The following is a 452032-nucleotide window of genomic DNA, read 5'->3' on the forward strand; positions in this document are numbered from 1 at the left end:
CGACGTACGACGTGCACTCGAGCAGGTACGCCAACTGGGCATGCGCCGGTACCGCCGACTGGACGAAGACCGACCCCGGTGGCAGGCCCGCCGCGAGCATCAGCGTCGCCGTCTCCCGGGTGAGCCGGGCGAGACGGCGTGGATCGTGTTTTGTGGTCATGGCGTGGAGATCCGCCACGAAGTAGAAGTCGTCCTCGACCGTCTCTGCGCCGAACCGCCGCAACGCGCCGAGGTGGTTGCCGAGCGTGAGCCGCCCGGACGGGGTGATGCCGGAGACCGAGACCATGGTGGTGCCTAACCTTTCAGTGGTTTTGTGGTCACCACCGCCGGTGCGGGCACAAAAAACGGCCGCCTCGGCGAGGCGGCCGTTGGATGCGTGTGAACGCAGTGGGTCCGCCCTAAGCGGTCCACCACTGCACGAAAGTCATACGACGTCCGGTATTCACGCCGCCACAATACCTGCATGTCTCACGTCTTTGCATTCATTCGTCGGAATCCGCCCTCCTCCCGCCACTGACCTGCACAGGCACGCGGACATGAGAGGGCGGATTCCGACGAATGAATGCAAAGACGTGAGCCCCGGCCGCGGTTCCGCTTAAGAGGTGGGGGTGGGGGAGAGGTCGATGGCGTCTAGTTCGGTGTAGCAGTCGCCCTTGGTGAACTTGAGGGTGTTGGTGCCGGCTTGGAGCGGTACGTCGACGGCGATGACGGCGAACAGGTCCCAGGAGATACCCGGGTAGACGACCGGTTGGGTCGGGCCGTTGTTGGCGGCGATGAGGTGGCTGCAGGTTTGCCCCATGCCGTTGGCGCCGCGGGCGCGGACCCGGTAGTTGCCTGCGGCCCCTACCTGGACGGTGAAGACGACCGAGCTGGTGGCGAAGTCGATGTACGCGGACTTGGCACCGCCCGACGCCGAAGTGATCTGCGTGATCCGGGCGTCGGTGATCTTGGCGTTGGCGGTCTGCTCGGCCTCGTAGCGCGCAACCGGCAAATCGGTCAGGGCGGCGTACCACTTGGACGCGGCACGGGACGCGGCGCCGTAATACGGGTGCACGTTGTCCATCAGGTCGAAGGGCGCGACGTACGCCGAGCCGGTGTCGACGTACGTGACCTGCTTACCAGCGGCCCGTTTCGCGTCGACCATGCCCGGGATGTAGGCGTTGAAGGCCTGCGTACGGCGTTGGTCGGCCTCGATCCGGGTCGGCGGCAGGCTGGTCACGAAGACCTGGGTATTCGGCGCGGTCGTCGTGATCCGGTCGACCAGGGCGGACAGACGCCCCGGCGCGAGCCCGGCGGACGCGTCGTTGTACATGTCGTTCGTGCCGATCTGCAGCGTCACCACGTCGGGCTGGTAGGTCTGCAGCCAGCCGATCACGCTGTCGTGGATCCCCTGAATGGTCCAGCCGCCATGGCCTTCGTGGTCGTGGTCGCCGAGCGCGGCCGAGCCGGATCGGACCGAGCCGACGAAGTCGATCGGACGGCGGTCGGCGTTCAGCAACTGCCAGAGGTCGGTGCGATATCCGCCCGCGGCCGCGTCGGCGCCGGCCGTATTCGAGTCGCCGATCGGCATGATCTTGGTCGGCGTCGCCCGCACCAGCGGTACGGCGGGCGCGGCATCGGTGGGCGCGGAGGCGGAGATGGGCGGGCTGACGTTGAGGATCAGCGCGGCCGTCGCGGCGGCCACGGGCACGGCTTTGAGCAGGGCACGCATGAGGAATTCCCTTCGGCGGACTACGGGATGTCGCTAGCCGATCCTTCTGGCCAGGCCCGCCGCCGCCAATCGTTTCCACCTCACTGGTAGACCACTTGACAGTCCGTCAGGCGGACCCACCCCAGCCGAGCGGGCTATGGTCAGGGGCATGAGTGGTGAGGCGCTGCTGGTCTTCGACGAGGGATTGACCGCCTACGACTTCGGTCACGGTCATCCGATGAGCCCGATCCGGATCGACCTGACCGTTCGGTTGGCCCGGGCGCTCGGCGTACTCGATCAGCTCAAGGTGGTGCCCGCGCCGGTCGCGGATGACGCGCTGCTCGCGACCGTGCATACGCCGGAGTACATCGCGGCCGTCAAGCGCGCCGGCGACGACCCGAACGTGCCGGATCTCGCGCACGGCCTCGGCACCGACGACACCTATTGCTTTCCGCAGATGCACGAGGCATCGGCCCACGTGGTCGGCGCCTCCGTCGAGGCGGCCCGCGCGGTCTGGTCCGGCGAGGTGCTGCACGCGGCGAACGTGGCCGGCGGTCTGCACCACGCGATGCCGTCGATGGCGAGCGGCTTCTGCGTCTACAACGATCCGGCCGTCGCGATCCAGTGGCTGCTCGACCAAGGCGCCGAGCGGGTCGCGTACGTCGACGTCGACGTCCACCACGGCGACGGCGTACAGGCTGTCTTCTACAACGACCCGCGGGTCCTGACCGTCAGCCTGCACGAGTCGCCGACCACGCTTTTCCCGGGGACGGGCTCGGCGGGGGAGACGGGCGGCCCGGGCGCCGAAGGTACGGCGGTCAACATCCCGCTGCCGCCCGGCACGGGTGATGCCGGTTGGCTGCGGGCCTTCCACGCGATCGTGCCGGACGTGGTGAAGGCCTTCCGCCCGTCGATCCTGGTCACCCAGCACGGCTGCGACTCCCACGTCGAGGATCCACTCGCGCATCTGACCAAGACGGTCGACGGTCAGCGTGCGGCGTACATCGCACTGCATGACCTCGCCCATGAGGTCTGCGACGGCAAATGGGTCGCGACCGGTGGCGGTGGTTACGCGATTGTCGAGGTCGTTCCGCGAGCGTGGACGCACTTGCTCGCGATCGTCGCGGGTCACCCGATCGACCCGGCTACGCCCGTGCCGGAGTCTTGGCGCGACGAGGTCCGGATGCGGCTCGGCCAGGTCGCGCCGTCGCGGATGACCGACGGCCGCGACGCGACGTACACCGACTGGTCGTCCGGCTATAACCCCGACACCTGGCTCGACCGGTCGATCAAGGCGACCCGGGACGTGAGTTTCCCGCTGCTCGGGCTCGACCCGATGTACTGAGCTCCGCCCCACCATTTGGCGCCGCAAGGCTCGATTCGGGGGATTTGTCCGGATTCCGCCAGGTCACAGGGGCACCCCCTTTCCCATTCGCACCACGAGCCACTAGGCTCGACCTACGCGCGAGCGGAGGTGCCGGAGGGGAAGCCGGCGCACGACTCGGGCTGGAAGTGCGGTGCGTTATGGCATCAAAGAAGTCCGGTGGTGAGCAGCCGCTTGCCGAGGTGAAGTTCCTGACCGTGGCCGAGGTGGCCACAGCCATGCGCGTGTCCAAGATGACCGTGTACCGGTTGGTGCATTCCGGCGAGCTGCCCGCGGTGCGGGTCGGCCGGTCCTTCCGGGTCTCCGAGGATGCCGTGCATGACTATCTCAAAGGCGCTTTCTTCCAAGCCGGATAACTACGAGAGCGAAGCGGCCGATCCTCTACCAGGGACCGGCCGCTTCGTCATGCCACTGCTTTGTCTTGCTTTGGCCGTACGTCGTCAGCTGACCGGCGTACGACGTGCGCGGCCGGGCGTCGTGCCGCGTGCGGCGGTCAGTCGCGAGATCTCGCGAAGCGCGCGCGTTGCCTGCTCGACCAGCTCAGGCGGTACGTCGGCCAAGTGGTCCGCGTGTGCGGCGGATGCGGCCCGCACAGCCTTCTCGGCCAGCGCGACGCCTTCGTCGGTGAGACGGATCTGCGTGCCGCGGCCGTCATCCGGATCGGCCTCGCGCACGACCAGGCCACGGTTGGCCAGCTGATTCGTCAGATTACTCGTGCCGCCGGTCGAGAGCAACAGCCCGCGGCTCAACTCACTCGGCTTCAACTGGAACGGCGGCCCACTCCGCCGCAACGTGACCAGCACATCGAACTCGGCGGTCGTGAGCCCCAACTCGGGTAGCAGCTGACGAGTCGATTCCGTCAGCTCGCCGTTCAACGTCATCAGCCGCTTGGCCAGTTCGGTAGTCGGGTGCAGCACATCGGGCAGTTCTACCTGCCACGCCTTCATCAACTGCTCCACCCGATCCATGGTTGACATCCTAGGTCTCTTTGGTGATAGCTTTCAAAAAAGCTTTCTTGTGAAGGGAAATCTCATGCGTCTCCTGCTCCGTGGCGGAACGGTCATCGATACAGATCCCGAGCCGACCGTCCGACCCAACACCGACGTCCTGATCGAAGACGGCCGCATCCTGGCCGTCGGCCCAGGGCTAGACGTCCAGGACGCTGAGGTCATCGACGCGTCGGGTCGCTACGTGTTGCCGGGCTTCGTCGACACTCATCGCCATGTCTGGGAGACGGCCCTGCGCGGTATCGGCGCCGACCTAGACCTCGGCGGTTACCTGTATCGCGTCCTCGGTGAACTCGGCCCGCGCTTCACTCCCGAGGACCTCTACACCGGCAATCTCGCCGGGGCGCTGGAGTGCCTCGACGCGGGCATCACCACCGTGCAGGACTTCTCGCACATCCAGTCGTCCGCCGAGCACACCGACGCCTTGATCGGAGGCCTTCGCGCTTCGGGTATCCGGGCGATCTTCGGTTACGGATATCCACCGCTCGCCGACGTACCTCTCGACCAGGCCGAGGTGGCTCGCGTCCGCGACACGTACTTCCCCGACCAGCCGGGCCTGTTGACGATGGCCCTCGCCGCGATCGGACCGTCGTACGCGTCGGCGGCTTCGGTCGAGTCGGATTGGCGCCTCGCGGCCGACCTCGGGCTGCCGATCGTGGCGCACGTGAGCAGTGGCCCGGTCGCGGAGAAGCCGGTCGAGTTCCTTGCCCAGCGCAACCTTCTTGGACCGCGAACCCTTTATGTACATGGCAATTCGCTGCCCGACAGTGAGCTGAAGCTGATCGCGGAGAGCGGCGGCGCGGTGTCGATCACGCCGGCGATCGAGGAGCAGATGTCGGTTGGTGCTCCGATGGTCGGGCGGCTGCGCGCTCACCGTGTGACGACCGGACTCGGGATCGACGTCGTCGCAGCGGTGGCGGGGGACATGTTCTCGGTGATGCGCGCGACGCTCGCGATCGGCACGCGTGGCACCGGCTCGAAGCCGACGGCTGCCGAGGTGCTCCGGCTGGCCACGCTCGACGGCGCGCGTGCGCTCGGTCTGGCAGACCAGGTCGGCTCGCTCCAGGTCGGCAAGCAGGCCGATATCCAGCTCATCCGGGCCGACGACATCAACCTCGCGGGTGGTTCGCACGACCCGATCGCGACCGTCGTGACCGGTGCTCACCCAGGCAACGTCGACACCGTCCTGGTCGCGGGCGTGCCGGTGAAGCGGCAAGGTCGGCTCCTGCATCCGGCGTTGACTGAGACCCTCAGCGCCCTCAGCGCGACCACTCGCCGCGTCGTCGCTTGACCGTTGGTAAGACTGGAGCCATGACGATCGACGAGCGCGAGCAGGTCCGGCTCGAGGGTGACGGGCTGGTGTTGCGCGAATGGCGGGACTCCGACGTACCGCTGATGGTCGGGCTGTTCGACAATCCGGAGGTGGCGTACTGGACGCCACTGGTCTCGCCGTTCGACTTGGCGGCAGCGCAGGCATACCTGGAAACGGCTCGTCGTACGGCGGAGATCGGTGATCGCGTCCAGCTCGCGATCACGGTGGATGGCGAGGAGCCGCTCGGTGAGGTCTTGCTCAGCCGGTCGCACAACAGCCTCGGCTACGCGATCGGCCCGGCCCATCGCGGTCAGGCGCTGGCCTCCCGTGCGCTGCGGCTGCTGACCGATTACGCCCACCGCGTCGCGGGGATCAAGCAGGTCATCCTCGAGATCGAGGCGGACAACGCGGGCAGTGTCGCGGTCGCGAAGGCCGCTGGTTATGTGCTGACCGAGCGCGATCCGGTCGTCGTCGTCGACAAGGGCCGGACCTGCACGTTGTACGTGTGGGAACACCTCAGCGGCTTCGGGCGGTAGATTTAGCTTCCACATGGGGGATTGCCCGTGCTGCACGTGTTAGTACAACTGTGTTGGTATGAGCCGAGTGGGCGCGACTTAGGTGAGTGGCGGCCCAGCAGGTAGGCTTTGCCGACGCTCTCTTAAGTTTGGAAGGTCCACAGTGGGTTCGGTCATCAAGAAGCGCCGTAAGCGTATGGCGAAGAAGAAGCACCGCAAGTTGCTGAAGAAGACGCGGGTTCAGCGCCGCAAGCTCGGTAAGTAACCGCCGGAGCCGATCGAGCCGGAGGTCTGCGTGGCGCGCGTGGTGATGGTGACGGGTGTCTCGAGAGACGCCGGTGCACGGTGCGCGCGCCGGCTCGCGGCAGATCCGGCGATCGGTGCGGTGATCGGTATCGACGTCGTTCCGCCACGCGCGGAACTCGGTCGTGTCCGGTTCGTGCGGGCCGACATCCGTAATCCCGTGATCGCCAAGGTGATCGCGGGTGAGGACGTCGACACCGTCGTTCATACCGGCGTGGTGGCCACCCCCGGCAGCGCCGGTGGGCGGTCGTCGATGAAAGAGATCAACGTCATCGGCACCATGCAGTTGCTCGCCGCGTGCCAGAAGGCGCCCGGCGTGGCCAAGCTGGTGGTGAAGTCGTCCACCACGGTGTACGGCGCGGGTCCGCGCGACCCCGCCTTGTTCACCGAGGAGATGGCGCCACGGGCGATACCGCAGACGGGGCTGAGCAAGGACGCCGTCGAGGTCGAGGGTTACGTGCGGGGTTTCGCCCGGCGCCGGCCCGACGTCTGCGTCACCACGTTGCGGATGGCCAACTGGATCGGCCCATCGACCGATTCACCGATCACGCGCTACTTCGGCATGCCCGTCATCCCGACCGTGCTCGGGTTCGACGCCCGGCTGCAGTTCCTGCACGAGTCCGATGGCGTCGAGGCGATTCACCACGCCGCGATGAACGATCTACCCGGCACCTTCAACCTTGCCGGTGACGGGATTCTCTCCCTCTCCCAGGCGATCCGACGTCTCGGCCGGCCGGCCTTGCCGCTGCCGTCCTTCACTGCGTCCAGTACGGCGATGCTGGTGCGACGCGCGCGATTGGCCGACTTCTCGCCGGACCAGATGACGTATCTGACGTATGGCCGGGCGGTCGACACCACTCGTATGCGCGCCGAGTTCGGCTTCGAGCCGGGTTACACCACGGCCGCCGCCTTCGAGGACTTCCGCCAGTCGATCGGCACGGGCGCACTCACCAACGCGTCCCGCCTGGTCTCAGCCGGTCTAGGGGCACTGCGTGGCTGACGCGGACATCATCCCGATCGGCTCTGGCGGCCGACCCGGTCGAGGTAGCGGCCGTCGTACGACGCCCTCGGCCGCGGCTCGTTCACTCGCAGGTCCCGCCGCCGCCAAGGCCAAACGCAAACCCGAGCCGGACGCCGAAGAGCCCACCACGCCCTCGGCTACGCCCAAGTCTTCCGCCCGCTCGAGCCGCGCTGCCACTGGGACCGGGCGCGCGAAGTCGACCAACGGCAAGTCCTCGCAGAACGGCGCGGCCCGCGGACGCCGTTCGGCCGGCCCCGTCGACGCTTCAGATGCTGCGGCCGGTACGACGGAACCGAGCGCGTCGATCGGCACACCAGGTGAGCCCGGATCGGGCGCGTCTGGCGAGCCTGGATCGGGTCCGGCGCACGACGTACCAGCGGATGCGGCGGGCGGCGCGTACGACGTACCGGGTGGTGCCGGTGGCGGCGCTGGAATTGGCGTCGAGCAGGCGGAGGCGTTCCTCGGTTTCGAGAAGCTGGTGCGCGAATGGCTCGGGCCGGATGGCGAGCGCAAAGTGGCCGAACTATTGGCCTTCCTGCGGCGCCGGCTCACCGGGCAGTACGAGGTGGACGAATTCGGTTATGACGAGGAGCTCACCGACGAGGTGTTCCTCACGCTGCTGCGTCCCTTGGCGGAGAAGTGGTTCCGCGTCGAGGTGCGCGGTATCGAGAACATCCCCGACACCGGTGGCGCGCTGATCGTGGCCAACCACTCGGGCACGATGCCGGTGGACGGGCTGATCACCCAGCTGATCGTGCGGGACCACGCGCATCGGCCGTTGCGCACCCTCGCCGCGGACCTGGTCTTCCAGACCCCGTTCGTAGGCGAGATGGCCCGCAAGGGTGGCGCGACGCTCGCCGGCAACGACGACGCGGAGCGCCTGCTCGGCCGTGGCGACCTGGTCGGGGTGTGGCCCGAGGGCTTCAAGGGCATCGGCAAACCGTTCAGCGAGCGGTACCGGCTGCAGCGGTTCGGCCGCGGGGGATTCGTCAGCGCCGCCATGCGTACCGGCGTACCGATCGTGCCCTGCTCGATCGTCGGTGCCGAAGAGATCTACCCCTTGGTCGGCAACATCTCGTCCCTCGCCCGACTGCTCGGCGTGCCGTACATCCCGGTCACCCCGTTCTTCCCCCTGCTCGGCCCCCTCGGCCTGATCCCGCTGCCCTCGAAGTGGCTGATCGAATTCGGCGAGCCCATCCGCACCGACGAATTCGCCGAAGGCGCCGCCGACGACCCCATGCTCGTCTTCAACGTCACCGACCAGGTCCGCGAAACGATCCAGCAGACCCTCTACGCCCTCCTAATGCAACGCCGCAGCGTCTTCTTCTAACCCCGGCCACCTACATCCCTTTGCGTTGATTGGTCCGAATCCGCCCGCCTGCGTCTCCTTCCAGCCGACCCGCCGCGGAATGGGCTAGCGGGATGCAGACCAATCAACGCAAAGGGGATGTAGGTGAGCCCAAAAGGTCTGGCCCGGTGCGGGTGCACCGGGCCAGACCGTTTATTCGGGCGCCTGCTTTAGCGGCAGGGCGGTAGGAGGGGGAGGCAGAGCGGGTTCGGGATGCTCAGCGTGGGAAAGGGAAACCTCCACGGTGTCGTCGGCAAGGTCGGCGTCGGCAACGTTGGATGGGTCCCCGTCGGGGGCTTCGTCGTACCCGAGGGTGTTGGGGTCGTGGTCGGGTTCAAGTCCACCGAGGGAATGATCGGCGTCGGGGTCGGGGTGGTCTGGGTGACCACCTCGCCGGACTTGGTCGGCGCGGTGGCCAAGGACACGCCCGGGCTGGTGTTCAGCGATGGAAACGTCGTCGGCATGGACGACGGGCCTCCTGTGCTGGCCTCGCCGCCACCCGGTGCGACCGTCGGCTCCGAACCGCCGCCGTTGACCCGGGTCGGGCCACCGGACTTGACCGGCTTCGGCTTGTCGCAGTCGGTGCAGGCGCCGGCCGCGTGATCGGCCAGCTGACCGATGGTCGCGAGGGCCTGAACCGCTTGCTTCAGCGATTCGGCGGGGAGTCGGGGCGCCAGGTCGGCCAGGGCCTGCCGGGCGTCGGTGATGAACGTGGTGACCGCACCGATCGCGGCCTTGTCCTCGTTCTGCTGGTAGGCCGCGACCAGCCGGGAGACGCCCCGGCGGGCCTGGACGGAGAAGTCGTCCAGGGTGCGGTTGATGGTGTCGACATCGCCACCGTCCTTCAGCAACGCGTCGACCTCGGCGAGCCGGGTCATCGCGTGACCGAGCTCACGCCGGCCGCGGGAGTCATCCCCGACGCTGACGTTGGTGGAGACGTTCTCGATGCCACGCTTCATGCCGTACAGCGCGTCGCCAGGCATAGCCTGCTGGGCTGCCGCTGCGGAACCGATGCCACCACCGAGTAGCACCAATGCCGCCGTACTGGCGACCAAGCTGATCCGCCGACGCTGGCGGTGTCCGATATCTGTCACGGACGCGTCGTCCTCGCGGGGCGGCAATTCATCCGAAGCGTCTGGGCCACTGCGTACCACGGTCGGAGTCGTCGCGGCACGGGCCGCTGCCTGCTCGAGGAGGCGGTGCCTCAGCTCGGCAGTGAACTCTGGTCGCGGTGCAACTGCGCCGGCGGTCCTCAGCCGTCCGACGAGTTCAACAGCGGTCGCAAGCTCGGGGTCATCGCTCAGTCGCGAAGAGTGACGGGGCCCGTGATCGACCGCATGCGCGAATGCCTCCGCGCGCGCTCGAGCCCTGTGCAAGTCACTCATGAGTCCTAGTTCTCCTCAATGGCCAATCGGGGTCACCGACCGGTCCTCACCCAGGGCAACGAGGAAACTCCCTGACGGGTTACGAAAGACATGCGTAGTGATCCACCTCATCGCAAGTCCTTGGGGATAACCTTCGCCAAATGACGCACGGCCCGCAGTTGTAGTTGTTTCACAGCGCCTTCCGATTTTTCCAGCGCCCGCGCCGTCTCGGCGATCGAAAGTCCCGCGAAGAACCTCATCGTGAGGCAGTCGCGCTGTTCGTCCGGCAAGGCGGCCACGGCGTCGCGGAGCACCTCGGCGGTCGCCGCGGCGAGCACGTCGACCTCCGGTCCGTCCGTCTGCCGATCGTGGGTCTCGATTTCGTCCGTGACCACTTCCAGCCGGACCCGGCCGGACTTGTAGTGGTCGGTGATCAGGTTCCTGGCGATGGTGACCAGCCAGGCCCCGAAGTCGCGGCCCTGCCAGCGGAACGAGTCCAGTGCGCGCAACGCCCGCACGAACGTCTCGCTGGTCAGGTCCTCCGCCAGGGCCGACGAGGACACCCGGGCGTAGATATACCGGTACACCGTGAGTGAGTACTCGTCGTACAGCTCTCCGAACGCGCCGACGTCGCCCGCTTGTGCGCGGTCGACCAGTTCGGCGCGTCTCATCGTGTCCGGGCTTGGCTCCGGCGTCGTCACGATCTCTCCCCGTTCAACTGACACGTCTACGACTGGCACGCCTGTGCAAGGCCACGGCGGCTGAGACAGCACCGAGAGTTGTCCCTGTTGCACCGGCTGTCAACAGCCCAAGGCGTGCCGCCTTTCGTCCAGTCCGGTAATCACGGATTCGCCAGCCGGCCGAATTCGCCTGCCGGCGCAGCTTTCCATCGGGGTTGATCGCACAGGGGTGCCCCACCAATTCGAGCATCGGAAGATCGTTCACGGAGTCGGAGTAGGCGGCGCATTGAGCCAGGTCCAGACCCTCGCGGGTGGCCAGGGCGCGAACCGCCTCCGCCTTGGCCGGGCCGTGCAGGATATCGCCGACCAACTCGCCCGTGTAGACCCCGTCCACCTCGGCGGCGACCGTGCCCAGGGCACCGGTCAGACCGAGCCGGCGGGCCAGCAGCCGGGCCACCTCGGCGGGCGCGGCCGTCACCAGCCAGACCCGCTCACCGGCGTCCAGGTGCATCTGGGTGAGCGCCTTCGTACCCGGCCAGATCCGGTCGGCCATGCCCTCGTCGAAGATCTCCTCGACCAGCATCGTCAGCTCCGCCACGCTGTGCCCGGCGATGAACGACAGGGCCGAGGCCCGCGCGTTCGCCACCGATTCCGGCGTCTCACCGGCCAGCCGGAACTTGAGCTGCTGCCAGGCCTTGGCCGCGATCTCGCCCCGGCTGAAGAACTTGCGCCGGTACAGCCCCTTCGCCAGGTAGTACACCGAAGCGCCGCGGAGCAACGTGTTGTCGACGTCGAAGAACGCGGCAGAGTGCACCACAGGCGGTGTCTCCAGGGCGGCTTCGAGTTCCGCGACGGCGGCCGAGGCCTCACCGGCGAGCACCGACCGGGCGCGCAGGTCACGCGTCGGTGGGCGAGTCATGGGAGCGAGCCTAGGGCATCTCTGCGTAACTGGCCGTTCGCTGCGCGTCCTGTCCAAAAGGTGTTTCGGCCCTGCCGGGGTGTCCTGCGACTGACCCCGGCCGTCTTCGTGCCGGCTTCCTGCGACTGCAACCAAACCCCCACTAGCCCCGTAGACGTGTCCCCGCCCCGCAAGGTCTACCCGCAGACTCGCTGCGCAAACCGCCAGGCCACGTCGGTACCTTCGGGACGCGTGACAGACTCGCGTTGTGAACGTGAACTTCACCGAACTGCTCAGTGCCACCGCCAAGCGGCACGGGGATCGTCCCGCCCTCGTGGACGGCGATCGCCGGCTGACCTGGGAAGAGCTCGACGCGGCCGTCGACGCCGCCGCGCAGGGGTTCTCCGCGGCCGGCCTGGTGCCGGGATACCGCGTCGTGCTGCTGCTGGCGAACGGCGTGGGCTTTGTCACGTCGTACCTCGGCTGCCTGCGCGCGGGCCTCGTCGCCGTACCGCTGAACACGGGTCTGACCGCCCACGAGGTGGCCGGCGTGATCGCGCATTCCGGCGCCCGGTTGGTGGTCACGGACGGTGAGCTCGCGCCCAAAGCGGCGGGCTCGGGCGTTCGCGTGGTGCGTCCCGAAGAGCTCAGCGGCGAGGCGCCGGTCGTGCCGCAGTCGGACCCGGAAGCCCTTGCGGTGTTGCTTTACACGTCAGGTACCAGTGGTGATCCGCGGGCGGCGATGCTGACCCACCGGGCCCTCTTGGCGAACGTCGAGCACCTGGTCGCTCTCGGTGAGCACCGGATGGGCCCGGACGACGTCGTACTCGGCGTGCTGCCCTTCTTCCACGCCTTCGGCCTGAACGCGGTGCTCGGCTGGGCCTGCGCGCGTGGTGCCGCCTTGGTGCTGCAGCCGCGGTTCGACTCGGCCCAAACTCTCGAGCTCGTACGGCGTGAGGGGGTGACCCGGTTGCCGCTTGCCCCACCGGCTCTGACGGCGCTGTTGGCCGCGCCCGACCTGCGCAACGCGCTCGCCAAGGTGAAGGTGGTGCTGACCGGCGCCTCCTCGCTGGATCGCGCGATTGCGGACCGCTTCGAGAACGAGACCGGCTTGTTCGTCCACCAGGGATACGGCCTGACCGAGGCTGCGCCCGGCGTGACGACGACGTTGGGCGAGGGCGATCCGACGCCGGGCTCGGTGGGCCGCCCACTTCCCGGGGTCGAGGTGCGGATCGCCGACGAGCACGGTGGCGACGTCGAGGGCGACGACCCGGGCGAGGTGCTGATCCGCGGTGCGAACCTCTTCTCCGGCTACTGGCCCGACGGCGACGGCGGTCCCGACGAGGACGGCTGGTACCGCACCGGCGACGTCGGTTTCCTCGATCCCTCGGGCGACCTGTTCCTGGTGGATCGCCTGCGTGAGTTGATCATCGTGTCTGGTTTCAACGTCTTCCCGGTCGAGGTCGAGGAGGTGCTGGTGGCGGCGCCCGGAGTGCGGGAGGCGGCCGTGATCGGCATCCCGTCCGACGAGACCGGCGAAGCGGTGAAGGCCTTCGTGGTGCCCTCGGTCGGTGCCGATGTGGACAAGGACGAGGTGCTCGCGTTCGCCGCGACCCGGCTGGCCAAGTTCAAGTGCCCGGTCGAGCTCGAGATCGTGGACCACCTGCCGCACTCCGTCACCGGCAAGGTCGCCAAGGGGCAGTTGAGGGGCAAATGAGCGAGCGCGTCACCCTCTACAGCAAGCCCGGCTGTCACCTTTGCGACGACGCCCGGGCGATCATCGAGGCCGTCTGCGCCGAGACCGGTACCGGCTACACCGAGATCGATATCACCGGTGATCCCGCCCTTTTCGAGCAGTACGGCGAGCAGATTCCGGTCACCCTGGTCGACGGCCGGCAGCACGATTTCTGGCGGGTCGACCCAGCTCGCCTGCGCAAGGCGCTCGGCGCCTGAGCGCCACCCACTGCTCACACACAGCGAAGCGGAGCGAGAACACCGTGAGAGTGGTCACGAGATGAGACCAGTGGGCCTTCTCGATTTTGTTCTCACGTTCACAAACTCCTAGAGTGGGGTAGTCGCCAGCCGTGAGGCGGTGGCTCAGAACCACCAGTCCAGGAGAACCGTGACGCCTGCCCGCAGCCGTCGCCCCGGAGCGCCGTCGAGAACAGAGCGCGGCATTCCCGAGGCCACTGTCGCTCGCTTGCCGGTGTACCTGCGGGCCCTGACCGCTTTGTCGGACAGTGGCACCGCCACCGCGTCGAGCGAGGATCTCGCGACCGCTGCGGGGGTCAATTCGGCCAAGCTTCGCAAGGACCTGTCCTACCTCGGGTCGTACGGCACCAGAGGTGTCGGCTACGACGTCGAGTATCTGCGCTACCAGATCGCGCGCGAGATCGGGGTCACCCAAGACTGGTCGGTCGTCATCGTCGGGATCGGAAATCTCGGTCACGCGCTGGCGAACTACTCCGGCTTCGGCACTCGCGGCTTCCGGATCGTGGCCCTGCTGGACGCGGATCCGGCCCTGGTCGGTGAGCGGGTCGGCGACATGGTCGTGCGCGACTTCGCCGAGCTGGACGAGATCGTCGCCACCGAGGACGTCGCGATCGGTGTCATCACCACCCCCGCCGGTCCCGCCCAGGAGGTGTGCGACCGGCTGGTCGCGGCCGGCGTGACCAGCATCCTCAACTTCGCGCCCGTGGTGCTGTCCGTGCCCGCGGGGGTCGACATCCGCAAGGTGGACCTCTCGATCGAGTTGCAGATCCTGGCGTACCACGAACAACGAAAGTCCGGAGAGGCGGCGCTCACCGAGGTGCCCGAACTGCCAGTGATCAACGGTGTTCCCAAGGTCGACGACCTGCCCAAGCGACCGCTGCGAAGCGAGGTCGCCAAGTGAGTTATCTAGTCGTCGGGATCTCCCACCGCAGCGCGGACATCACTGTGCTCGAGCGGGTCGCGCTGGACTCGGATGCGGCCACCAAGCTGGCGATCGCCGTACAGAACAGTGCGGCCGTGACCGAGTCCGCAGTGCTCGCGACCTGTAACCGGACCGAGGTCTACGCCTCCGTCGACCGGTTCCACGCGGGCATGGACGAGGTCACCGCGATCCTGGCCGACATCACGGGGGTGCCGCTGATCGATCTGGCCGAGCACCTTTACGTGCACTTCGAGGAAGGCGCCGTCGCGCACCTCTTCCAGGTCGCGGTCGGGCTCGACTCGATGGTCGTCGGCGAGAGTCAGATCCTCGGCCAGGTCAAGGAGACCCTGCGCGTCGGCCAGGAGCTCGAGACCATCAGCACCGACTTGAACGCGCTGTTCCAGCACGCCCTGCGCGTTGGTAAGCGGGCGCGGGCCGAGACCGGTATCGACTCGGCCGGCCGTTCCGTGGTCAGCGCCGGCCTCGACGCCGTGGCAGGCCCGATCGGTGGTCTGGCCGGGCGACGCGCGCTGGTCGTCGGCGCCGGCTCGATGGCCTCGCTGGCGGCCCAGACCCTCGCGGCCGACGGCGCTACCGAAATCGTGGTGGCCAACCGGAACCTGGACCGCGCGATGATCCTGGCCGAGCGCGTGGGTGGTACGGCGATTCCGCTCGCGAGCGTGCCGGCCGCGATGGCCGAGGCCGACGTGGTCGTCTCCTGCACAGGCGCGCGTGGTGTCGTACTGACAGAAGAGATGGTCAGTACGGCGGCCAACGGCAGGCCTTTCGGAGTGCTGGACGTCGCGCTGCCGCGGGATGTCGCGCCCGAGGCGGCCCGGCTGCCGGGAGTCACCCTGGTCACGCTGGCCGACCTGGTCGGCACCGCGGGTGGCGCTGAAGAAGACATCGAGGACGTACGCCGGATCGTGCACGAGGAGACCGGCGCCTTCGCCGCGACCCGCCGCGCCGTTTCGGTGACGCCGACCGTCGTCGCGCTGCGCACGATGGCGAGCGCGCTCGTCGACACGGAGCTGGCCCGGCTCGACCGGCGGCTGCCCGATCTCGACGACGCCCAGCGGCAAGAGGTCGCCCGGACGATTCGCCGGGTGGTCGACAAGGTGCTGCACACGCCGACCGTGCGGGTGAAGGAACTGGCCGCCGATCCCGGTGGCCCAACGTATGCCGATGCCCTGCGCGAGTTGTTCGCCCTGGACCAGGCCGCGGTGGACGCGGTCTCGGCTCCGCTCGACAAGCCCGCAGGCAAGACCGTCGACAAGACCGGAGGGGAGACCGCATGATCCGGCTCGGAACGCGGCGATCGGCCCTCGCGACAGTCCAGGCGACGATGGTCGCGGACGCCTTGCGCGCCCACGGTCATGAGGTCGAGCTGGTGCTGATCACCACCACCGGCGACGTGAATCGCGCGCCACTGGAGCAGATCGGCGGCACCGGCGTTTTCGTCAGCGCGCTGCGGGATGCCCTGGTGGCCAACGAGATCGACATCGCGGTGCACTCGCTGAAGGATCTGCCGACCGCGCCGGTCGAGGCGCTCACGGTCGCGGCGATCCCGCATCGGGAGGACCCGCGTGACGTGCTGATCGCCCGCGACGGCCTGACGCTCGGCGAGCTGCCGACCGGCTCGATCGTCGGCACGGGAGCGCCCCGGCGGCAGGCACAGCTCGAGGAACTCGGGCTCGGTTTGGAACTCACCGGCATCCGCGGCAATGTGGACAGCCGGATCAAGATGGTGGCCGACGGCAAGCTCGACGCCGTGGTGCTGGCTCGTGCCGGGTTGTCCCGGTTGGGCCGGCTTGCCGAGGTGACCGAGACGATCGACCCGATCCAGGTGCTGCCGGCACCGGGACAGGGCGCACTGGCGATCGAGTGCCGCGCGGACGACGACGCCGTGATCAAGGCCGTCGCGGTATTGGACGACCCGGCCACGCGTGCCGCCGTACAGGCCGAGAGGCAGTTGCTGGCGACGCTCGAGGCCGGATGTACAGCACCAGTCGGCGCGCTCGCCGAAGTAGTCGAGGGCGACGACGGACCTGAGTTGTGGCTCCGGGCCGCGCTTGGCGGCGACAACGGAGTACGCCGCCTGTCGGCGTACGGACCGGTGGACGATCCGGCGGGCCTCGGCCGCTCGCTGGCGAACGAACTGCTGGAGCGGATATGAGCAAAGTCGGCTCCACGACTTCTCCGACGAGAACGACGAAGGCAAAGGCGACAGCAAACGTGAGCAGCGCGAAGACAGCAGCGGCCACCACGGCACCGACTTCGGTGCCGGCGAAGGTCGCGGCCAAGACGACAGCGGCGGCCAAGCCCGCCAAGCCGCTCGGTCACGTCACGTTCGTCGGTGTCGGCCCGGGCGATCCCGCCCTGCTGACGCTGGCCGGCCGCGACGTGCTCGCCGGCGCGGACGCGGTGGTGGTGGAGGGTAACCAGCACGACGCCTTCCTGACCTACTGCCGGCCCGGTGTCGAGATCGTGGACGCCTCCGGCGCGGAGGGCAGCCGTGCGCTGCGCACCGCGGCCCGGGCCCGGCTGGTGGTGAAGACCGCCAAGAACGCGGCGAACGTGGTTCGGCTGCTGACCGGCGACCCGTTCACCTTCTCCAGTGGTGCCGAGGAGGCGACCGCCTGCCGCAAGGCCGGTATCGGCTTCAACGTGGTGCCCGGGGTCAGCGAGGTGACCGCCGTCCCGACGTACGCCGGTATCCCGCTGACGATGAAGAGCGATCGTGACGTCGCCGTACTGGACCTGGCCGAGGCGAAACTCGACTTCAGCCGGTACAACCCGAAGCACACGCTCGTCCTGCTGAACGCGACCGAGGTGCTGCGCGAGACCGTCGCGGCGCTGACCGACGCCGGGTTCGACCCGCAGACCCCGGTGGCGCTGACCACCGGTGGTACGACGACCGCGCAGAACAGCGTGATCGGCACCCTGGGCACGATCGTGGCGGACCTGCGTGCCGCCAAGGTCACCGGCGAGGGCGTCATCGTGGTCGGCTCGGTGGTGGAGCAGCGCGAGACGCTGTCCTGGTTCGAGACCAAGCCGCTGTTCGGCTGGCGCATCCTGGTGCCGCGTACCAAGGACCAGGCCGGCCCGCTGATGGATCGCCTCCGCCGGTACGGCGCGATGCCCGAGGAGGTGCCGACCATCTCGGTCGAGCCGCCGCGGAACCCGCAGCAGATGGACAAGGCCATCCGTGGTCTGGTCGAGGGTCGCTACGAGTGGGTCGCCTTCACCTCGGTGAACGCCGTCCGCGCCGTCCGCGAGAAGTTCGACGAGTACGGCCTGGACGCCCGCGCCTTCTCCGGCCTGAAGATCGCCGCCGTCGGTGACAAGACCGCCGAGGCGATCAGCGACTGGGGGATCAAGCCGGACCTGGTGCCCTCGGGCGAGCAGTCGGCCCGTGGCCTGGTCGAGGACTGGCCGCCGTTCGACGAGGTGCTCGACCCGATCAACCGGGTCTTCCTGCCGCGCGCGGATATCGCCACCGAGACGCTGGTGGCCGGCCTGACCGATCTCGGCTGGGAGGTCGACGACGTCACGGCGTACCGGACCGTGCGGGCCGCCCCGCCGCCCGCGCCGACCCGCGAGGCGATCAAGACCGGCAAGTTCGACGCGGTCGTGTTCACCTCGTCCTCGACCGTGCGCAACCTGGTCGGCATCGCCGGCAAGCCGCACGCGTCGACGGTGATCGCGGTGATCGGCCCGGCGACCCTGAAGACCGCCGAGGAGCACGGCCTGCGCGTTGACGCGATGGCCGACAGCCCGGCGGCCGAGGAGCTCGCGGACGCGCTGGCCCGGTTCGGCGCCGAGCGTCGCGAGACGATGATCGAGGCCGGGGATCCGGTCACCCGCCCGTCCGAGCGCCGCTCGGGATCACGCAGAAAGAGCTGACGACATGAGCGGTTTCCCGGGTGTGCGTCCGCGGCGACTCAGGTCGTCCGGGGCGGTGCGACGACTGGTCTCCGAGACCACTCTGCAGCCGAGGCAGTTGATCCTGCCGATGTTCATCCGGGAAGGCGCGACGGAGCCGATCCCGATCAGCTCCATGCCGGGCGTTTATCAGCACACTCGGGATACGGCGCGTAAGGCCGTGGCCGAGGCGGCCTCGCTGGGACTTGGCGGTGTGATGCTCTTCGGCGTACCGGAGCACAAGGACGCCACCGGCTCCGGTGGGCTGGACCCGAACGGCATTCTGAACGTGGCGATCCGGGACGCCGTCAGCGAGGCCGGTGACGACCTCCTGGTGATGTCCGACCTGTGCCTGGACGAGTTCACCGATCATGGCCACTGCGGCGTGCTCGACTCGTCGGGCCGGGTCGACAACGACGCCACCCTGAAGCTCTACGCCGAGATGGGCGTGGCCCAGGCCGAGGCCGGCGCGCACGTCGTCGGCCCGTCGGGAATGATGGACGGCCAGGTCGCCGCCGTTCGGACGGCGCTCGACGGCGCGGGCCACACCGACACGGTCATCCTCGCCTATGCCGTGAAGTACGCCTCGGCGTTCTTCGGGCCCTTCCGCGAGGCCGTCGGCTCATCCCTGCAAGGGGATCGGAAGACCTACCAGCAGGATCCGGGGAATGCCCGCGAGGCGATCCGCGAGGTTGATCTGGACCTGGCCGAAGGCGCCGACATCGTGATGGTCAAGCCGGCGTTGGCCTATCTCGACATCATCCGCCAGGTGCGCGATCACGTGAACGTCCCGGTCGCGGCGTACAACATCTCCGGCGAATACGCGATGGTCGAAGCCGCCGCCGCCAACGGCTGGATCGACCGCGAACGCGCCATCCTCGAGACCCTCACATCGATCCGCCGCGCCGGCGCCGACATCATCCTCACCTACTGGGCATCGGAAACCGCCCACCTCCTCGACCGAATCCGCTAACCCCCGCTCGCGGTTGGGGTGCCTTCGCGGAAGGCTTGGGGGGAGATGCCGGTGAGTTTGCGGAATGTGCGGCTGAAGTAGGCGCGGTCGCGGAAGCCGACGCGTCGGGCGACTAGTTGGACGCTGTCGTTGGTGTTGCGGAGGCGTTCCTTTGCCTGCTGGATGCGTAGCCGGTTCAGGTAGAGCCAAGGGGACAGGCCGAGCTCTCGGTGGAAGACCCGGCTGAGGTAGTCCTCGCTCATCCCCGCCGCCTCGGCGACCTGACGTCGGCTGATCGGGTGGTGGAACCGCTGGTGCAGGTATGCCACCGCCTGACGGACTCGCGCCTTGCTGCCTTGGGCTGCCGTGTGTCCTGGCGCGAGCAGTCGTACGAGGAGGTCGGTCAGTTCCGCCTCGGAGAGGATGCCTTCGCCGATCAGGACGACGCGCGGATGAGGTTCGGCACGCAGTACGTCGCGTGACGTGATCGGGCCGCTGCTGAGCACCAACGCGGGCACTGGCGAACCCTCGTGCGCAAGGCGGTCCAGGACGTCGAAGGCGCTCATGTCGGGCAGAGTCTTCGTCAAGATCAACAGGCCCGGCAGATCCGGCCCTAGCGACGTCAGCGCCGTCGTACCGTCTGCCGCTGTCAGGACGGGATGTCCCGGCAGTACTTGCTCGACGATCCGTACGAACCTAGACCCGCAAGAGCCGTCTGCGACCACCACTGGTGCCGTGGCGCCGGCGGGACGGGCGGCCGCGAGTAACTCGGTCAAACCTCGGCTGCCCGCGTCGGGACGTCCGTAGACCAGAAACGGCGTACGGCGCAGTGACGGGTGGTCGTGGAGGTGGCGGACCAACGGCCAGTCCTCGGTACGAAGGCCGGCTAGGTCCAGCGCCACCGCTACCGGCCGGGTGAGGTCGCCGATCGCCTCGTTGTCCGTAGCCGTCCGCAGTCGCCGTACGTCGACACCGAGCCGCGTAGCGATTCCCGGAGCCTCAGCCGCCTCGCCCACGCTCAGCAGGGAGGACGTTGGACCGGTGACGCCGCGTCGGCCGCTCGGAGTCGGCAGCGGTAGGTCGACCTGGAAGGTGCCGCCGTCCGGGCCGGGTTCGAACCGCAACGAGCCGTCGTGCAAGGCGATCAACCGCTGCGCGATCGGCAGGGCGAACTCCGGCCCAGCACCGAACGAGTCGGGCGGCAGCCGGTATCCGCACACCACCCGCAGCTGGATCCGGAGCGAGGGCGGCAGTACGTCGACGGTCAGCGCCACCTTGCCGGCGAGGCGGTCCGTGCTGACCCGCAAGGCGATCAGGGCCTGCCGCAAGCGGTCGCGATCGGCCTGGATCAACGGCAACCTGGCCGGTACCGAATCGGCCCGCAGTAGTTGGCCGAAGACCTCGGAGAGTAGTTCGCCGGGGTCGAGCAGGGTGGGGGACAGGTCGACGGCGTCGATCTCGATCCGGGACAGGTCCAGCAGGTTGCCGATCACCCGGAGCTGGATCTCGGCGTCCGCGCGGATCCGGGCCAGGCCGTTCACCAGCTCGACGGGTGGTGCGTCCATCGCCGCGACGGAACGGCGGAGGGTGGCGAGCTGACGGAGTACGCCGACCACGGGTTCGCGTAGTACCTCGCCGACGCTGGCGAGCAAACCGCTCTTGGCCTGGTTCGCCTGTTCGGCCGAGTCGCGTGCGTCCAGGACGTCCTGGAACAGCCGAATCTCCATGAGCGTATGGCTGATCTGCTCGCCGAGTGCGCGATAGACGGCACCGTCTCGCGAACCGACCTCGAACAACCCGAAGCCCAGCAGCTCATCCCGGACGTAAAGCGGTTCGGCCACCATGCTGTACCGCCGGCCGGACGGCAGCACCTCGGCCAGGGAAACTGCTGCCCGAGACTCGAGCGACAGGTGCCAAGCCGGGATGCCGAGCTCGGGGAGATGCCGGTCGAGGACCTTCTCCAGTGCTGCCACGTCGACCGCTGACGACAAGGCATTTCCCAGCTCACGCAGTCGCCGGGCGGCCTGATCGGTCCGCCACCGCTCTGCCTCCAGGTGCCGATGGGCTGCCTCGGCAACGATCAACCTGGCCTGGCCGATCAGTCGCACCACCTCGGGGTCGCCGCGACCATGCAGACCCCCGATGGCCGCGGCCCAGGAGTCGAGCTGGTCCGGAGTGGTGGCCCAGGTTCGAACCAGGCGGTCGATTTCGATCAGGAACGCCGTACTGTCGCCGTCGATGGCCTGATCGAAAGCCGAGAGCAGGAACTCCCGAGGCAAGGGCGGCAACGCGTCGAGCCCACCGAGCTGAGCGTCCGGCTCGGCTACGAGGGAGCCGGGACAACCGCAGGACCGGCGGATCACCAAGTTCGACTGAGGTGGCGGCCGATCCGTCACGGGGATATCGCCCAGCCGCTGCAGCAGCGTTTCGACGGCCAGGTCGCCGAGATCGTCGAACGGCATCGACACCGAGGTAAGCGGCGGATCCGTCAGCCGAGCCTCGGGCGAATCGTTGAACCCGGCAACGGCCACGTCCTGCGGAACCACGACACCCCGCCCCGAAAGCACTCGCAAAGCCTCCGCCGCAAGCAAATCGCTGCAGGCAACAACCGCGTCGAAGTCCCGCCCCGGCTGCAAACCACGAGCGTCCAGCAGCGCATGCATGGCCGAGGCGCCGGCCCCAGTCCGGGAATCCGCCGGCGTCGAGATCAGCTTTCGGTCCAGCCGAAGCCGACGGCGTGCCAACGTGTCGGCGTACGCGCGCAGGCGTTCGGCGGTGGCCGGGTTCGCGGCGGTGCCGGGGATGAACGCGATCCGGGTTCGGCCGTGGACCTCGATCAGGTGCTCGACGACGGCGCACATCCCGCGATAGCTGTCGAGTACGAGCGGGTCCGCCGCGCCGATCGTGCCGTTCAGGCTGACCAGCGGCAGCCGGGCGAACCGTTCGGCCCAGCGATTGGTACGGCGCTCGTCGGCCGGCAGCTCGAGCGCGGACGTCCAGCAGATCAGGCCGTCGAGCAGCTCGGGATCGACCAGGTCGTAGACGGAGTTCGGCGGCCGCTCGGTCGTACGCACCTCGCCGCCGGGGAAGCAGATCAAGTTGACGTCGTGGCGTTCGGCCGCGTCGAGCACGGCAGACCACAACGTCGCGCCGACGCCCACGGAGACGTTGGCGGTGACCAGGCCGATCGTCAACCGGCGAACGGGATCCGGCGGCGCAACGGCATTCGATTCCGTCATCTGTGCCTCACTCGGCCCCGGGCGGACGGGCGTATCCGCAGCCGGGACTTTGCGTAACATAGCGATCGCAGCGAGTGAGAACAAGGTGTCAGGCAACTGAAATCCCCAGAACCCCGCACATATCGGCAAAGCCGCACAAAACGGCAAGGCCCCCGCACACCAGGTGCGGGGGCCACGTGCCGGTGAGATTGGGGTCAGGCGACCTTGCCCGTACCGGCTCCGCTCTGGACCTTCGACTTCACGGTGCTGGCGGTGTCCAGCGAGTAAGAGTACGGAATGGCCTTGACCGTGCCACCCTGCTGGCCGCCGCCCGAGTTGACGAAGTGGTTGTTGCGGGCGACCAGCGAGCCGGCCGGGGAGGAGCCTTCGCCACGGTGGAAGGGGTCCCGGGTGTTCTCGAAGTAGTTGCCCTCGACCAGGACGCCGGCCTCGATGGTGGAGGCGACGCCGTACCCGCTGACCCCGCCGTAGTAGTTGTTGTAGACGTGCACCGGGTTGCCGAAGCGGACCCGGGGGTGCCGCTGGGTGGTGCCGTCGAACCAGTTGTGGTGGTAGCTGACCCGCAGGTGGCCGCGGTCCTGGCTGCCGTTGTCGTCGCTGTGGCCGAGCAGCATGGCCTTGTCGTGGTTGGCGAACTTGTTCCACGAGACGGTGATGAAGTCCGATCCCCGCTTGATATCGACCGCGCCGTCGTACCCGTTGGAGAAGCTGTTGTGGTCGATCCAGATCTTCATGGAGCTGTCCTGGACGTTGATCGCGTCGTCGGACCAGTTGCGGAAGTTGAGGTTCTGGATGATCACGTTGGTGGCGCCGTCCACGTCCAGGCCGCCGCCGGTGATCCCTGAGCCGGAGCCGACACCGATGACCGTCTTGTTCGACGTGACGTCGTTCATGCCGCTGACCGCGATCATGCCGCTGACCCGGATCACCTTGGCGCCGCTGGCCTTCAGCGCCGAGGTCAGGGCTGACGCGGTGGTCACGGTGACCGCCGAGGCGCTGCCGCCGCCAGTGGTGCCCGCGCCGTACCCGGTCGGCGTTCCGACCGCTACCGCCGTACCGGCCGAGCTGACCAGTAGGGCCGATGCCGAGAGCACCGCAAGGGTGATCGCCAGGCTCTGTCGCTTCGCTGATCTGCGCATGTCGCTTCTCCATTCGCCGCGGACTTGATCGTGGCCTCACGCTAGGGACGGCCGGATGGACTATCGCGACCAAGCTGTGGACTTTGATGGAAAGCGGTTGCCCGGCCAGGCTCGGGCTGTGCCCGGCAGCGGCTAGGCCTTGTAGCGGCTGAGGGTGCGGGAAGTGGCGGCCTGTACGGCGACCGCGAGCGCGCAGGCGACGCCGCCCGAGATGATACTGACGACCGGATCGGTCAGACCGGCCACGGCACCGGCGCGCGCGTCGCCGACCCGTGGACCGCCCGCGCCGATCACGAAGTCGAGGCTGTTGAGCCGCCCGCGGAGCTCGTCCGGGGTGTTGACCTGCAGGATCGTCGCGCGGAACACGGTGGTGACGATGTCGCTCGCTCCCGCCAGGATCAGCAGCGCGATCGCCAGCCAAAGCGTGGACGTGAACCCGACGGCGCCAATGGAGAGACCCCACACCGCGACGGCGGCCAGCATCGCGCGGCCCTGGTAGCGCAGATGGCTCAACGGCCCTGAGAAGACTGCCGCGACCAGACCTCCGATGCCGATCGACGAGTAGAGCAGGCCGACGGTCTCGGGTCCGCCGTGGAAGTGGGTGGTGGCGAGCGCGGGGAAGAGCGCTGACGGCATGGCCAGGCCGGTCGCGAAGAGGTCGGTCAGGAAGATCGAGGCGATCAACCGGTTGCGTTTGGCGTACGCGAGTCCGTCGGCGACCGCGCGGAAGCTGACCGTCGTACCGCCGCCGTGGGGAGGCATGGGCGCGAGTTGGTAGACGCCGTACAGGACGGCCAGGAAGGTCACCACGTCGGCGACGTAGACGGCGCCCGGTCCGGCGGCGGCAGTCAGTACGCCTGCCAGCAGTGGCGCGAGGATGAGCGTCACCTGGAAGTTCAGCTGGTGCAACGCTGCTGCCGCTGCCAGTCGCTCCGGCGGTAGCAGGCGGGCCGTGATCGTACGCCGCGCGGGCATGTCCACGGCGGCGAAGCCCGCGCCGATCGCGGCGAGCACGTAGAGCAGCCAGACCTGTCGCAGATCGAGGAACGCCTGCAGCGTAAGCGCAATGGCGACGGCCATCAGGCCCAAGCTCGTGATCAGGACCAGCTTGCGGCGGTCGACCGCGTCCACGATCGACCCGCCCAGCAGGCCGAGTACGACGGTCGGCAGGAAGGTGGCGAGGCCGACCGCGCCTACGGCGAACGACGAGCCGGTGAGGTCGTACACCTGGATCGCGACGGCAACACCGGTCATGAAGCTACCGACGGAGGAGAGCGACTGCCCGATCCAGAGCCGCCGGTAGGCCGGATACTCCCTCAGCGGCCGGATATCGGCTAACAAGCGTCGGGGATCAGGCACAACCGGCGATTCTCGTCCTCCGATCGCCCGACCGCAAAGGGATTAACCCTTGAGGCCGGTATGGGCTAGGCCTTCGATGAATTGGCGTTGGGCCAGGATGAAGATGATGAGGACGGGGAGGGCGCTCATGGTGGCGGCGGCGAGTTGGACGTTCCACATTGAGCCGCCATAGGCATCGACGTACTGTGTGAGGGCTTGCGGCAGGGTGAATTTCTCCTTGGTGGACAGGAAGACGATGGGCTCGAGGTAGAGGTTCCAGCTGTGCAGGAAGGTGAAGATCGAGACGGCGCCGATCGCGGGTTTGGCCAGCGGTAGCGCCACCTGCCAGAACAGGCCGAACCTGCCGAGGCCGTCGACGCGTCCGGCCTCCTCCAGTTCGTTCGGCAGGCTGATGAAGAACTGCCGCATGATGAACGTCGCCAGCACACTCGGCGCCCCGAGCATCGGCACCAGGATCAGCGGCCAGTGCGTATCGACGAGTCCGGCGGAATCGAACATCCGGAACAGCGGCACGATGGTGACCTCGTTCGGCACCAGCAGTCCGGCCAGGACGATCATGAAGACCACCCCCGAACCGCGGAACTTGATTCGGGCGAAGGCGTATCCGGCCAGTGACGACACCACCAGGGTGCCGGCGGTGACGATCAACGCGATGTAGAGGCTGTTGAAGTACTGCCGCTCGAAGGGCTGCAACTCGAACACCCGGCGATAGGCGTCGAGCGTCGGGTCCGACGGCCAGAGCCGGGGCGGAAACGCGAAGATCTCGTTGATGGGTTTCAGCGAGGACGTCGCCATCCACCAGGTCGGGAAGACGAAGGGCACGCAGAAGATCAGCAACAACCCGTAGACGACGAGTTTCAGCCTATGACTCATGGAAGACCCACCTCTTGCGCATCCGCCATTGCAGTACGGTCAACGCCAGCACGATGGCGAAGAGCAGTAGCGAAATGGTCGCGCCATAGCCGAAATGATGGAACTGGAAGGCCTGCTGGTACAGGTAATAGACGAGCACCGTGGTCGACGTACCAGGGCCGCCTTGAGTCAGTACGGCGATCTGCGCGAAAACCTGGAGTGATCCGACAATGGTGAGGATCGACGTCAGCAGAATGGTCGGACTGATCAACGGCACGGTCACCCGGCGGAATCGCGCCCAGGCACTCGCGCCGTCGATCCGGGCCGCTTCGTAAAGCTCGGCCGGCACGCCCTGTAAAGCGGCCAGGAACAACACCATGTTCAACCCGACGCCTTTGAACAATTGCACGACGATGACCGAGATCATCGCGGTGGTCTCACCACGCAACCAGTTCGGGCCGTCGATTCCGATCGAGTCGAGCAGGCCGTTGATACCGCCGTTGTCCTGCAAGAGGAATCCCCACACGATCGTCCAGGCCACCAACGTCACGACGACTGGCGAGAAGAACAACGTGCGGAAGAAGACCGTGCCACGGAGTTTCTGGTTCAACAGCACCGCCAGGAACAACGCCAGCGAAAGGTTCAGCACCACCAGCCCGACCGAGAAGAGCCCGGTCGCACGCAAGGCGGGCCACAACCGCGGGTCGTCCGCCAGCGCCTGGTAGTTGCCTGCGCCAACGAATTCGAAGGTGCCGGCCAGGACGCTCCACTCGTGCAGGCTGTACCAGACGACGAGCACCAGCGGCACCAGGACGAAGGCGATGATGCCGGCCAGCTGCGGCGCGACGAACAGCCAGCCGGCCAGTTCGTCGCGCCTGCGCAGCGTCCAGTAGGAAGGCCGCTCCGGTGCCGGGGCGGCTTCCTCGCGAACGCGTGGAGAGAGCAGGACCATCACTTACTCAACAGTGGATTGATCTTGGCGCAGACGTCCGTCATGATCGCCTTCACGTCCGCACCGGGCTTCCACAACGGGTCGAGGGCCGCGCGCACGGTCTGCTGCAGCTCGGCGTACCCGACGTGACTGGTCTTGATGTCACCGCGCTCGATCCCGTCGATCACGACAGCCTGCAGTTGCTCCGGCTTGAGCAGCGGGTTGGCCTTGGCCAGCGTGGTGGTGTTGAGCTGCGACTTGCGCGGCGGCGGGAAGAACTGCGCCAGCTTGGCCGAGTTCGCCTGATTGCTGAAGTACGTAAGGAAGTCCTCAGCAGCCTGGACGTTCTTGCCACGCTTGAGTACGCCGATACCGGCCTGGCCGACGACCGAGTACTCACCCTTTGGACCGGTCGGCAACGGCACCAGGTCCCACTTGAACTTCGCCTTCTCCAGCAAGGCCGCGCGGCTGATCTGGGTGATGATCATCGCCGAGTCCCCGGCGTACATATCGGCCGTCGTACCCGGCCCAGGCATGCCCTTGTCGGTGAAGATCAGCTTGTGGATGAAGGTCATCGCGCCGACCATCTCGGGCTGGTCGAACCCGCAGGTCTTGCCGTCCTCGCTCCACGGCCGCGCACCCCAGGCGCTCCAGATCGAGTTCAGCGCGTCCCAGCCCTTGAAGTCGAAGTCGCCGACAACGATCCCGCCCTTGCCGGACTTGGCATGGACGGCGGCGGCCGTCGCGGCAGCCTCCTCCCAGGTCCACTTGCCCGCGGCAATCAATTGTGCCGGGGTCTGCCGTCCGGCCGCCGTCACCAGGTCGGTGTTGACGAAGACGCCCAAAGGCGAAGTAGAGAAGGGATATGCGAGCAGTTCACCATCCTTCTCCCACAAGGCGGTTGTGCTGGGCAACAAGTCGGGATCCTTGTCGATCGGCTCCAGCGCTCCGGACGAGACGAAGTCCGGCGCGGTGCTCTCCAGGATCCAGGCCAGGTCCGGCACATTGCCGCCACCGATCTGGGTGGTGAGCGCCGTCGTATAGGTGTCGAAGGGAATCGACTCGAAGGTGACCTTGCCGATCTCGGGATGATCCTTCTTGTAGTCCGCGGCGATCTGGTCGAACAGCGCCAGGTGTTTCGCGTTCGCGGTCCACACGGTCATCCGCAGATCGGCAGGGCCTTTGGCGGCTTCACCCGAGGAGCCACCACACGCGGTCAGGGCGAGCACAGCTGCTGCTGCGAGTGCGGTCAGTCGGAGTTTCATGGTCATTTCTCCCATCAGTAGCCGGTCACGTCCGGCCAGCTCAGTTCGACGCCCTGGTCCGACAACCGGGACTGGAACTCAACGAGCAGGGCAGGGGAATTGCGGACCGCGCGCGGCGTTGTGCCACGGTCCAGGCAGAAAGCTGCGAGCAGTCCGGCGGCCTCGCCGACGTTCCACTCCACCGGGTGCAACCGGTAACAGCCGTTGGTGATGTGCGTGGTGCCCAGGTTCTTGCTCGCGGGCAGCAGGTTCTCCACTCGCTGCGGGATCAACGCCCCGAGCGGGATCCGGAACGGGCTGCTCGCCACGTCGATGTAGTTGTCGCCACCCGTCGAAGGATGCAGGTCGATCCGGTACATCCCGACGCCCACGCTGTCGACGTACTCGACCGCGCCCCGCGAACCGCGCACGGCGACCGACAGGTCCTGCTCGACGATCGTGTACTCCGCCGCGATCCGGCGCGACTCCCGGATGTACGGCGCTTGCGCGAGGCCGTCCGAACTCCCGAGGAGATCCCCGCGCATGCGCAGACCCCGGAAGCCGGCGCCACCGTCGGGCCGCGGCGCCTCGGTCTGCAACCAGTAGAACACCGCCTGCGACAACTCCTTGGCGCCCTGGAGATGCTTCAAAGCGTCGGGTACGTCGAAGACCGGGCCTTCCAGGTAGTCGATCATCGGCCAGTTCACCAGGCAGATGTCGCTCGCGTACGCGCCGGGCTCGAAGTGCTGCCGCGCCGCGATCCGTCGGAACGTCCACAAGTTGGTATCGCCACCGGCCTTGCGTTGATCCGCGACCACCGACAGCGGGTCGTCATCCGGGTTCGGCGTGAAGCTGCGCAGGGACGGCTTGAGGGTGCGCGGGTCCGGCGCGTGCCAGGACAGCATGCGATCACCCCAGAACGGCGGCTGGTAGTTCCGCCAGAAAGCGTAGTTCGCCGGCTTGTCGCCCACGTGGTCACCGTCGACATGGTCCACCGCGAAGCAGAACGAGACGGCCTGCATGTTCAGCGGTTGCGCCTCCACCGGAGCACTCGGCTCGCCCGTCATCGCCTGCGACTCGAAGCCGGTGACGTACTCCGTGCCGGTCAACGGCAACAGCTCGCCGGTCTCGGTCGCGTCCAGGATGTACGGCGCGGTCAGCGTGCGTTCTTCGCCGGTATCGCGATGGCACACCGTCACGGAGGTGACCCGATCGCCGTCGGTCGTCGCGTTGACCGGCCGATAGGGCTGGAGGACTTGGAGCTTTAGGTTGGCCCGGTACGGCGCGAGCATCGAGTCGATCACCGCGACGGCGACGCGTGGTTCGTGGCACAACTTCGACACGTAACCGGCGCCCGGGTTGAGCTCCTTGGCGGCACGCGATCGCGCGGTCAGCGGGTAGTGGCGTCGGTAGTAGTCGCGGATGCCGTCCCGCAGCGCCCGGTACGACGCGGTCACGCCGAACTGCTCCACCCAGGTGTGCTCGTCCGGCGGCACTCCCTGGCTGGTCAGTTGCCCGCCGAGCCAGTCGAACTCCTCGGTCAGGATCACCGAGCGGCCCGCGCGCAGGGCGGCAAGGGCAGCCGCCACCCCGCCAAGCCCGCCGCCGACGACCAGTACATCCGTGTGCATCTACTTTCCTCCAGGGGCGGCGAGGGTTTTGCCCTCAACCGGTTCGCAGGGCAGCAGCCGTTGGGTTTCGGCCGTCGTACCGGACAAGATCGTTTCGAGCAGTTCGACCGCCTGGCGGCCCATCTGCTTGCGTGGAATATGGAACCCGCTGTACTCCGCATCACCCGGAACTGGCCGACTGGCATCGCCGAGCGCCACCAGCGACAAGTCGCCCGGCACGCTCAGGCCCTTTGCGGCGGCCGCCTCGGCCAACGCGGCCGCGTCCGCGAGGTCTTCGGTGAACGCCACAGTGATGCCGCGCTCGAGGAGTTCGCTCAGTACGTCGCCTTCGGCCTGCAAGTGCGGGCCGTCGGTGACACTGCGGAACCCCTTCAACCGATCGGCCGACGACTCGGCACCGGCGCCCGGGCCGATGAACGCCATCCGGCGATGACCGAGGGCGAGCGCTTGGTCGGCGACGGCGGCCGTGGCGGTGACGTAGTCGGCACCGACGTACGGGACTGGGCCGTCGGCGTCGTCGCGTCGGCCGACCGAGACGAACGGATAGCCCTCGCGGACCAGCCGGCTCAACTCCTCGGCGGGAATGCGGCGACCGAGTAGCAGGCAACCGTCGGCCAGTCGGAGCCGGTTGTTCTCGTGGAAGACGCGGCGGCGACCGCCGGTGACGGGCGCGCTTGTGAACAGCAGTAGGTCGCAGCCGACTTCCTCCGCGCATTCCTCGATACCGCCGAGGAACGGGTGGTAGAAGTCGGCGCTGGTGCTGGGGAAGACCGACTCGTAGGTGAAGACGCCGAGGATCTTGTTCCGCTGTTGCTGCATCCGCCGCGCGAGGGGATCGGCGACATAGCCGGTCTCGCGGATCACCTTCAGGACTCGCGCCCTGGTTTGGGCGGGGATGCGGGCGGACGCGGCGGTCCGGTTGTTCAGCACCAGGGAGACGGTGGTCTGACTGACATTCGCCAGCCTGGCGATATCCCGCTGCGTCAATCGCACCGCCCACCTCCTTTGAGTAATACGTATTGCCTCTGCCGTTGATCGGGACGTTAGACCGGTCGCTTTCATCCCGTCAAGACCTGATCGCTGTAGTAATACGGATTAGCAGCCACATCCTCTTGACCCACGCATCGCCGAGGTCGGAGACTCCAGCGACGGCCCGGGCGCTACCTCACTTGCGTTCATTCGTCGGAATCCGCCCTCTCAGCTCAGCGGACCGGTGCAGGTCAGCAGCGGGCAGAGGGCGGATTCCGACGAATGAACGCAAACCAGAAGACCGCCCCAGCCATAGGTGATTGTCTCGATGGGAGTGGGAGTGATGGGGACTTTGAAGCGCAGGACCTTGCTTGCGGGGACGGCGGCTGCGGCGGTGTTCGGGCCTACGGTGACCGCGCGCGCGGAGGGGATTCCGCTCGTGGCGAGCCTCCCGCCGGGATCGCCGGATCGCGGGTTGTTCACGCCGGCCGAGCAGCGGTTCGCGGGATACCTGGCGATTCTCGCGCCGATGGCCAATGACATCGAGCTGACCGATCCCGCGACGTACGGGTTCATGCGCGGCGGTTGGTGGCGCACCCCCGCGCAGCCGTACAACTCGCGGGTGCAGGAGCACGTCTACACCCTCAGCTGGCACTACGCGAACCGCCGCCCGTGGAACCCGTACGCCGGCGACCAGGCGCTTTTGGCAAGGCTCGATGCCGCCATCCAGCACTACCTCAAGCTCCAGAACGCCGACGGCTCCTGGCCCGAATACGCACCCGGCGAACGTGGCAAGGCGTCGAGCGGATTCGGCCTCGGCTATCTCGCGAAGACGCTCGCGAATCTTCGGCAGGCTCGCGCGCTGCCAGCACGTCGTACGGAGCTCGAAGCCGCTCTCCACAAGGGCGTGACGTGGTATCTCGACCCGGCCAACAAGGTGGTCTGGGATGAGCCGTTCCAATACAGCAACCAGGCCGTCGCGGGTCTGGCCGGTGCCGCGCTCACGTTGAAGTTGTTGCCGGACGCAACGTTGTCCCGGCAGTTGCGCGAGCGGATCCTCTGGGTGGGGCGTTGGGGGCAGAGCCCGGCCGGGTTCTTCTATGACCCACGCGGGATGGACATCAACTACAACTTCGAGGTGATGCTGCCGGAGATGGCCGAGATCTACGCGCTCACCGGTAGTCGCACGATGGTCTCGATGACGCGGAAGTTCACCGACTGGTTCGGCTACAACCTGCTCCGTGAGCCGGACGGTTCGGGCTGGCTGACGTACTACGCGGTCTCCGACCGAACGGCCAGCGCGGCGTACGACGACGTGATCCCCGATCCCGATCGCAGCAATCTCGGCTCGCTCTTCGTGCCGGAAGTCCCCGAGCTGGGCGCGTTCTTCACCACTCGCGAGGATCGCGCCGCCACCCGCTCGGCCTGGGCCGCCGATCCCGCACCCGTCAAGCCGCTGGCGAAGCAGGACACCTCGCCGCGGATCATCGCGCACGTCTCCTATGGCGAACGTCTGCCGAGTCGCGATGCAAAGGCCCGGGCGATCGCACGTCTGCCGTACTTGCGTAAACAGGACTTCGCTGAGCTGCGACGTGATGCCGTCGAGGACCAGGACTACCTGTACGTACGGAAGCCCGGGTATTACCTCGGCGCGTTCTTCGGCAAGCGCCCGGGTGGTGTGGTCAAGGCCGGGACGGGATTCCTCTGGCATCCCGAGGCCGGCACGGTCATTCACTCGCAGCAGACGGCGACCGGTTGCTGGTCGACCGTGCTCGCGGGCAAACCCGATGCCGACGGCAACCTTGTCGCGTCGTACGACTTGCCCGGCCGGGTGGACTACCGGACCACCGACTCGTCCGTACTCACGTCATTGCGGTTCGAGCCTTCGACGGTGATCCGGCAGGTGCGGGCGACCTCGGCCGCGGTCGAGCAGGTCCCGCTGGTACTGCAGCCGGAGGACGAGGTCGTCTTCGCGGATGGCACTCGCGTTCCTTACAACGAGAGCCGGACCGTGACCGCGAGCGGCCTCGTGCTGCGCCGGGGTGGCGCGGTCATCACGATCAACTGGGGAGCAGCGCGACCGGCCTCGCTGACCGCGACCACTCGCACATATTTGCGCGATCAGCGACGCCGGGTGCACATGCTGCGCGTGCCGCACGAGGGCACCTTGGAGACGCACATCCACTTGTCTTGAGCCTCGTCAAGGACGGCCGTGCCCAAGCCGCCCGCCTGGGCACGGCCGTCGTTCGGGTGACGCCACCGCGACCCTCTCTATCCTCTCCATCGCGGTGGCGTGAATCGGGTCAGGACGAACAACGCAGTTTCAGGGTGTAGGTCAGTGGCGACCGGCCGGTGATGTAAACCCGCAGGCCGGCCGGGGTGAGACTGCCGCCGAGGTACGTGTAGCGCTCGCCCGGGTCCATCGTGACCCGGGTGGCGCCGTTGCCCGGGCCGAACTCGATCCGGTCATTGCCGACGACGTACGCGCCGGTGCCGCCGGGGAGCTGGTAGTTGCCATTGGCATCGAGTTGCTCAACACCGGTGAGCTGGCCACCCGGGCGGAAGCAAAGCTCGATCGCGAACGGGACTTCGGATTCGCCCAGCTCGATGGCCAGGTCGAAGCCGTTCGCTAGCTCCGTTACGACGACCTCGGTTCGCAACGTCCGGTAGTGCTTGGGCCGGTGCGGGAAGTCCATCTTCGAGTAGAACCGGCCGTCGGGCGTCATCGCGTAATCGCCGTCGGCGCGACGATACCGACGGGGGAGCGGCAGGTGGTACGGCACGTTGACCTCGTCGCCCAGCCGGAAGGCCTTCGGACCAAGCCGGCGCAGACCGTCGCTGCGGAAATGCCCGGTGCTGAAGAACTGTGGCGAGAGCCGGACCGAGTCGAGAATGGCCGCACCTTGGCGCAGCTTGAAGAACGTCGGGTTCGTGGACAGGCCCGACGCGATCAGCGGCAGATCGTGGAAGTCGGTGCCGCCGAACAAGGTGGCAGTCCGCGCGCCCCGGCGGATCCGCGCAAGCCCCTGCTCGGGGTAGACCTGGCTGAAGTCTTCCGGGATGGGCTCGGCTGTTGGCAGTACGGCGGCCAGCTCGGGCCGTTCGAGCACCTCGGCCAGGAAGTCGCCGAGCTCGCCGGTGCCGCGTTGTTCGATGCCCTTGGCAACCGTCGTGAACCGGCCGTTGCCGTCGTGCAGGGCGAGTTCGCGGTATTGGGTGAGGTACCACCAGATCTCGCGGATTCGGTTCTGGTCCTGCCGGCGGGAGGCGGTGGTATCGACGTCGCCGTTGGGCTCCAGCAGGTAGAACGTCATGGCCAGGTTGCGCCGTACGTGCCCGACCAGCTCCGGCCGATCCTTCAACCAGGCGATCGTGAGCAGGCAATGGTTGGTGACCTCGGAGGCGTACGTGGAGCTGCGTTCGCTGTAGACGCCGTCCTGGTCCGCGTCGATGCCCTCGGCGAGCCAGTCATCGATCCGCTCCGTGTAACGCCGATCCGGCCAGAGGTGGTTGATCCGGGCCAACGCGGCGGAGACCTCCCAGCGGTGGTTCGGCGTGTGCACACCACCAGTGGCCAAGGCCGGTCCCGCCAGCTTGATGATGGCCTCGAGGATGTCGCGGTGTTCCTGGGTGGCGGTCTGCCCGTCCGCGTCGAGCAGGGTCCACATCATGCAGATGTCCTGCAGGGCGAAGGAGCTGTCCGGCGGCGAGTGCAGGTTGCCGACGTCGTACGTGCCGTCGTCGTGCTGGCTGTCGCGGAGCCGCACGTACAACGTGTGCAGCGGGCCGAGCAGAGTGCCGTCATGGTGGTACGACGACCGGTTCCAGACGTACGCCGAGACCAGGCGCCGGGCCTTGCGGGCGACACCGCGAACGCTGTCGGCCGGGTTCTGGTGATCGGCCAGGACGAGCGGCACCTGGGCGTTGTTCTTCGTCGTCAGCAGGGTCAGAAAGTCCTCGTCCAGGGCGGCCTCGGCTCCGGCCTGGGCGCCGGCGGTGCTTGCTTGTGCGGCGCTGGCCGACGGCGGCACGAGGGCCGCGGTGGAGATGGTCGTGAGGGTGCCGGCGAGAAAGCTGCGGCGCAGCATTGGGGACCTCCAAGGGCAGGGAAACCGCTTGCTGACGCGTCACTGTCGTCGGCGCACTTTGTCCTGTCAAGGCTTAATCGGGTTAGCGGTAACAAATTTGGCCGATTCCGGACATTCCAGCCTTGGGGGTCTTGGTGGGCGCAGGGCTCTTCGCCTACGGTGAGGCGTGGTGGGCAAGCGTTTTCCGCTGCTTGGGTCGCCGCCGCTGCGCTTCCTCAGAGGACCTCGAGACGGAGATCGCCCTATGACCGTACTGGAATGCAACCACACCGTCGGCCGCTCGATTCAGGTCAGCGCCGGTGAGGTGGAGCTGTTCAGCTACGTCTATCGCCCGACCGACGTACAGCTGGAATCACCGCGGCCGTACGTGCATCCCATTCGCACCCTCGGCGGTGATCTGGTCACCGTCTTCCGCCCGCACGACCACGTCTGGCACAAGGGACTGGTCTGGTCCCTGCCGCACTTCGGGCACGACAACTTCTGGGGCGGTCCGACCTTCTCGCGGGAGCACGGTTACCGGCAGCTCGAGAACAACGGCTCGATGGACCACCGGCGCGTCGTGTCGCTCGAGGCCGACGAGAAGAGCGTTCGTTTTCAGCACGAGCTCGCGTGGCACACCCAGTCCGGCGACGAGGTCGTCACCGAGGACCGCACGCTGACGGCGACGCTGACGCCGGACGGCTGGGCGCTGATCTTCGAGACGACCATGGCCAACGTGTCCGGCGACGTGGTCCAGATCGGCAGCCCGACCACTGCCGGTCGCGAGAACGCGGGCTACGGCGGTCTCTTCTGGCGCGGACCGCGTGCCTTCACCGGCGGCACGATCCTCGCCCCGCAAGGCGCCGGCGGTGACGAACTCCGCGGCCAACGAGCCCCCTGGATGGGCTTCACCGGCCGCCAGGACGAAACCGGCCGAGGCTCCACCGTCCTCCTCGCCGACGCCACCACCAACCCGCGTCATCCCCCGCAGTGGTTCGTGCGCTCCGAAGACTTCGCCGCCGTCTGCCCGGCCCCCTTCTTCTCGGAAGAACTCCCCTTCACCCCGGAAACCCCCCTCACCTTCCGCTACGCCGTCCTCATCGCCGACGACCTCTCCACCAACACCCGCGCCACCGCCCTAGCCATCCAAGCCCAATCCCTCCTCCCTTAACACGCGGACTATTCCCCGACGGTCGGACGCGAAATTCCGCGTCCGACCGTCGCTGGGTTTTCCACAACCCCACACTTCAAGGCACCTCGCGGGAGGGCTGTCCACAATTCGTCGTTCGCGTGTGCAGTCCTCCCGCGAACCGGTAAGCCCGGCGCCGCCGCCAACCTCACGTCCCGCGAACCACGCCTCGCCGTACGACGTACCTGGGCGACGTCATACGAATCACGCCACGCTGTACGTCGTACCTGGGCGACGTCATACGAATCACGCCACGCTGTACGTCGTACCTGGTCGGCGTCGCAGGGAGCACGCGCGTCGTACGTCGTATTCGCGCGATGCGTATCGGCGTCTGTCGCGGTACGAGGTTGAGGTGCTGCGCAAGGGCGGCGGGCGAATTGTGGATAACCATCTCGCGAGGTGCCTCGAAGTGTGGCCTGTGGATGAATTCTCGACGGTCGGACGTGAAATTCCGCGTCCGACCGTCGGTGGGTTTTCCACAGGCCGCACTTCGAGGCACTTCGCGGCGGGGTTTTCCACAAATTGGTCTGCGCGTGTGGGAGGGCGTCAGCATGGTGGTAGGCGTGGTGTTGGCATTCGTCATGGGCGGGGTGGAGTACTGGGGGAGGGGTTTGCGTACTGGGGTGGTTTGAGGTTCGTGGGGAGCGGAATGCTGGGGCGGTGGCAGAGCTTGATCGATCCGTTGTGGGATCCGCTCGATCGTGGGTGGTATTACCGGTAGCCTCATCCAGCGACCTGGGGAGGCAGAGGCATTGATGTCCGGCACCACCTTGCGCGACAGCGCTGGTACCGATGAGATGACGACCGAACGAATCCGGGCCACCCGGCCGCCCAGTGGAACGAACCAGCAGCCGGAAAGCCCAAACCGGTCAGGAGAAGAAGTCTTGCAGGAGGAAAACAAACCGGTGGAACTGAAAGATGTTCCGCTTACCGGTGCGGACAAGGTCGCCTATGCGTTCTACGCGACCGCGGCAACAGCAGCGCTGGTCGGACAGGTCTGGGCCGGCATCACGCATATTCCCTGGCCCGAAGAGGGTTTCCCGATGTGGGCCCGGATCGCGATGGTCACCCCGGCCGTCGGCGTGATCGAGCTCGGTGGTGTCGCGACCGCCGCCTTGGCCGACCTTCGCCGGCGCAAGGGCGAGCAGGCTTACGCGTACCGGGCGATGTCGATGTTCGCCGCCCTGGTCGCGCTTGTGTTCAACGTCGTCGGGCATTGGCGTCCGGAGGAGCGGTTCCTGGCCTTCGGGTTCGGCGGTCTCTCGGCGTTCGCGTATGTGCTCTGGCTGATCCACAGCTCGGCCCGCCGCCGGGACGCGTTGCGCTCCGCGGGCCAAATGGCGAACACGGGTCCGGTGTACGGCCTGGTCCAGTGGTTGCGTGAGCCGAGAGTGACCTGGCTGGCCCGGTCCCTCGCGCTCGAACACGGCTACGGGTTGTACGAGAGCCTGCGGCAGGCCCGCGAGCAGATGCGGAACACCGCCCGCCGGGTCGCGATCGCCGGTACGGTCGCGGAGTTCATTCGTTCGGAGCAGCAGGACGAGCGGCTCGCGAAGATCGCCGAGACGACGTACGACCCGGACCGGCTGGCCGCGATGCTCGAGGAACGTATCGACTACGAGGTCGTCACCAACAAGCTCACCAAGGCCATCGCGCCCGCGCCTGAAGAGGAACCCGCCGAGAGCACCGAGGTCGTGCGCGGCCGGCTGCTCCGGGTCCAGGTCACCGCGACGCCGAACGCCTTCCGCCCGGACGGTACGCCGTTGCGTGGTGCCGACGACCAGTGGCAGGCGAAGGTCGAGGGCGGTCTGCCCGCGGAGTACTTGCCGTACGACCGACGCGAGACCCAGAGCATCGAGGCCGCGCCGGCTGGCCCAATCCAGAGCGAGGCCCCGGCTGCGCACGTTGTGCAGACGCCGGAGGCGCAGGCCGCCGCGGCTACGGTTCAGGCCGCGATGGCGATGGCCCAGCACCCGGCCGAGCCCGTTCAGCCGGTCCTGCCAGTCCAGCCGATTCAGCCGGTGGTGCAGGTTCAGCCGGTGCTGCCGGACATCGAGCCGATCGCGGTCGCGCCGGTTACCCCGGTCACGCCGGAGCCGGTCACCACGTCGACGCCCGCGCCCGCTCCCGCTAAGCCGAAGCGTCGTACGGCGGCTGCCAAGAAGGCTGAGGCCGAAGCGGCACAGCAGCGCAGCAGCGGTGACGAGATGCTGCTCGCCAAGAAGAAGGAGCGGGCCTGGAACCTGCTCGCTGACTGGCCGGAGGACCGTGAGCGCACCCCCGGCCAACTGGCCTCCGCGATCAACACCACCGAGGCGTTCGCCGCCTCGCTGATTCGCCAGTACGACGACGAGTCTTTGGTCGCCACCAACAACTGAAATTCAGCTGCAGGCGCTCCATCCCAACCAAGGGGTGGAGCGCCGATTGCTTTACCGCCCGAGATTGACCGGCAGCTCGGCCAGACCGCTGACCAGCACCCTGCGCCACTCCAATTCCAACGCGGGCTTGGCCAAACTCATCTTCGGGAATTGCCGCAACAACGCGAGCAGCGACTCCTGCAATTCGATCCGCGCCAGCTGTGCGCCAAGGCAGAAGTGTGGTCCGAATCCGAACGACAAATGCTTGTTGTCCTTACGCGCAAGGTCGATCGAGTCGGGATCGTCAAAGGCCCGCGGATCGCGGTTCGCCGAGTTGAGCGCCGCCATCACGCCTTCGCCCGCACGAATGGTGATGCCATGCAGCTCGACGTCTTCCGTTGCCACGCGCAACTGTCCGACCTCGCTGAATCGGTTGTAGCGCAGGAGTTCCTCGACCGCCGAATCCACCAGCGAGTGGTCCGCCACGAGTTTGGCCCAGTTGTCCGGATAGCGCAGCAGTGTCGCGACGCAACTCGAGATCTGGTTGGCCGACGTCTCATGCCCGGCGACCAGCAGGTTCACGCCGAACGCGATCAGCTCCTCCTCGCTGAGCCGATCGCCCTGTTCGCGGGCGCGGACCAGTTCGTCCAGCAGGTCCTCAGCCGGTCCGGACGTGTCGGCCATCTTCACCGCGACCAGCTTCGCGATGTACGCCGTGAGGTCGGTCATCGCCTGCTCGACGCGTTCGGCCTCGGCCATTTGCATCGAGTAGCCGAGTTCGGTCCATTCGCGGAACTGCTCGCGGTCCTCGTACGGCACACCGAGCAGGTGGCAGATCACCTGGATCGGCAACGGCAGCGCCATCAGCTGGCGGATGTCGGCGCCATCCCCGGCGGCCGCGATGTCGTCGGCGAGCGAGGCGGCGAGTTCGGCGACCCACGGCCGGGTCCGCTCGATCCGGCGATGCGCGAACGTCGACGAAACGAGCCGCCGCAACCGGGTGTGCTCGGGCGGATCGGTCGTCGTCAGGCTATTCGGCATCGGCTTCGCCAGGGCCACTCGCGGCGCGCCCTGCCGAACCACCGCGGCCCGGGAGAACCTGGGGTCGGCGAGCACCAGCCGTACGTCGTCGTACCGGGTGACCAGCCAGACCTCCGCGCCCGCGAGCGTACGGACGCGGGCGACCGGGCGGTTTTCGCGTAGTTCCTCAAAGGTCGGCGATGGATCGAACCGGAAGGCGTCAGGGAAAGGGATGTCGAGAACCGGCTGCTCCGTCATGCCAACGACCCTAGGTTCTTAGGCCACCCTTCGCTCACCCCCCAGCGGGTCGGCACCACCTCAGCCCTGCCGCCATCGGGCTAGCCACGCCAACACCGGTACCCCGCCCGCGGGTCGTCGCCACCCAAGCACTGCCGCGTCGTGGGGTTAGCCACGCCAACACCGGGACCCCGCCCGCGGGTCGGCGCCACCTAAGCACTGCGTCGATTGGTCTGGATTCGACCGCTTCCGCGGCGGGTCACTTTGGCCGGCTCGAGTCCGCGGGCGAATCCTGACCAATCGACGCTAATCGCGCACCACGAAACCCTGTAGGCCGGAGTACGACGGTCAAAGGCTCCGGGGGAGGTGATGCGTGGGCCGGGATTAGCGACGATTCGTCAGGATTCGCCCGCACGGCCTTGGTCGGAAAACTGGACGACGTAGCAGCGGGCGAATCCAGACGAATCGACGCAGGGCTTGGGTGGTGACGATCCGTGGGCGGGGTGCCGGTGTTGGCGTGGCGAGCGGCCGGCCTGGTGGGGCAGCGTGGCCAGCGGAGGGGTTAGCTTTTGACCCAGGCGGGGGATGGGGTGAGGCTGCGGGTGGCGCGGGCTCGGTTGGTTAGGTGCTGGATTAGGTTGGTTTTGGCGTAGGTGTAGTCGAAGCCGGTTAGGCCTCGGGCGGCGAGGCGGCGCTTGAGGTCGGCGTATTGGCGGCACGCGTCGGGATTGGTCCGCAGGTAGTCGCGCAGGATTCGCTGGTTGAGGCGGTCCCAGTTCTCGGCGGCGAAGACGTGCAGGTTGTGGGTGAGGACGCCGTCGTCGGTGAGTTTGACGTACGTACGGCGGTCGGGTGGTCCGTCGACCGACCGGAGGAATCCGAGCGAGGCCAGTGCCGGTTCGCACGCCACGATCGCGCTGAGTGCGTCGGCTTTGGCGGCGATATCGATGACGGGTTTCGCGACCAGGCCGGGCACCGCCGTACTGCCGATGTGCTCGAACTCCTCGACCGTGTCGCCGAACGCCGGCCGCAATTCCGCAACCGTCTCCTCGTAGCGGGCAGGCCAGGTCGGGTCGTACTCGGCGAGCGTCGTCATGCGTCGATTCTCTCAACCGGATGGACCAGAGCGGCCACGATCGGCATGGGCACGACGCTTCTTGACACGCCTCTGACATGGCCGTCGGAACGCCGTTGTCGTCCCGTTGCGGGGAGGGTCTCGCCGCCTATCGCCCGAACGTCCGCCGGTAGGCCGTCGGGTTGGTCCCCAACGTCTTCGCGAAGTGCTGCCGCAACACCACCGACGTACCGAACCCGCACGCCGCGGCGACCTGTTCGACGCCGAGATCCGTTGCCTCAAGCAATTCCTGGGCCCGGTGGACGCGCAGCCGGATCAGCCATTGCAACGGGCTTTCGCCAGTCTGGTCGCGGAACTGGCGGCTCAGCGTACGCGTGCTGACCGAGGCCTCGGCGGCGATCGTTGCCAAGGTCAACGGTTCGGCCAAATGCTCTTCCATCCAGTGCATCACCGGTTGCAGAGAGTTGCCCGAGGCAACGATCGGTGTGGTGATGTATTGCGCTTGACCCCCACTCCGATGCGGCGGCATCACCATTCGCCTCGCGACCGTGGACGCGACACCCGAGCCGTGATCGCGACGGACCAGGTACAGGCAGAGGTCCAGCCCGGCTGTCACGCCGGCGGAGGTCAAGACGTCGCCCTGGTCGACGTACAGCTCGCCATGGGTCACGTCGACGGCCGGGAATCGCCTGGCCAGTTCGGCCGCGTGGGCCCAGTGCGTGGTGGCACGGCGTCCGTCGAGTATCCCGGCGGCCGCGAGGATGAAGGCGCCCGTACAGATCGAGGCGATGCGTGCGCCATTCGCATGGGCCTGCTGGACGGTTGCGATGGCATCCGCAGCCTCGATCGAAGGTGCCGGCACGATGACGGTATCGGCGGTGGTCGCGTCCTCGAAGGCGTACGGCAATTGGGCGCGCATGATCTCGCGGCCGCCCGCGGTGACGGCCGAACCACTCGGCGGCCCGCAGATCTGTACGTCGTACAGGCTGTCGCCGGTGCCGGGATCCGTCGCCAACGCAAAGACGTGCGCCGCCGAGGCCAACTCGAGTCCGACGACTCCTTCGATGGCGAGAATCGCGACTCGGTGCATGGCTCGAATTTATCGGATGACGTCATTCCAGCCACTGCTTTTTAGCGTCGCGACGAGCCAGGCTGTGGGGATGCGGATCGACGTGCTGATGTTCGACGGAGTGGCCGAGGTTGATGCTCAGGCGACGTACGCGGTGTTCGCCACGGCCCGGATGCGCGGGCTGCCGGTGGAGCCGTACCTGGTCACGGCCGACGGGGCGACGCGGGTGACTGGTTGTTATGGGACGACGTACGACGGACTGCGCGCGTGGTCGCCGGAGGAGGCGCGCGTGCTCGCGGTGAGCGGCGGCTGGATCCACGAGGAGATCGAGCGCGGGGTGATCCCGAAACAGCTCGCGGAGGCCAAGGCCCGCGGCGGCGACGGGTTGATCCTCGCCGGGATCGACTCGGGCACTCTGTTGCTCGGCGCCGCGGGTCTCCTCGAAGGTCGCCCGGCGACAACCCATGACGTCGACCTCGAGCTCCTCGCCCAATGGGCCGACGTGGTTCCCGGGGCTCGCGTGGTCGATGACGGCGATCTCGTCACCTGCGGCTCCGGCTGGTTCGCCGGCGTCGACCTCGCCCTCCACCTCCTCGAACGCGAACTCCAAACCCCCACCCGCGACCTCTGCGCCTGGATAACCCAAACCCGAACCTGACGCCGAACGCCGGAGGCAGGGGCAGGGGCAGGAGGCAGGTGGGGTGGTTTCGCTGATACGTGGCTGAGATGTGGTTGAGGGGTGGTGGCGGCTCGTGGGGGTTAGCGTTCGGGGGTAGCTGACGTTCGGGGATGGGAAGAGATGTCCACTGGTACGCCGATCGCGACGATCCTGCTGGTCGAGGATGACGAGGTGATCCGGAAGACGGTCGCGATGGCCCTCGAGCGATACGGGTATGCCGTCACGGTCGCCGAGGACGGGTTGACCGGGCTGGAGTTGACCCGGGAGCGGCGGTTCGACCTGTTGCTGCTGGACGTGATGCTGCCAGGGCTGGACGGGATCTCGCTGACCCGGCGGGTTCGGGAGACGAGCCTCGGGCCGATCCTGATGATGTCCGCACGCGGTGATTCGCTCGACGTCGTGCAGGGCCTCGAGGCCGGCGCCGACGACTACGTGGTGAAGCCGGTCGATACGCCCGTCCTGCTGGCGCGGATCCGATCACTGCTGCGCCGCACGGTCTTCCGCCCGGAGGAGCCCGGCCAAGAAGGACACGAAGGCCCGGAAATGCTCGAATTCGGGGACCTGTCGATCGACACCGAGGGCCTGGTGATCCGGTTGGCCGGGGTGCAGCTCGCGCTGGCGCCGACGGAGCTGCGGCTGTTGCTGGAGTTCGCGGCGAACCCCGGCATCGTGCTGAGCCGCGAGACGTTGTTGCGCAAGGTCTGGGACTACGGCTGGGACGGCGACACCCGAGTGGTCGACCTGTGCGTACAGCGGCTGCGGAAGAAGATCGGCGCCGACCGGATCGAGACCGTTCGCGGCTTCGGCTACAAACTACGCAAGTGACCAACCTGCTGAACTGGCGGTCCTTGCGCTGGAAGATCGCCGCCCTGGTCGCGTTCGCCTGCTGCACAGTCGCTTTAGCGATCGGTTTGATGGTCCACGAAGCCACCGAAGACCGCGCCCAGGCCGCGGCGGCCGGCCGGGCCCGTGCCGTATTCGAGGCGGCCATCGTCGAGTACAACGCCGGCGACAAGGACAGCCTGTACGTCGGAACGGACCGCCCACCGGACGAGCTGCTGGCCAAGATGCAGAGCACCAGGGGAATCGTCACCTGGTACCAGTACCGCCCCAAGCGCCCCTCGATGTGGGCCGGCGAGATGCGCGACGGTAAGGCGTACTCGGTCGAGGTCGATATGACCTGGGAGATGCTCAGTGTCTCCGGGCTCGACCTCGACCTGGTCAAGTACTCCGTGCTCGCGCTGGCCATCCTCGTCCCACTCGCGGCCCTCGCCGCCGAACTGCCGAACGGGCGCCTGCGCCGAGGTGCGCGGGTCGCACGCCGGATCGCGGCAGGCGATCTGGAAGCCCGCACCGGTGCGACCGGACGCGGTGACGAGATCGACGAGATGTGCGCGACGCTCGACCAGATGGCGGACAGCCTGCGCGATCGGCTGGTGAGCGAGCAGCGGTTCACGGCGGACGTGGCGCACGAGTTGCGTACGCCGTTGATGGGCCTGATGACCTCGGCCGAGTTGTTGCCCGAGGGCGAGGCGACCGACCTGGTTCGCGGGCGGGTCAAGGTGTTGCGCGGTCTGGTCGAGGATCTGCTCGAGATCTCCCGACTGGACGCGGGCGCCGAACAGGCCGATCCCCGCCCGGTCGCGCTACCCGAACTGGTCGCGGACGCACTCGCTCGCACAGGCCTCGACGCCACGTTGACGATCACCGCGGACGCCCGAGTCGAGACGGACCCGCGCCGCCTCGACCGGATCATCGCGAACCTGGTCGTCAACGCGCATCGGCACGGCCGTCCCCCGGTCGACGTCGTCGTCAACGGCAGCACCATCGTCGTACGCGATCATGGCGACGGATTTCCCGCCGACCTGCTGTCCGACGGCCCGCAGCGCTTTCGGACCGGTGTCACCGAGCGCGGTCGCGGGCACGGGCTCGGTCTCACCATCGCGATGGGCCAGGCGGCGGTGATCGGGGCGGACCTGACGTTCGCGAATGCGGCGGAAGGCGGCGCGGTCGCGACCGTACGGCTGCCTGATGCGGGACTGATGGGTGTTCAAGCGGTAGTGGCGGATCTATCCGGACAAGCTGGAGATGCCGGTCGCGCAGGCTGATCGAGTAACCGATCAGAAGGGGTGACGCGCCATGACGGCACTCATCGACCGCCCGGCCCCGGCCCCTAGCCCTCGCCACCGTCAGCCCACAAGCGCGGTTAAGCCGAACCGGCCCGGCAAGAGGAGCCGGCTGGTCATCGCGTACGGCGTGCTCACGGCCGCCACGATCCTGCTGCACGGCTCGATCCCGAACCGCCCGGGCAATCTCGGCAGTCTGGTCGAGACCTTGTTGCCCTGGTCGATCCTGGCCGTGCCCGTACTGCTGGTGTTCGCGATCGCACGCCGGTCGGTCGCGATCCTGTTGGTCATGGTGATGCCGCTGTCCGCTTGGCTGGCGACGTTCGGCGCGACCTTCGCGGACAAGCAGCAATCCGGTACGGCGGACCTGACCGTGGTGAGCCACAACGTCAGCGCGGTGAACTCGAACCATGCCGGTACGGCGACCGCGCTCGCGGCTTCCGGCGCGGACCTCATCGCGCTGGAAGAGCTGTCCCGCAAGGCGATCCGGGTCTACGAACGCGTGCTCGAACCGTCGTATCGCTATCACGTGGTCGAGGGCACGGTCGGCCTTTGGAGCAAATACCCGATCGCGGATTCCCGGTCCGTCGACATTTACGAACCGGATCGCGCGTTGCGGACGACGGTCGAGACGCCGCGCGGGCCGGTCGCGGTCTTCGTCGCGCATCTCTCGTCGGTCCGGGTCAAACCGGCGATCGGGTTCATGACGAACCGCCGGAACTACGCGGCCAAGCTGCTCGGCGAGGCCATTCGCACGGATCGGGTCCGGCGCACGATCCTCGCGGGCGACTTCAACGGTACGACGCTCGATCGCGCGCTGACGCCGTTGACGGACCGGCTGGTCTCGGTCCAGGACGAAGCGGGCCAGGGTTTCGGCCTCACCTGGCCGGCCATCCTGCCGATCGCCCGAATCGACAACATCCTGGTCCGCAACGTGAAACCCCTCCGCTCCTGGACCCTCCCCGCCACCACCAGCGACCACCTCCCCATCGCCACCACCTTGGCCCTCTGACTTTGCGTTCGCCTCTTCTTTTCGTTCATTCGTCGGAATCCGCCCTCGCAGCACCGCGGACAGGTGCGGCAAAGCAGCGGGGGAGGGCGGATTCCGACGAATGAACGAAAAGTTATGCGTGCTGCCGGAGTAGGTCGGCGATGGTGGTGATGCCGCGTTTGATCGCATCCGCGTTGAGGTCGCCGAAGCCGAACACGATTGCCGGTGAACCCTGGTAGTTCGGTGATGTGTAGCGGCCGAGTCCCTGCAGGCCGACGGAGCGCTGGGCCGCGGCGGCGATGAGCCCTGCCTCGTCGGCTGTCTCGCCGAGTCGCGCAAGGGCGTGGAAGCCGGCGGCGAGGCCGGTCAGCTCAAGGTTGGGCGCATGTTCGCCGATCGCCTCGACCAGTACGCCGCGCCGCGCGCCATAGACGCTCCTCATGCGGTGCAGATGGCGATCGAACCGGCCCGACTCGATCAACCTGGCCAGCGCCAACTGGTCGAGCGCCGGCGAGCCACGGTCGGATCGGTTCTTCTCCTCGGCGATTCGCGCGACCAGACGCCGGGGCGCCAGCACCCACCCCAGTCTGATCGCGGGCGCGAGAGACTTGCTGACCGATCCGATGCTGACGACGTGATCCGCCGCGAGCCCCTGGAGCGATCCGACCGCCTGCTTGTCGTAGCGGAACTCCGAGTCGTAGTCGTCCTCGATCACCACCCCGTTCATCCGCTCGGCCCACCGCAATAGCGCCAGCCGTCGCTCAGGGCTGAGGACCACACCGGTCGGGGTCTGGTGGGCCGGTGTGACGATGACCGCCGTTGCCTTCGTCCGAACGAGCTCATCCACGACCAAGCCTTGGTCGTCAACGGGTACGAAGACCGGGGTCAGGCCGGCTCGTCGGACGAGAGTGTGCATGTCCTGGTGACCGGGATCCTCGACGGCGACCGAGGTGAGGCCTTCGGCTCGCAGCGCGGCCAGGGTCAGCGCGATGCCCTGGGTGAACCCGCTGCAGATCACCAGGTCGTCCGCGCCCGCGAACGCGCCGCGCACACGTTGCAGGTATGCCGCGACGACGCATCGGAGCCGGATCGACCCCTGCGGATCGCCGTACCCCAGGTCCGTGGCAGAGGCCGTGCGGGTGGCTTCCCCGCAGGCCCACAACCAGTCGCGCGTTGGGAAGCTGTTGAGGTCTGGGCGTCCCGGTATGAAGTCGATCTCCATACGGGCGACGGGCGTGGGTTTTGACAATGTTGTGACGGCCGATTGCGGGCTGAACGCGACCCGCGTCGCCGAGCCACCGAAGGCGCGCAGATAGCCCTCGGCCTCCAACTGCTCGTACGTCGCCTGCACCAGACCGCGCGAGACACCGAGGTCCGTCGCGAGTTTCCGGGACGAGGGCAGTCGCTCACCCGTTTGCAGACGACCTTCCCGGACCGCCGTACGTAACGCGTTCTGTAATTGCGAACCCAACGTCTCGGGGCTCTGGCGATCCAGCCGGAGCAGGACGTCAGGGGTCAAACCGGACCACTCAACTGCCATGAAACTGGACCTTACACAGAGCCACCTGGCGAGCCTACGGTCAACTCAACCAACCGGAGGGACCACCATGGAACAGCTGTACGCCGCGATCCGCGCCGCCACCCGGATCCCGGCCGACTGGCAGCTCGTGGTCGACACTGTGGTCACCGACCTGAGCGGAAAGCTCCCCACGGCCGACGACGTCCTGCGGGCGGTCCCGGCCGAGGCGCGCCAAGGGAGTGACCGAAGCCAGGTGCTTCACGTCGAACCCGACGGCAGCTTCTCCGTTGTCGCGCTCATCTCCAGGCCCGGGCAAGCGACCAGCGTGCACGACCACACGACTTGGTGCGTCGTCGCGGTGGTCGCCGGCACCGAGTACGAGGAGCGGTTCAGCCTCGACGAGGGCGAGCGAACCCTGCTGCTGACGGGGACCCGCACCGACCAGGCAGGAGCGGTGAGCGGCTTCGCGCCTCCCGGCGACATCCACCGGGTGACGAACTCGGGCACGACGGTCGCCATCTCCCTGCACGTGTACGGCACCGACATCGCCCGGATCGGCAACAGCGTGCGCCGCACGTACGACCTATCCATCGCCGTCTAGAACAGCGCCGTACCCCGGGACAAAGGGGTACGGCGCTGCCGGTCTAGATGGTGCCGAAGGTGAAAGTGGTGGTGGAGCGGAAGGTTTGGCCGGGGCGGAGCACGGTGGACGGGAAGTTCGGGTGGTTGGGGGAGTCCGGGAAGTGCTGGGTTTCCAGGCAGAACGCGTCGCCTTGGCGGTACGACTTGCCGCCGATGCCCTGGAACGAGCCGTCCAGGAAGTTGCCCGTGTAAACCTGCACGCCGGGCTCGGTGGTGTGCACGGTCACCGAGCGGCCGCTGTCCGGTTCCCAGGCCCGGGCAGCGAGGCGTACGCCGTCCTTACCGGCCTCGCCTAGCACGAAGTTATGGTCGTACCCGCGACCGATCACCAGCTGCGGATGGTCGTCCCGAATGCGCGCGCCGATCGCGGTCGGCCTGCGGAAGTCGAACGGCGTACCCGTGACCGGGGCGATCTGGCCGGTCGGAATCAGCGTCGCGTCGACCGGTGTGTAGGCGGGCGCGTTCAGCTGCAGGATGTGGTCGTCGATCGAGCCCGAACCCTCACCACCGAGGTTGAAGTAGACGTGGTTGGTCAGGTTCAGCACGGTCGCCTTGTCGGTGACCGCGTGGTAGTCGATGTTCAGCCGATTGGCCTTGTCCAGCGTGTACGTCACGGTGCTGGTCAGTTTGCCGGGATAGCCCATCTCGCCGTCCGGGCTGACGTACGTGAAGGTGACACCGATCGCCGTATCGGTGCGCACGACCTTGGCCTGCCAGACCTTCTTGTCGAAGCCGATCGTGCCGCCGTGCAGGCTGTTCGGCCCGTTGTTGATCGGCAGTTGGTACGTCTTGCCGTCCAAGGTGAACTGGCCTTTGGCGATCCGGTTGCCATACCGGCCGACGGTCGAACCGAAGTACGGGCTGAGCGCGGCGTAGTCCTCGAGGTTGTCGAAACCGAGGCTGATGTTCTTCTTCCGGCCGCGCCGGTCCGGCGTCTCGATCCGCTGCAGGGTTGCGCCCCAGGTCAGCATCGAGATCGTCACCCGGCCGTTGGTGAAGGTATAGACGTCGACCTGTTCGCCGGCCGGCGTTCTGCCGAAGACCTTCTTGCTGATCTCGAGCCGGCCGTGACCGATGCCTTCGGATGCTGAAGAGCTGGTGGAGCTGGTGGCGCTGGCGGTTTGCTGCAGAGCCCCGGCGGCTGCGGCACTGAGGCCGATGGCCCCTGCGGTCCGGAGCACCTGGCGGCGGGGCAGATTGTCTGACATGACTTCCCCTCACTCACTTGTCATCTGGCGCTGTGTCGGCTGACGGTTGGTGGGATCGTTTCCACCACCGACCCGGCAGCCTAACCACGCGACTAGAGTGTTTGGAATAGTTGGCAACCGTCCGAATTCGTCCGATCACTGTCTACACCTGTAGATCGTGACCGGATCCGTCCGGTGCCGGGCCTGATGGTGTCTACCTCCGGCCCGATCCGGTCACGCAGACTCGTGCCATGAGCACAGCTTTGATCGTCATCGACGTCCAGGAGTCCTTCCGTCAACGGCCCAACTGGGTCAGCACGAACCGGCCCGACATCGCCGACCGAGTCGGTCGCCTGGTAGACGCCTCGCGCGAGCGTGGTGACGAGGTGGTCTGGATCCTGCACAACGAGCCCGGCGCCGGCGGCGTCTTCGATCCGGCCAGCGGCTTCGTTGAATTGATGGACGGACTCAAGCCGCTAGAGGGCGAGCCCGTTCTCAACAAGACTGCCCACAACGCCTTTACCACAACGAATCTCCAGCAGTACCTCACCCAGCGCGGCGTCCACGAAGTGGTCATCTGCGGCATCCGGACCGAGCAGTGCTGTGAGACCACCGCACGCGTCGCGTCGGACCTCGGCTACGAGGTGGTGTTCGTCACCGAGGCCACCGCGACCACGCCGCTGCCGCATTGGGAGGCGCCGGCCGGACGCAGCCACGCGGAGGAACTGGCCGATCCCAAGACGCTCACACCCGAGGTCGTCACCGAGCGCACGGAGTACGCCCTGGCAGGCCGATTCGCCACCATCCGGTCACTAGATGAGATGACGAATCGCGTTCGCGAAGCCGTGGCATGATGACCGGATCATGACCCGAGTCGTCTTCGTCCTGGTGCCCGGCCTGCACCTCCTGGACCTCGCCGGACCGGCCCAGGTGTTCGCCACCGGCCGGGACTTCGGCCTCGGCTACGACCTGACGTACGTCGCGGAGCAGCCGGAAGTCGGTACGGCACAAGGCCTTCCGGTCAGCGCCGAGACCGAATGGCCGGCGCTGTCCCGCAACGACCTGGTCGTCGTACCGGGCTGGCGTTCGCAGAAGCTCTCGCGAGATGCGCCCTTTGGCGAGGCCTTCGCGCAGCGGGTGCGTGCGCATCACGCGGCGGGCGGTTCGGTGGCCAGCGTGTGTTCGGGCGCGGACGCGCTTGGGCGATGTGGCTTGCTCGATGGCCGGCGCTATACGACGCATCACGACCTGGCCGACGAGATGGCCGCGCGTTATCCGAAGGCCTCGATCGTGCGCGATGTGCTGTACGTCGAGGACGATCGCGTCATCACGTCCGCCGGGATCGCGAGTGGTATCGACCTCGCGCTGCACCTGGTGGCGGTGGCGCATGGCGCGGAAGCCGCGGCCCGGATCGCGCGGGAAATGGTCGTTTACGCGCGGCGTAATGGCGATGAGCAGCAGGCCAGCGCGATGTTGCGGCATCGCGGTCATCTGAGCGATCTGGCCCACCGGGTGCAGGATGTGATCGACCGCCGGTACGCCGATCGCCTGCTGCTGGCAGACCTTGCGGCCGCAGCAGGCGTCAGCGAACGGACCCTGACGCGCATCTTCACGACCGCGACAGGCCTTACGCCGTTGCGCTACCAGCAACTCCTCAGGTTGGAGCGGGCCGAGAACTTGATCGGCCATGGCGACACGGTGGAGGCGGCGGCACGGGCTGTCGGTTTCGAGGACGCCCGCATGCTCCGCCGCCTCCGCGCGCGTTAGCTCCGGTAGGCCGTCGCCAACTTGGTCACGGCACCACTCAGGTCACCCGTCAGCAGCAAGTGCTCCGCGTCAGAGGTGAGCTTCGACCGGACCTCGGTGTGGTTCTGGCCGAGCTTGTTCTGGGCGATCCACCTCGCGGCGGTCACCACCGCGTCCCCATCGGCGTACGAGTCGATCTTCGTTCGCTGCAAGTGCTTCCCGGCCTGTGCGAGCAGTGGGAAGACGGCGGGTGAACTGGCCCAATTCTTCGACCGAAGAGCCAGCTCGATGTACACGACCGCGGCCAGCGCATCGGGGGAGTACCGGCCCTTACGCAGCAGGGAGTTCTTGGCATCGGTCAATGCCTTGCGCGCCGCCGCCTCGGTGGTCAGACCCCAGCCGTACGGGAACTGCGGGTCGTACGACGCGTCGCCCACGTTCATCGCCGCCTGCGCCTCGGACTTCGGCCAGGTGACGGGCAGCCGCCCACTGAACGCACGCTTGCCGAACAGTACGTCGGCCACACCCGCGCCTTCCGTACCAGGCAGCCAGGACGCGACCAGGGCGTCGATCTCGGCGACCTGGTCCGCGATGACCTGCGGACGTCCCGACACCACCAGCACCGCGCACTTGGTCGCGGCGCAGACCTTCGTGATGGCGGCCTTGTCGGCATCCGTCAGCAACAGGTCGTGCCCGTTGCCGACATCGCCGATGCCTTCCGCATAAGGCCGTTCGCCGACCACGACGATACCGACGTCGTGGCCCTCGATCGGTGCCGAGGCGTCCTGGCTGAAGGTGGCATCCGGCACGACCTGCTTGATGCCGTCGAGAATGCTCGTCCCGGTGGTCGTCTTACCGGAACCACCCTGCCAGCTGATCGACCAGCCGCCGAGTTGGTTGCCGAGGTCGTCGGCGTTGCTGCCGGCAACATAAACCTTCGAGGTCGTTGCCAACGGCAACACGTTGCCCTCGTTCTTCAACAACACCTGAGACTTCGCGGCGGCCTCGCGTGCGACGGCCCGGTGGGCGGCCGAACCGATCTCGGCGATGTGGGTGCGATCCGTCGTCGGCTGCTCGAACAGGCCGAGCCGGAACTTCTGCACCAGGATCCGCTTGACCGCGTCGTCGACCCGGCTCTGCGCGACCCGGCCGGCCTTGACCTCGTCGATCAAAGTGGTGACGAACGTCTGGTAGGCGGTCGGCACCATGATCATGTCGAGCCCGGCGTTGATCGACGTACGGACATCACTCGCGTAGTCGCCCGGCAGTTGGTCGATCGCCTGCCAGTCGCTGATGACGAAACCCTCGAAGCCCATCCGGTCTTTGAGCACGCCGTTGATCAGCTCGGTGTTGCCGTGCATCTTCACCGGGCCCTGGTCATCGCCGATGATGTCGACACTCGAGTACGACGGCATCACCGTGCCGACGCCCAGGTCGACCGACGTCTGGAACGGGTCGAGGTGGATCGCCTCCAGCTCCGCGCGAGTCACCTCGGTGATGCCCTGGTCGATCTTGTACGCGCCGGTGGTCGACGAGCCGTACTTCGTGCCGCCGTCACCCGCGAAGTGCTTGGCGCTCGCGAGCACCTTCGTGTTCTGGTTCAGCTGGCTGCCGTTGGCCTTGCCCTGCATCCCCTCGATGACGGTCGCCATCGACTTCACCAGCGCCGGGTCCTCGCCGTACGACTCGTAGACGCGGCCCCAGCGGTCGTCGCGGGTGACACACAGGCAGGGCGCGAAGTTCCACGGAATACCCGTCGCGCGGATCTCCGTTGCTGAGACGACGCCGGTCCGGCGGGACAGCTCGGGATCACGCGTCGCACCCATACCGATGTTGTGCGGCAGGATCGTCGCGCCGATCACGTTGTTGTGCCCATGCACGCCGTCGACGCCGTAGATGATCGGGATCTGCAGGCGAGCGGCCTTCGCGCTCAGCTGGAAGTTGTCGATCATGTTGGCCCACGACTCGGGCGTGTTCGGATTCGGAACCGAGCCGCCGCCGGACAACAACGAGCCGAGTCCGTACGTCGCGAGGTCGCTGCGGGAGCGCAGGGCATTCCGCTCGGCCTGGGTCATCTGGCCGGCCTTCTCCTCCAGCGTCATCCGCTTGAGCAGGTCGTCGACGCGCTTCTTCACCGGGAGCCGCTTGTCCAGGTACGGCAGGTCGTGCGCGTTGATCACCACCTGCGGTGTCGCGGTGGGTGCCTTCGCGCCGGTGACGATCAGCTCGACGGGAATGGTCTCGGCCGTCTCCGCCGACTCGTCCTTCTTGGTCACCACGGTCACGGTCTGCGCCGTACCTGACGCCGTACCGGCCGCGAACGTGATCGTCCCGTTCGTCGCCGAATAGTCGGTCGCGCCCGCCGTACCCGTGCCGGTGTTGTACTCGACCGTCACCGGCTCATCCAGCGGTACGGCGCCCGTGGTGTTGACGGCGATCTTGACCTGCGCCGAGTCGCCCTCCTTGACCGGGTAGACCGACGCGTCGGTCGTGACGCTCGCCTTCAGCGCCGGATCCGCCTTGCCGAACACCTCGACCTGGTCGATCTGGAACTCACCGGGCGAACCTCCCGGCATCGTGAAGGCGTAACCCCACATCTGGGTCAGGTTGAGGATCTGGTCGATGCCACCGACGGGCTGGTAGTCGCTGCGATAGACGAGTTCGCTGAACGGGATCTCGACCAGATGCCAGCCCTGCCAGTCATCGGTGAACGAGGTGTTCCAGAGCTCGGTGGCGTCCGCGTTGGCGCCGCCGTCCTTGACCTCGAAGAAGATCCGCTTGCCGGAACCGGGCGGCAGGGGTGCGGTGTTCTGGCCGTACCACCAGAAGCGGATGCCCTTGTGGCCGGACCAGTTGCCCGGGTTCTCGTTGAACGTGACGTGGTGGCTGAAACCACCCCAGCCGCTGATGTTGTACTTGCCCGCGAGCACCTTCTCGCCCTGCGGCGCATCAGGTCGCGCCTGCAGCTCGAGCGTGGGCGGGTCGTCCGCGTCACTACCCCAGTTGAACAGCCCGATCGGCGGCGTCCCCAGCGGCTCGGCCCCCTCGAACTGCGCCAACGCGATCGGCGCCGGCTCATCCGCACTCACACCTTGCGCACGGACACCTCGCGCGCTCTGGCCTTGCTGCGCGCCTTGGCCGTCGGCGGTCGCTTGAGACGCCACTCCAAGCGGGAGCAACCCGGCCACCAGAGCCGCGCTGGTCACCACCGCCATCCGTGGTCCGGACCTCATCCGGGGCTGCGAACGTTTACCTGGCCACCTGAGCATGGCGACTCCTCATTCCATCGGGCGGTACGCCGGCACGCTCTGTCTGCCCCCGATCCGGCCCGCGCCCACCCTCCCGGGTCATCGCGGCCCACCTGGATCCGTTCGATCGCATGCCAACGGCAGCACGGGCCTCACCCACGCCGCGCCCGATGCTCACCACTGGCGCCACCCCCGGTCAATACCCCACCGGTTCCGGAACTAGAGCGCTCTCACCCCTCGGACCTTCTTTTGTGCGTTCATCGGTCCCAAATCGCCCTCTCCTGCCCGCGGACCTGGCGGTCCGCCCGGCCAACGGCAACCAGCCGACTGCGCGGTCCGTGTGTCCGGGAGACTGCCGCCATGGAGATCGCGTGGCAGTGGCGGGAGATTGAGAAGGCATTGGAGTCGGCGCCGGTGGTTCGGGCGGCACTTGGCGCGCCTGCGACCGAGGCGGAGCTGGACCAGTGGGCGGGGGCGATCGGTCAGCCTTTGCCGGACCAGTTGCGCGAGCTCTACCAGGGGCACAACGGCACGCCGCGCGACGTCCGGGATTCGTCGCGCTTCTCGTTCGTCGGGAACTGGTACCCGATTCCCATCTCGTACGCGATCGAGAAATACGTGTGGCTCGGTTGGCTGACGGAGGCCTACGGCATCCCGCGGGTGATTCCGTTCGCGGAGGACATCTCGGGCTGCTATCTGGCCATCTCGAGCGACACCGGGCGCCGCGAGGTGCTCGACTGTTTCAACGACGGACCTCCTCATCACGGTTTCCACGATGTGGAGGCGTTGATGGCGGAGACGGTGGTCGGGTTGCGGGGCTGGCATCCGGAAGAGCGCGCGGACTTCCCGGATGGCGGACTCCACTGGGTCAGCCGTTTATGGGATGAGGACGACGACTAGGCCGGTGCTCGGAGGGGCCGGTTGGGGCGGATTCCGACGAATGAACGCAAGAAGCCAGAATGCATGTCATGACACGTTTCGGAATCTTCGTACCGCAGGGCTGGAAGATGGATCTCGCCGGGATCGCCGACCCGGTCGAGCAGTGGGAGGCGATGACGGACGTCGCGAAGGCGGCGGATGCCGGGTCGTGGGACTCGATCTGGTTGTTCGACCATTTCCACACGGTGCCGGAGCCGAGTGACAACACCACTTTCGAGTGCTGGACGACCACCGCGGCGCTGGCCCGCGATACCAAGCGGGTGAACATCGGGCAGATGGTCGGCTGCAACGGCTATCGCAACCCCGCGCTCTACGCCAAGATCGCGTCGACGGTCGACGTGGCCAGCCACGGCCGCCTGTACGCCGGTATCGGCGCCGGGTGGTACGAGCACGAGTGGAGGGCGTACGGCTACGAGTGGCCCGAGCTGAAGGACCGGATGGGCGCGTTCCGGGAGGCCACCGAGCTGATCTACCGGATGTGGACCGAGGACGAGGTCGTCTTCAAGGGCAAGTACTACCAGGTCGACAAGCCGATCAACGAGCCGAAGGGTGTGCGCAAGCCGCACCCGTCGTTCTGGATCGGCGGTGGCGGCCCGAACGTCACGCTGAAGCTCGTCGCGCAGTACGCCGATGGCGCGAACATCGGCGGCGGCAACCCCGACGTCATCCGCGAGAAGATCGCGCTGCTGAAGGGGCACTGCGAGAAGGTCGGCCGGAACTACGACGACATCGCCATCTCGACCGGGATCAACGCGTTCCCGATCGACGCCGGCGATGACCCGCAGAAGGCGACCGCCAAGGCCATGGGCCCGCAGAACTGGGAGAAGTTCTCCAAGGACAACCTGATCGGCACCGAGGACGAGATCGCCGACAAGGTCGAGGCCGCGCTGGAGGCCGGGGCGAACTACATCATCTTCTACACCCCTGGTGTCGCCTACGACCTGGACCTGGTCGAGCGCATGGAACGCGTCGCCAAGCGCTTTGCCTGAAAATCTGAAATCTGAGGTCTGACTTGCGGTAACGTCTGTGGGACTTTGCGTCACAACGCAAGGTCCCACCGGCGATTCTGATCAAGAAAATCGCCATCGCGACCCAACCGAAACCGCCCGCCGTACTGCGGAAAGCCCGGCCTCGTGGCTGAATCCGGCCATGGCGGATGTAGGCCAGCCGCCATCGTGGACCGTGGCCCTGGGCAACTGACACTCTCGGCGTGATGGCCTCGCGTCCGTCGGGGCTTCGAAAGGTGTCCCCGTGCGTATGCCTCGCCTCGTCACCAGTCTGCTCGCCTCCGCACTGGCCGTTGCGCTCGCTATCCCCCCGGCGAACGCCACGGCGGCGGTAGGCGCCTCACGGCAGCAGGTGGCGTACCCCAAGGCGAATGGAAACGCGACGGCGTCGGCCACCGCGACGCTGTCCGGGCCGAGAAATGCTGGGGCGGCGGCCATCACTGCTGGTGGTTCCGGTGCTGGATCCGGCACCGGGACCACCGGCGCTCAAGGCACTCCGGGGGCCGTGAGCAAGCGCATCACCCTGATCACCGGGGACGTCGCCGAGCTGACCACTTTCCCCGGCGGCCGGCATTCGGCGCGCCTGCTCGACCCGAAGGCGCCGTACTACATCGGCGAGTACGACGGCGACGTACACCTGGTCCCGGCCGCGGCGTACCCGTATCTCACCGCGAAGCGCCTCGACGAGCGGCTGTTCAACCTCAGCGATTTGGTTGCCCAGGGCTACGACGACGCGCGGATGAAAGTCCTTCCACTGTTGATCTCCGGACCGATGCCATCGGCAACTACTCGCCGGTTCGCCCTAGGCGAGATGGTTGCCGTCAGCACCGAAAAGGCCCGCGCGCGCGAATTCTGGAACTCGCTCAACGACGTCCGCACCCTCAGTGGTGATACCGGCAAGATCTGGCTCGACGGCCGGGTTCGGGCGCTGCTCGACCGGAGTACGGCGCAGATCGGAGCGCCGACCGCGTGGCGCAAGGGGTACGACGGCAAGGGCGTGAAGGTCGCCGTACTCGACACCGGATACGACACGAGTCATCCCGATCTCCAGGGCAAGGTCTCGACGTCGAAGAGTTTCGTCCCGGGTGAGACCGTCAAGGACGGCCAGGGCCACGGGACGCACGTCGCCACCATCGTCGCCGGGACCGGTAAGGGCTCGGCCGGACGGCGCAAGGGCGTTGCTCCCGGTGCGAACCTGCTGGTCGGCAAGGTGCTCGACAATTGGGGCTCGGGGTTCGACTCCTGGATCATCGCCGGCATGGAATGGGCCGTCGCCCAAGGCGCGAAGGTGGTGAGCATCAGCCTCGGCAGTATGCCGACGGACGGCACCGACCCGATGAGCGAGACGGTCAACCAGCTCTCATCAAAGTCCGGAGCGCTCTTTGTCATCGCCGCAGGCAACTCGGGCGCCGACGAGACGGTCAGCTCGCCCGCCGCCGCGACCGCCGCGCTGGCCGTTGGCGCGGTCGATCGGGACGACCGGCTGGCCTCGTTCTCCAGTCGCGGCCCTCGTCTCGTCGATGGCGCGGTCAAGCCCGAGGTCACCGCGCCGGGTGTCGACATCGTCGCGGGCCGCGCGGCCGGGACCAACCTCGGCCATGACGTCGGACCGCACTACACCGCAATGAGTGGTACGTCGATGGCGACGCCGCACGTCGCGGGAGCGGCCGCCATCCTCGCGCAGCATCACCCGGACTGGTCGGGCGCACAGCTCAAGGCCGTTCTCGCCGGCACCGCCAAGCCGTCCAAGGGGACATCGGTCACCGGGCAGGGCGTGGGCCGGATCGACCTGGCCGCTGCGCTCGATCCGCAGGTGGTACCGGATCAGGCCGCGCTCTCGTTCGACGCGAACCACTTGAGCAAGACGATTGCCTACCGCAACAACTCCCGCACGACGGTGAACCTCGACCTGCGAGTCGACGTACGGTCGCCCAGTGGAGTGAAGGCCGCCGTCACCGTCTCGCCCACCAGGCTCACCATCAAGCCTGGCGCGATCGGCAAGGCCATGGTCAAACTAAGCGCGAACACCCCAGCTGGGAATTACAGCGGACTATTGGTTGCCGGAGGCAAGGTTCGAACCGGCATCGGCTTCGTTGCGTCGGGCAAGCTGCACGAGATCACCGTGAGCGGGACGGATCGGCTCGGGCGACCGGCGAAGGCCGTCAGCGGCGTCCAGCTCTGGAACACCGCCACCGGCCAGGTCGAAGCGATCGCCTTCGACGAGACCGGCAGCCGTACGGTCCAGGTCCCGACCGGGCGTTATGCGGTGATGGCCTTCGTGATGACGCAGGACGCGGCCGGCTGGGACCAGTCGATCGCGTTGATGGGCCGTCCGGACGTCTGGGTGTCGTCGTCGATGCGTCTGCACTTCGATGCGCGCCAGGCCGAGCGGGTCTCGATCACCACGCCACGTCGTGCCGATCCGGACGGGTTCGTCCTGGCCTGGTACCGCGCACTCGGCGAGCGGACGGCGTTGTCCGGATGGTCGATGAACCCGCGGATCACGTCTGAGGTTTACGTCCAGCGGTTCGACCGGGTGCGTAAGGGCAAGTTCGAGGTGACCCAACGCTGGGATCTGGCCGAGCCGCAGCTCACCGTGGACGTCCTTGGTCCGAACGGATTCCGCTTGCCGTCGCCGGACCATTCCGGTTTCGAGAAGAAGTACGTCGGCAACGAACGACTCGGCCTGGTGGACGCGGGTGGCGCGACGTCCGCCGAGCTCGCGAAGATCGATGCCAAGGGCAAGGTTGTGCTCGTGCGCTGGCGCGATTACGACCAGACCGTCGCGCAGGTCGAGGCGGTCGCCAAGGCCGGCGGCAAGGTCGTACTGATGTACAAGGACGAGCCGGGCTTCTGGAGCGATGGCGGGGTCGCGCCGATCCCGGTCTACGCGTTGCGCCAAGCCGAGGGCCTCCGGTTGAAGGCCTTGCGAGGTGCGTCGATCCAGCTGACCGGAATCGCCGAACCGACGTACCGCTATGACCTCGCGCTCAGCGAAGACCAGGTCCGCGGGCCCTTGCGGTACGACGCCGCCCGCCTCGCCACGGCGGTCGTGCGTACGGCGTTCCACCACCACAACGGCTGGCAGGAGCTGCACGCGGATACCCGCACGGCCTTCCTGCCCGGCATCAGCGTCGGCTTCCCCTCCACTCGACTCGTCACGGCGCCAGTCGAACGCACGGATTACGTGACGACTGGCGGGAGCGAGTGGACCGACAAGACGTCCGCGGGCGAGTGGAACGAGTACGGCCACGAGTACGCCGTACCGAAGGTCTATCGCCCCCACCAGCAAGTACGTCGTACCTGGTGGGCCGCCATCGCCCGCCCCGCCATCCCGGCCATCGGTGGAGCCGAAGCGGACGGCCTACCGGTCGCGCGGTTCGAGGACGCGATCCGGGTGGCGATCCCGCAACACGTGAACGGCGATCGCACGGTTTACGGCTGGAGCGACCAACGAGGCGACAGTACGACGATGGTGCTGCGCCGCGACGGGCGTGAAGTCGGGAAGTCGAACTGGTCCGTCGCCCAATTCGGCGTCGACCCGACCTCCAGCTGGTACGAGCTCGACCTAGCGGTAAAGCGTGCCCCCAACACCTGGGCCACAACCTCCACTTCCACCCGTACGACGTGGCGCTTCCGCTCGGGCCGTTCGACCAAGGCGCGAGTGGTGCTGCCGCTGGTCCAGCTCGACTATCGCCTCGAGACGGACGCCGAGAACCGCGTCCCAGCCCAAGGTGGCGCCCGCCTCGAAGTCCGCCCGACCTACCAACCCGGCGCAACCGGCCCAGGGCTCTTCCGCACGGTGATCGAGATCTCCCACAACGGCGGCAAGACCTGGACCAAGCTGCACGGCTACCGCCTCCCCGCAGCCCCGCCCGGCGCCAAATCCGCCGACCTCCGCGTAACCGCCACCGACCTAGCCGGCAACTCCACCACCCAATCCATCACCACCGCCTGGCACCTCCGCTAACACTCCGAGCGCCCACGGCGCCCTTTGCATTCATTCGTCGGAATCCGCCCTCTTCCGTCCGCCGACCTGTACTTGTCCGCGGTGGTTGAGAGGGCGGATTCCGACGAATGAATGCAAAGGGAAGGCGGCGGTATTGGATAGGGACATGGACGAACAGAGTGGTTCTGATGTCGAGTTGGCGATCGCGGCGGCCGAGGCGGGCGCCGCGGTCGTGCGGGCCAAGTACGGCACTTCGATCGGCCGGCACGACAAGTCGGCGACGGACTTCGCGACAGATGCGGACCTCGAGGCGGAGCAGGCAATTCTTGACCTGATCCAGAGCGGTAGACCCGGGGATGCTTTCGTCGGTGAGGAGTACGGCGCCCGCGGTGACGCCGATTCGCCAAGGCGCTGGCTGGTGGATCCGTTATGCGGGACGCTCAACTTCGCCGCCCAGACTCCGCTCTTCTCCGTCAACGTCGCACTGCAAACCGGTGGTGAGACCATCGCCGCCGCGGTCGCGGATCCTGTTTCCGGCGAGACCTTCTGGACCGACGGAGACGCCGTCGGCATCCGTCGCGAGGATGCCGACCTTCCGATGGTCGCCACGGCGGACTCGCGGCTCGTGGACGTCAATGTGGACCCGATAACCGACGGGACCTTCCTCGGATCCCGGCTGCTGACCGATCACGATTTCCGGGCTGCCTTCGGCCAGCGAGTCTTGTCGACGACGCTGGCCGTTGCCTGGGTGGCCGCGGGCAGGCGCGCGGCGTACGTGACCGACGGCGATCTCCGCGACAGCGTCCACTTCACGGCCGGGCTCGCGCTGTGCCAAGCGGCCGGCTGCATCGTCACCGACCTCCGCGGCCGCCCCCTCCACACCGGCCTCGGCGTCATCGCCGCCGCCGACGCCAAAACCCACGCCACCCTGCTGGAAATCACCGCCCGCCACCTTCCGGCGGAATGAACAAGTCTGGTCACAAGGGACCGATGAACGGCGACACGCCTGGTCACAAGGGACCGATGGACAGAAGAATGGGCGACGCCACGAAGCTGGGGGGAGGGGCTCCGTGGCGTCGCCAGAGGCGCGCCAACTTGGGAGGGGTGGGGGCAGGCGCGCCAGTTCGGGGGTCAGCTGCCGGCGATACCTCCGCCGAGGATGCCGAGTAGACCGAGCAGCGAAAGCAGATTGCGGATGACCTGGTCGACGGCTTTGGTGCCGCCGGTCTGGAAGGCGGTCACGCACTTCTGCAGTTGCTCCTGCGACGGGTTCTTGATGGTGACCTTCGCCATCTCGGCCTGGCAGTAGTTCGCGGCCCGGGTCAGCTCCGTGACCGTGCTACCGACCGTGCCGACGATGGTGCCCGCGGCCGTCTCGATCACCGCGGCTCCCGGGATGACCGGGGGTTTCGGCGTGACCGTCGGCGTGCTCGGCGGCTTCGTCGAAGTAGACGTCGAAGTGGTCGGCGACGCCGTCGGCTTGCGGGTCGGCGTGGTGGTCGGCCGGGTGGACGGCTTCGTCGTACGACTTGCGGATGCGGTCGGACGCGACGTCGTCGGCTTGGTCGTGGTGCCGGTCGTGGCCACTGGCGGCGTCGGGATCACGATCGCCTTGTCCCACTCTTCGGTGGGCGGGTTGATGTCGACGTTGTCGATCTCGTCACCGGCGCGGTCGATGCCGTCGCCCTCGCGGCCGCCGTTGTCGACCGCGACCCAGCTGCCACCGGCGTAGGCCTTGGCGATACTCGTGACGAGATCCACGTAGGCCTGCGAGTGGTTGTAGCGCAGCAGGGCGGCGTTGAGGTCGCCCGCCTTGGTCAGGTTGACGTCACCCGAGCACAGGTAGACGGCTGTCGACATGGCCGCGTCGTCGACGTCCTGCGGGTTCTTCAGGCCGTCGCCGTCACCGTCGACACCCATCAGCTTCCAGGTGCCGGGGATGAACTGCATCGGGCCGACAGCTCGATCGAAGATCTGGTCGCCGTCATACCGGCCGTCGTCGGTGTCCAAGATCCGGGCCGTCGTCACGCCGTCGAGGCGGGGGCCGAAGATGCCGGGCTGGGCCAGGCCTTGGGGGTTCAGCGCGTTACCGCCGTGGCGGCCGTGGTTGGACTCGACCCGGCCGATCGCCGCGACCAGGGTCCACGGCAGCTGGCAGCTCCGGTCCGCGGTCGACATCACCTGCTGGGCGCGCGAATAGGCCTTCAGCGCGGCCTGCGGAATGCCGTTGCGGGACAGGCCGGACACGACCTGCGTCGGCTGCTCGCCCGGATCCACGCCGATGCCGGTCCCGCCGGGAATCGGGTAGTTGGCCGGATCCGCGAACGGTTTGGCCGGTACGACGACTGGGTCACCGCCCTTGCCACCGGACAGCAGCGAGGCGCTGGCGACGGCAGGATCGTCGGTGGCGGACACGGTGAAGGCGCTCGCGAAAAGGGCGAGCGGTATCAGCGGAGCCACCTGGGCCCAGCTTCTAGTGGTGGCGCGGCGGTTGCCCTTCGCCATCGCGAATCCCCTCCGTGGTTTGCCGGGTCACCCACGCGGGCCCGGCTCCTGGACTGCACTGCTCTTCCCGTTCGTCCAGGTGTCCGTCGTACAGGTCTAACGGTTCGCCCCGGCGTGGGTTACGGGACGGCATCAGCCATGCACGAACGATCACCGGATTACATACTGGCGCGTAACAACGGGTCTGTGAAGGCCTTCGCCGCAGCGTGAACCGTCCCCGCCCACTCAGCGGACTGGTCTGTCGGGGAGAATGGCCGCCGTGTCTGACGAACGTGCACGCCCGCATCGGTCCGAAGAGTTGTTCGCCCGCGCCTCCGCGGTCACGCCGGGTGGGGTGAACTCCCCGGTCCGCGCCTTCCGCGCTGTCGGCGGCACCCCTCGGTTCATGACCCAGGGTGACGGATCTCACATTACCGATGCGGACGGTAATCGGTATGTCGACCTGGTCGCGTCCTGGGGCCCGATGTTGCTCGGCCACGCACACCCCGAGGTGATCGCGGCCGTCCAAGCAGCGGTCAGCCGCGGTACGTCGTACGGGACGCCGACCGAGCCCGAGGTCGAGCTGGCCGAGGAGATCGTCGCGCGGACGCCGGTCGACAAGGTGCGCCTGGTCTCGTCCGGTACCGAGGCCACGATGTCCGCGCTACGCCTGGCCCGCGGGGTCACTGGCCGGGCCAAGATCATCAAGTTCGCCGGCTGCTACCACGGCCACGTGGACGCTCTACTGGCTCAGGCCGGCTCAGGCGTCGTGACGCTCGGCCTGCCCGGCACACCCGGTGTTACCGAGGCCACGACGGCCGACACGATCGTCCTGCCGTACAACGACAAGGCCGCCGTCACCGAGGCCTTCGCGACGTACGGCGACCAGATCGCGGCAGTGATCACTGAAGCCTCGCCCGGCAACATGGGCGTCGTACCGCCGCTCGACAACTTCAACGGCTTCCTGGCCGACATCTGCCGTGCCAACGGCGCGCTGTTCATCTCCGACGAGGTGATGACCGGGTTCCGCATCACCCGCTCGGGCTACTACGGCGTCGACGGGGTCGTGCCGGACCTGATGACGTTCGGCAAGGTGATGGGCGGCGGCTTCCCGGCCGCGGCGTTCGGCGGCCGGGCCGAGCTGATGTCCCACCTCGCGCCGGAAGGCTCGGTCTATCAAGCGGGCACGCTCTCCGGGAACCCAGTCGCCACCACCGCGGGTCTGACCACGCTGCGGCTGGCCACGGACGAGGTCTACGCCAAGCTCGACGAGACCTCGCTCACGTTGCAGCGGATGGTCGGTACGGCGTTGGAGAAGGAAGGTGTGCCCCATCTCATCCAGGCCGCCGGGAACCTCTTCAGCGTCTTCTTCGTGGACTCTCCGGAGCCGGTCACGCAGATCCGGGACTTCGCCGGGGCCAATGCCCAGGTGCTGCCCCGGTTCGCCGCCTTCTTCCATGCGATGCTGGACGCCGGCGTCTACCTGCCGCCGAGCGCCTTCGAAGCGTGGTTCGTGAGTGCGGCGCTCGATGCCGACGCGCTGGCCGAGATCGAAGCCGCACTGCCCGGGGCAGCCCGAGCGGCCGCGGCCGTGAAAAGTTAGAAGGGATCCACAGCGGTGACCGAAACGACGGTCGTGCATCTGATGCGTCACGGCGAGGTGCACAACCCGAGCGGTGTGCTCTACGGCCGGATCCCCGACTACCACCTGTCCGAGCTCGGCCGGAAGATGGCCGACCGGGTCGCCGAGCACGTGGCCGGGCGCGACATCGTGCACCTGGTCAGCTCGCCGCTGGAGCGGGCTCAGGAAACGATGGAGCCGATCGCGAAGGTGTTCGGCCTGACGCCGGATATCGATGAGCGCGTGATCGAGGCGGCCAACCTGTTCGAGGGCAAGAAGTTCGGCGTCGGCGACGGTGCCCTGCGCCAGCCGAGTGCCTGGTGGCTGCTGCGCAACCCGTGGAAGCCGTCCTGGGGTGAGCCGTATGTGCAACTCGTCCGCCGGATGCGCGACGCGATCGAGACCGCCCGGGAGAAGGCCGCCGGGCACGAGGCACTGATCGTGTCGCACCAGCTGCCGATCTGGATCGTGCGCAGTGCGGTCGAGGGCCGCCGGATGCTGCACGACCCGCGGAAACGGCAGTGCAGCCTGGCCAGCCTGACGTCGTTCACCTTCCATGGTGACTCGATCGTCTCGGTCGGTTACGCGGAGCCCGCGAAGGACCTGCTGCCGGTCAAGGACCCGAAGAAGTTCACCGGGGGAGCCTGATCGTGCGCCGCCGCCCCGCCCTGTTGGTCGCCGTACTACTGCTCGCTCTCACCGCGTGCAGTACCGGCGCGGATTCCAATCGGGAGCGGCAGGGGCAGACCGGCTTCGTCAGCGGCACCGGCACGGTATCGGTGCTGTCCCCGCGGTTGCCGGCGCCGAAGCTGGTCGGTGAGACTCTCGACGGAAAGCAGTTGGACCTCGCGGACTACCGCGGCAAGGTCGTCGTGCTCAACGTGTGGGGTTCCTGGTGCAAGCCATGCCGGCATGAGGCCCCCGAGCTGAACAAGGCCTCAAAAGAACTGGGCGACTCGGTGGCGTTCGTGGGTATCAACACCCGCGACAAGAACCCGGTTCCCGCCCGCAAGTTCGTCCAGACCTTCGAGGTCGCCTTCCCGAGTGTGTACGACCCGGATGGCAAGCTGCTGCTCGGCTTCCGCGGCCTGATCTCACCGAGCGCGATCCCGAGCACCCTGGTGATCGATGCCGAGGGCAACGTCGCGGTCCGGGTGCTCGGCGAGATCAGCGCGAACAGCCTGGTCGACATGGTGGAGAAGGCTCGCACCAATGGGTGAATGGTTCGCCGATTCTGTCCTGAGCGGTTCGATGTTGCTGGCCCTGCCGATCGCCGCACTGGCCGGCATGGTCTCGTTCTTCTCGCCCTGCGTGGTGCCACTGCTGCCGGGCTATCTGTCGTACGTCACTGGCTTGTCCGCCGCGGAGCTGGATAGCGGCCGCAAGAGCCGGATGCTGGCGGGCTCGGGCCTTTTCGTGCTCGGTTTCTCCGCCGTCTTCATTCTCACCGGCGTCGTCTTCGGTGTGGTCGGGGACGCCCTGCTCGAGCATCGCGTCATCATCACCCGGGTGCTCGGTGGCGTGACGATCCTGCTCGGACTGGTCTTCCTCGGCCTGTTCGGGATCTTCCAGCGCGACGTCCGGGTGCACAAGGTGCCGAGCGTCGGAATCGCTGCCGCGCCCTTGCTGGGTGTGCTTTTCGGCTTCGGCTGGACCCCGTGCATGGGCCCGACCCTTGGCGCCGTACTGACGTTATCGCTGACCGAGGGCAGCAGCACCCGCGGCGCCGTACTCGCGCTCGTCTTCAGCCTCGGCCTCGGTATTCCGTTCATCATCGCGGCCCTGGCGTTCCGTCGGATGCTCGCGGCGGTGGCCTGGGTACGGCGCCACCAGGTCTGGGTGATGCGGGCCGGCGGGCTGATGCTCGTTGCCGTCGGCATCCTCCTGGTGACCGGCGTGTGGGACTCGATCACCGGTGACCTCCAGGTCTGGGTCAGCAACTTCGGAACGGCGGTCTGATGACGGACCTCAAGACTTCACCCAAGCCTGAGACTGAGGGGGCTCCCGCGATCGGCGCGGTCGGGATGGCACGCTGGGCCTGGCGGCAGCTCACGTCGATGAAGACGGCGTTGATCCTGCTGTTCCTGCTGGCCCTTGGCGCGGTGCCCGGTTCGCTCATCCCGCAGGTCGGGATCGACCCGCTGAAGGTCTCCGACTTCTACGCGGCGCATCCGTCGCTGGCCCCTGTTTACGACAAACTCGGGCTGTTCGACGTCTACAAGTCGGCCTGGTTCTCGGCGATCTACCTATTGCTTTTCATCTCGCTGATCGGTTGTGTCGTCCCGCGGCTTTCCGTTTATCTAAAGGCGTTGCGCGCTCGGCCGCCGAAGCCGCCGCGCAACCTCCAACGCCTGCAGGGATACCAGAAGATCGAGGTGACGGGCTCCCCGGCGGAGGTCCTCGAGGCCGCCGCGGGCGCGTTGAAGTCGCGCCGTTTCAGGATCGAGCGGTACGACGGTGCCGTAGCGGGCGAGCGTGGTTACCTCCGCGAGGCCGGCAACCTGGTCTTCCACTTCTCGCTCATCCTGGTCCTGGTCGGGGTGGCGTGGGGATCGCTGTTCGGCTATCGCGGCACGGTCTTGGTTGTCGTGGGCAACGGTTTCGCCAATACGATCGCGCAGTACGACGACTTCGTGCCGGGGCGGGCGTTCAGCCCGGACGACCTGCCGCCGTTCTCGTTGACGGTGAAGGACTTCCAGGCCAAGTTCGAGACGTCCGGGCCGCAGCGGGGTGCCGCGCGCGAGTTCAACGCGCTGCTGACGTACGAGGTGACGCCGGGCGCGCCTGAGCAGTCGTACGACCTGCGTGTGAACCACCCGCTCAAGGTCGACGGCACCAGCGTGCACCTGCTCGGCCACGGGTACGCCCCGGTGGTGACGGTTCGCGATGGCAAGGGTGAGGTCGCGTTCGCGGGGCCGGCGCCGTTCCTCCCGCAGGACACGAACTTCTCGTCGTTCGGCGTGATCAAGGCGCCGGACGCGCGGCCGTACCAGCTCGGTTTCGAGGGGTACTTCCTGCCGACCGCGGTGATCGACGATCGCGGCCCGATCTCGGTCTTCCCCGACGACATGAACCCGGCGCTCGTGCTGACCGCCTACTACGGCAGGCCTGCGGTCGAGGACGGGCGGCCGGAGTCGGTCTACCAGCTGGACAAGTCGAAGCTGACCCAGTTCGGCAACGGCAAGGGCGACAAGCTGCGGTTCCAGCTCGCGCCGGGACAGAGCATCGCGTTGCCGGACAAGCAGGGCTCGATCACGTTCGACTCGTACAGCCGGTGGGTGAAGCTGCAGGTCAGCCACACCCCGGGGCTGAACCTGGCACTGGCCGGCATCCTGCTCGCCATCGCCGGTCTGATGGCCTCGCTGTTCATCCATCCGCGCCGGACCTGGATTCGGGTCACCGAGTCCGACGGGCGTACCGTGGTCGAGGTCGCCGGCCTGGACCGCGGGCCGGAGCGCGGCCTCGGGGACGAGCTCGACGCGATCGCCAAAGCTTTGAAGCCTGTTCCACCTGTTAAACCGAATGAGCAGGAGAAGCCATGAACGCGGAGACCCTCGCGAACGTCTCCAACCTGGTCATCCCGACGGCCACGGTCGTCTACGCGTTGGCCCTGGTCTCGCACACGATCGAGTGGGCCGGCAGCCGTACGGTCGCGCCTGCTACTTCTACCGAAGACCCGGTTCTGGTCGGAGCCGGTGTTGTCAGTACGTCGACCAACGCCGTCCGTACGTCGGCAGACGCGTCGTCCGCGGGAATCGGCGCCGGGTCTGGAGACTCGCGCGGTTCGGTGGGCTCGGCTGGTTCGGGCGCGGTCAAGGCCGCCGGTGAGCTCGGGCGGAAGGCGGCGGCCGCGAGCCGGATCGGCGTACTCCTGACGGTGCTGGCGTTCGTCCTGCACTTCACGGGCGTACTGACTCGTGGACTGGCCGCGGGGCGTGCCCCGTGGGGCAACATGTACGAGTTCGCCATCACGTCGTCCCTGGCCGTCGCGATCGTCTACCTCGCGCTGGTCAAGCGGTACAAACTGCAGTGGCTCGGGCTCGGCGTAACCCTGGTCATCGGCTCAGTACTCGGTCTGGCGGTGCTGGCCCTCTATACGCCGGCAGGCCCGCTGGTGCCGGCTCTGCACTCGTACTGGCTCGTGATCCACGTATCGGCCGCAGCGATCTCCGGTGGCGCCTTCACCGTCGGTGCGATGGCGTCCGTGCTGTACCTGCTCAAGGCTCGTGCCGAGCGCAAGGCGGTTGACGGCGTACAGATGTCCGGGGCGATGCGACGGCTGCCCGGGTCCGACGCGATCGACGGTGTGGCGTACAAGGTGCTGGCCTTCTCGTTCCCGCTGTGGACGTTCGGTGTCCTGGTGGCGGGCCCGATCTGGGCGGAGTACGCCTGGGGCCGGTACTGGGGCTGGGACCCCAAGGAGGTCTGGTCCCTGGTGACGTGGGTCGTCTACGCGGCCTACCTGCACGCTCGCGCGACTGCCGGGTGGCGGGGTCGCCGGGCCGCGATCATCGCGATCGTGGGCTGGTTCGTCTTCATCTTCAACTTCGTCGGAGTGAACCTGCTGGTCTCTGGGCTGCACTCCTACGCCGGGATCTGATCGTATGAAGAACTTCGCCATCTACACCGCACTGCGGGCACTGCTCTTCGCCGCTGCCGCCGGTGTGCTCTGGCTGATCCTCCGCAACACCCTCGGGCTGTTCCCGATCCTGCTGCTGGCCCTGCTGATCACCTCGATCGCCTCGATCTTCGTGCTCCGCGCCCAGCGCGATCGCCTGGCCGGCACCATCGAGGAGAAGGCCACCCGCATCTCCACCAAGATCGAAGAATCCCGCCGCGCCGAAGACTGATCCGCTCCACCCTTCAAGAGGCCCGTCACCCACCGGTGGCGGGCCTTTTGCGAGCGCCTTGGGTGAGGCTTCGGAAAATCCCGTGACTTGGGGTGATGGCTTGTGATTCTATTCACTTGGCAGGTTTGGTAAACCGTTTGCCGTTAGGCGGAAAAAGCTCGTATCGTTGCGACATGGTACGAAACAGTTTCGTACTACTGCGATCAGTCGAACACGGAGTGTCACCAAGCCATGGTGATGTCACAAAGCCGGTCGCGGGCGTGTCTTAAGGGAGCCATGACCATCACCAGCGAGTCCAGCCACATCACGCGCCAGCGGCCCAGGGTCGAAGGAGATCGCGAGGACGAGATCCTCGAGGCGACCGTGATGGTGCTGAGCGAGCTCGGATACGACCGGCTCACGATGGACGCGGTGGCCAGTGCGGCGAAGGCCAGTAAGGCGACGCTGTACCGGCGCTGGACGACCAAGGCCGAGCTGGTCGTGGACGCGGTCAGCCGGGCGAAGGGGTGTCAGCCGAGATCGGCCGACACCGGAACGCTGCGCGGCGACCTGCTCGCGATGTCCTGCGGCGAAGGGGGGTTCACCGACGACGTACCGATGTCGGTGATGGCGGCGCTGGTGACGGCGCTGCACCGGGACGCCGACCTGCAGCAGGCGTTCGAGCGGATCTTCCTGGCACCGCGGATCGCTCTGGTGAACGAGATCTACGCGCGGGCGGTCGCTCGTGGCGAGATCGGGGCGGACGTCGACGTCGAACTACTGGCGACGGCGCTGCCCGCGGTGATGGTGCACCAGTCGTTCGTGCTCAACCGGAAGCCGGACGACGCGATGATCCACCGGGTCATCGACAACTTGATTCTGCCCGCGGCGCGGGGGTCGCGGGAGTCCTGACCCGGCTGAGGGGCCGGCGGGCGAGACCAATCCATTCAGTACGTAAGTGAGGGGAACTATCAGCATGTCTGAGAACACCGCCACGGCTCCAGTGCCGGAGCGGTCCGGGGTGCAGGACGGCACGGGCACCGGTAACGGACCCGCCCCGCGCAACCTCGGTATCGCGCTCGCGCTGATCAGCATGGCGCAGCTGATGGTCGTGCTGGACGGCACGATCGTGAACATCGCCCTGCCGCACCTCCAGAAGGACCTCGGCTTCTCCAACGCGACCCTGCCGTGGGTCGTCAACGCCTACGCGCTCGCCTTCGGTGGCCTGCTACTGCTCGGCGGCCGCATCGGCGACATCGTCGGCCGCCGGAAGGTCTTCATGTTCGGCGTCGTGCTGTTCGGCGCCGCTTCGTTCATCGGTGGTATCGCCGAGAGCGAGAGCGTGCTGCTGATCAGCCGCGTCCTGCAGGGTGTCGGCGCGGCGGCCGCCGCGCCGAACGCGCTGGCCCTGATCACTACGACCTTCCCGGCCGGCAAGGAGCGCAACCGCGCGATGGCCGTGTACGCCGCGATGTCCGGCGCGGGTGCGGCCGTCGGCCTGATCCTCGGTGGTGCGCTGACCGAGGCGAGCTGGCGCTGGACCTTCTTCATCAACACCCCGATCGGCCTGGTCGTGGCCGTGCTCGCCGTGAGGTATCTGGTCGAGTCACCGCGGCAGACCGGCAAGTTCGACATCCCTGGCGCGATCTTCGGCACGCTGGGTCTGACCTCACTGGTTTACGGCCTGACGCACGCGGCCGAGTCGGGTTGGAGTGACTTCTGGACCGTGTTCTTCATCGCCGCCGGTCTCGTGATGCTCGCGATCTTCCTGCTGATCGAGGCCAACTCGAAGCACGCGCTGATGCCGTTCCGGATCCTGGCCAACCGCACCCGTGGTGTCAGCTTCCTCGTGATGCTGGCCGTCGGTGCGGCGATATTCTCGATGTTCTACTTCCTGGGCATCTTCATCCAGGCCATCCTTGGATACTCCGCGCTGAAGACCGGTTTCGCGTTCTTGCCGTTCAGCTTCGGCATCGTGGTCGCCGCCCAGATCAGTTCGGTGCTGATCGCCCGGATGGATCCGCGCTGGCTCTCCGGTTTCGGTGCCGGTCTGGCCGCGGTCGGTATGTTCGGCTTCAGCCGGCTCGAGATCGACTCGACCTACCTGACCGACCTGCTGCCGTTCATCCTGCTGCTGTCGATGGGTATGGGCTTCATCTTCGTCCCGCTCACCCTGACGGCCGTCCACGGTGTGGCCGACGAGGACTCGGGCGTCGGATCCGCCGTACTGAACACCGTTCAGCAGATCGGTGGCGCGATCGGCCTGGCAACGCTCGGCACGGTCTCGACCACCGCCATCAAGGACAAGATGGGCGAGTTCGGCCCGCAACTCCAGCAGGCCGCCGCTGACGGTGCCACGCCGGAGAAGCTGAAGCAGCTGGAACTGCAGTTCACTGGAATTGCCACTACCTACGGGTTCACTCGGGCCTTTTTGGTCTCGGCTGCGATCATGTTGGGGTCGGCGGCAGTCGTCCTGTTCGGCCTCGCGGTCAAGCACCAGGAGCTCGCCAACGACGGCAAGACCTCAGTCCACGTGGGCTGACCAAAGGCTTCCTCCGGGCGGGAGGAAGAAAAAAGCGGGACTCGGTCTGGGGGCAGACCGGGTCCCGCTGCACTTCCGGCCCAGGTTTTCTTTCCTTCTTGCCGCGAGTGGTCACATCTGAACCACGCGGCGGCCCGCTTGCCGACGGCATCGCGGACCAGACGCGACCACTCGCGGCAAGAAGAAGCGTCTCTTCGGTCGAGCGGAACTCAGGGTCACCAGGACCAGCCGCGGGAGGCTAGGTTTTGCTCCTCGAGCCAGCGCCTTTCCTCGCCTCGCTGGAGGTCGGCCTCCGGGGGTACGCCAGCCAGTCGGCAGGCCTCGTCGAGTAGGTCGTCGTACGCGGCCTCGAGGGCCATCAAGCGATGCGCTTTCGCGTAGACGTGGGGCGTCGCCTCGACCCGGCGGATCTTTCCGGCGAGCTGACCGAGCCTGGTCTGCAACTGCAACGTCTCGAACGGATCGGGCTCGGGCGCCGAGCGCCGGCGAAGCCGTCCGGCAACACGCTCTGCCGCCGCGTGCAGACCCCGGCGCCAGCGCGACGGCGGCGGCTGCGGCAGCACCAGGTTGAGCAGCGCGCACAAGAGCAGGAACAGGAAGAGCAACGCGACCCACTCCATCGACCTCACCACCTCAGTTCGAGGTTACGACGGCAAGTTGCGGACGGCGAGACCTTTGTCGCGGTCGAGCCGCGCCCCCTCAGTACGCCGTGTATCGGGCGGAGTCGAAGGTGGCGGTCAGTGTCCTGCCGGGATAGGTGAACGGGCCGAGCCAGCCGTCGACGCCGGTGCCGGGCCAGAGGTTCAGCATGAGGCGTTGTGGGTGGGTCGGCAGTGGGCCGCGTGAGCCGTTCTCCTGGTGGACGAGCCGGCCGTCGACGAACCAGTTGATCGTGCCGCGATTCCACCACTCGATCGCGTAGTTGTGGTACCCGGCCGAGGCGTCGAAGCCCAGGTTGATGATCTTCTCGTGGCCGCCGACGCCGTTGGTGAAGTAGTTGGTCTGCATTTGGGTGGTGTTCTTGCCCAGGATCTCGATGTCGATCTCGTCCCAGGGCTGGCCGTCGCTCGGTCCGGTGTAGGTGAAGAAGCCGGTCACCGTGCCGGAGGCCTTCACCGCTCGCATGCGCACCTCGAAGCGCCCGTAGCTGTAGTGGTTGTTGGTGCGGAGCTCACCAGAGGCGTACGGCTTGCCCGAACAGCCGCTCGGGCAGGACGCGTTGTCCAGGTTGAGGCCCGCGACACCACCGCTGAACCAGACGTGGTCGGCGCGCCAGCCCGCGTTGAACATGCCGCCGTTGCTCCAGCCGTCAGCCTTGTGCCATCGACCGGTGTTGTAGCCGTCGAAGTTGTCCACGAAGCTGCCACCGATGGCCGTCGGCGCGGCTTGGCTGCCGGCCGGCGCCACGATGGCGCTGACCAGGCCGAGCGTGGCGAGCGCAAAGGCGGCCGTTATGCGAGATCGAAAACTGAACACGATTGCCTCCGGATGTGATTCCGGTCGACCTGGCCTCGAGAAATCGGCATGCGTCGGTGAACAGGGGCGGAGGGAATTCACCGACGCATGCCGAGGGAAAGGCAGCCGAAATGCCTTTACCTTCTTTCGGGCGCGCAAAACTCGACCGGGGCGGATGCGACCGGAACAGGGGAGGTCGCAGCAGAATCGTGCGATGGGAGCGGTTCCACGTCAACCCGCCACCGGTTCCGGAACTTGCTTCACACCTTGGTAAAAGCGCTCGCGAATTCGGGTCGGTGCAATTTTAGTTGCGTGGCGGCGTGAATTTGGAGGAGACCCAGTCCTTTACGCCGCCGAGGCCTTCGTTCAGATCGCGCATGAGCTTGGCCAGCGGGTCCTGGGAGCGGTTGAAGGCGTCGGTGTACGACTTCGCCGCGTTCTTCGCCTCCTGGGACATCGAGGCGTCGTTGTCGTCCTGGCGCTTGGGGTAGTTGCCCGAGACGATCGCCGTGTACTCGCCCTCGTCCACCCAGCGGCGCAGCTCGTGCGCCCGGATCACCGCGAGCGGATGCGTCTGGGCCTCGAGCAGCAGCAGCTTGAGCACGCTGTCGCGAAGATCGCCCGCGCCCTCGTACTCCGTGCCCTGAGCGAGGAACGCGGTGGTGTCGAGCTCCTCCAGCTGGCCGCCACTGGCGAGCTTCATCTGGACGCGCAGTGCGACGGCCGGGTCCTGTACGGCGAGGAGGCCGGCGCGGTCGCCCGAGAGCTCCGCCTTCCGGGACCACTCGTGCAGGGCGGCGATGATCGCGCGCAGGCCGAGTGCGCCGATCGGCATCCAGTTCACCGCACCGGTCAGGCGCATCAACCAGAACAGCAGCGACTGGTACAGGGCGTGGCCGCTCTGGGCGTGCCCGAGCTCGTGGGCCAGGACGAAGCGCAGCTCCTCCTCGTCCAGCCCCTTGATCAGGGCGCTGTTGACCACGATGAACGGCCGGTCCATCCCGATCGTGACCGCGTTCCAGAGCGGGCTGTTGGTCACGTACAGCTCGGGCAGCTCGCGCACGTCCAGCGTCGTACCGGCCTCGGTGTAGAGGGTGTGGATGCGCGGGAACTGGCGCTCGTCCACCCGGATCGCCGAGCCGAGGAACTGCAGCCGGAAGGCCCGTTCGTTGATCAGGCCGGACATCTTGCGCAGGATGTAGTCGAAGCCCTTCAGCTGCCGCAGCGCCACCAGCGCACCACGGTCGGCCGGGTGCTCCCACGCACGCGAGCTGATGTCGGTCAGCGTCACCCGGGGCCTGGTCGGGCGCTCGGCGTTCTCGGTCATCTGGGTAGTCCCCCTAGAGTCGGTAGCGGCACTTTAGGCCGCCGTTGGTCCACCGCCGCCAACACTACGACCTGCAACAACCGGCAATGGGCACTAGCCTGACCCCATGAGTGAGGTATTCGAACGGGGGCAGTCGGCGGCTCGATGCCGGGAGGTGGACCGGCGCAGCGACGCTGACCGGGCCTGGGTGTCGGAGGCGATCCGGCGGGTCGAGGCGGACGCCAACCGCAGCGCCGACACCCACCTGCACGTCTTCCCGATGCCGCCCGGCGTGGACATCGACGTCTATCTGAAGGACGAGTCGGTGCATCCGACCGGCTCGCTGAAGCACCGGCTGGCCCGGTCGCTGTTCCTCTACGCCCTCTGCAACGGCTGGATCCGCGAGGGCACCACCGTGATCGAGGCGTCGAGCGGCTCCACCGCGGTCAGCGAGGCGTACTTCGCCCGCCTGCTGGAGCTGCCCTTCATCGCGGTGATGCCGGCCTCGACCAGCAAGGAGAAGGTCGAGCTGATCGAGTTCCACGGTGGCCGGTGCCACTTCGTGGAGCGGTCCGGCCAGATCTACGGCGAGGCCAAGCGGCTCGCCGAGGAGACCGGCGGCCACTACATGGACCAGTTCACGTACGCCGAGCGCGCCACCGACTGGCGCGGTAACAACAACATCGCCGAGTCGATCTTCGAGCAGCTGAGCCTCGAGCGGCACCCGGTCCCGGCGTGGATCGTCGTCGGCGCCGGCACGGGAGGTACGTCGGCCACGATCGGGCGCTACGTCCGCTACCAGCGGCACAGTACGAACGTGGCCGTGGTCGACCCGGAGAACTCGGCCTTCTTCCCGGCCTTCGAGACCGGTGATCCCGACTTCGCGACCGGCCGCCCGTCCCAGATCGAGGGCATCGGCCGCCCGCGGGTGGAGCCGTCGTTCATCCTCGGCGTGGTGGACAAGATGATCACCGTGCCGGACGCGGCCTCGATCGCCGCGATGCGCTTCACCAGCCGGGTGACCGGCCGGCACGTCGGCGGCTCCACCGGCACGAACATGTGGGGAGCGCTCCGCCTCGCGGCCGAGATGCGCCGCACGGGTGCGACCGGCAGCATCGTCACGCTGCTCTGCGACGGCGGCGAGCGCTATACCGACAGCTACTACGACGACGCCTGGCTCCGCTCCCGCGGCATCGACATCGCCCCCTACCTCGACACCCTCGAGCGCTTCTCCGTCTCCGGCCGCTGGCGCGAACCCATCGCCTGACGTCAGCTGCGCCGGCGCTCAGACGGGGTCTCGCCTAGCTGGAGGCTCTCGCGCACAAATCTCCGAACGTGGGCGCGTACGACGTCGGGCTGCTCGAGCCATGGTTCGTGTCCGGCGCCATCGATCCGTGTCAGCCGAACGTCGAGCCGGACCGCCAGTGATTCAAGTGCTGACAGAGGGCGAGGGTCATCAGCGCTGCCTAGGATCTCGATTTGCGGAGGCAGGCGCGCGCTTAGCTCATCAAGGTGCAGATCGAGCGGATCTGAACGTCGTTCATTACCCAGTTCACTATTCATTGTGTAGTTGATTGGTCTGCGTTGCCGGGCAGCCTTCGCGGCCCAGTGCCAACCGCGTTCGGGATCGGCATGGTCGGTGAACCAGCCCAGCGTGAGCCACTCGAGTTCCTGGTCCTCTGTGCGGTGCCGCAGCTCATCCAACTCGCGGTACCGGTTCTGCTGTAACGCAGACATGCGGCGGCTGCGTTCCAAGCGGTCCCCGGCGCGCCAGTCACCGACAAACGGCCCGGCCGTCAACAACATTGCGGCCACCCTGTCCGGGTGGGTCAGACAGAACCGGCAGGCCAGGTCTGTGCCGTAGGAGTGTCCGATCAGCACGGCCGTAGGGGCCTCCCACAGGTCGAGCAGCTCAGCGAGGTCCGAAACATGCCGCGAGCTGGTATGACGGCCCTGCCACGGCGACTGGCCCGTGCCACGCTGGTCGTAGCGGTAGACGGGTGCGAGATCCTCGACCATCTTGGCGACGTCGCCAAGATAGTCCGGTAGGCCCGGGCCTCCATGCAGCATCACCACGGGAGGCATCCGAGCTGTGTCACCCACTGCCCACCAGCGAAGGCGCGCCCCATCGGTCATTGGCGCGAGGCCCTGCGCCTCCCGAAAGCTCACCGCAGACAACCTACAGGCGGCAGATGTGACTACTCGCGGCAGTAACGCGAGTGGTTAGCGGTACCAGATTCGGACGTTGTTGCGGCCGAAGGTCAGGTCGCGGAGGCCGTCGGCTACGACGATGGCGTCGACGCCGAGGGCTCGGACGGGGATGGCGATGGTGCCGGAGCCCTGGCCTTTGCACGGGTTCGAGACCCAGAGGATGTTGTGGTAGCGCCACCTGGCGGTCTGCACGTCCCAGCCGCGGATACGGACGGCGGCCTGGTAGCGGTCACAGGTCTGGTCGTAGCCGGTCAGGCCGACGTACAGATAGCCCTTGGCGGCGTCGTAGCGACTGGTGGTCTTGAAGTACGAACCGGGCACGTTGTAGCGGTAGCTGGTGTCGGCGAACGTGTACCCGTTGCGGGTGTACAAGTACGCCTGGGCGGGAGTCACACCTGCGAAGGCGAGAGTGACGACGGCCGCAGCGATGATGGCGATGAGCTTGCGCATACGAGAATCTCTCCAGGGCACCAATGCAGGTTAGTACATCTTCGTCATTAGTGACCGATCGTCAACCCCGCAGCGAGTCCTGCCGCGTAAACCAGCTCGGTCAGGCCGGTAATGCGCAGTACCGGGATGAGCGCCGGGCCGACCGCGTCGCTGAGGATCACCTTCAGTGACCGTACGGCGAGGGGAAGTGCCAGCAGCGCGAGGAGTGCCCACAAGCTGGCCAGGGCGCACAGGACGGCCAGGATGAACGCCAGCAGGATCAGGGCCGCGTAGAGCTGCCGAGAGCGCGCAGCCCCCAGTACGACCGCCAAGGTCCTCTTGCCCGTCGCAGTGTCTGTCGGGATGTCCCGGAGGTTATTCGCGACAAGCAGGGCACAGGCGATAGCGCCCACTCCGACGGCTCCAGCCACGGCAGTCCAATGCAGCGTCTCTGCCTGGGCGTACGTCGTACCGAGCACTGCGACGAGCCCGAAGAACAGGAACACGCTGATCTCGCCAAGGGCCCGATAGCCGTACGGCGATTTGCCGCCGGTGTAGAACCACGCAGCGAGCAGTGACGCCGCTCCGACTACCAGAAGCCACGGTGACGACGTGAGACTGAGCACCACGCCGAGGGCCGCACCGATGCCGAGAGCCACGAAGGCGGCCGTCTTGACCTGCTGCGGCGTCGCGACTTTCGAGCCGACCAGACGCAACGGCCCGACCCGGACCTCGTCGGTACCGCGGATGCCGTCGGAGTAGTCGTTCGCGTAGTTCACGCCGATCTGGAGGGCGAGGGCCACTCCGAGCGCGAGCAGCGCCTTCCACCAGACAAACGCGTCCAGGTACGCCGCGGCGCCCGTTCCGACGAGTACGGGCGCGATGGCGGCGGGCAGCGTCCGCGGCCGGGCGCCTTCGATCCACTGGGCAGGGGTGGCCATGGCCGGATTCTGTCAGTCGTACGCTCTTGAGCGATGACCACCCTTCGGTTGATCCCCGGCTCACCGCCCGGCGTGCTGTCCGCGCTGCGTGGTGTGCTCGACGGTTCCGGCGACCCGTTCGCCCCGCTGCCGGCCGATCCGGCCCTGGCCGAGCGGGTACGACGCGTCGCCCGGGTCGACGTACCGCTTGAGTCCGGCGTGGTGATGCTGCCGACGTCAGGCTCGTCCGGCGAACCGAAAGGCGTGCTGCTGTCCCGTACGGCGCTGGTGGCGTCCGCAGAGGCGACCCACGCGCGGTTGGGTGGTCCGGGCCAGTGGCTGCTGGTGATGCCGGCCTACTTCGTCGGCGGCCTGCAGGTGCTGACGCGCTCGCTGCTCGCCGGGATCAACCCCGTGATGGCCGAAGATTTCGGCGATGGTGCGAAAGCGATGACCGGCGAGAGGCGCTACACGTCGATGGTGCCGACGCAGCTCGCGAGACTGCTGGAGACGGACGTCGAGGCGTTGAGGTCGTTCGACGCGATCCTGGTCGGCGCGGCCGCCACCTCGGCTGACCTCAAGCAACGTGCGCACGACGCTCACGTGAACGTCGTGACGACGTACGGCATGACCGAGACCGGCGGCGGCTGCGTGTACGACGGTCGGCCGCTCGACGGGGTTACCGTTGCGCTGGACAACGACCGGGTGGTGCTCGGGGGGCCGACCTTGTTCGACGGCTATCGGCTCGAGCCCATGCTCACCGCGGAAGCCTTGCAGGACAAGGGTTTCCGTACGCAAGACCGTGGCCGCATAAAGGAAGACGGTCGACTGGAAATCCTTGGCCGGATCGACGACGTGGTGATCTCGGGTGGCGTGAACGTCGTACTGCCCTCGGTTCAGCAACGCCTCCTCACCCATGAGCTGGTGGCCGACGCGGTCGTGCTCGGCGTAGACGACCAGGAATGGGGCAGCCGGGTCGTTGCCTTCGTCATCGGCACCGCCACCCTCGACGAACTCCGCGACCATGTCTCGGCCGAACTGCCGCGCACCTGGGCGCCACGCGAATTGATCCACCTGGACGAACTCCCGATGCTTGCCTCGGGCAAGGTTGATCGGCAACGACTGCGGGAGCTGGCACGATGAAGGTCTATTCGATTGCCTTGCGCAACAAGTTCCGCGGTATCACCGTGCGCGAGGGAATGCTGTTCGAAGGCCCGGCCGGCTGGGCCGAGTGGAGCCCGTTCCTCGACTACGACGACGCCACCTGCGTGGCCTGGTTGCGGGCGGCCCGCGAGGCGGCGTACGACGGCTGGCCCGCGCCGGTGCGAGACGCCGTACCGGTGAACTGCACGGTGCCGGCCATCGGTCCCGAGAAGGCCGCCGCGATCGTCCGGGCCTCGGGCTGCGGCACCGCCAAGGTCAAGGTCGCCGAGCCCGGCCAGACGCTGGCGGACGACCTGGCCCGGGTCGAGGCGGTGCGCGACGCGATCGGCCCGAGCGGACGCGTGCGGATCGACGCGAACGGCGCCTGGTCGGTGGGCGAGGCCATCGGCGCGCTGAAGGAGCTCGGCCGCTTCGACCTGGAGTACGTCGAACAGCCCTGCGCCTCAGTGGAAGACCTGGCGCTGGTCCGGCGTCGTACGGACGTGTTGGTAGCGGCCGACGAGTCGATAAGAAACGCCGAAGACCCCTTGCGGGTAAGGGATTTGGAGGCGGCCGACATCGCCGTACTGAAGGTCCAGCCGATCGGCGGAGTCCGGGCCTGTCTCGACATCGCGGAACAGATCGGCCTGCCGGTCGTGGTGTCGTCCGCACTCGAGACGTCGATCGGAATCGCCGCCGGTGTCGCGCTAGCCGCGGCCCTGCCGGAATTGCCGTATGCCTGCGGCCTGGCGACGGTCTCGATGTTCACCGCCGACGTGGTGCCCGAGCCACTGCTGCCCGTCGATGGCATGCTGCCGGTGACGAGACCGGTCACCCCAAGAGCACAAGCGGACCAAGCGACGACCGAGCGATGGCAGGCCCGGTACGACCGGGTCAACGCCCTACTGAGGAGTGATCGATGAATCCGTCGACGGCGTTCGCGACCGTGGTGGTCGACGAGCTGATCCGCAATGGCGTGCGGGAGGTCGTGCTCGCGCCCGGATCGCGCAGCGCGCCGCTGGCACTGGCGCTGGCCGAGGCCGACCGCGCCGGGCTGCTCCGGTTGCACGTGCGCATCGACGAGCGGACCGCGGGCTTTCTCGCGATCGGCCTGATCCGCGGGTCGGGTCTGCCGGTCCCGGTGGTGACCACCTCGGGTACGGCGGTCGCGAACCTCCATCCGGCCGTGCTGGAGGCCTCGCACAGCGGGTTGCCCCTGCTCGTGCTGAGCGCCGACCGCCCGCCCGAACTGCGGGGGAGCGGCGCGAACCAGACGACCGACCAGCTCAAGATCTTCGGCGACACGGTCCGGCTGTTCCACGAAATGGGTACGCCGTCCAAGCAGCTCGGCCAGGTCGCGTACTGGCGTTCGGTCGTCTCGCGGGCCGTGTCGGTCGCAGTCGGCGCCCGTACGGCGGACCCGGGGCCGATCCAGCTCAACTGCGCCTTCGCGGAACCGCTGGTGCCGGATGGCGTGGACGACTGGCCCGAACCGCTCGACGGCCGTACGGCGGCCTGGACGACAGTGCATCCGGGAGCGGTCTCGCCCTCGGCCGTGTCGCCCGGGCCGAAGACCGTGGTCATCGCGGGGGACGGCGCTTCGCAATCGGCTCGCCTGGCTGCCGAGGCGGGGAACTGGCCGTTGTTCGCGGAGCCGTCGAGCCGGTCGCGGATCGGCCCGTCGGTGATCTCGACGTACCGCCTCTTGCTCGCCTCGTCACCGCTCGCGGGCGAGATCGAGCGGGTACTGGTGTTCGGCCACCCGACCCTGTCACGGCCGGTCTCGAAGTTGCTCGCGACACCCGGGATCGAGGTCATCGTGGTCGCGCCGACCGGGCGCTGGCCCGATGCCGCACGACGTGCCTCGTTGGTCGCTCCCGCGCTGGAGGTGACCGGCCCGGACGACCCGGCCTGGCTCGAAAAATGGCAAGCCGCCGACGCTCTGGTCCAACCCGTGCTCGGCAAACTCGACGGTCTTCCCGGACCCGTCATCGCCGCCACGATGGCCGAGGCGATCGGTGCCGACGGCATGCTGGTGGTGGGTTCGTCGAACGCCATACGCGATCTCGACCTCTCCCCAGTGGTCCCGATCCGGACGGTCGCGAACCGTGGCTTGGCCGGGATCGACGGCACGCTGTCCACGGCCGTCGGCGCCGCCCTCGCGAACGCCGGACCGACGTACGCGCTGCTTGGCGATCTGGCCTTCCTGCACGACGCGAACGGCCTGGTCATCGGTCCCGACGAGCCTCGGCCCGACCTGCGCATCGTCGTACTCAACGACAACGGCGGCGGCATCTTCTCCACCCTGGAACAAGGCGCGGGCGAACATGCCGAGCACTTCGAGCGCGTCTTCGGCACCCCGCACGCCGTCTCCCTCGAGGCACTTTGCGGCGCCACGCAAACGCCGTACCGACTCGCGAAGACGCGTGAGGACCTGCGCGCCGCGGTCGAGGGCACGGTCGAGGGCATCGACGTGATCGAGGTCCGCGTCGATCGGTCAGGTCATCGCGACTTGCAGGCGGCGATCACGGCTGCGGTTGGAGAGGCGCTGGGATAACCGGTTCCGGATGGAGCGTGCGGATTCGGCCGACCAACGCACCCAGCACCATCAGGACAAGCGAGGTGGTGACGATGATCGGCACCACGGCACCTCGCAAGGACGAGTTCAGTGGTGCCGCCACGGTGAGGATCACGCTCGCGCCGACGAGGGCCGTCGTCATCCGGCGGCCCGGGCGGGCGACGGCCAGGAACGGCAGGCACCAGAGGAAATACCAGTCATGCGCGGTCGGCCCGAGCAGCACGACCGCCAGCAGCGCGAAGCCGATCGCCCGGGAGGACTGGTGGATCGACGAACGCAGCCCGAGTACGGCGATCAGGCCGAGCGCGCCGAGAATGCCGAGCACCCGGATGAGGTCGAGCGCCTGCTGGGCGGCCGTCTTCGCGCCGAACCAGTCGAGTACGCCGGACGTGCCGAGGCCGATGAGGTTCGCGATCGATAGGGGCGACTTCACCAGCCCTGGTACGTCGAGAGCGCCGAGCCAACCGGAACCGACCCGGACCAGCTCGCCGATCGTCACGAGCGTGAGTACGGCGACAGCCCCGGCGATCGCGAGGCTGGCGAGCCTGGTGCGAACCCGGCCGGCCAACGGGCTCATCACGGCCGCGATGCCGATCACCACCAGACCGCCCGGGAGTTTGACGGCCGCGGCCGCGCCGGCCAGCACCGCCGCCGTACCCCATTTGCCGTCCAGCGCGACCGTGAGCGCGTAACACCCGATCCCGAGCATCAGTACGTCGTTGTGGGCGGCGCCGATGCCGTGCGTGATCAGCATCGGGTTCGCCACGACAAGCCAGGTCGCGAACACGGGATCGACCCGGCAGGCCCGCGCCAATCGGGGGATCGAGTACGCGATCAGGAAGAACCCGAGCACGGCCAACGCCCGGTGCGCGAGCATCAGCAGGTACGGGTCCATCGTCAGGTCGGCCGCGATCCCGCCGTACGCCAACGGCAACGGCCCGTAGGGCGCGGGCGTCCACCACCACATCGGGTCGACGGCCTCGAGAATCGGGCCGGCCAGCACCCCGGGCCCGACCTCGTACGGATTGTGGCCCTCGGCAACAAGCGCGCCCTGTGCGGCGTACGACCAGGCATCCCGGCTGAACAACGGCGGGATGAACAGCAGCGGCACGGACCAGGCCATCGCGTAGCGCACCAAGTCATCCCGCCAGCGGCCGGTCAGCACCTCGCGGCCGATGGTCAACCAGGCCCAGACCATCAACCCGAGCCCGGCCACGACGATCGCCAGCCCGGTCATCCGCCCGCCAAGGCTGTCCCGCAGCGGGAAGTCCGCCAGCACCGAAGACCCCGGCACCACCGACGTCACCAACCCGCCGAGCGCCACCAGACACGCCCCAGCGACCCCTCTGGCCCACGCCGACACCCTCACCGCCCGGACGTTAACCCGCCCGAGCGACCCCCGGGTGAACTGCACTTTGCATTCATTCGTCGCAATCCGCCCTCGCTCAGCTCAGCGGACCCGCACAGGAGGTCGGCGGCTGAGGGCGGATTGCGACGAATGAATGCAAAGTGCAGTCACGTGCCGCTAGGTCAGGCGGATTCCTTGCGGAAGGTGCGGGCGCCGACGGCGAGGCCGATGGCGGTCAGCAGGACTACCCAGAACAGGCCCCACAGCGAGGCGGAGCTGGAGATGTCGCCCCGGAACAGCGCGCGGACGCCGGTCACGACGTGCTTCAGCGGGCTGATGTCGGACAGCCGCTGCAGCCAGGTCGGGCCGATCGACATCGGCAGCAGGATGCCGGACAGCAGCAGCAACGGCATCGCGATCCCGTTCAGCAGCGGCGCCAGGGCGTCCTCGCTCTTGGTGATCAGCGCGACCGAGTACGACAGCGACGCGAACGTGGCGCCGAGCAGCGCGACGATCACCAGCGACAGCAGCACGCCGCCGATCGGAGCGCGCAGACCCATCGGGATCGCGACCAGCAACAGCAGCACCGACTGGACCACCAGCACGACCACATCGCGCAGCACCCGGCCGGCCATCAGCGCGATCCGGGACGCCGGGGTGACCCGGTCGGCCTCGATCACGCCGGCGCGGTACTCCGCGATCAGGCCGAACCCGACGAACATCGCACCGAACATGCCGAGCTGCACGATCAGGCCCGGAATGAACACCTGGTAGGCGTTCGTGGTGGCGCCGTCGCTGATCTGCGCGGTGATCGGCTCCAGCAGCGGGCCGAACAGGAACAGGTACAGCAGCGGCTGACTCAGCATCAGGATCGACCACATCGGGTTGCGCAGCGACAGTCGCATGGCCCGGTTGAAGACGATCCAGGTCTCCTTGAGAACGGTCATGCGACGGCCTCCTTCTCGGTCTCTTCGGTGTTGCCGGAGTCGTCCCGCAGGGAGCGGCCGGTCATGGTCAGGAAGACGTCGTCCAAGGTCGGGCGGTGCACCTCGACCCCGTCCAACTCGATGCCCTGGGCATCGATCGAGCGGAGCAGGCCGGGGAGAACCGAACCACCCTTGGGGATCCGGAAGGTGACCACGTTCTGCTCGGTCTCGAAGGCGGTCGAACCGTCCAGCGCCTCGACGATCTTGGTCACATCCGGCGCCTGCGTGGCGTCGGCCAGACTGAGCCGTACGGCGTCGCCGGAGACCTGCTGCTTGAGCTCTTCCGGAGTGCCGGAGGCAACGATCTTGCCGTGATCGATCACCAGGATCCGGTCGCACAAGGCGTCGGCCTCGTCCAGGTAATGGGTGGTGATGAAGATCGTCGCTCCGCGTTTGCGCAGCTGCCGGATGTGCTCCCACAGGTTGGCCCGGGCCTGCGGGTCGAGACCGGTGGTCGGCTCGTCGAGGAAGATCAGCTTGGGCTCGTGCACCAGGCCCATCACGATGTCGAGCCGGCGCCGCTGGCCACCGGACAGGGTCTTGCACTGGCGTTTCCACAGGCCGCCGAGATCGAGCTCCTCGAACAGCTTCTGGCCGGCCGCCATCGCCGACTTCTTGTCCATCCCGTACAGCCGGGCGTGGTCGACCACCTCGTCACCGGCGATCGCCTCGGGCAGGGTCGAGCCGCTCTGCGGCACGTACCCGATCCGGCGGCGGACGCCGACCGGGTCCTTCGCGAGGTCACAGCCCGCGACGGTGGCGGTTCCGCTGGTCGGCGTGATCAGGGTCGCCAGCATCCGCATGGTGGTGGTCTTGCCGGCCCCGTTCGGGCCGAGGAAACCGACGATCTCGCCGTCGGTCACATCGAGGTCTACCCCCTGCACGGCCTGGACCGGGCCGCGCTTGGTCTTGAAGGTGCGGACGAGTCCGCGAGCTTCGATCATCATGCTGGCCAGTTTGAACTAGTCAACATTGAATAGTCAAAGTTGATTAATCGTCCTCGGTCCACTCTGCCGGAGCCTTCCGAGGCCCCCAGTGGGTGACGAGATCAGCAGGAGGTTGCCACTTTCGCGGCTCTCCCGCGAACGAATATTCGCCGTCGCGCACCCGCTGAACGAACTCCCGCGTCCACTGCAGCTCACCGCTGTCGCGGGCGCCGGTGATCCGCAGCATCTCGACCACGTGGTCCGGAGTGGCCGGATCCTGCAGAACACCGCGCTCGGCGAATTGCTGCTGCTTGTTCATCTGCTCCAGCTGCGCGATGCGGGCCTCGAGCCCCGCGATCACCTCGTCCCGCTGGAGGGACCAGAGAAAGCTCAGCGCCGCCTGCATCCGGTCCGGCCGGAACGGCGAGACGTTCCAAAGCGCCTCGCGGAGCAGGATGAAGTACTCGCTCTCGCCGTCGGCCGTCAGCTTGTACGACGTACGCCCGGGCTTCTGGTCGCTTTCGGTGGTCTCGATCTCGGCCAGGTAGCCGTGCTTGGAAAGGGTACGAAGGCCGGAGTAGATCGAACCGGGGTTGATGTTCGCCCAGACCTGGACGTTCCAGGTGAGCAACTCGCGGCGCAACTGATAGCCGTACGCCGGCTGGAAGATCCGCACAACCCCGAGCAACAACAACCGCGTGGTGGACATGGGCCCAGCTTAGGGAGTCGTGGCGATTCCCCGGGCGATCTCCAGAGTGCGCGCAAGAGTCAGGGGGTTAGGGGTGTCACCGATACTCATGCTGGACACGCTGACCTCGAAGCCATCGGGGTGGACCAGTCGGGTGCCAATCGTCGTCACCTTCTGAACGAGCGTGTTGACGTCCACGTCGAGGAAGGCGATCGCGCCGTCGGGGAGGCGGCGGATGTCCGAGCACTTGTTCGGTGCCGCCAACGAGTCGCAGATCGGCTGCGCACGGCTGCCCGACGGCCGGTGGGCCACGCTTACTTTCAGTTCGGGGTGAACCTGCTTGCCGTCAACCTGTGTTCCGACCGACAGATGGCGAGTCGGCCGCCAGCCCGGATCGCCCAAGGACCAACTCTGCTCGTAGCCCGTCTTGCGGAGGTCCTCGGCGTATTCCGGTGTGAGCCGGATGAGCTCGGCCATGAGCGCCCGGGTCTTGGCTGTACCCGGTCCATCCGGACCCTCCATCAGTTCTGGCACCGTCGGTGGCAGGGTGGGTGTGTCGATGTGGACACCAGGAAGCTCGGCGACGGCGACGGGCGTATCAGTCTGGCGCAGGGTCTGGACACCGCCGATCGCCAGTGCCGGCACGGCGAGCGCGGCGGTGACCAACGCGGCGGTACGGCGGTGGACACGGCGCTTTCCCCGGGTGATCTGGGCGTCGACGTCGATGTCGAGCAAGGGGTCGTGGTCGGTCAGTTCGGCGAACAGGGTCTGGACTTCGGCCTTCTCGGTCATAGCGCCTCCTCATAGTCGGTGCGGGTGGTCACGCCGGCGGGGAGTAGGCACCGGATCGAGTCGAGGGCACGCGACGTCAACGTCTTCACCGCGCCTTCCGAACAACGCACAACGCCGGCCGTCTGGTCGACGGACAGGTCGTCCAGGAACCTGAGCACCAGCACCGCCCGTTGCCGAGGTGGCATCTGGTCCAGCAACCGACGCAGGTCCGTTCTATGCACCGGTGTCTCGTCGGCCTGAGTCAACGGTTCCGGCAGCACCTCGGTCGGGTGTTCGCGTCGCCACGGACGACGTCTCTCGTCCAGGAAGACGCGGACCAGGATCCGCCGTACGTACGCGTCGGTGTGGGTGGCGTCGCGGGCCGACTTCCAGGCGCCGTACAGCTTGATCACGGTGGTGGACACCAGGTCCTCGGCTCGGTGCGAGTCGCCCGACAGCAGGTACGCCGTACGCAGCAGACTTGCCTTCCGGGCGATCACGTAATCCCTGAACTCGGCCTGATCTCGGGCCTTCATTCGGTCTCCCCTTCGTTGTGCCTCTGCTGGGTAGACGGAATGGGCCGGGGCGGAGGTAACGGCTATCTCGGGTTATTCCGGCGACATCTGGCGGGTGCGATCACTACCGTGTCGACATGAGCGGCGATGTGAGCGTAAGGGTGACCCGGGTCCCGGCGGAGTTCGAGAAGATCGTCTTCGGATTCCTCCAGCAGGACCCTGTCCTCAACACGGTGCTGCTCGGAAACGTGCACGACCGGGCCGCCCGTCCGATGCTTGGCGAGAACGAACCGCCCGTGCTGGTCTCCGTCCACGACCCGGCCGGCCAGGTCATCGGCGCTGCCATGCGAACCGCCGGCCGCGGGATCCACCTCGGCGGCCTCGACGCCTCGCTCGCCCCGGAGGTCGCCGCGACGTACGCCGCGATCTGCCCGGATGCCCCTCAGGTCAGCGGTACGGCGGACGCGGCGCGCGCCTTCGCCGGGACCTGGTCCACGTTGACCGGCAAGGCGTACGCCGAAGGCCGGGGGACTCGTCTGCACCGGCTCGACGTACTCGCTGAGCCGCCGGCGCCGAGCGGTTCGGCCCGGCGGGCGGTTGAGGGCGAGCTGGATTTGTGCGCGCGATGGGCGGGCGCTTTCGAGGACGAGGTGGCGCTGTCGGTCGGTGCCGACGAGGTACGCCTCGGCTGGGCGCGTACTCAGGTCCAGCGTGGCCTGCTCTGGCTGTGGGAGGACGCGGGCGAGGTCGTCAGCATGGCGTCGCTCCGGGAACCGATTTTCGGGGCGTCGCGGATCGGCCCGGTTTATACGCCGGACGAGCGGCGCGGGCGTGGGTATGCGAGTGCGTTGACCGCTGTCGTCAGCCGGGTGATCGTCGATGCGGGATCACTCGCGTGCCTCTATACCGACCTGGCGAATCCGACCTCGAACAAGATCTACGCGGCTCTTGGCTACCGGCCGGTAGCGGACTTCGTGGACTACGTTTTCACCTGATCGTGCGGTTGCGGGCATGGCGCCCCAGCCCTTGACCGGGTTAGCGTGCCCTCATGACGGTGCGAGTCACGCGCGACGCCGAAGAGTTCAAGACCACCGTGTTCGCCTTCCTGCAAAGGGATCCGGTCTTGCATTCGGTGCTCCTGGCAACCGTGCAGGACCGGCTGTCCGTTGCCCAGGGCGACGAACCGGACCCGTACTTCTTCTCGTTGCACGGAGCAACCGACGACGTGATCGGTGCCTGCCTGTGGACTGCGCGCAAGGGCATCTACCTGGGCGGCCTCGCGCCCCATCTGGCCGTCGAAGCCGCGGACGCCGTCGCCACGTCCCGGCCGGATTCGGTCTTGCTGGAGGGGATGGCCGACACCGCCCGGATCTTCGCCAAACGCTGGGCCGAACTGCGCGGGGTCACTCCACGCGAGGTCGACGGAATCTGCCTCTACCGCCTCGGCGAACTGGTGCCCCAGAACGCGCAAGGCTCAGCCCGACCGGCTTTCGAGGCAGACGCCGGCCTGTGCGCCGAATGGGTGGACGCCTACCGCCTCGAAGCCGAACCCGCACCTGAACCGATCCCGGGCGCCGGCCGCGGCGAACACGACGTTGAAGCCTGGACCCTCGCCCGAATCGCCGCCGGCCAAATGTGGCTCTGGCAGTACGACGGCCAACCGGTCAGCATGCTCGGCCACCAAATCCCGGTCTTCGGCACGACGCGTATCGGTCCTATCTACACCCCGCCGGCACACCGAAACCACGGCTACGCCAGCGCCCTAACGGCTCACGTGTCGGCGGTATTGCGCGAGGAATTCCCCGAAGTCTGCCTCCGAACAGACCTCTCCAACCCCACCTCCAACAAGATCTACCGCGCCATCGGCTACACCCCCATAACCACCTTCACCCGCTACGCCCTCACCTAACCCGCTGTACCTCCCCCCTACTTGTTGCGTTGATTCGTCCGAATCCGCCCGCCTACGCCGGTGACCATTCGAACCCGCCGTAGAGAAGGGGCGAGCGGATGCAGACGAATCAACGCAGAAGAAGAAGCGGAAGTGGAAGCGGCGGCAGGAGGGGGAGGGGGTTACGGGAGGTGGGTGGTGGTGCCGGGGGTTAAGGGGGTGTAGGGGGTTTGGCCGTGGTTGGTCAGCATGGTGGTGGACAGGGTGAGGCCGATTTGGGAGAGGCCGGCGTCGTGGATGCCGATGGCTTGTTCGGCTTTGACCTCGCGGATGTAGGCGATGGCGTCCCGAAGTGTGTGCCAGGGGGCGGCCAGGGGGACGAGGTTGGTGTGGACGGCGCGGTTGGGGCGGGTCCAGGAGTCGCCGGGGTGGTAGACGGCGTCTTCGATGAGGTAGGCAACGTTCTGGCAGGGAACGCCCAGCTCGGGAAGGCTGATCGCGTGGTCGTTGCCGAAGGCACCGATTGAGAATCCGGCCGCTTCGAACGACTCTCCACCCGATACGACGGTGACCCGGTCAGCTAGACCGGCCACGCCAGCGGAGGAGGCCGAGTCAGCGGAGGCGGACGTGAGGACCGAGGCGACTGAGGCGTTTGTCCAGATCGGGACGGCGAGCGGCAGGATGCGGGCGACGTCCAGGTGGTCGGGGTGTTCGTGGGTGACCAGGATGCCGTCCACGCCCTCGAAGGCTTCGGGTTCGGTCCAGATGCCGGGGTCGACCAGCAGGACCTTGCCGTCCTTCTCGAGGCGGACGCAGGCGTGCGTGTACTTCGTGAGTTTCACCGGAGATCAGTCTCCCAACGCGTCTCTCATCGGAACCAGCTTGGCGTTCGACTCGGCCAACTCGGCCGCGGGATCGCTGCCCGCGACGATGCCGCAGCCGGCGAACAGGCGCATTCGGCGCGGGTCTTCCGGATCGGCTTGGCCGCAGCGCAGCGCGATACCCCATTCGCCGTCGCCGCTCGCGTCCAGCCAGCCGACCGGGCCGGCATAGCGTCCGCGGGACATGCCTTCGATGCCGCTGATCAGGTCGCGCGCGACGTTGGTCGGCGTACCGCAGACCGCGGCGGACGGGTGCAGGGCGGCGGCGAGGCCGAGGGCGGATGCGCCATTCGCCGCGACGCCGGCGACGTCCGACGCGAGGTGCATCACGTTCGGCAGGTGCAGGACGAACGGCGTCTCGGGCACGTTCATCGACTGGCAGTGCGGTTCGAGGGCGTCGGCCACCGAGCGTACGGCGAACTCGTGCTCTTCCAGGTCCTTGCTGGACCGGGCGAGTGAGGCCGCGAGGGCGAGGTCGTGCGCGTCGTCGCCCGTACGGCGGATGGTGCCCGCGAGTACTCGCGAGGTGATCAGGCCCTTCTCCCGGCGGACCAGGAGTTCGGGCGTCGCGCCGATCAGGCCGTCGACGGCGAACGTCCAGCAGTTCGGGTACGCCGCGGCGAGCCGGCGCAAGGGGCGGCGCAAGTCGATCGGCTGGTCGGCGATCGCGATCAGGTCGCGCGCGAGGACGACCTTGTCGACGTCACCGCCGGTGATGCGGCCGACCGCGTCGGCGACGATCGCGGACCACGCGGCGCCGGAGCGGGCGCCGTCGGCGAAGGCGATCGGGCCGACCGGGTCGGGCTCGTGCCGGACCAGCGACGGGGGAGCGGCCAGCGAACTGGCGGGCGAGATCGTCGTCACCCAGGTGGTGCCGCCACGACGGCCGACGATCACTTCCGGTACGACGAGCTCGCTCGGGTCTTCGTCGGTGAACCCGAACGAACCGAAGCAGACCAGGCCGGAACCCGGTACGTCCAGGTCGTCCCGGATCACGGCGGCCGAGGTCAGTCGCTTCCACCAGGCCTGCGCCTCGGTGAAACGGTTGCTCCCGGCAACGTCCAGCCGGGCGGCGACCCCCCAACCGACGATGCCGTCACCACGTCGTACCCAGGCGAGCGCGCCTTCGGTGGGTAGGTGGTCCATCAGGGTCGGCGAGACATCCGTCACAACGTGGCTGCGAACCACCAGATGCGGCGCCGGAGCCCCGGCCGGATAGACGTCCAGCAGGCTCACGAGGTGGTCCGTCCATTGCCTGACGACGCTCGCCGCTCTCCCCGCAGACGTCCGCTCACGAATTCTCCTCGTCGACCACGGAACAGAAGCCTCACGGCAAGCAAGCGTAGGCCTACTTCCGTGACACATCATGCCGAGTGCCCCAATTCACCCCCCGCCCAACCCGACCGAGCGCATCCAACGCGACGGACGACGGGTGCGAGACTGGGGACGTGAGCCGAGCCGATCTGAGCAAGCAGCCCGAGGCCGTTGCGGCCATGTTCGACGACCTCGCCGAGGGATACGACCGCACCAACGCGGTCGCCACTCTCGGCCTGGAGAAGTACCACTGGCGCCCGCAGACGCTGGCCGCGATCGACCCGCGCAAGGGCGACCGCATCCTCGACCTCGCCGCCGGTACCGGCTCGTCGAGCGTCAAGCTGCGCGAGGCCGGCGCCGAAGTCGTGTCGTGCGACTTCTCGATCGGCATGCTCCGGGTCGGGCGGCGGATGTTTCCGGATCTGGACTTCATCGCGGGTGACGCGTTGCACCTGCCGTTCGCGGACGAGTCGTTCGACTGCGTGACGATCTCGTGGGCGCTGCGCAACGTGAACGACGTCAAGGTGGCGCTGGCCGAGATGCTGCGCGTGACCAAGCCCGGCGGCCGGCTCGTCGTACTGGAGAACTCACACCCGACCTGGAAGCCGTTCCGGGTGGCCTACCTCGAGTACATGATGCGCGGGGTGACCACCTTGGCGAAGGCGGTCGCGACGAATCCCGAGGGCTACATCTACCTCGCCGAGTCGGTTCGCGCGTGGCCGGATCAGGCCACGCTCGCCAAGACGATCGAGGCGAGTGGCTGGGCCGATGTCCAATGGCGCAACCTGACCGGCGGCGTCGTAGCCATCCACCGCGCCCGCAAATCAGCCTGACAAAACCAGACCACTGACACCACTGGTGGGAAAGCGATTTACGAACCGCGCATCTTGCGTAAATCGTCTGCTGGTAAAGGGATCCGGGCCGGTTTTTCAGGATCGTTGACGAGTCCTAGACTGTCCCGTGTCCTGGGTTCGTGAATCAGTTCACGAGGAGTTCCGCACTACTCCCGGGACAACCGTCAGAGATCGACCCGCTACCAGCCAGGCCGGGATGAGATGAGCCAGATCGCGTCGACCACGGGTCGGCAACAGGCCGATACCGCAGATGTGATCGTTGTCGGCGCGGGGCCTGCGGGCTCCTCCGCGGCGTACCACCTGGCGAATGCCGGCCTCGACGTACTGCTGCTGGAGAAGACCGCGTTCCCGCGCGAGAAGGTGTGCGGCGACGGCCTCACCCCGCGCGGTACGAAACAGCTGATCAACATGGGCATCGACATCTCGCCCGAGGCCGGCTGGATCCAGAACTACGGTCTCCGCATCCAGGGTGCCGGGCATGTCCTGCAGCTGGACTGGCCCGAGCTGTCCAGCCACCCGAACTACGGCCTGACCCGGAACCGGATGGACTTCGACGACCTGCTCGCGCGGCAGGCCGTGAAGGCCGGCGCGAAGCTGCGCGAGCGGACCAACGTCACCGGCCCGATCCTGGACGCCAAAGGTCACATCATCGGCGTGGTCGCGAAGCCGGTCGACGACAACGGCCGCCGGGCCGGCGACGACATCGAGTTCCGCGCGCCGCTGGTGATGGCCGCCGACGGCAACTCCTCTCGCCTCAGCATCGGCATGGGCATCCACAAGCGCGACGACCGCCCGATGGGTGTTGCCGTCCGCACCTACTTCACCAGCCCGCGCCACGACGACGACTACCTCGAGTCCTGGCTGGAGCTGTGGGCCGATGACCCCAAGCAGCCGGGCGGTCGCAACCTGCTGCCGGGCTACGGCTGGATCTTCGGCATGGGCGACGGCACGGTGAACGTCGGCCTCGGCATCCTGAACACCTCGGACGCCTTCGGCAAGGTGGACTACAGCGACCTGCTCAAGCAGTGGCTGAAGCACACCCCGGAAGAGTGGCAGTTCCGCGACGAGTTCCAGACCATCCCGATCCGGGGTGCCGCGCTGCCGATGGGCTTCAACCGGCAGCCGCACTACACCCGCGGCCTGATGCTGCTCGGTGACGCCGGCGGCATGGTCAACCCGTTCAACGGCGAGGGCATTCCGTACGCGATGGAGTCCGGCGCGTTCGCGGCCGAGGTCGCGGCCCAGGCTCTGCGGCGCCTGCCCGGTCAGCGCGAGCGCGCCCTGTCGGCGTACCCGAAGGCACTCAAGCAGGAGTACGGCGGCTACTACACGCTCGGCCGGGTCTTCGTGAAGCTGATCGGAAATCCGGAGGTGATGCGGCTGTGCACGAAGTACGGTCTGCCGCGCACCACGCTGATGAAGTTCACCCTCAAACTCCTCGCGAACCTCACGGACCCCCGTGACGGTGACGTGATGGACAAGATCATCAACGGTCTGACAAAGGTGGCCCCGGCCGCCTGAGACAGGCGTGACACAACGAAGCCCATCCGCGCAAACGGTGGGGCGGGTGAGCAACACCACAGCGGGACTGGTAACAACTTGTCCCGTCGGCAGTAGAAGGCAGTAGACAAGGCACCGATCCGGCAGTACGGACGCAGAAGGAGGGAGCACGGACACGATGCACCCTTACGTACCGATTCTCATCCTCGGAATCCTGGCTACGATCTTCGTGGCCGGCACCTTGGTGACGAGCGCAGTTGTCGGCCCGAAGCGCTACAACCGGGCCAAGCTCGACTCCTATGAGTGCGGCATCGAGCCGACCCCGCAGCCCGTCGGCGGTGGCCGCTTCCCGGTGAAGTACTACATCACCGCGATGCTGTTCATCATCTTCGACATCGAGATCATCTTTCTGTACCCGTGGGCCGTCGCGTTCGACTCGATGGCGCTGTTCGGTCTGGTCGAGATGGTGCTCTTCATCGCAACCGTGTTCATCGCGTACGCCTATGTCTGGCGCCGCGGCGGACTGGAATGGGACTGAGTCATGGGTGTTGAGGAACAACTGCCCGCCGGCGTACTGCTGAGCACGGTCGAGGGGCTGGCCGGCTACATGCGGAAGGCCTCGCTGTGGCCGGCCACCTTCGGGCTGGCCTGCTGCGCGATCGAGATGATGACCACCGGAGCCCCGCGGTACGACGCGGCGCGCTTCGGCATGGAGGTCTTCCGGGCGTCGCCGCGCCAGGCCGATCTGATGATCGTGGCCGGCCGGGTCAGCCAGAAGATGGCCCCCGTGCTGCGCCAGATCTACGACCAGATGCCGAACCCGAAGTGGGTGCTGGCGATGGGCGTGTGCGCGTCCTCCGGCGGCATGTTCAACAACTACGCCATCGTGCAGGGCGTGGATCACGTCGTGCCCGTCGACATGTACCTGCCGGGCTGTCCGCCGCGGCCGGAGATGTTGCTCGACGCGTTCCTCAAACTGCACGAGGACATCCAGCAGGCGAAGCTCGGGTCCAACGCGAAGGCGCTCGCCGCCGAGCAGGAGAAGACCGCGCTGGCCGCGGCCCCGACGCTCGAGATGAAGGGTCTGCTCCGGTGAGCGAGCTGCGCGAGCGAACAATCAAGTACAGCGCGACTTGTGCCTCATCGGCGCCCGGAGCGAAGCGAGGACGTCGATGAGTTCTACCCAACCAGAGAACCTGCCGGCCACGTCGGCCGGCAGTGACGCGCAGACCCCGGGCCACCCGGAGATCGTCGACCAGCGCGAAGGCATGTTCGGTGTCCGCGGTACTGGTGACACCTCCGGTTTCGGTGGCCTGCGCCGCCAGGTCGCGCTGCCCGGCGGATCGGTCAAGCCGTACGGCGGCTGGTTCGACGAGGTGGCCGAGCGGCTGGAGAACCTGGCCGGCGACGACGCGATCGAGAAGGTCGTCGCCGATCGTGGCGAGCTGACCATTCACGTCAAGCGCGAGCGTCTGCTCGAGGTCGCCCAGCACATCCGCGACGACGCGGGACTGCGGTTCGAGTTCTGCTCGGGCGTCAGCGGTGTGCACTACCCGAACGAGACCGGTCGCGAGCTGCACGCCGTCTACCACCTGCTCTCGATGACGCACAACCGGCGGATCCGGCTGGAGGTGTCCTGCCCGGACGCCGACCCGCACATCCCGTCCGTGGTGAGTGTCTACCCCGCCAACGACTGGCACGAACGTGAGACGTTCGACTTCTTCGGCATCATCTTCGACGGACACCCGGCGCTGACCCGGATCCAGATGCCGGACGACTGGCCGGGACACCCGCAGCGCAAGGACTACCCGCTCGGCGGCATCGACGTCGAGTACAAGGGCGCCGTCATCCCGCCGCCCGACACGCGGAGGTCGTACAACTAATGAGTACAACGGATCCCTACGCTGCGCCCTCAACCGCCCGGAACACCACCGAAGGCAAGGTCTTCACCGTCACCGGTCAGGACTGGGACTCGGTCGTCGCCGGTATCGGCGACGAGTCCGAAGAGCGCATCGTCGTCAACATGGGCCCGCAGCACCCGTCCACGCACGGCGTGCTCCGGCTCATTCTCGAGATCGAGGGTGAGACGGTCACCGAGGCCCGCTGCGGCATCGGCTACCTGCACACCGGTATCGAGAAGAACATGGAGTTCCGGTCCTGGACCCAGGGCACCACGTTCGTCACCCGGATGGACTACCTGTCGCCGTTCTACAACGAGACGGCGTACTGCCTCGCGGTCGAGCGGCTGCTCGGCATCGAGGACCAGATCCCGGAGAAGGCGAACGTGATGCGGGTGCTCCTGATGGAGCTGAACCGGATCTCGAGCCACCTGGTCTGCATCGCCACCGGCGGTATGGAGATCGGCGCGCTGACCGTGATGACGATCGGCTTCCGCGAGCGGGAGATGACGCTCGACCTGTTCGAGTTGATCACCGGCCTGCGGATGAACCACGCGTTCATCCGGCCCGGCGGTGTCGCCCAGGACCTGCCCCCGGGCGCCCTGGACAAGATCCGCGACTACATCAAGTGGATGCAGAAGCACCTGCCCGAGTACGCCGAGCTCTGCAACGCGAACCCGATCTTCAAGGCCCGGCTGGGCGGCGTCGGCCACCTGGACCTGACCGGGTGCATGGCACTCGGTATCTCCGGTCCGGTGCTGCGCTCGGCCGGCTACGGCTACGACCTGCGCAAGACCCAGCCGTACTGCGGGTACGAGACGTACGACTTCGACGTACCGGTCCGCGACACCGCGGACGCCTACGGCCGGTTCCGGATCCGCCTGGACGAGATGCACGAGTCGCTGAAGATCGTCGAGCAGTGCGCCGACCGGCTGGCCAAGATGGACGGCGACCCGGTGATGGTGGCCGACAAGAAGATCGGCTGGCCGAGCCAGCTCGCCGTCGGCAACGACGGTATGGGCAACTCGCTCGACCACATCAAGCACATCATGGGCGAGTCGATGGAGGCGTTGATCCATCACTTCAAGCTGGTCACCGAGGGCTTCCGGGTCCCGGCCGGCCAGGCCTACGTCGCGATCGAGTCGCCTCGCGGTGAGCTCGGCGCGCACGTGGTGTCGGACGGTGGCACCAAACCGTTCCGGGCGCATTTCCGCGACCCGTCCTTCTGTAATCTGCAGGCGATGCCGATCATGTGCGAGGGCGGCCAGGTCGCCGACGTGATCGTCGCCGTCGCCAGCCTTGACCCGGTGATGGGTGGAGTGGACCGCTGATGGCTGAGAGCACATCGACCAACAAGACCGTGCCGTACAGCACCGGTGACTCGAAGATCGGTGAGACCACGATCGCCGAGATGCGGGAGCTGGCGGCGCGTTACCCGGTCGGCCGGTCGGCGCTGCTGCCGATGCTGCACCTGGTGCAGTCGGTCGAGGGTCGCGTCACCCCCGAGGGCATCGAGGCCTGCGCCGAGGTGCTCGGGTTGACCGGTGCCGAGGTGTCGGCGGTCGCGACCTTCTACACCATGTACAAGCGTCGTCCGGTCGGCGACTACCACGTCGGCGTCTGCACGAACACGCTGTGCGCGGTGATGGGTGGCGACCTGATCTTCGAGCGCCTGAAGGACCACCTCGACGTCGGCAACGACGAGACCACCGAGGACGGCAAGATCACCCTCGAGCACCTCGAGTGCAACGCCGCTTGCGACTACGCGCCGGTGATGATGGTGAACTGGGAGTTCTTCGACGACATGACGCCGGAGTCGGCCACCCAGCTGGTGGACGACCTGCGCACGGGTACCGAGGTGAAGTCGCCGCGTGGCGCCACCATCTGCACCTGGAAGGAAGCCGAGCGCGTGCTGGCCGGTTTCCCCGACGGCCGCGCCGACGAGGGCCCGACCGGTGGCAAGGCGACGCTGGCCGGTCTCCGGCTGGCCCGCGAGCGCAACTGGACCGCTCCCGGGAGCCAGGCCAGCGGTACGGCTCCCACCCAGAGCGCGCCCGGTCCCCGGCCGGAAGACCAGCCGGGCCGTGAGTCGCAGGCCGTGCACACCGACGACACGCGGAAGGAAGACTGATGTCCTACGTGGCTCCTCTGACCCCGGTGCTGTCGAACAACTGGGACCAGGTTCGTGCCTGGCAGATCGGCTCGTACGAACGCTCCGGCGGGTACAGCGCGCTCAAGCGTGCGCTGACCATGCAGCCGGCCGACGTCGTCACCGCGGTGAAGGACTCCGGTCTGCGCGGCCGTGGCGGCGCGGGCTTCCCGACGGGTTTGAAGTGGTCCTTCATCCCGCAGGACAACCCGAAGCCGAAGTACCTGGTGGTCAACGCGGACGAGTCCGAGCCGGGCACCTGCAAGGACATCCCGTTGATGCTGGCCTCGCCGCACACGCTGGTCGAGGGCGTCATCATCTCGTCCTACGCGATCCGCGCGAGCGTTGCCTTCATCTACGTCCGCGGTGAGGTCCTGCACGTCGTACGACGCTTGCAGCAGGCCGTCGCGGAAGCCAAGGCCGCCGGCTACATCGGTACCAACATCCAGGGCAGCGGTTACGACCTCGACGTGGTGGTGCACGCCGGTGCGGGCGCCTACATCTGCGGCGAGGAGACGGCTCTGCTCGACTCGCTCGAAGGCCGTCGCGGTCAACCGCGGCTGCGCCCGCCGTTCCCCGCGGTCGCCGGTCTGTACGGCTGCCCGACGGTGATCAACAACGTCGAGTCGATCGCGTCGGTCCCGGCGATCATCGCCAACGGCCCGGACTGGTTCGCCTCGATGGGCACCGAGAAGTCCAAGGGCATGACGCTGTACTCGCTGTCCGGGCACGTCACCCGTCCGGGTCAGTACGAGGCTCCGCTCGGCATCACCTTGCGGGAGCTGCTCGACCTGGCCGGCGGCGTGCGGAACGGGCACCAGCTGAAGTTCTGGACCCCCGGTGGTTCGTCCACGCCGTTGCTGACGGCCGAGCACCTCGACGTACCGCTGGACTACGAAGGTGTGGCCGGCGTCGGTTCGATGCTGGGCACGAAGGCGTTGCAGATCTTCGACGAGACCACCTGTGTGGTCCGGGCGGTGTTGCGCTGGACCGAGTTCTACAAGCACGAGTCCTGCGGTAAGTGCACCCCGTGCCGCGAGGGCACCTGGTGGCTGGTCCAGATCCTGGAGCGGCTCGAGGCGGGTAAGGGCAGCGAGGAAGACCTCGACACCCTGCTGGACCTGTGCGAGAACATCCTGGGCCGCTCGTTCTGCGCCCTCGGTGACGGCGCGACCAGCCCGATCTCCAGCTCGATCCAGTACTTCAAGGACGAGTACATCGCCCACTTCAAGCACGGTGGCTGCCCGTTCGACCCGATGGCCTCCACCCTGTTCGCCACTGCGGGAGCGACGGTATGACCATCCAAGCGAACGCCGGAGCGGTCGAGAAGACCGACCTGGTGACGGTGACCATCGACGATGTCGAGGTCAAGGTCCCGAAGAACACCCTGGCGATCCGGGCCGCGGAGCAGATCGGGATCCAGATCCCGCGGTTCTGCGACCACCCGCTGCTGGACCCGGTCGGCGCCTGCCGTCAGTGCCTCATCGAGGTCGTTGACGCCGGCAACGGTCGCGGGATGCCGAAGCCGCAGGCCTCCTGCACGCTGACTGTTGCCGACGGCATGGTCATCCGCACGCAGGTGTCCTCGCCGGTGGCCGACAAGGCGCAGCACGGGAACATGGAGTTCCTGCTGATCAACCACCCGCTGGACTGCCCGGTCTGCGACAAGGGCGGCGAGTGCCCGCTGCAGAACCAGGCGATGACCAACGGGCGCGGCGAGAGCCGGTTCACCGAGGTCAAGCGGACCTTCCCGAAGCCGATCAACATCTCGGCCGAGGTGCTGCTGGACCGCGAACGCTGCGTGCTCTGCGCCCGCTGCACCCGCTTCTCCGAGCAGATCGCCGGTGACCCGTTCATCGCGCTGATCGAGCGAGGCGCGCTGCAGCAGGTCGGCATCTACGAGAAGGAGCCCTTCGAGAGCTACTTCTCCGGTAACACGATCCAGATCTGCCCGGTCGGCGCGCTCACCAGCGCGGCGTACCGGTTCCGCTCCCGGCCGTTCGACCTCGTGTCGGTGCCGACCGTGGCCGAGCACGACTCGGGTGGCGCGGCGATCCGGGCCGACCACCGTCGCGGCAAGGTCATGCGCCGCCTGGCCGGGGACGACGCCGAGGTCAACGAAGAGTGGATCTCCGACCGGGACCGGTTCGCGTTCAACTACGCGACGACCGGCGACCGGCTGACGCACCCGATGGTCCGCGAGGACGGCGAGCTCCGGCCCGCGTCCTGGCCCGAGGCGCTCACCATCGCCGCTGAAGGCCTCGCAAAGGCCAAGGGCAATGCGGCCGTGCTGACCGGTGGCCGGCTGACCCTCGAGGACGCCTACGCGTACTCGAAGTTCGCCCGCGTCGCGCTGGGTACGAACGACATCGACTTCCGGGCCCGCCCGCACTCCACGGAGGAGGCCGAGTTCCTCGCCGCCGTCGTGGCCGGGACAGGGCTTGGTGCGACGTACGGCGATCTGGAGCGGGCGGGCAGCGTGCTGCTGGCCGGGTTCGAGCCGGAGGAGGAAGCGCCTTCGGTCTTCCTGCGCCTGCGCAAGGGCGTTCGCGCCGCCGGGACCAAGGTCTTCACGATCGCGGCGTACGGATCGCGTGGTGTCGAGAAGCTCAACGGCCAGGTCATCCAGACCGCGCCGGGCAGCGAGGCCGCCGTACTGAGCGACCTGAACGCCGCCGGCCCGATCGCCGCGGAAGCTCGCGCGGCCCTCGGCGCCGGTTCGGTCATCATCGTCGGCGAGCGCCTCGCGACCGTGCCTGGTGCGCTGTCGGCGGCCCTGCGGCTCGCGCTCGACACGGGTGCCGAGATCGCCTGGATCCCACGTCGTGCGGGTGATCGGGGTGCGGTCGAGGCCGGCTGCCTGCCGAACCTGCTGCCCGGTGGGCGCCAGGTCAGCGACGCCGCCGCCCGGGTCGACCTGCAAGCCGCATGGGGTGTGGACGGTCTGCCGTCCTCGTCCGGTCGCGACCTCAACGCCGTACTGGAGAGCGCCGGATCCCTTGGCGCGCTGGTCGTCGGTGGTGTCGAGATCGACGACCTGCCGAACCCCGAGGTCGCGTTGGCCGCACTCGAGGCCGCGCCGTTCGTGGTCAGCTTCGAGGTCCGCACCTCTCAGGTAACCGAATACGCCGACGTTGTGTTCCCGGTTGTGCCGCCCGCCGAGAAGTCGGGCACCTTCGTGAACTGGGAAGGTCGCGAGCGGCCGTTTCCGGTCGTGCTCGAGGTGCCGACCGCGATGCCGGATGTCCGCGCGCTGGCCGCCCTGGCCAACGAGCTGGACACGCCGCTCGGCTTCAGCACCCCGGCCGGGGCCAAGCGTGAGCTCGACGAGCTGGGCCGCTGGGATGGCGCCCGCGCCGCCGAGCCGACGTACCACGCGGCGCCGGGGCAGGGGGCGTTCGACTCCACCCGCCTCGCCACCTGGCGGATGCTGATCGACGACAGCCGCAGCAACGACGGCGAGCCGTACCTGGTCGCCACCGCGCGCAAGGCCGTCGCCCGCGTCTCGCTGACGACGGCTCACCGCGTCGGCGTGACCGACGGCGACGAGCTCGTGGTCAGCACGGCCTCCGGCTCGATCCGGCTGCCCGTGGTCATCACCGCGATGGCCGACAACGTCGTCTGGCTGCCGGCGAACTCGGCCGGTTCACACGTCCGGCGCGCACTGCACGCCGACCACGGCTCGATCGTCACCATCGCCGGAGGGAACGCATGAGTCTGATCCCGCTCGCCGACACCCCGCAGGTGGGGTTCGGCTCCGACCCGTGGTGGGTCGTCGGGCTGAAGGTGCTGCTGGTCTTCATCTTCCTGGTCGTCTTCACGCTGTTCAACATCTGGTTCGAGCGTCGTGTCGTGGCCCGGATGCAGCACCGCGTCGGCCCCAACGTGCACGGGCCGTTCGGTCTGCTGCAGTCGCTCGCCGACGGTATGAAGCTGATGTTCAAGGAGGACCTGACGCCGAAGGGTGTGGACAAGTTCGTCTACATCGCGGCGCCGGTGATCGTCTCGATCCCCGCGTTCATGACGTTCGCGGTGATCCCGTTCGGGCCGACGGTGAAGATCCCGTTCACCGACACCTACACCCGGCTGCAGATCACCGACCTGCCCGTCTCGGTGCTGTACGTGATGGCGATCGCCTCGATCGGTATCTACGGCATCGTGCTCGCGGGCTGGTCGTCGAACTCGACGTACTCGCTGCTCGGTGGCCTGCGCTCGAGCGCCCAGATGATCTCGTACGAGGTCGCGATGGGTCTCGCGCTGGTCGCGGTGTTCCTGTTCGCCGGGTCGATGTCCACCTCGGAGATCGTCGACGCGCAGGGCTCGAGCCAGTCGATCAACCTGTTCGGCGCGGAGATCCCGATCCCCGGCTGGTACGCCGTACTGCTGTTCCCGTCGTTCGTCATCTACCTGATCTCGATGATCGGTGAGACGAACCGGGCGCCGTTCGACCTGCCCGAGGCCGAGGGCGAACTGGTGGCCGGCTTCCTCACCGAGTACTCGTCGATGAAGTACGCGATGTTCTTCCTCGCCGAGTACATCAACATGGCGACCGTGTCGGCGCTCGCGACCACGCTGTTCCTCGGCGGTTGGCGGGCACCGTGGCCGATCTCGATCTGGGACGGCGCGAACGAGGGTTACTGGCCGGTGCTCTGGTTCTTCGGCAAGCTGCTCGGGTTCATCTTCTTCTACATCTGGTTGCGCGGAACGCTGCCGCGACTGCGTTACGACCAGTTCATGAAGCTGGGCTGGAAGGTCCTGATCCCGATCTCGCTGGCCTGGATCGTGCTAGTCGCGACCGTGCGCGCGGTCGGCCGCGAGGTCGAGTTCAACCGGACCTACCTGATGGTGGCCGCCGGGATCGTCGCGGGGATCGCGATCATCACGATGTTCCTGCCGCAAAAGCAGGAGCCGGAACCGGTGGTCGTGGAGGACGAGGAGTTCGACGCGTTCGCCGGCGGCTATCCGGTGCCACCACCACTCATCACTGACACTGCGACTGCTGGTGCCGAAACTGCGAAGGAAGGCAACCGTGGCTAGCGTGAAGGAGTCCCTCTGGGACCCGGTCGCCGGATTCGGGGTCACCTTCCGGACGATGTTCCGGAGTGTGTTCACCGAGGAGTACCCGTTCGAGAAGAAGCCGACCGCACCGCGGTTCCACGGCCGGCACCAGCTGAACCGCTGGCCGGACGGCCTGGAGAAGTGCATCGGCTGTGAGCTGTGCGCGTGGGCCTGCCCCGCGGACGCCATCTACGTCGAGGGTGCGAACAACGGCGAGGGCGAGCAGTTCTCCCCGGGTGAGCGCTACGGCCGGGTCTACCAGATCAACTACCTGCGCTGCATTCTGTGCGGGTTGTGCATCGAGGCCTGCCCGACCCGCGCGCTGACGATGACCAACGAGTACGAGCTGGCCGATCGCAGTCGCGAGTCCCTCATCTACGAGAAGAAGGACCTGCTCGCGCCGCTGCTGCCCGGGATGGAGGAGCCGCCGCACGCGATGCAGCCCGGCACCACCGACCGGGACTACTACCGCGGCAACATCATCCCGCTCACGCCGGTCGACGGAGGTGTCGAGAAGTGATCGCTCTGGTCACCGGCGCCGATGTCGCCTTCTGGATGCTCGCGCCGATCATGGTGCTCGCCGCGATCGGCATGATCCTGGTCCGCAAGGCGGTGCACTCCGCGCTGCTGCTCGCCACGGTGATGGTCTGCCTGGCCATGCAGTACGCGGCTCTCGACGCGCCGTTCCTGTTCGCGGTGCAGATCATCGTCTACACCGGCGCCATCCTGATGCTGTTCCTGTTCGTGCTGATGCTGGTCGGCGTCGACGCGGCGGACTCCCTGGTGGAGACCATCCGCGGTCAGCGTCTGCTGGCCGGTCTGGCGTTCCTCGGCTTCGCCGTACTGCTGGTCTTCGCAGTCGGCAGCGCGACGTACGGCGATCCGATCGGGCTGGACCAGGCCCAGCCGGACGGCAACGTGAACGGCCTCGCCGAGCTGCTGTTCGGCAAGTACGTCTTCATCTTCGAGGTCACCTCGGCCCTGCTGATCACCGCCGCCCTCGGCGCGATGATGCTGGCCCACCGTGAGCGCCTCACCCAGAAGATGACCCAGCGCGAGATGGCCGCCGACCGGATCAGGAAGTACGCCGAACACGGCGTGCACCCCGGCCCGCTGCCGACGCCCGGCGTACTGGCCCGGCACAACGCGGTCGACACTCCGGCGCTGCTGCCGGACGGTTCGATCGCGCCCACCTCGGTTTCGCGGGTGCTGCAATCCCGTGGCACGGTGTTGTCCGAAAGCCAGGAGCGCGCCGACGTCGACGCTGTCCGCGAGATCGTCGCTGGTGATGTCGGCGACGAGGTTTCGCCCGACCTGACCGGTACCGACCAGACCGGCTTCACCGAAGGGGACAAGCAGTGAGCGCCGAGCCGTACATCGTCCTGAGCGCGCTGCTGTTCAGCATCGGCGCCCTCGGGGTGCTGATCCGCCGGAACGCGATCGTGGTGTTCATGTGCGTGGAACTGATGCTGAACGCGACGAACCTGGCGTTCGTCAGCTTCGCCCGCCAGCACGGCAACCTCGACGGCCAGATCGCCGCCTTCTTCGTGATGGTGGTGGCCGCCGCCGAGGTCGTGATCGGGCTGGCCATCATCATGGCCATCTTCCGCACCCGTCGTTCGGCCTCGGTCGACGACGCCAACCTGCTGAAGTACTGAGGTACTAACCGATGAGTCATGAGCTGACGTGGCTGCTGGTCGCGATCCCGCTGGTCTCCGCGGGTGTCCTGCTGCTCGGTGGTAAGGCCACCGACAAGTGGGGTCACCTGCTGGGTACGGCGGCGCCGCTGGCCTCCTTCGTCTGTGGGGTCCTGCTCTTCTTCCAGATGCAGGGTCACGGCGCCGAAGAGCGGCACGAGACGGTCAAGCTGTTCGAGTGGTTCTCGGTCGGCAGTATTCACGTGGACGTATCGCTGCTGGTGGACCAGCTGTCGATTCTTTTCGTGCTGCTGATCACCGGTGTGGGCAGCCTGATCCACATCTACTCGATCGGCTACATGGCGCACGACCCGCGCCGCCGCCGGTTCTTCGGCTACCTGAACCTGTTCGTGGCTTCGATGCTGCTGCTGGTCCTGGCCGCCGACTACCTGCTGGTCTTCGTCGGCTGGGAAGGCGTGGGTCTCGCGTCGTACTTGCTGATCGGGTTCTGGCAGCACAAGCACTCGGCCGCGACCGCCGCCAAGAAGGCGTTCGTGGTGAACCGGGTCGGTGACATCGGCCTGTCCCTCGCGGTGATGAGCATGTGGGCGCTGTTCGGCTCCTCCGCCTTCACCACCGTGAACGAGGGCGCCGAGGGTCTGTCGGACAAGTGGGCCACGCTGGTCGGCCTGATGCTGCTGCTGGCCGCCTGCGGTAAGTCCGCGCAGGTGCCGCTGCAGTCCTGGCTGCTGGACGCGATGGAGGGCCCGACCCCGGTCTCGGCCCTGATCCACGCGGCGACCATGGTCACCGCCGGGGTCTACCTGGTGACCCGCTCGCACGCGATCTTCGAGCAGAGCGAGGCGGCGTCGACCGCGGTCGTCATCGTCGGTGCGGTGACCGCCCTGACCGGTGCGATCATCGGTTGCGCCAAGGACGACATCAAGAAGGCGCTGGCCGGTTCGACGATGAGCCAGATCGGCTACATGATGCTCGCCGCGGGTCTCGGCCCGGCGGGTTACGCCTTCGCGATCTTCCACCTGCTCACGCACGGCTTCTTCAAGGCCAACATGTTCCTCGGCGCCGGTTCCGTCATGCACGGGATGAACGACGACGTGGACATGCGGCACTACGGCGGCTTGGCGAAGTACATGAAGGTCACCTTCGTGACGTTCTCCTTCGGCTACCTGGCCATTCTCGGTATCCCGCCGTTCTCGGGCTTCTTCAGCAAGGACAAGATCATCGAGGCCGCGTTCGCGGACAACTTCGTGGTCGGTTGTGCGGCCCTCCTCGGTGCCGGTATCACCGCGTTCTACATGACCCGGATGATGCTGATGACGTTCTTCGGCGAGAAGCGCTGGGAGAAGGACGTGCACCCGCACGAGTCGCCCGCGGTGATGACGGGCCCGCTCGTCGTACTCGCGGCGCTCTCGCTCGGTGGCGGCGCGCTCTACTTCGCCGGCCACTGGATCGTCGAGTGGCTCGAGCCGGTCGTCGGGCACGAGGAGCACCACCCGCCGGTCAGCGCGCTGGCGATGACCGCCATCACGCTCTCGGTCGTTGCCGTGGGCATCGTGATCGCGGTGCTGCGTTACCGCCGGGACATCCCGCGCGAGGCGCCGGTGAAGGTGTCGCCGCTGACGACCTTCGCTCGCCGTGACCTCTACGGCGACGCCCTGAACGAGGCGGTCCTGATGCGTCCGGGCCAGTACCTCACCCGGACCATGGTCTGGTTCGACAACCGGGGGGTGGACGGCTCCGTGAACGGTGTCGCCGCACTCTTCGGTGGGCTGTCCGGCCGATTGCGCCGGGTCCAGACCGGCTTCGTCCGTTCGTACGCTCTCAGCATGGTCTTCGGCGCCGCATTCGTGGTCGTCGCCCTCCTCGCGGTGAGGTTGTCGTGAAAATCGGTTGGCTGACCCTGACACTGCTCCTGCCGTTGGTCGGAGCCGTCGCCACAGCGCTCGTGCCGAAGGCGAAGGCCACTCTGGCCAAGCAGCTGGCACTCGCGTTCTCGCTGGTGACGCTGGTCCTGACGGCGATCATCGTCGTCGGGTACCGGGCCAATGGCGCGGAGAAGTACGCCGAGGACCTCACCTGGATCGAGGCCTTCGGCGCGCACTACGCGCTCGGCCTGGACGGCGTCGGCGTGGTGCTGATCGCGCTCACCGCGCTGCTCACCCCGATCGTGCTGATCGCCTCCTGGAACGACGCGAAGGGCGGTCGCTGGAGCGAGAAGTCGTTCTTCGCCTGGATCCTCGGCCTGGAAGCTCTGTCGATCGGCGTGTTCGCCGCGACCGACGTGTTCCTCTTCTACGTGCTGTTCGAGGCCACGCTGATCCCGATGTACTTCCTGATCGGCGGCTTCGGCGGCGCGCAGCGGTCGTACGCCGCGGTGAAGTTCCTGCTCTACTCGCTGCTCGGCGGTCTGCTGATGCTGGCATCGGTGATCGGCCTGTACGTCGTGTCCGCCCGCGCCGGCGAGCCGTCGTACCTGCTGAGCGACCTGTCCCAGCTGGACCTGAGCACGAACACCGAGCGCTGGCTGTTCCTCGGCTTCTTCTTCGCCTTCGCGGTGAAGGCGCCGATGGTGCCGTTCCACACCTGGCTGCCGGACGCCGCCGCCGAGGCGACGCCGGGTACGTCGGTGCTGCTGGTCGGCATCCTGGACAAGATCGGCACCTTCGGCATGCTGCGGTTCTGCCTCGGCCTGTTCCCGAACGCGTCCGAGTGGGCCACCCCGGTGGTGCTGGTGCTCGCGCTGATCTCGGTGCTGTACGGCGCGCTGCTGGCGATCGGCCAGACCGATATCAAGCGCCTGATCGCCTACACCTCGATCTCGCACTTCGGCTTCATCGTGATGGGCATCTTCGCGCTCACCTCACAGGGCCTGGTCGGTTCGACGCTGTACATGTTCAACCACGGGCTCTCCACGGCCGCGCTGTTCCTGGTCGCGGGCTACCTGATCTCGCGCCGCGGCTCGGCCCGGATCGCCGACTACGGCGGTGTGGAGAAGGTCGCGCCGGTGCTGGCCGGGACGTTCCTGTTCGCGGGTCTGTCCAGCCTCGCGCTGCCGGGCCTGTCGCCGTTCATCTCCGAGTTCATGGTGCTGGCCGGCGTGTTCAGCAACCACAAGGTGATCGCGGTGATCGCGGTGTTCGGCATCGTGCTGGCCGCGCTCTACATCCTGATCATGTACCAACGCCTGATGACCGGTCCGGTTCGGGACGGTATCGAGAAGCTCAAGGATCTGAACGCCCGTGAGGTGTTCGCGATCGCACCGCTGGCCCTGCTGATCGTCGCTTTCGGCTTCTACCCGAAGCCCGTCGTCGACATCATCGAGCCGGCCGTGAAGGCGACCATGGAGCATGTCGGCGTGTCCGACAAGGCCCCTGAGATCCCCGTGACGGAGGGACAGAAGTGAGCGCACTGCTGGCACCGCTGGCGGACGGCTTCACCGCCCCGAAGATCGAGTACAGCGAGCTCGCGCCGCTGCTGATCGTCTTCGGTGTGGCGGCGATCGGCGTACTGGTCGAGGCCTTCGTGCCGAGGGCGCTGCGGCACGTGGTCCAGTTGATCCTGAGCATCGCGGGCATCCTGGCCGCGGCGCTCTACACGTTCATCTTGATCAAGGACGAGACCAAGCTGATCGGGGCCCAGGGCTCCATCGCGGTGGACGGCCCGGCCGTCTTCACCTGGATGGTCCTGCTGGTGCTGACGCTGATCAGCCTGCTGCTGTTCGCGGAACGCTCGGTCGACGGTGGCCTGTCCGCCTTCGCCAGCCAGGCCGCCGCCGTACCGGGGTCCGAGGCTGAGCGCGAGGGCACCGCGGCGAAGATCGAGCACACCGAGGTCTTCCCGCTGACGCTGTTCGCGGTCGGCGGCATGATGCTGTTCGCCGCGTCGAACGACCTGCTGGTGCTGTTCGTCGCGCTCGAGGTCTTCTCGCTGCCGCTCTACCTGCTGTGTGGTCTGGCGCGTCGTCGCCGGCTCATCTCGCAGGAGGCCGCGATGAAGTACTTCCTGCTCGGCGCCTTCGCCTCCGCCTTCCTGCTGTACGGCATCGCGCTGCTCTACGGGTACGCCGGCACGATGTCGCTCGGCGGTATCTCCGACGCGCTCGCGACGAAGACCGGTGGCGACGCGATCCTGCTCGCCGGTACCGGCCTGATCGCGGTCGGCCTGCTGTTCAAGGTCGGTGCCGTGCCGTTCCACTCGTGGACGCCGGACGTGTACCAGGGTGCGCCGACGCCGATCACCGGGTTCATGGCCTCCTGCACGAAGATCGCCGCGATCATCGGCCTGATGCGCGTCTTCTACGTCGCGCTCGGTGGCACCCGCTGGGACTGGGCGCCGATGTTCTGGGTGGTCGCCATCCTGACGATGGTGGTCGGCTCGATCGTCGCCATCACCCAGACCGACGTGAAGCGGATGCTGGCCTACTCCTCGATCGCGCACGCGGGCTTCCTGCTGACCGCGTTCGTCGGGCTGGCGCAGACGGGTTCGGGCATCACGCGGGGCATCACCTCCATGCAGGCGGTGCTGTTCTACCTCGTGTCGTACGGCTTCGCGACCATCGGCGCCTTCGCCGTGGTCACGCTGGTCCGCGACGCGGGTGGCGAGGCGACGCACCTGTCGCGCTGGGCCGGACTGGGCAAGAAGTCGCCGCTGCTCGCGGGGACGTTCGCCTTCTTCCTGCTGGCCTTCGCGGGTATCCCGCTGACGTCGGGCTTCACCGGTAAGTGGGCGGTCTTCACGGCCGCGTGGACGGGTGGTGCCTGGCCGCTGGTGGTGGTCGCGGTACTCTGCAGCCTCGTTGCCGCGTTCTTCTACATCCGGGTGATCGTGCTGATGTTCTTCTCCGACCTGCCGGCCGACGCGCCGGATGTCGCCGTGCCCGGTTGGCAGACCGGTCTCGCCGTCGGCATCGGCCTGGTGGCGACCGTGCTGCTCGGCCTGGTTCCCGGCCCGGTGCTCGACCTGGCCGCACGCGCTGGTGAGTTCATCCGGTGACCAGTACGCCGTTGCCGGTTCCGGGCCTGGGCTTCGAGGTCGCCGATGCGGCGCTCGAGGCCCGGGTCCGTGCCGGGTTGGAGACCGTCGAACAGGCGCTGCGCGACGCGGCCCGGTCCGAGGCTCCCTTCGTCACCGAGGCCGCCCAGCACGTCATGGTTGCCGGCGGCAAGCGTTTCCGTCCGTTGCTGGTGCTGCTCGCGGCCGAATTCGGGCCGTCGCCGGTTGCGCCTGAGGTGGTGGAGTCGGCCGTGGTGGTCGAGCTGACGCATCTCGCGACGCTGTACCACGATGACGTGATGGACGAGGCGGCGCTGCGACGTGGTGCTTCCTCGGCGAATGCGCGGTGGGATAACTCGGTCGCGATTCTGACCGGTGACTGGTTGTTCGCGCGTGCGTCCGACCTGGTCTCGGAGCTCGGGCCGGAGGCTGTTCGGATCCAGGCGCGTACTTTCGGCCGGTTGGTCGAGGGGCAGATCCGGGAGACTCTTGGTGTGCGCGAGGGGGATGACCCGCTCACGCACTACCTGTCGGTCGTGGCCGACAAGACCGGCTCTTTGATCGCGACGTCGGCGTTGTTTGGTGCGCGGTTTGCCGGTGCCTCTGCTGAGGTGCAGGAGACGTTGCGGGCCTTTGGTGAGGAGATCGGCCAGGCCTTCCAGTTGGCGGACGACATCCTCGACGTGATGTCGTCGGGGGAGTCGGGCAAGACGCCTGGTACGGATCTCCGCGAAGGCGTCCCGACCCTGCCGGTGCTGATCTTCCGCGCCTCGGCGGATCCGTCGGTCGAGGCGGACGCGCGCCTGCTCGAACTGCTCGACTCCGACCTCAACGACGACACCCGGCTGGCCGAGACCCTCGCCCTGCTCCGCGCCCACCCGTCGCTCGAACAGGCCGAGAACGACGTCCGCCGCCGCGCCGACGACGCCCGCAAACTCCTCTCCAACCTCCCCGAATCCCCCGGCCGCACCGCCCTAGAGTCCCTCTGCGACCTAGTAGTAACCCGCTCCGTCTAACCTCCCCCCGCCCTCCGGGGCAGCCCCCCGCACTGCCCTCAGCCGCCGTACGGCGTGTCGTATTTCCGTTCATCGGGCCCTTGTGACGCGGCGTGTCGTGGTTCATCGGACCCTTCTGACCAGGTGTTTCAGGCTGTACGACCTGCCCACGCAGGGCTTTCGGCGTAGTGGTTGTCGTAGAGGTCTTGCGTCTTGCCGAGTTCGGCCGGGTCGGTCTCGCCGCGGTAGACGCCCTCGAGCAGGCGGTAGTAGTCGAAGCGCGGCTTGGCCTGGGTGAGGACGAAGAGAACCTCGGTATCGGTCTCGCCGGCCGCTTCGAAGGCGTGCTTGACGTTCGGCGGTACGAGCAGGAAGTCGCCCGTCTCCAGGATCGTGATCTCGTCATCGATCAGCACTCGCAACGCACCACTCAAAACGAAGAAGAGCTCGGACGCCTGGCCGTGCGTATGCGGGGGAGCGCCGTCCTTGCCGGCACGGAAGATCGACCGGTGAGTGGTCACGGCACCACCCGTGGCAGTGGTGTCGGCGAGCAGCGAGACGCCGCTCGCGGGCAGGACCTCGGCATCGATCGAGCGGACGAGTACGGGCTTGGTGGTCATGGCGTTCTCCTTGGTTGTAGACAGTGAATGTCCAGAATTGGTGTGTGCGAAAGGAGTCGTTGGTGCGGTGGTCGATCAGGTCCGCAGACCCTCGAACCAGCGGCGGGTGTTCTCGGGGGTGCCGGGGAAGGTTCGTTCGACCTTGGCGACGATGTCGGCGATGGTCTGGGAGGCGAGTTCGCGCCGCCAGTTGAGCTCCGCGGTCTTCATCGTCTGCGAGATCAGGCAGGTCTTCCGGTAGTCCGTTGCAGCGTTGCCACCGGGTCCTTCGCGCAGGATTTCGCTGCAGCGGAAGGCGTCATCGGGTCCGTCGATCGCCACCACGATGTCGAGCACAGAGATCTGCTCGGGGAATCGCGCCAGCTGGAACCCACCCTTCGGCCCGGAGGTCGACGACAGGATCCCGGCCCGACTCAACGCCTGCAACTGCTTGTTGAGGTACGCCGCCGGCAAGTCGTAAAACGCGGCGAGCCGAGCCGCCGGCACAGCCTGCCCCGGCATCCAGCACAGATTCACGCAACTGTGCAACGCCCACTCAACCCCCTCGTTCATCTTCACAACCTGGACACTACACATCCAGAATCCATCACGCAAGCCGTCACCGCCTACCTCACTTTGCATTCATTCGTCGGAATCCGCCCTCACAGCTCAGCGGACCCGCGCAGGCAGGCGGCGGCTGAGGGCGGATTCCGACGAATGAATGCAAAGTGAGGACGACTGGCGCCGTGGTCACAAGGGCCCGATGAACGGTATGCAAAAAGCGGCGGGGACCCCGGTACGACGTACCGGGGTCCCCGCCGCTTTTGGCTAGCTGCCGACGCGGGTGTTGTCGGGGCGCCAGACGCAGGAGATGGCGGGGCGGGGGAAGGGGTGGGTGTGGGGCCAGGTGGACGTCGGCTTCTCGAAGGTGGCGTCGTCGGTCTCACCCGGGTGCTGGACGGCTACGAAGACGGTCTTGTCGTCGTCGCTGATCAGCGGTCCGCAGGCTTCGGCGCCGAACGGCACCGACAGGAACTGCTTGACGTGACCGCGGTCCGGACCGGCGACCGGCACGGTGAAGATGCCGTCATTCGAGCCCAGCACGTTGCCGTCGGTCGAGATCCACAGGTTGCCGTGACCGTCGAACGCGACGTTGTCCGGGCACGAGATCGGGCTGACCTTCGACTTGTCGTACCCGCCGAAGTACGTCTCCTGCGCGGTCGGGTCACCGCAGACCAGGAAGAGCGTCCAGAAGAAGCCGGTCTTGGCCGCGTCGTCGCCCTCCTCGGTGAGCTCGAGGACGTAGCCGTTCCGGTTGCCGGCCTTCTCGATCAGCGGGCCGTTCAACGACTCGCGCACGTGCGACTTGGCCAGCGGGTTCGCCTCGTCGATCGCGAACTTGCCACCGCGGTCCGAGTTGTTCGTCAGCGCGACGTACACGCGGCCGTTGACCGGGTTGCGCTCGATGTCCTCGGGGCGGTCCATCCGGGTCGGCTTGACCGTGTCCGCGGCCAGCCGGGTGTTGATCAGGACGTCCGCCACGCTCATGCCCGCGACGTACGACTCCTTGTCGCTGGTCAGCGGGATCCACTCGCCCACGCCGTCGTACAGCCCGTCGGCCGATCCGTCGCCGGTGAACTTCGCGACGTACAGGGTGCCGTGGTCGAGCAGGTCGAAGTTCTTCTTCCGGTCCTTCGCGTCGTACTTGCCGGTCGAGACGAACTTGTAGACGTACTCGCCCTTCTCGTCATCACCGGTGTACGCCGCGATCCGGCCGTCGGCGGTGATGGTGATGGTGGCGCCTTCGTGCTTGAGCCGGCCGAGCATCGAGCGCTTCTTCGGCGTGGACTTCGGGTCGTACGGGTCGACCTCGACGATCCAGCCGTGCCGGTACGCCTCGGTCGGCGTCTTGGTCAGGTCGAACCGGGCGTCGACGATGCTCCACTCGCGGGCCGACTTGGTCTTGGTGGTCGGCACGCCGTACCGCTTGAACGCGGCCACGTGCTCGGTCGCGACCACGTCGGAGACGTCGAAGTAGCCCTGGAAGTTCTCCTCGCCGGACAGCACCGTGCCCCACGGGGTGACACCGCCCGCGCAGTTGCCGAAGGTGCCGAGGGCAACCTTTCCGACGCGCGGATCGGCGGCGGCCGGGCCGGTCACCTCGAACGGCGTCGACGCGGTGATGCGCCGGTTGTAGCGGAAGCTCCACTTGTCCTGGCGCCAGCGACCGCTGCGGCCGACGCGCTCGATGCCGACTACCGACATACCGTGGGCGGCTATACCGATCTTGGCCTGCGTCTTGGCGTCGTACTTGCCGGTCGGGAACATCAGGACTTCGTCCGTGTACTCGTGGTTGCAGACCAGTAGGCCCTTCCGCTCATCCCGCAGCGGCAGCACCATCGTGTAGTCGTTGTTGTAGCCGAACTGCTTCGCCTGGGCCTCGGGCGTCTGCTTGTACGCGTCGAACTTCGGCGCACCAGGGATGATCGGGTCGCCCCACGCGGCCACGACGGCCTGCTGGTATCCGCGCGGAACCACGATGTCGTCGCGGCGGTTCGGCGGTACGACGCTGTGGGTCAGCGCCCCGCGCTCGGGACGGCCGGGCCAACCGCTGGCGCCCGTGTTCGGGGCAGTGGCAGGCATGTTCGCGGCGGCCGGAGTGCTCGCGGCGAGGCCGGCGACACCGGCGGCGGCGATACCGGCCGCGCCGGCCTTGAGGACACCGCGTCGCGACATCGCGCTGCGCAGGACGTCCTGGATGTGCTCGTTGCCAGTGGTGTTCGATTCAGGATGGTCGCACTGGTTCGCGCACTTCATCTCGCAGGTGCGGAAGGCACGGGATCCGTGGCGGGTGCCGATCTGGCTGATCAGCGGCAACAGTTTGCGTGTGCTCACGACGGGTTCGCTCCGGCTCGGCTCGTAGGGCGGCCGCCGTTATATATAAGGGCGGTCGCCGCGACGCTAAGCAGGGCAACCGAAGGGTGGGTGAAGCCAAGATGAACCCCACAAGGCTTAGGTCACCCTCAGTTACAAAAGGCGCTCGCCCGATTACACAGTGGCAGCAAGTACGGCGACCCGGCGCCGTTGCGTCAGGCCGTCCACGGTCAGTACGACGAGTGCCACCCAGACCAGCGCGAACCCCGCCCAGCGCAGGTTGCTCATCGGCTCACGGAATACCAGCACGCCGATCGCCAATTGCATGATCGGCGCGACGTAATTGAGCAATCCCAAGGCCGTCATCGAAATTCGCGTGGCGGCCGCGCCGAACATCAGCAGCGGAATTGCCGTCACCGGTCCGGCCAATACCGCGAGCAGGAAATACGCGGTGCCATTGGACGTCACGGTCGAATCGCCTCTGATGCCCAGGGCAACGATCATCGCGAGCGCGAGCGGCACCGCTGCCGCGGATTCGATCGCCATTCCCTCGACCGCGCCGGCATTCGCCTTCTTCTTGGTGAATCCGTAGAACCCGAACGAGAAAGCCAGCACCAAGGCGACGTACGGCGGCCTGCCGTTTTCGATCGTGAGTACGACGACCGCGGCGAACGCGATGCCGATCGCGACCCACTGAGTGGTGCGAAGGCGTTCCTTCAACAGGAGCACGCCGAGTAATACCGAGAATAGGGGAGTGATGAAATAGCCGAGCGACATTTCGACGACGTACCCGTTGTGCACGCCCCAGATATACGTGCCCCAGTTGACCGAGATCAGCGCGGACGCGATCACCAGGGCCGAGAGGCGGCGGCGATCGCCGAGGATGGCGCGCAGTTGCGCCGTACGGCGGAGTGCGAAGACCAGCAGCAGGATGCTGAGCAGCGACCAGACGATCCGGTGGGCCAGCACCTCGACCGCGCCGCTGTGATCGAGCAGTCGCCAGTACAGCGGGAAAACGCCCCAGAGGAAGTACGCGCCGAAGCCGAAGAGGAAGCCGCTGCGTTGATCTGGCACCCCAGGATTCTAGTTCCTTCGTCATGGGCGTCTAGTCAATTTGCTCATGACGTGAGATGAATCGGGCGTCGATGCGCTTGGATGGAGTCTCCCGACGGAGGAGGCACGTGTGGGTGTGAGGACCGGCCTGGTCTCAGTGACGTTCCGGCAGCTGACGGTCGAGGAGGTCGTTCAGGCGGCCGCCGACGCCGAACTCGCGGCGATCGAGTGGGGTGGCGACATCCATGTGCCACTCGGCGACCTCGCCTCGGCGACCCGTGCGCGGGAGCTGTGCGAGCAGCGCGGCATCGCGGTCGCGGCGTACGGCTCCTACCTGCGCGCCGGCCAGACCGATACCGAGGAGATCGCCACCGCGGTCCGTACGGCGGTCGCGCTCGGCGCCCCGATGATCCGCGTCTGGGCGGGCTCGACCGGTACGGCGACCGCCTCGGTGGACGACCGGATCGAGGTCACGCGCGGTCTGAGCGAGATGGCGTCAGTGGCGCGCGACTCGGGTGTCGACATCGCGATGGAGTTCCACCGCAACACGTTGACCGATGACGTCGACTCGACCATCACGCTGCTGCTCGACGTAGACGCGCCCAACCTGCGGACGTACTGGCAGCCGCCCGTGGACACCGACGATGCGGAATGCCTGCGCCAGGTCGAACAGCTGATGCCATGGCTGACGACGGTGCACGTCTTCTCGTGGTGGCCGTCCGACACCCGCCTGCCGCTAATGGCCCGCGAGTCGCTCTGGCGCCCCGTCCTCGAGCGCCTGCGAGCCGAACCCCGCGAGATCAACGCCCTGATGGAGTTCGTCGCCGACGACGCCGTCGACCAATTCCGCACCGACGCCGAAGACCTCCACAGCTGGCTCTAACCCGCCGGCCTACTTCACCGGCGTGTAGAACCCGAGGAAGAGCTTGCCGGTCGGCTGGACGCCCATCTTCTGGACCTGGACAACGGTGACCAGGCCGTCCGGCCTTGCGGCGATTGGGTGATAACCCACGCCGGGGCCCTGGACGGTGGTCGGATCCCGCAATCCGGTCCGTTCTCCGTTGGGAACGACTGCCACCGAAGCATTGCCGGTCGCGCCGTACAGGGTGATGAAAGGCGTGTTCAGCGGGCCGCTCCGCCCCGTGAACGCCTCTGGGCCTGTGTCGGCAAGGTGGACGGACTGGCCGAGTCGGTAGTTCACGCCTTGATGCTCGATGATTTCCGGCACCGAGACGCCGCTGATCGAGCGGTAGGCCCCCGAGTCGTAGAGACCGAGCCCGACTCGCATGTCCGGTACACGGATCGGCAGCCCATCCTCATCGGAGAGCATCAGCCGAACAGCCACGCTTTTGCCCGCCCACGTATCGCCCGATTTCGGCTGAAGATTGTAGCTGAATCCATCGAGGGACGGCTCTGAATTCCTCGACGGGCAGCGGTCGTCCATGAGCCGCTGATCGCCATTGACCATGACAGCGATTCGCCAGCCGGTTTCCGAGACCTTTTCGGTGTTGCAGAAGAAGCGCACGGTCAGGCGGTCGGCCTTCGGCTTGACGATGAGCCTCAGGTCCGAGTCGCCTGCCTCCCCGATCACGCCGGCCAGTAAGGTCTCGCCACCTCGTTGGTAGCGGAATCGGTATCCGTCCTTCGCAACATCCTTAGCGTGCGGAGTTGGTTCGACCAAGGGCAGACCATCTGCTCCGACGGTCGGACGGGTGACGGTTGGACGATCGATGGGGCTGGTCGCCGAATCATCGGGCAGCACCGAGGCGGCCACCGCGATCACGGCGGCGACAGCGGCAGCGGCGGTCAGGCCCGCGGCGGCGCGGCGCTGGCGGCGGAGCTTGGTGGCTCGTGCTTTCAGGGTCGGGAGGGGGCTGTTCGTTGAGGCGTCCAGGTCGTCCGCTTGGGTGTGGAGGTGGGTGCGGAGGTCGTTGAGGTTCATGCGGGCCGCCCTTCGGTGCCGAGCGTGCCTTGGCTCGCGAGCAGGCTGGGGTCGATGCGGAGTTTGGCGAGGGCTCGGCTGGTTTGGCTCTTCACCGTGCCGACCGAGCAGTTGAGGAGGTGGGCGGTCTCGGCTTCGGAAAGGTCTTCATAGAAGCGGAGTACGACGACCGCGCGCATTTTGCGAGGCAGGCGCCGGAGCGCGTGACCGAGGTCGGCCCGGTCTTCGAGCGAGTCTTCGCCGGGATGGGCCGACTCGGGCAATTCCTCGGTGGGGTGCTCGTTGTTCCAACGGCGTCGCCACCACGCGATGTAGGTGTTGACCAGCGTGCGATGGACGTACGCTCCCGGGTCCTTGATCCGCCCCCAGGAAAGCCAGCACTTCGCCAGCACCGTCTGGACCAGGTCTTCGGCCAGCGCCGCATCCTGGGTCAGCAGGTACGCAGTACGCCGCAGGCTGTCGTACCTGGCGGCAACGAAGTCCTCGAACTCCACGCCCACGGCTGCCCCCGCTCTGGTCACGCCCACCACCTGGGCCGGCATCTCTACGCTCACATCGAACACGAGCACCTGGCCCACCCAAGAGGTTGCATCCCCCCAAAACAAAACCGCCGCCCAACCGAAACGGTCAGACGGCGGAGCAGTGCCTTCGTCGCTGGCTAGCTCGACGCGCCGTCACCGATGTCTCGCGGGTCGCGCAACTAGCCACATCACACCCAAGTGACGTCGAAGATCCGGATCAGTTGGTTCGTGTCATCCACGTAGAAGGACAGGAGGCCGAATTCGCCGAACAAGGCCTGCCGGAAGTGTGCGTCGTCAGCGGAGATCGCTTGCGCATCCCATGGCTGTTCCACAAGATCAACGGTGCGCTTCACCAACGCATCGAATGCTTCGCCGGGTAGTCCCTTGAGCTGAGCGAGTGCGGCCGCGTGAAACTCCACGCGGTAAGTCACCGGCGATCGGTCCAGCCAGGAAGCACCTGATCAGCCGAGACGAACTCATCCTCACGTCCCTCTCGAGCAGCGTGAGCAGCAGCCTCAAAGGTCGGGTTCGAATAGGCGACCGCCCTCAATCGCCAGAGGTGCAGAACTTCCCGCAACTGTTGAAAGCGCCAAACCTCGTGGGCGGCGTCCAGAGCGCTGTGGTACTCGGACAAGAACTGCTCGTGCCACTTCGCGGGCAGCACGCGCAGGATTTCTGCCGGGTCATCACCCGATGCGTGGAGCGGCTCAGCGGTCATGCCGCCCAGAATACTCCGCTCGTTGGTCGCATGACCCGACTTATCCACACACCCCTGCGAGAGGTCGCGCCCTCCCGACGTAACCGCCGCCTGGCCGGGGTGGTCAGGCGGCGGTTTTGCCCCCAGGTCGCTATTCGACGGGTGCGTAGATGGCCATTAGGAGGAAGCCTCCGGTGGGTTTGGCGCCGGTGAGGCTGACCGCCATGGGCCTGGCTCGTTGTGGGGGCACGGGGATGGTCAGGATCCCCGGCAGGCCGGGTCCCTGATGCTGGGACTGAGCCCCCTCGTCGCCCACGCCTGACACCAACAAGGTGCGTGACTTCGAATCGCCGGCGAGCTTGTCGCCGAACCCTCCTGCGAGCAGTAGGAACGGCTTGTCGCCTGGACCAGTCATGTACAGCCTGGTGTTCAGCTCGGCGGGCATGGTCCGGAGTCCCTCCAGCCTGTACTGATGGCCGTCGTGCTCGATCGTCTCGGCCAGCCGTAGATCGTGGCCAGGGAGCACCTGCCGGGAAGGGCCGTTCCGGTAGATCGCGAAGCCCAACTGGGCGGACTCGTCGACGACGGGCGAAGCCGAGCCCGACTTTTCGAGTCGCAGCGTGATCACGTTGGGCTGACCGACCTTCAACCAATCGCGCAGGCTGCTGTCGCCGTGGTAAATGCCGGAGTCAAGTTTGCGAGGGCCCTGGTCGTCGCAACTGCTGCCGTGGTACGGGTGGCCGTTGACGGTGAAGGTCGCCATCACCTTCATGTCGGGCTTGGATGCGACGCAGAACTCGGTCAACTCGACGTCCTTACTGGTGGGAGTCCATCGCAGCGTTACCGAGGTCTGGCCTTTCGCGCCGATGACCGCCGCCTCCAACGGCTGGGTCCCTCGTTTGGCCGGGTATCGGTATCCGTCGCGGACGTAGTCGCCCGCATCGGCCGGCACCTCGCGAGAGGGCATCGATGGCGCGAGCAAGCCGAGGTCCGCGGCCGTTCGGTAGAACCCGACGCCCAGCTGGATCGACGGATCGACCACCTCGTTGCCCTGGGCATCGACCACCCGCAGGCCCACGCGGATCGGCTGCATCCCGTACCCGACGCTGGTCCAGATCTGGTCGGAAGGGTCGATCGTGGCCGAGGTAGTGGCTTCCGGGCCGAAATCCGCGCAGCTCTGCTCAAGAACCCTTAGGTCGTTGAAGGTGAGTCGCACGAGGTTCGTGCCGTTGGCCGAGTCAGTGCAGTACGGCAACGCGGTGAGCTTCGTGGACGTGGGCGTCCATTCGAATTCGACCGTGCTCTCGCCTTTCTTACCGGCCCAGGCCTTCTGCAGATGCCCGTTCTGGAGGTCGCCTGGGAAGACGAGGCCATTGAGCTTGTAGTCGGGTGGGCGAGGGGTGACGGCGGGGTCGGGGTCTTTGGTGGTGGTTAGGGCGGAGGGGACTACTGCGATGGCTAGGGCTAGGGCGGCGGCGGTGGCGGTTAGGGCGGTAGCGACACGGCGTTGTTTGGTACGGCGGATTCGGTGGTGGACGCCGGCGAGGAGGTCCGGGTGGCCGGCTTCGTCGGCTCGGGTGGTGAGCTCCTGGCGGAGGTCGTCGAGGTTCATGAGCGTGCCTCCTTGTCGGAGCTGAGCAATGACGGATCGAGGCGGAGTTTGGCCAGCGCCTTCGAGGTTTGGCTCTTCACCGTTCCGGTCGTACAGCCGAGAATGCGGGCGGTTTCCGCCTCGGTGAGGTCCTCGTAGAAGCGCAGCACGATGACGGCCCGTTGGCGCCGGGGGAGGCGTTGTAGCGCCTGCCACACGTCCGCGCGATCCTCCACCGAGGACCCGAGCGCCGTACCTTCCGGCAGTTCGTCCGTCGGCTGTTCGCCGTTCCACTTTCGCCGCCACCAGGTGGAGTAGGTGTTGACGATGACCTTGCGCACGTACGGCTCTGGGTCACCGCCCTCGATCCGGTGCCAGGAGAACCACGCCTTCGCCAGGGCCGTCTGCACGAGGTCCTCGGCGAGCGCATGGTCCTGGGTGAGCAGATAGGCGGTCCGGAGCAACCGCCCGGATCGCGCGATGACGAACGCGTCGAAGCTTTCCGTCATCAGCCTCCCCGTTCTCCCGGCACCTTTGGTCCGGGAGCCGGGGCTGGTGCCGCCGGGGTCCGGGATCAGCGCGAGTGTGCTGTCGTCGTTGGTCACACCTACCAGGACCAGTCGGCCCCTTCGGATGGTTGCCCTGCGAGGTTGTTCATACCCGGTCGAGTGCCTCGCGCCATGAAAAGGTTGTCCGGGCCGCGAAGTCATTAGTTAACGCAAATGTTGCACATGAGCGCCAAAAAATTACCCGCGAGGTCTAGTCATACCCGCCGCGATGGGCCGAAGCTAGCCGTGACAGCGCGTCCGCCCTCGCGTACTGGAGGTAATCCGATGTCCATAGCTCTACGCAAACCCCTGCCGCGCCTGCTCGCCGTACTGGTGCTCTTCGCGGCCATGCTGGTCACCTCGGTGGTGACGGCGACCGAGGCCCGGGCCGATGGCTGCTACTCGTGGAGCCGCACGTTGAGCGAAGGCGCGTCCGGGGAAGACGTGCGCCAATTGCAGATCCGGGTCGCCGGGTATCCGGCGTACGGCGGTCACATCATCCCCGACGGCGCGTTCGGGCCGGCGACCAAGGCGGCAGTCCAGCGCTTCCAGGCCGCTTACGGTCTTGGCCAGGACGGGATCGCCGGCAGCGCCACGTTCAGCAAGATCTACGCGCTGCAGGACGACGACTGCACGCCGATCCACTTCACGTACGCCGAGCTGGACGACGGTTGTGGCGGCAGCGGCTGGGATGGTGGGCCATTGTCGGCGGCGCAGACCAAGGCCAATGCTCTGCAGACGATGTGGCAGCTCGAGGCGATGCGGCACGCTCTCGGCGACCGGGCGCTGAACGTCACCAGCGGATTCCGCAGCATCCCGTGCAACAACTCCGTCGGCGGTGCGAGCAACAGCCAGCACCTCTACGGGCGCGCGGCTGACCTGGTCGGCTCGCACTCGCTCTGCACGCTCGCCCAGCGGGCCCGCTACCACGGGTTCGGCGGCATCATCGGGCCCGGTGCCGCGGGTCACAACGACCACACCCACCTCGACATCCGCACCTCGAACTACTGGTCCGCGCCCAACTGCGGCATCTAAGCGTTTCGGCGCCGGACCGACTGGTCCGGCGCCGACGCGGTGCTCAGCGAATACGTCGAACCAGGTCCGTGAGGGTGTCGCCGGCCGCCCGATCAAGGTGTACGGCGGACAGGCCGGCGCGGCGTGCGGCGATGACGTCGAGTTCCAGGTTGTCGCCGATCATGCACGCGTCGGCCGGCGCCACGCCAAGCGCCGTACAGGTCGATAGGTAGGCCTCCGGCGCCGGTTTGCCCGCGCCGAGTGACTCCGACGTACAGACCACCTCGACGTGGTCGGCCAGCCCGATCGCGGCGAGTTTTGCGTTCTGCTGCAGGGTTGTGCCGTTCGTGAGTACGCCGATGCGGAGGTCGTTGCCCTTGGCAAAGCTCAAGGCCGGCTCCGCGTCATCGAAGGCGGCCCATTGTTGCTCGTAGCAACGGAGAAAGACGTCGTACGCCGAGTCGAGGTCTTCCGGCACTGGTAAACCCAGATATGGCAGGAAGGATCGGAGGCGATTGCGGCGTTGCTCCTGGTGCGAGACCTCACCGGCCAGCCAGGAATTGAAGTTCACCTTCTCGATCGCGAACCACTCGGCGATATGGTTGTCGGTGGCAACGACCTGCAATTCTTCGAGCCACTGGAAAACGCCGAGCGTTATCGACCTGGTGTGGTCGAACAACGTGTCGTCGAGATCGAAGATGACGGCTTTCATGCCGGCAGCAGGGAGGAGCGGTTCAACTCGCGGTGATTCGCATAGCCGCACAGCGCGAGGGTGAGGTCGAGCTCCGCCAGCAGGCAACGCAGTACGTGCTCGACTCCGGCCTGACCAGCAAGCGCGAGACCGTAGAGGAACGGCCGTCCAAGCAGTACGGCGCGTGCGCCGAGGGCGAGCGCCTTCGCGGCATCCGCGCCCGTCCGTACGCCCGAGTCGAACATGACCGTGAGCTGTTCCCCCACGGCGTCGGCGATACCCGGCAAGGCGTCGAGCGCGGCGACGGCGCCATCGACCTGGCGGCCGCCGTGGTTCGAGACGACGAGTCCGTCCATCCCGTGCTCGGCGGCGAGTTTGGCGTCCTCGACCGAGGTGATGCCCTTCAGGACGATCGGGCCGTCCCAGTGCTCGCGCAGGAACGGCAGGTCGTCCCAGCCGAGACCGACGTTCGGGAACATCTGTGCCCAGTGCATGATCGCGGTGGACGGTTCTTCGTCTGCAAGCTTCGCCTTGAACGCCGGATCGCTGAGGTAGTTCGCGATGCCCTCGCCCTTGAGGAACGGCAGGAAGCCCCGATCTAGGTCTGCCGGCCGCCAGCCGATGGTGCCGGTGTCGAGGGTCAAGACGAGTACGGAGTACCCACTGGCCTTCGCGCGTTCGAGGAAGCTGATGCAGACATCGCGGTCTGTCGGCCAGTAGAGCTGGTACCAACGGTCACCGGCGGCCTCAGCGACTTGCTCGAACGTATGGCTGGCCTGGGTGGAGTGCGTGTAGGTAAGGCCTAGAGCGGCTGCAGCTCGCGCAGTGGCCAGCTCGCCGTCAGGGTGCGCGAGGGTTTGTACGCCGACGGGAGCGATCACTACCGGCGCGGGCATCTTCGTGCCCAGGATCGTGCAGCTCAGGTCCCGCTCGGTACTACCGCGCAGCATCCGCGGGGTGAGCCGCCACTTCTCGAAGGCCGCCGAGTTGGCCCGGGCCGTCGATCCGCTGCCGGCGCTGGGCACGATGTACCCCATCGCCTCGGCGGACAGACTGCCCGCGGCCTGCGACTCCAGCCGCGACAGGTCCGTGGTGATCTCCGGCCGGGTGTCCGCGAACATCCCCTGCACATAAATCCCCAACTGGTGATCACCGTAGTTAGCCACCCCCGGATGCTAACGCCCCTCAGGCCGGGTGGACGTGGGGATTGCGGTCCTCCACTACGTACGTGGCTCGAGTGGTGATGGGGGCGCCGGGCTGGGTCACGTAGGGGACAACCCGGAAGTCGGAGCGCCAGCTGTGCTGGTCGGCGGTGACGCGGACGTAGCCTCGCTGGGAGTTGAAGAACTTGAGGTGCGGGTTCGCCGCGAGGAACTGCTCGCCTTGCGGAGTGGTGTCGGCGCCGTCGCCGCCGCTGGTGATCGACGTACCGACGAACTCGGTGCCGACCGTGCGGGAGTCGGGGTTGGCGAAGTCGCGCTTCAGTTCCAGGGCGTAGTTCTGGTGCCGGTCACCGGTGATCACCACCAGGTTCCGTACGCCGCTGTCCTGCGCCGCCGCGAGCACCTTGTTGCGCTCGGCGACATAGCCGTCCCACGGGTCGAGCCAGACGTGGGTTTCCGGGCCGGGCGTCCAGTCGGTCTGGCCCATCGGGGTCTGGTTGCCGATCACCTGCCAGCGGGCCCTCGACTGCCGGAAGCCGTCGAGCAGCCACTGGCGCTGCTTGCCGCCGAGCATCGTGTTGTCCGGGTTGAACCGGTCCTCGCAGGTCGACGAGGCGCCGTCGCCGCATGGCTGGTCCGACCGGTACTGGCGGGTGTCCAGAATGGTGAAGTCGGCGAGTCGGCCGTATGGCAGCCGCCGGTGGTACCGGCCGTCGGGCCCCGCCGGCATCTGCTCGTGCCGCAGCGGCAGGTTCTCGTACATCGCCTGGAACGCCTGCGCTCGGCGGGCCCGGAACACCACCGGATCCTGGTCCGGCTCGGTGTCGGCCTGCGAGAGCTCGTCGGCCCAGTTGTTCTCCACCTCGTGGTCGTCGAAGGTGTGGATCCACGGGTGCGCCGCGTGCGCGGCCTGCAGCGGCGCCTCGGTCTTGTAGAGCGAGTACTGCAGGCGGTACCGCGCCAGGTCGAACGTCTCGGTGTGGAACCGCGGATCCGTCACGACACCGCGCTTGTTCGTCTTCACCCCGGACTCGTAGAGGTAGTCGCCCAGATGTACGACCAGGTCGAGGTCCTCATCCGCCATGTGCTGGTACGCCGTGTAGTACCCGTCCTGCCAGGCGTTGCAAGAGGCGAACGCGAACCGCACCTCGCGCGGTGAACTCAACGGGTGCGGCGTGGTCCGCGTCCGCCCGACCGTCGAGACCTCGCCGCCAGTGCGGAACCGGTAGTAGTACTCGTGGTCGGGCTGCAATCCGCGGACCTCCGGGTGGACCGAGTGCCCGAGTTCTGGCGTCGCGACCACGCTGGACCGACGTACGACGTGCCGAAAGTGTTCGTCGCGGGCCACCTCGTACTCCACCCGGACCGGCTTGGTCGGCATCCCGCCGCGGCCGTCGACGGCGTACGGGTCGAGGGCGAGCCGGGTCCACAGGACGACGCTCTCGTAGCGGGGATCGCCGGACGCGACGCCGAGGGCGAACGGGTTGCCACTGCCGGCCGGGACGGCGTAGGTGGTCGAGGCGTCCCAGGCGCCGGTGCCGAGCAGGACCGCGGCGGTGCCCGCGCCTCCGAGACCGATGAAGCGACGACGTGAAACAGCCATCAGGGTTTCCTCCAGTGAGCGAGTCCGTTCAGCCTTCACCTCCCAAGTGACCCATCGGCGACGCTTAGGTAAACGGTTGCCCCAGTTTGATCGATCTCGGTCAATAGGTGACGAGAGCAGGATGAGAGAATCACGTGTGACGACTTCGTTGACTCCTGACAAGCGGACGGCGGCCGCTCCGCATCTCGGGTTGGCGCTGCTGGCGCTGGCGACCGGCGGCTTCGCGATCGGCACCACCGAATTCGTCACGATGGGCCTGCTGCCGCAGATCGCGGCAGGCGTCGACATCAGCATCCCGACCGCCGGGCACATCGTCTCGGCGTACGCGATCGGCGTTGTCGTCGGCGCACCGCTGATCGCCGCACTCGGCGCCCGGACCGGCCGGAAGCGCCTGCTGCTCGGTCTGATGGCCGTCTTCGTCCTCGGCAATATCGCGTCCGCCATCGCGAACAGCTACGAACTGCTGATGGCGGCCCGGTTCCTCTCCGGCCTGCCCCATGGGGCGTTCTTCGGGATCGGCGCGGTCGTCGGCGCCTCGATGGTGCCGGTCAATCGGCGGGCCTGGGCGGTCTCGATGATCATGGTCGGCCTGCCGGTCGCGAACGTCATCGGCGTACCGCTGACGACCTTGCTGGGGCAAGCGCTCGGCTGGCAGGTGCCGTTCCTCGCCGTCGGCGTACTCGGGCTGCTCACGCTCGTGGCGGTCTGGTTCTGGATCCCGCCGCAGCCCGTCGGCGTGGATGTGAACGTCCGCAGCGAGCTGAGCGCACTCGCCCGTCCGCAGGTCTGGATGGCGCTGCTGATCGGCATGGTCGGGTTCGGCGGCATGTTCGCGACGTACTCCTATATCGCGCCGACGATGACCGAGCTGGCCGGGTTCAGCGAGGCCGGGGTGACGATCGTGCTGGCCGTCTATGGCATCGGGATGACCGGCGGCACGCTGCTCGGCGGCCGGCTCGCCGATCGCGCGCTGATGCCCAGCCTGTACGGCGGCTTGGTCGCGGTGACCGTGGTGCTCGGCACCTTCGGCTGGCTGGCGCAGAGCCGACCGGGCGCGTTGGTCGCTGTGTTCGCGATGGGGTTCAGCGCGAGCATCCTGATCCCGGCCCTGCAGACCCGGCTGATGGACGTGGCGCACGAAGGCCAATCCCTCGCGGCCTCCCTGAACCACTCGACCCTCAACGTCGCGAACGCCCTCGGCGCCTGGCTCGGCAGCGTCGTACTCGCCGCGGGCTACGGCTACGAATGGCCCAGCCGCGTCGGTGCCGCCCTGGCCGTCGCCGGTCTGGCCCTGGCCCTCACGTCCGGCCTGATGGACCGCCGCAACCGGGCCAAGGTCTAGTCGGGTCACCCGGGCTGTTTCAGGCCCGGGTGACCGCGTTTCCTAGTCGATGCTCCAAGTGTCCGAGCCGTTGATCAGCGACTGGAGCTCCGCCTGCGTTTCACCGCGCGCCGTGTCGACCTGCTCGCGGACGAGATCGTCGTACGCCGGCTTGGCGACGGACCGGAAGACGCCGATCGGTGCCTGGTGCAGCACCCCGCCATCGGTCAGCCGTGACAGCGCGAACGCGTAGGCCGGGTCCTCGATGTGCGCGTCGTGCACGACCAGGTCGGCCTCGCCGTTCGGCAGTGAGGCGATCTCCTTGACCGCGAGGGACGCGAAGCCCTCGCGGACCACGCCGAGGCGGTTGTCGGTGCCGAAGCGGATCGGCTCGCCGTGCACCAGCGGGATGATCGCGTCTTCGCGGGTGTCGGCGTTCTTGATGGCGTCGAAGGCGTGGTCGTTGAAGATCGGGCAGTTCTGGTAGATCTCCACGAACGCCGTCCCCCGGTGGGCTGCCGCCTGCCGCAGCACGTCGGTGAGGTGCTTGCGGTCGGAGTCGACGGTTCGCGCGACGAAGGTCGCCTCCGCGCCGAGCGCCAGCGAGACCGGGTTGAACGGATTGTCCACCGAGCCCATCGGCGTCGACTTCGTGACCTTGCCCGGCTCGGAGGTGGGGGAGTACTGGCCCTTGGTCAGGCCGTAGATCCGGTTGTTGAACAGCAGGATCTTCATGTTCACGTTGCGCCGCAGCGTGTGGATCAGGTGGTTGCCGCCGATCGACAACGCGTCGCCGTCACCGGTCACGACCCAGACGCTGAGGTCCGGCCGGGCCACGGCCAGACCCGTCGCGATGGCCGGCGCACGCCCGTGGATCGAGTGCATGCCGTACGTCGAGAGGTAGTACGGGAAACGGGAGGAGCAGCCGATACCCGACACCATCGCGACGTTCTCGCGCTTGATCCCGAGCTCCGGCAGGAACCCCTGGAACGCCGCGAGCACGGCGTAGTCGCCACACCCCGGGCACCAGCGAACCTCCTGGTCGGAGACGTACTCCTTGCGGTTCTGTGGCTCGGTCGCTGCCGGCACTCCGCGGAGCCCGCCCGGCAGATTCGGCAGGCCGAGGTCGACGGTGCTCATCGTGCTCCCTTCGACTGGTGCAGTTCGACGCTCAGCGCTTCTCCGTGTTTGAGGTTGGCGGCGGCCTCACCCAGGTGGCGGGCGTCGTCGTCGATGCCCTCGGTCTCCTCGACCAGATTGCCGATCACCTCGGCCAGTTCGGCGGCGCCCAGCGGCATGCCCCGGACCTGGGCATACGAGACGACGTCCACCAGGTACTTGCCTCGCAGTAACAGGGCCAGCTGGCCGAGGTTCATCTCCGGCACCAGCACCTTGTCGTACTTGCGCAGCACCTCGCCGAGGTTGGCCGGGAAGGGGTTGAGGTGACGCAGGTGTGCCTGCGCGACCTTGCCGCCGACCTTGCGGACCCGGCGCACACCCGCGCCGATCGGCCCGTACGTCGAACCCCAGCCGAGCACCAGCACCTTCGCCGCGTCGCCCGGGTCGTCGACCGTCAGCGGCGGCACCTTGACGCCGTCGACCTTGGCCTGGCGGGTCCGGACCATCAGGTCGTGGTTGGCCGGGTCATACGAGATGTTGCCGGTCTTGTCCTCCTTCTCGACGCCGCCGATGCGGTGGTCGAGCCCGGCCGTACCGGGAATTGCCCAGGCGCGGGCCAGCGTCTCGGGATCACGCAGGTACGGCAGGAAGACCGGCTTGCCCTGCGCGTCCGTCCCGTTGAGCTCGGTCGCGAAGTTCGGCTCGATGGCCGGCACGTCCGCGATCGTCGGCACCTTCCACGGCTCGGAGCCGTTGGCCAGGTAGCCGTCGGTCAGCACCATCACCGGCGTCCGGTAGGTGATCGCGATCCGGATGGCCTCGACCGCCACGTCGAAGCAGTCCGCGGGCGATTGAGCGGCCAGCACCGGCAACGGCGCCTCGCCGTTCCGCCCGAACATCACCTGCAGCAGGTCGGCCTGCTCGGTCTTGGTCGGCATTCCGGTGCTTGGACCGGCGCGTTGGATGTCGCAGACGACCAGTGGCAGCTCGAGCATGATGCCGAGGCCGATCGTCTCCGACTTCAGGCTGATGCCCGGGCCGGACGACGTGCTCACACCGAGCGCACCGCCGTACGACGCCCCGAGCGCGGCGCCCACGGCCGCGATCTCGTCCTCGGCCTGGATCGTGGTGACGCCGAACCGCTTGAGCTTGCTCAGCTCGTGCAGTACGTCAGAGGCGGGCGTGATCGGGTAGGCGCCGAGCACCAGCGGCAGCCCGGCGCGATCCGCACCCGCGGCCAGCCCGTACGCCAACGCGAGGTTGCCCGAGATGTTCCGGTACGTACCCGGAGCCATCTTGGCCGGCTTCACCTCATACCGGACGGAGAACTCCTCGGCCGTCTCGCCGAAGTTGAACCCGGCACGGAAGGCGGCGATATTCGCGTCCCGGATATCGGGTTTGCTCGCGAACTTCGTGCTGAGGAACTGGATCGTCGACTCGGTCGGGCGCTGGTACAACCAGGACACCAGGCCGAGCGCGTACATGTTCTTCGCGCGGGAGGCGTCCTTGCGGCTGAGACCGAACTCCTTGACCGACTCGATCGTCATACCGGTCAGGTTCAGCGGGACGACGTGGTACGCCTCGAGCTCACCCGTCTCGAGCGGGTTCGCGTCGTACCCGATCCGCTTCAGGTTGCGGGCGGTGAAGTCGGCGGTATCGACGATCAGCGTGGCGCCGCGGGGGACGTCGCGCAGGTTCGCCTTGAGTGCGGCGGGATTCATCGCGATCAACACGTCCGGCGCGTCGCCGGGTGTGAGGATGTCGTGGTCCGCGAAATGCAACTGGAACGAGGAAACTCCCGGGAGCGTTCCGGCAGGTGCCCGGATCTCCGCTGGGAAGTTGGGCAGCGTCGACAGGTCGTTGCCGAACGATGCCGTCTCCGCCGTGAAGCGGTCCCCTGTGAGCTGCATGCCGTCGCCGGAGTCGCCGGCGAAACGGATCACCACGCGGTCTAGCTGCTTGACCTCGATGGTCACTTTTCTGTTCATCTCCAAGTCGTGCATGCGGAAATCAGTACGCCGTTTTGGGTGGTGGCGCACCGCTGCCTCCCCTGTACCTTTCATGTTAGTTCGCCCTAATAGAAGCAGCGTCGTCGTCCAAGGCTCGGAATGTCGCGGATCGCCTTGACGAGTCCTGCGCGACTACTGAGGGCAGTCGACCGCTTGCCATTCGGAGCCGCAAAGGGGAGGCTGGCCCGATCCATTTGTGTCACGGCCGGGTTGTGCCACCGGTTCTCGAGGGAGTTTCACCATGGGCCAGCGCCCTTTCGCGGCTGTTCGAGCTGCCGCTGTCTTGCTCTGCGCGTTACTACTGGTGCTGCCGGTCTCTGCTTCGGCCTCGGTGTCTGCGCCCGCTCCTACCGTCGTAGGCCTGACCGGCCCGACAGCAGCGTCGTACGGCGCCACTGTCCGGGTAACGGGCTACCTGCGCACCAGTCCGGGTGGTGTCGCAATCACCGGGCAGAAGGTCGTCATCCAGCGCAGTCCGCGCAACCAGAACAAGTGGATCGCCCTGCGCACCATCACCACCGGCAACGGCCCCTTCGCGTTCGACGTGACCCAGCGGACGGCGTACGACTATCGCGCGGTCTACACCGGCACTACGGCGTACAAGCCCTCCACGAGCGCCATCTACTACCCGGCCACCCTGCGCAAGGTAATCCTCGACACGATCAAGACCACCGACTACACCAAGGGCCGGCTGCAGGTGACCGGCCGGGCGTACCCCGCAGGCCCGAAGGTCTACCTCCAGCGCTGGGTCGCCGCCACCCGTACCTGGAAGACCATCGGCACCTACTCCGGCAGCAGTTCGTCAGTGACGGTCAACGCGAGCGTAGGTGGTTCCGTCCTGAGCTACCGCCTCTACTCGCCTACGGCCTTCCCGTACGGCGCGGGGTCCTCGGTGGCGAAGTCTTTCCAGCAGTTCGTGTGGCGCGGGGTGTTCAAGCGACCGCTACTGGCGCGCGGCGGCACGGGCAATCCCGAGTTCAACGTCATCCCGGCTAGCGAGGTGCCCGAGTTGTCCGAGGCAGACCTGCTCGCCGACCGCGCCGGCACCGTCTGGGGCGACCTCAACACCCGCGGCTGCACCCGGATCAGCGCGTGGTTCGGCAACCTCACCGACGGCAAGGTCCGAACCTCCCTGCTCAACGGCACCAAGGTCATCGCCGCCGTAGACCAGCCCCAGGAATCCGAGACCCAACTCATCCGCCCCCTGGCCGGCTCCACCCGAACCCGCCTCCAAGTCCAAGACCAAAACTCCGGCTACGGCCCCTCCGTCTCCACCAACACCCACGTCCTCTGCAACAACTAACCACCCAACCCGCACGCCTTGGGACTCGGCGACAACGCGCGCGCCTCGGCTTGGCGACAACGCGGCGCGCCTTGGCCCCGGCGACGACGCGCGCGACTTTGACTTGGCGACGAGTGGACTTGTTTTGCGCCCCTGCCTTGGCCGGGTATGGCTGTGAGATGGGTTTTCCTGGGGATGGAAGGGGCGCAAAACAAGTCCACTCGTCGCCAAGTCCGGAACGACCAGTCATCGTGGCGTCCGTACCCACGCCTTTCGAACGAGCCGACGATTAGGGTGGGGGTATGGAGGCGTATGGGGTGGTCGCGGCTGTGGTCGTGCTCGGCCTGGGGGGATTGGTCGGGGCGTTCGCGCTGAACAAGGCGTTGACGGTGACCCACGCGACGCCGGAGAAGCTCACCACTTACGAGTCCGGTGTGGACCCGGTGGGGGAGGGGTGGGCGCAGGCCCATATCCGGTACTACTTGTTCGCGTATCTCTACGTGATCTTCGCGGTGGACGCGATCTACCTGTTCCCCTGGGCGACGGTTTTCGCGCTGGCCGGGTTCGGGGTGGCGAGTCTGGTGGAGATGTTCGTGTTCCTGGCGTTCGTTGCGGTCGGGCTGTTGTACGCCTGGCGCAAGGGCGTCCTCTCCTGGACCTAACGCCCGCGCCGCAGGCCGCAAAAAGAAGCTAGTTCTGCTTGGCGCACTGCTTGCGGAAGGCGGCCGCTGCGGCTTCGCGGGTGGCCTTGTTCGCAGTGACCAAGGCGTCGGCGGCGATGGCGAGGTTCTTGACCGACTCATCGGAGCTGTTGCGGTAATGACCGATCGCGCGACGCAGGGGTGGTTCGATCACCTTGCGCTGGGCGTCGTTCGCGCTGAAGTACGCGTTGCCGGCGTCGCAGAGCAGCTTGGCCGCGGCGTCCGCGTCGACGTTCGCGTCGGGCAGCTTGGTCGGGATCTCCGGCATGTCGAACTTCGGCACGCTCACGTCCGGTACGTCGGGCATGGCCGGGGTGTTCTCACCACAGCCGCTCAAGGTCAGACCAAGCACCAGTGCCACCACTGCCGTCGTACCGCGCGCCACGCCCACAGCAACTCCTCCAATAGGTACTACCAAGCATCCCAGCTAACAGAGGTCAGGCGAGCAGGCTCGCGACGGCCCAATCCTGGGCGGCAAGACCAACCGACTTGAAGACGGTCCGTCCACCGGGAGCAGGTGGAGAGTTAAGGGCGGCGCCAAGCTCGATGGGTTCGACCGGGAGGCCGGCCGCGAGTGCGTCGATGATCTCGCCCGATTCGGCCAGCACGGCCTCGAGCTGGTCGACCACCACGACCGAGGCGTCCGCGAGCAGCTCAAGCGGAAGCTCGCACATGGACGGCCGGAAGGCGCCGATCGCGTTCACGTGGACCCGCTCGGGCAGGGCCGACAACTCGAACAGCGGAGTGGCCGACGACGTCGCGCAGCACACCACGTCCGCGTTGCAGATGGCCTGGTCGATCGACGTACCGGCGGTGAATCGCACCTCGGCATATTCATGCGCCAGTACGGCGGCCAAAGTGGATGCGCGGGTCAAGTCCCGGCCGACAACGATGACGTCTTCGATCGGCCGGACGGCGAGTACGGCGCGGACCTGGTCGGCGGCCTGGGCGCCCGTTCCGATCAGCGTGAGCCGGGTCGCGCCCGGCCGGGCCAGCAAGTCGGTCGCGACGCCGACGACCGCGCCGGTTCGCAAGGTGGTGAGGGTGGCGCCGTCCGCGACGACCTGGCCGCGCGAACCGGTCCAGACCACGGTCGCCTGGACGGCGGGATCGCGATCGAGGTCGATCCCGATCGTCTTCACCACGGCCGTCCGGGTGGGCGAGTGGTACGCCGACATGACCAGCACCCGCCCGTCGCCGAAGACCTCCCGGGGCGGCAGCACGAAATGGCCGGCCTGGAGATCGAGAAACGCCTGCCGGACGGCGCGAACCGCCTCCGCCATCGGCACGGCTCGTCGTACCTGCTCCGCGCTGAAGGACTTCACCACGTTGATGTAACAGCACGCCACGCCTGCGGACAAACGGCGCCGATGGGTTGCCCAGAGCAACGACGAGACAATTGTTGCCTCGTCACCCGGAGTGATTGCCCGACTCAACAAATACGAGCATTCGTGTGCGTTGAGTAACGGTAGGCCACGGAGTGTTCGCATTCATGTTAGATCATGGTTAAGCTGTCACTCGGGGGAACGGGGAGAACACGGGGAGATGTGATGGCGTGGCATTACTGGGTTCCGGTGGCGGCAGGTCTGCTCCTGCTGTTCGCGATCATCTGTGCGGTGAAATTCCACCACGCCTCGCAGGTTTTCGATCAGCTGGTCGACGGCATCGACCAGGCCCGCGATGACGAGCTGGCCCAGCGCCGCGGTCGGCACGCCGCCGGCCTGATTCCGCACTCACCGCCCGCCCGCCACCGCCACCACTGACCTGATTCAGGCCGCGTGGTAGCCGGCCATCATCTCGACCAGGCCGGTCGGTGCGTCTGGCGCGAAGCAGAGGTCCAAGCCTAGGGCCGACAGCGCCGCGGCGGCTTCACTTCGGGGGAACAGGGCCTGTTCGTAGGTGGTGAGCGCTGCATCGAGATCGCCCGGATTCGCGGCGATGGCGGCCGCGAGCTCGGCGCCGTCGATCATGGCGAGATTCGCGCCCTCTCCGGCGAACGGCGACATCAGGTGCGCCGCGTCGCCGAGCAGCGTCACGCCCGGCACCCGATCCCAGCGATGCCCGATCGGCAAGGCGTGGATCGGACGCAGCACGAGCGGGCCGTCGGCATCGGCGATGAGCGCGCGCAGGCTCTCGTCCCAGTCCTCGAAATGAGCTAGTACGTCGGCCTTGGTCTCGACGCCCTCGGCCCAGTCGGCCGGCGCCAGCAGAGCGACGTACACGTGCAGCTTGCCGTCGGTCTCCAGGTGGGAGAGGAACCCCTTCTGCTCACCGAGCGCGAACATCATCCCGTGGCCGGCCAGCGCCAGACTCTCCGGATGGCGGTTGGCGGCATCCAGCAGATTCAGCTCGACGAACGACAGCCCGGAGTAGCTCGGCTCGGCCGCGGAAACCAGCGGGCGCACCTTCGACCACGCGCCGTCGGCTCCGACCAGAAGATCCGCGCTGAACCGGCTGCCGTCGGCCAACTCGACCTCAAACCGGTCGTTGCGCCGCTCGACCGCGACGACCTTCGAGCCCCAGCGGATCATGCCGTCCGGAAGGCTCGAGAGCAGCAGGTCGCGCAGGTCGCCGCGGCTGATCTCCGGACGAGTGCCGTCGTGCTTCTCGTCCTCGTGCTGCACCGTGGCGAATTTGTCGAGGATGCGCATGGCGTCCCCGCCTTCGTGCACGAGTGCCCGGAATCCCTCGAACAGACCGGCGGCCCGGAGCGCGGCCTGGCCGGTCTCCTCGTGGAGATCGAGCATGCCGCCCTGCGTCCGGGCCGTCGGTGAGGCGTCGAGCTCGAATACGGCGGCCTCGATCCCGTGCGTGTGCAGAACCCGGGCGAGGGTCAGCCCGCCGAGGCCGGCTCCGATGATGGCGATGTTGTGGTGGGTCATGGCTCCAGCTCCTGGTTCGGTCGTTTGTCTAAGTGGATTCCCCGGGTCGCGGAGTGTGCGTGACGCCGCGGAGCAGCACGCGGAATCCCCAGGCCAACCGGTCCGGCCCCGGCCCGGAAAGCAACTCGGCACCAAGCCCGGCCACCTGCGGGTAGGTCGCGGGCGACGCACCACTGATCGCTGCCGCCAGCGCGTCATCCAGATCGGCCGTATCGACTGCCCGGCTGCGACTCGCCTGCTCAGCCGCGGCCGCCGTACCGAACAGCAGCAGCAGATCGACCAGCCACGCCGACCGCGCCGGCTTGACCCCGCCATCGCTCAGCAGCGCGAGCAGCGCCTCCAGCAGCGCGAGATACCGCCGACCGGATGGGCGGGTCACCAGGGCGGACTGTGCGAGCCCCGGGTGGCTGAACAACACCGTCGTGTACGACGTGAGGATTCGCACCACCCGGTCCTCCCAATCGCCCGCGCCTTTGCCGGCGGTCGTGGCCGGGGTGAGGTCGACCTGGATCAGTAGTTCGTCGAGCACGGCCGCATGCAACTCGGCGGTATTGCGGACGTACACATACAGCGAGGCAGGCCCGGTATCGAGCTCCTGCGCGAGCCGTCGCATCGTGACCCGCTGCAGGCCTTCGCTATTCATCAGTTCGACGGCGGTCGCGATGATCCCGTCCCGCGAGAGGGCCGGTTTGGCCGGCCGCTCTCGCCTGCTCCGTGGTTCGCTCATGCCATCCACGATAACGAACATGTTCGTTACGAACATGTTCGTACGGTAAGAAGTGACTAAGAAGTAGGTGAGTGGTGGAAGGCGCTTAGAGCAGGCCGGTACGACGGGCCACGGCGGCCGCCTCGGTCCGGCTGCGGACGCCCAACTTGGCGAGGATGTTCGAGACGTGCACGCTGACCGTCTTCTCGCTGATGTAGAGCTCGCGCGCCAGCTGCCGGTTGGTCCGGCCCTCCGCCAGCAGCGCGAGCACCTCGGTCTCACGCCCGGTCAGAGCCGTATTGGCGTCCGTACTCCCCAGCTCCGCGAGCAGCGGCTTGGCCCCCAACCGGCGAGCCACCTCGGCCGCGAGCTCGACCTGCTCGTTGGCGTCGGCGATCCGGCCCGCGGCCCGCAACGCTTCGGACAAGTGGGCGCGGCAGCGGGCCTGCTCGAAGACGTAGCCATAGCCGAAGGCCTCGACCGCCCGCTCCCATGAAGCGACGAGCTGCTCCGCCGTCGGCGCGTCGATACCCGCCAGCCAGCGGAGGCGATGCCACTCCGCGTCCAGCCGCGCCAGCCAGGCCTGTCCCTCGACCCCGAACGTCCGGCCCGGCGGCAGGCCCTTCTCCGCGACCGTCCGGCCCAGCTCGACCAACTCGGCGCCCTTGGCAACCAACTGCTCGCGCGCGGTCTCGGTGACGACGCGATGGCTGAGCACCTGGAGCTCGAGGCTGCAGAAGCGGACCCGGGCCATGAACCACGGCGTCTGGAAGACCTCGGCGCAGAGGTCCGTCGTGTCCTTGAGCATCTTCGCGGCGTCAGCCGCCCGATCGAGCTGCAGGTACGCGTCGACGGCAGGCCCGATCCCAACGATCGGCACCATCACGTCCAGACTCCACGCCTTACGGCGGTCTTCCAGGTCGGCCGCCACGGCGGTATCACCCCGCCCACCGCGAATGCCCAGGCTGACCGAAACGAGCGACGCCTCGGCAACGGTCGGCGCCGAATCCACCGCCGCGACGGTGGCGGTAGCGGCATCCCAGTGGCCCAACGTGAACTGGGTCAAGGCAAGCATCCGCCGGGCGTCGAACCCGTACACGGCCCAGTGCCGGCCGAGCTCGGTCGCGCGTTGGTACGCCGCGGTGAAGGCCGTCAGTGCGTTGAGCAGATCGCCAAGGTCGTACCGGATGGCGCCGAGCAGGAATCGACTGCGCACCTCGGCCGCGGCGTCACCCGCGAGACGAGCCTGTACGGCGGCCTCCTCGAGCTGACGCATGGCCGTCTCCGGATCGCCCGACCGCCTGCGCAAATGGGCCAGCGTGATCGCGGCATCGCTCGCGGCGTCCTGGTAACCGGCCTGGGCGGCGACCTCGAGGGCCTCGTTCGCCCAGCGTTCGGCCTCCATATCGCGGCCGATCGCCCAGGTCGTTCGGGCGTGCAGCGCGAGCACTTCGGCCCGGAGCCGGTCCGTCTCCGAGCTGGTCAACCGGATCGCGAGCGTACTGGCCTCGTGCGCTTCGTTGTCCTGGTCGATCTCCAGCGCGACCGTCCCGAAGGTGACGAGCAGCTGGGCCCGGCTCCGGTCCGGCGCGTCCGTGGGCAGATCGGCCAGCGACTTGCGCATCAGCTTCAGCGCGCGCGGCTGCTGCCCGGACAAGGCGGCCGCCTTCGCGGCGGCGCAGATCAGCCAGATCTTGTCGACGGTCGACTCGGCCGTTGCGTTGGGCAACAACTCGAGCGCCATCTCGTAATGCTTCATCGCCTCCTGCGGCGCGGCCACCGACATCGCCTCGTCCCCGGCCCGGACGCGCGCCTCGAACGCCGTACCCAGATCATGCGATCGGGTGGCGTGCCGCGCGAGCTCCGCCGCCGTACCGGCCACGGTCTGCTCTTCCAGGGCCGTCGCGTACGACGCGTGCAGGCGAACGCGCTCGCCCGGCAGCAGATCGTCGTACACCGCCTCGGCCAGCAAGGCGTGCCGGAAGTAGTAGCCGGATTCGCCCGGGTGCTCGATCACGTGCGCGTCGATCAGCTCGCGCAGGGCCGTCTCCAGCTCGCGCTCGGGCACTCCCGCGACGGCGCTGAGCAGGGTATGCGGCACCCGGCGACCGGCCACGGTGATGACGCGCGCGACCTGGCGAGCGTCCTCGGAGACCGCGTCGAGGCGGACCAGCAGCAGGTCGGCCAGCTCGGGCGGTACGACGCAGGGGTCGCCCAGACTCGAAGCGGCGACCAGCTCCTCGGTGAAGAAGGCGTTGCCGCCCGCGCGGTCGAGAATGCGCTGCACCTCGCGCTCGGCCAACGGCTCGGTGAGCAGGGCGGACAACAACGCGCGCGACTCGTCGGCGTCGAGGGGCAGCAGGTTCAGCCGGTGGACGCGGGGGATTCGGGACCACTCGCCGATGACCCGGCGCAGCGGGTGGCGCCGGTGCAGGTCGTCACTGCGGTACGACACCAGCAGGGCGATCCGTTGCGAGCTGAGCCGGGTGAAGAGGAATCCGATCAGGTCGCGGGTCGAGTCGTCGGCCCAGTGCGCGTCCTCGATCACCAGCAGCAGCGGTTCGGCGGCGGCGATCGCGGTCAACGCCCCGAGCACCGCGTCGAACAGGGCCGCGCGATCGATCGGCGCGTCCTGCGGGGTGGCCGGGGCACCGATCAGCCGGTGCGTCGGCAGCAACCGCCCGATCGCCGGGTAGTCGGCGAGCAGACCTTCGACCAGCGCCGGCTGGTCCTGCGCGAGCCGGCCGAAGATCTCGGTGAAGGGCAGGTACGGCAGCTCGGCATCGCCGAAGTTGGTGCAATGGCCGACGAGTACGCCGAAGCCTCGCTCCTGCGCACCGGTTGCCACCTCGTCCAGCAGGCGGGTCTTGCCGACACCCGCGTCACCGGCGAGCAGCAGCGCGCCGGCCCGGCCGGTACGTGCGTCGTCCACGGCGGTGAGCAGGGTGGCCATCTCGGTCGAGCGGCCGACGAGAGGTGTCGAAGTCCAGGGCACGTCGTCCATCTTCGCCCCTGGCGCCGACACCAGTCGACGGCAGCCCACCTTGGTCACGTCTTGCGCTGGTCCGGAGCGCGCTGGTCCGGGGTGCTTTGGTCCGGGGTGCTTTGGTCCGGACGCCGAACCGCCCCCGGTCGTCGTCCCCACTTTGCGGGGGTCCGAGCGATCGAGGGCGGTGTCCAGCGAGATCATGCGGCGTGCGTGTGTCGGAATCCGTGCCGGGCGTGCCGCGGCCGGGCCGTCACGACCTTGGCCGCCTTGGCGGTCGCAGCCGGTACGTCGACCGTGGCGTGCGCGGCCTGGGCTGCTTCGGCGACCCGCGCCTCGGCGGCCTGGACCGCCCGCTGTGCCCGGGCCTCCTTGGCCTCGGTACGGCGCTGCCGCCAGGCTGCGGCCTGGGCGAACTCCCGCGTGATCCGCTCTTGTCGGTAGGCCATCTCCGCACGAGCGGCCTGGGTGGTGGTGTACATCATTTGGTGTGCCTCCTGGCTGGTGTTGCTCGACTCCTTGTCGATGTCCCTACAGTGCTCGTCTGAGGCCCTCCGCCACATCGGAACAACTCCCTATCCACCGCCCTAGACCCTCCCTATCCCGGCACACCCGCCGCCCTAGCAGGCGGGAAAAGCGAAACGCGACCGCGGCTGGTGGGCCGGCGGTCGCGTTGGGTGGATGGGTGGTGGGCGTGGGCCCGGGATCATGCGCTGTGACGGGCCCGCAGGTGTAGGAACCGGCGATGGAGCGGCTCGGCGTGCTTGGCCGTACGGCGGTAAGAGCGGGCGAGCTGCTCCTGACGGTAGGAGATCTCGGCCTGGGCTACCTGGGTGGTGGGGAACATCGTGCGCCTCCTGGCGATTGTTGCCTCGACTCCTTGTCGATGCCCCTAATCTCCTGTTCTGAGGATCAGCCGCACATCAGTACAACTCCCTATCCAGCCCATCAGCCCTCCCTATACCCGCGCCGACTTGACTCTTACGTCGCGTGAGGCTCCACCGTTGGGGGCATGGCAGATCACTACTCCGCGTTCGAAATCAGTCCCGTTCCGCCGCCCGCACTCGACGCCGTACCGCCCGAGGTCTATCAGGGCATCTACGGCATGCCCATGTTCGTCACCGTGCCGACGTCCGACCTGGCCGCGTCCGCCGACTTCTGGATTCGCGGGCTGGGCTTCATCGACCTGTTCACGATCCCCGGGCGGGTCACCCACCTTCGGCGTTGGGCGTTCCAGGACGTACTTCTGGTGCCGACGGGCCGATCCGCCGAGGTTCCGGCGATGACGGTGAGCTTTGCGTGCGTACTGAGCCAGGTCGACGAGATCGCGGCCGCCTGCACCGAGCTGCTGCCCGGCTGCACCACCGGTCCACGGCAGACCCCGTGGAACACGATGGACTTGGAAATCGTCACCCCGGAGAACGCCCGGGTCATCCTGACCGCCGCCCGCCCTCAAGACGCTGAGAGCGCCCGCTACCTCGAATCCGTCGGCATCAAAGCCCCGGAGGCATGAGGCTCTGGCCTGTCAGACTGGACGGCATGTCCGACGACGCCCTGGCACCCGATGGCATGACTGTCGGGTCCACGGCGGCGCTCGTCGGCGTGACCGTTCGTACGCTCCATCACTGGGATGCGATCGGCCTCGTCCGTCCGTCTGAGCGCAGTCATAGCGGCTACCGGCTCTACTCGCCGGCCGATGTCGCTCGCATCCACAGAGTCCTCATCTACCGCGAACTCGGCATGCCCCTGGACGGCATCGGTGACCTGCTCGACGCCGAGGCGCCCGACGCGACCGCGCCACTGCGGCAACAGCGCGAGCAACTGGCCGAACGCATCTCCCGCCTGCAAGGGATGCTCAACGCCGTCGACCCCATGATCGAGGCCACCAGCGCCGGGATCCTGCTCTCGGCTGAGGAGCAAGTCGCGATCTTTGGCACGGACTGGCAGCCGTCGTGGGTGGCCGAGGCTCACGATCGTTGGGGTGACACGCCTCAGTGGGCTCAGTACGCCGAGCGCTCGGCGCATAGGACGGCCGAGGACTGGCAGCAGATCGCGGAAAACACCTCGGTCCTCACCGCTGACTTGGCTGCGGCAAAACGCGCGGGCGTCACTCCGGGCAGCGCCGAGGGCAACGCGCTCGCCGAGCGGCACCGGGCCTCGATCGGCATGTACTTCGACTGCAGTCATTCGATGCACGTGTGCCTGGGACGGACGTACGTCAACGACCCCGGGTACGCGGCCTACTACAACGCCATCGAACCCGGCCTCAACTCCTGGCTACGCGGCATCATCAACGCGAACGCCCGTTCGCGAGGAGTCGACCCCGACACCGCGACCTGGACCTGACTCGGCCTTGACTACCGACAGCGCCGGCGTGCTCGGTGCGTCGGCCTTGGGAATGCGCTCGCGGGTGAACCAGCCACCGCGGCGGAAATCGCGCGCAATACGTTCCTGCCGGTAGGCGATCTCGCTTCGTACAAAGTCGATGTGGACGTACATGGCATCCTCCGAAAGCTCGTCGTCGATGCCCCGACTCTGCGCCCCTGAGGTACACCCCCACATCCGCACAACTCCCTATTCCACCAGCACGCCCACCCTTAGACCGTTCTTTGCGTTCATTCGTCGCAATCCGCCCTCTGCCCACCGTCTGCCGGTGCGGGCCCGCTGAGCTGGAGGGCGGATTGCGACGAATGAACGCAAAGAACATGCGCTCGGCGGGCGAGCCTTACGTGGTGAGGAAGGCGTTCAGTTCGGTGCTGGTGGGGGCGGTGGCGGGGCCTCGGCGGGTTACGGCGAAGGCCGCGGCGGCGTTGGCTCGGGTGGCCGCGGTGGTGGGGGCGAGACCGGCGGCGAGGGAGGCGAGGAAGGCGCCTGCGTGGGCGTCGCCCGCGCCGTTGAGGTCGACCGCCTCGACCTTGAAACCGGGGACGAGCTCGGGCTCGGCATCCCGTACGGCGAGGAGGCATCCGCGCGGACCAAGTCGTACGACGACACCCTGGCGACCGGTGCGTTCGAGGAGGGCGCGAGCCGCTTCATGGGCAGAGGCCAACCCGGTGAGGTCGAACGCCTCGCGCTCGTTGCAGCTCCACCAGTCCGCACGAGCCAGTACGACGGCCAGGTCGTCCGGGGGGACCTGGTGGCCGAGCGGCCCGGGGTCGACGTACACCTGGACGTCGTCGGGGATCCGCCCGAGCCAGGGGACGAGCGCGGCCCGGTTGGACGGGTGCATCAGTCCGTAGCCCGAGAGGTAGACGAGTTCGCCCGGGCCTGGTTTCACCCGGTCTAGGTCTGCCGTCGTGAGGGTCGATTCGGCTCCACGGCTGGTGATGAAGGTGCGTTCGCCGTCGTCCTCGACCAGGGTGACGACGAATCCGGTGTCGAGGCCCGGGCTGATCGGCTGGAGCACATCGATCCCAGCCTCGGCCAAGGCTGTGCGGGCGAGGTCGCCGAAGGGGCCCGTGCCGTGGGCGCCGCCATACCCGACCGGCAGGCCGAGTCGGACCGCCGCGGCCATCACGTTGAACCCGCCGCCGGGCGTGGTCGCCGTACTGCTCGCGATCACGTCACCACCGCGGCCGGGCAGGTCGTCGACGGTCAGCACGAGGTCGATCACCACGTTGCCGAGGTGCAGCAGCTTCACGAGTACCTCAGGGCCAGGAGCTCGCGGGCGAGGTCGTCAAGCCGCAGGTTGTTGACCTCGGCAACGGTCTTGCGGGCCTCGGACGGGAAGGCCTCGGCGCCGTGGCAGGCGCCGCTGATCGCGCCGGCCATCGCGCCGATGGTGTCGCAGTCGCCGCCGACCGACGCGGCCAAACGGCAGACCAGCCAGGGGTCGTCGGGATAGGCGGCGAGGATCGCGAAGGCCGCGGGCACGGATTCCTGGGTGGCGAGACTGGTGCCGACCAGGTCGTACACGAAGGCCGACACGGCACCTGGGCAGGGAGGGCGCCCAGGTGCCGTGCCGGTCGAGGGACGCGCGTCCAGGGAGACGCCGTCCGCCGGAGTGGTGTTCAGGGAGACACCCTCCGGGGAAGGGCGGCCCAGGGGAAGGCCGCCCGTTTGGTCAGAGGCCGTTGCGCCGGCTGAGCTCGTTAGGTCAGAGGTTGCGGCGAAAGCGGAGGTGGCCCAGGCGATGCGGGTGGCGACGTCCGCGCCGGCGACCCAGCGGCCGCGTTCGGCGCCGAGGCGGGCGGCCTCGATCCCGGCCGCGATGGCCTCGGGCACGGTCGCGCCTTCGACGCCCGCGCTCACTGCGGCCGCGACCGCCGAGGCGCCGGCCAGGGCAAGACCGGTGTTGTGGGTGGCGGCGCTCGCCTCGACGACGCGATCGACCAACCGCGGCAGATCGGCGTACGACGTCGCGATGCCGACCGGCGCGATCCGCATCGCGGCGCCGTTCGTCGTACCGAATCGGCCGGTCTCAGTGATGTCCGTACCGGCGAGCAGTTCGGTGATGGCGCGTTTGGTCGACGGCCCGAGCAGGTCGAGCGAACCGCGCTCGCGCATCGAGTTCTCCCAGGCGAGCAAGCGCTGGGCCAGCTCCGTTCCGTCGATCCGGCCGCCGGATGCCACCAGCAGTTCGGCCAGAAGTACGGCCTGTTCGGTGTCATCGGTGATCGCGCCCGCGGGCAGGCCGGCGGCCAGGGGCTGGTCCGGGGGTGCAGGGTGGAAGCCGTCCAGCACCTCGCCGTACCGCTCGACGATGAGGGCCCTCGGCAACGACTGGGTCGGCATCCCGAGGGCGTCGCCGATCGCCAGGCCGTACAGGGCTCCCGCGGCCCGATCGGTGCTCACTCGCCCTCGCTGTAGTTCAAGGAGAGCTCGAAGTGGTTCGGATCGAGCAGGCTGTCCACTTGTTCGGCGAAGCGCTCGTCGGCGGTCCAGCTGACCCGGCGGGTGTGCAGGAACCACTCGCCCGGCTCGCGGCCGAGGAGATCCGCCTCGCCCTCATCGATGGCCCGGCCGCGGAGGCGTTGCTCACCGTGGTGCAGGTGGATGCCGACCTTGTTCAGGGTGGCGGTGATGGAGTCGTCGTCGAGCCCTCGTTCGGGCACGTCCCGCAGGCCGTCTACCGCGGGGATGCAGCTGCGCTCGATCGAGATCGCGGCACCGTCGACGATCGCGCGGACCCGCTCGATCACGATCACGTCGGGGGAGTCCAGCCGGAGCCGCTCGGACAGCTCGAAGTCCTTCTCCAGGGCCAGCCGCAGTACCCGCACGTGGGTGTTCACGCCGTGCTGCGCCAGTGCGTGCGCCCAACCGAGCCGGTCGTCGAGGGGCCGCCCGTCGAACAGGACGAACGACCCCTTACCGGTCCGGGTGGTGATCAGGCCGGCCTCGTTCAGATCGGCCAGCGCGGCCCGGACGGTGTTGCGGCTGACGGCGAACCGTCGCGCCAGCTCCACCTCACCGGGCAACTGCGCGCCACTGCGGACCTGGCCGGAGCGAATCTCCTTGGCCAGGATCGCGGCGATCCGCTCGTGCTTGAGGCTGACCCCACGGATCACTGGTGTTGTACCTCCAGTCCGTCGCGCTCCAGCACGCCCGCGACGGTCACCACCTCGAGCAGCGGCGCGTACAGGTTCATCACGTCGAGGGCCTTGCGGTGGCTGCGCTCGTCTACACCCGCACAGGCGTCCGCGACGACCTGCACGTGTACACCGGCGTCGACTGCCGCTAGGGCCGTCGAGAGCACGCAGCAGTCGGTGGAGACGCCTGCGAGGACTAGACGATTACCAGCGCCTACCTGCTCTGCAAGTTCGTATCCCCACTTGCTGAAGGTAGTGGCGTCGATAGTCGGTTGGCCTTCGCCTAAGCCGTCAACCAGTTGGTACGCGTACGAGTCGGGTGGCTGAAGTGCGAACGGCCAAGCCTCGTAGTACTTCTCCCAGGCACCATGCGGCTGGTCTGGCGCGATGAACCGGGTGAAGATCACCCGAGGCGCCATAGACGTCACAAGCTCCTGGATCGGACCGACGATGTCGTCGAAGCCTGGGACGGCCCAACGGCTCTCCGACTCGGCGAAGATCCTCTGCATGTCGATGACCGCTAGTAGCGGTGCCTGTTGTTCGGTCATGCGCTGACACTCTCCTGTGCTCGGACCCGGCTACGGCCGGCGAAGTACTGGATGAGGAAACCGGCGACCAATGCGAGCAGTACGCCGATGTTGGCGAACGCCCAGGCGCCCTCCTTGCCGCCGATGACGCCCAGGAAGTAGCCCTGCCAGGTGAGCCAGGGCGCCGCGGCGTTGGTCACGAAGCCCCAGCCGATGGCGGTGGCGCCGACCACGGTGAGCACCGGCAGCCAGTTGATGTCGCCGTACCGGCCTCGGGGGTCGTAGAGATCCGTGTCGGAGTAGTCGCCGCGGCGAGAGGCGATATCGGCGAGCATGATGCCGCACCAGCAGGCGATCGGGACGCCGAGCGTGATCAGGAAGCCCTGGAACTGCCAGATGAAGTCCGTCGTGAAGAAGACGATGTAGACGGTGCCGATGATCATCAGGGTGCCGTCGATCAGCGCGGCCACCCAGCGCGGTGCCTTCAGGCCGAGCGACAACAGCGAGAGGCCGGACGAGTAGATGTCCAGCACAGCGCCACCGACGAGACCGAGGATCGCGACGAGCGCGAACGGCACCAGGAACCAGGTCGGCAGCAGCGCGGCGAGTGCGCCGATCGGGTCAGCAGCGATGGCTGTGCTGAGGTCCGCCGACGAACCGGCCAGCAGCAGACCGAAGAAGAGCAGCACGATCGGCGCGATGGCCGCACCGAACGTCGTCCACCCGACCACGCCCTTGGACGACGAGGAGCGCGGCAGGTAACGCGAGTAGTCCGCGGCGGCGTTGACCCAGCCGAGACCGAAACCGGTCATCAGGAAGATCAGCGCGCCGATCACCGCCTGGGTGGAACCGGCCGGCATCGACGAGACGGTGTCCCAGTTGATGGTGTCGGCCACCAGCGCGACGTACACGACGGTGAGCACGGCGGTGACCACCGTGATGATGGTCTGCAGTCGCATGATCAGGTCGAACCCGAGCACACCACTGAGGACGACCAGCGCACCGACGACGATCAGCGCGATCAGCTTGGTGGCATCGCCACCGCCCCAGCCGAGCCGCTCGAAGATCGTTGCCGTCGCCAACGTCGCGAGAATGGTCAGCACGGTCTCCCAGCCGACGGTCAGCACCCAGGAGATGAACGACGGCAGTTTGTTGCCGCGGACACCGAACGCCGCCCGGCTGAGCACCATCGTCGGCGCCGAACCGCGCTTACCGGCGAGGGCGACCAGGCCGCAGAGCAGGAACGAGAAGACCACGCCGATCAGGCCGGCGAAAACCGCCTGCCAGAAAGAGATCCCGAAGCCGAGGGTGAAGGCGCCATAGCTGAGACCGAGCACGGAGACGTTCGCGCCGAACCACGGCCAGAACAGATCTCGCGGGCGGCCCTTGCGCTCGGCATCGTCGATGACGTTCAGACCGTTGGTTTCAACCGACAGCGCCCCGGTGGTTTCCGGGACCAGCTGCTCGACCATGCTTGTCTCCTCTTGGAACAGGACGCGGGAACAGGCCTGCCGTGGGCTGGCCGGATGAACCTGTTCAGTCCTGTTCAGTCACGCTAAGTTCGCACTCGTCACTAAGTCAAGGTGGTGCGGGTGGCCTTAACCCGCCTCTTTCAGGCCTGTCCGATGCCGGACCCACGGGTGTTTCGGGCTGAGCCGTGGGGCGGGCGTGGGCGCGGGTAGGCTTTGGTCGTGCCGACATCAGACAGCGCGGTCCACCTGCCGACGCCCACCGTTGGGCCGCCGCAGGTCGGAGCACTGGCCCGGCTCGCGCCGACGCCGGTCCGCTACCTGCTGAACTGGGGCCGCAAGTACTCGTTGTGGGTCTTCAACTTCGGCCTGGCCTGTTGCGCGATCGAGTTCATCGCGGCGTCGATGGGCCGGCACGACTTCATCCGGCTCGGCGTGATCCCGTTCGCGCCCGGTCCGCGGCAGGCCGATCTGATGGTCGTCTCCGGCACGGTGACCGACAAGATGGCGCCCGCGATCAAGCGGCTGTACGACCAGATGCCCGAGCCGAAGTACGTGATCTCCTTCGGCTCCTGCTCGAACTCGGGCGGTCCGTACTGGGATTCGTACTGCGTGACCAAGGGCGTCGACCAGATCATCCCGGTGGACGTCTACGTGCCCGGCTGCCCGCCGCGCCCGGAGGCGTTGTTGCAGGGCATTCTCAAGCTGCAGGAGAAGATCGCCGGGCAGAACCTCGAAGATCGCTACGAGCCGTCGCCCCAGGCGCTGACCCGCGGTCTGGTGCTGCCGAAGTGACCGCCGACGCCGTCGCCCAGGCGACCTCCGTCCTCGCGGAAGCGGGTATTACGGCCAGCCCCGCGGAGAGCTTCGGCCCCGGAGCGCTGGATGTGCCGGTCGAGTCGTGGGTCCGGGCGCACGAGCTGCTCCGCGACGAGGTCGGGCTGACCTTCTTCGACTTCCTCACCGCCTCGGACGAGCTGGCCGACGGCTTCCGCATCGTCACCCATCTCGCGGACTTCTGGGGCGGCCTCCACGTCGAGCACGTGCTGCTCCGAACCCTCATCCCCCGTACGACGCCCCGCCTCGCCTCCCTCACCGGGGTCTACGCGGGAGCGGACTGGCATGAGCGCGAGACGTTCGAGATGTTCGGCATCGACTTCGAGGGCCACCCGAACCTCATCCCGCTGCTGCTACCCGACGGCTTCGAAGGCAACCCCCTCCGCAAGGAGTTCATCCTCGCCTCGCGCGTAGCCAAACCCTGGCCCGGCGCCAAAGAACCCGGCGAATCCGACCACGCCACCCCACCCGCTCCCGCCGCAGCCGCCCCTCGCGCCGAGGCACCTCCCGCACCTGCCCCTGCCGCCGAAGCCGGCACGCCGACCCCGGCCGCCCCAGCTGCAGAGGCTGGTACGCCGTCGACTGATGCGGCACCTCCCGCGCGAGCGGCAAAGAAAGCCGGCGCCCCAAGCCGCCGCCGAACCCTGCCACCCGGTGTCCCGGACCCGGAAAACTGGGGCCCTCGCCCACCCGGTTCCCCCGACCCGGACCCGCTGGCCGCAGCCCAGGCATCCGCCGCCCCCGCACGCCCGCGCCGCACGGCCGGCGAACGACGCGCACCCGGCGAACGCCGTACCGCCAAAACCACCGAAGCGCCCCCGCCCCCTGAGACCCCGCCAACCGAGGGCGACTCGTAAGAGTGACTAGGCGGCCGACCGCCCTGCACACCGCATACGCAATTTGTGGACAACCCTCCCGCGAGGTGCCTCGTTGTGGGCGCCCTATGGATGGTCCCGCGACGGTCGGACACGACAAGCGGGAGGGATGTCCACAAAATCGGCATTTCGTGTGCAGTCCGACCTGGATGCCTACCGGTCGGCCGCCTGCGTTGTCGTCAGCGGGCGGAAGGCCTCGGCGTGCTCCTGCGCCCACTCGCGGTAGGTGAGGGCGGGGCGGCCGAGGACGTCCGCGACTGTGATGAGCGCGGGCTCGGGGGAGTCGACCAAGGACGCCCAGTACGGCATCGCGGCGTCGGCGAATACCTCGCCCAGCTTTTCCACCAGCTCGGCGCGCGCGTCCTCGGGAGCGACGTCCACCACCTGCAGCGGACGGTCGATGACCTCGCCGATGATCCGGATCTGCTCGCGCTGGGTCAGCGTCTCCGGCCCGGTGAGCTCGAACTTCTCGCCGACCCGCCGGTCCAGCAGAGCGCGAACCGCGACCGCGGCGATGTCCCGCTCGTGGATGAGCGAGCGGCCGGCTTCGGCGTACGGCAGCCGGACCTCATCGCCGAGCAGGGTCTGTGCGGCCCACTCGAGCGTGTTGGTGGCGAAACCGCCGGCGCGCACGAAGGTCCACTCCAGACCGGCCTTTCGTAGCAGCTCCTCGATCGCGCCCCAGACGCCATTGGCTTCGGCAGGCTGGTCGTCCTTTACCGCAGTGGCAGACAGGTAGACGACATGGCCCGTGAGCCGTTCGACCACCTTCTCCACACCGTCTGGCGAATAGAACGGCCAGAGGAGGAAGGTGCCGTCCGTCCCCTCGACCACCGCCGAAACAGATTCCGCATCGGTCAGGTCACCCGGCACCAGCTCGACCCCGGGCGGCAGACCCGCGAGGCTTGGATTGCGGACCAGGGCTCGCACCTGTACGCCGTTCGCGAGCAGGCCGTCGACCACGTGCCGGCCGACGTTGCCGGTGGCGCCGGTTACCAGGATGGTGCGTTTCCCGTTCATCGAAGAACCTTCCAGTCGATCGTCGTGAGGCGGTCGTCCGCCTCCGCGCCAACACTCGTGCCTCAACAAAGGTTGAGGTCAAGCGGGAACCGTTAGGCTCTGCCGCATGGAGCTGATCGGCGTGCTGGAGTTCCTGCTGCGGGTGGTCGGCGTGATCGTCGCGTTCCTGGTGTTGCCACTGGTGGTCGGGCAGACCGAACACAAGGTGATGGCGCATATGCAGTCACGCCTCGGCCCGATGTACGCGGGCGGTTTCCACGGCTGGGCCCAGCTCGTCGCGGACGGCGTGAAGTTCGTGCAGAAGGAGAGCGTCACCCCGGCCGCCGCCGACAAGCACGTCTTCGAGTGGGCGCCGGTCGTCGCGATCCTGCCGTACATGGCCGCCCTCGCCGCCATCCCGGTGATGCCCGGCATCGTCGCGGCCGACCTCGATTCGGGTCTGTTCTTCGTGCTCGCGGTGATGAGCATCGGCGTGCTCGGTTCGCTGATGGCGGGCTGGGCCAGCGGCAACAAGTACAGCCTGCTCGGTGGTCTCCGGGTCGCGGCGCAGCTGATGAGTTACGAGCTGCCGTTCGTGTTGTCGGCCGCGAGCGTGGCCGTCGCCGCCGGGACGCTGAGCCTCACGGGTATCGCGGAGGCCTGGAATCCGTGGTGGTTGTTGTGGCAGCTGCCTGCGTTGTTCGTCTTCTTCGTGGCGGGTTTGGCGGAGTTGCAGCGGCCGCCGTTCGATATGCCGGTGGCGGATTCCGAGGTGATCTTCGGGCCCTACACGGAGTACACCGGATTGCGGTTCGCGATGTTCCTGCTCGCGGAGTACGCCGGCATCGTGGTGCTGGCCGGTCTGACCACCGTCCTCTTCCTCGGCGGCTGGGCCGGTCCCGGGCCCGACTCGCTCGGCTGGTTGTGGACGTTGCTCAAGGTCGGAGCCGTCTCGGTCCTCGTCATCTGGATCCGCGTCGCCTACCCCCGCCTCCGCGCCGACCAACTCCAACGCCTCGCCTGGCAAGGCCTGGTCCCCGTCGCCCTCCTCCAACTCGCCCTAACCGGCATCATCGTCGCCCTCTAGCCCTCCCTCTCCCTTGCCGCCGTCTTGACCCGGCCCGAAGTGGGATTGCAGCTGAGAGTTCACCGCCAGGCCGTTGACCCTTAAGCCCGGCCTTTGACAGGTTGGTCCGGACCAATTCACCGAGCCTCTCGTGATCCGAGGAGTGCCGTGAAGAGATCCGCCGCCCTGTTCGCCCTGGCCACCCTGACTGCCGCCACCATCGCGGTCCCAACCAGCTGGTCCAGCCCAGCCGCGAAGACCCCGAAGGTGGTGGTGATCGGCATCGACGGCGCCATGTTGTCGAAGATCCAGGCCTTCGACACCCCTGCCCTGAAAGGTCTGATCGCGTCCGGCCAGGCAACCCGGACCAGTCTCTACGCCCAACCATTCGCACCGACGCTGTCCGGCCCCGGCTGGGCGACGAACGCGACCGGGGTCTGGCCGGACAAGCACAAGGTGAAGAGCAACAGCTGGGGTACGTCGACCGACCTGTCCCGCTATCCCGACTTCCTCACCCGGCTGGAACGCGCCAAACCCGCGCTCTCGACGTACGCCATCGCGGACTGGACGCCGTTGACCACGAACAGCGCGGGTCAGGCGATCTTCTCCGACGAGGTCCAGCGCAAGGTCACGCTCGACGGTGACGCCCTCGGCTGGGCGCAGGCCGACGCGCGGATCGGTGCCGAGGCCGCCGCCTATCTCAAGGACACCGGCCCGGACGCGTCGTTCGTGTACTTCGGTGATGTCGATATCGCCGGGCACAGCTGTGGCGCGGCCGGTGCCTGCTACCGGAAGGCGCTCGAGCAGACCGACCGGCACATCGGCGGACTGCTCGCGGCGGTCAAGGCGCGGCCGACGTACGCCGACGAGGAGTGGACGTTCCTGGTCACCTCGGACCACGGCCATACCGACGCGGGCGGGCATGGCGGCAATACGCCGGCCGAGCGCGCGTCGTACGTCATCAGCAGCGCGAAGGCCGTCGGGGGAGCGGTCAAGAACGTCGACATCGCGCCGACCGTGCTCGCGAAGTTCGGCATCACGGCCGCTGAGCTGGATGGCCGGCCGATCGGTACGGCGTCCAGCGATCCGTTCGACGCCGTTACGCTTCAGCCGCGCGTTGACGAGACCGGCATCCCGGCGGACGTGCTCGGCTGGTCCCAGACGACGCCGGCCGGTTGGGGTATCGACAACTCCGCGATGGGCACGGGCGGCATGCGCGAATGGCGTGGCTGGTCCTTCACCACGGACGACTTCTGGACCCGAACGCATGCCGGTCAACAGCGCGAGAGCAACGTCCGGGCGCGCGGGGTCTTCGCTGTCGCCGACTCCGACGAGTGGTCCGACAAGACCCGAACCGGCTTCTTCAACAGCAAATTGACCTCACCGGCGTACGACGTCCAGGGTGCGGGCAAGGCCGTGATCAGCTCGCACTACCTGAAGAGCGGCAACGAGAAGGCCTCGGTCCTGGTCTCGTTCGACGGCGGTGCCGCCCAGACGGTGCTGACGTACGGCGGTGACGTGATCGCGAAGTCCGAGCGGCTCGAGGTGGCCGTGCCGTCGGGCGCGAGCCGGATGACGGTCTCGTGGACTCTGACCAATGGCGACAACGACTGGTACTGGGCCGTCGACGGTCCCCAGGTGACGAAACTGGCCAGCTGAACAGAGGGTCAACAGCCCTGATCGCCGCATCGGGGCTGTTGACCCACTAGTGTCATGTTTCAGATAGCGATGACGGAGGAGGAGGCGTGGCTGTACCAGGTAAGGGACTGATCGACGGCCTCAAGGTGACGGCGAAGACGCTCGCCCGCCGTTCCGTCACCGAGCAGTATCCGGACGTCCAGCCCGAGCTGCCGCCGCGGACGCGGGGCGTGATCGCGCTGATGGAGGAGAACTGCACCTCCTGCATGCTGTGCGCGCGGGAGTGCCCGAGCTGGTGCATCTACATCGACTCGCACACCGAGACCGCGCCGTCGGTCGGTGAGCAGGCCCGCGAGCGCAGCCGGAACGTGCTGGACCGGTTCGCGATCGACTTCTCGCTCTGCATGTACTGCGGCATCTGTATCGAGGCCTGCCCGTTCGACGCGCTGTTCTGGTCACCCGAGTTCGAGTACGCCGAGACCGACCTGCGCAACCTCACCCACGAGAAGGACCGGCTGCGCGACTGGATGTGGACCGTGCCCGCGCCCCAGCCCATCGACGGGGGCGAGGCGTGACCACGGTGCTCTTCGCCATCGCGGCGCTGCTGACGTTGTTCGCCGCGGTCATGGTGGTCAGCTCGCGCCGGATCGTGCATGCCGCGCTCTGGCTGGTGGTCGCCCTCGGCGGCGTGGCCGGTTGTTTCGGTGCGTTGCGGGCCGAGTTCGTCGCGCTGGTCCAGATTCTGGTTTATGTCGGCGCCATCGTCGTACTGGTGCTGTTCGCGCTGATGCTGACCAAGGCGCCGACCAATCCGCTGCCCGGTATCACCAGCGGCCGCAGCCCCTTCGCCGCCGTGGTCTCGACCGGGTTGGCGATCGTGCTCGGCGCCGGTGTCGTGTTCGCGTTCGGCGGCGAGCGGATCCAGACGGTGCCGGAGGGCTCGGCGAAGGCCATCGGCACGGCCGTCTTCCAAACCTGGGTGCTGCCCTTCGAAGTCCTGTCGGTGCTACTGCTCGCGGCCCTGGTCGGCGCGATCGTGCTCTCCCAACGGCCCGGCCGCACAACTGCAGCGTCAGACCAGGAGGAGCAGGACTGATGCCGTTGATCCTCCCGCTGTTGGTGGCGGTCGTCCTGTTCTGCCTCGGGGTGTACGGCGTGCTCGCGCGACGTAACGCGATCACCATGCTGATGGCGTTCGAGCTGATGCTGAACGCGGTCAACATCAACCTGGTTGCCTTCGACGCCTGGCACCTCGACGGCCTGGCCACCGGTCAGACGCTCGCCGTTTTCGTCATCACCATCGCGGCAGCGGAGATCGGCCTGGGCCTGGCGATCATCCTGCTGCTCTTCCGCGGCCACGGGCACGTCGATGCCGACAGCGCTCGCGATCTGGTCGAGGAGGTCAGGTGATCGCGACCGCCTGGCGGGTCTTCGGCATCGCCTTCTCGTTGGCCGTCATCGTCGTCGCCGCGATCCTCGCCGGCACGGAGCCCGGGCAGTACGAGTTCGCGACAGCGCTCGCCGGTGACCAGACCATCACCTTCGCCGTCCGCACCGACGACCTCACGGCGTACATGCTGGCGGTCGTCGGAGTCGTTGCCCTCTGCATCCAGGTCTACTCGATCGGCTACCTGCACCACGGCCCGCGCATCGCGTCGTACACCGCGCTCGTCACGCTCTTCACGGCCGCGATGGTCACCGTCGTGGTCGCCGACAGCCTGTTCCTGCTGCTGATCGGCTGGGAGGTGATGGGCGTCTGCTCGTACCTGCTGATCGGTCATTACTGGGAGCGGCGCGACGCCCGGTCCGGCGCGGTCAAGGCGTTCCTGATGACGCGGCTCGCCGATGTCGGCTTCCTTTTCGGCATCTTCGTGCTCGGTTTCGCCGCCAAGACCTTCACCATCAGCGAGCTTCGTCCTGAGGAGATCCCGCCGAGCGCGTTGACCGCCGGCACGTTGCTGCTGCTCGTCGGCGTAGTCGGCAAGTCCGCGCAGGTGCCGCTCCAGACCTGGCTGCCCGACGCGATGCCCGGCCCGAGCCCCGTCAGCGCGCTGATCCACGCGGCCACGATGGTCGCGGCCGGCGTCTTCCTGATCGCCCGCCTGTACGACGTTTTCGCGGCGGCTCAAACGACTTTCACCGTGCTGGCCATCGTCGCCGCGATCACGATGGTCTTCGCCGCGCTCTGCGCCTCGGCCGCGGTCGAGGTCAAACGCGTGCTCGCCTGGTCGACCGTGAGCCAGCTGGCCATCATGTTCGCCGGGCTCTCCCTGGGGTCGGAGGACGGCCGCCACGCAGCGCTTTTCCATCTGCTCACGCATGCTGCGTTCAAGGCGTTGCTCTTCCTTTGTGCGGGTGTGCTTCTGCACCAAGTCGGCAGTGCCGCGCTCGTCGTCCTTCGGCGCTACACCCGTCGCGGTGCGCTGCGAAAGGCGATGCCGGTCACGTTCGTGACGATGACGATCGGCCTCGCGGCCCTTGCCGGCGTACCGGGCTTTGCCGGGTTCTTCTCCAAGGACGCCGTCGTCGAGGCCGCCTGGCACACCGCGCGGGAAGGCTCGGCCGTTGGCTGGCTCGTGTTCGTCTCGGTCTGCGTCACCGCCGTATTGACCGCCTTCTATTGCGTACGCCTTTGGTTGTGGGTGTTCTTCCGGACGCCCGCCCTCGCCGGTGCGCTTGGCGCCTTCGAGGACGAGGAGGCGATGGCCGATCTCGACGATCCCGACACGTCGGGCCTGCGGGACGGCTCGTTGCTGATGCTCGTGCCGCTCGGGGTGCTGGCCTTCGGCGCGATCGTGCTCGGGTACGTCGATGGGCTGCACCTCAACCTCGGGATAGCCCTGGTGACGATCGTGCTGGCGATCCTCGGCGCCATGCCGGCGTACTCGCTGTGGCAGCGTGGCGCCGATCCGCGGCCGGAGCTGCTGGAGCGTGAGTTCGGCGTGGACTCGTTCTACGGGAAGGCGATCGTGACGCCGGTGCGATTGCTCGCGCGACTGACCGTTATCGGAGACCAGGACGTCGTCGGTGCGTATGTGCGCGGCCTCGGTCGTACGGGCACGTTGGCCTCCCAGGGCTTCCGCCTCCTGCAGACCGGGAACGTGCAGACCTATCTGACCGGAGCCGTGGTCGGCGTGGTCGCGCTGGCGATTCTCGCGGGGGTGATCGGCTCATGAGCACGGTATTGCTGGTCATTCTCGGCCTGCCGTTGTTGGCCGCGTTGATCCTGTGGGCGTTGCCCGTGACGATCGGCGATCGGATCGCGGCCGCCTTCGGAGCCGTGGTGTCCGGTCTGACCTTGATCGGCTCGGGGGTGCTTTGGTCCGGGATGAGCAAGGGCGGCTCAGCGGATACCTCGCAGTTCTCTTGGTCGGAGACGAACGCGCCCTGGATCCCGCCGCTGGACGTGCGTTTCCACCTCGGCGTCGACTCGATCTCGGTCCCGCTCATCGCGCTAACCGCTCTGCTCGTCTTCCTCTGCTGCGTCTACTCATTGCGGATCACTCCACGCGTCGGTCGGACGCGCTCGCTGATCGCGTTGCTGCTGGTGATCGAGGCCGGCGTGATCGGTACGTTCTCCGCCCTCGACCTGGTGCTGTTCTTCGTCTGCTTCGAGATCGTGCTGATCCCGATGTGGCTGGTGATCGACATCTGGGGTGACGAGCACGATCCGGCCGGACGGCGTCGCGCCGCGACCACGTTCGTGCTGATGACGGTGGCCGGTTCCGCGGTGATGCTGCTCGGGTTCCTGCTGGTCTACCGCGAGGCGGGCACGTTCGACCTGGTCTGGCTGATGGACGGCCCGATCACCGGTGGCACCGGCGTACCGCTGCTCGCGGCCGTCCTGATCGCGCTCGGTCTCGCGGTGAAGATGCCGCTCTGGCCGTTGCACATCTGGCTTCCCGACGCGCACGCGAAGGCGCCGACCGTCGGTTCGGTTCTGCTCGCGGGCGTGCTGCTGAAACTGGGCAGTTACGGCCTAATCCGGATGCTGCAGCCGATCCTCCCCGACGCGACCGCCACCATCGCGCCGTACCTGGCCGGCTTCTCGACCGTCGCGATCATCGCGGGTTCACTCGCCTGCCTCGCGCAGACCGACCTGAAACGCCTCATCGCATACTCCAGCGTCGGGCACATGGGCTTCATCGGTTTGGGCATCGCGACCATGTCGCCGAAAGGCCTGAGCGGCGCGCTGTTCGCGAATATCGCGCACGGGCTGATCACTGGCCTGCTGTTCTTCCTGGCAGGCGCGATCAAGGACCGGCACGACACCAGCGATCTGCGCACGATCGGCCGGGCGCTGTATGCCCGCTTGCCACGGATCGCCGCCCTGCTGACCTTCGCGTCGCTGGCGAGTCTGGGCCTGCCGGGACTGGCCGGCTTCTGGGGCGAGATGCTCGCGCTTTTCGGCGCCTATCAACCCGGTCCTGGTCTGGCCCGCGGGACGTTCCTGACGATGATGGTGATCGCCGGCCTCGGCACGGTCCTCACCTCCGCGTACTTCCTGCGCTTGGTGCGGAACCTCTGCCAGGGTGATCCCGCCGAATACCCGGTCACCGCCTTTGCCGTCGACGTGAGCCGGATCGAGCTGATCACCTGGGCGCCGTTGATCGCCCTGACCGTTCTGCTCGGCGTCTGGCCCGGCCTGCTCCTCGACTACTGGAACTACTCGTGACGATCACCTGGACCGACTGGCAGGCGGCGACCGTACCGCTGGTGCTCGTGCTCGCCGCGATCGCCGTACTGCTCGTGGACGCCTTCTGGACCACTCGCGACAAGCAGCTCAAGCATGCCGTGATCAGCTTGATGGGCGTCGGCGCAGTTTTCTTTGGGCTGGCATTCACGCTGGTCAAACGCAACGACTTCCTGCCCGCGTTCTGCCGGGTCTCCGTGGAAGGGCCGGCCGAGTGCAGCCTGGTGGTCGAGCCGTTGACGGTCGGCCTCTGGGTGGTGCTGCTCGGCGGCGGCCTGGGCGTGATCAGCCTCTCGGCGTACGCGCTGCTCGACTCGGCCATTCCCGTAGGTGAGTACCACTTCCTCCTGCTGAGTGCCCTGAGCGGTGGCATCGTGCTCGCCGGTGCGCGGGATCTCGCCACTTTGGTGATCGCGCTCGAGGTCGTTTCGCTGCCGAGCTTCGCGTTGGTCGCGCTGCGCCGGGATCGCCGCGGATCCGAGGCCGCGATGAAGGCGTTCCTGGTGTCGGTGCTGTCGACGGCCGTGATGCTCTTCGGCATCTCCTACCTGTACGGCGTGACCGGGTCGCTGTATCTCCAGACTTTGAGTTCGCGCATGCTCGACCTCGATCCGGACTTGCACCGAGTCGCGCTCGCGGCCGGGTTGTTCGTGATCGTCGGGTTCGGCTTCAAGATCGCGGCCGTCCCGTTCCACGGCTGGCTTCCCGATACGTACGTCGGTGCGCCGATCGAGGTCACCGCCTTCCTCGCCGTCGTCTCGAAGTCGGCTGGCGTCGCGGGCCTACTCGTCCTCGTCACCGGCGGCGTAGTGCCTTCAGGCTCGTCGGGCCTGCGGACCGCGCTGGCCATCCTCGCCGCGGTCACGATGACCGTCGGGAACGTGGCCGCCCTCCGCCAGGTGGAGGCCGTACGCCTGCTCGCGTGGTCCTCGATCGGCCAAGCCGGCTTCGTGCTCGCGCCACTCGCGATCGGCGACGCGCGAACCGTGGTCGCCTACTTGGCCGCCTACGTCATCGTCACCATCGGCGCCTTCGGCATCGTCGCGGTCGTCCAGCGCCACCGTCCCGCGGGCCTCCTCACGGACTACCGCGGCATGGTCCGTACCGAGCCCGGCCTCGGCGCCAGCCTCATCCTCTTCCTGGTCGTCCTCGCGGGCCTCCCGCCGGGCCTGATGGGCCTCTTCACCAAGCTCGCCGCCTTCGGCTCGGTCATCGACGCCAACCTGATCTGGCTGGCCATCGTGATGGCGTTGAACGTCATGATCGGCCTGGCCGTCTACCTCCGCTGGGTGACCGAACTCTTCCGCCTCCCCGTCGACGACCCCTTCAACGTCAACATCGAAAACCCAGCGGTCGCCGTCATCGGCACCTGCCTAGGCGCTACCGTCGTCCTCTCCCTCCTCCCCGCCACCCTCTTCACCCTCGCCCGCTAGCTCCCGCCCGCTGCCGGCGTGTCGCCTTTCCGTTCATCGGGCCCTTGTGACGCGGCGTGTCGCGCTTCGTCGGTCCCTTCTGACCATGGTGGCGTCGCACTCGATCACGACGTTCGGGTAGAACACGTTGCCTCGTCCGAGCTGGACTTCGCGTCCGATCAGCAGGGAGTGCGGATCCAGTACGACGGACCCTGTCTCGGCAAGCTCGAGGACCTCGGCCACGGTGAGCCAACCGAGGGCGATGCGTTGTTCGTCGGCGATCATGCGGTCTGCGCCAGCCAGTCTTCGTGTTGGGTGGTCGCTCGGCGCCAGAGGGTGTCGCGGTCATTGGCCGAGAGGTGGTCGAGCGGCAGGCGGAAGAGGTCCTTAAGGGTGCCGAACCAGGCAGTGGGTGTTTCGAGTACGACGGCATCGGTGGTCGGCGTCTTGAGGGACAGACCGCGCAGGAGGTGTACGTCGTCGGGTGTGCGGATGAAGGCCGAACAGACCCGTACGAACGGTGAATCGGGCGATGCCGACAGGTGCGCGTGCTGCTGGGCGAAGTCGGCCATGACGGCTGGTGTGTTGTCGAAGTCCATCCCGATCATGCTGCCGAGCTCGTCGTGGTCCAGCCGCCACCCGTCGGGTACGACCTCCGACGGTCGCAGTCCGAACGTGAACGGCTTCTGCTCGTACTGCCCGGGCCTAAGCGGCAGAGGCTCGTGAATCCCGTCCCCGAGCCCAGCGTCGACGAACCACGTCGTACCGGGGTCATCCGGCAGACCCGCCACCGTCAGGACTAGATGGCTGCTGTCGATCTGCGCCTTACCAGTGGCTACATGTGCTCCACCTCGGTGGCGAGTCACCTGGTAACCCAAGGCCTCTAGCAATGCCGAGAGCGCCCCATTGATCTGGAAGCAGTAGCCGCCGGTTTGGCCGGCAATGATCCGCTCGGCCGACTCCACCGGGTCTAACGGCGTACTGCCTCCCAGCTGGAACTGGACGGACTCGTACGGGACCGACTCGACGTACGCCGCGAAGAGCCGGAATAGCGCCTCGACACTGGGACTACCGGCCTGAGGTAGACCGATGCGACGGAGGAAGGCCTGGACGTCCATGGCGACGAGAGTAGGTCGTACCGGCTCAGACGTCGCCTGAATACTGAACTGCAGGTGCTGGCAGCAGCGTGGGATGGCAGGGTATGCGGCATGACCTCGGAGCGGATCTACGTCGGCAGTTACACGAGTCAAGCGGGCGGAGGTACCGGGATCGCTCTCGGGACCCTGGAAGGCGTCGAAGTCGTCGCGACCACGGCAGACCCGTCGTTCCTGACCAAGTCGGCGGACGGGCGGTTCCTCTACGCGACGAACGAGCTCGACGAGGGTCGCGTGAGTGCCTTCGCGATCGGGACCGACGGCGCGCTCGAATTCCTGAACGACCAGCCGACCGAGGGCGCGCATCCCTGCCACCTCGCGATCGACCCGTCCGGGCAATACCTGCTCTCCGCGAACTACAGCTCGGGGTCCGTCGCGGTTCACCCGATCCAGGCCGACGGCTCGCTCGGTACGGCTACGCAGACCCTGCAGCGCGAAGGCACCGGGCCGAACGCGGATCGGCAGGAAGGCCCGCACGCGCACCAGGTCGCGTTCGACCCGGCGGGGGAGTTCGCGTTCGACGTCGACCTCGGCAGCGACACGGTGTACGTCTCGCGGCTGACCGAGGACGGTCGGCTCGAAGAGGTCAGCAGCTTGTCGGTCCACGCCGGGGCAGGCCCGCGCCATTTGGTGTTCCACCCGGGCGGCGCCGCGGCGTACGTCATCAACGAGCTCGACTCGACGCTCACGGTGTGCGCCTACACGCCCGGCAAGCTGGACGCCGTACAGGTGGTCTCGACTCGGCCCGAGGGCGCTAGTGGCGAGAGCTTCCCGGCGGAGGTGCTCATCTCGGCCGACGGGCGTTTCGTCTACGGGTCGAACCGTGGCGACGACACGATCGCGGTGTTCGCATTGTCGGATGACGGTCTGTCCGCCGAACTGGTTCAGACGATCAGCTCGGGTGGGGCCTGGCCACGGCACCTCGCCTTCGGCAAGGATGGGGCCAGCCTGTACGCGGCTAACGAGCGTGCCGACGTGGTGGCGCTCTTCACCGTCGACCAGGCCAGTGGCGTCCTTACCGCAACGGGGACGCCGCTGACCTGGCCGAAGCCTGTGTGCGTTCTACCGCTGCACTAGCTTCTCGAAGAAGAACTCGTGCTTCAGGAACGACGTGTCGTACTCGTGGCCGGGCTGCGGCGGTAGAAGCTGCGCAGCCTGGAAGAGGCGCCACCCGTCCTTGAGAGCGTCTAGACCCGTCTCGTACGGCGGTACGTCGCTGTCGCCCGTAGTAGGAGTTGTAGCGCCAGTGCCGTCGTACGTCGACCAACCGATCACCCGGGCGTCTAGCGCGGAAGAGGCCAGGTAGAGCACCAGCACCTGCTGACGGATCTGTACGCCCTGCTGGGTTTCAAGCGGTGCAGTGAGGCTCATGCCATCTCCTTGGCGGCGTGCGGGTTGAGGCTGCGCTGCGCGACGACGCGACGCGGCTGGTTCGTGACGCGCGTAACCCAGTACTCCGGGTCGAACGTGTCGTCGCCGGTCAGGGCCTGCCACAACTTCACGCGGTTGTAGAGCTCCAGACGGCCCGTGGCGTTCTCGTACCAGGGGAAGTACGTACCGAGCTCCTCGGCGACTGCTGGGTCGTACAGGTCGTCGGTGTTCCAGAGACGGACCTGACGCACAGTGGGGTTAAACCGGATCTTGAACATGTACCGGTCGATCCCGCTGTCGTTGCGCCGTCCGCCGTGCCAGATGCCGTGGTGGAGGAATACGACGGTTCCAGCCGGACAGGTCAGCCGTGTCTGGCCACGGAGGTTCTGATACCTCCCGGTGTCCGACTCGTTCGTACGCCGCAGGTGGCTGCCCGGAACGCTCAAGGTGCCACCCATCTCCAGAGTCACCTCTTGCGGGTAGTACATGAGCTGTACGTCGAAGGCGTCTTCCCGGACGTCGATGATCGCGTCGGCGTGCAGGTTCTGCGCCTCGCCCTCGTTGGCCTTACGAATGTGGACGGCGTGGTGGTCGACGGTCGGATCGGGCCCGACCAGGCTGTGGATGGCGCCGGCGACCTCCGGCAGCTGGACCAGCTTCTGCACGAATGAACCGTCGGGGAACGTCTGCGCCAACGGCGTGCCGTACGGGACCGCGGGAATGCCCTGGTCGAGCACCTCGATGGCCTGCGCGTTCATCTCGGCCGGTACGACAGCGTCCATCCGGAACGAGCCGTTCGCCACGAAATGCGCCATCTGCACGGAGGTGAGCAGGTGTTTGCGATGCATTGTGTCTCCTCTGAACCGGAGGACCGGAGTGGTTGTTACTCGACCAGTCTCATCCGGATCAGCCTTCTTTCGCGTGGGTCTGACTCACCATCAGTGGTAGTTTTTCACCATGGTCGAGCGAGTCGCCTTACACCTGGCGGAGCCGCCCGCGCTGGTCAACCCCGGCGTCGGCGTGCACGGCGTCTGGACTCAGCGCGACGTCTTCCGCCTGCCCGACCTCTGGCAGTTCCACGTGTACGGCTACCACGCGGACCTGACGATCAACGGCCAGAGCTATCCGGTCCACCCGGGTTCGGTGAGCCTGGTGCCACCCGGCGTGCAGGTCGCGTTCGACTACCGCGGCCGCTCGGAACACCTGTTCGCCCACTTCCGTACGTCGTCCGCGGGCGATCCGGTGATGGTGCCAGTCGTCCAAGATGCAGGGGTGGAGTCCACCGTCTTGTCCGACCTCCTGCGCCAGGCGATCCGTGCATCCCCGGGAGGCTCCCGCAGGGTCGTAGCCGAGGTCTGGGCGGCACTGTGGCGCGTGGCCCAATTACCCGAGCCGTCGTCGGATGGGTCGTCGCACGCCGCTGTAGCGACAGCTATCGCGCATATCGAGGCAAACCTCGCACGGCCGCTCGCCGTACCTGAGCTGGCCAGAGTCGCCGGGATCTCCCACAACCACCTCACCCGGCTATTCCGGGCAGAGACGGGTATGACCGTGGTGGCCTACGTACGCCGTCGCAGGATGACCCGGGCGCGGCATCTCCTCACGTCGTCCACGCTGTCCATACCGGCCGTAGCCGCGTCCGTCGGCATCAACGACCTACAGGCCTTCAACAAGGCTTGCCGCCGCGAACTCGGCGCATCCCCTCGAGCCGTCCGCAACACGGTCGCTTTAGAAGACGTCTAACCTCCAGGACATGTACGAGCTTGTACCGACCGCCGCTGCACCCCAGTTCGACGAGGAAGCGGCCGTACGTACCGATCGCCTGGGCGGCTACGGTTGCCGATCTCCCCGGGGGATACACAGACGCACTTGCGCGGGCTGTTGGCGAGCATGAGGCAGGCGTAGTGCCCGACACCTTCGTACTGATGGCCGCCGCTGTCCGGAACGACGAGCAGGGCCAGGGGCACGCCGGACGCGTCATCACCGCCGTACGCGAGTACGCGGCGGCCCGCGGGCCAGAGGTGGACGCCGGCTGGGGGATCTATCGAGAGCCGAATGTCTGGCTTCGCCACGCCTAGTCCGGACGCCGCCCCTCCGGAGTGAAGGTGAAGCGATCGACGCCTTCGCGGACGGCCAGTAGCACCGGCTCGGGATCACCGCCGCGGAAGTGGAACGCGACCATCGACTCGGCGCCCACGTACGCGAACGTCTTGCCATAGCGAAACTGGGTCGGCCCGAACGTCACCGAAGGCCGCCCGAATTCCTGGTGGAACTCGGTCCAGCTCCGATCCTCGTCACACCACGCGACGGCCCGGTCCCGCAGATCGCCGTACTCGCTGTCGGACAGTCTGCGACGGGTCTTCAGCCAGCCGAGGGCGCGCGCGAATTCGCCGTACACCGAGGCCGTCGCATCAAGCCCGCAACCGGGCAACACCTTCGCCATCGCACCGGCGACACCGTCGGGAGCGCCGGCCGGGAACCGCTTGCGCTGCGCGGCCCACTCCGCCTCGCGCTCCTCGAGGGCGGCCAGGTGGTTGAACAGGAACCAGAAGGCCGTCTCGCCGCCGAACGCGCCCGTACGGTGCAAGGCCTTGCCGAGCTGGCCGACCAGGTAATCCCGCATTTCCTCAGCCGACCGCAAGCCCGCTCCCATCCACTGTGGCGGGGACGTCGTACGGCGGGCGGGCCGTACGACATCCCGGGTGATCAGCGGTAGTTCACGAACTGCACGGCGAAGTCGTAGTCCTGGCCCTTGATCAGCGCCTGGACCTCCTGCAGGTCGTCCCGGCTCTTGCTGGACACGCGCAGCTCCTCGCCCTGGATCTGCGCCTTGACGCCCTTAGGGCCCTCGTCGCGGATCAGCTTGGAGATCTTCTTCGCGTTCTCCTGGGTGATGCCCGCGCTGATCGTGACGTTGATCTTGTAGATCTTGCCGGACAGCTTCGGGTCTTCGGACTCCACGCCCTTGAGGGAGATCTGGCGCTTGACCAGCTTGTCCTTCAACACATCCAGGACGGCGTTCGCCCGCTCCTCGGTGTTGGCCTGGATGTCGATCGCGTCACCCGACCACTTGATGCCGGCGTCGACGTTCTTGAAGTCGAACCGCTGGCTGATCTCCTTCGCCGCCTGGTTCACGGCGTTGTCCACCTCCTGGTGGTCAACCTTGTTCACGATGTCGAAGGAGGACTCCGAGGCCATGGGCACTTCCTTTCGATTTGCTGTCGGGGGTGCTCTCTGTTGTATTGTCTCTCCCGCTGGTCCTAGTGCCAGCAGCACCCTGGCAGGTTGCCCGAGTGGCCAAAGGGAGCAGACTGTAAATCTGCCGGCTTACGCCTACGCAGGTTCGAACCCTGCACCTGCCACAGGAGCTAAAACCGCCCCTGACCTGCGGAAACGCAGGCCAGGGGCGGTTTTGCATGTCCGGCCTGCGCAGGTGCAATACGAGGTTCATGAGGACCAGGTCCGGGTCCGGGGTGGGGGTTGTCTCGGTATGTGCCGGGATAGTCGCGCCCACTGCGTTCTGGCGTTCGGACCAGCCGAGGCCCGGCTCCGTCAGCACACGTGCGGGTGGAGGCCACTCGGGAGGCGCGGACATCTGTGTCCAGGTCCCATCGGCAGGGTTTCGCCTGTACGGGACGACTAGGGCGTCGGCGATCTCCAGGCCGTCCGCCTCGACCTAGGACACTGACGTGAGGACGGCATCCTCATCTCCGCGATTCTGCACGCTGTTGGCGGTGTACATGATGTCGGAGCTCCGGACGCCCGGCGTGCACAGATGACTCACCTCGTCTTCACTGCCGACGCTCACCGGACCGTTCGACGCTCTATTCCCTCCCAGACCGCCGCTGCAGGCTGTGGTGACGAGCAGCATCGTGCACGTCACCGCGCCCATGATCCAGTGACGAGATCTTTCGTGAAACACGCCCATCAGACTGGCCTTTCGCGTCGCAACGTCCGAGTGGGCAACATGCGTGGCGACATCAACCTAGTCGGACGAGGTCACCGTGGTCAGCCAGGTGCGGAGGGTGTCGGTTAGGGGGATGGGGGCGTCGTGGTGGATTAGGTGGCCGGCGTTGGGGATTAGGTCGAGGGTGGCGTTGGGGATTAGGGAGGCGAGCTTGGTGCCGATGGACGGGGGGATCCAGGTGTCGTCGGTGCCCCAGAGGATGTGTACGGGGAGGTCGAGTTGGGGGAGGAGTTTCTCGTTTTCTTCGAGGAAACGCGTGTCGAAGTGGGCGATTTGGCGGTAGAAGGCTGGCTGGCCGACGTCGCCGGTCCACGGTTCGACTAGGGCGTTCAGGTCGTCGTCGCGGAGGCCTCGGTGGCTGGCGCCTTGGATGTACGTGCGGACGATGGCCTCGTGGATGTACGCCGGTAGTTCGCCGAGGAGGTCCGGGTTGTCGTGGACGAAGCGGAAGAACGGCGAGCCGCTTGGCGGGATGGCCACCACGTCGACGAGCATCAGCGACGCGTACGGGACGCCGCCGACCAGGTGGGCCCGCAGAGAGACGGTGCCGCCGAAGTCGTGGGCGATGACGTGCGGCCGGTCCAACTCCCAGTGCTGCAGTAGAGCCGCGAACGTCTCGGCCTGCGTCCCGAAATCGACCGCGTGCGAGGCATGCTTCGACGAGACGCCGTACCCCGGCATGTCCCACAGATAGACGGTGAAGTCGCGGCTCAACGTCTCCGCGAACGGTTGCCAAAGTCGCGAGGAGAACGGCGTACCGTGGCACATCACCACCGCCGGCCCTGATCCAGCGCGAGTCCACGCGACCTGACGCCCCTGCCAGTCAAAACGCTCGGTGAGGTCCATGCCGATCCACCGTACCGAGAGCTCAAGTGCCTTCAGTGAAGTTCCACGTCAGTGTTGAGCGTCTGCGTGTGGACTCGGCCGTACTGGCGATACGTGACCTTCACGGCGGCAACGGTGAGCGGGCGTTGGTCGCTCGTGACGCGGAGGTGGATGAGGATCTGGTCAGACAACGCCTGCTCCGGCACGAGTTGGCGGCCGCTGACCTCGCCGACCAGGTGCGGTCGCGGATCCCAGTCCCGCGCGAACTTGCCCTTGGAGGTACGAGTCGCGGAGTGGAAGTCGTAGACCTTGGCGTCGACGAATTCGAGGCCAGGACTCGGCGACTCCGGCACGACGGCCAGGAGCGTGATGATCTGGCGACTGTTGTTCTGGACCGTTTTCACGGGGAAGTAGACATCGTCGCCAGTCTCGACCCCGAACATCGATAGCGAATTGGCCCCTTCGGCCTCCAACGCGTCGCCGCCGCGAAAGCCGAGCCACAGCCCGATGGACACCAAGACCGAGATGGTCACCCCAATGACCGCGGCGACCTTGTCCGTACGTCGCATTTCTCCCCCTCCGAATGCGGCCAGTCACCGCATCATCCCGAAAGTGGAGCACGAGTCTCAGTAGAGGTCAGAGACTGTCCTCTTCTGGCGGGATGCTCTTGCTATGACTGAAAACGCGACCACCATTAGTAACTACTTTGGCTACCGCGATGCGTCTGCCGCCATTGATTGGCTGGGGCGGGCGTTTGGGTTTGAGACGACGATGCGATTCGACGTCGAGGATGGGTCGGTCGGGCATAGCGAGTTGCGGCTCGGCGATGCGGCGATCGTTGTGTTCACCGATCAGGAGGGGTACGAGCGGCCGCCGCGGAAGGGGGAGACGTACGGATTCGGGACTTACCTCACGCTTCCCGACGAGGCGCAGGTCGACAAGATCCATGCGCAGGCGGTCGACGCGGGCGCCACCACTGTGTGGAAGCCCGAGCTGACCGAGTGGGGGAACTACCGCTGCCGGGTGCTCGACCTCGAGGGATTCGAGTGGACCTTCGGTACGCATCGGCCCGGGCAACCCGCCGAGTGGTGACAATCTGTAACAGCTGTGCCGCCCTGACGATGTAGCGGGCACGGTGGTCGTGCCGGTGGGGGCCCACGAGGGGATACCGGCGACCTGGCCATCGAAGTCTCCAGGGGGAGTGCATGCGTTTCAGAAGTACGGCGATAGGCCTGACCGTGCTCGCGTCGGCCGCCACGGGCATCACGGCGGCCGCCGAGCCAGCAATCACCAGCACAACCGCGGCGACCAAGGTCGTCACGATGACGGTCCGGTGGGGAGTGAACGGCGACGTTCCGGTCGCGCGGAACTACGTCGGCGACAGTCGCGTCGATATCGCGGTCTGGCGCCCGTCCACTGGGGTCTGGCACATCCGCGGCCTTGGCTCGATCAACTGGGGCGTCCGCGGGGACATCCCGGTCCCGGCGGACTACAACGGCGACGGCCGGGCCGAGCTCGCGGTCTTCCGGCCCTCCACGGGCACCTGGTACATCCGTGGCGTCGGCGCGATCAAGTGGGGCATCAACGGCGACGTGCCGGTGCCGGCCAACTACGTCAGCAACGCGCGTGCCGAGCTGGCGGTATTCCGGCCGGCGACGGGCAAGTGGTGGATCCGTGGCGGTACGTCGGTCGCGTGGGGTCAGCGCGGCGACGTACCGGTGCCGTCGCATTACTTCGGCGACAGCCATGCCGACGTGGCCGTCTTCCGTCCGGCGAACGGCCGGTGGTACCTCCGCGGTGCCGGCATCATCTCGTGGGGCACCAGCGGCGACGTACCTTCGCCGGCCAACTTCGGCGGCGACAGCCGTTCGGAACTGGTCGTGTTCCGCCCGTCCACCGGCACTTGGTACATGCGGACCATCGGGTGGGTCCGTTGGGGCGCGACCTGGGACAAGCCGCAGCCGGGCAACTATGGCGGCGACGCGCGTGCCGATCAAGCGGTCTTCCGTCCGTCCAACGGTACCTGGTACGTGCGGATGCTGGCGCCTAACTGCGATCCGTCGTACCCGGGCCGCTGCATCCCGCCGCCTCCGCCGGATCTGGACTGCGGAGATATCACTGCAAGGAACTTCACTGTGGTGGGGACGGACCCGCACGGGTTCGACGCCGACAACGACGGTATCGGCTGCGAGAGCTGAAACCCTAGCAAAATAAGCAAAAACCGGCCCTTACGCGCTGAGGGCCGGTTTTTGTCGGTGGGCCTGTCTAGCATCAAATCATGACGCTGGACTATCGAACGCCCGGGCCGTTCACCACCTTCGACCCCGGCCAGATCCCTTTGACACAAGGCCTTCCCGACGATCCGGTCGGGATCTGCCAGGCTGTGCAGAGCCTGGTCATCCAGCCGTACGACGCGACGCCCGCCGGGGTGCCCGATGACCGGATAGACGAGCGGAACCTGCGTCCGGTCAACGCGATCGTCGACGCGCTGACCGCCATCGATCCGACACCGCTGACCATTCCGCGGCCCAAGGAGAAACGGGTGGTCGGCTGCTGCCGGCACTTCGTCACCCTCGCGACGGCCCTGATGCGCGAGCGAGGTATTCCGGCACGCGCCAGGGCCGGCTTCGGGACGTACTTCAACCCCGAGAAGAACTTCGACCACTGGATCGTCGAGTACGACGACGGCGAGCGGTGGGTGCGGATCGACGCGGAGCACCTCGGTCACGGGTATGTGGCGGAGCCGGCCGATCTCGCGCCGGGCGAGTTCCTTACCGGGGGTGAGGCCTGGGCGTTGTACCGCGAGGGCAAGGCCGACGGGATGACCTTCGGCGTAGTCGGTACGGACCACGCCTGGGGTCCGGGTGAGATCCGCGGCAACGTCATCCGCGATCTCGCCGCGTTGAACAAGTGGGAGCCGCTGAACTGGGACGAGTGGGGCCGGATCACCGACTCGTACGAAGGCAAGACCGGTGCCGACTACGACGACCTGATCGACCGCATCGCCGCCGCCTGCGCCCGAGACGAGCCGTCCGAACTAGAGGAGGTGTACGCCGCTGAAGAGCTGACCTTGCCCGACTCTTTCCGCTGACCAGCAACGTGATGTGGTTCCGCTGACACCGGTCCGTACGACGGACCGCCGCGCGTCGTCCAGTCCAGCGCGTTTGTCGGCCGCGGGCGCCGATCTCAGTGGCGGGCCGCTAGCAGGCGTTGGCGGCGGGCCTCGTAGAGCACGGTCGTGGCGGCATTCGCCGCGTTGAGCGAACTCGCCGAGCCAGTCATCGGGATGCTGATCAAGTGGTCCGCCAGCTCGCGCCACGCAGCGCTCAGGCCCGAGGTCTCGTTGCCGATCAGCAGCAAGGTCGGACGGGTCAGGTCGAAGTCGAAGAGCTCGGCCTCGCCCTTCTCGTCCGTACCGACTACGACCACGGGCTTGCCGCGGTCGCGTTCGCGGTCGATCCAGGTCATCACCTCGCGCTGCGACGGCACTCGCACCGACGGCAGAGCGAAGAGTGATCCCGTGCTGGCGCGCACCGAGCGCGGGTCGTACACGTCGGCGGCATGACCAGTCACGATCAGCCCATCGGCGCCGAACGCGTCGGCCGACCGGATGATCGAGCCGATGTTGCCCGGGCCGGAAGGCCGGTCGAACACCAACCCGAGGAAGTCGTGCCGCACCTCGATCCGGTCCAGGTCGTCGGCCGGCATCTCCAGTACGGCGATGAGCTCGGGCGCGGCCTCTTCCTTCTCGCCGAGCTCGGCCAGCAGTTCGCGGGACATGCTCACGTGCTCACCGCCGGCCCGGTGCAGGATGTCCTCGGCCCATCGGGTCAGCGGGCGCTGCGCGTCGTACAGCAATGCCCGGATCGGCCAGCCCTGGTCTACCGCGATCGTGATCGGCCGGACGCCCTGCACCAGGAACTCACCCGCGCGCTGCCGCTTGTTGCGGTTGGTCAGCAGCGCCTGCCACTGCTGGAACCGCGCATTCCGCGAGCTGATCCGCATCAAGTCCTCCGGTCGTCCGAGGCTCTACCTCACCACGTCATACCGCATTCGCGTCACAGCAGGTGCATCGCCGGCCACTAGGGCTCGCCAAGTCGTCGCGAGGATTCCGCTCAGGGGGAATCGTCCAGCACGAGCAGGATGTGGGTGATGCCGTTGTCCGGTGGAGGTTGCTCCTCCGGCGGCACCTGTTTGAAGCCGACCTTCTCCAGCAGGCGAACCGAGCCGACGTTCTGCTCGGCCGGATCGGCGTACAGCGGCCGGACCCGCACTTCGTCCAGGAAGAGCCGCAGCGCCGCCGTGCCAACACCCCGGCCCCAGAAGGCGCGGCCGAACCAATAGCCGAGCCAATGCTGCCCGTCCTGCTCCCACTCGACGATGTTGCCCGCCACCTCGCCGTCGGCCAGCACAGTCCGCAGGGTCACGGTCGGATCGACCCGAATCTTCGCGAAATGCGCGACGAACCGGTCATGCTCACGCGCCGGGAACGCCGCGCGTCGCGACGCCTCCGGATCCGACTCGTATTGGTGAAAGATCTCGACATCGTCATCCTCGACCGGCCGCAACACCACCGTGGTCATCGCACCACCTCCTGCGCTCTACCCAAACACCCGCCACCGACAGAAAACCCACCCAAACATCGGCCACCGACAGTTTGTGCGGGGTGCGACGATCAGGGCATGACCCAGATCAAGACGGAGGACGGCCGGTACAGCCCGAGCGCGGCGGCCGAGCTGACCGGCCTCACGATCGACACCCTGCGCTACTACGAGAAGGAAGAGCTGATCGGCCCGATCGAGCGCCTGCCCGGCGGCCGGCGCGTCTACAACGAGTGGGATATCGCCTGGATCGGCGTGGTCAGCTGCCTGCGCGATGCCGGCCTCGGGATCAGCGACCTGCAACGGTTCACCAGCCTGCTGCGGACAGAAGGCAATCCGGCCACCCGCGTCGAATTCCTCCGCGAGCGCCGGACCGCCCTGCTCGACCACATCGCCCGAATGAACGCCGCCCTAGGCGTCCTCGACGACAAAATCACCTACTACAGCACCCGCGAAACCCCCACGGACTAGCCGACCGAGCTAGGCGTCACCACGGCGTGTCCAGCTCCGCGCGTACGTCAACCGGGAGCTCAAGACGCGCGCCTTCGATCGACGCCGCGAGCTGTTCCGGCTTGCTCGCGCCAACGATCGGCCGCACCACCGGCGAGCCGCCGATGAGCCACGCCACCACGACACTCGACCGGCTGACACCGAGTTCGGCGGCGACCTTGGCAAGGGCCTCGAGCCGTGCCGTCGTACCGGGGTGGTCGTATTCGGGCGGCATCGGCCGGTCGTCGCGTTCGTACGAGCCCGCCATCAACGGCGTGTAGGCCCACAAATTCCAGCTCGGATCGGCCGTCGCGAAGTCGAGCGTCTCATCGGTCAGCCAGCCGAACCGGTGCTGACCCGACTGGTCGGCGACGAACGGCCGCGGGTGCACATAGCTGTACTTCAGCTGGAGGAAACTCGGCACCTCCACACCAAGCTCGACGGCCAGAGCGCGAGCGCGTTCGGTCCGCCAGAGCGACCAGTTCGACAGGCCGAGGCGGCCGACCGTACCGGAAGCGACGTGCTGCCCGAAGGCCGCGACCGTCTCCTCCAACGGCGTCGAGCGGTCGTCGCGATGCGCCCAGTAAAGGTCGATGTGGTCCACCCCGAGCCGGCGCAACGACGTACTCAAGGCACTGGCGATACCGGCCTGGTCGAGCGATTCGACGGAGGTCGGATAGCCGCCGGGATGGAGTGGCTCCCAGCCGACCTTGGTGGCGAGTTTCACCCGCTCCCGTACGCCGGGGCGGCGCGCGAACCATCGGCCCAGTAGCTCCTCGCTCTGTCCGCCATGCCCACTCGGGACGTGCCAGAACGCGTAGCAGTCGGCCGTGTCGATCCACTCGCCGCCCGCGTCGACGTACTGGTCGAGCAGGGCGAAAGAGGTCTTTTCGTCAATACGGGAGCCGAATTCCATCGCTCCCAGTGCAAGGTTCAATCCGGTCATGACCAGGAGCCAACAACCTGGAGCGCGCTCCAGGTCAACCCTTTCAACGCCGTCGCGCGAGGAACTCCAGCATCAGCGCGGCGATCTCGGCGGCATGCGTCTCGAGGGCGAAATGCCCGGTCGGCAGCAGGTGGATCTCCGCATCCGGCAGGTCCCGCGCGAAGGCCTTCGCCCCGGCCGGCGGGAAGATCTCGTCGTTCTCGCCCCAGGTCGCCAACAGCGGGACCTGGCTCGTCCGGAAGTACTCCTGGAACTTCGGGTAGAGCCGGAAGTTGTCGACGTACGAACGAATGATGTCGAGCTGAACCCGCTCAGCCCCAGGCCGGGCCAGTAGCGCCAGGTCGTGCGTCCACGTGTCCGGGCTGACCAGCGACGGGTCCGGAACGCCGTGCAGGTATTGCCATTTCACCAGTTCGGCGCTTTGCATCATCGCGGCCGCGTCTTCGTTCTCGGGCGACTGCTCGGCGGCATACGCGTGGACGTCGGCCCACATCTCCTCGACCAGCCCGTCCTCGTAGGCGTTGCCGTTCTGCGTGATCACGGCGGTGATGCGTTCGGGATGCGCGAGCGCCATCCGCCAGCCGATCGGCGCGCCGAAGTCCTGGACGTACATGGCGTACGACGAGAGGCCGAGCGCCTCGGTGAACACGGTCGTCAGCTCGGCCAAGGTGGCGAAGTTGTAGGTGAACTCGTCCGCCGAGGGCATCGCGGACTGGCCGAAGCCGAGGTGGTCCGGCGCGATCACGCGGTACGACTTCGCCAGCAGCGGGATCAGGTTGCGGAACATGTGCGAGCTAGTCGGGAATCCGTGCAGCAGCAGGATCACCGGCGCGTCCGCGGCACCCGCCTCCCGATAGAAGATCTCGTGCCCGTTGACCTCGATGGCGCGGTGATGCGTTGTCATGCCTAACCCCTTTGAGACGTTTATGTGGTTACAGAGTCAACCTTGCGGAGTGCTAACCTGTCAACATGCTCAATGTGGTTAGACGTGATGACGAGCTGTTGCTGGACCTGCTCAACACCGCGCCGATCGTCGACGGGGTCAAGGCGGACGCCCTTGCGGATGACGCGGCCGCTAAGGGCTGGCTCGACGATCAGGGTGCGGCCGGTACGACGCCCGCCGTGGCGCGAGCGGTGCGGGACGCCATCGCGTCCGTGGTGCGCGGTGAAAAGGCGGAGGTGCTGCAGCCGTTCCTGGCCGGCGCCTCGCGTACGCCGGCGATCGACGGTCAAGTCGTGCGGTGGGACCTCAAGCCCGGCAAGGCGGGCGAATTCGCTGTGCGATGCGTGCTGGCCTGGGCCGAATTGGAAGAGCTCGCGCCTGGCCGACTTCGCCCCTGCGAGAACGACGAGTGCAACCTGTTCCTGCTCGACCGAAGCCGGGCCAACTCGCGCCGCTGGTGCTCGATGGCGACCTGCGGCAACCGCCTCAAGGCTCGCCGCCACCACCAACGCACCACCCGCACCTGATCCGCCGTACGTCGAAAAGCGCGGGCGTTGGCGGGGGAGTCGGGTGATGATGGACGGCGTGACTGATGCCGTGAGACAGGACGTGACCGTTCGCCGTGGCGTGCTCGAGGATGAGGCCGAACTGCTCGCCCTCGATCAGGCGGCGTGGAGCCCGGAGTCCGGGTTTCCCTCGCTGACGCCACCCGAGCGGGACTCGTTCTTCAGCGAGAGGTCCAAGCCGGAGTATCACCTGGTCGCGCTCCACGACGAGCGGATCGTCGGCTACGCGAAGCTGGTGGAGCGCTATCCCATCGAGGAGGGCGCCGGCGTCTTCGCCGTCCACGGCCTCGCGGTCTCGCCGGAGGCGCGCGGTCTCGGCATCGGCTCGACGCTGATGCAGGCCGTTGAGGACGAGGTACGTCGCCGCGGCGGCCGCAAGATCTGCCTGAACGTGTTCGCCACCAACACCGCCGCCCGCAAGTTGTACGAACGCCAAGGCTACGAGGTCGAAGGCCATTCCCGGGCCGAGTTCGTCATCAACGGCCAGCTCATCGACGACTACAGCCTCGCAAAATTCATCTAGCCCGGGCGAGCGCAATGCTCACCCGGGCTAGAGGAATGACTTGAGCTACGGCGTGACGCCGTGGTCGATGAGCCACGGCTTCGGGTTCACCTGGGTCTCGCCGCCCAGCAGTACCTCGAAGTGCAGGTGCGGGCCGGTGGTGTTGCCGGTGGTACCGATCGAGCCGACCTGCTCGCCGGCGCTGACGCTGTCACCGACCGACACGGTGAACTCCGACATGTGCGAGTACGACGTGACAGTGCCGTCGCTGTGCCGGACCTTCACCTGACGGCCGTACGCACCGGCGTACTCGGCCGCGATGGCCTTGCCGGCCAGCACCGACCGGATGGGAGTCCCGTACGGCGCGGCGAAGTCCAGGCCGGTGTGGTTGCGCGCCCAGCGGCTGCCGCCCTGGCCGAACGTCGCAGTGATGCGGTAGCCGGTAGTCGGCAGTGAAGCCTTCGGTGCGGCGGCCTCAGCTGCAGCACGGGCAGCTGCACGGGCCTTTGCGGCCGCAGCGGCCTGGGCCTGCTTCTTGGCCTCTGCGGCGGCGGAGGCCTTCTTCGCGGCAGCAAGTGCCGCGACCCGGCGCTCCGTCGCAGAACGGTTCGCGGCCAGCTTGGCGGCGCGGGCCTTCGCCTGAATTTCAGCGGCGGCCTGGAGCTTGCGGGCAGTCGAGTCGGCCAGGGCGAATCGCGAGGCGTCGCGGGTGGCCAGCTCGCGCCGGTCGATCCGGGCGGCGGTGATCGCCTCGGGTTGGATCGAGTCGGCCTGGTTGGTGGAGGCGCCATTGCTGACGCCGACGGTGCTTGCACTGGCTGCGGCGGCCAACGCGGCGGTCAGGCCGATGACCTGAGCACCTCGGACTTGCTTACGCCGAGTGACACGGTGTTTGGCGGGTGAACGCCTGGCGGTGCCTGCCGTGTTCGCCGTGCGAACCACGGATCGCGGTGTGGCGCGATCGGACACGTCACGGAGAGGGGACACGAGGGGACCTTCCACTGGAGGGGCATTGAGGGGCGTGACTTACCCCCAGGGTTTTCCCCAGGGGGTGGCCTCGACGATAACGAGAAGGTCACGACGGCATCAAACTGTTGAACGTCGAACTGACCCGAATTCGCTCACTCTGGGTTAAGCCCGGTTGGGCTCTTCGTGGTCGGTCAGGCGGCATGCCGGTGGTTATCGGGGGTGCGAATCGTGTGACCCAAGTCATGCCAGTCGATGCACGGAAACGTCCATGAGGTTGTAATACGTGCCGATTCGGTCCCGATCGGATGGCGAAATCGGCCCCGATCGAGGCCGCCGAAAATTGGCAGAAGCACCCCTCTCGGCAGGGTAGACTTCCGCTGTCGGAAGAGCGGTGCAACGGCCGTCCGGCAGGTGTGATCGAAGCCGATTTCACACCTGGGCGGGAGGCCGTGTAGTGTCTCTCCTCGGCCCGCCCCTTTAGCTCAGTCGGCAGAGCGTCTCCATGGTAAGGAGAAGGTCTACGGTTCGATTCCGTAAAGGGGCTCTGAGAAGGATGTCTCGCCCGGTCCGCCGGGCGCGACGGACAACTCTTGGCGGGGTAGCTCAGGTGGTTAGAGCACACGGCTCATAATCGTGGTGTCGCGGGTTCGACTCCCGCCCCCGCTACCCACCAACGCAGTGCTTTCGAGAGTGCGATCACCCAAGTTGCGCACTCCTGACTAGAAGAGACACCAATGGCCAAGGCAAGCGACGTCCGCCCGAAGATCACCATGGCGTGCACGGTGTGCAAAGAGCGCAACTACATCACCAAGAAGAACCGGCGCAACGACCCGGATCGTCTTGAGCTGAAGAAGTTCTGCCCGCGCTGCAACGACCACACCGAGCACCGCGAGACCCGCTGACCTCAGCAACTTTTCGCGAGAGGCCGTTCCCGAGTCGGGGACGGCCTCTTCGCTATTTTGCGGACGCGCGGCGTTAGCCGGCCGCGTAGCCCGCGAGGCGATCATCCCGGGGCGTGAGGCAGCAGCTCGAGCAGCACTTCCCGCCGCCGGCCGCGCACGAGTAATACAGACAGCACGTGTTCCGCAGGTAGACCAGGATGTCCCGGCCGCCGCGGTCGACCGTGGTGACCTCGCCCAGCCGGTCGAGCCCGGCAGGCGCTCCGCCGATGAACTCGGCCCATTTCTCCGCCAGCACCTTCGGGTCTGCCGAAACGGTCTCGCGCGTCGCCGCGCAGAACCCCAGCGCCGTACCTGAGGCAACTCCGCCGCGCAGTTGACGAAGGCCAGCACGGGTACGACGGTGCAGCTCGGCCGCCAACGGCAGTAGGTGGCCCGCCAGCGTTACGTCGTACAGGGCGGGTAGTCCGCCTGGGAGTGGCTCTAGCGATCGGATCGCGACGGCCTCGATCCCGGCGTCTGTGGCTGGTTTGACCCAGAGGTTCACGGGACGGACGTCGAGGACGACTCCCTCGAGTGCCCAGAGGAGGAGGGCCGTTGCGGGGATACGCCCGGCGTACACGGCCATGAAGCTCAACGCCGTCGCGTGCTCGCTGGTATGGCCGCGACCGTCGTACTCATGCTTGAGCAATCCCGTGAGTTCAGGCCCGTCCGGAACGAGTAGACGATCCGCACGGATCCAGTCGTCTCCAGCCGGTTCACCGAGCTGCACCTCGTAGCGTGCCCCGAAGCGGGCCAACGCGGCCACTGTTCCAGCGGGGGCGTCTTCGTACGCCGTCACGCAGCTACCTTCCAGTAAGGGATTCAGGCGGTGTCAGGCGGTGTTAGGCGGCACACGCGCTAAGAGCCATTGGTCAGTCTGCCAGTAGGGTTCATGCCATGACGATCGACGCATCGGCGGTCGGCCGAACCTATCCGGCCCCCGAGTCCTACCTGGTCGGCCGGGAGAAGATCCGCGAGTTCGCCGACGCGATTGGCGACCCCAACCCGGCCTATCGCGGCGACGACGCGATCGCCCCGCCCACCTTCGCCTTCCCGCTCGGCCAGGGCGCCTTCAACCTGATGCTGGCCGACCCCGTACTCGGGTTGGCGTTGCACCGGATCGTGCACGCCGACCAGAAGTTCGCCTACAAGCGGCCGATTCGCGCGGGGGACGAGGTGGCCGCGCTCTGCACGCTCACGGCGTACCGCCAGCTTCGCGGCATGGACGTCGTCACGACCGAGACCGTGCTGACCACCACTGACGGTGAGGAACTCGCGACCACCACCGCGGTCATCTTCCACACGCCGGAGGGCGACGCATGAGCACCCCGCTGACCGAGATCGAGGTCGGTACCGAGTTGCCGCCGTTGACCGTGCAACTGACCCGCGCCTCGCTGGTCCGATACGCCGGCGCCTCGGCCGACTTCAACCCGATCCACTACAGCGACCGGTTCGCCGGCGCGATCGGCCTGCCCGGCGTGGTCGCCCACGGCATGCTGACGATGGCCTCGGCGGCCCGGGTCGTGACCGACTGGCTCGGCGATCCCGGCCGGCTGATCGAGTACGGCGTGCGTTTCACCAAGCCCGTGGTGGTGCCCGATGACGACAAGGGCGCGACCCTGGAGATCAGCGCGAAGGTGGCAGCGATCAACGAGGACGGTACCGCCCGGATCGACATCACCGCGATCGCGGCCGACGAGAAGGTGCTCGGGCAGGCCCGCGCGCTGGTGCGGCTGACCTGACCGATGCAGACCACGAATGACGTACGGCTGGCCGAGCTCACCACCCTTCGGGTCGGAGGTCCGGCCGACCGACTGGTCACCGTCGAGACCGAGGCCGACCTGATCGAGGCGGTCCGCACCGCCGACGCCGCCAAGGAACCGGTGCTACTGCTCTCGGGCGGCAGCAACGTGGTCGTCGGCGACGAGGGATTCCGCGGCACGGTGATCCGGATCGCGACCCGCGGTGTCCGCGAAGACGCCGACGCCTGCTCCGGGGCGACCGTGGCCGTGGCCGCCGGCGAGGACTGGGACGCCTTCGTCCAACGGGCCATCGCCGAAGGCTGGGTCGGACTCGAATCCATGTCGGGCATCCCCGGCCTGGTCGGCTCGACCCCGATCCAGAACGTCGGCGCTTACGGACACGAGGTCGAGAAGTCGATCGCCCGCGTCCGGGTCTGGGACCGCGTCGACAACGCCGTCCGGACCTTCGCGGCGGCGGACTGCGGTTTCGCCTATCGCACCTCCCGTTTCAAAGCCGAGCCCAGCCGGTACGTCGTACTCGAAGTCACCTTCCAACTCCCACTCGGCGATCTCTCGGCTCCGGTGGAGTACGCCGAACTGGCGCGAGTCCTCGGTGTGGAAATCGGCGCGCGGGTTCCGCTGCAGGACGTGCGCGACGCCGTTCTCGGCCTTCGGCGCGGCAAGGGCATGGTGCTGGACAAGTCCGACCACGACACCTGGAGCGCAGGGTCGTTCTTCACCAACCCGATCCTGGCCGAACCGGCAGACGTACCCGCCGGTGCACCGCAATGGCCGATGCCGGACGGACGCGTCAAGACCAGTGCCGCCTGGCTGATCGAACACGCGGGCGTAGGCAAGGGCTACACCGTCGGCCGCGCAGCCGTCTCCACCAAGCACACCCTGGCGATGACCAACCGCGGCGGCGCCACCGCCAAGGAACTCCTCGCCCTGGCCGGCCACGTCCGCGACGAGGTCCACCGCGCCTTCGGCATCACCCTCATCAACGAACCCGTCCTCATCAACTGCACCCTTTGACGTCCGCCGGCCCGCCCAGCCAAGCCAAGCGGTCCCGGCTAAGCCGAGCGGTCGTCGGCTTCCATCTCGGGGATTGACCTCGGCGGGCTATTTCGATTCGTACAGCTTCGCGTCTGGTCCCTTGGCGCGGTGAAGCACGTCGAGAAGTGAGCCTTCGTTGCGCAGTCCGTAGTGTGCGTTCACTTTGGCGGTGCATTTGGCGACGACCTCGGCCGGCGGTACGGGTGGATAGACGACCTTGGCGTCCGTCTCGCTGACGGGATTGCGGGCGACGGCCGGATCCGACGGGCGGCGATCGTCCGATTGGCCGATCGCGGTCGCCGCTGAGGCGGCGTTCGGGTGGTTGTGCGCGTCGAGACACTCGGCGAGGAGTCGCTCGCGACGCTCACCGAATGCCGTGATCTCGTCGACCACCGAGGCGGGGATCTGCTCCAGGGTCTCCGGGTGCAGATACGCGGCCTCAAGCCCGGTCAGGTTGCCGCGCAACGTGAACTCGCCCCTGAGCCTGACGATCTGAATCTCGAAAGGCGCGAGAAGCTCGTTGGCAGCGGTCTCGTCGGGGCTCAGTGCCTCGCTGTTGACGGGAAAAGACATCAGCACCTTCCTCAACGCGGCAGCGACTCGGCGACCCGGAGGCCTCCCGCGGCCGACTTCAGCGGGCCAGCGGTGTGAACGGCAGCAGTTGGCCTGTGGTTGAGCCGGTCGCGGTATGCGAGATCAGCGCACGAGGGCACGCTGCCGATCAGCTACGGGTTGCACGTCGGCGTTGAAACGATCCTAGGTCCGCTTGTGCCACCGGGCCACGGCAGGGAGTGGCCGATCAAGGCCCCACCTCACCTCGATTCCGAACATCAAGGCGACGTTCTTCGTGGTCGGCACCGAGGTGGGGAAACATCGTCATCGCCGTCGTGGCAGTCGTCGTGGTGGGGGCCCGAGGTTGCCGGCCGCCACTGGCCGCCACTGGTGGGTTGGGTTATTGGTGGTTGGTGAATCTGGTGGGGAGGTCTTCAGTTGTCACGCGGAGACCGGCGAAGCGGCGGCGCATCATTTGCTCCCATCTGTCGGCGATGGCGACCGCGCCGACGTGTTCGGCGATGACGTGCTCGCCGAACCAGACCCGCACTCTCCGGCGGGGTTGGCCGATCTCGTCTTCCATCACGTTCACCGATCTCGCACCTCCCGGTCGACTGCGCGGACGATGAAGGCATAGAGAGCGGCCGTCGCGATGAAGGCGGCCAGTAGGACCCACGAATTTCCCATCACCTCGGAACTGCCTTTCCTCAGGGACTACGTCTCGGGACTGTGTCTCGGGACTGTCGGAATGTCACTCAGCGTTGTTCACTGCGCACCGCTCCGGGAGGGCAGATCGGCGGGCAGATCGGGCCATCCAGGGGCAGAAGGGTGCGCTATCAATGCCAGGCTTCTAGGCGGGTGCAGCCACAACTACGAGCGCGGACCACATGGACGTGGTCCAAATGCCGCAGCGTGTCGTACGGGGTGGAGACGGTGCCTGCCCGACCGTGAGCGCGGGACAGCGGGGAAGCGGGACAGCGGGGAAGCGGGACAGCGGGGAAGCGGGACAGCGGGGAAGCGGGACAGCAGGACAGTGGCGAAGTGGGGAAGCGGGTTAGCGGGTTGGGCGGGTGGTGGCGGGGCGGCGGACGAACTCGCGGATGGTTTCGTGCATGGCCCGTGCCTTGGCTTCGCCGAGGTAGCGGGGTGTCCGGGTTTGGGCGGCCACCTCGCTGATGCGCTGGATCAACGGCCGGACGCGGAACTCCGGTGCCGTCGGCAGGACTGCGTCGAGCGCTTCCACCGCGCCGTCGAGTTCGCCCAACTCCAGGCGGGCTTTGACCTGCTGGAGCCGGACCATCCGCTCGGAGCCGTAGTTCCGTTGGGCATGCGCGGCCGCCTCGAACAACCGGACGCTGCGATCCGCGTGCTCCGCGGTCACAGCGGCCTCGCCGAGCCAGAGATGGGCGTCGGACCAGATTGCCTCCGCTCGTTCGGGTGAACACAGCAACGGTCCGCCCAGCTCATTGGTGCCGGCCTCGAACTCCGCGCTCTTGGCCAGCTCGAGCGCCTGCCGGGCCGGACCGAACTGTCCGGCCCGGGCGAGGTCGACCGCGTGTGCCGCCGCCAGGAACGTCTTCGACGAACCACGGGCGAAGCGCAAGCCGTCGGCGGCGAAGACCGCCGCCTTGCCGAAGTCGTCCTGCCAGAAGGCCGCGGTGTGCTGGGCGGCCCGCACCCAGGCGCGCAGGTCGTCATGGTCCGCGCTCTCCGCGCAGGCCCAGGCCGTCCGGGTGTGACTTTCGGCGATATCCGGACGGCCCAGGTCCACCGACATCCACGCCAGCAAGGTGAGGGACCACCCGGCAGCGGCGTACAGATCGCGTGTTTGGGCGGGCTGCTGGCGCCCCGAGAGCAGCTTGAACGCGCGATCGCGGATGCCACGGGTCCGCAGGAACAACGGCTTCGTCGGCACGCGCAGATACGTCTGAGCGACCCGGTGCAGGTCGGCATGCATCTGCTCGACCGTCAGTTCGCCGAGGTTCGACTCCTCGGCCAAGGTCAGCAGCGAGACCGACTCGTCACCGGCGTCGACCAGGTCGTCCTCGAGACCGATGGTCGAGCACGAGGTGAGATCGGGCTCGATCGGCGGTGCCGCACCGGGCGGGATGAAGCCGAGTTCGTTGTCGGAGGCAACCTTCAGCACATGGCGCAGGCCGGCTCGGTAGGGGGCGCCCGGCCAACGGACGGCACCCCGCTCGAGCTTCGCGATGTAGTGGCCGTCCAGCTCGTACTGCGTTTGGGTGGTCTGCCACAACCACTCGCACACGGCGTCCGCCAGCTCCGCACGCGACATGCTCTCCCCGGGCGCGCTCGGCGACCGGGTCCGCTCCCGTGCAGCGCGGAGCAACCCGTTGACCTCAGACATGCGCTGAGAGTACTGGCGTGAACACCCTTAGACAGCAGGGAAAACCCACTCCAGAGCGGTCTGCCCCAGCTTGCCCCGAGCTGCCCCGGGCTGCCCCTTCGCGCACGCATCAACTCCACCCGAACCACGCCGCACCTCCCGTCGTCGACCAAGGTCCGCGGGCCGTTCTGACCCACGCAAAGAGAAGATGCCGTCGGCCACGATCGCGTGCACGATGAGTTTGAGATCTGTGGAAAACCGGCTGCTCTAGGTGACGTGCTGGCTGGTGGGGTGTGCCTTCGGAGTGGGCGATGTGCCGGACTCCTCGACGATTCGCCTCGTTTCGTTGCCCGTTGGGCTGATACCAGTGCCGTCAGATGACGAGAAGGAACCGTTCAGATGCGGGCAACCAAACAAGGCGAATCGACGAGAAGTCAGTACGCAGGCGTCTGCCCGAAGCCCGGGGGTTAGGGCGTGGGGAGGGGGGTGGTGGTGGGGTGGGGGGCGGTTACGCCTAGCCAGGTGTTGATTTCGGTGAGGAGGTTGTGTTGGACGTCTGGTGGCGCGGTTGAGGCTAGGACGGACGAGCGGGCCAGGTCGGCCAGTTCGGCGTCGGTGAAGCCGTGCACCGAGCGGGCCGTCTCGTACTGCTCGGCCAACCTCGATCCAAAGAGCAAGGGGTCGTCCGCGCCAAGGGCGATTCGCGCGCCCGCTTCGTACAGCTGCCGCAACGGCACTTCCTCGGCCGAGCGATACACCCCGAGCGAGACGTTCGACGCCGGGCAGACTTCCAGTGCCACCTCGGCGTCGACGAGACGAGCCAGCAGGTCCGGGTCTTCGGCAGCGCGCACGCCATGGCCGATCCGCTGGGCGCCGAGCTCGTCCAGACACGTCCGGACGGTGGCCGGCCCGCAGAGCTCACCACCATGCGGAGCGGCGAGCAGACCCGCATTGCGCGCGATTCGGAAGGCGGGGGCGAACTCCGACGTCGTACCGCGTCGCTCGTCGTTCGAGAGGCCGAAACCGACGACGCCGCGGCCGACGTACTGGCTGGCGAGTCGCGCGAGGATGCGGGCGTCGAGCGGATGGCGGGTACGGTTCGCGGCGATCACGACCTGGACGGAGATACCCGTCGAGGCGCTCGCGTCGCGGGCCGCGTCGAGCACCAGGTCGGTGAACTCGGTGATGTTGTGGAACCGGTTCGCGTAGCCCGACGGATCGACCTGGATCTCGAGCCAGCGGGAGCCGTCGGCCCGGTCATCCTCGGCGGCCTCGCGGACCAAGCGCCGTACGTCGTCCTCGGTCCGGAGCACCGACCGCGCGATGTCGTACAGCCGCTGGAACCGGAACCAGCCGCGCTCGTCGGCGGCGGACAGCAACGGCGGCCACTCGGTGCGCAGCGCGTCCGGCAGCCGCACCCCGTGCTTGTCCGCCAGCTCGACGAGGGTGAGGTGCCGCATCGAGCCGGAGAAGTGCAGGTGCAGGTGGGTCTTCGGCAACAGCCGCAGGTCCCGTTGCGTCATTACAGAAGGTTACCGACCGAGTGCCCGGAACGGAAAACCGGTGGTCACGGCAGGAAAGGCCCCGCCGTGACCACCGGTAAAGAAGCTGTCAGGCGAGCAGCTTGGCGATCCGGTTGACGCCCTCGGCCAGGTCCTCGTCACCCAAGGCGTACGACAACCGGAGGTAACCCGGCGCACCGAAGGCCTCGCCCGGCACGACCGCGACCTCGGCCTCTTCCAGGATGATCTCGGCCAGCTCGGTCGAGGTGGTCGCGGTGCGGCCGTTGATGTCGCGGCCGAACACGCCCTTGACCGACGGGTACGCGTAGAAGGCGCCGGTCGGCGTCGGGCACTCGACCCCGGGGATCTCGTTCAGCAGCTGGACCATCGTCTTGCGGCGACGGTCGAACGCGACCTTCATCTCCTCGACGGCCGTCAGGTCACCGGTCAGCGCGGCGATCGCGGCCCGCTGGGCGATGTTGCAGACGTTCGAGGTCTGGTGCGACTGCAGGTTGGTCGCGGCCTTGATGACGTCCTTCGGGCCGACCATCCAGCCCACTCGCCAGCCGGTCATCGCGTACGTCTTGGCGACGCCGTTCAGCACCACGGTCCGGTCCGCCAGCTCGGGCACGGCGACTGGGATCGACGTGGACTTGGTGTCGCCGTACGTCAGGTGCTCGTAGATCTCGTCGGTGACGACCCAGAGGTCGTGCTCGAGGGCCCACTCGCCGATCGCCTTGACCGCCTCCGGGCTGTCGACGGCGCCGGTCGGGTTCGACGGGGAGCAGAACAGCAGCGCCTTCGTCTTCTCGGTCCGGGCGGCCTCGAGCTGCTCGACGGTGACCAGGTAGTTCTGGGTCTCGTCGGCCAGCACCTCGACCGGAACGCCGCCGGCCAGGCGGATCGCCTCCGGGTAGGTCGTCCAGAACGGAGCGGGCAGCAGCACCTCGTCGCCCGGGTCGAGCAGCGTCGCGAACGTGTTGTAGACCGCGTGCTTGCCGCCGTTGGTCACCAGGACCTGCGCGGGCTCGATCTCGTAACCGGAATCCCGCTTGGTCTTGTCCGCGATCGCCTGCTTGAGCTCGGGCAGACCACCGGCGGGGCTGTAGCGGTGGTTCTTCGGATCGCGAGCCGCCTCGACCGCCGCCTCGACGATGTAGCCGGGGGTCGGGAAGTCGGGCTCGCCGGCGCCGAAGCCGATCACGGGCCGGCCGGCGGCCTTGAGCGCCTTCGCCTTGGCGTCGACGGCGAGAGTCGCGGATTCACTGATTGCACCGATGCGTTCGGAGATGCGGGAGACCATGGGGCTATCCTGGCACCCTTGTGTGAGCCGTGACATACCGGTCTCGTTAGGTAGTCCCAGCTGTCACACCAGGAACCGGCGCGAGTGAGGCCGGGGCGAAGAGGCCCAGTTCGACCCGGGCACCTTTCACCCCGTACACTCGTTCCCCGGGCGTAGGAGGCCCTGATCCGGCATGCCCGAGATCAGATCCGACTGCACCCGTAGGGCAGTAGCTCAACTGGCAGAGCATCGGTCTCCAAAACCGAAGGTTGGGGGTTCAAGTCCCTCCTGCCCTGCAGAACACCTGGCCGGCCCGAGCGGCCGGCCAGGTGCCTTAGCAGGGCCCGTACCGCAGCGCACGTGAGGCTGTTCGCGGAACAAAGACAGGTTGTATTCGGTTCGCACAGGAAGAAGGTTGGTCGTGACGGAGACCCGCACCCCGGCAACGTCCGGCGCCGGCCGCCCGGCCGAGGGCGGCTCGGGCAACCGACTGCTGCGCTTCTACCGGCAGGTCGTGGCCGAGCTCCGCAAGGTGGTCTGGCCGACCCGTAAGCAGCTGTCCACGTACTTCGTGGTCGTTCTGACCTTCGTGGTGTTCGTCATCGCGATCGTGTCAGTGCTCGACCTCGCGTTCGGCTGGGCGATGTTCAAGGTCTTCGGCTGACCTTCGATCGCCCCGTGGTACCCCTCAGCACCGCATAAGAGATTTTGGAGACAACGTGTCAGACCAGCGCGACGACGATGACCTCGACCTCGAGGACGATGTCGACGTAACCGCTGACGCGGACGAAGAGATCGATCTCGACGACTTCGACTTCGGCATCGAGGAAGCGGGCACCGAGGACGAGCTGTTCGAGGTGGACTCCGATTCCGACGACCCGTTCGAGTCCGCGAAGCCGGCGACGGTTGCCGCGGCCGACGAGGACGAGGACGACGAGGCCACCGCGCCCGTCACCGCGACCGCCGACGATGAGGACGAGGTGACCGCCGAGGCGGACCTAGAGCCCGTCACCGCGGCGGCCGACGACGAAGTGGCCGACGATGACGCGGCCGACGAGGACGAGGCTGAGACCGAAGAGGCCGACGAGGAAGAGATCGTCGAGCCCGGTGACCCGCTGGAGGAGTTCCGCAGCGCGCTGCGGTCCAAGTTCGGCGACTGGTACGTCGTGCACACCTACTCCGGTATGGAGAACAGGGTCAAGGCGAACCTGGAGAACCGGATCACCTCCCTCAACATGGAGGACTTCATCTTCGAGATCGTCGTGCCGACCGAAGAGGTCGCCGAGATCAAGAACGGCCAGCGCCGGATGGTGAAGCGGACCGTGCTGCCTGGCTACGTGCTGGTCCGGATGGACCTGACCGATGAGTCCTGGTCGACCGTCCGGCACACCCCGTCGGTGACCGGCTTCGTCGGGCACAGCCAGAAGCCCGTACCGCTCAGCCTCGAAGAGGTCGAGAAGATGCTTGCCCCGGCTGTGGTCGCAGCGGCCGAGGCAGAGGCCGCCGAAACCGGCGGTACCACCACGAAAGCCCCGGCCAAGAAGAAGGTCGAGGTCGCCGATTTCGGGGTGGGCGACTCGGTCATGGTCGTGGACGGGCCGTTCGCGACCCTGCACGCCACCATTACCGAGATCAACCCCGACGCCCAGCGGATCAAGGCGTTGGTGGAGATCTTCGGCCGGGAGACCCCGGTCGAGCTCAGCTTCAGCCAGATCCAGAAAGTCTAAGGACCCGAGAAGATGCCTCCCAAGAAGAAGATCGCTGCCCTCGTCAAGGTGCAGCTCCAGGCCGGTGCCGCCACGCCGGCGCCGCCGGTCGGTACCGCGCTCGGTCCGCACGGCGTCAACATCATGGAATTCTGCAAGGCGTACAACGCCCAGACGGAATCCATGCGTGGCAACGTCGTGCCGGTCGAGATCACGATCTACGAAGACCGCTCCTTCACCTTCGTCACGAAGACGCCCCCGGCGCCCGAGATGATCAAGAAGGCCGCGGGCGTGCAGAAGGGCTCGGCCGTCCCGCAGAAGGACAAGGTCGGCAAGATCACCAAGGCCCAGGTGCGCGAGATCGCCGAGACCAAGATGCCGGACCTGAACGCCCGTGACATCGACGCGGCGATGCTGATCATCGAGGGCACTGCGCGCTCGATGGGCGTCACCGTCGAAAGCTGACTTCGGTCAGTTCGCACCACCAGTTGTAGTGGCAGGGCGATAGCGCCGCCCGATGACCACATCCCAGGAGAGGAACAAACATGACTCAGCGCAGCAAGAGCTACCGCGCGGTTGCCGAGAAGATCGACGCCGACAAGCTTCACACGCCCCTCGAGGCGATCAAGCTGGCGAAGGACGCCGCCGGTTCGAAGAAGTTCAACTCGACCATCGACGTCGCCATGCGCCTCGGTGTCGACCCCCGCAAGGCGGACCAGATGGTGCGCGGCACCGTCAACCTTCCGCACGGTACCGGCAAGACGGCACGGGTCCTCGTCTTCGCCACCGGTGAGAAGGCTGAGGCCGCACTGGCCGCCGGCGCCGACTTCGTCGGTTCGGACGACATGCTGGAGAAGGTCAACGGTGGCTGGCTCGACTTCGACGCCGTCGTCGCCACCCCCGACCTGATGGGCAAGGTCGGCCGGCTGGGCCGCGTGCTCGGCCCGCGTGGTCTGATGCCGAACCCGAAGACCGGCACCGTCACCCCCGATGTCGCGAAGGCTGTCAACGACATCAAGGGCGGCAAGATCGAGTTCCGCGTCGACCGGCACGCGAACCTGCACTTCATCATCGGCAAGGCCAGCTTCACCGAGGCCCAGCTGGTGGAGAACTACGGCGCCGCGCTCGAGGAGATCCTGCGACTCAAGCCGTCCAGCTCCAAGGGCCGCTACATCCGGAAGACCGTCGTGTCGACCACGATGGGCCCCGGTATCCCGGTTGACCCCAACCGCACCCGCAACCTGATGGACGACCCGGCCGAGGCCTGATCTCCAGCTCGTTCAAACGAAAGCCCCCGGTCGGCGGACCGGGGGCTTTCGCGTTTCCGCGTCCCCATCGCTAGGACACATCCACGCGGTAGATGTGCCCACCTCTTCCACGATACGACTCGAGCCGCGGAACACCAGGGGCCTTCGGGAACCTAAACGAGACGTTCACATTCACCCGACCGGCAGGCGCAGTGGCTGGGTGTGGGTGAAGAGCCCGCTATAGGCGTTCAGGGCCGGTTGGCCGCCGAGGTGGGCGTAGAGAACCGTGGCGTCCTTGGGGATCTGGCCGGTGGTGACGAGATCGATCAGACCGGCCATCGACTTGCCCTCGTAGACGGGATCGATGACGACGCCTTCGAGCTGGCCGGTGAGCCGGATCGCGTCGAGCGTCGACTGCACCGGTACGCCGTACAGGTCGCCGGCCCACTCGGGCAGGATCGTGATCTCGTCGTCGCGCAGCGGCCGGCCGACGCCAATGAGTTCGGCCGTCGCGGTCGCGATCCGGGTGACCTGGTCGCGGGTCTCCTTGATCTTCGCGCTGGCGTCGATGCCGATCACCCGACGCGGCCTGCCGCCGGCCTGCTCGAGCGCGGCGAACCCGGCGATCATGCCGGCCTGAGTCGAGCCGGTGACCGCGCAGACCACGATGGTGTCGAAGAAGACCCCGAGCTCGCGCTCCTGCTGCTCGACCTCGTACGCCCAGTTCGCGAAGCCGAGGCCGCCCAGCCGGTGGTCGGAGGCTCCCGCCGGGATCGCGTACGGCGTACCGCCGCGTTGTTTCACGTCCTCGATCGCGCGGGCCCACGAGTCCTTGAACCCGATGCCGAAGCCGGCCGGGTCGATCCGGACCTCGGCGCCCATGATCCGGCTCAGCAGGATGTTGCCGACCCGGTCGTTCACGCAGTCCGGCCAATCGACCCAGTTCTCCTGCACCAGAACGGCTTTCAGGCCGACCGACGCGGCGACGGCGGCGACCTGGCGGGTGTGGTTCGACTGGTATCCGCCGATCGACACCAACGTGTCGGCGCCTTGCGCGAGCGCGTCCGGGACGAGGTACTCGAGCTTGCGGGTCTTGTTGCCGCCGTACGCCAGTCCTGAGTTGCAGTCCTCCCGCTTGGCCCAGATCGACGCACCACCGAGGTGGGCAGTCAGTCGCGGCAGCGGATGGACCGGGCTCGGCCCGAAGGTCAGCTGGTGGCGGGGGAAGTCGGAAATGCTCATGATTCACTCCTCTGTGGCAGGCAGGGTGTGCCAGGTGTCGAAGGCGACCGCTGCGGCCCGCTCCACGTCGCCGGCGGCGCAGAGTTGGATCAGGTCGTCATGCCGGGCGACGGACGCCCGTCCGCCCAGCGATGAGAAGCGCAGCCGCTCGGCCCGTCGCACTACCGGCGTGAACTGGTCGAGGACTGCGATCAGGGCACGGTTCGAGGCGACCTTCACCGGGATGCCGTGCAGTTCGTCGTCGGCGCGCAGGGCCGCCTCGACGTCGCCCTTCTCGATCGCCGCGCGGAACCGGTCGTTGGCTTCGCGCATCGCGTCGAGGTCGGTTTCGGTGAGGCTGCCCACGGCCTCACGGATGGCGAGCTCGTGCATCGCCCCTACTACGTCGCGGGCTTCGGAGACGGCGCGCAGGTTCATCGAGCTCACGGTGGTGGAGCGTCCCGGCTGGGCCACGACCAATCCTGCCTCGGCGAGGCGCAGTAGTGCCTCGCGGACCGGAGTCCGGCTGACTCCGAGCCAGGTCGCGAGGTCCACGTCGCGCAACTGCTCGCCGGGCTCGAAGGTGCCGTCGACGATCGCCTCGCGCAGGCGGTGGTAGACGTCGTCACGAAGCAGGCGTCGATCGATCGCAGGCGTGTTCTGCGGGATGGGCATGTCAGTAATATATTGCATATTTCGATCGCCGAACAGCCCCAACTTCCGCTGAGGCGCGTGGCCTAGCCGGCTTTAGGCCAGTACGTCGGGAGTGAGCGTGGCGGGGGATGGGCGGCCGACCAGGCGGAGGGCGTGAGCCAGTTCGTCGGCCAGGTCGGTGAGGAGGCGGGTGACGCCGGGCGCGCCTTCGACCGAGAGCGCCCACAAGGCCGGACGTCCGACCAGGACCGCGCGAGCGCCCATCGCCAGTGCCGCGAGGACGTGCTCGCCGCGGCGAAGGCCTCCGTCGACGTACACCTCGGTGGTTGTGCCCGCGAGGGCCTCGCACACTTCGGGTAGGGCGCGGGCGGTCGGGATGGCGCCGTCGAGTTGGCGGCCGCCGTGGTTCGAGACGATCACTCCGGCCGCACCGGCTTCGGCGCATCGGGTGGCGTCGTCGCCGCGGAGCACGCCCTTGACGAGGACGGGGAGGCCGGTGCGTTCGGCCAGCCAGCCGATGATGTCGGGGCCGAGGTCGTCGGCTTTGGCCAGGTCGTCATCGCTGTACTTGTCCTCATCGAGATTGGCCAGCAGGTGGCCCGGCTGGATCACCTCCCAGACGGTCGGCCCGTCGTCCTCCTTGCGGCCGACCACGGGCGTGTCGGCGGTGAGTACGACGGCCCGGGCACCCGCGGTTACGGCGGCGTCGAGCATCTCGATGGTGGCCGAGCGGTTCCGGGCGACGTAGATCTGCAACCACCAGGGCGTTCCGGTCGCACCGATCTCGGCGAACGTGGTCCCGGCATTACTCGACACGACCGTCAGCGAGCCCGCCGCACCAGCTCCGGCCGCCATCGCCGCCTCGCCACCGGGATCGGCCTGGCGCTGCAGGGTTGTCGGCGCCACCAGCACGGGTACGTCGACCGGGGTGCCCGCGACCGTCGTACCCAGGTCGATCCGCGACACGTCGGTCAGCACCTGTGGCCGGAACCGGACAGCGTTCCAGGCGTCCACCGCTTCCGCCACGCTGATGCCGCCGGCCGAACCTTGCCGGAAATACCGATGCACCGGCTCGGGAAGTCGCCCGGCCGCCAGTTCCTCGAGTCCGTCGATCCATCGCATAGCCGGGATCCTGCCATCGTCGACGGTTTAATGGCTCGCTCGTCGACAGCGCCGTACGCCAGAGTGGCCGAATGGACCCAGACGTGAAGCAGAACCGCCAGGCCTGGGAGAAGGCGTCGCAGAAGTACGTCCACGAACATGACGAGCTCCTGGCCGAGGCCCGTGAGAGCGACTCGCTGTTGTTCGACCGCGAGCTCGAGCTATTGCGCCCGCTACTGGACGCGTCGCCAGAGGTTGTCCATCTCCAGAGCGGGAACGGCCTCGACGGCCTTGCGCTGGTCGCTGAAGGAGCCCGTTCCGTCGTCGGCGTCGACTACAGCGAAGTGGCGGCCAAGTCGGCGCAGCGTCGTTCGGACGAGTTGGGTACGGCCTGCCGCTACCTGGTCGCCGAGGTGCCGGGCGTGCCGTTGCGCGAGAACTGCGCGGATCTCGTCTACACGGGCAAGGGCGCGTTGATCTGGATGCGGGACCTATCCGCCTGGGCAAGGGATGTCGCGCGGTTGCTTCGTCCCGGCGGGCACCTGTTCGTCTACGAGGCGCATCCGATGGTGCCGTTGTGGACCTGGGACGAGGACAAGCCGCGTATCCGGCCCGATCGCGGCTACTTCGACCGGACGCATATCAACGACACGTACCCGGCGAACGGCGCGCGCGAGTGGCAGTGGACCCTCGGCGAGATCGTCACCACGATCGCCGCCGCAGGTCTCGAGGTGCTGGTCCTGGAGGAGTACGCCGAGCCGTTCTGGCGAGCCGGCGGCATCTCGGCGAAAGTGTGGGACGGCCAATTACCGAATGCCTTCGCCCTCGTGGCCCGGCTAAAGTAGTGGCGTGAGTATTCGTGGGCGGCGATTTCGTGGCCCCGGCCGGCACAGTGGTGCCGTCGGGGTTGGCCGTTCACGTGCGCTGAGATAGCGCCGGGTCTTCCCGAGGTGACCGCGGCCGGTCGGGGTGTGAACTCCACCGATTCGCCTTCACACCTTGGAGAACTCCCATGCTCATTCGCGATCTCGCCGACCCCGCGCAGGGTCCGCACGCCATCCAGCTCGTCGCCGATTCACTCCGTACGACGCTCGCCGAGAGCTGGCCTACCGCCGAGGTGCGGGTCCGCCGGGATCACCCGGTGGTTCCGCTCGCGGACAACTACGACAACCTCGGCTATGCCCCGGACGCGATCACCCGGGACGCCCGCTACACCCGGTACGTCGGTCCAGACGAGGTCTTGCGCAGTCACAGCTCGGCGATGATCCCGCCCGCGCTGCGCGAACTCGCGTCCACCCCGCATGCGCCTGACGACGTACTGCTTGTCTGCGCGGGGATTTGCTATCGGCGCGACAGCGTCGACTGGCAGCACACCGGTACGCCGCATCAGCTCGACCTTTGGCGCATCACCCGTACGGCGGCGTGCGCGGAAGCCGACTTGGAGGAGATGATCGCGCGCGTTGTCGCGGCGGCACTGCCCGGGGCCGATTGTCGTACCGTGCCGGCCGTCCATCCGTACACCACCAAAGGCCGGCAGATCGACGTCCACTGGCAAGGTCAATGGATCGAGATCGGCGAATGCGGTCTGGCCTCGGCGGCGGTGTTGCGCCGAGCAGGTCTCACCGCGGAGTGGACCGGGCTCGCGATGGGGCTCGGCCTCGACCGGCTGGTGATGCTGCGCAAGGGCATCACGGACATCCGGTTGTTGCGTTCCGAGGATCCACGCGTCGCGGAGCAGCTGCTGGACCTCGCGCCGTACCGCCCGGTGTCGGCGATGCCCGCCGTACGACGCGACCTGTCCGTGGTGATCGGGCCGGACGTCGACGGGTCCGACGAGGTCATCGGCGACCGCGTCCGCCACGCCCTCGGCGATGACGCCGACGCCGTCGAATCGGTCGAGGTCCTCGGCGAAACGCCGTACGACGCCTTACCGCCGTCTGCCCGATCCAGGCTGGCGCTGGCGCCGGGCCAACGGAACCTGCTGGTCAGACTGGTCCTACGTCCGCTCGACCGAACCCTCACCGACGCGCAAGCCAACAACCTCCGCGACCGCGTCTACGCCGACCTACACGAGGGCCCCATCGCCGAATGGACCAGCCGGTAGGCGACTACGTAGGCGCCGACCGCGAGCGGGAGCTCTAGCGCCAGGGCCATCGCGAACGCCAGGGTCTGGTCGGGCCCTGGTGCTTCGGTGGTCACGTCGAACCAGGCATCCGCGAGCAACAAGGTGCCAACGGCAAGGGTCGTGAGAATGGCGCGCGGGTCAGTGGCGTTCTTCGAGGCCGATGGACTCGCGGAGTTTGGTGGCTGACAGTTGGAGTTCGGGGTCGGTGGACGCCTGGGAGTCCATCAGATCGGCGAGCGCTTCGGCGATGACGTTCAGCTTTTCCTGCGCAGCCTCTTCTGCTCGCCGGCCGGCGTTCTCCAGCAGCACCACCAGCAACAGCGTGAAGATGCTCGCCACCGTGTGGATCGCCACCTGCCAGCTCTTCAAGTCATGCCACAACGGCAGGCTGATCAGCCAGACCACCACCACACCCGCACAGACCGTGAAGAACGGTGCCTGACTCACGCGCAGATAGACAGTCTCGACGGACCGGTCGAACCAAGACCGCCGATCTCCTTGCACCCGCGACTTTGCTGCCTCATTAGCCATCCTTCGAACCTACGCCCGGACGCCCCAGGATGACCCGCGCTCAAGCGGGTCATCCTGAGTCGGGGGTTAGAAGACGGCCCAGAGGAGGGCGGTGGTGGCGAAGCCGGTGAGGGAGAGGATGGTTTCCAGAACGGTCCAGGTTTGCAGGGTTTGTTTGACCGTCATGTTGAAGTACTTCGCGACGATCCAGAAGCCGCCGTCGTTGACGTGGCTGAGGATGATCGAGCCGGCGCAGATGGCGATGGCGATGAGGGCCAGCTGGATCTGGGAGTAGCCTGCCTCGGCGACGAGCGGTCCGACGATGCCGCCGGTGGTGACGATGGCGACCGTGGCCGAGCCTTGGGCGATTCGCAGACCGCACGAGATGACGTACGCCAGCAGCAGTACGGGTAGACCCGCACTAGACAGGCTCTTGGCCAGCGCGGCGCCCACCCCGGTCGCCGAGATGACCGCGCCGAAGAACGCACCGGCGCCGACCACCAACAAGATCATGCCCACCGGCTTCAGCGAGTCGCTGCTCAGTTCGCTGAACTCGGTGTTCGTCATACCGCGCCGCTTGCCGAGCAGCCAGTACGCCAGCAGTACGGCGATCAGCAGCGCCACCGCCGGGTTACCGATGAACGTCAGCACGCTGAGCAAGTCCCGCTGCGGGTCGAGCAGCAGCGTGCCGAAGGTCGCCCCGAGGATCAGGATCAGCGGCAGCACGATGACGGCCAGTACGGTCGACAACCGAGGCGGCTGCTTGATCTCGCCCTCTGCCGGCTCCGCGACCAGGAACTCGTCCGGTACGGAGACAGGGACGCGTGGTGCGATGTAGAGCGGCCAGAGGACGCCCGCAACGGCGAACGCCGGTAGACCGCAGGCCAGGCCGATGATGATCAGCCAGCCCATATCGACGTGCATGAGTCCTGCCACTGCCGTCGGACCCGGGTGTGGCGGCAGGAACGCGTGGGTCATCGAGAGACCCGCTAGGACCGGTAGGGCGTACAGCACCAGCGACTTCCCGCCACGCTTCGCCGCGACGTACACCAGCGGTGCCAGCACGAAGATGCCGATGTCGAAGAAGACCGGGATACCGAAGATCAGGCCGACCAGGCCCATCGCGATCGGCGTACCCTTCGGGCCGAAGATGCGCAGCAGTTTCTGGCTGAGTACGTCGGCGCCACCGGAGCGTTCGAGCAGCGCGCCGAGCACGGTACCGAGGCCGATGATGACCGCGATATGGCCGAGGATGCCGCCGAAACCCTTCTCCAGCACGGAATCGCTGGCCTTCAGGGCGGTGCCGACGATGACCCGGACGTTCAGGCCGGCCGCCAGCGCGAGGAACAGGCCGGTCGCGAGCAGCGAGATGAACGGCTCGAGTTTGACCTTGATGATCAGGAACAACAGCAGGCCGATGGCCACCAGACACAGCAGTAACAGGCCTGCCGTGTCATGGTGCAGCCAATCGATGACTTCATTCATGGGGTGTCTCTTTCCAGGGGGCGGAGGATCAGCGCAACGCTGCGCAGAAAGCGGTCGCCTTCGCGGTGATATCGGCCCAACGGCCGTCCACCACATCGGCAGGGGACACCACATCGGTTCCAGCGCTGACGGCCAGGGCGCCGGCCTCGAGGAACTGACGCGCGTTGCCGGCGTTCACACCGCCGGACGGCACCAGCGGGACGCCGGGAAACGGCCCGCTGAGATCTTTGAGGTACCGCGGTCCGAGCTGGTGAGCCGGGAAGATCTTGACCGCCTCGGCCCCCAGCGCGACTGCGGTCATCACCTCCGAAGGGGTGAACGAGCCGAGTACAACGGGCACGCCCGCGCGGTGAGCCGCGTCGACGATCGCGGCCGCCTCGGGCCCTTGGCCGGGCGTGACCAGGAACTGCGCGCCGGCGTCGACCGCCTGCTGAGCCTGCGCGAACGTCTGCACCGTGCCCGCGCCGACAACCGCACCGGTGGTTCCTGATGCGGCCCGTTCCAGGTGCCGGGGCAGATCCGGCGTGGTGAACGTCAACTCGATCACATGGATGCCCCCGGCAACCAACGCCGAGCACAGGTCGCGCGCGTCATCGATCGACGGCGCCCGTACGACGCTGAGCACGCGGTCTTTGCGGAGCAGATCCAGGGTGGAGGTCATCAAACGCCTTTCACAGCAGCAGTTGTACGTCGGAGGGCCTTGCCGGGCAGCGCGTCGTTGCGTACGCCGGCCTCGATCACGGGTGTACCGGCCACCAGCACCCAGGGAATTCCCTCGGCCTGCTGGCGCGGGTCCTCGAACGTCGCGGTGTCGCGCACCCCGTCGGGATCGAACAGCACCAGATCCGCGTGATACCCCTCGCGAATCAGGCCGCGATCGGTCAGACCGAGGCGCCGGGCCGGGCGGCCGGTGAGGTGGTGCACGCAGTCGGCGAGCTCGAGTACGCCGAGCTCGCGGACGTAGTGCGCCAGGTAACGCGGGAACGTGCCCCAAGCCCGCGGATGCGGTTTACCGCCAACGAGAATCGCGTCCGAACCACCCGTATGGCTGGGGTGTTTCATGATCGCCTGGACGTTCTCCTCATGACCGACGTGCTGGAGGATCGTCGTGGCCAGGTTGTCCCGGATCAGGATGTCGAAGAACACGTCGGCCGGTCGCTGCCCCGTCCGCGAGGCGCGGGTGTCGATCGTCTGGCCAACAGCGTCGGCGAGTTCGGGGTTCTTCACGCCGCCGATCTCGATCGTGCGCCAATCGGTGACGCAGCCGTGGCAGCCGTCTGTACCGACCTGCTCGAGCTCATAAGTGATGCGTTCGCGATCGGCCGGGTCTTGGAGGCGCGCGAGCAACGCGTCGGCGCCGCCCTCGGAGGTCCAGCTCGGCAGAATCGCGCTGAGAGTCGTTGCCCCCGGCAAGTACGGATAGGTGTCGGTGGTGATGTCGATCCCCGCTGCGAGGCCTTCGTCGATGAGCGCGAGCAGATCCCCAGCCCGACCGCGGTTCGGCTCGAAGTTCATCGTGGCGTGAGTGAGGTGCAGCGCGCAGCCGGACAGCCGGGCCACCTCGACCATTTCGGCGTACGCCTCGACCGCGCCTTTGCCGTACGAGCGTTGGTGCGGGCTGTAGTACCCGTTGTACTGGGCAACGACCTTGCAGAGCTCGACCAGTTCGTTCGTATCCGCGAACATCCCGGGTGTGTAGGTCAGGCCGCTGCTCATGCCGAAGGCGCCTTCTTCAAGGCCGGTGGCGAGCAATACCTTCATTTGTTCGAGTTCTGCCGCCGTGGCAGGCCTGTTCGACGTGCCGACGACCATCAGGCGGAGCGTGCCCTGCGGGACCAGGTAGGCCGCGTTGCAGGCGATGCCCCGGTCGAGGCGGTCGAGATATCCCGCGACGGTGTCCCAGTCGAAGACGAAGTCGTCCGGTTCGCCGTTCCAGCCGGCGATCTGGCGACGCAGCGCGGTTCGGGTCGGATCGTCGATCGGGGCGAACGACAGGCCGTCCTGGCCGACGACCTCGAGCGTGACGCCCTGGCTGACCTTGGCCGTGTGGTCCGGATTCGCCAGGATCTGCAGGTCGGAATGCGCGTGCATGTCGATGAACCCCGGCGCGAGCGTCAGCCCGTCGGCGTCGATCGTCCGGGTGGCGTCCCGTGGTAGGTCCTTGCCAATGGCAACGATGCGGCCGGCGTCGATCGCCACGTCGGCGTACGTCGCGGCGGCACCGGTGCCGTCCAGTACGGACGCGCGCGTGATCAGTAGATCGGTCATCAGTCGCGCTCCTAGAAGAAGGTTCGGATCAGATCGACAACGACGGGATCATCCGCTTCGGGATCGTCAATAACCGGGACTAATCCCCATTTGTCGAAGGCCGTGCAGGGATGGGAAAGGCCGATCCGCAGCTCGTCGCCGATCACCACGGGCGCGGGAAGAGCCGGATCCCAGCGCAGGAACCCGTGCTGGTCGTTGATCGAGGGGATCGTCAGGCCTTGGACAATGCTCACCGCCTCGCCGGGCGTCCGTGGCCGGAGTAGCTGCGGCTCGGGCATGCCTTCGTCAAAAGGCAGATCGCGCTTGCCCGCGTCGAAGATGGCCAGCCCTGGTTCGGGTTGCGAGCTGATCCGGATCCACCCGTGCATAGCCGGGATCAGCTGGCCGCCGGTGGTTCGCGGCTCGCCGCCGAGGGGCGAGATGACCCGGTAGAACCCGTCATCGTGGGCGACGTACGCGCCCGAACGCAGCACCACCTGGGCGTTCTCCAGGCCCGCGAGTACGTCGGCGACCACGTCGAAGTACGCGCTACCGCCGGCGGTGACGATCGGCGTGAGGTCTGCCGGGTAGAGGTCCGTCAGCTCTTCGTGCAACGTCTTGACGTCGCGCACGTAGTCCGCGATCAACGTGAGGCTCGCGTCGTCGGTGCCATGCGAGAGCGATCCCTCATACCCGGCGACTCCCGCCAGGCGCAGGGTCTTCGACGCCGCGACGGCCTCCGCGATAGCCCGCGCAGTCGTACGATCGCGGGCGCCGGTCCGACCGCCGTGCGCACCCAATTCGACCAGTACGTCGAGGCGCCGTGCGTCCGGTCCGACGTGTGCTGCGCGGGCGGCGTCGACCAGCTCGACCGTACGGACGGAATCGGCCCAGACGATCACCTCGAAGCCCGGATCCTCGGCCAGTTGGTCGGCGATCCACCGGTGGGCCAAGGGGGAGATGACGGCGTTCGCGACCATCACCCGCGGTACGCCGAAGGCCCGCGCGACGGTCAGCTGGTACGAGTTCGCCACCGTGATACCCCAGCCGCCCGCCTCGAGCTGTCGCTGCCAAAGGGCGGGCGCCATCGTGGTCTTGCCGTGCGGCGCGAGCTCGACGCCACGGTCGGCGCACCACTGGGCCATCGTCGCGATGTTGTGCGCGAGAGCGGGCTCGGACAGCGTGAACAGTGGCGTCGGCAGCGCGGACAACCGTGGCTTGGCGGCGAGGACCTCGGCGACCGTCTTACCCCAGTAGGCCGGTGGGATGGCCTTGTCCTGCCAGTCCACCGTCCGATCGGCCAGGGCGGCCACGGCCGAACTGTCCAGTGCGGGCATCGAGTTCCTCCAATAAACCAGCCGGATTGCGTCTACTGCAACATCCATTGCGCATTCTGATGTCACGGTTGTAGCATCGCGCTAGAACTCCCGTCAACGAGTTGCGTATTTCGAGAGGACCCGCATGGCCGATCCGGTTCCCCGTGCGATCTGCCTGGGCGAGGCGATGATCATGCTCGCGCCGGCCGACGAGGGCGCCCCGCTGGAGGATGCCGAGACCTTCCGGCGATCCGTGGGCGGTGCCGAGTGCAACGTGGCCGGCGGCCTGGCCGCTCTCGGCGTGCCGACCGGCTGGATCTCGCGACTCGGCGCCGACGGTTTCGGGCGGCATGTGCGGCAGGACCTGATCGCCCGTGGCGTGGACGTCGGGGGAGTCGAGGATGACTTGGAGCGGCCGACCGGGCTCTACGTGAAGCACACGCTCGGTGGCCGGACCCGGATGCACTACTACCGTTCGGGCTCTGCGGCCGCTGCGATGGACGCGGGCTTCCTGGACAACCCAGCGGTCCGGAACCGCCTCGCCGGGGCAGAGCTGGTTCACACGACTGGGATCACGGCCGCCATCTCTGCCTCTGCTGCTGGCCTACTGGATCGACTAGCGGCTCTGCGCGAGACAGCCGGTTTCACCCTTAGCGTCGACTTGAACTGGCGACCGGCGTTGTGGAAGACCAAGGACCCCGCACCGCTCTGGAGATTGCTGCGAGCCGCGGACGTCGTACTGCTGGGTGCTGATGAAGCAGAAGCCTTCGCCGGTACTAGCGATCCGGACGAGCTGCGGGCGCTGCTAAGTCCTGGAGCGACGATTGTGCTCAAGTCCGACTCGCACGCGGCCATGGCGCTACTGCCGGATGGGACGCGAGTGGAAGTCCCCGCGCTCACTGTCGACGTGGTGGAGCCAGTGGGCGCCGGAGATGCCTTTGCCGCTGGGTACCTGGCAGGGACGTTGCAAGGTCTTCCGGTCGACCAGAGGTTGCGGCTGGGGCACCTGACCGCTGCGGTCGTGCTGGCGGTTCCGGAGGACCACGCCGTTCCGCCTGCGGTAGAGATACGTCAAGCTCTGTTGGCCTGCCCTGTCGACGAGTGGTCCGCCACGCGCGTTGGCCCGGCAGGTATCCAGTCCCCAGTCCTCGGAGGTGCCGCATGAGTCAGAGCCTGGCCCGAGCACTGCAGATCCTCGTGAGTCTCGGTGAACGGGACCACTCGCTGGACGAGCTCGCGACCGAGCTGGACGTCCACAAGACGACAGTGCTGCGGCTACTGCGCACGATGGAGGCCGAGCGGTTCGTGCGGCACGACGACGCGCACCGCTATCGGCTGGGCTCGCGCCTGTTCGCCCTGGCGGACGCGGCCCGCGAGCAACACGCCGTACGGGAGGTCGCCGCGCCCCACTTGCGCCGGTTGAACCAGCGCACCGGGCAGACGGTCCACCTCGCGGCGTACGAGAACGGGCAGGTCATCTACATCGACAAGCTCGACAGCGTTCAGTCCGTCCGGATGTACTCGCAGATCGGCGTACCGGCGGCACTGCATTGCACCGCCGTCGGAAAGGTGCTGCTGGCGGCTCAACCCAAGCGGACGCGCGAGGCCCTGCTGACGTCGATCGACTACCCGCGCTTCACGGAACGGACCATCACCGGCCCGGACGAACTGCGCAACGAGCTGGACCGCGTGCGCGCACAGGGCTGGGCCCACGACCACGCCGAGCACGAGTCGTTCATCAACTGCATCGGCGCCCCGATCATCGACGGCTCGAAACGGGTCATCGGCGCGGTCTCGATCTCGGTGCCCGACGTACTGCTCGGCTACGAGCAAGTCCTCGAGCTGCTGCCCGAACTGCTCACGACCACCGCGGCGATCGGCGCCGACTACTCACCGACAACCACTGTTTGAAAGGCTTTTGATGTCCCTCAAGATCGCCATCTCCACCACTGACGCACCCGCTCCGGCGCACACCTTCTCCCAGGGCGTGCGCAAGGGCAACATGCTGCAGGTGTCCGGTCAAGGCCCGGTCGACCCGGTGACCAACGAGTACCTGCACCAAGGTGACGTGAAGGGTCAGACCATCCGCACCCTGCAGAACGTCGAGGCCATTCTCATCGCCGCCGGCGGCAGCTTCGACGACGTCATCATGCTGCGCGTCTACCTCACCACCCGCGACGACTTCGCCGCCATGAACGGCGCGTACGGCGAATTCGTCACTCCCCGCGCCACCGTTCTCCCCGCGCGTACGACCGTCATGACCGAGCTGCCGCGGTCCGAGATGCTGGTGGAAATCGACGCCCTGGCCGTCCTCAGCTGACCCCGACGAAGGGGCCAGCTGAGGACCTAAGAAATCAGCCTGCCTTGACGCCGAAGCCGGCGAGCCAGTTCTGGACCACCGGGATGTCGACGCGCTGAAGGCCGCCGAGGTACCTGCAGTTGAGCGTGTAGCCGTAGCTCGTCACCGTGACCACGTAGCCACCGTGGAAGCTCGGGCCGCCGGAGTCACCGAAGCAGGTGCCACCGGTGCCGCGGTTGTCGTGCTCGTTGCCGTTCACCTGCAGGATCTGCGGGGTCAGCTTCTGACCCGGCTCCTCGGCGACACGACGCAGCAGCGGGTACGACATCGGTTGCGGCTTGCGGTTGCCGTCCTCGCCCTTGCGGACCTCGGTGCCGTAGCCGACCGCCGTGAACAGGGTCTTGTTCAGCTTGGACTGCGGGATCGCATCCAGGTGCTTGCTCGGTGCGACCTTTGCCGGGGTGATGTTGGTGACCGGCCGGTCCAGCACGATCACGCCGACGTCGTTCCAGTTCGCCATGTCGGTGAAGTCGGAGTACTGCGGGTGCGTGTGCGCCGTACCGGACAGATAGCCGGCCTTCTCGAGCTCTGCCTGGGTGTAGCCGGTTGCCGGGTTAGCGGCGACGGGTAGCGGTGACGGCGGCTGTAGCGCGATCACCGACTTGAACGTCACGGCCGTCTTGCCGACCGTGCCGAGCGTGCAGTGCGCTGCGGTGAGGACCACGGTCGGGCTGACCAGTGATGCCGAGCAGCGGAAACGTCCAGTGCTGTCGTAGAACGCGATCAAGCCGACGTTCGGGTGCCCTTCGCCGTCGGGTTGACCGCCGGTGATCGCCGACGCGGTCAGCGCGGGCAGGGTCGCCAGCCCGAACGCCATCGCCAAGACGCCGGCCAAGCGTCCGAATCGAACCTTCATCTATACCTCCAGGGGATGCTGCGGACGGCTCGTCGCCGCCTGAACTGATTGTCAGGAGCAACAACCCCGGAGTCCAGAGCTCACGGCCAGTCACCAAGCGCGGCCGGGCAGGGCAAAGCGTGCGATGCGCGGTGGCTCACGCGCAACGCTCCTCAAACACCTGACAGACCGGTTCAGGACTGGTGGTGCTCCACCAGGCAATCCGTACCCGGGAAGATCAGGGCCTCATGTCCGTCGCTGTACCGGACCCAGTACGGCGGGGCGCCGTTCTCGCCGCGAACCTCCAGCACCTCGCAGTGCCGCTCCTTGACACCCACCGTCCGGCCCCTGACGTGCAGCTGATCACCGACCTCGGCGTGCATGCTCATCACCTCCGACTCAACACCCCAGGCTAGGCCGCGATCGCCCCACCCGCCACCGTCAGAGCCGACGGGGATCCGGGAAGCCGAGACTGACGTACCCGGGTGCACGTTTGGCCAGTGCGGACGCCAATACCCTGGTGTCGGCGTCTAGGTAGTCGTGGACTTCGGCTGTTCGCTTTCCGGGGTACGACCGCAGAATTCGTCCGGCGTACTGGACCAGGCGTCCTTTGAAGGCGATAGGAGCCGCCAGGAAGAGCGTGTCGAGTGCAGGACAGTCGAAGCCTTCCCCCACGTATGGCCCGGTTGCGATCACTAGCAACGGTTCGCGCGGCTGGGGAGCTAAGCGCCCGAGCGCGGCCTGTCGTGCTTTCGTCCCCATTCCGCCACGCAGTACGACGGGATCGCGACCGGCCTCTCTCAGCGCCGCATCAAGGATTTCGACGTGGGCGGTCCACTGCGTCAGCACCAGGCAGTGCCGGTTTTGGTCGATGGCGGCGAGTACATCCGCAACCACCTGAGCCGTGCGCTCCTTGTCGGCGACCAACTCTCGATAGACCGCGGCGATCCCACCCGGCTCGGATGGATCGGCTGCTCCCGAATAGCAAAAGGTCGTTCGATGCAGCCGCAGGACGGGTTCGGGCCGGAGGCTGCTGTCTCTAGTCTCCTCGATTGCCAGGGCATCTGAATGATCTGCGCGCTCGCCGACACGGGCCTTGGCGTGGGCGATCGTGTGGCGCACGGGACCTGTTTGGTGAGCGATCAGATCGTCCAGCTTGTCGCGCCGATAGGGGGTCGCGGTCAGCCCGATCCAACGGCGGGCAGGAATCTGCTTGACGGCGTGCTCGAATGCCGCAGCCGGAACATGGTGGCACTCGTCCACAATGACAAGCCCGTACGCGGATGTGAACGCTGCGACGTCTTCACGACGCGCGAGCGTTTGAAGCATCGCCACATCCACAGTCCCCCGTGTTTTGGTGCGTCCGCCGCCGAGCTGTCCAGGCTTCGTTCCCAGCAACTCCGTGATCCGGGACCGCCACTGATCAGCCAGAGTCTTGCGATCCACCAGTACAAGGGTTGACGTCTGGTGGGCCGCGATGAGCGCACAGGCCATCACCGTCTTACCGGCTCCCGGTGGCGCCACGAGAACGCCGATGTCATGTACTGCCATCGCGTCCACCGCGAATCGTTGGTCCGCGCTGAGCCTTGCCGCGAAGCTGAACTCTTGCGGGTTTCCATTGGTTCGCTCTTCGACTGTCTCCACGCGGCTTCCGGCCTGCTCGATCAGCGCACAGACGGTGTCGGCCAGTCCCCGCGGCAGCACCAGATCCCCTTCAAGGGTTTCGTCGAAACTGCGGAGGAACCGTGGTACGTCCCAGGTGGATAGCCGGAGGCGCTGTCGCTCATAGAACAACGGATTCTCCATCGAGGCCGCGTGTTTCAGAGTCGCAAGCAGCGCCGGTGGGAGATCAGCGGTCGATACACGAACTCCCGCCGCCAGGTGGACCTTCACCACCGCGGGTGCGGCGGGTCGCGTCCGGGTGGATGTCGGCGTGCCGATCCGTTCGATGCGGGGTCCCACCTTGACCGCGCCGATTCGGCGCGCGAGCCGGGAAACCTCGCCGGGGCTCATCCGCGGCAGGGAGGAAAGGTACGCCCATTGGTCCTCATGCGGCTCGAGCGTGGCCAGGTCGAGGAACACCGTCGCACCGTCACGTCGCGCTCGACCCTGGAGCGGCGCGGCTATCAGGTTGCCCACCCCGCCTGCAGGGAGTACATCCTGCGAGGGAAAGAACCTGTCGTAGCTCGAGAGGTCCATGCGTCCACGCAGCGCCATGGCTTCCCGCAAGAGTCCCGTCCCCATTCTGCGAGCAGTCTCGGCCGGCACCGGACTCGCGAAGAAGGTCCAGACGTGAGCGCCGATCCCGGACCTGGACACCTCCAGGGCCGCTGGGACCGCAAGAGCTCGCGCGGCCTTGAGATAGGCGAGCGCGTCGAGCATTGCGGCCGTTCCATCGAAGTCGGCGGCAAGCCAGCAACACGAGTCGCCATCGAGCAAGGGATACAAGCCCAGGTGGAGGTCGCCGGACAGGTGTGCCGTGATCACTTCAGGCGTGAGTGGAAGATAGTCGCGGTCCTCGTGCCGGACTCCCTTCGACCAACGACCGCGGACGGCGGGCAGCCATCCCGATCGGCCCGTGCGTTGGCTCTCCCATCGGGTGGCGTAGATGTCGGAGCGGCAGGCGAACAGGGCGCTGAAGAAGGCCACCTTCGTTCCCGGCGGCGAACCAGAATGGACTGGTCCAGGTGGAGCATCGAAGATCCCGGTCTGCGCCGGCCGCGGGAGCGCGGACTCAGCGGGACCCAGCTTCAGCAAGCGCGTGAGGCGCGAGTTCTCATCCTTCAGCTGAGCAACCAGAGCACGAAGCCCGGCCAACTCTCGAGCGAGGTCTGCGGGCGGTGGCGCATCGCGTTCCTCAGGTGCGTCCATCACTACTCGAACGGTAGCCGTTACACCCCGCATTGCGGGAGGCGATGTGGCGCAGGCGGACGCCCAGCACTACACAAGTCCCGGTTTCGGAGTCTTGAAAGGTTTCAGGCAGCGGTTGTGTAGCGCTGGCCGTCCGCTCCGGACCGCCATGCAGGCACAACCGCGGCTTTTCGGCAGGTGGAAGCGCATACCCGGCAGTAGTGCCTGCGTGGCGGTCCGACCCATGGCGCCACCCGACGCCCGCCCTCACCCACGTCACCGAAGCCCGTACGCGATCGCGCGCCGGCCAGAAGCGATCGCTTCCAGATGGCGCCATCCAGTGCTGGATTTGGGAAGTTTCAAGTCGGGCGGAGGCGGCCAGGCCACATGAAACTTACCGATTCGGTAAGTCTGGCGTCAGACCCCTAGCACCAGCAGTACCGATCCGCCGTACGTCGATCGGTAGGAAGGTGAACGTCGTCCGTTCTCCCGGCACTGCTCGTCAACGGGCCTTCCCGCCGGTCGCCCCCGGGACGGCCGAGCCAAGGGGTGGTCGCTTGTCCTTACTTGGGGGTGGGGTGGGAGGATGTGGGGGATGGATGAGCCGGTGAGTTTGTGGCGGATCGCGCCATCGGTTTATCTGCCCGCGTTGCTGTACGGCATCGGCCAAGGGGCGATCGCGCCGGTGGTGGCGATCTCGGCGCGGCAGCTCGGCGCGTCGGTGGCGGTGGCCAGTTTGGTGGTCGCGGCCGCGGGGCTCGGGCAGGTCATCGGCGATATCCCGGCTGGGGCGCTGACGTCGCGGCTCGGGGAGCGGCGGGCGATGTTGCTGGCCGTTGGGCTGGTGAGTGGTGCGCTGGTCGCGTGTCTGGTGGTGCCGACGGTCTGGGGACTGGCGCTCGCGATCATCGCGACCGGCTTGGCCGGTTCGGTCTGGGGGCTGGCGCGGCAGGCCTACTTGAGCGATGCCGTGCCGATACAGCTGCGCGCCCGCGCGTTGTCGACGTTGGGCGGGGTCGCGCGGATCGGCACGTTCATCGGCCCGTTCCTCGGCGCCGGCGCGATGCGCTTTCTCGGTACGGACGGCGCCTACTGGGTTCACCTCGCCGCCGCCGCGCTGGCCGCCATGGTGCTGCTGGGGTTGCGGGACGTCGGTTCGGTACGACGTACGTCGCAGGCGGGCGTGGTCGGCCCGAGCACCCGTGACGTCGTCCGGGATCATCTGCCAGTGCTGCGTACGCTCGGCCTGGGCGTGCTCCTGGTCGGCGCCGTGCGGGCGTCCCGCCAGGCCGTCATCCCGTTGTGGGCGTTGCACATCGGACTGGATCCGGAGACCACGAGTCTGATCTTCGGGTTGTCCGGGGCCGTCGACATGTTGCTGTTCTATCCGGCTGGTTCCGTAATGGACCGGCTCGGCCGGAAATGGGTCGCCGTACCGTCGATGACCGTGCTCGGGCTCGCGCATCTGCTGCTGCCGCTGACGCACTCGATCGGGCCGTTCACCGCGGTGGCGCTGCTGATGGGGATCGGGAACGGCCTCGGCGCGGGCGTGATCATGACGCTCGGCGCGGACGCGTCACCGCCGGTCGGCAAGGCCCAGTTCCTCGGCGCGTTCCGATTGTGCGCGGATACCGGTATCGCCGCCGGGCCGTTCCTGATCGCGGCGGTTACAGCCGCGACAGCGCTGGGCCCGGCCGTCATGGTGATGGGCCTGGCCGGTTGTGGAGCCGCCGCCGCGATGAGCCGCTGGATCCCACCGCACCCCCGCCAGTAGGCCGGATTTGGTCCAGGCAGCGCAGTCCGGTTACATTGGACGCTGCCGAAGACCGCTGGTCGTCGCTCCATCCGGAGTGACTTAAGGTCCCACACATCGTGGGCGACCCGCGTAGGTGACAAGTCAGTGGATGTTTTCACGCCCTTGCGCCTGCGCAGGGGCGTTTTTGATGTTCGGGTCCTACCGGTGTGGCAAAGAAGCCCAACCCTGTCGCTGACAGGGCGGAAGGAGACCCATGGCGAGGCCGGACAAGGCAGCCGCCGTCGCAGAGCTCACTGAGAACTTCAAGAGCTCTAACGGCGCCGTGCTGACCGAGTACCGCGGACTCACCGTGGCGCAGCTGCGCGAACTGCGCTCTACGCTCGGTGCGGACGTGAACTACGCCGTGGTGAAGAACACGCTGACCAAGATCGCGGCCAAGGAAGCCGGGGTAGAGTCGTTCGACTCGCTGCTCCAGGGACCTTCAGCCATCGCCTTCATCAAGGGCGATGCTGTGCTGGCGGCCAAGGGCCTGCGTGACTTCGCCAAGGCCAACCCGAATCTTGTCATCAAGGGCGGTGTGCTGGAAGGTAAGGCACTCGGCACCGACGAGATCACCAAGCTCGCTGACCTGGAGTCGCGTGAGGTAATCCTCTCGAAGCTCGCAGGGGCGATGAAGGCGGCTCCGCAAATGGCGGTGTCCCTGTTCGCTGCTCCGCTGTCGCAGGCCGCGCGCCTGTTCGCGGCGTTGCAGGACAAGCTGCCGGCCGAGGCTGCCCCCGTGGCAGACGAGGCGCCGGTTGCGGACGCGGTGCAGGACGACGCACCCGCCGACGCACCTGCCGAGGCGAGCACCGAGGAGACCCCGTCGGCCTAGTGCCGGCGAGTCCTCACGTACGACCCATTCAGTAATCATCCAGCAAGTCACTTAGGAAGGACCGCCAAAATGGCGAAGCTCAGCACCGAAGAGCTGCTCGGTCAGTTCAAGGAGCTCACCCTGCTCGAGCTCTCGGAGTTCGTGAAGGCGTTCGAGGAGGAGTTCGGCGTCACCGCTGCGGCTCCCGTGGCCGTTGCGGCCGCTGCCGGCGGCGGCGCCGCTGCTGCTGCCGAGGTCGAGGAGCAGGACGAGTTCGACGTCATCCTCGAGTCGGCCGGCGACAAGAAGATCCAGGTCATCAAGGAGGTGCGCACCCTGACCGGCCTCGGCCTGAAGGAGGCCAAGGACCTCGTTGAGGGTGCCCCGAAGCCTGTCGTTGAGAAGGCTGCCAAGGAGGCCGCTGAGAAGGCCAAGGCTGCCCTCGAGGGCGCCGGCGCCACCGTCACCCTCAAGTGATGGTCGCGGCCTAGCCGCTTCTTGTAATACCGCGCTAGCCGCTTCTTGCAGTACCGCGAAAGGGCGGGTCCGAGAGGACCCGCCCTTTCTGCATGCCTGAGCGAGGTCAGCGGTCGGGGTCGAAGCGGCGGGCGGTGGTCATGATGACGCTGCGGAGGGGCGATTCCAGGTAGCGGTGGGCGCCCTCGGCGATGAACAGGGTGATGCCGGTGATGGCCAGGACCATCAGGTAGGCGTAGATGTCGGTGCCGTGCGCCAGCCGTTCGCCCATGCCGTTCAGGACCGGCTTGTGGAAGACGAACCAGGCGAAGCCGAGCACGCCGAGGTGGACCATCACCCGGGTGGAGAGCAGGCGGGCCAGCCAGGAACGGCGGGAGACCGCGACCGTCAGGATGACCAGGGCGAACGGGATCGCCCAGACCAGTCCGTACGCCAGGAAGCGGCCGGTGCGCGCGGAGGAGTAGTCGGACGCGATGACGGCCACCACGAGCACGCTCGCCACCTGCAGCACGTTCGCCGTACGGGCCTTGACCGTGAAGCCACGAGCGACCGCGAAGGCAAGCGCCATCCCCATCACGAACACCGGGATCCACACCAGCGGATTGCGGAAGAACAACGTGTTCACGCGCTGCGAGTCCTCGTCCAGGCCGCCCATGGACCACACCACCGCGACGACCGCCGCCAACGTCACGAAGGCGCCGGTCAGCACCGTCACCACGCCGCGCAGGCCGTTGCGGTCGACGGTCGAGCGGACCATCGAGACCAGCACCGGGAACACGACGTACAGGCAGCACAGCAGGGCGATGACCCAGGCCTGTTCCTTGAAGATCTTCACGAGCCAGCCGTCCACGCCGTACGCGCTCTGCAGAATGAGCAGATAGAGCAGTACGACGGCCACCAGCGGCACGATCCGGGCGAACCGCGCCAGGTAGAACCGCCCGAGCCGCCGCAGGCCCGCTCGCGGGCTGAGCTGCGGGTAGTTGTAGGCCAGCACGAACCCCGAGAGCATCACGAACAACGGCAGCAACAGGAATTTCGACTCGGCCAGGTTGTCCAGCCGGCCGGGCACCGACGCGGGCAAACCGATGTTGTGCACCACCACGCAGAGCATCGCGAGGCCGCGCAGACCGGTCAGCGCGAGGATCTCCGCCCGCGGGTGGGACAGGGTGGCGCCGTTCTCGGCGGCGGTCAGGCCCTGCGGTTCGAGGGTGACGGTCACGACGAGGCTCCGGAAGATGAGGTCACTGGGACACGAGCAGGCTCGGGCGGGGGAGTGGAGCGCCGGCGGACCAGGCTCAGGATGGCCTTGCGGCACGGCACCTCGATGAAGCGGTGTGCGCCCTCACCGATCAGCAGGCACATGCCGAGGATGACCAGCACCATGAAGTACGGGTTGATACCGCCGAGCTCGACCAGGTTCTGACCGAGGCCGGGCAGGATCGGCCGATGCGTCAGGTAGAGCGCGTAACTGGCCGTTCCGAGCGAGACCATCACCCGTGTCGACAGGAACCGCGACAACAGCGCGCGGGGCTGCGCCGCCAGGGAGACGAGCAGTACGCCGAACGGCACGGTCCACATGGCGCCATAGAACATCGCGCGCATCAGACCGCCATCGCGCGGCAGCGACGACAACACCACCACGAACGCCACCACCACGAACTGCACCACGTTCGCAGTCCGGACGCGGAGCCGGATCCCGCGCATCAGCAGGAAGGCGAGCGAGATGCCGACGATGAAGTCGGGCAACCGGGTCAGCGGGTTCCGGTACAGCCAGCGGTGCGCGGAGTTGGGCTCCCGCGCGTGCAGGTCGGCCCAGCCGCGAGCGGCGAAGTAGCCCACCAGGATCAGCTGGACCGCCCACGCGGTGCCGATCACCAGCACCAGGCCGGCCGTGCGGTAGCGCCGGGCGACCATCGCGATCACCGGCACGATGAAGGGGAACATGCCGTACAGGAAGATCTCGACGCAGATCGACCAGCCAGGGGCGTTGTACGCCTGCTGGCCGACCAGCCAGTCACCCGACCAGGTCTGGATCGCCAGGACGTGCCGCCACAGCTCCTCCTGCGGGATGCCGCGGGCCGCGCGCACGAGCACCAGATAGAACAGCACCACCCAGTACAGCGGCATCACCCGCGCGACCCGGGCGATATAGAACCGCCAGAGCTTGGTGCCGTCCTTCGGGGTCAGGGTGGAGTAGTTCCAGGCGAGCACGAGACCGGACAGCATGAAGAACAGCGGGACACCGATATATCCGGCGTCGACCAGCTGTTTCAGCGGTTGCGGCGCCGAAGCGGGCAGCCGGATGTGGTGCAGCACGACGGCGATCGCCGCGATCGCGCGGATCCCGGTCAGAGCCAGGATCTCGCTGCGCGGATGCGGCAATGCGTCACCGTGCTGGGGGGAGGTCAGCCCCTGGGGCGGAAGCTGTTCGGTAGCTCGGTTCAACCACGTACCTGACCGCAGCACAGGTCCTCTTTCAGCTGTGTTCGTGTCTGCCAACAGACCGCTACTGCGGGTGACTCGCAGGACTGTACATGACCCGTCAGCGCGCCTGCCATCGGTTCTCAGGACCAGTTGGCAAGGTGGTACCCGCCTTCACTTATACATGCCGCTGTGACCGAAGTGTGACCCAGGGCTCCTATCGGTCCGCAAACAAGGGGTTACGCATCTAAGTGACTCGTGCGTAACCTAGGGCGGCGTCGCCTCGTTGCACTGATGAGCCATCGTCGGTCGGGGCTGTTCTGACGAGTCCGTGAGGAGGACCGGTGGGCGTAGAAGTGCGTGTCGAGGGCCTCACGAAGTCCTTCGGCAGCCAACTCATCTGGGGCGACGTCTCGCTGACGTTGCCGGCCGGAGAAATCTGCGTGATGCTCGGCCCTTCCGGAACCGGCAAGTCCGTATTCCTGAAGACGCTGATCGGTCTGCTCAAGCCCGACAAGGGCCATGTGCACATCGAGGGCACCGATATCGCCACCTGCTCCGAGCGCGAGCTGTACTCGATTCGCAAGCTGTTCGGGGTGCTGTTCCAGGACGGCGCGATGTTCGGCTCGATGAACCTGTACGACAACGTCGCCTTCCCGCTGCGTGAGCACACCAAGAAGTCCGAGTCCGAGGTCCGCTCCATCGTGATGGAGAAGATGGAGATGGTCGGCCTGGTCGGCTCGGAGCGGAAGCTGCCCGGCGAGATCTCCGGCGGGATGCGGAAGCGGGCCGGCCTGGCCCGCGCGCTGGTGCTGGAGCCCGAGATCCTGCTGTTCGACGAGCCCGACTCCGGTCTGGACCCGGTCCGGACGGCGTTCCTGAACCAGCTGATCATCGACCTGAACGAGATGACCCAGGCGACCTGCCTGATCGTCACCCACGACATCAACACCGCCCGGACCGTGCCGGACAACATCGGCCTGCTCTACCACCGGCACCTGGCCATGTTCGGCCCGCGGGAGATGCTGCTGTCCAGCGAGGAGCCGGTGGTCCGCCAGTTCCTGAACGCGCAGCGCATCGGCCCGATCGGCATGTCCGAGGAAAAGGACGCCGACGAGCTGGCCCGCGAGTCCGACCAGGAGCTGCCACCGCTGCCGCCGATCCCGCTGCAGCAGTTGCCGAGCAGTGGCGTGCTGCGCCCGTCGCAGCGCCCACCGGGCGAGTGGTGCCGGGATAACGGCGTCACCCCGCCACCTGGCTCCTTCGAAGGAGCGACGGTAGGTATCTCGTGACTGCCTCCGCCACGGCGCCCCTGAAGCACGCCGGCTCACTGTTCGCGTTCGCCCTGGACACCGGGCGGGCGTCGTTCCGGCGGCCCTTCCAGGTGAAGGAGTTCCTGCAGCAGGCGTGGTTCGTGGCGAGTGTGACGATCATCCCGACCGCCCTGGTCGCCATTCCGTTCGGCGCGGTGATCGCGCTGCAGGTCGGCGGTCTGATCAAGCAGTTCGGCGCCCAGGCGTTCACCGGTTCGGCCGCGGTGCTGGCCGTCGTCCGGGAGGCCTCGCCGATCGCGACGGCGCTGCTGATCGCGGGTGCGGGTGGTTCGGCGATCTGCGCGGATCTCGGCGCGCGCAAGATCCGCGAGGAGCTCGACGCGATGATGGTGCTGGGCATCGACCCGATCCAGCGCCTGGTGGTGCCGCGAGTGCTCGCCACCATGCTGGTCGCGTTCTTCCTGAACGGGTTCGTCAGCGTGGTCGGCGTGATGGGCGGGTACGTCTTCAACGTCGTGCTGCAGGACGGCACCCCTGGCAGCTATATCGCCTCGTTCACCGCGCTCGCGCATCTGCCCGACTTGTGGCAGGGCCAGGTCAAGGCGCTCGTCTTCGGGTTCATCGCGGCCGTGGTCGCGTCGTACAAGGGGATGAACGCGGGTGGCGGGCCGAAGGGCGTCGGCGACGCGGTGAACCAGTCCGTCGTCATCACCTTCATGCTGCTGTTCGTCGCGAACTTCGCGATGACGGCGATCTACTTCCAGCTCGTTCCGCCGAAGGGGGCCTGAGATGGCCACCACCCTCGTCGACGTACTGGTGAAGAAGCCGCTCAACTCGCTGGACCGGTTGGGCGAGCAACTCGCGTTCTATATCAAGGCGCTGGCCTGGTCGGGCAAGTCGATCCGGCGCTACCGCCGCGAGATCCTCCGGCTGCTGGCCGAGGTCACGCTCGGCACCGGCGCTCTCGCGGTGATCGGTGGCACCGTCGGCGTGATCACCTTCCTGGCCTTCTTCACCGGCACGGAGGTGGGCCTGCAGGGCTATTCCGCGCTGAACCAGATCGGTACGTCGGCGTTCGCCGGCTTCGTCTCGGCGTACATCAACACCCGGGAGATCTCGCCGCTGATCGCGGGTATCGCGCTCGCGGCCACGGTCGGCTGCGGTTTCACCGCCCAGCTCGGCGCGATGCGGATCAGCGAGGAGATCGACGCGCTCGAGGTGATGGCGATCCCGTCGCTGCCGTTCCTGGTCACCACCCGGATCATCGCCGGCCTGATCGCGATCATCCCGCTGTACGTCGTTGGCCTGTTGTCGTCGTATTTTGCGACCAGGCTGACGGTGACGACTTTCTATGGGCAGAGTACGGGCACGTATGACCATTATTTCCACTTGTTCTTACCACCGGGCGACGTGTTGTGGTCGTTCGGTAAGGTGCTGGTCTTCGCGGTGCTCGTCATCCTCGTGCACTGCTACCACGGGTACCACGCGAGCGGCGGCCCCGCGGGCGTCGGTGTCGCGGTCGGGCGTGCGGTCCGGACGTCGATCGTGGTCATCAACGTCGTCGACCTGCTGCTCTCGATGGCCATCTGGGGTACGACGACCACAGTCCGGCTGGCGGGGTGAGCGATGACTAGACGTGTGCTCGGAACCGCCTTCATCGGGCTGGTCTGTTTCCTGGTCTGGCTGACGTATGCCTTCTACGGCAAGGTCTTCACCGACACGGTGAACGTCCGGCTGGAGACCAGTCACATCGGCCTCCAGCTGAACAAGCACGCCGACGTGAAGTTGCGCGGCATCATCGTCGGCGAGGTCCGCAACGTCTCCACCAACGGTCAGGTCGCGACCATCGACCTCGCGCTGAAACCGGACTCGGTCTCGATGATCTCGTCCGATGTCAGCGCCCGGATCCTGCCGAAGACGTTGTTCGGCGAGAAGTTCGTCTCGCTGGTGCCGCCGTCAGGTGCGCGTGGCCGGGCGATCAAGGCCGGTGACGTGATCTCGCGGGACAAGACGGCCGTCGGTATCGAGATCGAGAAGGTTCTGAACGACGCCCTGCCGCTGCTGCAGGCGGTCGACCCGGCCGATCTGAACGCGACGCTGAACGCACTGGCCACCGCGCTGGAGGGCCGTGGCGAGCAGCTCGGCGGCACCCTGACCCAACTCGACGGCTACCTGAAGAAGCTCAACCCGAACCTGCCGAACCTGATCAAGGCCCTCAACAGCCTGACGAAAGTCGCCGGGGTCTACGAGGATGCGACACCCGACATCGTGAACTTCCTGCGCAACATCACCATCACCGGCAACACCGTGGTGGAGAAGGAGAAACAGCTCCAGCTGTTCTTCACCGACGTACAGAACGTGTCGACCGCCGCGAACACCCTGCTGAAGGAGAACGAGGACCGGGTGATCCGCCTCGGCCAGGTCAGCCGCCCGGTGCTGGACCTGCTCGAGCGGTACTCCCCGGAGTTCCCCTGCTTCCTGCGGGTGATGACCGACACCGCCCCGATCCTGAACGACACGTTCCGCGACGGCGCGCTGAACATCAACCTCGAGGTCATCACCAACCAGCCCACGCCGTACGAGCCGGACGAGCGCCCGGTGTACGCCGATCGCCGCGGCCCGACGTGTGTCGGCAGGAACTACAGTCACCCCGGCGCGAAGCCCGGCCCGTACACGCAGGAGAACCCCGCGCCGTACATCACCGGCGAGGACGGGGTGAAGGGCGATCACCACAAGACGTCCCCGTTCCCGGTGCCGCTGACGCTGAACCGCACGGCGCCCGGGTTCGAGCTGGACACGGTGGGCGGCGCCGATGAGCGGCAGCTGATCAACTCCGTGGTCGGCCCGGCGATGGGACGGCCCGCGGACGACGTACCGGATCTGGCGACCTACCTGTTCGGGCCGTTGGCCAGAGGAGGGCAGGTGAACCTCAAATGAGTTTCGTGGACAAGAAGACCTCATTCGACGTCGTCCGGTTGTCGATCTTCGTGGTGGTCACGACGATCGCGACGGCCCTGCTGGCGGTGACGATCGGCAACATCAGCTTCACCGACACCACTCGGTACAAGGCCGTCTTCACCGACGTGACCGGGCTGAGCAAGGGCGACGACATCCGCATCGCCGGCGTCCGGGTCGGCCAGGTGAACAAGATCGACCTGCACCAGGACGAGTTGGCCCTGGTGACGTTCACGGTCGACTCCACCCAGGTCGTGTCGAATACGACCAGGGCGACGATGCGCTACCGCAACCTCGTCGGTAACCGGTACATCGCGCTCACCGAGGGCGAGGGCCCGGGCACCAAGCTGAAGAAGGACGACGTCATCGACGTCAACCACACCGCGCCCGCGCTCGACCTGTCGGTGCTGTTCAACGGCTTCAAGCCCTTGTTCACCGCGCTCACGCCGGCCGATGTGAACCAGTTCGCCTTCGAGGTGATCAAGGTCCTGCAGGGTGAGGGCGGCACGATCGAGAGCCTGCTCGCCCGGACGGCCTCGCTGACCACCACGCTGGCCGACAAGGACGAAGTGATCGGCAGCCTGATCACCAATCTGACGTCGACCCTGCAGATCGTCTCGCAGCGCCAGGCGAACTTCTCCGCTCTGCTGGTCAACCTGCAGCAGTTCATCTCGGGGCTCAGTCAGGACGTCACCCCGATCCTGAACTCGCTCGGCTCGATCAACAGCCTGAACACCAAGACCGCCGACCTGCTCCGGCAGACTCGCGTGCCGCTGAAGGCCGATCTGGACGAGCTGCGCACGGTCGCGACGACGCTGGGCGACAGCGAGGACATCTGGGTGAAGACGCTGCAGTACATGCCGACCAAGCTCGAGAAGATGACCCGCACCGCGACGTACGGCTCCTGGTTCAACTTCTATCTGTGCGGCTTCGACGGCAACGTCGTGCTGCCCACCGGGACCCGCGTCCCGGTCAGCCATGACGTCAACAGCGCGAGGTGTCAGACCCAATGAGACCTTTCCGCGAACAGAACCAGGTGACCATCGGGGTGGTCGGCCTGACCGTGCTCGGGCTGATCATGCTGGCCGCGTTCAAGGCGCAGGACCTGCCGCTGATCGGTGGCGGTCTGAAGTACTCCGCGCAGCTCAGCGAGGCCGGCGGCGTCCGGGCGAACGACGAGATCCGGATCGCCGGGGTGCGCGTCGGCCAGGTCCGCAAGGTCGAGCTCGACGGCAGTCACGTGCGCGTCGACTTCGTGGTGGACCGGGGCGTGAAACTCGGTGACCAGACCGGTGCCGAGGTCAAACTGAAGACCCTGCTCGGCCAGAAGTACATCAAGCTCCTGCCCAAGGGCGAGGGCGAGCTGAAGGAGGGCTCGGAGATCCCGCTCGAGCGGACCATCTCGGCGTACGACGTGGTCGACGCCTTCTCGGACCTGGCGGACACCACCGACCGGATCGACACCGCGCAGCTGGCGAAGGCCCTGGACACGTTGTCGACCACCTTCGCGAACACGCCGGAGGAGGTCCGCGCCTCGCTCACCGGGTTGTCGCGGCTGTCCAAGAACGTCGCCGCCCGGGATGCCCAGCTGAAGTTGTTGCTGCAGCACTCCAACGTGGTGACGAAGGTGCTGGCCGATCGGAACAAGGAGCTCATCACGCTGCTCCGCGATGGCAACAAGGTCTTCCAGGCGGTCCAAGCCCGGCGTGCCCTGATCCATCAGCTGCTGGTCTCGACCCAGGCCCTGTCCGCCCAGATCACCGCGCTGGTCCGGGAGAACCGCGAGGACCTCGCGCCGACCCTGCAGAAGGTGAACGGCGTGCTCGCCACCCTGCTCAAAAACCAGGCGAGTCTCGACGCCAGCCTCAAGGGTCTGGCGCCGTTCGTCCGGGTCTTCACCAACACGCTCGGCACCGGGCCGTGGTTCGACACCTACGTCCAGAACGTGGTGCCCGTGCCAGAGATCCCGCTGCCGCCGATTACGCTGCCGAGCCTGCCGGCGGGAGGTGCGCCGCGATGATCAAGGTCAGCAAGCTCTCCCGGCTGGTCGCCATCGCCGTCGTGGTCGCGATCCTCGCCGTCAGCATCGTGACGCTGTGGCCCGAGCCCAAGCGGGTAGCCGTCTCGGCGTACTTCCCGCGCACGGTCAGCATCTACCCCGGCTCGGACGTCCGCATCCTCGGTATCAAGGTCGGCGAGGTGGAGAGCATCACTCCGGCCGGCCGGAGTGTCCGGGTGAAGTTCTGGTGGGACGCGAAGCACAAGGTGCCCAAGGACGCGAAGGCCGTCATCGCGGCGCCGTCGATCGTGGCCGACCGCTATGTGCAGCTCACCCCGGTCTACACCAAGGGCGAGATGATGGGCGACGGGGCCGAGATCCCGCTGGACCGGACCGCCGTACCGCTCGAGCTGGACCAGATCTACCAGAGCCTGAACGATCTGTCCGTGGCGCTCGGGCCCAAGGGCGCGAACGACCAGGGCGCCTTGTCGCGACTGCTCGATATCTCCGCGAAGAACCTGAACGGCCAGGGCGCCAAGCTGAACCAGACCATCGGTGACTTCGCCATCTTGTCGCAGACGCTGGCGGGCAACTCGAAGAGCCTGTTCACCACGATCCGGCAGCTGCAGACGTTCGTCTCGGCCCTCGCGGCGAACGATCAGCTGGTCCGGCAGTTCAACGCCAACTTCGCGACGGTCTCGACCACGCTCGCGGGTGAGCGCAAGGACCTCAGCCTGGCCCTGTCGACGCTGGCCATCGCGCTCGGCGAGGTGACCACCTTCGTGCAGGACAACCGGACGCTGGTGAAGTCGACCGTGTCCCAGGCGACGGCGCTGTCGCAGATCCTGGTGAAGGAGAAGGCGGCCATCGCCGAGGTGCTCGACACCGCGCCACTCGGGCTCGGCAACCTGGCCCGGATCTACAACCCGCAGTACGGCACGCTCGACCAGCGGATGAACATCGCCCAGCTGGACGACCCGGCGCAGTTCATCTGCGCGCTGCTGCTGCAGGCCAACCAGCCGTTGTCGACCTGCTCGGCGATGAAGGGTGTGCTCGACCTGCTGCACAAACTGCCCTTGCTGAGCGGCGCGAGTGGGGCCGGCCCGGCCGGTACGCCGCTCGCCCCCGCCCCCACGCCGGCGGAGGCCGAATTGCCCAGCCCGGACCCGATCGACAAGACGCTCGGCGGCATCATCGGGGGTGCGCGATGAGGTTCACCCGATCTCACCGTCGTACGACGATGCTCGCGGGCGTGGTCGCCCTGGCCACGTTGCTGTCCGGCTGTGACTTCAGCGTCTACTCCCTGCCGTTGCCGGGTGGCGCGAAGATCAAGGGTCCGTCGTACACGGTCGTAGCGGAGTTCTCCGACGTGCTGGACCTGGTGCCGAAGTCGACGGTCAAGGTGGACGACGTCACCGTCGGCACGGTCGAGAAGGTCTGGCTGACGGGTTACGTCGCCAAGGTCCAGCTGAAGCTGCCGAAGAACGTCGAGCTGCCGGACAACGCGCGCGCGACCATTCGGCAGACCAGCCTGCTGGGCGAGAAGTTCGTCTCGCTGGCACCGCCGACCGGCGCCGAACAACCGCGCGGCACGCTGACGAACGGCGAGATCATCCCGCTCAGCCGGACCACCAGCAACGTCGAGGTGGAACAGGTTCTCGCGGCCCTCTCGCTGCTGCTGAACGGTGGTGGCGTGGCCCAGCTGCAGATCATCACCCAGGAGCTGAACAAGGCCCTCACCGGTAACGAGCCGGCCATCCGCAGTGTGCTCACGCAGCTCAACACCTTCGTCGGCACGCTGGACCAGGGCAAACAGAACATCGTCAACGCGATCACCGCGCTGGACGCCCTGGCGAAGAAGCTGAACGCCCAGAAGACCACCCTGGCGACGGCGATCGACTCGCTGCCGAAGTCGATCGCGACCCTGGACAAGCAGCGCGCGGCCCTGGTGAAGACGCTGCAGGCGCTCGCGACTCTCGGCAACACCGCGACCCGGGTGATCGTGTCCTCCCAGAAGGACCTCGTCGCGAACCTGAAGTCCCTCTACCCGATCCTGTTCCAGCTCGCGAAGGCCGGGGAGAACCTGCCGAAGGCGATGGAGCTGATGTTCACGTATCCCTTCCCGGACAGCGCGGCCAACGCCGTTCGGGGTGACTTCACCAACCTGAACATCACGCTCGACGTCGACACCCAGAAGGCGCTCAAAGGCCTGCTCGGGCTGAACCTGCCGACGGTCGCGCCGTCGATCATCCCGACGGTGACGATCAGCCTGCCGGGTATCCCGACCAAGGTGCCGTCCGGGCTGCCGTCCGGTGGCGTGCCGACGCTGACAGCGCCTCCCGGGGCGCCGACGACCTGCGTCACGATGCTCGGCCTGCCGGTCTGTTCGCCGAAGCTGGGCCGGGGCAATCTCGATCCGGAACTCGCGAAGATGATGATGCCGGGGGTGACCGGATGATCACCCGCAAGACCAGGCTCCAGCTGATGGTGTTCCTCCTGATCACCGTCTTCGGTGTCGCCTTCGTGGGCGCGAAGTACGCCCGGGTGGACCGGTTGTTCTTCGACGACACCTTCACCGTGACCGCGAGCTTCGCCGAGTCCGGCGGTATCTTCACCGGCGCCGAGGTGACCTATCGCGGGATGCCCGTCGGCCGCGTCGGCAAACTGAAGCTCGAGCCGGACGGCGTGCTGGTCACGCTGGACATCGACAAGGGCACGCTGGTGCCGCGCGATACCAGGGCCGTGATCGCCAACCGGTCCGCGATCGGCGAGCAGTACGTCGATCTGCAACCCCGGTCGGACGGTACGCCGTACCTCAAGGACAAGACGGTGATCGAGCGCAAGGACACCGTGCTGCCGATCTCCACCACCGAGCTGCTGCTCAACCTGGACCAGCTGGTGAACTCGGTCGACCGCGACAGCCTGCGGACGACCGTCAAGGAGCTCGGCACCGCGCTGCGCGGCAAGGGCGGCGACCTGCAGCAGATCATCGACAGCCAGGGTGTGCTGATCGACGTGGCCGACGCGAACATCGCCCAGACGATCAAGCTGATCAACGACGGCAACATCGTGCTCGCCACCCAGGTCGCCACCGGGGATCACCTGAAGACCTGGGCGAAGAACCTCGCTCTGCTCAGCCAGACCCTGGTCACGTCGGACGCGGAGCTGCGCGCCGTGATCGACAACGGTTCGGCCGCGACCCGGCAACTCACCGCGCTGATCACCGAGAACAAGGCCGATATCGCGGTCCTGCTCGGTAACCTGCTGACGATGAGCGAGTTGACCGCGGTCCGGCTGGACGCCGTCGAACAGCTGCTGGTGGTCTACCCGGCGGTCACGATGGGTGGGTACGTCGTGCCCGGGAGGGACCGGGGGACCGGGCATTTCGACGCCCACTTCGGCCTCGTGCTCGGGTCCGACCCGGCCGCCTGCCGGGCCGGCTACGGGACCACCAACAAGCGCGTTCCGCAGGACACCAAGGACATTCCGGCCAACGTGAAGGCGAAGTGCTCGGCCTCGTCGAGCTCCGGCGTGAACGTGCGCGGCGCCCAGAACAAACCGAACCCGTCCTCCCGCGCGCTGAACCGGACCGGCGTCGGCCTGCTCGCGGATCCGCAGACGGGTGAGACCGGTGGCGTCGCGGGTGTGCCGGAGTTCGTGATCGGCTCGACCGGCGGCCAGCAGCGCCTGCTCGGTAAGGACGGCTGGAAAGCGATGATGCTCGGACCGGTAACCCAGTGACCTCTAGCGACACCACACCTCCTCCCGTGGAGAAATCCTCGGCCGCCGACCCAACCACGGGCGGTACGACGTCGGCCGGTACGACGTCCGGCGGCGCGACGTCGGGCGGCTCGCGGTTGGACCGCTTGAGGCTGGGTGGCTTCAGGTTGGGTGGCGGTGCGGCCGGCGGGGATCGGCGGTTGCCGGTGCTGGCTTGGGCGCTGAGCGTGCTGCTGGTGGTTGCCCTCGCGGGGCTCGTGGTGGCGGTGGTCGCGTTGCGGCAGCAGGACACCCGCAACGACCGCCGGCTGACCGTGATGCAGTCGGCACGCCAGATTACGCACGACTTCACGACGTACAAGTACGACACCTGGGACGCGGACGCCCAGCGGGTGATCGACGGGTCCACCGGCCAGTTCAAACAGGAGTTCTCCAATGCGGCCGGCTCGCTCAAGACCACGGTGGTCAGCGGCAAGGTGACCTCGACCGGTGAGGTATTGGAGGCCGCCGTGCAGTCAGTCGATACCGACTCGGCCCAGATCCTGGTGGTCGCCGACGCCGTCGTGAACAACGCGGGGCAGGACGGCGCCAAGCGGCGGCACTACCGGATCAAGTTGGAGATGGTCCGCGAGGGCGATCGCTGGCTGGTCGCAGACCTGCAGGCGGTGGGCTGATGCCCGAAGAGCGCCGTAACCCGCGCCGCCGGATCGCCGGCCAGCGCCGTACGTCGGACCGCCGCGAGCCCCTCCCCGACGAGACGACCTCCGATGAAGCGACCTCGGACGAAACGGCCGTTGACGAGACGGCCGCGGACGAGACGACGGTCGAGATCGCGGAGGAGACGCCAGACGCCGAGACCGAGATCGCTGAGGCCGGTGACAAGGTCAAAGCCGGCCGGACGACGCTGGACGAGACCGACTTACCCGACGAGACCGACGTGCCCGCTGAGGCCGACGTACCTGATGAGGGTGCGGACGGTGATGACGCCGGTACGACCGATGAGGTCGCGCGGCGGGGCGGGGCGCGGTTGATGGCGGGGGTGCTGGGCGTTCTGGTGGTGCTGACGCTGACCGCGGCTGTCGTCCTGGGGGAGCGGGCGTGGCGCGGGCATCAGGCCGAGGAGGCCCGGTCGGAGGCCTCGACGGCGGCGCGACGGGCGGCCGAGCTGGTGCTCTCCTACGACTACCGAACGCTGACGAAGGACTTCGAAGCGTCGCGGGCAACGCTGACGCCCGAGTTCGCGGCGGACTTCGACCAGACCACGAAGGTCGTCGCCCAGCAGGCCACCAAGGTCAAGGCGACCGTTCGCGCCGAGGTGCGGGAGGTCGGCGTACGGGATGGTGACGCGGACCGGGTCACCCTGCTCGTCTTCGTCAACCAGACCACCACGAGCACCATCACCCAGAACAAACCACGGGTCGACCTGAACCGGGCCCGATTCACGATGGTACGAATCGGTGGTCAATGGCTGGTCCGATCGATCGAGCCCCTGTAGTCTCTGGGGTGTTCAAGAGGGGATCTGATCAGGCGACTCGCGGGTGACCGCACCTCGCTCGAGAACTTGGTGAGATCCTTGACGGAATGGTGGGCGACAGGCATCATGTTGCGCCCATTGGACAGTCTTGCCCAGATCGGGTAACCTAACTCTTTGCGCTGCCTTCACCTTTCCCCTGGTTCGGCACAAAACTTGACTAGGGCGGTTTGGCGTGCGCTCCCCAGCACCAGATTGAGTCTGCGAGCCCGTGGAAGGACGCCCCTTGGTCGCCTCGCGCAACCCCCAGTCCGACAGCATCACCGACGTTTCCGGCTCCCGCCGCATCTCCTTCGCAAAGATCGCCGAACCTCTCGAGGTTCCGGATCTGCTTGCGCTGCAGGTGGACAGTTTCGACTGGCTGGTCGGAAATGAAACCTGGCAGGCCCGGGTGGCCGCCGCCGAGGCGGAGGGTCGAACCGACCTCTCCTCCCCGTCCGGCCTGGAGGAGATCTTCGAGGAGATCTCCCCGATCGAGGACTTCAGCGGCACCATGTCGCTGTCTTTCCGCGACCACCGGTTCGAGCCGCCGAAGAACACGGTCGACGAGTGCAAGGAGCGTGACGTCACCTATTCGGCGCCGCTCTTCGTCACGGCCGAGTTCATGAACAACGAGACCGGCGAGATCAAGAGCCAGACCGTCTTCATGGGCGATTTCCCCCTGATGACCAAGAAGGGCACCTTCGTCATCAACGGCACCGAGCGTGTCGTTGTGTCGCAGCTGGTCCGGTCCCCGGGTGTGTACTTCGAGCGGAACCCCGACAAGACGTCGGACAAGGACATCTTCACGGCCAAGATCATCCCGTCGCGCGGTGCGTGGCTGGAGTTCGAGGTCGACAAGCGTGACCTGGTCGGTGTCCGTCTGGACCGCAAGCGCAAGCAGAACGTCACCGTGCTGCTCAAGGCGCTCGGCTGGACCGACGCGCAGATCCTCGAGGAATTCGGGGAGTACGAGTCGATTCGCCTGACCCTGGAGAAGGACCACACCTCCGGCCAGGACGACGCGCTGCTGGACATCTACCGCAAGCTGCGCCCGGGCGAACCGCCCACGCGTGAGGCTGCGCAGGCGCTGCTGGACAACTACTACTTCAACGGCAAGCGCTACGACCTCGCGAAGGTCGGCCGGTACAAGATCAACAAGAAGCTCGGCCGCGACGAGGCCCACGACACCGCGGTGCTGACGATCGACGACATCGTGTCGACGATCAAGTACCTGGTGGCGCTGCACGAGGGCAAGACCGAGCTGGACGCGCCGCAGGGCGAGATCGTCGTCGAAGAGGACGACATCGACCACTTCGGTAACCGCCGTCTGCGCACCGTCGGCGAGCTGATCCAGAACCAGCTCCGCACCGGCCTGGCCCGGATGGAGCGGGTCGTCCGCGAGCGGATGACGACTCAGGACGTCGAGGCGATCACGCCGCAGACCCTGATCAACATCCGCCCGGTGGTCGCGGCGCTGAAGGAGTTCTTCGGAACGTCACAGCTGTCGCAGTTCATGGACCAGACCAACCCCATCGCGGGTCTGACCCACAAGCGCCGTCTGTCGGCGCTTGGTCCCGGTGGTCTGTCCCGTGAGCGGGCCGGCTTCGAGGTTCGTGACGTGCACCCGTCGCACTACGGCCGGATGTGCCCGATCGAGACCCCCGAAGGCCCGAACATCGGTCTGATCGGCTCGCTCGCCGCGTATGGCCGGGTGAACCCGTTCGGCTTCGTCGAGACGCCGTACCGCAAGGTGGTGGACGGCGTTGTCACGACGCAGGTCGACTACCTGACGGCCGACGAGGAAGACCGCTTCATCAAGGCACAGGCGAACTCGCCGCTGACCGATGACGCCCGCTTCGCCGAAGAGCGTGTGCTGGCCCGTCGCCGTCACGGTGAGGTCGAGCTCGTGCTCGCCGAGGACGTCGACTACATGGACGTCTCGCCGCGCCAGATGGTGTCGGTCGCGACGGCGATGATCCCGTTCCTCGAGCACGACGACGCCAACCGCGCCCTGATGGGCTCCAACATGCAGCGCCAGGCCGTTCCGCTGATCACCGCGGACGCTCCCCTGGTCGGTACCGGCATGGAGTACCGCGGTGCGGTCGACGCCGGTGACGTGCTGGTGTCGGAGAAGGGCGGTGTGATCAAGGAGGTCTCGGCCGATCTGATCGAGGTCGCCGCCGACGACGGCACGTACCAGACCTACCGGCTGGCGAAGTTCCGTCGGTCGAACCAGGGCACCTGCATCAACCAGCGCCCGCTGGTCGACGCGGGGCAGCGGGTCGAGGTCGGCACGCCGCTGGCCGACGGTCCCTGCACCGACGAGGGGGAGATGGCCCTCGGCCGGAACCTGCTCGTCGCGTTCATGCCGTGGGAGGGTCACAACTACGAGGACGCGATCATCCTCAGCCAGCGCGTCGTACAGCAGGACCTGCTGACCTCGATTCACATCGAGGAGCACGAGGTCGACGCTCGCGACACCAAGCTGGGCCCCGAGGAGATCACCCGCGACATCCCCAACGTCTCCGACGAGATGCTGGCGGACCTGGACGAGCGGGGCATCATCCGGATCGGCGCCGAGGTCACCACCGGTGACATCCTCGTCGGCAAGGTCACGCCCAAGGGCGAGACCGAGCTCACCCCGGAGGAGCGCCTGCTGCGCGCCATCTTCGGTGAGAAGGCGCGCGAGGTTCGCGACACGTCGCTGAAGGTGCCGCACGGTGAGAACGGAACCGTGATCGGGGTCCGCGTCTTCGACCGCGACAACGGCGACGAGCTGCCCCCGGGCGTCAACCAGCTGGTCCGCGTCTACGTGGCCCAGAAGCGCAAGATCTCCGTCGGCGACAAGCTCGCCGGACGCCACGGCAACAAGGGCGTCATCTCGAAGATCCTGCCGGTCGAGGACATGCCGTTCATGGAGGACGGCACCCAGGTCGACATCATCCTGAACCCGCTGGGCGTGCCCGGCCGGATGAACGTCGGTCAGGTGCTCGAGACCCACCTCGGCTGGGTTGCCAGCCGCGGTTGGAAGGTCGACCCGGAGAACAAGGAAGAGTGGGCTCAGCGACTCATCAAGATCGGCGCCGGCGAAGCCGCACCGTTCACGAACGTCGCCACCCCGGTCTTCGACGGCGCGAAGGAGGAGGAGGTCACCGGCCTGCTCGGCTCCACGCTGCCGAACCGCGACGGCGACCGAATGGTCGACGGCACCGGTAAGGCGCGCCTGTTCGATGGTCGCTCCGGCGAGCCGTTCCCGGCTCCGGTCGGCGTCGGCTACATGTACATGCTGAAGCTGCACCACCTGGTGGACGACAAGATTCACGCCCGCTCCACCGGTCCGTACTCGATGATCACGCAGCAGCCGCTGGGTGGTAAGGCGCAGTTCGGTGGTCAGCGCTTCGGTGAGATGGAGGTGTGGGCCCTTGAGGCCTACGGTGCCGCCTTCGCACTGCAGGAGCTGCTCACCATCAAGTCGGACGATGTGGTCGGTCGCGTCAAGGTCTACGAAGCGATCGTCAAGGGCGAGAACATTCCGGAGCCGGGTATTCCCGAGTCCTTCAAGGTTCTCGTCAAGGAAATGCAGTCCCTGTGTCTGAATGTCGAGGTCCTCTCGTCCGACGGTAGTCGGGTCGAGATGCGCGACAGCGAAGAGGACGTCTTCCGCGCTGCGGAGGAACTGGGCATTGACCTGTCCCGGCGTGAGCCGAACAGCGTCGAGGAGGTCTGAGCGGGTTGCCGCTTGAGATCAACAGCCAACTCACTCAGACCCTTATTACAAGCGGGAGATAACACATCGTGCTCGACGTGAACTTCTTCGACGAGCTTCGGATCGGCCTGGCCACCGCGGACGAGATCCGCCAGTGGTCGCACGGTGAGGTCAAGAAGCCCGAGACGATCAACTACCGGACGCTCAAGCCCGAGCGTGACGGTCTGTTCTGCGAGAAGATCTTCGGTCCCACCCGGGACTGGGAGTGCTACTGCGGTAAGTACAAGCGTGTTCGCTTCAAGGGCATCATCTGCGAGCGGTGTGGCGTCGAGGTCACCCGTTCCAAGGTGCGCCGCGAGCGGATGGGCCACATCGAGCTGGCCGCGCCGGTCACCCACATCTGGTACTTCAAGGGTGTTCCGTCGCGACTCGGCTACCTGCTCGACCTCGCCCCGAAGGACCTCGAGAAGGTCATCTACTTCGCGGCGTACATGATCACGGACGTCGACGAGGACGCGCGTCACCGCGACCTGTCCTCGCTCGAGGGCCGGACCGATGTCGAGCGCAAGCAGCTCGAGGGCAAGCGCGACAACGACATCGAAGCCCGGATGAAGAAGCTCGAGGAGGACCTGGCCCAGCTCGAGGCCGAGGGCGCCAAGAGCGATGTCCGGCGCAAGGTCAAGGAAGGCGCCGAGCGCGAGGTCAAGCAGCTGCGTGACCGCGCCCAGCGGGAGATCGACCGCCTCGACGAGGTCTGGACCAGGTTCAAGAACCTGAAGGTCCAGGACCTTGAGGGTGACGAGATCCTCTACCGCTCCATGAAGGAGCGGTTCGGCAAGTACTTCGAGGGTGCGATGGGCGCCGCCGCCATTCAGCGTCGGCTGCAGACCTTCGACCTCGTCGCCGAGGCCGCGAACCTGCGCGAGACGATCAAGACCGGTAAGGGCCAGCGCAAGACCCGCGCCCTGAAGCGGCTCAAGGTCGTCACCGCGTTCCTCGCCACCAACAACAGCCCGATGGGCATGGTGCTCGACTGCGTTCCGGTGATCCCGCCGGACCTGCGGCCGATGGTTCAGCTCGACGGTGGCCGGTTCGCCACCTCCGACCTGAACGACCTGTACCGCCGGGTGATCAACCGGAACAACCGGCTCAAGCGTCTGCTCGACCTGGGCGCGCCGGAGATCATCGTCAACAACGAGAAGCGGATGCTGCAGGAGGCCGTCGACGCACTGTTCGACAACGGCCGCCGTGGCCGGCCGGTGACCGGACCGGGTAACCGCCCGCTCAAGTCGCTGTCCGACATGCTCAAGGGCAAGCAGGGTCGTTTCCGTCAGAACCTGCTGGGCAAGCGCGTCGACTACTCGGGCCGTTCGGTCATCGTGGTCGGCCCGCAGCTGAAGCTGCACCAGTGTGGTCTGCCGAAGACGATGGCGCTCGAGCTGTTCAAGCCGTTCGTGATGAAGCGGCTGGTCGACCTCAACCACGCGCAGAACATCAAGTCCGCCAAGCGGATGGTCGAGCGTCAGCGCGCCCAGGTCTGGGACGTGCTGGAAGAGGTCATCACCGAACACCCCGTGCTGCTGAACCGTGCGCCTACGCTGCACCGGCTCGGTATCCAGGCGTTCGAGCCGCAGCTGATCGAGGGCAAGGCGATCCAGATCCATCCGCTCGTCTGCTCGGCGTTCAACGCCGACTTCGACGGTGACCAGATGGCGGTGCACCTGCCGCTGTCGGCCGAGGCCCAGGCCGAGGCGCGGATCCTGATGCTGTCGACGAACAACATCCTGAAGCCGGCCGACGGCCGTCCGGTCACGATGCCGACGCAGGACATGATCATCGGCATCTACTTCCTGACGATGCTCAAGGAAGGCGAGAAGGGCGAGGGCCGTGCCTTCGGCTCGGTCGCCGAGGCGCTGATGGCGTTCGACAAGGGCGAGCTGGCGCTGCAGAGCAAGATCACGCTGCGGACCAGCGGTGCCGGTGCGCCCGAGGGTGCGGCGGAGCTGCCGGACGGCCGCTTCCAGATCGACACCACGCTGGGCCGCGCGCTGTTCAACGAGGCCCTGCCGGCGGACTACACGTTCGTCGACACCGAGGTGGGCAAGAAGCAGCTCGGTGTGATCGTCAACGATCTCGCCGAGCGGTACTCGAAGGTCCAGGTGGCGTTCTGCCTGGACGCGTTGAAGGATCTCGGTTTCCGCTGGGCCACCCGGTCCGGTGTCACCGTGTCGATCAACGACTTCAGCACCCCGCCGAGCAAGCCCGAGATCATGGCCCGCTACGAGGCCCAGGCCGAGAAGGTCCAGAAGCAGTTCGAGCGTGGTCTGATCACCACGTCCGAGCGGCGTCAGGAACTGATCGAGATCTGGACCGGGGCCAACGCCGAGGTCGGTAAGGCGATGGAGGAGAACTTCGTCAAGACCAACCCGATCTGGATGATGGTCCACTCCGGTGCTCGTGGAAACATGATGCAGGTCCGTCAGATCGCCGGTATGCGTGGTCTGGTGGCCAACCCGAAGGGCGAGATCATCGCCCGGCCGATCAAGGCGAACTTCCGCGAGGGTCTGTCCGTCGTCGAGTACTTCATCGCGACGCACGGCGCCCGGAAGGGTCTGGCGGACACCGCGCTGCGGACCGCCGACTCGGGTTACCTGACCCGTCGTCTGGTCGACGTGTCGCAGGACGTCATCATCCGCGAGGAGGACTGCGGCACCGAGCGCGGTCTGCCGAAGCAGATCGGTGAGCCCGGTCCGGACGGCAAGGTCGTGCACGCCGAGAACGTCGAGACCAGCGCGTATGCACGCACCCTGGCCACCGACGTGACCGACGCCAAGGGCAAGGTCGTCCTGGCCGCCGGTAGCGACCTGGGCGACGTGTCGATCGCGGCGCTGGTGGCCGCGGGGGTCGAGGTCGTGAAGGTCCGCTCCGTGCTGACCTGTGACGCCAAGACCGGTACCTGCGCGAAGTGCTACGGCCGTTCGCTGGCGACCGGCAAGACCGTCGACATCGGCGAGGCCGTCGGCATCATCGCGGCCCAGTCGATCGGTGAGCCGGGTACTCAGCTCACCATGCGTACCTTCCACACGGGCGGTGTCGCGGGTGATGACATCACCCACGGTCTGCCCCGCGTGGTCGAGCTGTTCGAGGCCCGTCAGCCCAAGGGCAAGGCGCCGATCGCCGAGGCGGCCGGCCGGATCTCGATCGAGGACACCGAGAAGACCCGGAAGCTGGTGCTCACCCCGGACGACGGTTCCGAGGAGGTCAGCTACCCGGTCTCCAAGCGTGGCCGTTTGCTGATCGAAGAGGGTCAGCACGTCGAGGTCGGTCAGCAGCTCACGCACGGTACGCCGGATCCGCAGGAAGTTCTGCGCATCCTGGGTGTCCGCAAGGCGCAGGAGCACCTGGTGGACGAGGTCCAGGAGGTCTACCGCTCGCAGGGTGTGGCCATCCACGACAAGCACATCGAGATCATCGTCCGGCAGATGCTGCGCCGGGTCACGGTGATCGAGTCCGGCGAGGCGAACCTGCTGCCGGGTGAGCTGGCGGACCGCCTGCTGTTCGAGGCGGAGAACCGTCGCGTCGTGGCCGAGGGCGGCACCCCCGCTTCCGGTCGCCCGGTCCTGATGGGTATCACCAAGGCGTCGCTCGCGACCGAGTCGTGGCTGTCGGCCGCCTCCTTCCAGGAGACGACCCGCGTCCTCACCGAGGCCGCGATCCACGGCAAGTCGGACTCCCTGGTGGGCCTCAAGGAGAACGTCATCATCGGAAAGCTCATCCCGGCGGGTACCGGCATGGACCGGTACCGCAACATCCGGGTCGAGCCGACCGAAGAGGCGAAGGCCGCGATGTACTCGATGGTCGGATACGAGTCGTACGACTACGACTTCGGTCCGAGCTCGGGTCAGTCGGTCCCGCTCGACGACTTCGACCTCGGCTCCTACCGGAACTGAGCACAAGTCCAACCCTCAGGGGCGGTACCCGCACAACGCGGGTGCCGCCCCTGCGGCATTCCACTCGTCGCAAAGGATCGGGCGTCGGGGTGCCTCCTTGTGTCGCGCGTGCAAGCGCAACAAGGCGCTTCGCGGGAGACCCGGCTCCTCTGTCGCGTCAGCGGGTCGCCGCTTTCCAGTCCCCGCCCTTCCTCCTGCCACGAGTGGTCGGGTTATGACGCGTCCACTCGCGGGGTTCAGATGTGACCACTCGCGGACAGAAGGAAGGGGCCCCAAGGCCTCGGCGCACCCCTCGCCGCTCGCCGCGTCACCCCGCTCAGTCGGCCGGAGGCGCCGTACACGGTGGACGCCGTACGCGGTGGATTCTCCACCTCGCAACCCCCGCAGGCTGATTTGTGGATAACCCCGCCGCGGGGTGCCTCCTTGCGTCCCGCGTGTGCAAACGCAACAAGGCACTTCGCGGGAGGGATATCCACAGATCCTTCGTGTGGGGTGGGCGGAGGGGTGTGGGGGAGTGATGATGGCGGCATGGCTGAGAACAAGACGACGCGGAACGACGGGAATGTCGAGGACTTCCTCGCCGGGGTGCCGGAACCGCGGCAGTCCGATGCGCGTGAGGTGTGCGCGCTGATGGCCGAGGTGACCGGGGAGCCGGCCGCGATGTGGGGTACGGCGATCATCGGATTCGGGCAGCGTCATCTGCGCTACGCGAGTGGTCGCGAGCTGGACATCTTCGAGGTCGGGTTCTCGCCACGGAAGGCCGCGACGACGCTCTACCTCGACAAAGAATTCGAGCAGTACGACGAGTTGCTGGCCCGCCTCGGACCGCATTCGACGAGCGTCTCCTGCCTTTACGTGAAGCGGCTCGCCGACGTCGATCGGGAGGTGCTCACGGAACTCGTACGGCGTTCGGTGGGACACGCGCGGGCCGATTGCTGAACTGTCGGTGGCGTAGGCGAAGATGACGCCATGACGGAGACCCCGGCCTACCTGCGACCGTTCGTACTGACGGGATCCGAAGCGGGCGAGGCCGAGGTCGAGCGCGTCGGCGAGGTCGATGTCTACCGTCCTGCCGAGCCAGGTCGCCGACCTGCCGTGCTGTTCGTGCACGGTGGGCCAGGACCCTTTGATCTCAACGTGTTTCCGCGCGACTGGCCGTTGTTCGAGGGCTATGCGTCAGCTATCGCTGAGCGGGGCCTGGTGGGCGCTGTCGTCGATCATTCGCTCGTCCTGGGCATGGACCGGCTGGCCACCGCCTCGGACCAGGTGGAGGCCGCTGTCGGCCAACTACGCGCAGACGAACAGGTCGACCCCGAGCGGATCCTGCTGTGGTTCTTCTCGGGCGGCGGTCTACTCGCGGGAGAGTGGCTCGACAGCCGGCCAGAGTGGCTGCGCGGGATCGCCCTCAGCTACCCGATGCTCGATGGTCCCGCCGATCTGATCTCTGCGACCGAGGTCGTCGGCAACCACCCGGACCTGCCGATTCTGCTGACCCGCGTCGGGCACGAGCAGGAGGCTGCCGCGACCTCCGTACAGGCTTTTGTCGAGGCCGCCGGTGGCACGTCCGCGCTGCGCATCGTCGACGTGCCGGATGGCCGCCACGGCTTCGACGTACTCGATCACACCGAACAGTCCCGGTCCGCCATTCGTGAGGCGCTCGACTGGGCCGCCAAGATTCTTCTGCCCGACGCTCCTGGTTCCGCCGCCAGAGCCCGTTCCACTCGTTCCACGACTCCTAGGAAATCCTCGGTGACAACACCAGCGCAGACCTCCAGTGACCAGCTGAAGACCACTATTCCCGCGCCGGCGGCCGCGACCACTCGCGTCAACCCCAAGCCCCCGGCCGTCGTACCAGCAGTAGAAGCCGTTGCACCCGCAGTAGAAGCCGTCGTACAGGCAGTAGAGGCTGAGGACGTGCCCGCGCTGCCGCCGTTGCCGGCCGTGCCGGTGCTGGCGGACAGCCCGGCGGCACGGGTGATCGCCCGCCAGCTGTCGGCATTCCTCGCGCACGATCTCGAGGCCTTTCTCTCACTCTACTCACCGACCGCCCGCGTCTTCCTGGCCGACGGCAAAGAGGCGTCGGGCCGGCGGGCGCTCCGCGAGTACTACGGGCCCCTGGTCGAGTCCGGTACCGCCTGGATCGAGGTGGAGACGCGCCTGACCGAGGGGGAGTGGGTCGTCGACCAGCAGGTGCTGCATGGCGCGAGCGCCCAGCCGATCCGCTCGATCGTCGTGCATCGCGTGCAGAACAAGGCCATCACGGAGGTCCGCCACCTTGCCTGAGCCCGATCTGGACTATCCCGAGCTGCTCGCCGGGGCCGTGCGCGACATGGCCGCGGCCCTCGCGCTGGCCGATCCCGACGCGCCGGTGCCGTCCTGTCCGGGCTGGACCGTGGTGGACCTGGCCGAGCACATCGTCTCGGTCCACCAATGGGCCACGAAGATCGTCAGCACCGGTGAGTTCCAGCGCCCACTGGACGTACGACGTACCGGCTTGCTCTCCGACTGGTACGCCGAAACCGGGCAAGCCCTCGTCAGCACGATGCGGGCCGCCCGTCCGGAGGCGCCCTGCTGGAATTTCGCCCCAGTGCCACAGGTGGCGGGCTTCTGGCCCCGGCGGCAGCTGCACGAGACCACCATCCACACGGTCGACGTGCTGCAGACGGCGGGCCGTCCGCCGGCGATCGAGGCGCGAGTGGCGGCCGACGGGGTGGACGAGGCCTTCCGGGTGTTCCTGCCGCGGATGCTGGTGCGGGGCTTCCCGCCCGCCGTGACCGAGCCGGTGACCGTGGTGAGCACGGACACCGATGACGTCTGGACGCTCACCCCCGTGGACGGCCAGGCGCCGCGGGTGGATGCGAGCCGTGGCGAGGCGTTGGCGACGATCTCGGCACCGGCCCGGGATCTCTATCTGGCCTTGTGGAAGCGGGCTTCTTTCGACTCGCTCGCCATCGCGGGAGACGCTCAGGTGGCGGCCGGCTTCCTCACTGGTCGGATCACGCCGTAGGTCCGGTACACTGGCCCGGACGGCTGCATGAACGACGTCCACACGATCTTTCCGAGCAGTGCTGACACCGGCTTAATGGTGCGAGCGGGGCTCTGTTTTGACCGTGCTGGGGGCAGCCGCTAGTCTTAACGATCGTGCCTGGGCTATCCCGGGCCGTCATGCGTGCCCCTCGTCTAAGGGACAGTGCGCGTGGCTCGGACTTCTCGCCGAAAGCCAAGATTACGGCTCAAGTGAGGGACTGTGCCATCGCGACACACCCGACCGCGGGGGTCAGGCGCGCAGAATCCGAACCGGACGACAGAAAGAGAACCACGCGGTGCCCACCATCCAGCAGTTGGTCCGCAAGGGCCGCCAGGACAAGGTGTCGAAGAACAAGACGCCGGCTCTGAAGGGTTCTCCTCAGCGTCGCGGTGTGTGCACGCGCGTCTACACGACGACCCCGAAGAAGCCCAACTCCGCCCTGCGCAAGGTCGCTCGAGTCCGCCTCACCAGCGGCATCGAGGTCACCGCGTATATCCCGGGCGTAGGCCACAACCTGCAGGAGCACTCGATCGTGCTCGTGCGTGGTGGTCGTGTTAAGGACCTTCCGGGTGTCCGGTACAAGATCATCCGCGGCTCCCTCGACACCCAGGGTGTCAAGAACCGCAAGCAGGCTCGCAGCCGTTACGGCGCGAAGAAGGAGAAGAGCTAATGCCCCGTAAGGGACCCGCTCCGAAGCGCCTGGTCATCATCGACCCGGTCTACAACTCGCCGCTCGTCACCAAGCTGATCTCCAAGATCCTGGTCGACGGCAAGAAGCAGATCGCGCAGAACATCGTCTACAGCGCGCTCGAGGGCACCCGTGCGAAGACCGGTACCGACCCGGTCATCACGCTGAAGCGTGCGCTCGACAACGTGAAGCCGAGCATCGAGGTGAAGAGCCGCCGTGTTGGTGGTGCCACCTACCAGGTGCCGATCGAGGTCAAGGCCGACCGGTCGACCACACTCGCGCTGCGCTGGCTCACCTCGTACTCCCGTGCTCGCCGCGAGAAGACGATGTCCGAGCGCTTGATGAACGAGATCCTGGACGCCTCCAACGGTCTGGGTGCTTCGGTCAAGCGTCGCGAGGACACGCACAAGATGGCCGAAGCCAACAAGGCGTTCGCCCACTACCGCTGGTGAGTCGGGGCCGGACACCCGGCCCCAGCCGAACCCCTTTTTTGCACCACAGAAGCGAGAGGTAGACCACCGAGGTGGCCGTAGACATCACCACCGACCTGAGCAAGGTCCGCAACATCGGCATCATGGCGCACATCGACGCCGGTAAGACGACGACGACTGAGCGGATCCTGTTCTACACCGGTATCAACTACAAGATCGGTGAGGTCCACGAGGGCGCCGCCACGATGGACTGGATGGAGCAGGAGCAGGAGCGCGGCATCACCATCACGTCCGCCGCGACGACCTGCACCTGGAAAGACCACACCATCAACATCATCGACACCCCGGGCCACGTCGACTTCACCGTCGAGGTGGAGCGCTCGCTGCGCGTCCTCGACGGTGCCGTCGCGGTGTTCGACGGCGTCGCCGGTGTGGAGCCGCAGTCGGAGACCGTGTGGCGTCAGGCCGACCGCTACGGCGTGCCGCGGATCTGCTTCGTGAACAAGCTGGACCGGACCGGTGCCGAGTTCATGCGCTGTGTCGACATGATCGTCGACCGGCTGGCCGCGACGCCGCTGGTGCTGCAGCTGCCGATCGGGTCCGAGGCCGACTTCATCGGCGTCGTCGACCTGGTCGGGATGCGCGCGCTGACCTGGCGTGGCGAGACCACCATCGGTGAGGACTACACGGTCGAGGAGATCCCGGCCACGCACACCGAGGCCGCCGCCGAGTGGCACGACAAGCTGGTCGAGACGCTGGCCGAGGCCGACGACGAGATCATGGAGATGTACCTGGAGGGGCAGGCCCCGACCCAGGAGCAGCTCGTCGCGGGTATCCGTCGCGCCACGCTGGCCAGCAAGATCACCCCGGTCCTGACCGGTACGGCGTTCAAGAACAAGGGCGTTCAGCCCCTGCTCGACGCCGTCAACGCGTACCTGCCGAGCCCGGTCGACGTACCGGACATCGAGGGTCACGACGTCAAGGACCCCGAGGTCGTCGTCCACCGCAAGCCGATGGACTCCGAGCCGTTCGCGGCCCTGGCGTACAAGATCGCCGCTGACCCGCACCTGGGCAAGCTGACCTTCCTGCGCGTCTACTCGGGCAAGCTCGAGACCGGCACCCAGGTCCTGAACCCCACCAAGGGGCGCAAGGAGCGGATCGGCAAGATCTACCGAATGCACGCGAACAAGCGTGAGGAGATCGCGTCGGTCGGCGCCGGCCACATCGTCGCCGTGATGGGTCTGAAGGACACCACCACCGGTGAGACGCTGTGCGACACGAACAAGCCGGTCGTGCTGGAGTCGATGACCTTCCCGGCCCCGGTGATCTCGGTCGCCATCGAGCCGAAGTCGAAGGGCGACCAGGAGAAGCTGGGCGTCGCGATTCAGCGGCTCGCCGAGGAGGACCCGACCTTCCAGGTCCGGACCGACGAGGACACCGGCCAGACGATCATCGCCGGTATGGGTGAGCTGCACCTGGAGATCCTGGTCGACCGGATGAAGCGCGAGTTCCGCGTCGAGGCCAACGTCGGCAAGCCCCAGGTGGCCTACCGCGAGACCATCAAGAAGAAGGTCGAGAAGATCGACTACACGCACAAGAAGCAGACCGGTGGTTCAGGTCAGTTCGCGCGTGTGATCATCGACATCGAGCCCACCAGCGTCGAGGCCGGCGGTGATGGCGGTTACGAGTTCGTGAACGCCGTGACCGGTGGCCGCATCCCCCGGGAGTACATCCCGTCGGTGGATGAGGGCGCCCAGGAGGCGATGGAGTTCGGCGTGCTCGCCGGATACCCGATGGTGGATGTCAAGGTGACGCTGCGAGACGGCGCCTACCACGACGTCGACTCGTCGGAACTCGCCTTCAAGATCGCCGGTTCGATGGCCTTCAAGGACGCGGCTCGCCGCGCCACCCCGGTCATCCTCGAGCCGATGTTCGCGGTCGAGGTCACGACACCCGAGGCTTACATGGGTGAAGTGATCGGCGACCTCAACTCACGCCGCGGCCAGATCCAGTCGATGGACGAAGGCCCCGGTGGCAGCCGGGTCGTCAAGGCCCTGGTGCCGTTGTCGGAGATGTTCGGGTATGTCGGTGACCTGCGTTCCAAGACTCAGGGCCGCGCGTCTTACTCGATGCAGTTCGATTCCTACGCCGAGGTTCCGAAGAACGTGGCGGAAGAGATCATCAAGAAGGCTCGGGGCGAGTAGTAGTTTCTCTCTCGTTCCGGACTAACCACCCAAAGCGTCGTACGGCGTAGTCAACATTTTCCAGGAGGGCCCCAGTGGCTAAGGCGAAGTTCGAGCGGACTAAGCCGCACGTCAACATCGGCACCATCGGTCACATCGACCACGGTAAGACCACTCTTACCGCGGCGATCACCAAGGTGCTGCACGACAAGTACCCGGACCTCAACGAGGCGTCGGCCTTCGATCAGATCGACAAGGCTCCTGAGGAGCGTCAGCGCGGTATCACCATCTCGATCGCGCACGTCGAGTACCAGACCGAGGCCCGGCACTACGCCCACGTTGACTGCCCCGGGCACGCGGACTACATCAAGAACATGATCACCGGTGCCGCGCAGATGGACGGTGCGATTCTGGTCGTCGCCGCCACCGACGGCCCGATGCCGCAGACCCGTGAGCACGTGCTGCTCGCGCGTCAGGTCGGCGTGCCGGCCATGGTCGTCGCGCTGAACAAGTGCGACATGGTCGACGACGAGGAGATCCTGGAGCTCGTCGAGCTCGAGGTTCGTGAGCTCCTCAGCGAGCAGGAGTTCGACGGCGACAACGCCCCGATCGTCCAGGTCGCGGCCCACCCGGCTCTGCAGGGTGACGCCAAGTGGGGCGAGTCGATCATCAAGCTGATGGATGCGGTGGACAACTACATCCCGCAGCCGGAGCGCGAGATCGACAAGCCGTTCCTGATGCCGGTGGAGGACGTCTTCACCATCACGGGTCGCGGTACGGTCATCACCGGCCGGATCGAGCGCGGTGTCGTCAAGGTCAACGAGACCGTCGACATCGTCGGTATCCGCCCGGAGAAGCAGACCACCACGGTGACCGGTATCGAGATGTTCCGGAAGCTGCTGGACGAGGGCCAGGCCGGTGAGAACGTCGGTCTGCTGCTTCGCGGTACGAAGCGTGAAGACGTCGAGCGCGGCATGGTCGTCATCAAGCCGGGCACCACGACGCCGCACACGAACTTCGAGGCGTCGGTCTACATCCTCTCCAAGGAGGAGGGCGGCCGTCACACGCCGTTCTTCCAGAACTACCGCCCGCAGTTCTACTTCCGCACCACCGACGTGACCGGTGTCGTTACCCTCCCCGAGGGCACCGAGATGGTCATGCCGGGCGACAACACCGACATGACGGTCGAGCTGATCCAGCCGATCGCCATGGAGGAGAACCTGAAGTTCGCGATCCGTGAAGGTGGCCGCACCGTCGGCGCCGGCCGGGTCACCAAGATCATCAAGTGATCTGACGAGGTCCGCGAGGGCTCCACACCGAGCCTTCGCGGACCTCTGCTTTGCGCCTGGATCGACGGTGAAATCGCCGTAGATCCGGGTGTGAGGCCCCCGATTGGCATTCCGATGCCGATCTCTGGCACAATATCCAGGTTGCTCAGGCGAGGCCGCCGGGGCGCGCTGCGGGTCGATTCACGACCAGCGGTGGCGCCGGACCGGAGACCATGCCGAGGTTCCGGTCCGAGACCGGGCCCCGATCTCCTATCCCGGGAAATCTGTGTGCTGACGCGCGTGCCGCGTCCGCGACACACCCGACCGCGGGGGTCGGAGCAACGCAACGAAGACGAAGAGAAGGACGAAGCGAAGCGATGGCGGGACAGAAGATCCGCATCCGGCTGAAGGCCTACGACCACGAGGTCATCGACAGTTCGGCGCGCAAGATCGTCGACACGGTGACGCGTACTGGTGCGAAGGTTGCTGGCCCGGTGCCGTTGCCGACGGAAAAGAACGTGTTCTGCGTCATCCGCTCGCCGCACAAATACAAGGACAGCCGCGAGCACTTCGAGATGCGCACCCACAAGCGGCTCATCGACATCATCGACCCCACGCCGAAGACGGTTGACTCGCTGATGCGTCTCGACCTGCCGGCCGGTGTCGACATCGAGATCAAGCTCTGAGGGAAACGCAGAAACCAATGAGCATTCAAAAGAACACGCGAGGTCTGCTGGGCACCAAGCTCGGTATGACCCAGACCTGGGACGAGAACAACCGTGTCGTCCCCGTCACCGTGATCCAGGCCGGTCCGTGCGTGGTGACCGAGGTGAAGACCTCGGCGAGCCACGGCTACGACGGCGTGCAGATCGCTTTCGGCGACATCGACCCGCGCAAGGTGAACAAGCCCATGCGGGGCCACTTCGACAAGGCCGGTGTGACTCCCCGCCGCCACCTGCTCGAGCTGCGGACCGCTGACGCCAGCGAGTACACGCTCGGCCAGGAGATCACCGCCGAGGCGTTCGCCGCCGGCGAGATCGTCGATGTCTCGGCCACCAGCAAGGGCAAGGGCTTCGCCGGTGTGATGAAGCGTCACGGCTTCCACGGTCTCCGCGCGACGCACGGTGTGCACAAGAAGCACCGCTCGCCGGGTTCCATCGGCGGCTGCGCGACCCCCGGTCGCGTTTTCAAGGGTCTGAAGATGGCCGGCCGGATGGGCAACGAGAAGGTCACCACGCAGAACGTGACGGTCCACGGGATCGACACCGAGCGCGGCCTGATCCTGCTCAAGGGCGCCGTCCCCGGTCCCAAGGGCGGCCTCGTGCTGATCCGCAACGCCGCGAAGGGAGCCACCAAATGAGCACCGTTGACGTCGTCGTCGTGAAGGGCGACAAGGTCAGCAAGAAGGGCTCCGTTGAGCTCCCCGCCGAGCTGTTCGACGTCCAGGTCAACATCCCGTTGATCCACCAGGTCGTCGTGGCCCAGCTCGCCGCGGCCCGCCAGGGTACGCACAAGGTGAAGACTCGCGCCGAGGTCTCTGGTGGTGGCGCCAAGCCGTACCGCCAGAAGGGCACCGGCCGCGCGCGCCAGGGTTCGACCCGTGCGCCGCAGTTCACCGGTGGTGGCGTTGTGCACGGCCCCACGCCGCGCGACTACAGCCAGCGGACCCCCAAGAAGATGAAGGTCGCCGCGCTTCGCGGTGCGCTTTCGGACCGTGCCCGTGAAGGTCGCGTTCACGTCGTCGAGCAGTTCGGCGCCGCGGACAAGCCCAACACGAAGCTCGCGCTCAAGGTGCTGGACGGCATCACCGACCGCGCCAAGGCGCTGGTCGTGCTCGAGCGTGGCGAGGACTTCGCCTGGCTGAGCCTGCGCAACGTGCCGAACGTGCACCTGATCGCCGCCGACCAGCTGAACCCGTACGACGTGCTCTGCGCGGACGACGTGATCTTCACGCGCGCCGCTTTCGACGCCTTTGTCGCCGGTACGCCGAAGGGGAAGTCGGTCAAGGCGACCGCGACCCAGACCGAGGCTGAGGAGGTCGAGGCATGAGCCACCACGGAGTGAACAAGGACCCGCGGGACATCCTGCTGCGGCCGGTCGTGAGCGAGAAGAGCTACGGCCTGCTGGATGAGCAGAAGTACACCTTCGAGGTGGCGCCCGACGCCAACAAGACCGAGATCAAGCTCGCGGTCGAGAAGGTGTTCAGCGTTCGCGTGAAGAACGTCAACACGATCAACCGCAAGGGCAAGCGTCGCCGTACTCGTAACGGCTGGGGCAAGCGTGCGGACACCAAGCGAGCGATTGTCAGCCTCTCGGGCGACGACCGCATCGACATCTTCGGAGGCCAGTCGTAATGGGTATCCGCAAATACAAGCCGACAACGCCGGGCCGTCGTGGCTCCAGCGTGGCCGACTTCGTCGAGCTCACCCGTTCGACCCCCGAGAAGTCGCTGCTCCGGCCGCTGCCCAAGAAGGGTGGCCGGAACGCCTCCGGCAAGATCACCGCTCGTCACCACGGTGGCGGTCACAAGCGGGCTTACCGCGTGATCGACTTCAAGCGGTACGACAAGGACGGCGTGCCGGCCAAGGTCGCGCACATCGAGTACGACCCGAACCGCACCGCGCGGATCGCGCTGCTGCACTACGCGGACGGCGAGAAGCGCTACATCCTCGCCCCGGCGAAGCTGGAGCAGGGCACGGTCATCGAGAACGGGCCGACCGCTGACATCAAGGTCGGCAACAACCTGGCGCTGCGCAACATCCCGGTCGGTTCCACGGTTCACGCCGTCGAGCTGCGCCCGGGTGGTGGCGCCAAGATGGCCCGTTCCGCCGGTGCGAGCGTCCAGCTGGTCGCCAAGGAAGGCAAGATGGCGACCCTCCGGATGCCGTCCGGTGAGGTCCGTCTGGTCGATGTCCGCTGCCGCGCCACCCTCGGTGAGGTCGGCAACGGCGAGCAGTCGAACATCAACTGGGGCAAGGCCGGCCGGATGCGCTGGAAGGGCAAGCGCCCGACCGTCCGTGGTGTCGCCATGAACCCGGTCGACCACCCGCACGGTGGTGGTGAGGGTAAGACCTCGGGTGGTCGTCACCCGGTGTCGCCGTGGGGTAAGCCTGAGGGTCGCACCCGCACCCGCAAGGAAAGCGACCGCATGATCGTCCGGCGCCGCAAGGCCGGCAAGAAGCGCTGATAGGGAGCCGGACAGATGCCACGCAGCCTCAAGAAAGGCCCGTTCGTCGACCACCACCTGATGAAGAAGGTGGAGGTGCAGAACGAAAAGGGCACCAAGAATGTCATCAAGACCTGGTCTCGCCGATCGATGATCGTGCCGGACATGATCGGTCACACGCTCGCGGTGCACGACGGTCGCAAGCACGTGCCGGTGTTCGTGACGGACGCGATGGTCGGGCACAAGCTCGGCGAGTTCGCCCCGACCCGGACGTTCAAGGGTCACGAAAAAGACGACCGCAAGGCACGGCGTCGCTGACGCCCAGCGTCAACGACGAAGCGAATAGCACCCGACGGAGAGATCGAACATCATGAGCGTTATGGAGCGTAGGGCCACCAGTGCCCGTCGCGAGAGCCTGTTGGGCGACGAGCCCGGGGCCTTCGCGGTCGCGCGCTTCGTCCGCGTGACGCCGATGAAGGCGCGTCGCGTGGTCGACCTAGTGCGCGGCATGGGCGTCGACGACGCACTCGCCACTCTGAAGTTCGCCCCGCAGGCCGCTGCCGCGACCGTGTACAAGGTCGTCGACAGCGCCGTGGCGAACGCCGAGAGCACCGAGCACCTGAGCCGGGCCGACCTGGTCGTGTCGCAGGCCTTCGTGGACGAGGGACCGACGCTGAAGCGTCACCGCCCCCGTGCACAGGGACGCGCCACCCGGATCGACAAGCGGACCAGCCACATCACCGTGGTCGTGGCCCCGCGCGTCGAGGCCGAGCCCGCGAAGCCGGCCGAGAAGGCCGCTGAGAAGAAGGGCAGGACCCGATAGTGGGCCAGAAGGTAAACCCGCACGGGTTCCGTCTGGGTATCAGCACGGATCACAAGAGCCGCTGGTACGCCGACAAGCTTTACCGGGACTACGTGGGCGAGGACGTCAAGATCCGCCGCCTGCTGGGCAAGGGCATGGAGCGCGCCGGTATCTCCCGCGTGGAGATCGAGCGCACCCGTGACCGGGTCCGCGTGGACATCCACACCGCCCGTCCGGGCATCGTCATCGGTCGCCGCGGCGCCGAGGCCGACCGGATCCGGGGCAGCCTCGAGGAGCTCACCGGCAAGCAGGTGCAGCTGAACATCCTCGAGGTCAAGAACGGTGAGACCGACGCGCAGCTCGTCGCGCAGGGCGTGGCCGAGCAGCTGTCGGGCCGGGTCGCGTTCCGTCGTGCGATGCGCAAGGCGATGCAGACCACCATGCGGGCCGGTGCCCTCGGCATCCGGATCCAGTGCTCCGGCCGTCTCGGCGGCGCCGAGATGTCCCGCTCGGAGTTCTACCGCGAGGGTCGCGTTCCGCTGCACACGCTGCGTGCGGACATCGACTACGGCTTCTACGAGGCCCGTACGACTTTCGGCCGCATCGGCGTGAAGGTCTGGATCTACAAGGGCGATGTGTCCGGTAGCCGCGCCGAGCGGGAGGCGCAGGCTGCTGCCCGCGCCGCCACGCAGGGTCGTGGCCGTCCGGCTCGCCGTGACGGCGCCGGTGGTGGCCGTGGTGGCGAGCGCGGCGGTGACCGTGGCGGTCGCCGTGATGACCGTCGTGACGGTGGCGCGGCCAAGGCCGAGGCCCCCAAGGCTGACGCGCCGGCCGAGAAGCCGGCCGAGACGACCGGAACGGAGAGCTGACCCATGCTCATCCCCCGCAAGGTCAAGCACCGCAAGCAGCACCACCCGAAGCGTTCGGGTGCGGCTAAGGGCGGGACGACGCTGGCCTTCGGTGACTTCGGCATCCAGGCATTGGAGAGCCACTACGTCACCAACCGTCAGATCGAGTCCGCTCGTATCGCGATGACCCGGCACATCAAGCGTGGCGGAAAGGTCTGGATCAACATCTACCCGGACCGCCCGCTGACCAAGAAGCCGGCCGAAACCCGGATGGGTTCCGGTAAGGGTTCGCCCGAGTGGTGGATCGCGAACGTCAAGACCGGTCGCGTCATGTTCGAGCTTTCGGGTGTGTCGGAAGACGTCGCCCGTGAGGCCATGCGCCGCGCGATCCACAAGTTGCCGATGAAGTGCCGCTTCATCACCCGAGAGGCAGGTGAGAACTGATGGCCATCCTGAGCGCCGCCGAGTTGCGGAACCTCAGCAAGAACGAATTGCTGGAGAAGCTGGGTAACGCCAAGGAGGAGTTGTTCAACCTCCGGTTCCAGGCTGCCACCGGACAGCTGGAGTCGCACGGCCGGCTGCGGGCCGTCCGCAAGGACATCGCCCGGATCTACACGGTGCTGACCGAGCGTGCGCTCGGTATCACCGAAGAGGTCGACGCGGATGTCGCGCCGACCGAGAACGCAGCCGACGTCGAGACTGACGCCGACGCCGAAAAGGCTGAGGCCGGGAGCAAGGCATGACCGAGAACACAGCTAAGGACGACGCCGTGACCACTGTCGAGGCGCGCGGCCGCCGCAAGACCCGTGAGGGTCTGGTGCTGAGCGACAAGATGGACAAGACCGTGACCGTCGAGGTCGAGGACCGGGTCAAGCACAAGCTGTACGGCAAGGTCATCCGCCGCACCAGCAAGCTGAAGGCTCACGACGAGCAGAACGCCGCCGGCATCGGCGACCGCGTCCTCCTGATGGAGACCCGGCCGCTGTCCGCCACCAAGCGTTGGCGCGTCGTCGAGATCCTCGAGAAGGCCAAGTAATTTCAGGCCCGGCAGTACCCATCCGAATTATTCGTTCCGCAAGGCTCACCCAAGGTGAGAACCGGCGAGACAACCAGGAGATAAACCGATGATCCAGCAGGAGTCGCGACTGAAAGTCGCCGACAACACGGGTGCCAAGGAGATCTTGTGCATCCGCGTTCTCGGTGGCTCCGGTCGGCGCTACGCCGGTGTCGGCGACACGATCGTCGCCACCGTCAAGGACGCGATCCCCGGCGGCGGTGTCAAGAAGGGCGACGTCGTGAAGGCCGTCATCGTGCGCACCGTGAAGGAGCGCCGGCGTCCGGACGGCTCCTACATCCGGTTCGACGAGAACGCCGCGGTGATCTTGAAGGCCGATGGCGAGCCGCGCGGTACCCGCATCTTCGGGCCGGTCGGCCGGGAGCTGCGCGAGAAGAAGTTCATGAAGATCATCTCGCTCGCTCCGGAGGTGCTCTGAGATGGGCCAGAAAGCACAGGCCAAGGTGCAGCGTTCGCTGCACGTGAAGAAGGGCGATGTCGTTCGCGTCATCGCCGGCAAGTCCAAGGGGCTCGAGGGCAAGATCATTCAGGTCCTGCCCGAGGCTGAGAAGGTCATCGTCGAAGGCGTGAACCGGGTCAAGAAGCACACCAAGGTGCAGCAGGCCCAGCGCGGCGGCACCACTGGTGGCATCGTCACGCAGGAGGCACCGATCCACGTCTCCAACGTGATGCTGCTGGTCGAGGTCACCGACGAGGACGGCAAGAAGCGCAAGGTCACCACTCGCGTGGGTTACAACCGCGTCGAGGTGCAGAAGCGCCGCCCCGACGGTTCGACGTACACCGGGTTCCGCAGCGTGCGTATCGCGCGCCGCACCGGCGAGGAGATCTGATGACGACCGCGACGACGGAGACCAAGCAGGTCCCGCGGCTGAAGACCAAGTACCGCGAAGAGATCCTTCCGGCGCTCCGTGAGGAGTTCCAGTTCGAGAACGTCATGCAGGTGCCCGGGCTCACCAAGATCGTGGTGAACATGGGTGTCGGCGAGGCGGCTCGTGACTCGAAGCTGATCGACGGCGCGGTGAAGGATCTGGCGGCGATCACCGGGCAGAAGCCCCAGGTGACCAAGGCCCGTAAGTCGATCGCGCAGTTCAAGCTGCGTGAGGGCATGCCGATCGGTGCGCACGTCACGCTGCGCGGCGACCGGATGTGGGAGTTCCTGGACCGGCTGCTCGCCCTGGCGCTGCCGCGGATCCGTGACTTCCGGGGCCTGTCGAGCAAGCAGTTCGACGGCAACGGCAACTACACCTTCGGTCTGACCGAGCAGGTGATGTTCCACGAGATCAACCAGGACAAGATCGACCGGGTGCGCGGTATGGACATCACCGTGGTGACCACCGCCAAGAACGACGACGAGGGGCGCGCGCTGCTGCGGCAGCTCGGCTTCCCGTTCAAGGAGAACTGACGTGGCGAAGACAGCACTCATTGTCAAGCAGGCCCGGAAGCCGAAGTTCGCGGTTCGCGGTTACACCCGCTGCCAGCGCTGCGGTCGGCCCAAGGCGGTCTTCCGCAAGTTCGGCCTCTGCCGGATCTGCTTGCGTGAAATGGCGCACCGCGGCGAGCTGCCCGGTGTCACCAAGTCCAGCTGGTGAATCCAGCCGGTCGCTGTTCCAGCACTGAATTCTTCAATCGAAACCATCTAGTCACCGTAGGTCGCCGGCTGGCGAAACCACGGCGGGAAAGAGGCCCCAGGCCATGACGATGACCGACCCGATCGCAGACATGTTGACACGTCTGCGCAACGCCAACCAGGCGTATCACGAGTCGACCCAGATGCCGTACAGCAAGATCAAGCAGGGTATCGCCGACATCCTCCAGCAGGAGGGCTACATCTCGGCCTACAAGGTCGAGGAGCCGAAAGAAGGCGCCGTCGGCAAGACCCTGGTGGTCGACCTGAAGTTCGGTCCGAGCCGTGAGCGCTCGATCGCGGGTGTCCGCCGGATCAGCAAGCCTGGTCTGCGGGTTTACGCGAAGTCGACCAACCTGCCCAAGGTGCTCGGTGGCCTGGGCGTCGCGATCATCTCGACGTCACAGGGACTGCTCACGGACAAGCAGGCCAAGAACAAGGGCGTAGGCGGAGAAGTTCTCGCCTACGTCTGGTGACGGAAGAACCGGAAGGAGGACCCCAGTCATGTCTCGCATTGGCAAGCTCCCGATCACGGTCCCGTCCGGCGTCGACGTCACGATCGACGGCCAGACGGTCACGGTGAAGGGCCCCAAGGGCACGCTCTCGCACATCGTTGCGGAGCCCATCGTTGTCGCCCGGGACGAGAACGGCACGCTTGCCGTTTCGCGCCCGAACGAGCAGCGCAAGAGCAAGGAACTGCACGGCCTGTCGCGCACGCTGGTCCACAACATGGTGGTCGGCGTGACGGACGGCTACGAGAAGAAGCTCGAGATCGTCGGCGTTGGTTACCGGGTGCTCGCAAAGGGCCCGACCCAGCTGGAGTTCTCGCTCGGCTACAGCCACACGATCACGGTGGACGCCCCTGAGGGCATCACCTTCGTGGTGGAGACGCCGACCAAGTTCTCGGTGCAGGGAATCGACAAGCAGTCGGTCGGCGAGGTCGCTGCCAACATCCGTAAGCTGCGCAAGCCTGAGCCCTACAAGGGCAAGGGCGTGCGGTATGCGGGCGAGCAGGTTCGCCGCAAGGTCGGAAAGGCTGGTAAGTAGTCATGGCCATCGGTCTGCGTGCGAACAAGCACACCGCGAAGAAGACCGCATCGCGTCTGCGTCGTCAGATGCGCGTGCGCAAGAAGGTCAACGGGACGGCCGAGCGGCCGCGCCTGGTGGTCACCAAGTCGTCGAGGCACCTGTTCGCTCAGGTCATCGACGATGTGGCCGGCGTCACCGTCGCGTCTGCTTCCACCATGGAAGCCGACCTGCGCAGTGCCGACGCCAACAAGACTGACAAGGCCAAGACGGTCGGCGGATTGCTCGCCGAGCGGGCGAAGGCCGCAGGCGTCGACACGGTCGTTTTCGACCGGGCCGGCAACAAGTACCACGGCCGCATCGCGGCCCTAGCTGATGCCGCTCGTGAGGGCGGCCTCGGCTTCTGACCGGCGACACAAACACAGGAAGAGGGTAGTTCGACATGAGCGGAGGCCAGCAGCGTCGCGGAGGCGGCGCCGGTGGTGAGCGCCGTGGCCGCGACGGTGGTCGTGGTGCGGCAGCTGACAAGACCGCCTACATCGAGCGCGTGGTAGCCATCAACCGTGTCGCCAAGGTCGTGAAGGGTGGTCGACGCTTCAGCTTCACCGCCCTCGTGGTCGTTGGTGACGGTGATGGCACCGTCGGTGTGGGTTATGGCAAGGCCAAGGAGGTGCCCGCGGCGATCGCCAAGGGTGTCGAGGAGGCCAAGAAGTCGTTCTTCAAGGTGCCGAGGATCCAGGGCACCATCCCGCACCCGGTGCAGGGGGAGAAGGCTGCCGGCGTGGTTATGCTGCGCCCGGCCGCTCCCGGTACCGGTGTGATCGCGGGTGGTTCGGCGCGCGCGGTTCTCGAGTGCGCCGGGATCCACGACATCCTCAGCAAGTCGCTGGGCTCGTCCAACGCGATCAACGTGGTGCACGCCACCGTTGCCGCGCTGCGCAGCCTGGAGACCCCGGAGGCCGTGGCTGCTCGCCGTGGTCTGCCGGTCGAGCACGTCGCTCCTGCGGCACTGCTGAAGGCGCGGGCGGAGGCGGTTTCCTGATGGCACGCTTGAAGGTCACCCAGACCCGTTCCGGCATCGGTGGCAAGCAGAACCAGCGCGACACGCTGCGCACCTTGGGCGTCAAGCGGATCGGCGATGTCGCCGTCCACGATGACCGTCCCGAGATTCGCGGTATGGTGCGCGCGGTTCGCCACCTCATCACCGTCGAGGAGGTCGACTGATATGACGCTCAAGGTTCATCACCTGCGTCCGGCTCCCGGTGCCAAGACCGCCAAGACCCGTGTGGGTCGTGGTGAAGGCAGCAAGGGTAAGACGGCCGGCCGCGGTACCAAGGGCAGCAAGGCCCGTAACAACATCCCCGAGCACTTCGAGGGTGGGCAGATGCCGCTGCACATGCGGCTGCCGAAGCTGAAGGGCTTCAAGAACAGGAACAAGGTCGAGTTCCAGGTCGTTAACCTGGAGAAGCTCGGTCAGCTCTTCCCGGAAGCGACCGAGGTCGGCGTTGCCGATCTCGTCGCCAAGGGTGCGGTCCGCGCAGGTCGCCCGGTGAAGGTGCTGGGCGACGGCGAACTGACCGTTGCTCTTCAGGTTTCGGTGCACAAGTTCTCGCAGTCCGCCAAGGAGAAGATCGCGGCGGCCGGGGGATCCACCACCGAGGTGTGAATTGACCAGGGCTCGTGCGGACGCGGGTGATGTTATTGTCACGCGGTGTTCCGGACGAGCCCTGGTTCGTCTCTTGCCCAGCTGTGTTAGGCCCTGCCACCCTCGGGTGCGGGAAACTTGTGGGAGGACAGGGTGTTAGGCGCCTTCGCCAATGCGTTCAAGACTCCGGACCTGCGCCGGAAGATCTTCTTCGTACTTTTCATCGTCGTGATCTTCAGGATCGGGTCGGTCGTGCCGGCCCCCGGGGTCAACGTTCAGTCTCTGGACACCTGCATCAAGCAGACCCAGGGCGGGGAGAACGCGAACCTCTACAGCCTGATCAACTTGTTCTCCGGTGGGGCACTGCTCCAGCTCGCGATCTTCGCGCTGGGCATCATGCCGTACATCACCGCGAGCATCATCCTCCAGCTGCTCACCGTGGTGATCCCGCGGCTCGAGACGCTGAAGAAGGAGGGTCAGGCCGGTCAGACCAAGATCACCCAGTACACCCGGTTCCTGACCGTCGGTCTGGCCATCCTGCAGGCGACCGCCTTCGTTGCGCTCGCGCGGACGCCCGGCCAGCTGTTCCAGGGCTGTAACCTGCCGTTGCTCTACGACGACGGCTGGTTCCCGGTGACGGTGATGGTGCTGACCATGACCGCCGGTACCGGTGTGGTCATGTGGCTCGGCGAGCTGATCACCGACCGTGGTGTCGGTAACGGTATGTCGATCCTGATCTTCACCCAGATCGTCGCCACCTTCCCGACCCAGCTGTGGAACATCCGCAAGCAAAAGGGTCTCGGCGTCTTCTTCATGGTGATCGTGATCGGTCTGATCATCATGGCCGCGGTCATCTTCATCGAGCAGGCGCAGCGCCGCATCCCGGTGCAGTACGCGAAGCGCATGGTCGGCCGGAAGATGTTCGGCGGCACCTCGACGTACATTCCGCTGAAGGTCAACCAGGCCGGCGTCATCCCGGTCATCTTCGCCTCCAGCCTGATGTATCTACCCGTGCTCGTCAGTCAGTTCCGAAAAGACGAGAAATGGGCGCAGTGGATCCAGACGAACTTCGTTCGCGGTGACCACCCGTACTACATGATCGCCTTCGTCGGCCTGATCATCTTCTTCACCTACTTCTACGTCTCGATCACCTTCAACCCGAAGGAGGTCGCGGACAACATGAAGAAGTACGGCGGCTTCATTCCGGGTATCCGGGCCGGTCGGCCGACCGAGGAGTACCTGAAGTACGTGCTGGACCGGATCACCTTCCCGGGTGCGATCTACCTGGCGATCATCTCGTTGATCCCCTTGATCGCGCTGGTTCTCGTCGATGCGAGCCAGAGCTTCCCGTTCGGTGGAACCTCGATCCTGATCATGGTGGGCGTCGGTCTCGACACCGTGAAGCAGATCGAGAGCCAGTTGCAGCAGCGTAACTACGAAGGGTTCTTGCGCTGATGAGAATGTTGCTGATGGGCCCGCCGGGCGCGGGTAAGGGGACGCAGGCCAAGGTTCTGGCCGAGCGTCTTGGGATCCCGGCTGTCTCCACCGGCGACATCTTCCGGGCCAACGTGAAAGACCAGACCGAGCTCGGCCTCGAGGCCAAGCGCTACATGGACGCCGGGGACTACGTGCCCGACGAGGTCACCAACGCGATGGTTCGCGACCGGCTCTCCGAGGCGGACGCCGATCCTGGCTTCCTCCTGGACGGCTACCCCCGCACGGTGGCCCAGGTCGGCACGCTCGACGAGATCCTGGCCGAGCACGGTCACAAGCTCGACGCCGTCGTGGCGCTCACCGCGGACACCGAGGTACTGGTGGACCGGATGCTGCGCCGCGCCAAGGTCGAGGGCCGCAGCGACGACTCCGAGGACGTCGTCCGGCACCGCCAGGAGGTGTACGCCGCGGAGACCGCTCCGCTGCTGCAGGTGTACGCCGAGCGCGGCTTGCTGGTCGAGGTCGACGGCGTGGGCGAGATCGACGAGGTCAGCGAGCGCGTGCTGACCGCCCTGAAGACGCTCGAGAATTGATTGCGTGATCTGCAGTGATCTTTAAGGACCGCGGGATCGAGATCAAAACCCGCGAACAGATCATCTCCATGCGTGCGGCCGGTCTGGTGGTCGGCCGCACGCTGGAGTTGCTGCGCGGCGAGGTCCGGCCCGGTATCAGTACCGGTGAGCTGGACAAGATCGCCGAGGACAGCATCCGGTCGGCCGGCGCGACGCCCTCGTTCAAGGGCTACCACGGCTTCACCGGTTCGATCTGTGCCTCGGTGAACGACGAGATCGTGCATGGCATCCCGGGGGACCGGGTGCTGGCCGAAGGCGACCTGATCTCGATCGACTGCGGCGCCATCGTGGACGGCTGGCACGGCGATGCGGCCATCACGGTGCCCGTGGGCGAGGTCGACCCGGCCCTGCTGGAGCTGGCCCGGGTCTGCGAGGAGTCGATGTGGCGCGGGTTCGCCGCCGCCAAGTTGGGCGGGCGACTGACGGACATCTCCGCGGCCGTCGAGCAGCACGTGCGGTCGCAGTCCGAGTACGGCATCGTCACGGACTTCGTCGGCCACGGCATCGGTTCGGCCATGCACCAGCCGCCGAACGTGCCCAACTTCGGGCGTGCGGGCCGTGGGCCGAAGCTGGTCGAGGGCCTGGCCCTGGCCGTTGAGCCGATGCTCACCCTCGGCAAGCAGGACAACCACACCCTGGAAGACGACTGGACCGTGGTGACCGATGACGGTCAGGCCGCGGCCCACACCGAGCACACGTTCACGCTGACCCCGCAGGGGCCGTGGATCCTGACCGCCCTCGATGGCGGTGCGGCCAAACTGGCCGAGCTCGGCATCACCTGCGGCGCCCTGATCGACTGACCGCAGGGTTTCCACCCGGCGTCCACCATCAGGGGGACGCCAACGCTCCCACGCCTGAGGCAGACTGGTCGTATGCCCAGCAAGTACCAGCCTCACGAGCGTTTCAGCGAGACCGACCGCGACAAGATCGCGGGCCGGTTGCGGGACGCCTTCGCCGACGGGCGGCTGGACCAGCCCGAGTTCAACGCCCGGCTGGACCGTCTCTACTCCAGCCAGACGTACGGCGAACTGGAGCCGCTGGTGCGGGACCTCCCGCCGGTCCGCACGCACGCCACCCCGGCCGTCGCCCGCCAGGCCACGCCGGCCCCGGCGCCGGGCACCTTCCCGGAGCGCCCCAAGGAGAAGCACCCCGTCCTCGCGGCCGCGGGCGGTTTCGGCTCGATCGTGCTGATCAACGTGCTGATCTGGTTCGTTATCGGGCTTGCCGGCGGCGGTCACTGGCCGCACTTCTGGCCCGTCTGGCTGCTCATCCCGTGGGGCGTCATCACCCTCGGCGCGCTCGGGAAGCGCCGCTGACAGTGGGCTCGTCCGAACGAACCGGCATCCGGCCGGTATGGCAGCCTGGCGGCACCTGGCGATTCCGGCAGGTGTCCTGCCTGGTCCTGGTGCTCTGGGTCGGCGTAGGGCTGCCGGCGGTCGCTCTGGTCGCCGTGTTCGCGCGCGACGCCGCCATCTGGGCCGTGCCGGTCTGGCTGCTCGGCCTGATCGCCTTCCCGCTCGCCATCGGCCTCCTCGGTGCGAGGTTGCAGCGCGCCTGGCGGCGGGAGGCGGCCCGGCGGGGATGGACGTACGCGGCGACGGCTCCGGAGCTCAAGGCCCGCTGGCCGTTCATGCCGTTCACCGCCGACCCGGAGCCCGAGGTCGTCGAGGTCACCAGCGGCGTACATCGTGGTCGCCGGTTCTGGCTGGGCCGGTTCCGGTTCGGGCTGGGCGATACGAAGGTCGCGTTCGACTTCATCGATCTGGAGATCGACCGCCCGCTGCCGGCGATGCAGATCGCGCCGGAGTCGCTGACCGGCCTGGTCGCGCCGGGCCTGCGTCCACTCGACCTGCACCTGGAGAGTGCCGAGTTCAACGACCGCTACCGGCTCGTGCGCGGTGAGCCCGCGACGGTGCACGCCGTACTGCATCCGCGCGTGATGACCGTCCTGCTCTCCGTTCAGCCGTTCGGGTTCGTGACACACGGCGATCGGTTCGTCGCCCTGATGCCGTCCTTCCGGAAGCCTGAGACGATCCTGGCGCAGCTGGACGCGGCCTGTGACATCCTCGAGCTGATGCCCGAGCACATCTGGCGGGCAGGCGAATCAGGGGCCACACCCATACCCTGAGCGGCGGGCCGGCACCCCGATTGGATTCCCGCGTGTCGTTCGCGTAAACTCTTTCCTTGGCCCTTTGTGGGCTCTGTTCATGCTGCCCGCGGCTGCTCGATGACGGCGCTTCTCGCTCCGGACGTCGGGAGGGCAATTCGTGTTCCAGAGCGTCCAGGTGGCCGTGCTTTACCCGTACGAAACCCTGTCAAGTCGTCTACAGAAGTGCGAGGACATGCCCAAAAAAGAGGGAGTTATCGAACTCGAGGGCACCATCGTCGAGGCCCTGCCGAACGCGATGTTCCGTGTTGAGCTGTCCAACGGGCACAAGGTGCTCGCGCACATCAGCGGCAAGATGAGGCAGCACTACATCCGGATCCTTCCTGAGGACCGGGTCGTCGTGGAGCTGTCGCCGTACGACCTCACCAGAGGTCGCATCGTCTACCGGTACAAGTAACCACCCACCTGTCGAAGAAAGAAGCTCGATGAAGGTCAATCCGAGCGTCAAGAAGATCTGCGACAAGTGCAAGGTGATCCGCCGTCACGGCCGGGTCATGGTGATCTGCGAGAACCCGCGGCACAAGCAGCGGCAAGGCTGATTCAGCCCAGCTCGAAGCATCACGGCACTTTCGCACCACAACGCGCATGCTCATCCGGCTCAGGCTGGATGTCGCCCCCGGAACAGAGGCCGGGGCCCTGCTGGTGAAGACAACCTGAGACTCACCAAGGCGGGCAGGGACGCAGCGCGTCACCACACCTCTGCCGACGAAAGGAACACCGCCACATGGCACGCCTCGTAGGCGTCGACCTCCCGCGCGACAAGCGCATCGAGGTCGCCCTCACCTACATCTTCGGTGTAGGTCGTACTCGCGCCCTGAAGACTCTGGAAGCGACCGGTATCTCCGGTGACAAGCGCGTCCACGAGCTGGGTGACGAGGAGCTGGTGAAGCTCCGGGACTGGATCGAAGGCAACTACAAGATCGAAGGTGACCTCCGTCGTGAGGTGACCGCGGACATTCGCCGCAAGATCGAGATCGGGTCGTACCAGGGTCGCCGGCACCGCAGCGGTCTGCCGGTGCGTGGTCAGCGCACGCGCACCAACGCCCGCAGCCGTAAGGGTCGTCGTAAGGCGATCGCCGGCAAGAAGAAGAAGTGACCCGGATGACCCTCGTCCTCGACCCCGCCTTTGCTGACACAGCCAGGAGCAACTGACTTATGCCTCCCAAGAGCCGCACAGCGGCCGGCGCCAAGAAGGTGCGCCGCAAGGAGAAGAAGAACGTGGCCGCCGGCCACGCGCACATCAAGAGCACGTTCAACAACACGATCGTGACGATCACCGACCCGACCGGTGCGGTCATCTCGTGGGCCTCCGCCGGCACCGTCGGCTTCAAGGGCTCGCGCAAGTCGACCCCGTTCGCCGCGCAGATGGCCGCCGAGGCCGCTGGGCGTCGCGCGATGGAGCACGGCATGCGCAAGATCGACGTCTTCGTGAAGGGTCCCGGCTCCGGCCGTGAGACCGCGATCCGTTCGCTGGGTGCCGTCGGCCTCGAGGTCGGCACCATCCAGGACGTCACCCCGACCGCCCACAACGGATGCCGTCCGCCCAAGCGGCGCCGGGTCTGACCCAGAGAGGAAGGTAGCGAATAATGGCCCGTTATACCGGTCCTATGACCAAGAAGTCGCGCCGTCTCGGGGTTGACCTCGTCGGTGGCGACAAGGCTTTCGAGCGTCGTCCGTACCCGCCGGGTATGCACGGCCGCGGCCGTCCCAAGGAGAGCGAGTACCTGCTTCAGCTCCGTGAGAAGCAGAAGGCCCGTTTCGCCTACGGCGTGCTGGAGAAGCAGTTCAGCCTGTACTACAAGGAGGCCTCGCGGCGTCCTGGTAAGACCGGTGACAACCTGCTGATCATCCTCGAGTCCCGCCTCGACAACGTCGTGTACCGCGCCGGTCTGGCCCGTACCCGTCGTCAGGCGCGTCAGCTCGTCGTGCACGGTCACTTCACCGTGAACGGCATCAAGGTGAACATCCCGTCGTACCGCGTCGCCGCGCACGACGTGATCGACGTCCGGCCGAAGTCGGTCGAGATGACCCCGTTCATCATCGCCAGGGAGACCCACTCGGAGCGAGTGGTGCCCGCTTGGCTGGAGGCGCTGCCCGAGCGGCTGCGCATCCTGGTGCACCAGCTGCCCACCCGGGCGCAGATCGACACTCAGGTCGCAGAGCACCTGATCGTCGAGCTCTACTCGAAGAACTAGCAGTGTTCCGGCCTGGGCCAGGTGGCCCAGGCCGGATCTTCGAGGGAAATACCGTTCGCGGCCTCAAATAGTGGTCGTCGCGAGACAGAAGGAAGTCCTGAAGTGCTTATTGCCCAGCGCCCCACACTGACCGAAGAGGTCGTCGACGAGCACCGCTCGCGGTTCGTGATCGAGCCGCTCGAGCCCGGTTTCGGCTACACCCTCGGCAACTCCATTCGCCGTACGTTGCTGTCCTCCATCCCGGGCGCGGCCGTCACCAGCATCAAGGTCGACGGTGTGCTGCACGAGTTCTCCACCGTCGCCGGTGTGAAGGAAGACGCGACGCAGCTGATCCTGAACCTGAAGGACCTGGTCGTCTCCTCCGAGCACGACGAGCCCGTCACCATGTACCTGCGCAAGCAGGGCCCCGGTGACGTCACCGCCGCGGACATCGCGCCGCCGGCCGGTGTCGAGGTGCACAACCCGGACCTGAAGATCGCCACCCTGAACGAGAAGGGCCGGCTCGAGATGGAGCTGGTCGTCGAGCGTGGCCGTGGCTACGTGTCCGCCGTGCAGAACAAGTCGGCGGACGCCGAGATCGGCCGCATGCCGGTCGACTCGATCTACTCGCCGGTCCTCAAGGTGACCTACAAGGTCGAGGCCACTCGGGTTGAGCAGCGCACCGACTTCGACCGTCTCGTCGTGGACGTCGAGACCAAGCCGTCGATGCTGCCGCGCGACGCCGTCGCCTCCGCCGGTAAGACCCTGGTCGAGCTGTTCGGTCTGGCCCGCGAGCTGAACGTCGAGGCCGAGGGCATCGACATCGGCCCGTCGCCGGTCGACGAGCAGATGGCGGCCGACCTGGCCCTGCCGGTCGAGGACCTGCAGCTGACCGTCCGGTCGTACAACTGCCTCAAGCGTGAGGGCATCCACACCGTGGGTGAACTGATCTCGCGCAGCGAGCAGGACCTGCTGGACATCCGGAACTTCGGCTCCAAGTCGATCGACGAGGTCAAGCTGAAGCTGGCCGAGATGGGCCTGTCGCTGAAGGACTCGCCCCCCGGGTTCGACCTGCGCGCCGCAGCTGAGGCGTACGGCGAGGACAGCGAGGACGAGGACGAGAGCTTCGCCGAGACCGAGCAGTACTGAGCCGATCCGTTGCGGGTCGTTCGACCGGCAGCATCAAACATCTTCTGGAGTAAGAAATGCCTACCCCCACAAAGGGCACCCGTCTCGGTGGCAGCCCGGCGCACCAGCGGCTGATCCTCAGCAACCTGGCGACGTCGCTGTTCGAGCACGGTGCGATCACCACCACGCAGACCAAGGCCAAGCGCCTCCAGCCGCTGGCTGAGGACCTGATCAGCAAGGCCAAGCGTGGCGACCTGAACTCGCGCCGCCAGGTGATGAAGCGGATCCGCAACAAGACGGTCGTGCACGTCCTGTTCACGGAGATCGGTGAGCGCTTCGCCGACCGTCCGGGTGGTTACACCCGGATCATCAAGCTCGGCCCCCGCAAGGGCGACAACGCCCCCATGGTCCGGATCGAGCTGGTCGAGTCGATGGCGGACGCCGCCGCGGCGAAGGCCGACGCGAAGCCCGCCAAGAAGGCCGCCGCCAAGAAGGCTCCGGCCAAGAAGGCCGCTGCTGACAAGGCTGAGGTCGTCGAGACCGCTGAGACCGCCGACGCCGCCGTCGAGAAGTACGGCGACGACGCGCACGCCCCGCTCGAGGATGGTTCGGCGCCCGAGGGCTTCGACATCAAGGGCAACGAGGACTCGATGAAGTACCACGCGCCGGATGGCCAGTGGTACGAGCAGACCAAGGCCGAGGTGTGGTTCCGCACCGAGGACGCCGCCAAGGCTGCTGGTTTCACGAAGGCCGGTGCCTCGTCCGACGACGAGTGACCTGAAGTTCCACCTGACAACGCCCCCTCCTGGTGAGGGGGCGTTGTCGCGTCCTGTCACTGTCACGGCCGTGTAGCGTGCTCCTGTGCGCTGGCGGATCGACTTGAGGTACGACGGGACCGGATTCCACGGTTGGGCCCGTCAGGGGCCGCTCAGGACCGTTCAGGGGGTGCTGGAGGATTCGCTCCGCACCATTCTGCGAGTTCCGGACGCTCCGGCCGTCACTTGTGCCGGGCGGACCGATACCGGCGTCCACGCTCGCGGTCAGGTCGTGCACGTCGATCTGGAGACCGAGATGCCCGGGCGTGAGCTGCAGCGGCGGCTCAACGGTGTGCTGCCGCCCGATGTCGCGGTCACCTCGGTCGCGCCGGCCCCGGCCGGGTTCGACGCCCGCTTCTCGGCGCTGGCCCGCCGGTACGTGTACCGGATCTGCGACGACCAGGGCCTTTGGGATCCGCTGACGCGCCACGTGATGCTGCGAGTGCCGCGCCCGCTGGACATCGACCGGATGAACGAGGCGGCCGGCAAACTCCTCGGCGAGCACGACTTCGCCGCGTTCTGCCGGCGCCGCGAGGGCGCGAGCACGGTCCGGGCCCTGCTGGAGTTCCACTGGCGGCGGACCGACGCAGGCGCGGTCGAGGGTACGGTCATCGCCGACGCGTTCTGCCATTCGATGGTCCGCGCGCTGGTCGGCTCGATGATCCCGGTCGGGGATGGTCGCCGCGAGCCGGACTGGCCGGCCGCCGTACTGGCTTCCCGGGCGCGCGACTCGGCCGTGACGGTGGTCGCCGCGGCCGGGCTGACCCTGGAGGAAGTGATGTATCCCGCGGACGCCGATCTGGCCGCGCGGGCGGTCGAGGCCCGTCAGGTGCGGGGAGAGGTTCACCATGGCTGACCAGTACTTCTCGGCAGACCCGACGTCCGCCGACGTACGGCGTACCGTGCGGGCGCGGATCTGGGAGCGCGAGTACGAGTTCAGTACGTCGGCCGGCGTCTTCTCGCGCGACCGCCTCGACCTCGGTACGTCGGTGCTCCTGCGCGAGGTGGAGCCGGACTGCGAAGGCGGCACGCTGCTCGACCTCGGCTGCGGGTACGGACCGATCGCCTGCGCCCTGGCCACCGAGGTGGACGCGGCCGACGTATGGGCCGTCGACGTCAACAGCCGGGCCCTCGAGCTGACCGCGGCCAACGCGAAGGCGCTCGGCGTCGACGTCCGGGTGGCGTTGCCGGACGACGTACCGGCGGAGGTGTCGTTCGACCGGATCTGGTCCAACCCGGCCATCCGGATCGGCAAACCCGAACTGCACAAGATGCTGCTGCGCTGGCTGCCCCGGCTGAAACCCGATGGCGTGGCCTGGCTGGTGGTCGGCAAGAACCTCGGCGCCGACTCCCTGCAGCGCTGGCTCACCGACCAGGGCTTTCCCGCCACCCGGCACGCGAGCGCGAAGGGCTTCCGCGTACTTCGCGTAACTCGCGGCGTTTAGCTGCAACGAATCAGGGGGCGATCGCCGTCCTCAGGGTATGGAGGCAGCCGTGGCGGTACCCCAGGCCAGGTCATCATCATCGGAGTCGCTGTTCTTCGAGACATGGGTCAAGACGCACGGTGACGCCCTGATGCGCTTCGCCTACGTGCTGACCGGTGACGCGAATCTGGCCGAGGACGCCGTACAGGACGCCCTGACGACCGCCTGCGCCAAATGGAAGAAGGTGAGTGCCGCCGACGACCCCGCGGCGTACGTGCGGCGGATGATCGTCAACGCGCACATCTCCTGGTGGCGCAAGTTCAGGCGCCGGGAAGTGCCCGAGGCGGAGCCCGCCGGGACAGCGGCCATGACCGGTGACGGGGCCGGCGATCGGGCCGAGGCGGATGCCGTCTGGGCGTTGTGCGCGACGTTGCCGCCGAGACAGCGTGCGGCCGTGGTGCTCCGGTTCTACGAGGAGCTGTCGTACGCCGAGATCGCCGTACTGCTGAACTGCGCCGAAGCGACCGCCCGGTCCAGCGTGCATCGTGCGCTGGCCAGCCTGAAGACCACTCTGAGCAAGGAAGGAGCCGGCGATGCCTGACTTCGATCAGCAGGACGACGAGCTCGGCCGTCAGGTGGCGGACGCCCTCCGGCAGAAGGCGGGCGGCGCACCGAGCGCCAGCCATCTCGCCAGCGTGGCGCGGGCCCGGATCCACCGTCGCCGCCAGACGATGCTCATCGGTGGTGCCGCGGTCGTGGTCGCGCTGGCGATCGGTGGCGTCTGGCAGGTCGCTACACCGGGCATGAACGCGTCTGAGACAAGTGCGGGTTCGGCCGACAGCAACGCCGACCAGGGCACAGGTAAGGCGCCGAACACACCGAACACACCGAGCACTGAGGGCAGGGTGGGCGGCTGCGAGCCGTTCCACGCGATCGCTTCGGCTACGAGCATCACCGCGATCCCTGTCGCCGTAGGCCTCGACCTGAATACTCCGGTGACTGGTCTGACCGTCTGCCGCTACCGGGTGATCGAGCCGAACGTGCGGCTCAAGACGGCTCTACTCGGCTCAGCCGTTCTAGGCCCGCAGCAGGCGCAAGAGGTCGTCGACGCGATCAAGCCGCTCCGTGAGAGGAACCCGGAACTACCTGTCTTCAAGCGGTGCGCCCCGGAGAATGCCACGGGCAAGCAGGTGATCGTGTTGCGGTTCGACACGGCCAAGGGCGTCAGGGAGATCTGGGTCGCCTACGACGGCTGCGCGACGCCAGGGTTCTTCACCGGCAAGAAGACGTATGGCCTGTACGCAGCGCCGCTGAATCTCTTCGCCATCGGCTCAGCCCGTCCTGACCGCGGCACGTTCCTAGAGGCACTACCGGGCTGGTAGCCCTCGTCAGTCGACCGACCGGCCGCCCTTGTCCTGCTGCGGTCCGGTCGGCCGTACGGCGTTGGGGGCCGCCTGTGGTGCTGCTGGCTTGCTGACCGCGCCAGAGGCGGGTGCTTGTCCGTCCAGAACGTTGAGCGGGGCTTTGGCCTTCTCTCGCTGCGCTGCCATCAGCTCCTGCATAGAGCGCTTCGGCTCGGTAGAGACCGGCAGTGGCGGCGGAGCTTCCAGACGCCCGGAGTTCTCGGTCACGTAAACCGGCGGCCGATCTGGAGCCGGTGAGAGGGGTTGGCCGGGGGACTGCGTGTACTGCGCTTGTAGCCGGCCAGTGGTCGCCTTGAGGCCTTCGATCGCCTGCTGGCCGATCTGTTGCCCCTGGGCGGCCTTCTCCGTGTCCAGGTCGTATCCCCACTGCACGGCCGGCAGCTTCTCGAAGCCGCCGCGCATCTCCGGGACGAGGTGTTTCCGCAGCTCAGCGCGGTCCTCCGGGTGCAGCTGGCCGCCGAGCTGCCCGTCGATGACGAGGTCGGCCGCGGCGTTCCAGCGTTCCGATCGTGGCGTGTTGAGTAGATGATCGCGAACCTGGTCGGGCGGCATTCCGCTGGCCTCGGACAGTCCGCGCGTCAGCTCGTTGGTGGCCGCGGTGTAGGTGGGATAGCTGTCGACGGTGTGCTGCGAAACGATCGACGGCACCTGCCGGTCCATCCCGATGTCGGTGAGGACACCGTCGACGTTGGCCAGCGTCCAGGCCTCGGTCAGGCCCTCGTCGAGCGCGACCTCGCCGACCTCGGCATCCGAGGCGCCATCGCCGTACTCGCTGCTGAGGTGGATCGCCTCGTGCGCGACCGCCGCGACCGCCGCCCGGAGCGGGAAGGCCTCGTAGCGCCCCGCGGTCGCGGCATTCTGCAACGGCCGGATGACGTCGTCCACGCCGCCGGCGAGCGAGTGGTCCGGACGGGCCGTGGCCATGGCCGCGTACGACGGCTCCTCGTAGAGCCGGCCGTTCCAGCTCGTCGGCCGGCCGGTGCGTTGTGCGACCGCGTGCACGATGCGCTGGACCCACTCGTGGGCCGGGTGCCCGGGCGGCACCTCAGGGCCGAGCGGGTGGGACAGGTCGGCCATCGGCGCTCCTTGGGTCGGCGGCCGCGATGATAACCGGTCGCGGGGGCGCCGGGCGGGCGGTCAGACTAGGGGGCATGGGTCACGTGGATATCGCAGGTGTCGGGTTCGAGCTCCCGGATGGACGGGTGCTGCTGGACGACATCACCTTCCGGGTCGGCGATGGCGCGAAGGTCGCTTTGGTGGGCGCCAACGGGTCTGGGAAGACGACGCTGGTCAGGATCATCGCCGACGACCTCAAAGCGCACAGCGGAAGCATCAGCCGGTCCGGCGGGCTCGGCGTGATGCGGCAGTTCGTGGGCTCTGTGCGCGACTCCAGCACCGTGCGGGATCTCCTGCTCAGCGTGGCGCCTCCCGCCGTTCGCGAGGCCGCGGCCAAGCTGGACCTGGCAGAGCTGGCCATGATGGAGAGCGACGACGAGAAGACCCAGCTCCGCTATGCCCAGGCCATCTCCGATTGGGGCGAGGCCGGCGGGTACGACGCGGAGGTGCTCTGGGACGTCTGTGCGACGGCCGCACTGGGTATTCCGTTCGACCAGTGCCAGTGGCGTGAGGTGAAGACGCTGTCGGGTGGCGAGCAGAAACGCCTTGTCCTAGAGGCTTTGCTGCGTGGCCCGGACCAGGTGCTGCTGCTCGACGAGCCCGACAACTACCTCGACGTACCGGGTAAGCGGTGGCTCGAGGACCAGCTCAACGCCACCCAGAAGACCGTGCTCTACATCAGCCATGACCGCGAGCTGTTGGCCAACACCGCGACCCGGATCGTCACGATCGAGCTCGGTGCCGCCGGCAACACCGCCTGGGTTCACGGCGGCGGCTTCCGGACGTACCACGCAGCCCGCGAGCACCGCTTCGAGCGGTTCGAGGAACTACGTCGTCGCTGGGACGAGGAGCACGCCAAGCTGAAGCAGCTTGTCCTTATGTACAAGGTGAAAGCCGCCTACAATGACGGTCTTGCCTCCCGCTATCGCGCGGCCCAGACCCGGCTCCGGAAGTTCGAGGAGGCCGGGCCACCCGAGGCGATTCCGCGCGAGCAGAAGGTCAGCATGCGCCTCACGGGCGGCCGGACCGGCAAGCGCGCCGTCGTCTGCACAAGCCTCGAACTGACCGGCTTGATGAACCCGTTCGACCTCGAGGTCTGGTACGGCGAACGCGTGGCCGTCCTCGGTTCCAACGGCTCGGGTAAGTCGCACTTCCTGCGTCTATTGGCCAATGGCGGCAGCGATCCCGACATCGAGCACCAGCCGGTGGGGGAGGTCGAGATCCCGCCAGTGGCTCACACCGGGGGTGCCAAGCTGGGTGCGCGCGTGCGGCCCGGGTGGTTCGCCCAGACGCACGAGCATCCGGAGCTGATGGGCAAGACGCTGCTGGAGATCCTGCACCGAGGTGACGACCATCGCGAGGGCATGGGCCGCGAACTGGCCTCCCGCAAACTCGACCGCTACGAGCTCGCGCACGCGTCGGAGCAGACCTTCGAAAGCCTTTCCGGCGGCCAGCAGGCCCGTTTCCAGATCCTCCTGCTGGAGCTGTCCGGAGCGACCCTGCTCCTGCTCGACGAGCCGACCGACAACCTGGACGTCGAATCCGCCGAGGCGCTGGAGGAAGGCCTCGACGCCTTCGACGGCACGGTCCTGGCGGTCACCCACGACCGCTGGTTCTCGCGCGGCTTCGACCGTTTCCTCGTCTTCGGCTCCGACGGCACCGTCTACGAATCCCCCGACCCGGTCTGGGACGAAACCCGCGTCGTCCGCCCCCGCTAGGGCCTGAGGGCTCGGTGGGCTAGGGCTAGTAAGGCGTCGCGGTCGGCTGGGTTGAGGTCGACGGCGATGGCGCCGCGGGAGGTGCCGACCAGTAGGGCGTAGACCTCGGCGAACCCGGCATCAGCTTGTACGGCGCCCGCGGCCTGCGCGCGTGTGAGCAGTTCGGCGAAGGCCTCGCGCAACGCGGCGCCGGCGGCCTTCGCCGAAGGGCCCGCGGTGGCGCCGGACTTGACCAATGCGTCCGCCACCGCGAGTTTGCCGGGGGCTTCGGTGACCACCTGGTCGAAGAAGTCGTAGAAGGCCCGGCCGGGATCCGCCGCCTCGGCCAGGGCGCGCGCCTGTTCGGCGAGCCGCTCGAGCCGAACCGTCAGCACCGCTTCGAGCAGATCGCGCTTGGCCGGGAAATGCCGGAACACAGTCCCGATCCCGACCCCGGCCAGTTTGGCGACGGCCTCGGTCGACGCATCGGGGTCGGTGCCGAACACCTTCTCGGCCGCGGTCAGAACGCGAGCACGGTTGTCCCGGGCATCGGCGCGCACAACGATCACCTCTTGTAAGCGGAGTAGCCACTCCGTATATTCGGAGTCATCACTCCGGATTCTATCGAGAGGACCCGCATGACCTCGCAAGACACCCCAGAAGACGTGTTCCTCCGGCTGGTGAACGGAGTGGCCGAGGGCCGACGAGACGAACTGCCCGCGCTCTACGCCGAGCAGACCGACGTGCGCCACCCCATGTCGCCGTACGGTGATGAGCCGCTGACCAGCCGGGACGAGTTGCGAAGGCATTTCGGCTCGCGGGCGCCGCGCAACGTCAGCTATCAGCCGTCCAACATTCGCGTGCACCAGACGGCGGATCCCGAGGTGATCGTGGCCGAGTTCGACTATGTCGGCGTGGTGCCCGCGACGGACGAGCCGTTCACCGTGCCGTGCGTCTTCGTCATGCGCATCAGAGACGGCCTGATCGTCGAATCGCGCGACTACATCGACCACGTGGCCTTCGCGAAAGCGCGCGGCCAGGTGGACCACCTCATCGCCGTACTGACTGGCTGAAACCTTGGTGGCGGAAGGTGCGTCATACGTGGCAGAGACAAAGAAACGGCCCCGGTTCGAGCGAAGACGCCGAACCGGGGCCGTGCCAATTTGCCGTGGGTCAGCGGTCACCCATGGGGACGTAGTCGACGCCGCGGGCGCCGGTGTAGATCTGCTTCGGGCGGGCGATCTTCTGATCGGCGTCGCCGAGGAGCTCCAGCCACTGTGCCAGCCAGCCCGAGGTGCGCGGGATGGCGAACAGCACGGTGAACATCTCCGGCGGGAACTCCAGGGCCTCGTAGATCAGGCCGGAGTAGAAGTCGACGTTCGGGTAGAGCTTGCGGGAGACGAAGTACTCGTCCTCGAGGGCGATCTTCTCCAGCTCGACGGCGATCTTCAGCAGCGGGTTGATCCCCGTCACCTCGAACACGTCGTCCGCGGCCTTCTTGATGATCTTGGCGCGCGGGTCGTAGTTCTTGTAGACCCGGTGACCGAAGCCCATCAGCCGCTCTTCGCCGGCCTTCACGCCCTCGATGAACGACGGCACGTTCTCCAGCGAACCGATCCGGCGCAGCATCTTCAGCACGGCCTCGTTGGCGCCACCGTGCAGCGGGCCGTAGAGGGCGGCGATACCGCCGGCGACCGCGCTGTACGGGTCGACGTGGGTCGAACCGATCGCCCGGACGGCGTTGGTGGAGGCGTTCTGCTCGTGGTCGGCGTGCAGGATGAAGAGGATCTCCAGCGCGCGCACCAGACGATCGTCGGCCGCATACTTCGGCTCGCTCATCTTGAACAGCATGGACAGGAAGTTCGCCGCGTAGCTGAGCTCGTTGTCGGGGTAGACATACGGCTTGCCCTGCGCGTGCCGGAACGCGAAGGCGCCGAGGGTCGGCATCTTCGCGATCATCCGGGTGATCTGCAGCTGGCGCGACTCTTCGTCGAAGATGTTGCGCGACTCGGGGTAGAAGGTGGACAGCGCGCCGGTGGAGGCGAGCAGCATGCCCATCGGGTGGGCGTCGTAGCGGAACCCCTGCATGAAGGTCTTGAGATTCTCGTGCACGAACGTGTGATTCGTCACGTCGTGCACCCACTGCTCGTGCTGGGTCTTGTTCGGCAGCGCGCCGTTGACCAGCAGGTAGGCCACCTCGAGATACGTCGAGTGCTCGGCGAGCTGCTCGATCGGGTAGCCGCGGTACTCCAGGATGCCCTTGTCACCGTCGATGAAGGTGACGCTGGAACGGGTCGATGCGGTGTTGACGAAGCCCGGGTCGTAGGTGGCCAGGCCACCGTCACCCTCCGCGCCGCTGATCTGCTTCAGATCGGCGGCCTTGATGGTGCCGTCGGTGATGGCAAGGTCGTAGTCCTTGCCGGTCCGGTTGTCCCGGACGGTGAGCGACTGTTCGGTCACGATGCCCTCTTCGGAAGCTGGCGTCATCGCCCGGTGAGTGAGGGTTATCGTCGCCGGCGGGACGCGTATTGAGACTGCAATCTTGTCCGCTACGCTAATCCGGTCCGAGCCCGCAACCAACCCGGGGTCCCGGAGCGCATACGGCTCACTTTGACCCCAGGCGGTCACCGCCGGTATTCTGGGCTGCTGTTGTGCGTTCCAGGCTTATCCGCTCTAGGTTGCCGCCCGCTCGCCAACGCATCAGTTTTTTGTCAACCTCTGAGAAACGAAGGTCAACGACCGTGCGCACGTACAGCCCCAAGCCTGCTGACGTCACTCGCGAGTGGCTTGTGATCGACGCTACCGACGTCGTGCTCGGTCGCCTCGCCGTCCAGATCGCCACCCTGCTGCGTGGCAAGCACAAGCCGACGTTCGCGCCGCACGTCGACGGGGGCGACTTCGTCATCGTCATCAACGCCGGCAAGGTGGCGCTGTCCGGTAACAAGCGGACCGACAAGCTGGCCTACCGCCACTCCGGTCACCCGGGTGGTCTGACGGCCACCCCGATCGGCGAGATCCTCGACAAGGACCCGCGCAAGGCCGTCGAGAAGGCCGTCTGGGGCATGCTCCCCAAGAACCGCCTCAGCCGTCAGCTGCTGAACAAGCTGAAGGTGTACGCCGGTCCGGAGCACCCGCACGCGGCCCAGCAGCCGAAGTCTTTCGAGATCACCCAGATCGCCCAGTAGCGGTCGACGAGCCAGTTAATCGAGGATTCACAGCGTGAGCGACATCACCACCGAGACCAGCGACGACCTCGAGCTTGAGGTGCCCATCGACACCGAGGGCCCGGTCGCGTACACCTCCGAGACGAACCCGACCCCGGAGCAGCGGGCCGAGACCGGCCGCGTCGCGGTGATCAACCCGGCGGGGGCCGTCGGCCGCCGCAAGGAGGCTGTCGCCCGCGTTCGTTTGGTCCCCGGTTCCGGTAACTGGACCGTCAACGGCAAGCCGTTGGACGTCTACTTCCCGAACAAGGTTCACCAGCAGCTCGTCAACGAGCCGTTCGTCGTCGCGGGCCTCGAGGGCTCCTACGACGTCATCGCCCGCATCAACGGCGGCGGCATCACCGGCCAGGCCGGCGCGCTGCAGCTCGGCGTGGCCCGCTGCCTGAACGCCGCCGACGAGGAGGCGAACCGCCCCGGTCTGAAGAAGGCCGGCCTGCTCACCCGCGACGCGCGGATCAAGGAGCGTAAGAAGGCCGGTCTCAAGAAGGCCCGTAAGGCTCCGCAGTACAGCAAGCGCTGATCTCCTGATGGGGCGTTTGTTCGGCACGGACGGTGTCCGTGGCCTGGCGAACGTGGACCTGACCGCGGAGCTGGCTCTCGACCTTTCGGTCGCGGCCGCTCATGTACTCGGCGAGGCCGGTGCCTTCGAAGGGCACCGGCCACGCGCCGTTGTGGGCAGAGATCCGCGCGCCAGTGGTGAGTTCCTGGAAGCCGCCGTGGTGGCCGGATTGGCCAGTGCCGGCGTCGACGTGGTCAAGCTCGGCGTGCTGCCGACCCCGGCCGTCGCGCATCTGACCGGTTCGACCGGTGCCGATCTCGGCGTGATGCTGTCGGCCAGCCACAACCCGATGCCCGACAACGGCGTGAAGTTCCTCGCACGCGGCGGGATCAAGCTCGACGACCGCATCGAGGATGCGATCGAGGCCCATCTGGCCGAGGAGTGGCAGCGCCCGACGGGTGCCGCGGTCGGGCGCGTGCTGGACGACGACCAGGGGTTCGAGACGTACGTCTCGCATCTGGTCCGGTCCACCCCGAACCGGTTCGACGGTCTTAAGGTCGTTGTCGACTGCGCCAACGGTGCCGCCTACCAGACCGCCCCGGAGGCCTTGCGCCGCCTGGGCGCCGAGGTGATCACCTATGCGGCCAAGCCCGACGGCCTGAACATCAACCTCGACTGCGGCTCCACCCACATGGAGGGGCTGCGCCGCGAGGTCGTCGGCCACGGCGCCGATGTCGGTATCGCCCTCGACGGTGACGCCGATCGCTGCCTGGCGGTCGACCACACCGGTGCGCTCGTGGACGGCGACCAGATCCTGGCGGTGCTGGCTTTGGCCATGCGCGACGCGGGCACCTTGCCGAACGACACCGTCGTCGCAACCGTGATGAGCAATCTCGGCTTCGTGCAGGCGATGGTCCGCGAGCAGATCGCGGTCGAGCAGACCAAGGTCGGCGACCGGTACGTGCTGGAGGCCATGAAGGCCGGCGGTCACAAACTCGGCGGTGAGCAGTCGGGTCACGTGATCCTGTCCGACCACGCGACCACCGGTGACGGCACCCTGACGGCGCTGATGCTGCTGGCGCGGATGGCCCAGACCGGCAAGTCCCTGCAGGAGCTGGCCGCGGTCATGGTCCGGCTCCCGCAGGTCCTGATCAACGTGCCGAACGTCGACAAGACCCGCGCCGGCACCGATTCGGACGTCCAGTCCGCCGTCGCCGCCGCGACCACCCGCCTCGGCGACACCGGCCGGGTTCTGCTCCGCCCCTCGGGCACCGAGCCACTGGTCCGCGTCATGGTCGAAGCCGAGTCGGCCGCCACCGCCCAAGAGGTCGCCGAAGACCTCGCGACGATCGTGGCCACCGCGCTCAAGCTCTAACGCGAGACTGCTTCAAAAGACGCGCAGGAGACCCGTCCAGCTTCGGCTGGGCGGGTTTACTGTTTTCCCGAAGCCTTGACCGCCCTCCGCGCGCGTGGGTAACTTTCGTGGCGGGGGAGTCTCGTTGTAATTCAATTACCTGAGGGGTCGGTCATGTCCGCCGTACGCCGCTTTGCCGCAGCCAGTCTGGCTGCCGTCACATCCGCCGCCTTACTCACTGCCGGCGTCGCCGCCGCGAGCCCGTCCGAGCAGCCGCCGCTGACGCCTGAGCAGCGGGCCATGGGCACGATCCAGGGGATGTCGCTGGAGGAGAAGGTCGGGCAGCTGTTCGTGCTGTTCGCCTATGGCCCGAAGGCTGACGCGCCCGATGCCCGCAACACCACGCTGTACGGCGTTGCCACGCCGGCCGAGGTGATCTCGAAGTACAAGCCGGGCGGCTGGATCTACTTCAGCGCCCGTGGCAACGTCGAGAACCCGACCCAGTTGGCGACCTACAGCAACGCGCTCCAGCGTCAGGCCACGAACACCGGCATGCGCCTGCCGATGTCAATCGCGACCGACCAGGAGCAGGGCGTCGTCGTACGAGTCGGCCCGCCGGCCACCCAGTTCGGCGGCAACATGGCGCACGGCGCGGCCCGCAGCGTCGCCGACGCCCGGACCGCGGCCGGTATCACCGGGCGCGAGCTGAAGGCGATGGGCATCCGGCAGAACTACGCGCCGGTCGCCGACGTGAACGTGAACGCGCTCAACCCGGTCATCGGGGTCCGCTCCTTCTCCTCGAACCCGCAGCTCGTCTCGGACCTCACGGTCGCGCAGGTGCAGGGGTACGAGAAGGACGCCAAGATCATCTCGACCGCCAAGCACTTCCCGGGTCACGGCGACACGGTCGACGACAGCCACAACGCGTCCCTGCCGACGATCAACCACAGCGTGGCGGAGTGGAACGCGATCGACGCGCCTCCGTTCAAGGCTGCGATCGCGGAGGGCATCGACTCGATCATGACCGCGCACATCGCGGTGCCGTCGCTGGACCCCTCGGGTGATCCGGCCACGCTGAGCAAGCCGATCCTGACCGACATCCTGCGCGGCCAGCTCGGCTTCCGCGGCGTCGTCTGCACCGACGCGCTGGAGATGGGCGCGGTCCGGCTCAAGTACGGCGACGCCGAGGTGGCCGTCCGTGCCATCGAGGCAGGCGCCGACCAGCTGCTGCTGCCGCCCGCGCCGGACGTCCAGTTCAAGGCCGTCGTTGACGCCGTGAAGTCGGGCCGGATCAGCGAGCGCCGCATCGACGAGAGCGTCGCGCGGATCCTGCTGCTGAAGCTCAAGCGCGGCATTCTCACCTCGCCCTTCGTCGACCCGGCCAAGGTGGCCACCACAGTCGGAACGCCGGCCAGCCTCGCGACCGCGCAGACCATCGTCGACAAGTCCACGACCCTGGTGAAGAACGACACCAACACCCTGCCGCTGAGCAAGGACCCGAAGTCGATTCTCGTCACCGGCTGGGGTGTCACCACCACCGCGACGCTGGCCGCCAACCTGACCAAGCGTGGCGCGACCACGACCGTGCGGGAGACCGGCGCGGCGCCGACCGATGTCGCGATCGACGACGCGGTCGCGAAGTCCCAGCTGAACGACGTGACCGTGGTGCTCACCCAGAAGGCCTGGGACACCAAGGTGACCGACAAACTGGCCAAGCAGCAGAAGCTGGTCAAGGCCCTGCTGGCGACCGGTAAGACCGTCATCGTGGTGGCCGTCCGCGACCCATACGACATCGCCTACTTCGACGCCGCCCCGACCTACGTCGCGACGTACTCCTTCACGGGCGTTTCGATGGAGTCGCTGGCCAAAGTCCTGTACGGCGAGATCAAGCCGGCCGGCAAGCTGCCCGTGGACATCCCGGTCGCGGGTCAGCCCACGACCGTCCTCTACCCCTTCGGCCACGGACTGAGCTGGTGACGATGAAACGACGTTCCCTCCTCGCAGGAGCCGGCCTCGCCGCTGCTGCGCCCCTCGTATCGGTCAGCCCGGCGGCGGCCCAAACCGCCGCCGACAAGAAGAAGGTCGTCACCGGCGCGCAGTCCCTCGCGGACACCGGTTGGGGCGCCCTCGCCGGGCAGAAGGTCGGCGTGATCAGCAACCCGACCGGGATCACCGACGACCTGCAGCACATCGTCGACACCATGCACGCGTCCAAGAAGGTCAACGTGGTCGCGGTCTTCGGGCCCGAGCATGGTTTCCGCGGTACGGCGCAAGCGGGTGGTTCCGAGCCCGATCAACGCGATCCGCGCACCGGGATCATGGTGTACGACGCCCATGGCGCGAATGCCGCCAAATTCGCCGCGCTCTACACGAAGTCCGGTGTCGAGACGGTGGTGTTCGACATCCAGGACGTCGGATCGCGGTTCTACACCTACATCTGGACCATGTACGAAGCGATGGTCGCGGCCGTCCAGACCGGCGCCAAGTTCGTCGTCCTGGATCGGCCGAACCCCGTCGGCGGGTACGCCCGCGGGCCGATGCTGAAGCCGGGATACACCTCCGGCGTCGGCAAGGAGGAGATCATCCAGCAGCACGGGATGACCGTGGGCGAGCTAGCCCGTCTCTTCAACGCCGAGTACCTGCCGCTCGACACGGGCGGCGCGCGGCTCAAGGAACTCCAGGTCATCACCGTGAAGAACTGGCGTCGCGAGCAGACGTACGTCGACACGGGGCTGACCTGGGTGATGCCTTCGCCGAACATGCCGACGCCGGACACGGCCCTGCTTTACCCGGGGACGTGCCTGTTCGAGGCGACGAACATGTCCGAGGGGCGCGGAACCACCCGGCCGTTCGAACTGATCGGCGCGCCGTACGTCGACTACCAGTGGGCGAAGGCGCTCCAAGCCAAGAACATCCCGGGTGTCGAGTTCCGCGAGGCGTACTTCACGCCGTTCATCAGCAAGAACGCGAACGTGCTCTGCGGTGGCGTCCAGGTCCAGATCACCGATCGGGACAAGGTCGAGGCGATCCTGGCAGCGACGCACATGATCGTCGAGGCCCGCCGGTTGTACCCGCAGCAGTTCGCCTGGCGGACGGAGAACCCGCCCGGACGGTGGATCGACCTGCTGACCGGATCGGATCGCTTCCGCACCATGTTGGTCGCCGGTGCCTCGGCCGAGGAGATCGTCGCCGCCTGGCAGAGCGAGACCGAGGCCTGGAACGCGCGCCGGGCGAAATACCTTCTCTACAAGGGGGATCACCAGTGAGACGTGCGATCGCTGTGACCGCGCTCTCTACCCTGGTACTCACGATGACCGCTCCAGCAGTTGCCGGTGGCAACAACCCGCGCGGCCGGTTCGACCGGCCGCAGGACGGCTATGCCGCGAAGTCGACCATGTTGCGGACGTCGACGCCTGCCCAGGCCGGGCTCGACCCCGCGCCGATCGACGCGGCGCTGCAGGCCGTGGACAACTGGACCCGGCCGAACGGCACGGTCAAGCCGATGTTCGCGGGCGCGGTCACGTTGCTCGGGCACGACGGCAAGATCGTCACCCGTACCGCCACCGGCAAGGCGCTGAAGTTTGCCGACGGCAACGGTACGGAGCTGCCCGCGGACCAGCAGATCGCGATGCGGACGGACACGATCTTCGACCTGGCCTCCGTCTCGAAGCTGTTCACCTCGATCGTGGTGATGCAGCAGGTCGAGGCCGGCCGGATCGACCTCGACGCCCCGATCGCGACGTACGTGCCGGAGTTCGCGGCCAACGGCAAGGAGGCGATCACCGTTCGGCAAGCGCTTACGCACACGACCGGTCTGCCCGCGTGGCTGCCGTTGTGGAGTGGCGCGCCCGACCCGGCCGCCCGGATGCAGATGGCGCTGACGGCCAAACCGACCAGTGCGCCCGGCGTGAAGTACCTCTACAGCGACCTGAACCTCATCTCGCTCGGTGAGACCGCGGCCCGCGTGTCGGGTAAGCCGCTCGACCAGTTGGTTGCCGACGGCATCACCAAACCGCTACGGATGCGCGAGACCGGCTACAACCCGGACCCGGCCAAGAAGCAGCGCATCGCCGCGACCGAGTTCCAGTCGGCCCCGCCGCGCGGCATGGTCCAGGGCTCGGTGCACGACGAGAACGCGTGGTCCTTGGGCGGTGTCGCCGGGCATGCCGGCGTCTTCTCGACCGCGGACGACCTGGCCGTGCTCGCGCAGGCCTTCCTCAACGGCGGAACGTACGACGGGCGGCGCATCCTGCAACAGGCGTCGGTCACCGCAATGGTCACGAATTTCACGCCTGGCTTCCCCGGCAACGACCATGGTCTGGGCTTCGAACTCAACCAGCGTTGGTACATGAGCGGTCTGGCCTCGGACCGCACGGCCGGTCACACCGGCTATACGGGTACGTCGTTGGTGATCGACTTCGACTCCCGGTCGTTCGCGATCCTGCTGACGAACCGGGTGCACCCGAGCCGCAGCTGGGGCACCAACAACCCCGCGCGCCGGGCCGTTGTGCAAGGGCTCGCGCTGGCGCTGGGCGTGCAGCCGCGGCACGGCCAGGACGCCTGGTTCTCGGGGACTGCTGACGCGTCTACGAGCACGCTGGACGCCAAGGTCGCCGTACCGGTTGAAGGGGCGAAGCTGTCGTTCGACCTGTTCGTGGACACCGAGGATTCGGATCTGCTCTACCTGGAGAGTTCGGCCGATGGTGGGACTACGTGGGCCAAGGTTCCTTTCACCGTTCGCGATCGGGGCTCGGTGACGGATCTCGACGGCGCGATCGGCGGCACCCGGGACCGGCATTGGTTGCAGGCCTCCGCCGAACTGGGAGCGGGCGAGCAGACGCTCAGATGGCGCTACACGACGGACGCCCTTTACACCGGCCGGGGCGTGTATGTCGATGGTGTCAAGGTTGTCAGTCCCGACCAGGTACTGCTTGATGGGGAACGGAACCCACAGTCATTCTCTGCAACAGGTTGGAGACTTTCGCGTCGGTGACCCCACTCGTGTGGTTTGCGCCGTAACGTGGCGATATGACTTCGTCGATGACCTCTCCCGAACCCACGGGGCCGCTGCTGGTCCGGGTCCGCGCGGTGATGCCCGCGCTGGCACCGGCCGAGCAACGGGTGGCGAATGCGGTGCTGGCCGATCCCGGCGGCGTGGCCGCGATGACGATCTCGGAGCTGGCGGAGGTGGCGTCCACCTCCGAGACCACGGTCATCCGGTTCTGCAAGCAGATCGGCGTCCCCGGTTACCCGCAGCTCCGGCTCCAACTCGCCGCGCAGTCCGCGACGGACAACGTACGGCCCGAGGTGGGCGGTGACATCGAGCCTGGGGACACCCTGGCCGAGGTGGTCGGCAAGGTCGCCTTCGCCGACGAGCGGGCCGTGCGTGAAACCGCGCAGCAGCTCGACATGAACGCCCTGGCCGCCGTTGTCGCCGCGGTGGCGAAGGCGCCGAGGGTCGACATCTACGGTCTGGGCGCGAGCGGCTTCGTCGCGCTCGACCTGCAGCAGAAGCTGCACCGGATCCGCCGGGTCGCCTTCGCCTGGTCCGACGTGCACGTCGCGCTGACCAGCGCCGCGCTGCTCGGCGACGGCGATGTTGCCGTCGGCATCTCTCATACCGGTACGACGGCCGAGGTGGTCGAGGCGCTGGAGGAAGCGGCCAAGCACGGCGCTACCACGGTCGCCATTACGAACTTCCCGCGTTCCCCGCTGGCGAAGACCGCTGACCTGGTCCTCACCACGGCCGCGCGGGAGACGACGTACCGCTCGGGTGCGACGTCGAGCCGGATCGCGCAGCTGATGGTGGTGGACTGCGTTTTCATCGGAGTGGCCCAACAGGTGCTGCCCGATGCGCGGAAGGCGCTCGAGACGACGTACAGCGCCGTCCGTGGGCACCACCTGAAGCCCGACAGCCACTGACTCATAAACCGTTCAAGCTCTGTTCGGCCGGTGCGAGCACTCGTGTCGCCGGCGGGATTCGTCTCGCCACGCGCCGTTAACGGTCAACAGAATTGATATTCCTTCGGTAGGAAACTAACATTCAATATGTGATCACCCCGACCGAGCAACGCAATCCGCGCACGCACGCGATCGATGCGGTCGGCACCACCGAGATCCTGACCATGCTGAACTCCGAGGACGCGCGCGTCGCCGGGGCCGTCAGCGAGGTGATCCCCCAGCTGTCGAAGCTGGTGGACGCCGCCGTCGAGGCGGTCCGGGCTGGTGGACGGGTGCACTACTTCGGTGCGGGTACGTCGGGACGGCTCGCGGTGCTGGACGCCGCTGAGCTGATGCCCACCTTCCACGCACCGGATGATCTCGTAGTGGCGCATCATGCGGGCGGCATGGATGCGCTGCTACGGGCTGTCGAGAACGTCGAGGACTCGGTCGACGGCGGCGAGCTGGACGCGGCCGCCGTCACCCGGCTCGACGTCGTGATCGGCCTGGCGGCCTCCGGCAGTACGCCGTACGTCGCCGGGGCCCTTCGCGCCGCCCGGGCGGTCGGCGCGGTGACCGCACTGGTCACCTCGAACCCGGCGGCCCCGTTGGCCGAGCTGGCCGACATCGTCATCGCGGCCGATACCGGCCCCGAGGTGATCGCCGGTTCGACCCGGTTGAAAGCGGGCACGGCGCAGAAGCTGATCCTGAACAGCTTCTCCACCACGCTGATGATCAAGCTCGGCCGGACCTGGTCGAACCTGATGGTCGACATGGTTGCCACCAACAACAAACTTCGTGGCCGGATGCTGCGCATTCTGGCCGAGGCGACCGGTGCCGATGCCGAGGCCTGTGAGCAGGCGCTCGTCGGCGCCGATGGCGAGCTGAAGCCCGCGCTGGTGCACCTTTTGACCGGTGCGGACATCGCCGAGGCCCGCACCGCGCTCGAGCAGTCCGGCGGCCGGGTCGCCGTGGCGCTCGGAAAACTGGGCGCGCGCGCTTAAACCCGACATTAGGGTGGGCTGCGTGCTGACTCCCGAGCGGATCGATCCGCGTAATGCCGATGACTTCAACGCCTGGTACGACGCGTGGACCGAGGCGCTCGAGGATGGCCGGGAGTTCCCGACCAGCTGGAGTCGCGAGGAGATGCTGGTCGGCCTGACCCGGGACGAGAAATACTGGGCGCAGGAAATCTGGATCATCCGGGATGGCTCTCGCGAGGTCGCGGGCGGGCTGTTCGTGGAGATCCCGCTGGCGGATAACACCGACTCGATGCGGATCACCCTTGGCGTCGTACCGGCTTATCGGCGGCAGGGGTACGGCACGGCGTTGTTCGGCGCGGCTCGCCAGATCGCGGCCGAGCGGATGCGCACGCGTCTGCTCGCCGTTGTCGAGGCGGTTGACGAGAAGTCGCCAGGCGCGGCCTTCGCCGAAGGGTTCGGGTTCACGCTGGCGAATACCGAGATGCATCGGGTGCTGGAGCTGCCGGTCGACGAGGCGCTGCTGACCAGGCTCGCGGTCGAGGCGGCGGAGAAGCACGACGGGTACAAGCTCGTCACTTGGCAGGACCGCTGTCCGGATGAGCTCGTCGACGCCTTCGCCCAGTTGCACACGGTCTTCGCGGCCGAGGCGCCGTCCGGTGAGATCGACCATCAGCCGGAGGTGTGGGACGCCGAGCGGATCCGCTTCCGCGAGGAGCAGAGCATCGCGCAGGGCCGCCATGGCTGGATCACGGTCGCGATCGCACCGGATGGGACGCTCGCCGGCCACACCGAGCTGTACGTGCCGGAGACGGACCTCGGCAACATCTACCAGTGGGACACCCTGGTCGTCCCGGCCCACCGCGGCCATCGGCTCGGCCTCGCGCTGAAGGTCCGCAACCACCTCGAACTCCAGCAGACCGATCCGGGCAAGGCCGTCGTCCACACCTGGAACGCGCGGCAGAACGACCACATGAACGCGGTCAATGCCCAACTGGGATTCCGCCCGGTCGAGGCCCACCAGGAATGGCAACTCAAGCTGGGGGACGGCTGACTCTGTTGGCAGGCACTCGCTCGACGCGGGTCCACCCCTTCCAGCCCCGCTCCGCCAGGATCGCCAGCAGCTGCTCAGCGCCCGGTGCCGACTCCAGCATGGTCGCGTCCATGAGGTCGACGAACTGGTCATCGAAACCTTCGGCGTTCATTTCGCCGGCCTCCACCGCACGGATCATGACGCGCTCCAGGATGTCGGCGATCTCGACGATTCGCGGATCATCGGCCGTCCAGTCGAGGGGCCCCTGGAGATAGCCGTAGAGCTTCACCATGTCGGGGTCTTCAAGACTCGCGTGCTTCATGGCGATGACGGCGTCGACCAGGTGCGGCACTTGGGCGGCGACCATGATCCAGGCGTCCCGCTCCAGCTCGATGTACCACTCTCCGACGCCAAGTCCACGTAATCGGTCGAGGTAGCCGACGACGCTTTCCGGCAGCGCCAAGTGCTCTCCGGCGGCCAGCCTGGCGAGTCGTTTGCGGGTGCTCTGCAGCCGCCGGATCTCGGCGAGCAGTTCCTTGTCGATCTGCTCGACCCCGGCGGCGAACTCCTCCGCGCCGGCGTCGAGCAGCTCCTGTACGCGGGCCAGCGGCACGCCGGCGTCCGCCAGGGTGTGGATCTGGATCAGTCGTACGACCGCGGCGGCGTTGTAGGCCCGGTAGCCGGAGTGGTCGCGTTCGGGCTCCGGCAGCAATCCGATCTGGTGGTAGTGGCGAACCGCCCGCACCGTCACTCCCGCGTGTGCCGCCAGCCGGCTGATGGTGAGCATGGGTCTCAGACTGCCTCAGGCGATCTTGCGGCGGTAGGTCACCATCGCCAAGGCGTAGGCCACCACGAGGATGCCGACACACCAGCCCAGGGCGATCCAGATGTCGGTGCCGACCGGCTGCTGGGTGAACAGGGCCCGGATGATGTTGACGATGGAGGTCACCGGCTGGTTCTCGGCGAACCAGCGCACCGGGCCGGGCATGGTCTCGGTGGGCACGAACGCCGAGCTGAGGAAGGGCAGGAAGAGCAGCGGGTAGGAGAACGCGCTCGCGCCTTCCATGGTCTGCGCGGACAGACCGGGGATGACGGCGAGCCAGGTCAGCGCCAGGGTGAACAGGAGCAAGATGCCGACCACTCCGAGCCACGCCGCGACGCCGGCGCCTGAACGGAAGCCCATCAGCAAAGCGACGGCAACGACGAGCACCAGCGAGATCACATTGGCAACCAGCGAGGTCAGCACGTGGGCCCACAGCACGCCCGAGCGTGCGATCGGCATCGACTGGAACCGCTCGAAGATCCCGCTCTTCATGTCCATGAACAGCCGGAACGCGGTGTAAGCGATCCCAGAGGCGATCGTGATGAGCAGGATGCCGGGCAGCATGTAGTCGATGTATTGGCCCGGACCGATGTCGATGGCGCCGCCGAGCACGTAGACGAACATCAGCATCATGGCGATCGGCATCAGCGCGGTCGTGATGATGGTGTCCACGCTGCGCGTGACGTGGCGCAGGCTCCGCCCGGTCAGGACGGCGGTGTCGCCGAAGAAGTGCGTGGTCATGGTTCCTACTTCCCGGTCTTGTGGTCGCCGGCGTTGCCGACGACCGCGAAGAAGACGTCTTCGAGGGAGGGTTGCTTCTCGACGTACTCGACCTTGGCGGGTGGCAGCAGCTGCTTCAGCTCGGCGAGGGTGCCGTTCACGATGATCCGGCCCTGGTGCAGGATCGCGATCCGGTCGGCGAGCTGCTCGGCCTCCTCCAGATACTGCGTGGTGAGCAGTACCGTCGTGCCGCGCCCGGCGAGACCCCGCACGGTTTCCCACACCTCGATGCGCGCCTCGGGGTCGAGTCCGGTCGTCGGCTCGTCCAGGAAGATCACCGCCGGATTCCCGATCAGGCTCATCGCGATGTCCAGCCGGCGACGCATCCCACCTGAGTAGGTGGACACCTTCCGAACGCCCGCGTCGGTCAGCGAGAAACGTCTCAGCAGGTCATCCGCGATCGCGCCCGGGTGCTTGAGGCGGCGCAGCTTCGCGACCAGCACGAGGTTCTCCCGCCCGCTGAGGATCTCGTCGACGGCGGCGAACTGCCCGGTGAGGCTGAAGGATTCCCGCACGTTCGACGGTTGTGTGGCGACGTCGAAGCCGTTGACTCCGGCCGACCCGGCGTCGGCCTTCAGCAGTGTTGCCAGGATCCGCACGAGCGTGGTCTTGCCCGCCCCGTTCGAGCCGAGCAGGGCGAAGATGCTTCCCGGTGCCACGTCGAAGTCCACACCCCGCAGTACTTCGAGCTCGCCGTACGACTTCTCCAGACCTCGAACGCGAATCGCCGGACCAGCGATCGTCATAACCTGCCTCCTTCGTGCAGCCGTTCCAGTCCTCTGTGCGGAACTGGCTGCCATCAGGGTGAAGGGTTGACGCGGCGTCAGGGTCAAGCGCGCTGTCCATTGACCATTCGCGGGGCTTAGGGACAAGGGCCCGCGGCGTAAAGGTTTTCCCCTGCGTTCACGGGTTTGGTGCGGAATAGACCGCAATTCAAACTTCTGCTCTTGAAAATGCCTGCTGCTGTTTCAGGGCAGGCTGAAGCGAATGTTTGAATGAGGCCCATGAAGTATCTGGCGCCCACCCCAGACGCCGCCCCCAACGCGTGTATCCAACCTCATTTTCGACCGAAAGCCCAGCGATCAAACCTAGGTTGCTTTCGGTGATGACAGGCTTACCTAACGTTGATATAGCGTGAATCGGCAACCTGTCGTAAGGTCTCGTTTACGCCGAGCTTTGGGGAGCGCCGGCGGCCCAATTCCTTTTGTATGCAAGGCCATCTTCGGAGTCACGGATGACCATCGACAGTGCTTTTGTGCTGCCCGGAAACAGGGCGGACGGCGGGTGGGTCGAGGAAGTTCTGCTGGCCGGCCAGGCGGACGATGTCTGCTTTCGGTTGCCCGCCGTAATCGACCGGGGAATGCTTCGCCGCCTGGTTTCCGAGCGACAATCCGAACTCGCGGACGCAGGGTTACGAGCGGGCGGTTCGGCAGTCCTCAGATTGCCACCTTCAATCGCTTTTGTGGCCCATTTACTCGCGGTCTGGCGGACCGGTGCGCAAGCAATTCTGCTGGACCACCGGCTGACCGATCACGAGGTCCGGCGGGCGATCGAGCGACTGGTTCCGCAGGTCGTTGTCGAGCCCTCGGGCCCGACGGCGGGTGGATTGCGCACGTTCCACGACATCCAGACGACCGTGGCGAGCTATTCCGGCCGCCCGGCCGCGACCTCGCATGCCGTGGTGCAGCTCAGCTCGGGCTCGACCGGGCCGTCCAAGGTGATCGGGCGTACGGCGGAAGACCTCATCGCCGAGGTCCAGCGCTATACCCAGATCCCGGGCGTCGCGCTCAAGGGCGAGCGGATCATCCTGCTGCCCTCGATGGTGCACGTGCTCGGTCTCGTCGGCGGTCTGATGTACGGCCTGCATGCCGGGGTCGAGCTGGTGCCGCCGGAGCGGATGACGGGCGACAGCATTCTTCAGGCCATCGCTGCGCAGGACACGCCCGCGACCGTGCTGGGAGTGCCGTTCCACATCGGCTTGCTGGCCTCGATCAAAGAACCACCACGCCTGCCGCAGTTCCGCCGGATGACCACGGGTGGCGAGCTCGTCCAGGCGGCAGTGGCTGAGGCGTTCGCCGAGAGGTACGACGCTGTGCTCGGCAACATGTACGGGATGACCGAGGTCGGCGTGATCGGGACCGACCTGTTCGGCCAGCACCGGCCGGCGATCCTCCCGGCGCCGGGGATCGAGGTGCGCGAGGTCGATGGCGAGCTCTGGGTCAGCCGGCCCGAATCGCCGTACATCGGGCTGTCGGATCCGGCTCGCTGGGCCGACGGCTGGCTGCGTACTAAGGACGCGGGCGAGGTCGATCCCGTCACCCGGCTCGTCAGTATCAAGGGCCGGCTGGATTCGCAGGTCTCGGTCGGCGGTCTCAAGGTCGACCTGACCGAGGTGGAGGCCGCACTCGGCGAGCTGACCGGTGTCACGGCCGCGGTGGTGGTGTTCGACAAGTGGATCACCGCCTACCTACAGCTGGCGGACGGTCGCCCGGTCGCGCGGATCGAGGCCGAGCTGGCCGAGCGCCTCGCGTCGTACAAGCGGCCGCGCAGTGTGCGAGTGCTCGATCAGCTGCCGCGAACGACCACCGGGAAGTTGGTCCGGGACCTCGCCGCGCTGCGGGCCGCCGCACTACCGTCATCGGCCGGGACATGAACCGCCACGGCCAGTACGGCGTCCAGCTCGATCGCGGGATGCCGTACGACGAGCTCGGTGCCGGCGACGGGCCCGTCCCGCAACGGCATCAGCCGGCGCAGACCCGAGTCGCGCAGGCCTTTGCCAAGGGCCTTGCCGACCGCCTCCTTCGCGGTCCAGAGCCACAGGAACGCCTCGAGCCGATCGTCCTGCGCGTCCAGCCAGGCCACCTCGGCCGGGTCGAACCAGCGCCGGACCATCCCGTCGACGGGGAATTCGCGGCGGGCTTCGATGTCCACGCCGATCGGTCCGTCCAGCGACAGCGCGACCGCGGCCAGATCCCGGCCATGGCTGACGCTCGCCCAGCAGCGCTGCTGCCCGGCCTCAATCCACGGCCGGCCCTCGTCGTCGTGGCGCAGGTCGACGTGAACGCCGAGGACAGACGAGGCGAGTTCGAGCAACAGGTCGTGCGCGTTCGCGCGTGCGACCAGGCAATGCACTGAAGGAACACCCACAGGAAGAAGGTAGCCGTAATGAAGGACGAGGTTCGCGAGTTCGTGATCGCATCCCTGCAGGACATGAACTACGACGTCGAGGGCATCGAGGACAGCACCACGCTCGGCCCGGCCGGGGTGGACCTGGAGTCGCTGGCGCTGGCCGATCTGTCGGTTCGGGTCGAGGACAAGTTCGGCGTCCGGTTCGCCGACGACGAGACCGAGTCGCTCGCGTTGATGACCGTCGGCGAGTTCACCTCCGAGGTGGCCTCCCGGCTCGCCCAGCAGGTGTGATGAGCGAGCTCACCCGCGCCGACGTGCTCGAACTGCTGGCCGGTCTTGGCGATCGCGAGGTCGATGCCGAACGCATTGACTCGATGGAGCTGGCCTGGTTCGTGCATCAGGTCGAGCAGCGGTTTGGCGTGGAGTTCGACGACACCCGGCTGGACCGGATCCGTACGGTCACCGACGCCGTCGCGGTCCTGAACGAGACCTTGCGGGTCGCGGGCGAAAACGAGACGCTGCGGGTGGCCGCGGATGGCTGACCTGCGACCGGTCTCGATTTCGGGACTCTCGATACTGAGCGCGCTCGGGCGGGGTGGCGAGACCCAGCTTGCGGCGGCGCTCAGCGGTGCGGCCGCGTTCGGACCGGTCCGCCGGTTCGACGTGGCCGCCCGCCGCGTGCGTACGGCGGCCACCGCGGCCGACGTCGCACCCCTCACCGACGAGCTGGCGTCGGCGATCGGTACGGCCTGTGCGGAGGCAGGCTGGACCGGTACGGCGAAGGCGTCAGCCCCACTCTTCTTTGCGGCCCACGGTGATCCCGGCCTGGCCGAAACCGCACGACAGTTGACGACCCGGACTGGTGTGGCACCGCCGGAGCGGATCTACACGAGCGCCTGCGTTTCAGCCAGTACGGCGATCGCGGACGCCGCCTCGCTGATCAGGCGTGGCTCGTTCGACCGGGTTGTCGTGGCCGCCGGGTATCTGGTCGAGCCCGATCAGTACGCGTTGTTCGACGCCGGCCGGGCGCTCTCGACGGATGACGCGGTGCGGCCGTTCAGCCTTGGCAGGCAAGGGCTTTTGCTGGGCGACGCGGTGGTGGCGATGACGTTGGAGGCCGGCGAGGGTCTTGCCGAGGTCGTCGGCTGGGGTCGTGCGGGTGATGCCTTTCATCCCTGCCAGCCGGATCCCGAAGGTAAAGGTCTCGCGCGGGCGATCACGTCGGCCTTGGCGCGAGCCGGGTTGCAGCCGGTCGACGTCGGCTACGTCAACGCGAACGCCACGGGCACCCGCTTCAGCGATGCCGCCGAGGCCGCCGCGTTGTGCCGGGTCTTCGGCCAGGACGGTCCGCCGGTGAGCTCGACGAAGAGCGTGCACGGTCATGCGCTGGAGGCCTCGGGTCTGCTCGAACTCGCCATCACCGTGCTGGCGTTGAACGCGGGCAAACTCCCGGTCAACGCCGGGTATGTGGACGGCGATCCCGACTGCCCGCTGGACCTGGTTCTCGACGGACCACGCCGGCCGGGTTCGCCGTACGGGTTGAGTTTGAATTCGGCCTTTGGTGGCGCGAACACGGCGCTCTTGGTGCGTGCCACATGATCGAGGTGCGTTGGCCCGTTGGGGAGGAACCACCCGCGCTGCCCGGGTTCGTCGGCTCGAGCTTCAGCCCGTTGGCCGCGGCCGTGGCCGAACGTTGCCTTGAGCAATCAACGGGCACAGGTACGACGGGGGTGCTGCTGGTCAGCCGGAGTGGCGACGAGCAGTCCGCGCGGCACGTACGCCAGGTGGTCGAAGCCGGTGACCGGCTCGGGCCGCTGTATTTCTTCCAGTCCGTCCCGAACAGCGTCGCCGGCTATATCGCGGCGCGCTGGGGTCTGGACGGGCCGGTCGCCTGCCTGCACCCGGTCGCGGATCCGCGCGCCGAGGGCCTCGCGCAGGCCGCCCTGCTGATCGCCGACGGGGACGCCGATCGCGTGCTCGTCCTGCTGGTCGAACAAGAGCCGGACGGCGCCGCCGCCCTGCTGGTGAGTGGAGGAGACAACCGATGAGAACGCTGAGCAGGCGGGCCGCACTGGCCGCCGATCCGGCCGTCGGGGCCGGCAATGTGCTGGCCCGGGTACTGGCCGGTGGAGCCGATCCGAGCGGACCGGGGATCACCTTCGACACCGCCGTTGACGGGTTCGCGGCGGAACATCCGCTGACGCTGGGCGAACTGGACGAACGGGTAGACGCCCGTGCCGCCTGGTTGCACGCGCACGGCGTCAAACCGCGTGACCCGATTGCGATCTGGACCTCTAGCGCCGCGGACCACATCCTCGGCTTTCTCGCGCTGACCCGGCTCGGGGCGATTCCCGCGCTGATCAACGGCAATCTCGCCGCGGAGATCGTCGCCGAGTACATCCGCCGCCTGCGGGCCGTCGGCGTGATCGGTGATGGCGCCCATCTCGAGCTGCTCCGGCCGTACGACCTGGGCACGCCGATCCTCGGTGACAGCGCCGCCATCGCGGAGGCGGATCCGGCCGACGCGCCGACGCCGTACCGGCATCACCAGGACGACCCGATCGTCATCACGCATACCTCGGGCACGACCGGCATCCCGAAGTCCGTGCTGCATACGCACAGCAGTCTGTTCGCGGCGACGCGGCACCTGCTGACGATGCCGCAGGCCCAGGGCACCGGCCGCATCCTGAACGCGTTGCCCGCGCCGCATACGGCGACGGTGCTGATGATGAACCAGGCCCTGGGCAATCGCGCCGAGTTCTTCGCGTTGTCCTCGCAGGCCGGGGATGCCGTGGTCGACGCGATCCAGCGGTGGAAGCCCGAGAGCGTCTTCGGGTTCTCCGTCACCTGGGCGGAGCTGGCGCGGCAGGACCTTTCGGCGTACGACCTGTCGTCCGTGCGGCTTTGGTTCAACACCGGCGACTGTACGCACGAGCCGCACGTGCGCAAGCTCGTTGCCCAGGGCAACCGTGACACCGTCAGCCGGGAAGGCGTGGTGCGGGTGCCCGGGTCGCACTTCATCGACGGCCTTGGTTCCAGCGAAATGGGCCACTCGATGTTCCACGTCACGCACCGGATCGACACCGACAGCTATGGCCGGTGCATCGGAAAGCCCTACAAATTCGTGGATGTGGCGGTCTTGTCGCTGGATGGCGAGGAGGTCGGTGTTGGCGAGGTGGGCCACCTCGGGATCAAGTCGCCGACGTTGTCGCCGGGCTACTGGAACGACTCCGGTACGACGTACCGCTTCCGCTTGAACGGGTACTACCTCACCGGCGATCTGGTCTACCGCGATGCCGAAGGCCGGTTCTTCCACATGGATCGCGCGGCCGATTCGACCGACGGGTTCTACACCGCGCAGGCCGAGGAGCGCATTCTCGTGGCCTGTCCGGATGTCGCGGACTGCACGGCCGTGATCGTCAACGAGAACGGCCAGGTCATCACCGACGTACTGCTTGAACTCGCGCCGGATGCCTTGGACCGGGACCGGACTGAGGAGGTGCGCAAAGCGCTGGGCGATGAGCTGGGCGCCACCTTGCGCAAGGTCGAGGCCAGTGCGGACATTCCGAAGGGCGCCACCGGCAAGGTCCGCAAGGTTCTGCTGCGCGAGAGGCAGTTGACGTCATGACCGCCGCAGTGATCACCGGAATGGGCCTGATGACTCCGGTGGGACGTGGTCCCGCTGAGGTCTTCGACGCACTCTGCACCGGCAAGTCGGGTCTGACCCGGCCGCCCGAGGGTCATCCGGTCGCTGCCTCGATCGAGCTGGCCGGGTTCGTATCCGGTGGGCTGGTTTCCGAGGTGGCGACGGGCCCGGACGCGAAGACGCTGGATCGGACCGTCGTACTGGCGATGCTGACCGCTGCCGACGCGTTGGCCGATGCGGGCCTGATGATCGGCGAGAACGTCGACCCGTGGCGGGTGGCGGTCATCATCGGTGGAGTCGGCGGTATGGCCACGCTGGAGGCGCAGGTGGTCGCGCGGACGGAGCGTGGTCGTGCGGCCGTCAGTCCGTACCTGCTGACCGGGATCCTGCCGAACATGCCGTCGGCCCGGGTGGCGATCAAGCACGGCATTCGCGGCTACAGCTCTTCAGTCGGTACGGCGTGCGCCTCCGGTGCGCAGGCCATCGCGGACGCGGTGCGGCTGATCCGGTGTGGTGAGGCGGACGTGGTGCTGTGCGGCGCAAGCGAGGCGCCGCTGTTCCCGACGTTCGCCGAGACGTTCGGCAACGCCCGGGCGCTCGCGCGGAACTGGGACGACCCGGCGGACGCGAGCCGGCCGTTCGACCTGCGGCGCAACGGGTTCGTGCTGGCCGAGGGCGCGGCGCTGCTGGTGCTGGAGAGCGCGGAGCACGCGGCGGCGCGAGGGGCGACGGGTTATGCCGATGTCGCCGGGTACGGCGCGACGTGCGACGCGCACCACCCGACGGCGCCCCGGCCTGGTGGGGAAGGCGCGGCCGAGTGCATGCGGAGGGCCTTCGCCAGTGCGCGGGTCAGCCCGCGGCAGGTCGGATACGTCAACGCCCATGGCACGGGGACCAAGCTCGGGGACGTCGCGGAGACGGTCGCGATCGGGTTGGCCTTCGATGGCGCCGAGCCTGCGGTGAGTTCGACCAAGGCGCTCACCGGGCACATGCTCGGCACGTCCGGCGTGGTCGAGGCGGCCGCGACGGCTCTTGCCCTCGGCAACAAGCTGCTGCCGCCGACGTACAACCTCGACGATCCGGATCCGGCCTGCGCCCTGGACCACGTCCGGAAAGAGCCGCGAGCGGTCGCACTGGAATTCGCCATCTCGAATTCGTTCGGTTTCGGCGGTCAGAACGTCAGCCTTCTTCTCGGCCCGCCCAGTGTGCCCGAGAAATCCATTGGTGAGGGAAAGGTGCGGTGATGGAGATCTACGGAATCGACCACGTGGAAATGTACGTGGGCGACGCACGCCAGGCGGCCTTTTATCTGGGCACCGCCTTTGGTCTGCACGTACATGGTCAAGGGGGTCCGGAAACCGGTCTTGCCGACCAGCGCTCGTTGTTATTGCGGGAAAGCGATGTGCAAATCCTGCTGACTTCGGGATTGGCCGCGAATCACCCGGCGGCGGAATATGTGCAACGCCACGGTGATGGTGTCGCCGTGGTCGGGCTGGAGGTCGACAACGCGGCGGTCGCTTATACGACTTTGTTGAGTCGCGGTGCCATCTCGGTCACCGAGCCGATCACCTATACCGACGAGAAGGAGACGACCGTCGTGGTGGCGGCGGTGGCCGGGTTCGGCGACGTCATCCACCGGCTGGTCGAGCGGCACGGGCCACGCCGGGAGTTCATGCCCGGGGTGATCCAGATCAGCGAGCCCGCGACCGGGCCGGACCAGAAGTTGTTCAGCGAGATCGACCACCTGGCCATCTGCGTACCGGCCGAGCAGCTCGAGCCGACCGCCCTCTTCTACGAGGAGGTCTTCGGGTTCAACCGGATCTTCGAGGAGTACATCGAGGTCGCCGGCCAGGGGATGGACTCGAAGGTCGTCCAGAGCCCGTCGAAGCATGTGACCTTCACGCTGATCGAGCCCGACCCGAGCCGTCGGCCCGGTCAGATCGACGACTTCCTGCAGTGGCACGCGGGTGCCGGCGTACAGCACATCGCCTTGGCCACCAGCGACATCGTCGAGGCCGTCGGCACATTGTCCGGCCGGGGCGTGCGCTTCCTCGGTACTCCGTCGTCGTACTACCGCGCGTTGCAGGACCGGGTCGGTGAGGTCGAGACGCCGATCGATGAGCTGGAGAAGCACGGCATCCTGGTCGATCGCGATCACTGGGGTCAGTTGTTGCAGATCTTCACCGAGTCCATGCACGTCCGGCGCACGCTGTTCCTCGAGATCATCGAGCGGCGCGGTGCGATGACGTTCGGCAGCGGCAATATCAAGGCGCTGTACGAGGCCAAGGAGCGCGAGCTGTCGGGAGTCGACGCGTGAGCGGCCTCGAGTTCACGCTGTCCGAAGAAGAGATCGACCTGTTGCCGTCCGACGAGGACGTCGCGTTCTACGCCGAGCACGGCTGGTACCTCTCGAAGAAGCTGCTGACCGACGACGAGACCGACGAACTGGTCAACGCCAGCGAGCGGTACTACGCGGGTGAACGCGACCGGACGCTTCCGGTGCGGCCGCCGAAGCTCGCGTACTGGGACCCGTCGAAGGGCGAGGTGCAGCGGCACAACGACTACGTGCACTTCGAGCACGACGGCCTGGCGAAGATCCTGCGCAAACCGCTGATCGGCGCGGTCGCGGCCCGGTTGGCGCAGGTGGACGAGATCCGGATCTTCCAGTCCACGTTGATCCTCAAGCCACCGGTCGCGGGCGAGCCGTCGAACATCGTGCCCTGGCACTTCGACAAGCACTACTGGTCGTCCTCGTCGTCGGAGCGGATGCTGACCGCGTTCATCCCGTTCCACGACTGCCCGCCCGAGATGGGCACGATCACGATGATCGACGGCAGCCACCGCTGGCAGGAGATCGGCTCGGACGACACCGTGGTGCGCCACTTCGCCGAACGCGATCGCTCGCAGCTGGAGCAGATGCTCGCGGAGAACGCGGCGCATAACGGGGTCGAGGTGGTCAAGCTGCCGATCACGATCCCGCGCGGCCACATGAACTTCCACCACTGCAAGACGTACCACGGCAGTGGTGCGAACGTCAGCGACCGCCCACGCCGGGCGATCTCGCTGCACCTCCAGGACGGCGGCAACTCGTACCGCGAGTTCCCGCTGTCCGACGGCACTCTCGCGGCGTACAACCACGACACGGTGGTCCGCCGCACTCCCGACGGACGGCCCGACTACGCCGATCCCGACTTCTGCCCCACCCTATGGGCCGACCGCTAAAGGAGTTTTGTTATGTCACGCTATGACTGGGGTCAGACCCACCCGGGCATCGAGCAGTTGGAGAAGGCTGTCAGCGCCGCGCGGGACAAGGTCGTGCAGCATCCGCTTTACGGCAACCTGGACACGCACGAGTCGCTGGTGACCTTTATGGAGCACCACGTTTTCGCGGTGTGGGACTTCATGTCGCTGCTGAAATCGCTGCAGCGCGAGCTCACTTGTGTGACCGTGCCGTGGATTCCGACGGCGCATACGGGTAGCCGGCGGCTGATCAACGACATCGTGATGGTCGAGGAGAGCGACGAACTCGGCGACGGGTTCATCAGCCACTTCGAGCTGTATGTGAACGGTATGAAGGAGGCCGGCGCTGATACCTCCGCAATCGAGAAGCTGGTCGATCTGCTGCGTGACGGCTCATCAGTGACGGAGGCGCTGGTTGCCGCCGGGGTGCCGCAGGCGTCGGTGGACTTCGCCTCGACGACCTGGGACATCATCGAGAACCAGCCGGTGCACTGCCAGGCGGCCGCGTTCGCCTTCGGGCGCGAGGACCTGATCCCGGACATGTTCACCCAAGTGGTTGCGGTGAACGAGCGCTCTAACCGGTTGAACACGTTCGTCGACTACCTCGAGCGGCACATCGAGGTGGATGGCGAGTTCCACACGCCGATGGCGATGCAGATGGTGACCGACCTGTGCGGTGACGACACCGCCAAGTGGGAGGCCTGCGCGGACACGATCAACACCGCGCTCGCCGCCCGGGCTCGGTTGTGGGACGCGATCCTCGCAGCGGTCAAGGCCGGATGACTCCTGACTCGGCCGGCCTGTACCGGACCGTACGGCTGATCCGGCGCTTCGAGGAGCGCTCGATCGAGTTCGTCCGGTCCGGTGAGATCGTCGGCGGGATCCACCCGTACATCGGCCAGGAGGCGATCGCGGCCGGCGTCTGCGCGGCCCTCGCGCCGACTGACCAGATCACCAGTACGCATCGCGGCCATGGGCATGTGCTGGCCAAAGGCGCCGACCCTTCGCGGATGCTGGCCGAGTTGATGGGCCGGTCCACCGGGTTGAACTCGGGCCGGGGTGGTTCGATGCACGCGGCTGACTTCAGCGTCGGCGTACTCGGTGCGAACGCGATCGTCGGCGCGGCCGGGTCGATCGCAACGGGTGCCGCCTGGGCTGCGCGCCGACAGGGGCGGGACACGGTGGTCGCGACGTTCTTCGGCGATGGCGCGATGAACGAGGGAATGTTGCTCGAGGCATTCAACCTCGCGTCCTTGTGGAACGCGCCGGTGGTGTTCGTGTGCGAGAACAACGGGTATGCGACCACGATGCCGGTGGCCGGGGCGGTGGCGGGCAGCATTCCGGCTCGCGCTCGGGCCTTTGGCATGCCCGCGTTCACGATCGACGGGCAGGATCCGGAGTTGGTGCTGGCTGCTGCTTCGACCGCTGTACGGCGTGCGCGGTCCGGTGGCGGGCCGACGTTCTTGGAGTGTTTGACGTATCGGTTCGATGCGCATCACACGTTTGAGCATCGGGTGCGGTTGAACTATCGGTCTGATGATGAGCTCGCTGATGGTCGGTCTCGGGATCCCTTGGAAATCCAGGGCGCTCGGTTGGCCTCCTCGGTAGTTGCTGCTATTGACGCTGAGGTTGAGGCCGTGCTCGACAAGGCGGCGGCCTTTGCTTTGGAGAGCCCGCATCCATCTGTGGAAGGCGCGCTCGACTACTTGTACGCGATGAGGCTGCCATGAAGCTGTCGTACCTCAAGGCTTTGAATCGCGCGCTCGGTGACGAGCTGGCGGCGGACGAGCGGGTTTTCCTGATGGGGGAGGACATTCGGGTCGCCGCGTCCAACCTGACCGCCGGGCTGCACGCGCGGTTCGGCGACGACCGGGTGCTCGACACGCCCCTGTCGGAACAGGCGTTCACGAACTTTGCGACGGGCGCCGCGCTGGCCGGGTTGAGGCCGGTGATCGAGTTCCAGATCCCGTCGTTGTTGTTCCTGGTCTTCGAGCAGATCGCGAACCAGGCGCACAAGTTCTCGTTGATGACCGGCGGGCAATGCCGAGTGCCCGTCACGTACGTCGTACCGGGCTCGGGGTCGCGAACCGGGTGGGCCGGGCAGCACTCGGACCACCCGTACAGCCTGTTCGCCCACGTCGGCGTGAAGACCGTCGTACCGGCGACACCCGCGGACGCGTACGGCCTGCTGGTATCGGCCATCCGCGACGACGACCCGGTCGTAGTGTTCGCCCCGGCGGCAGCGTTGGGAGTGCGGGATGACCTGGACTTCGCTTCGCTGGCTCCTGTCCCGCTCGGGGTCGGACGGGTGGCGCGCGCTGGTTCGGACGTCACGGTTGTTGCCCTCGGCCACTTGGTGCACGAGGCCGTCGCGGTCGCGGAGGAACTGGCCGGGCAGGTCTCGGTCGAGGTCTTCGATCCGCGCACGGTCTACCCCTTCGACTGGAACGGCCTCGGCGCCTCGCTCGCGAAGACCCGGCGCCTGGTCGTGATCGACGACTCGAACCGGTCCTGCGGTTTCGCCGGCGAGGTGATCGCGGGAGCCGTCGAACGCTTCCGGCTGGACGCGCCGCCGCGCCGCATCACCCGGCCGGACGGCGCCGTACTGCCGTTCGCCCTCGCCCTCGATCGCGTGGTCCAGCCCTCCCGGCAGGACCTGCTGTCCGTACTGCTGGAGGTTGTCGCATGACCATGTCCGCCTGGGAACGCTTGCCGGCCGACGTCCGTACGGCGATGCTGGCCCGAGGCAAGGAACGCTGGGCCACGATCTACGCCGGCGTTGCCACGCACAACAAGGTATGGCGCCCGCTGCGTTCGCCCATGCTGACGTTCGCGGAGTACGGCGCGATGACGGCCTTTTGCGATCGACTGGCCGAGCTCATCCTCCAGTCCTGCCGGCGACGCGCCCGTACGGTCGGGGATCTGCGCCGCCTCCTCGGCGTACCGCCCGGGTACATCGAATTCCTCGACGAGGAGGAGGTGTTGTCGGAAGACCTGCTGCTCGCCATCCGCCCGGACATCCTGCTCGCGGGCGGGGTCGCGAAGGTGGTCGAGTGCAATATCGACAGCGCGCTCGGTGGTGCGTTCGACTCCGACGGCATCGCCGAACGGTTCGTCGAGGCGTACGCCGGTGATCCCGTGCTGGACTCCGTGCGCATCGAGCCGCCGCCTTCCGCCGTGGACGCGCGCTACTTCGCGATGCGCGACAGCCTCGGGTTGGCCGAAGGCGCGAAGGTCGGACTGCTGTTCCACATGGGCGGCGACTACCCGGATACGCAGAACCCGGACAAGCTGATCGCGCTCCTGCAACCCGTCTGCGATCGGGCCAAGATCGCCGGCCTCGACGTGGTCGTCCGCCCGGTGGAATGGCTCGACCTGGACGACGAAGGCCGGGTCTGCGTCGACGGTGCGCCGCTGGACGCCGTACTGCGACTGTTCATCCCGCAGGACGTCCCGCAAGGGCGTGGCACCGACGCGCTCGCGAGTGCGTTGCGTGAGGGCACGGTCAAGATGTTCACGTCATCCGCCGCGTGGTTGCTCGGCAACAAGACGGTCTTTGCGTGGTTGTGGCAGGACATCGACCTGATGACCCCTACAGACGCCGACCTGCTCCACCGCCACGTCCCGCACACGTCGTTGCTCACGGCAAGCGTTTTCGACTCGGCCGTGGCTGGCCAGTCCGGCCTTGTCCTTAAACCCGCTGGCACGTATGGCGGCGCGGGCGTAGTCGTCGGCCCCGACGTCTCGGCCTCAATCTGGCGCGAGTCCCTCTCGGTAGCCCTGGCCGCCGGCGGTCAAGTCCTCCAGGAGTACGTCGCCGCCGACCGCCTGTCCATGCACTTCATCGACATGACCAGTGGCGAAGTAGTCGAAACCGAAGTCCCGTACTGCATCGCCCCCTACCTCTTCGGCCGCCAACCCGCCGGCGCCTACCTCCGCTTCCAAGTCCCCGGCGCCGGCTCCGTCGTAAACCTAGGCCAAGGCGCCTTGACCAGCGGCCTCCTCCTAACCCCCTGACCGCCCTACCTACTTTGCATTCATTCGTCGGAATCCGCCCTCTCAGCCACCGCGGTCCAGTGCAGGACAGCGGACGGGCGAGGGCGGATTCCGACGAATGAATGCAAAGGGGCTACGGGTGGAGGTGGGTGGCTAGGCGGGTGAGGGTTTGGGTGGTGGCTATGGCGTCGCTGCGGGCGTTGCCGTGTTTGCCGTCGGTGCTGTAGATGGTCGGGTCCTTTGACGCCGGGTGGTTCGTCAGGTTGACGTGGAGGGTGCCTAGGTCGTGGGCGACGGCGGCGGTGTGGGCGGATAGCAGGCGCATGCGTTCGCCAAGGGCGGTGCGGTAGTTCTCCGGGACCGCGGGGCTGTGGGATACGTCGAACATGCCGATGGTGATGACTTCGGCGCCGGCTCGCTGGAGTTCGAGGATCATCGCGCGCAATTCCGCGTCGACGGCCTCGGCGGCGGCATCGTCGTACCGGCTGCTGAAGGCGTCATTGCCACCGCACACCACCAGCGCCAGATCGGGCCGGAAGCGCAAGGCCGGTTCGAGTTGCGACGCACGGACTTCCCGCGCGCGGAGGCCGCTGACGCCTAGGTTGAGGAATTCGACGCCGAGGGCCTCGGCGACTTGGGCCGTCCAGTGCATGGGGTTGTAGCCGTCGACTGGTTCGGTGGGGCCGCTTGCCACGCTGTCGCCGAGTACGACGAAGCGGTGCCAGGGGTGACCGGCGACGAGGGTGGCGGCTTCGCCCGGGCGGAGGCAGTGCGGATCGGGCACGCCGTCCGCGGGGCCGCCGACGCCGGGGTCAAGCGCGTTGTGGGTCACTCGGGACCTCCTCGGTGGTGGACGTCGTCCAGCGCGCGATCGGGATCAGCGTAATCACCAGACAGATGCCCGCGGCAACCAAAAGCGCGTTCGTCAGACCGAGCAGGGCCGTGCCTTCGCCGGCGAGTAGCGCGCCGATCGGCAGACCCGCGAAGCACAACGACCCGACCAACCCGATCACCCTTGTCTGCAAGGCGACTGGCACCCGTTCGTACAGCATCGCGCCGAGCACGGGATTGACCGCCGCGAGCCCCACTCCGGACAGCAGGCTGATCGCGCAGACCAGGACAAGGCTGTCGCTCAACCCGAGCGCGAACAGCCGGGGCGCACCGCTGATCAACGCGCCGACCACGAAGGCCATTCGCAACGGCAGGCGCGTCGCGACGGCGGTGAAGAGGATATTGCCGATCAGGGCGCCCGCGGCGAACGCGCCGACCGCGAAGCCGAGGGCGTTCGGGTCGTGCAGGTGCTCATTCACCCACAACGGGATGAACACGGCCGTGCCCGCATTGCTGAACACGTTCAGCGCGAAGATGATCGCGACCATGCCGGTCAGCCGATGGTCTTCGCGCAGATAGCGGAAGCCGCCGCGCAACGCGGTCAGGTACGGCTCACGCTCGACCGGCTCAGCGGCATTCGCGGCAGGCGGCCGGACAAGCGCTAGCACGATCACCGCGCAGATCGCGAAGGTGGCCGCGTCGATCCAGATCGCTGTGGTCACACCGAACTGCGCGATCAGTACGCCGGCCAGGGGCGCGCCGAGCAGCGTCGCACCCCGGCTGAGGCCTTCGTACGACGAGGTGACGCGGATGAGCTTCGCCCCGGCCAGCTCGGCCATCGGCCGGATCAGCGCGTGTTTGACCCGGTCGCCGACACCGCGCAGCGCGCCGATGACCGCCACCAGCAGCAGCAACGAGCCGAACCCGAGTTGGGGCACGGCCGCGATCGCCGCCATCGCGACGGCGCTGCCGATATCGGTGCAGACCGACGTCCGGCGCAGGCCGAAGCGGTCGGCCAAGGGTGTGGCGAAGATGCCGGTGATCAGGTACGGGATCATCTCGGCGGCCGCGACCAGGCCCATCTTGGCGGGACTGCCGGTGGTGATCAGGACCAGCCAGGGAATGGCCAGCACGGAGATCCGGCTGCCGACCGCCGACACGATGTCCGCGGTGATCAGCGCGATCAGGCCGCCACGACTACGCACCCTTGTCGGCCGTCGCGTAGCGGGAACGAAGTGCCTTCTTGTCCACCTTGGCGGACCGGGTCAGCGGCAACCGGTCGACGAACGTGATCGCCGCGGGCGCGTAGATCTCGTTGAGGCTCGACGTCACAAGCTCGATCAGCTCGTCCGGCGCGATGGTTGCTCCTGGCAACGGTACGACGTACGCGTGCGGCACCTCGCCGACAGTCGCATCCGGTACGCCGATGACCGCGGCGGCCGCGACCTTGGGGTGGGACGCGAGCGCATCCTCGATCGGCCGGCAGAAGATCGCCCAGTTACGCCGGCTGGTGACGATCATGTCCTGCCAGCGATCGACCAGGAACAGATAGCCGTCATCGTCCAGATAGCCGAGGTCGTTCGTCCGGACCCAGCCGTCCACCAGGGTTTCCGCGGTGAGCTCGGGCTGACCGAAGTACCCCGCGAAGCTCAACCGGCTGGCCACCCAGACGATGCCGGTCTCGCCCACCGGCAGGCCCTTGCCGTCTTCGTCGCGAATCTCGATCCGGACATCGCCGTACGGCGTGCCGCAGGACTGCAAGCGCTCGGGATGCGCGGGGTCCTCGGTCAGACCGGGCATCGCGGTGATCACGACCGCCTCGCTCAGGCCGTACACGATCCGCAGCACCGGGCCGAACCGCGCGATCGCCTGCCGCAGCCGGGCGGGCGCGGCCGGTCCGGCGCCGACGTTGAACATGAACAGACTGCTGGTGTCGGCCTGCCCGAGCGCGGGATGATCCAGCACCTCGTACAGCATCGGCGGGGTGACGAACGTCGAGTTGATCCGCTCCGCCTCGACCGTCGCCAGGAAAGCGGCCGGGTCCCACTCGTCGCGCAGGAACAGCACGCCACCGGTGAACAGGTTGAACAACGAGGTGATCTGGCCACTGGCGAGCCACATCGGCGAATGCGAGAGGTGTCGCAGCACCGGGAAGCCCCCTCCGACGAACTGGTCAGCAAGAGTGACAATCTGCTGGTAGAAGGTCTGCCGATGATGGACCAGCTTCGGCGCACCCGTCGTACCGCTGGTCTGCAGGAACGACTCGGGCTCCGGCACCGGCGCCGCCAGGTCGTACGCCCCACCGTCGAACGTCGTGAGGTCGGGGCCGGCACCACCCGGACCCAGGCAGAAGACTGGTACGTCGAGGCCGGCCGCGAGCTCGGTGCCCAAGCCGTTCTCGGCGGCCGGGTCGTAGATGAACGCGTCCGGCTCGGTGATGCGGACGAACTCGTCGATCTCACCGCGAGCCGTGACCGTCGCGATCCACATCGACCGGCAGCCGAGCAGGTGCAACGCCAGCTGCAGGATCGGGCCCTCGATGCTGTTCGCGACCATCACGAGTACGGCGCTACCGGGCTCGACGCCTTCGCTGCGGAGTGCCGCCGCACGGGCGAGCACGTCCTCGCGGAGCTGCTCGAACGTCACCCGCCGGGCCGGGCCCACCAACGCCTCGCGGGAACCGAACGAGCTGAACAGCTCGAGCACCCGGTGGACATATGTCTGCCCGTTTTCCATGGGCCAACCCCCAATTGCCAGTGCCGGCCAGCAAATGCCGGAAAGGCCGCCGCGAGATCATTAGTCGAGCTGATTTCGGGCAGCACAAAGAGACCATTTGTCGATGATTGAGGCCCCCACGCCTCTGGCCAGACTCTAACCGGTCGGACGGATCCCTGCCAGCCCTTGAACAGAAGGTTTTCCCGGCCATTCACTAAGCGTTGCGTGAGGCACGATCATTACGCAGAGATATGGCTCGTAACGCAGCGAAATGGCTATATATCAATGGCTTGAAACGATTGACGCACACCGGTGCTGCGACTACGTTTCCCGTCACCAATGAGCGCGCCCGGGGGGACGGGTTGTGCGTTGCTTCGTGGAGGGGTTCGAATCTCGTGAAGATCAGTAGAAGTTGGCAACCTGTCGCCGCCTCGGTGGTGCTCGCACTAGTGGGATCGACAGCGATCACCACCAGTGCCGAGACCGGCAGTGGCAACAGGGAATGGGTAGGGACCTGGGCGGCAGCCGTGACCCACGGCAACGCGGCCGGTTCGACCAACGCCGGTCTGAACAACCAGAGCGTCCGGCTCAACATCCGCACCAGCATCGGCGGCGACCAGCTCCGGGTGCGACTGACCAACATCTACGGCGAGCAGGCCGTCGCAATCGGCGCGGCGACCATCGCCCGGCCGAACAAGGCCACGCCCGAGCTCAGTGATATCGACCCGGCCACCGTGCGCACGTTGACGTTCAACGGCGGCAGCGCGACGGCCACCATGAACAAGGGCGCCGAGCTGCTCAGCGACCCGGTGGACCTCAAGCTGAACCCGCTCGAGGAGCTCCTGGTCAGCGTCTACTTCCCGACGCCGACCGGCCCGACCACGTTCCACTCCACCACCAACCACCACAACTTCGTCGGCCCGACGAACCTGACGGCCGAGGCGGGTGGCGCCGGCTACACGCTGACACGGACCTGCTGCTGGTTCTTCGTCTCCGGTGTGGACGTCCAGACCAAGAAGGCGCCGGGCTCGATCGTCGTACTGGCCGACTCGCTCGGTGACGGCAACGGCTCGACGTTCAACGGCAACAACCGCTGGCCGGACCAGCTGGCCGAGCGGCTCAACCAGGCTTGGGGCAAGAAGGCGCCCGGCATCCTGAACGCGAGTCTCGCGGGCAGCCGGCTCAACCACGAGGGCAACGAGCCCGGCGCGGGCGGCTTCCCCGGATTCAACGAGCTCGGCGTGAACGGCCTGGCCCGGGTGAACGAGGACGTGTTCGGCCAGACCGGCGTCAAGACCGTGATCACCGATCTCGGTATCAACGACATCTGGATGTCGAACGACTCCGCCGACGCGATCATCGCCTCGCTACGCCAGATCAACGCCCAGGCCAAGGAGAAGGGCCTGCGTAGCATCGTCGCCACCCTCGCGCCGTATGAGGGCACGGGTGCGCCGGGTGTCTGGACGCCGGAGAAGGATGCGACCCGTAACGCGGTCAACGCCTACCTTCGGTCGAGCGACGAGTTCGACGGGTTGATCGACTTCGACGCGATCCTGCGCGACCCGACCCACCCGAGCCGTCTGCTGCCGGCGTACGACTCTGGTGACCACATCCACCCGAACGACGCTGGATACCAGGCGGTGGCCAACGCCATCGACCTGAAACTTCTGAAGTAGGAGTACTGAGTGTCCCGTGTTCGAGGGTCTTCAACGCCTGGCGGCGCCCAGGCACGCACCTCGCTGCGTTGGAGAAGCAGCCACGATAAAGAGCATCGAGGCAGCTTCTCCGCCTTGCGATGCACGCACCTGGACACCGCCAGCCGTCAAACACCCTCAAACACGGGACACTAATGGACGCCGACGCGATCCTGGCCGCACTGTTCACGGAGCAGGGGAGAACCGATCCCTATCCGTTCTACACGGCTCTGCATGAACTGGGCAGGATCTCGTCGGTGACCCCGGCCGCGGCGTCGTACGTCGCGGTGGTCAACGGGTATGACCAGGTCGATCAGGTGCTGCGCGACCCGGCGTTCCTCAAACAACCCGGACGTGCCGACTGGGAGGAGCATCCGGTCCTGGCGGTGTTGCAGCGCTCGATGATGTTCAGCAATCCGCCCGAGCACGCCCATCGGCGCAAGGTCTTCCAGCAGGTGTTCACGCCTCGCCGGGTGGCCGAGCTGGAGCCCAAGATCCACCAGATCGTCGGCAAGTTGCTGGACCGGATGGCCGAGCTCGGCGACGGTGGTGCGCCGGTCGACTTCATCTCGGAGTTCGCCTATCCGCTGCCCACACAGGTGGTCGGCGAGCTGCTGGGAATTCCGTTGGACGATCTCGGCTGGTTCCGCGAGCGGGTCGAGCGGATCGACGCGTATCTCGATCTGGCCGGTAAGACCCCGGAGATCCTGGCCGCGGCCGATGCGGCGGCGACGGAGCTGTCGGAGTACTACGCGGGTTTGATCGCGCAGCGCCGAGCGGATCCGCTCGACGATCTGGTCAGCGCGCTCGTCCAGGCGATGGATGCTGGTGATGAGCCGCTGACCGATCCCGAGTTGGTGAGCAATCTGGTGGTGCTCTTCAACGCGAGTTTCGTGACCACGATCAACCTGCTCGGCAACGGTCTGCCGCCCTTGCTGGCGAGGCCCGATCTGGTCGAGGCGCTGCCGGGTGATGCGGCGTTGGCGTCGGCCTGTGTGGAGGAGGTGCTGCGCTATGACAGTTCGGTGCAGTTCCTGGCTCGGGCGGCGTCGGTCGACACCGTGGTGGGGGAGTTGCCGATTGTTGCTGGGAGCAACGTGTTGTTGTTGCTCGGGGCAGCTAATCGCGATCCTCGGCGATACCCCGATCCGGACGCGTTCGATCCGTCGCGGCCGGACATCAAGCCGGTGAGCTTCGGCGCGGGCGCGCACTACTGCCTGGGGGCGGCGTTGTCCCGGGCGGAAGGGCGGATCGCCTTCCAGGGCTTGTTCGAGCGATTCCCATCGTTGTCCTTGGCAACGGAACCTGTCCGCAGCGAACAATTTCTGCTGCGCGGCTATAGCGAGATTCCGGTGGTGCTCAATGCCTCTTGATCCGCAGGTGGAGAAGATGCGTGCCGAGCGGGAGACCGCTGACGTGCCGCAGTTGTACACGCAGAGCCTGGCCGAGGCACGGGCGGCCGACCTGGCGTCGATCCAGGCGGCGGGTGGTGCGGTCGAGAAGGTGCACGAGGTGATCGACCGTACGGTGCCGGGGCCGGAGGGCGAGCTGCCGATCCGGATCTACCGGCCCGCGGGCGACGGGATGTTGCCGACGTTGGTCTACTACTTCGGCGGCGGGTGGACGCTTGGCAGCATCGACACCGCGGATGGGATCTGCCGGCGGCTTGCGAACGCCGTACCGTGTCAGGTCATCACTGTGGGGTATCGGTTGGCGCCGGAGCACAAGTTCCCGGCCGCTGTGCACGATTGCCATGAGGCGGTGCGTTGGATCTCGGCTAATGCGGAAGAGCTTCGGGTTGATGCCGAGCGGCTGGCCGTGGGTGGGGATAGCGCGGGCGGCAATCTCGCGGCGGCGGTGACGTTGCTCGCGCGGTCCGGTGGGCCGGCGCTGCTCGCGCAACTGCTGGTGTATCCGAACACGCGGTATGGCTCGGATACGCCGTCGATGCGGTCGGGCGATGATCCGTACTTGTTCAACAAGACGTCTGTTGGGTGGTACTGGAACCACTATCTGGCGGATCCGTCTGACGGGCTTAATCCGCTTGCGTCGCCCTTGTTGGCGGACCATTTCGGGGAGTTGCCGCAGGCGTTGGTGATCACGGCCGAGTTCGACCCGTTGCGGGATGAGGGCGAGTTCTACGCGGAGAAATTGTTCGCTGCGGGGGTGCCGACGGAGCTGAGCCGGTACGACGGGATGGTGCACGGGTTCTTCGCGATGTCGGGCGTGCTCGATGGTGGCAAGCGAGCGATCGCGGAGGCATCCGCCTTCCTTTCCCGGGTCTTCAAGGTCTCCGACGACCAGGCGTCCGACGATCAGGCGTCCGATGACGAGGCGTCTGATGGTGAGAGCGCTGAGGGGCGGGCCGTGTCGGAGGGCGAGGCGGCTGATGCTGAGGGCGCTGGTGGTCAGGCCGTCTCGGAGGGCGGGGCTGCTGGTGGCGAGGGGGCTGACGGTGAGGAGTCTGGGGGCAAGGGCGGCGATGGGTGAGGCGGTCTGCCTGGCGGATTACGAGGCTCTCGCGGCGGAGGTGTTGCCCGCGGACGTGTGTGACTTCGTCGCTGGTGGCAGCGGCGCCGAGACGACTCTGCGGTTGAACCGGTCGGCCCTCGACGCGATCTCGGTAGTGCCCCGGGTTCTCGCAGGCGTGGAGGAGCCCGACGTGTCGACCACCTTGCTGGGCCAGCCCGCGGCCTTTCCGGTCGCGGTCGCGCCGATGGCCTATCAGCGATTGGCCCATCCCGATGGCGAGTTGGCCCTGGCCAAGGCGGCAGTCGGAATCCCTTATGTCATTAGCACTTTGTCGAGCTTCCCGTTGGAGGAGATTGCGGCCACGGCCGACAACGCCTGGTTCCAGCTCTACTGGTTGCGGGATCGCGGCATCGTCAAGTCGCTGGTCGATCGGGCCGCCGCAGCCGGGTGTACGGCCTTGATGCTGACCGTTGACGTGCCGGTGATGGGTCGCCGGTTGCGCGATGTCCGCAACTCCTTCGTCCTGCCCAGCGACGTGATCGCGGCGAACCTCGTCGACGGATCCGCGGGCAGGGCTCACCAATCGGCCGAGGCCGTGTCTGCTGTGGCGGCGCACACGGCCTCGGTCTTCAACACCGCCTTGAACTGGAACGACCTCGAGTGGCTGGCCGGCCGGACCTCACTTCCCCTTGTGGTGAAGGGAATTCTCGATCCCGAAGACGCTCGTCGCGCGGCCTCGATCGGTGCCGCCGGAGTGGTCGTGTCAAACCATGGTGGCCGCCAGCTCGACGGAGCCGTTGCCTCGATCAACGCACTGCCCGCCGTAGTGGATGCCGTCGGCAACGATTGCGAAGTGTTGCTCGACAGCGGTATTCGCAGCGCCACGGACATCCTGCGCGCTTTGGCCTTGGGCGCCGGCGGGGTATTGCTGGGCCGCCCGTTGCTCTGGGCGCTGGCCGTTGGCGAGGCGGACTCGGCGTTGACCCGATTGCGCGACGACCTCATCGACGTACTGTTGCTGGCGGGGTGCGCCGACGTGGCCGCTGCCACCGGACTCACGACACATCGGGGGACCTGATGGACCTGGCGATCGAGGACCTGCACCCGTCGTTGGGAGATCGCGCGCTGTTGTCGATGAACTTCCTCAACGAGGTCGCGCAGCACTACCCGGACGCGATCTCGCTCGCTGCCGGCCGGCCGTACGAGGAGTTCTACGACGTCGAGGACCTGCACTCGTACCTGCGGACCTTCACGGCATACCTGGCGTCCCAGGGGTACGACGAGGCGGCCGTCCGGCGCACGTTGTTCCAGTACGGGCGGACCAAAGGCATCATCCACGGCCTCGTCGCGGAGAACCTGCGGATCGACGAGGGGATCGAGGTCGACCCCGAGTCGATCGTGGTGACCGTCGGCTGCCAGGAGGCGATGGTCCTCGTCCTGCGTGCCTTACGGGCCGGACCGACGGACGTGCTGCTCGCGGTCGCCCCGGCGTACGTCGGACTGACCGGCGCCGCGCGTTTGGTCGACCTGCCGATCCGGTTCGTTGCCGGGGGCACCGATGGCGTGGACCTGGATGACCTGGTGGCACAGGTGAAACAAGCCCGCGCGGAGGGGCTGCGGCCGCGCGCGTGCTACCTGATGCCGGACTTCGCTAATCCGTCCGGGATGAGCCTCGATCTGGAGATGCGCCGGCGATTGCTCGAGATCGCGGCGCAGGAGGACCTGCTGTTGCTGGAGGACAACCCGTACGGGCTGTTCCCGGCGTTGGGTCATGAACGGCTGCCCACGCTGAAGGCCCTCGACACCGAACGGCGCGTGGTCTATCTCGGTTCGTTCGCCAAGACGGCACTGCCGGGCGCGCGGGTTGGGTACGTGGTGGCGGATCAACGTGTCACCGGGGCCGGCCTATTCGCCGACGAGTTGTCGAAGATCAAGAGCATGCTGACGGTCAACACCTCGGCCGTCGCCCAGGCCGTCGTCGGCGGCAAGTTGCTCGAGAACGGCTGCAGCCTCGTCACGGCGAACCGGCGCGAGCGCGAGGTCTACGCCTCAAACCTGCGCCTGCTAACAGATGGCCTGGCAGCCCACTTCCCGAACGGCGACGTCACCTGGAACGTGCCCGCAGGCGGCTTCTTCGTCGTCGTCACCGTGCCTTTCCCCGTCGACGACGCCCTACTCGAACGATCCGCCAAGCAATACGGCGTCCTCTGGACCCCCATGTCCCACTTCTACGACGGCTCGGCCCCCATAAACGCCCTCCGCCTCTCCTGCAGCGCCGTCACCCCCACCGAAATCACCACCGCCCTACCCCGCCTAGCCGCCCTGATCACCACCACCCGGGCTGCATTTGTTTAGAGGCGAAGGAGGAGTTGGGGGAGTAGGCGGCCGGGGATGGAGTTGCTGGGGGTTGTGTCGACTCGGCGGGCGCCGTGGTGGAGGTAGAAGGGTTCGGCGTACGGGTCGGAGTCGATGGTGAGTTCGTGCCAGCCCAGGTCTCGTGCGGTGGCGACGGCGTGCGCCAGTAGGGCCGACCCGACGCCCTGTCCGATCGCGGCGGGATCGACGAACAGCGCCGACAGCTCGCCGGGCTCGAGCAGGTAGAAGCCCCGCAAATCAGGGGCGGCCGCCACCTGGAGATGGACGCCGTCGCATTGCTCCGGACGGACTGCCAGCTCGACGCGGCAAGACGCCAGGAACGCCTCGTCGTACCCCCAGTGACCTTTGCTGCGTACCGCCAGCGCTGACAACACCTCGGCCTCATCCGGCCGCGCCGCCCGAATCACCATGCTCATGCCGACCCTGTATACCCCAGTCGGCCCAATTGGTCCTCTCCGGTGGCCACCGATTGGATCTCACGGGCGTACCGATCTGGCAATAGCGTCGCAGGTAAGCCGAGAGAGCCGAGGAGCGCCCGCCATGAGCTGCGAAGTCACCACCCCGAAAGCCCCGAAAGCCCCGAAAGCACCCCAAGCCGCGAAGCCGGCCGTGGAGCCGTTGTTCAGTCCGCAACTGATCCGACTCCTGATGGCGGTGCTCGGCTCGGGGTTGAGCATGTACCTGCTCACCTCGGTCGTACCGCTCTACCTCGCCACCAACGGCTCGGGCGGGATCGGCGCCGGCCTGTCCACCGGCGCGATGATGCTCTCGGCCGTCGCGGTCGAACTCGCCGTACCGCGCATGCTCGCCCGCTTCGGCTACCGCGACACCCTCGCCCTCGGCCTAATCCTCCTCGGCCTCCCGGCCCTACTCCTCCCCCTATCGACCTCCCTCCCGCTAGTCCTCGCGGTATGCCTGCTCCGCGGCGCCGGCCTAGCGATCCTCGTCGTCGGAGCAGTCGCGTTGATCGCCGAGGTAGCACCCGCCCATCGCCGCGGCGAGGCACTCGGGATGTACGGCGTAGTCGTCGGCGTACCAGCCGTCGCAGGTCTTCCGCTCGGCGTCTATCTGGTCGACCACATCGGCTTCACCGGCGTCTTCATCCTGGGCGCACTCACTTCCCTGGCCGGCCTGACCATGATCCCCGGCCTACCGACCACACCAACCCACACCCAGCTCAAGCAACACACCAACGTACTGAAAGGCCTTAAGAACAGCGGATTGCTCATGCCGGCCGGAGTATTCGCGGCAGTAACGGTTGCCGCAGGCATCGGTGTAACCTTCATCCCGCTAGCCGTTGCCGAGGGCAAGCACTCGGTGATCGTGACAGCGCTGCTCATCCAGGCGGCCGCCGCACCACTGGCCCGTTGGCTAGCAGGCCGGTACGGCGACCGGCACGGCGCGCGCCGGCTCCTGCTGCCTTCGGTCCTACTCGCCACTCTCGGCGCCGGATCCCTCGTCTTCGTTCAGCACACCACCATCGTGTTCATCGGCATGCTGCTCTTCGGGCTCGGCTTCGGCGCGGCCCAGAACGTCACCATCTCGATCATGTACGAACGCGTCGAGCCGAACCGCTACGGCCAGGTCAGCGCCCTCTGGAACCTCGCGTACGACGCCGGCTGGGGCGTAGGCGCCATCGCCTTCGGCGCGGTAGTCGCCGGCACCGGCTACCCGACCGCCTTCGCCCTAACCACCGGCGTACTACTCATCGCCCTGGTCAGAGTTTGCGTAGACGGACCCATTTCACCGCGTGGTCCGCGCCTTTCCGCAGCACCAGAGTTGCCCGAGAGCGCGTAGGCAGGATGTTCTCGTGCAGGTTGGGACCGTTGATGCCGTCCCAGAGCGACTCGGCCTTCGCGATGGCCTCTTCGCGGGACAGGTCGCCGTACCGGCGGAAGTAGGACTCGGGATCGCGGAAGGCCGTCTCCCAGAGCTTCAAGAACCGATGGACGTACCAGCTCCGGATGTCGTCCGCGGCGGCATCGACGTACACGGAGAAGTCGAAGAAATCGCTGACAGCCAGCCCGCTCTTGCCGTCGCCCCGGCGTGGAGCGGGCTGGAGCACATTGAGGCCTTCGAGCAGCAGGATGTCGGGTTGTTCGACCGTCGTCCGGACGTCGGGCAGCCGGTCGTAGTGGAGGTGCGAGTAGACCGGCGCCTCGGCCGTGTCGAGACCGGACTTGACCTCGACCACGAAGCGCAACAGGGCCTTCCGGTCGTACGACTCGGGAAAGCCCTTGCGTTGCAAAAGGCCGCGCTTTTCGAGCTCGGCGTTCGGCCAAAGGAAACCGTCGGTGGTGACGAGCGCGACGCGGGGGTGCTCCGGCCAACGGGCGAGCAACTCGCGCAGCAGTCGCGCGGTGGTGGACTTGCCGACGGCGACGGATCCGCCGATCCCGATCACGAACGGCGTCCGGGTCTCGGCGGGTTTGCCGAGGAACGACTCGGTGTCGGCGTGCAGCGCGCGGGCGTGCCGGACGTACAGCGAGAGGATTCGCGACAGCGGCAGATAGACCTCGCGGACCTCGTCGATGTCGATCTCGTCACCAAGACCGCGGAGGCGCTCGATCTCCTCGGGCGTCAGCGGTGACTCGGTCGTCTCCGCCAGCGCGGCCCAGGCGGCGCGATCCAGCTCGGTATAGGGAGTCACCTCCCGCGGCGCATGCAGCATGTGCCCCATTCTTCCCACACATCGCCTCCGTGCGCCCCGAGAGGGACGTCACTTCGTACGCGTTAGTGTGGCGCTCATGTGCGGCATCGTCGGATACGTCGGCGCGAAACCAGCGCTGGAAGTGGTTCTGGAAGGTCTGCGGCGGCTTGAGTACCGCGGCTACGACTCCGCTGGTGTGGCGGTTGTCACAGCGGCTCCCAGCAGCGCGACCACAAAAACCCTGGCCATCGCGAAGAAAGCCGGAAAGATCGCGAACCTGGACAAGGAGCTGGCGGATCACCCGCTGCCGCCGTCCACGACCGGGATCGGGCACACCCGCTGGGCCACCCACGGCCCGCCGAACGACAAGAACGCGCATCCGCACCCGAACAACCCCGGTCGGGTCGCGGTCGTGCACAACGGCATCATCGAGAACTTCGCCCAGCTCCGGGCCGAGCTCGAGTCGCGCGGCAACGAGCTGATCTCCGACACGGATACCGAGGTCGTCGCGCATCTGCTCGGCGAGCTGCTGCCCGAGGCGGACGGCGATCTGGCCGAGGCGATGCGCCGGGTCTGCGGCCGGCTGGAGGGCGCGTTCACCCTCGTCGCCGTCTGTGCCGAAGCGCCGGACGTCGTCGTCGGCGCCCGGCGGAACTCGCCACTCGTGGTCGGCGTCGGCGAAGGCGAGAACTTCCTCGCCTCGGACGTCTCGGCCTTCATCGCCCACACCCGGGACGCGATCGAGCTCGGCCAGGACCAGGTCGTCGAGCTGCGCCGCGAGGGTGTGACGGTCACCAACTTCGACGGTACGGCGGCCGACGTCACGCCCTTCCACGTCGACTGGGACATCTCCGCCGCCGAGAAGGGCGGGTTCGACTACTTCATGCTGAAGGAGATCGCCGAGCAGCCGAAGGCGATCGCCGACACCCTGCTCGGCCGGTTCACGACGGATGGCCGGCTGCATCTGGACGAGATGCGGATGTCCGACGAGGACCTGCGCGAGGTCGACAAGATCATCATCATCGCTTGCGGTACGTCGTTCCACGTCGGCCTGATCGCCAAGTACGCCATCGAGCACTGGACCCGGATCCCGTGCGAGGTCGAACTGGCCAGCGAGTTCCGCTATCGCGACCCGATCGTCGACCGCTCCACCCTGGTCATCGCGATCAGCCAGTCGGGCGAGACGATGGACACCTTGATGGCCTTGCGGCATGCCCGCGACCAACGCGCCAAGGTGCTGGCCATCTGCAACACCAACGGCTCGACCATTCCGCGCGAGTCCGACGCGGTGCTCTACACGTACGCCGGCCCGGAGATCGCCGTCGCCTCGACCAAGGCCTTCCTCACGCAGATCGTCGCGACGTACGTGATCGCGTTGTATCTGGCCCAGGTCCGCGGCATCAAGTACGGCGACGAGATCACCGCCATCATCGAGGACCTGGAGAAGACACCCGCGGCCGTCGCGAAGGTGCTCGAGTCGGTCGAACCGGTCCGGAAGTTGGCCCGCGAGCTCAAGGACGCTCAGTCCGTGTTGTTCATTGGTCGGCATGTCGGTTATCCGGTCGCCCTCGAGGGCGCGTTGAAGTTGAAGGAGCTCGCCTACATGCACGCCGAGGGCTTTGCCGCCGGCGAGCTGAAGCACGGCCCGATCGCGCTGATCGAGGAAGGCCTGCCGGTCTTCGTTGTCGTACCGCCCAAGGGACGCGACGTCCTGCACGACAAGATGGTCAGCAACATCCAGGAGATCCGGGCTCGCGGCGCGCGCACGATCGTGCTGGTGGAGGAGGGTGACCACTCCGTCGACCCGTACGCCGATCACATCATCCGCCTGCCGAAGGTGCCGACGTTGATGCAGCCGCTGGTCGCGACCGTGCCGCTGCAGGTGTTCTCGTGCGAGATGGCGACGGCCAAGGGGCATGACGTCGACCAGCCGCGCAACCTGGCGAAATCGGTCACGGTCGAGTGATAGTCGGCGTGGGTATCGACGTCGTCGACGTGGCTCGCTTCATGGAAACGCTGGAGCGGACGCCCGGTTTGCGTACGCGGGTCTTCACTCCCGCCGAGGCCGCCAAACCGCCCGCCTCGCTGGCCGCGCGGTTCGCCGCCAAGGAGGCGCTGGCGAAGGCGCTCGGTGCTCCGGGTGGCATGCAGTGGCACGACTGCGAGGTGCGGAGCGACGAGGACGGCCGGCCCTGGTTGGAGATCACCGGGACCGTCGCCGACCAGGCCGCGCGCCTCGGCGTACAGAGCATGCACTTGTCGCTGAGCCATGACGCGGGCATCGCGTCCGCGGTCGTCGTCCTGGAGGGTTGAGATGCGCCGCGCTTACTCAGTCGGCCAGGTCCGCGCCGCCGAGTCCGCCTTGATGGCGGTATTGCCTGACGGCACGTTGATGCAGCGCGCGGCGTACGGGCTATCCGTTGCTCTCAGCAACTTCATGGGCTTCGTGTACGGCGCTCGCGTGGTGCTGCTCGTCGGGTCGGGCGACAATGGCGGGGATGCCTTGTATGCGGGCGTTTTCCTGGCTCGCCGAGGTGCTCGCGTTACTGCCGTACTGCTCTCGGACAAAGCGCATCCCGAGGGCCTCGCCGCTTTACGTAGTGCAGGTGGCCGGGTTGGTTCGGCCGAGGACGTGCCGGGTGCGGATGTGGTGGTCGACGGGATTGTCGGGATCGGCGGTCGTCCCGGCCTGCGGCCCGATGCGCTCGAGGTGGTCGAGTTGGCCGCGCGGCACGGGGTGCCGATGGTCGCGGTCGATACGCCGTCGGGCGTGGACGTCGATACCGGCGAGACCCCTTCGCCGCACGTGCGCGCGGATCTGACCGTCACTTTCGGCACGCACAAGGTCTGCCATCTCGTCGATCCAGCCGCCGCGGCCTGCGGAACGGTCCACCTCGTCGACATCGGCCTCGACCTCCCGGACCTGGTCCCGGCCGCAGAGGCATTCCAGGCGGCTGACGTGCGCGCGCTCTACCCCATCCCGCACGGCGAATCCGACAAGTACTCCCGCGGCGTCCTCGGCCTCATGGCGGGCTCATCGCAGTACCCGGGCGCTGCCGTGATCGCCACCTCGGGCGCCCTCGGCGGACCCGTCGGCATGATCCGGTACGGCGGACCCGATTCGGTGGCGGCCGATATCCGGGCAGTCCACCCCGAGGTGGTGCACGGCGAGGGCCGGGTGCAGGCGTGGGCGGTTGGTTCGGGCCTCGGGCAGGGGTTCGACCGGCAGGCCGTCGCGCGGTTGCTCGCCGGCCCCGAGCCGGTGCTGGTCGACGCCGACGGCCTCTCGGCGATCGACGGGCCGCTCGAAGCGCCGGCGCTGCTCACCCCGCACGCGGGCGAACTCGGCCGGCTGCTCGACGTACCACGAGCTGAGGTCGAGGCGAGGCGGTTGGAGCACGCCCGTACGGCGGCCGAGCGCTTCCAGGCGACGGTATTGCTCAAGGGTTCCACTACGGTCATCGCGGCGCCGGATGGCCGCGTCCGCGTCAACACCAACGCGAGCGCCTGGCTCGCCACGGCCGGTTCGGGTGACGTCTTGGCGGGATTGTGCGGGTCGTTGCTCGCCTCGGGCCTGTCGCCGTTCGACGCGGCAGCCGTTGGCGCTTACCTCCACGCCGCAGCCGCCCACCTCGCGGCCGACGGCGCGCCTCTCACCGCAATGACGCTTGCCGCCCATCTGCCTGCGGCCACTCGGCACACGCTCATCGACCAGTGAAGGTCTGCTGTCCGTAGATGGCGTGTGGGGCCGCCGTCGTCATGGCCCAGTAGCGGTCGCCGTAGGACCAGTGCCACCACTCGGTGGGGTAGTTGACGAAGCCCGCGGAGGTCATGGCGTTGGCCAGTACGCGGCGGTGGCGGCGGGCCTGTGCGGGGATGTTGGTGGCGGCGGTATAGCAGGCGTCGTCGCTTTCCTCGGGGCCGTCGTTGACCTCGGTGCCGAGCCAGATCTCCTCGCCGCCGGGAGAGCACAGGGTGAGGTCGATCGCCGCGCCACAGACGTGCGGGCCGATCTCCGGTGGGGAGAGTAGGCGGCTGGCCATGGTGCGGAGGTGCTGGTCGGACCAGGACGGGTTCTCGGCCCGGAGTTCCGCGAGGTAGGACTCGAAGTACTGCACCTGCAACGCCAACGGCCGGTAGGCCTCGACCACGAGGAAATGCAGGCCTCCGGGCAAGAGACGCTGGGCGGCGACCAGGCGATCCGCTACACCTCGGCGAGCCTGGCAGTAGGCGCCGGCCGGATCAGCGAGCCGGTTGTCCAGGCGAAGGGTCCCGTAGTCGCGAAGATCCACCAGCGGCTCGCCGTTGTCCACGACTGGGATGCCCATGACGGCGGGATCCGCCATCAGTACGACGTCCAGCATCCTGGCACCTCTTTCCTCGACTCGGGCCAGTTGGCGGTTCGGGGCGCAGCCGGTTCGACCTTGCCGGTGGCGGCTGCAAAGGCCCTGCAGGTTCTCTGTAAGGGTTCTCTGTAAGGGTGGCTGCGGGTCTGCCAAGACGGCAGACCCGCAGCCGGTGGGGGTCAGGCGAAGAGCAGGTTGGTGGGGGAGAAGCCGGTCGCGATGGTGGCGGTGGCGTTCCAGGGGGTGGGGGCGAAGCCTGCGCCGTTGTGCCAGGACTTGACGTCGCCGTTGGCGAGGACGGTGGTGATGTCGGCCTTGCCGTCGCCGTCGAGGTCGGGGAGGAAGAGGTTGTTGGCGGTGAAGCCGGTGGCGATGATGGCGTCGGCGTCCCACGGCATCGCGGCGAAGCCTCGGGCGTTGCGCCAGGCCTTCACGTCGCCGTTGGGTAGAACGGTCATCGCTTCGGCTTTGCCGTCGGCGTTGAGGTCGGCGAGGAAGGTGTTGTTGGGGGTGAAGCCGGTGGCGATGACGGCGTCGGCATCCCAGGGTGCGGCGGCGAAGCCTCGGGCGTTACGCCAGGCTTTGAGGTCGCCGTTGGGCATGACGACGAGGACTTCGGAGCGGCCGTCGGCGTTGAGGTCGGCGAAGAAGGTGTTGTTCGCACTGAATCCCGTGCCGATGATGACGTTGGCGCCCCAGGGCATGGCTGCGAAGCCGCCGTCGTTGTGCCAGGCCTTCAAGTCGCCGTTGGGTAGGACGACGATGATTTCTTTGCGGCCGTCTCCGTCGAGGTCGGCGAAGAACGCGTTGTCGGGCGTGAAGCCGGTGCCCACGATCGCGTCGGCGTCCCAGGGCATGTCGGTGAAGCCGCGGCCGTTGCGCCAGGCCTTGATGTCGCCGTTGGCCAGCACCATTGCGAGATCGGAACGAGCGTCACCGGACAGCGAGCTGCTCGTGATCGGGCCGCTGCCGCAGTTGTCGCTGGTCTCGTAGTGCTGGTTGTACGAGTAATTCACTGGTACTAGGTGGCCGCTGAAGATCGACTGGACGACAACGCCGTTCTGCTTCTGCTCGAAGTGCAGGTGGGCGCCGCTGGTGTTGGAGCCGGTGTTGCCGACCGTGCCGATGTGCATGCCCTGACCGACCTGGGCGCCGATGTTGACCGCCCGGGTGGCCAGATGGAGGTAGCGGGTCTGCCAGCCGTCGCCGTGGTCGATGACGATCATGTTGCCCGCATCGGTGGCGAACTTCGACGTACTCACTACACCGCCTGCTGACGCCAGCACCGGCGTACCGGCGGTAGCGCCACCTGAGCGGACCATGTCGAGCATGTACTGGCTGGCGTGGCCGCTGTGGGTTGAGGTGGTCCAGACCTGACCACACGGCAGGGGGAGCTTGAAGTTGGGGCGGCCGGCTGCAGCGGCCTGAGGTACCACTAGTCCGACAGTGACAGCTGCAGCGGCTGCAAGGACGGCAAGAAGCCGTTTGACCTTCAGCATGATCCAGTAGCTCCTAGGCGAAGAGAAGGTTGGTGGGGGAGAAGCCGCTGGCGATGACCGCGGTGGCGTTCCAGGGCATGGCGGCGAAGCCTGCGCCGTTGTGCCACGACTTGACGTCGCCGTTCGCGAGCACGGTGGTGATGTCGGCCTTGCCGTCACCGTCGAGGTCCGGCAGGAAGAGGTTGTTCGCCGAGAAGCCGGTGGCGATGATCACATCGGCGTCCCACGGCATGGCCGCGAAGCCTCGGGCGTTGCGCCAAGCCTTCACCTCGCCACTGGGCAGGACGGTCATGGCTTCGGCTTTACCGTCGGCGTTCAGGTCGGCGAGGAAGGTGTTGTTGGCGGTGAAGCCCGAGCCGATGACGACATCGCCGTCCCACGGCATGGCCGCGAAGCCCCGGCCGTTGCGCCACGCCTTGAGGTCGCCGTTCGGCATCACCATGAGGACCTCGGAACGACCATCGGCGTTCAGGTCCGCGAAGAAGGTGTTGCCGGCGGTGAAGCCGGTGCCGATGATGACGTTGGCGCCCCACGGGTTGGCTTTGAAGCCGCCGTCGTTGTGCCAGGCCTTCAAGTCGCCGTTGGGCAATACGACGATGATTTCCTTGCGGCCGTCTCCGTCGAGGTCGGCGAAGAACGCGTTGTCGGGCGTGAAGCCGGTGCCCACGATCGCGTCGGCGTCCCAGGGCATGTCGGTGAAACCGCGGCCGTTGCGCCAGGCCTTGACGTCGCCGTTGGCTAGCACCATCGCGATCTCGGTACGGCCGTCACCGGACAGCGAGGCGCCGAGGGGACGGTCAAACCGGTAGAGGTTGTACGTGGTCATCAGGTTGACGACCTTGCTCGTGTACGCCGGGTCCGTCGCGTAACCGGCCTTGCGGATCTCTTCGACGAACTGGTTCGGGTTGTTGGTGTAGTTGAAGGCGTTGGCATACCGCGGGTTGTTGCGCAGGAACGCGCCATGGTCGCGGAACGAGTCGAGCATCGAGGCGTACCGCCGGAAGGACGCGTAGACGGTGTGGCAGGTGGGCGTGCACTCGGTGGTCGGCCGGGTCACACAGCCGATCGCGATCGGGCCCGGGCCGCTGCTGCCGCACTTGATGCCGAAGTAGTTCTTGTCCTCGACGGCGAGAGCGCTCTGGCCCCAGCCACTCTCGAGGATGGCCTGCGCGACGGTCACCGACGCCGGTACGCCGAACTCGGCACGACTGGCTTGCGCCGGTGGACCAGCGGCGTTGATGAAATCGCTGTGCGCGTCGGCGGCGGCGGGTGCGGCCGGCAGCGTGACCAGGGCGGTCAGGGCGAGCAGGGCGGTGGTGACAAGACGTTTGACGTTAAGCATGATCAGTAGCTCCTAGGCGAAGAAGAGGTTGGTGGGGGAGAAGCCGCTCGCGACGATGGCGGTGGCGTTCCACGGGGTGGCGGCGAAGCCCGCGCCGTTGTGCCAGGACTTGACGTCGCCGTTGGCGAGCACGGTGGTGATGTCGGCCTTGCCGTCGCCGTCGAGGTCCGGCAGGAAGAGGTTGTTGGCGGTGAACCCGGTGGCGATGATGGCGTCGGCGTCCCACGGCATCGCGGCGAAGCCTCGGGCGTTGCGCCATGCCTTCACGTCGCCGTTGGGCAGAACGGTCATCGCTTCGGCTTTGCCATCGGCGTTCAGGTCGGCGAGGAAAATGTTGCTGGCCGAGAAGCCGGTGCCGATGATGACATCCGCGTCCCACGGCATGGCGGCGAAACCTCGGCCGTTGCGCCAGGCCTTCAGGTCGCCGTTCGGCATCACCATGAGGACCTCGGAGCGGCCGTCGGCGTTCAGGTCCGCGAAGAAGGTGTTGTTCGGGGAGAAGCCGCTGCCGATGATGACGTTGTCGCCCCACGGCATGGGAGCGAAGCCCCGGTCGTTACGCCAGGCCTTGAGATCGCCGTTCGGCAGCACGGCGATGATCTCCTTGCGGCCATCGGCGTTCAGGTCGGCGTAGTGCAGGTTCTCGGTGCTGAAGCCCGAGCCGACGATGGTGTCGGCATCCCACGGCATGTCGGTGAACCCGCGGCCGTTGCGCCAGGCCTTCACGTCGCCGTTGGCGAGCACCATCGTGAGATCGGTGCGGCTGTCGCCGGACAGCGAGGCAGCACCCGGGCGAGCGTCGTACAGGCGGATCGCGCCGTAGTAGTCGCTGCGGCTCGCGCTGGAGACCCGGACCAGCGCTCCGGAGTTCGGCGCCTCGACCATGTAGCCGCCGCCGAGGTACATCGCGACATGCTTGATCGCGCCACCACCGGGGTTGAAGAAGAGCAGGTCACCCGGGACCAGCGGCGCGAGTCCGGCCGATCTGTCCCAGCGGGCGACCCGGTTCGGCGAGTCCCATTGCTCTCGGGTGGTGCCGTTGATGACGTCCGCGCCGACGGCCAGGTAGTACGCGTACCGGACCATGCCGGAGCAGTCGAGGCCGATCACGTTGCAGTCGTTCGGCGCGCCGTTGGCCGCGTCGCAGATGCCGCGGGTCGGCCCGGGGGTCTGGCCGTGGCCGCCGCCCCAGGAGTACGGCGTACCGATCAGGGTGCAGGCCTTCTGTACCGCGGCGACCGCGGCCGGCCCGGCACCGGGAGCGAGGACGCCGCAGGCCGGTGCGGCCGTGGCGGTGGGTGCGTTGCCGGCGACCATGAGCGCCGTACCGGCGAGCAGGGTGAAGAGCAGGGCGAGTGCCTTGACCGGCCGGCCGAGCCGGCGCCGCAGGCTGTTCCTGGACATGACGGTGATCCGATCTTCCGATTCGCGAGCCTGCGGTCGCAGCCTCGGAACGATCGTGGATCCACCGTCTGGAACGGCCCTCCAAACTTCCTGCAAGGTCCTGTAAGTCGCCCGTAGGCGTCAGTTCGAGCCGGCCGCGAGCGCCTTTCGCAGATCGCTTTCGGTCCGTTCGGCGAACTGCGGCAGGCCCAGCTCACGCCAGATCGCGAGCGACTCCTCGAGCATCGGCACCGCCGCCGCCGGGTCATCCAGCGACAGCTGCAACTCGCCCTGGGTGCGGAGGATCAACGCCTGCCCGAAGCGGTCCGAGTACGTCCGGCAGGTGGTGAGCGCCGCCGCCAGCTCAGGCGCCACGGCCGCGCCCGCGCCGAGCCGGAGCCGCGCCTTCGCGAGCGCCTGTACGGCGTACGCCGTCATCACCGCGTCGCCGATCTCCCGCAACATCGCGACGGCCTGTTCGGCCAGCCGGGCCGCCTTCCCGTACTCACCGGCGGCTCGGTGGGCCAGGCTGATCGTGCGCAGGGTGATGGCCTCGCCGCGGCGGCTGAAAGCCCGGCGGTACGCCGTGAGAGCCTCGTCCAGTGACGCGAAACCCTCGTCGGTACGGCCTTGTTCGATGGCGAGCGCACCACTGCGGCGAGCGCAGAAGCCGATGCCCGCGTCGTCGCGCAGCGCCCGGAAGATCGCCAGCGCCCGGTCGAGCCGTTCGCGCGCGGGCACGACGTCGCCGAGTTCGCGGCTGACGTCACCCAGGCCCGCCAACGCGATCGCCTCGCCGCGCCGATCGCCCACCGCGACGTACCCGGCGAGCGAATCCGCGAAGTAGGCCTCGGCCCCGGCATAGTCGTCCTGGCCGCTGCGCAACCGTCCGAGCCCCGCGAGCAGCATCGCCTCGGTGGCCTGATCCCCGGCCACCCTCGCGGCCTGGAGTGCGCTGTCGTGACTTCGCCACCAATCGTCGAACCGGTTCGTGATGACGAACGACGACGAGCACATCGCGGCGACCACCTCAGCCGCGACGCGATGCAGACCGTTCGCCGCCGCCCGGTCGACCGAGGCCAGCATCGACGGCGTCTCCACGTCGAACCAGACAGCGGGCCGGGCCAGTGCAGGCTGCAGTACGTCGGCCGGCACCACGCCTTCGATCGGCCCGGGCGGGACCAGGTCGATCTCGCCGGTCGGCCCGCTGGCGGAGATCCGTCCGATCAGGCCGAGCCAAGCGCGCAGGGCCCGGGTGACGGCGGCCTCGCGATCGGCGACGGGGTCCTCCAGCTCGGCGCGTTCGCGGGCGAACACCTGCAGCAGTTCGTGCATGCGATAGCGGACCTGGCCGAGTGGATCGACGGTCGCGAGTTCGAGCAGCTGGGCGTCGACGAGTTGCTCGACCACGTCCTCGGCTTCGTCGGTCGGCAGGTCTAGCAACGGCCCAGCGATCCACGGCGCGAAGTCGAGCAGGCTGAGCAGACCGAGCCGCCGGAACGCCAGCCGGGCCGGTTCGTCCAGGCCCTGGTAACCGAGCGCCAGGCTGGCCCGTACCTCGACATCGCCCGCGGACAACTCGTCCAGGCGCTGCCGCTCGTCGGCCAGCCGGGCCGCGAACCGCGCGAGTGACCACTGGCGACGGCTGGCAAGACGTGCCCCGGCAGTACGCACGGCCAGCGGGAGGCAGCCGCACAGCGCGACGATTCGATCGGCCTGGTCCGGCTCGGCGGCGACCCGGTCCCGGCCGGCCACTCGCGCCAGCAGGCCGATCGCGTCGTCGGTGCCGAGCACTCCGAGGTCGGTGACGTTGGCCCCCGCCAAACCGCTGAGCCGTCGGCGGGAGGTGATCACGACGGCGGAACCACCCGCACCGGGCAGCAGCGGCCGGACCTGCTGTTCGGAGGCGGCATCGTCGAGCAGGACGAGCAAGGAACGGCCCGCGGTCACGCTGCGATAGAGGTCGACGCGTTCCTCCAAGGAGACGGGCAGACTCTGCCGATCCACCCCGAGCGCCCGCAAGAACCGCGCGACCACGTCGGCGGGCGAGGCCGGCAGATCCGTCACGCCACCGAGGTCGGCGTACAGCTGGCCGTCTTTGAACCGGGCGGCGAGCTGATGTACGGCCGAGAGCGCGAGCGCGGATTTGCCCACCCCGCCCGGACCGCTGATCACCTGGAGGCCGACCACGCCGGGCTCTATCGGGTCGTCGAACCGCGCGACCAACCCGGTCAGCTCCGACGTTCGTCCGGTGAAGTCCGCAACGCCCGCCGGCAACTGCGCCGGCACCTGCTTACCCCCAGCCGTGTGCTCTGCGACGGACGCCGGTTCGTCAGCCACGTTGGGCGTTGTGAAGAGGGACGGATCGTTGTGGAGTACGGCGTCGTGCAGGCGCTGCAGGTCGCGGCCCGGGTCGACGCCGAGCTCGTCGGCCAGCAGACGGCGGCCTTCGGCATAAACGGCGAGCGCCTCCGCCTGTCGGCCGCAGCGACACAGCGCGGTCATGAGCTGGCCGCGAAGGCGTTCGCGCAAGGGATGCCGGGACAGCGTGGCGGCGATCTCCTCGGCGACGGCCGCGTGCCGCCCGGTGTCGAGTTCCGCCGCGATCAGGTCCTCGAACACGGCCAGTCGCAGGTCGTCGAGGCGCGCGGCCTCGGTCGTCAGCGAACCACCGATGCCACCGAGCGCCGGGCCACGCCACAACGCGTCGGCGGCGCGGAAGTCCCGGACGGCGTCGGTCGGCCGGCTCGCCTGGCGGGCGGAACGGACCAGGTCCTCGTACGTCGTGAGGTCGAGCCGGCCACCGCTGATCCGGTAACCCGGCGGCCGTGTCTCGATCGGATCGGCGGTGCCGTCGGCCGTCAGCCCCCGGCGCAGCGCGGCGACGTACGTCTGGATCAGCGCGCGGGCCGTTGGTGGTGGATCGTCGGGCCAGAGCAGGTCGATCAGGCGCTCGGCCGAGACCACCCGCCCCCGTTCGAGCAACAGCGCGGCCAGCAGCGCGCGCGGTTTCGGGCCGCCGACGGTGAGCCGGTTCGAACCGGACCACGCCTCGACCGGCCCCAGCAGCCTGAAGTCCATTTCCCCGCCCCAGCACCTGTCTCGGTACCCCACCTGGTGCGGATGGATGAAATCACAGACGGCAGGCCGCTGCCAGCCTTCTAACGTTGAAGATGGCGCAGTTCGACCACGCTCGAAAGGGTGGCCAACCGCCTTGACTCAGCCTAGGTGCCAGCGTTGGTTGGCGGCGTCGTGTTGGGGCCAGGTGATGACCTCGGCGTTGTCGGCGGTGGAGGCCCAGGCGACGTCCAGGGCGTTGGCGGTGAACTTGCAGGTGATGCGGTGGGTGCCGGCGCGGTCGGGGTCGACGTACCAGCGTTGGTTGTCGCGGCCGGTCCACGCGGTTTGCGAGATGGGTTGGGCGGCGCAGGTGAGGGCTAGTTGGCTTGCCTCGTTGGTGATGCGGTACGAGTCGTCGGACTGCCGGGTGAAAGTCCAGCGTTGGGTGGGGCTCGTGGTCGGCGTACGTTGCACGACGCCGTCGAGGGCTTTGCCGCTGTGCAAGGCGGTGAGTTGGTAGGTGCCGTTGGCAACGATCGGCGCGTTGGTGAGGACAGGGACGCCGTTGCGCCAGGTCAGGCCGGTGACGTGCAGGCCGCGGCCGCCGGGGGTGAGGGCGTGGAAGGCGAGGTGGTTGCCGGTGACGTCTTGGCCGCCGGGGTTGCGGATCGCGTCGGGCCAGGTGGTGTTGTCGATGACCGTGCCCTGCTTGGCGAATGGTGCGGTCAGGGTGGTGCCGACGGCGTACTTCACGTGGTAGTTCGCGTCCCAGGCATCGGCTGAGTAGAACAGGACGAACCGGTTGTCTCGTCGTACGATGACGGGCGCGTCGAGGACGGTGCGCTCGTCGCCGGCCGGATCCGCGGTGAGTAGTTTGTGTCGTTCGCCGATCCAGTTGATGCCGTTGGGCGCGGTCTCGTGGATCCAGACCGAGGCGGGTTGGCCGGCGGAGTTCGCGTCGTCCTTGTAGACGAGATAGCGGCGGCCGTCGACGACCAGGCTGGCCGGATCGATGTTGCCGTGGTCGAAGGCGTTGCAAATAAGGGGTTCTACGCCCACTGGGGTGAATGGGCCGGTCGGGGTGTCCGAGGTTGCGGCGCCGATGCACTGGATGCCGCTGGTGTGTTTGGCGGTGTAGTACATGAGGTAGACGCCGTCCGCTCGCTGCGAGACGTCCGGCGCCCAGACGCGATAGGTGCCGCTGGGTTGGTCGAACGCGACCCACGCGGGGAGGGTTGGCAATGCGTCCACGCCGTCGACCGTCCAGGGGCCGGTGATGCTCGACGCGTGGGCGATCGGGATGTTCAGGAGCCGTCCGTCGTACGACGAGTTGGTCGAGTAGGCGTAGTACGTCGAATCGACCTGCAGCAGGTCCGCGTCCGGGAAATCCCGGCCGATCAACGGCTGCGGCGCCTCGGCTGACCGCGACGCTTCGGCCGATCGTGTCGCGGATGCGGGCGTTGTCAGGGTGAGCAGGGTGAGCAGGATGGCGGCGAACAGGCGTAACGGCATGTCGGCACCTCGCTAGTTGGCCAGCACCTTGGAACGGGTGCGGGCGAGCCTAGGTTCGGGGCCGGGAGTGCGCAATGGCCTTCGATCTGGGTGGAATCAGGCCTTTCCGGTCAGCTGCAGACCAGCTCCGTCGGAACCGTTCAAGGTCAGCTGGGATCCGTCGATACTGAAGTTCACCGTGCCCTTGAGGACTTTGACGAGGGCCTGCTCGACCTTGGCGGCATCGCCCGCGCACGCCTTGCGGGTGAGCCCGATCGGCCCGACCTGCATGCTGCTGCCGCTCACCGTGGCGGGACCGTTGAGGCTGTTGCAACCGGTCGAACCGGTCACCTTGCCGCCGGCAAATTCCAGGTAGGCCTTTTCCATCCCTGCCTGGTTCGAGACGGTGTCGCCCTGGATCAGGCTGGTCAACGTCCAGCGGGTGCCTTCGAGGGCGAGATCCGCTTCGGTCGCGTCGCTCAGCACCAGGGTGGTCGACGCGTCGGTCACGGTCAGCTTGCCGCCGTCGAGCTGCCAGGCCGGTTTGGCCTGCAGGATCTTGGCGAGCCACTCGTCCTGGGCATGCCGAGGCGCGTCACAACCCATCTCGGTCATGGACAAAGAGTCGACCGAGAGCTTGCCGTCGGAGGTGTTCACCGGGGATTGCATCGAGTTGCAACCCGCGTCCGCGATCAACCGGCCGTCGCCGGTGAACTGGAACCGCACCTTGGTCCGCGGCGCGAGCGCCTTCGGCTTATCGTCGACGGTGATCGAGGTCGACTGGAACGTCCGGTCCCGCAGCCGGTCATCCGTATCACCGCTGCCGCCCGGGTTCGTCTCGTTTCCGCAGCCGGTCGCCGCAAGGGCGAGACCGGCGATCAGGAGAACCACGCTGCGCATCTTCACAACGATAAGACGCCAACCAGCTACCGACGGTTGTCCCCTTCTTCGCGTTCATTCGCCCCTATTCCGAGGGTCGACCCTCGGAATGGGGGGTGGACTCGCCAAACTTGCCGGGTCGACTCCCTATTCCGAGGGTCGACCCTCGGAATAGGGCTCGCAATCAGCGACGGTTGTCCCCTTTTGCGTTCATTCGTCGGAATCCGGCCTCTGACCACCGCGCAGCTGCTCAGGTCAGCTGACAGGAGAGGGCGGATTCCGACGAATGAACGCAAAGAGGAGGTGGCCTTAGTCGTCGTGGAGGTGCCCGCGGAGGGTGGTGGCGGCGGTGTCGGTGTCGGTTTGGCTGGTGGAGAGGTGGAAGGAGAGGCGCAGGCGGCCGGCCCGGATGGCGCCGGCGATGCGGGCGGTCTCCATCAGCTCGGGCACTTCGTCATCCGCGACCGCCGACACGATCGCCGAGTCCGACGGCCGCAACCCGACCGCCTCCCGGAATCGCGACGCCAGCCCCACCGAATGCGAATGCAACGCGTTCACCCCGACATCCCGCAGCAACTCAAGCGACGGCGCCGCCGCGATCCACGAATGCCACGCAGGGGAGAGGTCGAACCGCCGCGCGTCCTCGGCAAGCCGCAACGGGCTGCCATAAATGCTGTCCCACGGCCGCTCCCCGGCGTACCAGTTGGCTCCCGTCGGCACGACCTGATCAAGCAAATCCGGCCGGACCGTGAAGAACGCCGTACCCCGCGGCGTGAGCAACCACTTGTACCCCGCGGCCACCGTGAACGAATAGCGCGACGCGTCAACCGGCAACCACCCGGCCGCCTGCGTGAGATCAACCAGCAGCTCCGCGCCAACCCCATCGCAGGCCGCACGCAATACCTCGAGATCGGTGACCCGCCCGTTAGACGACTGGACCGCCGATACGGCGACCAGCGTCGTGCCCGGCCGGACCTCATCCGCGAGGCGCTCAAGCGGGACCTCGCGCACCTTGATCCCGCGATTGGCCTGCGCGAGAAACGGAAAGAGCAGACTCGTGAATTCGCCCTCCCCGATCAACACCTCGGCGCCATCCGGCAACCACCCCGCCACCAATCCGACGTACGCCGAGACCTGGCTGCCCGTCGCGACCAGGCCCGGGTCGATCCCGCACAGCTCGGCGTATGCCCGGCGCGCGCGGTTGACGGACGCGTCGTACGTCGGTGGGTGGGCCGTACCGCTGCGCCATTCGTACAGGGCGTCTTGCAGCTCGTGCCAGCTCTGCCGCGGCGGCAACCCGAGAGTGGCGGTGTTGAGGTAGATCAGGTTCGAGTCGAACAGCCGGTTTGCTTCCTCAGGCGTCATGCCGTCCAGCCTCGCCGCTGATCGGCTGGCGGAAAAGGGCGATCTGCTGAGCCATACCCAAAGTTCTGCTTTGATTACCCGATGGATCCACGGCGCCTGCTGATCTTCCGTACGGTCGCCCGCCTCGGTTCGCTGTCGGCCGCCGCGGCGGACCTCGGCTGGACTCAACCGGCCGTCGGCCAGCACATGCAACGGCTCGAGCGGGAGCTGGGCGTGCCGCTGATGCTGCGTTCGGTGCGCGGTATCACCCTGACCTCAGCCGGTACGACGTTGCTGGCCCACGCCGACGCGATGGCCGCCCGGTTGACCGCCGCCGAGGAGGAGTTGCGCGAACTCGCCACCTTGCGGGCCGGGTCGCTCCGGATCGCCGCCTTCCCGTCGGCTTGCGCGGTGCTGGTTCCGCCGATGCTGCGTGAGTTGGCCGAGCGCGCGCCCGATCTCGACGTACGACTCACTGAGGTCGAACCGCCAGAGGCACGGGCCTTGGTACTGGCCGGTGATGCCGATCTGGCCCTGACCTTCGAGTACACCGAGGTGCCCGAGGCGGAGTTGGTAGCGGTCGAACTCTTCGCGGACGAACTGCGGGCGGTGGTCGCGGCAGACCACCGAATGGCCGGGCGTAAGCGGCTGGCGCTGACGGACCTGGCCGCAGAGCGGTGGGTGGCGGGTTGCCCGCGGTGCGAGACGCATTTGCTCTTGCTCAGCGAGGCGGCCGGATTCAGCCCGGATATCCGGCATCGCAGCGACGACTATGTGGTGGTCCAGCGTCTCGTCGCGGCCGGTCTCGCGGTAGCGCTGTTGTCCGAGCTCGCGCTGGAGGCCGCTCCGACTGCTGGCGTCGTGGCCATTCCCATTCGCCCGCGGCCGGGACGACGCGTTGAGGTGCTCTTCCGTCCGGAGATGGCCCGCAGTGCCGCCGTCGCGGCCGCCCTCGAAGCCCTGCGGGGTCAGAAAGCTAGGGTCGGGACGTGACCTATCCCGAGCTGGTGGTGTTCGACAACGACGGCGTGCTGGTGGATTCGGAGCGGCTGGCCAACACGATCCTGGCCGAGCTGCTGACCGAGGCCGGTTTGCCGTACACGCTGGACGAAGCGGTGCGGGACTTCATGGGCGGCAGCATGGTGTCGATGCGGACGAAGGCCGAGGCGAGCCTGGGTTCGGCGTTGCCCGCTGATCTGGAGGACCGGTATCACCAGCGGCTGTTCGACGGATTCGCGCAGTTGCAGGCGGTTCCCGGGGTCGAGGCCGTGCTCGATGCGCTCGACGCGGCCGGTACGACGTACTGCGTGGCCTCGTCCGGGACGCACGAGCGGATCCGGACGGCGTTGACCGCGGTGGGGTTCTGGTCGCGGTTCGAGGGACGCGTGTTCAGCGCGGAAGACGTTGCGCACGGCAAGCCTGCGCCGGATCTCTTCCTGCACGCGGCTGCCGCGATGGACACCAAACCGGACGCCTGCGTAGTGATCGAGGACAGCCCGCTCGGTGTCGCGGCGGCCAACGCGGCCGGCATGACCGTCTTCGGTTACGCCGCGATGACCCCGGTCGATCGCCTGGCCACGGCCGACGCGATCTTCCACGAAATGACCGCCCTGCCTGCACTCCTCCGCAGGCCCTGAGACACTGGAGAGGTTATGTACTCTCCCGAAAGCCACCCGGCGCTGCGCGCGGAGGCGGTGGTCGACCTCGGTGCGATCCGGCACAACGTGGCGACCCTGCGGGCCGTGGCCGGTAGTGCCCAGTTGATGACCGTGGTGAAGGCCGATGCCTATGGCCACGGTCTGCTGCCGGTCGCCCGGGCTGCCCGCGAGGCCGGCGCGGACTGGATCGGCGCGGCCGTGATCGAGGAAGCGCTCGCGCTGCGTGCCGGTGGCGACACGGGCCGTATCTTCTGCTGGCTCACCGCGCCCGGCGAGGACCTGACCGGCGCCGTTGCCGCGGGCATCGACCTGTCCGCGTCCGCGCCCTGGGGTATCGACGAGCTGTCCGCCGCCGCGCGTGCGACCGGGACGACGGCCCGCGTGCACCTCAAGATCGACACTGGGATGAGCCGCGCCGGCGCCACCCCGGACGAGTGGCCCGAGCTGGTTCGCATTGCCCGCGCCGCCGAGGCCACCGGGCTGATCGAGATCGCCGGGATTTGGTCGCATCTCGCGCTGGCCGACGACCCGAAGAACCCGGTGAACGACCAGCAGCTCGAGGTCTTCCAGGCTGCCGTGGACGACGCCGCCGCGCTCGGAGTCCGGCCGCCGTTCCGCCACATCGCGAACTCCGGTGGCACGCTCCGCCTTCCGGCCAGCCATTTCGACCTCGTCCGCCCGGGCGTCGCGACGTACGGGCTGTCGCCGTTCGGCCGCGCCATCACGCCCACGGAGCTCGGCCTGCGTCCGGCGATGACGCTGCGTGCGCGGTTGTCCGTCGTGAAACGCGTTTCCGCTGGCACCGGCATCTCGTACGGGCACACGTACGTCACGACCGCGCCGACGACGATCGGACTGCTGCCACTCGGGTACGGCGACGGTATTCCGCGGCATGCGTCGGGCGCCGGGCCGGTCTGGGTCGCGGGCGAGCGCCGTACCCTCGTCGGCCGGGTCTGCATGGACCAGAGCCTGATCGATCTCGGCGACGACGACGTACAGCCGGGCGCGGAGGTCGTGCTGTTCGGCCCGGGTGATCGCGGTGAACCGACCGTCGACGATTGGGCCGACGCGGCGGGGACCATCAACTACGAGATCGTCACGCGTCTCGGCGCCCGCGTGCCCCGGACGTACGTGGATCCAGCCCGCACTGAAGGGGTAACCGGCTGATGGCGAACGTGGGGCGCACCGCCGGCCTGATCGGCGCGGCGGTCGGAGTGCTGGCGGCCGGAGCCGCCGCGGGCGTGGCGGTCGAGCGCGCGGTGATCGGGCGCCGCTCGGGCCAGCGGGCCCAGCTCGAGGCCGAGCCGTTCGGATCACTGCGTGGTACGCCGCACGTGTTCACCGCCGACGACGGTGTCGAGCTGTACGTCGAGGTGGACGAGCTCAAACGGTCCCGTCGCCCAGAGCCCGAACCGCCGAAGCGAAGGCTGTTGCGCAAGGCCGTCGAAGCGGCGCCCGAGGACCTGACGCTGATCTTCGCGCACGGTTACGGGCTCAACATGGACAGCTGGCACTTCGAGCGCCGGGACCTCGCCGGGATCGGCAAAATGGTCTTCTACGACCAGCGCTCGCACGGGCGATCCGGCCGCTCTCCCAAGGAGAACGTCAGCCTCGAGCAGCTCGGCCGCGACCTGCACGGCATCTTCGAGGAGTTCGTCCCGACCGGTCCGGTGATCCTGATCGGCCACTCGATGGGCGGGATGTCGATCATGGCCCTGGCCGAGGAGCATCCCGAACTCTTCGGCGATCGCGTCATCGGTGTCGGTCTGTGCTCCACCAGCGCGGGCCGCCTGGACGATGTCTCGATCATCTTCCCCGGCTGGCCCGGGCGGTTGGCCCGGCGCATCGCCACCCCGACCGTCGCGGCGCTGGCCCGCATCCCCGATGTGGTCGAGCGCGGCCGGAGGGCTGGTACGGATATCAGCTACGTGCTGACCCGGAAGTACTCGTTCGGCTCCGAGGTACCGCCCGCGTTCACCGAATTCGTGAACGAGATGATCGCGGCCACGCCGATCTCGGTGATCGCGGACTTCTATCCGATCTTTGCCCTGCACAACAGGTACGACTACCTCGATGCGTTGCAGAAGGTGGAATGCGTGGTGATCGGCGGTGATGACGACCACCTGACACCTTTTTCGCATTCGGAGGAGATCGTCCGCCATGTGCCCGGCGCCGAACTCGTCGAGGTGAAGAACTGCGGCCACCTCGGCCTGATCGAGCACCACCGTGAGTTCACCGCGGCCCTGCTCGGCATGATCGAGCGGGCCGAACAATCCTTGGGACCGACTTGACGTCCTCCCCGCCTGAGGGCGGGGATTCTATTCCACTACGCGGAGGTAGCGAGATGTGGTTCACGCTTCACGGGCACAGACTGCGTGCCTCGGCGTGCGGTCACGGCCCGTCCGGCCGCGATGTTCCTAGCTGCATTCACATCGGCGTGCGCTCGGTGGCCGCAGGCGACACATCGGAACACCGCTTGGCTCTCGCGGTTCTCCGATACGCAATGCCCGCACTCCGCGCACGTCTGACTCGTATACACCGGGCTGACCCTCTCGACCCGGCCCGGTGCCTTCTGCTCCAACCGAGTGACAAGCAGCCCCCAGCCCTGAGCGAGGACGCCCCGATTCAAACCGGCCTTGGCCCGGACGTTGCGGCCCGGCTCCTCGACCGTGCCGCGCGCCGAGCGGGTCATGTTGCCGATCTTGAGGTCCTCGACCCGGATGATGTCGAACCGGCGGGCCAGGTCGGTGCTGATCTTCTCGACCCAGTTCTTCCGCCGATCTCTCTCCCGGGCCTTCAGCCGGGCGATCGCCAGCTTCAACCGGGCGCGACGCTTCGACTCGCGTCGGCACCGCGCCAAACGCCGCTGCAGCCGCTTCAACCGCGCTTGCTCGGTGACACGCAGCCCGGGACACACGAGCAGTTCACCCGTGGACAGTGCCGCCGACACGGCAACACCCCGATCGACCCCGACCACCTCGCCGGTCCCGGGGGCCGGGATCGGGTCGGGGATGGCGGTGAAAGCGATGTGCCACCGCCCCACCCGGTCCCGAGTGATCCGGTACGACTTCGAATCCGGTACCCGGCGCGACCAGCGGAACCTGATCCAGCCGGCTTTCGGCACCAGCACCCGACCCCACTTACGGTTCAGTCGTTGCACCCGTTGGGCCTGTGGCCCCACGATCCGGAACCCCTCATGCTGGCCGGCTCTGCGCCAGGTCGGTTTGTGGTGGGTGCCGCCCCAGAAGTTTCGCCAGGCTTGATCGAGGTCCCGCAGGGCTTGCTGCTGCACCGTCTGCGACCCGGCCGCCAGCCACGGCTCCGCCGCCCTCGCCTCGGTCAACTGCGCCGCCTGAACCACATATCCCGGTGTAGGTGGCCGTCCTGGCCGCCACATCAGCCGCTGTTCCAGCCCCAAGTTCCACACGTACCGAGCATGACCGCAGTGCCCCAGCAACACGATCTCCTGCACTGGGGTCGGAACAGGCCGGTACCTGGACACCCCACCAATAGTGGCGGCCGCCACCGACACTTTCCTGAAGGGAGGGACCGGCGTGACCTCCCCACCCTCAAGGACGGGGTTTCCACGCCGGACAATCGATGACCGACCTGCACGTGGTGGATGCCACCGCGGCTCACGCCGACCAGCTCGTCACCGTGATCCACCACGCGTTCGCCAACCGCCGCACGCTGAGCCCGCCCTCGACCGCGCTGACCGAGACGGCCGCGTCGGTCGGCGCCGCCATCGCGTCGTACGGCGGTCTGCTCGCGACCATCGACGGCGTACCTGCCGGCGCGATGCTCTTCGAGGAGACGGACGACGTGCTCGGTCTGCGCCGGGTCTCGGTCGATCCGCGCTACCAGGGCCGGGGCGTCGCGTCCGCGCTGGTTGGTTGCGCCGAGGACGTCGCGCGCCGCCGTGGGCTGCGCCGGGTGCGGTTGTCGGCGCGGACGGAGCTGCCCGAGACGGTGGAGTTCTGGCGTCGCCGGGGCTATTCGGTGGTCGAGAAGCGCTCGGTTGACGTCGTCTTCGCGAAGGCGATGCCGTTGGAGCTGAGCGTGCCGACCGCGGACGAGATGCGCGAGATCGGCAGTGTGCTCGCGGGGCAGTTGCGGGCCGGGGATGTGCTGGTGTTGTCGGGTGATCTCGGCGCGGGCAAGACCACCTTCACGCAGGGGCTCGGTGCCGGGTTGAAGGTCCGGGGCAACATCACCTCGCCGACGTTCGTCATTTCCCGGGTGCATCCGTCGCTGGCTGGTGGTCCCGCGTTGGTGCATGTGGACGCCTATCGCGTCGGTGGCGTCGCCGAGCTGGACGATCTCGACCTGGACGCGAGTCTGGACGAGGCAGTCACAGTGGTGGAATGGGGTCACGGCCTGGCCGAGACGCTCGCGCCGGATCGCCTCGACATCGTGCTGACGCGTGGGGACGACGATTCGGACGAGACTCGCGGGCTGCGGATCACTCCGGTCGGACCGCGCTGGGCCGAGGCCGGACTCAATGAACTCGTCGTCGTGGGACAGGGCTGAAACTCCTTATGCTATTAGCTTTTGACACCTCCAGTGCTGCCGTGACGGTTGCCCTTTCTACTCCTACGGGCGCGGTGGTTGCGTCCTCGTCGTCGGTGGACGCGTTGCGGCATGGGGAGTTGCTGGCGCCTGCGATCGCTGCTGCCTTGTCCGAGGCGGGGTGCGGGCCTCGGGACTTGACGCGGATTGCTGTTGGTACTGGGCCTGGGCCGTTCACTGGGCTTCGGGTTGGGCTGGTGACGGGTCGGACGATGGCTGAGGTGCTGGGCATCCCGCTGGTTGGTGTGTGCAGTTTGGACGTCATTGCGCGGGCGTCGACGGTTGACGGGCCGGTGGCGGTTGCTACGGACGCTCGGCGCAAGGAGATCTACTGGGCGCTGTACGACGCTCCTGCGGCTGACGGCGGTCGTCGACGCCTGGAAGGCCCTGCAGTGGACAAGCCGGCCGACGTCGCCCACGTCCTCGCCGGTCTCCCCGTAATCGGCCGAGGCGCCACTCTGTACTCCACGGCCCTACAACTCCCTGAAGCCCCTGCGGCCTCTGCTGCTTCTGCGGCTTCGGGGGACGAGTACCCGTCGGCAGAAACGCTTGCCCGCGGTGTAGCCGACGGAACCCTCAGCACCGGCCCCGCGGACCCCCTCTACCTACGCCGCCCAGACGTCACCATGTCCACCGGCCCAAAGAGCGTCCTATGACGCCCCTCCCGCCTGCAGCCTTTCGCCCATCCTTTGCGACGAGTGGACCCGTTTTGCCGCTCGTCCGCTACCTGTCAGGTGCAGGCTGCCTTGCAGCGGCAAAACGGGTCCACTCGTCGCAAAGGATGAACGCTAGCGGGCGAGCGCGTTCCGGCCTCCGGATGCGGGTGGTGTGCTGATGCGGCCCGCGATTCGGCCTGCCGTGGCGGCCGACCTGGATGGCGTGGTGGCGTTGGACGCCCAGTGTTTTGGTGCGTCGGCGTGGAGTCGGTCCTCCTGGATCGACGAGTTCGCCCGCGTTGGTGTGGATCGGCTCGTGCTGGTGGCTGACGAGGGCGCGGTGGTCGGGTATGTCGTACTGCTGGTGCCACCCGCCGCCGAAGACCCGGTCGACCTGACCCGGATCGCCGTCGTGCCGGCAGAGCGCCGTACCGGCATCGGGGCGCAGTTGACCACCGCCGCGCTGGCCGCCGTACCGGGCCGGACCGTTTTGCTGGAAGTTGCTGAAGGCAATGAACACGCCCGGCGCCTGTATGCGGCGCATGGCTTTGTGGAGATCAGCCGCCGGCGCGGGTATTACCCCGGACCGCAGGACGCGTTGATCCTTTCTCTGGAACAAAAGGCTGACAGATGACGAAGACGCAGGAACCGTTGATCCTCGGGATCGAGACGTCGTGTGACGAGACCGGTGTCGGCATCGTGCGCGGGCAGACCCTGCTGGCCGATGCGATCGCGTCGAGTGTCGAGGAGCATGCGCGCTTCGGTGGCGTCGTCCCCGAGGTGGCGAGCCGGGCGCACCTCGAGGCGATGGTGCCGACGATCCGCCGGGCCTGCGAGACGGCCGGCGTGAAGCCAAGCGACCTGGACGCGATCGCCGTCACCAGCGGCCCGGGCCTGGCCGGCGCGCTCCTGGTCGGCGTGGCAGCGGCGAAAGGCCTCGCGCTCTCGCTGGACAAGCCTTTGTACGGCGTGAACCACCTGGCGGCGCACGTCGCGGTCGACACGTTGGAGCACGGCGACCTTCCCAAGGGCTGCATCGCGATGCTGGTATCCGGCGGGCATTCGTCGCTGCTGGCGGTCGAGGACATCACCGTCGGCGTGCTGCCGATGGGCGCCACGATCGACGACGCCGCGGGCGAGGCCTTCGACAAAGTGGCGCGCGTGCTGGGGCTGCCGTTCCCCGGCGGTCCATATGTCGACAAGGCGGCAAAGGACGGGGATCGGCTCTACGTACGCTTCCCGCGCGGCCTGACGAGCAACAAAGACCTCGAGCGGCACCGGTTCGACTTCTCGTTCTCCGGCTTGAAGACCTCGGTGGCGCGATGGGTCGAGGCCCGTCGCCGCGATGGCGAGGACGTGCCCGTGCACCACGTCGCGGCGGCCTTCCAGGAGGCGGTCTGCGACGTACTGACGCGCAAGGCGATCGACGCCTGCAAGGACAGGGGATACGAGCACCTGCTGATCGGCGGCGGCGTCGCGGCGAACTCCCGCCTCCGCGCGATGGCGGTCGAACGCTGCACCGAAGCCGGCATCGCCGTACGAGTGCCCCGCCCCGGCCTCTGCACCGACAACGGCGCGATGGTCGCCGCCCTCGGCTCCGAACTGGTCCGCGCCGGTATCGCGCCCTCGCCTCTCGGCCTGCCTGCCGACTCGTCCATGCCGATCACGGAAGTCCTCAACAAATGACCGTCCTCGCAAAACTCCCCGCTGTTATTGATGGGCTCGTCGATGGTGAGTACGTCGTCGACGACGATCCGGCGCGGCTCGATCTCGACGTCATCCACGGCTTCCTTCGTACGTCGTACTGGTCGCCGAACGTCCCTCGTGACGTGGTCGAACGCGCCATCGCCAACAGCGTCTCCGTCGGTCTCTACGCACCAGACGATCGCCAAGTCGGCTTCGCCCGGCTCGTCACCGATCGGGCCACCTTTGCCTGGCTCGCGGATGTGTTCGTCCTAGAGTCCGAACGCGGTCGCGGTCTGGGCCGATTCCTCGTCTCGTCGACCTTGGCCCACCCGGACCTGACCGCCGTACGTCGCGTCATGCTGGCAACGGCCGACGCCCACGACCTCTACCGCTCCTACGGCTTCGCGGACCTGGAAGTCCCCAGCCGCTACCTGGCCGTAGTCCGCACCCCCGCCGACCTCTACGGCCCCCTCCCACCCGAGCCGAACCGGTGAGTTCGCAACGTCCACGGATCGACCTGGTCGCGTCGCCGCGGAACGCTTCGGACCTCATCCTGTTCGCCCACGGCGGTCTGGCCGACTCGACCGATGACCCGCACGCGTGGCGCGGCCCGATCCTGCGGATGTGGCCTTTCGCCGCGGCGGCCAAGCAGGTCGATCGCTCCGCCCTGGTCGGCCTGATCCGCTACCGCTACCGCGGCTGGAATGGCACTGCCGCCGATCCCTCCGCCGACCTGCGCCTAGTCCTCGACCGACTACCCGCACAAATCAGCCGGGTAGTCCTGATCGGCCATTCCATGGGCGGTCGCGCAGTAGTTGCCCAAGGCAATCACCCAAAGGTCGTCGGCGTGCTCGGCCAAGCCCCCTGGCTCCCCGAAGAAGAACCTTCCCCCTGGCATCCTCCCCAAGAGCCCGCTGCTAACTCCACCGGTGACTCCATCGGCGACCTCGCCGGTGGCCCTGCCGGTGGTCCGATCGTGTTCGCGCACGGGGATCAGGACCGCATCACCGATCCGGCGTTGACCGCGGCCTTCGCGGACCGGCTTCGCCTCGCGGGCATTCCGGTCGCCGTGCTCCGGGTCGAAGGTGAGCAGCACGCGATGCTCCACCGCGCCACCGACTGGACCGAACTGGTCCGCCGATTCATCCGGCACACCCTCGGCCCTGGCGACACCTTCCTCAAGGAAACCGTGACAACCGAGCTCTCCCGCTCGGACCCGCTGCCGCGCTGGGCTCGTCCCGGCGCGATCACCACCGGCGTACTCGAAACAGCCCGCGGCCGCCTGACCCAACGCATCACCGGTCACCTCTGACGACCTGCCGGCTGCAGCGCGGGGAAGTGCGCGACAGCAGAGTTCAAAGCCTGCGACCGGACTGCACCGCTCGGTCAACAGGAAGCGGCCAGCGGCCGGCCGGTTCCAGAACACAGCAAACCCTCCCCGGGTAAACACCCGAGAACACCCACATGGCCAAGGCAAGAAGCCTCACGCCGCCCGAAATCAGCTGCAGCCGGTCGAGTGGTTGGAGTGAGATCGGCTGGAACGTGGGTGGTCGGGCCGGGGTGGAGTGGTATCGCTGAAGCCTGCGAGGTTGCCGGGGACTGTCAGAGCCGGTGCCGGTGGCGGAGCAGACGGCATCTTGCCCGGGATCTGTGCCAGTACTAGTTCGGCCCTTCGCAAGCCTCAGCCGCACCTTGACTCCAGCCCCGGCCCGACCTCCCGTTCCAGTTGAAGGTCCAGTTCGAACCGAGATCGCGTAACCGCAGCATGGTCATCCGCAGGCCGTGGAACGCCGCGGGCGCACAATCGCCCGCGAGCGCCCTGCCGCCGCTCGGCAACCCGCAGCCGGGGAAACACACCCGGCCCAGGAAGCGCGCGGACCCGTCCATCCGCCCCGGCCATCGTCGCTCCAAGCCGGAGCGAGGCGCGGGCGGGCACGGCCGTGGGCGCCACCACGACCGCGCCCGCCGGCGCCTCAACGGCCGGGCGCATAGGCGGATGCGCGCTCCCGGCCGAGGTGGGCGGAGGTCTTAGTGGCGAGTGACCGCCTGGTCGCGGCAACGGACGCAGCACCTCGCCCATCGGCTTTGCAGACGGCCACTCGCTCATGACTCGAACATACATTCGAATAGAAGCGAAGTCAACTCCCGTCCTGACACACAGCATGCCCGTCGCCACCGACAGAAACCGTCAGCCCGATACCGCCGAGGGCCCGCGCTCCTCAGCGAGACGGGAAACGCGACGGTGAGATGGTCACAAGGGACCGATGAACCGCGACACGCCGCGTCACAAGGGCCCGATGAACGGAATACCGACACGCGGGGGCAGGGCGTGGCGGGTGCCCGGGGGTGTTGGGGTCAGGGGAGGCGGCGGCAGGTGTAGGCGACGGCGTCTCGGCCGATGCGGGTGATGATGAGGGTGGCGGAGGCGGGGCCTTTGGGGGTCAGTTTGCGGCGGAGTTGGGCCGGGTCGACGTCGATGCCGCGCTTCTTGATCTCGATGGTGCCGATGCCCTCGGAACGTACCCAAGCGCGTAAGGCCTTCTCTTTGTATGGGACCTCGCCCAGCACCTCGTAGGCGGAGGCCAGTGGTGTCTGGACGTACGTATCGCCAGTCACGTACGCGATCCGCGGGTCCAGCAGCCAGCCGTCGACGGCAACCGCGACGGCTGTGACGAGGCCCGCTCGCACGATCGCGCCGTCCGGTTCGTAGATGTACCGCCCGACAGCGCCGACGACCGCCTCTGGCGCCTCGGTCACGGTCACCACTCCAGCAAACGCATCCGCATCACCCGAGCCGATCGCATCAGGCAAAGGCGAGGTGGGCAGGCCTAGGAGGGTGGCGCGGCGGGGCGTGGGGGAGGCTAGGGGGCCGGACCAGAGGGCGGCTTCTTTGACTTCGCCGGCGTCGCTCACCCATTCGGCTTCCACACCTTCGGGTACGGCGTCGTGGGGGATGCCGGGCGCGAGTTTGACGCAGGCCGTGCCCTCGAGCAGCGACGTCACGAAGGACCAGGGCGGCGAATAGGCGTTCGGGTCGAAGAGGCGGCGGCCTTCGGAACGACGGGCCGGGTCCGCGAACACCGCGTCGTACGGCGTGAGGTCGATCGACTGGACGTCGCCGGTGATAACCGTGCCGGGTAGTCCGAGGGTGGCGAGATTGGCCCGGGCGGCTTCGGCGGTGGCCTCGTCGCGTTCGACGCCCGTGACGGTGAGACCCGCGCGGGCCATCGCGATCAGGTCGCCGCCGATGCCGCAACCCAGGTCGACCACCGAGGCGCCGGGCAGGACCGAGGCCAGTCGCCGGGCGCGGTGTACGCCGACGGTGGTGCGAGTCGCCTGCTCGAGGCCGTCTGGCGTGAAGTACATCCGACCGGCGTCGTCCGCCCCGAACTTGGCGACGGCCCGATGCCGTAGCGAGGCCTGCGTGACAGCGGCGGTCACCACGGTGGCGTCGTACCGCTTGCGCAGTTTCGCGACCAGAGCCAGCTCCGAACCCGGTGAGAAGAGCGCGCAGGCCTCGGAGAGCGCCTCGGCACCGGGAGGCGCCAGCAGCGACAGGATCGACTCGGGATTCACCCCGTCAGTCTGCCTGCCGAGTCGGCGCCACCCGGTGCCGGTACGTCAGCGGACCTTGTAGCAGAGCTCGCTGTAGCGCTTGGTGTTGACGTTGTAGAGGCGCCACTGCATGGACTTGCGGGTGAGCGGGCCGTAGATGCCCGTCGGCTGGACGCCGCCGTGGCGCTGCACGGCCTTGACCTTTTCGCGGGTCAGGGTCCCGTAGATACCGTCCTCGACGATGTCGCCGTCGTCGTAGCAATAGGCGATGGTCTTCTGCAGCCAGAGCACGGCGGTGTTGCGGTCGCCGAGCTCCAGGTAGCAGCCGAACGACGACTTGCCCGCCGGGGCGTCGTACCCAGGGGTGTTCAGGAACCACCCGTTGCCCAGGTTGGTGGACTTTAGCTTGGTGCAGTTCGGTGTGGCGGCTGTAGGTGTGGCCGCGTTGGCGGGCCCGGCCACGGTCAGCGCCGAACCGAGTGCGGTGATCGCGAGGGCGGCGGCGGCCGCCTTACGTGTGATCCGCATGATGGTGGTTCCTCCCCAAGTAGATGGCATACGACTTCTACGACGTCATGGACCGCTGTCAGGTTGGAACCCGGCCGAAAATCAGAACGGGCTGTAACACTTCTGGCTCCAGGTCTTGCTGTACGAGTTGTAGAGCCGCCAGTTCATGCCCGAGCGGGTTTTGGGGCCGTAGACGCCGTCGACGGTCAGACCGTGGCGGCGCTGGGCCTCCTTCACCGCGGCGAACGTGCGAGCGCCGTACTTGCCGTCGATCACCAGGCCGGCCCGGTAGCAGTAGTTCAGGTTGCGCTGGAGGGCCTTGATCGCGGCGGGCGGGTCGCCGAACGGGTTCGCCGGGTCGCGGTGCGGCAGGTCGCCGAGCTTCAGGTTGCAGTTGGTCGCGCCGTTCGTCTCCCACTGGGTCGGGAGGTTCGCATACCAATTGTTGGCGGTGTGCTTGAAGCTGCTCGTCTGGCACTGCTCCAGAGCGGCGTCGGCCCGTGGTTGCGGCGCGGCGGAGGCGGTGACAGCGGCCGTGGTCACGGCCAGCAGGGCGGTCGCGCAGACAGCGGTGATGCGAACGAACATGGTCGGCTCCCGAGTGTGAACGGCCCGGCGATCGGGTCTTTGGTTGTCAGACGTCGCCCGGGTGGCACTTGGTTGTTGCGAATCGACGGCGAGTTGTTTGGCACTCGAGTTGACCGAGTGCTAATCGCGGCCTAGATTCGGTGTTGGCACTCTCTACCCGAGGGTGCCAGCGACCAGGTGTCTCCGACCCCCGCGACGGCGGTGACCGAAGGTCAAATCAAGACATAAAAGCCACACATAGAACTCGACCGTGGAGGTCAGCAAGTGTCGGTCACGATCAAGCCGCTCGAGGACCGTATCCTCGTTGCGCCGCTCGAAGCCGAGCAGACCACGAAGTCCGGCCTGGTGATCCCGGACACCGCCAAGGAGAAGCCGCAGGAGGGCGAGGTCCTCGCCATCGGTCCGGGTCGCATCGACGACAACGGCAACCGGGTCCCGCTGGACGTCGCCGTCGGCGACAAGGTCATCTACTCCAAGTACGGCGGCACCGAGGTCAAGTACGACGGCCAGGACTACCTGATCCTGGGCGCCCGCGACATCCTCGCCATCGTCTCCAAGTGACGATCCGCAGTTCCTGACTGACACCGCTCCGGCGGCCGCCTGCCGGCCCCGGAGCGGAGTCGGTTAGGAACTGCGACCAGAGACAAGAATTCAGAGAGGGACAGAGTTTCCTATGCCGAAGATCCTCGAGTTCGACGAGAACGCCCGGCGCGCGCTGGAGCGCGGCGTCGACGCGCTCGCGAACACGGTGAAGGTGACGCTGGGGCCGAAGGGCCGCTACGTCGTGCTGGACAAGAAGTGGGGCGCCCCGACGATCACGAACGACGGTGTCACCGTCGCGCGTGAGGTCGAGCTGGACGACCCGTTCGAGAACCTTGGTGCGCAGCTGTGCAAGGAGGTCGCCACCAAGACCAACGACATCGCCGGTGACGGCACCACCACGGCGACCGTGCTGGCGCAGGCGCTGGTGCACGAGGGCCTGCGGGTCGTCGCCGCCGGTGCGAACCCGATGGGCCTGAAGAAGGGCATCGAGGCCGCTGTCGAGGCCGTTTCGGCCAAGCTGGTCGAGACCGCGCGTGCGGTGGACGACAAGGCCGACATGGCCCACGTCGCCACCATCTCCGCCCGCGACGGTGAGATCGGCGGGCTCATCGCCGACGCCTTCGACAAGGTCGGCAAGGACGGTGTCATCACCGTCGAGGAGTCGAACACCTTCGGCACCGAGCTCGAGTTCACCGAGGGCATGCAGTTCGACAAGGGCTTCATCTCGCCCTACTTCATCACCGACGCCGAGGCCGGCGAAGCGGTGCTGGAGAACCCGTACATCCTGATCCACCAGGGCAAGATCTCCGCTGTCGCGGACCTGCTGCCGCTGCTGGAGAAGGTCGTGCAGTCCGGCAAGACGCTGCTGATCATCGCCGAGGACGTCGAGGGCGAAGCCCTGTCGACCCTGGTCGTGAACAAGATCCGCGGCAACTTCACCTCCGTCGCCGTCAAGGCGCCGGGCTTCGGTGACCGCCGCAAGGCGATGCTGGAGGACCTGGCCGCCCTCACCGGCGCCCAGGTGATCGCGCCCGAGGTCGGGCTCAAGCTGGACCAGGTCGACCTGGACGTGCTCGGTACCGCCCGTCGCATCGTGGTGAGCAAGGACAACACCACGGTCGTCGAGGGCGCCGGCTCGCACGAGGCGGTCGAGGCCCGGGTGAACCAGATCAAGGCCGAGATCGAGCGCACCGACTCCGACTGGGACCGCGAGAAGCTGCAGGAGCGGCTGGCCAAGCTGGCCGGTGGCGTCTGCGTGATCAAGGTCGGCGCGGCCACCGAGGTCGAGCTGAAGGAGAAGAAGCACCGCATCGAGGACGCCGTTTCGGCGACTCGCGCGGCGATCGAAGAGGGCATCGTCGCCGGTGGCGGCTCCGCTCTCGTGCACGCTGCTCGGGTGCTGGCCGACGGCCTCGGCCTGGAGGGCGACGAGCTCTCCGGTGTCAAGATCGTCGCCAAGGCCGTTGTCGAGCCGCTGCGCTGGATCGCGGAGAACGGTGGCTACGAGGGTTACGTCGTGGTCGCCAAGGTGGCCGAGCTCGAGCCGGGCAGCGGTTTCAACGCCGCCACCGGTGAGTACGGCGACCTGCTCGGCCAGGGCGTGCTGGACCCGGTCAAGGTGACCCGGTCCGCGCTCGCCAACGCGGGCTCGATCGCGGCGCTGCTGCTGACGACCGAGACGCTGGTCGTGGACAAGCCCGAGGACGACGAGCCCGCGGGCGCCGGTCACGGGCACGGTCACGGGCACTGATCCGAAAAGGGTCACTCGGCGGTAACTTCGGGCGCGGTCACGCGCAGTGAAAACTTACGGCGGCCGATCACCGATTGCCACTGGTCAATCGGGGTCGGTCGCCGTACCATTCTCGCGCAGGCCGGTCAGAAACGAGGGGGCGATGTGACCGAGGTTCACACCACGCCGCATTTGCAGGACCGGGTGGAGCTCCGCGACCTGGCCGCGCTGGCAAGCGCAGGCGACGGGACCGCACTGAACGATCTGCTCACTCGCGTCCGCGCAGTGGCCCATCGGTATGTGCGCTCCCGGTTGTGGACCTACCCTGGTGGTGCCGACATGGTCGACGATGTCGCCCAGGAGGTCTGTGTCGCCGTGTTCGGCGCGCTGAACCGGTACCGCGATGAGGGCCGGCCGTTCGAGGCATTCGTGTACGGCATCGCGGCACGGAAGGTCGCCGACGCCCAGCGGGCGTTCGCGGTGGCCGACCTGTCGACACCGGACGTGCCTGACGGCGCGGACGAGTCGCCGACACCGGAAGAACACGCAGTACGGCACTCGGAGGTTCAGCACGCGGTCGCCTTGATGGACCGTCTGCCGGACAAGTTGCGGGAGATCCTGCTGCTCCGGGTCGTCGCGGGGATGTCAGCGGAAGAGACCGGCCGGGCACTGGGGATGACACCGGGGGCGGTGAGGGTCGCACAACATCGAGCGTTGAACACGCTCAGGGGGTTTGTGGGGCATGAGGGGAAACAAGGGAAGCGAGCAGCTGGGGAGGGGGTGCGACATGGCTGAGAACTACGACCTGGACGCGATTGCGGCCGATGACGCACTACTCGACCTGCTGGCGGCTGGTGGAGCAGCCGCGTTCGAGGCACTGGAGACGAGCGGCAGCGATCCCGCCATCCTGTTGCTGACCGAACTGAGACTTGCCGTGGAGGTGGAGGACGAGCTTCCGGTCGAACACATCGAGGACGCCGAGACGTTCCTGGCGCGCTGTGCCGCGCTGAACCCGGTGACCGATCCGTTCGCCCGCAAGGTCGCCACCCGGACGCTGGCACTGGGTGTGGCCGCAGTGGCCGCGCTGTCGGTGTCCGGTGTCGCCGCCGCGGTCACCGGCGACCCGCTGTCGCCGTACGAGAAGATGATCGAGAAGGTGGTGAACGGCTTCCTGCCGGAGATCACCTTCCCCGCCGACGACCTCGAGGGTCTGCCGGTCAACGACAAGGCCCGCATCAACAAGGTCGCCAAGGACTACAAGGAACGGCGTACCGAGGAGCTGCGGCGCGAGAAGGACGGGACGGAGACGGGCGGTCAGACGGAGCTGGTCATCAGCTTCCCGGCGAAGATCGAGAGCGACAAGAACCGGGTGAATCCGCCGCTGGTGAGCGAGGACAAGTCCACCCAGAAGCTGATCGAGATCCAGCCGCCGCCGGCCGAGAAGACGAACGCGGTCCGGCCGGTGGACCCGATCGAGCCCGCGGACCCGGTCGAGACGACCAAGCCGACCGTCGCGCCGACTCCGACACCCACGCCGACTCCGACGCCGACACCTCCGCCGCCCACCGAGACGACGACTCCGCCGCCGCCAGACCCGACGACTCCGCCGCCGACCGAGACGACGCCGACTCCGACCGTGCCGCCGACCACGACCGGTGAGGAGCAGCCTGGTACCGGTGGGGCGACCACCACGGTGCCGAGCACTGCGCCGACGCAGCCGCCAGGTGGAGTCGGCAATGACGGCGGCACCAAGGGCGAGAACGAGACCGGCAACGGCCAGGGCACCGATACCGGTACGGACACTGGAACGGACGCCGGCACCGATACTGGCGCCGACACCGGTACGGACCAGGGCCAGCAAGGTGAGCAGGGCGACCCGGGTCAGGGAGAAGGCACCGGCCTCGGTGGCGAGGTCGGCGAGCTTGTCGGCAACCTGCCGATCCTCGGTGGCCTGACGGGTTCCGGTGGCGGCGCGTCCGCCGAGCACCGCGCGGCGACCGGGCACTCCGGTTTCACCCCGACGGTCCTTCGCCAGTTTCTGGCCATGCTGAACGGTGTGATGGTCACCCGCTGACCGTCGTACGACGTCACACGCTGCCACGGATCCGGGAAACCGGTCCGTGGCACCCGTGCGTTCAGAGGCGTGGCCGGGCGCGGCTAGGATGGTGTCCCGTTCTCGCTGTGTAAAGGTGCGCGCAAGCCTCATGGACATCACGCCAGCCGGAGTTCCCGACAAGTTCGCCGTTCTCGGTCTCACTTTCGACGACGTGCTGCTGCAGCCCGTCGAATCCGACGTCATCCCTTCCGAGGTCAGCACCAAGACCAAGGTCAGCCGCAATATCGAGGTCAACATCCCGCTGCTGTCGAGCGCGATGGACACCGTCACCGAGGCCCGGATGGCCATCGCGATGGCCCGCCAGGGTGGTCTCGGCGTGCTGCACCGCAACCTCTCGGTCGAGGATCAGGCCCAGCAGGTCGACCTGGTCAAGCGGTCCGAGTCCGGCATGATCGCGCAGCCGATCACGATCGGCCCGGACGCGACCATCGGCGAGGCCGACGCGCTCTGCGGGCAGTACCGGATCTCCGGTGTGCCCGTGGTGGACGCGTCCGGCGTGCTGGTCGGCATCGTCACCAACCGTGACATGCGGTTCGAGACCGACTTCTCCCGGCCGGTTCGCGAGGTGATGACCAAGCAGCCGCTGATCACCGGCAAGCAGGGCATCTCCGCGGACGACGCGATGGCGCTGCTCAGCCGGCACAAGGTGGAGAAGCTGCCGCTCGTCGATGATTCGGGCAAGCTCACCGGTCTGATCACGCTGAAGGACTTCGTCAAGCGCGACCAGTTCCCGCTCGCCACCAAGGACGGCAGCGGCCGGCTCGTGGTCGGCGCGGCCATCGGCTTCTTCGGCGAGGCCTGGAAGCGGGCCATGTCGCTGATCGAGGCCGGCGTGGACGTGCTGGTGGTGGACACCGCGCACGGTCATTCCCAGGCGCAGCTCGAGATGATCCGCAAGCTCAAGGCCGACCCGGCCACCCGTGGCGTCGACATCATCGGCGGCAACGTCGGCACCCGCGAGGGCGCCGCCGCCCTGGTCGAGGCCGGTGCGGATGGCGTCAAGGTCGGCGTCGGACCAGGTTCGATCTGTACGACGCGCGTGGTGTCGGGCGTCGGGGTGCCGCAGGTGACGGCCATCTACGAGGCGTCGCTGGCCTGCAAGCCCGCCGGCGTGCCGGTCATCGGTGACGGCGGCCTGCAGTACTCGGGCGATATCGCGAAGGCCCTGGTCGCCGGTGCCGACACGGTCATGCTCGGCTCGCTGCTCGCCGGCTGCGAGGAGTCGCCGGGGGACCTGGTCTTCATCAACGGCAAGCAGTTCAAGGCCTACCGCGGCATGGGTTCGCTCGGCGCGATGTCGTCGGCCGGCGGCCTGCGCAAGTCGTACTCGAAGGACCGCTACTTCCAGGGCGATGTCGGCAGCGACGAGAAGCTGATCGCCGAGGGCATCGAGGGCCAGGTGCCGTACCGCGGCCCGCTCGCCGCCGTCGCGCACCAGCTGATCGGCGGCCTGCGCCAGTCGATGTTCTACTGCGGCTCCCGCACCGTGCCCGAGCTGCAGGACAAGGGCCGGTTCGTCCGCATCACCTCGGCCGGCCTGCAGGAAAGCCACCCCCACGACATCCAGATGACGGTAGAAGCCCCGAACTACTCCGGCCGCTGATACCGCCCTTTCCTCTGCCCGAAGGACTGACCATGACCGAGATCGAGATCGGCCGCGCCAAGCGGGGCCGGCAGGCTTACGCGTTCGACCACATCGCGATCGTGCCGTCGCGGCGGACGCGTGATCCCGAGGAGGTCTCGGTCGCGTGGCAGATCGACGCCTACCGGTTCGAGCTGCCGATTCTGGCCGCGCCGATGGACTCGGTGATGTCGCCGGCGACCGCGATCGCGATCGGTAAGGCCGGCGGCCTTGGCGTGCTGAACCTGGAAGGCCTCTGGACCAGGTATGACGACCCGACCTCGCTGCTGGAGGAGATCGTCACGCTGGACAAGCAGGCCGCGACCATTCGCCTGCAGGAGATCTACTCGGCGCCGATCAAGCCCGAGCTGATCGCCCAGCGCGTGCAGGAGATCCGGGATGCGGGTGTCACCGTCGCCGGGGCGCTCTCGCCGCAGCGGACCAAGCAGTTCGCCAAGCACGTGGTGGATTCGGGCGTCGACCTGTTCGTCATCCGCGGTACGACGGTCTCGGCGGAGCACGTCTCCGGTCAGGCCGAGCCGTTGAACCTCAAGCAGTTCATCTACGACCTGGACGTCCCGGTCATCGTCGGCGGTTGTGCGACTCACCAGGCGGCTCTGCACCTGATGCGGACCGGCGCGGCGGGCGTGCTCGTCGGGTTCGGCGGCGGCGCGGCCCACACCACCCGGTCGGTGCTGGGTGTCGCGGTGCCGATGGCCTCGGCCGTGGCGGATGTGGCGGCGGCCCGGCGCGACTACATGGACGAGTCCGGCGGGCGGTATGTGCACGTCATCGCCGACGGTTCGGTTGGTCGTTCCGGCGACGTGGCGAAGGCGATCGCCTGTGGCGCCGACGCGGTCATGGTCGGTTCGCCGCTGGCGCGTGCTTCGGACGCGCCGGGTGGCGGGTTCCACTGGGGTGCCGAGGCCTGGCATGCGGATCTGCCGCGGGGTGAGCGGGTCGAGGTCGGCGTCACCGGCACGATGGAGCAGATCCTGTTCGGCCCGTCCTGGGTCCCCGACGGCACGATGAACCTCGTCGGCGCCCTCAAACGGGCCATGGCGACGACCGGCTACACCGAGCTGAAGGAGTTCCAGCGCGTCGAGGTCGTCGTCGGCTGACGCCATGACGACCGGCCTGCTGCTCCTGCACGGATCCAGCGGGGTACCGCATCTCGCCCGCGCCGCGGTCTTCGAGGCCATCGGCGTGGACGTGATCGCACCGAAGTGGTTCGGCCCGGACGGCATCCGCGAGATCCCGCTCGAGTCGTTCGCCGTACATCTCGACGCCCTGGCAAGGCGCACAGACCGGATCGCCGTGATGGGTACGTCCAGAGGTGCCGAGGCGGCGCTCCTGCTCGGCACGATCGATCCACGCATCGACGTCGTCATCGCGGCCGCTCCGACCTCCCACGTCTGGGCGGGCCTCGGTTCGTCGGAGGCGGCGCGCCGTTCCGCGTGGACCCGTGAGGGCGTGCCGTTGCCGTTCGTCCCGTACGTCGGCGGCTGGGCGCCTGCCAACCCGTCGTACCCGAGCTACACCGAGATGTACGCCGCGGCGCTGCGAGTCTGCCCGCACGCCGACGCCGCCGCGATCCCGGTCGAGCGGTTCGCGGGTGAGCTGATCCTGATCGCGGGCGGCGACGACCACGTCTGGCCCGCCGCCGACTTCGCCCGCAATATCGTCGTACGGCGTGAGGGCACTCAGTCGTTGGTCGGCACGGATGCGGGCCATCGCGTCATCCTGCCCGGCGAAGAACCCTCCGGCCTCGGCGCCAACCTCGACCGAGGCGGCGCCCCCGAGGCCGACCGCGCCCTCGGCAACAAAGCCTGGCCGGTCATCCGCGCCGCCCTCCGCGTCTGACCGGCCCTGCGGGTCTAACTCAAGTGACGGTGACGGATCCGCTGATGGGATTCGCGGAGCCGTTCCACCACAGCAGGCCGCCATCGGCGTCCGACCCGGTGAGTGTCCACGAGTACGTGCCCTTGGCAACGAGATTGCCGGCGGTGTCCCGGCCGTTCCAGACCGCCCGGGCCGCGCCGACGCTCGTCGTACAGGGGATCGTCCGCTTGACCGTCGTACCGGATTTGATGGTGACCGTGCAGGTCGGCAACGCCTTGCTGATCGGCAGTTCGAGGATCCAGCTGCTGTTCAGCGGGAAGGACGCGGCTCCGGTCGCATTGCCGAGGTACCGCGGGCGGGCCGTGAAGGCAGCCAGCGGAGTCAACCTGGTCACTCCATCGGTGCCGATCCATCCGACGGTCTCGTCGAAGGCTTCGAACATGACGGAGGCCCAGGAGTTGCGCCCCAACTGACCCACCGTCGACATACCGGCCACTCCGAGTTTCACGGTCTTCAGGAAGACCGGCGCATCCCGGAACTCCGCCGATGTCGTGAAGGCCAGGTAGCCACCAGTCAGCGAAACCTGGTTGGAGTGCTCGCTGGTCAGCTCGGCTGGTTCAAACGTTCCCGAAACGACCCGATAGCCGACCTTGGAGACACGACACGGATCTCCATCTGCCAAGACGCACGTGGACCAAGCCACGATCGTGCCGTTGACGTCCAGCCCGGCAACCCTCGGGCCGGCAGCCTTCACCTCTACGACGGCACCGCTGGAGAGGTCCTTGCGCAGGATACGGCCGGACGCCTCGCTGTACGCCAGGTAGTTGCCCCAAAGCGCGAACTGCTTGCCGTCGACGTACTCTCCCAGGTCGGTGTTGACCCCGGTCCGGAGGTCGTACAGCATCGCCCTCTCGTATTCGGGGTCACACGCGACGGGCGAGCATCCGGAGCTGGGGTAGACGGACTTGATCCAGAGCAACCGATGGCCGGACAGCTGGAATGGTGCCTCATTTTCGGTCTGCACGACCGCGACGATTCCGACTGCGTCGAAGACCCGCGTCTTCACGCCATCGTCCGTGATCAGCCACAGATCGTCGTCCTGGTCGAGATACGCCGTCCGACGTCCGTCCCGCGACACCCTGTACTCGCCGGAATAGGTGACCTTGGTCGGCCCACCCAGCGAAATGGTGCTGCCCGACTTGGTGAAAGGCCGCCGGCTAAAGCCTTGGCTGTCGATATAGCTGACGACTCCGGCGCCCAGGCTCACTGCGTAGCTCACTGGCGGCAGCACTACCGTCTCGACGCGCGTCCAGTGGTTACCGTCGACCACCGTGGCCGCGTCCACGCCGGGCGAGCTGCCATACGTGTCCACCAGGAACCGGCTGCCGTCACTGGCCAGCGAACGGCTGCCGAGGGCCTCGGTCACGACTCCGGCCGTGCTGATCGACCCGGCCTTGCAGGTTGCGCTGCTGCTCTTACAGGCGGCCCACCCGGTCGCCGAGCCGATAATCGCCGTGTTGTCCACTACGCCCGCCACGCTGGTCACCGTGGCCGGCGCGCCAGTGGTCGACGACCGAATCACATAACCGTCTCCCACGCTGTTGGTGTCGCGCTCTGCCCAGGTGACCACCGAACCGTCCAGGGCGAACCCGTAGGCATAAGCACTGTGCCCGCCGGTGTCGATGGCCTTTGGCTGATCCGGAGCGGCGTAGGAGTGGTAGGTCGGGTAGACGAAGCCTCCGCCTTCCGTCGATGCCGTGACGTAACCCGACTCGTCAGCCGCTGCCAGTTCGTAGGCACCGATGACCGGTCCTTGTCCGGTGACCCGGCAACCGTTCGCATCGGCCGTGATCCATTGCCCGTTCTCGGCCAGCCAGCCGAACGGGGTGTACGACGCGCCGTTCTGATCTCGCGGTCGCGCCGGCGCCGGCACCGAGGTGCAGGTCCGCTCGGTCGTGCTGCCGATCATCAGGTACTTCCCGGCGCCGTCGAAGATCTTGTCGCCCTTGAGGTACTTGAAGTCGCTCGACACCTCGTAGGAAGGTTGGCCCGTCGGCTTCAGCATCGTCACGCCGTCCAACGGATTCGTGCCGCTTTCGTAGGCGTGGTAAAGCACCCCCTCCGGTGATGCCCCCAGCACCTCGATCACCGGCGTCGGCGACGGGATCCGGTTCACATCCACCGTGCCGGCCGGATCAGCCGCCATACTCGGCCCGGCCGCGAACGCCTGCCCGGCCAGCACCAGAGCCGTCGCAAACGCTATCGGCCTCGATCGGCCCCAACCTGGAAACATGTGCCCCTCCATCGCCTCATCACGCAGTACCGCACTCATGCTCCCCGACGGCCGGCTCCCACCCAAAGTTCGCCGGCCCCATTGCAGGAACCTGCAATCAGCGGACTTGACTCCAGCTTCGAGCGGCCGGTTTCAAACAGTGGGATGGCCGTCCCTGCTGGCAGACTCCCGCCATGGGACTTTTCGGGAAGCGTAAGGAAGAAGACCTGGCCGCGGTGGCCGCCGGGCGGGCGAAGGTGACTGCCGCCGATATCGAGCAGGTGCGCTTCCTGCTCACCACCAAGAAGAACCTGATGGCGGTCAAGATCATCCGCGACCGCACCGGGCTCGACCTCGGCGACGCCAGGGATATCGTCGAAGAGATCCGCTACGGCACCTTCGTCCTGCCGACAGCCCGGCCCGTCGACCGCCCACGAGGCAACAGCCTGGCCGACCGCGTCCGGGCGCTGAAGGCCAACGGAGACCTGCACCAGGCAACGGCCCTCGTCATCACCGAAACCGGCATGACCGACGCCGAAGCCGGCCTCTTCGTCGGATCCCTCAGCTGAAGTAGTACCCGCATGTGCACACCAAGTGTATAGTCGCGGTTATGTCAGTCGGACACAGGTTCCTCGGCCTGCTCGAGGCGGCGCCTTCGCATGGCTACACGCTCAAGCAGGAGTACGACGAGAGCTTCGGCCGGAACCAGCCCATGAAGATCGGCCAGGTCTACGCAACCCTCGCGCGGCTGCAACGTGACGGCCTGGTCCAGTTGGCCGGCACCGAGGCGGGCGGTGGGCCAGACCGCAAGGTCTACGCGATCACTCCCGAAGGCGTGACCGAGTTGGAGACCTGGCTGGCGACGCCCGAGGTGGCGCAGGTTCAGCCGGGCGTCCTGTTCGCGAAGGTGGTCGTGGCGCTCAGGTCCGGCCGGTCGGCCGCCGAGGTGCTCGATGCGCAGCGCCGGGTCCACATCGCCCGGATGCGCGAGATCATCGCCGCTAAGGTCGAGGCGGACGAGATCGGCCAACTCGCCGGCGAGTACGAGATCGGCCACCTGCAAGCTGATCTCGACTGGATCGAACGAGCCGGCCATCTGCTCGAGGTCAAGTCATGACGGCCACGGAGACCGGCAATCAGAGCACCCGCGCCGCGGCCTCCGAGGGGGTGGTCGTCGGCGCGGGTCTGACCAAGCGTTTCGGCAGTACGCAGGCGCTCGACGGGGTGTCGATCGCGGTCCGCCCGGCCGAGGTCGTCGCCCTGATGGGCCCGAGTGGTTCTGGCAAGTCGACGTTGCTGCACGTGCTGTCCGGGATCCTCGCGCCCGACAGCGGTTCGGTGCACATCCGCGGCCGCCGGATCGACGACATCACCGAGCGGCGGCGGAGCGCGACCCGGCTGAGCGAGATGGGTTTCGTCTTCCAGTTCGGGGATCTCGTGCCGGAGTTGAGCCTGGTCGAGAACGTTGCCCTGCCACTGTTGCTGACCGGTTCGTCGCGACGCGTCGCGCTAGCCCAGGCCGTAGAACTGCTCGGTGAGCTGGGCATCGCCGAGGTCGCGCACCAGCGTCCGGCTCAGGTCTCGGGCGGCCAGGGCCAGCGGGCCGCGGTCGCCCGGGCGCTCGTGCACCAACCGGCCGTGGTCTTCGCGGACGAACCGACCGGTGCCCTCGACAGCGTCAACGGCGACATCGTCCTGAACGCCCTCCTCACCGCGGCCCGGGGGCGGGGTATCGGCCTACTGCTGGTCACCCACGACGCTCGCGTCGCGGCGCATGCCGATCGAGAATGCGTGCTCCGCGACGGCAGGCTGACCGAATGACGGCCGCGCTCGGCTTGGGCATCCGCCTGGCCTGGGCCAGCAGTCGAAGTCGCGCTCTCGCGATGATCCTGGCCGGGCTCGTCGTCACGTCCGTGTTGTGCTTCCTGATCGGCTTCTCGATCGCGAGCATCGACCCGAATCTCCAGCTCGTTCGGGACAAGGTCCAGCTCCTGATCGTGGTCAGCCTGGTGGTAGTCGTACCGCTGTTGATCCTGCTGTCGACGGCCTCGCGTTTGTCGGCAGGCACCCGCGATCGCCGGTTGGCCTCACTCCGCCTGCTCGGCCTTACCCCGCTGCGAACGCGGTTGGTCTCCGCCACCGAAAGCGCCGTACTCACACTGGTCGGGGCGTTGATCGGCCTGCTGGTCTTCGGTTTGACCGCGCCGCTGGTCGAGGCGGCCGTCCGGGCCCGGGCCGACTGGCTACGGCGGCCGGTCGGCGTACCGCTATGGCTTCAGGTGGCGCTAGCCGTCGCCTTGGTGGCCGTCACCGCGGTCGTGGCGGTGTTGCCGGCGCGGGCCGCGATCCGGCAGCCGTTGGCCGAGAGGCGTGGTGCCGTACGGCGTCCGTCCATCGCTCGGCTGATCCCGGTCATGGCCGGAGTGGCGCTGCTGACCGGCATCGTCCTCGACCCGGCGGCCGAGGACGGCGGTGACGCGGGCATGGGCGCGTTCCTGGTCTTCGCGGCGGCCGCTGCGCTGACCGGTCTGGGCCTGCCGCTCGCAATCCCGGTGCTGGTTCGCCTGGTCGCCGACGGATTAGCCCGTACGTCGCGCCGGGCCGGCCTCCTGCTCGCCGCGCGTCGTCTCCAGTACGAACCGTCATCGACCAGCCGGGTCGTCGCAGGTCTGGTGGCCGCGTTGTTCGTAGTCGCGGGCGGGCGCTGCGTGCTCGGCGCCTGGGAAGCCACCCCGCAGTACGTCGAGGCGGTCAAGGCCACGAGCCAGCCGGAGATCCTGCCGGTCTCGTCGATGAGTGGTGATCCGCGACCGACGGCCGCCAAGGGCATCCAGGCCGTGCCGGGTGCACGGGTCATCGCCGAGCTGAGCATCTTGCACCAGAAGGGATGCCTGAACGGTACGACGGGCTGCATCGAGGCGATTGTCGGCACCTGCGCTGACCTGCGGGTACTCGTCCAAGGCCTAACGGGTTGTGCCGAAAGCCGTCCGGCCTGGGTGATCCCGGCGGCGAAGAAGACCGCGCGTTATCAGCTCGAGCCGCGCTTCGGCCGGCCGATCGTGGTCCCGGCGTCGGCCGACGTCCTTCGCGGAACCCTGCGGAACGACCTCTGGCCCTCGTCGGGACAGCCCGTTCTCTTTGTGCCGCAGGCGATCGCGAAGCTGGCGTTTGCCGAGCAGGTGTACGTCGAACTGCCGCCGGGGACCCGGAGCGCCTTCGTGCAAGCCCTTCCCGCGGGAGCGGTGCTAACCGATTCGTCGCACGCGATGTACGAGGGTGAGATCGCGATGGTGGCCGGTTATCGCGCCATGGTCTGGGCGGTCGGGGGAGCGGCGCTGGCGATCGGGCTGCTGGCATTGCTGATCGGAGCGTTCGACCGGCTGCTGGAACGACGCCGGCAGATCGCGTCTTTGCGTGCCGTCGGTGTACCGGTCGGCACCTTGCGAGCGGGCCAGGTCGGTCAGATGGTGCTGCCGTTGCTGCTCGGCATCCCGCTCGCCGGCGCCCTCGGACTACTCGCGGGCGCGGGCTACCTAGCCTTCGGCGGAGCGATCGACTACCTGCCCTGGCGCTCGGTCGCCCTGCTCACCCTGGCAGGCCTCGGCCTGGCCCTCCTCGCAGGCGCAATAACCCTCCCCGCGATCGCCACCAAGATCACACCCGAATCACTGCGCCGCGAATAACTAGAGGTCGTTGGCTTCTAGTTTGCGGGCGGCGCCGTGGGCGTGTTCGGAGGCGGTGAAGTCGCCGTTGGCGGCGAGTAGGTCCCCGTTGTGGCGGAAGCAGGTGGCGGCGAGGGCGCGGATGGCGTCGTCGCCGCCGGCGAAGGGGATCAGCATGCCGGCGACGGTCGCGGCCGAACCGGCGAGGTCTAGCGCGAACTCCATCGCGCCGGCCTCCTGGTACGCCTTCGAGATGTCGAGTAGCACCTGCGCCCAGGGCGGGCCGAAGCTGCTCAACTCGTACCGCATGTGCTGCGACTGGCGCTCCGACGACAACGCGAACAGGTAGTGCGCCTCGAGCCCGAGCGTGAGCGCCGCCTGGGTGTCCTTCGCGAACAGCGGCCGGACCAGGGCGGCCAGCTCGACCCCGCGCAAGGCGGCCGTTTCCGGATCGCAGCGGCCCGAGACGGTGGCCAGCGTCATCCCCTCGGCGGGTTTGGTCAGCGCGCACAGCCGTCCGTACTCCTCGAACTCGCCGAGGTGCTCGGCCGCGAGATCCAGGGCCGAGGTCAACGTCGGCGGCAACGGCTGGCTGATCTCGGCGACGACCTGATCGGCCATCTCCCGGTCGGTCGCGAACGCCGATTCCAGGCACACCTCGGCCTCGTCCTGCCGGCCCATCTCGGCGAGGTGGCGGCCCTTGCGGGTGAGCATGCCGACGAGCGTGCGCAGATCCGCCGGGGAGTCCGAGTCGGCCAGCGTGTCCGCGGTCGACACCCCGATCTCGTCCGCCTGCAAAGCCACCTCGAACCGGCCGGCCTCGGCGTGGATATCGGCCGCGACCGCGCTCGCCGTACACAGGTAGCGCGCATAACTCGGCGCCTGCGGAGCGTGGTTGATCTGGCCCGCCAACTGCAGGAACAACCGGATCGCGGCGTCCGCGGAGGCCACGGCCAGGTCGGCGTCGCCGTACCGCCGGAGGATCAGTGCGTTCATCGCGAGGACGCGGGCGAAGTCCGGTTGCAGGCTCGACTCGCCGGCCGAAAGCGCGCCATAGGTGATGACGGCGCTGTCGATCTCCAGTACGGCGGTCGCGCCGTACCCGCGATGCGCCTGGGTCATCGCCCGGCGGGCCTGCACATCGGCCAGTTGCGGCGCCACGTCGACCTGACCCGAGGAGGCCAGCTCGATGTAACCGCTCTCGGCGTTGTCGAGGGCGACCAGCGCCTCGTCGTACCGCTCGAGGGCGTTGAGGGAGGCGGCGAGCTCGTAGCTGGTACTGGCCAGCAGGTGTCGCCCGCGGGAGTCGTTCGGGTAGTTGTCGATCAGCTCATACGCGAGCCGGACGGCCTTTTGCTGGTACGGCTCGGCCTCGTCGACACGGCCTTGTTCGACCAGGACCTGCGCCGCCTCGAGCACCTGGGCGACCTCGTCCTCGGCACGGCCAGGCCGCCAGATACCCCCGCTGTCCACCATCGTTTCGATGCCTTTCTCGCCCCACCAGCCGGCGCCTGTTCTGTTAGGTTCGCCGGTGTTCCCTGGACCTCCAGGGCCGCGCGCAAAAGCCTTGCGAAATTGCCTTGTGGCGCACAGATTAGCGGGTGACGCCCCTCACGACACGCAAAGTCAAACGGTGAACTACTGACAGGCGAGTTACCCACAGGTAGCCTGGCGAGATGAGCGAGCAGACTTCGATTCCTGCTGACCCCGAGCTCGACCCGAAGGCGTCGTACGCGACCGATCAGTCGGTCATCCGCCGCCTGGCCGGTCTGTTGCACGCGACCGCCGGCACCCGGACGACGTACGCGCCGGCCACCGGCCAGCCGATCGCCGACCTGCCGATCTCGGACCAGTCCGATGTGCAGGCCGCGAGCCGGTCGGCCCGCAAGGCCCAGCGTGCCTGGAAGGGTACGGCCATCGCCGATCGCGCCGACATCCTGCTGCGCTATCACGACCTGGTGCTGGAGCATCGGCACGAGCTGAGCGACCTGGTGCAGCGCGAGTCCGGCAAGGCCCGGAAGCAGGCCTTCGAGGAGGTCGCGCACGTCGCGCTGACCGCCCGGTACTACGGCCGGAAGGCGGCGGAACTGCTCTCGCCGCAGCGCAAACTCGGCATGTTCCCGGTCCTGACCCGGGCCGAGCAGCGGTTCGTGCCGAAGGGCCTGGTCGGCATCATCTCGCCCTGGAACTACCCGCTCAGCATGGCCGTGGCCGACGGCATCCCCGCGGTGCTCGCGGGGAATGCGGTCGTGCACAAGCCGGACAGCCAGACACCGCTCACCGCCTTGCGCGCGGTCGAGCTGCTCTACGAGGCCGGGCTGCCGCGTGACGTCTGGCAGGTCGTAAACGGCGAAGGTGTGACTGTTGGCAGCGAGATAATCAGGAACAGTGACTACATCTGTTTCACCGGTTCGACCAAGACCGGCCGGATCGTCGCCAAGCAGGCCGGCGAGCGGTTGATCGGCTGCTCGCTCGAGCTCGGCGGCAAGAACCCGATGCTGGTCCTGCGCGACGCCGACGTGCACCGCGCGGCCGAGGGCGCCGTACGGGCCTGCTTCGCCAGCGCCGGCCAGCTCTGCGTCTCGATGGAACGGCTGTACGTCGCCGACCAGGTGTACGACGCGTTCGTCTCCGCCTTTGTCGGCCGGGTGCAAAAGATGCGCCTGTCGGCCGGGACCGGCTGGGACGTCGACATGGGCTCGCTGATCTCGCAGGCCCAGCTCGACACCGTCAGCCGGCACGTCGACGACGCCGTCGCGAAGGGCGCGAAGGTGCTCACCGGCGGCAAGGCGCGACCCGATCTCGGCCCGCTGTTCTATGAGCCGACCGTGCTCGAAGGCGTCACTCCCGAGATGGAGTGCTTCGACAACGAGACGTTCGGCCCGGTCATCTCGCTGTACCGGTTCGCCGACGAGTCCGAGGCGATCCAGCGCGCGAACGAGGGCGAGTACGGCCTGAACGCGAGCGTCTGGACCCGCGACACCCGCCGCGGCCGGATCGTGGCGGGCCAGCTGATCGCCGGCACGGTCAACGTCAACGAGGGCTACGCCGCCACCTTCGGCTCGATCGACACCCCGATGGGCGGCATGCGAGCCTCCGGCCTCGGCCGCCGCCAGGGCACCGAAGGCATCCGCCGGTACGTCGACCCGCAAGCCATCGCGACCCAGCGCCTACTGCCGATCGCCGCCAGCCACGGGCTCAGCGACGAGGCCTACGCGGACCTGATGACGACCGCCCTGAAGATCCTCAAGAAACTGGGACGCGCATGAGCTACGACTACGACGTCCTGGTCATCGGCTCGGGCTTCGGCGGCAGCGTGAGCGCGTTGCGGCTGACCGAGAAGGGGTATCGCGTCGCGGTGCTCGAGGCCGGTGCGCGCTTCGACGACGCCGGGTTCGCGAAGAACTCCTGGGACAAGAAGCGCTTCCTGTTCGCGCCACGGCTCGGGATGTACGGCATCCAGCGGATCTCCGCCCTGCGCGACGTGATCATCCTGTCCGGTGCGGGCGTCGGCGGCGGCAGCCTCGTCTACGCGAACACCCTGTACGAACCGCTGCCCGCGTTCTACGCCGACAAGCAGTGGGCGCACATTACCGACTGGCGGGACGAGCTCGCGCCGTACTACGACCAGGCCAAGCGCATGCTCGGCGTCACGACGTACCCCGGGATGACGCCGGCCGACGAGGTGATGAAGCAGGTCGCCGACGACATGGGCGTGGGGGAGACGTTCCGCCCGACACCGGTCGGCGTCTTCTTCGGCGAACCTGGGGTCGAGGTGGACGACCCGTACTTCGGTGGCGCCGGCCCGCGCCGCAGGGGCTGCATCAACTGTGGCGAGTGCATGACGGGCTGCCGGCACAACGCCAAGAACACCCTGACCAAGAACTATCTCTACCTGGCCGAGAAGGCCGGCGCCGAGGTCTATCCGCTCACCACCGTGACCTCGGTCGAGCCACTGCCAGGCGGCGGCTACGCGATCGACACCCGCCGTACGTCGAACCGCAAGCGGGTGCGGCGGTTCACGGCCCGCCAGGTGATCTTCGCCGCGTCCGCCCTCGGCACGGCCAAGCTGCTGCACCGCCTCCGCGACGAGGGCAAGCTGCCCGCATTGTCGGACCGCCTGGGCGTGCTCACCCGGACGAACTCCGAATCCCTGCTCGGCGTCATCGCGAACGAGAAGGACGTCGACTACACCCGCGGTGTCGCGATCACCTCGTCGTTCCACCCGGACGACATCACCCACATCGAGCCCGTGCGCTACGGCAAGGGCAGTAACGCGATGTCCTTGCTGCAAACGGTTTTGACCGATGGCGACGGGCCGGACCCGCGCTGGCGGGTGTGGGTGCGGGAGATGGTCAAGCAGCGCAAGAGCCTGCGCAAGCTGTACGACCTGAAGCACTGGTCGGAGCGCACGATCATCGCCCTGGTGATGCAGACGGCCGACAACTCGATCACCACGTACGGAAAACGCGACCGGTTCGGGCGGTGGCGGCTCACCTCGAAACAGGGTCATGGCGCGCCGAACCCGTCGTGGATCCCGGTCGCGAACGAGGTCGTCCGCCGGATGGCCAAACTGATGAACGGCACCCCGGGTGGGACCATCGGCGAACCCTTCAACGTGCCGATGACCGCGCACTTCATCGGCGGCTGCGCCATCGGCGACTCGGCCGAGACCGGCGTGGTCGATCCGTACCAGCGGGTTTACGGCTACGAGGGCCTGCACATCATGGACGGCTCCACGATTTCCGCCAACCTCGGCGTCAACCCGTCCCTGACGATCACCGCTCAGGCGGAACGGGCGATGTCGTTCTGGCCGAACAAGGGTGACGAAGACCACCGCCCGGCGCTCGGTACGGCGTACGAGCGAGTGAAACCCATCACGCCCGCCAAGCCGGTGGTGCCGGCCACGGCACCCGCCGCGCTCCGTTTGCCCATCGTCGAGATCCGTACGACGCCCGCCGAGGCCGAGGTAACTCAATAGCCCGGCTGGGATAGGGGCCTCTGGCAACGGTGTGTGATTGACTAATTGAGACATGGTTGTAACGGAGAGTTCGTGTCGGAATGCCCCTATTCGGGCCGATCGGGCCTTTGTGGGGAATCCCGGCGCATTCTTTAAAGAGCCTCCAGAATTGATGCGGAGGCAGCGGGCCGGGATGACCAGCCTGGAAAGGCCGCGGGAGTCTTGCGCGTTACCCGGGCAGACCCCGGCAGCGTGGCGAGGCGCGAATACTGCGCGAAACCCGCCTGAACCGCTCAGGTCGGCGCAGGAGGAGGCCCGTCGCACCGCTCAAACCGCTGGAATGCGGGAGCAAAGGTGCCGGAAAAGGGAATGAGCCCCTCGGGAACGTTTCCGCCCAAATCGTTTCCCGAGGGGCCCACTCAAGCCGGGGTGAGGCGCCCGGCGTCTGGAATCGGGTCGCCAACCATGGCCAGCGACCCGAGCTCTCTATTACTCACTGTACAGCGCGGAGCAACCGCGTTGGAGTGTTTCGACCTCCTGACGCATCTGTTGCTCCTTGTCACTGTCTGGCGACTACCGGTAGTAACCGCCTCTGCACACATCAACGAGAGGGAATCGAGGGGGTTACGAGTTTCCAGAAAAAAGATCCAGAAAAATTTTCGCGGCGCCCATCGCTTACTGTGGGCCGACCGTTCGAGCAGGCCGTGAGGCGGCCGCTGAGCACGCAGGGAGAGCCATGAGCGAGATCCTCGTCAAAGCGCGCGAGCAGGTTCTGGAGCGGGGCGAGGGCCTCAGCGAGTCAGACCTGATCGAGGTGCTGAAGTTGCCCGACGCATCGATCGACGAGTTGCTGGCGCTCGCCCATCAGGTCCGGGTGAAGTGGTGCGGTGAAGAGGTCGAGGTCGAGGGCATCATCAGCCTGAAGACCGGCGGCTGCCCGGAGGACTGCCACTTCTGTTCCCAGTCCGGCCAGTTCACCTCGCCGGTGCGGGCCGTCTGGCTGAACATCCCCGAGCTGGTCGAGGCCGCCAAGGAGACCGCCAAGACCGGCGCGACCGAGTTCTGCATCGTCGCCGCCGTCCGCGGTCCCGACGACCGCCTGATGTCGCAGGTCAAGGCGGGCATCGAGGCGATCCAGGCTGAAGTCGAGATCAACATCGCCTGCTCGCTCGGCATGCTGACCCAGGAGCAGGTCGACGAGCTGGCCGCCATGGGCGTCCACCGGTACAACCACAACCTCGAGTCCGCCCGCTCCTACTTCGGCGACGTCGTCACCACGCACTCCTTCGAGGAGCGCTGGGAGACCTGCCAGATGGTCAAGGACGCCGGTATGGAGCTGTGCTGCGGCGGCCTGGTCGGGATGGGCGAGACGCTGGAGCAGCGCGCCGAGCTGGCCGCGCAGCTCGCCGAGCTCGAGCCGCACGAGGTCCCGCTGAACTTCCTCAACCCGCGTCCGGGCACGCCGTTCGGCGATATGGAGATCATGGACGGCAAGGACGCGCTGCGCACGATCGCGGCGTTCCGCCTGGCGATGCCGAAGACCATCCTGCGGTACGCCGGTGGGCGTGAGCTGACCCTCGGCGACCTCGGCACCCGCGAGGGCCTGCTCGGCGGCATCAACGCCGTCATCGTCGGCAACTACCTGACCACGCTGGGCCGCCCGGCCACGGCGGACCTCGACCTCCTGGCCGACCTCAAGATGCCGGTCAAGGAACTCCAGAAGACACTTTGACGTCCTCCCCCGCCTGGAGGTGGGGGATTCCAACCCGCTACGTGGAGGTAGCGAGATGAGGTTCACGCTTCAACGGCACAGACCTCGTGCCTCGGCGTGCGGTCACGGCCCGTCCGGCCGCGATATTCCTAGCTGCATTCACATCAGCATGTGCGGTATGCCCGCAGGCGAGGCATCGGAAGGCCGCTTGGTTCTCGCGGTTCTCCGACGCGCAATGCCCGCACGCCGCGCACGTCTGACTCGTGTAGGCCGGGTTGACCCGCTCGACCCGGCCGGGTGCTTTTTGCTCCAGGCGGGTGACGAGCAGTCCCCAGCCGTTAGCGAGGATGCCCCGGTTCAACCCGGCCTTCTGCCGCACGTTCCGGCCCGGCTTCTCGACGGTGCCGCGGGCCGAGCGGGTCATGTTGCGGATCTTGAGGGCTTCGACCCGGATCAGGTCGAACCGACGGGCGATGTCGGTGGAGATCTTCTCGACCCAGTCCTTGCGTCGGTCGGTTTCGCGGGCCCTGAGTCGGGCGATGGCGGTTTTGACCCGGGTACGTCGGTTCGACCCGCGTCGGCACCGCGCGAGCTGCTGTTGCAGCCGCTTCAGCCGGGTCTTTTCGGTGCCGCGCAGTCCGGGGCATGCGAGCAGTTCACCGGTGGACAGTGCTGCCGACACGGCAACACCGCGGTCAATCCCGACCATTTCCCCGGTGCCGGTGCCGGTGCCGGTGCCGGGGGCGGGGATCGGGTCGGGGATGGCAGCGAAGGCGATGTGCCACCGCCCTGCCGAGTCGCGATTGATCCGGTACGACTTCGCACCCGGCACCTGCCGCGACCAGCGGAACTTGATCCAACCGGCTTTCGGCACCCACACTCGGCCCCACCTGCGGTTGAGCCGCTCGATCCGCTGGGCCTGTGGCCCGACGATCCGGAACCCCTCGTGCTGCCCTTCCTTCCGCCAGCTCGGTCGGGAGTGGATACCGCCCCAGAAGTTCCGCCAGGCTTGGTCGAGGTCGCGCAGTGCTTGCTGTTGCACCGTCTGCGACCCGGCCGCCAACCAGGGTTCCGCCGCGCGGGCTTCGGTCAACTGCGTGCACTGGGCCAGGTAGCCGGGGGTGGGTGGCCGTCCGGGTCGCCACATCAGCCGTTGTTCGAGACCCAGGTTCCACACGTACCGGGCGTGGCCGCAGTGCCCCCGCAGCGCAGTCTCCTGGGCTGGGGTTGGGACAAGCCGGTACCTGGACACAACACCAATGGTGGCGCCCGCCACCGACACTTTCCTGAAGGGAGGGAGCGGCGTTTCCTCCTCTGCCTGAAGACAGAGGTTTCCACGCCGCGTACGCGATGAAAACACTGCGCACGATGCTCTATTGCGGTCATTGCGGCGGGCCCACGGCCGAAGGCAATCACGAGGCGTGCGCCCAGGCGCTCGCGATGGAGCCGCCGCGTTACTGCGGCGAGTGCCGGCGGCGGATGGTCGTCCAGGTGCATCCGATGGGCTGGTCCGCCCGCTGTTCCCAGCACGGCGACCTCTCGTCGGATCAGGGTTGACCAGCCCGGCAGCGCCTCCTTCCCGGCAGGCGCTGCCGACTGATCAGGCCTCAGCGAACGGCGTCCGACGCGGCGACCACGTCGACCAGGCCGTGGCCCTTGTCGTACGAGGTGCTGCCGCCGCGCGGATCCGGCTGGTACGGCGCTCCGTTGGTGAACTGGTGTGCGGTCGAGACCAGGGCCGTCTCGACCTGGGCCGGAGTGGCCGAGGGGTTCGCCTGGAACAACTGGGCGACGATCCCGGCGATATGCGGCGCGGCCATCGACGTACCGCTGATGGTGTTGTAGTCGCCGAGCTCGAGCGGAGCCAGCCCGGTAGTGCAGACCGGCAGGTAGATCCGGCACGACGAGGTGATGTCCTCACCGGGCGCGGCCAGGTCCGGGTAGGTGCCGACGCTGCCGTTCTTGCCGCGCGAGGAGAACGACGAGACCTGGCCGTCGCGGGTGCCGGTGGCCTGGTCGTAGTACGACGCGACGGACAGGATGCCGCCGGTCGGGTCCTGCCCGGACGGGTTGGTCAGCGCGGTGCTGCCGTCGCCGCCGTCGTTACCGGCGGCCCAGACGGTCACGACGCCTTCGGCCGCGAGCGCGCGCTGGAGTTTGACGGTGGCGGAGTTCGGGTCGAAGGCGCCGCCGCCCACCGGGCCGTACGAGTTGTTCGTCACCTTGATCGGCGGGCACTTGCTCGCGGGCACGCCGGTGCCACAGGGTGCGGCATGGTTCTCGAGCACCCAGTTGAGCGCGGCGTCGGCGCCGACGATCAGCAGCACGGCGCCGACCGAGATCGAGACGAGCGAGGCGCCGGGGGCGGCACCCTGCAGCTTGGTCCCGTCGGACAGCGTCACGTTGCGGCCGGCCACGATGCCGTTCACGTGGGTGCCGTGACCGCCGACCGCGAGCAGGTCGGTATCGACCGCGCCCGCGTCCAGCGGCAGGCAGGTCGCCTCGGTCAACGGGTCGCAGACGATCTTGAGGTTCCGCACCACTGCCGAACTGCCGTCGGCATTGCGGAAGAACGGGTGACCCGGGTCGACCCCGCTGTCGATCACCGCGACGCCGACACCACGCCCGTCGAGGGCCTTGCCGTCGGCGCCGGTACGAGTCGCGATCGCCTCCTTGCCACGGGTGGCCTGGTGCGACGTACCGAGGTGGATGTCGATCGGCTGGTTGCCTTCGAGATAGGTCACACCAGGTTGGTTGCGAGCGGCAAGGATCTGCGAACGGCTGCCTTCAGCAACGGCCACGCCGATCTTGGCGTACGTCGACAGCAGGCGCAGGCCGCTTGCCTTGACGGCGTTCCGGGCTGCGGCAAGGTCGTTGCCATGGACAAGGACCGTGGTCCGCGGAGTCAGCAGGGACGGTTTGCTCAGCTGGGCGGCGAGCCAGGGCTGGATCGGCGCCGGAGTTGTTGCCACGGCCTGGTTCGGGGCGACGAGCGCTGCCGTCAACAGGGCCGTGATGGCTACCGCAGAAAGGGTTTTCCGCATGATTGGAACTCCTCACAGTGGCGGCGGCTCGCTCTCTTGGGCGTGGTACCGAGCGGGGTTGAGGGCGAAAAGCTACGAGCCGGTAACTGGACAGTAAATGCGTCGGCCGGGGTTGAAAAGAGGAAGAACGAGATGATCTGGTGCAGGAGCGGTGACCGCACGGCGCTGGAGCTGACGCGATGAACGAATTACTGCGGCAGGACGCGGAATTGCTCTGGCATCCCTATTCGTCACTGAGCGAACCGGCTCCGATGCGCTTGGTGAAGGGCGCGGACGGCGTCCGGCTGCGGCTTGAGGATGAAACGGGCAGTGTGAGTGACGCGATCGACGCGATGTCGTCGTGGTGGTGCATGATCCACGGCTACCGCAACCCGGTGCTCGATGCGGCTCTGAGCGACCAGATCGACTCGTTCAGCCATGTGATGTTCGGCGGGCTGACGCACGAGCCGGCGGTCCGGCTGGCCGAGCGGCTGGTCGAGATCACGCCGGCGCCGCTGCGGCACGTCTTCTTCTGCGACTCGGGCTCGGTCTCGATCGAGGTCGCGATCAAACTCGCCCTGCAGTACCAGGTGGCTCGCGGTCACCAGGGGCGGACCGGGCTGCTGACCGTGCGCGGCGGGTATCACGGTGACACCTTCGCGCCGATGAGCGTCTGCGATCCGGTGAACGGGATGCACTCGCTGTTCACGGGTGCGCTCAAGGAGCAGATCTTCGGCCCGAAACCGCCCGCCGGGTTCGACGGCGAGCCGGCCGCGATCGAGGCCTGGGCGAACGAGATGAGCGAGCTCGCCGCGCGCCATGCCGGCGAGATCGCCGCGATCGTGGTCGAGCCGGTCCTGCAGGGGGCCGGCGGGATGTACGCCTACAGCCCGATCTGCCTTCGCATCCTGCGGGATCTCGCCGACGAGCACGGATTCCTGCTCATCCTGGACGAGATCGCGACCGGTTTCGGCCGGACCGGCACGATGTTCGCCTCGGAGCACGCCGGGATCGACCCGGACATCCTCTGCGTGGGCAAGGCGCTGACCGGCGGTTACCTTTCGCTCGCGGCGATGTTGTGTACGTCGGACGTGGCGCACACCGTGTCCAGTGGTCCCGGCGGAGCGTTGATGCACGGTCCGACCTTCATGGCGAACCCGCTCGCGTGCGCGGTCGCGTTGGCGAGCATCGACCTGCTGCTGGCCGACGACTGGCAGAGCACGGTCTCGCGGATCTCCACCGGCTTGAGCAAGGGCCTCGCGGGAGCCGTCGGTCTGCCCGGCGTACGCGACGTACGAGTGCTCGGCGCGGTCGGCGTGGTCCAGCTCGATCGGCCCGTCGACGTACCGCGGATGACCGAGGCCGTGCTGAGCCGGGGCGTTTGGGTCCGGCCGTTCCGGGACCTCGTCTACACCATGCCGCCGTACATCTGCACTGATGCGGAGATCGCGACCATTGGCCAGGCCATCACCGAGGCTGTCGCTTTGGGGGGCCAGTGATGGGGCTGGCGGATTGGCTCGAGCCGAAGGCGGCCGCGTTGGAGTCACGCGGGCTGACCCGGCGATTGCGCCCGCGCGCGGCGGGGGAGGACCTGATCGACCTCGCCGGGAACGACTACCTGGGCCTCGCGATAGACCCGCGCGTGATCGAGGCAGCCGTCGACGCCGTACGGACCTGGGGCACGGGCGCGACCGCCTCCCGCCTCGTCACCGGTACGACGGAACTCCACGCCTCGCTCGAACAGGCCCTCGCGACGTACGCCGGTCAGCAGGCGGGCCTCGTTTTCTCGTCCGGGTATCTCGCGAACGTCGGCGTGGTGACGGCCCTCGGTGGTCCCGGCACCCTGCTGGTCTCGGACGAACACGTGCACGCGTCGATCGTGGACGCGACCCGGCTGGCCCGTTCGCGCGTCGAAGTGGTGCCGCACAACGACGTTGACGCGGTCACGAAAGTCCTTGCCGAGCGCAACGAACCACGCGCGCTGGTATTGACCGAGTCGGTGTTCAGCGTGCTCGGAGATGCCGCGCCCCTGACGTCATTGGCCGCGACGGCGTTGGCCCATGACGCCGTACTGCTGGTGGACGAGGCTCACGGAATAGGTGTCACAGGCAACGGTCGTGGGTCCGTCGCGGCTGCGGGATTGGCCGGTGCGGAGCATGTGCTGGTGACGATGACGTTGTCGAAAGCCCTTGCCAGCCAAGGCGGTGCCGTTCTCGGACCGGCCGTATTGCGGGAGCACCTGGTGAACCGGGCGAGGTCGTTCATCTTCGATACCGGGTTGGCGCCGGCCGCTTGTGCCGCCGCCCTTGCCGCGCTCGACGTACTGCGTTCCGAGCCTCACCGCCCGGACGCGATTCATACGACCGCTGCCCGGTTGGCCGAGGCGGCTGGGGTTTCCGAGGCGGCCGGCGCGGTGGTGTCGGTGCCGATGGCTGGGCCGCGCGAGGCGGTTGCGGCGGCGGAGCGCTGCTTGGCCGAGGGGGTTCGGGTTGGTACGTTCCGCCCGCCGTCGGTGCCGGACGGCATCAGCCGCCTGCGCCTGACCGCGCGGGCCGGGCTATCCCCTGCGCAGCTCGACCACGCTTGCGCTGTGATCAAAGGAGTGATGGCGGGATGAGCGTGCTGCTCGTGACCGGGACGGACACCGGTGTCGGCAAGACCGTGGTCACCGCGGCCCTCGCGGCTTACCTGTCGCGCGGGACGACCATCGTCGTCAGCAAGCCCCTGCAGACCGGGGTAGACGCGGTCGAACCGGGCGACGCCGATGAGGTGCGGCGCCTCGCGGGCGTCGAGGTGCACGAAGGGGTACGACTGCGCGACGCGTTGGCGCCGACCACGGCAGCGCGACGCGCTGGGGTCGACCTGCCGTCGGTCAAGGAGCAGGCGGCCGCGATCGAGGCCCTTCGCCCACCGTCCGGCTGGACCTTGGTCGAAGGCGCGGGCGGTCTGCTCGTCGGCCTCGATGGCGAAGGCCGGAACCTTGCCGATCTCGCGACCCACCTGCCGCACAGTGCCTTCGTGGTGGTCGTCCGGGCCGGCCTCGGCACGCTGAACCACACCCTGCTCACGGTCGAGGCCCTCCGCGCCCGCAAGTTGCCCATCGCCGGACTGGTCGTCGGTGCCTGGCCGGAACACCCCGACCTGGCCGACCGCTGCAACCTCGAGGAACTCCCGGACCTCGCCGGTCTTCCGCTGCTCGGCAAGATCCCCGCGAACGCCGCCGCCCTACCGCCGGAGGTCTTCCGCGCGCAAGCCCAAACCTGGTTCACCTTCCCGCGCTTCTCCTAGCCGCGGCCGGACCGCCAGGTCCACACGGTGGCGCGAAACAGGCCGAACGGGGACGAAATCGGTCGCCGTGTGGACCTGCGCGGTCGCCACACCCGACCCACGTTAGGGGTGGTCGGTGTGGGCTAGTTCGGTGGCTAGGAGGCGGGTCAGGGCGGGCATGCGGTAGCGGCCGGGGGCGATCGGTTCGAGGAGTTGGGCGTCGGCCAGGAGTTCGAGCAGGGCCTTGCTTCGGGTTTCGGCGAAGCCGGTACGACGGGCCAGCGCGCGGGCGTCGATCCGGTAGACCTCGCGCTGGCCGATCAGCCGGAATAGCCGGGCCGCCTCGAGGCCTTCCGGTAGGCGGCGCACCAGGTGGTATCCGGCCAGCAGGCTTTCGCGGACTGAGCGTTGGCCGTCGGTGTCGTCGGTGAGTACGTCGAGGCGGCGGGCGTCGTCGCGGAGGTGGCGTACGAGTTTGGCCGACGTCCAGCGGCAAGATGCGGCGAGTTTGGCGGCGGCGATGCCGATGGCCAGCGGCAGGTAGTCGCACAACCGGACGAGCTCGCGCGCATCCGCCGCGTCGACCGGTCCGGTCCCACTGAGGTGGTGGAGGAGGGCTAGGGCGTCGGGTTCTGGCAAGGGGGCGAGGTGTAGGCGTTTTGCCTCGGGGAGTTCCAGGCGGAGGCGGCTGGTGATCAGGACCGAGCACGACGTACCGGCCGGCAGCAGGGGGAGGACTTGCGCGGTGTCGTCGGCGTTGTCCAGCACGAGTAGCAAGCGCCGACCGGCCGTTGCCGAGCGGTAGCAGGCGACGAGTTCGTCCAACCCCGTCCACGGGCGCGGATCGGCGCCGAGACTGCGAAGAAGCCGGGCCAGCACGGTCCGCGCGTCTGGCGGACGGGCGTGCAGGTCGACGTACAGCTGGCCGTCGGGATAGTGGTGCGCGACATCGCGGGCGACGTTGACGGCGAGGGCGGATTTGCCCGCGCCGGCCGGGCCGCTCACGGTGCGGAAGGCGCCCGGTACGGCCAGCTCATCGACCAGCCGATGGATCTCGCCGGACCGGCCGATCAGCTTCGGCGTCAGACCGGGCAACTCGGCCGGCCGGCGTACCCCATTGACCTGCATGGTGTCCTACCCCCAGAGACGGATGCAGAGGTCCGAGTCTGGTTCGGGGGCAGGAGGGCGGCAATCCATTCGACCGCCGTTCGCCACCCCCGGAAAACCGACCAAAAACGATCACGGTGGACGCCGACCCGCCTTCCTTGGACCACTCGCGGTAGAACGAAGACCAGACGCGACCACTCTGGGCCGGAGGAGCTGGCGGGGGGATTCGCGGCGGAAGACGGTTATGGAGTTGGTGCCGTAGGTTTTTCCGTAGATGCCGTCCTGGACGATGATCGTGTCGATCGCGCCTGTGGACACACTCAGGGTGACGCTGTCGTAACCGCCGTAGAGCATGTAGTAGCCGTCGTAGAACATCCATTGCCGCGTCTGCTTGTCCCAGCCGCGGACCCGGAAGGCGGCCCGGTTCCCGTCGTACGGGTTCTGGTCGTACAGATGGACCGTCAGGTAGTAGATCTGCCGGCGCACGTCACGGCGCCCGACGAGTTTGACGTAGGAGCCGGGCACGTTGCCCCGATAGCTCGTATCCCCATAGAAATAGCCGTTTCGCCAGTAGGCGTACGCGTTGGCGGCCAGTGCGTTCACGATTCCCAGGCCTGCGACGGAGAGGGCGGCCGTGCCGATCGAGATGCTTCTGCGCAACATGGGAACTCCCCAAAATCGACGTCAGAACCACTAACGCTAAGGGGATACGTCACTATTCGCGCCGGATGACAGGAAGGTGCCACGGCGGCAGGAGTTACTGTCTTCGGCATGACCCAATGCCCCGCCCGGTACGACGAGGAGCTCGGGTTGTGGGTCATCGCCGAGCCTCATGCGGTGCGGGAGGTGCTGCTCGATCCGGAGACGTTCCGGCCGGATAACGCGGTGCTCGCGCATACGCCATTGGCCGTCCCCGCGCTGCGGATCCTCTCGGCCGTCGGGTTCGCGCTGCCGCCCACGTTGGCGAACAACGCCGGCCCGTCGCACCGGCCGATCCGGCAGGCCGTGGCCCGGTTCTTCAGCCCGGCCCGGGTCGCCGCGGCCGAACCGTTGACCCGGCGGCTGGTGACGGAGCGCCTGACGGCCGTCCGGGCAAAGCTACAAGCAGGCGGTACGACGGACTTGGTGGCAGACGTGGCGGCGGAACCGCCCGCGTTGGTGCTACTCGACATGCTCGCGCTGACCGACGTCGACGTACCCGCGTTGAAACAGTGGAGCCGGGATTCGCTCGAGCTGTTCTGGGGTTGGCCCGACGCGGATCGTCAGGTGGAGCTCGCGCACAGTGCGGCCGCCTTCTACTGGTGGTTGCGCCAGCGGGTGATCGACGCCCGCAAGGAGCCGGGGGAGGACCTCTTCGGCGTACTCGTCGGGCTGGACCTGACCGACGAGGAGATCTGCGCCGTCGCGTACTTCCTGCTGATCGCCGGCCAGGAGACGACTAGCCAGCTGATCTCGGCCGCCTTCCACCGTTTCCTCGGTACGACGGTTGCGGATCCGGCCGAGGCGGTGGAGGAGGTCCTGCGCGAGGTCTCGTCGGTCCCGACCTGGCGCCGCGTGACCGCCGCCCCAACCGCGCAGATCCCCGAAGGCGCCGGCATTCTGCTGAGTTTGACGGGGAATGGCGGGCCTGCGGACCTGGCCTTCGGGATCGGCATTCACCGCTGTCTCGGCGCCGGACTGGCCCGGATGGAGGCCCGCGTCGCACTCGAGGCCGCCGCCGATCTCCTGCCGTCCCTAAAGCTGACCGAAGAGCCCGAGATGATCGAATTGCTCTCATTCCAGGCACCGGCCCGCCTGGATGTCGAGGTGGCACCGATACGCTTGGCCGGTGACCGCACTTGAGCATGACCTGGTACTTGTCGTCGACTTCGGGGCGCAGTACGCGCAGTTGATCGCCCGCCGTGTGCGCGAGGCCAAGGTTTACTCCGAGATCGTGCCCTCCTCGATGCCGGTCGAGGAGATGCTCGCCCGCAACCCGAAGGCGATCGTGCTGTCGGGCGGCCCCCAGTCGGTGTACGCCGAGGGCGCGCCGCGGGTCGACTCTGCCCTGTTCGAGGCGGGCGTGCCGGCGTTCGGCATCTGCTACGGCTTCCAGGCGATGGCCCAGACCCTCGGCGGCGAGGTCCGTCGTACCGGGTTGCGTGAGTTCGGCCGCACCGGCGTGACGGTGACCAGCGCGGGCACCCTGCTGAGCGGTATCCCCGCCGACCTGAACGTGTGGATGTCCCACGGCGACGCGGTGCACGCGGCCCCGGCCGGGTTCGACGTGCTGGCCGCCTCCGAGGGCGCGCCCGTCGCCGCCTTCGAGAACCTCGACCGCCGCCTCGCCGGTGTCCAGTGGCACCCCGAGGTGCTGCACTCGCAGGCCGGGCAGCAGGTGCTCGAGCACTTCCTGTACGACATCGCGGGCTGCACGGGCGACTGGACCACGGCGAACGTCGTCGACGAGCAGGTCGAGCTGATCCGCCAGCAGGTCGGCGACAAGCAGGTCCTCTGCGCGCTCTCGGGTGGTGTCGACTCCGCGGTCGCGGCGGCACTCGTGCACAAGGCGATCGGCGACCAGCTCACTTGCGTGTACGTCGACCACGGGCTGCAGCGCCTGGGCGAGTCGGACCAGGTCGAGAAGGACTACGTCGCTGCGACGGGTATCCGGCTCGAGGTGGTGGACGCCGAGGACCAGTTCCTCTCCGCGCTCGCCGACGTGACCGACCCGGAGCAGAAGCGCAAGATCGTCGGCCGCGAGTTCATCCGCACGTTCGAGGCGACGGCCCGCAAGCTCGACGCCGAGCGGCACATCGAGTTCCTGGTCCAGGGCACGCTCTACCCGGACGTGGTCGAGTCCGGCGGTGGCACCGGCACGGCCAACATCAAGTCGCACCACAACGTCGGCGGCCTGCCGGATGACCTGCAGTTCGCGCTGATCGAGCCGCTGCGGACGTTGTTCAAGGACGAGGTCCGCGAGCTCGGTCTGGCCCTGGGCCTGCCGGAGGCGATGGTCTATCGGCACCCGTTCCCGGGTCCGGGGCTCAGCATCCGCATCGTCGGTGCGGTCAGCAAGGAGCGGCTGGACATCCTCCGCGCCGCCGACCTCATCGTCCGTACCGAGATCACCGCGGCCGGGCTCGACCGCGACATCTGGCAGTTCCCGGTGGTGTTGCTGGCCGACGTGCGCTCGGTCGGCGTCCAGGGCGACGGCCGGACGTACGGCCACCCGATCGTGCTCCGCCCGGTCACCAGCGAGGACGCGATGACCGCCGACTGGGCCCGCCTGCCGTATGACGTACTCGAGAAGATCTCCACCCGGATCACCAACGAGGTCGACGAGATCAACCGCGTCACCCTCGACATCACCAGCAAGCCCCCGGGCACCATCGAGTGGGAGTAGTCCTCTACCCGGAAGCCGCCTAACAGTATTTCGGTGCAACCTTCTTGTGCTGGGGGTCATCGAGGTATTGAGGGCGCAGGTTGTGCCCTGACCAGTTTTGGAGGGGTCATGCTTCCTGGGGGATCTCGAGCTCGATGGGTACGCGCGTGGGCGGGAGCGGGGCTCGCCCTCGCTCTGGCGGCGACCGGTGCGCTTGGAACGGTCAGCGCGGTGGCGGCGGATGCGCCGGGGACGGTTGACGTGAATCGGATTCCGTCGCGGCAGCCGGAGATCGACGTGCTGGGGGCGTCCCCGGCGGGCGTGCTCTACCGCGTGATGCGCTCCTACAGCGGCGGCGATTGGAAGACGTACCTGAAGCCGACCGGCAAACCGGCCTACCAGGTTTCGACCGACTTCCAGTATCTGGCCGGCGACAAGATCTACGGCCCGCGCTTGGGATACCTCATGATCGGCAGCACGGTCACGAAGACCTGCCCGGAAGCGCTCGCGCCCGCGTACTCGTACCGCGCCGCGCAGGGATCGGCGTACACCTCCTTCGGCTGGATCTCGCGGTCGAACCAGCTGGTGACGGCTGATGCGAATGGCTGCCGCGTCACCGGCACCGTCCCGGAAATCGGCGACTACAAACTCGCCGCCGCGGACGCCACCGGCTACGTCACGATCGACAGCGAGGACGCCGACGGGCGGATGACCCTCGGCTACCACTCGTACGCCAACCCCGGCACCACCCAGCCGATCCAGACCGGCGGCCACAACCGATACGTGCATGGCTTCGACCTGGCCGGATCCGTCGTCACCTGGGCCGAGCTCGACTACAGCGACGTGAACAAGCAGCACGCGTTTGTCGTCCGCTCATCGACGACCGGTGGCGCGGCCAAAGTGACCCTGGTCGAGCGCATGGTCGACAGCACCGCGATCAACGGTACGGCGACCGGTTGGGCGGCCTGTAACTACAGCATCATCACGCGTTGCACCGCCGGGTCCATCAGCGCCGCGGGCGTGATCACCGAGGTGCTGGACAGCCGGACCGCGGCCAGTGACGGCACGCGGTTCTTCGTCGACACGTACGGCGCGAGCCCGGGCGTCGATTCGGCCACGGTCATCGACGGCAAGAGCTGGACCCGTCTCGTCACCGTCGGCCTGCTGCCCCCGCACACGTACAGCGTGGACGCAGCGGCCGGCGCCGTCGCCTATGTCGACGATCAGTCGCAAGCCGGGCAGGGCGAGCGCTTCGTGCTGGCGCGCCGGCCGGTGAGCAAGTCCGGCAACACGCTCACGCTTGGCGCGCAGAAGGTGTCCGGCAATACCGGCGAATTCCCGATCACGCGTGACGGCGACCGGACGGCGTACGAGGATGCCGCCGGCGATCTCTGGCTCACGACCGACGGTGGTACCAAGACCCGCGTCTTCGACTCGAGCGAGAAGGTCGCCGTGGCGTGGACGACCTGGCCGGCGCCGTTCAACCTGTCGGGTCATCGGCTGCTCTGGACCAAGGGCGAGTACACCGGCGAACACTGCGAGCCGTGGGGGTGCTACCCGATCTACGGCAAGGCCCGGTTGATGATGTTCGACCTGCGCACCGGCAAGAATGTCGATCTCGGCGCCACTACGCTGAGCCGGCCGGCCGCGTTGTGGGGCAACTATCTTGTCACCACCGATTCGACCAACCGGATCCTGCGCAAGGACCTCTCGACCGGTGCCGTCGTACAGGTCAAGAGTGCTGGTCCGCGGGTCACAGGGCTGGACGTCAACGGCACGATCGTCGGCTGGTCAACCTGCGCGACGGTGGGCACTGACGCCTGCGGTGTCTCCAAGATCGGCTACAAGGTCGTGTCTTCGAGTGCGCCCGCGGTCGAGCTGACGAGCGCGCACTCGAAGCGGGTCTCGCTGTCGGGCGGCCATCTCGCGTACACGATCAGCTCGGGCGCAGCGCCGTTCACCTTGAAGACGTGGCGACTCGGTACGACCACCACGACCGTGATCGGTAACGCGTACAGCTGGACCGACGAGGTGCCGTTCGAGATCCACGATGAGACGCTGGCCTGGATCGGGGTGGACCGGACCGCGCGGGCGACCCCGCTGGCAGCGTTCGGCGCACGGCCGCGCTATCTCGGAAACGCGAGTGGCGCCGCGTCGTTCGTCCCGTCGGCGGGTCAGCGCTGGTCGCCGTCGTTCCCGATCAGCAAGGCGTTGCCGACCTGCGCGATCACCATCAAGTCGGGTACGACGTTGAAGCGGTCGTTGCCTTGCGCAACAACCACTGGCATCGCCCGCGCCTCGTGGGACGGCAAGGACGCGAGTGGCCGACTCGTTGCCAAGGGCAAGTACACGTGGACCATCTCCGGCTCCGACGCTGACGGCGGCCTGCTCTGGTGGAACGGCTCCGCCAACCCGATCACCGGCACCATCACCGTCGCATAAGCCGCAACCTTTTCGGGGTGAGGGGCATCGAGGTGGGTAGGGCGCGGTTGTGTCCGGATCAGGTCTTTGGAGGGGTCATGCGCGGATCTCGATGGGTGCGGGCTTGGGCAGGCGCGGGGCTTGCTCTGGCACTGGTGGCGACGGGTGCGATGCCTGCGGGGGCTCGGGTTGAGGCGGACGCGCCTGGGACGGTGGACGTTAACCGGATTCCGTCGCGGCAGCCGGAGATCGCGGTGCTGGGGGCCTCGCCGGCCGGGGTGCTTTACCGGGTGACGCGGATCGGGCACCCGCTGGATGCCGGGCCGGGCACGTTCCTGAAGCCGACCGGCAAGCCGGCGTACAAGGTGCCGGACGAATACCAGAACTTGGCCGGCGACAAGATCTACGCGCAGCTCGCCGACGTCACGAAGTATCTGCTGATCGGCACTACCACCGAGCGGACCTGCCCCGCCGCGCTACGAGCCGCCTATCCGTACGGGGGCGCCACTGGATCGCCGTTCACGTCGTTCGGCTGGCTCTCGCACAGCAACCAGCGGGTGACCGCCGACGCGACCGGCTGCCGCGCCACGGGCGCCATCGCGCCGATCGGCAAGTACAAGATCGCGGCCGCGGACGCGACGGGCTACGTCACGATCGACAGCGAGGACATCAACGGCTACATGACCCTGGGCTACCGCTCGTACGCGACGCCCGGGACGAGCCAGCCGATCCAGACCGGCGGCTACAACCGGCACGTCTACGGCCTGGACCTCGAGGGTTCGGTCATCACCTGGGCCCACCACGACTACGCCGACAGCGAGAGGAAGAACTCGTACGTCATCCGCTCCTCGACGACCGGTGGCGCCGCCAAGGTGACCACCGTGCCGCGCCACGTCGACAGCACCGCGATCAACGGTTCGGCCGTCGGCTGGGCGGCGTGCAACTGGAGCGAGATCACGCGCTGCACCGCCGGCTCGATCAGCTCGACCGGCGTCATCACGCAGGTGCTGGACAGCCGGACCGTCGCCAGTGACGGCACCCGGTTCTTCGTCGACACGTACGGCGTGAGCCCGGGCGTCGACTCGGCCACGGTGATCGACGGCAAGAGCTGGACTCGCGTGGTCACGGTCGGCCTGCTCCCGCCGTTCACCCATGGCGTCGACGTGGCGGCGGGGAACGTCGCGTACGTCGACGACCAGGGGCCGGGCGGGGATACGTTGACCCGCCGGCCGTTCACCAAGTCCGGCAGCACGCTGACCCTTGGTGCGCAGCAGGTCTTGGGCGCGATCGGCGATCGGCAGCTCACCCGCGACGGCGACCGTACGGCGTATCTGGATGCCGTCCGGGACCTCTGGATCACCACCGACGGGGGTTTCAAGACCCGGGTCTTCGATTCGAACGAGAAGGTCTCCGTCGCGTGGATCGGCTCGGGCGCACCGTTCACCCTGTCCGGCCATCGGCTGCTCTGGGTCCGCGGTGACTACACCGGTGAGGACTGCGGGCCGTGGGGTTGTGCCCCGATCTACGGCAAGGCCCGGTTGATGGCGTTCGACATCCGCACCGGCAAGAACGTCGATCTCGGCGCCACCACCCTGACCCGGCCGGCCGCGCTGTGGGGCAACTACCTCGTCACCACGGACTCGACCAACCGGATCCTGCGCAAGGACCTTTCATCCGGTGCCGTCGTACAGGTCAAGGCGGCTGGTCCGCGGGTCACCGGGCTGGACGTCAACGGCTCGATCGTCGGCTGGTCCACCTGTGCGACGGTGGGCACTGACGTCTGTGGTGTTTCCAAGATCGGCTACAAGATCATGTCTTCGAGTGCGCCCGCGGTCGAGCTGACCAGCCTCCACTCGGCGAAGGTCGCGCTATCCGGCGGACACCTGGCCTACACGCTGGACTCGAACGACAAGTACACGTTGAAGACCTGGCGTCTCGGTACGACGACCACGACCGTGATCGGCAGCGCCTACGGCTTCGGATTGGCCCCCGCCTTCGTATCGACCGTGCCCTTCGACATGCACGACGAGACGCTGGCGTGGATCGGGATCGATCGGACGGCCCGGCTGACGCCCACGGCGGCATTCACCGCGCGGCCGCGCTACCTCGGCAACGCGAGTGGTGCCGCTTCGTTCAGTCCGTCGGCCGGGCAGCGCTGGTCGCCGGCATTCCCGATCAGCAAGGCGTTGCCGACCTGCGCGATCACAATCAAGTCGGGAACTGTCCTGAAGCGGTCGTTGCCCTGCGCAACCAGCATCGGTATCGCCAGGGCATCCTGGGACGGCAAGGACGCAGCCGGCCGACTCGTTGCCAAGGGCAAGTACACCTGGACCATCACCGGATCCGACGCCGACGGCGGCCTGCTCTGGTGGAACGGCTCGGCCAATCCGATCAGCGGCACCGTCACGGTTGGGTGAGGTCCGACTCCAGCCGATCTGCTTCGGGTCCGCGCTCGCTGGCCCGGAGCAGGTCGACCAGGATCCAGCCCGCCCGATACCAGGGGTCGGAGCCTTCCTCGGCCTCGGTGTGAACCGTGCGCAACCAGGTCTCGTCCACCGGCCCACCCCAGCTGACCACGATCAGCCGCGCGTCGATCGCCTGGTCCTCGTGCCCGGCTTGTTCGTACACGTCGGCCGCGCGCGACATCTGCTTGACCGCACCCTCGGTATCACCGCTGCGCATCGCCACCTCGGCCAAGTTGTACCAAAGGCCACCATCGTGGAACGAAGCCTGCGGATCACCACCCGGCAGTACGTCGAGCACCTGGCGGGCCTGGCCGAAAATGGCGCGGGCAGCCCCGAAGTCCTCGGTGAACATGGCCGAACGCCCGGCCCGGCGCAACGCGACGATCTGGTCGTACGGACGCTCGGCCCGCGCGTAGAGGTCGGCGGCCTGTTGCAGCGGGGCGATCGCCTCGTCGTCGCGGTTGAGCTGTTCGAGCAGCTTGCCCTCTTCCTGCCGGAGGTCGGCCAGCCAGCCCGCGTCCTCGTCGGGGGCGGCCGTCTCGATCAGGATCCGGATCTGGGTGAGGGCGGAGTCCAGCTCGCCCAGCTCGTTGTACGCGTTGGTCAGCACCTCGCGGGCCCGTGACGCCAGCGGAGCGACAGCCGGATCGTCGAGCGCGTTCAGCGCCGCCTCGGCGGTCTCGGCCGCGTCGAGGGGCCGATCGACCTCGAGATAGGCGTCGGCCAGGTCGAGCCTGGTCATCGCCGCGACCAGGCGCTGGGCGGGATCGCTGAGCAACGCGACGGCCTCGGCCAGGTCGGTGACGGCTTCGTCGGTCCGGTCCATCGCGTTCCGGATCATGCCGCGCTGCCGGTACGCCGCGGAGCGTTGCGGGTCATGCGCCGGATCGAGGTCGAGGGCGTCGATGGCCTCGGTGGTGGCGGCCTCGGCCTCGGGGAAGCTCCCGTGCATCGCGAGCAGATCGCCGTGCAGCATGGCGGCGATGACCCGGAGCGGCCGATCGCCGATGACCAGGGGCCGCGTCTGCTCGACCTCCCGCAGGGCATCCTCGTAGCGCCCACCGGCGTACAGCATCAGGGCCAGCGAGAACCGCCAGCCCGCCCGGCGCCGGGGTTCGTCGTTCGCCAGCAGCCGGCGCAACGGCTCCTCGCCGGTCGCCATCCCTTCGTCGTACTGGCCGATATCGCAGAGCAGCCGGCCGATCCGGGCCCGGGCGCGCGTCATCCGCAGCTCGTCACCGGTCCGCGCGTGCACCTCCAGGGCATCCCGCCAATGCGCGAGCGCCTGCTCGGCATCGGTGGCAGCGACCTGCAGACCGCGGAGATCCATCAGCCGCGCCTCCTGCTCGGGCGTACGCATCGAGTGCGGGACCTCGGCCTGGAAGGCGGTGCACGCGGCCGCCGACAGCTCGTTCTCGTCGTTGAACCAAGCCTCCTCGGCCTGATCCAGCAATTCCGGGCCACTCTTCAGGAGCGGCTCGGGGGTGGCGCTCAGGGCGTCGAGGCCCAGCGCAGCCTCGTGCAGGCTGAGCGCGGCTGGCTCGCGCGCGATCCGGCGCTGGTGCGCGCGTTGTGCCGTTTCCGAGAGCGGCAGGTATGACGTCCAGGGCGTTTCGGTCAACAGGCCCGCGATCCGGCGGCTCTGGTGGTCCGTGCCATTGCGCTCGTCGAATCGCTCGGCCAAGGCGGTCGCCCGCTCGGCGAATTCGGCCGCCAGGTCACTCGCCGCGACCTCCGGGTTGATCGCGCCCGCACGTCGTACGGCCAGATCGGGACCGGCGGACTCGGTCAGCAGCCGGAGCGCCGTCGAGGCCGACGCGAGGAAGTTCATCTCGGCGAAGGTGCTGGGTGGATCGTCCAGTTCCGCGAGGTGGTGCTCGATCAGCTCAACCGCCCGCACCTCGTTACCGGTCATCGCGCAGAAGCGGATGTGGTCGGCGAGGCTCTCCAGCTGGCCGGGCTGCGTGCGCAACAGCCGGTAGGCCTTGCGATGGGCGTCGACGGCTTCGGCGGCCATACCCTCCGCGACGTACGCCGGGAGCAGGCTGGTGAGGATCTTCTGGGGTTGCGTGACGCAGGCGAGTTGCTCGTTCAGGACCTGGTGGCCGAGGGCGACGGCCGCGTCGGTGCGCCCGGTGTTGATCAGGTGCTGCACCTTGTCGTTCGGGTCGCAGCCGGCGCAGTCCGACAGGTCGTCGCGCGGTGCGACGGACCAGAGCCGGAACTGCTCCTCGGCCGTCGCAGCGTCACCGATGTGGTCCGCGACGAGCCAGCGGTGCTGGTGCACGGCGTGCAGGCTGTGCCCGCCTTGTTTCCAACGGCGTTCCATGTCGTCCAGTACGGCGTACGCCCGCGCCAGCGGAACCTCGGGGAAGTCGCTCAGGGTGGACGGCACGGACTTGAAGTTCCAGAGCAACTCCCACTCGTGCTCGCCGTACCTCGCCGGGTCGGCATCGAAGTCGGTGACGCACCGGGCGAACGGGACCAGCGACTTCCGCGGTTCGCCGCCGTGCAGGTAGGCCTCGACCAGGTCGAGCCGGGCCGCGAACGCGATCTCCTGGACGCCCTCGGCCTCTGCACGACGTACTACGTTCTCCAAGGCGATCGAGCGGGCCTTGCCGTAGGGGAGGGCTACAGCGTCGTCGAGCTGCTGCTGCAGTTCCACAGTCATCTAGCGGCCATCCTTGCTTTGCGTTGGTACGGCCTGGTCTAGCAGGCCAAGAAAGGAGCGGTTGACCAGAGCCGCGTCAGCCGGACCTATCGGGTGATGGCCCTGCATGAGCGCATGCCCGTACAGGCCTTCTATGCCGAGTTTGACCAGCCCGGGATCGCCGAGGGAGGCCAAGCGCCGTACAAGCGCGCTGCGGTGATTGAGCACCAGCTGCGGCTTACTAGTCTCACGAGTATCCAGAGCGTCCAGTACTTCGGACCAGAGCGCGTCGGCCCTTTCCCGGGTACTGCGCAGCTCACTGGCGAACTGGGCCGAGCGGTCGACCAGGAAGAGCGCGGGCAGACTCGCCGGCTCGAAGGCGCGTACGACGACCTCGCAGCCGACCGCGTCCAGGGTCTGCTGGGCCAGCCGGACGAACGCCCGCAGCGCCAGCTCGGTCGACGGGTCGAGCGTGTCGAAGCTGGTCGCGAGTTCGCTCGGGTCGAACCGCCGGGTCTCGGCGCCCTCGATCACCTGCGGCAGTCGCTCGATCAGCTCGGTGTCGTACGTATAGCCCGCGTTCACGACCGGGATCTGCTGAGCCGCCGCGACCGCTGCGAGCTGGCGGAACTCCTCGACGCTCGTCGCGTACCGGATCTCGCCGTACCGCTCGAGGATCTCGGCGGCGGTCATCCGGCCGAGGTTCGTCTCGAACTGGATCCAGCGGTGCACCAGCCGGAGCATCTCGTCGTCGTGCAGCGCGAGCGCCTTCACCCCGAGGTGGTGGATGGCGAGGAACTTGTCGAGCCGCTCCGGATCGGTCGTCCCGAGCCGGACCAGCCAGCCGCGCAACTGGGTGCCGAGGGCCTCCCGGGTGGACTCGAGGTGACCGTCGTCGAAGAGCGCCTCGCGGCTCGCCGTCGGCCGGAGCTCGGAGGTGTCGACCACGCAGCGGACGAAGAACGCCCAGTCCGGCAGCAGCCCCTCGACGCTCTCCGCCAGCAGCATGCGCTTGAGGTAGACCCGATGCGTGGCGCGCTCGGTGGGATTCGCGGGATACGGCAGCACGAACGCGACGCCGGTCAGCCCCGCCTCGGGACTGCTCAGCCGGATCACGTCGAACGGCGTGAAGCCGAGCCGGTCCTGCGCGTAGCCGACCAGCTCGGCCTTTTGCCCGGGGCCGGTGCCGTCCCAAGGCGCGCGGCCGTCGGTGACGAGCTCACCGTCGACGCGGATCTCGACCGGCAGCAACGAGCCGAACAGCCGGATCAGCTCGACGACCGTGGCCGTCTTGAACCACTGCTCCGCACCCCGTCGCGCGGTCAGGGTCACGGTGGTGCCCTGGGCGTCGGCGGTCTTTTCTGGGGATTCGACGGTGTAGCGGCCGTCAGCGGTGCCGGTCCAGCGGGTCGTCTCGCCGCCTTCGCAGCGGGTCAGCACGGTGATCCGGTCCGACACCATGAACGCCGACAGCAGGCCGATCCCGAACTGGCCGAGGAATTCGTCGCGCTGGAAGCCGATCTCGTCCCGCTTGGAACTCCGCCCGATCGTGGCGAGCAGATCCCGCACCTCGTCCGGCCGCAGCCCGATCCCGGTGTCGCTGATGCTCAACTCGTCCGGCCCGGTCCGTACGTCGATCCGGCCGGGTGCCTCGGGATCCTTGGCGCGGCGGGCGGTGATCGCGTCGACCGCGTTCTGCAGCAGCTCGCGCAGGTAGACGCGTGGGCTGCTGTAGAGGTGGTTGCTGAGCAGATCGACGATCCCGCGCAGATCAACCTGAAAGTTCTCCGCCCGGGCCACATCGCTCTCGGATCGGAAGCCTTCCGCGGTCACCCGTCACCCATCCTTGTGTGCCCTACCCCGGCAGGCGCCGGTGCGACCGAACGCTACGCCATCCCCGGTCTTCCGCCCGGCTGCATCCTTTCTTTGCCGCGAGTGGTCACATCTGGTCCGCTCTGGTCCGCGCGGCAAGAAAGGGCAGCGGGTGATCAGGCGCTCGGGCCCAGGGGCTGACCGCCGGCCGGTGCGGCACCTGGGGCGGCTCCTGGGGCGGGCTCCTTCAGCTCCACGAAGATCGTGTGGGTGGGGCTGTCGCCGATGTTCTCGCCGTAATGCTCCTGGGCGTCGAGCCAGCGGGCCTCCCCGGCCTGCAGTTCGACCTCGACCTCGCGGCCGCCGACGCCGAGCTTCCGGCGGAACGAACTGAGCGTGTACATGACGCTGTCCGGGTGCTGATGGGGCTGGGTGCGATGACCGGGCTGGTCGCGATATTCCAGCACCCGCACCCGGTCATTCTCGAAGATCACCCTGTAGGCGTCGGGATTGGTCACCACCGGATCCAGGTCCATCCCGGCAACGTAACACCCAGCCGACCTCGTGGCCTGGGTGGAACACACGGCGTCAGGCATGGATGTATCGGCTGACGGTGGCTACCTTGTAACTGTCTGCGAGTGCCATTGTGCGTGCTCAAGGAGGGGGAAACGCAATGAGGGTGGGGACCTTTAATCTCAACAACCTCTTCGACCGGTGGAATTTCGCCGGGGCGCTGGAGGTGCTGGAGTCGGGTACGGCGACCGTGCCCGCGACGTACACGTTCGACGACGAGCACCGGCGACGGCTGCAACTCGATGCCCGCGGCAAGCTTTTGGTGGCCAAACCGCCCGCGGACACGTTGCGCGTCGCCGAGCGGCTGCTCGAACCCGATATCGACGTCTGGGTCGTGCAGGAGGTGGAGAACGCCGACACGCTGCGCCAGTTCAACCGGGACCATCTCGGCAACACCTATCCGCACGTGATGGTGATCGACGGCAACGACTCGACCCGGTTCATCGATATCGGCGTGCTCTCGCGCCGGCCGCTCGGCGGGATGACGAGCTGGCAGCGCGCGTTCCATCCGGACGAGCCGACGCGGCCGGTGTTCTCCCGGGATCTGGTCGAGTTCGAGATCCTCGACGACCGCGGCCGGAAGGCGGTGACCGTCTTCGGCACGCACCTGAAGTCGAAGTTCGTCGACTTCACCGCGCGTGATCCCGAGGCGGAGCGGGCCGCGGCCGACCGGTTGCGCCGCCTGCAGGCCGAGACGATCGCCCGCATCATCGCCAGCCGGACGAGTACCCGGCAGAAGTTCCTGTTGTGCGGCGACATGAACGACACGATCGACTCGCCTCAGCTCGCGGCGTTCGCCGAGCTGGGTCTGGTCGACGCCCTCGCCAATCCGGTCGAGGTGGGCACGGTCAAGACCAAGGTCGAGCTGCCGGCCAACCCGGCCTGGACGTCGACGTTCAAGGCCTCGGGGCAGCCGCGCGCCTTCGACCTGATCGACCAGATCTGGCTCAGCCCGGCCCTGGTGCCGAAGCTCGCCGGTGCGTTCATCGGCCGCCGCCGCAAACTGGCGCGCGACGGCACGGACCACGACCCGGCCTGGGTCTCCTTGGACCTCTAGGTTTTCGGCGGCTTGGGGATCAGGGCGTTGATGCCGTCGAGCAGGCGGTCGAGGCCGAAGCGGTACGAGTGCGCGGCGGCCTCGGCCGTGTTCCGGTTGAACCCGCCCGCGTGCCAGATCGCGGTCATGGCGGGATAACGCTCGACGTCGAAGTACGTCTCCCAGAGGTCGTTCCGCTCACCCCACCAGGCGTCGTTGCTCTGCCCGGTACGCCGCTCGATCCGCGCGCTGTCGGCCTGAATACCCGCGGCTCCTTCGACGTACGTCGAGATCGCGAGCGCTGCCGAGTCGACCTGGACCGGCTCGAGCCCGATGCCGGACAGGGCCGCGAGCAGGAACTCCCGTGCGTCGAGCATTCCCGGGCCGATCGGCGGCCGAATGAACGAGACCTCGCACAACCAGTCATGCCGCCCGAACATCGCCAGCGTCTGAGCGGCGTACAACTCGACCTTATCCCGCCAGCTCTCGGGTAGCTCCGGGCCGGATCGGGGGAGCTCGCGCTCCAGGTAGACCTGGTCGATCATCAGGTCCAGCAGCTCGTCCTTCGACGGGACGTAGGTGTAGAGCGTCATCGTGCCAACGCCGAGCGCTTTCGCCACCCGGCCCATCGACATCGTCGCCAGGCCCTCGCTATCGGCGAGCTCGATCGCGGCCGAGATCACCGCGTCCAGGGTCAGCGTCGGCCGCCGCCCGAGCGCGGGCTTGCCGTCGGCCGGCCGCGCGGCGGGCCGGTGGTGCCGCCAGAGCTTCGCGAGAACCCGCGCGGGCTGGCTGCCGCCACTGTGCTCGACCGTCATCGTTCCTGCTGGCTCCCGCTTCGGCGCTGGCTCACTTGTCGGGTCAGATCCTAAGCCCCTGCGGGAGTTATCGTATGCGGTACGATAATTCTGCTCGTGGTGCCCTCGGCCCGGTGCCGGTGGGACTGAGGCGACGGATGAGGAGCTTGGTGTGGGCAAGATCTTGGTGACCGGCGCGACCGGCAGTGTCGGGCGGCTCTTGGTGGACGAATTGGTCGCGGCGGGGGAGCGGCCGCGAGCCCTGACGGTGAACCCGGCGAAGGCGAACCTGCCTGCCGAAGTCGAGGTGGCGAAGGGATATCTCGGCAAACCGCAGACCCTGCCGGCGGCACTGGAACGGATCGACACGGTCTACCTGGCGCCGCTGCCGGCGACGGTGGTGGAGTTCGCGAAGCTCGCCAAGGAGGCGGGCGTTCGGCGGGTGGTGACGTTGTCGGGAGAGCCCGCGGACTATGAGGCGCAGGGCGATCCGTCGCAGTGGCACTACTACGCGATCGAGAAGGCCATTGAGGAAGCCGGGTTCGAGTGGACTCACCTGCGGCCTGGCCAGTTCATGAACAACACGCTCGACTGGGCCGACCAGATCCGCACCACCGGTACCGTCCGGGCGCCGTATCCCGGCGCGGTGCAGACGCCGATCGACCTCGGCGATATCGCGGCGGTCGCGAGCGTCGTACTGCGTGATGACGCCTTCAATGGCCGGAAGTTGCTGATGAGCGGGCCGGAAGCGATCACTCCGCCGGAGCAGGTGGCGGCGATTGGTTCGGCTCTTGGTCGGGACCTCGCTTTCGTAGAGCTGACGCATGAGCAGGCGCTGGCGGAGTGGAGCCAGCACATGCCGCCCGGTGTCGCCGAGTGGCTGCTCGACGGCTTCCGGATGATGAGCGAATACAAGTCCGAACCGGTCTCAACCGTGCCCGACCTCCTCGGCCGCCCCGCCCTCCGCTACGCCGACTGGGCCATCCGCAACGCCGCCGCCTTCCGCTAGACCGGGTGGGTGGGCCCGTTTGCGATCAGCCCGAACATGTGTTCGAATGATGGCATGAGGTGGGCGGGACAGCAAATCGACGTGGACCAGCCTGGGGCGTTGCCCGGGATGGCGTCGATCGCTGGGCTGGTGCGCTCGGTGACGACGCCGGAGTTCCGGGGCATCACCTTTCATGAGGTGCTGGCCAAGTCCGCGCTGAACAAGGTGCCGGGGCAGAGTCGGTTGCCGTTTGATTGGACTGTGAATCCCTACCGGGGCTGCAGTCATGCCTGCCGGTATTGCTTCGCCCGGCCCAGCCATCGCTACCTGGAGCTCGATCCGGGTGCCGACTTCGACCAGCAGATCGTCGTCAAGACGAATGTGGCCGACGTGTTGCGCCGTGAGTTGGCCAGACCTTCCTGGGGGCATGAGCAGGTCGCCCTCGGGACCAACACCGATCCGTATCAGCGGGCCGAGGGCCGGTATCGCCTGATGCCCGGCATCATCCAGGCGCTGGCGGAGTCGGGCACGCCGCTGTCGGTGCTGACCAAGGGCACGCTGGTCCGGCGCGACCTGGAGCTGTTGTCGTCGGCGGCCGAGCAGGTGCCGGTTGGGCTGGGCGTTTCCCTCGCCTTCGCGGCGGACGAGCTGCGCCGCGAGGTCGATCCGGGCGCGCCTTCGGTGCGGGCGCGACTCGATGTGATCCGGGAGATCCGTGCGGCCGGTCTGCCCTGCGGGGTGATGGTGGCGCCGGTGCTGCCCTGGCTGACCGATTCGGCCGAGCATCTCGACGCGCTGTTCGGCGAGCTGGCCGACGCCGGCGCGACCGGTGCCACGGTCGTCATCCTCTACCTGAGACCCGGGACTCGCGAGTGGTTCATGCAATGGCTCGGGGAGGTCCACCCCGAGCTGGTCAAGCGCTACGAGCAGCTGTATTCGCGTGGTGCCTATGTGCCCGAGAGCTATAAGCGAGCCTTCGGGGAGAAGGTCGCGCCACTGCTGCGAAAACACGGTTTCGATCAGGCCTCGCGCCATCGCGGCGATCGGCCGCATCCCGTCCGCGGGCGCTACCCGGGGCTGCCGCGAACGCATCGGCATCCCGAGCCGTCCGTGCAGCCCGCGGTGACCCATCCACCGATCCCTGAACAGGAGGCTCTCTTCTGATATCTCACATACCTGCGGTTCAGCGGTCGGCCTGGGGAGCCGGTCAGTCAGGCGGGCGGCTGTCGTTTTGCCTTGGTTGTTTAGGGTTGACCTGGTGATCAAGACGGAGCTCGACATCGCTGCCAGTCATATCGTGTGGGACTGGAATGGGACCCTGCTCAACGACAACGCCGCGGTGCTTGTCGCCGTCAACGATGTCTGCGCGGGATTCGGCCGTGCCGCGCTGACGCTGGACGAATGGCGCGGGGCCTACACGCGCCCGATGCTCAAGGCCTACGAGCGGGTCCTCGCCCGGACGGTGAGTGCGGAGGAGTGGGCGGAGATCGATCGGCTTTACCACCAGCGCTACGACGAGCAGTTCAGTACGTGTGTGCTCGCCGACGGCGTCCCCGACCTGCTCAAGGTCTGGCATGCGTCCGGGCGTACGCAATCGCTGCTGTCCATGTGGTTCCACGCGCAGCTTGTGCCGGCAATCGCCGACTTCGGTCTCAGTGACCTGTTCCAGCGGATCGACGGCCTGCGTACCGAGGTGGGCGGCGACTCCAAAACCGAACACCTCGCACACCACGTAGAAGCCCAAGGCCTCGACCCCGCGACCGTCGTACTCGTTGGTGATGTCGTGGACGACGCTCTAGCCGCCGCTGAGGTCGGCACGGCCTGCATCCTGGTCACCACCGGCGTAATGACCCGCGCAGCCCTCGAGTCCACCGGCGCCCCCGTTGTCGACTCCATCGCCGCCGCCCTCGACCTAATCCCCACCCGCTAGCCTCCCTGCCCGAGCTTTCGGACGCGAGACGTGACCTCTCGCCGAGAAGGGCTAGTGTCCTGCGCCGGAAGTTCTTCGGTGCTTTCGGTGCCCAGGCACGCACCTCACGGCACTGGCGAATCGTCCACGATGCTGGGCATCGAGGACGCTCCGCCAGCACCGCGATGCACGCACCTGAACACCGAAATCACTCGAACAACTTCCGGCGCAGGACACTAGAGGGTGGTGAGGATTTGGGGGCCGGTGGGGGTGATGGCGATGGTGTGTTCAGCGTGGGCGCCGCGGGTGCCGTCGGCGGAGCGGAGGGTCCAGCCGTCGTCGTCGATGACGTAGACGCTGGTGGCGCCGTGCCAGAACCAGGGTTCGATGGCGATGACGTGGCCGGGGCGAAGGCGGAGGCCGCGGCCGGGTTGGCCGCTGTTCGGGACGTGGGGGTCCTCGTGCATGGTGCGGCCGATGCCGTGGCCGCCGAAGTCGAGGTTGGTGCCGAGGCCGGCGGCGCGGCCGATCTTCGCGATGGCGTGGCCGATATCGCCGAGGCGGGCGCCGGGCTGGGCGGCGGCGATTCCGGCGGCGAGGGCGCGCTCGGTGGTGGCGATCAGCTCGAGGTCTTCGATCCGGGGTGTGCCGATGACGAAGCTGACGGCCGCATCGCCTGACCAGCCGTGCAGGGTGGCGCCGCAGTCGACATTCAGCAGGTCGCCGTCGGCCAGCGGTACGTCGTTCGGCAGACCGTGCAGGACGCCGTCGTTCACCGAGGTGCAGATGACGCCGCGGAACGGTGATCCGGCGAAGCCCGGCTGGTAGCCGTCGAACGGCGAGGTGGCGCCGGCCGCGGCGAGGACCTCGCGGGCGATGGCGTCCAGCTCGCGGGTGGTGACGCCGACAGCGGCCTCTTTGCGTACGGCGGCCAAGGCCTCCGCGACGATTCGCCCCGCGGCGCGCATGCGCTCGATCTCGTCGGGCGTCTTCAGCTCGACCATGACTCTCCCTGAACTAGCGTGATAGTTATACCGGTATTAGTATCATGGCATGGTCAGACCTCCTTTGAGCAGCTGGGACCGCGAGCGCGGCCGTCAGCTCGGCCGGTTGCTGCGCGAGGCCCGCGGTGATCGCAGCATGGTCGAGGTCGCGGCCGAGTGCGGCGTATCGGTCGACGCGTTGCGCAAGATCGAGACCGGCCGGGTGCCGACGCCGGCCTTGTTCACCGTTGCGGCCGTCGCCGCGACCCTGGATATCTCACTCGATGACCTGGTCGCCGCCTGCCACGGCGACGACCTGGAGCCCAGTTGGCAAGAGCCCCGCAAAGCCGTCTGATCGCCGGCGGACGGGTTCCTGTTACCGAACCCTGATCAACGGCTGCCAAACTTTCGCCGGAATGGCGGCGTCTCCCCATCAGGGGCCGTCCGGGCTCGCCGGATGCCATTGCGAGGAGCGCCGTGAGAAGCCCAAGTCGTCGAACCACCGTGGCCGGGCTACTGGTACCGGCCGTGGTGGCGTTGGCGCTCGGCCTCTCAGCCTGCCAGGACGTCGGCCCCGGCGGCAGCCCATCGGCCAACCCGTCATCGCCCGGCCAGCCGACACCCGGCCCGTCATCGCCCGGCCCCCCAACGGGTGGGTCTGACCGGATCACGTTGGTGGCCACGGGCGATGTGTTGTTGCACGAGCGGCTTTGGACGACGGCGCGCATCGACGGTAAGGGCGTATTCGACTTCGCACCAGTGATGGCGCCGATCAAGCCACTCGTGGAATCGGCCGATCTCGCGATCTGTCACTTGGAGACGCCGCTGGCCAAACCCGGCGGACCGTACGCGGGCTACCCCCTCTTCGACGGCCCGCCCCAAATCGCCACCGCGTTGAAGTCCACCGGTTACGACGCCTGTACGACGGCCAGCAACCACAGCTTCGACCGAGGCGCGAGTGGTGTAGACAGGACGCTCGCCACCCTCGAAAGGGCAGGCCTCCGCCATGCCGGCACCGCGCGTACGCCGCAGGAGGCCGCCACTCCGGCCATCCTCGACGTACGGGGTGTGAAGGTGGCGCTGCTCAGCTACACCTACGGGTTCAACGGGATCCCTTATCCACAGGGGCAAACGTGGCGTGCCGGGGTGATCGACGTGGCGGTGATCAAGGCGATGGCGAAGAGGGCGCGCGAGGCGGGCGCGCAGATCGTCGTCGTGTCGTGCCATTGGGGGACGGAGTACGACCAGAAGCCGAACGCGCAGCAACGGTCGGTCGCTCCGGAATTGCTTGCCGATAGCAACATCGACCTGCTGCTCGGGCATCACGCGCACGTCGTACAGCCGATGCAACGGATCAACGGCAAATGGGTGACGTTCGGCCTTGGCAATCTGATGGCCGCGCATCGGCAGCCCTTGTCGACGAAGTCCGAGGGATTGCTGGCGCGATTCACCTTTGTTCGTGGTGGGGATGGGCGGTGGGAGGTGGATAAGGCGGAGTACGCGAGTTTGCTCACTACCGATGCCGTGCCGATGCGTATCCTCGACGTACGGCGTCAGTTGGCCAAACCGGATCAGAGCGCGGCGACCCGGATCAGGCTCGAAGGGGCCCGCAAACGTACCGAATCCGTCGTCAACTCACTTGGCGCCGGCCGCGATGGTGCCACGCCGATCACCCCGTAAATGCTTTGTGTGGTTGGGCGACGTCGTTCTAGGGTTCTGACATGAGTTGCTTGTTTGTGATGGTGCGTCGTGTCCGGGGCAGGGCGCGGCGCGTGGGGATGGCATCCCCTCGATAGTCGTTGGGCACAACGCGTTGTCGCCGCCGCCGGGGTGCGCCCGGGCGAGCTGGTGCTCGATATCGGTGCCGGCCGGGGTGCGTTGACCGCACCCCTCGTTGAGGCCGGTGCGCGCGTGCTCGCCGTCGAACTTCATCCGGGCCGGGCCGATGACCTGCGCCGCCGATTCGCCGCTGACCCGGTCACCGTGATCCGAACGGACGCGGCCGATCTTCGCTTGCCTGGCAGGCCTTTCCGCGTTATCGCGAGTCCGCCGTACGGGATCTCGACCGCCTTGCTGAAGCGCCTGCTCGCCCCTGGTTCGCGCCTGCTCTCGGCCGATCTCGTCCTGCAACGAGCCGTCGCGAACCGCTGGATCGAGGGCAACGCCCCCGGCAGCGGCCGCTGGTCCCGCCACTACGACCTCGCCCTAGGCCTCCGCCTACCCCGCAAAGCCTTCACCCCACCACCCCGCGTCGACTCCACCGTCCTAACCATCCGCCGCCGCTAACTGAAGGCTGCAGCCCAGCCGAAGCCGGGCTGCAGGCCGGCCGACGCTGGGCTGCAGCCCCCTTGGCGTTAGCCGTGCCAGGAGTGCCAGAGGGCGGCGTAGGAGCCGTTGCGGGCTACTAGTTCGTCGTGGCTGCCTAGTTCGGTTATGCGGCCGTCTTCGACTACGGCGACTCGGTCCGCGTCGTGGGCGGTGTAGAGGCGGTGGGCGATGGCGATCACCGTGCGGCCTTCCAGGACGGCGGCGAGGGATCGCTCGAGGTGGCGGGCCGCGCGTGGGTCGATCAGCGACGTCGCCTCGTCGAGCACGAGCGTGTGCGGATCGGCCAGCACGAGCCGGGCCAACGCGAGCTGCTGCGCCTGCCCAGGCGTGAGCGCGACCTGGCCGGAACCGACCCGAGTATCGAGCCCGTCCGGCAAAGCCTCGGCCCACTCCCGCGCATCGACCGCCGCGAGCGCCTTCCACAACGTCGCGTCGTCGCCACCAGTAGGCAGCGCCATCTCCAAATTGTCGCGCAACGTGCCGACGAAGACGTGGTGCTCCTGCGTCACCAGCGCGACCTGCCGACGGAGATCGGGTAGTTCGAGCTCGGTCATCCCGACGCCGCCAACCGTCACCGAGCCGGTCCGAGGCGGGTGGATGCCCGCGACCAGGCGGCCGAGGGTGGACTTGCCCGCGCCCGACGGCCCGACCATCGCGATCCGCTCGCCGGGCTGGATCACCAGGTCGACACCGTGCAGTACGTCGCGCCCGTCGACGTACGAGAACCGGACGTCGCGGGCCTCCACCAGTTCGCCCGAGGGCTTCCGGCCAGTCGGTTCGCGGTCGTCGGGCAGATCAGTGATGCCGAGTAGGCGCGCCAGCGAGGCGGCGCCGACCTGGAGCTCGTCCATCCACGAGATCAAGCGGTCGACCGGATCGATCAGCTGGTTCGCGTACAGGGCGCCGGCGGTGACCGCGCCGAGCGTGATGTGCCCGTTGATGTGCAACCAGCCGCCGAACAGCAGCGTGCCGACGATCGGGACCAGGTAGGCCACCTCCACCACGGGGAAGAAGATCGTGCGCAGACCCAGCGTGTACCGCTCGGCGTTGTACGAGCCGCGGATATCGGCATCGGTACGCCGTACACGCTCGTCGTACCGCTGGAGCGCCTCGACCGTGCGCGCGCCTTCGACCGTCTCGGCGAGCGAGCTGGTCATCTGGGCATACGCCGCGTTCTCCCGCAGGTAACCGTCCTTCGCTCGCCGGAGGTACCAACGGGTGCTGAGCCAAAGGGCCGGGACCATCGCCAGCAGCGGCAGCAGGATCCACACGCCGACCAGGATCGTCGCGGCCACGGTGAAGACGGTCGTGACGAGCGCGACGATGGTCTCCGGTACGGCGAATCGCACCGTGCGGGACAACGCGTCGACATCTCGCGAGGTGCGGGACAGCAGGTCACCCGTGCCCGCTCGCTCGACCGTTCCGATCGGCAGCGCGAGCGCGTTGTCGACGAACTCCTCGCGCAACTCCGCCAGCACCTTCTCGCCGAGCGCGAACGAGCGGAATCGCGCCCACCGGGTGAGCAGCGACTGGACGACAACGAAGACGGCGATGATCAGCACGATCTCGTTGACCCGGGATGTGGTGGTGCCGCGCTGGACGTCCTCGACGAGGTCACCGATCAACCGCGGCGCGGCAAGGCCCGAGACCGCGGCCAGCCCGTGCAACCCGAGCGTCAGACCGAGCTCGCGCGGGTGTCGCGCGGCGAGGCGGCGCGCATGCCGCCGTACTTCGGCCGTGTTCGCCACCGGCAGCGTCTGCTTCATGCGTGCACCTCCTCTATCTCGTCCTCGGTCTGTCTGGTCACGGTCGCCCGGTAACGCGGCTCGGTGTCGAGCAGCTCACGGTGCTTGCCTACGGCAACAACCCGGCCGGCGGCCACGAACACCACCTCGTCAACCCGGTCCAGCAGCAGCGGGCTCGACGTGATGACCACGGTGCTGCGGCCGGCCCGATGCGCCCGCAACCGGTCGGCGATCCGCGCCTCGGTATGCGCGTCGACCGCGGACGTCGGCTCCACCAGGATCAGCACGGCCGGATCCGCCAGCAGCGCGCGGACCAGCATCAGCCGTTGCCGCTGGCCACCGGAGAACGAACGGCCCTTCTCCTCGACCTCCGACTCCAGCCCGTCGGTCAATGCGACCAGTACGTCGTCGGCGGAGGCCGTCGCGATCGCAGCCATCACGTCGGCGTCGGACGCACGCGCGGCCGGGTCCAACTCGTCGCGGAGGCGGCCGGTGAACAACTGCGCACCCGTATCCGCCACCAGGATGTGACGCCGTACGTCGGCCCGCGTGGCGGCCGCGAGCGGCACCCCGCCGAACGTGACCAGCCCTTCGTCGTACCGCCCGAGCCGGTCCGCGAGCAGCGCGCCCTGGTCCGGTTCGGCGGTCACGATCGCGGTGAGGCGGCCGTGGCGAGCGTGGATCCCGGAGGCGGGGTCGACGAGATCGCCCTGGTCCGGCAACGCGATCGGCTCGGCCGGATCGGCGATCTCCGGGGTGAGCGAGAGCACCCGGTTGATCCGCCCGGCCGCGACCAGGCCGCGCATCAGCTTGTCGGCGGCTTCCGTTGCCGTGCGCAACGGCATGACCAGGAAGGTGGCGTAGCCGTAGAAGGCGACCAGATCACCCGGGCTGACCTCGCCACGGAGGGCGAAATGCGCCGCGAGGCCGACCACCAGCACGATGAAGATGCCGGGCAGCAGGACCTGGGTCGCGTCCAGCGTGGACTGGATCCGGGCAACCTGCACACCGGCGGCTCGCACCTGCTGGGACTCGGTCCGGTAGCGGCGGGAGAACGACTCCTCACCGCCGACACCACGCAGCACCCGCAGACCGGCCACGATGTCGGAGCCGAGGGAGTTCAGCTCGCCGACGGCGTCGCGATGCGCGAACTGGCGGCGCTGCAACGGCCGCAGCATCGGGCCGAGGCAGAACAGCAGCACCGGCACGCCGATCAGCACGATCAGGCCGAGCGTGGTCGACGAGGTGAGCAGGATGACCGCGACCACGACGAAGGCTACGATCGCGCCCGCGAACCGGGCCACCACCTCGAGCACGTTGCCGATATGCGCCAGGTCGCTCGCGCCGACGCTGACCACCTCACCGGTGGCCAGGTGCTTCGGCAGAGTCGCGCCGAGATCGGCTGAACGTCGTACGACGACCTGGACCGTGCGGTAGGCGGCGGTCAGCCAGTTCACCACCGCGAACCGGTGCCGCATGATGCCGGCGCCGGCCGCGATCGCGCCGATACCGAGCAGTACTGCCGTCCAGAACACCAGCCGGCCGCGGTCACCGGCCGCCACTCCCTCGTCGATGGCGCGACCGAGGACCGCCGGCAGGAACGCCTGCGCGGTCATCCAGAGGATGCCGAAGGTCACCCCGCCCGCGAGCGTGGCCTTCTGACCGCGGGCCACCCACCACAAATAGCGGGCCGGCGAGCGGTGATCTGGTGTGCCGGGATCGGCAAGAGGAAGCTGTCGCATAGCCGTTTCAGGCTATGTGCGGCCACCGACAAGCGCACCAGGTTTTAGCGCCGGTAGGTCAGCCGCCGAAGCAGCACCTCGAACGGGCCGCGCCAGCCCATCCGGCGCATCCCCTCCGCGATGACGACGGTGAACGCCCAGGTGCCGATCGCGAGCAAGGCCGTCTGCCAGAGCCGCAGCGAGGACGCGAGATCGAGCAGATACGGGGAGAACGCGACATACCAGACCACCGACTGGGTGAGATAGCACGTCATCGAGCGCTGCCCGGTCGCCTGCAAAGCCGTGACGACCGGACCGTACGGCGCGCGCAGGCGCTGGACCAGGATGGCGATCAGCAAGGCGTACGCCGGACCGCCGGCCAGACCGGTCATCGCGTGCACGAAACCCGCCACCATCACCGGGAACGCCTCGGGCCGGTCGGCGAAACCGGCGATGTACAGGGCCAACGGCAGACCACCGGCGACGGACAAGCCGATGCCCAGGGCAACGAACTTGCTCAGTCCCGCGGGCGGATTCTCGAGCAGGCGCCGGCGGCCGGCCCAGATGCCGAGGAGGAAGGCCGCCGCCGCGGTGACCGCGAACAGGGGTGCGGTGAAGAGGACCATCCAGGACCGCTCCAGCATGCCCGCGAACAGACTCTCCGGGCCGTGATCGAGGATCATCGGCATCGAGAGCAGGCCGTAGAGCGTAGCGCCCAGGATGGTCCAGACGCCGACCCCGATCAGCAGTCGGCGATCACTCCACCGGACCGCGCCGGCGAGCACGACGGCGAGCAATCCGTAGGCCGCGAGGATGTCGCCGACGAAGAGCAGGATCGCGTGCAGTACGCCGAAGACGACCAGCCATCGGCCGCGGCGGCGCAACAGCTTCCGGGTCTGCGTCCAGTCGTTGCCCGCGGCATCTTCGCGTCGGGTCAGCTGCACCAGGCCGTACCCGAAGAGCGCCGCGAACATCGTGTACGACCGGCCGTCGACCAGCACCGTGTTCAGCAGAGCGACGACCTTGTCGACCAGGCTGGTGACGATCGGCATGGCCCGGATCTGCTTCTCGCCGGGTGTCTCCAGGAAGCTGTGGCTGTTCGCGAGCGCGATGAACAGCAGCAGGAGGCCGCGGGCCAGGTCCGGTCCGAGCGCGCGGGCGCTGACCGCGGTCGGCCGACGGCTCTGAGACGTGCCGGTAGTCGTCATGGCCGGAACGCTACGGCCGGAAGGTGGCGCTCGCGTCAGACTTTAGGATCGACTCCGCTAGCCGATCGGCGCTTTGATCGGTCGGGACCACTTCATCTGCTGTTGGGTGGCGGGTTGCCGCACCGCCATCTGGTCCGCCTTCCCTGGATCCATGCTGGTCATCGCGCATCGGGGAGCGAGCGGGTATCGCCCGGAACACACGCCGGCGGCGTACCGCCTGGCTGCGGCGCAGGGTGCCGACTACCTGGAGCCGGATCTGGTCGCCACGCTGGACGGCGTACTGGTCGCCCGGCACGAGAACGAGATCTCCGGCACGACCGATGTCGCGGACCACCCGGTCTTCGCCGATCGCCGGGTGACGAAGATCGTCGGCGGCGAGGCCGTCACGGGCTGGTTCGTCGAGGACTTCACGCTTGCCGAGCTCCGCACGTTGCGCGCTCGCGAGCGAATGCCCGCACTGCGCGCCACCAATACGGCGTACGACGGGCTGGAGGCGATCCCCACCTTCGACGAAGTGGTCGCGATCGCCCGCCAGGAGTCGGCGCGACTCGGCCGGCCGATCGGGATCTACCCCGAGATCAAGCATCCCTCGCATTTCCGGCGGCTGGGGCTGCCGCTCGAGGAGCTCCTCGCCGAACGGCTGGTCGCGCTTGGGCTGGACTCCGCGGGTGGCGAGGTGATGGTGCAGTCGTTCGAGCCGTCCAGCTTGCGCCGGTTGTCGGTGATGACTGGGGTTCCGCTGGTGCAGCTGATCGACGCCGTTGGTTCGCCGTACGACTTCGCGGGTCGGGGCGATCCTCGGTCGTACGCCGACTTGCTGACGCCGGCAGGCCTTCGGGAGATCTCTACGTACGCACAGGTGCTCGCGCCGTACAAGGATCTGGTCATCCCGCGTACTGCCTCAGGGCGGTTGGGAGAACCTACTGGGCTGGTAGACGCGGCACACCGGGCTGGGCTCGCCGTACATCTGTGGACGTTCCGTGCCGAACGGCGTTTCCTGCCGTCGGATATGGACCTCACTGGCGAGTTGGACCGGTTCCTGGCGACTGGCGTGGACGGTGTGTTCGCCGACCACCCGGACGTCGCTGCGGCCGCAGTAACTCGCACTGTCCGGCGGAAGTCGCGCATCTCGGTCTAGCGGCCTCGGAGGGTTCTAGCGGGCTTTACCGGGTCTATCGAGCGAAGCTGCGGCGGAGTTCGGTGAGGGCTGGGGCGCCTGCGACGGCCAGTTCCCGGTCGATGGTCGCGGAATCGGACAGACCGAGTACGACCTTCGCTGTCGTGGTCGGGCGCGCACGGATGAGTTTGACCCGCAGGTACGTCGGAGGGTGGCTCGCGTCGGTACGGGTCTCGCGGATGCGGGTGGCCCGGATGCGCCGGTCGATCTCCCGAGCCGGGATATCGCTCACTGCCCGGCGTACGGCCTCAAGCGGCTCGACGTCACTCCCGAACCGCAGAGCCTTCTCCAGCCCGCGATAGGCCGTATCGGCGATGACGAGCCGCTCCAGCGCGAATGCGGCCGCCTCGGAACCCGCGACCTCCGCAGCCAACCGGTCCGCCAGGTACTCCGCTCGCTGGTCTCCGCGCAGCGAGGCGCGGGTAAGCAGCCAGCGGTAGGCGCGAACGGGCGGACCGACCAGTGCGTTCACGAACCGGGTTATCAGCGTGCCGCTGGTGTCCTCGACGTAGGCCGCGTAGTCGTCCTTCAGCTCGTCGTACGGCTGAGGGCTGAAGCTGCTCTCCAACTCGTCGAGGATGTTCTCCGCGTTCCCAACGACCAGGCTGTGCCGCATGTCGCCGTTCCTGCCGTGGCCGAACTCGTGCGCCAGTAGGGCTACCCGCTGTTGTGGACTCATTGCGGCCCACAGCGGCAGACCAATGCCGACGACTGGCCGCATGCGCCAGCCGATCGCGGTGATCCACAACTCCGGCTCAGCGGTCAGCACCACAGATACGACGGGCCGGGCCTTGGTGGCAGTACTGATCTCGTCCAGGAGGCTGTAGAGCCTCGGCGCCTCGTCGGGACTCACCTGGTGGTGATCCGGGTTGAGGCAGCTGGGCCGCGGCCGGAGCGCCCAGGCGATAACGAACGCTATGGCTGCTATAGGTATGGAGAGCCACTGTGGGCGGTAGACGACGAGAATCGCGATTCCCGCGGCTAGAGCTACCAGTGGGAGCAGTAGAACCAGGAACGACAAGAGGTACGCCGCGACGCGTGCGGCGTCCCAACCGGGCTTGTGGACAGTGCCGTGTTCTAGTTCGCGGTAGAGCGTGTCCGCGAGGCGGTGTTCCAGCTTTTGCCGCCAGGCCGGGTAGGCGTCGTCGACCGGCAGGGGGTCGACGTTCCACTCGCAGGCGTCACACCAGGTGACGAAACGAGGATCGACCCGGAGCTGCTTGTTGCACTGCGGGCAGTGGGTCACTGCCTCGTTTGTCTCCACGGCAGCAGTGTGACGGGGCCGAGCGTTCGGCTGTCAACTGCTGCCGTGAGACGACGTCAGGCAGCGGGCTTGGTGGGCTCGTCGTAAATCCGGCTGGCGATATCGCCCTCCGGGGTCGAGGTGGGCTGGTGGACCGGCTCGCTGCCGGCTTCCGGCATGACCACCCAGGCGACGATGTAGCCGATGATGGCCGCGCCACCGGTGATGAAGGTGAGGCCGACCCAGCCCAGGCGGACCAGGGTGGTGTCGACATTCAGGTACTCGGCGATGCCACCGGACACTCCGGAGAGCATCCGCTCGGAGCGGGAACGGCGGAGGACCTTGTTGGAAAGGTTCGAGAACGGTGCGGTCGAGTTCGTCATGTATCCAGAGTGCGTCCCGTCGGCCCCGCGCCACATCGGGATCGGTACCGAGCCGACCCTGGTCGGACCCCTGACCGCTCTCCGTGAATTGTCGGTGCCACCCCCTAGCCTCGATGGCACCCTAAGAGTGAGGTGGTGCGGATGGACGAGGCGACCGTGCGCAAGGTGCTGCTCGGGCTGCCGGAGGTCACCGAGCACCCAGGCTGGGCTCTCCAGCCGGTGTTCAAGGTCCGGGGCAAGAGCTTCGTGTACTTCTCGGAGGACGGGACGCGCGCTTCGATCAAGGCCTTCCGCGAGGAGCAGGAGGCGCTGGTCGCGGAGAATCCAGAGGTCTACGAGCCGTCCTGGGCGTCGGGCCGGTTCGCCTGGCTGAGCGCCGACTTCGCTGCCGCGGATGAGCAGGAGCTGACGGAGCTCCTGACCGAGGCCTGGCGCCTGACCGCCCCGAAAACCCTGGTCAAACGCCTGGACGCCACCTAGAGCTCCCGGCTGACGAGGACCCAGTTGGGGGAGATGCGGCGTACCTCCTCGAAGCCCTCGTCGCGGAATACGGACAGCGGGCCGCGGTAGAGGTCCGCCGAGGCGACGCGTCCTGCCTTGTCCAGGTCCACGGCGTTGCCCTCGACGGTCGTCGCGCCGTGCTTCCGGGCCAGTTCGACCGCGCCGCGGAGCAGGTGGCTCGCCATGCCCTGGCGGCGATGCCCGACCGGTACGACGAAACACGTCACCGTCCAGACGCCATCCTCGTCATCCGGGGGCGAGGGATGACGCCAGTTCTTCGAGGCGAGGACCCGGGCGTACGACGTACGCGGGGCTATGGCGCACCAGCCGCACGGGGTCCCGTCGTCGTACGCGAGGACGCCGGGAGGCGGGTCGGCGTCGACCTGTGCCTTCAGGGCGGCCCGTTTGGCCTTCGGCGACCGCTCCCAGTCTTTGCCGCGCAGGCGGAAGTACTGGCACCAGCAGCGGGACGGGTCGCCGCGTTCGCCCATCACCGTGACCACGTCGGCCCAGCGCTCCGGGGTCGCGGGCAGCACCTGCACGCTCATATCGGCACGGTACGACGCTCCCACCGCAGGGGCACTCGGAGGTGTGTGGCGGGGAGGGGCTGGCTTGCACTCGCTTGGGTCGAGTGCTAATACTTGGTTAGCACTCGAAGGGCCCGAGTGATAACCAGCGATGGTTGTGACCGGGCCTTGGGTGTGACCGGAGACGGTCTCGATGAGGCATTGAGACGGGGCGGGACGTGACCGCACCGATCGAGGTGTCGTCCGTCGCGGGCATCGGGCCGGCTGTTAAAGAAACTCGACGCGGGAGGACTCGCGGAGAATGCCCAAGCTTATTGCTTTCAATGAGGAAGCGCGCCGCGGCCTCGAGCGGGGTATGAACACCCTCGCCGACGCCGTGAAGGTGACGCTCGGCCCGAAGGGCCGCAACGTCGTGCTGGAGAAGAAGTGGGGCGCCCCCACGATCACCAACGACGGTGTCTCGATCGCCAAGGAAATCGAGCTCGAGGACCCGTACGAGAAGATCGGGGCCGAGCTCGTCAAGGAAGTTGCCAAGAAGACCGACGACGTCGCGGGTGACGGCACCACCACCGCGACCGTGCTGGCCCAGGCGCTCGTGCGCGAGGGTCTGCGCAACGTCGCCGCCGGCGCCAACCCGATGGGCCTGAAGAAGGGCATCGAGAAGGCCGTCGAGGCCGTCAGCGAGCAGCTGCTCGCCCTGGCGAAGCCCGTCGAGACCCGTGAGCAGATCGCCGCGACCGCGTCGATCTCCGCCGCGGACACCCAGGTCGGCCAGATCATCGCCGAGGCGATGGACAAGGTCGGCAAGGAAGGTGTCATCACCGTCGAGGAGAGCAACACCTTCGGGCTCGAGCTCGAGCTCACCGAGGGTATGCGCTTCGACAAGGGCTACATCTCGCCGTACTTCGTGACCGACACCGAGCGGATGGAAGCGGTTCTCGACGACCCGTACATCCTCGTGGTGAACAGCAAGATCTCGAGCATCAAGGACCTGGTCCCGGTGCTGGAGAAGGTCATGCAGACCGGCAAGCCGCTGGCCATCATCGCCGAGGACATCGAGGGCGAGGCCCTCGCGACCCTGGTCGTGAACAAGATCAAGGGCACCTTCAAGACCGTCGCCGTCAAGGCGCCGGGCTTCGGTGACCGCCGCAAGGCCATGCTGGTCGACATCGCCATCCTCACCGGCGGCGAGGTGATCTCCGAGGAGGTCGGCCTCAAGCTCGACGGTGTCGGACTGGAGCTGCTCGGTCAGGCCCGCAAGATCGTCGTCACCAAGGACGAGACGACCATCGTCGAGGGTTCGGGCAACGCCGACCAGATCTCCGGCCGGGTGAACCAGATCCGCGCCGAGATCGAGAAGTCGGACAGCGACTACGACCGCGAGAAGCTGCAGGAGCGTCTGGCCAAGCTGGCCGGCGGTGTTGCGGTCATCAAGGTCGGTGCCGCCACCGAGGTCGAGCTCAAGGAGCGCAAGCACCGCATCGAGGACGCCGTTCGCAACGCGAAGGCCGCCGTCGAGGAGGGCATCGTCGCCGGAGGTGGCGTCGCGCTGCTGCAGGCTTCGGTGATCGCGTTCGAGAAGCTGGAGCTCGAGGGTGACGAGGCCACCGGTGCCGCCATCGTGCGGTCCGCGGTCGAGGCTCCGCTGAAGCAGATCGCCATCAACGCCGGCCTCGAGGGTGGCGTTGTGGTGGAGAAGGTTCGCAACCTCCCGACGGGTCACGGCCTCAACGCCGCGACCGGCGAGTACGTCGACCTGATCGCCACCGGCATCATCGACCCGGCCAAGGTGACGCGCTCGGCGCTGCAGAACGCGGCGTCCATCGCGGCCCTGTTCCTCACCACCGAGGCCGTTATCGCCGACAAGCCCGAGAAGGCCGGTGCCGCCGCAGGCGGTGGCGCGCCCGACATGGGTGGCATGGACTTCTGATCCCCAAGCGGATCCGGAAGTAGCTAGCTGTACGAACGAACAGAAGGGCGGTCCCGCGAGGGGCCGCCCTTCTGCTGTGTCTACGAGCGTTTACCAGCCTTCGATCAGGCGCTTGGCGATGACCGGGCTGAACTGACCGGCCTCGGTGTTCGGGGCGATCCCGCACTTGCCGTCGGAGTCACCCGGCACCTTGATCCAGATCAGCATGTCCGCGCCGCCACCGGCTTGCGAGTTCACACCGAGCTGCCGCCCGGCCGGGTTGCACCATTCGCCGTTCGAGCCCTTGCCGTTGCGGCTGGTGTCGATCACGAAGTTGCTGCCCGCACCGCCACCGAGAGCGGCCTTGATCGCGTTGCCCTTCGAGACCGACTGCGCGGTGGTGTAGTAGTTCGAGACGTTGAGCGCGAAGCCGCGGATGCGGTTCACCTCGACCAGCTTGAGCCGGCGGGCCATCTCGTTCGCAGCGATCCAGGAGTAGTTGCCGCCGTCCATGTACGTCCAGGTGTTCGGGTTCTTCGCCTGGAACTCGCGTACCGCGAACTTCAGCAGCTCGATCCGGGTCGCCTGGTTGGCCGCGGACATGCAGTCGAGCTGGGCCAGCGCGTCGGGCTCGATGATGACCACCGCGGGCCGGCCGCCGATGGCGTTGGAGAACGCGCTGATCCACGCCTTGTACGCCTCGGGGCTGCCCGCGCCACCACCGGAGTGGCCGCCGCAGTCCCGGCCCGGGATGTTGTACGCCACCAGGATCGGCAACTTCTCGGTGTCATCGGCGGCCTTCGCGTACGCGGCGACGGCCGGACCGATGTCGCCACTCCAGCCACCGAACCAGCGCGCGCCTGCCTTGGTCGCGATCCGGTCGCGGATCTGGTTGAGGTCAGGATGGCCGGCGTTGTTCCGGACCCAGTTGGCCGAGTTCGAGTTCGGATCGACGTAGAAGCCGTTCGACATCTCCAGCGGGTTGCCGGTCACCGCTGCCTGCGCGGGCGTGCTGACGCCCGGGATCAGCAGGGCGACGGACAGGGCCAGCAGGGCGGCGAACTTCCGGCGGGGCGGTGCCATCTGGAACCTCTTTCAGGTAGGTCGGACCACAGCGCGAGCCGGGCTTCCCATCACGAGGAGAACGGACCCGGGGTCGCCGATCGTAATCGCGAAGTCACTCAGATGGATCCAAGTGGCAGGAACCGGCAACGCCCTTCCGCAACCGCCGACGGCCGTGCTGGGATCACGCCTGCTCGTCGACTTCGCAGAACGACGCGTAGTGGTCCGCCGTGTAGTAGACGTGCGCGGGTGACGTCTTCTCGCCACCACCGACCAGCCGTCGCGCACCACGGTCGGGCGACCCCGGGGCCTTAGGAGCAGAGGAAGAGCGGGGAGGTTCCGGAATTTGCGCATGTAAGTAGGCCTCCCGATTCAGCTGATGGCTGACTTCATTGGCAATCCGGCGTGGAAACCCCGTCCGAAGGCAGGGAGGAAACGCCGGTCCTTCCTTTTCAGGATTTTGTCGGTGGGGTCGGGTAGGTTTTGTGATGCTGGCCTGCGATAACCAAGCGACCAGCACCAGTACGACAGTTTGACCTTGTAGTGACTGCGGCCGGGCGGGCCGTGGCAGCGCGGTGAGCCTTCTTGCGCAGTTGGGCACGGCTACGATCCGCGAACCTCACTCGCTATCTCCGGGTAGTGGGCTGGAATCCCCCGCCATAGGCGGGGGAGGACGTCAACCCAACTGCGAATACCTGGTGGACGATGGGGTCGCGGGCCGGATAGTGTCTTTGACGCGAGAAGGCCCGCGACTGAGAAGGAGGCGCTATGAGCACCCTGGTTGATTTCCTGGCGCGTCCGGTTCGCTTGTACCACTCGCATTGAGCGAGACCGCGCGCCTCCTGTTGGAGGATCTGTGCAAATCCGTTCCATGGTCGAGACCGATGTCGACCGCATCCTGACCTGTCTCGAGACGCAGTCGGTCAACACGACTACGCCCGAGCGTTTCACCGAGTTCCTGGCCACCCACGCGTACCGGCCGGAGTGGACCTGGCTTGCCGTCGAGGGCGACCGCATCCTGGCGTTGTCCGTCTGGTGGGGTCTCGACGGCTACACGAAGCCCTTCTCACTCGACTGCCTGTACGTCGATGAGTCCGTGGCGGAGCCGGTCGCGCTCTGGGCCAAGCTCCTCGGACGCATGATCGAGCAGTTCGATCCGGTTGATGAACAGCCCGAGTACCACCTATTCCTGCCTACGGACTGGCGGTCGAGCCCTGAGGTGCTTGCGGAGGTTGAGCCACGTCTGGCCGCCGCAGCCGCTGCAGGTCTTACCGGCCTGACCGAGCGCCTGCGCTTCGAGTGGAAGTCTGCAGAAGGCGTACCGGCCAGGTCATCCCGCTTGACCTTCCGGGCCGAGCCGGACGACGAAGCCTTCGTGGACGTCGTCCGCCGGGTAACCGAAGGCAGCCTCGACGCCTCCACTGCAAGGGCTGTCGCTCGCGTGGGTGCGGAGGAGGCCGCTCGGGAGGACGTCGAGGCCTACAAGTCGTTGCCGGGGGACAGGGGCTGGTGGCGGCTCGCTTACAACGCGGACGATGAGCTCGTCGGTTTTGCGTTGCCCTCGGCAAACAATGGCGGCCCGGTCGTCGGTTACCTCGGCATCTTGCCCGAGTATCGCGGCCACGTGTACGTCGATGATCTGCTCGCCGAGATCACGCACATCCTGGCCGAGACCGGCGCCGAGGTGATCCGCGCCGACACCGACTTCGGCAACCTCCCGATGGCCGCCGCCTTCGAACGCGCCGGCTATCACCACTTCGCCACTCGCCTGGTAGCCAGCCACCCCGCGAGCTGACCGCCGGCCACCGCATCACGGCCGACGTCGAACCGTGATGCGGTGGCAAGGCGAAGCGTGTTCCGAGGCTTTCGGGGCTGGCCGAATGCCGTGGACCGGGTTGCCGGCCGGCGCCGACACTTTCGGCAATCTGAGCCGGAAGGACACGACTGTGATCATGCGCAAGACGTTGGTAGGCGGGTTGACGGCGATGCTGTCCGCCGGAGGATTCGCGGTACTGCCGGCTCTACCGGCAGCGGCAGGAGTCACACCGCAATGCACCAAGGCGATCGACCATCTTCCCGACGGGCCGAGCGGAGGCGTCTGGGTGCCGGCGGCGTCGACCAACGCCAGGCTCTGCTTTATGCAGCAGTACAACTACAGCGATGGCGTGTGGGCCCTGCAACGAGCACTCCGCTATTGCTACGGCGAGAACATTGCCATTGACAAGGACTTCGGCCCGGCGACGAAGAGTGCGCTCTCCCGGGTACAGGGCAAGATCGGTGCCTTCCCGGATGGCAAGTACGGACCAGAGACGGCCAAGAAACTGAAGTTCAGCTCGATCAATACCGATGCCGCTTGGGCCTGCTCGATCCAGACCTTCTAGGACCTCCGATGGATCGGCCCTGCTCGACCAGCCAGCTGAACAGGGCCGGACCGGTCGGGTCGTTGAGCTCGGGATGCCACTGGACGCCTAGCGCCGGCCACGGGTGGGCGCCGGTCCACTCGATCGCTTCGCCGACACCGTCGTCGGCGATGGCGGTCACCTTCCAGTGGTCGCCCGGGTCGGCGACTGCTTGGTGGTGGATCGAGGTGACGTCGCTGCGAGGCCCGAGCAGGCGCGCGAGGAGCGACTCCGGGGTGGTGCTGATCGGATGGCCGTTTGGCCGGACGTGAGCCATCCCGAGGTCCGGGGTGAGTGTGCCGCCGAACGCCACCACCATTACCTGCAGCCCGCGGCATACCCCGAGCAGGGGAACGCGGGCTGCTGCGGCGGCCAGGACCAGCTCGAACTCGGCGTTGTCCCTGACAGGGTTGACGTCCCGGCTGGACTTCGGGTCGCCGCCGTACCGGGTCGGATCGACGTCGCCGCCGCCGGTGAGGACCAGTGCGTCGACGACATCGAGTGACGCGGCGGCGCACCGACCGGCCAGGACGATCGGTGTGCCGCCGGCCGCGAGTACGGCATCGACGTACGACGTTGGCGCGCCGCTGACTTGCAGTTCGCCCCAGAACCGTGGAACGACGTACTGGCTCCCGACCAGGCCGACGACGGGACGCGGCATCGTCGTACGGTCAGACCCGACGGGACGCGGCATCGTCGTACGGTCAGAGGTGACGTGGCGCGGGATCGTCGTGCGGGCGGGCATCGTGGGGTTAGATCGTGACGATGGCGGTGACGCCGAGGGTGATGCCGACGGCGTACGTGCCCAGTGCGCCGATGTCGCGCAGCGGGCCGTGCTCGGCGAGGGTCTTGGCTGAGAGCATCCCGATGGCGTGCGTGGTCCGGACGGCGAAGGCTGCCACGGCCAACGCGTCGACCCACCAGCCGTCGGAGAGCGTGGAGCAGACGAGCAGCAGCACGATCATCGTCGGGATGTACTCGGCGGAGTTGCCGTGGGCGCGGATGGCGATCAGCAGCCTGTCGGCCGGGTCGGTCGGCGCCTGATTGCCGCCGGACGCGCCGCGGGACGCGCGGTGTCTGGTCACGTTGGCGCCCAGGACGAAGAGCAGCACCCCCATCAGGGCGATGCATACGATGGTCACGGTGCTCATGCGGAAACTCCTTCGTAGGTTCGGGATGGTTCGATCAGGCGGCTCACCATCGCGTGGCTGAGCCGGGTGCCGAGTAGGGCGTCGGTCTTGTGCATGCCGCCCGGGCAGGTCACGTTGACCTCGATCAGCCGGCCGCCGATGACGTCCAGGCCGGCGATCGCGAGGCCGTGGCGAACCAGCAGCGGGCGGAGTGCGGCGACGATCGCCCGGTCGGCGTCGTCGATCTCGGCGGCCGCGACCGGCGGTCCGATCCGGAAGTCGTCGGCGCACGGCCGGCGAAGCACCGCACCGACGATGTCGCCGTCCAGCAGGAACAGCCGTTTGTTGCCGTGCGCAACGGCTGGAAGGTATTGCTGGGCGATCACGTGACGGCGGCCGCCGTGGGTTGCCGATTCCAGCAGCGCGATCGCGGCGTGGTCGTCGCCGACGAGCCAGACGTCGAGACCGGCGAATCCGTCGACCGGCTTGACGACCGCCGTACCGACTCTCGCGACGAACTCGCGCAGCCCAGCGATGTCAGCACCGACGTACGTCGGCGGGCACAGCTCGGGGAATCGCAGCGCGACGAGCTTCTCGTGCATCGCGCGGATCCCTTCGGGCCGGTTGACCACGCGGGTGCCCGCCGCCTCGACCAGGTCGAGCAGGTACGTCGTGTGCAGATAGCGCTGCTCGACCGGCGGGTCGATTCGCAGATGGACCAGGTCGAACCCGGCAACATCGAGAACGGCGACGTCGAGCTCGTCCCACCAGGCCTGATCAACGATCCAGCGGTGGTCGCCGCCGGCCGGGCGTCGCGGCCGCAAGCGGATCCGGCGAGCGCGAGCGCGGACTCTACCGTCGGCCACGGCGAGCTCGCCGGGTTCGCAGCACCAGACGTCGAGACCGAGGTCCTGGCTGGCGCTCATCAGGCCGATCGTGGCGTCGATACCCGCGTCCAGCCCGGCGAGCGGGTCGGTGACGAACAGGACGTTCTTCATGCGACCAGCTCCAGGTTCGGTACCAGTTCGCGTCCACGAGCGGCGATGGCTGGATCGCCCGCGGCAGCCGCGCGCCAATGGTCGGCCAGGTGGGAACGCTCGCGCTCGAGCTCCCGAAGCGCGCGGCGACGGCGAACGTCGTCGTACATCAGGTTCGCCAGCACCGCGACGACGCGTTCGACCGCGTCCGGCTCTTGCGCATCGAGGAAGCGGACCTCGAGATAGCTCGCGCGCGGCCGGACGGGCGGGAACAGCGTGCTGAGGTGCTCGGCCGGACCACCCGTGGTGAACGCCGTCGCGCCGGCCGCGAACGAGGCGTACGACGCGACCGGGTCGTCGCCGTACAGCACCCGGTCGTCGAACCCGGTCCGCGCCGGATCGACGTCGAGCCAGGTGCTGAGCCTGCCGTCCGGCCCGGCGCTCCTCGCGAACGCGGCGGCCAGGAACGGCCCGGCCAGGTTGAGGACTCGCCACTGCTCGGCGCCGGCCTGACCAGGCCACCAGTCGAGGCACACCTGCGTCGAGGTGGTACGGCGCATCATCCGGCGGCCGGCTGTGCCGATGGTGTCGAAATGACGCTGCATCGCGACGTACCTCGGAGACGTCAGTTGCAGCGGGACTTCGCGTTCCGGGCGCGGGTCGACCGGCAGCGGCTCGATCCGGATCGCGGCCGCGGCGAGGTGGCGCCGGAGCTCGTCGGTGTAGGTGCGAAGCGTGAGCGCCAAGGTGGCCGGGTCCGGTACGCAGGGCAGGCTCAGCTCGAGTTGGCCGCCCGGCTCAAATCCGACGTACGGCGCGGCGACCGTCGGCTGGGCGGCTCGGCGTACTCGCTCGATCGGGACGGTGGCTCCGGTGGTCGCGTCGGCGACGAGGAACTCCTGCTCCACGGCGACTCGAGTGGTTCGGCCGCGGCCCCCGGCGAACAGGCCCGACACGATCGGGCGAAGCTCTTTGGTGTGCATCGTTCCCCCTGATACTGTAAGGATGCCTGTCGAAATATTGGAAGGAATCCTTACGGATGTCAAGAGTCAACTTGACTCGGCCTGATCGCAAACCGCTGATTGCGCTGGTCGACCGGGCGAACCGGGCGCTGCAGGCGGACATGGTGCAGAACGCGCACCGCCGTGGTCACCCGGAGATCAAACCGGCGCACAACTCGGTCTTCGCGACGCTGGGCGAGAACGGCGCGCGGGCCGCGGACATGGCCGCGCGGGCGGGCATCACCCGTCAGTCGATGGGCGAGGTGATCCGCGACATGGTCGACCTCGGCATCCTCGAGATGCGCCCGGACCCCGAGGACCGGCGCGCCAAGCTCGTCACCTACACCGAGCACGGCCGCTGGATGGCCGGCCGGGGCTACCAGCACCTGATAGAGCTCGAGCGAGGTTTCGAGGAGGAGTTCGGCGAGCAGGAGTACGCCACCGCCCGCGACGTCCTCGCCAGACTAGTCGACCTCCTAGACCAATGGGCCACCACCGAAACAGCCGCCTCCGAAGCAGCCGCCTCAGGCTGACGCGCAAGCCGTGGTGTGACCGGAGGCGGTGGCACGATGGCGGTTGTGAGCCGTCACCATGCGTCCGAGTCGGAACTGCCGCCACCTGGACATGTTGGGCTTCTGGCCGGGACGGGACCCTCTGGGCGCCTGGTCCATGAGGAGGTCCCTGCTAAGCGGTTGGCCGATGGGGCGTACCAGCTGACGGCAACGCCTGCGTTGGTGCGCGGTTGTGCGGCGGGGGACATCGTCCAACTGACAGCGGACGGCGGATTTCAGGTCACGAGCCGAGATGGCAATGTCGCCATCCAGGCATTCGTCGACACCGAGTTCACGGCCGGCGAAATTCAGCACCTCACGGCCGCCTTCGAGCCGCTGGCCGGTGTCGTCGAAGCTCCCACCCACAGGCGCTTCCTGGTCGTCACGGTCCCGGTCCGCGCCGGGTTCGAGGCGATCGAGGCAGCGATGGCCAACTGGCATGCCGCAGTCCCAACCGCCGACTGGTCTTTCGGAAACGTCTTCGCCGACGACGGCACTCCGCTGAACTGGTGGCACACCGGCTAGTCGGGAAATGACCCGGTTAGGTGGGCTCAACGTTGCTGTAGGGCAGCGAGAGTCGCGGCAGCTTCTTTGGTGAGCAGGTAAAGATCGAGGTTGTCCGGCTCTGCGTTAAAGGGGCTGAAACCGAACCTCGTCCACCAGCTGCGCGCGGTCGGGTTGAGGGCATTGACGACCACGGCTTTGCAGGCGGCCTTCTCGTTAAGCTCGATCGCTGATGTCAGGACGTGTTGCACCAGAGTTGATCCGATGCCTGCCCCCGCGTATCGCCGATCGACTGCCAGACGGCCGCACAGCAGCACGGGGACCTGTTTCGGTGCTCCCTTGGCGATGGCTGCGGGCGCTGAACTCAGGTCGAGGCCGCTCATCGTGAGAGTTGCGTAGCCCACGATCCGGTACTCGGCGTCGGCGACCACCCAGGTGGCGGCGAAGTCCTTCCGTCGATTCTGTTTCGAATACTGACGTTGCCAGGTGTTCAGGCTCTCGTCTGTGGACTCGAAGTAGTCCCGATTGTGCTTTTCGAAGTCAATCGCCGCTGGGCGATATAGCTCAGTCAAGCCACTTCACCTTCACAGGGCGACGCAGAGCGTCCAGCAGGCGCTCGTTGACCTCTGCCGGTGCAGACATGACCTCGGCGAACGCCTCGGCGCTGGTGGCACCGAGCTTGATCATGCGACGCTCGGCCATCACCTCTTCTGCGCGCTGGATCCCGGCCTGAAGCACAAACGCGGAGGTCGACAGCGATACAGCGCTGGCGGCCTCCTCCAGGAGTCGCTTCGAACTCTCGTCCACGCGGACTTGTAGCCGCTCGGCTTTCATCTCGGTCATGTGCTCACAATGGCATCACATTGCCGGTATTTCAACCCCGTTGGGCTGCAATTTGGAGCACAATGGCAGTACGTGCGGGTCAGGCGTGGCCGGATTGTTCTTCGGGGGTGGATTTGCGGACTACTAGGCGGGTCCAGGCGCCTACGTAGATGCGGTCGTCGGGGCCTAGTTCGCGGCGTTGGCCTGGGGGGAGGGGGTCGGTGGGGATGGGGCCGGCGGCGGGGCCTACGTAGGTGCCGTTGGAGGACTGGAGGTCTTCTACCCACCAGCGTTGGCCGTCGGTGCTGAGTTGGGCTTGGCGGCGGCTTACGCCGGTGTCGTCGCCGCAGTCGATCTGGGGGGAGATGCCGCGGCTTTTGGAGGGGCGGCCGACCAGGACGCTCTTTTCCAGCAGGGGTACGACGACCGGGAGGCCGGGGCTTGGGCACGGGTCGTCGCTTTGCTGGAGGTCGTACCAGTCGGGGTCGATCCAGCGTTCGACGACCCATTCGCCGATGCTCGCGGGTGGGGCCGCCGGCGTTGGGGGCGGCGTACCGAGGTCGAGCGGGGAGGTCGGGCGCGGCATCGTGCCGGTGGTGAAGTCGTACCCGCAGGATTCGCAGAAGAGGGCGTCCGGTGGGTTGGCCTCGGCACAGTTCGGGCAGGCCTGGGTCACCGGGGCGGCCGGCGTCAACCCGGACGCCGCCGCAGCACCCAAAGACGAGCCGCCCGCAGCCGAGCCGCCCGCAGTTGAGCCGCCTGCAGCCGGGCCGCCCCCGGCGGAGCCCACGGACGACCCGCCACCACTAGTGGCGGCGGCGTCCATTGGCAGGCCGCAGACGTCGCAGTAGTCGGTGGAGGCCGACGGGTGGCCGGAGGGGCAAGAGCTCATTTCTTCACCCGGGTGGTCTTGGTGGACGCGGTATCGAGAGCCATCTCGTCCAGCTTGTCGACGGTTCGCTTCAGCCGGACGATACCCGTGGCCGGGTCGTCGACCTCGACCACCTTGCGCAGCCGGGAGGTGGCCTCCTCGTTACCGGTCTGGGCCGCGAGCTGGACCGCCCGGCCGAGCTTGGTCGTCGCGGTCGCGGTGTCCCCGGCGGCCTTCGCGGCGAGCCCCTCCTGGATAGCGTCAGCGAGTTCGGTTTGCCCGGTGTAGTGCGCGACCTCCGGGCTGATCCGAGTGGTGAGCGCGTCGTCGTTCGACCACAACGCCTTGACCAGCCCCTGTGCCACGACCTGATCGCCGATCGTCAGCTGGACCCGGGCCGCGAGCTGCTCCTGCCCGACCGCCTTCGCCGCCAGCCGGATCGCCACATGGTAGTCGCGGGACTCGTCGCCCCACGAACCGGTCGGGTACGACCCGGTCAGCGCGTTCACCTCGGTACGACGCGACGTCAGGTCTTCCACGGTCGGCGCGACCTGGCGTACGAACAGCACCTGCGCGCCCTGCGGAGCCCACACGCGCATATCGGCGGCCGCGATACCGCGAGCCATCGACGCCTGGATCAACGACGCGAACACCTCGGCCATTTGGTGGGGAGCCGGGATGATGTCGACCGTACCGAGCAGGGCTGTCGCGATCCGGCGTACCTCGGCCACCTGCCAGCGGTCGCCGACACCACGGCAGTCGCACTGGAACTGCCCGGTGACCGCCTCGATCGTGGCGGTCAGCTGCTGCGGCGTCTCGTGCTGGTTCTCGCCGTCGGTGAGCAGGATGGCGTGCTTCTGCGACAGCGAGGGCACGGTCGAGAAGACCCGGGCCGCGAGGCGCAGCCAGGTGCCCATCGCCGTACCGCCGTCGGCGTAGAAGCGGGAGACTGCGTCCTTCGCGGCGGCGCGCGCGTTCGGCTCCATCCGGACCATCACCGGTTCGGCCGAGGCCGGGAAGGCCAGCTGGGCCCGGTCGTTCCCGGAGATGACGGCGAACCAGACACCGTCGAGGATCTGGTCGATCGCGGCCGCGGCGGCGGTCTGCGCGGCCCGGATGCCGTCAGCGCCCATCGAACCCGAGGTGTCGACGATGATGATCTCGCCGGCCTCACCGGAGCCGGACTGCCCGGCCGAACCAGCGCCGCTGGCGGTCACCGTGACGATGGCGTGTACGTCGGTCCCGCCGTCGGGCAGGAACTCGTTCTGGTAAACGGAGGCGGAGAACTCGGCCATAGTCAGATCCTTCCAGCGGCAGCGGGTACGCGAGCAAGTGCGACGGTGATGTTGTCCATGCCGCCCTGAGCGTTCGCCCAGTCGACAAGAGCCGACGACATGGCCAGCGGCTCATCGGCGTGCTCAGCCGCGGTACGTCGTACCAGCTCGCCGAGCGGAACAGCTTCGGAGCAGTAGTTCCACAGACCGTCCGAGCAGACCAGCAGCCAGCCGGCGCTCTCGGTGGTCAGGCTCGTGGTGGTGGGCGTGTGGTCGGGTGCGTCGGTTCCGAGCCAGCGCGTGATCGCGTGCGCGTGCGGACCGGTCTCAGCCTCCTGACGCGGCACGCCCTTGGCGATCAGCTCGGCCGCCCACGAGTCGTCCACGGTCAACCCGACGGCCTCGCCGTTGTCGGGGAACCAGTACGCGCGGCTGTCGCCGACGTTGCCGGCCACGATCAGCCCGTCCTCGAGCACGGCCGCGACGAACGTGCACGAAGCCGGGTTTGTGCTCTCCGGGCTGGTATTCGCGAGTACGGCCTCCTGCGCGGCATCGGCGGCGGCCTTGAACCGGGCCACGATCGCGCCGACCCGGGACGTGTCCGTGCCCATGCCCTGGGCCCGGCCGACCGCGAGCACATCGCGAGCGGCCTTCGCGGCGGCGAGGCTCGCCACGTCGGAGTCGGTAGACGAGGAAACCCCGTCGCAGACCACCAGGATCGCCCGGCTGCCCGGTTCGGGATCGGCGGCCAGCGCGGCGGCGTCCTCGTTGCGGTGGTGCCGGATCCCCCGGTCGCAGGTCATCCCGACCCACGGCGCCGGCTGCTCGTCGAAGTGGTCGCGCGGCTTGGCCGCCTTCGTCCCACAGGTCTGGCAGTAGCCGTCCTCGCCGACGACACCACCGCAACTACGGCAAGCGGTTGTGACAACCGCTGGCTTCGACGCCATCTCGACCGTTGCTTCATCGGGGGACGCGGAAGTGAGAACCGAGCCGCAGGCCTCGCAGTAGAGGTCGCCCTCGTGGACGCCGCCGCCGCAGGTGGGGCAGACCAGTCCGGTGGTGGCAGTCATCGCAGTGTCCATCCTCGAACATCGTTGGCCAGGTCGACCAGTGTGACGCGGTCTTGTCGTGTCGGCGCTTGAACGGCCAGTTCACGGTATGCGTGCTCAAGGCCGTTCCGCAGCTCCGCCTCGGTCGCGATCCGGTCCGCGATCTGTACGTCGGGCCGCTCGCCGTTGGTCAGCACCTCGTCGAGCGCCGTACGGAACACGCTCGCGGCGAGGTTCGCGCGGTCGACCGGGTCGATCGTCAGCCGGCCGATACTGTCCATCGCCGCCGCCAGCGCGGGGAGGCCGCGACCGGATGCGGCCAGCAGGCCCGCTCGTTGGCGCCGGGCCCGGATGTACGCGCCGTTGGTCGGCGGCACCAGGTCGAGCGCGGCGATCGCGCCGTCCAGGTCGTGCTGCGCCCGGATCGCGGCGAGCCCGAAGGCCGACGGCGCGATGTAGTTCGCGTCCGTACGAGCGCAGGTCAGGTAGAGGCCTTCGGCGACCTCATGCTCGCCACTCATCTCGCAGGACAACGCGAGCGCCAGCTTCGGCGCGAGCTCACCCGGCACCTGGCCGTACACCGCGTTGAACGCCGAGCGCGCGGCGGCCGCGTCCTCGCGGGCCAGCGCGACCAGCCCGGACATCCAGACCGCGCGCCACTCCCACGGGTCTTCCTCGAGCATCTTCGAAACGGCCTGGTCGACGGTCGTTAGCTGACCGCATTCCAGTGCCGCGGCGGCGATGTTCAGGTTGACCTCGGCCGTCATCTCCGGCGCGGTCTTCAACGCCTCAAGCCGGGCCGCCGGATCCGGCACGCTCACCGTGGTCAGCCAGCTCGCCATCTTGTCGGAGTGATCCGGGATCAACTCGGGCAGCCGCTGCCACACCGGCGACGTGTCGTCCGGCGCGGGCGGCGAACCGAACAGCAACGACGACGTGGAGTGGGCCGCCGCGCCGATACCCGACTTGGCCGCGACGACTTCACGCAGTACGCCGAGGAGCTGCACGCGGAACTCGTCCGCCGAGATGAACCGGTCCGCCGGATCGGGCGCACAAGCCTTCAGCAGCAGCCGGTAGAACGAGTCGAACTGCTGGAACAGCGCGATCTCCGAGACGGGCGGCAAGGACGAGAGGTACGTCGACTGGTAGCCGCGGAACTCCATCGCCAGCACGGTCAGAGTCCGGCCGAGCGTGTAGATGTCGGACGCGATCGACGTACCGACCTCGGGTACTTCCGGCGCCTGGTAGCCGACCGTGCCGAAGATGGCCGAGTCCATGTCGTCGATGTGCCGCACGCCGCCGAGGTCGATCAGTTTGACCGCGTCGCCGACCTGGATGATGTTGTCCGGCTTGAAGTCGCAGTAGACCAGGCCGAGGTCGTGCAGGTACGAGAAGGCGGGCATGATCTCGACCATGTACGCGATCGCCTGGTCGACCGGCAGCGCGTCGTACACGCCGTTGTTCGCCGCCATCCGCTGCTTGAGCAGGGTTTTCAGCGACGTACCGCCGACGTATTCCATCACGATGTAGCCGGCGCCTTCGTGCATGACGAAGTTGAAGATCTCGACGATCAGCGGATGCTCGACACGAGCCAGGAACTGCCGCTCGGCGATGGCGGCCGCGGTGGCGTCCGGGTCGTCCGAGTTCAGCAGGCCCTTGAGCACCACCCAGCGGTCGGCGACGTTCTTGTCCCGGGCCATGTAGATCCAGCCGAAACCGCCGTGCGCGAGGCAGCCGGCCACCTCGTACTGCCCGCCGACCAGGTCACCCGCCTGCAGCTTCGGGGAGAACGAGAACGGGCTGCGGCACTTCGGGCAGAAGCCCTCGGTCCGGCCCGGCTGATCGCCGCGCCCGCGTCCGACCGGTCCGCCACAGGTCGGGCAGTTCCGGCGGTCCTCCGGGACCATCGGGTTCTCGAGAATGGCGTGCGAAGCGTCGATCGGCGCGATCGTCGGGATCGTCGTCAGACCGGCACCGAGCCGCGCGCCGCGCAAGCGGGTCGAACTCGTGCCGAGCTTGCGCGTCAGCTTGGAGCCGGATTGGGCCGCGCGGGCCGAACCGAGCGCGGTGGACGCCAGTCGGTTGGACGCGCGGGACACCGTTGAGGGTGAGCTGATGGGTGCCTCTTCAGGAGCAGCTGCAGAGGCTGGTGAGCCGCAGACGTCGCAGTAGCCGTCGAGGATCGTGCCGGTACAACCCGGCTGGGTGCAGGCGTTGGTCGTCATGGGGTCCCTCCTGTGGCACTACTCCGGCCGGAGTGGCCCGAGGCGGCGGTAATGCTGGTGTCCAGATAGGCCTGGTAGGCCGCGATCAGGGCGCCGAGCCGGATCAGGTCGACCGGTTCGGCGGCAAGGGCCGCACGCCCTCGCCGGTAGAGCTCTTCCAGGTCCTCGTTCGCCGTACCGGCCTTGATGCGGTAGGCGTCCAGCCGTCCGGCCAGCTCGTCACGCCGTTCCAGCGCCGAGCCGTACGCCGTCTGCGCCTGCCCGAGCGCACGTCGTACGGCGTCCAGGCGGCCGAGGTACGTCGCGAGGGCGTCGGGCGTGTTCGGCACGGGCCCGAGCGCGGTGACATCCGGTACGGCGAGGCGTGGCGCGGGCGATACCGACGCCACGCAACGATCCGCGACAGCCCGTACGGCGATGCCCTGGGCCTCGAGGTCGTTGCGTAAGGCACGCGCTTTCGCGACGTCCTCGGCCCGCTCCCGCCGAGTGGCGCCGCCTACTATCAGGTCTCGCTCGGCGCGGGCGGCGTCCATCTCGAGCGGGCCGGTGAGCCCGCCGACATCGGCACCTCGCTTGGCGCGCTCGGTCGCGTCCGTGACTCGGCGGTCCAGCTCGTCCAGGGTCTTCGCGGCCGTGTCCCGGAGGTTCGCCGGTTCGCGGCCGACCAGGTCCCGGATCCGCTCGACCTGCACGCGCAACCCCCGCAGCCGCGCGGCCAGATCGGCATCACCCGGGTCGAGCGCGAGCCTCGCCCTCAGGGAACCGGCCAGCGCATCCGACAAAGTGCATGCCTCGGGCAACGAAACCGCGAGCGAGCCGTTCGTACCGGGAGTATCGAGACCGCCCCAGATCAAGGTGGTCAGGCGCTGCGCCTCGGCCTGACCGACGCGGCCCGAGTCCCACGTGACCAGCAGCAACTCGTACCGGTCGGAGACCGACTTCCAGACGGCCATCGAGAGCATCACGTCCGGACTCAGCGCATCCGCCTCGGGGGAGTGAAGGGCGGCCTCGTCCAACTCGTCCAGCTCGGCGCGACGGGTGTCCCGCCAGCGGCCGAGGGCGTCCAGGTAGTCGAGCATCTCCTTGGCCGGCACGGTCGAACCCATCTTGCCCGGCGGCTGGGGAGCGATCGCCGTCATGGGGTCCTGCCGTAGACAGCCTTCGGCGGCGCGGGTGCCGGGCCGAGGGCGTCGCGCAGCCAGCGGTCGTACGCCGCCTTCCAACGACCGTCGGTGCGCATCTGCTCGAGTACGCCGTTCACGAACCGGACCAGGTCGGGACGGCTCTTGGAGATGCCCAGACCGTACGGCTCGGCGGTGAACGCGGCGGCCTTGATGACCTTCGCATACGGGTCTTGCGCGGCCAGGCCGGCGAGCACGGTGTCGTCACCGGTGATCGCGTCGACCTTGCCCTGCTGGAACAACACCAGGCAACCGGTGTGCGTGTCGGCCGGTACCGCGATGACCTTGGGGAAATCCTTGATCTTCTCGAGGCTGGTCGATGCCGCCGGGGCGCAGACCTTCTTACCAGCAAGGCTTTCCAGGCCGGTGGCCTCGGTCTCGAGTGGGACGAGCACCTTCTGGCCGGCGTGGTAGTACTCGGTGGAGAAGGCGATCTGGCTCCAGCGGTCGCAGTTGATCGTCATGTTGCGCGCGACGATGTCCACACTGCTGTTCTGCAGGCTCGGGATGCGCTGGGCGCTGGAGATGACCCGCAGTTCGAGCCTATTCGGGTCGCCGAAGATGGCCTCGGCGACGGCCCGGGCCATGTCGATGTCGAAGCCCTCGATCTGGCCGTTGATCGGATTCCTTGCCCCGAGCAACAACGTGTCGGCCGAGACGCCGACGATCAGGCGGCCGCGGTTCTGGATGAACTTCATCGAGGAGTCGGACGGCATGGCGTTTGCCGCGGGCAGCGGCTCGGTCGGCTGGTACGACGCGACCGGGTTGCTGCACTTCGGTTGTGCCGACGCCTGCGCGGACGGGGGCGGTGCGGGCGTGGTCTTCTGCGGCACGGCGGTGTTGGCGTAGTTCCCGCTGCTGCAGGCGCTTGCGAGGAAAACCACTGCCACTGCGGCGACCAGGTGCTTGCGGTTCATCGGTACTCCTCCAGTCGCTGCGACAGGCCCCACCAGGCGAGCAGTGCGACCAGCAGGCCGATCGGCAGGCCTAGCCACGCCCACACCGGCAGCGAGTTACCCGCGCTGAGCAGGTCCGTGCGGGCAGCGTTGCTGGTGGTCTCCAGGGCCGCGCCGGACGCCTTGTCGAAACTGTTGAACGCCTGCGGCGAGTTCAGCGCGAGCGTGACCGCGCGGTCCCAGCTGCCCGAATCGTCCAGCTTGCGGATCTCTTGATGCACCGCGACGTAGCTGTTCCAGCTGACCGTCAGGGCCGACGCGCCGCGTACCTTGGTCCCGGCCACGCCGGATTGCTCGCGGGTCGTGTTCGACGCGGTCAGCCACGCCTTCTCGAACGCGGCGCCCGAACCGCGGGCGATCAACGTCAGGCTCTCGTTCGACTTGGCGTCGAAGGCGGCGACCCGGGCGCGGGACAGCGCGATCGTGCCGGCGTACGTCGTATCGCGCACCTCATCGGCCGCATTCGACGAGCCGATCAGCACCGAGCCACCGACGATCGTGGTCAGCGCGACGACGAGCCAGGCGGCCACCAGCGGGATGTTCGCGTAGCGATGACTCCGGCGAGCCAGCCAGAACAGGGCGAACCCGATCACGACCAGCGTGAGCAGCCCGCCCGCGACGACCCAGGCGGTGCCGCGGCCGGTGCCGTTGAGCTCGGTCTCGAGGCGCTTCTCGTTCGCGCTGACGAGTGCCGTCAGGACCGGGAGGGCGTCGGTCTGCAGGGCGGCGTTCGCGTCTTTCAGGTACTGCGCGCCGACCGGCAGGGCCTGGCGGTTGTTCGCGCGGGCCTGCTCGATCAAGCCCTGGTACGTCAGCACGGTCGTGTTCAGTACGCCGAGGGCCTCCGCGTCCGCGGGTTGTGCCTTCGCGGCCTCGGTGATGAGCTTCGACGCGGCCGCCATCGAGTCGGTGAAGTGCTGCCGCTGTGCGGGCGGTTCGAGTCCGCCACGCAGGAACGCGTTGGTGGCGTCCGCGTTGGCGCTGACCAGGTTCGTGTGGATGGCCTGGATCCGGACGAGCTGAGCCGTGTTCGCCTCGGCGCGGTTGAGCGAGCCGTCGGCCTCACGGAATCCCTGGGCCGCGCTCAAGCCGAACGCGATGCTGACCGTGACCAGGATCAGCAGCCAGGTGCGGATCCGGCCGGGCGTGCCCTCGAACCAGACGGCGACCGGGTTCTCCCGCGCAGGCTTGAACGGGGCCGGCTGCCAGCCGTTGCCTTGCTGCTGCGGTTGGCCCTGGGCCGGGTACGGCGACTGGGCGGGTGGCGCGACCGCGGGTGGTGCCGCCGTCTGCATCTGGCTCATGCCGTCTCTCCCTTGTCGGGTCCCTCAGGTGCCTCAGGTGCTGCCGTGTCTGCTTCGGGTACATCAGCCGCTTCGTCCTCGGCTTCGAGTGCTTCGGCCTCGGGTGGTTCGGGTGCGGGGGTCTCGTCGGAGAGGTCCGCGGCCTCGATCTGACGCAGCTGGTCGGTCGTTGGTTCAGTAACGTCGCGGAGTCGCCAGGCGTGCCGTCCGATCGCCGCTTCGAGCGTGTTGCGCGCGAACCGGCCGTTGCCGAACGACGGCCCCCGCGGGGTGTGCTGCAACATCGCCATGAACGCGTCCACTGCGGCCGGCACCAGCTCGTAGTCGGCACCTCGGGCCAGTCCGACCAGGATCTCGATCAGCTCGCCATCGGTGTAGTCGTCGAACTCGATCGTGGTCCGGAACCGGCTCGCCAGCCCGGGATTCGCTGCGATGAAGTCGGCCATCGGCTCGGGATAACCCGCGACGATCACGACCAGGTCGTCCCGGCGGTCCTCCATCTCCTTGACCAGAGTGTCGACCGCCTCCCGCCCGTATTGGTCGGCGCCGCCCGCACCCGCCGTGAGGCTGTAGGCCTCGTCGATGAAGAGCACACCGCCTGCAGCCGACGCCACCACTTCAGCGGTCTTGACGGCGGTCTGCCCGAGATAGCCGGCCACTAGTTCGGACCGGTCCACCTCGATCAGTTGGCCCTTTGAGAGCAGGCCTAGTGCCTTGTAGATGCCACTGACGAGTCGTGCGACCGTGGTCTTGCCGGTACCGGGGTTGCCGACGAATACCAGGTGTCGGGTGATGGTCGGACTCTTGAGGCCTGCTTCGGTCCTGAGCTTCTCTACCCGCAGTACGGCGACTTGCCGGTGTACCTCGCGTTTGACCCGCTCTAGTCCGGTCAAGGCGTCCAGCTCGGCCAGTAGCTCCTCTACCGTCCGCTCCGGCTCCACCTCTGCCGCGACGGCCTCTGCCGGTACGGCCTGTGATTCCGTTTGCGCCGAGGGGCCCGGGGACGACGTACTGCTTGGGCCTAGAGCCGAGGCGGCCGGGTTCGACGTACTGAGAACTCTGGCGCCTGCTGCCTGGAGCTGCGCGGCTGCGGCGACCGAGGCGTTGCCGACGACGCGCATGGTCGGTTCGCCGAGCGTGCAGGCGGCGGAGGCCAGCTCTGCGAGGGCTTCGGCGTACGCGACCTTCTCGGGCGAGTTCTGCGTGACCAGTTCGGTCAGTACGGCGGTGGGGGAGCCGCGCCAACGCCGGCCACGGACGGCCGCGTCGAAGAAGTCCTGGACAGTCGCACCCGGCGTGACCGCAGCCCAGTCGGCAGAAGCGCGTGGTGCCGACTCCGCAAGGGCTGCCGCGAGGGAGAGCCCTTCGGCGCGGGCATGGTCGGCCGGGACGCCTGCCCGGGTTGCGACGGCCAGCAGGGCGTCGAGGGCATCCTTCAGCTCTTTTCCGGTCATGGCCCTCCTCTTCCGGGTGGTGGTGTCAGTGGCCCCTGGCCGGGCTGGTTGCCAAGATCGGGTGCGGGGGTGGTTCGGATGTTCTGGTCGAGGGCGAGGCCGCCGCCGGTGGACGCGTGACCGAACTTCTCGGCGAGGAATCTGCCGTGCGCGACCAGGGCCGCGGCATCCGCCCGGTTGACCGCGTCGGCGACCTTGTCCATCGTGGCGCCGAGCAGGTCCAACTGGTCGATCAGGATCATCAGCGAGGTCTTGCCGCGATCGACCGGCCGGCTGTCCGCCCACTGCCTCGGCAGCCGCAGGTATCCGCTGATCGCCTCGGGCAGATAGTCCGTCGCCGTGGCCATCACCGAGTACGCCTGCGGACTGCCGGTGCCGAGATTCGCCAGCCGCGGAATGGTCTCCCGCACGATCCGCACCACCCGGCCGACGCGGTGGGCGACCACGGCGGGCACAGCGCCGTCCGCGACCAGCTCCTCGACCCGGACGAGGGCCGCCAGCAGGTCGTCGGTGGTGGGCGCCCGCGGTACCGGGGTCGGCTCAGGCTCGCGACGCCTGCCGGTGATCCGCGCGAAGAACCCGCCCAACGCCATCCGTCCTTACTGGTTGCTCTTCCTCGTCCCTGGTCTGCCGGCCGACGGTTCCGTGGCCGGCGTCAGCGGCGGGTGTCAGCGGCCGATCTCGAGGTCGAGCGAACCCTGCACGACCCGCTGGTCCTGGTTGGCGACCCGGTCCAGGTAGCTGCGGGACTTGGTCACCTCGGTCTCCAGCGTGCCGATGGTGGCGGCCATGCTGTCCAGCGCCTGGACCTTGAACGTGTCGATCGCGTCCATGGTGGCGTAGATGTTCTGGAACGCCGCCTGCAGCTGCGGCAGGCCGATCGTCGCCGAGGCGGCCTGCTGCTGAATTGCGACCGAGTTGTCCCGCAGCATCTGCGAGGTGCGCTCGATCATGCCGCTGGTAGTGGTGTTCAGCGCGCTGATCTGGTCCAGCACCAGCTTCTGGTTGCCGAGGGCCTGCGCCACGATGACCGCCGTACGCAGCGCCGACACCGTCGTGGTGGAGGCCCGGTCGACGCCCTTGATCAGCTCGATGTTGTTCTTGATCACGATGTCGATGGCCAGGTAGTTCTGGATCGACACGGCCAGCTGGGTGAGCAGGTCCTGGTGCTTCTGCCGGACGTAGAACAGCACGTCGTCGCGCAGCGCCCGGGCGCGCTCAGGGTCGGTGGCCTCGAGGTTCGCGATACCGGCCGAGAGCTTGGCGTCGAGCCGCTCCGCCACGTACACGTACTGGTTGAGGCGGGTCATCGCGTCCCAGAGCTGCTGCTTCTCCAGGTTCAGCGCGGCGTTGTCCTTGCCGAGCTCGTCCTGGCCGTCCCGCAGCGCGTGCAGGATGCCGTCGAGATGGCTCTGCGCCGACTGGTACTTGCGGAAGTAGTCCTCGATCTTGTCGCCGAACGGGATCATGCCGAGCAGCTTCTTGACCCCGGTCGCGTCCTTCGGGTCGAGGTCCTCGACCGTACGGCGCAGGTCCAGCAGGGTCCTGCCGACCGTCGAGCCCTCGGACAGGCCGCCGCTCTGCAGCGCCTTGACGGGGGACTGCAGCAGCCGGTTCGAGCTCTCGGCCGCGTGCCGGATGTCGACGTCACCCATGCTGCGCACATCGGTGGCCTTCGCGGCGAACTCCGGCGAGCGCGGTGCGGTCGTCATCAGCGAGCCGAGGAAGCCGTCGACCTTCGCGTCCAGCCCGGGCAGCGCGGCCGGATCGACCGCGGGCGCGAGGCTCGGCGCGGCCGTAGCGGCTACCGGCTGCGGCGGCTCGGGTGCGGTGAGTGTCAGCGCAGGCGCTGCAGTGGGCGGCTGCAGTGGGCTCGGTGCTGCCTGCCCCTGTCCCGCGTTCGGTGCATCCGTCATCGTAGTTCCCCTCGATGGCCCCCGCGAGCGGTCGCTCGCTTCCCCTGTCGCTTACGTACGCAGTGACGCGCACACAATCTACGCGGTTCCCAGGATCAACGGACGGCACAATCCAGCAACGATGCGGCTTGGCCGTTTACCGCGGGGCCGTGCGGTCCAGCGTGACGAAGGCGTACCCGTCGTGGGCCTCGCGGGCGGTCTCCGTCCAGGCGGTCCGGTCGAACACCGGGAACGTGACGTCACCCTCCGGCGCCTGGTCCACCTCGGTCAGCTCCAGCCGGTCCGCGTGCGGCAACGCCTGGAGGTAGATCTCGCCACCCCCGGCGACGTACAGGTCGTTGCCATCGGCAAGCTTCAGCGCGTCGTCCAGGGAGTGCGCCACCTCGACACCAGGTGTGGACCAGTCGGATTGGCGAGTGACCACGACGGTACGGCGACCCGGCAGCGGGCGGCCGATCGAGTCGTACGTTTTGCGGCCCATCACCAGCGTGTGGCCGAGCGTGAGCCGCTTGAAACGCTGCAGGTCTTCGCGGATGCGGAACGGCAGGTCGTTGTCCCGGCCGATGACGCCATTGCTGCCGACGGCCGCGATCAGGATGATCGTCATACCGCGATGGGCGCCTTGATACCGGGGTGCGGGTCGTAGCCGATCAACTCGATATCGCCGAGTTGGTAGTCGTCGATCGAGTCGCGCTTGGCGAGCTGGAGTTGCGGCAGCGGGCGCGGTTCGCGGGTGAGCTGGAGCTCGGCCTGCTCGAGGTGGTTCAGGTAGAGGTGCGCGTCGCCGAGGGTGTGCACGAAATCGCCCACCTCGAGCCCGGTCTGCTGCGCGACCATGTGCGTGAGCAGGGCGTACGACGCGATGTTGAACGGCACGCCCAGGAAGATGTCGGCCGACCGCTGGTAGAGCTGGCACGACAGCCGCCCGTCGGCCACGTAGAACTGGAACATCGTGTGGCAAGGGGGTAGCGCCATGTTCTCGATCTCGGCGACGTTCCATGCGCTGACGAGGTGGCGGCGGGAGTCCGGGTTCTTCTTGATGGACTCGATGACGGCCTTGATCTGGTCGACGTGGCGACCGTCGGGCGTGGGCCAAGAGCGCCACTGGTAGCCGTAGACCGGGCCGAGTTCACCGTCGGCGTCGGCCCATTCGTCCCAGATCTTGATGCCGTTGTCCTGGAGCCACTTGACGTTGGTGGAGCCGCTGAGGAACCAGAGCAGCTCGCCCACCACCGACTTGAGGTGGACCTTCTTGGTGGTCAGGATCGGAAAACCCTTGGAGAGGTCATACCGCGTCTGGTGGCCGAAAACGCTCAGCGTCCCGGTGCCAGTCCGGTCCCCCTTCTTGGCCCCGTGTGCCAGCACATGGTCGAGCAGTTCCAGATAGGCCTTCACAGCTCAAAATCTACTCACCCCTTGGCCGCGACCGCCCACGCCACCCCGAAGCAGGCGGTCGTAGTGGGCGCCGCCCGCCGCATGGGGTGTGCGGGCACGGGTACCGGATCAGCGCGGTCGGCCGGTTCGCCCGCTCGCATGGCGTCACCGGTCGACGGCACTCAGCCACCTTCAAGTCGGTGGGAGGCGCGATGAACGAACAGGGCCGTTCTCATGATCACGACCATCATCGGGATCTGGCGGCGGAAGTGACCGGTGCGCCTCCGGCCCTCAGCGCGCTCACGCTCCGACTGATTTTGGCCGCTTTCGGACTAGTTGTCTGCGGCGGTGCGGCCGTGCTGTTCGCCCTCCTCGGCCTACCACGAACCCTCGTCATCCTCGCAGCGGTGTTCGCCGTCATCGCCGCCGTGGACCTCGTCATCATCACCCGCCGAAAACTCCACGGCGAGCCCGGCTGACTGCCCGCCTTTTCCGGGCCTCGGGTGGTCGTAGACGTCCGCAGCGGACGCCCAGGACCACACGAGTTCCGTTCCCGCCTGCCTGAAAGGTTTCAGGCGTCGGTCGTGTGGTGCTGGCGATCCGCCAGGCAGGGAAAGCGGTTCGTGTTGGATGGGTGCGCCGTTTGCTGTCAGGTTCGCCGGGCACTGGGCCAATACACCCTTTCTTGAAGGGAGGCCCTGAGATGGATAACGCTCCTGGCACGCTGATTCGCTTGGATGACACCGCGCTGACCTTGGCCGAACCGGCCGACGACTTGCGTGGTCGAAAGGTCGTTGATCGCCATGGCGACGAGGTCGGCAATGTCGACGGTCTGCTCATCGACGAGAAGGAACGACGGGCACGGTTCCTCGAGGTCGGTTCCGGCGGTTTCCTCGGCCTCGGTGAGAAGAAGCAGCTCATCCCGGTCGATGCCATCACCCGGCTCGAGGAGGACGTCGTCCACATCTCCACCGAACGGACCCACGTCGCCGACGCGCCGCTTTACGACCCTGAAGTGGTGCCGGAACGCCGGTACTACGAAGACCTCTACGGCTACTACGAGTTCCCGCCGTTCTGGGCACCCGGCTACATGCCCCCCGGCTTCCGCCGCTGACCGGGCCCGGCACGGGTTCGGCGCTGACCGGGTCCAGTAGGGAGAGAACGATGGGCACTTGCGAGGTGTGTGGCAACGACTACGACGCCGCATTCACCGTGATCACCGCCGACCAGCGGCAGCACGTCTTCGACAGCATCGAGTGCGCGGCTCACCGGATCGCCCCGACCTGTGCGCATTGTGGCTGCAGCGTGCTCGGCCACGGCGTCCAGTACAGCAGCACGGTCTTCTGCTGCGCCCACTGCGCCCAGACCGCCGGCGTGGTCGAGGCACGCGACCGAGTCTGACAACTTCAATCCGCACCAGCATGTAGCAACCTTGGTTGACAAAGGGCGTGGCTGTCAACCAAGGTTGCTACATGGATGTTGAGCTGAAAGACCCCGGCGAGGGTTTGGCGGCGGTGGTCGCCTTGCGGCGGCTGGCGGATCGGCTGGAAGACGGCGAGGTCGAGCGGGCGATGGCGGCCGGCTGGAGTTGGTCGGAGGTTGCCGAAGTGCTGGGGGTCAGCCGGCAGGCGGTGCACAAGAAGCACGCGCGCAGGTTGATCGCGGCTGGAGTCGTACAGGGGAGGCGGTCATGAGCACTGAGTCGGACGTCCGGAAGATCCTGGTCGATCACGCGCGGGAAGAAGCGCGAATCGACGGATCGGCGACCATCGAGGCCGAGCACCTGCTGCTCGCACTGGCCACCCGGGACGGCACCTCGGCGCAACGCGTATTGGTCGAGGCAGGCCTGGATCGGGAGGCTATCCGGCTCGCACTCCAACGGGAATGGCAGGAGAGCCTGGCGGCCGCCGGGGTGAACGTCGATGTCTCGGCACTACCAATCTCATCGCCAGACCCCAAGCGGAAGCCTGGGATCGGAGCGACAGCGCGGCTGGCGTTGGAGCGGTCGATTCGGGAACAAACCGGCGGAACCGTACGACGAATCGGCCCCAGCCACATGCTCGCCGGCTTGCTCGCGACCGACCGAGGCCGGGTTGCTCGAGCCCTTGCATTGGCCGACATCGACCGCGAGCACCTCCTCGCACAAGCCATCGCCGCCGAGAAGTAGAGCCGGCGGAGGGTGAGAAGTAGAGGCGGCGGGAGAGCACGGCGACAGCGATGAACTTCCTTGTCGCGGCAGCGCTGACCATCGCGTGCGCCATCGGCCTCTGGCGTAGCAAGCCGCAGGCATCCCGCGCAGGGGCGGTACTGATCGGGGTCTGGGGGATCGGCCTGATCGGGGCCGGCGTGTTCCGCACCGACCCGGTCAGCGGCTACCCGGCCGGCACCCCCGGAACCGTCGAATACACCACCACCGGAATGCTGCACGACGGCTCCTCCATACCCGGCTTCCTGGCCGTGGCCATCGGGATGCTCGTCTACGCCGTGTGGTTCGCGAAGCGGCGATCGCCCGCACTCGCGACGTACTCGCTTATGAGTGCGCTCGTCTTCGTAGCAGCGATCGAGCTGGCGAATCTCGCCTTCGCACAGTCGGCCGAGCTGGTCGCATTCGGCGGCTTGTTCCAGCGCATAGGCGTCATCGTCGGCTGGGCCTGGATCGCGCTGGTGTCCCGCCACGCCCTCACTCATCTTCGCTAGCAGGCGCACGACGTCCCCCCACGACGCAGGAGGCGTACGACGTCCGCCACGACGCGAGGTGGGCGACGTCCCCACGCGACGCACGAGGTGTGCGACGTTCCCACGCGACGTACGCGGAAGCGGTGTGGAGTTTGCGGTCGCGGGTACCGGATGTCCGGCCACACGTACCCAGGTTTCCGGCGGCGAAGGTTCACGTCAGTTGGGCCCGGCCGGTCAGTGCCTCGGCGGTGTGGTGTTCGCGGTGGAGGAGGCAGGTCATGACGGACCCCTGGACCTACCCGACCGATCGGTACTACTACAACTGGTGGGAGGGGCCGGTGCCGCCAGGTCATCCCACAGATCGCGAGATCAAGTCGGTCGTGGTGGACCGGCTCAAGGAGAACCCGTGCACGAAGGACGAGGACATCCGGGTGGACGTCAAGCAGGCCGTGGTCATCCTCGGTGGCGAGGTGTCGTCCTGGCTGGCCAAACGAGCCGCCGGCGACGATGCCTGGGACACACCGGGCGTGGTTGACGTCAGCAATCAGCTGAAGCCGCGCCGAGCCGACTGACCGCCCGCCACCCGCCACGTACCGCGCCACGCCGCGCGCCACGCATCGCGCGACGCGCGATCACTCGTCGTCCTTAGGTGGGGTGCGGTCTACTACGTGGCCGTTCTTCCAGATGGTGTGGATGGCGCGCAGGGCGGTGATGTCGGTGGTCGGGTCGCCGTCGACGAGGACGAGGTCGGCGCGGCGGCCGGGGGTGATGCGGCCGCGGTCGGTGAGGCCGAAGTGGTGGGCCGGGCCCGCGGTCGCGGCGGTGAGGGCGTCGGTGGGGGATAGGCCGGCGCGGACGAGGTGGGTGACCTCCATCAGCATGCTGACGCCGTTCGCGTTGGCGCGGATGGGGGCGTCGCTGCCGGCCAGGATGGGGACTCCGGCGGCGTGCAGCTTGCGGACGTTCGCGGTCGCCACGCGCAGGTATTCCGGTCGCGGTGGATTCGGGATCAGGCTGAGAAAGTACTGCTGGTGCGGACTGAGCCAATCCGCCACCCGCTCATCCTCCAGCAGCTCGGTCGCCCCGACACCCGAGTCGATGACCGAGAACGTAGGCATGACGAAGACCCCACTGCGCTTGATCGCCCGCACGTCGTCCGCGGTCGCCTCGGCATCCGCGAAGACGTGCACTAGACCGTCCGCACCGGCCTCGGCCGCTTGCAGGTAGACGCCTCGCCGTTCGGCATGGCCGACCGCGCGGAGGCCGTGGTGGTGGGCGGCGGCGATGACCTGTTCGACCTGCCGAGCCGTCAACGTGGGCAGGGGTTGTCCCGGCCGGCCCGGCTCCGAGACGAACTTGATGTAGTCCGATCCCTCGGCCACCCGGTCGGCGACAAAGCGCTCGATATCGGTGTCGGGCTCGACCCGGGGCAGCGGCCAGTCCGGGGCGAACGGATGGCCGCCCGGCACGGTGATGCCGTTGCCGGCGCACCAGAGGTCGGCCGTCGTGGTCTTGGCGGTCGTACGCCGCTGGGCGCGCGCCGCCGGTATGAGATCCGGGTTGTTGAACATGTCGAGCTCGGTCGTGACGCCGAAGCGCAACGCGTCCGCCCGGCCCTCCGGATACGTGTGCACGTGGGAGTCGATCAGCCCGGGCAGCACGGTCCGCCCGCGACCGTCGTACACCTTGAGGTGGTCGAGCAGCGGCAGGTGTCCGGCGGCCAGGATGTGCCCGCCGGCGACCAGCACCGAGCCGTGCTCGATCACCCGGCGGCCGTCGAAGATCCGCACATCCCTTATCAGGAAGCCGTTCGGAGCAGGTGAGCCCGCCGCCAGACCGGGACGGGCGGTCATGGCGGCGACGGCGGGCAGCATCGCGAGGACGTGACGTCGGGTCGGCTGGCTCATGACCCGAACGTAGGCCGGGTCCAGTCGATCAACCACCGACCTTCGGCTAAACCAAACCGACCTAAGTAGCTGGCTAGATCGTCTCGAAGGCCGCCATCATCGCCATGTCCTCATGTTCGAGATTGTGGCAATGAATCATGTACTTCCCCTTGTGTGCCGTGAATTTGATCAACACCTCGACCACTTCCGACGGCCGCACGTCCACCGTGTCCTTCCACCCCGCGTCGTACGGTCCCGGCTTGGCGCCACCACGCGACAACACCTGGAAAGGAGAGAGATGCACATGTACTGGGTGATGCACGTCCGTCACGAACGACCAGATCTCGTATTCCCCGAGCCGCGGCCGAGCCTCCATCCGCGACGGGTCGAACGCCCGCCCGTTGATCGACCAGTCGGCATGCGAACCACTCGCGCCCTTGCGGAACCGCCACTGCCGTCGTACGACGCGCTTGGGGGTCTCAACCACCTGGTACGACGAGAGTTTCGCCGGAATGGCCGAGTCGTCCTTGGCCGCGCGCGCCACCTTGAACCGCATCACCTGGGCGGTCGAGCCCGAGCCGAGCCGGTTGACCAGCGTCACGTCGGACCCCACGGCGTACTGGCTGAAATCGATGATGACGTCGAACCGTTCAGCCGGTGCGATGACGAGGCTTTCGTGCTCGATCGGCTTGTCCAGCAGGCCTCCGTCGCTGCCGATCTGGACGAACCGGCTAGGCCCGCCTTCCAAATGAAGTTCATAGCGTCGGGCGTTGGAAGCGTTGAGGATGCGGAAGCGGTAGCGGGCGGCGTCCACCTCGAGCACTGGCCAGGGCGCGCCGTTGACCAGGATGACGTCACCCACAACGCCTTCCATATAAGCGCTTTCGACGCCGGGCGTGCTCATCAACGTCGGGTCGAGTGCGGGATAGCGAAACGAGCCGTCTGCCTCGAAGGCGCGGTCCGCGATCACCAGCGGCACCTCGCGATCGCCTGCAGGCAAGGGCAATGCCTCCTCTTCGGCGTCGCGGATGAGGTGCAGGCCGACCAGGCCGCGATAGACCTGTGGCGCGGTGAAGTCCATCCGGTGATCGTGGTACCAGAGGGTGGCGGCGCGTTGCTCGTTCGGATAGGTGTACGTGCGCCGCCCCTCCCGTACGTCGCCGGGCATCGCGTGGCCGCCGTGGTGCTGGTGGCCACTGGGCATACCGCCAACAGGGTTCACGAGGTCCGTCGGCCAGCCGTCGCTCGCGGACGGGGTGTGCCCGCCATGAAGGTGGACGACCGTCGGGACGTCGAGTTGGTTGACCTGCTCGACGGCGATCGTGCGCCCGCTGCGTACGTCGAACGTCGGCCCGGGGAACTGCCCGTCGTACCCGAGCACCTCGGTCCGCAGGCCAGGCAGGATTTCCAATTGAGCCTTGCGCTGGGTGATGCGGTAGTGGTCGACGCCGTTCGCCGTCCGGATCGGCTTCGCGACGGACGGAATCGGCAGTGGTACGGCGAAGGCTTCGGGCAGGGGCGCCTGGCTCTTCAGCAGCTCGCCGGCTTGCGACGGCTTGAAGTCGAGACCGCAGCCGGAAAGCCCCACGGCCATACCGGCAACGCCGAGAAAGCCTCGTCGGGAAAGGGTCATGCGGCGACCTCCTGTCGCTCGGAGCGGACGCGGCGCGGGCGGACCTGGCGCGCGGCCGGGCGGAACGACCAGATCGCCAGCAGCACGACGGCCACCACGATCGACGTACCGAGGGGAATGTGGACCGACATGGTCTGGGTGTGGCCCAACGTCATCTGCGTCATCTCGGCGATGAACAGGCCGATCGAGGCGAGCACCGGCCAGCCGCGGCCGCGACCGGCGAGCCAGTAGAGCGCGGCGACGAAGATCTGCAGGAAGGCCAGCATCCAGATGGTCGAGCCGAGCGGGCTGTGCACGGACATCGCGTCCACCTCGCCGGACAGGAAGTAGCCAGCCATCACCGGCTGAACGACGACCAGGGCGGCATGCAGGACCAGCACGATCCTCAAGAGAACAAGCGTCATACCGCAGCCCTCCGGCTGAATTGGGCCGCCGGCTGGAAGGTCCAGATCGCGAAGGCGGTGCAGGCCAGCAGCAGACCGACGCCGAGCGGGACGTGCAGGGTGAAGGCGCGGTTGAAACCCATCACGATCTGGAGCGTCTCGGCGGCGATGATCAGGGCGGTCGCCAGGGCCGGCCAGCCAGGGCCACCACGCCGCCAGTAGATCGTTGCCGCCAGCAACTGCACGAGCGCGACGAGGACCAGGCCGCTGCCGATCACCCCGTGCCCCTGGATCGCGCCGACACTGCCGGACAGGTAGGAGCCGGCCAGCACGGGTTGCAGGAAGACGGCAACGGCATGGATCAACGCGGTGATCCGCAACAGCAGCAACATGCTCGCCATAGTAGTAGCCTGGCTACATGTAGCGCGACCCAATTAAACCCTGACCTCACCCCGGAAATTCGGGTGACAGCCCTGAAGCGCCCGCCTACCTTAGCTGCATGGCTTCCTACTTCTACCTGTGATCTCTGACCGGTCCGCGGTCTCCTTCTCAGTCATTCCGCGGCCGGTTTCGCCTGCCTTTCCTGGCAAGAGACGAGGAGGAGACGCCCTATGCGCGCGCCCCTGGATAGTCATCTGACCCTGACCGAGGTCACCGTTCGCCATCCCGATCACCTGGTCCTCGACCGCGTCACGCTGTCGATCCGGCCCGGCGAGAAGGTCGGTGTGGTCGGTGAGAACGGCTCGGGTAAATCCACCCTGCTCCGCCTGATCGCCGGCCTGCAGCACCCGACTGACGGCGAGGTCTCCGTTGCCGCGCCCGGCGGCATCGGCCACCTGGCGCAAGCGCTCGACCTCCCCGGCTCGGCCACCGTCGCGGACGTCATCGACCACGCCATGGCCGACCTCCGCATGCTCGAACGGGAGATCGCCGCGGCCGAGGCCGACCTGCAGGACCTCGACGCGTACGGCGATCTGCTCACGGCCTACGAGCAGCGCGGAGGTTACGAGGCCGACTCCCGAGTGGACGCCGCCCTGCACGGGCTGGGCCTGCCCGGCCTGCGGCGCGACCGCCTGATCGGGACGATGTCGGGCGGCCAGCGGGCGCGGTTGGCTTTGGCCGCGATGCTCGCCTCGTCGCCCGAGTTGATCCTGCTCGACGAACCGACGAACCACCTCGACGACGACGCGATCACGTGGCTCGAGCAGCACCTGCGCCGCTTCAAAGGCACGGTCGTCGCGGTGACGCATGACCGGGCCTTCCTGGACGCGGTCACGTCGACCGTGTTCGAGGTGGACGCCGACACCCACGCGGTACGGCGCTATGGCGACGGGTATGCCGGACTGCTGCGTGCGAAGGCGTCCGCGCGGCAACGCTGGCACCAGCGGTACGACGACTGGGTGGCCGAGGTGGCGCGGCATACCGAGTTGGCGGATCGGGCGACGGATTGGCTCGACGGGATCTCTCGCAAGAGCGCGAAGGACGGTTCGGGTGCGAGTCATATGCGGTCGTCCGCGACCAACACCGCGAACCGTATTCGCAATGCCCGCGAGCACCTGCGGCGGTTGGAGGCGGACCCGGTGCCGCGTCCGCCCGAGCCACTCGTCTTCAGTTCGCCTCTGGCCGGCGCGCTGGCCGGTGGCCTCGAGTTGGACGGCGTGGTGCTCGGGTCGCGGCTGCGAGTGCCCGAGTTGTCGCTGAAGGCGGGGGAGCGGTTGCTCGTCACCGGGCCGAATGGTGCGGGCAAGACGACGTTGCTGCGGATTCTCGCGGGTGACCTGACGCCGGATCACGGGGACGTACGACGATCCGGCCGGGTCGGGTTCTTCCGGCAGGACGATGGTTCGCCTGGTGCCGAGAGCGTGCTGACGCGGTTCGCGGCCGGGCGGCGGGGATTGCCTGAGGAGCATCGGGAGGAGTTGCTGTCGCTCGGGCTTTTCCGTGCGGAGGATCTGGCCAAGCCGATGGCCGCGTTGTCGATTGGTCAACGGCGACGGGTCGATCTGGCTCGGTTGATAACGAGGCCGGTTGATCTGTTGCTGCTGGATGAGCCGACGAACCACCTCTCGCCGGCTCTTGTCGATGAGCTCGAGCAGGCGTTGGTCGGCTTTGGCGGCGTGCTGGTCCTCGTCACCCACGACCGATCGCTGCGTTCGACTTTTGCCGGTCGAACGCTGCACCTCAACGCCGGCCAACCCGCCCAGCTCGCTGCGTGAAGCCAGGGTGAGGGCCCGCCTAGCGGACGGGCCCTCACCAAACGGCGTTCAGGTCAGACGCCCGAGAGGGCTGACGCTGATGCCGGCGCGTTCGCAGACCCAGTGCGGGTCGGGGCCGAGCTCGGGCTCGATGCGGAGCTCGTGATCGGCCAGCTCGTCGCACGCCGTACAGCGTGGCCAGCGCACTCCCGAGTCGACCAGGCGGTCCTGCACATCCTGCGCGACCAGGCCGGCGATGTGCTCCGCGCCGTCGGGCCATTGGTCCAGCCACCATTGCCGGCCGGCGACGGCGTCTTCGAGCAACGACACCATCACGGGATCGTTGAAACCGCGCGCGGCCAGGTCGTGAAGCACCAGTGCGCGAGCGGTCAGCAGGACATCGGGATCGTTCATCGTCCATCAGCCTGCCAGACGCCACCGACAACCCAAACCAAAATGCCCCGTGTCCGACCGGACACGGGGCACTATCGGCTCAGGCAATGCGGTTAGGGCTCGGCGCTCAGGCAGTGCAGTTCGGGTCGAGCCGATCGGCCAGCGCGAGCTCGTGCCGGGCGGTCGCCCGAAGGGTCGCGCTGAGGCGTGCGCGGAGGCTCCGCACGGCGCTCGTGGCCGGCGCACGACGCGGGATCGGGTCCGGCTCGTGGATCTGCGGGGCGTCGGGCAGGGCCGACTGCGCCAGGGCGCGGGTGTTCTCGATGGCAGTGCTGCCGGGAATCCAGGACATGGCTGTGCTCCCTTCTGGAGCTTGAAAATGGGTGTGAAGTCAGTTGCGGGGCGCCGGGCCACTGGTCGAACGGACGACCAGTTCGGTCGGCAGCAGGATCTGGCGCTCGGTGGCATCCGGGTCGAGCAGGAGGCGGCCGATGGCGCGCCCCTTGTCCCTGATCGGCTGCCGGATCGTGGTGAGTCCGGCGGTGGCGGCAGCAGGGATGTCGTCGAAACCGACCACGGTCAGATCGCGTCCGGCGGTCAGGCCGCGGGTCTGCATCGCCTCCAGCGCGCCCAGGGCGAGGACGTCGCTGAGCCCGACGATGGCGGTCGGCCGGTCTTGGGAGTCCAGCGCGAGCTCGGCGGCGGCGCGACCGGAGGCGACCGCGTTGTGCCCGCCGGACATGATCCGCATCCGCCCCTCGCCGAGCTCCGAGAGCAGGCCCTTGATGCGCAACCCGCAGTCGGTGCAGGTCACCTCGGCCAGATCGAGCTCGACCGCGGTGGAGCCGGCCGGTTCGTTGTTGTCGACCAGCACGATCAGATCGCGATGCCCGAGCCGGGCCAGATGCCGGCCCATCGCCGCGGCCGCCGCGAACTCGTCGATCGCGACCCACTGGCTGTCCGGATCATCCTGCCGGTCGGTGGAGACGAACGGGATCCCGCGCGCCTTGATCGTGTCGAGCGCCGGATGACCCTCGGCCACGCAGAAGATCGTGGCCGCGTCGATCGCCGCCTGCCGGACCGCCGTCGTACTGCCCTCGGTGTCGGCATCGCTGATCGGCATCAGCAGCAGGCTGGTGCTGAACTGCTCGGCGATCTCCGCCAGGCCGGCGAGGAAACCGACGGCATACGGGTCGGAGAACGCGTACGAAAGCTTGTCGGTGAACAGCACGCCGATCGAGCCGGCTTTGCCGCTGCGCAGGGTGCGCGCCGCGGCGTCGGGCCCGGCGTACCCCAGCTCGGTGGCGGTCGCGAGGATGCGCTCGCGCAGGGCGGTGGAGAGCTGGCCCGGCTTGTTGTACGCGTTCGACACGGTCGACGGCGAGACGCCGACGGCCTGTGCGACGGTCTTGATGGTGACGCTGGGGGCCATCTCGCACACCTTTCTGTATCGTTCTTCTAAATCGTTCTAGAAAAACGATACAGAAACCATCCTGACGCGTCAAGCGCTGGTCAGAAGGGCCCGATGAACCCCGACACGCCTGGTCACAAGGGACCGATGAACGGTGACACGCGGGGGCGGGAGGGACCGATGAAGGGAGAGGTGGCGGGGAGGCGGGAGTGAGGTGGGAGAGGATGGGGGGATGGGAGCGTTGCTTGAGGTGATCGCGTTGCATCCGGCGGATGCGGAGGCGGCGCAGGAGGGTGGGGCGGACCGGCTCGAGCTGTGCGCCTCGATGGACTACGACGGGTTGTGCCCGAGCGTGTCTACGGTGAGCGCGATTCGGCGTAGTACGGATCTGCCGCTGCGGGTGATGTTGCGGTCGTTCGACTCGTTCACCGCCGACGGCGCGGGGATCCAGCGGTTGGCCGGGCTCGCCCAGCAGTACTTGTCGGCGGGGGCGGACGGGTTCGTGCTCGGGTTCCTCACGCCGGACGCTGAGGTCGACGTCCAGGCGACGACGGCGTTGGTCGAGAGCTTCGCCGGGACGCCGTGGACGTTTCACCGGGCCATTGACGCCGCGTTGGATCCGCGGAAGGCCTGGCTGGCTTTGCGTACGTTGCCCGGGCTGGACTGTGTGCTGACGGCTGGAGCGGTTCGAGGCGTCGATACCGGGTTGGACGACCTGTGCCGCCTGGCCAAGGATGACGCGGCTGTGGCGGCCGTGACGATGGCTGGTGGTGGGTTGAAGCCTGAGCATGTGCCGTGGTTGGTGGGGTCGGGGGTACGGCGGTTCCACGTCGGGTCGTCGGTGCGCCGGGATGGTTCGTGGACCAAGGCGTACGTCGACTCGCGGTTCGTCCGGTCCTGGCGCAACCTGCTCGACGCCGAGACCGGGCGGCACGGATGATCCTGATCGATCCGCCGGTTTGGCCGGGCTGGGGCAGGGTTTGGTCGCATTTGGTCAGTGACGAGTCGTTCGAGGAGTTGCACGCGTTCGCGAAGGCCGCGGGTATCCCGGCCAAGGGCTTCGACCGCGACCACTACGACGTGCCGTCCGAGCTGTACGACGAGATGGTCGCGCTCGGGGCCTTACCGGTTGCGAGCCGGGTGCTGGTCCGCCGCCTGATCGACTCCGGATTACGCCACCGCAAAGGCTCCAACGATTAGCGCAGGGCGGCGAGGCGTTTGCCGTCGCTGAAGACCGGGCGGCCGGAGACCACGGCGACGGTCGGACGGGCGCAGGTCACCGCCTTGGCGTCGGCGGCACCCGCGACGCTGACCAGTGGTCGCGGCACGACGCCGGCGGTTCCGATCATCACCGGTGCGCAACTGCCGTCCGCCTGCGGCATCAACGTCAGCATGCGCCCATCCGGCAACTGGGCGAACCCGTCCCGCGGGTACGTCGGCTGCTGGAGTTGAACCGGCACCGGCAGCAGGTGGTGCCACTGCGGCGTCCCGTCGGCAGGGCTGGCCGCGGCCACGTCGTACGACTGGGGCTGTCCCGGATCGCCGGGAGCGCGGCAAGCGACCATGACGAGGGATGAGCGAGTGGCGGCGAGCTGTGCGTCGCAGGAGTCCGGGCCGAGCCTGGGGCGGGGTGTGCCCGGCACTGGCGCTGACCAGGTCAGCCGGCCTTCACCGGCGTCAACCGTCCACTGGTTCAGGGTGCCACCGGCTGCGGCCGTCCAGAGCAGACCCGAGACCAGGCGCGTGTCCGGTACGGCGACGATCTGGCCGACCCAGCTCTGCCGGTCCAGCTCGGAGGAGAGGTTGAACTTGAGACTCAAGTCGACCTCCCACCGGGCTTCACCGTTGTCCAGGTTGATCCCGCGGACGATCGCGCTGTTGCCGTCACAGGCGTCAACAACAACGGCCAGACCGGCCGTGAGCGTGCCCTGAGTCACGGCACAACGCGAACGAGCCTCCCAATGCGTAGGCGCGCTCACGCCGTGGGAAGCGAGGTTATTGCCTTCAGCGACCAGTAGCCGGTCCGCGTCGACAGCGAGCGCCTTGCCGTCGGTGTGGACGTCCGCGAGCACTCGACCGGTCATCGCGTCCAGCACGGCGTACGTCGGGAGGTCGATGCCACTGCGCGTACCCGGTCCGCCGTACGGCAGGTAGGCCGCAAGCGTCTTACCGTCGTTCGAGACGAGTAGACCGCGCGAACCGGTCTTGGCGGCGTCGTCGACGTCAGCGCGCGAGTAACGCCAGCGGACTTCGCCAGTGGTCGCGTCGGACATCACTACGCCATCGGGTCGTAGCTCGGCGATTCCGCCCGCAGTGCCGGCGATAGTCCCCATGGCGGGCACCTCGCGGCTCCACGCCAACTGGCCGTCCAGGGATACCGCCATCGTCCCGGGCGCGTTGGTGGCCGTAGTGCTGACCGTGTTCGCCTTCTCCAGCCGAGCCTGGACGAACGGCTTCCCGGCGGCAATGGCGACTAGGCCGAGGATCATTGCGCAAGCGACGACTGTGCCCGCTGCGAAGACTCGACGAGGTTCAACCGCGTAGAGCGGCGTAGCTCGTAGCCGTCTGGCCAGCGCGAGCAATCCGCCCGCAAGCATGAAGGTGATCGACCCAAGCAGGAAGTACGGCCAGCGCTCACTCAGAGCGGCTCCAAGCCGTGCATCCGGCCAGGTCAACAGGGAGGCGGCCACACCGGCTGCACCACCTAGGCCCAGCAAAGCGGCCAGCATGATCAGTAGGCGCTGCCCCGGCGCACGGCGGAACCAGGCGCACGTAATCCCCGCAGCAAGCGCCGTGCCGAGGATTGGCGCCCACACCGGGTACGACGTGAGCTGGTCCGCGGGGACGGGCCAACGCGCGGCTGCGGCCATACCCCGGCCGACGAGCACCGAGGCCGCGACAGTGGCTCCCAGGGTCGAACCCAGGTAGACGAGCGGGATGAGCCCAGCAGCCGGTCTAGCCGTTTGAGGAAGTAGTGCGGCCAGCTCGCGCTCAAGGTTGGCGCGGGCCGACTCCTCCCACTTCTCGTGGGCCCGCTCGGACGTGTAGAGGGGAGTGGCCGCAAGGCGCTCGAGCACGGCGCTGCGGCCGCGGGCGAAGTCCCGGTCGGGCACGTGCTCGTACTCCCGGCGGATGCCCGCGGCGTACTCGTCGTACCGCTCCTGGTCCTGGCTGAGGATGCGGAGGTCCGCGTCGCAGAGCACGGCGCCGTTGCGATCGCCGTCCTCGACCCGGTGGGTTCCGGTCAGCCGGATCAGCCGGCCGACCTCGGCCACGCGCTCGGGGGCGACCCCGTAGGCAGCCAGCTCGAGCTCTGCCAGTTGGGCCGAGACCTCTTCGTTCTCACCGGGATCGGCCTGCGGATCGTAGATCGCGTCATGGAACCAGCCGGCCAGCCGGACCGCGACCGGGTCATCGGTCAGATCGGCCAGTTCGTCGATCACATCGAGCACTTCGGCCAGGTGCTGGAGGTCGTGATAGTGCCGGTGCTGCTCGCCGTATCGGGCCAGCAGATCCTCGCCGAGCGGCTGGGCGTCCGGCAGCAGGCGATTCCACCGGTCACGCAGCTCCATGGCCGTGAGTCTCGCATCGCACAGTAGCCAGCAACGAGTCGATTTCGATTCCGGTTAGGGTCGTGGCCAAAGCGATATCGGCTCGTCATAAGGAGGTCACCATGCGCTTCGGTTTGGTCGGGACCGGTCCCTGGGCCCAAGCGACACACGGCCCGGGCCTGCAGGCGGCCGAGGGCGCCGAACTCGTCGGGGTTTGGGGCCGCGATGCCGCCAAGGCGAACGCACTCGGTGACCAGCTCGGGGTCAAGGGATACGACGACTACGGACAGTTGCTGGAATCGGTCGACGCGCTTGCTTTCGCCGTGCCACCAGCCGTGCAGGCGACGATGGCGATGGAGGCCGCGGCGATCGGCAAACACCTGTTGCTGGACAAGCCCGTCGCCGATACCGCCGAGGACGCGGCGGCTTTGGCCGACGAGGTCGCGAAGGAAGGACTGGCCACGGTGGTGTTCTTCACCGACCGGTTCAATCCCGAGGTGCGGGCCTGGTTCGCCGAGGCGGAGCAGACCGGTGGCTGGAAGGGCGGCTGGACCAGGATGCTGGCCTCGCTGGACGCGCCCGGCAATCCGTATGCGAACTCACCCTGGCGGCGCGAACAGCGCGGCGCCCTCTGGGACGTCGGTCCGCACGCGTTGTCCAACCTGACCGCGGTGCTCGGCCCGATCACGGGATTGACCGCGGTGAGTGGTGAGGGCGACCTGGTTCACCTGGTGCTCAAGCACGACGGTGGCGCGACCAGCACGGCCAGTCTGTCGCTGTCGGCGCCGCCGGAGGGCAGCAACTTCGATACCGGGTTCTGGGGTTCGGGCGGCGTGATCTCGCCGCCGGAGCGGAGCACGCCCGTGGTCGAGTGCTTCTCGCTGGCCGTCACCGAGCTGATCGCGGCCGCGGAGTCAGGCGACTCGCACCCGACCGACGTCGTCTTCGGCGCCCAGGTCGCCGCCCTCCTCGCGGGTGCCGAGGCGCAACTCGCAGCCGGCCGCTAACTAGCGGAGGGCGACGATGGTGCCGTCGCGCTGCGCGGTGAAGACCTGGTTGCCGAAGGCCCAGGCCTCCCGGCTGCAGGTGACGCCGTCGGGCAACTGGGCCTGACGGAAGCCGGTCCGCGAGACCACGTTCAGCTGGCAGCCCTGGCCCGTCCGGGTCAGCGCGACCACGCGGCCGTCGGTCGTGACCGCGACCCGGCCGCGCGGATCGATCGGCGCGACGTGCTGCCAGGCGGTCCGGCCGGTACGGCTGTCGATGGCGGTGACCACCGAGGTGTCGTTCGTCCGGGTCTCCGGGCCGGGGCAATCGACCACGATGACCATGCGCCCGGACGGCATCAGCAGCGTGCGGCAGGCCCATTGTTGCGGGACCTTCCAGCGCCAGCGCTCCGCGCCACTGCGTGCGTCGATCCCGACGAGCGCGGTCGCCGGGTCGGAATCGCCGTCCGGCTCGACCGCCGCCACCACCAGGTCACCAACGACCATCGGCCGCCGGTAGCCCTCCTTGGTTGAGCGCTGCCAAAGCTGCTTGCCGGTGTCCACGTCGAGCCCGGCCAGCTCGTCGCCGCTGCTACCGCACTCGTGGCTCAGCAGGCCCACCACGACACCGGCCGTGGCCGCCGCGTTGACCTCCGTGCAACGACCCGGCTCGTACGTCCAGCGGATCCGCCCGTTGACGTCCACCCCGCGGAGCTTGTCCGAGCCGGTGGCGAACGATTCGCCCGTGACCAGCGGGTCCGCGTTCTGCACGACCTGGTCTTTGTCGTCGCGAGGCCAAGCCGCCGTACGACGTCCGGTGTCCGCGTCGAGCACCACCTTGCCGAAGCCGGGGAAGTCGGCCAGGACCAGGTCACCGCCGTTCAGTGCGTAGAGCTCAGGCGAACGCGAATCCGTGTCACTGCGGGTGTAGCGCCACCGGATGTCGCCAGTAGCCGGATCGAGCATCTCGACCACGCCACTCCGGCCTGCGAGCGCAATGCCGTGTTTGGTGGCCACAGCCTCTTCTAGCCAGCCGGTGGCCTCGTCGTTCGTCCAACTGACCTGACCGTTCAGCGTGGACTTGGGGGCGGGCTGGGCGGCTTGTGTGGCCGGACGGACCCACTCGTTCGCATTGAGCAGGTACGCCCGCGAGACCGGCTGGACGACGGACAGGAGGACTAGGGCGATCACTACCGCTACTGCGAACCATGAGAGCTGCTGGCCGTGGTTCCGGGCCGGGAGATACCTAGTCGTTCTAGCGCGCAGTAGCGATCCTGCAATGGCTGCGGCGCTTGCGATGGCTACAAGGACTAGTGCCGCGATCAGTAGGGGCACGCGGAGGCCTACGCCGTTCACGGAGTTAGTGACCGGAATACGTGCCCAGGTGACCAGGAGTGCCGTGACGGACAGAGCGAGGATCCCGCCCGCAATGAGCCCCGCACGCTGTCGCCCGCTTCGTGCGCACCTGAAGAGCACGGCAGAGATACCGATGGCCAGAAGCGCCACTAACAGCGGGAAGACGACCGAGTCCGGCTCATCCGCCGGGACCTGCCAGGGTGCGCCAGAGGCGGCTGCGGCAACCGCTGCGGCCGCAATCGCTCCAAACGTCGCAGTAGCCGTCAGAGCCGCACTGGACCAACCACGCCAGGGTGCGGGAATCGCGCTGTCCACGGATTCCAGCTCTGCCTGCAAGTTGGCACGGGCGCCCGGCCCCATCCGCTGCTCGGCGTACGGCGTCCGGAACAGCGGCGTCTCCTCGGCCAGGAGCAGGCCCAGTTCGTCGTACCGCCGTTGCAGGTAGGCGTCGCGGTCGTCGCTGGCCCTACGTAGCTCGGCCACGTGTTCGGCATACCAGTCCGGTGCCGCCGCCAGGTGCGCGTTGACCGCGTCCAGCAGTACGTCGCCGTTGGCGTCAGGCCGATCCGGGACCAAGTCGCGCCGATCCGGCGCCACGCCGTCAGAGCCGGTACGGCGGATGAGGCGGGCCACCTCCGCCGTACGGGTCGGGTCGATGCCGTGGACGGGCAGCAGCCGTTCGGCGAACCGGGCTGAGGCCTCGGCGTCCTCGGCGGGGCTGCCGCCGGGGAGATGCTCGGCCCGGTGGAACCAGGCGGCGAGCCGGACGGCGGTCGGATCGGTGCTGAGCTGCACCAAGAAGCCCAGCGCCGTGAGCACGATCTCGAGGTAATCCTCCCCATAGACGCGGCGGGTCCGGGCGGAATAGCGGGCGATCAGCTCGTCGGCGAGGGCGGCGGGGGCGCTCAGGGTCGCCAGCTGAGGCAGCAGCTCGTTCCACTTCGCGCGCAACGTCACGGCGGTAGTCTCCCAGGCACAGGGTGCGATCGCGCAACTGCAACGGGTCGTCATCCCACGGTATGACAACGATTCCTACCAGGGTTCTACATCATGCCCGGGTAAGATGGGCCCCCGAAATGATGTGGTGGCTCGTTGCCGAGAACAACAATGGCGGATATGAACCTGGTCGAAGCGCTGCCACAGGCCGGCTGTGATGGGCTGGCAGAGGCAGTGATCGACCTCGCCGCCATCCAGGCGAACGTGCACCGATTCCAGCGCGTTCGCCCCGGCCTCGAGGTGATGGCGGTCGTGAAGGCGGATGCCTTCGGCCACGGCATGATCCCGGTCGCACGCGCCGTGCTGGCCGCGGGCGCGACCTGGCTGGGCGTGGCCCGGGCCGAGGAGGCGCTGCAGCTGCGCGAGGCGGGTATCACCGCGCCGATCCTGGTCTGGCTCTACGGTCCGGACGATCTGGAGCTGCTGCAGGACGTCGAAGTGAGTATCGCCGGTCTGGCCGAGCTCGAGCAGGCCGCCGCCGCTCCGAATGTGCGAAGCGTGCACCTCAAGCTGGACACCGGGATGCACCGCGGCGGTAGTTCGGCGGACCAGTGGATCGAGCTGACCCAGACCGCCGCACGGCTCGAATCCGAGGGGCGGTTCAGGGTTCGCGGGCTGTGGTCGCACTTGTCCCACGGCGATGAGCCGAGTGGCGTGCACAACCAGCAGCAGCTTGACATCTTCCGCGCCGGGGTGGTGCTCGCGCGTCGTGCCGGGCTCGACCCGGAGTACCTGCATCTCACGAATTCGGCCGGCACCATCACGCTGGACGCCCCCGAGCTCAACCTCGCCCGCATCGGCGCGGGCCTGTTCGGTATCGACGAGACCGGCGCCGGTCTCCAGCCGGCCATGCGGCTTTCCGCCAGCCTGCTCAAGGTCCGCCGGATCCGGGCCGGCGAGGGCGTCTCCTACGGACACGATTACGTCGCCGAGCGCGACACCACGATCGGGCTGGTTCCCCTCGGGTATGCGGACGGCATCCCGCGCGGAGTGCAGGCGACCGTGCTGGTCCGCGGGGTGCGAGTGCCGATCGCCGGGCGGATCGCGATGGACCAGTTCGTCGTGGATCTCGGTGATCTGCCCGCCACCCCTGGTGACGAAGTGGTCATCTTCGGCAACGGTTCCGAGGGTGAGCCGACCGCCGCCGATTGGGCAGGCTGGGCGGGCACGATCCAGCATGAGATCTACTGTGGCATCGGCGCCAGAGTGCCCCGACGTTATCTAGACCCGGCTGAAAACACCGGATCTCCCCGATAGAGAGGCAGATATGACCACCAGCTCCGTGACGGCGGCCGCCCAGCAGCGCACGCCGCGGATGACCGTGGCCGTGATCATGGGAGGCGTCAGCTCCGAGCACGACGTGTCCCTCGCCAGTGGTGGAGGTATCGCCGACGCCGCCGAGAGCCTTGGGCACCAGGTGATCCGCCTGGTGATCGGGCGGGACGGCAGCTGGACGACGAACGGCACTCCCGGCCTGGACGCCGCGCTCGCCGCGCTGCGCGCCTCGGACGTGGCCGTGCCCGCGATGCACGGCGAGGGTGGTGAGGACGGCACCATCCAGGGCTTCCTCGAACTGCTCGGCGTGAAGTACGTCGGCAGCGGCGTCTCGGCCAGCGCGCTCAGCCTGGACAAGCACGCCACCAAGGCGGTGCTGGCGACGCACGGTATTCCGGTCGCGCCCGGGATCGCGTTGCGCGGCGAGGCGCTGACCCAGGCCGGATCCGACGCGGAGGACGCCGCCGTACAGCTCAAGGAGGCCGGTGTCGCCTACCCGGTGTTCGTGAAGCCCGCATCCGGTGGTTCCAGCTTCGGCGTCAGCCGCGTCACCGAGACGGCCGGGCTGTCCGCCGCGATCGCCGAGGCCGCCGCGCTGGATCCGCAGGTGCTGGTCGAGCAGGAGATGATCGGCCGCGAGATCGACCTGTCCGTGATCGAGCTGCCCGACGGCTCCATCGAGGTCGGGCCCGCGCTGGAGATCCACAGCGACCCGAACCAGCCGTTCTTCAACGCCGAAGCGAAGTACTCCAGCGCCGCCACCGAGTTCATCATCCCGGCTCCGATCGATCCGGAGCTGGCCGAGCGGCTGCGGTCGACCGCCATCGCCGTGTTCAGGACGATGGGCTGCCGCGGCCTGGCCCGGGTGGACTTCTTCGTGCTCGAGAACGGTGAGCCCGTGGTGAACGAGCTGAACACCTTCCCCGGTTTCACTCCCGCCTCGCAGTACCCGCGCATGTGGGCCGCGACCGGTCTGAGCTACGCCGACGTGGTGAACGTGCTGCTCGCGACCGCGGTGGCGGACCGCGCGTGACGACATCCCTGCCGGTGTTGCTCAGCGACGAGCTGATCACCCGAATCCCGGTGGTCGAGTCTGGGGAGACCCTGGTCGACCTGCGCGAGCGTGGCATCGCCTGCGCGCGGACCGGTCCGACCCCGGGCACGGCACATCGCCGCGTCCGGGCCGGGCTGGCCGAGCGACTCGCCATCGCCGACGGCTTCCTGCCGGCAGGGACCAGGCTGTACGTCGCGGAGGGCCTGCGTCCGTCGCGGGTCCAGCAGGAGATCTACGACGGCTATCGCGCCGAGCTGGAGCGCCTCCACCCGGGCATCGCGCCGGAGGACGTGCACGTGCTGGCCAGCCGGTTCGTCTCGCCGATCGAGGTCGCACCGCATGTCGCCGGTGGCGCGGTGGACCTGACCCTGATCGACGCCGAGGGCAAACAGCTCGACCTCGGCACCGAGATCGACGCGACGCCCGAGCAGAGCGATGGCGCCTGCTTCTTCGCGGCGACGAACGTGTCCCGCGAGGCCCGGCAGAACCGTTCCCTGCTCGCCGACGTGCTCACTGCCGCCGGTCTGGTGAACTACCCGACCGAGTGGTGGCACTGGTCGTACGGGGATCGCTACTGGGCCTACTCGACGCGTCACCCGCACGCGCTATATGGACCGGCCTAGCTCGTAGGACCTGGCCATCCGGCATGCTGCGGGGATGCGTTTGCTCCTCAGCCTGCTATTCCTGGTCGCACCTGTAGCGCCTTCGCCCACAGTGGAGGAGGTCGCCGCTGGGTGGCAGGTGAGCCCGGTGTACGTCCATCCGTCGCAGCAGGCGCTGATGCCGACCGCCGAGGCTGAACGGTTGGCCCTGCGGGTTCAGTCGCACCAGCCGGCCGTGCGGATTGCCGTAGTACCTGCGGCCGCTCTGAACGAGATGGCCGGCTCCACGCGGGAGCAGAAGGCGCGAGCCTTTGTGGACGCTGTGGTCGACACGTGGCGCCAAGACGGCGTGTACATCGTGGTGTTCGGTGGAGCGCTCGTCTGGAGTAGTGCCGTTGGGGTCGATACGCCGATCGGTGAGGTCCTGACGGATGAGTTGGACAACTACTCACGGTCTGACCCGGTCGGGCTGCTCGACGCCGTACTGACTCGCATAGGCGTTGCGGAATCTCCTGGCGGGAATGGCTGGCTATGGGTCCTACTGATCGCTCTGGTCGTCCTAGTCGCGGCAGGCCTCGGGCTGTGGCGGTGGAAGCGTAAGCCGGATAGGGAACCGCCGCCGCTGTACAAGCCGTCGTACGAGGTGCTGCCGGACGAGGCAGACACATTGGCCGAACGACGACGTCTGGCCCGTGAGGATGTGACCAGGTTCGGAGAGGAGCTGGACGCGGCAGACCTGGCAGTGGATCGCGAGTTGGTCGCGGCCCACGCGCAGGCGGCGATGGACGCATACGCCGACGCAGGTCGTCTGGCCGACCTGGAGCAGGATGACGAAGGCCTGCGGGCTTTGCGGGCCACTGTCGAGTACGGACGTTGGCGACTGGCTAGTGCGCAAGCTGTTCTCGCTGATCAACCGGTACCGCCCAGGCGTGCCGCCTGTTTCTTCGACCCGGCTCACGGGATGTCCGTGACCGACTGGATGTACACGCCGCCGGGCGGGAAAGCCCGGGAAATCCCGGTCTGCGCTGCTTGCCGGGACAGGCTCTCGGGAGGAGCTCAATGAAGGCCTTACTGGTACTCGCGACTGTGCTGCTCTGGACACCTGGTGTCGCCGCCGCCTCGCATGTAACCCCAACACCTACGCCCGGCAAGTCTCCGAGTCCGAGCACCAGCAAGCCGCGGTACGTCTACACGCCGCCGGACACGAAGGGAGACCGTCAGGCCAGGCAGGCCAAGATCGAGCAGTACATGGACGATGTCGCACTCAAACTGGCGGATCCCGGCGTTTATGTCGGGGACGACGACGAACTGAGCAAGTCCCAGGTGGACGATCTCAACGAGGCGGTGCGGAAGGCGCCCGTGCCGATGCGGATCGCGGTCATCCCGGCCGCGAACCTCAACCTCAACACGTCCAGCTATGGCTCCAGCCGGGTCAAGCTCGCCTGGGAAGGTGAGGAGATCCCCGACCAGTTGTACGACCGGGTCGGCGTCGAAGGCATCTATGTGGTGCTGGTCGACGCGTCGTCGGAGCGGAACGGGCGCGGGCTGCACGCGGTCCAGCGCGCGGACAAGGGTCCGACGTACCACGTGGAATCGGCGGTGGACCAGGCCGTCGACTGCTGCGCGCCGAACTACAACAAGATGCTGAAGAAGTTCATCGAGCGGGCCCAGGTGGTCAACAAACCGCTGTACGTCGACGCCGCGCCGTATGCCGGGGGAGTGGCCGGCGTCGGCGTGCTCTGGTGGGGCGGTACGACGCTGGGTGCGAGGCGTCGTCGGCGTCAGGAGCAGCAGGAACACCTGGAAGTCGTGCGGCCAGTGCTGACCGAGGAGATCATCGACTTCTCCAAGCAGGTCTCGGCCTTGCCGACGACGTTGGACCCGCAGCAGTCGAAGCTGATCCGGGACGTGCTCGACACGATCGAGAAAGCCCGGCAGCGCTTGGACAAGGCCAAGGGCGACAGTGATGTCGAGGCCATCACCACCTTGCTCGGATCGGCGAGGTACGCCCTGGTCTGTCTAGACGCCATGCGCAACGGCAGGCCTATCCCGGAGCCCACGCCGCCCTGCTTCTTCGACCCGCGGCACGGGCCTAGTACGGGTAAAGCCGTCTGGGCGCCGGAGGGCGGGGTCGAGCGAACGGTGGAACTCTGCGACGAGTGCGCCCGGCAGCTGGCCGAGAACAAACAGCCCGCAGTCCGGATGGTCGACGTACGCGGAACCGCCCGGCCGTACTGGACGCTGGGCGAGGAGCTCGCGTCGTACATCGACGGCTACTGGACGAACGGCGAGGACCGCTGGACCTTCCCGGACCAGGATGCTCGCCGGGCCGGTGCCGCGATGCGTGCGCGCTGGGCGAATGACCGGCCGTCGGCGCGCTTCAGCCGGTGGAGTGACGATGTCGGGACTTCGATGAGCAGCTGGGGCTCGGATTCGGGCAGCTCGTCCTGGGCCGACGACGATGACTCCAGCAGCAGCGGTGGCAGTAGCCGTAGGCGCTCGTGGTCGTCCCGCACTCGTTCTAGCGGCGGTGGTTCCAGCCGCAGGTCGTCGCGCCGCTCAGGAGGAAGCAGGGGTTTTTAGAGCGGCCAGTACGCCGTTCAGCAGGCCCGGGTAGAGCGTGTCGAGGTCGTCCCGGCGGAGGTTGATCATCCGCCGGGTGCCGACGATGCGCGAGGTGATGACGCCTGCCTCGCGCAGGATGCGCAGGTGGTGAGTGCGGGTCGACTTGCCCACCGGCAGCGGGAACTCCCCACACGCGATGCCCTCGGCCGGAGCCGTCGAGACCACCCGCAGGATCTCCAGCCGGACCGGGTCGCCCAGCGCCTGCAGCACCTGGTCCACCTTGATCTCGGACCGGTCGGGATGCGGCAGGACTTCGGGCTCGCTCATGGCTCAATAGTACGACGACTGTCGAAGTTCGATGAATATCGTAGTACGATCACCATCGAACTTGTTGTCGTCGAGGGGTGAGCCGATGTCCGCACGCATCTACCTGCTGGCCGCTGGGGCTTTTGCCGTCGGGACCAGCGCCTATGTGGTCTCTGGGGTGCTGCCGGCCGTCAGCTCCGAGCTCGACGTTTCGCTGACGGCCGCCGGGCAACTGGCGACGGCCTTCGCGCTCTCGTACGCGATCGGGGCGCCACTGCTCGCCACGGTGACGGGTCGCTGGGAGCGTCGTACCTTGCTGCTGGCCGCCCTCCTGATGGCAGCCCTCGGCAACGTCATCGCGGCCGTCGCGACGAACTACCCGGTGCTGATCGTCGGCCGGGTCGTCGCCGCCCTTGGTGCCGCCGCGTACACCCCGGCCGCCACGCTCTTCGCGACCGGCCTGATGCCACCGGAAGGTCGCGGGCGCGCGGTGGCGATCGTCTTCGGTGGCCTGACTTTCGCACTCGTGCTGGGGGTTCCGGCCGGCAGCCTGCTGGGCGACAGCCTCGGGTATCGCGGCGTCTTCGGGCTGATCGCGGCCGCGTCGGTAGTGGTCGCCATCGCGATCGGGACCCTGCTGCCGAGAGTGGACGCGCCGCCGGTGGTCGGGCTGCGCGAGCGCTTCGCCGCGGCGGGCGATCGACGGGTGCAGACGGTGCTCGCGATGACCGTGCTGTCGGTGCTCGCCGCGATGAGCGTCTTCACGTACGTCGTACCGTTGCTGGCCGAGACCGCCGGACTGACCGGGTCGATCGTCGGCATCCTGCTACTGGTCTACGGCCTCGGCGCGGTGGTCGGCAACGTCATCGGCGGCCGCGCGACGGACCGCTTCGGCAGCATCCCGACGCTATTGGTGAGCATGCTGGTCTTCGCCGGCTTGACCGCGCTGCTGCCGGTGACGGCGACTTCCGTGATCGGCGCAGGGGTGTCGTTGTTCGCGCTGAGCCTCTTCACGTGGGCGTTCAACCCGCCGATCCAGAACCTCCTCCTGGAGCTGTCGCCCAGTGGCGGCCTCCTGCTATCGCTGAACGCCTCCGCGATCTACTTCGGCGCGGGCCTCTCGGCCGTGGTCGGCGGCATCGTCATCAACCTCGCCGGCATCCGCGTCCTCCCCGAGGTCGCCGCCCTCCTAGCCCTCGCCTCCCTCGCCCTCCTCCTAACCCTCCGCCGCCCGGCCCCGGCTAAGGCCGCGACGGAGGAACTGGAGACCGCTTCCGCCTGACCACCGAAATAGGCTTACCGCAGCGCGTCTGGCAGAGGTTCGCTGTGGAGGATGGCGAGGGAGGTGACGGCTCGGGTTAGGCAGACGTAGAGGCGGCGGAGGCCGGTGCGTTCGTCGGCCTCGGCGGCAACGATGGCCGCGGGCTCGAGCAGTACGACGTGGTCGAACTCGAGACCCTTGGCGAGGCTCGCGGGCACGATGTCGAGATGGGCCTCGGCGTCATCCTCGTCACCCAGTACCGAAAAGCTCAAACCCTTTGCGGACAAGGCTTTCTGGGCCGCCGGTACGAACGAGTCCGGCAGAATCAGCCCGATCGACCCGAGCCGATCAGTCAGCCCGGCGACGGCCGAGACCGCGCCCGCGAGGCTGTCCGGCGTTTCGCTGATCTCGAGCTCACCACGCGCACGTCGTACGGCAGTCGGCGGCGCGAGGTGTGGCGCGATCTGTGGGAGTAGCCGCGCGGCGTACTCGATCACCTGACCGGGCACGCGGAATCCGGCCGTCAGCTCCTCGGTATGCGCTCCCGCCTTGCCGAGATGCCCGAGCGCCTCTTCCCACGAAGGCGTCGCCCACGGCGTGGTGCCCTGCGCGATATCGCCGAGCACGGTCATCGAACCAGTCGAGCATCGCCGCCCGACGGCCCGCAGTTGCATGGCCGAGAGGTCCTGCGCCTCATCGAGTACGACGTGGCCGAGGCTCGGCGTACGTTCGACCAGGTCGGCGGCCTCGTCGATCAGCGTGGCGTCCGCGATCGACCACTTGGCCGCGCCTGCCGTTCGCGGCGCCTTTTCCCAACGCAGCAAGGCCTGCTCGTCGGGAGTCAGCACGCCCGCAGCGTGTTCGGCGAGGAACGCCTCGTCGGTGAACAACCGGAACACCAGCTTGGCCGGGTCCAACGCGGGCCAGAGCGCATCGGCGTACACCTTGACCGGGCGGCTCCTGGCCACCGAATCCTGGACGCGGTCATCCGGCGAATCCCCGGCCGCCTCCATCCGCGTCAGCACGGCATGGGCCAGGCGCTGCGGCAACATCGCCCGCCCAGCGCCGTACCGGATGCCACGTCCTTGTAGCTCGGTCACAAGTTCCTCAGCCAAGTACGCCGGGACGCGCCATCTGTGCGAGCCTCTGGGCACTACTAGCGGCTCAGTCGGCACCTTCACGTGTGACCAGACAGCGCGGCGTAGAACCTCGGCTAGACGCGCATCCCCTTTGAGTACGTCGACCTGGGCCGGACCGGGCCCAGTGATCTTTACGCGCGTCACCATCTCTTCGACGGTCGTTTGCTTGGCCTCGATCTCGCCAAGTGCGGGGAGTACGTCACCGATGTACCGAAGGAAGCTGGCGTTAGGACCGACTACTAGCACGCCTGCCCGGCTGAGCTGGTCCCGATAGGCATAGAGCAGGTACGCCGCTCGGTGGAGGCCTACGGCGGTCTTACCGGTTCCAGGCGCTCCCTGGACGCAGATGGTGTCACCGACGCCCGCACGAACGATGACGTCCTGCTCGGGCTGGATCGTCGCCACGATGTCGCGCATCGGGCCGGACCGCGGGCGCTCGATCTCGGCGTCGAGGATGTCGCTGTGCTCGTCGATACCAGCGGGCGCGGTGAGGTCCTCATCCTCGAAAGCGGTCATCTCGCCATGGGTGAAGCCGAACCGTCGCCGCGTGCCGACACCCATCGGCTCGGTCTTACTGGCCCGGTAGAACGGCACCGAGATATCGGCCCGCCAGTCCACCACCAGCGGCTCGCCGGCCTCGTCGTTCACATGGCGGCGGCCGATGTGGAAGGTCTCGGTAGTGGGCTCGAGATAGTCGAGCCGGCCGAAGAACAGGGGTACGTCGGGATCGTCCTCGAGCTCCTTCATCCGCCGCCAGATCGCGGCCTTCAGGAACGCGGTGTTGACCGGGTCGGCGCTGGCGATCTCCAGCGAACCGGTCTTGGCCCGCATCGCGGCGAGCGCCTTGCGAGAGGTGGCGAGATGGTCGCGCTCGGCGATCAGCGTCGAATCGGGTATCGGAACCTGGTCGGACATGCAGAGCCCTCCGCGTCGCGGCTGAACAAACAGGGGGTTTCCCGCCTTCAGGGGGTTCCGGGAAAGCCCAGCCACGTTACTCGACCGGGCCCGGCCGCTCCACCCAATTAACCGGGGCCGATTGCGGACAGATCTCTCGACAGGGACGGCGGTCCGCCCTAGCGTCCGGATTGGAAAACGTTTACCGCCTGAGCCTCCGAAGGATCCGCCCATGACCTTCCGCCGAGCAGCGGCCCTTGTCCTCGCGGCCGCCCTCACCACTGGCGCAGCTGTCGCCGGTACCGCCTACGCCGATGGCCCGGCCCATGCCCGCCCGCAACTCGAGAAGCTCGATCGCGGCCTGGTCGCGACCACCACCAGCGAGGGCGTCTTCCTCAGCTGGCGACTCCTCGGCAAGGAGGCGACGGGCAGCACCGACAAGGGTCTGACCGGGACCGACTTCAACGTCTACCGGGACGGCAAGCGCGTCGCCACCGTCACCGACAGCACCAACTACCTCGACAAGTCCGGCAGCGAGACCTCGCGCTACCGCGTCGTCTCCGTCGTCAACGGCCGCGAGCGAGACCGCAGCGACTCCGTGCAGCCGTGGTCCAACGGCTATCGCGAACTCCCACTCCGCAAGCCCGCAGGCGGCGTCACCCCGGCCGGTGAGGCCTACACGTACTCCGCCAATGACATGAGCGTCGGTGACGTGGATGGCGACGGCCAGTACGAGTACGTCGTTCTCTGGAACCCGTCGAACGCCAAGGATGTCTCGCAGATCGGCTACACCGGCATCGTCTACGTCGACACCTACAAGGCCGACGGGACCCTGCTGCATCGGCTGGACCTCGGGCCGAACATCCGGGCCGGTGCGCACTACACCCAGTTTCTCGTGTACGACTTCGACGGCGACGGCCGCTCCGAGATGATGCTGAAGACCGCGCCCGGTACGAAGACGACGCGCTACGACAGGTCGGGGCAAGTCCAGTCCGAGCGCTACATCACGATGCCCGCAGCTGATCGCAAGGCGGGCTACACCAACCAGGACGACTACCGGGTCAGTAAGACCGACTACTACGAGCACCTGGTCACGATGTTCCAGCAGTGGCAGGACCAGGCCGAGGTCAAGAGCGGTCAGTGGCCGGCGACTCTCGAAGCAGCCTTCGGGATCGACCAGCGCTACCAGTACCCGCTCAGCCGCGCCGACGCGACAGCACTGGTCGACTACTTCATGGACGTCTACGCGCCTGCTCGCAGTACGCGCAACCTGCTCCGCAACTTCGAGGGCTTCATCCTCAGTGGGCCCGAGTACCTGAGCGTCTTCGACGGGCTGAGCGGCCGCGAGTTGCAGACCATTCGCTACGAGCCGGGACGTACGGACGACGGTCTCCGCTGGGGTGACTACGCCATGGCGCGTATCGAGCCCGGCAACCGCGTCGACCGCTTCCTGGCCGGTGTCGCCTACCTGGATGGCTCACGCCCGTCTGCGGTGTTCGCCCGCGGCTACTACACACGTACGACGATTGCGACGTACGGCTGGAACGGCTGGCGGATCACCAAGGGCTGGGCGATCGACAGTGGCTGGACCCCGATGACGAACCCGTTCAACGACGGCCCACACGGCCGGGACGGCACTGACCCGGAGTACGGGTCCATCACGACTCAGGGGTTCCACTCGATGAGTGCTGCGGACGTGGATGGCGATGGGAAGCAGGAGATCGTCTACGGCTCCGCCACGATCGACCACGACGGCAGCGTGCTCTACAGCTCCAAGGACGTCATGCCGCCTGGTAGTGCCACTCCCGGCGAGATCTCCCGACTCGGCCACGGAGACGCCATGCACGTGACGGATATCGACCCGCAACGCCCGGGCCAGGAGATCTTCACCGTGCACGAAGGCGCCACCTACGCGCCGTACGGCTATGCCCTGCGAGACGCGGCCACTGGCAAGGTGCTCTACGGCGAGTACTCCGGTCGCGACACAGGGCGTGGCATGGTCGGCGACATCGTCCCGGAGGAACCAGGCCTGGAGACGTGGGCCATGCGCTTGCGTACGGCGGATGGCGACGCCCTCGGCACTGCACAGCCCGGGACCAACCAGAGCATCCGCTGGGCCGCAGACATGACCACGCAGATCGTCGACGGCGCAGGGACCGTCACGCCGACCATCAAGGACTGGCGGCGCGGCACCCTGCTCACAGCGACAGGGACTCTCACCAACAACGGCACCAAGGGCAACCCGTCACTGGTGGCCGACATCCTCGGCGACTGGCGGGAAGAGCTACTGGTCCGCACAACCGACAGCAACGCGATCCGCATCTACCTGAGCACCGAGGTGACCGACCGCAAGCTCTACACCCTCATGCACGACCCCCAATACCGCGCCGAGGTAGCCCGCCAGAACACGGTCTACAACCAGCCCTCCTACACCAGCTTCTACCTGGGCTCCGACCTCAACTGGTCAACAGTGCCGCTACCGGCCAAGTAGCCGAAGTGCCGGTGGTCCCAGTCGTAGGGACCACCGGCACTGTCAGGCGAAGAGGTTTTCGGAGTCGATGATGGTGTAGGCGTAGCCCTGTTCGGCCAGGAAGCGCTGGCGGTGGGCGGCGAATTCGGCGTCCACGGTGTCGCGGGCGACGATCGAGTAGAAGCGCGCGGTTCGGCCGTCGCCCTTGGGGCGCAGGACGCGGCCGAGGCGCTGGGCCTCTTCCTGGCGGGAGCCGAAGGTGCCGGAGACCTGGATCGCCACCGAGGCCTCGGGCAGGTCGATGGAGAAGTTCGCCACCTTGCTCACGACCAGCCGGTTGATCTCACCCGTGCGGAACGCCTCGAACAAACGCTGCCGTTCCTTCACGGTCGTCTCGCCCTTGATCACGGGACAACCAAGCCGTTCGCCGAGCTCGTCCAGCTGGTCGATGTACTGACCGATGATCAGCATCGGCTCGCCATCATGGTGGTCGGCGATCCGCTTCACCAGGCGCGACTTGGCCGGCGTCGAGGCGGCCAGGCGATAACGGTCCTCGGGCTCGGCCGTCGCGTACACAAAGCGCTCGGTCTGCTCGAGGTCCACCCGAACCTCGATGCAATCCGCGGGCGCGATCCAGCCCTGGGCCTCGATGTCCTTCCACGGCGCGTCGTACCGCTTGGGCCCGATCAGCGAGAAAACGTCACCCTCGCGCCCGTCTTCCCGCACCAACGTCGCCGTCAGACCGATACGCCGACGCGTCTGGAGGTCCGCCGTCATCCGGAAGATCGGCGCCGGCAGCAGGTGCACCTCGTCGTACACGATCAGACCCCAGTCGCGCGCGTCGAAAAGCTCGAGGTGCGTGTAAACGCCCTTCCGACGCGTCGTCATCACCTGGTACGTCGCGATGGTGACGGGCCGGATCTCCTTGCGGGCGCCGGAGTACTCGCCGATCTCGTCCTCGGTCAAAGTGGTGCGCTTGAGCAGCTCGTCCTTCCACTGCCGGGCCGAAACCGTGTTCGTGACGAGGATCAGCGTGGTCGCGGAAGCGCGCGCCATCGAGGCGGCGCCGACGATCGTCTTACCCGCGCCGCAAGGCAGTACGACGACACCCGAGCCGCCGTGCCAGAAGGCGTCGGTGGCCTGCTCCTGGTACGGACGGAGATCCCAGCCATCGGTGACAAGCTCGATCTTGTGCGCTTCGCCGTCGACGTAACCGGCCAGGTCCTCCGCGGGCCAGCCGAGCTTCAGCAGGGTCTGCTTGAGATGACCGCGCTCGGACGGATGCACCAGCACCGTGTCCTCGTCGATCCGCGCACCCAGCAGGGGCTTGATCTTCGCGCTGCGCAGCACTTCCTCGAGCACGGGCCGGTCGGTGCTGACCAGGATGAGGCCGTGGTCCGGGTGCTTCTCGAGCCGGAGCCGCCCGTACCGGTCGAGGGTCTCGGCGATGTCGACCAGCAGCGAGTGCGGCACGGGATACCGGCTGAACCGCAGCAGTACGTCGATGACCTGCTCGGCGTCATGCCCGGCGGCGCGCGCGTTCCACAGGCCGAGCGGGGTGAGGCGGTACGTGTGCACGTGCTCCGGCGCACGCTCCAGCTCGGCGAACGGCGCGATCGCCTTGCGGCAGTCGGTCGCCTCGGGATGGGCGGTCTCCAGCAGCAGTGTCTTGTCGGACTGGACGATCAACGGTCCGTCGGTCACTGCGGGTCTCCTGTCAAACGACAACTCAAACGACAACTCGAACGACAACGTGGGGCAAACGAGCGTGTGCCCGACCTACCAGTCTGCCTGATGCCGCAAAACGCGGTCAGCTCTCCACCAACCGGGCGGCCGCGATCCGGTGCAGCGCGTACGTCCGCGGCTGGTCGGCGTCCACGTCGTACGCCGTGAGCCAGCCGTCCGCCACCCGGACCGGCTCCACGATCCGCTCGGACGCCTCGCCGTTGTGGTCGACGTACGAGATCCAGGTCCGGACGCCCGCCTCGGCCGCATTACCGAGCACGCCGATCGTTTCCGCGGGCGCGGCCAGCACGTCGGGGGCGCCGCCTTCGGGTCGATCGTCCGCGAGCCGATCGCCGACCCGGACGTTCTCCAGGACGGCCTTGACCTGGTCCTCGGTCAGCTCGATCGTGCTGTCGGCGAAGTCCCGACTGGTACGGCGCCGAACCGGCCGGCCTCGTCGCGGCGCCGGCGCGGTGATGTGCACGACACCGTCGAACGTCTCGGCCAACGGCGTGAAACCCGCATCGCGCAACCGCGTCAGCACCTGGTCGGGGGAGGCGGGCGAGACCAGCACGGTCGGCGCCAGCCGGCGGAACCGCACGCCCGGCATCGTCGTACCGAGTAGTCGCGTGATGACGTCCTCATCATCACAGCGCAGGTACGTCGAGGCCGCGCCGATCCGCAGCACGCCATGCCGCCGGGCCACGTCGTCGATGAGATAGCTGAGGGGTTGCGGAACCGGCGTACGCGAGTGCTCGGTCAACCACGCGTGCAGCTGCGCACTGGTCCGGCCGAGATCGAAGGCCCGGCGGATCGAACCCTCGCTGAACCGGAAAACCCCGCCACCACCATGCGATTCCGCGTCGGCCATCGCGGCCAGCTCGTCTTGCACCGAACGGACCAGCGGCCCGGGCGCGACAGCGGTGAGGTCGGCCTGGAGCAGCACGTGATCGACCGGCTCCGGCACCAGCGGCTGGATCGCCTCGGCCAGGTCGGCGCCTTCGTCCAGCAGCGCATGGGCGTGAGCGGCCAACGCGCCCAGGCCGGTCAGACCGAGCAGCGCGGCCTCGGCGATCGTCCAGCGCACGAGGTCGTCGCGGAACGGGCCGCCGCGACGCGGGCGGTGCCAGGCCACCCAGGTGACGAGGGCGTCCTCGCTCACGGCCGTGCCCGGTTCGGCCAGGGCCAGACCGCGCATCGTCAGCAGGCGGATCTCCGGCGCGAGCAACCGCTCCAGGTCAGGCGCCAGCGCGTTGACCAGGCGCTCGCGCGCGGCCGCGGTGGCGCCACCGGTATCGCGGCGGCCGACCAGACCGATCGCGCGCTGACCCGCGAACCAGGCGCCCACCAGGATCGACCAGCGATGCGCGGTATCGAGTTCGAGCCAGTCGTCGTACGTTGCCGTGGGCAACCACAATTCGGTGTTGCCGACGTCGGCCGGTGCGAGCAGATCAGCGGCGTACGCGATCTCGAGCACCAGCGCGACCGTCTGCTCGTCGAGACCGAGACGTCCGGCCAGCGAACGGGTCTCGCGTACGCCGAGGCCGCCGGTCCGCAACACGGGCGGCGGTTCGGTGCCGAGCTGTTCGAGCGCTTGGTCGACGTGGCGGACGAGGTCCAGCGCGGCGCCGGCGGCGGCGCGATCCGCGATCCCGGCCGACACCGGTCGCCCGGCGAGCGGCGGTGGCACGGGCTGGGTGGTGGCCAGCACGCGACCGCCGCGCAGGTGCAGCCCGATCTGGCGAGGCAGTACGACGGTGTTGGGGTCGCGCGGTACGACCAGCCCACGGGCCAGCAGGCGCTCGACCGGAGTCTTCGCGGACGCGATCGTGACCGGGCGATCGGCCTTCTCGACCGAACCCGTCGGCGGGCCCCAGGTCAGTTTGGCCAGCACCTCGCGAGCCTCGGGACCGGCGTCCTCGATCAGCTGGTCGAGATCGCCGAAATGCCGGGCAGTAACCGGACCGAGCCCGGCCGGCGTAGGCCCGAGCAGCTCGTGCACGGCCCGAATCGGCCGCAAATCGTCATCCGGCCCCCACACCAACGCGAGCCTGCGCAGCTCGGTCAGCCGCGGGTCCACGACCTCAGCCGGCTGGCCGACGCCTTCGCTGAGACTGACCAGATCGACCGGCTCTGGTAGTGCCGACAAGGCCTCCAGCAGGTCGACGCTGAACTCGTCCAGCCGGTTGATCGCTCGTGCCGCGGAAGCGTTGGTGGTGACGCGGGCCGCGAGCTGCCCGGTATCGGACGGCATCGGTGACGCGAGATCGGGCCGATGGCGCAGCAGGTAGCCGAGCTCGTCATCGCCCCAGCCGCGTAAGGCCTCGGCGAGAGTACGTGGGCGGGTCCGCTCGGAATTGCTCATCCCTCCCACGATACGGCCCCCAGCCGCCCCTCCTCCCCACAAGCCACCGAACCGGGTGCCGTACACGCACACCGATACGACGTCGGGTGGGCGGAGAGATGCGCTTTAAGCTGACAGATGGGCCTTAATGCCGTCAGATAGGCCCGGCCAACCGGGTGTCGATGGGCTTAACCGAGTGGCAGTCATCTGCCCGACACCCGTCACGAACAGCTCAACCCGCTTCCACCCCGGTGCTGCCGCCCGAGCCATAGCCTTCCCCACAACCACCAGAAGCCACGGCTGCCCACTCATGTTCAGCCCTCGCTATTCGGCGGCGCCGGCGTGGCCGATTCGGTGGAAGCCGAGGCGTTCGTAGACGGCGGCTACGGCGTCGCTTTGGGCTGAGAGGAGGACGGTTTGGATGCCGGAGTCGTACGCATTTTGGACCAGGCCGCTCGTCACCGCGGCGGCGAGGCCTTGGCGGCGCATGGACGGCAGGGTGGCGACGGCGACGATTTCGGTGCTGTCCTTGACCGGCTGGTGCGCGCCGCTCGCGACGATGCCGTCGGGGCCGAACGCCGCGACCGTGACGGTCACACCGGACTTGGCGCGGGACAACTGCGACTCCACCCGTTCCGCGGTAAGCGAGAGCGCCACCTCGTCCCGTTCGGCGATCCCGGCCGGGCCGATCGCGGTGGTCGGGTCCGAGAAGGCCAGTTCCGCGACAGCCCGAGACTGCGCGTACTCGGCCTCCACGAAGTCCAACGACCGTACGGTGAACGCGTCGGGCGGAAGCGCGACCGGCTTGAAGTCAGCCCGGTCGAGCACCAATAGCGGGTGCTCCGTGACCGTCAGACCCGCCTCGCGAGCGGCCGGCCCGAGCGAGGGGCAGACCTCCATGACCCACTCGATGGCCAGCGGTACGTCGTACTCGGCACAAGCCGAACGCAGCAGCTCGATATCGGCCGCGGTGACCTGCTGCCCGGCGCGGGGACGCGCGTAGTACGGCCAGCTGATGGTCGAGCGGAACAACGTGAACGGGCCGACCTCGATCTCGGTCGACCCGGACAGCGGTACGGCGTGCAGGTATTCGTTCACGTGCTCGAGCAAAGCGGCTCCAACGATCGGCGTTCCGACCGCAAAGCGAACCACCTCCGCCCGACCGGGGCAATGGGTTATTCGATCGTCAGCTCCGCCCGGTTGGCGTAGAAGGCAACGTGATCCTTGATTTCCGCCACGGCGTCGTACGGCGCCTCATAGGTCCAAACCGCGTTGACGCCCTGGTCGCCGATCGCGGGAATGCTGTAGTAGGACGCGTCGCCCTTGTACGGGCAGTACGTCGAATGATCGGTCCGTTTAAGCTTCGTGAAGTCGACGTCCTTGCGCGGGATGTACTGCACGCCTGGATAAGTCGACTCGCGCAACGTCAGCGCGCTTTTCGTATCGGCCAGCACCTTGTTGCCAATCCTGACGACCACCCGGTCGGCGTTCGGCTCGACCGTGATGGGGTGGTCCGGACCCGGTACCAGCACCTGCTTCTCCGACATACACTCTCCAGTCCTCGACTGAAAGTTCCAACCCACGCACGACCGACGGGTATTCCCTAACCGGCGAGTTGGCGAAAGAACTTCTGGATGTCGGTGACGAGCAGCGAAGGTTGTTCCATCGCGGCGAAGTGTCCGCCCCGGTCGTACTCGGTCCACTGCACGATGTTGTTCGTCCGGTCCGCGATATGCCGCAACGGGATGAAGTTGTCGTGGTGGAACGCGGCCAGCGCGGTCGGCGTGGTCGACGGCTCCAGCGGTTCACCCCAGTACGGCGCGTGGGCGCGTTCGTAGTAGATCCGGCCCGACGATCCGGCCGTACCGGTCAGCCAATAGAGCATCACGTTCGTGAGCAGGTGATCCCGGTCAACTGCGTCCGACGGGTCTGTCCATTCCTTGAACTTCTCCGCGATCCACGCCAGCTGGCCGACCGGCGAATCGGTGAGCGCGTAGGCCAAAGTCTGCGGGCGCGTTGACTGCAGGTCCGCATATCCCTGCTTCTCGCGCATCCACTCCTGCTGGCGCTGCCACGAGGCCAACGTGCGTTCGCGTTCTGCCGGACTGAGCGCGGCCAGTTCGTCGGCTGTCGGTAAGGCTGCCGCAGAGGCGCCGGGCAGCAGGTTCAGATGTACGCCGATGACGCGGTCTGGGTGGATGCGCCCGAGTTCGCGCGAGATGGCCGCGCCCCAGTCACCACCTTGGACGCCGTACCGCTGATAGCCCAACCGGCGCATCAGCTCGCCGAATGCCGCGGCGACCCGGCGATACTCCCAGCCGGGTTCGGTGGTCGGGCCGGACAGCGTGAAGCCCGGGATGCTCGGCAGCACCAGATGGAACGCGCCGGCCGGATCGTTGCCATGGGCCTGCGGATCGGTCAGCTGCGCCGCGACCCGGGTGAACTCCGCGAACGAACCCGGCCAGCCGTGCGTCATCACCAGCGGTGTCGCGTCCGACTCGGGGGACCGGATATGCGCAAAATGCACGTTCGCGCCATCGATGGTGGTGGTGAACTGCGGCCACTCGTTCAGCTCGGCCTCGGCGGCACGCCAGTCATACTCATGCCGCCAGTACGTCGCGAGCTCGCGCAAATAACCCAGCGGTACGCCGTACGCCCAACCAACGCCGGGCAGTTCGTCCGGCCAGCGCGTGCGGTCGAGTCGCTCGTGCAGATCGTCCAACTCAGCCTGCGAAACGGCGATCCGGAACGGGTGCAGGTCATCGGTCACCGGGCAAACCTAGAGCGGCTGGAGGCGGACGACGAGGCAGGGGCCGCCGTCGAAGGTGCCGCCGTCGATCGCGAGGACGCGGCCGTCGGCGTACAGCAGGGGACCGGTGAGCTCGGCCGGTTCGATGCCGAGTTGGTCGGCGACGATGCTGTGCCCGTGCACGAGTCGCCGGCCACCGAGGCGCCGCATCAGGTCGTCGGCCACGACCGCGCCATCGGATCCGCGGAAGGCGTACCGAGCGGTCATCCGGCGCCACATCTCCCACCAGGCGACCAGGTCGTCGCTGTGCAGCTCGGCGCGCGCCGTCGCGTTGATCTCCTCGACCGAGTCACCCCAGTCGAGATACTCGTCGTTGTCCGAGTGCATCAGCAGGTAGTCGCCGTCGAGCGCCAGCAACGGCAGATCCGCCAGCCAGGCGGCATGGTCGTCGGTGAGCAGCTCCTGGTCGCGATCCCGCCCGCCGTTGAGGGTCCAGCTCACCTCGAAACTGCGGCGCCGGATCCCGTCGTGCGGGACCTCGGTGCTGCCGAAACGCTTCATCCCGAGGGCCAGGATCTCGTGGTTACCGAGCAACGCCCGCACCTCGCCTTCGGTCGACTCGGCCTGCTGCACGAGTCGCCGTACGACTTCCAGGACGCCGATGCCGTCGGGGCCGCGGTCGAAGAAGTCGCCGAGGAACCACAACCGCGCCGGCCGACCGAGCCAGTTGCCGGCCTCGTCGGTCAGGCCGGCCCGAAACAGCGAGCCGATCAGCTTTTCCGGATGGCCGTGGATATCGCTCACCACGAAGACGGCCGCCACTGGTTTCACGCTGCGCTCACCCCCGCAGCGTGAGCACGATGTTGAGCACCGAGACGGCCGTCGCAACCAGGCATGCCGCGAGGGTAGTCGGCCGCTGGTTGGTCAGGTCGCCCATGACACGCCTGTCTGTCTACTGCCAGGACCACCGGACTGTTACGGACGCCTCGACCGTCTGCTGCCCGGGCGACACCGCGATCTCCGGAGAACCCGCGGCCCTGCCCTTCAGTGGGACGGCGAAGTCCATCGGCTCGTAACCACCGTGATTCCGGCTCTCGATCACCGAGTCGATCACGCCCAGCTCCCGCCCGGCCAGATCGGCCAGATGCCGGGCGCGATCCCGCGCATCCGCGAACGCCGAATGCCGCGCCTGCTCCACCAACGCGGTCTTGTCGTCGATGTCGAACGAAAGCTGGTCGAGACCGAGGTCGTTCCCGACTGCGGCGACCACTGCCTTCAGCAGCCGGCCGAACCCGGTCAGGTCAGCGGTCGACACCGACAGGGTGTGCGAAGCGCGATAGCCCGTCACGCGCATCCCGTCGCCGTACTCGGGAAAGACGTTGACCGAGCTGGTCCGGATGTCGGCAGCGGCGACACCCTGACCGATCAACGCGGCCTTCGCGGCTTCCGTCTTGCCAGCGACGGCATCCACGGCATCGGACACATCGCTGGCACTCCGGCCGATACTCAGTTGCAGGCGAAGGAGATCGGCGGGCGCCTGCGCCTGGCCGGTCCCGGTAACAGTGATCCCAGAATCCATTCGCCCAGTCTGTCAGGTGGCACCGACTAAACCCCGCGATGTTCCCTGGAACTTCGGACCCGCGACACCCGGGTGACCCCGAGCAATGTGACGGTCGAACGACAACCGATCTGAGGGGCAGTTTTCTATGCGCAGGAAAGCTTTGATCGCGTCGTTGCTCACCGGCGCCGTACTCACCACCTTGACGGTGACCGGCGCCGACGCCCGGGGGCGGGAGGCCGATGTCGCCCGCGCCTTCACCAACGCCGGTCTCTCCACGCCGTGGCAGCGGGTTGCCAAGATTCCGCTGAAGTTCCCGACCCATCACCCGCAGGGCTTCGCGCTGGTCGGTGATCCCATCTTCATGTCCACCGTTGAGGTGACCGAGGCGCCGGTGAAGTACCCGGTGCCGGTCGACGGCTATGACCGGTCGCCGGGTAAGGGGCAGGGGCACGTGCTGGTCCTGGACCGGGCCGGCAACAGCTCGCGGACATCAAGGTCGGCGAGGCCACGATGTACCACCCGGGTGGAATCGACTTCGACGGCCGATCGGTGTGGGTGTCGGTCGCGGAGTACCGCCCGAACTCGCAGACCGTCGTCTACAAGATCGACCCGGTTACGCACGCCGTATCCGAGCAGTTCCGGGTGAAGGACCACATCGGCGGCATCGTGAAGGATCGTCGGACTGGCCACTTGCACGGCGTCAGCTGGGGTTCGCGCAAGTTCTACGACTGGACGGGCAAGGGCAAGCAGGTCTCCGTGAAGCCCAATCCGAGTCTGATGGTCGACTACCAGGACTGCGACTACGTGGCCAAGAGCAAGCAACTCTGCAGCGGGCTCATCGGCCTGCCGGGCCCGACCGGTACGCCGTACGAGTTCGGCGGAATCGCTTTGCTCGACCTCGCGGACGACAACCGGATCCTGAAGGAACAGCCCTTCCCGATGTACGGCTCGACCGGTCACATCGCGACCCGCAACCCGTTGGCGTTCGAGGTCGACGGCGCCAAGATGCGCATCCTCGCGGCCCCGGACGACGCCGACGCCCCGGCCGGAACCGAACTCCTCATCTACGAAGCCCCCCTTCCCACCTAACCCAAGCCCCACGCCAGTCGCCCCACCGCCACCCCTATTCCGAGGGTCGACCCTCGGAATAGGGGGTGGACTCGCCAAATTTGGAGTGTCGGCGCCCCATTCCGCGTGTCGACCCCCGGAATAGGGACGACGACGCCGGCCGCCTGCCGATGTGGAGGGGGTTAACTCCCGCGGTTGTGGGTTAACCCCCGCGATCTGAGGGGTAACCCGTGATCTTGGGGGTTAACGTCTGAGGTGCTGGGTTCCGGGCCGACTATTTCGCACCGGAACCCAGCACTTCAGGGGATAGCGCACGATTTCGTGGACGTCAGACGCCCAGCACCCGGGAAACTCGACGCAACCGGTCAGACCCCACCCGTCCCCCGAATAGCCCGCGGTACTTGGTGTACCCGGGCCGGGTCAAGGGCGCGTCAGCGTCACCGCCAGGTGATGAAACCCTTGACGCGGACCGGGTACACCAGACAATTCGGAAGACTCGGGGGGACGGGTGCCCACCAGATATCCGCCCGCACCAAGCGACCAACGCCCGCCCGCCAAGCGACCAACGCCCGCCCGCACCAAGCGACCAACGACCGCGCCCCACTACCCGCCTGACCGTTCGCCGCGGGATCAGGCGGAAGCGCGGGGGACGATTCGGGCCGGGATGTCGTGTTGGTGGCACAACGCGAGCAACCCGGTGCCGTCGATCAACTGCAGCGGTTTGCCGTTAGCGAACTGGTAGCTCGACGGCCCGAACCCGCTCGTCGTGATCAAGATCCCCTTGGTGGCCCCCGCATCGGCGACCGTCCCGAACAGATCCCGCACAGCAGACGGCGGCACGGTCCGCGTATAGAGCTTCGCCTGCACAACGAACTTCCCACCAGTGATCGGCCGTGGATCGTAAGCCACACAGTCGATTCCGCCGTCATGCCGAGACCGGAACAACTGCGTCTCCAGCCCCATCCGCGTCAGCAAGTTGTGCACCAACTGCTCGAACTCCTCCGCCGTGAGCTCAAGCAAGTTCGGCCTGCGATCGATCTCACTGATCACGTCCACCGGATCGATCACCCGTGGATCGGCCAGGTCGAACTCCAACACGGGCTCAACCGGCTGCAACTCCTCAGGATGACGTGAAACCTCCGCCGCGAAGTAGTGCCGTACACAAGCGACCGGATCGAGCTGGTCGAGCACCAGCGCCGTGAACTGGGCACGAGTAGCCCGCAACGTAATCAGGCAAGGCCGCACATCGCGCCCAGTCGCGAGATCGACCGAGTGGACCATTCCGTTGAAGACGACTGTGTCCACCATGCCGTACCGGTCGCTGCCGAAAGTCAGATGCAGCGCCCGCAAAGCCAACTGAGCCACCAGGCCCTGGTACAGCCGCCGGATCTCAGCCTCAGCCCGCGGGACCGCCACAACCGCGTCCCGATCTTCGTCATACCTAAAGGCCGCATCGACCGGTACGACGGACAGATCCGGCAGATCCCACTCCAACGCCAGCAACGTCGACTCCGGCACGTAGCCGACCTTGCGCCGCTTGGGAAACCCGCAAGGTTCGGGAATGCGGTCGAGCACCTTCTGGAAGTACCGGCTGACCGCGCGCCGATCCCCGGACTGGACCGACCGCTGGTACGCGTCGACCCGCTCATGCTGCTCGGCGGCCTCATCGTCGAGCCGTCGCTGTTCCTCGGCCTCCACGCGCCGGGCCCGCGTGACGCGTTTGCGGCGCTCCTCCTCGCTCTCACGATGGGCCTCGATCGCGGCGGCGAACCGCTCCTCGGCCGCCCGAAGCCGCCGGGCAAATCGCTTTCGACCGCCGGGCCAGTACCAGGGGCCGGGCGGAGCGGGGACGAAATCGCCCCAGACCGGTGCGGGCTGGGGCAGGGCATCGATGCCGGTGACGGCCGGTGGGGCTCGTCGCGGCGCGCGTTTCAGCGCCTGCAGGTCGACTCCGCTCACATCGATCGCGAGCGCATCGGCGAGGACTGCCTGCAGGTCACGAACCCGTTCCCGCACCGCGGCGGTCCGTTCCGCCGCCTCTGCCGTACGGGCGGGCGGACTGTCGCCGCGGGCAGGTCGCTCCGAGGACCAAACCATGCCTCACACCTCTCACGCTCCAGCGTAGGCGAGTCGACACACTGAGCGACCGAGTTGCACGGAGAGTTAGTCAGGACATTCCCACCTGTCCATTTCCCGTTCGCCTGACAGTCGAACCCGCTTTCGACTGCGAATCACCCCGGCGCTTGCGGCGCGGGGCTCTGGCGGAGTGGCGGCGCCGTTGGCAACATGGCGGAATGACGACGATGCCTTCGTACGCGTCCGGACCGTCCGAGGTCCCGCTGCTCGGGGAGACGATCGGGGCCAACCTCGAGCGCACCACCAAGTCGTACGGCGATCGCGAGGCGCTGGTGGAACTCGCCAGCGGCAGGCGTTGGACCTACGCCGAGTTCAACGCCGACGTGGACGAATTCGCGCGCGGCCTGATCACCAACGGCATCGAGAAAGGCGACCGCGTCGGGATCTGGGCGCCGAACTGCGCCGAGTGGACGATCACGCAGTACGCGACGGCCAAGATCGGCGCGATCCTCGTCAACCTCAACCCGGCTTATCGCACGCACGAACTGTCGTACGCCCTGAACCAGTCCGGCGTGAAGCTGCTCATCTCGGCGACGTCGTTCAAAACGAGCGACTACCGCGCGATGATCGACAACATCCGGGCCGACTGCCCGTCGCTGACCCAAGTCGTCTACATCGGCACCGACGACTGGACCGACGTAGCAGCGGCCGCCGGCGAGACCAGCGCCGAAGACCTGGCCAGCCGAATGGCCGAACTCAGCTTCGACGACCCGATCAACATCCAGTACACGTCGGGCACGACGGGTTTCCCCAAGGGTGCAACGCTTTCCCACCACAACATCCTGAACAACGGGTACTTCGTCACCGAGACGATCGGCTTCGGTCCGGACGATCGCCTCTGCATTCCCGTGCCGTTCTACCACTGCTTCGGCATGGTGATGGGCAACCTCGGCTGTACGACGCACGGCGCCTGCATGGTCATCCCCGGCCCGGCCTTCGAACCGGCTGCCACGCTGAAGGCCGTCCAGGATGAACGCTGCACCGGGCTCTACGGCGTACCCACGATGTTCATCGCCGAATTGGGCCTGCCGGACTTCGCGTCGTACGACCTGTCCTCGTTGCGCACCGGGATCATGGCGGGTTCGCCGTGCCCGGTCGAGGTGATGAAGCGATGTGTGGCCGATATGCACATGGCCGAGGTGGCGATCTGTTACGGCATGACCGAGACCTCGCCGGTGTCGACGCAGACCCGGCGCGACGACGACCTGGATCGCCGTACGTCGACAGTGGGCCGGGTGATGCCGCACGTCGAGGTGAAGCTGGTCGACCCGGCCACGGGCCTGGTGGTGCCGCGTGGTGAAGCCGGGGAGCTTTGCACGCGTGGGTATTCGGTGATGCTCGGCTATTGGAACGACCCGGACAAGACGGCCGAGGCGATCGACAAGGCGCGGTGGATGCATACCGGCGACCTCGCGGTGATGCGTGACGACGGCTACGTGAACATCGTCGGCCGGATAAAGGACATGGTGATCCGTGGCGGCGAAAACGTGTACCCGCGCGAGATCGAGGAGTTCCTCTACACCCATCCGGATATCGCCGACGTGCAGGTGATCGGCGTACCGGACGACAAGTACGGCGAGGAGCTGTGCGCGTGGATCAAGCTTCGCGACGGCGCGACGCCTCTGGACGCGGCAGCGGTTCGCGAGTTCTGCAGTGGCAAGCTCGCGCACTACAAGATCCCGCGCTACGTACTGCTCGTGGACGACTTCCCGATGACCGTCACCGGCAAGATCCGCAAGGTCGAAATGCGCGAGAAGTCCCTTGCCCTACTTGGAATCGAAGGCTCAGAGCAGTAGTGACAGCTCCATCAGCTTGAACAGGCATCAGTAGTCGGCCGAGGCCCACCCGCGCAGTCCGGTCTTCTGCTTTTCCATGGCCCGCGTCGTGGGCGCGTATGGTCGAAGACCTAGCCGCTGGAGGTGTGGCGTGAGCTACGGAGATGAACGAAACCGGCGCGACCGCGAAGACCGGGATCGCCGGGACCGCGAGGA

At 67.6% G+C, this 452032-nt stretch carries 435 protein-coding genes, 4 tRNA genes and 2 pseudogenes (2 of these 441 running past the window's edge); 264 read left to right on the forward strand and 177 right to left on the reverse strand.

Translation table 11 applies throughout. The annotated features are described in order from the left end of the window. Positions 1-286: the beginning of a tryptophan--tRNA ligase gene (gene trpS, locus OG394_RS30805; protein WP_328990666.1), read on the reverse strand. 683 nt of this gene lie to the left of the window's left edge; the window shows 286 of its 969 coding nt (coding positions 1-286); it begins with the start codon at positions 284-286; its stop codon lies off the left edge, out of view. A gap of 309 nt (positions 287-595) precedes the next feature. Beyond that, the gene (locus OG394_RS30810; RefSeq protein WP_328990667.1) at positions 596-1711 is read right to left on the reverse strand and encodes a GDSL-type esterase/lipase family protein; all 1116 of its coding nucleotides are present in this window, start codon (positions 1709-1711) and stop codon (positions 596-598) included. Between the two features lie 148 nt (positions 1712-1859). Between OG394_RS30810 and OG394_RS30815 the strand changes: the two genes are divergently transcribed. Continuing rightward, positions 1860-3035: an acetoin utilization protein AcuC gene (locus tag OG394_RS30815; protein WP_328990668.1), complete on the forward strand. Its 1176-nt coding sequence runs from the start codon at positions 1860-1862 to the stop codon at positions 3033-3035. Between the two features lie 179 nt (positions 3036-3214). Continuing rightward, positions 3215-3430 carry a helix-turn-helix domain-containing protein gene (locus tag OG394_RS30820; RefSeq protein ID WP_012923942.1) on the forward strand — a complete coding sequence of 72 codons (216 nt, stop codon included), beginning with the start codon at positions 3215-3217 and terminating at the stop codon, positions 3428-3430. An 84-nt stretch (positions 3431-3514) separates the two neighbouring features. Here the strand turns inward: OG394_RS30820 and OG394_RS30825 are convergent, their stop codons facing one another. Next, the gene (locus OG394_RS30825; protein WP_328990671.1) at positions 3515-4042 is read right to left on the reverse strand and encodes a MarR family winged helix-turn-helix transcriptional regulator; all 528 of its coding nucleotides are present in this window, start codon (positions 4040-4042) and stop codon (positions 3515-3517) included. A gap of 64 nt (positions 4043-4106) precedes the next feature. Between OG394_RS30825 and OG394_RS30830 the strand changes: the two genes are divergently transcribed. The 5 genes from OG394_RS30830 (at position 4107) to OG394_RS30850 (ending at position 8562) form a co-directional block, all read left to right on the forward strand. Further along, positions 4107-5372, forward strand: a complete 1266-nt coding sequence (locus OG394_RS30830; protein WP_328990672.1) for an amidohydrolase family protein — start codon at positions 4107-4109, stop codon at positions 5370-5372. Between the two features lie 20 nt (positions 5373-5392). Then, the gene (locus OG394_RS30835) at positions 5393-5929 is read left to right on the forward strand and encodes a GNAT family N-acetyltransferase (RefSeq protein ID WP_328990673.1); all 537 of its coding nucleotides are present in this window, start codon (positions 5393-5395) and stop codon (positions 5927-5929) included. 142 nt (positions 5930-6071) lie between these two features. Then, a complete protein-coding gene (locus OG394_RS30840; protein ID WP_008356322.1) occupies positions 6072-6173 on the forward strand; it encodes a 30S ribosomal protein bS22 in 102 nt (33 codons plus the stop codon). Positions 6174-6203: 30 nt separating this feature from the next. Beyond that, positions 6204-7211, forward strand: coding sequence for an NAD-dependent epimerase/dehydratase family protein (locus OG394_RS30845; RefSeq protein WP_442914239.1), 1008 nt, complete (start codon positions 6204-6206; stop codon positions 7209-7211). Continuing rightward, positions 7204-8562, forward strand: coding sequence for a lysophospholipid acyltransferase family protein (locus OG394_RS30850; protein WP_328990674.1), 1359 nt, complete (start codon positions 7204-7206; stop codon positions 8560-8562). Before OG394_RS30845 ends, OG394_RS30850 begins: the two co-directional genes overlap by 8 nt. A 188-nt stretch (positions 8563-8750) precedes the next feature. On the opposite strand, the gene OG394_RS30855 is transcribed toward OG394_RS30850, so the two are convergent. The 3 genes from OG394_RS30855 to OG394_RS30865 all read right to left on the reverse strand — a co-directional run bounded on the left by OG394_RS30855 (position 8751) and on the right by OG394_RS30865 (position 11543). Further along, positions 8751-9674, reverse strand: a complete 924-nt coding sequence (locus OG394_RS30855) for a DUF5667 domain-containing protein (RefSeq protein WP_328990675.1) — start codon at positions 9672-9674, stop codon at positions 8751-8753. A 398-nt stretch (positions 9675-10072) separates the two neighbouring features. Then, complete coding sequence (locus tag OG394_RS30860; RefSeq protein ID WP_328990676.1) at positions 10073-10645, reverse strand: sigma-70 family RNA polymerase sigma factor; 573 nt, start codon at positions 10643-10645, stop codon at positions 10073-10075. 13 nt (positions 10646-10658) lie between these two features. After that, the gene (locus OG394_RS30865) at positions 10659-11543 is read right to left on the reverse strand and encodes an HAD family hydrolase (RefSeq protein ID WP_328990677.1); all 885 of its coding nucleotides are present in this window, start codon (positions 11541-11543) and stop codon (positions 10659-10661) included. Between the two features lie 247 nt (positions 11544-11790). On the opposite strand from OG394_RS30865, the gene OG394_RS30870 reads away from it, so the two are divergent. The 7 genes from OG394_RS30870 (at position 11791) to hemB (ending at position 19333) form a co-directional block, all read left to right on the forward strand. Then, positions 11791-13239, forward strand: coding sequence for a class I adenylate-forming enzyme family protein (locus tag OG394_RS30870; protein WP_328990678.1), 1449 nt, complete (start codon positions 11791-11793; stop codon positions 13237-13239). Then, on the forward strand, positions 13236-13475 hold the full coding sequence (locus OG394_RS30875) for a glutaredoxin family protein (protein ID WP_328990679.1): 240 nt from the start codon (positions 13236-13238) through the stop codon (positions 13473-13475). The genes OG394_RS30870 and OG394_RS30875 overlap by 4 nt, the downstream gene beginning before the upstream one ends. Positions 13476-13644: 169 nt before the next feature. After that, positions 13645-14415, forward strand: coding sequence for a redox-sensing transcriptional repressor Rex (locus tag OG394_RS30880; protein ID WP_328990681.1), 771 nt, complete (start codon positions 13645-13647; stop codon positions 14413-14415). Next, entirely contained in the window at positions 14412-15734 is a 1323-nt protein-coding gene (locus OG394_RS30885; RefSeq protein WP_328990682.1) for a glutamyl-tRNA reductase, read from the forward strand. The genes OG394_RS30880 and OG394_RS30885 overlap by 4 nt, the downstream gene beginning before the upstream one ends. Continuing rightward, positions 15731-16612, forward strand: a complete 882-nt coding sequence (hemC, locus tag OG394_RS30890; RefSeq protein WP_328990683.1) for a hydroxymethylbilane synthase — start codon at positions 15731-15733, stop codon at positions 16610-16612. Before OG394_RS30885 ends, hemC begins: the two co-directional genes overlap by 4 nt. A gap of 59 nt (positions 16613-16671) precedes the next feature. Continuing rightward, positions 16672-18342: a uroporphyrinogen-III synthase gene (locus OG394_RS30895; protein ID WP_328990684.1), complete on the forward strand. Its 1671-nt coding sequence runs from the start codon at positions 16672-16674 to the stop codon at positions 18340-18342. A 4-nt stretch (positions 18343-18346) separates the two neighbouring features. Further along, the gene (gene hemB, locus OG394_RS30900) at positions 18347-19333 is read left to right on the forward strand and encodes a porphobilinogen synthase (protein ID WP_328990685.1); all 987 of its coding nucleotides are present in this window, start codon (positions 18347-18349) and stop codon (positions 19331-19333) included. Here the strand turns inward: hemB and OG394_RS30905 are convergent. The 8 genes from OG394_RS30905 to OG394_RS30940 form a co-directional block, all read right to left on the reverse strand. Continuing rightward, positions 19330-22551 (reverse strand): substrate-binding domain-containing protein, encoded by a 3222-nt coding sequence (locus tag OG394_RS30905; protein ID WP_328990686.1) that lies wholly within the window; start codon positions 22549-22551, stop codon positions 19330-19332. The two genes, hemB and OG394_RS30905, sit on opposite strands and share 4 nt — an antisense overlap. A gap of 194 nt (positions 22552-22745) precedes the next feature. Next, positions 22746-23690: a pectate lyase family protein gene (locus OG394_RS30910; protein ID WP_328990687.1), complete on the reverse strand. Its 945-nt coding sequence runs from the start codon at positions 23688-23690 to the stop codon at positions 22746-22748. 132 nt (positions 23691-23822) lie between these two features. Beyond that, on the reverse strand, positions 23823-25049 hold the full coding sequence (locus OG394_RS30915) for an MFS transporter (protein WP_328990688.1): 1227 nt from the start codon (positions 25047-25049) through the stop codon (positions 23823-23825). 42 nt (positions 25050-25091) lie between these two features. Next, positions 25092-25922 carry a carbohydrate ABC transporter permease gene (locus tag OG394_RS30920; RefSeq protein ID WP_328990689.1) on the reverse strand — a complete coding sequence of 277 codons (831 nt, stop codon included), beginning with the start codon at positions 25920-25922 and terminating at the stop codon, positions 25092-25094. Continuing rightward, complete coding sequence (locus OG394_RS30925) at positions 25912-26853, reverse strand: carbohydrate ABC transporter permease (protein ID WP_328990690.1); 942 nt, start codon at positions 26851-26853, stop codon at positions 25912-25914. Before OG394_RS30925 ends, OG394_RS30920 begins: the two co-directional genes overlap by 11 nt. Beyond that, positions 26853-28097, reverse strand: a complete 1245-nt coding sequence (locus tag OG394_RS30930; RefSeq protein ID WP_328990691.1) for an ABC transporter substrate-binding protein — start codon at positions 28095-28097, stop codon at positions 26853-26855. Before OG394_RS30930 ends, OG394_RS30925 begins: the two co-directional genes overlap by 1 nt. Positions 28098-28111: 14 nt before the next feature. After that, a complete protein-coding gene (locus OG394_RS30935) occupies positions 28112-29707 on the reverse strand; it encodes an FAD-dependent oxidoreductase (RefSeq protein WP_328990692.1) in 1596 nt (531 codons plus the stop codon). Further along, positions 29708-30700: a LacI family DNA-binding transcriptional regulator gene (locus OG394_RS30940; protein WP_328990693.1), complete on the reverse strand. Its 993-nt coding sequence runs from the start codon at positions 30698-30700 to the stop codon at positions 29708-29710. Between the two features lie 319 nt (positions 30701-31019). On the opposite strand from OG394_RS30940, the gene OG394_RS30945 reads away from it, so the two are divergent. Continuing rightward, positions 31020-32870, forward strand: a complete 1851-nt coding sequence (locus OG394_RS30945; protein ID WP_328990694.1) for a hypothetical protein — start codon at positions 31020-31022, stop codon at positions 32868-32870. A 109-nt stretch (positions 32871-32979) separates the two neighbouring features. Here OG394_RS30945 and OG394_RS30950 read toward each other — a convergent pair whose 3' ends face one another. Then, positions 32980-34764: a hypothetical protein gene (locus OG394_RS30950; protein ID WP_328990695.1), complete on the reverse strand. Its 1785-nt coding sequence runs from the start codon at positions 34762-34764 to the stop codon at positions 32980-32982. A gap of 244 nt (positions 34765-35008) precedes the next feature. On the opposite strand from OG394_RS30950, the gene OG394_RS30955 reads away from it, so the two are divergent. Further along, positions 35009-35914, forward strand: coding sequence for a PmoA family protein (locus OG394_RS30955; protein ID WP_328990696.1), 906 nt, complete (start codon positions 35009-35011; stop codon positions 35912-35914). A 166-nt stretch (positions 35915-36080) separates the two neighbouring features. Here the strand turns inward: OG394_RS30955 and OG394_RS30960 are convergent, their stop codons facing one another. Beyond that, complete coding sequence (locus tag OG394_RS30960; protein ID WP_328990697.1) at positions 36081-36323, reverse strand: hypothetical protein; 243 nt, start codon at positions 36321-36323, stop codon at positions 36081-36083. Between the two features lie 514 nt (positions 36324-36837). Between OG394_RS30960 and OG394_RS30965 the strand changes: the two genes are divergently transcribed. After that, on the forward strand, positions 36838-38310 hold the full coding sequence (locus OG394_RS30965; RefSeq protein ID WP_328990699.1) for a hypothetical protein: 1473 nt from the start codon (positions 36838-36840) through the stop codon (positions 38308-38310). A 51-nt stretch (positions 38311-38361) separates the two neighbouring features. Here OG394_RS30965 and OG394_RS30970 read toward each other — a convergent pair whose 3' ends face one another. The 3 genes from OG394_RS30970 to OG394_RS30980 all read right to left on the reverse strand — a co-directional run bounded on the left by OG394_RS30970 (position 38362) and on the right by OG394_RS30980 (position 41711). Then, positions 38362-39567 (reverse strand): cytochrome P450, encoded by a 1206-nt coding sequence (locus OG394_RS30970; protein ID WP_328990700.1) that lies wholly within the window; start codon positions 39565-39567, stop codon positions 38362-38364. Between the two features lie 541 nt (positions 39568-40108). Further along, a complete protein-coding gene (locus OG394_RS30975; protein ID WP_328990701.1) occupies positions 40109-40642 on the reverse strand; it encodes a GrpB family protein in 534 nt (177 codons plus the stop codon). A gap of 127 nt (positions 40643-40769) precedes the next feature. Further along, on the reverse strand, positions 40770-41711 hold the full coding sequence (locus OG394_RS30980; RefSeq protein WP_328990702.1) for a GlxA family transcriptional regulator: 942 nt from the start codon (positions 41709-41711) through the stop codon (positions 40770-40772). Positions 41712-41781: 70 nt separating this feature from the next. Between OG394_RS30980 and OG394_RS30985 the strand changes: the two genes are divergently transcribed. From OG394_RS30985 to OG394_RS31000, 4 genes are all read left to right on the forward strand, one after another. Then, positions 41782-42348, forward strand: a complete 567-nt coding sequence (locus OG394_RS30985; protein WP_328990703.1) for a DJ-1/PfpI family protein — start codon at positions 41782-41784, stop codon at positions 42346-42348. A 141-nt stretch (positions 42349-42489) separates the two neighbouring features. Then, on the forward strand, positions 42490-43194 hold the full coding sequence (gene cseB, locus OG394_RS30990) for a two-component system response regulator CseB (RefSeq protein ID WP_328990704.1): 705 nt from the start codon (positions 42490-42492) through the stop codon (positions 43192-43194). Beyond that, positions 43191-44477: a sensor histidine kinase gene (locus OG394_RS30995; RefSeq protein ID WP_328990705.1), complete on the forward strand. Its 1287-nt coding sequence runs from the start codon at positions 43191-43193 to the stop codon at positions 44475-44477. Before cseB ends, OG394_RS30995 begins: the two co-directional genes overlap by 4 nt. Before the next feature lie 31 nt (positions 44478-44508). Further along, a complete protein-coding gene (locus tag OG394_RS31000; RefSeq protein WP_328990706.1) occupies positions 44509-45507 on the forward strand; it encodes an endonuclease/exonuclease/phosphatase family protein in 999 nt (332 codons plus the stop codon). A gap of 112 nt (positions 45508-45619) precedes the next feature. Here the strand turns inward: OG394_RS31000 and pdxR are convergent, their stop codons facing one another. Beyond that, complete coding sequence (gene pdxR / locus OG394_RS31005; RefSeq protein ID WP_328990708.1) at positions 45620-47026, reverse strand: MocR-like pyridoxine biosynthesis transcription factor PdxR; 1407 nt, start codon at positions 47024-47026, stop codon at positions 45620-45622. Between the two features lie 67 nt (positions 47027-47093). Between pdxR and OG394_RS31010 the strand changes: the two genes are divergently transcribed. After that, positions 47094-47606 carry a cysteine dioxygenase family protein gene (locus OG394_RS31010; protein WP_328990709.1) on the forward strand — a complete coding sequence of 171 codons (513 nt, stop codon included), beginning with the start codon at positions 47094-47096 and terminating at the stop codon, positions 47604-47606. Positions 47607-47649: 43 nt separating this feature from the next. Here the strand turns inward: OG394_RS31010 and OG394_RS31015 are convergent, their stop codons facing one another. Further along, on the reverse strand, positions 47650-48855 hold the full coding sequence (locus tag OG394_RS31015; protein ID WP_328990710.1) for an aldose epimerase family protein: 1206 nt from the start codon (positions 48853-48855) through the stop codon (positions 47650-47652). A gap of 230 nt (positions 48856-49085) precedes the next feature. On the opposite strand from OG394_RS31015, the gene OG394_RS31020 reads away from it, so the two are divergent. Further along, the gene (locus OG394_RS31020; protein WP_328990711.1) at positions 49086-49688 is read left to right on the forward strand and encodes a cysteine hydrolase family protein; all 603 of its coding nucleotides are present in this window, start codon (positions 49086-49088) and stop codon (positions 49686-49688) included. 10 nt (positions 49689-49698) lie between these two features. Continuing rightward, entirely contained in the window at positions 49699-50601 is a 903-nt protein-coding gene (locus OG394_RS31025; protein ID WP_328990712.1) for a GlxA family transcriptional regulator, read from the forward strand. On the opposite strand, the gene OG394_RS31030 is transcribed toward OG394_RS31025, so the two are convergent. Then, positions 50598-53786 carry a glycoside hydrolase family 3 N-terminal domain-containing protein gene (locus tag OG394_RS31030; RefSeq protein ID WP_442914240.1) on the reverse strand — a complete coding sequence of 1063 codons (3189 nt, stop codon included), beginning with the start codon at positions 53784-53786 and terminating at the stop codon, positions 50598-50600. The genes OG394_RS31025 and OG394_RS31030 overlap by 4 nt on opposite strands. Before the next feature lie 402 nt (positions 53787-54188). Here OG394_RS31030 and OG394_RS31035 point away from each other — a divergent pair, with 402 nt between their 5' ends. The 4 genes from OG394_RS31035 to OG394_RS31050 all read left to right on the forward strand — a co-directional run bounded on the left by OG394_RS31035 (position 54189) and on the right by OG394_RS31050 (position 60690). Further along, positions 54189-54728: an SMI1/KNR4 family protein gene (locus tag OG394_RS31035; RefSeq protein WP_328990714.1), complete on the forward strand. Its 540-nt coding sequence runs from the start codon at positions 54189-54191 to the stop codon at positions 54726-54728. Positions 54729-54796: 68 nt separating this feature from the next. Beyond that, positions 54797-55756, forward strand: a complete 960-nt coding sequence (locus tag OG394_RS31040; RefSeq protein ID WP_328990715.1) for an LLM class F420-dependent oxidoreductase — start codon at positions 54797-54799, stop codon at positions 55754-55756. Positions 55757-56024: 268 nt separating this feature from the next. Continuing rightward, positions 56025-59744, forward strand: a complete 3720-nt coding sequence (locus OG394_RS31045; protein ID WP_328996885.1) for a S8 family serine peptidase — start codon at positions 56025-56027, stop codon at positions 59742-59744. A 145-nt stretch (positions 59745-59889) separates the two neighbouring features. After that, entirely contained in the window at positions 59890-60690 is an 801-nt protein-coding gene (locus tag OG394_RS31050; RefSeq protein WP_328990716.1) for an inositol monophosphatase family protein, read from the forward strand. Positions 60691-60854: 164 nt separating this feature from the next. Here OG394_RS31050 and OG394_RS31055 read toward each other — a convergent pair whose 3' ends face one another. Then, on the reverse strand, positions 60855-62228 hold the full coding sequence (locus OG394_RS31055) for a lytic transglycosylase domain-containing protein (RefSeq protein WP_328990717.1): 1374 nt from the start codon (positions 62226-62228) through the stop codon (positions 60855-60857). Between the two features lie 250 nt (positions 62229-62478). Between OG394_RS31055 and hemL the strand changes: the two genes are divergently transcribed. From hemL to OG394_RS31100, 9 genes are all read left to right on the forward strand, one after another. Continuing rightward, positions 62479-63810: a glutamate-1-semialdehyde 2,1-aminomutase gene (hemL, locus tag OG394_RS31060; protein WP_328990718.1), complete on the forward strand. Its 1332-nt coding sequence runs from the start codon at positions 62479-62481 to the stop codon at positions 63808-63810. 42 nt (positions 63811-63852) lie between these two features. Continuing rightward, positions 63853-64476: a histidine phosphatase family protein gene (locus tag OG394_RS31065; RefSeq protein WP_328996886.1), complete on the forward strand. Its 624-nt coding sequence runs from the start codon at positions 63853-63855 to the stop codon at positions 64474-64476. Between the two features lie 2 nt (positions 64477-64478). Further along, positions 64479-65048: a TlpA family protein disulfide reductase gene (locus OG394_RS31070; protein ID WP_328990719.1), complete on the forward strand. Its 570-nt coding sequence runs from the start codon at positions 64479-64481 to the stop codon at positions 65046-65048. Beyond that, complete coding sequence (locus OG394_RS31075; RefSeq protein WP_328990720.1) at positions 65041-65787, forward strand: cytochrome c biogenesis CcdA family protein; 747 nt, start codon at positions 65041-65043, stop codon at positions 65785-65787. The genes OG394_RS31070 and OG394_RS31075 overlap by 8 nt, the downstream gene beginning before the upstream one ends. Continuing rightward, on the forward strand, positions 65787-67370 hold the full coding sequence (resB, locus tag OG394_RS31080) for a cytochrome c biogenesis protein ResB (RefSeq protein ID WP_328990721.1): 1584 nt from the start codon (positions 65787-65789) through the stop codon (positions 67368-67370). Before OG394_RS31075 ends, resB begins: the two co-directional genes overlap by 1 nt. After that, the gene (gene ccsB / locus OG394_RS31085) at positions 67367-68428 is read left to right on the forward strand and encodes a c-type cytochrome biogenesis protein CcsB (protein WP_328990722.1); all 1062 of its coding nucleotides are present in this window, start codon (positions 67367-67369) and stop codon (positions 68426-68428) included. The genes resB and ccsB overlap by 4 nt, the downstream gene beginning before the upstream one ends. Before the next feature lie 4 nt (positions 68429-68432). Further along, positions 68433-68678 carry a DUF4229 domain-containing protein gene (locus OG394_RS31090; protein WP_328990723.1) on the forward strand — a complete coding sequence of 82 codons (246 nt, stop codon included), beginning with the start codon at positions 68433-68435 and terminating at the stop codon, positions 68676-68678. A gap of 276 nt (positions 68679-68954) precedes the next feature. Continuing rightward, positions 68955-69569, forward strand: a complete 615-nt coding sequence (locus OG394_RS31095; protein ID WP_328990724.1) for a TetR/AcrR family transcriptional regulator — start codon at positions 68955-68957, stop codon at positions 69567-69569. Between the two features lie 64 nt (positions 69570-69633). Continuing rightward, entirely contained in the window at positions 69634-71199 is a 1566-nt protein-coding gene (locus OG394_RS31100) for an MFS transporter (RefSeq protein ID WP_328990725.1), read from the forward strand. A 215-nt stretch (positions 71200-71414) separates the two neighbouring features. On the opposite strand, the gene OG394_RS31105 is transcribed toward OG394_RS31100, so the two are convergent. The 3 genes from OG394_RS31105 to OG394_RS31115 all read right to left on the reverse strand — a co-directional run bounded on the left by OG394_RS31105 (position 71415) and on the right by OG394_RS31115 (position 73981). Further along, the gene (locus tag OG394_RS31105) at positions 71415-71819 is read right to left on the reverse strand and encodes a hypothetical protein (RefSeq protein ID WP_328990726.1); all 405 of its coding nucleotides are present in this window, start codon (positions 71817-71819) and stop codon (positions 71415-71417) included. 79 nt (positions 71820-71898) lie between these two features. Beyond that, a complete protein-coding gene (gene bglS, locus OG394_RS31110; RefSeq protein WP_328990727.1) occupies positions 71899-72675 on the reverse strand; it encodes a beta-glucanase in 777 nt (258 codons plus the stop codon). Between the two features lie 283 nt (positions 72676-72958). After that, positions 72959-73981 (reverse strand): M48 family metallopeptidase, encoded by a 1023-nt coding sequence (locus OG394_RS31115; RefSeq protein ID WP_328990728.1) that lies wholly within the window; start codon positions 73979-73981, stop codon positions 72959-72961. A gap of 106 nt (positions 73982-74087) precedes the next feature. Between OG394_RS31115 and OG394_RS31120 the strand changes: the two genes are divergently transcribed. Further along, positions 74088-75227: a PLP-dependent cysteine synthase family protein gene (locus tag OG394_RS31120; protein WP_328990729.1), complete on the forward strand. Its 1140-nt coding sequence runs from the start codon at positions 74088-74090 to the stop codon at positions 75225-75227. A 2-nt stretch (positions 75228-75229) separates the two neighbouring features. Here OG394_RS31120 and OG394_RS31125 read toward each other — a convergent pair whose 3' ends face one another. Genes OG394_RS31125 through OG394_RS31135 form a run of 3 tightly spaced genes read right to left on the reverse strand, consistent with a single transcriptional unit; the run spans position 75230 to position 77541 of the window. Further along, a complete protein-coding gene (locus OG394_RS31125; protein ID WP_328990730.1) occupies positions 75230-76129 on the reverse strand; it encodes an alpha/beta fold hydrolase in 900 nt (299 codons plus the stop codon). A gap of 54 nt (positions 76130-76183) precedes the next feature. After that, positions 76184-76621 carry a hypothetical protein gene (locus OG394_RS31130; protein WP_328990731.1) on the reverse strand — a complete coding sequence of 146 codons (438 nt, stop codon included), beginning with the start codon at positions 76619-76621 and terminating at the stop codon, positions 76184-76186. A gap of 47 nt (positions 76622-76668) precedes the next feature. Next, positions 76669-77541, reverse strand: coding sequence for a 1,4-dihydroxy-2-naphthoate polyprenyltransferase (locus OG394_RS31135; protein ID WP_328990732.1), 873 nt, complete (start codon positions 77539-77541; stop codon positions 76669-76671). A 33-nt stretch (positions 77542-77574) separates the two neighbouring features. Here OG394_RS31135 and menE point away from each other — a divergent pair, with 33 nt between their 5' ends. From menE to menD, 3 genes are read left to right on the forward strand one after another with little or no spacing between them, the layout of a single operon-like run. Then, positions 77575-78663: an o-succinylbenzoate--CoA ligase gene (menE, locus tag OG394_RS31140; RefSeq protein WP_328990733.1), complete on the forward strand. Its 1089-nt coding sequence runs from the start codon at positions 77575-77577 to the stop codon at positions 78661-78663. Then, positions 78660-79586: an o-succinylbenzoate synthase gene (locus tag OG394_RS31145; RefSeq protein WP_328990734.1), complete on the forward strand. Its 927-nt coding sequence runs from the start codon at positions 78660-78662 to the stop codon at positions 79584-79586. Before menE ends, OG394_RS31145 begins: the two co-directional genes overlap by 4 nt. Continuing rightward, on the forward strand, positions 79583-81220 hold the full coding sequence (gene menD / locus OG394_RS31150; RefSeq protein ID WP_328990735.1) for a 2-succinyl-5-enolpyruvyl-6-hydroxy-3-cyclohexene-1-carboxylic-acid synthase: 1638 nt from the start codon (positions 79583-79585) through the stop codon (positions 81218-81220). The genes OG394_RS31145 and menD overlap by 4 nt, the downstream gene beginning before the upstream one ends. On the opposite strand, the gene mptB is transcribed toward menD, so the two are convergent. The 6 genes from mptB to OG394_RS31180 all read right to left on the reverse strand — a co-directional run bounded on the left by mptB (position 81189) and on the right by OG394_RS31180 (position 86496). After that, the gene (gene mptB / locus OG394_RS31155) at positions 81189-82610 is read right to left on the reverse strand and encodes a polyprenol phosphomannose-dependent alpha 1,6 mannosyltransferase MptB (RefSeq protein ID WP_328990736.1); all 1422 of its coding nucleotides are present in this window, start codon (positions 82608-82610) and stop codon (positions 81189-81191) included. The two genes, menD and mptB, sit on opposite strands and share 32 nt — an antisense overlap. Positions 82611-82771: 161 nt before the next feature. Then, a complete protein-coding gene (locus OG394_RS31160) occupies positions 82772-83536 on the reverse strand; it encodes an ABC transporter permease (protein ID WP_328990737.1) in 765 nt (254 codons plus the stop codon). After that, positions 83533-84522 (reverse strand): ABC transporter ATP-binding protein, encoded by a 990-nt coding sequence (locus OG394_RS31165; protein WP_328990738.1) that lies wholly within the window; start codon positions 84520-84522, stop codon positions 83533-83535. The genes OG394_RS31160 and OG394_RS31165 overlap by 4 nt, the downstream gene beginning before the upstream one ends. 43 nt (positions 84523-84565) lie before the next feature. Then, positions 84566-85210, reverse strand: coding sequence for a PadR family transcriptional regulator (locus OG394_RS31170; RefSeq protein ID WP_328990739.1), 645 nt, complete (start codon positions 85208-85210; stop codon positions 84566-84568). Between the two features lie 9 nt (positions 85211-85219). Beyond that, positions 85220-85981 (reverse strand): hypothetical protein, encoded by a 762-nt coding sequence (locus tag OG394_RS31175; protein WP_328990740.1) that lies wholly within the window; start codon positions 85979-85981, stop codon positions 85220-85222. Beyond that, complete coding sequence (locus OG394_RS31180; protein WP_328990741.1) at positions 85978-86496, reverse strand: SigE family RNA polymerase sigma factor; 519 nt, start codon at positions 86494-86496, stop codon at positions 85978-85980. Before OG394_RS31180 ends, OG394_RS31175 begins: the two co-directional genes overlap by 4 nt. A gap of 116 nt (positions 86497-86612) precedes the next feature. Between OG394_RS31180 and OG394_RS31185 the strand changes: the two genes are divergently transcribed. Together OG394_RS31185 and OG394_RS31190 are read left to right on the forward strand one after the other, a co-directional pair. Next, the gene (locus tag OG394_RS31185; RefSeq protein ID WP_328990742.1) at positions 86613-87470 is read left to right on the forward strand and encodes a GNAT family N-acetyltransferase; all 858 of its coding nucleotides are present in this window, start codon (positions 86613-86615) and stop codon (positions 87468-87470) included. A 53-nt stretch (positions 87471-87523) separates the two neighbouring features. Continuing rightward, entirely contained in the window at positions 87524-88384 is an 861-nt protein-coding gene (locus OG394_RS31190) for a GNAT family N-acetyltransferase (RefSeq protein WP_328990743.1), read from the forward strand. 161 nt (positions 88385-88545) lie between these two features. Here the strand turns inward: OG394_RS31190 and OG394_RS31195 are convergent, their stop codons facing one another. Together OG394_RS31195 and OG394_RS31200 are read right to left on the reverse strand one after the other, a co-directional pair. Next, positions 88546-89205 (reverse strand): MBL fold metallo-hydrolase, encoded by a 660-nt coding sequence (locus OG394_RS31195; RefSeq protein WP_328990744.1) that lies wholly within the window; start codon positions 89203-89205, stop codon positions 88546-88548. A 6-nt stretch (positions 89206-89211) separates the two neighbouring features. Next, on the reverse strand, positions 89212-90480 hold the full coding sequence (locus tag OG394_RS31200; protein ID WP_328990745.1) for an isochorismate synthase: 1269 nt from the start codon (positions 90478-90480) through the stop codon (positions 89212-89214). Between the two features lie 212 nt (positions 90481-90692). On the opposite strand from OG394_RS31200, the gene OG394_RS31205 reads away from it, so the two are divergent. The 17 genes from OG394_RS31205 (at position 90693) to OG394_RS31285 (ending at position 109683) form a co-directional block, all read left to right on the forward strand. Further along, entirely contained in the window at positions 90693-91391 is a 699-nt protein-coding gene (locus OG394_RS31205) for a demethylmenaquinone methyltransferase (protein ID WP_328990746.1), read from the forward strand. A gap of 222 nt (positions 91392-91613) precedes the next feature. Then, positions 91614-92933, forward strand: coding sequence for a geranylgeranyl reductase family protein (locus OG394_RS31210; protein ID WP_328990747.1), 1320 nt, complete (start codon positions 91614-91616; stop codon positions 92931-92933). A 157-nt stretch (positions 92934-93090) separates the two neighbouring features. After that, on the forward strand, positions 93091-93450 hold the full coding sequence (locus OG394_RS31215; protein WP_328990748.1) for an NADH-quinone oxidoreductase subunit A: 360 nt from the start codon (positions 93091-93093) through the stop codon (positions 93448-93450). A 3-nt stretch (positions 93451-93453) separates the two neighbouring features. Beyond that, positions 93454-94008: a NuoB/complex I 20 kDa subunit family protein gene (locus tag OG394_RS31220; RefSeq protein WP_328990749.1), complete on the forward strand. Its 555-nt coding sequence runs from the start codon at positions 93454-93456 to the stop codon at positions 94006-94008. Between the two features lie 76 nt (positions 94009-94084). Beyond that, positions 94085-94795: an NADH-quinone oxidoreductase subunit C gene (locus OG394_RS31225; protein WP_328990750.1), complete on the forward strand. Its 711-nt coding sequence runs from the start codon at positions 94085-94087 to the stop codon at positions 94793-94795. Then, on the forward strand, positions 94795-96141 hold the full coding sequence (locus OG394_RS31230; RefSeq protein ID WP_328990751.1) for an NADH-quinone oxidoreductase subunit D: 1347 nt from the start codon (positions 94795-94797) through the stop codon (positions 96139-96141). Before OG394_RS31225 ends, OG394_RS31230 begins: the two co-directional genes overlap by 1 nt. Then, the gene (nuoE, locus tag OG394_RS31235) at positions 96141-96941 is read left to right on the forward strand and encodes an NADH-quinone oxidoreductase subunit NuoE (protein ID WP_328990752.1); all 801 of its coding nucleotides are present in this window, start codon (positions 96141-96143) and stop codon (positions 96939-96941) included. Before OG394_RS31230 ends, nuoE begins: the two co-directional genes overlap by 1 nt. Further along, the gene (gene nuoF / locus OG394_RS31240) at positions 96941-98257 is read left to right on the forward strand and encodes an NADH-quinone oxidoreductase subunit NuoF (protein WP_328990753.1); all 1317 of its coding nucleotides are present in this window, start codon (positions 96941-96943) and stop codon (positions 98255-98257) included. Before nuoE ends, nuoF begins: the two co-directional genes overlap by 1 nt. Then, positions 98254-100674: an NADH-quinone oxidoreductase subunit G gene (locus OG394_RS31245; RefSeq protein WP_328990754.1), complete on the forward strand. Its 2421-nt coding sequence runs from the start codon at positions 98254-98256 to the stop codon at positions 100672-100674. The genes nuoF and OG394_RS31245 overlap by 4 nt, the downstream gene beginning before the upstream one ends. Beyond that, entirely contained in the window at positions 100671-101996 is a 1326-nt protein-coding gene (gene nuoH, locus OG394_RS31250; protein ID WP_328990755.1) for an NADH-quinone oxidoreductase subunit NuoH, read from the forward strand. The genes OG394_RS31245 and nuoH overlap by 4 nt, the downstream gene beginning before the upstream one ends. After that, positions 101989-102537, forward strand: a complete 549-nt coding sequence (gene nuoI, locus OG394_RS31255) for an NADH-quinone oxidoreductase subunit NuoI (protein WP_328990756.1) — start codon at positions 101989-101991, stop codon at positions 102535-102537. Before nuoH ends, nuoI begins: the two co-directional genes overlap by 8 nt. Positions 102538-102572: 35 nt before the next feature. Further along, a complete protein-coding gene (locus OG394_RS31260; RefSeq protein WP_442914314.1) occupies positions 102573-103379 on the forward strand; it encodes an NADH-quinone oxidoreductase subunit J in 807 nt (268 codons plus the stop codon). Next, on the forward strand, positions 103376-103675 hold the full coding sequence (gene nuoK / locus OG394_RS31265) for an NADH-quinone oxidoreductase subunit NuoK (protein WP_328990758.1): 300 nt from the start codon (positions 103376-103378) through the stop codon (positions 103673-103675). Before OG394_RS31260 ends, nuoK (OG394_RS31265) begins: the two co-directional genes overlap by 4 nt. A gap of 11 nt (positions 103676-103686) precedes the next feature. Then, the gene (gene nuoL, locus OG394_RS31270) at positions 103687-105558 is read left to right on the forward strand and encodes an NADH-quinone oxidoreductase subunit L (protein ID WP_328990759.1); all 1872 of its coding nucleotides are present in this window, start codon (positions 103687-103689) and stop codon (positions 105556-105558) included. Continuing rightward, the gene (locus OG394_RS31275; protein WP_328990760.1) at positions 105555-107078 is read left to right on the forward strand and encodes an NADH-quinone oxidoreductase subunit M; all 1524 of its coding nucleotides are present in this window, start codon (positions 105555-105557) and stop codon (positions 107076-107078) included. The genes nuoL and OG394_RS31275 overlap by 4 nt, the downstream gene beginning before the upstream one ends. Beyond that, positions 107075-108667 carry an NADH-quinone oxidoreductase subunit NuoN gene (nuoN, locus tag OG394_RS31280; RefSeq protein WP_328990761.1) on the forward strand — a complete coding sequence of 531 codons (1593 nt, stop codon included), beginning with the start codon at positions 107075-107077 and terminating at the stop codon, positions 108665-108667. The genes OG394_RS31275 and nuoN overlap by 4 nt, the downstream gene beginning before the upstream one ends. Further along, positions 108664-109683, forward strand: coding sequence for a polyprenyl synthetase family protein (locus OG394_RS31285; protein WP_328990762.1), 1020 nt, complete (start codon positions 108664-108666; stop codon positions 109681-109683). Before nuoN ends, OG394_RS31285 begins: the two co-directional genes overlap by 4 nt. Before the next feature lie 128 nt (positions 109684-109811). Here OG394_RS31285 and OG394_RS31290 read toward each other — a convergent pair whose 3' ends face one another. The 4 genes from OG394_RS31290 to rarD all read right to left on the reverse strand — a co-directional run bounded on the left by OG394_RS31290 (position 109812) and on the right by rarD (position 114209). Further along, a complete protein-coding gene (locus OG394_RS31290; protein WP_328990763.1) occupies positions 109812-110282 on the reverse strand; it encodes a cupin domain-containing protein in 471 nt (156 codons plus the stop codon). A gap of 75 nt (positions 110283-110357) precedes the next feature. Then, on the reverse strand, positions 110358-110834 hold the full coding sequence (locus OG394_RS31295) for an RrF2 family transcriptional regulator (protein ID WP_328990764.1): 477 nt from the start codon (positions 110832-110834) through the stop codon (positions 110358-110360). A gap of 255 nt (positions 110835-111089) precedes the next feature. Continuing rightward, positions 111090-113156 (reverse strand): PhoX family protein, encoded by a 2067-nt coding sequence (locus OG394_RS31300; RefSeq protein ID WP_328990765.1) that lies wholly within the window; start codon positions 113154-113156, stop codon positions 111090-111092. A gap of 153 nt (positions 113157-113309) precedes the next feature. Continuing rightward, complete coding sequence (rarD, locus tag OG394_RS31305) at positions 113310-114209, reverse strand: EamA family transporter RarD (RefSeq protein ID WP_328990766.1); 900 nt, start codon at positions 114207-114209, stop codon at positions 113310-113312. A gap of 109 nt (positions 114210-114318) precedes the next feature. Here rarD and OG394_RS31310 point away from each other — a divergent pair, with 109 nt between their 5' ends. Continuing rightward, positions 114319-115071 (forward strand): sugar phosphate isomerase/epimerase family protein, encoded by a 753-nt coding sequence (locus tag OG394_RS31310; protein WP_328990767.1) that lies wholly within the window; start codon positions 114319-114321, stop codon positions 115069-115071. Between the two features lie 9 nt (positions 115072-115080). Here the strand turns inward: OG394_RS31310 and OG394_RS31315 are convergent, their stop codons facing one another. The 6 genes from OG394_RS31315 to OG394_RS31340 form a co-directional block, all read right to left on the reverse strand. Next, positions 115081-115971 (reverse strand): hypothetical protein, encoded by an 891-nt coding sequence (locus OG394_RS31315; RefSeq protein WP_328990768.1) that lies wholly within the window; start codon positions 115969-115971, stop codon positions 115081-115083. Between the two features lie 155 nt (positions 115972-116126). Then, a complete protein-coding gene (locus OG394_RS31320) occupies positions 116127-116651 on the reverse strand; it encodes a SigE family RNA polymerase sigma factor (RefSeq protein WP_328990769.1) in 525 nt (174 codons plus the stop codon). A 188-nt stretch (positions 116652-116839) separates the two neighbouring features. Then, positions 116840-117082, reverse strand: a complete 243-nt coding sequence (locus OG394_RS31325) for a type II toxin-antitoxin system RelE family toxin (protein WP_328990770.1) — start codon at positions 117080-117082, stop codon at positions 116840-116842. Beyond that, on the reverse strand, positions 117079-117369 hold the full coding sequence (locus tag OG394_RS31330) for a DUF6247 family protein (protein WP_328990771.1): 291 nt from the start codon (positions 117367-117369) through the stop codon (positions 117079-117081). The genes OG394_RS31325 and OG394_RS31330 overlap by 4 nt, the downstream gene beginning before the upstream one ends. Before the next feature lie 130 nt (positions 117370-117499). Beyond that, a complete protein-coding gene (locus OG394_RS31335; protein ID WP_328990772.1) occupies positions 117500-118960 on the reverse strand; it encodes a hypothetical protein in 1461 nt (486 codons plus the stop codon). Further along, the gene (locus OG394_RS31340) at positions 118957-119448 is read right to left on the reverse strand and encodes a SigE family RNA polymerase sigma factor (protein ID WP_328990773.1); all 492 of its coding nucleotides are present in this window, start codon (positions 119446-119448) and stop codon (positions 118957-118959) included. Before OG394_RS31340 ends, OG394_RS31335 begins: the two co-directional genes overlap by 4 nt. A gap of 324 nt (positions 119449-119772) precedes the next feature. Here OG394_RS31340 and OG394_RS31345 point away from each other — a divergent pair, with 324 nt between their 5' ends. After that, positions 119773-120522: a D-Ala-D-Ala carboxypeptidase family metallohydrolase gene (locus tag OG394_RS31345; protein WP_328990774.1), complete on the forward strand. Its 750-nt coding sequence runs from the start codon at positions 119773-119775 to the stop codon at positions 120520-120522. Positions 120523-120565: 43 nt separating this feature from the next. Here OG394_RS31345 and OG394_RS31350 read toward each other — a convergent pair whose 3' ends face one another. The 3 genes from OG394_RS31350 to OG394_RS31360 are packed head-to-tail and all read right to left on the reverse strand — an operon-like array spanning position 120566 to position 123958. Next, positions 120566-121213 carry an HAD family hydrolase gene (locus tag OG394_RS31350; RefSeq protein WP_328990775.1) on the reverse strand — a complete coding sequence of 216 codons (648 nt, stop codon included), beginning with the start codon at positions 121211-121213 and terminating at the stop codon, positions 120566-120568. Continuing rightward, a complete protein-coding gene (locus tag OG394_RS31355; RefSeq protein ID WP_328990776.1) occupies positions 121210-122358 on the reverse strand; it encodes a lactate 2-monooxygenase in 1149 nt (382 codons plus the stop codon). Before OG394_RS31355 ends, OG394_RS31350 begins: the two co-directional genes overlap by 4 nt. Before the next feature lie 19 nt (positions 122359-122377). Beyond that, positions 122378-123958, reverse strand: coding sequence for an alkaline phosphatase D family protein (locus OG394_RS31360; protein WP_328990777.1), 1581 nt, complete (start codon positions 123956-123958; stop codon positions 122378-122380). A 136-nt stretch (positions 123959-124094) separates the two neighbouring features. On the opposite strand from OG394_RS31360, the gene OG394_RS31365 reads away from it, so the two are divergent. Beyond that, positions 124095-125300 (forward strand): MFS transporter, encoded by a 1206-nt coding sequence (locus tag OG394_RS31365; RefSeq protein WP_328990778.1) that lies wholly within the window; start codon positions 124095-124097, stop codon positions 125298-125300. A gap of 42 nt (positions 125301-125342) precedes the next feature. Here the strand turns inward: OG394_RS31365 and OG394_RS31370 are convergent, their stop codons facing one another. After that, a complete protein-coding gene (locus OG394_RS31370; RefSeq protein ID WP_328990779.1) occupies positions 125343-126419 on the reverse strand; it encodes a 2-oxoacid:ferredoxin oxidoreductase subunit beta in 1077 nt (358 codons plus the stop codon). Then, the gene (locus OG394_RS31375; protein ID WP_328990780.1) at positions 126416-128386 is read right to left on the reverse strand and encodes a 2-oxoacid:acceptor oxidoreductase subunit alpha; all 1971 of its coding nucleotides are present in this window, start codon (positions 128384-128386) and stop codon (positions 126416-126418) included. The genes OG394_RS31370 and OG394_RS31375 overlap by 4 nt, the downstream gene beginning before the upstream one ends. 262 nt (positions 128387-128648) lie before the next feature. Here OG394_RS31375 and OG394_RS31380 point away from each other — a divergent pair, with 262 nt between their 5' ends. Together OG394_RS31380 and OG394_RS31385 are read left to right on the forward strand one after the other, a co-directional pair. Continuing rightward, positions 128649-129710, forward strand: coding sequence for a hypothetical protein (locus tag OG394_RS31380; RefSeq protein ID WP_328990781.1), 1062 nt, complete (start codon positions 128649-128651; stop codon positions 129708-129710). Between the two features lie 281 nt (positions 129711-129991). Beyond that, positions 129992-130351 carry an NADH-quinone oxidoreductase subunit A gene (locus OG394_RS31385; protein WP_328990782.1) on the forward strand — a complete coding sequence of 120 codons (360 nt, stop codon included), beginning with the start codon at positions 129992-129994 and terminating at the stop codon, positions 130349-130351. A gap of 28 nt (positions 130352-130379) precedes the next feature. On the opposite strand, the gene OG394_RS31390 is transcribed toward OG394_RS31385, so the two are convergent. Continuing rightward, positions 130380-130781: a hypothetical protein gene (locus OG394_RS31390; RefSeq protein ID WP_328990783.1), complete on the reverse strand. Its 402-nt coding sequence runs from the start codon at positions 130779-130781 to the stop codon at positions 130380-130382. Between the two features lie 46 nt (positions 130782-130827). Further along, positions 130828-131715, reverse strand: coding sequence for an ornithine cyclodeaminase family protein (locus OG394_RS31395; protein ID WP_328990784.1), 888 nt, complete (start codon positions 131713-131715; stop codon positions 130828-130830). Positions 131716-131940: 225 nt separating this feature from the next. Between OG394_RS31395 and OG394_RS31400 the strand changes: the two genes are divergently transcribed. Further along, the gene (locus OG394_RS31400; RefSeq protein WP_328990785.1) at positions 131941-132153 is read left to right on the forward strand and encodes a hypothetical protein; all 213 of its coding nucleotides are present in this window, start codon (positions 131941-131943) and stop codon (positions 132151-132153) included. Between the two features lie 6 nt (positions 132154-132159). Here OG394_RS31400 and OG394_RS31405 read toward each other — a convergent pair whose 3' ends face one another. The 5 genes from OG394_RS31405 to OG394_RS31425 form a co-directional block, all read right to left on the reverse strand. Next, complete coding sequence (locus OG394_RS31405) at positions 132160-133272, reverse strand: FAD-dependent oxidoreductase (RefSeq protein ID WP_328990786.1); 1113 nt, start codon at positions 133270-133272, stop codon at positions 132160-132162. 28 nt (positions 133273-133300) lie between these two features. Continuing rightward, the gene (locus OG394_RS31410; protein ID WP_328990787.1) at positions 133301-133999 is read right to left on the reverse strand and encodes a TetR/AcrR family transcriptional regulator; all 699 of its coding nucleotides are present in this window, start codon (positions 133997-133999) and stop codon (positions 133301-133303) included. 85 nt (positions 134000-134084) lie between these two features. Further along, positions 134085-136982, reverse strand: coding sequence for an ATP-binding protein (locus OG394_RS31415; RefSeq protein ID WP_328990788.1), 2898 nt, complete (start codon positions 136980-136982; stop codon positions 134085-134087). Positions 136983-137164: 182 nt separating this feature from the next. Then, positions 137165-137449 (reverse strand): hypothetical protein, encoded by a 285-nt coding sequence (locus OG394_RS31420; protein WP_328990789.1) that lies wholly within the window; start codon positions 137447-137449, stop codon positions 137165-137167. Positions 137450-137670: 221 nt separating this feature from the next. Further along, positions 137671-137811, reverse strand: coding sequence for a hypothetical protein (locus OG394_RS31425; RefSeq protein ID WP_328990790.1), 141 nt, complete (start codon positions 137809-137811; stop codon positions 137671-137673). A gap of 165 nt (positions 137812-137976) precedes the next feature. On the opposite strand from OG394_RS31425, the gene OG394_RS31430 reads away from it, so the two are divergent. Further along, positions 137977-138477: a VOC family protein gene (locus tag OG394_RS31430; protein WP_328990791.1), complete on the forward strand. Its 501-nt coding sequence runs from the start codon at positions 137977-137979 to the stop codon at positions 138475-138477. Positions 138478-138503: 26 nt separating this feature from the next. Beyond that, a complete protein-coding gene (locus OG394_RS31435) occupies positions 138504-139310 on the forward strand; it encodes a MerR family transcriptional regulator (RefSeq protein ID WP_328990792.1) in 807 nt (268 codons plus the stop codon). A 379-nt stretch (positions 139311-139689) separates the two neighbouring features. On the opposite strand, the gene OG394_RS31440 is transcribed toward OG394_RS31435, so the two are convergent. The 5 genes from OG394_RS31440 to OG394_RS31460 are packed head-to-tail and all read right to left on the reverse strand — an operon-like array spanning position 139690 to position 144491. Continuing rightward, the gene (locus tag OG394_RS31440; protein WP_328990793.1) at positions 139690-140604 is read right to left on the reverse strand and encodes a PfkB family carbohydrate kinase; all 915 of its coding nucleotides are present in this window, start codon (positions 140602-140604) and stop codon (positions 139690-139692) included. Continuing rightward, the gene (locus tag OG394_RS31445; RefSeq protein WP_328990794.1) at positions 140601-141758 is read right to left on the reverse strand and encodes an ADP-ribosylglycohydrolase family protein; all 1158 of its coding nucleotides are present in this window, start codon (positions 141756-141758) and stop codon (positions 140601-140603) included. Before OG394_RS31445 ends, OG394_RS31440 begins: the two co-directional genes overlap by 4 nt. Further along, the gene (locus OG394_RS31450) at positions 141755-142471 is read right to left on the reverse strand and encodes a GntR family transcriptional regulator (protein ID WP_328990795.1); all 717 of its coding nucleotides are present in this window, start codon (positions 142469-142471) and stop codon (positions 141755-141757) included. Before OG394_RS31450 ends, OG394_RS31445 begins: the two co-directional genes overlap by 4 nt. Next, positions 142468-143040, reverse strand: coding sequence for a cysteine hydrolase family protein (locus OG394_RS31455; RefSeq protein WP_328990796.1), 573 nt, complete (start codon positions 143038-143040; stop codon positions 142468-142470). Before OG394_RS31455 ends, OG394_RS31450 begins: the two co-directional genes overlap by 4 nt. Next, complete coding sequence (locus OG394_RS31460; protein ID WP_328990797.1) at positions 143037-144491, reverse strand: purine-cytosine permease family protein; 1455 nt, start codon at positions 144489-144491, stop codon at positions 143037-143039. The genes OG394_RS31455 and OG394_RS31460 overlap by 4 nt, the downstream gene beginning before the upstream one ends. A 219-nt stretch (positions 144492-144710) precedes the next feature. Between OG394_RS31460 and OG394_RS31465 the strand changes: the two genes are divergently transcribed. Both OG394_RS31465 and OG394_RS31470 read left to right on the forward strand, forming a co-directional pair. Then, positions 144711-145283: an NADH-quinone oxidoreductase subunit B gene (locus OG394_RS31465; RefSeq protein ID WP_328990798.1), complete on the forward strand. Its 573-nt coding sequence runs from the start codon at positions 144711-144713 to the stop codon at positions 145281-145283. After that, positions 145280-146182 carry an NADH-quinone oxidoreductase subunit C gene (locus OG394_RS31470; protein WP_328990799.1) on the forward strand — a complete coding sequence of 301 codons (903 nt, stop codon included), beginning with the start codon at positions 145280-145282 and terminating at the stop codon, positions 146180-146182. The genes OG394_RS31465 and OG394_RS31470 overlap by 4 nt, the downstream gene beginning before the upstream one ends. Positions 146183-146353: 171 nt before the next feature. Here the strand turns inward: OG394_RS31470 and OG394_RS31475 are convergent, their stop codons facing one another. Continuing rightward, positions 146354-147220, reverse strand: coding sequence for an SDR family oxidoreductase (locus OG394_RS31475; protein WP_328990800.1), 867 nt, complete (start codon positions 147218-147220; stop codon positions 146354-146356). 106 nt (positions 147221-147326) lie between these two features. On the opposite strand from OG394_RS31475, the gene OG394_RS31480 reads away from it, so the two are divergent. The 8 genes and pseudogenes from OG394_RS31480 (at position 147327) to OG394_RS31515 (ending at position 156029) form a co-directional block, all read left to right on the forward strand. Next, on the forward strand, positions 147327-148286 hold the full coding sequence (locus OG394_RS31480; protein ID WP_328990801.1) for a complex I subunit 1/NuoH family protein: 960 nt from the start codon (positions 147327-147329) through the stop codon (positions 148284-148286). A 147-nt stretch (positions 148287-148433) separates the two neighbouring features. Next, entirely contained in the window at positions 148434-149924 is a 1491-nt protein-coding gene (locus tag OG394_RS31485) for an alkaline phosphatase family protein (RefSeq protein ID WP_328990802.1), read from the forward strand. Positions 149925-150145: 221 nt separating this feature from the next. After that, a pseudogene (locus OG394_RS31490) lies at positions 150146-150361 on the forward strand (4Fe-4S binding protein); the annotation flags it as partial. Between the two features lie 113 nt (positions 150362-150474). Then, a complete protein-coding gene (locus tag OG394_RS31495) occupies positions 150475-150999 on the forward strand; it encodes an NADH-quinone oxidoreductase subunit J family protein (protein WP_328990803.1) in 525 nt (174 codons plus the stop codon). Further along, positions 150999-151313, forward strand: a complete 315-nt coding sequence (gene nuoK, locus OG394_RS31500) for an NADH-quinone oxidoreductase subunit NuoK (RefSeq protein WP_328990804.1) — start codon at positions 150999-151001, stop codon at positions 151311-151313. Before OG394_RS31495 ends, nuoK (OG394_RS31500) begins: the two co-directional genes overlap by 1 nt. After that, a complete protein-coding gene (locus tag OG394_RS31505; RefSeq protein ID WP_328990805.1) occupies positions 151310-153079 on the forward strand; it encodes an NADH-quinone oxidoreductase subunit 5 family protein in 1770 nt (589 codons plus the stop codon). The genes nuoK (OG394_RS31500) and OG394_RS31505 overlap by 4 nt, the downstream gene beginning before the upstream one ends. Continuing rightward, the gene (locus OG394_RS31510; protein ID WP_328990806.1) at positions 153076-154578 is read left to right on the forward strand and encodes a complex I subunit 4 family protein; all 1503 of its coding nucleotides are present in this window, start codon (positions 153076-153078) and stop codon (positions 154576-154578) included. Before OG394_RS31505 ends, OG394_RS31510 begins: the two co-directional genes overlap by 4 nt. Next, positions 154575-156029, forward strand: coding sequence for an NADH-quinone oxidoreductase subunit N (locus tag OG394_RS31515; RefSeq protein ID WP_328990807.1), 1455 nt, complete (start codon positions 154575-154577; stop codon positions 156027-156029). The genes OG394_RS31510 and OG394_RS31515 overlap by 4 nt, the downstream gene beginning before the upstream one ends. A gap of 33 nt (positions 156030-156062) precedes the next feature. Here OG394_RS31515 and OG394_RS31520 read toward each other — a convergent pair whose 3' ends face one another. Next, positions 156063-156293 carry a hypothetical protein gene (locus OG394_RS31520; protein ID WP_328990808.1) on the reverse strand — a complete coding sequence of 77 codons (231 nt, stop codon included), beginning with the start codon at positions 156291-156293 and terminating at the stop codon, positions 156063-156065. Next, entirely contained in the window at positions 156290-157126 is an 837-nt protein-coding gene (locus tag OG394_RS31525; protein ID WP_328990809.1) for an arylamine N-acetyltransferase family protein, read from the reverse strand. The genes OG394_RS31520 and OG394_RS31525 overlap by 4 nt, the downstream gene beginning before the upstream one ends. A gap of 90 nt (positions 157127-157216) precedes the next feature. Here OG394_RS31525 and OG394_RS31530 point away from each other — a divergent pair, with 90 nt between their 5' ends. Next, on the forward strand, positions 157217-158239 hold the full coding sequence (locus OG394_RS31530) for a lactonase family protein (RefSeq protein ID WP_328990810.1): 1023 nt from the start codon (positions 157217-157219) through the stop codon (positions 158237-158239). Here OG394_RS31530 and OG394_RS31535 read toward each other — a convergent pair. Beyond that, positions 158225-158533 (reverse strand): hypothetical protein, encoded by a 309-nt coding sequence (locus tag OG394_RS31535; RefSeq protein WP_328990811.1) that lies wholly within the window; start codon positions 158531-158533, stop codon positions 158225-158227. The genes OG394_RS31530 and OG394_RS31535 overlap by 15 nt on opposite strands. Then, on the reverse strand, positions 158530-159381 hold the full coding sequence (locus OG394_RS31540; protein WP_328990812.1) for a phytanoyl-CoA dioxygenase family protein: 852 nt from the start codon (positions 159379-159381) through the stop codon (positions 158530-158532). Before OG394_RS31540 ends, OG394_RS31535 begins: the two co-directional genes overlap by 4 nt. A 109-nt stretch (positions 159382-159490) precedes the next feature. Here OG394_RS31540 and OG394_RS31545 point away from each other — a divergent pair, with 109 nt between their 5' ends. Both OG394_RS31545 and OG394_RS31550 read left to right on the forward strand, forming a co-directional pair. Then, positions 159491-160276, forward strand: a complete 786-nt coding sequence (locus tag OG394_RS31545; RefSeq protein WP_328990813.1) for an AraC family transcriptional regulator — start codon at positions 159491-159493, stop codon at positions 160274-160276. 161 nt (positions 160277-160437) lie between these two features. Next, complete coding sequence (locus OG394_RS31550; protein ID WP_328990814.1) at positions 160438-160611, forward strand: hypothetical protein; 174 nt, start codon at positions 160438-160440, stop codon at positions 160609-160611. Here the strand turns inward: OG394_RS31550 and OG394_RS31555 are convergent. Both OG394_RS31555 and OG394_RS31560 read right to left on the reverse strand, forming a co-directional pair. Continuing rightward, on the reverse strand, positions 160608-161156 hold the full coding sequence (locus OG394_RS31555; protein ID WP_328990815.1) for a hypothetical protein: 549 nt from the start codon (positions 161154-161156) through the stop codon (positions 160608-160610). The genes OG394_RS31550 and OG394_RS31555 overlap by 4 nt on opposite strands. A gap of 83 nt (positions 161157-161239) precedes the next feature. After that, positions 161240-161731 (reverse strand): YajQ family cyclic di-GMP-binding protein, encoded by a 492-nt coding sequence (locus OG394_RS31560; protein WP_328990816.1) that lies wholly within the window; start codon positions 161729-161731, stop codon positions 161240-161242. A gap of 81 nt (positions 161732-161812) precedes the next feature. On the opposite strand from OG394_RS31560, the gene OG394_RS31565 reads away from it, so the two are divergent. Beyond that, positions 161813-161895 (forward strand) — tRNA-Tyr (locus OG394_RS31565). Between the two features lie 623 nt (positions 161896-162518). Here the strand turns inward: OG394_RS31565 and OG394_RS31570 are convergent. Both OG394_RS31570 and OG394_RS31575 read right to left on the reverse strand, forming a co-directional pair. Next, complete coding sequence (locus tag OG394_RS31570) at positions 162519-163346, reverse strand: alpha/beta fold hydrolase (RefSeq protein WP_328990817.1); 828 nt, start codon at positions 163344-163346, stop codon at positions 162519-162521. Between the two features lie 32 nt (positions 163347-163378). Continuing rightward, positions 163379-163894, reverse strand: a complete 516-nt coding sequence (locus OG394_RS31575; RefSeq protein WP_328990818.1) for a hypothetical protein — start codon at positions 163892-163894, stop codon at positions 163379-163381. Positions 163895-163997: 103 nt separating this feature from the next. Here OG394_RS31575 and OG394_RS31580 point away from each other — a divergent pair, with 103 nt between their 5' ends. From OG394_RS31580 to OG394_RS31590, 3 genes are all read left to right on the forward strand, one after another. Beyond that, positions 163998-164417: a VOC family protein gene (locus OG394_RS31580; protein ID WP_328990819.1), complete on the forward strand. Its 420-nt coding sequence runs from the start codon at positions 163998-164000 to the stop codon at positions 164415-164417. 113 nt (positions 164418-164530) lie between these two features. Continuing rightward, a complete protein-coding gene (locus tag OG394_RS31585) occupies positions 164531-165523 on the forward strand; it encodes a hypothetical protein (RefSeq protein WP_328990820.1) in 993 nt (330 codons plus the stop codon). Between the two features lie 80 nt (positions 165524-165603). Then, positions 165604-166416 carry a transglutaminase-like domain-containing protein gene (locus OG394_RS31590; RefSeq protein WP_328990821.1) on the forward strand — a complete coding sequence of 271 codons (813 nt, stop codon included), beginning with the start codon at positions 165604-165606 and terminating at the stop codon, positions 166414-166416. A 95-nt stretch (positions 166417-166511) separates the two neighbouring features. On the opposite strand, the gene OG394_RS31595 is transcribed toward OG394_RS31590, so the two are convergent. Continuing rightward, positions 166512-167330, reverse strand: coding sequence for a TrmH family RNA methyltransferase (locus OG394_RS31595; RefSeq protein WP_328990822.1), 819 nt, complete (start codon positions 167328-167330; stop codon positions 166512-166514). A 110-nt stretch (positions 167331-167440) separates the two neighbouring features. Beyond that, the gene (locus OG394_RS31600; protein ID WP_328990823.1) at positions 167441-167908 is read right to left on the reverse strand and encodes a GNAT family N-acetyltransferase; all 468 of its coding nucleotides are present in this window, start codon (positions 167906-167908) and stop codon (positions 167441-167443) included. A gap of 99 nt (positions 167909-168007) precedes the next feature. On the opposite strand from OG394_RS31600, the gene OG394_RS31605 reads away from it, so the two are divergent. Further along, the gene (locus OG394_RS31605) at positions 168008-168397 is read left to right on the forward strand and encodes a MerR family transcriptional regulator (protein WP_328990824.1); all 390 of its coding nucleotides are present in this window, start codon (positions 168008-168010) and stop codon (positions 168395-168397) included. Positions 168398-168413: 16 nt separating this feature from the next. Here the strand turns inward: OG394_RS31605 and OG394_RS31610 are convergent, their stop codons facing one another. Both OG394_RS31610 and OG394_RS31615 read right to left on the reverse strand, forming a co-directional pair. Next, a complete protein-coding gene (locus OG394_RS31610; protein ID WP_328990825.1) occupies positions 168414-169361 on the reverse strand; it encodes an aldo/keto reductase in 948 nt (315 codons plus the stop codon). Positions 169362-169404: 43 nt separating this feature from the next. Next, positions 169405-170265 (reverse strand): alpha/beta fold hydrolase, encoded by an 861-nt coding sequence (locus OG394_RS31615; RefSeq protein ID WP_328990826.1) that lies wholly within the window; start codon positions 170263-170265, stop codon positions 169405-169407. A gap of 65 nt (positions 170266-170330) precedes the next feature. On the opposite strand from OG394_RS31615, the gene OG394_RS31620 reads away from it, so the two are divergent. Further along, positions 170331-170831: a CGNR zinc finger domain-containing protein gene (locus OG394_RS31620; protein ID WP_328990827.1), complete on the forward strand. Its 501-nt coding sequence runs from the start codon at positions 170331-170333 to the stop codon at positions 170829-170831. 58 nt (positions 170832-170889) lie between these two features. Then, complete coding sequence (locus tag OG394_RS31625) at positions 170890-171393, forward strand: GNAT family N-acetyltransferase (protein WP_328990828.1); 504 nt, start codon at positions 170890-170892, stop codon at positions 171391-171393. A gap of 45 nt (positions 171394-171438) precedes the next feature. Here the strand turns inward: OG394_RS31625 and OG394_RS31630 are convergent, their stop codons facing one another. Then, complete coding sequence (locus tag OG394_RS31630; protein ID WP_328990829.1) at positions 171439-172359, reverse strand: M23 family metallopeptidase; 921 nt, start codon at positions 172357-172359, stop codon at positions 171439-171441. A gap of 453 nt (positions 172360-172812) precedes the next feature. Here OG394_RS31630 and OG394_RS31635 point away from each other — a divergent pair. The 3 genes from OG394_RS31635 to rpmG all read left to right on the forward strand — a co-directional run bounded on the left by OG394_RS31635 (position 172813) and on the right by rpmG (position 173243). After that, positions 172813-172885: transfer RNA gene (locus OG394_RS31635), tRNA-Thr, on the forward strand. 48 nt (positions 172886-172933) lie between these two features. Beyond that, positions 172934-173007: transfer RNA gene (locus OG394_RS31640), tRNA-Met, on the forward strand. Between the two features lie 68 nt (positions 173008-173075). After that, positions 173076-173243: a 50S ribosomal protein L33 gene (gene rpmG / locus OG394_RS31645; protein WP_328990830.1), complete on the forward strand. Its 168-nt coding sequence runs from the start codon at positions 173076-173078 to the stop codon at positions 173241-173243. A gap of 73 nt (positions 173244-173316) precedes the next feature. Here the strand turns inward: rpmG and OG394_RS31650 are convergent, their stop codons facing one another. After that, positions 173317-174081: a hypothetical protein gene (locus tag OG394_RS31650; RefSeq protein WP_328990831.1), complete on the reverse strand. Its 765-nt coding sequence runs from the start codon at positions 174079-174081 to the stop codon at positions 173317-173319. Positions 174082-174179: 98 nt separating this feature from the next. Between OG394_RS31650 and OG394_RS31655 the strand changes: the two genes are divergently transcribed. Genes OG394_RS31655 through OG394_RS31665 form a run of 3 tightly spaced genes read left to right on the forward strand, consistent with a single transcriptional unit; the run spans position 174180 to position 176059 of the window. Next, entirely contained in the window at positions 174180-174605 is a 426-nt protein-coding gene (locus OG394_RS31655; protein ID WP_328990832.1) for an FAS1-like dehydratase domain-containing protein, read from the forward strand. Next, positions 174602-175024 (forward strand): MaoC family dehydratase, encoded by a 423-nt coding sequence (locus tag OG394_RS31660; RefSeq protein ID WP_328990833.1) that lies wholly within the window; start codon positions 174602-174604, stop codon positions 175022-175024. The genes OG394_RS31655 and OG394_RS31660 overlap by 4 nt, the downstream gene beginning before the upstream one ends. A 3-nt stretch (positions 175025-175027) precedes the next feature. Beyond that, positions 175028-176059, forward strand: a complete 1032-nt coding sequence (locus OG394_RS31665; protein WP_328990834.1) for a UDP-N-acetylmuramate dehydrogenase — start codon at positions 175028-175030, stop codon at positions 176057-176059. 87 nt (positions 176060-176146) lie between these two features. Here the strand turns inward: OG394_RS31665 and OG394_RS31670 are convergent, their stop codons facing one another. The 5 genes from OG394_RS31670 to OG394_RS31690 all read right to left on the reverse strand — a co-directional run bounded on the left by OG394_RS31670 (position 176147) and on the right by OG394_RS31690 (position 181784). Then, positions 176147-176653 carry a hypothetical protein gene (locus OG394_RS31670; protein WP_328990835.1) on the reverse strand — a complete coding sequence of 169 codons (507 nt, stop codon included), beginning with the start codon at positions 176651-176653 and terminating at the stop codon, positions 176147-176149. 379 nt (positions 176654-177032) lie between these two features. Continuing rightward, positions 177033-177215, reverse strand: coding sequence for a hypothetical protein (locus OG394_RS31675; protein WP_328996887.1), 183 nt, complete (start codon positions 177213-177215; stop codon positions 177033-177035). Positions 177216-177686: 471 nt separating this feature from the next. After that, positions 177687-179000, reverse strand: a complete 1314-nt coding sequence (locus OG394_RS31680) for a hypothetical protein (protein WP_328990836.1) — start codon at positions 178998-179000, stop codon at positions 177687-177689. Between the two features lie 446 nt (positions 179001-179446). Beyond that, a complete protein-coding gene (locus tag OG394_RS31685) occupies positions 179447-180502 on the reverse strand; it encodes an adenosine deaminase (protein WP_328990837.1) in 1056 nt (351 codons plus the stop codon). A gap of 88 nt (positions 180503-180590) precedes the next feature. Beyond that, positions 180591-181784, reverse strand: coding sequence for a pyridoxal phosphate-dependent aminotransferase (locus tag OG394_RS31690; protein WP_328990838.1), 1194 nt, complete (start codon positions 181782-181784; stop codon positions 180591-180593). Positions 181785-181986: 202 nt separating this feature from the next. On the opposite strand from OG394_RS31690, the gene OG394_RS31695 reads away from it, so the two are divergent. From OG394_RS31695 to rplA, 5 genes are all read left to right on the forward strand, one after another. After that, positions 181987-182059, forward strand: a tRNA-Trp gene (locus OG394_RS31695). Between the two features lie 125 nt (positions 182060-182184). After that, the gene (secE, locus tag OG394_RS31700; RefSeq protein WP_328990839.1) at positions 182185-182427 is read left to right on the forward strand and encodes a preprotein translocase subunit SecE; all 243 of its coding nucleotides are present in this window, start codon (positions 182185-182187) and stop codon (positions 182425-182427) included. Positions 182428-182482: 55 nt separating this feature from the next. Further along, positions 182483-183490: a transcription termination/antitermination protein NusG gene (gene nusG, locus OG394_RS31705; RefSeq protein WP_328990840.1), complete on the forward strand. Its 1008-nt coding sequence runs from the start codon at positions 182483-182485 to the stop codon at positions 183488-183490. 12 nt (positions 183491-183502) lie between these two features. Beyond that, entirely contained in the window at positions 183503-183934 is a 432-nt protein-coding gene (gene rplK / locus OG394_RS31710) for a 50S ribosomal protein L11 (protein ID WP_328990841.1), read from the forward strand. A gap of 80 nt (positions 183935-184014) precedes the next feature. After that, a complete protein-coding gene (gene rplA, locus OG394_RS31715) occupies positions 184015-184737 on the forward strand; it encodes a 50S ribosomal protein L1 (protein ID WP_328990842.1) in 723 nt (240 codons plus the stop codon). A gap of 171 nt (positions 184738-184908) precedes the next feature. On the opposite strand, the gene OG394_RS31720 is transcribed toward rplA, so the two are convergent. From OG394_RS31720 to OG394_RS31730, 3 genes are all read right to left on the reverse strand, one after another. Beyond that, positions 184909-185958, reverse strand: coding sequence for a 1-aminocyclopropane-1-carboxylate deaminase (locus tag OG394_RS31720; protein WP_328990843.1), 1050 nt, complete (start codon positions 185956-185958; stop codon positions 184909-184911). Positions 185959-185961: 3 nt separating this feature from the next. Beyond that, entirely contained in the window at positions 185962-186612 is a 651-nt protein-coding gene (locus tag OG394_RS31725) for a GntR family transcriptional regulator (RefSeq protein WP_328990844.1), read from the reverse strand. Positions 186613-186684: 72 nt separating this feature from the next. Then, positions 186685-187713, reverse strand: a complete 1029-nt coding sequence (locus OG394_RS31730; RefSeq protein WP_328990845.1) for an alpha-hydroxy acid oxidase — start codon at positions 187711-187713, stop codon at positions 186685-186687. Positions 187714-187784: 71 nt separating this feature from the next. Here OG394_RS31730 and OG394_RS31735 point away from each other — a divergent pair, with 71 nt between their 5' ends. Both OG394_RS31735 and srmL read left to right on the forward strand, forming a co-directional pair. Continuing rightward, on the forward strand, positions 187785-188537 hold the full coding sequence (locus OG394_RS31735; protein WP_328990846.1) for a class I SAM-dependent methyltransferase: 753 nt from the start codon (positions 187785-187787) through the stop codon (positions 188535-188537). 167 nt (positions 188538-188704) lie between these two features. Next, the gene (gene srmL, locus OG394_RS31740) at positions 188705-189796 is read left to right on the forward strand and encodes a PheS-related mystery ligase SrmL (RefSeq protein WP_328990847.1); all 1092 of its coding nucleotides are present in this window, start codon (positions 188705-188707) and stop codon (positions 189794-189796) included. Between the two features lie 159 nt (positions 189797-189955). Here srmL and OG394_RS31745 read toward each other — a convergent pair whose 3' ends face one another. The 5 genes from OG394_RS31745 to OG394_RS31765 all read right to left on the reverse strand — a co-directional run bounded on the left by OG394_RS31745 (position 189956) and on the right by OG394_RS31765 (position 195396). After that, on the reverse strand, positions 189956-190348 hold the full coding sequence (locus OG394_RS31745) for a low affinity iron permease family protein (RefSeq protein WP_328990848.1): 393 nt from the start codon (positions 190346-190348) through the stop codon (positions 189956-189958). A 66-nt stretch (positions 190349-190414) separates the two neighbouring features. Further along, positions 190415-191812, reverse strand: coding sequence for a GntP family permease (locus OG394_RS31750; protein WP_328990849.1), 1398 nt, complete (start codon positions 191810-191812; stop codon positions 190415-190417). 28 nt (positions 191813-191840) lie between these two features. Continuing rightward, positions 191841-192473, reverse strand: coding sequence for a bifunctional 4-hydroxy-2-oxoglutarate aldolase/2-dehydro-3-deoxy-phosphogluconate aldolase (locus tag OG394_RS31755; RefSeq protein WP_328990850.1), 633 nt, complete (start codon positions 192471-192473; stop codon positions 191841-191843). Further along, a complete protein-coding gene (locus OG394_RS31760) occupies positions 192473-194080 on the reverse strand; it encodes an N-acyl-D-amino-acid deacylase family protein (protein WP_328990851.1) in 1608 nt (535 codons plus the stop codon). The genes OG394_RS31755 and OG394_RS31760 overlap by 1 nt, the downstream gene beginning before the upstream one ends. 11 nt (positions 194081-194091) lie before the next feature. Then, positions 194092-195396: an amino acid deaminase gene (locus tag OG394_RS31765; protein ID WP_328990852.1), complete on the reverse strand. Its 1305-nt coding sequence runs from the start codon at positions 195394-195396 to the stop codon at positions 194092-194094. Between the two features lie 124 nt (positions 195397-195520). On the opposite strand from OG394_RS31765, the gene OG394_RS31770 reads away from it, so the two are divergent. The 3 genes from OG394_RS31770 to OG394_RS31780 are packed head-to-tail and all read left to right on the forward strand — an operon-like array spanning position 195521 to position 197695. After that, a complete protein-coding gene (locus OG394_RS31770) occupies positions 195521-196540 on the forward strand; it encodes a sugar kinase (RefSeq protein ID WP_328990853.1) in 1020 nt (339 codons plus the stop codon). Next, positions 196537-197286, forward strand: a complete 750-nt coding sequence (locus OG394_RS31775) for an IclR family transcriptional regulator (protein WP_328990854.1) — start codon at positions 196537-196539, stop codon at positions 197284-197286. The genes OG394_RS31770 and OG394_RS31775 overlap by 4 nt, the downstream gene beginning before the upstream one ends. Positions 197287-197296: 10 nt before the next feature. Continuing rightward, positions 197297-197695, forward strand: a complete 399-nt coding sequence (locus OG394_RS31780) for a RidA family protein (protein ID WP_328990855.1) — start codon at positions 197297-197299, stop codon at positions 197693-197695. A 34-nt stretch (positions 197696-197729) separates the two neighbouring features. On the opposite strand, the gene OG394_RS31785 is transcribed toward OG394_RS31780, so the two are convergent. The 3 genes from OG394_RS31785 to OG394_RS31795 all read right to left on the reverse strand — a co-directional run bounded on the left by OG394_RS31785 (position 197730) and on the right by OG394_RS31795 (position 201218). Further along, positions 197730-198590, reverse strand: coding sequence for a S1 family peptidase (locus OG394_RS31785; RefSeq protein ID WP_328990856.1), 861 nt, complete (start codon positions 198588-198590; stop codon positions 197730-197732). A gap of 173 nt (positions 198591-198763) precedes the next feature. Continuing rightward, complete coding sequence (locus OG394_RS31790) at positions 198764-198952, reverse strand: DUF1918 domain-containing protein (protein WP_328990857.1); 189 nt, start codon at positions 198950-198952, stop codon at positions 198764-198766. Between the two features lie 58 nt (positions 198953-199010). Next, positions 199011-201218, reverse strand: coding sequence for a TOTE conflict system archaeo-eukaryotic primase domain-containing protein (locus tag OG394_RS31795; RefSeq protein ID WP_328990858.1), 2208 nt, complete (start codon positions 201216-201218; stop codon positions 199011-199013). A 796-nt stretch (positions 201219-202014) separates the two neighbouring features. Between OG394_RS31795 and OG394_RS31800 the strand changes: the two genes are divergently transcribed. From OG394_RS31800 to rplL, 3 genes are all read left to right on the forward strand, one after another. Further along, positions 202015-203193: an MFS transporter gene (locus tag OG394_RS31800; RefSeq protein WP_328990859.1), complete on the forward strand. Its 1179-nt coding sequence runs from the start codon at positions 202015-202017 to the stop codon at positions 203191-203193. A gap of 235 nt (positions 203194-203428) precedes the next feature. Continuing rightward, on the forward strand, positions 203429-204049 hold the full coding sequence (gene rplJ / locus OG394_RS31805; protein ID WP_328990860.1) for a 50S ribosomal protein L10: 621 nt from the start codon (positions 203429-203431) through the stop codon (positions 204047-204049). Positions 204050-204118: 69 nt separating this feature from the next. Next, positions 204119-204505, forward strand: coding sequence for a 50S ribosomal protein L7/L12 (gene rplL / locus OG394_RS31810; protein WP_328990861.1), 387 nt, complete (start codon positions 204119-204121; stop codon positions 204503-204505). A 106-nt stretch (positions 204506-204611) separates the two neighbouring features. Here rplL and OG394_RS31815 read toward each other — a convergent pair whose 3' ends face one another. Together OG394_RS31815 and OG394_RS31820 are read right to left on the reverse strand one after the other, a co-directional pair. Then, positions 204612-205724: an acyltransferase family protein gene (locus tag OG394_RS31815; protein WP_328990862.1), complete on the reverse strand. Its 1113-nt coding sequence runs from the start codon at positions 205722-205724 to the stop codon at positions 204612-204614. Further along, positions 205721-206950: an acyltransferase family protein gene (locus OG394_RS31820; RefSeq protein ID WP_328990863.1), complete on the reverse strand. Its 1230-nt coding sequence runs from the start codon at positions 206948-206950 to the stop codon at positions 205721-205723. Before OG394_RS31820 ends, OG394_RS31815 begins: the two co-directional genes overlap by 4 nt. A gap of 320 nt (positions 206951-207270) precedes the next feature. On the opposite strand from OG394_RS31820, the gene OG394_RS31825 reads away from it, so the two are divergent. The 57 genes from OG394_RS31825 (at position 207271) to OG394_RS32105 (ending at position 254983) form a co-directional block, all read left to right on the forward strand. After that, on the forward strand, positions 207271-208218 hold the full coding sequence (locus OG394_RS31825; RefSeq protein WP_328990864.1) for an ABC transporter ATP-binding protein: 948 nt from the start codon (positions 207271-207273) through the stop codon (positions 208216-208218). After that, positions 208215-208988, forward strand: coding sequence for an MlaE family ABC transporter permease (locus OG394_RS31830; protein ID WP_328990865.1), 774 nt, complete (start codon positions 208215-208217; stop codon positions 208986-208988). Before OG394_RS31825 ends, OG394_RS31830 begins: the two co-directional genes overlap by 4 nt. 1 nt (position 208989) lies before the next feature. Beyond that, positions 208990-209823 carry an MlaE family ABC transporter permease gene (locus OG394_RS31835; RefSeq protein WP_328990866.1) on the forward strand — a complete coding sequence of 278 codons (834 nt, stop codon included), beginning with the start codon at positions 208990-208992 and terminating at the stop codon, positions 209821-209823. A 3-nt stretch (positions 209824-209826) separates the two neighbouring features. Further along, positions 209827-211137, forward strand: coding sequence for an MCE family protein (locus tag OG394_RS31840; protein WP_328990867.1), 1311 nt, complete (start codon positions 209827-209829; stop codon positions 211135-211137). Continuing rightward, positions 211134-212168 carry an MCE family protein gene (locus tag OG394_RS31845; protein ID WP_328990868.1) on the forward strand — a complete coding sequence of 345 codons (1035 nt, stop codon included), beginning with the start codon at positions 211134-211136 and terminating at the stop codon, positions 212166-212168. Before OG394_RS31840 ends, OG394_RS31845 begins: the two co-directional genes overlap by 4 nt. Further along, complete coding sequence (locus OG394_RS31850) at positions 212165-213175, forward strand: MCE family protein (RefSeq protein WP_328990869.1); 1011 nt, start codon at positions 212165-212167, stop codon at positions 213173-213175. The genes OG394_RS31845 and OG394_RS31850 overlap by 4 nt, the downstream gene beginning before the upstream one ends. Then, complete coding sequence (locus OG394_RS31855; protein ID WP_328990870.1) at positions 213172-214365, forward strand: MCE family protein; 1194 nt, start codon at positions 213172-213174, stop codon at positions 214363-214365. Before OG394_RS31850 ends, OG394_RS31855 begins: the two co-directional genes overlap by 4 nt. Beyond that, on the forward strand, positions 214362-215612 hold the full coding sequence (locus OG394_RS31860) for an MCE family protein (RefSeq protein WP_328990871.1): 1251 nt from the start codon (positions 214362-214364) through the stop codon (positions 215610-215612). Before OG394_RS31855 ends, OG394_RS31860 begins: the two co-directional genes overlap by 4 nt. Next, positions 215609-216895 (forward strand): MlaD family protein, encoded by a 1287-nt coding sequence (locus OG394_RS31865; RefSeq protein WP_328990872.1) that lies wholly within the window; start codon positions 215609-215611, stop codon positions 216893-216895. The genes OG394_RS31860 and OG394_RS31865 overlap by 4 nt, the downstream gene beginning before the upstream one ends. A 26-nt stretch (positions 216896-216921) precedes the next feature. Beyond that, the gene (locus OG394_RS31870; RefSeq protein ID WP_328990873.1) at positions 216922-217548 is read left to right on the forward strand and encodes a hypothetical protein; all 627 of its coding nucleotides are present in this window, start codon (positions 216922-216924) and stop codon (positions 217546-217548) included. Beyond that, complete coding sequence (locus OG394_RS31875) at positions 217548-218369, forward strand: hypothetical protein (protein ID WP_328990874.1); 822 nt, start codon at positions 217548-217550, stop codon at positions 218367-218369. The genes OG394_RS31870 and OG394_RS31875 overlap by 1 nt, the downstream gene beginning before the upstream one ends. A 262-nt stretch (positions 218370-218631) precedes the next feature. Further along, entirely contained in the window at positions 218632-222114 is a 3483-nt protein-coding gene (gene rpoB / locus OG394_RS31880) for a DNA-directed RNA polymerase subunit beta (RefSeq protein WP_328990875.1), read from the forward strand. 68 nt (positions 222115-222182) lie between these two features. Then, positions 222183-226043, forward strand: a complete 3861-nt coding sequence (locus OG394_RS31885) for a DNA-directed RNA polymerase subunit beta' (RefSeq protein ID WP_328990876.1) — start codon at positions 222183-222185, stop codon at positions 226041-226043. A gap of 528 nt (positions 226044-226571) precedes the next feature. Further along, positions 226572-226982: a DUF1801 domain-containing protein gene (locus OG394_RS31890; RefSeq protein WP_328990877.1), complete on the forward strand. Its 411-nt coding sequence runs from the start codon at positions 226572-226574 to the stop codon at positions 226980-226982. Positions 226983-227012: 30 nt separating this feature from the next. Beyond that, complete coding sequence (locus OG394_RS31895; RefSeq protein WP_328990878.1) at positions 227013-228326, forward strand: nuclear transport factor 2 family protein; 1314 nt, start codon at positions 227013-227015, stop codon at positions 228324-228326. Continuing rightward, positions 228319-229050, forward strand: a complete 732-nt coding sequence (locus OG394_RS31900; protein ID WP_328990879.1) for a maleylpyruvate isomerase family mycothiol-dependent enzyme — start codon at positions 228319-228321, stop codon at positions 229048-229050. The genes OG394_RS31895 and OG394_RS31900 overlap by 8 nt, the downstream gene beginning before the upstream one ends. 316 nt (positions 229051-229366) lie before the next feature. Then, positions 229367-229741 (forward strand): 30S ribosomal protein S12, encoded by a 375-nt coding sequence (rpsL, locus tag OG394_RS31905; protein WP_012923692.1) that lies wholly within the window; start codon positions 229367-229369, stop codon positions 229739-229741. Continuing rightward, the gene (rpsG, locus tag OG394_RS31910) at positions 229741-230211 is read left to right on the forward strand and encodes a 30S ribosomal protein S7 (RefSeq protein WP_328990880.1); all 471 of its coding nucleotides are present in this window, start codon (positions 229741-229743) and stop codon (positions 230209-230211) included. The genes rpsL and rpsG overlap by 1 nt, the downstream gene beginning before the upstream one ends. Positions 230212-230333: 122 nt before the next feature. Beyond that, entirely contained in the window at positions 230334-232394 is a 2061-nt protein-coding gene (gene fusA, locus OG394_RS31915) for an elongation factor G (protein ID WP_442914315.1), read from the forward strand. A 74-nt stretch (positions 232395-232468) separates the two neighbouring features. Continuing rightward, entirely contained in the window at positions 232469-233662 is a 1194-nt protein-coding gene (gene tuf / locus OG394_RS31920) for an elongation factor Tu (RefSeq protein ID WP_328990882.1), read from the forward strand. A 356-nt stretch (positions 233663-234018) separates the two neighbouring features. Next, entirely contained in the window at positions 234019-234327 is a 309-nt protein-coding gene (gene rpsJ, locus OG394_RS31925; RefSeq protein ID WP_012923688.1) for a 30S ribosomal protein S10, read from the forward strand. Positions 234328-234344: 17 nt separating this feature from the next. Next, the gene (rplC, locus tag OG394_RS31930; protein WP_328990883.1) at positions 234345-235001 is read left to right on the forward strand and encodes a 50S ribosomal protein L3; all 657 of its coding nucleotides are present in this window, start codon (positions 234345-234347) and stop codon (positions 234999-235001) included. Beyond that, on the forward strand, positions 234998-235690 hold the full coding sequence (rplD, locus tag OG394_RS31935; protein WP_328990884.1) for a 50S ribosomal protein L4: 693 nt from the start codon (positions 234998-235000) through the stop codon (positions 235688-235690). Before rplC ends, rplD begins: the two co-directional genes overlap by 4 nt. Then, complete coding sequence (gene rplW, locus OG394_RS31940) at positions 235687-235995, forward strand: 50S ribosomal protein L23 (RefSeq protein WP_328990885.1); 309 nt, start codon at positions 235687-235689, stop codon at positions 235993-235995. Before rplD ends, rplW begins: the two co-directional genes overlap by 4 nt. Beyond that, complete coding sequence (gene rplB, locus OG394_RS31945; RefSeq protein WP_328990886.1) at positions 235995-236828, forward strand: 50S ribosomal protein L2; 834 nt, start codon at positions 235995-235997, stop codon at positions 236826-236828. The genes rplW and rplB overlap by 1 nt, the downstream gene beginning before the upstream one ends. Before the next feature lie 15 nt (positions 236829-236843). Next, positions 236844-237125 carry a 30S ribosomal protein S19 gene (rpsS, locus tag OG394_RS31950; protein ID WP_012923683.1) on the forward strand — a complete coding sequence of 94 codons (282 nt, stop codon included), beginning with the start codon at positions 236844-236846 and terminating at the stop codon, positions 237123-237125. A gap of 52 nt (positions 237126-237177) precedes the next feature. Then, positions 237178-237630: a 50S ribosomal protein L22 gene (rplV, locus tag OG394_RS31955; protein WP_328990887.1), complete on the forward strand. Its 453-nt coding sequence runs from the start codon at positions 237178-237180 to the stop codon at positions 237628-237630. Continuing rightward, complete coding sequence (rpsC, locus tag OG394_RS31960; protein WP_328990888.1) at positions 237630-238478, forward strand: 30S ribosomal protein S3; 849 nt, start codon at positions 237630-237632, stop codon at positions 238476-238478. The genes rplV and rpsC overlap by 1 nt, the downstream gene beginning before the upstream one ends. A gap of 3 nt (positions 238479-238481) precedes the next feature. Continuing rightward, entirely contained in the window at positions 238482-238901 is a 420-nt protein-coding gene (rplP, locus tag OG394_RS31965) for a 50S ribosomal protein L16 (RefSeq protein ID WP_328990889.1), read from the forward strand. Beyond that, positions 238901-239200 carry a 50S ribosomal protein L29 gene (gene rpmC / locus OG394_RS31970; protein ID WP_328990890.1) on the forward strand — a complete coding sequence of 100 codons (300 nt, stop codon included), beginning with the start codon at positions 238901-238903 and terminating at the stop codon, positions 239198-239200. Before rplP ends, rpmC begins: the two co-directional genes overlap by 1 nt. Then, positions 239197-239493, forward strand: a complete 297-nt coding sequence (rpsQ, locus tag OG394_RS31975; protein ID WP_328990891.1) for a 30S ribosomal protein S17 — start codon at positions 239197-239199, stop codon at positions 239491-239493. The genes rpmC and rpsQ overlap by 4 nt, the downstream gene beginning before the upstream one ends. An 88-nt stretch (positions 239494-239581) precedes the next feature. Beyond that, positions 239582-239950, forward strand: coding sequence for a 50S ribosomal protein L14 (rplN, locus tag OG394_RS31980; protein ID WP_020388099.1), 369 nt, complete (start codon positions 239582-239584; stop codon positions 239948-239950). A gap of 1 nt (position 239951) precedes the next feature. After that, positions 239952-240362: a 50S ribosomal protein L24 gene (gene rplX, locus OG394_RS31985; protein WP_442914241.1), complete on the forward strand. Its 411-nt coding sequence runs from the start codon at positions 239952-239954 to the stop codon at positions 240360-240362. After that, the gene (rplE, locus tag OG394_RS31990) at positions 240362-240934 is read left to right on the forward strand and encodes a 50S ribosomal protein L5 (RefSeq protein ID WP_328990892.1); all 573 of its coding nucleotides are present in this window, start codon (positions 240362-240364) and stop codon (positions 240932-240934) included. Before rplX ends, rplE begins: the two co-directional genes overlap by 1 nt. A gap of 1 nt (position 240935) precedes the next feature. Beyond that, the gene (locus OG394_RS31995) at positions 240936-241121 is read left to right on the forward strand and encodes a type Z 30S ribosomal protein S14 (protein WP_328990893.1); all 186 of its coding nucleotides are present in this window, start codon (positions 240936-240938) and stop codon (positions 241119-241121) included. Positions 241122-241224: 103 nt separating this feature from the next. Further along, positions 241225-241632 carry a 30S ribosomal protein S8 gene (gene rpsH / locus OG394_RS32000; protein ID WP_328990894.1) on the forward strand — a complete coding sequence of 136 codons (408 nt, stop codon included), beginning with the start codon at positions 241225-241227 and terminating at the stop codon, positions 241630-241632. 28 nt (positions 241633-241660) lie between these two features. After that, positions 241661-242203 (forward strand): 50S ribosomal protein L6, encoded by a 543-nt coding sequence (gene rplF / locus OG394_RS32005; RefSeq protein ID WP_328990895.1) that lies wholly within the window; start codon positions 241661-241663, stop codon positions 242201-242203. Between the two features lie 2 nt (positions 242204-242205). Further along, the gene (gene rplR, locus OG394_RS32010) at positions 242206-242589 is read left to right on the forward strand and encodes a 50S ribosomal protein L18 (protein ID WP_328990896.1); all 384 of its coding nucleotides are present in this window, start codon (positions 242206-242208) and stop codon (positions 242587-242589) included. Positions 242590-242624: 35 nt separating this feature from the next. After that, complete coding sequence (rpsE, locus tag OG394_RS32015; protein WP_328990897.1) at positions 242625-243224, forward strand: 30S ribosomal protein S5; 600 nt, start codon at positions 242625-242627, stop codon at positions 243222-243224. Next, the gene (gene rpmD, locus OG394_RS32020; protein ID WP_185448308.1) at positions 243224-243406 is read left to right on the forward strand and encodes a 50S ribosomal protein L30; all 183 of its coding nucleotides are present in this window, start codon (positions 243224-243226) and stop codon (positions 243404-243406) included. Before rpsE ends, rpmD begins: the two co-directional genes overlap by 1 nt. A gap of 1 nt (position 243407) precedes the next feature. Next, a complete protein-coding gene (gene rplO / locus OG394_RS32025) occupies positions 243408-243848 on the forward strand; it encodes a 50S ribosomal protein L15 (RefSeq protein WP_328990898.1) in 441 nt (146 codons plus the stop codon). Positions 243849-243980: 132 nt separating this feature from the next. Further along, a complete protein-coding gene (secY, locus tag OG394_RS32030; RefSeq protein ID WP_328990899.1) occupies positions 243981-245282 on the forward strand; it encodes a preprotein translocase subunit SecY in 1302 nt (433 codons plus the stop codon). Then, positions 245282-245854 (forward strand): adenylate kinase, encoded by a 573-nt coding sequence (locus OG394_RS32035; RefSeq protein WP_328990900.1) that lies wholly within the window; start codon positions 245282-245284, stop codon positions 245852-245854. Before secY ends, OG394_RS32035 begins: the two co-directional genes overlap by 1 nt. A 14-nt stretch (positions 245855-245868) precedes the next feature. Further along, the gene (gene map / locus OG394_RS32040) at positions 245869-246693 is read left to right on the forward strand and encodes a type I methionyl aminopeptidase (RefSeq protein WP_328990901.1); all 825 of its coding nucleotides are present in this window, start codon (positions 245869-245871) and stop codon (positions 246691-246693) included. A 72-nt stretch (positions 246694-246765) separates the two neighbouring features. Next, positions 246766-247209, forward strand: coding sequence for a DUF1707 SHOCT-like domain-containing protein (locus OG394_RS32045; protein ID WP_328990902.1), 444 nt, complete (start codon positions 246766-246768; stop codon positions 247207-247209). Positions 247210-247211: 2 nt separating this feature from the next. Beyond that, positions 247212-248021 carry a hypothetical protein gene (locus OG394_RS32050; RefSeq protein ID WP_328990903.1) on the forward strand — a complete coding sequence of 270 codons (810 nt, stop codon included), beginning with the start codon at positions 247212-247214 and terminating at the stop codon, positions 248019-248021. 214 nt (positions 248022-248235) lie between these two features. After that, positions 248236-248457 (forward strand): translation initiation factor IF-1, encoded by a 222-nt coding sequence (gene infA / locus OG394_RS32055; RefSeq protein ID WP_012923661.1) that lies wholly within the window; start codon positions 248236-248238, stop codon positions 248455-248457. Between the two features lie 28 nt (positions 248458-248485). Beyond that, the gene (rpmJ, locus tag OG394_RS32060; protein ID WP_008361054.1) at positions 248486-248599 is read left to right on the forward strand and encodes a 50S ribosomal protein L36; all 114 of its coding nucleotides are present in this window, start codon (positions 248486-248488) and stop codon (positions 248597-248599) included. Between the two features lie 185 nt (positions 248600-248784). Further along, complete coding sequence (rpsM, locus tag OG394_RS32065; protein ID WP_012923660.1) at positions 248785-249156, forward strand: 30S ribosomal protein S13; 372 nt, start codon at positions 248785-248787, stop codon at positions 249154-249156. Positions 249157-249215: 59 nt separating this feature from the next. Next, entirely contained in the window at positions 249216-249623 is a 408-nt protein-coding gene (rpsK, locus tag OG394_RS32070; protein ID WP_012923659.1) for a 30S ribosomal protein S11, read from the forward strand. A gap of 23 nt (positions 249624-249646) precedes the next feature. Beyond that, positions 249647-250255, forward strand: a complete 609-nt coding sequence (rpsD, locus tag OG394_RS32075) for a 30S ribosomal protein S4 (RefSeq protein ID WP_328990904.1) — start codon at positions 249647-249649, stop codon at positions 250253-250255. A gap of 102 nt (positions 250256-250357) precedes the next feature. Next, complete coding sequence (locus OG394_RS32080) at positions 250358-251383, forward strand: DNA-directed RNA polymerase subunit alpha (RefSeq protein ID WP_328990905.1); 1026 nt, start codon at positions 250358-250360, stop codon at positions 251381-251383. 56 nt (positions 251384-251439) lie between these two features. Next, a complete protein-coding gene (rplQ, locus tag OG394_RS32085; RefSeq protein ID WP_328990906.1) occupies positions 251440-252138 on the forward strand; it encodes a 50S ribosomal protein L17, sunset domain variant in 699 nt (232 codons plus the stop codon). Positions 252139-252223: 85 nt separating this feature from the next. Further along, positions 252224-253033 carry a tRNA pseudouridine(38-40) synthase TruA gene (truA, locus tag OG394_RS32090; RefSeq protein WP_328990907.1) on the forward strand — a complete coding sequence of 270 codons (810 nt, stop codon included), beginning with the start codon at positions 252224-252226 and terminating at the stop codon, positions 253031-253033. Then, complete coding sequence (locus tag OG394_RS32095) at positions 253026-253622, forward strand: class I SAM-dependent methyltransferase (RefSeq protein WP_328990908.1); 597 nt, start codon at positions 253026-253028, stop codon at positions 253620-253622. Before truA ends, OG394_RS32095 begins: the two co-directional genes overlap by 8 nt. A gap of 49 nt (positions 253623-253671) precedes the next feature. Next, the gene (locus tag OG394_RS32100) at positions 253672-254202 is read left to right on the forward strand and encodes a SigE family RNA polymerase sigma factor (RefSeq protein ID WP_328990909.1); all 531 of its coding nucleotides are present in this window, start codon (positions 253672-253674) and stop codon (positions 254200-254202) included. Further along, positions 254195-254983: a hypothetical protein gene (locus OG394_RS32105; protein WP_328990910.1), complete on the forward strand. Its 789-nt coding sequence runs from the start codon at positions 254195-254197 to the stop codon at positions 254981-254983. The genes OG394_RS32100 and OG394_RS32105 overlap by 8 nt, the downstream gene beginning before the upstream one ends. A 6-nt stretch (positions 254984-254989) precedes the next feature. Here the strand turns inward: OG394_RS32105 and OG394_RS32110 are convergent, their stop codons facing one another. Next, complete coding sequence (locus tag OG394_RS32110) at positions 254990-256102, reverse strand: hypothetical protein (protein ID WP_328990911.1); 1113 nt, start codon at positions 256100-256102, stop codon at positions 254990-254992. Between the two features lie 74 nt (positions 256103-256176). Here OG394_RS32110 and OG394_RS32115 point away from each other — a divergent pair, with 74 nt between their 5' ends. Continuing rightward, complete coding sequence (locus tag OG394_RS32115) at positions 256177-257859, forward strand: ABC-F family ATP-binding cassette domain-containing protein (RefSeq protein WP_328990912.1); 1683 nt, start codon at positions 256177-256179, stop codon at positions 257857-257859. Here OG394_RS32115 and OG394_RS32120 read toward each other — a convergent pair. Further along, positions 257856-258398, reverse strand: a complete 543-nt coding sequence (locus OG394_RS32120) for a TetR/AcrR family transcriptional regulator (RefSeq protein ID WP_328990913.1) — start codon at positions 258396-258398, stop codon at positions 257856-257858. The genes OG394_RS32115 and OG394_RS32120 overlap by 4 nt on opposite strands. Positions 258399-258476: 78 nt before the next feature. On the opposite strand from OG394_RS32120, the gene OG394_RS32125 reads away from it, so the two are divergent. Further along, positions 258477-258911: a nuclear transport factor 2 family protein gene (locus tag OG394_RS32125; protein WP_328990914.1), complete on the forward strand. Its 435-nt coding sequence runs from the start codon at positions 258477-258479 to the stop codon at positions 258909-258911. A gap of 100 nt (positions 258912-259011) precedes the next feature. Here OG394_RS32125 and OG394_RS32130 read toward each other — a convergent pair whose 3' ends face one another. Further along, entirely contained in the window at positions 259012-260298 is a 1287-nt protein-coding gene (locus OG394_RS32130; RefSeq protein ID WP_328990915.1) for a citrate synthase, read from the reverse strand. A 281-nt stretch (positions 260299-260579) separates the two neighbouring features. Here OG394_RS32130 and rplM point away from each other — a divergent pair, with 281 nt between their 5' ends. The 9 genes from rplM (at position 260580) to OG394_RS32175 (ending at position 270889) form a co-directional block, all read left to right on the forward strand. Further along, positions 260580-261023, forward strand: a complete 444-nt coding sequence (gene rplM, locus OG394_RS32135; RefSeq protein WP_328990916.1) for a 50S ribosomal protein L13 — start codon at positions 260580-260582, stop codon at positions 261021-261023. Positions 261024-261057: 34 nt separating this feature from the next. After that, entirely contained in the window at positions 261058-261582 is a 525-nt protein-coding gene (gene rpsI, locus OG394_RS32140) for a 30S ribosomal protein S9 (RefSeq protein WP_442914242.1), read from the forward strand. 7 nt (positions 261583-261589) lie between these two features. Further along, entirely contained in the window at positions 261590-262936 is a 1347-nt protein-coding gene (gene glmM / locus OG394_RS32145; protein ID WP_328990917.1) for a phosphoglucosamine mutase, read from the forward strand. Positions 262937-263089: 153 nt separating this feature from the next. Further along, a complete protein-coding gene (locus tag OG394_RS32150) occupies positions 263090-264892 on the forward strand; it encodes a glycoside hydrolase family 3 protein (protein ID WP_328990918.1) in 1803 nt (600 codons plus the stop codon). 2 nt (positions 264893-264894) lie between these two features. Next, a complete protein-coding gene (locus OG394_RS32155; protein WP_328990919.1) occupies positions 264895-266181 on the forward strand; it encodes an exo-beta-N-acetylmuramidase NamZ family protein in 1287 nt (428 codons plus the stop codon). A 44-nt stretch (positions 266182-266225) separates the two neighbouring features. Continuing rightward, the gene (locus tag OG394_RS32160; RefSeq protein WP_328990920.1) at positions 266226-267908 is read left to right on the forward strand and encodes a serine hydrolase; all 1683 of its coding nucleotides are present in this window, start codon (positions 266226-266228) and stop codon (positions 267906-267908) included. 35 nt (positions 267909-267943) lie between these two features. Beyond that, positions 267944-268837, forward strand: coding sequence for a MurR/RpiR family transcriptional regulator (locus OG394_RS32165; protein ID WP_328990921.1), 894 nt, complete (start codon positions 267944-267946; stop codon positions 268835-268837). A gap of 128 nt (positions 268838-268965) precedes the next feature. Then, positions 268966-269859 (forward strand): N-acetylmuramic acid 6-phosphate etherase, encoded by an 894-nt coding sequence (murQ, locus tag OG394_RS32170; protein ID WP_328990922.1) that lies wholly within the window; start codon positions 268966-268968, stop codon positions 269857-269859. A 22-nt stretch (positions 269860-269881) separates the two neighbouring features. Beyond that, the gene (locus OG394_RS32175) at positions 269882-270889 is read left to right on the forward strand and encodes a GNAT family N-acetyltransferase (RefSeq protein WP_328990923.1); all 1008 of its coding nucleotides are present in this window, start codon (positions 269882-269884) and stop codon (positions 270887-270889) included. Here the strand turns inward: OG394_RS32175 and OG394_RS32180 are convergent. From OG394_RS32180 to OG394_RS32190, 3 genes are read right to left on the reverse strand one after another with little or no spacing between them, the layout of a single operon-like run. Next, entirely contained in the window at positions 270870-271655 is a 786-nt protein-coding gene (locus tag OG394_RS32180) for a MerR family transcriptional regulator (RefSeq protein WP_328990924.1), read from the reverse strand. The genes OG394_RS32175 and OG394_RS32180 overlap by 20 nt on opposite strands. A 15-nt stretch (positions 271656-271670) precedes the next feature. Next, positions 271671-272432 carry an ABC transporter permease gene (locus OG394_RS32185; protein WP_328990925.1) on the reverse strand — a complete coding sequence of 254 codons (762 nt, stop codon included), beginning with the start codon at positions 272430-272432 and terminating at the stop codon, positions 271671-271673. 5 nt (positions 272433-272437) lie between these two features. After that, the gene (locus OG394_RS32190) at positions 272438-273217 is read right to left on the reverse strand and encodes an ABC transporter ATP-binding protein (RefSeq protein WP_328990926.1); all 780 of its coding nucleotides are present in this window, start codon (positions 273215-273217) and stop codon (positions 272438-272440) included. A 488-nt stretch (positions 273218-273705) separates the two neighbouring features. Between OG394_RS32190 and OG394_RS32195 the strand changes: the two genes are divergently transcribed. Further along, positions 273706-275124 carry a class I adenylate-forming enzyme family protein gene (locus OG394_RS32195; protein ID WP_328990927.1) on the forward strand — a complete coding sequence of 473 codons (1419 nt, stop codon included), beginning with the start codon at positions 273706-273708 and terminating at the stop codon, positions 275122-275124. On the opposite strand, the gene OG394_RS32200 is transcribed toward OG394_RS32195, so the two are convergent. Then, a complete protein-coding gene (locus OG394_RS32200; protein WP_328990928.1) occupies positions 275037-275618 on the reverse strand; it encodes a 4'-phosphopantetheinyl transferase family protein in 582 nt (193 codons plus the stop codon). The genes OG394_RS32195 and OG394_RS32200 overlap by 88 nt on opposite strands. Before the next feature lie 18 nt (positions 275619-275636). Between OG394_RS32200 and OG394_RS32205 the strand changes: the two genes are divergently transcribed. The 12 genes from OG394_RS32205 to OG394_RS32260 are packed head-to-tail and all read left to right on the forward strand — an operon-like array spanning position 275637 to position 286503. Then, on the forward strand, positions 275637-275891 hold the full coding sequence (locus tag OG394_RS32205; RefSeq protein WP_328990929.1) for an acyl carrier protein: 255 nt from the start codon (positions 275637-275639) through the stop codon (positions 275889-275891). Next, positions 275891-276142, forward strand: coding sequence for a phosphopantetheine-binding protein (locus OG394_RS32210; protein WP_328990930.1), 252 nt, complete (start codon positions 275891-275893; stop codon positions 276140-276142). Before OG394_RS32205 ends, OG394_RS32210 begins: the two co-directional genes overlap by 1 nt. After that, positions 276135-277199, forward strand: a complete 1065-nt coding sequence (locus tag OG394_RS32215; RefSeq protein WP_328990931.1) for a beta-ketoacyl-[acyl-carrier-protein] synthase family protein — start codon at positions 276135-276137, stop codon at positions 277197-277199. Before OG394_RS32210 ends, OG394_RS32215 begins: the two co-directional genes overlap by 8 nt. After that, complete coding sequence (locus OG394_RS32220) at positions 277196-277648, forward strand: beta-ketoacyl synthase chain length factor (RefSeq protein ID WP_328990932.1); 453 nt, start codon at positions 277196-277198, stop codon at positions 277646-277648. The genes OG394_RS32215 and OG394_RS32220 overlap by 4 nt, the downstream gene beginning before the upstream one ends. Next, entirely contained in the window at positions 277645-279228 is a 1584-nt protein-coding gene (locus tag OG394_RS32225) for a class I adenylate-forming enzyme family protein (protein ID WP_328990933.1), read from the forward strand. The genes OG394_RS32220 and OG394_RS32225 overlap by 4 nt, the downstream gene beginning before the upstream one ends. Beyond that, positions 279225-280490 carry a beta-ketoacyl-[acyl-carrier-protein] synthase family protein gene (locus tag OG394_RS32230; RefSeq protein ID WP_328990934.1) on the forward strand — a complete coding sequence of 422 codons (1266 nt, stop codon included), beginning with the start codon at positions 279225-279227 and terminating at the stop codon, positions 280488-280490. Before OG394_RS32225 ends, OG394_RS32230 begins: the two co-directional genes overlap by 4 nt. Beyond that, complete coding sequence (gene hppD / locus OG394_RS32235; RefSeq protein ID WP_328990935.1) at positions 280490-281563, forward strand: 4-hydroxyphenylpyruvate dioxygenase; 1074 nt, start codon at positions 280490-280492, stop codon at positions 281561-281563. Before OG394_RS32230 ends, hppD begins: the two co-directional genes overlap by 1 nt. Further along, on the forward strand, positions 281560-282468 hold the full coding sequence (locus tag OG394_RS32240; RefSeq protein WP_328990936.1) for a phytanoyl-CoA dioxygenase family protein: 909 nt from the start codon (positions 281560-281562) through the stop codon (positions 282466-282468). The genes hppD and OG394_RS32240 overlap by 4 nt, the downstream gene beginning before the upstream one ends. A 12-nt stretch (positions 282469-282480) precedes the next feature. Next, a complete protein-coding gene (locus OG394_RS32245) occupies positions 282481-283269 on the forward strand; it encodes a DUF3050 domain-containing protein (protein WP_328990937.1) in 789 nt (262 codons plus the stop codon). Beyond that, on the forward strand, positions 283266-284216 hold the full coding sequence (locus OG394_RS32250) for a thiamine pyrophosphate-dependent dehydrogenase E1 component subunit alpha (RefSeq protein WP_328990938.1): 951 nt from the start codon (positions 283266-283268) through the stop codon (positions 284214-284216). The genes OG394_RS32245 and OG394_RS32250 overlap by 4 nt, the downstream gene beginning before the upstream one ends. Beyond that, complete coding sequence (locus tag OG394_RS32255) at positions 284213-285175, forward strand: alpha-ketoacid dehydrogenase subunit beta (RefSeq protein WP_328990939.1); 963 nt, start codon at positions 284213-284215, stop codon at positions 285173-285175. The genes OG394_RS32250 and OG394_RS32255 overlap by 4 nt, the downstream gene beginning before the upstream one ends. Beyond that, positions 285172-286503 carry a hypothetical protein gene (locus OG394_RS32260; protein ID WP_328990940.1) on the forward strand — a complete coding sequence of 444 codons (1332 nt, stop codon included), beginning with the start codon at positions 285172-285174 and terminating at the stop codon, positions 286501-286503. Before OG394_RS32255 ends, OG394_RS32260 begins: the two co-directional genes overlap by 4 nt. A 112-nt stretch (positions 286504-286615) precedes the next feature. Here the strand turns inward: OG394_RS32260 and OG394_RS32265 are convergent, their stop codons facing one another. From OG394_RS32265 to OG394_RS32275, 3 genes are read right to left on the reverse strand one after another with little or no spacing between them, the layout of a single operon-like run. After that, positions 286616-287314, reverse strand: coding sequence for an SGNH/GDSL hydrolase family protein (locus OG394_RS32265; protein WP_328990941.1), 699 nt, complete (start codon positions 287312-287314; stop codon positions 286616-286618). Continuing rightward, positions 287295-288518: an MFS transporter gene (locus OG394_RS32270; protein WP_328990942.1), complete on the reverse strand. Its 1224-nt coding sequence runs from the start codon at positions 288516-288518 to the stop codon at positions 287295-287297. Before OG394_RS32270 ends, OG394_RS32265 begins: the two co-directional genes overlap by 20 nt. Then, on the reverse strand, positions 288511-290049 hold the full coding sequence (locus tag OG394_RS32275) for an AMP-binding protein (RefSeq protein WP_328990943.1): 1539 nt from the start codon (positions 290047-290049) through the stop codon (positions 288511-288513). Before OG394_RS32275 ends, OG394_RS32270 begins: the two co-directional genes overlap by 8 nt. A gap of 374 nt (positions 290050-290423) precedes the next feature. Here OG394_RS32275 and OG394_RS32280 point away from each other — a divergent pair, with 374 nt between their 5' ends. From OG394_RS32280 to OG394_RS32300, 5 genes are all read left to right on the forward strand, one after another. Beyond that, the gene (locus tag OG394_RS32280; RefSeq protein WP_328990944.1) at positions 290424-291704 is read left to right on the forward strand and encodes an SGNH/GDSL hydrolase family protein; all 1281 of its coding nucleotides are present in this window, start codon (positions 290424-290426) and stop codon (positions 291702-291704) included. 173 nt (positions 291705-291877) lie between these two features. Next, the gene (locus OG394_RS32285) at positions 291878-293095 is read left to right on the forward strand and encodes a cytochrome P450 (protein WP_328990945.1); all 1218 of its coding nucleotides are present in this window, start codon (positions 291878-291880) and stop codon (positions 293093-293095) included. After that, a complete protein-coding gene (locus OG394_RS32290) occupies positions 293085-294212 on the forward strand; it encodes an alpha/beta hydrolase (protein WP_328990946.1) in 1128 nt (375 codons plus the stop codon). Before OG394_RS32285 ends, OG394_RS32290 begins: the two co-directional genes overlap by 11 nt. Next, positions 294178-295272, forward strand: a complete 1095-nt coding sequence (locus OG394_RS32295) for an alpha-hydroxy acid oxidase (protein WP_328990947.1) — start codon at positions 294178-294180, stop codon at positions 295270-295272. Before OG394_RS32290 ends, OG394_RS32295 begins: the two co-directional genes overlap by 35 nt. Continuing rightward, on the forward strand, positions 295272-296549 hold the full coding sequence (locus OG394_RS32300) for an aminotransferase-like domain-containing protein (RefSeq protein ID WP_328990948.1): 1278 nt from the start codon (positions 295272-295274) through the stop codon (positions 296547-296549). Before OG394_RS32295 ends, OG394_RS32300 begins: the two co-directional genes overlap by 1 nt. Here OG394_RS32300 and OG394_RS32305 read toward each other — a convergent pair. After that, on the reverse strand, positions 296546-296986 hold the full coding sequence (locus OG394_RS32305; protein ID WP_328990949.1) for a GNAT family N-acetyltransferase: 441 nt from the start codon (positions 296984-296986) through the stop codon (positions 296546-296548). The genes OG394_RS32300 and OG394_RS32305 overlap by 4 nt on opposite strands. A gap of 124 nt (positions 296987-297110) precedes the next feature. On the opposite strand from OG394_RS32305, the gene OG394_RS32310 reads away from it, so the two are divergent. After that, positions 297111-298367 (forward strand): MFS transporter, encoded by a 1257-nt coding sequence (locus OG394_RS32310; RefSeq protein ID WP_328990950.1) that lies wholly within the window; start codon positions 297111-297113, stop codon positions 298365-298367. Here OG394_RS32310 and coaA read toward each other — a convergent pair. Beyond that, positions 298288-299241 (reverse strand): type I pantothenate kinase, encoded by a 954-nt coding sequence (coaA, locus tag OG394_RS32315; protein WP_328990951.1) that lies wholly within the window; start codon positions 299239-299241, stop codon positions 298288-298290. The two genes, OG394_RS32310 and coaA, sit on opposite strands and share 80 nt — an antisense overlap. Positions 299242-299317: 76 nt before the next feature. On the opposite strand from coaA, the gene glmS reads away from it, so the two are divergent. Genes glmS through OG394_RS32330 form a run of 3 tightly spaced genes read left to right on the forward strand, consistent with a single transcriptional unit; the run spans position 299318 to position 302938 of the window. Further along, complete coding sequence (glmS, locus tag OG394_RS32320) at positions 299318-301186, forward strand: glutamine--fructose-6-phosphate transaminase (isomerizing) (protein WP_328990952.1); 1869 nt, start codon at positions 299318-299320, stop codon at positions 301184-301186. Beyond that, complete coding sequence (locus tag OG394_RS32325) at positions 301183-301533, forward strand: holo-ACP synthase (RefSeq protein WP_328990953.1); 351 nt, start codon at positions 301183-301185, stop codon at positions 301531-301533. The genes glmS and OG394_RS32325 overlap by 4 nt, the downstream gene beginning before the upstream one ends. 1 nt (position 301534) lies before the next feature. Continuing rightward, complete coding sequence (locus OG394_RS32330) at positions 301535-302938, forward strand: NAD(P)H-hydrate dehydratase (protein WP_328990954.1); 1404 nt, start codon at positions 301535-301537, stop codon at positions 302936-302938. Here the strand turns inward: OG394_RS32330 and OG394_RS32335 are convergent. The 8 genes from OG394_RS32335 to OG394_RS32375 form a co-directional block, all read right to left on the reverse strand. Beyond that, entirely contained in the window at positions 302925-303584 is a 660-nt protein-coding gene (locus OG394_RS32335) for a M15 family metallopeptidase (RefSeq protein WP_328990955.1), read from the reverse strand. The genes OG394_RS32330 and OG394_RS32335 overlap by 14 nt on opposite strands. Positions 303585-303745: 161 nt before the next feature. Beyond that, positions 303746-305065 carry a peptidoglycan DD-metalloendopeptidase family protein gene (locus OG394_RS32340; RefSeq protein WP_328990956.1) on the reverse strand — a complete coding sequence of 440 codons (1320 nt, stop codon included), beginning with the start codon at positions 305063-305065 and terminating at the stop codon, positions 303746-303748. Positions 305066-305078: 13 nt separating this feature from the next. After that, positions 305079-306407, reverse strand: a complete 1329-nt coding sequence (gene gsmA, locus OG394_RS32345; RefSeq protein ID WP_328990957.1) for a sporangiospore maturation cell wall hydrolase GsmA — start codon at positions 306405-306407, stop codon at positions 305079-305081. A 12-nt stretch (positions 306408-306419) separates the two neighbouring features. Beyond that, positions 306420-307811, reverse strand: coding sequence for an FG-GAP-like repeat-containing protein (locus OG394_RS40160; RefSeq protein ID WP_442914243.1), 1392 nt, complete (start codon positions 307809-307811; stop codon positions 306420-306422). Positions 307812-307931: 120 nt separating this feature from the next. Beyond that, positions 307932-310871: an AfsR/SARP family transcriptional regulator gene (locus tag OG394_RS32360; protein ID WP_328990958.1), complete on the reverse strand. Its 2940-nt coding sequence runs from the start codon at positions 310869-310871 to the stop codon at positions 307932-307934. A 138-nt stretch (positions 310872-311009) separates the two neighbouring features. Further along, positions 311010-312362 (reverse strand): family 43 glycosylhydrolase, encoded by a 1353-nt coding sequence (locus tag OG394_RS32365; protein ID WP_328990959.1) that lies wholly within the window; start codon positions 312360-312362, stop codon positions 311010-311012. A gap of 96 nt (positions 312363-312458) precedes the next feature. Beyond that, positions 312459-313241, reverse strand: coding sequence for an META domain-containing protein (locus OG394_RS32370; RefSeq protein WP_328990960.1), 783 nt, complete (start codon positions 313239-313241; stop codon positions 312459-312461). A 288-nt stretch (positions 313242-313529) separates the two neighbouring features. Next, positions 313530-314585 (reverse strand): aminotransferase class V-fold PLP-dependent enzyme, encoded by a 1056-nt coding sequence (locus OG394_RS32375; protein ID WP_328990961.1) that lies wholly within the window; start codon positions 314583-314585, stop codon positions 313530-313532. An 81-nt stretch (positions 314586-314666) separates the two neighbouring features. On the opposite strand from OG394_RS32375, the gene OG394_RS32380 reads away from it, so the two are divergent. From OG394_RS32380 to OG394_RS32395, 4 genes are read left to right on the forward strand one after another with little or no spacing between them, the layout of a single operon-like run. Next, positions 314667-315557 (forward strand): LysR family transcriptional regulator, encoded by an 891-nt coding sequence (locus OG394_RS32380; protein ID WP_328990962.1) that lies wholly within the window; start codon positions 314667-314669, stop codon positions 315555-315557. Next, positions 315554-316201, forward strand: a complete 648-nt coding sequence (locus OG394_RS32385; RefSeq protein ID WP_328990963.1) for an HAD family hydrolase — start codon at positions 315554-315556, stop codon at positions 316199-316201. The genes OG394_RS32380 and OG394_RS32385 overlap by 4 nt, the downstream gene beginning before the upstream one ends. Positions 316202-316216: 15 nt before the next feature. Beyond that, positions 316217-317389 (forward strand): alanine racemase, encoded by a 1173-nt coding sequence (alr, locus tag OG394_RS32390; protein WP_328990964.1) that lies wholly within the window; start codon positions 316217-316219, stop codon positions 317387-317389. Further along, on the forward strand, positions 317389-318513 hold the full coding sequence (locus OG394_RS32395) for an alpha/beta fold hydrolase (RefSeq protein WP_328990965.1): 1125 nt from the start codon (positions 317389-317391) through the stop codon (positions 318511-318513). Before alr (OG394_RS32390) ends, OG394_RS32395 begins: the two co-directional genes overlap by 1 nt. Before the next feature lie 35 nt (positions 318514-318548). On the opposite strand, the gene OG394_RS32400 is transcribed toward OG394_RS32395, so the two are convergent. Continuing rightward, positions 318549-319724 (reverse strand): RNA-guided endonuclease InsQ/TnpB family protein, encoded by a 1176-nt coding sequence (locus OG394_RS32400; RefSeq protein ID WP_328990966.1) that lies wholly within the window; start codon positions 319722-319724, stop codon positions 318549-318551. Positions 319725-319822: 98 nt separating this feature from the next. Here OG394_RS32400 and tsaE point away from each other — a divergent pair, with 98 nt between their 5' ends. The 6 genes from tsaE (at position 319823) to OG394_RS32430 (ending at position 324445) form a co-directional block, all read left to right on the forward strand. Next, positions 319823-320752 carry a tRNA (adenosine(37)-N6)-threonylcarbamoyltransferase complex ATPase subunit type 1 TsaE gene (gene tsaE, locus OG394_RS32405; protein ID WP_328990967.1) on the forward strand — a complete coding sequence of 310 codons (930 nt, stop codon included), beginning with the start codon at positions 319823-319825 and terminating at the stop codon, positions 320750-320752. Between the two features lie 8 nt (positions 320753-320760). Further along, complete coding sequence (gene tsaB / locus OG394_RS32410; protein WP_328990968.1) at positions 320761-321447, forward strand: tRNA (adenosine(37)-N6)-threonylcarbamoyltransferase complex dimerization subunit type 1 TsaB; 687 nt, start codon at positions 320761-320763, stop codon at positions 321445-321447. A gap of 178 nt (positions 321448-321625) precedes the next feature. Next, the gene (locus OG394_RS32415) at positions 321626-322081 is read left to right on the forward strand and encodes a GNAT family N-acetyltransferase (RefSeq protein ID WP_328990969.1); all 456 of its coding nucleotides are present in this window, start codon (positions 321626-321628) and stop codon (positions 322079-322081) included. After that, the gene (gene tsaD / locus OG394_RS32420) at positions 322078-323133 is read left to right on the forward strand and encodes a tRNA (adenosine(37)-N6)-threonylcarbamoyltransferase complex transferase subunit TsaD (RefSeq protein WP_328990970.1); all 1056 of its coding nucleotides are present in this window, start codon (positions 322078-322080) and stop codon (positions 323131-323133) included. Before OG394_RS32415 ends, tsaD begins: the two co-directional genes overlap by 4 nt. Next, on the forward strand, positions 323130-323627 hold the full coding sequence (locus OG394_RS32425) for a GNAT family N-acetyltransferase (RefSeq protein WP_328990971.1): 498 nt from the start codon (positions 323130-323132) through the stop codon (positions 323625-323627). Before tsaD ends, OG394_RS32425 begins: the two co-directional genes overlap by 4 nt. Then, positions 323624-324445: an alpha/beta hydrolase family protein gene (locus OG394_RS32430; protein ID WP_328990972.1), complete on the forward strand. Its 822-nt coding sequence runs from the start codon at positions 323624-323626 to the stop codon at positions 324443-324445. The genes OG394_RS32425 and OG394_RS32430 overlap by 4 nt, the downstream gene beginning before the upstream one ends. 1043 nt (positions 324446-325488) lie before the next feature. On the opposite strand, the gene OG394_RS32435 is transcribed toward OG394_RS32430, so the two are convergent. The 3 genes from OG394_RS32435 to OG394_RS32445 form a co-directional block, all read right to left on the reverse strand. Next, positions 325489-326709, reverse strand: coding sequence for a class I SAM-dependent methyltransferase (locus OG394_RS32435; protein WP_328990973.1), 1221 nt, complete (start codon positions 326707-326709; stop codon positions 325489-325491). Between the two features lie 45 nt (positions 326710-326754). Then, entirely contained in the window at positions 326755-327216 is a 462-nt protein-coding gene (locus OG394_RS32440; protein ID WP_328990974.1) for a peptidoglycan-binding domain-containing protein, read from the reverse strand. An 81-nt stretch (positions 327217-327297) separates the two neighbouring features. Then, entirely contained in the window at positions 327298-327783 is a 486-nt protein-coding gene (locus OG394_RS32445; protein WP_328990975.1) for a peptidoglycan-binding domain-containing protein, read from the reverse strand. Positions 327784-328047: 264 nt separating this feature from the next. On the opposite strand from OG394_RS32445, the gene groES reads away from it, so the two are divergent. From groES to OG394_RS32480, 7 genes are all read left to right on the forward strand, one after another. Then, positions 328048-328344, forward strand: a complete 297-nt coding sequence (groES, locus tag OG394_RS32450; RefSeq protein ID WP_328990976.1) for a co-chaperone GroES — start codon at positions 328048-328050, stop codon at positions 328342-328344. Positions 328345-328456: 112 nt separating this feature from the next. Next, complete coding sequence (gene groL, locus OG394_RS32455) at positions 328457-330076, forward strand: chaperonin GroEL (protein ID WP_328990977.1); 1620 nt, start codon at positions 328457-328459, stop codon at positions 330074-330076. 144 nt (positions 330077-330220) lie between these two features. Next, positions 330221-330850: an RNA polymerase sigma factor ShbA gene (gene shbA, locus OG394_RS32460; RefSeq protein ID WP_328990978.1), complete on the forward strand. Its 630-nt coding sequence runs from the start codon at positions 330221-330223 to the stop codon at positions 330848-330850. Then, positions 330843-332129 (forward strand): hypothetical protein, encoded by a 1287-nt coding sequence (locus OG394_RS32465; protein WP_328990979.1) that lies wholly within the window; start codon positions 330843-330845, stop codon positions 332127-332129. The genes shbA and OG394_RS32465 overlap by 8 nt, the downstream gene beginning before the upstream one ends. A 130-nt stretch (positions 332130-332259) precedes the next feature. Further along, positions 332260-333774: an IMP dehydrogenase gene (gene guaB / locus OG394_RS32470; RefSeq protein ID WP_328990980.1), complete on the forward strand. Its 1515-nt coding sequence runs from the start codon at positions 332260-332262 to the stop codon at positions 333772-333774. Between the two features lie 32 nt (positions 333775-333806). Further along, positions 333807-334913 (forward strand): GuaB3 family IMP dehydrogenase-related protein, encoded by a 1107-nt coding sequence (locus tag OG394_RS32475; RefSeq protein WP_328990981.1) that lies wholly within the window; start codon positions 333807-333809, stop codon positions 334911-334913. A 4-nt stretch (positions 334914-334917) separates the two neighbouring features. Further along, positions 334918-335655, forward strand: a complete 738-nt coding sequence (locus tag OG394_RS32480; protein WP_328990982.1) for an acyl-CoA thioester hydrolase/BAAT C-terminal domain-containing protein — start codon at positions 334918-334920, stop codon at positions 335653-335655. Positions 335656-335674: 19 nt separating this feature from the next. On the opposite strand, the gene OG394_RS32485 is transcribed toward OG394_RS32480, so the two are convergent. Continuing rightward, the gene (locus tag OG394_RS32485) at positions 335675-337927 is read right to left on the reverse strand and encodes a FlgD immunoglobulin-like domain containing protein (protein WP_328990983.1); all 2253 of its coding nucleotides are present in this window, start codon (positions 337925-337927) and stop codon (positions 335675-335677) included. Positions 337928-338100: 173 nt separating this feature from the next. Between OG394_RS32485 and OG394_RS32490 the strand changes: the two genes are divergently transcribed. The 4 genes from OG394_RS32490 to OG394_RS32505 are packed head-to-tail and all read left to right on the forward strand — an operon-like array spanning position 338101 to position 341589. After that, positions 338101-338475: a hypothetical protein gene (locus OG394_RS32490; protein ID WP_328990984.1), complete on the forward strand. Its 375-nt coding sequence runs from the start codon at positions 338101-338103 to the stop codon at positions 338473-338475. A gap of 41 nt (positions 338476-338516) precedes the next feature. Next, complete coding sequence (locus OG394_RS32495) at positions 338517-339023, forward strand: PadR family transcriptional regulator (RefSeq protein WP_328990985.1); 507 nt, start codon at positions 338517-338519, stop codon at positions 339021-339023. Then, positions 339020-339727, forward strand: coding sequence for an ABC transporter ATP-binding protein (locus tag OG394_RS32500; protein ID WP_328990986.1), 708 nt, complete (start codon positions 339020-339022; stop codon positions 339725-339727). The genes OG394_RS32495 and OG394_RS32500 overlap by 4 nt, the downstream gene beginning before the upstream one ends. Continuing rightward, positions 339724-341589, forward strand: coding sequence for an FtsX-like permease family protein (locus OG394_RS32505; RefSeq protein WP_328990987.1), 1866 nt, complete (start codon positions 339724-339726; stop codon positions 341587-341589). Before OG394_RS32500 ends, OG394_RS32505 begins: the two co-directional genes overlap by 4 nt. On the opposite strand, the gene OG394_RS32510 is transcribed toward OG394_RS32505, so the two are convergent. After that, positions 341590-343044, reverse strand: a complete 1455-nt coding sequence (locus tag OG394_RS32510; RefSeq protein ID WP_328990988.1) for a hypothetical protein — start codon at positions 343042-343044, stop codon at positions 341590-341592. A 200-nt stretch (positions 343045-343244) separates the two neighbouring features. Between OG394_RS32510 and OG394_RS32515 the strand changes: the two genes are divergently transcribed. The 3 genes from OG394_RS32515 (at position 343245) to bioB (ending at position 348260) form a co-directional block, all read left to right on the forward strand. Next, a complete protein-coding gene (locus OG394_RS32515; protein ID WP_328990989.1) occupies positions 343245-344837 on the forward strand; it encodes a succinic semialdehyde dehydrogenase in 1593 nt (530 codons plus the stop codon). After that, positions 344834-346549, forward strand: coding sequence for a GMC family oxidoreductase (locus OG394_RS32520; RefSeq protein WP_328990990.1), 1716 nt, complete (start codon positions 344834-344836; stop codon positions 346547-346549). The genes OG394_RS32515 and OG394_RS32520 overlap by 4 nt, the downstream gene beginning before the upstream one ends. A gap of 715 nt (positions 346550-347264) precedes the next feature. Next, entirely contained in the window at positions 347265-348260 is a 996-nt protein-coding gene (gene bioB, locus OG394_RS32525; protein WP_328990991.1) for a biotin synthase BioB, read from the forward strand. A gap of 37 nt (positions 348261-348297) precedes the next feature. Here bioB and OG394_RS32530 read toward each other — a convergent pair whose 3' ends face one another. Then, complete coding sequence (locus OG394_RS32530; protein WP_328990992.1) at positions 348298-349491, reverse strand: RNA-guided endonuclease InsQ/TnpB family protein; 1194 nt, start codon at positions 349489-349491, stop codon at positions 348298-348300. Between the two features lie 98 nt (positions 349492-349589). Between OG394_RS32530 and bsaP the strand changes: the two genes are divergently transcribed. Next, complete coding sequence (gene bsaP / locus OG394_RS32535; RefSeq protein WP_328990993.1) at positions 349590-349796, forward strand: biotin synthase auxiliary protein BsaP; 207 nt, start codon at positions 349590-349592, stop codon at positions 349794-349796. Positions 349797-349846: 50 nt separating this feature from the next. Here the strand turns inward: bsaP and OG394_RS32540 are convergent, their stop codons facing one another. Beyond that, positions 349847-351283, reverse strand: a complete 1437-nt coding sequence (locus tag OG394_RS32540; protein WP_328990994.1) for a S8 family serine peptidase — start codon at positions 351281-351283, stop codon at positions 349847-349849. A gap of 179 nt (positions 351284-351462) precedes the next feature. On the opposite strand from OG394_RS32540, the gene OG394_RS32545 reads away from it, so the two are divergent. From OG394_RS32545 to bioD, 3 genes are read left to right on the forward strand one after another with little or no spacing between them, the layout of a single operon-like run. Next, the gene (locus OG394_RS32545) at positions 351463-352761 is read left to right on the forward strand and encodes an adenosylmethionine--8-amino-7-oxononanoate transaminase (RefSeq protein ID WP_328990995.1); all 1299 of its coding nucleotides are present in this window, start codon (positions 351463-351465) and stop codon (positions 352759-352761) included. Beyond that, positions 352761-353879: an 8-amino-7-oxononanoate synthase gene (locus OG394_RS32550; RefSeq protein WP_328990996.1), complete on the forward strand. Its 1119-nt coding sequence runs from the start codon at positions 352761-352763 to the stop codon at positions 353877-353879. Before OG394_RS32545 ends, OG394_RS32550 begins: the two co-directional genes overlap by 1 nt. Further along, entirely contained in the window at positions 353876-354550 is a 675-nt protein-coding gene (gene bioD / locus OG394_RS32555; RefSeq protein ID WP_328990997.1) for a dethiobiotin synthase, read from the forward strand. The genes OG394_RS32550 and bioD overlap by 4 nt, the downstream gene beginning before the upstream one ends. 102 nt (positions 354551-354652) lie before the next feature. On the opposite strand, the gene OG394_RS32560 is transcribed toward bioD, so the two are convergent. Together OG394_RS32560 and OG394_RS32565 are read right to left on the reverse strand one after the other, a co-directional pair. Further along, a complete protein-coding gene (locus OG394_RS32560) occupies positions 354653-355657 on the reverse strand; it encodes an AAA family ATPase (RefSeq protein WP_328990998.1) in 1005 nt (334 codons plus the stop codon). Positions 355658-355768: 111 nt separating this feature from the next. Continuing rightward, positions 355769-356299: a hypothetical protein gene (locus OG394_RS32565; RefSeq protein WP_328990999.1), complete on the reverse strand. Its 531-nt coding sequence runs from the start codon at positions 356297-356299 to the stop codon at positions 355769-355771. Positions 356300-356407: 108 nt separating this feature from the next. Between OG394_RS32565 and OG394_RS32570 the strand changes: the two genes are divergently transcribed. The 4 genes from OG394_RS32570 to OG394_RS32585 all read left to right on the forward strand — a co-directional run bounded on the left by OG394_RS32570 (position 356408) and on the right by OG394_RS32585 (position 363838). Next, positions 356408-357478, forward strand: a complete 1071-nt coding sequence (locus tag OG394_RS32570; RefSeq protein ID WP_328991000.1) for a hypothetical protein — start codon at positions 356408-356410, stop codon at positions 357476-357478. Further along, positions 357435-359021 carry a glutamine-hydrolyzing GMP synthase gene (gene guaA / locus OG394_RS32575; RefSeq protein WP_328991001.1) on the forward strand — a complete coding sequence of 529 codons (1587 nt, stop codon included), beginning with the start codon at positions 357435-357437 and terminating at the stop codon, positions 359019-359021. Before OG394_RS32570 ends, guaA begins: the two co-directional genes overlap by 44 nt. A 240-nt stretch (positions 359022-359261) precedes the next feature. Next, the gene (locus OG394_RS32580; protein WP_328991002.1) at positions 359262-361442 is read left to right on the forward strand and encodes a hypothetical protein; all 2181 of its coding nucleotides are present in this window, start codon (positions 359262-359264) and stop codon (positions 361440-361442) included. A gap of 77 nt (positions 361443-361519) precedes the next feature. After that, positions 361520-363838 (forward strand): hypothetical protein, encoded by a 2319-nt coding sequence (locus tag OG394_RS32585; protein ID WP_328991003.1) that lies wholly within the window; start codon positions 361520-361522, stop codon positions 363836-363838. Here the strand turns inward: OG394_RS32585 and OG394_RS32590 are convergent. The 3 genes from OG394_RS32590 to OG394_RS32600 form a co-directional block, all read right to left on the reverse strand. Further along, on the reverse strand, positions 363825-366557 hold the full coding sequence (locus tag OG394_RS32590) for a tetratricopeptide repeat protein (protein WP_328991004.1): 2733 nt from the start codon (positions 366555-366557) through the stop codon (positions 363825-363827). The genes OG394_RS32585 and OG394_RS32590 overlap by 14 nt on opposite strands. Further along, complete coding sequence (locus OG394_RS32595) at positions 366558-368369, reverse strand: HSP90 family protein (RefSeq protein ID WP_328991005.1); 1812 nt, start codon at positions 368367-368369, stop codon at positions 366558-366560. It lies immediately after the preceding gene. A 155-nt stretch (positions 368370-368524) separates the two neighbouring features. After that, on the reverse strand, positions 368525-368884 hold the full coding sequence (locus tag OG394_RS32600; RefSeq protein ID WP_328991006.1) for a cupin domain-containing protein: 360 nt from the start codon (positions 368882-368884) through the stop codon (positions 368525-368527). A gap of 137 nt (positions 368885-369021) precedes the next feature. Here OG394_RS32600 and OG394_RS32605 point away from each other — a divergent pair, with 137 nt between their 5' ends. Beyond that, positions 369022-369978, forward strand: a complete 957-nt coding sequence (locus OG394_RS32605) for an endonuclease/exonuclease/phosphatase family protein (protein WP_328991007.1) — start codon at positions 369022-369024, stop codon at positions 369976-369978. On the opposite strand, the gene OG394_RS32610 is transcribed toward OG394_RS32605, so the two are convergent. Beyond that, entirely contained in the window at positions 369975-370775 is an 801-nt protein-coding gene (locus OG394_RS32610; RefSeq protein WP_328991008.1) for a TetR/AcrR family transcriptional regulator, read from the reverse strand. The two genes, OG394_RS32605 and OG394_RS32610, sit on opposite strands and share 4 nt — an antisense overlap. Before the next feature lie 151 nt (positions 370776-370926). On the opposite strand from OG394_RS32610, the gene OG394_RS32615 reads away from it, so the two are divergent. The 3 genes from OG394_RS32615 (at position 370927) to OG394_RS32625 (ending at position 373672) form a co-directional block, all read left to right on the forward strand. Next, positions 370927-371763, forward strand: coding sequence for an NmrA family NAD(P)-binding protein (locus OG394_RS32615; protein ID WP_328991009.1), 837 nt, complete (start codon positions 370927-370929; stop codon positions 371761-371763). Positions 371764-371817: 54 nt separating this feature from the next. After that, entirely contained in the window at positions 371818-372906 is a 1089-nt protein-coding gene (locus OG394_RS32620; RefSeq protein ID WP_328991010.1) for an Rv2578c family radical SAM protein, read from the forward strand. Between the two features lie 94 nt (positions 372907-373000). Further along, entirely contained in the window at positions 373001-373672 is a 672-nt protein-coding gene (locus tag OG394_RS32625) for an HAD family hydrolase (RefSeq protein WP_328991011.1), read from the forward strand. Between the two features lie 215 nt (positions 373673-373887). On the opposite strand, the gene map (OG394_RS32630) is transcribed toward OG394_RS32625, so the two are convergent. Next, on the reverse strand, positions 373888-374655 hold the full coding sequence (map, locus tag OG394_RS32630; protein WP_328991012.1) for a type I methionyl aminopeptidase: 768 nt from the start codon (positions 374653-374655) through the stop codon (positions 373888-373890). Between the two features lie 49 nt (positions 374656-374704). Between map (OG394_RS32630) and OG394_RS32635 the strand changes: the two genes are divergently transcribed. From OG394_RS32635 to OG394_RS32645, 3 genes are all read left to right on the forward strand, one after another. Next, positions 374705-374989, forward strand: coding sequence for a helix-turn-helix domain-containing protein (locus OG394_RS32635; RefSeq protein WP_328991013.1), 285 nt, complete (start codon positions 374705-374707; stop codon positions 374987-374989). Positions 374990-375111: 122 nt separating this feature from the next. Continuing rightward, positions 375112-376314, forward strand: coding sequence for a CapA family protein (locus OG394_RS32640; protein ID WP_328991014.1), 1203 nt, complete (start codon positions 375112-375114; stop codon positions 376312-376314). A gap of 69 nt (positions 376315-376383) precedes the next feature. Beyond that, entirely contained in the window at positions 376384-376920 is a 537-nt protein-coding gene (locus tag OG394_RS32645) for an rRNA adenine N-6-methyltransferase family protein (RefSeq protein ID WP_328991015.1), read from the forward strand. 68 nt (positions 376921-376988) lie between these two features. On the opposite strand, the gene OG394_RS32650 is transcribed toward OG394_RS32645, so the two are convergent. The 3 genes from OG394_RS32650 to OG394_RS32660 are packed head-to-tail and all read right to left on the reverse strand — an operon-like array spanning position 376989 to position 381636. Then, positions 376989-378728 carry an ABC transporter ATP-binding protein gene (locus tag OG394_RS32650; protein WP_328991016.1) on the reverse strand — a complete coding sequence of 580 codons (1740 nt, stop codon included), beginning with the start codon at positions 378726-378728 and terminating at the stop codon, positions 376989-376991. Continuing rightward, positions 378725-380449, reverse strand: coding sequence for an ABC transporter ATP-binding protein (locus OG394_RS32655; protein WP_328991017.1), 1725 nt, complete (start codon positions 380447-380449; stop codon positions 378725-378727). Before OG394_RS32655 ends, OG394_RS32650 begins: the two co-directional genes overlap by 4 nt. Positions 380450-380493: 44 nt before the next feature. Further along, positions 380494-381636, reverse strand: a complete 1143-nt coding sequence (locus OG394_RS32660) for a DUF418 domain-containing protein (RefSeq protein WP_328991018.1) — start codon at positions 381634-381636, stop codon at positions 380494-380496. 151 nt (positions 381637-381787) lie between these two features. Between OG394_RS32660 and OG394_RS32665 the strand changes: the two genes are divergently transcribed. Beyond that, positions 381788-382774: a glycerophosphodiester phosphodiesterase gene (locus OG394_RS32665; protein ID WP_328991019.1), complete on the forward strand. Its 987-nt coding sequence runs from the start codon at positions 381788-381790 to the stop codon at positions 382772-382774. Between the two features lie 34 nt (positions 382775-382808). Here OG394_RS32665 and OG394_RS32670 read toward each other — a convergent pair whose 3' ends face one another. Beyond that, entirely contained in the window at positions 382809-384077 is a 1269-nt protein-coding gene (locus tag OG394_RS32670) for a M48 family metallopeptidase (protein WP_328991020.1), read from the reverse strand. 56 nt (positions 384078-384133) lie between these two features. Further along, complete coding sequence (locus tag OG394_RS32675) at positions 384134-384439, reverse strand: PspC domain-containing protein (protein WP_328991021.1); 306 nt, start codon at positions 384437-384439, stop codon at positions 384134-384136. Between the two features lie 141 nt (positions 384440-384580). Here OG394_RS32675 and OG394_RS32680 point away from each other — a divergent pair, with 141 nt between their 5' ends. Next, the gene (locus OG394_RS32680; RefSeq protein ID WP_328991022.1) at positions 384581-384919 is read left to right on the forward strand and encodes an MmcQ/YjbR family DNA-binding protein; all 339 of its coding nucleotides are present in this window, start codon (positions 384581-384583) and stop codon (positions 384917-384919) included. Here the strand turns inward: OG394_RS32680 and OG394_RS32685 are convergent. Next, on the reverse strand, positions 384916-385488 hold the full coding sequence (locus OG394_RS32685; RefSeq protein ID WP_328991023.1) for a GNAT family N-acetyltransferase: 573 nt from the start codon (positions 385486-385488) through the stop codon (positions 384916-384918). The genes OG394_RS32680 and OG394_RS32685 overlap by 4 nt on opposite strands. Positions 385489-385768: 280 nt before the next feature. Between OG394_RS32685 and groL (OG394_RS32690) the strand changes: the two genes are divergently transcribed. Then, positions 385769-387397 (forward strand): chaperonin GroEL, encoded by a 1629-nt coding sequence (gene groL / locus OG394_RS32690; RefSeq protein WP_328991024.1) that lies wholly within the window; start codon positions 385769-385771, stop codon positions 387395-387397. A gap of 90 nt (positions 387398-387487) precedes the next feature. On the opposite strand, the gene OG394_RS32695 is transcribed toward groL (OG394_RS32690), so the two are convergent. After that, positions 387488-388459 carry a glycoside hydrolase family 6 protein gene (locus tag OG394_RS32695; protein WP_328991025.1) on the reverse strand — a complete coding sequence of 324 codons (972 nt, stop codon included), beginning with the start codon at positions 388457-388459 and terminating at the stop codon, positions 387488-387490. Positions 388460-388622: 163 nt separating this feature from the next. Then, a complete protein-coding gene (locus OG394_RS32700; protein WP_328991026.1) occupies positions 388623-389039 on the reverse strand; it encodes a ribonuclease domain-containing protein in 417 nt (138 codons plus the stop codon). 255 nt (positions 389040-389294) lie between these two features. Here OG394_RS32700 and OG394_RS32705 point away from each other — a divergent pair, with 255 nt between their 5' ends. Together OG394_RS32705 and OG394_RS32710 are read left to right on the forward strand one after the other, a co-directional pair. Continuing rightward, positions 389295-390233 carry a GNAT family N-acetyltransferase gene (locus tag OG394_RS32705; RefSeq protein ID WP_328991027.1) on the forward strand — a complete coding sequence of 313 codons (939 nt, stop codon included), beginning with the start codon at positions 389295-389297 and terminating at the stop codon, positions 390231-390233. Positions 390234-390318: 85 nt separating this feature from the next. Continuing rightward, positions 390319-390819, forward strand: coding sequence for a peptidoglycan-binding domain-containing protein (locus tag OG394_RS32710; RefSeq protein WP_328991028.1), 501 nt, complete (start codon positions 390319-390321; stop codon positions 390817-390819). On the opposite strand, the gene OG394_RS32715 is transcribed toward OG394_RS32710, so the two are convergent. The 4 genes from OG394_RS32715 to OG394_RS32730 are packed head-to-tail and all read right to left on the reverse strand — an operon-like array spanning position 390776 to position 393927. Then, positions 390776-391582, reverse strand: a complete 807-nt coding sequence (locus tag OG394_RS32715; protein ID WP_328991029.1) for a gamma-glutamyl-gamma-aminobutyrate hydrolase family protein — start codon at positions 391580-391582, stop codon at positions 390776-390778. The two genes, OG394_RS32710 and OG394_RS32715, sit on opposite strands and share 44 nt — an antisense overlap. Before the next feature lie 7 nt (positions 391583-391589). After that, complete coding sequence (locus OG394_RS32720) at positions 391590-391988, reverse strand: MAPEG family protein (RefSeq protein WP_328991030.1); 399 nt, start codon at positions 391986-391988, stop codon at positions 391590-391592. After that, on the reverse strand, positions 391985-392965 hold the full coding sequence (locus OG394_RS32725; protein ID WP_328991031.1) for a hypothetical protein: 981 nt from the start codon (positions 392963-392965) through the stop codon (positions 391985-391987). The genes OG394_RS32720 and OG394_RS32725 overlap by 4 nt, the downstream gene beginning before the upstream one ends. After that, on the reverse strand, positions 392962-393927 hold the full coding sequence (locus tag OG394_RS32730) for a glutamate-cysteine ligase family protein (protein ID WP_328991032.1): 966 nt from the start codon (positions 393925-393927) through the stop codon (positions 392962-392964). The genes OG394_RS32725 and OG394_RS32730 overlap by 4 nt, the downstream gene beginning before the upstream one ends. 56 nt (positions 393928-393983) lie before the next feature. Between OG394_RS32730 and OG394_RS32735 the strand changes: the two genes are divergently transcribed. Both OG394_RS32735 and OG394_RS32740 read left to right on the forward strand, forming a co-directional pair. Next, on the forward strand, positions 393984-394478 hold the full coding sequence (locus OG394_RS32735; RefSeq protein WP_328991033.1) for a MarR family winged helix-turn-helix transcriptional regulator: 495 nt from the start codon (positions 393984-393986) through the stop codon (positions 394476-394478). A 36-nt stretch (positions 394479-394514) separates the two neighbouring features. After that, a complete protein-coding gene (locus OG394_RS32740) occupies positions 394515-395021 on the forward strand; it encodes a DUF4265 domain-containing protein (protein ID WP_328991034.1) in 507 nt (168 codons plus the stop codon). Between the two features lie 26 nt (positions 395022-395047). Here OG394_RS32740 and OG394_RS32745 read toward each other — a convergent pair whose 3' ends face one another. From OG394_RS32745 to OG394_RS32810, 14 genes are all read right to left on the reverse strand, one after another. Next, entirely contained in the window at positions 395048-395572 is a 525-nt protein-coding gene (locus OG394_RS32745) for a GNAT family N-acetyltransferase (protein ID WP_328991035.1), read from the reverse strand. Beyond that, positions 395565-395843 (reverse strand): type II toxin-antitoxin system TacA family antitoxin, encoded by a 279-nt coding sequence (locus tag OG394_RS32750; RefSeq protein ID WP_328991036.1) that lies wholly within the window; start codon positions 395841-395843, stop codon positions 395565-395567. The genes OG394_RS32745 and OG394_RS32750 overlap by 8 nt, the downstream gene beginning before the upstream one ends. Positions 395844-395922: 79 nt before the next feature. Beyond that, positions 395923-396714 carry an FHA domain-containing protein gene (locus OG394_RS32755; RefSeq protein WP_328991037.1) on the reverse strand — a complete coding sequence of 264 codons (792 nt, stop codon included), beginning with the start codon at positions 396712-396714 and terminating at the stop codon, positions 395923-395925. Further along, positions 396711-397988, reverse strand: coding sequence for a vWA domain-containing protein (locus OG394_RS32760; RefSeq protein WP_328991038.1), 1278 nt, complete (start codon positions 397986-397988; stop codon positions 396711-396713). Before OG394_RS32760 ends, OG394_RS32755 begins: the two co-directional genes overlap by 4 nt. A gap of 2 nt (positions 397989-397990) precedes the next feature. Then, positions 397991-399037 (reverse strand): PP2C family protein-serine/threonine phosphatase, encoded by a 1047-nt coding sequence (locus OG394_RS32765; protein WP_328991039.1) that lies wholly within the window; start codon positions 399035-399037, stop codon positions 397991-397993. Continuing rightward, positions 399034-401241 carry a serine/threonine-protein kinase gene (locus tag OG394_RS32770; protein ID WP_328991040.1) on the reverse strand — a complete coding sequence of 736 codons (2208 nt, stop codon included), beginning with the start codon at positions 401239-401241 and terminating at the stop codon, positions 399034-399036. Before OG394_RS32770 ends, OG394_RS32765 begins: the two co-directional genes overlap by 4 nt. Further along, positions 401238-402380, reverse strand: coding sequence for a hypothetical protein (locus tag OG394_RS32775; protein ID WP_328991041.1), 1143 nt, complete (start codon positions 402378-402380; stop codon positions 401238-401240). The genes OG394_RS32770 and OG394_RS32775 overlap by 4 nt, the downstream gene beginning before the upstream one ends. After that, positions 402377-403339 (reverse strand): glutamate ABC transporter substrate-binding protein, encoded by a 963-nt coding sequence (locus OG394_RS32780; protein ID WP_328991042.1) that lies wholly within the window; start codon positions 403337-403339, stop codon positions 402377-402379. Before OG394_RS32780 ends, OG394_RS32775 begins: the two co-directional genes overlap by 4 nt. Then, on the reverse strand, positions 403336-404682 hold the full coding sequence (locus OG394_RS32785) for a hypothetical protein (RefSeq protein ID WP_328991043.1): 1347 nt from the start codon (positions 404680-404682) through the stop codon (positions 403336-403338). The genes OG394_RS32780 and OG394_RS32785 overlap by 4 nt, the downstream gene beginning before the upstream one ends. Then, complete coding sequence (locus OG394_RS32790; protein ID WP_328991044.1) at positions 404679-406136, reverse strand: AAA family ATPase; 1458 nt, start codon at positions 406134-406136, stop codon at positions 404679-404681. Before OG394_RS32790 ends, OG394_RS32785 begins: the two co-directional genes overlap by 4 nt. Then, entirely contained in the window at positions 406133-406729 is a 597-nt protein-coding gene (locus OG394_RS32795) for a hypothetical protein (protein ID WP_328991045.1), read from the reverse strand. Before OG394_RS32795 ends, OG394_RS32790 begins: the two co-directional genes overlap by 4 nt. 75 nt (positions 406730-406804) lie before the next feature. Next, the gene (locus OG394_RS32800) at positions 406805-408052 is read right to left on the reverse strand and encodes a toxic anion resistance protein (protein WP_328991046.1); all 1248 of its coding nucleotides are present in this window, start codon (positions 408050-408052) and stop codon (positions 406805-406807) included. 136 nt (positions 408053-408188) lie between these two features. Continuing rightward, complete coding sequence (locus OG394_RS32805) at positions 408189-408659, reverse strand: dihydrofolate reductase (RefSeq protein WP_328991047.1); 471 nt, start codon at positions 408657-408659, stop codon at positions 408189-408191. Continuing rightward, complete coding sequence (locus OG394_RS32810) at positions 408656-409447, reverse strand: thymidylate synthase (RefSeq protein ID WP_328991048.1); 792 nt, start codon at positions 409445-409447, stop codon at positions 408656-408658. The genes OG394_RS32805 and OG394_RS32810 overlap by 4 nt, the downstream gene beginning before the upstream one ends. A gap of 179 nt (positions 409448-409626) precedes the next feature. On the opposite strand from OG394_RS32810, the gene OG394_RS32815 reads away from it, so the two are divergent. From OG394_RS32815 to OG394_RS32845, 7 genes are all read left to right on the forward strand, one after another. After that, positions 409627-409905 carry a DUF6343 family protein gene (locus tag OG394_RS32815; protein WP_328991049.1) on the forward strand — a complete coding sequence of 93 codons (279 nt, stop codon included), beginning with the start codon at positions 409627-409629 and terminating at the stop codon, positions 409903-409905. 224 nt (positions 409906-410129) lie between these two features. Continuing rightward, positions 410130-410540, forward strand: coding sequence for a PRC-barrel domain-containing protein (locus OG394_RS32820; RefSeq protein WP_328991050.1), 411 nt, complete (start codon positions 410130-410132; stop codon positions 410538-410540). 50 nt (positions 410541-410590) lie between these two features. Further along, positions 410591-410827 carry a hypothetical protein gene (locus tag OG394_RS32825; RefSeq protein ID WP_328991051.1) on the forward strand — a complete coding sequence of 79 codons (237 nt, stop codon included), beginning with the start codon at positions 410591-410593 and terminating at the stop codon, positions 410825-410827. A gap of 71 nt (positions 410828-410898) precedes the next feature. Further along, complete coding sequence (locus tag OG394_RS32830; protein ID WP_328991052.1) at positions 410899-411120, forward strand: hypothetical protein; 222 nt, start codon at positions 410899-410901, stop codon at positions 411118-411120. After that, positions 411117-411593: a Clp protease N-terminal domain-containing protein gene (locus OG394_RS32835; protein WP_328991053.1), complete on the forward strand. Its 477-nt coding sequence runs from the start codon at positions 411117-411119 to the stop codon at positions 411591-411593. Before OG394_RS32830 ends, OG394_RS32835 begins: the two co-directional genes overlap by 4 nt. Positions 411594-411643: 50 nt before the next feature. Then, complete coding sequence (locus tag OG394_RS32840) at positions 411644-412123, forward strand: DUF998 domain-containing protein (RefSeq protein WP_328991054.1); 480 nt, start codon at positions 411644-411646, stop codon at positions 412121-412123. Between the two features lie 257 nt (positions 412124-412380). Continuing rightward, positions 412381-412674 (forward strand): BON domain-containing protein, encoded by a 294-nt coding sequence (locus tag OG394_RS32845; RefSeq protein WP_328991055.1) that lies wholly within the window; start codon positions 412381-412383, stop codon positions 412672-412674. Positions 412675-412734: 60 nt separating this feature from the next. On the opposite strand, the gene OG394_RS32850 is transcribed toward OG394_RS32845, so the two are convergent. The 4 genes from OG394_RS32850 to OG394_RS32865 form a co-directional block, all read right to left on the reverse strand. Continuing rightward, complete coding sequence (locus OG394_RS32850) at positions 412735-414009, reverse strand: amidohydrolase family protein (protein ID WP_328991056.1); 1275 nt, start codon at positions 414007-414009, stop codon at positions 412735-412737. A 73-nt stretch (positions 414010-414082) separates the two neighbouring features. Next, positions 414083-415621, reverse strand: coding sequence for a multicopper oxidase family protein (locus tag OG394_RS32855; protein ID WP_328991057.1), 1539 nt, complete (start codon positions 415619-415621; stop codon positions 414083-414085). Then, positions 415618-416025: a hypothetical protein gene (locus OG394_RS32860; RefSeq protein WP_328991058.1), complete on the reverse strand. Its 408-nt coding sequence runs from the start codon at positions 416023-416025 to the stop codon at positions 415618-415620. Before OG394_RS32860 ends, OG394_RS32855 begins: the two co-directional genes overlap by 4 nt. Continuing rightward, positions 416022-416396, reverse strand: a complete 375-nt coding sequence (locus OG394_RS32865) for a hypothetical protein (RefSeq protein ID WP_328991059.1) — start codon at positions 416394-416396, stop codon at positions 416022-416024. Before OG394_RS32865 ends, OG394_RS32860 begins: the two co-directional genes overlap by 4 nt. Positions 416397-416615: 219 nt before the next feature. Here OG394_RS32865 and abc-f point away from each other — a divergent pair, with 219 nt between their 5' ends. Beyond that, positions 416616-418220, forward strand: coding sequence for a ribosomal protection-like ABC-F family protein (abc-f, locus tag OG394_RS32870; protein WP_328991060.1), 1605 nt, complete (start codon positions 416616-416618; stop codon positions 418218-418220). Positions 418221-418268: 48 nt separating this feature from the next. On the opposite strand, the gene OG394_RS32875 is transcribed toward abc-f, so the two are convergent. From OG394_RS32875 to OG394_RS32885, 3 genes are all read right to left on the reverse strand, one after another. Further along, positions 418269-418613 (reverse strand): hypothetical protein, encoded by a 345-nt coding sequence (locus OG394_RS32875; protein ID WP_328991061.1) that lies wholly within the window; start codon positions 418611-418613, stop codon positions 418269-418271. 106 nt (positions 418614-418719) lie between these two features. Further along, the gene (locus tag OG394_RS32880; protein WP_328991062.1) at positions 418720-418944 is read right to left on the reverse strand and encodes a hypothetical protein; all 225 of its coding nucleotides are present in this window, start codon (positions 418942-418944) and stop codon (positions 418720-418722) included. Positions 418945-418983: 39 nt separating this feature from the next. Next, positions 418984-420024, reverse strand: a complete 1041-nt coding sequence (locus tag OG394_RS32885) for a LacI family DNA-binding transcriptional regulator (protein ID WP_328991063.1) — start codon at positions 420022-420024, stop codon at positions 418984-418986. Between the two features lie 211 nt (positions 420025-420235). Here OG394_RS32885 and OG394_RS32890 point away from each other — a divergent pair, with 211 nt between their 5' ends. Both OG394_RS32890 and OG394_RS32895 read left to right on the forward strand, forming a co-directional pair. Further along, entirely contained in the window at positions 420236-420943 is a 708-nt protein-coding gene (locus OG394_RS32890) for a copper homeostasis protein CutC (protein WP_328991064.1), read from the forward strand. Further along, positions 420940-421203: a DUF4031 domain-containing protein gene (locus tag OG394_RS32895; protein ID WP_328991065.1), complete on the forward strand. Its 264-nt coding sequence runs from the start codon at positions 420940-420942 to the stop codon at positions 421201-421203. The genes OG394_RS32890 and OG394_RS32895 overlap by 4 nt, the downstream gene beginning before the upstream one ends. Here the strand turns inward: OG394_RS32895 and OG394_RS32900 are convergent. Continuing rightward, positions 421200-423575: a hypothetical protein gene (locus OG394_RS32900; RefSeq protein WP_328991066.1), complete on the reverse strand. Its 2376-nt coding sequence runs from the start codon at positions 423573-423575 to the stop codon at positions 421200-421202. The genes OG394_RS32895 and OG394_RS32900 overlap by 4 nt on opposite strands. 101 nt (positions 423576-423676) lie before the next feature. On the opposite strand from OG394_RS32900, the gene OG394_RS32905 reads away from it, so the two are divergent. Next, positions 423677-424561, forward strand: coding sequence for a Gfo/Idh/MocA family protein (locus OG394_RS32905; RefSeq protein ID WP_328991067.1), 885 nt, complete (start codon positions 423677-423679; stop codon positions 424559-424561). Here OG394_RS32905 and OG394_RS32910 read toward each other — a convergent pair whose 3' ends face one another. Then, positions 424562-426853, reverse strand: coding sequence for an outer membrane protein assembly factor BamB family protein (locus tag OG394_RS32910; protein WP_328991068.1), 2292 nt, complete (start codon positions 426851-426853; stop codon positions 424562-424564). 159 nt (positions 426854-427012) lie between these two features. On the opposite strand from OG394_RS32910, the gene alr (OG394_RS32915) reads away from it, so the two are divergent. Genes alr (OG394_RS32915) through OG394_RS32935 form a run of 5 tightly spaced genes read left to right on the forward strand, consistent with a single transcriptional unit; the run spans position 427013 to position 432406 of the window. Further along, the gene (gene alr / locus OG394_RS32915) at positions 427013-428149 is read left to right on the forward strand and encodes an alanine racemase (protein ID WP_328991069.1); all 1137 of its coding nucleotides are present in this window, start codon (positions 427013-427015) and stop codon (positions 428147-428149) included. A gap of 10 nt (positions 428150-428159) precedes the next feature. Next, the gene (locus OG394_RS32920) at positions 428160-429200 is read left to right on the forward strand and encodes a D-alanine--D-alanine ligase family protein (RefSeq protein WP_328991070.1); all 1041 of its coding nucleotides are present in this window, start codon (positions 428160-428162) and stop codon (positions 429198-429200) included. Further along, a complete protein-coding gene (locus tag OG394_RS32925; RefSeq protein ID WP_328991071.1) occupies positions 429197-429844 on the forward strand; it encodes a M15 family metallopeptidase in 648 nt (215 codons plus the stop codon). Before OG394_RS32920 ends, OG394_RS32925 begins: the two co-directional genes overlap by 4 nt. A gap of 34 nt (positions 429845-429878) precedes the next feature. Then, positions 429879-430886 (forward strand): hypothetical protein, encoded by a 1008-nt coding sequence (locus OG394_RS32930; RefSeq protein WP_328991072.1) that lies wholly within the window; start codon positions 429879-429881, stop codon positions 430884-430886. Beyond that, positions 430883-432406 (forward strand): hypothetical protein, encoded by a 1524-nt coding sequence (locus tag OG394_RS32935; RefSeq protein WP_328991073.1) that lies wholly within the window; start codon positions 430883-430885, stop codon positions 432404-432406. The genes OG394_RS32930 and OG394_RS32935 overlap by 4 nt, the downstream gene beginning before the upstream one ends. Here OG394_RS32935 and OG394_RS32940 read toward each other — a convergent pair. Next, complete coding sequence (locus tag OG394_RS32940) at positions 432383-432715, reverse strand: ArsR/SmtB family transcription factor (protein ID WP_328991074.1); 333 nt, start codon at positions 432713-432715, stop codon at positions 432383-432385. The genes OG394_RS32935 and OG394_RS32940 overlap by 24 nt on opposite strands. Positions 432716-432800: 85 nt before the next feature. Here OG394_RS32940 and OG394_RS32945 point away from each other — a divergent pair, with 85 nt between their 5' ends. After that, positions 432801-433976 (forward strand): MFS transporter, encoded by a 1176-nt coding sequence (locus OG394_RS32945; RefSeq protein WP_328991075.1) that lies wholly within the window; start codon positions 432801-432803, stop codon positions 433974-433976. Positions 433977-433990: 14 nt separating this feature from the next. Here OG394_RS32945 and OG394_RS32950 read toward each other — a convergent pair whose 3' ends face one another. After that, positions 433991-436009, reverse strand: coding sequence for a HelD family protein (locus OG394_RS32950; RefSeq protein ID WP_328991076.1), 2019 nt, complete (start codon positions 436007-436009; stop codon positions 433991-433993). A 211-nt stretch (positions 436010-436220) separates the two neighbouring features. Between OG394_RS32950 and OG394_RS32955 the strand changes: the two genes are divergently transcribed. After that, positions 436221-438479 (forward strand): rhamnogalacturonan lyase, encoded by a 2259-nt coding sequence (locus OG394_RS32955; RefSeq protein ID WP_328991077.1) that lies wholly within the window; start codon positions 436221-436223, stop codon positions 438477-438479. Between the two features lie 42 nt (positions 438480-438521). Here OG394_RS32955 and OG394_RS32960 read toward each other — a convergent pair whose 3' ends face one another. From OG394_RS32960 to OG394_RS32990, 7 genes are all read right to left on the reverse strand, one after another. Continuing rightward, positions 438522-440162 (reverse strand): DNA repair helicase XPB, encoded by a 1641-nt coding sequence (locus tag OG394_RS32960; protein WP_328991078.1) that lies wholly within the window; start codon positions 440160-440162, stop codon positions 438522-438524. Positions 440163-440268: 106 nt separating this feature from the next. After that, a complete protein-coding gene (locus tag OG394_RS32965) occupies positions 440269-442548 on the reverse strand; it encodes a helicase C-terminal domain-containing protein (RefSeq protein ID WP_328991079.1) in 2280 nt (759 codons plus the stop codon). A gap of 303 nt (positions 442549-442851) precedes the next feature. Further along, on the reverse strand, positions 442852-443637 hold the full coding sequence (locus tag OG394_RS32970) for a GNAT family N-acetyltransferase (RefSeq protein ID WP_328991080.1): 786 nt from the start codon (positions 443635-443637) through the stop codon (positions 442852-442854). Between the two features lie 65 nt (positions 443638-443702). After that, positions 443703-444074 carry a DUF427 domain-containing protein gene (locus tag OG394_RS32975; RefSeq protein ID WP_328991081.1) on the reverse strand — a complete coding sequence of 124 codons (372 nt, stop codon included), beginning with the start codon at positions 444072-444074 and terminating at the stop codon, positions 443703-443705. A gap of 56 nt (positions 444075-444130) precedes the next feature. Beyond that, positions 444131-445297 (reverse strand): epoxide hydrolase family protein, encoded by a 1167-nt coding sequence (locus OG394_RS32980; protein WP_328991082.1) that lies wholly within the window; start codon positions 445295-445297, stop codon positions 444131-444133. A 9-nt stretch (positions 445298-445306) separates the two neighbouring features. After that, complete coding sequence (locus OG394_RS32985) at positions 445307-446107, reverse strand: metallophosphoesterase (RefSeq protein WP_328991083.1); 801 nt, start codon at positions 446105-446107, stop codon at positions 445307-445309. A 121-nt stretch (positions 446108-446228) separates the two neighbouring features. Continuing rightward, on the reverse strand, positions 446229-446855 hold the full coding sequence (locus OG394_RS32990; RefSeq protein ID WP_328991084.1) for an SIMPL domain-containing protein: 627 nt from the start codon (positions 446853-446855) through the stop codon (positions 446229-446231). Positions 446856-446982: 127 nt separating this feature from the next. On the opposite strand from OG394_RS32990, the pseudogene OG394_RS32995 reads away from it, so the two are divergent. Further along, positions 446983-447926, forward strand: a pseudogene (locus OG394_RS32995) (DUF6454 family protein). Positions 447927-448535: 609 nt separating this feature from the next. On the opposite strand, the gene OG394_RS33000 reads toward OG394_RS32995, so the two are convergent. Next, complete coding sequence (locus tag OG394_RS33000; protein ID WP_328991085.1) at positions 448536-450002, reverse strand: restriction endonuclease; 1467 nt, start codon at positions 450000-450002, stop codon at positions 448536-448538. A gap of 197 nt (positions 450003-450199) precedes the next feature. Between OG394_RS33000 and OG394_RS33005 the strand changes: the two genes are divergently transcribed. Further along, complete coding sequence (locus OG394_RS33005) at positions 450200-451837, forward strand: AMP-binding protein (RefSeq protein WP_328991086.1); 1638 nt, start codon at positions 450200-450202, stop codon at positions 451835-451837. A 130-nt stretch (positions 451838-451967) separates the two neighbouring features. Then, positions 451968-452032, forward strand: partial view of a hypothetical protein gene (locus OG394_RS33010; protein WP_328991087.1) — the 5' portion only. The gene runs 115 nt beyond the window's last position; the window shows 65 of its 180 coding nt (coding positions 1-65); it begins with the start codon at positions 451968-451970; its stop codon lies beyond the right edge, outside the window.

The sequence above is a fragment of the Kribbella sp. NBC_01245 genome, from assembly GCF_036226525.1.
In the GTDB taxonomy this organism is placed as follows: Bacteria; Actinomycetota; Actinomycetes; order Propionibacteriales; family Kribbellaceae; genus Kribbella.

What these genes read in the sequence shown, in the direction of transcription:
- rpmC (WP_328990890.1), top strand. Translation starts at nt 238,901, where the DNA reads ATGGCCATCCTGAGCGCCGCCGAGTTGCGGAACCTCAGCAAGAACGAA.
- hppD (WP_328990935.1), top strand. Translation starts at nt 280,490, where the DNA reads ATGGAGATCTACGGAATCGACCACGTGGAAATGTACGTGGGCGACGCA.
- OG394_RS31655 (WP_328990832.1), top strand. Translation starts at nt 174,180, where the DNA reads ATGACGATCGACGCATCGGCGGTCGGCCGAACCTATCCGGCCCCCGAG.
- OG394_RS30815 (WP_328990668.1), top strand. Translation starts at nt 1,860, where the DNA reads ATGAGTGGTGAGGCGCTGCTGGTCTTCGACGAGGGATTGACCGCCTAC.
- rpsD (WP_328990904.1), top strand. Translation starts at nt 249,647, where the DNA reads ATGGCCCGTTATACCGGTCCTATGACCAAGAAGTCGCGCCGTCTCGGG.
- OG394_RS31690 (WP_328990838.1), bottom strand. Translation starts at nt 181,784, where the DNA reads ATGGTCTCCCGCATCTCCGAACGCATCGGTGCAATCAGTGAATCCGCG.
- rpsH (WP_328990894.1), top strand. Translation starts at nt 241,225, where the DNA reads ATGACGATGACCGACCCGATCGCAGACATGTTGACACGTCTGCGCAAC.
- OG394_RS31895 (WP_328990878.1), top strand. Translation starts at nt 227,013, where the DNA reads ATGACGGAGACCCCGGCCTACCTGCGACCGTTCGTACTGACGGGATCC.
- OG394_RS32735 (WP_328991033.1), top strand. Translation starts at nt 393,984, where the DNA reads ATGTCAAGAGTCAACTTGACTCGGCCTGATCGCAAACCGCTGATTGCG.
- OG394_RS32845 (WP_328991055.1), top strand. Translation starts at nt 412,381, where the DNA reads ATGACGGACCCCTGGACCTACCCGACCGATCGGTACTACTACAACTGG.
- OG394_RS32955 (WP_328991077.1), top strand. Translation starts at nt 436,221, where the DNA reads ATGACCTTCCGCCGAGCAGCGGCCCTTGTCCTCGCGGCCGCCCTCACC.
- OG394_RS31730 (WP_328990845.1), bottom strand. Translation starts at nt 187,713, where the DNA reads ATGCGATGGATCGACGGACTCGAGGAACTGGCGGCCGGGCGACTTCCC.
- OG394_RS30935 (WP_328990692.1), bottom strand. Translation starts at nt 29,707, where the DNA reads ATGCACACGGATGTACTGGTCGTCGGCGGCGGGCTTGGCGGGGTGGCG.
- OG394_RS31350 (WP_328990775.1), bottom strand. Translation starts at nt 121,213, where the DNA reads ATGAAAGCCGTCATCTTCGATCTCGACGACACGTTGTTCGACCACACC.
- rplE (WP_328990892.1), top strand. Translation starts at nt 240,362, where the DNA reads ATGACGACCGCGACGACGGAGACCAAGCAGGTCCCGCGGCTGAAGACC.
- OG394_RS31260 (WP_442914314.1), top strand. Translation starts at nt 102,573, where the DNA reads ATGCTCGCGCCGATCATGGTGCTCGCCGCGATCGGCATGATCCTGGTC.
- OG394_RS30975 (WP_328990701.1), bottom strand. Translation starts at nt 40,642, where the DNA reads ATGACGACGCTCGCCGAGTACGACCCGACCTGGCCTGCCCGCTACGAG.
- rpsJ (WP_012923688.1), top strand. Translation starts at nt 234,019, where the DNA reads ATGGCGGGACAGAAGATCCGCATCCGGCTGAAGGCCTACGACCACGAG.
- alr (WP_328990964.1), top strand. Translation starts at nt 316,217, where the DNA reads ATGTACTCTCCCGAAAGCCACCCGGCGCTGCGCGCGGAGGCGGTGGTC.
- OG394_RS32975 (WP_328991081.1), bottom strand. Translation starts at nt 444,074, where the DNA reads ATGTCGGAGAAGCAGGTGCTGGTACCGGGTCCGGACCACCCCATCACG.
- OG394_RS32785 (WP_328991043.1), bottom strand. Translation starts at nt 404,682, where the DNA reads ATGAGCCAGATGCAGACGGCGGCACCACCCGCGGTCGCGCCACCCGCC.
- OG394_RS31775 (WP_328990854.1), top strand. Translation starts at nt 196,537, where the DNA reads ATGAGTCAGAGCCTGGCCCGAGCACTGCAGATCCTCGTGAGTCTCGGT.
- OG394_RS33005 (WP_328991086.1), top strand. Translation starts at nt 450,200, where the DNA reads ATGACGACGATGCCTTCGTACGCGTCCGGACCGTCCGAGGTCCCGCTG.
- menE (WP_328990733.1), top strand. Translation starts at nt 77,575, where the DNA reads ATGACCACCCTTCGGTTGATCCCCGGCTCACCGCCCGGCGTGCTGTCC.
- OG394_RS32115 (WP_328990912.1), top strand. Translation starts at nt 256,177, where the DNA reads ATGGGTCACGTGGATATCGCAGGTGTCGGGTTCGAGCTCCCGGATGGA.
- OG394_RS31860 (WP_328990871.1), top strand. Translation starts at nt 214,362, where the DNA reads ATGAGGTTCACCCGATCTCACCGTCGTACGACGATGCTCGCGGGCGTG.
- rplK (WP_328990841.1), top strand. Translation starts at nt 183,503, where the DNA reads ATGCCTCCCAAGAAGAAGATCGCTGCCCTCGTCAAGGTGCAGCTCCAG.
- tsaE (WP_328990967.1), top strand. Translation starts at nt 319,823, where the DNA reads ATGACCGACCTGCACGTGGTGGATGCCACCGCGGCTCACGCCGACCAG.
- OG394_RS32930 (WP_328991072.1), top strand. Translation starts at nt 429,879, where the DNA reads ATGCGTTTGCTCCTCAGCCTGCTATTCCTGGTCGCACCTGTAGCGCCT.
- OG394_RS32600 (WP_328991006.1), bottom strand. Translation starts at nt 368,884, where the DNA reads ATGGACCTGGATCCGGTGGTGACCAATCCCGACGCCTACAGGGTGATC.
- rplV (WP_328990887.1), top strand. Translation starts at nt 237,178, where the DNA reads ATGAGCGTTATGGAGCGTAGGGCCACCAGTGCCCGTCGCGAGAGCCTG.
- OG394_RS32415 (WP_328990969.1), top strand. Translation starts at nt 321,626, where the DNA reads ATGCGGCCCGCGATTCGGCCTGCCGTGGCGGCCGACCTGGATGGCGTG.
- OG394_RS31135 (WP_328990732.1), bottom strand. Translation starts at nt 77,541, where the DNA reads ATGGCCACCCCTGCCCAGTGGATCGAAGGCGCCCGGCCGCGGACGCTG.
- OG394_RS31415 (WP_328990788.1), bottom strand. Translation starts at nt 136,982, where the DNA reads ATGGACGACGTGCCCTGGACTTCGACACCTCTCGTCGGCCGCTCGACC.
- OG394_RS32500 (WP_328990986.1), top strand. Translation starts at nt 339,020, where the DNA reads ATGACGGCCACGGAGACCGGCAATCAGAGCACCCGCGCCGCGGCCTCC.
- OG394_RS31610 (WP_328990825.1), bottom strand. Translation starts at nt 169,361, where the DNA reads ATGACCGGATTGAACCTTGCACTGGGAGCGATGGAATTCGGCTCCCGT.
- OG394_RS31000 (WP_328990706.1), top strand. Translation starts at nt 44,509, where the DNA reads ATGACGGCACTCATCGACCGCCCGGCCCCGGCCCCTAGCCCTCGCCAC.
- OG394_RS31360 (WP_328990777.1), bottom strand. Translation starts at nt 123,958, where the DNA reads ATGGCTGTTTCACGTCGTCGCTTCATCGGTCTCGGAGGCGCGGGCACC.
- OG394_RS32275 (WP_328990943.1), bottom strand. Translation starts at nt 290,049, where the DNA reads ATGGAAAACGGGCAGACATATGTCCACCGGGTGCTCGAGCTGTTCAGC.
- OG394_RS32935 (WP_328991073.1), top strand. Translation starts at nt 430,883, where the DNA reads ATGAAGGCCTTACTGGTACTCGCGACTGTGCTGCTCTGGACACCTGGT.
- OG394_RS32220 (WP_328990932.1), top strand. Translation starts at nt 277,196, where the DNA reads ATGATCGAGGTGCGTTGGCCCGTTGGGGAGGAACCACCCGCGCTGCCC.
- OG394_RS32290 (WP_328990946.1), top strand. Translation starts at nt 293,085, where the DNA reads ATGCCTCTTGATCCGCAGGTGGAGAAGATGCGTGCCGAGCGGGAGACC.
- OG394_RS30930 (WP_328990691.1), bottom strand. Translation starts at nt 28,097, where the DNA reads ATGAAACTCCGACTGACCGCACTCGCAGCAGCAGCTGTGCTCGCCCTG.
- OG394_RS32550 (WP_328990996.1), top strand. Translation starts at nt 352,761, where the DNA reads ATGGGGCTGGCGGATTGGCTCGAGCCGAAGGCGGCCGCGTTGGAGTCA.
- OG394_RS31460 (WP_328990797.1), bottom strand. Translation starts at nt 144,491, where the DNA reads ATGGTCGAGCAGCTGGTCCCGGAAACCACCGGGGCGCTGTCGGTTGAA.
- OG394_RS33000 (WP_328991085.1), bottom strand. Translation starts at nt 450,002, where the DNA reads ATGGTTTGGTCCTCGGAGCGACCTGCCCGCGGCGACAGTCCGCCCGCC.
- OG394_RS31420 (WP_328990789.1), bottom strand. Translation starts at nt 137,449, where the DNA reads ATGATGTACACCACCACCCAGGCCGCTCGTGCGGAGATGGCCTACCGA.
- OG394_RS31540 (WP_328990812.1), bottom strand. Translation starts at nt 159,381, where the DNA reads ATGCATCGCAAACACCTGCTCACCTCCGTGCAGATGGCGCATTTCGTG.
- OG394_RS31120 (WP_328990729.1), top strand. Translation starts at nt 74,088, where the DNA reads ATGAGTGAGGTATTCGAACGGGGGCAGTCGGCGGCTCGATGCCGGGAG.
- OG394_RS31580 (WP_328990819.1), top strand. Translation starts at nt 163,998, where the DNA reads ATGACTGAAAACGCGACCACCATTAGTAACTACTTTGGCTACCGCGAT.
- OG394_RS30830 (WP_328990672.1), top strand. Translation starts at nt 4,107, where the DNA reads ATGCGTCTCCTGCTCCGTGGCGGAACGGTCATCGATACAGATCCCGAG.
- rplF (WP_328990895.1), top strand. Translation starts at nt 241,661, where the DNA reads ATGTCTCGCATTGGCAAGCTCCCGATCACGGTCCCGTCCGGCGTCGAC.
- OG394_RS32225 (WP_328990933.1), top strand. Translation starts at nt 277,645, where the DNA reads ATGAGAACGCTGAGCAGGCGGGCCGCACTGGCCGCCGATCCGGCCGTC.
- OG394_RS32485 (WP_328990983.1), bottom strand. Translation starts at nt 337,927, where the DNA reads ATGTTTCCAGGTTGGGGCCGATCGAGGCCGATAGCGTTTGCGACGGCT.
- OG394_RS32610 (WP_328991008.1), bottom strand. Translation starts at nt 370,775, where the DNA reads ATGACGGTCGAGCACAGTGGCGGCAGCCAGCCCGCGCGGGTTCTCGCG.
- OG394_RS30960 (WP_328990697.1), bottom strand. Translation starts at nt 36,323, where the DNA reads ATGGTTATCCACAATTCGCCCGCCGCCCTTGCGCAGCACCTCAACCTC.
- OG394_RS31065 (WP_328996886.1), top strand. Translation starts at nt 63,853, where the DNA reads ATGCGTCACGGCGAGGTGCACAACCCGAGCGGTGTGCTCTACGGCCGG.
- OG394_RS32755 (WP_328991037.1), bottom strand. Translation starts at nt 396,714, where the DNA reads ATGAGCTCTTGCCCCTCCGGCCACCCGTCGGCCTCCACCGACTACTGC.
- nuoH (WP_328990755.1), top strand. Translation starts at nt 100,671, where the DNA reads ATGAGTCTGATCCCGCTCGCCGACACCCCGCAGGTGGGGTTCGGCTCC.
- OG394_RS31750 (WP_328990849.1), bottom strand. Translation starts at nt 191,812, where the DNA reads ATGAATGAAGTCATCGATTGGCTGCACCATGACACGGCAGGCCTGTTA.
- OG394_RS31020 (WP_328990711.1), top strand. Translation starts at nt 49,086, where the DNA reads ATGAGCACAGCTTTGATCGTCATCGACGTCCAGGAGTCCTTCCGTCAA.
- OG394_RS32850 (WP_328991056.1), bottom strand. Translation starts at nt 414,009, where the DNA reads ATGAGCCAGCCGACCCGACGTCACGTCCTCGCGATGCTGCCCGCCGTC.
- OG394_RS32190 (WP_328990926.1), bottom strand. Translation starts at nt 273,217, where the DNA reads ATGACGATCGCTGGTCCGGCGATTCGCGTTCGAGGTCTGGAGAAGTCG.
- OG394_RS32860 (WP_328991058.1), bottom strand. Translation starts at nt 416,025, where the DNA reads ATGACGCTTGTTCTCTTGAGGATCGTGCTGGTCCTGCATGCCGCCCTG.
- OG394_RS32730 (WP_328991032.1), bottom strand. Translation starts at nt 393,927, where the DNA reads ATGCACACCAAAGAGCTTCGCCCGATCGTGTCGGGCCTGTTCGCCGGG.
- OG394_RS32445 (WP_328990975.1), bottom strand. Translation starts at nt 327,783, where the DNA reads ATGTTCGTTCGCATCACCGCTGTCTGCGCGACCGCCCTGCTGGCCGTG.
- OG394_RS32800 (WP_328991046.1), bottom strand. Translation starts at nt 408,052, where the DNA reads ATGACGGATGCACCGAACGCGGGACAGGGGCAGGCAGCACCGAGCCCA.
- OG394_RS31765 (WP_328990852.1), bottom strand. Translation starts at nt 195,396, where the DNA reads ATGCCCGCACTGGACAGTTCGGCCGTGGCCGCCCTGGCCGATCGGACG.
- OG394_RS32375 (WP_328990961.1), bottom strand. Translation starts at nt 314,585, where the DNA reads ATGACGCCTGAGGAAGCAAACCGGCTGTTCGACTCGAACCTGATCTAC.
- ccsB (WP_328990722.1), top strand. Translation starts at nt 67,367, where the DNA reads ATGAACGCGGAGACCCTCGCGAACGTCTCCAACCTGGTCATCCCGACG.
- OG394_RS31725 (WP_328990844.1), bottom strand. Translation starts at nt 186,612, where the DNA reads ATGCCCATCCCGCAGAACACGCCTGCGATCGATCGACGCCTGCTTCGT.
- OG394_RS32710 (WP_328991028.1), top strand. Translation starts at nt 390,319, where the DNA reads ATGCCGTGGACCGGGTTGCCGGCCGGCGCCGACACTTTCGGCAATCTG.
- OG394_RS31850 (WP_328990869.1), top strand. Translation starts at nt 212,165, where the DNA reads ATGAGACCTTTCCGCGAACAGAACCAGGTGACCATCGGGGTGGTCGGC.
- OG394_RS32750 (WP_328991036.1), bottom strand. Translation starts at nt 395,843, where the DNA reads ATGACCGAGATGAAAGCCGAGCGGCTACAAGTCCGCGTGGACGAGAGT.
- OG394_RS32680 (WP_328991022.1), top strand. Translation starts at nt 384,581, where the DNA reads ATGGACGAGGCGACCGTGCGCAAGGTGCTGCTCGGGCTGCCGGAGGTC.
- OG394_RS30945 (WP_328990694.1), top strand. Translation starts at nt 31,020, where the DNA reads ATGGGGACTTTGAAGCGCAGGACCTTGCTTGCGGGGACGGCGGCTGCG.
- OG394_RS31095 (WP_328990724.1), top strand. Translation starts at nt 68,955, where the DNA reads ATGACCATCACCAGCGAGTCCAGCCACATCACGCGCCAGCGGCCCAGG.
- OG394_RS31875 (WP_328990874.1), top strand. Translation starts at nt 217,548, where the DNA reads ATGCCCGAAGAGCGCCGTAACCCGCGCCGCCGGATCGCCGGCCAGCGC.
- OG394_RS32185 (WP_328990925.1), bottom strand. Translation starts at nt 272,432, where the DNA reads ATGACCACGCACTTCTTCGGCGACACCGCCGTCCTGACCGGGCGGAGC.
- bsaP (WP_328990993.1), top strand. Translation starts at nt 349,590, where the DNA reads ATGAAAACACTGCGCACGATGCTCTATTGCGGTCATTGCGGCGGGCCC.
- rplD (WP_328990884.1), top strand. Translation starts at nt 234,998, where the DNA reads ATGAGCACCGTTGACGTCGTCGTCGTGAAGGGCGACAAGGTCAGCAAG.
- nuoK (WP_328990804.1), top strand. Translation starts at nt 150,999, where the DNA reads ATGCCGTTGATCCTCCCGCTGTTGGTGGCGGTCGTCCTGTTCTGCCTC.
- OG394_RS31510 (WP_328990806.1), top strand. Translation starts at nt 153,076, where the DNA reads ATGAGCACGGTATTGCTGGTCATTCTCGGCCTGCCGTTGTTGGCCGCG.
- OG394_RS31050 (WP_328990716.1), top strand. Translation starts at nt 59,890, where the DNA reads ATGGACGAACAGAGTGGTTCTGATGTCGAGTTGGCGATCGCGGCGGCC.
- groL (WP_328991024.1), top strand. Translation starts at nt 385,769, where the DNA reads ATGCCCAAGCTTATTGCTTTCAATGAGGAAGCGCGCCGCGGCCTCGAG.
- OG394_RS32790 (WP_328991044.1), bottom strand. Translation starts at nt 406,136, where the DNA reads ATGACCGGAAAAGAGCTGAAGGATGCCCTCGACGCCCTGCTGGCCGTC.
- OG394_RS32395 (WP_328990965.1), top strand. Translation starts at nt 317,389, where the DNA reads ATGGCGAACGTGGGGCGCACCGCCGGCCTGATCGGCGCGGCGGTCGGA.
- OG394_RS32695 (WP_328991025.1), bottom strand. Translation starts at nt 388,459, where the DNA reads ATGGCACCGCCCCGCCGGAAGTTCGCCGCCCTGCTGGCCCTGTCCGTC.
- OG394_RS32685 (WP_328991023.1), bottom strand. Translation starts at nt 385,488, where the DNA reads ATGAGCGTGCAGGTGCTGCCCGCGACCCCGGAGCGCTGGGCCGACGTG.
- OG394_RS31530 (WP_328990810.1), top strand. Translation starts at nt 157,217, where the DNA reads ATGACCTCGGAGCGGATCTACGTCGGCAGTTACACGAGTCAAGCGGGC.
- rplB (WP_328990886.1), top strand. Translation starts at nt 235,995, where the DNA reads ATGGGTATCCGCAAATACAAGCCGACAACGCCGGGCCGTCGTGGCTCC.
- rplJ (WP_328990860.1), top strand. Translation starts at nt 203,429, where the DNA reads ATGGCGAGGCCGGACAAGGCAGCCGCCGTCGCAGAGCTCACTGAGAAC.
- OG394_RS31330 (WP_328990771.1), bottom strand. Translation starts at nt 117,369, where the DNA reads ATGACCGCTGAGCCGCTCCACGCATCGGGTGATGACCCGGCAGAAATC.
- OG394_RS30825 (WP_328990671.1), bottom strand. Translation starts at nt 4,042, where the DNA reads ATGGATCGGGTGGAGCAGTTGATGAAGGCGTGGCAGGTAGAACTGCCC.
- OG394_RS31245 (WP_328990754.1), top strand. Translation starts at nt 98,254, where the DNA reads ATGACCATCCAAGCGAACGCCGGAGCGGTCGAGAAGACCGACCTGGTG.
- OG394_RS30980 (WP_328990702.1), bottom strand. Translation starts at nt 41,711, where the DNA reads ATGCACCGAGTCGCGATTCTCGCCATCGAAGGAGTCGTCGGACTCGAG.
- OG394_RS31010 (WP_328990709.1), top strand. Translation starts at nt 47,094, where the DNA reads ATGGAACAGCTGTACGCCGCGATCCGCGCCGCCACCCGGATCCCGGCC.
- rplO (WP_328990898.1), top strand. Translation starts at nt 243,408, where the DNA reads ATGACGCTCAAGGTTCATCACCTGCGTCCGGCTCCCGGTGCCAAGACC.
- menD (WP_328990735.1), top strand. Translation starts at nt 79,583, where the DNA reads ATGAATCCGTCGACGGCGTTCGCGACCGTGGTGGTCGACGAGCTGATC.
- OG394_RS31045 (WP_328996885.1), top strand. Translation starts at nt 56,025, where the DNA reads ATGCCTCGCCTCGTCACCAGTCTGCTCGCCTCCGCACTGGCCGTTGCG.
- OG394_RS32675 (WP_328991021.1), bottom strand. Translation starts at nt 384,439, where the DNA reads ATGACGAACTCGACCGCACCGTTCTCGAACCTTTCCAACAAGGTCCTC.
- OG394_RS32105 (WP_328990910.1), top strand. Translation starts at nt 254,195, where the DNA reads ATGCCTGACTTCGATCAGCAGGACGACGAGCTCGGCCGTCAGGTGGCG.
- OG394_RS31525 (WP_328990809.1), bottom strand. Translation starts at nt 157,126, where the DNA reads ATGGACGTCCAGGCCTTCCTCCGTCGCATCGGTCTACCTCAGGCCGGT.
- OG394_RS31055 (WP_328990717.1), bottom strand. Translation starts at nt 62,228, where the DNA reads ATGGCGAAGGGCAACCGCCGCGCCACCACTAGAAGCTGGGCCCAGGTG.
- OG394_RS31665 (WP_328990834.1), top strand. Translation starts at nt 175,028, where the DNA reads ATGCAGACCACGAATGACGTACGGCTGGCCGAGCTCACCACCCTTCGG.
- OG394_RS32495 (WP_328990985.1), top strand. Translation starts at nt 338,517, where the DNA reads ATGTCAGTCGGACACAGGTTCCTCGGCCTGCTCGAGGCGGCGCCTTCG.
- OG394_RS32830 (WP_328991052.1), top strand. Translation starts at nt 410,899, where the DNA reads ATGGATGTTGAGCTGAAAGACCCCGGCGAGGGTTTGGCGGCGGTGGTC.
- OG394_RS31855 (WP_328990870.1), top strand. Translation starts at nt 213,172, where the DNA reads ATGATCAAGGTCAGCAAGCTCTCCCGGCTGGTCGCCATCGCCGTCGTG.
- OG394_RS31170 (WP_328990739.1), bottom strand. Translation starts at nt 85,210, where the DNA reads ATGTCCACCACGCGGTTGTTGTTGCTCGGGGTTGTGCGGATCTTCCAG.
- OG394_RS31570 (WP_328990817.1), bottom strand. Translation starts at nt 163,346, where the DNA reads ATGGACCTCACCGAGCGTTTTGACTGGCAGGGGCGTCAGGTCGCGTGG.
- OG394_RS31790 (WP_328990857.1), bottom strand. Translation starts at nt 198,952, where the DNA reads ATGCACGCCGAGGTCGGTGATCAGCTGCACGTCAGGGGCCGGACGGTG.
- OG394_RS31615 (WP_328990826.1), bottom strand. Translation starts at nt 170,265, where the DNA reads ATGACAACGCATCACCGCGCCATCGAGGTCAACGGGCACGAGATCTTC.
- rplA (WP_328990842.1), top strand. Translation starts at nt 184,015, where the DNA reads ATGACTCAGCGCAGCAAGAGCTACCGCGCGGTTGCCGAGAAGATCGAC.
- gsmA (WP_328990957.1), bottom strand. Translation starts at nt 306,407, where the DNA reads ATGCTTAACGTCAAACGTCTTGTCACCACCGCCCTGCTCGCCCTGACC.
- OG394_RS32035 (WP_328990900.1), top strand. Translation starts at nt 245,282, where the DNA reads ATGAGAATGTTGCTGATGGGCCCGCCGGGCGCGGGTAAGGGGACGCAG.
- OG394_RS32510 (WP_328990988.1), bottom strand. Translation starts at nt 343,044, where the DNA reads ATGGTGGACAGCGGGGGTATCTGGCGGCCTGGCCGTGCCGAGGACGAG.
- OG394_RS31160 (WP_328990737.1), bottom strand. Translation starts at nt 83,536, where the DNA reads ATGACCGTTCTCAAGGAGACCTGGATCGTCTTCAACCGGGCCATGCGA.
- OG394_RS31545 (WP_328990813.1), top strand. Translation starts at nt 159,491, where the DNA reads ATGGTCGAGCGAGTCGCCTTACACCTGGCGGAGCCGCCCGCGCTGGTC.
- OG394_RS31600 (WP_328990823.1), bottom strand. Translation starts at nt 167,908, where the DNA reads ATGACCACGGTGGTGTTGCGGCCGGTCGAGGATGACGATGTCGAGATC.
- OG394_RS32825 (WP_328991051.1), top strand. Translation starts at nt 410,591, where the DNA reads ATGGGCACTTGCGAGGTGTGTGGCAACGACTACGACGCCGCATTCACC.
- OG394_RS32945 (WP_328991075.1), top strand. Translation starts at nt 432,801, where the DNA reads ATGTCCGCACGCATCTACCTGCTGGCCGCTGGGGCTTTTGCCGTCGGG.
- OG394_RS31800 (WP_328990859.1), top strand. Translation starts at nt 202,015, where the DNA reads ATGGATGAGCCGGTGAGTTTGTGGCGGATCGCGCCATCGGTTTATCTG.
- OG394_RS32340 (WP_328990956.1), bottom strand. Translation starts at nt 305,065, where the DNA reads ATGCTGAAGGTCAAACGGCTTCTTGCCGTCCTTGCAGCCGCTGCAGCT.
- rplQ (WP_328990906.1), top strand. Translation starts at nt 251,440, where the DNA reads ATGCCTACCCCCACAAAGGGCACCCGTCTCGGTGGCAGCCCGGCGCAC.
- OG394_RS31430 (WP_328990791.1), top strand. Translation starts at nt 137,977, where the DNA reads ATGGCAGATCACTACTCCGCGTTCGAAATCAGTCCCGTTCCGCCGCCC.
- OG394_RS30955 (WP_328990696.1), top strand. Translation starts at nt 35,009, where the DNA reads ATGACCGTACTGGAATGCAACCACACCGTCGGCCGCTCGATTCAGGTC.
- OG394_RS31785 (WP_328990856.1), bottom strand. Translation starts at nt 198,590, where the DNA reads ATGAAGGTTCGATTCGGACGCTTGGCCGGCGTCTTGGCGATGGCGTTC.
- OG394_RS30920 (WP_328990689.1), bottom strand. Translation starts at nt 25,922, where the DNA reads ATGAGTCATAGGCTGAAACTCGTCGTCTACGGGTTGTTGCTGATCTTC.
- OG394_RS32890 (WP_328991064.1), top strand. Translation starts at nt 420,236, where the DNA reads ATGGGAGCGTTGCTTGAGGTGATCGCGTTGCATCCGGCGGATGCGGAG.
- OG394_RS31335 (WP_328990772.1), bottom strand. Translation starts at nt 118,960, where the DNA reads ATGAACCTCGACGACCTCCGCCAGGAGCTCACCACCCGAGCCGACGAA.
- OG394_RS32305 (WP_328990949.1), bottom strand. Translation starts at nt 296,986, where the DNA reads ATGAGCATGGTGATTCGGGCGGCGCGGCCGGATGAGGCCGAGGTGTTG.
- OG394_RS32215 (WP_328990931.1), top strand. Translation starts at nt 276,135, where the DNA reads ATGGCTGACCTGCGACCGGTCTCGATTTCGGGACTCTCGATACTGAGC.
- OG394_RS31890 (WP_328990877.1), top strand. Translation starts at nt 226,572, where the DNA reads ATGGCTGAGAACAAGACGACGCGGAACGACGGGAATGTCGAGGACTTC.
- coaA (WP_328990951.1), bottom strand. Translation starts at nt 299,241, where the DNA reads ATGCTGCATGCGCCGCGGGAGGTGACTCCCTATACCGAGCTGGATCGC.
- OG394_RS32125 (WP_328990914.1), top strand. Translation starts at nt 258,477, where the DNA reads ATGACCTCGCAAGACACCCCAGAAGACGTGTTCCTCCGGCTGGTGAAC.
- OG394_RS31480 (WP_328990801.1), top strand. Translation starts at nt 147,327, where the DNA reads ATGGAGCTGATCGGCGTGCTGGAGTTCCTGCTGCGGGTGGTCGGCGTG.
- OG394_RS32480 (WP_328990982.1), top strand. Translation starts at nt 334,918, where the DNA reads ATGACGACCGGCCTGCTGCTCCTGCACGGATCCAGCGGGGTACCGCAT.
- OG394_RS31115 (WP_328990728.1), bottom strand. Translation starts at nt 73,981, where the DNA reads ATGACCGAGAACGCCGAGCGCCCGACCAGGCCCCGGGTGACGCTGACC.
- OG394_RS31845 (WP_328990868.1), top strand. Translation starts at nt 211,134, where the DNA reads ATGAGTTTCGTGGACAAGAAGACCTCATTCGACGTCGTCCGGTTGTCG.
- OG394_RS31180 (WP_328990741.1), bottom strand. Translation starts at nt 86,496, where the DNA reads ATGAAGGCCCGAGATCAGGCCGAGTTCAGGGATTACGTGATCGCCCGG.
- OG394_RS32045 (WP_328990902.1), top strand. Translation starts at nt 246,766, where the DNA reads ATGCCCAGCAAGTACCAGCCTCACGAGCGTTTCAGCGAGACCGACCGC.
- OG394_RS32720 (WP_328991030.1), bottom strand. Translation starts at nt 391,988, where the DNA reads ATGAGCACCGTGACCATCGTATGCATCGCCCTGATGGGGGTGCTGCTC.
- OG394_RS32560 (WP_328990998.1), bottom strand. Translation starts at nt 355,657, where the DNA reads ATGCAGGTCAATGGGGTACGCCGGCCGGCCGAGTTGCCCGGTCTGACG.
- OG394_RS32520 (WP_328990990.1), top strand. Translation starts at nt 344,834, where the DNA reads ATGAGCTACGACTACGACGTCCTGGTCATCGGCTCGGGCTTCGGCGGC.
- OG394_RS32490 (WP_328990984.1), top strand. Translation starts at nt 338,101, where the DNA reads ATGGGACTTTTCGGGAAGCGTAAGGAAGAAGACCTGGCCGCGGTGGCC.
- OG394_RS32360 (WP_328990958.1), bottom strand. Translation starts at nt 310,871, where the DNA reads ATGGACTTCAGGCTGCTGGGGCCGGTCGAGGCGTGGTCCGGTTCGAAC.
- nuoL (WP_328990759.1), top strand. Translation starts at nt 103,687, where the DNA reads ATGAGTCATGAGCTGACGTGGCTGCTGGTCGCGATCCCGCTGGTCTCC.
- OG394_RS31660 (WP_328990833.1), top strand. Translation starts at nt 174,602, where the DNA reads ATGAGCACCCCGCTGACCGAGATCGAGGTCGGTACCGAGTTGCCGCCG.
- OG394_RS30865 (WP_328990677.1), bottom strand. Translation starts at nt 11,543, where the DNA reads ATGACTCGCCCACCGACGCGTGACCTGCGCGCCCGGTCGGTGCTCGCC.
- nuoF (WP_328990753.1), top strand. Translation starts at nt 96,941, where the DNA reads ATGTCCTACGTGGCTCCTCTGACCCCGGTGCTGTCGAACAACTGGGAC.
- OG394_RS31190 (WP_328990743.1), top strand. Translation starts at nt 87,524, where the DNA reads ATGACGGTGCGAGTCACGCGCGACGCCGAAGAGTTCAAGACCACCGTG.
- OG394_RS32425 (WP_328990971.1), top strand. Translation starts at nt 323,130, where the DNA reads ATGACCGTCCTCGCAAAACTCCCCGCTGTTATTGATGGGCTCGTCGAT.
- resB (WP_328990721.1), top strand. Translation starts at nt 65,787, where the DNA reads ATGACGGACCTCAAGACTTCACCCAAGCCTGAGACTGAGGGGGCTCCC.
- OG394_RS30905 (WP_328990686.1), bottom strand. Translation starts at nt 22,551, where the DNA reads ATGACGGAATCGAATGCCGTTGCGCCGCCGGATCCCGTTCGCCGGTTG.
- OG394_RS32590 (WP_328991004.1), bottom strand. Translation starts at nt 366,557, where the DNA reads ATGACTGTGGAACTGCAGCAGCAGCTCGACGACGCTGTAGCCCTCCCC.
- OG394_RS32585 (WP_328991003.1), top strand. Translation starts at nt 361,520, where the DNA reads ATGCGCGGATCTCGATGGGTGCGGGCTTGGGCAGGCGCGGGGCTTGCT.
- OG394_RS31225 (WP_328990750.1), top strand. Translation starts at nt 94,085, where the DNA reads ATGAGTTCTACCCAACCAGAGAACCTGCCGGCCACGTCGGCCGGCAGT.
- OG394_RS31220 (WP_328990749.1), top strand. Translation starts at nt 93,454, where the DNA reads ATGGGTGTTGAGGAACAACTGCCCGCCGGCGTACTGCTGAGCACGGTC.
- OG394_RS32605 (WP_328991007.1), top strand. Translation starts at nt 369,022, where the DNA reads ATGAGGGTGGGGACCTTTAATCTCAACAACCTCTTCGACCGGTGGAAT.
- rpsG (WP_328990880.1), top strand. Translation starts at nt 229,741, where the DNA reads ATGCCCCGTAAGGGACCCGCTCCGAAGCGCCTGGTCATCATCGACCCG.
- OG394_RS31340 (WP_328990773.1), bottom strand. Translation starts at nt 119,448, where the DNA reads ATGACGGAAAGCTTCGACGCGTTCGTCATCGCGCGATCCGGGCGGTTG.
- OG394_RS32900 (WP_328991066.1), bottom strand. Translation starts at nt 423,575, where the DNA reads ATGGAGCTGCGTGACCGGTGGAATCGCCTGCTGCCGGACGCCCAGCCG.
- OG394_RS31755 (WP_328990850.1), bottom strand. Translation starts at nt 192,473, where the DNA reads ATGACCTCCACCCTGGATCTGCTCCGCAAAGACCGCGTGCTCAGCGTC.
- glmM (WP_328990917.1), top strand. Translation starts at nt 261,590, where the DNA reads ATGGGGCGTTTGTTCGGCACGGACGGTGTCCGTGGCCTGGCGAACGTG.
- OG394_RS32740 (WP_328991034.1), top strand. Translation starts at nt 394,515, where the DNA reads ATGGCGGTTGTGAGCCGTCACCATGCGTCCGAGTCGGAACTGCCGCCA.
- OG394_RS32160 (WP_328990920.1), top strand. Translation starts at nt 266,226, where the DNA reads ATGACCGCTCCAGCAGTTGCCGGTGGCAACAACCCGCGCGGCCGGTTC.
- OG394_RS31210 (WP_328990747.1), top strand. Translation starts at nt 91,614, where the DNA reads ATGAGCCAGATCGCGTCGACCACGGGTCGGCAACAGGCCGATACCGCA.
- OG394_RS40160 (WP_442914243.1), bottom strand. Translation starts at nt 307,811, where the DNA reads ATGTCCAGGAACAGCCTGCGGCGCCGGCTCGGCCGGCCGGTCAAGGCA.
- rplP (WP_328990889.1), top strand. Translation starts at nt 238,482, where the DNA reads ATGCTCATCCCCCGCAAGGTCAAGCACCGCAAGCAGCACCACCCGAAG.
- OG394_RS31100 (WP_328990725.1), top strand. Translation starts at nt 69,634, where the DNA reads ATGTCTGAGAACACCGCCACGGCTCCAGTGCCGGAGCGGTCCGGGGTG.
- glmS (WP_328990952.1), top strand. Translation starts at nt 299,318, where the DNA reads ATGTGCGGCATCGTCGGATACGTCGGCGCGAAACCAGCGCTGGAAGTG.
- OG394_RS31670 (WP_328990835.1), bottom strand. Translation starts at nt 176,653, where the DNA reads ATGTCTTTTCCCGTCAACAGCGAGGCACTGAGCCCCGACGAGACCGCT.
- OG394_RS31475 (WP_328990800.1), bottom strand. Translation starts at nt 147,220, where the DNA reads ATGAACGGGAAACGCACCATCCTGGTAACCGGCGCCACCGGCAACGTC.
- rpsS (WP_012923683.1), top strand. Translation starts at nt 236,844, where the DNA reads ATGCCACGCAGCCTCAAGAAAGGCCCGTTCGTCGACCACCACCTGATG.
- rpsQ (WP_328990891.1), top strand. Translation starts at nt 239,197, where the DNA reads ATGACCGAGAACACAGCTAAGGACGACGCCGTGACCACTGTCGAGGCG.
- OG394_RS32835 (WP_328991053.1), top strand. Translation starts at nt 411,117, where the DNA reads ATGAGCACTGAGTCGGACGTCCGGAAGATCCTGGTCGATCACGCGCGG.
- OG394_RS32855 (WP_328991057.1), bottom strand. Translation starts at nt 415,621, where the DNA reads ATGACCCTTTCCCGACGAGGCTTTCTCGGCGTTGCCGGTATGGCCGTG.
- OG394_RS31165 (WP_328990738.1), bottom strand. Translation starts at nt 84,522, where the DNA reads ATGATGATCGAAGCTCGCGGACTCGTCCGCACCTTCAAGACCAAGCGC.
- OG394_RS31520 (WP_328990808.1), bottom strand. Translation starts at nt 156,293, where the DNA reads ATGATCGCCGACGAACAACGCATCGCCCTCGGTTGGCTCACCGTGGCC.
- OG394_RS31535 (WP_328990811.1), bottom strand. Translation starts at nt 158,533, where the DNA reads ATGAGCCTCACTGCACCGCTTGAAACCCAGCAGGGCGTACAGATCCGT.
- OG394_RS32475 (WP_328990981.1), top strand. Translation starts at nt 333,807, where the DNA reads ATGACCGAGATCGAGATCGGCCGCGCCAAGCGGGGCCGGCAGGCTTAC.
- OG394_RS32650 (WP_328991016.1), bottom strand. Translation starts at nt 378,728, where the DNA reads ATGAAGCAGACGCTGCCGGTGGCGAACACGGCCGAAGTACGGCGGCAT.
- fusA (WP_442914315.1), top strand. Translation starts at nt 230,334, where the DNA reads ATGGCGCACATCGACGCCGGTAAGACGACGACGACTGAGCGGATCCTG.
- OG394_RS32885 (WP_328991063.1), bottom strand. Translation starts at nt 420,024, where the DNA reads ATGGCCCCCAGCGTCACCATCAAGACCGTCGCACAGGCCGTCGGCGTC.
- OG394_RS32990 (WP_328991084.1), bottom strand. Translation starts at nt 446,855, where the DNA reads ATGGATTCTGGGATCACTGTTACCGGGACCGGCCAGGCGCAGGCGCCC.
- OG394_RS31555 (WP_328990815.1), bottom strand. Translation starts at nt 161,156, where the DNA reads ATGCGGGATTACCTGGTCGGCCAGCTCGGCAAGGCCTTGCACCGTACG.
- rplL (WP_328990861.1), top strand. Translation starts at nt 204,119, where the DNA reads ATGGCGAAGCTCAGCACCGAAGAGCTGCTCGGTCAGTTCAAGGAGCTC.
- OG394_RS31735 (WP_328990846.1), top strand. Translation starts at nt 187,785, where the DNA reads ATGGACCCAGACGTGAAGCAGAACCGCCAGGCCTGGGAGAAGGCGTCG.
- OG394_RS31560 (WP_328990816.1), bottom strand. Translation starts at nt 161,731, where the DNA reads ATGGCCTCGGAGTCCTCCTTCGACATCGTGAACAAGGTTGACCACCAG.
- OG394_RS30875 (WP_328990679.1), top strand. Translation starts at nt 13,236, where the DNA reads ATGAGCGAGCGCGTCACCCTCTACAGCAAGCCCGGCTGTCACCTTTGC.
- OG394_RS32775 (WP_328991041.1), bottom strand. Translation starts at nt 402,380, where the DNA reads ATGACGGCGATCGCTCCCCAGCCGCCGGGCAAGATGGGTTCGACCGTG.
- OG394_RS31025 (WP_328990712.1), top strand. Translation starts at nt 49,699, where the DNA reads ATGACCCGAGTCGTCTTCGTCCTGGTGCCCGGCCTGCACCTCCTGGAC.
- guaB (WP_328990980.1), top strand. Translation starts at nt 332,260, where the DNA reads ATGGACATCACGCCAGCCGGAGTTCCCGACAAGTTCGCCGTTCTCGGT.
- hemL (WP_328990718.1), top strand. Translation starts at nt 62,479, where the DNA reads ATGGCCGCCGTGTCTGACGAACGTGCACGCCCGCATCGGTCCGAAGAG.
- OG394_RS32965 (WP_328991079.1), bottom strand. Translation starts at nt 442,548, where the DNA reads ATGAGCAATTCCGAGCGGACCCGCCCACGTACTCTCGCCGAGGCCTTA.
- OG394_RS31400 (WP_328990785.1), top strand. Translation starts at nt 131,941, where the DNA reads ATGGCGTGGCATTACTGGGTTCCGGTGGCGGCAGGTCTGCTCCTGCTG.
- tsaB (WP_328990968.1), top strand. Translation starts at nt 320,761, where the DNA reads ATGCTATTAGCTTTTGACACCTCCAGTGCTGCCGTGACGGTTGCCCTT.
- OG394_RS32180 (WP_328990924.1), bottom strand. Translation starts at nt 271,655, where the DNA reads ATGCTCACCATCAGCCGGCTGGCGGCACACGCGGGAGTGACGGTGCGG.
- OG394_RS32365 (WP_328990959.1), bottom strand. Translation starts at nt 312,362, where the DNA reads ATGCCGTTACGCCTGTTCGCCGCCATCCTGCTCACCCTGCTCACCCTG.
- OG394_RS32805 (WP_328991047.1), bottom strand. Translation starts at nt 408,659, where the DNA reads ATGACGATCATCCTGATCGCGGCCGTCGGCAGCAATGGCGTCATCGGC.
- rplC (WP_328990883.1), top strand. Translation starts at nt 234,345, where the DNA reads ATGAGCATTCAAAAGAACACGCGAGGTCTGCTGGGCACCAAGCTCGGT.
- OG394_RS31040 (WP_328990715.1), top strand. Translation starts at nt 54,797, where the DNA reads ATGACACGTTTCGGAATCTTCGTACCGCAGGGCTGGAAGATGGATCTC.
- OG394_RS31780 (WP_328990855.1), top strand. Translation starts at nt 197,297, where the DNA reads ATGTCCCTCAAGATCGCCATCTCCACCACTGACGCACCCGCTCCGGCG.
- OG394_RS32545 (WP_328990995.1), top strand. Translation starts at nt 351,463, where the DNA reads ATGAACGAATTACTGCGGCAGGACGCGGAATTGCTCTGGCATCCCTAT.
- OG394_RS31575 (WP_328990818.1), bottom strand. Translation starts at nt 163,894, where the DNA reads ATGCGACGTACGGACAAGGTCGCCGCGGTCATTGGGGTGACCATCTCG.
- OG394_RS31605 (WP_328990824.1), top strand. Translation starts at nt 168,008, where the DNA reads ATGACCCAGATCAAGACGGAGGACGGCCGGTACAGCCCGAGCGCGGCG.
- OG394_RS31835 (WP_328990866.1), top strand. Translation starts at nt 208,990, where the DNA reads ATGGCCACCACCCTCGTCGACGTACTGGTGAAGAAGCCGCTCAACTCG.
- bioB (WP_328990991.1), top strand. Translation starts at nt 347,265, where the DNA reads ATGAGCGAGATCCTCGTCAAAGCGCGCGAGCAGGTTCTGGAGCGGGGC.
- OG394_RS32880 (WP_328991062.1), bottom strand. Translation starts at nt 418,944, where the DNA reads ATGTCCTGGATTCCCGGCAGCACTGCCATCGAGAACACCCGCGCCCTG.
- OG394_RS31215 (WP_328990748.1), top strand. Translation starts at nt 93,091, where the DNA reads ATGCACCCTTACGTACCGATTCTCATCCTCGGAATCCTGGCTACGATC.
- OG394_RS31230 (WP_328990751.1), top strand. Translation starts at nt 94,795, where the DNA reads ATGAGTACAACGGATCCCTACGCTGCGCCCTCAACCGCCCGGAACACC.
- rpsK (WP_012923659.1), top strand. Translation starts at nt 249,216, where the DNA reads ATGCCTCCCAAGAGCCGCACAGCGGCCGGCGCCAAGAAGGTGCGCCGC.
- rpmD (WP_185448308.1), top strand. Translation starts at nt 243,224, where the DNA reads ATGGCACGCTTGAAGGTCACCCAGACCCGTTCCGGCATCGGTGGCAAG.
- OG394_RS32725 (WP_328991031.1), bottom strand. Translation starts at nt 392,965, where the DNA reads ATGAAGAACGTCCTGTTCGTCACCGACCCGCTCGCCGGGCTGGACGCG.
- rpmG (WP_328990830.1), top strand. Translation starts at nt 173,076, where the DNA reads ATGGCCAAGGCAAGCGACGTCCGCCCGAAGATCACCATGGCGTGCACG.
- OG394_RS31720 (WP_328990843.1), bottom strand. Translation starts at nt 185,958, where the DNA reads ATGAGCATTTCCGACTTCCCCCGCCACCAGCTGACCTTCGGGCCGAGC.
- OG394_RS31865 (WP_328990872.1), top strand. Translation starts at nt 215,609, where the DNA reads ATGATCACCCGCAAGACCAGGCTCCAGCTGATGGTGTTCCTCCTGATC.
- OG394_RS31375 (WP_328990780.1), bottom strand. Translation starts at nt 128,386, where the DNA reads ATGAACAGAAAAGTGACCATCGAGGTCAAGCAGCTAGACCGCGTGGTG.
- OG394_RS32905 (WP_328991067.1), top strand. Translation starts at nt 423,677, where the DNA reads ATGCGCTTCGGTTTGGTCGGGACCGGTCCCTGGGCCCAAGCGACACAC.
- rplR (WP_328990896.1), top strand. Translation starts at nt 242,206, where the DNA reads ATGGCCATCGGTCTGCGTGCGAACAAGCACACCGCGAAGAAGACCGCA.
- OG394_RS32895 (WP_328991065.1), top strand. Translation starts at nt 420,940, where the DNA reads ATGATCCTGATCGATCCGCCGGTTTGGCCGGGCTGGGGCAGGGTTTGG.
- OG394_RS30925 (WP_328990690.1), bottom strand. Translation starts at nt 26,853, where the DNA reads ATGGTCCTGCTCTCTCCACGCGTTCGCGAGGAAGCCGCCCCGGCACCG.
- OG394_RS32715 (WP_328991029.1), bottom strand. Translation starts at nt 391,582, where the DNA reads ATGCCCGCCCGCACGACGATCCCGCGCCACGTCACCTCTGACCGTACG.
- OG394_RS31680 (WP_328990836.1), bottom strand. Translation starts at nt 179,000, where the DNA reads ATGTCTGAGGTCAACGGGTTGCTCCGCGCTGCACGGGAGCGGACCCGG.
- rplX (WP_442914241.1), top strand. Translation starts at nt 239,952, where the DNA reads ATGGGCCAGAAAGCACAGGCCAAGGTGCAGCGTTCGCTGCACGTGAAG.
- OG394_RS30810 (WP_328990667.1), bottom strand. Translation starts at nt 1,711, where the DNA reads ATGCGTGCCCTGCTCAAAGCCGTGCCCGTGGCCGCCGCGACGGCCGCG.
- OG394_RS32635 (WP_328991013.1), top strand. Translation starts at nt 374,705, where the DNA reads ATGGTCAGACCTCCTTTGAGCAGCTGGGACCGCGAGCGCGGCCGTCAG.
- rpsM (WP_012923660.1), top strand. Translation starts at nt 248,785, where the DNA reads ATGGCACGCCTCGTAGGCGTCGACCTCCCGCGCGACAAGCGCATCGAG.
- OG394_RS32245 (WP_328990937.1), top strand. Translation starts at nt 282,481, where the DNA reads ATGTCACGCTATGACTGGGGTCAGACCCACCCGGGCATCGAGCAGTTG.
- OG394_RS30985 (WP_328990703.1), top strand. Translation starts at nt 41,782, where the DNA reads ATGCGGATCGACGTGCTGATGTTCGACGGAGTGGCCGAGGTTGATGCT.
- OG394_RS32260 (WP_328990940.1), top strand. Translation starts at nt 285,172, where the DNA reads ATGACCATGTCCGCCTGGGAACGCTTGCCGGCCGACGTCCGTACGGCG.
- OG394_RS31410 (WP_328990787.1), bottom strand. Translation starts at nt 133,999, where the DNA reads ATGAGCGAACCACGGAGCAGGCGAGAGCGGCCGGCCAAACCGGCCCTC.
- OG394_RS32165 (WP_328990921.1), top strand. Translation starts at nt 267,944, where the DNA reads ATGACTTCGTCGATGACCTCTCCCGAACCCACGGGGCCGCTGCTGGTC.
- OG394_RS32255 (WP_328990939.1), top strand. Translation starts at nt 284,213, where the DNA reads ATGAAGCTGTCGTACCTCAAGGCTTTGAATCGCGCGCTCGGTGACGAG.
- map (WP_328991012.1), bottom strand. Translation starts at nt 374,655, where the DNA reads ATGGTCGAGCTGAAGACGCCCGACGAGATCGAGCGCATGCGCGCCGCG.
- OG394_RS31090 (WP_328990723.1), top strand. Translation starts at nt 68,433, where the DNA reads ATGAAGAACTTCGCCATCTACACCGCACTGCGGGCACTGCTCTTCGCC.
- OG394_RS32570 (WP_328991000.1), top strand. Translation starts at nt 356,408, where the DNA reads ATGACCCAATGCCCCGCCCGGTACGACGAGGAGCTCGGGTTGTGGGTC.
- OG394_RS32620 (WP_328991010.1), top strand. Translation starts at nt 371,818, where the DNA reads ATGAGGTGGGCGGGACAGCAAATCGACGTGGACCAGCCTGGGGCGTTG.
- OG394_RS31595 (WP_328990822.1), bottom strand. Translation starts at nt 167,330, where the DNA reads ATGCGGATCAGCTCGCGGAATGCGCGGTTCCAGCAGTGGCAGGCGCTG.
- OG394_RS30910 (WP_328990687.1), bottom strand. Translation starts at nt 23,690, where the DNA reads ATGCGCAGATCAGCGAAGCGACAGAGCCTGGCGATCACCCTTGCGGTG.
- OG394_RS31760 (WP_328990851.1), bottom strand. Translation starts at nt 194,080, where the DNA reads ATGACCGATCTACTGATCACGCGCGCGTCCGTACTGGACGGCACCGGT.
- OG394_RS32300 (WP_328990948.1), top strand. Translation starts at nt 295,272, where the DNA reads ATGGACCTGGCGATCGAGGACCTGCACCCGTCGTTGGGAGATCGCGCG.
- OG394_RS32795 (WP_328991045.1), bottom strand. Translation starts at nt 406,729, where the DNA reads ATGGCGTTGGGCGGGTTCTTCGCGCGGATCACCGGCAGGCGTCGCGAG.
- rpsE (WP_328990897.1), top strand. Translation starts at nt 242,625, where the DNA reads ATGAGCGGAGGCCAGCAGCGTCGCGGAGGCGGCGCCGGTGGTGAGCGC.
- OG394_RS31370 (WP_328990779.1), bottom strand. Translation starts at nt 126,419, where the DNA reads ATGAGCACCGTCGACCTCGGCCTGCCGAATCTGCCGGGCGGGCTCCGC.
- OG394_RS31770 (WP_328990853.1), top strand. Translation starts at nt 195,521, where the DNA reads ATGGCCGATCCGGTTCCCCGTGCGATCTGCCTGGGCGAGGCGATGATC.
- OG394_RS31380 (WP_328990781.1), top strand. Translation starts at nt 128,649, where the DNA reads ATGGGCCAGCGCCCTTTCGCGGCTGTTCGAGCTGCCGCTGTCTTGCTC.
- OG394_RS31105 (WP_328990726.1), bottom strand. Translation starts at nt 71,819, where the DNA reads ATGGAGTGGGTCGCGTTGCTCTTCCTGTTCCTGCTCTTGTGCGCGCTG.
- OG394_RS32840 (WP_328991054.1), top strand. Translation starts at nt 411,644, where the DNA reads ATGAACTTCCTTGTCGCGGCAGCGCTGACCATCGCGTGCGCCATCGGC.
- OG394_RS31385 (WP_328990782.1), top strand. Translation starts at nt 129,992, where the DNA reads ATGGAGGCGTATGGGGTGGTCGCGGCTGTGGTCGTGCTCGGCCTGGGG.
- OG394_RS32330 (WP_328990954.1), top strand. Translation starts at nt 301,535, where the DNA reads ATGCGCCGCGCTTACTCAGTCGGCCAGGTCCGCGCCGCCGAGTCCGCC.
- pdxR (WP_328990708.1), bottom strand. Translation starts at nt 47,026, where the DNA reads ATGGCAGTTGAGTGGTCCGGTTTGACCCCTGACGTCCTGCTCCGGCTG.
- OG394_RS31675 (WP_328996887.1), bottom strand. Translation starts at nt 177,215, where the DNA reads ATGGAAGACGAGATCGGCCAACCCCGCCGGAGAGTGCGGGTCTGGTTC.
- OG394_RS32780 (WP_328991042.1), bottom strand. Translation starts at nt 403,339, where the DNA reads ATGAACCGCAAGCACCTGGTCGCCGCAGTGGCAGTGGTTTTCCTCGCA.
- OG394_RS32515 (WP_328990989.1), top strand. Translation starts at nt 343,245, where the DNA reads ATGAGCGAGCAGACTTCGATTCCTGCTGACCCCGAGCTCGACCCGAAG.
- OG394_RS30970 (WP_328990700.1), bottom strand. Translation starts at nt 39,567, where the DNA reads ATGACGGAGCAGCCGGTTCTCGACATCCCTTTCCCTGACGCCTTCCGG.
- OG394_RS32380 (WP_328990962.1), top strand. Translation starts at nt 314,667, where the DNA reads ATGGATCCACGGCGCCTGCTGATCTTCCGTACGGTCGCCCGCCTCGGT.
- OG394_RS32335 (WP_328990955.1), bottom strand. Translation starts at nt 303,584, where the DNA reads ATGCTGGACGTCGTACTGATGGCGGATCCCGCCGTCATGGGCATCCCA.
- OG394_RS32660 (WP_328991018.1), bottom strand. Translation starts at nt 381,636, where the DNA reads ATGACGACTACCGGCACGTCTCAGAGCCGTCGGCCGACCGCGGTCAGC.
- OG394_RS32095 (WP_328990908.1), top strand. Translation starts at nt 253,026, where the DNA reads ATGGCTGACCAGTACTTCTCGGCAGACCCGACGTCCGCCGACGTACGG.
- OG394_RS32665 (WP_328991019.1), top strand. Translation starts at nt 381,788, where the DNA reads ATGCTGGTCATCGCGCATCGGGGAGCGAGCGGGTATCGCCCGGAACAC.
- OG394_RS32110 (WP_328990911.1), bottom strand. Translation starts at nt 256,102, where the DNA reads ATGGCCGACCTGTCCCACCCGCTCGGCCCTGAGGTGCCGCCCGGGCAC.
- infA (WP_012923661.1), top strand. Translation starts at nt 248,236, where the DNA reads ATGCCCAAAAAAGAGGGAGTTATCGAACTCGAGGGCACCATCGTCGAG.
- OG394_RS32285 (WP_328990945.1), top strand. Translation starts at nt 291,878, where the DNA reads ATGGACGCCGACGCGATCCTGGCCGCACTGTTCACGGAGCAGGGGAGA.
- OG394_RS31035 (WP_328990714.1), top strand. Translation starts at nt 54,189, where the DNA reads ATGGAGATCGCGTGGCAGTGGCGGGAGATTGAGAAGGCATTGGAGTCG.
- hemB (WP_328990685.1), top strand. Translation starts at nt 18,347, where the DNA reads ATGAGCGGTTTCCCGGGTGTGCGTCCGCGGCGACTCAGGTCGTCCGGG.
- OG394_RS32150 (WP_328990918.1), top strand. Translation starts at nt 263,090, where the DNA reads ATGTCCGCCGTACGCCGCTTTGCCGCAGCCAGTCTGGCTGCCGTCACA.
- alr (WP_328991069.1), top strand. Translation starts at nt 427,013, where the DNA reads ATGAACCTGGTCGAAGCGCTGCCACAGGCCGGCTGTGATGGGCTGGCA.
- OG394_RS32250 (WP_328990938.1), top strand. Translation starts at nt 283,266, where the DNA reads ATGACTCCTGACTCGGCCGGCCTGTACCGGACCGTACGGCTGATCCGG.
- OG394_RS32465 (WP_328990979.1), top strand. Translation starts at nt 330,843, where the DNA reads ATGGCTGAGAACTACGACCTGGACGCGATTGCGGCCGATGACGCACTA.
- bioD (WP_328990997.1), top strand. Translation starts at nt 353,876, where the DNA reads ATGAGCGTGCTGCTCGTGACCGGGACGGACACCGGTGTCGGCAAGACC.
- tsaD (WP_328990970.1), top strand. Translation starts at nt 322,078, where the DNA reads ATGACGAAGACGCAGGAACCGTTGATCCTCGGGATCGAGACGTCGTGT.
- OG394_RS31685 (WP_328990837.1), bottom strand. Translation starts at nt 180,502, where the DNA reads ATGACGCAACGGGACCTGCGGCTGTTGCCGAAGACCCACCTGCACCTG.
- rpmJ (WP_008361054.1), top strand. Translation starts at nt 248,486, where the DNA reads ATGAAGGTCAATCCGAGCGTCAAGAAGATCTGCGACAAGTGCAAGGTG.
- guaA (WP_328991001.1), top strand. Translation starts at nt 357,435, where the DNA reads ATGTCGAGGTGGCACCGATACGCTTGGCCGGTGACCGCACTTGAGCAT.
- srmL (WP_328990847.1), top strand. Translation starts at nt 188,705, where the DNA reads ATGCTCATTCGCGATCTCGCCGACCCCGCGCAGGGTCCGCACGCCATC.
- OG394_RS32940 (WP_328991074.1), bottom strand. Translation starts at nt 432,715, where the DNA reads ATGAGCGAGCCCGAAGTCCTGCCGCATCCCGACCGGTCCGAGATCAAG.
- OG394_RS30820 (WP_012923942.1), top strand. Translation starts at nt 3,215, where the DNA reads ATGGCATCAAAGAAGTCCGGTGGTGAGCAGCCGCTTGCCGAGGTGAAG.
- OG394_RS30950 (WP_328990695.1), bottom strand. Translation starts at nt 34,764, where the DNA reads ATGCTGCGCCGCAGCTTTCTCGCCGGCACCCTCACGACCATCTCCACC.
- OG394_RS31295 (WP_328990764.1), bottom strand. Translation starts at nt 110,834, where the DNA reads ATGAACGAGGGGGTTGAGTGGGCGTTGCACAGTTGCGTGAATCTGTGC.
- OG394_RS30835 (WP_328990673.1), top strand. Translation starts at nt 5,393, where the DNA reads ATGACGATCGACGAGCGCGAGCAGGTCCGGCTCGAGGGTGACGGGCTG.
- OG394_RS31840 (WP_328990867.1), top strand. Translation starts at nt 209,827, where the DNA reads ATGACTAGACGTGTGCTCGGAACCGCCTTCATCGGGCTGGTCTGTTTC.
- nuoE (WP_328990752.1), top strand. Translation starts at nt 96,141, where the DNA reads ATGGCTGAGAGCACATCGACCAACAAGACCGTGCCGTACAGCACCGGT.
- OG394_RS31290 (WP_328990763.1), bottom strand. Translation starts at nt 110,282, where the DNA reads ATGACCACCAAGCCCGTACTCGTCCGCTCGATCGATGCCGAGGTCCTG.
- OG394_RS31015 (WP_328990710.1), bottom strand. Translation starts at nt 48,855, where the DNA reads ATGTCAGACAATCTGCCCCGCCGCCAGGTGCTCCGGACCGCAGGGGCC.
- OG394_RS31745 (WP_328990848.1), bottom strand. Translation starts at nt 190,348, where the DNA reads ATGGCTAATGAGGCAGCAAAGTCGCGGGTGCAAGGAGATCGGCGGTCT.
- OG394_RS31585 (WP_328990820.1), top strand. Translation starts at nt 164,531, where the DNA reads ATGCGTTTCAGAAGTACGGCGATAGGCCTGACCGTGCTCGCGTCGGCC.
- OG394_RS31075 (WP_328990720.1), top strand. Translation starts at nt 65,041, where the DNA reads ATGGGTGAATGGTTCGCCGATTCTGTCCTGAGCGGTTCGATGTTGCTG.
- hemC (WP_328990683.1), top strand. Translation starts at nt 15,731, where the DNA reads ATGATCCGGCTCGGAACGCGGCGATCGGCCCTCGCGACAGTCCAGGCG.
- OG394_RS32760 (WP_328991038.1), bottom strand. Translation starts at nt 397,988, where the DNA reads ATGGCCGAGTTCTCCGCCTCCGTTTACCAGAACGAGTTCCTGCCCGAC.
- OG394_RS32865 (WP_328991059.1), bottom strand. Translation starts at nt 416,396, where the DNA reads ATGTTGCTGCTGTTGCGGATCACCGCGTTGATCCATGCCGTTGCCGTC.
- OG394_RS32655 (WP_328991017.1), bottom strand. Translation starts at nt 380,449, where the DNA reads ATGCGACAGCTTCCTCTTGCCGATCCCGGCACACCAGATCACCGCTCG.
- OG394_RS32765 (WP_328991039.1), bottom strand. Translation starts at nt 399,037, where the DNA reads ATGACTGCCACCACCGGACTGGTCTGCCCCACCTGCGGCGGCGGCGTC.
- abc-f (WP_328991060.1), top strand. Translation starts at nt 416,616, where the DNA reads ATGCGCGCGCCCCTGGATAGTCATCTGACCCTGACCGAGGTCACCGTT.
- OG394_RS31405 (WP_328990786.1), bottom strand. Translation starts at nt 133,272, where the DNA reads ATGACCCACCACAACATCGCCATCATCGGAGCCGGCCTCGGCGGGCTG.
- rplN (WP_020388099.1), top strand. Translation starts at nt 239,582, where the DNA reads ATGATCCAGCAGGAGTCGCGACTGAAAGTCGCCGACAACACGGGTGCC.
- OG394_RS31130 (WP_328990731.1), bottom strand. Translation starts at nt 76,621, where the DNA reads ATGCGCAAGCTCATCGCCATCATCGCTGCGGCCGTCGTCACTCTCGCC.
- OG394_RS31345 (WP_328990774.1), top strand. Translation starts at nt 119,773, where the DNA reads ATGTCCATAGCTCTACGCAAACCCCTGCCGCGCCTGCTCGCCGTACTG.
- OG394_RS31425 (WP_328990790.1), bottom strand. Translation starts at nt 137,811, where the DNA reads ATGTTCCCCACCACCCAGGTAGCCCAGGCCGAGATCTCCTACCGTCAG.
- OG394_RS32210 (WP_328990930.1), top strand. Translation starts at nt 275,891, where the DNA reads ATGAGCGAGCTCACCCGCGCCGACGTGCTCGAACTGCTGGCCGGTCTT.
- OG394_RS32155 (WP_328990919.1), top strand. Translation starts at nt 264,895, where the DNA reads ATGAAACGACGTTCCCTCCTCGCAGGAGCCGGCCTCGCCGCTGCTGCG.
- OG394_RS31145 (WP_328990734.1), top strand. Translation starts at nt 78,660, where the DNA reads ATGAAGGTCTATTCGATTGCCTTGCGCAACAAGTTCCGCGGTATCACC.
- OG394_RS32310 (WP_328990950.1), top strand. Translation starts at nt 297,111, where the DNA reads ATGAGCTGCGAAGTCACCACCCCGAAAGCCCCGAAAGCCCCGAAAGCA.
- OG394_RS31185 (WP_328990742.1), top strand. Translation starts at nt 86,613, where the DNA reads ATGAGCGGCGATGTGAGCGTAAGGGTGACCCGGGTCCCGGCGGAGTTC.
- OG394_RS32920 (WP_328991070.1), top strand. Translation starts at nt 428,160, where the DNA reads ATGACCACCAGCTCCGTGACGGCGGCCGCCCAGCAGCGCACGCCGCGG.
- OG394_RS32205 (WP_328990929.1), top strand. Translation starts at nt 275,637, where the DNA reads ATGAAGGACGAGGTTCGCGAGTTCGTGATCGCATCCCTGCAGGACATG.
- groL (WP_328990977.1), top strand. Translation starts at nt 328,457, where the DNA reads ATGCCGAAGATCCTCGAGTTCGACGAGAACGCCCGGCGCGCGCTGGAG.
- OG394_RS32540 (WP_328990994.1), bottom strand. Translation starts at nt 351,283, where the DNA reads ATGCGGAAAACCCTTTCTGCGGTAGCCATCACGGCCCTGTTGACGGCA.
- rplW (WP_328990885.1), top strand. Translation starts at nt 235,687, where the DNA reads ATGAGCCACCACGGAGTGAACAAGGACCCGCGGGACATCCTGCTGCGG.
- OG394_RS32950 (WP_328991076.1), bottom strand. Translation starts at nt 436,009, where the DNA reads ATGTCCGACCAGGTTCCGATACCCGATTCGACGCTGATCGCCGAGCGC.
- OG394_RS32370 (WP_328990960.1), bottom strand. Translation starts at nt 313,241, where the DNA reads ATGCGCAGCGTGGTTCTCCTGATCGCCGGTCTCGCCCTTGCGGCGACC.
- OG394_RS32565 (WP_328990999.1), bottom strand. Translation starts at nt 356,299, where the DNA reads ATGTTGCGCAGAAGCATCTCGATCGGCACGGCCGCCCTCTCCGTCGCA.
- OG394_RS31175 (WP_328990740.1), bottom strand. Translation starts at nt 85,981, where the DNA reads ATGACCGAGAAGGCCGAAGTCCAGACCCTGTTCGCCGAACTGACCGAC.
- OG394_RS32770 (WP_328991040.1), bottom strand. Translation starts at nt 401,241, where the DNA reads ATGACGACCAACGCCTGCACCCAGCCGGGTTGTACCGGCACGATCCTC.
- OG394_RS31590 (WP_328990821.1), top strand. Translation starts at nt 165,604, where the DNA reads ATGACGCTGGACTATCGAACGCCCGGGCCGTTCACCACCTTCGACCCC.
- OG394_RS32875 (WP_328991061.1), bottom strand. Translation starts at nt 418,613, where the DNA reads ATGAACGATCCCGATGTCCTGCTGACCGCTCGCGCACTGGTGCTTCAC.
- OG394_RS32505 (WP_328990987.1), top strand. Translation starts at nt 339,724, where the DNA reads ATGACGGCCGCGCTCGGCTTGGGCATCCGCCTGGCCTGGGCCAGCAGT.
- OG394_RS32440 (WP_328990974.1), bottom strand. Translation starts at nt 327,216, where the DNA reads ATGCGGATCACACGTAAGGCGGCCGCCGCCGCCCTCGCGATCACCGCA.
- OG394_RS31435 (WP_328990792.1), top strand. Translation starts at nt 138,504, where the DNA reads ATGTCCGACGACGCCCTGGCACCCGATGGCATGACTGTCGGGTCCACG.
- OG394_RS31620 (WP_328990827.1), top strand. Translation starts at nt 170,331, where the DNA reads ATGCTCAATGTGGTTAGACGTGATGACGAGCTGTTGCTGGACCTGCTC.
- OG394_RS32820 (WP_328991050.1), top strand. Translation starts at nt 410,130, where the DNA reads ATGGATAACGCTCCTGGCACGCTGATTCGCTTGGATGACACCGCGCTG.
- cseB (WP_328990704.1), top strand. Translation starts at nt 42,490, where the DNA reads ATGTCCACTGGTACGCCGATCGCGACGATCCTGCTGGTCGAGGATGAC.
- OG394_RS32230 (WP_328990934.1), top strand. Translation starts at nt 279,225, where the DNA reads ATGACCGCCGCAGTGATCACCGGAATGGGCCTGATGACTCCGGTGGGA.
- OG394_RS32195 (WP_328990927.1), top strand. Translation starts at nt 273,706, where the DNA reads ATGACCATCGACAGTGCTTTTGTGCTGCCCGGAAACAGGGCGGACGGC.
- OG394_RS31455 (WP_328990796.1), bottom strand. Translation starts at nt 143,040, where the DNA reads ATGACCGAACAACAGGCACCGCTACTAGCGGTCATCGACATGCAGAGG.